We start from the raw sequence: 461,373 nt of genomic DNA, 5'->3' as shown, positions 1-461,373 counted from the left end.
CCAAAACGGCGTCAGCCAGATCCAGTCACTGATAGGCGCTTTGTGTGAGGTTTTCTCGCCGCACCTGATGACGCCTGAGATCCTGATGGCAGTCACCTTTACCGGCCGTACTTCTCGCGAAACCCGCGACATGATAGGACCACTGTATAAAGTCGCGCCGCTGCTGGTTAAGCCCGACGACGCCCTCGATTTCAGTGCCTCGGTCGCCTCAGGAGTGGCCAAAATCTACAATGAGTGCGTGCCCGAGTTCACCCAGGTTATTGCCGACCCCGCACTGAGTGAGTATCTGCCTTACTTCAAGCTCAATTACATCACCAACAGTAATCAGCTACTGGCGCTCGACTTTGATGGTTTTGAGTTGCAACCCGAAGACCACGGCGATCAGGAAGATGTGATAAAAAATATGGGGGTCTCACGCCGGGTGCCGCTAAATATTGTGGCGGTGCAATCCGGTGAGGACCTGGTGATGCACTGGCATTACGTGGCAGGCGCATTGTCTGATGCGATGATAACCAATATGTGCTCGGGATTTGTCAGACTACTGAGTGATGCCGAGGCGTCTGCCCCACTACAACGCTGCGCCAAGTAACGACTAGGCGCTTAGCACCACGAAAAAAGCGCGGCCTTATACAGCAGGCCGCGCTGCTCATTCACACCTCGACACTGCACGGGGCGCGCCTTTTAACTGTAGCTGGGCAATTTTATAAAACGCCAGGGCGACAAAAGAGGTGAGGGTTGTCAGTACAAACAAGATCACACCGGTTGATAAATCCAGCACCAGGCCGCCTAAAATGGGCGCAAACGCATAGCCCAGAGAACATAATCCCGCAGCGCCAAAATAGCTGGCCTTCAGGTTGTCGGGTGCCAGCCGGTCGATATACACATTGATATTGCTGAACATAATCGCTTCGCTCAGGCTCAGTACAATCATGGCTACTATCCAGCCCCAGGTATTGTGAACATCGTTCAGCGCCATCATCACTTGCGACACCGCCAGAATGGCGCCGCCCAGATACAGCCTGTGCTCAATAGACCAGTTGCGCATCAAATGCAGCAGCGGAAACTGGCAGACAATAATTACCGTGGAATTAGTAATGATCACCGCTGAAATCAACCACGCAAGCTCAGGGACGTCAGCGCGGGTAAGGTACTGCACCAGACTGGTGTCGCACTGGGCATAAACAAAGTACACCAGTGTCGTTGCCACCAGCACCACCAGAAAAGTCCGGTCTTTATTGAGGATCTTCAGCCACTGTGAAAATTTTGGCGCCGACTGTGTAGCAGGTGTTGCGCCGTCACGTCTGGGCCTGAAGTAGAGCAGGGCCACCAGCAAGCCAAGGTAAGACACCGCGGTGTAAATAAAGCTAAACTGCTCACCATTGAGCCCGGCCCATAAACCATAAAGTGGCCCCAGAGCCGCCCCCACATTGACCAGAAAGTACAACAGGTGCAGCGCCAGTTCGCGGTCTTTGGGGTTGGCCAGCTCTTCGGTGAGTAAAGCTTTGCTGGGCGCTTCCCACAGAGTACGTGGCATACAGGCCAAAAATACCGCAACCGCAAACAGCCATAACGCATTAGCCAGCGCCAGCATGGCAAAAGATATCACCCCCACCAGCACTGCGACATAGAGCATGCGGGTGCGACCAAACCTGTCTGCCAGATTGCCGGTATAAAACCCCAAAAACACCGCCAGCGTTGCCGAGCCGGTTAGCAACAGCCCGACCTCAGTGGCACTGAGCCCATAACTTTCGTACAACATCACCGCCAGAAAAGGCCAAACCATGTAGTAACTGGCGCGCACAAAAAAATTGCCGATCAACATCACCCAGACCAGCGGCGTAAAGCGCGAAAGCTGCACTGGTAAACTACTTATATCCATATTTATTCCTTTTATCATTGTTATTGTGGTGGCCAGACTAATTCCTCAAGTTAAGTTTAGGTCAAGCTTAACGCACGCTATTTGTTCATATTATTGCGCAAGATTGTGCAAATAATAAAAAAGGCTTGGCGCTTAAGGTGAAAAATGCGGCCATTGAAGCCGCACAGGTTGGGAGTCAATCGAGACAGGCTGTTACCTTCATAGGGATTAGCCTTAAAGAGCGTGTCCTTAAAGAACCGGCCCTTACAGAGAGTTGGTTACGCTCAGAGCTTTGGTCACAAATTCCGTATTGCTCAGGCCTTGTTGGCTGACAGCCAGGTCGGGCTGCACCGGGGTCATTTGCTGTTTGCCAGACGGGCGGTGCAGAATAAATCGCGGAGCAATGGTGCGTATGCCGGTATGCTTGAGGGTCAGAAACTGGATCCCACCGCTTTGCGAGCTGCGCCCGCCTGCTGGCGTGCCTACCAAAGTTGCAAAGCCATAGTCCTGAACGGTGTTGGCAAACAGCACCGAAGATGAATAAGTCAGCGGCCCTGTTAAACATGCCTGACTCCTTTGCTTTATGGTTATCGTTTTTGTACTTACTGACATTTGCACGTTACATGCCAGAAAATAAACCCATAAAAATCATAAGAATAATAGATTAAGTCTTACCTGACGGACGGACAGCGGACAGTCCGCGGACAGCCACAAGCCAGGACACTATTTGTCGGACAAATGTAACTGCCGCATCAGACTCTGATAGGGCGAATAGTCATGCAAAGGGGTAAAAACCGGGTCAACCGCGGCCCATAGCATAGCCTGCTGACGCGCCTCAAACGCCTGGTTCAGATAAGTGACAGCAAGCTCGCGCTCACCTGCCATCACGGCATAACGCGCCAGTGACATGGGCGGGGTGTAATGACCAATCTCTGCGCGCAATGGATCTTCGTGCAACAGCCAGCGGTAAACGCCGGGTAAGCCAGCGCGATTAAATGCCGACTCAGCCTGCGCGATTAATTGCGGGCTGTAACCGGCATCCCGCATCACCCATATCATCTCGGCAAAGGCCTTATCGTACTCACCCAGCTGCTCGTAGACCGTGCGCAAACAGGTATGATAAAAGCGGTTGCTGTCGCTGTAGGGCTGCAATTTAAGCAACGCATTCAACGCCGCTTCATGGCGCTGGCTCATGGTGTATACCCAGGCCACACTCTCGCTGGAATAGCCATTGGGCTCTAACAAACGGTACTGCTCAATGTGCTCAAGCGCCCCCTGAAAATCGCCCCGCGCCAGCAAATACTGACCATACCAGTGATGCCCTTGCGCGCTGGGCAACGCCGCTTTGAAATACTGCCCGGCAGAGTGAAGGTCGAAGTCGATGAGCATGATCAGCTGTGCCATCAGCAGATTTGCCTGTACATGCTCCGGGATTTTCGCCAAAACCGATGTCAGCAGCGCATGGGCACGGTTGCGATTACGTACGTTACGCTGTGGATCGGCGAGTAGCTGGCGCAAATAGGCATCCGCCAGCCATACTTGTGGTTCTGCCAAATCTGAGCGGGTTAACGTCAGCGGTTGTAACAGGGCAATACTTTGCGCAATGGCGGTGGGGTCGTTATTGAGCAGGTAGCGGGCTTTTTTGAAGTTTTCGGCCTGTTCGGGCGACAGTGGCTCGGGTGCTGAGGAGGCACTAAACTGGCTACCCAGTAACACCACGCCAAGTAAGCACAGCGCCGCCGAGAGTATCTGATAACGCGGCAGCAGTGGCTTATCCTCACCGATTTGCGGACCCACCCAGCGATAACCCACACCCGACACCGTTTTAATGTACCTGGGTTGCTTAACGCTGTCGCCCAACAACTTGCGCAAGCCATTCACCGTGACATAAATGGCGTCTTCACTGACCACGCGGCCCGGCCATAAAGCATTGAAGATCTGCTCTTTTGTCACATCCTGGCTGGCATGTGTCATGAGCAAAGTCAGCAGTGCATACTGCTTGTCATCCAGCGAGATCACCCGCTGACTGCTATGCAACTGCTGATGCTGATGATTAAGCACCCAATCTGGTTTGGGAATGATATTGACCGTGGCCATCCCGGCAGCCTCTGATAGAACCCTTTCTGACTACCGATGATAAGGTAAATTTTTTGTAAAGTCTCGTACCGATTTATCGTTCGACTAATCGCTGTTGCGCTCAGCGGGTATATCACTCAGATATTCAACGAATTCCACCTCAAATCCGGCCGGATCGATAAAGTAAACATTTTTACGATGCGGATGCTGTGCCCCGTCTTTATCCACCGGATACCCGGCCTGGTTGAGCCGCGCTATAACTGCATCCACCGAGTGCACCACATAAGCAAAGTGCGCCAGCCCCACCGAGTGACCCGTGAGCTCACGGTTGCTGCCCTCACCATGATCGCTAAAGGCAATATAGTGGTAGTCATCGCCAAAATGCAGCCAGTTTCTGGCTTTGCCGTGCCAGCTGCCGCTGCCCTCGCTGCGTACATGCCAGTGTGGAAAAGCTGCCCGGTAAAAATTGAGTGCCTGTTCGATGTCGTCAACGACTAAATTTACATGTTCCAGATACATAACACGGCTCCTTATTTATTCTGCATTGTGGTGTTGAAAGTACGCAGCAACTGCGCGGTAAAAGACGCTTTGGTGAGCATAAACGTTTGCATAATCTGACTCCTTTTTTAATGTGCAGCCAAGATAAAACCTTAAGTTAAGTTGAGGTAAAGCGTTTTTTTAAAGTTTTTTGCAGATCGGATTGCCATGATTTTCTGCCGGCACATATTACTCAAGGTGCAGCCTTGCTCAGCGCAAAGAAAACTGCGCTGCCAAACAGCGAAAATAAACAGGCCAAGTTGCAGAAAGTGATTTTGTGCGGGCTATTACTGAGTGCACACTATGACGGGGGCTTGCAGGCAGGCTAGCCAATATGGCCAGCTTTTTGGGGCTTGCTAAAACTCGTTAAAACAACAACCCCAGACCCTTACCAGCGGCTGTTGCTTCAGGTTGATGCTTTGAATGAATAGGCTACCAGATCTTTACGCGCTCGGCGGCCGGTAAAGCTTATCGCCCTCTTTCACAACAAACGCCTCGTAGAAAGGCGTAAAATTAGACAGCGGGCCATTGGCACGGAACGCCGCTTCGTGCTTTTTAGTCCGCCAGTTTTGCGCAAGGCCAATAAAAAAAGCGTTGCTCGGGCGCCCGTGAAGGGCGAAGCAAGACCGAAACACCGTCTCGCAGATTGCTGAGGTGAGGTCATGGGCCCACATGAATGTGGGGAAGTAGAACAGTGCAGGAGCAATTATCGAAATGACCGAAGGAGCGATGCTTCATGGATGAAATGCCCGGTATCATTTCAGCTGATGTATTTCAATCCACGCGCCCGCACAGTCCCTCCAAATAAGGAGCCAGCTTGCCTTTTTGGTTTCTTTTTGCAATTATGAGTACAAGGTTATCGACGCTTGTCGGTATCGCTTGACCTGTTAAGGAGGTAATTATGAGTACAGTGCAAATACTTGGTTTAATTGGTATTGTTATTGGAATGGTGATAGTGTCTAACGCCTTATACACACTCAAAAAAGACCTGTCTGAGTGATCCTTATATGAATACTAGGCTGTGCCGCGATGCACAGCCTGATGCTTTGTCTAATCTGAACACGGTTCTTCTTCCCTGCTTTTTAAGTGCCCTGGCCGTGACATCTTAATCTGTTACGACCCCTGCTTTGCACTATAAACCTACTCACCAAAGACGTCTCTGACTGCCTACGAATTTTGCTCGATGATACAGGTGTGACGTGTGCACAAAGTCTCTCCCTTTGTCAGATACCTAACCCGAACTCTCATGGTTTAACCCACAAACATCACTTGTTTATCCGTATCAAATGCGCGGTAACACAAAGCGACAATCATATTTCAATCCATGCGCCCGTGCAGGGCGAAGCAAGACCGAAGGAGCGATGCTTCATGGATGAGTTGCAGCTCTTTTTAACCTTTTCCAGCGGTTTAGCCCCGTACACATTGGCGCAATCAATGACGAAGTGGATTATCACGGTTTAGCCCCGCGCCTGCGGGGAACACTCCGATATCGTTAACGGCTTCTATAGCGGTCTCGGTTCAGCCCCGCGCCTGCGGGGAACACATTTGGTCGCATAGCGCGTCTAGTAACTCAACCGGTTCAGCCCCGCGCCTGCGGGGAACACCTGCTAGGCTCGCTCAAGTCTGGCCAGCAAACCGGTTCAGCCCCGCGCCTGCGGGGAACACCTTGACCCAACATCAGCAACTAGCACCACCTGCGGTTCAGCCCCGCGCCTGCGGGGAACACTTGCACTATAACGGACTCATTAGCTAAACATTCGGTTCAGCCCCGCGCCTGCGGGGAACACCATTTTTGCCCATGCATCAGGTGAGCAACTCTCGGTTCAGCCCCGCGCCTGCGGGGAACACTTCAAAACCCCAGGCTTTGACGAGCTCGATTGCGGTTCAGCCCCGCGCCTGCGGGGAACACGAGCGCCATTTCGTCTGGCGCAGATCTCACAGAGGTTCAGCCCCGCGCCTGCGGGGAACACTTCATTTCCGAACTTTTGAAGCTCGTTTTTGGCGGTTCAGCCCCGCGCCTGCGGGGAACACAAAATGACATTTACGTCATGGCTAAAGAGGTTCGGTTCAGCCCCGCGCCTGCGGGGAACACGATCAAGGTAAAATTGCAATAGGCAAAGATTACGGTTCAGCCCCGCGCCTGCGGGGAACACGTACAATTTGATGACCTGAGCGATTTAATGGGGCGGTTCAGCCCCGCGCCTGCGGGGAACACGTACAATTTGATGACCTGAGCGATTTAATGGGGCGGTTCAGCCCCGCGCCTGCGGGGAACACGCCGTCTTCAATTTCAAATGCAACATCACCACCGGTTCAGCCCCGCGCCTGCGGGGAACACATGACACCATCAAGGTAGGCTGCCCCGCCTGACGGTTCAGCCCCGCGCCTGCGGGGAACACCTACACCGTCCGAGAAGCGGTGAACGCGAATACGGTTCAGCCCCGCGCCTGCGGGGAACACTGAGCACAACCCGTACTTGCTACTGCACACATCGGTTCAGCCCCGCGCCTGCGGGGAACACAAGATATCGACAAAGCTAACTTTTACGGTGAGCGGTTCAGCCCCGCGCCTGCGGGGAACACGGAGGATAGCAATTGAATAAAATCATCGACTGGCGGTTCAGCCCCGCGCCTGCGGGGAACACGCCAACACGGTTTAACACTAAGCACTGGCCGACCGGTTCAGCCCCGCGCCTGCGGGGAACACAGGATGCATCGGATTTTCCCTCGCCCTCGTCACGGTTCAGCCCCGCGCCTGCGGGGAACACGACCGAAGTAAAAACATCCAGTTCCTCGAATACGGTTCAGCCCCGCGCCTGCGGGGAACACGGTGGTTTTCGCCTGCTCCTGCTGGACCGCCCCCGGTTCAGCCCCGCGCCTGCGGGGAACACTCAACTTGATTTGCAGTGTAGCAACGCGGGATCGGTTCAGCCCCGCGCCTGCGGGGAACACCGTCATGCCGGTGTGCAATTACAAACCGGCTACGGTTCAGCCCCGCGCCTGCGGGGAACACCCAGCAAGGCCAAATCGAGTGTGAATAATCTCCGGTTCAGCCCCGCGCCTGCGGGGAACACGGTTGCAGTCCATGGGTATTGTGGGCGTGTTGAGCGGTTCAGCCCCGCGCCTGCGGGGAACACCGGATGCGTCAAGTGATTTATTTAGTACCTCACGGTTCAGCCCCGCGCCTGCGGGGAACACTTTTCGCATTGCTTGCACTTCTTGCGTTTTGGCGGTTCAGCCCCGCGCCTGCGGGGAACACACTCATTGTGAAGCTAGAGCATCAAATCTAGGCGGTTCAGCCCCGCGCCTGCGGGGAACACCAGAGAGCAGCTTTCCAGAAGATACAGTCATTGCGGTTCAGCCCCGCGCCTGCGGGGAACACTATAAAATCAGCTCGTTGTGTTTAGAAGCTGGCGGTTCAGCCCCGCGCCTGCGGGGAACACGCGAGCCACGCGGGCCACATCTCCGATCGCCTCGGTTCAGCCCCGCGCCTGCGGGGAACACCGGCTTATTGCGTTGTGCGGTAAGTGCGCAGCACGGTTCAGCCCCGCGCCTGCGGGGAACACTTTGTAACTGAGTAACGTCAACACCAACTAACCGGTTCAGCCCCGCGCCTGCGGGGAACACGATTAACTCATACGTTGATATGTCTGTTAATTGCGGTTCAGCCCCGCGCCTGCGGGGAACACGTTATTGCTGATCTTGTTTGGAAATTCAGAGGCGGTTCAGCCCCGCGCCTGCGGGGAACACGCACGGAACGCCTGCTCGTTTTGTGTGGTCATCGGTTCAGCCCCGCGCCTGCGGGGAACACATAAAGTGGCGTTCTGGTGGCCGTTAAACGATCGGTTCAGCCCCGCGCCTGCGGGGAACACATACAGAATCTGTCCATTTTTCCCAGCTGCCACGGTTCAGCCCCGCGCCTGCGGGGAACACGCTGAGAAACGGCAACATAGGGTGTGCACTGCCGGTTCAGCCCCGCGCCTGCGGGGAACACAAATGGTTTTCACGGACTAGCTCAACATTAGACTGGTTCAGCCCCGCGCCTGCGGGGAACACTACTGACAATCAGGCTGCCCGTCAGCGGGGCACGGTTCAGCCCCGCGCCTGCGGGGAACACACCAAACCATGGTTCAGCTGGACGCCATCCGGCGGTTCAGCCCCGCGCCTGCGGGGAACACTCTCCCATACACACAAATTTGTCAATCAGGTACGGTTCAGCCCCGCGCCTGCGGGGAACACCAATGACGCAGAAGCAGTGGAAAGGCTTTTGCCGGTTCAGCCCCGCGCCTGCGGGGAACACGTCACCATTGATAATTGCATTTGGTGCGCGATACGGTTCAGCCCCGCGCCTGCGGGGAACACTTAAAACGCGTTACGTAGTGTCAGACCAGGAGTACGGTTCAGCCCCGCGCCTGCGGGGAACACTTTGCGCTCAGGACGTACTTTTGCATAGCATTCGGTTCAGCCCCGCGCCTGCGGGGAACACTTGTTGATGTCCTGCTTTTGCAACCTTCAAAACGGTTCAGCCCCGCGCCTGCGGGGAACACTATCTTACCGCCCTAGCATCGCAACCTATTAACGGTTCAGCCCCGCGCCTGCGGGGAACACACAGATCGGGCTGAAATAGTAATTGAGTCATCCGGTTCAGCCCCGCGCCTGCGGGGAACACTTATAACAAACACCCCACAGCCCCGTTAGGGGCGGTTCAGCCCCGCGCCTGCGGGGAACACGGTTTGCTCTTTCAAGGGCGGCCTGGCGAATTTCGGTTCAGCCCCGCGCCTGCGGGGAACACACCTGGCGAAGCATCGAAAGAGGTGTTTTTAGCGGTTCAGCCCCGCGCCTGCGGGGAACACGGCCACATAATTAAAATTTAGTTTGGCAACAACGGTTCAGCCCCGCGCCTGCGGGGAACACGCCACCGCCGCCAATCAGGCCGCTGCCGGACAGGCGGTTCAGCCCCGCGCCTGCGGGGAACACTCTAAAATTATATACTTGTTTTTTATAAAGAAAAAACACCTTTCAAAATCTACCGAAAATATTGGGTACAAACATATCTATTTTTTGAGCCTTTAAATCTCAATATCCGACTTGTTAAAGAGCAATAAATCACAGATAGAATGGCAGAAATAATTCGCTAATCTCCTCCCTGATTGTCATCGGGTCTTGGGGTGTACTTCACCAGTCTCAGTCCCTGAAAATCCACCGGCATTCGAGCATTTTCACCATAGGTAATAAAATCAAAACCCGACTCGGTGTTGGTTGCCCAGGCCATAACCGCATTGCCGTCTTCCGCCAGTTCACTGACCTGAAACCAGATCATTTCGCGAATGCGTTTACTTACGTCACCCACGTACACACCGGCGCGGATCTCCAACAGCCATACTGCCAGACGACCTCTCAACCTTGACGGTACAGCCTCAGTGACAACCATACACATACTCATAACGGACCTCCGCTGCGATGGCCCTCATCGCCAATGGATTCAGGTTCCGGGATGGCGGGCGGCTGTGCATCGGCATAAGGCTCGGGCGGTGCTACTTCACCCGCGGCCAAAACTTCTTCAATCAGCGGAATTAGACGTGGTAATACCTTGTCTTTGCGGAACGCTTCGCGACAGGCAATACGCACTTCACGATCGGGAGATTGAGGCCGCCGTTTGGCAATTTTAAACGCCACAGGCACCACGGTATCGAACTTTATAATGTCTGCAATATCATACACAAACGACAACGGCTTGCCTGTATGCAAAAAGCCAATGGCAGGCGCATAGCCAGCGGCCAAAACAGCGGCTTCGGTAACGCCATACAAACAAGACGTGGCGGCGCTGATACACTGATTGATCACATCGCCTTTCGCCCAGTCTTTAGGGTCGTAGCGTCGGCCCTGCCAGCTGACCTGATACTGCTTGGCAAGCAGTTCATAGGTTTTGCGTACACGCGTGCCTTCAATACCCCGCAACTGATCAACCGAACGCCGTTCCGGTGCTGGTTCGCCAAAGCGTAGCTCAAACATTTTGCGCACGACCTTGAGCCGCAGGTTCTCATCAAGTGCCAGCTTGGCCTGATACAGCAGCTTATCGGAGCGTGCACCACCGGGCTGCCCTGCCGAATAAAGCCTGACGCCCGCTTCGCCCACCCAGATAAGCAAAGTACCTGTGGTTGCAGCCAACTTGACCGCCGCATGGCTCACCCGCGTACCCGGCTCCAGCATAATACACACCACAGAGCCAACCGGAATAAGCATCCGCTCGCCGTTTACTTCATCAATCACAGCAAACGCGCCATCGCGTACATCAATACGCCCCATACCAATAAAAATCATGGAATTACGATCTTTGATTGGAATAGGTTTTAAAGGAAGAAATGCCATTCCCTGCACTCCTAAATTAAATAAAAATTAGCTAAGAAAAAAGGCGAGTCGCCCCGCCTTACAAATTTGGTTACAAAGGTTTAATCAACATCAGCCCGCAGCCAAAAGCTTTGGAACGACCGATGCCGTTGAATAATGCCTCAGTGAACTTTTCGGGATCTGTCACTTCAAGCTGACCGGCTATATCGACAGTAGAAAAGCGGATCTGGTTTTTCCCTTTTGCAACCTGGTGCTGCTGATAAGCATAGATATCGCAATCAGCTAACTCAGCTCTGGCACCCAGACTCAACAACCGCTCACTCCACCACTGGCGCAACACTAAATCAGTTTTAAACCTTAACCACATTTCCAGCAACTCGCTGCGCGCTATTTGCTCGGTAAGTTGCAATTCTGCTTTCCAATTAGCAACAACACCATCATCAGCAAAATCCAACAATTGGCTTTTAAGCCGAGATTTTTTGCTCTCTTGAGGAGCAACCCCTAACTTTGTAAGCTCGCTTAGCAATAAACTTTGCTGTGTGTTCATCACCACATCATGGCGACGGTTGTTTTTACACACCGTCGGATTAAGCGTAATTTGATAGCCGAGCTTTTGCCCTTGACGTAATACAGGGTTGAATCGCTTGGTTTGGATAGCAAATATATCATTATAGTTTTTCGGCTCCTGTGCCGAGAGCACCATGAACTGATCGAGCGCATCATTGACGGTACAATATAAAAAACCGCGTTTTTGCACACCGGCAAACAGCTTCCAGAGTAACTGGTGGCTGGCGTAGCAACCATTCACAGCGAGTTTTTGACGCTCCTCTCTGGCCATGGCACTGTCTAATAACTTTATCTGACTTAAAAACACTGGCTCCTCCTTACCTTTGATATTCAACCACCAGCTGATGCTCGGTGCGCAAGTCAAACAGCCATTCTTTTCTGTCTATCGGATTATCCCGTACAGTCTGAGTATGAACTCGCTCTGTCTGCTCGGCGATGAGATCTGCTCTGTCGCCCTGCCAGTAGTAACTCACAGTCTTATCCGGTTTTAGCCAAATTGAATCGGCCTGCTCAGTGCCTAATATTGGTGGGAACTCATGATCTAATGCCGCTTTTAACGATACATTCTCAACCAAGGTCGGGCACAACGGTGCTGACAATGGACAAGATTTACGTCCCAAGTACAACATATATTTAGGCCGTAACAATGCAGCGCGGATCGCCTCTAGCGAGTACGTTGAAGAACTCGATTCAAGTGCAACAACCCATAGTCCGCTTTCCCGGTAATCGCGGTTTGACAGTACGGTGTTTATCTTTTTCGACTTAACCAGTTCGTCACGACGAGTGTATAGACGTACTTTTTTATCTTCACTCGGTACTTGTGCTGTATGAAAGTCCCTGAGCAAGCTACCCGCATTGTACTGTTTAACATGGCAGCTAAGCGCTTCGTTTAACGCGTTTAAGTTGGCCTTATCTTCACGCTTGATCCCAAGCGCAGCAGCAACCAAACCAAGCAACGCACCTCGTGTTGGGCGAATATGGGTGGGTCGGTCGCCGCCCACTGCCGCGTCTCCCCAACTGGCTAAAGGCCCGTATAGTCTGATCACCAAATAATTACTGGTTTTCATAGAGACCCCGTTAATCAGCAGCAAAAGCCTGCAAAGACTTAAAATTGCCTTCACCGGTTAATACATTGATAGACTGACGACTATCTGCACAAGGCTCATAAACAGAGTCAAAGTTCTCGATTTGGCTTTCTAGACGCTGAACTGCGATTTGCGTCACGTTCTCACTCTCGTCAAGGGCCTTTACAGGGCTTACAAAAGCACTTGCCAGTGAGCGAGGCTGCTGCTCCCCTTTTTCTACCAGAATGTACGAGGCATAAGCATGAGAAGCAAAACTATTTTGTTTGCCTTTTGGCGAGATTTTCGCGATGCACTCTAGCAAAGAAGCGATGGTTTTGTTGGCAAGCACTAAATCACCAGAAAGGTTGTCTACCAGCTGCTCTTTATCAATGCAGATATAGTTGTACAACACCGCAGAAGCAAAACCGCTGTCACCAATATGCGCAGCACCTTGATCTCCTTTTCCTGCGTTGAGGTCGTCCACCGCAGTAAAGTAGTCACTTTCTACGGTGACATTTTCAACACTGATAGCATGCGCAACCTGACACGCCGCTTCAACGTTAAACTCTGGGCTCGATGCCAACATGCGGCCGAATAAGGCAATATCTGCGGCCTGATTTTCTGCTTTAAGTAGTTGCAACTCGTCTTTTTGCGGTCCGCGATTTTCTGCTGCTAGCTGGTCTGCCAATGCAAATACCGCTGCTTTTTCACTGGGGCTAATATGCGCTAACTGCTCAATCTCCAGCGCGTCTTTTTTGCCTTTGCCAAAAACTCCCGCTATCTCAATTGCCCAAGCTTTAGCATCTTTCTCTTTTACTTCTTTTTCGGTTAGGTAGTTAAAAACCTCTACGCCCAACTTTTTAGTTCGGGTACCAATGTGATCAGCTAAGCTCGTTTGAAATACGTCACTCACTCGCCAATTGCGCTTTGAACTTTGCGAACTGACTCTCAGGCGTTCGAAGCCACCAAACTTGGCCGTTTTCGGTCTGCCGGTTTCTTCCCTGTTCAGGTTTGCAGGGGCGTATGAAGTAAGAGTGTGGATCTGAATAAATTTGCTCATGGTATTTTCCTTATTTATGCCTTGTTCGCTACATCTTTGTAATAGTCCATCGCCCAGCGTACGGCGATCCTCTTGTCTGCCCGTCTGGGCGCCTGATAATTATGTTCTTCAAACCAGCAGGCGATGTCGTCTGCCAGACTTAGAATGTTTGTTTTATTGTTCAACTGAGCCAGCAGACGGCACAATTGCGTGACAAATTCCTGCTCATTTTTCGCAGCCTGAAGGTTCTGAAATCGCAATTCACTAACAACCTGCTTGTCTGCGCCCTCTTCTACATGCCCTAGATCTCTGGCAAAGGAGCCGTGCTCATGATGGCTCCGCACCATACTGAGACTTTTGGCTATCACAGCAAAGCAAGGCATCAACCAGTCCTTTTTATGATTGTGTATCTCGGCGGGTAGTGCCTGCCATAGTGCCGAAAAGCCCTGAGTGAGATAAACGTCGTCCAATCTGGAAGCACGCTTAAGCTGGGCACGAAATACTGTTGGCGCAGGCCTGATGCTTAACTCAGCCTGAGTTGCCTCGTCATCCGACATAGCAAGCCACCAGCGAAACACTGTTTGAAATGCATCCCAGCTAACTGTTTTGAATAGCTGACTTTTCGGTTTGTAATTAAGCGTCATTGGCTTGTGCCTCCTTGTTTTGTGTCTTTAGGTTGTAACGCCGTTTAAAGTCTTTACTTATTTTCTTTCCATGTAACCAGGCAGTCAGCTTCTGTCTTGCAGCCACTTTTCTGGCAATCGCTTTGTTATCCATGGAAGTACTTAAAACCACCTCGTCAAAGATATCTAACGCGGTATTGAGGGCCCGATAGAACCAGCGTTTTGCATCTTCACTTTGCAGCTCCCCTTCAGCGCAAATGGCCTGGGCTGCAATAAAAAAGTCGCGTTCGCTGCGCTGCCAGTAACTTAACGTATGCTGGGCCAGATCTGCCTTGACATCTTTGGGCCTGTCGAACAGCGCTTCTTTAATCAAGGTACGCATCATGCTGCTAAATTCCATGGCAATCTGAATGGCCTGATTAAGGTCATGGATCACGCCTGCGCGTTTAGTCTCATCCAGTAAAAACACCGGGAACTGACTGTCATACCAACCTCTGGCTTTCATATTGTCCATATCAAAGCCAAATGCCCAAAGCCTGGGTTGCTGGTCAACATAGTCCATTTTGATATCGTAAAACTCGTCTATCACTTTGGCTGGATGGTTGCCTTCGCTCTCATTGGCGAAACACAAGGCGTGCCATTGCTTATACTGGATGCCACCAGGCTGCCCTTTACTGGAGAGGTTATCCTCATGTGGTTTTTTAGGGTTACTACGATAATGCGTGAGTGGGTGCCACCAACTCCCTGCATAGTTGTTGCCATAGTTCGTAGTGGCAAAAGATTTAACCAACACCTCACATTGATGGCCAGTCAGTGAGCAACTGCCCGCCGACTCCTCTGGCTGTAACCGTATGCGCCTCGGCATTGCCCAAAAATGCGTGAGAAAGTGCGCGTCTTTAAAAAGCGCTTCTGTGCCTTTTCCTTCACTGTTTTTTGTATGTTCAAGCCAAGGAAATATCTGTCCACTGTGTAATTGACCATTACTCACTTGCGGCTCAATACAGACATTCAACCACAGTTTGTGCCACAGGCTGGCCGACTCTTCATTGGGTAATATCAAGGTTGTCAGTGGTCCACCTCCTCGAAGCCCTGTCCTATAACCCTTTCCACCAGAAGGTGCATTAATTTGTAAAGTAAATAATGCAAGCGCCGCCATTTCAGGGCTCATCGCTTCAACCTGACCACGTTTTATAAAATGATCTACATTATTTTTAAGCGTGTTGTCACCCGGCGTTTCAATCAACAAGGTGTTGACGTTCTGCGTGCCTGCGTTTTGAAGTGGATCTAAGTCCTGCATAAACAGCGGGCCATCTCCAAACAGATTAAATGCATGTGCCGCTTTACTAAACGACTCTGACAGCGCCAGCTCTGCAGGAGGTGATTCATACCAGTTATACCAATCTTCTCCCTCCTCGGGAGAGCAACAAGTTTGCAATAAGCCAATGGCAAACTGATACGCTGCTCCGTAAAAATCGGCGCGTGGCAAAGCAAAGTCAACCACATCGGGGTTTGCTATAGCCGACAAAGGCAATTGCCTGATAGAGTTATCCCTGAACCGATAATATAGCCAAGGGTCCTGTACTAAATTATTCATACCATTTTCCCTGATTGAAATGGGGGCAAGCCCCTAAAATAGGTTATTCACCAACCTCTGTTAGCCCTTTAAATGCATCATATAAAAACTGTTCATCACTTCCTTGCAACCAGCATTGCTTGTATTTGAGTGCAGGATGGCGCTCCTGCAGCCTCTCCAGTTGCTCACTGTATTCATTTGGAATTGGAGCCAGCTTTTCAGCTATACTTTTTTGATCTACACGTATTTCACTATGCTGTAGCAGGTGTTTTTCGGCGCGGCCTTCAGCATAAAAGGTCATACTCCCGGATTGTTCTAGTTTTAGCACCACCACCTGAATACTAACTCTGTCGCTGTACCGCGTGCTGATCTCAAGCTCTTCCCCCATCCACACATTACCCGCCTGCCGGCAATACCCTTTTTGCCAATCCAGCTTCTGAAGCGTTGCCTGATTTTCCATCGCTTGTGTTTGCGCCTGGTACTCACTGTGATAACAATCCAGATTGGCTGGCCGAGTGCCCAGCGCAGCCTGACTGTAAACGCTTTCGATCAAATGGCGTGCACAATCCGGTAAAAACAAACCACCTTTCTCTCTTAGCACTTTTTGCGTTAGCCAAATAATGGCTGGGCTACGATAGACAGCGGCCGTACCGGGGTGAGTTTTGTGTAGCCAGTCTTTTTCAGGCTCGCTCTGCCACTCAGGGCAAAACACTTTTAATACAGCAGGTGGACGCTTGTCTTCTGAGAGCTCGGAGTTGTGATTGCCGTGCTCATCACGAATATGGCGTTTTAGCCGACCTGCACGCTGAATTAAGTCATCAATAGGGCAAATATCACTGAGCATAAAATCGCAATCTGCATCGATTGATTCCTGAAACACCTGAGTTGAAATCAATATTTGCCCCTGCCTTTGCTGTGACGAGCTTTGCTTACCCAGTCTGCTAAGCACCTCTTTTTCCTTTTGTTTTCTATCGTATAAAGCAAAGCGACTATGGAACAAAGTGATATGTGTTTGCGGGTAGCGCTCGGAGAGTAAAGTATATGCTTGCTGCGCATCCGCCACCGTATTACGCACCCAAACAACAGCCTCTCCGCGTGATGCTCTCATCAGTACCTCTTCAATACAGGCCTGCTCACAATGTATAAATTCAACCCGCACAGATTTGTGATTTCTCGGTAAACTCTCCACTGGTTGCTCATTTAACTTGCCTTGCTCATTGACCCAGGTTGCGAGCGGAAAGCTTGTGTTTTGAGTGTACTCGGGAGATTCAAGGCCAAGCTCTTCTTGCCAGATCTGGCAAAGCCTGTTGCGCCTTTCCAGCGGCAAAGTCGCGGTAAGCAGGAGCACGCTGCCGCCAAACCGTAAATGAATACGTAAAAGATCTTCCAGCAAAGTGAACATATATTGATCTGCGGCATGTACCTCATCAAGAACCAGAATCTTACGAAACAAACCATGAAAACGTAGCGTGCTGTGTTTGGAGGCTAAAACCGACAGCAAAGGCTGATCAACTGTACCAACGCCAGCATGGGCAAGCAGCGCCTTCTTTTTGGAATCTGCGTACCAGATATGGCAAGCCTGACTTGCTGTTTCATCGGCTTTACCATATTCAAGATCGGGTAGTTGCTCTGTAATCAGTGATTCCTGATAAGCATCCTCCATCATACTCGCGCCGTGTGCTAATACCAGGCTGGCTTTTTTGCCATCAACGGACATCATTTGTCCGTAATGCTGTGCAATACGGTGGTACATGGCGCTGGAGGTCGCCATAGTCGGTAAACCAAAGTAGAAACCATCCGCAGCCTTCGCATGCATTAAACGATGTAACAAGATTAGCGCCGCCTCGGTTTTGCCCGCACCCGTTACATCTTCCAGAATAAACAATTGTGGTGCAGGTCCGACAGGTACTTGCTCAGCGAACGACTGCAATGGGGAAGGAGTACTGAAGCCAAAATGCTTAGCAGTTGACTCATAAGGGAAGACCTCTACCTGACTGGTCAACTGTCTGGTTGTAAGCGCTTTATGTGCCTGTTTTACAGCTTCTTGCCAATACCTTTGTATATCCATCGGTTCAGCATGATATGCGAAATACTGAGTATCCGAGCCTAACCAGTCAGCAAGAGTACACAAACCTGCGAGGTGCCAACTGGCATACCTTAGGTGATCGCGCCACACTCTATCTGAAAACTCTTCCGTTGGCAGATCATCAGCAAATAGCTTAAGGCAAAACGCTATGAACTCTCTACAAGCCTGGTAATTTTCATCGACACAATAGTCTTCGATTCTGCTACCAAATTTCTGGGCTCCAACCGGCTCACCGTGATGGCCAAAAACACAATTCAGCATGACTCGCACCGAATCTACCTTTTTAAAAGCCAGCGTTACTTCATCAGCTGCACCTTCAATTTGCTTGGCGCAGGTTTTCCAAAAATGGTGGCCTAACCCGTCATGTCGGGCGTCCTTTGCTGAGTAAGGTTCTCTTGATCTTTTTTGACTTAAATTACTATCACTAAATTCTGCTAAGTTTTGAAATGCTGAAGCAAATTTACCCAAGTCGTGAATCGCAACAAAGAATCCGACCAATGACCTGAGCTGTGGAATAGATAAACCCAGAAACTCGGCCAAATCTTGTGTAAATTGCTTATTCAATTCCAGATAAGTCAGTGCAACCGCAGCCACATCCAAACTATGAAATACAAGCAGGTGATAACGGTGAAAAGCTTCGCCCTGTCTGACAATTTGCCACCCTTTTTTGTTTGCAAGTACTTTTAGGTGATCGACAGATTTAACGCTAGGATAGCGTTCAACGATATCTTGTAATGACTCGCCATTCATCTCGCTCATGCAGTAATCAATTTCGAGTGGCTTTCTGGCTTTACCCCAGTATTTGAACATCAAACTGTTTAAGTCTGTCATATTGCTCTAGTCCTTGCTTTCAATGCACTCAGCTTACGACGCAAATAAAATACCGACAATCCTGCGATTGCAACCAGTAAAAAAATTACCCGGTCTGGTGCGTTTGCTCAGCTGTTCCATAACAAACCTCTGGCTCTCAGCTCCCGATAGCAAGCCGGTTCCATCACGATTTGTTGGGCTTCCGGGTGCGGGTGCTGAACATCTAGCCTCAAAATGCTGATCAGATAGTTGATCAGTGCAGCGTTGGTTTTGATTTGCTTTTGGTGGTTATGCATATCAAAGTCGTGGGCGATAACTTGCTGGGCGTACTCGCTGAGTCTTGGGTCGGGAATAATGGTTAGAGTGACTTCCTGCTGCCAGGCTTCGTCGTCTTTTTTGTACTTTTGTGCTTTGCTGATAAATTCTGGGGAGGCAGAGACGATACGCGATAATGAAAAGTCTCTGAACCCTTTGGCTTTTTCACAGTAGGCTCTCAGGTGATAGCGCAGCCCGGAGTTGATCAAGGTGTGAGGGCGGATCACGCGTTCGGTTTCGCCGCCTTCTTTTATAGACTGATAGCGAATATCCAGCACGCTCTGTCGCCGACAGGCATTCAGTATGGGCCGCAAAATGGTTGGGTTAAGTTTTCTGTGTGGTAATGCCAGCGCTGTGATGGTGGAGGTGCTCAGGTTATGGACATACTGATCGCCGGTCAGACTGGCGTATTCAGCAAAATCCTGAGAAATATAATTAGGTGTAAAGGGGCTTGTCAGTACATAGGCCTTCTCAGACTCATTGTAGCTTGCTGCAATCTGGTAACGCTCGATAAAGTCGGTGACATAACGCCGTGCACTGGGCCGTGAAAGCTTAAATTTATCCTGGAAAGTACCGGTTTGAATTTCTCCTTGCCAAAACAACACCGCTTCAATATACCGAAAATACTGCTCTTCCTTAGCCTGCATAAAACACTTTAGTAAACTTATCGTGAAATAAATGTATCAAAACCAACAGTACAAGTCATTGACCTGAGACAAACTGCCAGTCAATGCGCACTGGTATTTTTTTGATGGGAGATTAATAATCAGTTTTGGCGGCAGTGTACCCCGATAGGTAAGGGGCTGTGTTACAGTGATGTGAGTTCGATTCTCACCCTGCCGCCTATTTTCTGTCTTTTTTGAGTCAAAAAATAAAGTGCTGCTTTACATAGTCGTTCGTTTGGATAAAAATCGAACACGGCGGTAGTGTTTCCAATGGGTAACGGTTATATGTAGTTTGTATATGATGTGAGTTCGAGTCTCGCCCTGTCGCCACCTCTATACCCGCCTGCTGTATTTTTACTGAGCTGGCTCCGCTATTTTTCAGGTTGGCTACTCTGTTTTGGTTTTTGATAGTGCGCAGTGGTTATTGAACCATCGAGCCATTTAGAATGAAATGGGCTTGATGTGTCTTTTATTTTTCTCCGACAAGGTGTGTGGACACCCCCTCTTGCTTGGAGTTCTTGCTCCTGCTTTTTACGCTGTTGAGCGGGTAAAAATCGTGAGACTATTTTTTTAATCAAGTTCATACTGTTAGCTGCCTCTAATAATTTTCAGGTCAGATTTATTCTAATATATATGAGATAACATGGCCCCTGACTGCTCTGCTTAGCCTTTGTACAAAGCCAAAATATTGGCAGGCTCAACGTAACAATAAGAAAGTCATTTACTTAACAGCCGAACACCAAGCCAATAAGCAACTTTAAAATGCTGTTCAGACTTGGGCTAAATCAGACACTTTTTCTTGTAACTTTTCTGACTATAAAGTAATCATAGGCCGTGGCGGCAGTGTTTCCAACGGGTAACGGTTATATGCAACGCGTATATTATGTGAGTTCGAGTCTCGCCCTGCCGCCATTTTCAGTATGGCCCTCTGGCACCTTACACCTTAATAAATATCCCATTTACTTGTCCTGCGTGTGCAGGGGCGAAGGACGCTGCTTCATGGATGAATTGCGGCTCTTTTTTAACCTTTTCCATACGGTTCAGTCCCGCGCCTGCGGGGAACACTATGAATGCCGTGAGCTTAATGACCTGTAATAACGGTTCAGCCCCGCGCCTGCGGGGAACACGGTGATCCGTGGAATATACCTGTCAAAGAAGTGCGGTTCAGCCCCGCTCGTGCGGGGAACACAAGCGCCCACAACGCAGAACCCAGGGGTTCTCCGGTTCAGCCCCGCACCTGCGGGGAACGCGATTTCACCTGCCGCAATTGTTTCAGCTGTTTCGGTTCAGCCCCGCGCCTGCGGGGAACACAATGTGTCGATCACCTCTTTCGGACTTCCAAGCGGTTTAGCCCCGCGCCTGCGGGGAACACATGGCCGCTTTAAAAAACGCGTACTCAGTTTGCGGTTTAGCCCCGCGCCTGCGGGGAACACGTGACCTGTGCTGCAATTGGTTGTAAAACGACCGGTTTAGCCCCGCGCCTGCGGGGAACACCAAATCTCTCATGCGCACAAACATCTGTTTTACGGTTTAGCCCCGCGCCTGCGGGGAACACTGGGATCACGTGAGTATTAATCCCTGCGTTTTCGGTTTAGACCCGCGCCTGCGGGGAACACAATCGTAGAGGAAAACTGGATCAAGCATTCAGCGGTTTAGCCCCGCGCCTGCGGGGAACACTTTTCAGCTCATTGGTGTTTTATGAAAATATACGGTTTAGCCCCGCGCCTGCGGGGAACACTCGACTTTTCTCCATGTCGAGTCATCTATGTGCGGTTTAGCCCCGCGCCTGCGGGGAACACTTAGAAACTAAGCTCCGCTCAATAAATAAATTCGGTTTAGCCCTGCGCCTGCGGGGAACACTCTCCCGCCAACAGGGAATAGATGGAACGCAACGGTTTAGCCCCGCGCCTGCGGGGAACACCGGTGGTACTCGCGCGCAGAGATATCGCTTGTCCGGTTTAGCCCCGCGCCTGCGGGGAACACATAAACTGGCCCTACTGATAAAAAACATGTGTCGGTTTAGCCCCGCGCCTGCGGGGAACACAAAACCATTTGGAACAACTCGCCTCGCAAGGTCGGTTTAGCCCCGCGCCTGCGGGGAACACAGCCTGTTTGCCAGCTCGTCAGTATCGCAGGGCGGTTTAGCCCCGCGCCTGCGGGGAACACCGCCACTTGACCATCCAGGGTGGCATTCCACCCGGTTTAGCCCCGCGCCTGCGGGGAACACCTGAGCCTCCAAAGTCTCAATAACCTTTAGTGCGGTTTAGCCCCGCGCCTGCGGGGAACACTCACTATTTATTGGCAATGTGATCAGCTCAGCCGGTTTAGCCCCGCGCCTGCGGGGAACACGTCTACCCAAAATTATCATAACGCGAACACTAACGGTTTAGCCCCGCGCCTGCGGGGAACACAGCACATTTAAATAGCAGAAAGATAGTAATTACGGTTTAGCCCCGCGCCTGCGGGGAACACTTTCAAAAATTGGATGACGAGCGGCTCTACGTCGGTTTAGCCCCGCGCCTGCGGGGAACACGCCTCTTGACTCCTGCAGCGACGAGCGCGATCTGGTTTAGCCCCGCGCCTGCGGGGAACACTTGACAACCGATTAACGGAACCAACCAATCAGCGGTTTAGCCCCGCGCCTGCGGGGAACACGTGCACAAAAATGAGAGCATAGCTCGCCACAAGCGGTTTAGCCCCGCGCCTGCGGGGAACACGCTGGGTTTTGATTCGGCGGTAAACAACACACCGGTTTAGCCCCGCGCCTGCGGGGAACACCATTGTGGCACTATTCGCCTCAATGTGCTGTGCGGTTTAGCCCCGCGCCTGCGGGGAACACGAATACTCAGATTTTATCGTATCTACCCGTGACGGTTTAGCCCCGCGCCTGCGGGGAACACTTACTGATACGGGGGGTCCGTCAATGTAAATTCGGTTTAGCCCCGCGCCTGCGGGGAACACACCGACAACGGCTACGAGCTGGCACATATCGGCGGTTTAGCCCCGCGCCTGCGGGGAACACGAGAAGCATACCCGACATTGCCACTGTTCGTGACGGTTTAGCCCCGCGCCTGCGGGGAACACATTTTTTGCGATGTGAACACCGTCTTTGTGCACGGTTTAGCCCCGCGCCTGCGGGGAACACTTTAACGACGCAAAGGCGCAATATGAAAGTATCGGTTTAGCCCCGCGCCTGCGGGGAACACGCCCATAAGTACCTGATCAGCCTCGAAAACCCCGGTTTAGCCCCGCGCCTGCGGGGAACACAGTGGTGCGCTGCGGCACGTATTGTGGTGGGCGCGGTTTAGCCCCGCGCCTGCGGGGAACACCACTAAGATCGCGACTGCATTTTGGTGAAGGCCGGTTTAGCCCCGCGCCTGCGGGGAACACCTATGTCTCTTTTTAGATCGTTTTTTGTATATCGGTTTAGCCCCGCGCCTGCGGGGAACACATCAATTTGCGTTCGCAGCTCGTCAATATATGCGGTTTAGCCCCGCGCCTGCGGGGAACACAACACCTGGTGCTTTTTGTGGCGGTGTGTAATCGGTTTAGCCCCGCGCCTGCGGGGAACACCTAACGTTAACTTTGAAGGCAAAACCTACTCACGGTTTAGCCCCGCGCCTGCGGGGAACACCCCAGCCCCTCAATCTCATTCAACTAACGGAAGCGGTTTAGCCCCGCGCCTGCGGGGAACACGTAATGCCAGCTCGCCATGTAGGATTTGTCGAACGGTTTAGCCCCGCGCCTGCGGGGAACACAGCGCTTTCACAAATAGGTATAAAGCCGCAGACGGTTTAGCCCCGCGCCTGCGGGGAACACTTTCACCAACACGTGTGAATGTCAGCTCTATACGGTTTAGCCCCGCGCCTGCGGGGAACACTCTAAAATTATATACTTGTTTTAACTAAAGAAAAATCGCATGGAAAAAATTACCAAAAATATTGGGTACAAATTTCGCCCTGCGTTTTCCGATTTTTTGTTCGCTATCTAGTCAATTTGTTAAAGAGCATCTGTTTAATGTAGCAACACAACAGGCAGGAAAAAAGAGTTATAGCCAGGGTCATAAACAAACAGAACAAGATCATGCCTAGCAGTATCGCGGCTAAAAATGCCACCAGCGGCGAGGTGAGCAAGAGCACCCATTCGGCTTCTATAACGGCAAAGCACACCGTTGTAAAAAAGCCAAACAGATAGAGAAAGTGGCCATCAAGCCAGAATTCGCCCTTGTCGTACAAAGTTTGCAACCACATACAAACCCTGCATTCTTCCACCCTTTTTACGCCCCATTATTCCTGCTGGTGCCAAATACATACCCCAGCAATGCGGTCAGAGTTGGGAACAGCACGTTGAGTATGATCAGCTGGAGGGTGTCGAACCAGAAGGCGCGGAAGGTGGCGCGCTGGGTAGCGAGCAGTTCGAGTTTGGCCTGCATTTGTTCGGCGCTCAGTGTGTTGTTGGGGTTGGCGATGATGGCGTTAAAAAAGCGGATTTCGCCCCAGACAAAAATACTGAGAATGATCAGCAAAAAGCCGATTAGCACGGCAATGATCCCCCAGGTGAGGTTTACGCCGGCTTTTTCTTTACCTGTGAGTGGCTCCGGGTCGGAGACCGGGGCTTCCATGGGCGATGAGTCCTGGGCGGTGCTTAAGTCCAGGTTTTGCCATGTTGTTTGTGTGTGGTTTTGGTCGCTGTCCTGTGCGTTACCCGTCATCCTGTGTACCTAGTGTTGTGCGTTGGGTTTTGATTTGTTGATGTTGTTGAGTTCAGGCATAACCAGCCTATGTACGTCTTTACCTTGCTTATCTGCCGATAAAATGGCTCTGTCGTGCACCACTTCGTCTGAAGCCCAGTCTAGTAAGGTCAGTGCTACTTTGGTCAGATCACTGGATTTTTTTAACCCTAAGCGTTGCTGTAGCTGAGCCAGGTAGTCTGCGTCAACGGAAAAGCGTACTTCAGTTTTTTTGCTGTCTGCCATAATTACTCCAAAAAGTTTCCGGATTTTCTCCAATATTAGTGGAAGATGAGAGCGGGTGCAAATAAAACAACACCCTATACTGGGCGCGCAGTGCAACCAAAAAGGCCAGTCCGGAGACTGGCCTTTGGCGCTTAGAAGCTATATCTGAAATTCACATCCAGCGTTTTGTAATCATCAACATGCCGATACTCGGTATTGACAGAGAACATGGCGTTAAAGTGATAGCCTGCCCCTACAAAAAACAAAGGGTTGCTGTCGCTATCTTCACCACTGCTCTTTTCAAAGCCCAGTCCCGCTCTTAACTCAATGTCATTCATCACCCTGGTCTGGTATTGGCCGCGTAAACGATAGATATTTTCACCATCTGAGTCTGAACCTTGTTCACTGTGTAGTGTCTCGCCCAGTTGTGTGATCGCGTAATCTCCGCTGCCTTTCAACTCAACGCGACCAGCATGCAGGCTCACATCGAACAAAGCAGTGTCATCCAGCTCCCAAATATAACCCATCCCTACTGTAAACTGCACGATTTCAAGCCCCAGGTTTACACTGATATCTGCAACGTCAGATAAGCGGGTGGATGATGTTTGTTCATCATCAACATTGTAGTAGTTGCCTTCAACATAATAGTTGTCAAAGCGCTTGCTGAGCGACAAATTCACACCTGTCAACGTGTCCATATCAAATGGTTCAAGATCCATGTCTTCAGACACTTTAAAACGCTTATACCCAACTTCCACTTTATCAAAGTTGATACTGTGTGCCATAGCTGGTGCGCCAGCCAATACTGCGGCTAATCCAGCCACCCAAGATAACTGCTTCATATCTTTCCTTATTTACTCTTTATGATACGACTTAATTCAAAGCCCGCGCGAACGGGGAAAACTGCGCGCATTATAAATATCGAATTAAAAAAGTACAGGATACCTGCATTAAAATTTGTGGTAAGCAGTTGTTTGGGAAATAAAATACCCTATTTTGGGACTTAGATGGGCTTGCCATTACGCAAGCCCATATTCTGACATTACTCACACTGCGCCGCGGGGTAGGTGTCTACCTCATTGGTAATATGTGAATAGTAGCTATTGTTGGTGATGGCCGTGGTGCCGTAATGCCCGGCATCCGGGCCTATGGTAAAGCTGTTTTGTGCGCCCAGTCCGGCGCGAATAAAGGCTTCGGCGTCGGTTTTTGCATTACCATAGGCGCGCACAATATTCAGGCCCTGCGATTGCAGTTGCTGGATCTGTTCAATTTTGTATTCAGCGGTTCTGAACAGGCTAGTTTCATTGCTCAAAGAGGTACGCAGGAAGCCACGCGGCAGTCCCATCCAGTTTAACCAGTCGCGGGTGCCCTTGGCATACCAGTAAACACGCGCGGTCAGGTAAACGGGCTGATATCCCAGATCCAGGTATCGGCGTACCAGACTATATGCGCCCTCTTTTTCGTCGGCGCGATCAATCCCGGTGTAGTCGCCAATTTGCTCGGCGTCCGACTCAGTTAAAGTGCCATCAATATCAAACAGTACGGCTGGTGTATTTGGCTGTATGACAGTGACAAACCCTTCCGCCCCGGTGCCATCGGCTGGCACTGCGGCATAAATGCGGTACTGGCCCGCGTTCATAGCAGGTAGGGTGACACTGGCCTTGCCGTCGCTGTTGGTCACGGCATCGCCCAGGTAGCGCCAGTCGCTGTCTTGCTGTCCGCGCAGATAAAAACGGACCGTTTCAAATTCCAGGTCTTTGTGTGCAACCGCGCCGTAATCAAACTTTGCGGTTACTCTTACACTATTGCCCTCTGCTACTACTTCGTCATGTACCATATGAAAACTGGGCAACCAGGTAATCAAGCGATTAAGGCCATTGCGATACCCGGCACTGGGCACGTCAGGTTTGACATAGTTTTGCTCAATCCAGCTTGGATCTGGGCACTGTGGCAACGCATTCGCGCCAAAAGACCATGCAATGGCAGCAATTGCAACCGATTTAGCTGTGATATGAGCCAACCTTGATAACTTCATATATACTCCCGTCGTTGAATTCGAGGCAAGAATATATACTCTAGATTACATTCTTATTAACGCAAACTTTTCACATTAACATTTTAAATTAACAACAAGGTTACCCAAGCGCATTGCACCATCATAAACGGGTGTCAAAGGTGATGTTTGGTGATGATGCTCGCCCGCCGCTGGCCGGGGGAGATCCTGTGGGCTTATGGCTATACACAGGTGCATTTTTGAGCGGTGGTGTGTGGATATTTCGTTTTGCCGCGACCCAGGCATATTGTCCATATGATTCAAACACATAGTTACCACTTGGCAGCTGGATCTGGCCGTAAATTACGTCGTTAGTTAAAGTTAGGTGCACCTGATAGCGCTCGTCTGCATGCTTGCCCACTTGCCCGGTCAGCCGCTTTTCCTGCTCAGTCACCGTGATATCGACGATTTCAGAGCAAATTTTTTCCTGAGTCTGAGGAATTAAAAATTCAAAACTGTCGCCCAACGCCAAAGTACGAATGCTTTTTACATCCAGCTCCATATAGGCTTCGTTATACAACTCATAAGGCACAGTGGAACTCGATTTGAAAAATGCTCTGGCGTGCTGCGACTCTTTGTTGATGGTGTAGTAAGTACTTTGCAATTCATGCTGTGGCAGCCTGACGTCACTGTCTTTATAGCCAGATGCAGTAGGTTCCGGCTCATGTGTCATAGCCAGTTGCAGCTGTGCCACATTCAGTGGCGCACTATGCTGCCCGCCCGACGCGACCGGCGCTTCAGGATGGGCCTGCTCACTGTCATAAAACAGCAATGAAGCACACGACACCAACCCAATGGCGCCCATCAATATGTAAGTAGACACTTTCAACATATCAATAAATTAACAAATGAAGTACTAATGGGAACATTAATTGCTCCGCCGTTTTTTATCAAGTGAGATTAATGCGCTCATCGGCTATCAGCGCCACATGCATCTATAACCAATCTAATATCAATATGTTAAAAGAAAAACACTATTTACCTTTGTTTACATTAACAAAAGCGCCAAGCAGCTGAATTCTCTATGTACAGCGTGAATTTCACACAACCGCTGCGCATCTGGGTCTGTCAGTGCTATGATTGAAGATTAATAAAAGTCCAATAGAAGGCCTGTTTAAGGGCACCCAGGGACAGCAACTTGAATACACATAGGTCGATTTAATGCAGGTTCATGATCTTACACTGATGCTGTCGTTATGGATTGCGTCTCTTGCGGGTGCCACTGTACTGTTTGTGATCTCAAAAATGACACAAACGATTGAGGGCACACGCCTGTGGTCACTGGCCATGTTGCTGCTTTCCTTTGCCTACCTGGCGCAGCTAACCATGCAAAGCCTGGACGTTCAGTGGCGCGTTTTAACTTTTAATACTTTCCTGATACTGGGGCACTCAGCCTGGCTGATTGGCACCTGGCAGTTTGTTAAACGTACGCCCTCTAAACAAAAAATCGCCTGGTTAGTCTTACCCATTTTGCTTATCTCCTGGCTGACCGCCACCTTAGTCCCCGACAGGGAGCTGCGTATTACCCTGATTGGTGTGTGGCTTATTGCGGTGCGCTGTCATTACGCCTGGGTGCTGTACAGGCACGCACGGCAGGACAAAAATGAGTTTCTGGCTGCCAGGATCACCGTCGGCGTAGTGTTACTGGAAGTGTCTTTTTCCGTTCTCTATACCCTACAAGGTGCGCTGGGCAATTTACCGCAGATAGGCGAGGCCTTTAATTGGGTTGCAGGCTATACCTGGGTGGCAGCGTTATTGGGGATCCTGGCGGGTGCCCCCATTTTGTTGCTACTCAGTGCCGGACGCTTTGTTAAGGAGTTAGAGTTTGCCGCCAACCACGACCTGCTGACCGGGCTGCTTAATCGTCGCGGCCTGGCCCGACAACTAAACGAGCTGCTGCCCCTGAGCAAGCGCAAGTGCGATTCGCTCACCGTGATGATGATTGATCTCGACCACTTTAAACGCGTTAACGACTTGTACGGCCACCACAATGGCGACCGCGCGATTGTTTGCCTTGCCGAAGTGCTAAAAAACCACTTTCGCAGCGCCGATCTGCAGGCGCGCTGGGGTGGCGAAGAGTTTTGTCTGGTGCTGTTCGATATGCAGCCCGACATGGCGGTGGCAAGTGCAAACAAACTACAAGCCACCTTTGCAAAGCAAAGCCTGCAACTGGGGTTACAGGATACGCCGTTAACTATCAGTATTGGCATTGCCTGTACCCGGGAGATCAGCCAGCAGGGGTTCGAAAGCACCCAAAATCAGGCCGACAGCGCCTTGTACGATGCCAAACATGCCGGGCGCAACTGCGTTAAAATGGCCAGTATGGCACTCAGTCTGCTCGAAGAACGCCCCTAGCCTAATACAGTGTTAAACGCTTAGCTGATGCGCCAGACTCTGCAACATCGGCGTAGTTGGTCGGCCTATCAGGCGGCTCAGCGTGCCGCTGCTATCGTGCAGCCAGTTGGCATTGGCCTGTACTTCAGCATCGGCCAGCAACGCGGCAAATCCGGCCGGTAGGCCCAGTTGAGTCAGAAAATCCGCATACTGCTGTTCAGATACATACTGAGTAACGACGGTTTTGCCACTAAGCTCAGCGGCAAGCTCGGCCAGCCCCTGCAAAGTAAAGCCCTGATCGCCCGCCAGTTCATAAGTGTTACCCGCATGATCAGGCTCGGTAAGTACCACAGCTGCGGCCTCGGCATAATCTGCCCGCGCGGCACTGGCAATACGCCCTTCATGCATGGCTCCCACAATCGCTCCCGCTTCTATACTGCCGGCAATGCCTGCACTGTAATTTTCGTTATACCAGCCGTTGCGCAGCAACACATAAGGCAGGCCTGAGTCTTTGATCAACTGCTCGGTTACCCGGTGCTCTGCACTTAGTTGCATAGGCGATGTACCGGCATGCAAAATACTGGTGTAGGCCAGCAAGGTCACACCTGCCTGTTTCGCAGCCTGGATGACTGCGCTGTGCTGCCGTACCCGCTGGCCAATCATATTGCCCGATATAAGTAACAGCTTACTTACGCCTTCAAGTGCATGTGTTAGGGTTTGCGGCTGATCGTAATCTGCAGCTCTGAGCGTTACGCCAAGACGGCTTAAGGCTTCGGCCTGCTTAGGGTCACGTACCAGGGCTACTACCTGAGATGCCGGTACTCGCTTTAAAAGTGCCGCTGTAACCAAACGACCCAGCTGACCATTTGCGCCTGTTACTGCAATCATATTTTCTCTCCACTGTTTATGTTTTATGTTGACGGGCTTATTGTCTGGCAAAATGACTGTTATCATAAGATGGCCATTACAAAATGAAGTGTTCTGAAAATGATTACAATCAATCACAATTCGCTGAAGCTGCTGGCCATCTTTGCAACCGTGATCGACAGTGGCAGCTTTGCCGCCGCCGCACGGCGTTTACACTCCAGCCGATCACGAGTAAGTGAACAAGTGTCTCAGTTAGAATCGCAATTGAATGTACGCTTGTTGCAACGCAGTACACGTCAGTTAAAACTGACCCAGGAAGGAGAAAAAATTTTGCAACATGCCCGTCAGTTAGACGGCATATTACAAAATATAGAAGCGGAACTGACGGATACTGAGCCCAGTGGCCGAGTTACACTGACCATGAATCACGACATTGCGCATAAGTTTATTCTGCCCAAGCTCGACAAACTGGCACAGCGCTATCCGAAGATTAGCCTGGATTTGATTGTCGATGATAACCCGCTCGACCTGATTGAACAGCAAATTGACCTGGCTATTCGGATTGGCTTTATTCGTGATGAATCTTTGGTTGCACGCATTCTTCATCAGGAGCGCTTTGCCCTGTTTGCCAGCCCCACATTGCTTGCACAGTATGGCATGCCCAACACAGTGGCTGAGCTGGAGGCCATGCCCTGGCTGATGCTCAAACAAACCGCCGAGCAGGGCGCACAAATGCTGTTTGATAATGAGGAGCCGGTGGTGATCCAACCCCTCCAACATCAAAGTTGTAATTCACCTTACCTGTTGCAGCAAATGGTCGTGAGCGGGCTTGGCGTAGCAACCTTACTACCTTCTACCGTGCAACAGGAGATCAGCGATGGAAAGTTAGTCACACTCTGTGAATCGTTGCACAGCGAACCGCTGGTGTTTTCTCTGGTTTACCCGTCTCGTCGTCAGGTGCCACAACGGACCCGAGCCGTGATTGACTTTTTACTCTCGGAATCTTTGTTTGAAGTTTAAATTCTTTTTTATAGAACAAAAGACGCTATTTTTAGAAATTTTAAAATCTAAAAACGAATTTATACTGTTTCATATCGGCTGAGGGGAAAACAACGAAGTACGTTTCCCCGCAAGCCCTGGCTTAAATATTACGCACTTGAGGAAACGGTAATGACTAAATTAATTCAACTATTCGACCAAAACACAACGCTATCTCATATTGCTGCACTGCTTGCACGCATTGGCTTGTCGGCCATCTTTATTCTCGCAGCGATGAACAAGATCCAGTATTTTGAGGGCAACGCACAGTATATGGCATCAAGCGGCCTGCCTGGCGAGTTACTACCACTGGTCATTGCCTTTGAGTTAATCGGTGGTCTGATGATACTGGGCGGCCTGCTTACTCGCCTGACAGCCATTGCATTCGCTGGGTTTAGTCTGGTTAGTGCGCTGTTGTTCCACTTTGATCTGGCAGATCAAATGCAGTTTATTATGTTCTTTAAAAATGTTGCGATGGCGGGTGGTTTCCTGGCGCTGGCGGCCTATGGCGCGGGTAAATTCAGTATTGACGAAAAAATTCTGGCATCTCAGCCAATTGTAAAAGGCAAACTGGCTTAAAACATATAAAAGCGGCGGTATCAAGATGCGCGGTGGCTCAGCACACCGCGCGTTTTAGCATTTATTCTGCGGCCATCACGCGCTTACCATTGGCATCCACCACCAACAGATAAGACTGACCGACATCGCCGTTACACAAGTCAATGGCATTGCCAGCAACCTCAAGCCCGTCAGCACAGCTGCTCACTTCATAATAAGCCGTCACCTGGCCTTTTTCAGTGGTGGTGACTTTTTCACCCCCAACCATCACGTCATAGCTGCCATTGGCAAACAAACGCACGTTAAAAACATCCGCTTTATTTTCCTGTTTTTTGCCAACCACAGACAAACTGCGTTCACCGTCTGCTTCCCAGGCAATCACCCACAAACTGGCACCATCTTTCAGCGTGGTATTCATACGCTCTTGCTTTTCACCACTGTTGCTGTCTTTAACACCCAGGTTGATCATATTATTGATGGCTTTGTAGCTGTAGCTGTAGGTTTTGCCAACTTCCATTGCTGGCACATCTGCCGACACTACGCTGCCACTGTCGAACAAACCGCTGTAACCTGAACTGATAGACCTTTTTTTGGCGTGAAAATCGGCCATATAGTCCAGTGAGTTAACAAAAGACATTTTTGCATCATGGTTCAGCTGCTCTTTTAGCTCGTCGCTACCCTCACCACAACCAGTCAGGGCCGCTGATAAACCCAGCAAAACTACCAGCCCTAATCCTTTGTTGACGTTCTTCATAATCATCTCCGTAAATCCATACAATAAAAAGTCATTCTGTCAGGCACTGTGAGGCCTGAAGCAGGTCATTCGCATTGTCTGGCGCTAACCGAGGGCAGTACCAGACGGTGTTGTTAATTAGTGTCTACCCATATCTTTTACGTGCGCATGTTAACATGTTCATTACCTTCACCAAGGTTGGCAAGTGTGCACAATTGTTTAATTTTGTAAGCTAAATGACAGCACTGTCATATACTTCACACAACCTCTTTTAGAATCTAAAAAGAACTTTAAAATCATGGGTTAAAAAGCACCCGGAAGATAAAGCAACAATATGACAAAAAGGTGACAGTCGGCATTGGCTAAACACCCGAATCAGGATAGGGCTGGCAGGTTAATCGCAGCTTAAAACATAGAAAATTCACAATAATGTAAAAATTAAAAGCAACCCGGGGGAATTGGCAGTCGGGTTGCTTTTATGGGCTCAGATCTCTAGCACTTCTTCGTCTTCATCAATGTCACTGTCGTCAAAAGCAGACTGCAAAGCCATTTCGCTATGGATAAGCTCTGCCACCTGGCTCAGATACTGACATTCAAAGACCTCGGCCACACTCAGCTCAATCTGCCAGTGCGCCTTAATTTCGCTCATCAGTCGCATCATCAGCAACGAATGCCCGCCCAAATCGAAGAAGTTGGCCGACATACTGATGGTGTCGGGCTCAACCTCCAGCAGGCTTGCAACCACAGTAACCAGTTGCTGTTCAAGCGCTGTTTGCGGCGCGACATATTGCTCTGTCATGCCCGTAAGTTCCACTTCGGGCAAAGCTTTTCTGTCAATTTTGCCATTGGCAGTGAGCGGCCAGACGTCGATCAGCTGCCAGGCCGACGGCACCATATAAGGCGGCAAACTGGCAGCCAGGCTGGCCCTTAACTGCGTTGTTAACTCGCTTGCAGACAACCCTGATTGAGGCTCAACGTACGCCACAATCAGGCCGCGGGCTTTATCCACCGTAACCAGTGACTGTGCTACCCGCGCGTCCGCGTTGAGTGCGGTTTCAATCTCGCCCAGCTCGACCCGAAAACCCCGGATCTTAATTTGGTCGTCCATCCGCCCGATGTACTCCAACAAGCCATCCGGGCCAAAGCGCACCAGATCGCCGGTTCGATACAGCCGCGTTGCCTGCCCTGACTGAGTAATATACGGATTGGCAATAAAACGCTCGTTACTCAGCTGCGACTGGTTCAGGTACCCCAGCGCCAGGCCATCGCCGCCCACGCACAACTCCCCCGCCACACCACTTGGCAACAGTCGTCCCTGCGGACTAAGGATCAGGAGTTCATCGCCCTGAATACCCCGACCAATCGGCACACCGGCGCTAATGTCTTTGCCTGCCGGTACCGGATAGCAAGCAGTGAAGGTGGTATTTTCAGTCGGACCGTACCCGTTGACCACAGTCACCTCAGGCAGCGCTGCCTGCACCGCTGTAACAGCGTGCGGGTTAAGTACATCGCCCCCGGCCAGCACGGTTTGCAGTGCCAGTGCATCGCCGGTTAATGTGCCGCAGCGCTTGCTCCATTCGCTAAACAAGCCCGAGGTCAGCCACATTGCTGTTATCCCTTGCGTACGCAACACTTTGTTGATCCCGTCCAGAGACAGATAAGCCTCGGGGTACAACACACAGCGTCCGCCATTCAGCAGTGGGCCCCAAATTTCCAGGGTGGCTGCATCAAAGGCGATATTGGCGCTTTGCAGGAACACAGTCTGGTTGTTCAGAGTCATAAAGTTAGGGTCGTACACCAGACGATTGACTGCCCGATGCGGTGTCATCACCCCTTTGGGCGTGCCCGTAGAACCTGACGTGTAAATCACATAAGCAATCGACTGCGCCGTTAGCCCTTCAGCCCTTGGCAGATCTAAATCACTCAGTGAAGACCAAGGGGCATCAGGGATATCTACCGACACTTTCGCCACCGAGCTGAAGGCGAGCACTTCATGCTGCGCCTGCTCGGTCAGGATCACGGTTAGCTGGGTGTCTTCCAGCATATATGCCAGACGAGACTCAGGGTATGCCGGATCCAGTGGCACATATGCACCACCGGCTTTTAAAATGGCCAAAGTCGCAACCAGCAGCTCCAGCGAGCGGCCAATACACAAGCCCACTAAGGTGCCGGTGCCAACCTGATGCGTTTCTCGCAGATACTGCGCCAGTTGGTTTGCACGCGCATTCAGCTCACCATAACTGAGCGCCTGCGCATTAAGCTGCACCGCAATATTTTCAGGGGTTGCCGCTGCCTGCGACTCAAATAGTTCATGAATACAGGACATACGCGGGTAGCTGGCCTGCGCGCTTTGCCATGTATTTTGCAGCGCTACTTCAGCCGCTGGCAGCACCGCCAGAGTCGCCACTGGCTGGCTGCTGTTGGTGGTGAGTGCCGCGACCAGCGCATTGAGCGCTGTGTCCATCAAAGCGGCAATGCGGCTTGCCTCCACGCTTTGTTCAATCTGAAAATCCAGTGTAAAGGGGGCCTGCTCACCCAGGTCATTGACCGACAGGTCAAACGGATAATTAGTGCGTTCGCGGGTACTCAACAGCCTGGCAGTGCTTTCACCACCGGCCTCGGCGCTTGCATCGTGTGCGGTATGGCGATAGTTGAGAATGGCGCTGAACAAAGGCGTGTTGCCGCTCAGGCCGCTGTGGCTTTGCGCTTCGGCCAGCGACACCTGCTCGTAAGGCAGTAACGCTTGCAGTGCCTCGTTGACCTCGCCCAGCGCAGCCTCGGCACTTTGCTGACCCAGTGTCACGCGCAGTGGCAAGGTATTGATCAACATTCCCATCATGCGCTCTATGCCAGGCATTGCATTCATCCGCCCCGACATCACTGTACCAAAGACCACCTCATCGCGACCTGTGCAGGCGCTTAGCACCTGCGCCCAGGCCAGATGGAACAGCGCCGCCGGGCTGCATTGCAAACCTCTGGCCAGCGCGCGGATCTGCTGTGACAGCTCCATGCCCAGCTCGGTGCTGTATTCCGCTACCGCACTGCCATCTCCGGTCACCTGAGACAAACCAAATGGCAAGGTTGGGGTATCAATGTCGCCAAGCAGCTTGGTGAAAAACGCTGCTGTGTCCAGCTCAGCGCTTTGCGCCATTGAACGGGCGATAAAGTCACGATAAGGCAGCGGCGCAGGCAACTGGGCTTTATTCGGTGCACTCAGCTCAGAGAGCAAAATTTCCAGAGAAACATGATCGGTGATCAGATGATGGAATTTAAGTAACGCATAGACTTTGCCCTGTTCATCCTGCGGCGACACCATAAGCTGAATAAGCGGTGCCGACTCCAGCTCAAAGCCGTGGGCGGCGTTGGCCACATAGTCTTCAAACTGCGCTTTTATCTGTGCGTGTTTGAGTGGCAACTCAGACACCGGCAGCTGCGCGTCACGCAGCACCACCTGCACCGCCTGTGCACGGCCGCGCCAGAAAATCGCGGTGCGCAGCACATCATGGCGCTCAATCACAAAGTTCAGCTCATCGATGAGCTGTGCCAGCTGCGCGCTACCTGCCAGCTCAAACGCCATGGTGCTGACATAAGGGTCGTGCTGCTGATTCAGAGTATGAACAAACAACACCCCTTCCTGAAGCGGCGCCAGCGGATACATATCCTGCACGTTCGCAGCACCACCGGGCACCTTTGCAAGCATGGCATCGATCTCGTCCTGAGCCAGCTCAATCAGCGGCAACATTTCAGGGGTAATGGTGCTGGCCTTCTCTGGAATGCGGTTTGGCGGCACATTGAATGTAAACTCAACCTGAGGTTGTGCATCCAGATGCGCGGCCATCGCACTCAAACTGCCTGCCTTAAACAAGGCTTGCGCCTGGCACTGATAACCCAGCTGTTTAACCCGTGACAACAGCTGCATGACCAATAAAGAATGGCCGCCCAGCGCAAAAAAGTTAGCATCGCGGCTCACTTGCTCTACCGGCAGATTCAGGACATCAGCCCAGATTGCCGCAAGCGTGCGCTCGGTATCGCTCTGTGGTGGCACATAATCGTGGCTTAAATCGGCCTGATCGGGCGCGGGCAGCGCCTTGCGGTCAATTTTACCGTTGGGGGTTTGTGGCCATTCGTCAATCAGTACAAAGCTGGCCGGGATCATGTACTGCGCCAGTGACTGGCTCAGCTCAGTGACAATCGACTCAATCAATGTTTGATCCGACTGTTCAGTGAGCGGTTTAACATAGGCCACCAGACGCTGATTGCCCTGTGCATCACTCAGTGCCATAACCAGTGCCGAATCCACCTCATAATGCTCACCAATGTGGTATTCAATTTCGCCCAGCTCAATGCGCAGGCCGCGAATTTTTACCTGATGGTCCATCCGACCCATATATTCTATGCAGCCATCATCACGAAAACGCACCAGATCGCCGGTTTTATAGAGTCGTGAGCTTGGCAGTATCTCTTTAAACGGGTTGTCGATAAAGCGTTCGGCCGTCAGCTCAGGGCGGTTATGATAGCCGCGCGCCAGACCTTCACCGCCAATGTGCAGCTCACCACAGGCACCTTGTGGCAATAGATTCAGTGACTCGTCCAAAATCACCAGCTGAATATTCTGGATTGGTTTCCCGATCGGCACGCTGCTGCCGTGTGGCTGGCTGCAATCCCAGTAGCTGACATCTATGGCCGCTTCGGTCGGACCATATAAGTTGTGCAGTTGTGCCGAAGGTAAACTCGCTCTGAACTGTTCAACGTGGCTGATCTGTAGAGCTTCACCACTACAGAACACCTGATCAATGGACGTGCAACGAGCCAGGTCACCATGCTCCAGCATTACCCCCAGCATAGAGGGCACAAAGTGCAACTTGGTGATCCCCGCCGCCACGATCAACTCGCTGAGGTATTCCGGCTCTTTGTGGCCACCCGGTTTGGCAATCACCAGCTGCGCGCCTTTGAGCATAGGCCAGACGAATTCCCATACAGAGACATCGAAACTGTAAGGGGTCTTTTGCAAAATTATGTCGTCCGGGCCACAGCCGTATTCGTTATCCATCCAGTCGATGCGATTATGCAGCGCCTGATGCTCAACCAGCACGCCTTTAGGTAGCCCGGTGGAGCCAGACGTGTAAATGGTATAGGCAAGATTGCCAGCATTCAGACTAATGTCACTCACAGCAATATTGGTATCCGGATAAGCGCTAAAATCGAACTCATCCAGTCGTGTGACGCTTGCTTCGCCAAGACTCACTCGCTCAGCAACCACAGCTGTGCTCAATACCACAGCCGCACTGGCATCTTCAACCAGATAGCTAAGGCGTGCTGGAGGCAACTCGGGGTCCAGCGGCACATAGGCACCACCGGCTTTGAGGATACCCCAAATGCCAATTACCATTTCCAGCGAGCGCTCAACACATAAGCCCACTAACGAATCCGGTCCGATATTGTGCTCGGCGCGCAGATAATGGGCCAATTGGTTGGCTCTGCGATTGAGCTCACCATAGCTCAGCGTCTGCTCACCAAAGCACAGTGCAACCTGCTCCGGGGCCGCAGCGGCCTGCTGTTCAAATAGTTCGTGAATACACAGCTCACGCGGATAATCCAGCGCTGTGTCATTCCAGTTGTGCAGTTGTTGCGTACGCTCGACTTCATCCAGCACACACAGACTCTGCACCGCAGTGCTACTCTGGCTGTCCAATAAATCCAGCACCTGAGTCAGGGTGACTTGCAGATATTGGGCAATGCGCGCCGCCGGAGCACGTTTATCCACCTGCAACTCAAAGCCAAAACCATCGCCGAAGTCATCTACCGACAGATTAAACGGGTAGTTAGTGCGCTCTTCACTGGCAATCACTTTAAATCCGGCATCCTGCTCCAGCTGCGACTCCGCTACCGCCGAGTGACGGTAGTTCAGCATCGCGCTGAACAGGGGCAACTGACCACTTACGCCGCTGCAACGCTGCGCCTCGGCCAGTGACACCTGCTCGTACGGCATCAAGGCACGCAGGTCGTCATTGATTTGAGCCAGCAGGCGCATTGCATCCTGCTCACTCAACGACACCCGCAGCGGCAGGGTGTTGATCATCATCCCCATCAGCTGGCTGCTCAGGCCATCATCGCTCATGCGACCTGATAGGACAGTGCCGAACACCACCTCTGACTGACCGCTACACACGCCCAGCACTTTGGCCCAGACCAGATGAAACAGGGCCGCCGGACTGCTGTGATACTGGCGGGTCAGGCGGCGAATACGCTGCGCCTGCACATCATCCAGGGTGACATGCACCGTCTCAATGCCCGAACCGTCATTCAGTACATCTGTCAGGCCATAAGGCAGGGTGGGTTCGCTGATATCCCCCAGCATTTTTGTGAAAAAGGCCTCGGTATCCAGACCCGCTGTGCGTGCCAGTGTGCGGCCAACAAATTCCCGATAGGGCACCGGCTCGCCCAGGCTGGCTTCATTGCCCTGCAGCAGCACCGTCAGCTCGTGCACCAGAATTTCCAGTGACACGTGATCTGAGATCAGGTGGTGCTCACACAGCAGCGCATAATACTTGCCCTGTGCGGCGTCTTTGCACACGCTCAGTTGCAATAGCGGCGCGTTTTCCAGCTCAATCCACAGCGGCTGCTCAGCCACATGCGCACTGAACGCGGCCCAGACATCGGCTTCCTTGCTTAAGTCCAGCTCAGTCACGGGTAGCGCTACCTCACGCTGTACCACCTGAAGCGCGGTGGTGCGGTTGCGCCATAGGATGGCGGTGCGCAGCACATCGTGGCGGGCAATCAGGGTATTCAGTGCCCATTTAAAGCGCTCAAGAGACTCGCGGCTGTCGAACTCAAAGGTGGTGCTGGTGACGTAAGGGTCCTGCCCTTCGCTCATGGTGTGCACAAACAGCACGCCTTCTTGCAGCGGTGCCAGCGGGTAGATGTCCTGAATGTTGGCCATACCACCGGGGATAGCGGCTGCAATATCCGTGAGTTGTTGCTCATCCAGCTCAGTGAGCGTCACCATCTGTGGGGTGATTTTGCTGCAATCCGCCGGAATTAAATTGGCGGGCACACAACTTGATTCCTCACTCCCAAGTGCCCGAACCTGGCGTGCCATGTCCTGTAGCGTGTGTGCCCTGAACAAGGCCTGCACGTCCGCCTGATACTGACGTGCGCGTAGCTGGCTGACCAGCTGCATAATCAGTAACGAGTGGCCCCCCAGCGCAAAGAAATTAGCATAGACACCCACCTTATCGACGTCCAGCGACAACAGCGATGCGACGATGTCGACCACCATTTTCTCGGCGTCGGTTTGCGGTGCCTGATAAGGCTGCTCGAGCGTTTTCGCCGGCAAGGCCAGCAGTGCGCGCTTGTCCAGCTTGCCATTGGCCGTCAGCGGCCACTGATTAACAAAGCTGTAAGCCGACGGCACCATGTAATCCGGCAGGTTGCCGCTCAAATGCTGTTGCAGCGCATCAATCAGGCTGCTGTCTTGCTCACTTTGAATGAAAGCGCGCAGTACCTTGCCGCCTCTGTTCGTACCATCAAGAGTACCGGCCTCGGCCAATACCACCGCAGACTCCACCTCTGCATGACTCATCAGCTGGGTTTCTATCTCACCCAGTTCGACCCGGAAACCTCGGATCTTGACCTGATCATCGCTGCGTCCGACAAACTCAATTTCACCGTCAGCGCCGATACGCACTAAGTCACCGGTTTTGTATAACCGCGCGCTCAGCGCCGGGTTCGCCGGATCAAAATACGGGTTATCAATAAAACGCTCGGCGGTGAGTTCGCTTTGATGCAGGTAGCCACTGGCCAGACACTGACCACTGACATACAGCTCACCCAATACGCCCGGCGGGCATAAGGTCAGCTGCTCGCTGAGTACCAAGGTCGCAGTATTAACGTTGGCGCGGCCAATGGGCACCGCGCGTGGCGCATCGTAACCACCGCTGATGGCATAGCCGGATGCCGTGACTGTGGTCTCAGTCGGACCATAGGTATTGAGCAGCACAAAGCCAGGTTTAAGAGAAGCCACCGACTGTTTATCCAGCGCTTCACCACCGACAATTACCAGTCGCAGTGCCAGAGATTCAAGCTCCGCTTCGCTCAGCGCCAGCATATGCCAGAACGCCGTGGGTAAGCTGGCCACGCTGATGGCATGACTGTCGCAAAAAGCGATAAAGGCCTCGCGGCTCAGCGACACATCGTCGTCGCGCAGCACCAAAGTGGCGCCCTGAGTCAGCGTCGCCAGCCACTCTTCGACAAAAATATCGAAGTTCATGGTAGAGAATTGCAACACATTGTCCGCTTCGGTGATTTCGTAGCGCTGCTCACAGTTAGCGGCAAAGTTGATCAGGTTATGGTGACTTATCATCACGCCCTTGGGGTTACCGGTCGAGCCTGAGGTGTACATCACATAGGCCAGGTTATCCGGAGTCAGCGCCACATCCGGGTTGCTGATTGGATAGTGTGCAAACTGGCTGGCGTTATCCAGCAGCACAGCCGTGACGTTAAAGTCGCTCAGGATCCCAGCAACTTTTTGCTGAGTCAGCACCACAGACAGGCCGGTGTCTTCGACCATATAGGACAGACGCTCCTGTGGATAATCCGGGTCCAGCGGCACATAGGCCCCGCCTGCTTTTAAGATGGCCAGCACGGCCACCATCAACTCCAGCGAGCGGCCCACACACAAGCCCACCAGCGTATCCGGGCCCACCTGATGCTCGGCCCGTAAATAATGGGCCAGCTGGTTGGCACGCTCGTTCAACTGCTGATAACTCAGTGTGCCCTCATGACTCTTGACGGCAATGCGCGCGTCGCTTTGTGCGGCGCGTGTTTCAATCAGCTGGTGCACCGGGGTAGATGGCAAAGGCACGCTCGGACCACACAGCTCTGCAAGATGTGCCTGTTGCTCCTGCTTATCCATCAGTGTCAACTGAGCAAGTACTGTGCTGGCAGCACTGTCACTAAACAGTTGCAGTGCGCGGATAAGGTGACGATTCAGGGTTTCAATATAATGGTCTTCAAACAACGCCAGATCATACGTCCAGCGCAGTGTGTAGCCCTCATCCTGTGGGGTAATATCGATATCTATGTCGTACTTCAGCGACACTATCTCGCGCTCATATTGCGCAAAGCGCAGTCCGTCCAGTCCAGCATTGGCCTGATCGCTGACACCAAACTCGCTGTCCATCGACAACATGATCTGAAACAGCGGATCGTGCGACAGGCTGCGCTCGACATTCAGGCGCTCGACCAGTTGCTCAAACGGTACATCCTGATTGGCCTGCGCATTGTGATGCACGTCGCGTACATGAGCAAAATAGTCACCCAGCGTAGCGTGCCTGGTCTGAGTTCTGAGCACCAGGTTATTGACAAAAAAGCCGATCAGCGGCTCCAGCTCACTTTGCAATCGGTTGGCAACCGGTGTGCCAATCAGAATATCCTGCTGATTACTGTGTTGTGCCAGCACCCAGCTCAGCGCACTGTGTACCAACATAAAGGGTGACATCTCATTACGCTGTGCCGCCGCCGTGAGCTGTTGGCTCAGACTGCTGTTAAGGCTAAAACTCTGGCACCCGGCAGCACTTTGCTTTTCTTCCGGGCGCGGTTGTTTCAGCGGCAGGCTATGGACCGAGGGCGCATCGGCTAATGTTTCCTGCCAGTATGATAACTGTGATTCCAGTACATTTTCCTGTAACCAGGTTTGCTGCCACAGCGCATAATCGGCGTACTGAATGGCCAGCTCAGGCAAAGGATTCGGCTCGCCTTGGGCAAACGCGCGATATAAAGTCAAAAACTCCTGACTGAGTAACTCTATCGACCAACCATCAGAGGCAATATGATGCATATTGAACAGCAACACCCCTTGTTGCTGCGCAGTATCAGGGTTTGCCAGCAGAATATAGCGTGAGCGCATCATCACATCCTGAGTCAAATCGAATGGCATGTTCAGCTCTTCATCAATCAGGGCTTCAAGCTGCGCCGAACGAGCACTTGCTTCCCGTGCGCTCAAGTTGGTCTGTGCAATGACAAAGTGCACCTCGTCGCGAATGTGCTGCAATGCCCCCTTTTCGCCGTCAACAATCACAGTGCGCAGCACTTCGTGACGATGGATAATGGCCTGACAGGCACGCTCAGCCACCGCCAGATCCAGCTCTCCGGTAACCGTCATCAGGGCTGGCATATTATATTGTGCCGAACCCTGTTGCAGCTGGTCGATAAACCATAACCGGCGCTGTGAAAACGACAGCGGTGCTAAGGTCTGATATTGCTCAGCGCGCGGCGTAACGGCCTCGCGCTTAGGTTGTGCTTCGCTGTCACTCAAATAAGCCAGCAATTGTGTTTTGTTATCTCTGATCAGCTGCGCTATCTCTGCGGTGACTGCGCCCTTTTCAGCTTCGACTACGAGCGACCCGTCAGAGACACTCACCAAAATCAACTTGTCCTGAAGCAGACTTACTAACTGTTGCGGTTTCATTAAAACACAATCCTTTCTACATTATCTGATTGTTCTAACTTAGCTTTTAGTGCTTTAGCGGCCAGCAGTTCGTCAATCTGCCCGGCTTGCTCAGCCACCGAGGTGTACTTAAATAACTGTTTGATGGTCAGCGTGCAGTCAAAGTGGCTTTCAATGTCTTTCATTAACTTGATCACCAGCAGCGACTGGCCGCCCACGGAGAAGAAGCTTGCCTGCGTACTGACTTGCCCTTCATCCAGACCCAGCACCTGAGACCAGATGGCCACCAGCGCCCGCTCTGTCTCGGTTTGTGGCGCACTATACTCGCCGCCCAACCCGGCATGCTCCGGGGCTGGCAGCGCTTTGCGGTCAATTTTGCCGTTCGGGGTTTGCGGCCATTCATCCAGCAATACAAAACTGGCAGGGATCATATACTCGACCAGTGACTCACCCAGTTGCGACCTGATGGAGTCGATCAATACCTGTTGAGACGCTTCATCGCCCAATGTATGTGGCTTCACATAGGCCACCAGATGTTGATTACCTTGGGCGTCATCGAGCGCCATCACCAGTGCTGAGTCCACTTCATCATGCTCGCCGATGTGATACTCAATTTCGCCCAGTTCGATACGCAACCCGCGAATTTTCACCTGATGGTCAATACGACCCATGTATTCAATGACGCCATCGCTGCGATAGCGGACCAGATCACCCGTTTTGTAGAGGCGCTCGCTGCTGCCCGCTTCGCTGTCATCATAAAATGGGTTAGCAATAAAGCGCTCTTCGGTCAGCTCTGCGCGATTGTGATAGCCGCGCGCCAGACCCTCTCCGCCTATGTGTAACTCGCCGCAGGCCCCCTGAGGTAAGAGGTTAAGCGCGTCATCCAGCACATAGAGCTGGATATTCTGAATTGGCTTACCAATGGGCACACTGCTGCCATAAGGCTGTGAACAATCCCAGTAACTCACGTCGATGGCCGCTTCGGTTGGACCATAAAGATTGTGTAACTGCGCGCAAGGCAACACGGCCCGGAACTGCTCAACATGGCTGATCTGCAACGCTTCGCCACTGCAGAATACTTGTTTAATTGAAGTACAGCGGCTGAGGTCGCCATGTTCCAGCATCACACCCAGCATAGAGGGCACAAAATGCAGCTTAGTAATGCCTGCTTCGACTACCAGGTCGCTCAGATAATCCGGATCTTTGTGACCGCCAGGTCTGGCAATTACCAACTCAGCGCCTTTGAGCATAGGCCAGATAAACTCCCACACCGACACATCAAAGCTGTATGGCGTTTTTTGCAATATCTTGTCGTGGGCTCCACAGCCATACTCTTTGTCCATCCAGTCGATGCGGTTATGCAGCGCCTGGTGCTCAAGTAATACGCCCTTTGGCATCCCCGTTGAGCCCGAGGTGTAAATGGTATAAGCCAGATTGCGGGCGCTTAGGCCAATGTCGCCCGGTGCAATATTGGCCTCGCTATGAGCGCTATAGTTAAAGCTATCCAGTTCAATGACCCGCGCCTTACCCAGCGCAACGCGCCCGGCAACCTCTTGGGTGCTGAGCACCACGCCAGCATTGGCATCTTCAACAATGTATGCCAGTCTGGCACTGGGCAGCTCAGGGTCCAGCGGTACATAAGCCCCACCGGCTTTAAGAATGCCCCAGATCCCGATAACCATTTCAAATGAGCGCTCAACACACAAGCCAACCAGTGAATCCGCACCCACGCCATGTTCGCTGCGCAGATAATGGGCCAGCTGATTGGCTTTGTTATTGAGCGTTTCATAGCTCATTGTTTGCGCACCAAAGCGCAGCGCCGTCGCCTGAGGTGCGCTGGCAACTTGCTGCTCAAACAACTCATGAACACACCTCTGGCGGGCGTAATCTCGCGCGGTGTCATTCCATTTGTGCAGCTGCTCGTAACGCTCCTGCTCCGACAGCAGTGGCAACGTATCGAGCGGATTGGCCAGCTGCGCCTGGGTGAGGCGTGCCAGATATCTGAGCACCCCCTGCAAATGTTGGTCGAGCGCGGCAATGTGCTGCTCACCAAATAAACCCGCGTCGTACAGCCAGTTAACGGTCAGCCCGGCGTCGTCCAGATCAATGTTTATTTCGATATCAAACTTAGTGGTACAAGCCTCTGGCAGCCTCGGGGTGAACTCCAGCCCAGCCAGTCCCTGCTCAGGTCTATCTGCCAAGGCAAATTCCGAATTGGTGGTCAGCATAACCTGGAACACCGGGCTGTAGGCAGTAGAGCGCGGAATTTGCAAGGCATCGACCAGCTGCTCAAACGGTACATCCTGATGCGACTGGGCACCAATGTGCGCCTCTTTAACATGCTCAAGGTAATCGCCCAAACTATGATGGCGGGTGCTGACTCTCAGCACCAGGGTATTGGCAAAATAGCCGATGAGGTCGGCCACTTCCGGCTGGGCACGATTCGCCACCGGCGTACCAATCACAATGTCGTGCTGATTACTGTGGCGCGACAGCACATAAGCCAGTGCGCTGTGTACCAGCATAAATGGCGTCACTCGGGCCGCTTCGGCAAAGCCTTTTAGCCCCTGACTCAGCGTACCCGGTAACAAGCTGGTGAAGCCTTTGGCACTGAATGCTTTTTCTTCCGGGCGCGGTTTATCCAGTTGCAGGCCATGTACGGCCGGTGCATCGCTCAGGGTGTCGCGCCAGTAATTGAGTTGCGTTTCCAGTGCTTTGGCGCCACCTTGCTGATTGTTCAGCCACTCACGCTGCCAGCATGCATAATCGGCATACTGGATGGCCAAAGGTGGCAGCGCTGCATCGGAGCCTGAAACAGCCGCTTCATAGAGCGCCATAAACTCATTGGACATAAGCTCCACCGACCAGCCATCCGAGGCGATGTGGTGCATATTGAACGCCAGCACACCACGCTGGGCTTCGCCCTGATCGGCATAATTGAGCAGAATATACTGAGCACGCAACATCAGGTCGCAATCCAGCTTAAATGGCGTCAGCGTATCCTCGCTAAGCAGCTGGTTCAGCCGAACCGTTTTGCCATGCACGCTCAGCTCGCTTAAGTCGTGCAGCGTCAGCGTCAGCTGCGCCTCTTTGCGGATCAGTTGAACCGGCTCGGCATCCTGCTCCAGATAAACCGTGCGCAAAGCTTCATGGCGCGCCACCAGGCTATTCAACGCAGCCTGGGCGGCATCCAAGTCTAATACGCCATCCACATCAAAGGCCACCGGCATGTTGTACTCAGCACTGCTGCCATTGAGCTTGTCGATAAACCACAAACGTTGCTGAGCAAACGACAGTGGCAGGTGTGCATTGTCTTCACGCGGCTGCGCCACAATGGGTGGCTGCACCACAACATCAGTTTGCTGTGCAACACGCTCAGCCTGCTGTGCAATGGTCGTTGCAGCAAAGATATCCTTAACACTCAGCTCGCATTCCAGCTGAGTTCGGATCCCGGCCAGCAGTTTCATCAGCAACAGAGAATGTCCGCCCAGCTCGAAGAAGTTGGCCTCTACGCTGACCTGACCATGCTCCAGTTTAAGCAAATCAGCCCAGATCCCAACCAGGGTGTATTCAGTGTCCTTGCGCGGCGCAACGTACGTTTGCTCACCCAGTCCGGCGTCCGGTGCTGGCAGCGCACGTCTGTCGACTTTACCATTGGCTGTCAGTGGCCACTGAGTCACGGTAACAATGGCGCCCGGTAACATATAGGCAGGTAATTGCTCACCAAGCGCTGCTTTTAATTGGCTCAGCCAAGTCTCATCGGTATTGGCTTCTGCGCCTTTTACATAGGCGACCAGTTGCAACGTGTCATCCGCCAGTGGCATAGCCTGCACCAAAGCAGAGTCAACCATGGCCAGCTCAGCAATGCGATTTTCCACTTCACCCAGCTCAATACGGTGACCGCGAATTTTAACCTGATCGTCCTGACGACCCAGATAATGTAGCTCGCCGTTTTCGTCATAACGGGCCAAATCGCCCGCACGATACAAACGCTCCCCAAGCCAGGGGTAACGATGGGTGTCGAATGGATTGTCAATAAATCGCTCAGCACTGAGTGCTTCGCGGTTAAGATAGCCGAGGGCGAGACCTGCACCACCGACATAGATTTCGCCCGCGCACCCATCAGGTACCAGCTTCAGTGCATCATCGAGCAGTACGATGTGCTGGTCGCGCAGCGGTCTGCCAATATTGATCGGCGCATTGGCTTCTAACCGTTTATAGGTCACATGCACTGTGGTTTCTGTGATCCCATACATGTTAATGAGCTCAGTTGGCTGCTGTGCAAAGTGCGTCCACCACTGGCTAACATGACTTGGCGTCAACCCTTCACCACCAAATACGATGCTGCGTAGCGAGGGCAGCGCCTCCCCTGCCGTCACCAGATAGTCGGTAAGTTGTTTAAAGGCGCTTGGCGTCTGGTTGAGAATAGTCAGTTTATGGCGCTGACACAAAGCCACAAACAACTGGCTGTCTTTGACTTCATCCAGGCTTGGCATCAGCAGCTTGCCACCAAACAGCAGGGCACCCCAGATCTCCCAGACACTGAAGTCGAAGGCAAAGGAGTGGAACACACACCAGCAATCGTCTTCATTAAAATTAAAATCGCTCTGAGTCACATCAAACAGGCGACCCACATTGCGGTGCGTTTGCAACACCCCTTTTGGTTTACCCGTGGAGCCCGAGGTATAAATCACATAGGCCAGATTGTCTGATGTATGCGTCGTTAACTGCACGTTATCCGTGCTGTAACCCGCTAATACCAGCTTATTCAGGTCGATAACAGGCGTGTCCTGAAGTACCAGCGCATCGGCCACCTGATCTTCGCCCAGCACCAGCGCCACGCCCGCATCCTGACAGATAAAATCGAGACGCTCCTGCGGATAATTTGGATCAAGCGGCACATACGCACCACCGGCTTTAAGAATAGCCAGTATGCCCACAATCATGTTGACCCCGCGACCCACGCAAAGACCTACCAGCGTATCCGGGCGGATATCGTGTGCTTCAATAAGATAGTGTGCAAGGACATTGGCCCGTGCGTTCAATTCGTGATAGGTCAGCGACTCTTGCTGATATACCAGTGCGGTGCGCTCGCCAAATTTGGCTGCCTGACGTTCAAACCGAGCCTGAATGCAGCTTGTTGTGTCTGTGTCGACGGCGTGTGCTACATTCGCGCGCAGCAGCGCATCTTGTTGCGCCTCGCTCAGCACACTGAGTTTTGCCACAGGAGTGTCAGACTCGTCATGCAACGCACACAGCAACTGTTCAATGGCGCACGTTACATACTCGCCTATTGCGTTGATGTCGACCGAGCGGTCAACTTGCAGATTGAACGAGAAATCCCTTCCCCAGTCATCCACACATAAATTAAACGGATAGTTAGTGCGCTCTTTAGCAGCGATGGCCTGTGCGCCCCCCTGCGCTGGCGCTTCTGCCAGACGGGAGTGACGATAATTGAAAATGGCACTGAATAAAGGCGTTTGTGTACCAACACCACTGCATGCTTGCGCTTCGGTTAGCGACGCCTGTTCATACGGCATCAAACCGAGCAGGGCCTGGTCGACCTGCTGCAATAAAGTATCCGCCGCTTCATCGGCCAGGTTAACACGCAAAGGCAGGGTGTTGATCATCATGCCCATCATCTGCTCTATACCCTGCTGGCCACTCATGCGGCCCGACAACACAGTACCAAATACCACATCCCGGCTCTGACTACAGGCCGACACCACCATGGCCCAGGCCAGATGGAAAAATGCCGCCGGACTCATACCCCGCTGCTGCATCTGGGTGCGGATCTGCGAAGATTGTTGCTGACTCAGCTCAACATGCAATTCGTTGCAGTGCAGCTCGTCGGCCTGGGTGCTGTCCAGCCCAAACGGGTAACACGGCGTCTCAATATCGCCCAGCTGATCGGTAAAGTATTTGCGGCTATCCAGGTGCGCCACATTGTGCAGCGTCTGGGCAATAAACTGTCGGTAAGGTAAGGCAGCAGGCAGCTGAGCGAAAGTTTGCTCATCCATGGCCAGCTCAGCCATGATCATTTCAACAGAGATATGGTCGAGCAGGATATGATGCTCCTTGAGCACCCCGCAGTATTTATTCGTTTTTGGATCATGGGCCAGTTCCAGCTGAACCAGCGGCGCAAGCTCCAGATCCATACGATGTACGCCCTCGGCCACATAGGCGTCGAGTTTTTCTCGGGCATCCGTGTGACCAGAAAACGACAACCAGGTTGGTAACAGCTCACAATGACCCAGCACCACCTGTAAAGGGGCTTGACACTCGCGCCAGGCCACCATAGTGCGCAGCACGTCGTAGCGTGCAATGATCTGATTAAAGCGCGCAACAAAACGGTCGATCTGAGCTTCGCTGTCAAATTCCAGCGTGATGGTGGTGACGTAAGGGTCGGATTTTTCCGTCGCACTGTGAACCAGGAATATGCTTTCCTGCAAAGGAGCCAGCGGATAAATATCCGCAATATTAGCGGCCCCACCCGGAACACGCTCACTCAGCGAATCCAGCTCACTCTGAGTCATCGAGGCCAGCGTCACCATATCCGGCGTGATCCGCGTACAGTGTGCCGGGATGCCATTTTGCGGCAATTCAGGTTCGCTGTGATGGCTGGCGTCTGTGATGGTTTTGGCCATCTCGCCCAGCACCCGGGCATTAAACAACGCCTGTACCGAGGTGCGCCAGTCTTGCTTTTTCAATCGGCTGACCAGCTCCATCACCATCAGAGAGTGACCGCCTAATTCGAAGAAGTTAGCCGCCATGCTGACGTCGACAAGTTCAAGGTTTAACAGCTCGGCACATAGTGCTGCCAGCGCCTGCTCCTGCTCAGTAACCGGGGCGAGGTATTCAACTTCATAGCCCAAGCTTTGCGGTACCGGCAGTGCTTTACGGTCAATTTTACCATTTGGCGTTTGCGGCCATTCGTTAAGTAGCACAAAATTCGATGGCACCATATACTCGGCCAGCGACTCACTTAACATGCTTTGCACCGAGACAATTAGCGCCTGCTGCGTCTCATCCGTCAACTCGCTGCAGGGCTTAACATAGGCCACCAGTCGCTGATTGCCTTTGTCATCACTCAGTGCCATCACCAGTGCAGAATCAACCTGTTGATGCTCGCCAATGTGATATTCAATTTCGCCCAGCTCAATACGCTGACCCCGGATCTTAACCTGATGATCCAGACGACCCATGTATTCGATGTTGCCGTCTTCACGAAAACGTACCAGATCGCCGGTTTTATACAGGCGTTTGCTAGGGCTTTGCGGATAAAATGGGTTATCGATAAAGCGCTCGGCCGTCAACTCAGGGCGATTGTGATAACCACGCGCAAGACCTTCACCGCCAATGTGCAACTCACCGCACGCACCCTGTGGCAACAAGTTAAGCGCATCGTCCAGTATGTATAACTGAATATTCTGGATGGGTTTGCCAATGGGGATGCTGCTGCCGTGGGGCATCGCGCAATCCCAGTAACTAACGTCGATGGCCGCCTCTGTCGGGCCATAGAGATTATGCAGCTGCGCGGTGGGTAACAGTGCCTTAAACTGCTCAACATGACTGATTTGCAGGGCTTCACCACTACAGAATACCTGTTCAATTGAGCTACATGCGGCCAGGTCGCCATGTTCCAGCATCACGCCCAGCATGGAAGGCACAAAGTGCAGTTTGGTCACACCGGTTGCGACTATTAGCTCATTGAGGTAAGCCGGATCTTTGTGTCCACCCGGTTTGGCAATCACCAGCTCGGCCCCTTTAAGCATGGGCCAGACAAATTCCCATACCGAGACATCAAAGCTGTAGGGGGTTTTTTGTAAGATTTTATCCTGCGGCTGACATCCGTACTCCTTGTCCATCCAGTCGATGCGGTTATACAGTGCCTGATGTTCCAGCAACACGCCTTTGGGTTGACCCGTCGAGCCCGAGGTATAAATAGTGTACGCCAGGTTCTGTGCCGTCAGGCCAATGTCGCTAACCGCAATATTCGAGTCCGGATAGGCGTCGAAGTCGAAGTTGTCCAGCGCAATGACCGCCGCATCGCCCAGCGATACCCGATCAATTACCTCTTGTGTGCTCAACACCACCTGGGCGCTGGCGTCCTCAACCAAATAGTTCAGCCGACCTGATGGCAGTTCCGGGTCCAGTGGCACATACGCGCCGCCAGCCTTGAGAATACCCCAGATCCCAATCACCATTTCAAATGACCGCTCTGTGCATAAGCCAACCAGAGCGTCCGGGCCAATCGCATACTCAGTGCGTAGATAATGGGCCAGCTGATTTGCCTTTGTGTTGAGCGTGTCATAACTCATGGTGCGCCCGTCAAAGCGCAGTGCGATGGCATCTGGCGTGGCTTTGGCTTGCTGCTCAAACAGTTCGTGCACACAGCGCTCGCGCGGGTAATCCAGCGCCGTAGTGTTCCAGTCAACCAGTTGCTGTTGACGCTCAGTCTCAGACAGCAGTATTAAAGTATCGGGCTTGGCCGATAAATCAGCTGGCTGCAACGCAGCCAGTTGTGACAGTACGGTATTTAAGTGATCAGCAATCGCAGTGACATGTTGTGCACGATACAAAGCGGTGTCGTAAGTGATCTCTATCGCCACGCCCTGCTCATTCAGTGCCACTTCAATTTCCAAATCAAACTTAGTGGTCACACTGCTGGCCGGACGCTGCGCGATTTGCAGACCATCCAGCGCCAGTTGTTGCTCCCTGACACCATAATCTGTATTCGTGGTTAGCATGATCTGAAACAGCGGCGCATGTGCGCCGCTGCGGGGAACATTGAGTTTTTCGACCAGCTGCTCGAAGGGCACATCCTGATTGGCCTGAGCGCCAAGGTGTACGGATTTTACATGCGCAAAGTAGTCTGTCAGGCTGGGCTGGTCAGTATTCAGTCGCAGCACCAGCGTATTGGCGAAATAGCCTATTAAGCCTTCTAACTCTGCGTGACCGCGGTTAGCGATGGGCGTACCAATCACAATATCATGGCTGTTGCTATGACGTGACAGCACATAAGCCAGTGCGCTGTGGATCAGCATAAAGGGGGTCAATTGCTGCTGGCGGGCTAAGTTTTGTAAAGCCTGCGCCTGACTCGCTGATAACTCGCTGCGTACCAGTGCACCATGCAGCTGCTTAGTCGCTGGACGCTCAAAGTCCGGGGTAATACCATGAACAGCTGGCGCATCCGCCAACGCCTGTTGCCAGTAGGTGAGCTGCTCGGCAAGCGCTTCTTTGGTCAGGTGCTCGCGCTGCCAGTGCGCGTAATCCGCATATTGCAGTGGCAATGGTGCCCAGCTGACAACCTGCCCGGTGACTCTGGCCTGATAGGCTTGCACAAACTCGCGGGTCAAAATTTCCATCGACCAGCCATCGGACACTATATGGTGCATATTCAGTAGTAATACGCCCTGTTGTGTGCCATCACTGTGTTTGTGCGTGCACAGATAGGTCACTCTGAACAGCACATCTTTGCTCAGATCAAATGGTGTCAGAGTATCGCGCTCAATGTGTGCGGCCACGTCTACAGCCAGGTCGTCGCTATCACACAAATCAATTTGGTGGATATTGAGCGCCACATCATCACGTGTCGTCTGCCTGGGTCCATCCTCAGAATCATAGTAACCGGAGCGCAAAATCGTATGGCGCAGCAAAATATCGTTGAATGCATCTTCTACGGCCGTCAAATCCACACGACCCTGCACATCCAGTGCAAGGGGGATATTGTACTCGGCCGATGGCCCTCGTAGCTGCTCTAAAAACCATAAGCGCTGCTGTGAGAAAGACAACACGCTTTGCGTTAACCCCAGAGCGGGGATCGCGCCTTCGGACTGGGTTAACGCATTTGGTTTTACTGCTTGCTGGCTCAACAGCTCAATAAGCTGAGTTTTGTTTTCCTTGAGTGCGCTTCTCAGCTCATCAGTCATACTGCCTTTTGCTGCTTTAAACTTGAGTTTGCCCTGCTCGACATACAGATGAACGCCCTGTGATATCGCTAACTCGAAAGCCTGATGTACATTCATTAAATCTCACCATCCTCAACTAAATCCTGATCGCAGATACTGTCTGCCGCCTGTGCATTGAGCTGTTGCATTCGCAGCAGGTCGATGTGCTGGGCCAGCTGGGCCAGTGACTGCGCCGTAAAAATGTCCTGCATGTCTATCTGTTGTAGCTGTAATTCCGGGTCCGATGTAATCGCTCTGACCAGCTTACTGACCAGCAGGGAGTGGCCACCTAAAGCAAAGAAGTTGGCCGAGGTGCTTATCTCACTTTCCTGCAAGTGCAGTAGTTGCGCCCAGATGGCAACCAGACGTTGTTCGCTGGGTGTTTCAGGCGCGATGTATTCCCCTTCAACGGCGGCTAAATCCGGCTCTGGCAGCGCCCGTTTGTCTATCTTGCCGTTACTGGTCAGTGGCCATTGAGATACCGGCACAAACATCCCCGGCACCATGTAGTCCGGTAGTTTATCGGCCAGCTCCGTCTTGATCCGCTGAACAGCCGCCTTGCCATCATTAATATTTTCATGGCCAGAGGCACTATTTTTGGCTTGTTTATTGTTCAACTGCACATACGCCACTAAGTGTTTGGCACCCGTTGCACTGCTCGCAACAGTCACCACGGCCGCATCGACATCAGGACACTCGCTCAGCAAGCCTTCAATTTCACTGATCTCAATCCTGAAGCCGCGGATCTTCACCTGCTGGTCGATCCGACCCAGGTATTCCAGCTCGCCATCGGGTAAATAACGAACCAGGTCCCCCGTTTTATACAAGGTTTCGGTTACACATTTATTGTGGCCATCGAAATAAGGATTGGGGATAAATCGCTCTGCGGTTTGCTCAGGTAGCTGGTGATAGCCGCGCGCCAAACCAACGCCGCTGATGTACAGCTCCCCCACCACGCCCGGCGATAACAGGGCCTGGTTGCTGTCGAGCACAAAAGCACTGGTGTTTTTCAGCGGCTTACCTATGGTGACTTTCTGTCCGGGGCGTAACTCGGCCCAGGTAGCGCAGATAGAGATCTCGGTCGGGCCATAGGCATTGACCATGCGATACGCACCGCCCCACTGTTCAACCACTTCCTGATCGCAGGCCTCACCGCCTACGGCGAGGGCTTTTAGTGCTAAGTCATCACGAAACTCCATCATGGCCAGGAAAGCCGGTGGCAATAACACATGAGAAATAGCTTCGCTGTGTAACAGCTGACCTATGCTCTCAGGAGACAGTCGCTGAACGCTGTCGGCAATCACCAAAGTGGCGCCGCTCAGCAGTGCCATCACATATTCCCAGGTCCCTGCATCAAAGCTCATAGAGGCAAAATGTAAGACCTTGCTTTGCTCATCGACTTTCAAGTGATAGCGGTGGTTAAATGCAATATTCACAATCCCTTTGTGCTCAAGCAGCACGCCCTTAGGCTTGCCGGTTGAGCCCGAGGTGTAAATGGCATAGGCCAGGTTTGACGACGTCAGCCCCGTTACCAACTCACTTGGGTTGTGGGTCGGGTAATCGATAAAGGTCTGTACCACTTGCTCATTACCCAGACCATCAATGCAGACGCTGTGATAATCGGTTAAGTCCAGCTGCTCAATAATAAAGTGGGTTGAAAGGATGATTTTAACGCCGGAGTTTTCCATCATGTAGGTCACACGCTGGCGCGGATAAGCCGGGTCTAACGGCACATAGGCTGCACCGGCTTTGAGGATGGCCAGAGTACCTATGATCATTTCCAGCGAACGCTCAACACATAAGCCGATAAAGGTATCCGGCGTCACCTGATATTCACGAGTCAGGAAGTGCGCCAGCTGATTGGCACGCTCATTCAGTTCGCGATAAGTCAGCTGTTTGTTGCCGAACTTAACGGCAAGCTGATCCGGGGTTTGCAGCGCCTGCTCTTCGAACACTTCATGAATGCATTTATCGACTGGATAATCCGCCGCATTGTTATTCAGGCCATCGATCAGATAGGATTCGAGTTTGTCACCCAAAATAGACAGACGATTTAAAGGTAAGGTACGTCGGGTCTGAGCGCTCATATCCGCCAACGCTATCAGGGCATTGTTGAAGTGCTCACTCAGCTGCTCAACAAATTCAGCGTCGAACAAGGCCACATCATAGTTCCAGGTGGTCTCAATCTGGTTGTCGCTGATATTCAGCGCAATTTCCAGATCGAATTTAATCGCCGGATGACTGCCTTGCAGCGGTGACAGGCTCACGTCTGGCAGTGCCATCAGGGCCGACTCGTCGTTGCCGTCGGTAAACTTGTCATTGGTGGTCAGCATGACTTGCACCAGCGGCGTGTATGATGAGGTGCGTGGCAAGTTCAGCGCATCAATGAGCTGCTCGAACGGTACGTCCTGATTCACCTGGGCGTTCATATGCACCTGACGAACATGGTCAAGATAGCTCTCCAGTGTGTTATGACGAGTATTCAGGCGCAAAGCCAGGGTATTGACGAAACACCCAATGAGCGGACTGAGGGCCTCATCGGCACGGTTTGCCACTGGCGTGCCAATGACAATATCGGACTGGTTGCTATGACGGCTAAGTACCACACCCAGCACGGCATGCATGAGCATAAACGGGCTCAGCTGGGCCTGTCTGGCCACCGCGCCTAACTGCTGTGCCACGTATGCAGGCAAAGTGGCCGTAACATGTGCCCCCAGGGTTTGTTTGACTTCCGGGCGATGATGCTGGGTTGGCAGGCTGTGTGTCAGCGGCGCATCTTCCAGTGCCTGTTGCCAGAATGTCAGCTGTTTCTCAAACTCACCGCCCTGCATTTTGTCTCTTTGCCAGACGGCAAAGTCGGCATATTGCAGTGCCAATTCAGGTAACGGATTAACCTGCTCTGCTGAATAGGCCCGATATAAAGTCACAAACTCATTGATCAGTACATCCATCGACCAGCCATCAGAAGCAATGTGGTGCAGTGTCAGCAACAACACGCCTCGCTGATCATGACCCGTGCCCTCAAGCTTGAGGTACTGTCCGCGGATTGACAACTGCTGAGTCAGATCAAACGGGCGTTGTGCTTCTTCAAGCAGGCACTGAGACAACTGCGCCTGCCGCTGTTCACCCTGACTGTCACTGAGATCGACAAAGCCGAGCGAAAAATCGTGCTCAGGCAAAATGTGCTGGCGCACTTCATCGTCCTGTTCGCGATAGACAGTGCGCAAAATCTGATGGCGTGCCACGATAGTACTGAGTACCTTTTCAACCAAAGTCAGCTCCAGCGCACCTTCCACATTCAGCGCGACGGGCATATTGTACTGACTCTGACCGGATTGCATTTGCTCCAGCAGCCAGAAGCGCTGTTGAGTGTAAGAGAGCACGCAGCCATCCGGATAGTGTCCGGGTTGCGGCCCCTGCGCGTTGCCAGACGTGCCTTCGGCATGCGACAGAAACGCAATGATCTCTGCCTTGTTTGCGATGATGTCCTGCTTGAGTGCGGCCGGAAATTCGGCCACCGTCAGATCAAAATGTAACGCGCCCTCTTTGGCATACAGGTAAACGCCCTGATCTGCTGCCGACTTAACTAGTTGTGCAATCATTATAGTGTTCCACTCATCATTACCGATTCATTGGCTTTTTTGTCTTCGAGATATTTTTGTGCCAGCTTGCTCTCAATTACCTGCGAAAGGACCGCTAATTCTGCAGCGTCGAAAATTTCCCGTAATGTCAGCTCGATTTCGAACTGGGTTTTAATTGCCCCCGCCAGCTTGATCAGATACAGCGAATGGCCGCCCAGCTCGAAGAAGTTGGCGCTGGTACTGATCTGCTCGCTGTTGAGGTCGAGTAGTTCCGCCCAAATTGCCACCAGGGCATGCTCTGTCTCACTCTGCGGTGCAATGTATTCCTGACCTGCCAACATACCTTGTGGTGTTGGCAGGGCTTTTTTATCTATTTTTCCGTTTGGCGTCAGCGGCCATTCGTCTATCAGCACAAACTGGCCCGGGATCATATGCGCCGGTAAGTCACCTTCCAGTGCATTTTTCACATCAACCAACCAGGCTTGTTGGCGTGTCTCATCGTTTGTCTCACACGTGAGACAAGGTTGCAGATACGCCACCAGATAGTGACTTCCATCACTGTGGTCGCGCGCCATAACCAAAGATGTCACAACATCCGGATGCGCATTGAGGCGATGTTCAATTTCACCCAGTTCAATCCTGAAACCGCGGATCTTGACCTGATCGTCTATCCGGCCAATAAACTCAAGACGACCATCTTCGCGATAGCGCACCAAATCGCCGGTGCGATATAAGCGTTTGCTGTTATTGACCCCCGCCGCTTCATAGTAAGGGTTATCAATAAACCGCTCCGCCGTTAGTTCAGGGCGGTTCAGATACCCTCGCGCAACACCGGCACCACCCAGATAGAGCTCACCAACACTGCCAGTCGGTAACAGCTCTTGCGCGCTGCCAAGTACATACGCCTGACTATTCGCAATCACCCGGCCAATGTCCGGCACCTGACTCAAGGCAGACGTAAAGCGCGCCGCCGTCGAATAAGTGGTGTCTTCGGACGGACCATAGAGGTTGCACACGACAACCCCCGGGCACGACTCTAAAATCTGATTCACCTGTTGCGCGGTCAGTGGCTCACCCGCGAGGTTAATCACTTTAACCCCTGACGGCACCGCCCCGACTTCCAGCAAGGCTTTCATCGCCGATGGCACGGTGTTGATCATGCTGATATCCAGCTGCTGCTCGGCCAGTGCCATGGCATTTTGCACAATCACACTTTGATAGCCAAAGCACAGCGGTAAGAACAACTCATAAATCGACAAGTCAAAGTTCAGTGACGTCGAGGCCAGCACTTTATCCAGCTCGACATCGCTGTAGGCTTGTTTCGCCCACTGCAACATAGACACGGTATTGCCATGCTCGATCATCACGCCCTTCGGCTTGCCGGTCGACCCTGACGTGTAAATCAGATAAGCCAGGCTCTGGGCACACACGCCGGTTTCTGCTCGGGTTAAATCGTGTGCAGGATAAGCCGAAATTATGTCGTGATTATGAGACTCTGGTGCGTCCAGTAAAACGACGTTAGCATATCCCAGCGATACCTTTTGCGCAACATTCTGTTGACTTAATACAACATTTAGACTGGCGTCTTCAATCAGATAGGCCAGACGCGATTGCGGGTAGTTAGGGTCCAGCGGCACATAAGCGCCACCGGCTTTGAGAATACCCCAAATGCCTATCACCATTTCCAGTGAACGCTCTACACATAAACCCACTAACGAATCCGGTCCGATATTGTGCTCGGCGCGCAGATAATGGGCCAGCTGGTTGGCTCTGGCGTTCAGCTCGCCATAGCTCAGGGTCTGCTCACCAAAGTGCAGCGCAATCTGCTCCGGGGTGGCCGCTGCCTGCTGCTCAAACAGCTCGTGAATACACAGCTCACGCGGATATTCCAGCGCTGTGTCGTTCCAGCTGTGCAGCTGCTGCTGGCGCTCGGTCTCATCCAGTACACACAGGCTCTGCACCGCAGTGCAGCTCTGGCTATCCGCTAAATCCACGTCAAGTAAGTCCAGCACCTGAGTCAGGGTCACTTGCAGATACTGGGCTATGCGTGCCGCCGGGGCGCGTTTGTCTACCTGAAGCTCAAAGCCAAAGCCATCGCCGAAGTCATCTACTGACAGATTAAACGGATAGTTGGTGCGCTCTTCACTGGCAATCACCTTGAATCCGGCCTCCTGTTCCAGCTGCGATTCCTCTGTTGCCGAGTGACGGTAGTTCAGCATCGCGCTGAACAGGGGCAGCTGACCACTCACACCGCTACAACGCTGCGCCTCGGCCAGGGAGACCTGCTCGTACGGCATCAAGGCACGCAGGTCGTCATTAATTTGTGCCAGCAGGCGCATCGCATCCTGCTCACTCAGCGACACCCGCAGTGGCAGGGTGTTGATCATCATCCCCATCAGCTGGCTGCTCAGGCCATCATCGCTCATACGACCGGATAAGACAGTACCGAACACCACCTCCGACTGGCCGCTACACACGCCCAGCACTTTGGCCCACACCAGGTGGAACAGCGCTGCCGGGCTGCTGTGATACTGGCGGGTTAAACGACGAATGCGCTGCGCCTGCGCGTCATCCAGCGTGACATGCACGGTTTCAATGCCCGAGCCGTCATTCAGTACATCCGTCAGACCATAAGGCAAAGTGGGTTCACTGACATCCCCCAGCATCTGCGAGAAGAAGGCTTCGGTATCCAGACTCGCGGTGCGCGCCAGGGTGCGACCGACAAATTCCCGGTACGGCACGGGCTCGCCCAGACTGGCTTGATTGCCATTCAGCAGCGCCGTTAATTCATGCACCAGAATCTCCAGCGACACGTGATCTGAGATCAGATGGTGTTCACACAACAGCGCATAATGCTTGCCCTGCGCGGCGTCTTCGCACACGCTCAGTTGCAACAGCGGCGCGTTTTCCAGCTCAATCCACAGCGGCTGCTCGGCCACATGGGCACTGAACGCGGCCCAGACATCGTTTGCCTCGCTGAAGTCCAGCTCAGCCACGGGCAGCTCCACCTCACGCTGTACCACCTGAAGTGCAGTGGTGCGGTTGCGCCACAGGATGGCGGTGCGCAGCACATCGTGGCGGGCAATCAGGGTATTGAGCGCCCACTTAAAGCGCTCAAGGGACTCCGTGCTGTCGAATTCAAAGGTGGTGCTGGTGACATACGGGTCCTGCCCTTCGCTCATGGTGTGCACAAACAGCACACCCTCTTGCAGCGGCGCCAGCGGGTAGATGTCCTGAATATTGGCCATGCCCCCGGGGATAGTCTGAGCAATATCCTTAAGCTGTTGCTCATCCAGCTCAGTGAGCGTCACCATCTCCGGGGTGATTTTGCTGCAATCCGCCGGAATTAAATTGGCGGGCACACGACTTGATTCCTCACTCCCAAGTGCCCGAACCTGGCGCGCCATGTCCTGTAGCGTATGTGCCCTGAACAAGGCCTGCACATCAGCCTGATACTGGCGTGCGCGCAGCTGACTGACCAGCTGCATAATCAGTAATGAGTGGCCGCCCAGCGCGAAGAAATTAGCGTGGACACCCACCTTATCGGCGTCCAGCGACAACAGGGAGGCAACGATGTCGACCACCATTTTCTCGGCGTCGGTTTGCGGTGCCTGATAAGGCTGCTCGAGCGTTTTCGCCGGCAAGGCCAGCAGTGCGCGCTTGTCCAGCTTGCCATTGGCGGTCAGCGGCCATTGGTCCACAAAGCTGTAGGCCGAGGGCACCATGTACTCCGGCAGGTTGCCACTCAGATACTGTTGCAGTGCATCAATCAGGCTGCTGTCTTGCTCACTTTGAATGAAAGCACGCAGTACCTTACCGCCTTGCGTACCAACCTCGGCTAATACCACCGCCGACTCCACCCGTTCATGACTCATCAGCTGGGTTTCTATCTCGCCCAGCTCAACCCGGAAACCACGGATCTTGACCTGATCGTCACTGCGTCCGACAAACTCAATCTCACCATCTGTACCCATGCGCACCAGGTCGCCGGTTTTGTACAAACGGGCGCTCAGCGCCGGATTGGCCGGGTCAAAATACGGGTTATCAATGAATCGCTCGGCGGTGAGCTCCGGTTGATGCAGATACCCACTGGCCAGACACTGACCACTGACATACAGCTCACCGACCACGCCCGGCGGGCATAAGGTCAGTTGCTCGCTGAGTACCAAAGTCGCGGTGTTGACGTTGGCGCGGCCGATGGGCACCGCGCGTGGCGCATCGTAGCCGCCACTGATGGCATAGCCGGAAGCCGTGACTGTGGTCTCGGTCGGGCCATAGGTATTAAGCAGCACAAAGCCCGGTTTAAGCGACGCCACCGACTGTTTATCCAGCGCTTCACCGCCGACAATCACCAGTCGCAGCGCCAGGGCTTCAAGCTCGGCCTCACTTAGCGCCAGCATATGCCAGAACGCCGTGGGCAGACTGGCCACGCTGATGGCATGGCTGTCACAAAAAGCAATAAAGGCCTCGCGGCTCAACGACACGTCTTCATCGCGCAGCACCAAAGTAGCGCCCTGAGTCAGCGTTGCCAGCCATTCTTCGACGAAAATATCGAAGTTCATAGTTGAGAATTGCAACACATTGTCGGCTTCGGTGATTTCGTAGCGCTGCTCACAGTTCGCGGCAAAGTTGATAAGATTATGATGACTTATCATCACGCCTTTGGGGTTACCGGTTGAGCCCGAGGTGTACATCACATAGGCCAGATCCTCCGGGGTCAGCGCCACATCCGGGTTGCTGATTGGATAGTTTGCAAACTGGCTGGCGTTATCCAGCAGCACTGGCGTGACGTTAAAGTCGCTCAGGATCCCGGCCACTTTTTGCTGAGTCAGTACTACAGACAGGCCGGTGTCTTCGACCATATACGCCAGACGCTCCTGCGGGTAATCCGGGTCCAGCGGCACATAGGCCCCACCGGCTTTGAGGATAGCCAGTACCGCCACCATCATCTCCAGCGAGCGGCCAACACACAAACCCACCAGAGTATCCGGACCCACCTGATGCTCGGCCCGTAAATAGTGTGCCAACTGGTTGGCGCGCTCGTTGAGCAAGTGATAAGTCAGGAAGTCATCGTCATAGCTGACGGCAACGCGGCCCATGGTTTTCGCGGCCTGCTGCTCAAACAGCTGATGTACCGAAGCTTGTGGTAAAGTCACAACCGGCCCTTGCTGAGCGCTCAGTAATGTCTGGCGCTGCCCGGCAGAATAGGCTGTCCACTGAGCCGGTGATTCCTCGGAATCGCGCATGGCATGGTGCAATAAGTTGTCGATGGCAGTATTCATCAAGTCTGCCACCAGCGCCAGCGGCACACGCGCATCCGCCTGGAAGTCGAGGGTAAACTCGTCACCAAAGTCATTGACCGACAGGTCCAGCGGATAGTTACTGCGCTCACGTACTGCGGTTATGTCGTACAGGCTGCTTTGTTGCTCATCAAGGTTTTCGGAGTGGCGAAAATTCAGCGTGGTGCTGAACAAAGGCGAACTGGCGTCAACCTGCGAATGACGCTGCGCCTCGGCCAGTGCTACCTGCTCGTAGGGGATCAATCCCTGCAGCTGCTCGTGGACCTGAGTCAGCAAGGTTTTGGCATCCACATCCGCAAGCGTTACGCGCACCGGTAAGGTATTGATCAGCATACCCAGCATACGCTCCACGCCCGCTTCACCGCTCATACGCCCTGACAATACAGTACCAAACACCACATCCTGCATATTACAGCAGTGGCTTAGCACCTGTGCCCAGGCGGCATGGAACAGCACTGCCGGGCCCATTTGTAATTGCCGTGACAACTGACGAATGCACTCACCCTGCTCAGGTGCCAGCGCATAGCTAAGCTCCTGCGAATTCGACCCATCGCCGAGCGTATCGGCCAGACCAAAAGGCAAAGTTGGCGTATCAACCTCCCCCAAACGCGCCGAGAAAAAGGCCGCGCTGTCGAGGGTTTTAGCAATGTGTTGTGACTTGGCAACGAACTCGCGATACGGCACTTGTGGTGGCAAGCTGGCCTGCTCACCCGCTACACACATGGCCAACTCTTCAAGGATCAGTTCAACGGAGACATGGTCGGTGATCAGATGGTGATGCTTAAACAAAGCATGCACTTTGCCACTGGCTTCATCCCGAACAACCTGCATGCGTACCAGCGGAGCCTGCTCCACATCGATTTTATGATTGCCGTGTGCAACAAAGTCATTAAATTTGGCCAGTACATCTTGCTCAGCACCAAAGTCCAGCCACTCAACCAGGCTGCCTACTTCGCGCTGTACCACCTGCACCGCCCGTTCACGGCCGCGCCACAGGATCACGCTGCGCAAGATATCATGGCGGGCAACCACCTGCTCCAGCGCCGTAACGAAGCGCTCAAACTTGTCCTCATCCGCAAAGGTCAGTGCTGCAGAAATTACGTAGGGGTCAAACTCTTGCTGCAAAGAATGGGCAAACAAAATGCCTTCCTGCAGTGGTGCCAGCGGATAGATATCCTGAATGTTCTGCACACCGCCAGGAGTCTGGGCACAGACTGAGTCAATCTCGCTTTGGCTCAGAGAGATCAAGGGCAGCATCTGTGGCGTGATAACCGTGGTATCAGCCGTTATCCCATTTGCGGGCACCTGCCAGCTACTTTCTTCTTCCAGCTTAGTCACAGTGGAGGCCATCTCGGCCAGCGTCTGGGCCTTAAAAATAACCGCCGCCTCTGCCGTAAACCCGGCCTGTTTAAGCCGGGCATGGATCTTCATCACCAGCAAGGAATGACCACCTAATTCAAAGAAGTTTGCTGTGCGGCTGATATTGCTCGCTTCAATACCGAGCAGCTGCGACCAAATGTCGCTGAGCAGAATTTCCGTGTCCGTTTCAGGCGCTTCGTAGTGGCCCTGCCCTGCGGCCATATCGGGTTCTGGCAGCGCGCGTTTATCAATTTTGCCATTGGCATTGAGTGGCCATTGTGTCATTGCTACAAACGCACCGGGGACCATGTAAGCCGGTAAACTATCGCCCAGCGCCTCACTTAACCAGTGACCCAATGTCTGGCCCTCAGGCACCTCAGTTGCAGGCTCCACATAGGCCACTATCATGGCATTATTACTGAGGTCTTTGCGGGCAACGACCAGCGCCTGCTCAACTTGTTCCAGCGCATTCAGCGTGTGCTCGATTTCACCCAGCTCTACCCGGAAACCACGGATCTTTATCTGGTCATCCACCCGCCCGACGTACACAATCTGGCCCTGCTCGTCGTAGCGTACCAGGTCGCCGGAGCGATATAAGCGCAGAGGCTGTCCCTCACGCCCGGCAAAGGGGTTATCAATAAAACGCTCAGCACTGAGCTCAGCCAGATTGAGATATCCGAGCGCCAGTCCGTCACCACCAAGGTAAAGCTCGCCCACGGCGCCCACCGGCAGCAGTTGTTGCTGCGCAGACAAGAGATAACAGCGATCACCACAAATCCCGCGGCCTATCGGCAGCACGCCTTGGGCGATATCGTCGCTGTTCACCGCATACCAGGTTGAGAAAGTCGTATTTTCTGTCGGCCCATAAACATGAACAAAGCGGCAAGTCGGGTTATTGGCCAGGGCTTTTTCCCAGCTGTTAAGGCGAGCGGCTTCACCACCAGACAGCACGCAACGTAATGAGTCCTGCGTAACGCCGGTGCGGCTCCATTCATCAAACAGCCCGGTGGTCAGGAACATATCGGTGATCTGTTGCTCATCGATCACCTCGTCCAGACGAGCCACAGTTAAAAACTCATCCGGGAACAGCACACAACGACCGCCATTGAGCAGCGGCCCCCAGATCTCTATGGTTGCAGCATCAAAGGCGATGTTGGCACATTGCAAAAACGCCGTGTCGCTTCCCAATTCAATAAAGTCCGGGTTATCCACCAAACGCACCACCGCACGATGGGGTGTCATAACGCCCTTGGGGTTACCGGTTGAGCCAGAGGTATAAATCACATAGGCCAGAGACTCGGGCGATTGGGTATTGGCATACTGCGGATTGTCCGTTGCATACTGCGCAAAGCGTGCGCTATGGGTGTCCACGGCCACTAATTCGGCATCGCTAAATGCCAGTCGCTCGCTAAGCGCCTGCTCTGTCAATATCACATGAGCGCCGCTGTCTGCCAGCATATACTCAAGCCGGGACTGCGGATAATTGGGCTCTAATGGCAGATAAGCACCACCGGCTTTCAGAATGGCCAAAGTCGCCACCACCATCTGAATGGAGCGGCCAATGCACAAACCCACTAAAGTGCCATCAGTCACGCTATGTTGCTCACGTAAGTAATGGGCCAGCTGGTTAGCCTGCGTATTAAGCTCGCCGTAGCTGAGTGTTTGTTCATTGAGTTGCAGCGCAATGGCGTCCGGCGTGTTTGCGGCCTGTGCTTCAAACACCTGTTGGATCTGTATGTCGTTGCGATACCAGGGTGCATCCGCCTGCCACTGCACCAGCTGTTGCTGCTGCGCCTGCTCAGGCAGCACGCTGTAAGCAACGGGTTGCTCCGGTGCGTCTGCTAATGCTGTCACCAGCTGCGTCAGCGCATTAGTCAAATAAGCGGCAACCTGCTGTGCATCGACCTGCTGATCGATTTGATATTCAAGCGAGAAACCTTGCCCGAGGTCATTTACTGACAAGCCAAACGGATAGTTAGTACGCTCTTTGGCACTCAGCAAAGTCCAGGCCGCATTGTCCTGCTGCACTGCAGGCGTGTCATCCTTTGTCGCAGAATGACGATAGTTCAGCATGGCGCTGAACAGGGTAGCACCGCTGGCAAGGCCACTGTATTTTTGTGCTTCTGCCAGCGACACCTGCTCGTAAGGCAACAAGGCTTTGAGGCTCTGATCGACCCGCTTAAGCTGAGTCAGCAGCGGGGCATCATCCAGTGAAACACGCAGCGGCAGGGTATTGATCATCATCCCCATCATGGTCTCAATGCCCGCCATGCCATTCATCCTGCCCGACATCACACTGCCAAACACCACCTCCTGGGTGCCACAGCAGGCCGCAATCACCTGCGCCCAGGCCAGATGGAACAAGGCAGCCGGGCTCAGTCTTTCGCGCCGGGCCAGGGTGCGGATTGCGTCACTCAGCTCAGCCGGTAATGTGTCATGGTGATCAAGGATAGTCTCACCACTGCCTGTCACCTCACTCAGGCCAAAAGGCAGCGTGGGGGTTTCTATATCGCCCAGTTGCGCCGAGAAGAAACCCGCAACATCCAGATTGCGGTTATGCTCCAGGGTATGGGCAATAAAGGCACGGTAAGGTAAAGGCGTAGGCAACTCGCTGTCGGGGTCATCACATAACTGTTGTAACTGAGAGACTAAGATATCCAGCGACACATGGTCGGTAGTCAGGTGGTGGAAGGTTAGAAGCGCATAGTGCTTGCCCTGCGCATCGACCTCGGTGATCGCCAGCTTGATAAGTGGCGCTGCTTCCAGGTCTAAGGTGTGCGGATGCGCCGCTACGTAGGCTTCAAACGCCGCTTTGGTCGGCTCATCGGTATCAAACACCAGATGCGATACGCTCAATTGTGCCTCGCGCAGGACCACCTGTACGGGGGTTTCGCGTTCGCGCCACATAACGGCGGTGCGCAGCACATCGTGGGTTGCAACCATCTGTTGCAGTGCCTGCTGAAAATTCGTCAGCTGCGTTGTCCCATTAAACTCAAACGCCGCCGTGGTGACATACGGATCAGCCCGGGTATTGAGGGTATGCACGAATAGCACCCCTTCCTGAAGGGGTGCCAGCGGATAAATATCGGCAATATTGCCATGCTCGCCCGGAATTTTTGCCGCTATTTGGTCAATTTCCTGCTGACTCAGTTCGACCAGGTTGAGCATCTCTGGCGTCACGCGTGCACAGTCTGCCGGGATAGCGTTAACAGGCACGGTATAGATTTGTGCTTGTTTGCCCTGCTTATCGAGCAGCTCAGCCATCTCCCGCAAAGAGGCCGTTGCAAATAAATCGTGTACCCGAGCCTGCCAGCCCAATGCCTGAAGCTGACTGGCCAGCTGCATCAGCAACAGTGAATGACCCCCAAGCTGGAAGAAGTTGGCCGTTGCACTCACCTCTTCCACTTTCAGTAGCTCGGACCACAACGCAGCCAATGTGATTTCGGTCTCTGTTTGGGGTGCCAGATATTCGCCCTGCAACGCAATGGTTGTGCAAGCCAGCAAAGCTTTTTTATCAATTTTACCGTTCGGGGTCAGCGGCCACTGGGTCAGTAATGTGAAATGACCGGGCACCATGTGTGCGGGCAGTGCCTGCTCCAGTTCGCGCTGTAAAGCAAAGACAAACTCAGCTTGTTCCGACTCAGCCACCGGGTGCTGCGGGATCACACAAGCCAGCAGCTGATTAGTGCCACCCTGGCGTTTTGCCAGCACCACGCAAGAGTGCACCGCCGACAGTGTGTTCAGGCCATGCTCAATTTCCCCCAGCTCAACCCGAAAACCCCGTACCTTGACCTGATCGTCGGCACGGCCAACAAACTCCAGTTCGCCATTGGGCAGGTAACGAACCAAATCGCCACTGCGATACAGGCGTGCCCCGGTCTGCGGATTTTGCAAATAGAAAGGGTTGGGGACGAACTTCTCTTCGCTTAATTCAGAGCGATTCAGATAGCCCTGTGCCAGCCCGGCACCACCTATGTATAACTCACCAATCGAGCCAACCGGCAGCATTTTCTGGTATTCATCCAGAATAAACAAAGACACATTATCGAGCGCCTTGCCGATGCGGATGGCACTGCCGGGCGTCAACTGACACACAGTCGCACAGACCGACGCTTCTGACGGTCCATAGGCATTGTAAAAGCCATAGCGCGCCGACCATAAGTCGACCAGCTCCTGCTCACAGGCCTCACCGGCCACAATCAGGCATTGCAGCGCATAATCGTCCCGATATGCCATGGTGGCCAGAAACGCCGGTGGCAAGGTCACATGGGTGATCTGCTGCTGGACAAATAAATCGGCCACTTTGGCCGGTTCAAGACGCGCCTCATCACTGCTGATCACTAAGGTGGCGCCGTTGAGCAGTGCCATGACCCAGTCCCAGGTGCCCGCATCAAAACTGATTGAGGCATAATGTAACACCCGGCTTTGCGCTGTGATGGCGAATCGGTCTTGCTGATTCTGTGCCAGATTGACGATACCTCTGTGAGTACACATCACCCCCTTAGGTTTACCCGTCGAGCCCGAGGTGTAGATCAGATAAGCCAGTTCGTCGCTGTGCTGACGTATCTCTTTGCTGAGGTTGTGCGCTCTGCACTGGGACCACTCGCAAGCCTGAGTGTCCAGCGAAATCACTTTGTCCGCGGCAAATGCCAGCGACTCACGGCAGCGCTCATTGGTGAGGATCACGCTCACCGCTGAATCTGCCATCATATAAGCAAGACGCTCTGCCGGGTAGTTAGGGTCCAGTGGTACGTACACGCCGCCCGCTTTCAAAGTAGCGAGTATCGCTATCATCATTTCAGCACAGCGGTTGATACACACGCCCACATAGCTGCCCGGTGTCACCCCCTGGCTTACCAGATAGTGGGCCAGCTGATTGGCCCGCTCATTCAATGTCCGATAGCTCAGTGAGGTTTCTCCAAACACCAGGGCACAGTGCTCTGGGAGCGCAGTCACTTGCTGCTCAAACACTTGCTGTATCGTTAACTGCGACGCATAGTCAACCTGATTGCCATTCCAGTCGAACAGCTGCTGCTCGATTTCCTGCTCCGTTGCCAGTGTGTAATCACCAATCAGCATGGTGGGGTTGGCCACCACATCGGCAATCATGGTGGTCAGGCGACTAACATGGGCGTCAATTTCGTCTTCATTAAAGTAGTTGCGGTCAAAGTTAAACTCAACATGGACGTTATTAATATTATCATGGCTGCGCACATAAATAGACAAAGGGTAGGAGCCAAAGCCACTGTTCAGAACCGCCTTGTGGCTTTTCACTTCGCCAAACTGGGTATCCGAAGGATGATCTTCTACAGACAACTGAATGTCGAACAGCTGGCCTTCGCCCTCATTCATCGGCCTGAGGTCGCGGATCATTTCATGCAGTGGATATTTTTGATATTTGTAGCTGCGCTTAAGCTCAGCGGCCACCACTTTGAAGGTATCGGCGAAGCTGTCGCTGCGCGAAAAGGCCACCCCAACGGGGATCACTGAGGCCATCATGCCGATGGTCTGACGTAATTTGGCCGAGCTGCGGTTGTGCACCGGCATACCAATATGCACCAGCTCGCGCTTATCGTTCATCTGCGAAAAATACACCGCTATCAGGGTGGTAAAAAAGTGGGTGGCCGAGCAGCCATAGCGCGCAGCAACCGCGCCAATTTGATTATACTGCTGCTGAGTAAACTCATATTCGCGACGGGCAAATGGCTTATCATCAAACTGATTGGTTTTCTTTAGCAGGAGCGGATCCGGTAAGGTTTTAAACTTTTGCTGCCAAAAAGCCCGGTCTTTTTCGAACCGGCTACTTTGACGGTAGGCCAGGTCTTTTTCAATAAACTCGCTGTACGACGGGCGTTCAGGAACGTCTCTAACAAAGCGCCCCTGTGCATCCATTGCCAGATACGTTTCGCTGAGATATTCAATAAACAAACTGCCCGCAATGCCATCCACTATCAAATGATGGAACACCATACACATGGCACTTTCCTGCTCAGAGATTTTTAGCCAGTGAATGCGCCATAAACAGGGGCCATAAATATCAAAGGGCGTAGACATCTGCTCCTGACAGTAGTCTGCCGCACGCTGATGCGCATCCGGATAGCCACTTAAATCGATGCACTTCCAGTCCAGTTCTAACTCATCATTGATGATTTGCCATGGCTGAGTGCCTTCGAGTACCAGATTGATGCGATAGGCATCGGTGTTTGCCACAACATGGTCCAGTGCATGTTTAAAGCGTACTGGGTCCAGCGCCCCTGTTAATACAAACCGACCCCCAACGTTATACAGCGGGGACTCACTTTTGAATACTTGTTCCATCCAAACGGGTTGCTGGGATGATGTCAGGGGATAACGTCTATTATTCATTATTGGTCTATCCATACTCACTGGTCCCGGTTTGCGGGAACCTTAATAATACTCTGGCCAAAAAAGGCAACGAAACGTGGCGGACCTGCGCCCGCCAATCTGGCGGCTAAGCCAGGGCAACAGGCTGATGTTTATCAACGGGCTGTGTCGCCGGGAATGACGCGGTGACGTCTTCCATCTGACCGGCCTCAAACTTGAGGATGCGGTCAGACAGCGAGAAGTAATGCTCATCGTGGCTGATCACAAATACCGTCTTACCCAGCGACTTCAGCTCGGGTAACAGCTCGCGATAAAAGAAGTTTCTGAAATACGGGTCCTGATCGGCAGCCCATTCATCAAAGATGTACAGCGGCGTGTCTTCCATATAAGACAGCAGTAAACCCAGACGCTTTTTCTGACCCTGAGACAGCTCAGTGGTGGACAAAATGCCCTTGTCTACCGTCACCTTTTGGTCCAGTTTGAGTTTGCTCAGGTACTGGCGAATTTTGTTGTCGTCTGCCAGCATGCCGTTGGCGTCGATCACTTGCTCAAACAGGTAAAAGTCAGAAAAGATGGTGCTAAAGTGGCAACGATACCAGTCCATCGCCTGTGCCGCATCGCGACCGTCAAGACGAATACGGCCCTGAGTTGGGGTATACAAACCACACAGCACTTTGGCGAAAGTGGATTTACCGCAGCCATTACCGCCGATCAGGAAAACGATTTCGCCGCGCTGAATTTGCGTACTAACAGGCCCGATAGAAAAGTGATAGTCGTCGCTGTCATCGCGGCGATATTCATACTCAATAGCCTCAATGTCGAGAGTTTGCCAGTTGTGCTCCGGATTCAGCGTGTTATCCAGCTGGTCGGTCAGGATCTCCTCAGACAGTTGCAGCTTTTCAATTTTCTGGCTCGATACTATGCCCTCCGCCACCACAGAATAGGTGTTGATCAGCACCGTCAGCGGACCTATCACATACACCAGCGTCAGTACAAAGCTCACCACCACGGCCGTGGCAATACCGCTCAAAAACAGCTGTGACATAAACACCACAGAGCCCAGCGCCAGAAACAGGATTAAGTTGGTCCAGTTACTCAGAATAATGAAAACAATGTGCGCTGAAATCGTCGACTTTTTGATGTCCTGAATGTTCGGCGTCACCACCTCTTTGTAGAAAAAGCGCTTGCGGTTGAAGTTAATGTTGAGCTCTTTACCACCGTCGATCAGTGCTCGAAAGTTTTTAAATAAGCTGTCATCGAGCTCCCTGACCGCCTGAAAACGCTGTATGCCCAGCCCCATCAGCAGCTGAGCAACCACCATGGCCAGCAGTAAAACGCCGCCGACAAACAAAAATAATTGCCAGGACTGATAGGCCATGTAGGCAAAACACAAAAGCACGGTTGCCAGGTTATACGCAACATGGGGCACCGCACTGAGGGTTGCGGTGAGCGATTCTATGTCTTTGGTCAGAGTTGCGAATATGCGATGGCCGCCAACGCGCTCAATCTGCTCATAGCTGGTAGAAAGCACCCGCTGCACCAGGTTTTCGCGAATACTCACCATGATTTGAACCGACAACTTGGTCAGTATGTATTGAGAAATCACACTGAAGGTTAAAAACCCCGTCAGCGCGGCGAAAAAGATGGCCAAGCCCCGGAGCACATCCGAGTCGGGGTTAGACACATTTTCTATCTCCGCATTGACCAGTGAGATGATACCAATGCCGGATAAGGCACTGACCACACTCAACAAAGTGGCAAGAATGAGGAGTTTCTTATGAGATAAAACGAGCCGGTATAACATAAAACAGCCTTGTAATGGTTACTTAAAACTAAAATGGGTATTACTCAGGCTGAGACACGATTGCCTCAGCCTGCCTGTTTGGGTCAAAGAACCCGCTTTTTGTGCTGTTCACTCATGCCAGTAGCGTCATGAGCTTGTCTGCCAGACCACTGACATAAGGGCTTTTCACCATAGTGACGTGTTTGCCCTGAGTGTTAATGGTCGTAATTTGGTTGCTGACATGCGCCTGCAACTGCGTCTGTTTTTGTTGCCAGTAATCCTCTCCCAGCTCAGAGGTAGTGATCATGCAGACCGCGCCCTGAAGACTGGCCTCGGGCTGATAGCGCCGCGACCAGTCAACCTGCTGGAAATACACATTGAACAAGCGCTGGGTCATGGCCAGACTGAGCCAGGACAACAACTGCTCCTCGCTGTCTTCGGGTTTCAGTTCTCTGGCGTAAGACAGCATGAGTTCGTGCTTTTCGGCTTCGCTTACCTCGAACTCGGTCTCATCATCGGTTGCCACTAAACACTCACACAGTAGCAACTGTGTTTGACACCCTAATGACTCCAGCTTTAGTGCCGTTGCAAATGCCACCGCGCCGCCTGAGCTGTGGCCCATCAGCACCACAGGCTCATTCTGCGCGCCACGGGCTGTGCGCTCGGTGATAATGGCGTCGGCGTAACAGGCAATCAGCGCATCCCAACTGTCGATTTGCGGGTCCTGCTCGCTCATGCCCACAGGCTCCAGAGTCATCAGTTGTACCTGAGGTAACGCCCGCGCCAGGTCCATGTATCCGCCGCTGGTCATGCCAGCCCCCGGTGCCAGATAAATCGTTGCGGCCGGGTCAAAGTCCAGTGATAACACAGGGCGAATGGCCTGCCACTCATGGTCGTTGTGATCTGTGATCAGCTGCGCCATGGCGCTGAGAATAGGTCGCTCAACCACCTTGTTGATGGCAATGCCGTGGGTTTTAAAGATTTGGTCGATGTTCTGCACCAACTTCATCACCAATAATGAGTGGCCACCCAGTGCAAAGAAGTTGGCATCGCGGCTTACTTGCCCGGCCGGCAGCTTAAGTACATCGGCCCACACCTGCGCCAGCATCACTTCCGCGTCGCCCTGTGGTGCTTGGTATGCGCCAGCCAGCCCAGATAATTCGGGCGCAGGCAATGCCTTGCGGTCAATTTTACCGTTGGGGGTTTGTGGCCACTGACCGACAAACACAAAGCTGTCGGGCACCATGTAGTCAGCCAATGCCTCGCTAAGCTGCGCTTTGATGGCGGCGGTGAGTGTCTGCTCATCGCACTCGTGCAGTGGCTTCACATAGGCCACCAGGCGCTGATTGCCATGCTCATCCGTTAAAGCCATCACCAGCGCCGAGTCTACCTCGCTGTGTTCACCGATATAAAACTCAATTTCGCCCAGTTCAATACGCAAACCCCGGATCTTTACCTGATGGTCCATCCGGCCCATGTATTCAATGTTGCCATCCTCACGATAGCGCACTAAGTCACCGGTTTTATAAAGACGCGGGCTGCTGTTTGCCGCGCTGGCATCGAAAAAGGGATTGGCAATAAAACGCGCTTCGGTCAGCTCCGGGCGGTTGAGGTAACCACGGGCCAGGCCTTCGCCACCAATGTGCAACTCACCACACGCGCCCTGAGGCAACAAATTAAGTGCTTCATCGAGGATCAGCAGCTGAATATTCTGAATAGGTTTACCAATGGGCACGCTGCTGCCATGGGGCTGCGCACAGTCCCAGTAACTCACGTCAATGGCCGCTTCCGTCGGCCCGTACAGGTTGTGCAGCTGCGCCGTTGGCAGGCAGGTCTTAAATTGTTCAACATGGCTTATCTGCAATGCCTCGCCGCTACAGAACACCTGCTGTATCGAGATGCAGCGGCTCAAGTCGCCATGCTCCAGCATTACCCCTAACATCGAAGGCACAAAGTGCAGCTTGGTCACGCCTGTGGCTGTGATCAGCTCGCTCAGATAGCTGGGGTCTTTGTGTCCACCCGGTTTGGCAATCACCAGCTCGGCACCTTTGAGCATAGGCCAGACAAACTCCCACACCGAGACATCAAAGCTGTATGGCGTCTTTTGCAAAATTTTGTCTTTGCTATCGCAGCCATATTCCTTGTCCATCCAGTCGATGCGGTTGTGCAGCGCCTGATGCTCCAGCAGCACGCCTTTGGGTTTGCCCGTGGAGCCGGAGGTATAGATCATATAGGCCAGATGGCGCGAGGTAAGACCGATGTCGCTCACCGGGATATTGCGCTCGTCATGGGCGTCATAATCAAAGTCATCCAGCGCCACGACGGTGGCCTCGCCCAGTTCAACGCGACTGGCCACCGCGCGGGTGCTAAGTACCACATCGGCACTGGCATTCTCAACCAGATAATTAAGTCGTGCTGCGGGCAGCTCAGGGTCCAGCGGGACATAGGCCCCACCGGCCTTAAGAATACCCCAGATGCCAATGACCATTTCCAGGGAGCGCTCCACGCACAAGCCAACCAGCGAATCCGGCCCAATGTGATGGGTGTCTCGCAAATAATGCGCCAGCTGATTGGCCTTGCTGTTCAGCGCGGCATAAGAGAGGGTCTGCGCCTCGAAGCGCAGTGCGATATTCCCAGGCGTCGCCGCAACCTGCTGTTCAAACAGCTGATGTACACACGCCTCGCGCGCATAGCTTTGCGCGGTATCATTCCACTGGCTCAGATAACGATGCTGCTCATCATCTGGCAACACTGGCAAGGTGGCAACCGGCTGTGGTGAGTCGCTCTCAAGCGCGTCCAGCAGCTGAGTCAGCGCCGCTATCAAATAACCGTTTATTCGCAGGCCCCCAACGCTGCTGTCGACTTGCAGCGTCAGGGAAAAATCACCGCCAAGGTCATCGACTGACATCACACACGGGTAGTTAGTGCGCTCTTTCACCCCTAACAGTTTCAGCTCGGCCTGTTCATCGGGTGCGCTGACATCGTGCGAATGACGATAGTTGAGCACCGCGCTGAACAGCGGCATATTGCCCGCCACGCCCGAGGCCTGCATGGCCTCAGAGAGCGGTGCCTGCTCATAGGGCAGCAGCGACTGAAGGGCGGCATGGGTATCGTGCAGGGCCGTGCGCGCAGAACGCTTGTCCAAAGTCACACGAATGGGCAAAGTATTGATCATCATGCCCAGCATCTGTGCCAGCTCGGGGCCACCTTGCATCCGTCCCGACAACACAGTGCCAAACACCACATCCTGCTGACCCGCGCAGGCTGCGACAACCTGCCCCCAGGCCAGGTGGAATAGCGCCGCCGGGCTCATCGCCTGGCTTTTTGCATAGTCTCTTACCCGGCTTGCAAGTTCGCCCGTAATACGCTGTTTAAATTCATCAATGTGGCCACCATCGCCGTTTACCTCACTGAGCCCAAATGGATACGCCGGCTGATCAAACTCTCCCAGTTGTGCTTTAAAGTACTGCTGAGCGTCGTGATTTTGTTGGTCGTGCAGCACCCGGGCAATAAAGTGACGATACGGGGTAACGACAGGCAAACTCGCTGCTCCCTCGCTTTCTATCTGCGCCAGCTCGGCCATCAGAATATCCAGCGACACATGGTCAATCAGCAGGTGATGCACTTTAAGCACCGCATAAATTTGCTGCGTCTGCTTATCCTCCATGGCCTGCAACTGCATCATTGGGGCCGATTCCAGCTCAAGGCGGTGCGCGCCATGTGCAACGTAGTTTTCGAATACCGTTTGTACATCCTGCCCCGCCTTCACCGGCAGCCATTGCGCGGTAATGTGCGCTGCCCGCAGGACCACCTGAAGGGGCTCTGTGCGACCGCGCCATAAAATCGCGGTGCGCAATACATCATGACGGGCAATCAGTGTATTGAGCTGAGCTTCCAACAGCGTGAGCAACTCCGGCTGCGAGAAGGAAAATGCCATGGTCGTAACATAAGGGTCGCGGCCATCGCTCAGGGTGTGCATGGCCAGGATCCCCTGCTGCAGCGGTGCCAGCGGATACATATCCTGGATATTCGCCGCCCCGCCCGGCAGCTGTGCCGTGATCTCATCTATCTCATTTTGGGTTAGCGTGATCAGGTTCAGCAGCGCCGGCGTTAATTCAGTGCAGCCCGGTTTAATTGGATTCTCGGGCACCACAACCCCCTGCCCGCTGTCTTCTGTCAGTAAGCTGGCCATTCCGGCCAGGCTGCTGCTGGTAAATAGCGCCTGACTGTCTACCTGATAACCGCGCGCTTTGAGTTTGGCTATTAGCTGGATCACCAGCAGCGAGTGGCCGCCCAGCGCAAAGAAGTTGGCCGAGGTACTGAGCTGCGCCGGGTCGCGCTCAAGCAGCTCAGCGCAAACTTCGACCACAGCCCGCTCAGGCGCAGTCACAGGTGCAATATACGTTTCCTGCGCCTCAATAAAATCAGGCTCTGGCAGCGCCCGACGGTCGATTTTACCATTGCTGGTCAAAGGCCACTGCGCCACCAGTACCAGGGCGTCCGGCACCATGTAGGCTGGCAGAATACGTGCCAGCGTCTGACTTAGCTGGGCGCTGTCGGTGCTGCCATGCTCGCGCGCCGTGGCCGTCAGCTCAACATAGGCCACCAGACGCTTGTGGGTGTCGCCTTTCACAACCACCAGCGCACTGGCGATGGCATCAAGCTGTGTAATTTGTTGTTCGATTTCGCCCAGCTCGACCCGAAAGCCGCGGATCTTGATTTGATTGTCGCTCCGGCCAATGTATTCCACCACACCATCGTCACGCATACGCACCAAATCGCCGGTGCGATATAGACGCTGATAGACTGTCGGCTGGGTTTCGTCATAAAACGGATTGGCGGTGAACTTTTCTGCGCTCAGCGCCGCTAAATTCAAATAGCCCAGCGCCAGTCCGGGACCACTGACACACAGCTCACCCACACAGCCATGTGGCACTAATTCATTGCCATTGAGCACCATTACGCTATCGCCCTGCAGCGCCATGCCAATTGGCACGGCACTGGCCGGGTCAAAGTCGGCAGGAAGCCGATAACAACAGGTGAAGGTGGTGTTTTCCGTCGGCCCGTAGCCATTGACCAGCTGCACGTCCGCCAGTGCCTGCTGTACCCGCGCCACCGCCTGCGGCTCCAGCACATCCCCCCCCGCCAGCACAGTGCGTAAAGTGCGCAGCTGCTCAGGCGCATCTGCACAGCTTTTGCTCCATTCGCTGAACAGCCCGGCAGTCAGCCACATGGCATTGACCTGCTCAGTGGCAATAACCTGATTTAAGGTATCCGGCGTGATATGTGTTTCAGGGTAGATCACACAGCGCCCGCCATTGAGCAGCGGGCCCCAAATTTCTAAGGTGGCCGCATCGAAGGCCACGTTCGCAGCTTGCAGGAAAACCGTATCCTCATCCAGGGTCATAAAATTCGGCGACATCACCAGCCGGCTGATAGCCCGGTGTGGCACTGCCACGCCTTTGGGCACGCCGGTCGACCCTGAGGTATAAATTACATATGCGGCACTGTGTGGCTCGCTTTGGCACTCGGTTACGGGGGCTGAGCCAAATCGCGCAAACGTCTCACACCCGGCGATGTTCAGCTTGGGCGTTAATACCAGTGCCTGTGCCTGATTGCCTTGCAATAACGCTTTGTGGGCTGCACAAGTGATCACCTGTTGCAGGTTGGCATCAATAATGATGTGGTCAATACGGGACTGCGGATAATCCGGGTTCAGCGGCACATAGGTTGCGCCGCTTTTTAATACCGCCAGCATGGCCACGACCATTTCTATGCCCCGCGGCAATAATAAGCCGATATGAGCCTGGCGGCCTTGTGCCAGCAGATAGCGCGCCAGCCGGTTAGAGGCACTGTCCAGCTCGCCATAGCTCAGCTGCTGCTCACCACACACCAGCGCAATCTGCTGCGCGGCACGCGCTGCGCTGAGGCCAAACAGCTCGGTCACCGTTAACTGAGCACCGTCGCTCAGCGCCGTGGGTGTCATCAGGGCTTGTTGCTTGGCCAGCTCATCCGGATGCAGTGCGGTTATCTCACTCAGCGGCAGCGCACCGGTACGGCTCGCGGCATCGGCCAGACGCTCGATAATGACCATCAGCTGCGCATTAAAGCGAGCGATCAACGACGCATTGAACAGCGCCTTATCGTATAGCCAGTTGATCTGCACACCCGACTCATCCAGGCTCAGGTTAAGCTCAATATCAAACTTACAAATGGGCTCATCGCTCATCAGCGGTGTCATGCACAGCTCAGGCAGGGCCACACCGGCGGGCTGCTCAGCGGTCACGCCATAGTCTGAGTTGGTGGTCAGTACAATCTGGAACACCGGCGTGTGCGCATTGTTGCGCTCAAGGTTCAGCGCCTCCACCAGCTGATCAAAAGGCACATCCTGATGAGACTGCGCCTGTTGATTCACGCTGCGAATATGGGCTAAAAATTCTGCCAGCGTTTCATGCTCTGTGTTTGCTCTGAGCACCAGGGAATTGACAAAAAAGCCGATTAAGTCTCTGAGCTGAGCATCGTTGCGATTGGCAATTGGCGTACCAATGACGATATCCGAACTGTCACTGAAGCGCGCTAAGGTCAGCGCCAGCGCGCCATGCATTAGCATAAAGGGGCTGAGCTGATGTTGCTCGCAAAGATTGCCAAGTGCGCTTGCGAGAGTCGCATCCAGCGCAGCATCGAGTTTAGCGCCCAGATAGCCCTTTTGCGCCGGTCTTGGGTAGCTCAGCGGCAGGCTATGCAGCGCCGGGATATCGGCAAGCGTCGCGCGCCAAAAATCCAACCCGCAGGCGAGCACCTCATCGCTCAGCCAGTCGCGCTGCCACTGCGCATAGTCTTTGTATTGCAGTGTTAATGGCGGGAGCGGCGCGCTTTTGCCCTGTGCCAGGCAGGCGTACAGGGCAAAAAACTCCTGGCTCAACACCGCCATCGACCAGCCGTCTGAGGCAATATGATGCATATTCAGCAGTAAATAACCCTGCGCCTGAGTAAGGTCTGCGGATAAACCCAGATCTACCCAGGTTGCCCGGATCATCAGGTCCTGACTTAAATCAAAAGGCGTTCTGGCATCTGTCTCTATCAAACTATCTAGCGCCTGCTTCGCCGCCTGCTCGTTATGCGCACTTAAATCGACACAGGTTAAGGTAAAGGTCACCTCATCGCGTACCACCTGAGTGGCCAGGCCCTGATGCGACTGATACACCGTACGCAGCACCTCATGGCGCGCCACAATTTGCGCCAGTGCCTGCTCGACCAGCACGGGCTCCAGCTGGCCTGCTACCCGATAGATCTGCGGCATGTTGTAATGTGCACTGGAGCCGTGCAATTCGTTAAGCATCCACAAGCGCTGCTGGGCAAAAGACAAGGGTGCCCGGTTGCCGGTGGTTTTAACCAACACAGGACGCTTGTTACTGCGAGCATAGAGCTGGTGTAAAAACGCCTTGAGTGCGTCTTTGTTTTCTGCCAGCTGGCGCTTTAGCTGGCTGTCCATCTGTTTGGGCAGCTTGAGGGTGATTTTCTCGTCCTGCGACTGAAAAATAACGCCCGCCTGTTGCAGTTGTTGAAAGAGCGACTCCACACTCATAGCTCAAAATCCTCAAATTCATCGTTGTCTTGTTGCTGTGGCTGGGCCTGGTGATGAATGGCCTGCACCGACTCTATAAACCCGGCTATCTGCTGAATGTTCTCGCAGCGATATAGATCGGCAATTTGCAGCTCAATCTCCAGCCGCTGGTTGAGCAGCTGAAGCAGCTTCATCACCAGTAAAGAGTGGCCACCCAGCTCGAAAAAGTTCACGCCCGTGCTTATTTGCTCCGGTGGCAGGTCCAGTAGCTCAGACCAGATGGCCACCAGCATATCCTCCAGCTCGCTGGCCGGGGCCACATACTCGGCCTGCATCAGGCTGAAATCCGGCTCCGGCAGTGCCTGTCTGTCGATTTTGCCGTTGCGGGTTAACGGCCATGCCTCTACCGGCACAAATGCTGCCGGAACCATGTAAGCGGGTAGCTGTGCGGCCAAAGCCGCCGCCAATGCCTGCATCTGGGCAGCCGGGTCTGGCAGCTCGCAGCCGGAGTTTAATTCAACATACGCAACCAGCTGTTTGTCGCCTTCACTGCGCGCCCTGATGGTCACCAGGGCCAGCGTGACATCATCCAGCGCTTCGAGCTGGCGTTCAATTTCACCCAGCTCAACCCTGAAACCCCGGATCTTGATTTGGTCATCGAGGCGGCCAACATAGCTGATCAGCCCATCTATCGTGCAGCGCACCAAATCGCCGGTGCGATACAGCTGCTCAGGTTGTCCGGCTTCGCTGGCATAAGGGTTGTGAATAAAGCGCTCTTTGCTCAGCGCGGGCTGGTTCAGATAGCCCAGTGCCAGGCCATCACCGCCCACGCACAGCTCGCCGACTACGCCCTGCGCAGCCCGGCGCCCCTGCGGCGTTAAAATTAGTAATGTATCGCCCTGAACACCTCGGCCGATTGGCACCCCGGCGCTGATGTCACTGCCGCGTGGCACCGGGTAACAACAGGTAAAGGTGGTGTTTTCCGTCGGCCCATAGCCGTTGATCACCGTGACCTCAGGCAGTGCCTGCTGCACCGCGCTAACAGCGTGCGGGTTCAGCACATCGCCCCCGGCCAGTACATGTTGTAGCGCAATCGGGTCAGTACTGAGTTCACCGCAGACCTTACTCCACTCAGTAAACAAGCCAGAGGTCAGCCACAGTGCCGTGACTCCTTGCGTGCTCAATACGGTATTGAGCCCGTCCAGGGTGATCTGGCTGTCGGGATACAAGACACAGCGCCCGCCATTAAGCAGCGGTCCCCAGATCTCCAGTGTCGCGGCATCAAAGGCGATATTGGCACTTTGCAAAAACACAGTCTCTGCGTTCAGCGTCATAAAATTCGGCGCATGAACCAGACGGTTGACCGCACGATGGGGCGTCATCACGCCCTTTGGCATGCCTGTGGAGCCGGAGGTATAAATCACATAAGCCAGCGACTGAGGCGTCAGCCCCGCGGCCCGTGGCAGACTCTCACCACTGAATGATGACCAGGCGCTGTGTGGGTCATCCAGCACCACCTGGGTAACCGGACTAAAGGCCAGCGCTTGCTGTTGTGCCTGCTCGGTCAGAACCACGCTCAGCTGGGTGTCTTCCAGCATATAAGCCAGTCGCGATTGCGGATAGTTCGGATCCAGTGGCACATAAGCACCACCCGCCTTAAGTATCGCCAGGCAGGCCACCAGCATGTCGAGCGAGCGGCCAATACACAATCCGACCAGGGTGCCAGCAGTGACCTGATGCGTCTCGCGCAGGTAGCACGCCAGCTGGTTTGCCTTGGCGTTCAGTGCCGCATAGCTGAGCGTTTCACTGCCCAGTTGCACGGCGATGCTGTCGGGCGTGGCTTTAGCATGCAGCTCAAACACATCATGAATACAGGCACTACGCGGATAATCGGCATCCTGACTTTGCCCGCGCTTAAGCATGGCCAGCTCAGACTCGCTTAGCACCCCAAGCGTGGCAACAGGCTGCTCGGTATGCTCAGCCAGTGCCGCAAGCAGCGCCGTCAGCGCGGTGTCCATCATAGCCGCAATGCGCGCAGCCGGAACACTGTGCTCAATTTGATAATCGAGACTGAAGTTATCGTGCTCACCGAGGTCGTTCACCGACAGATCAAATGGGTAATTGGTGCGCTCACGGGTGCTGAGCAGGGCAATGCCAGGGTCGGCTTGCTGCTGTGCGTCCTCAGGCGCCGAATGCGTGGCTGAATGACGGTAATTTAAAATCGCACTAAACAGCGGCGTATTGCCATCAATTCCGCTGTAACTTTGCGCTTCGGCCAGCGACACCTGCTCATAGGGTAGCAGCGCTTGCAACGCCTCGTTGACTTGTTGCAGTGCCACATGAGCTGATTGATGGCCCAGATTCACGCGGATCGGCAAGGTGTTGATCAGCATGCCCATCATCCGCTCTATGCCTGGCATGCCATTCATGCGGCCCGACATCACAGTGCCAAACACCACCTCGTCGCGGCCACAACAGGCACTTAAAACCTGAGCCCAGGCAAGATGGAACAAGGCCGCGGGGCTGCACTGATAGCGCTTGCAAAGGGTGCGGATCTGTTCAGACTGTGCGGTACTTAACGCCTGGGTGTACTCCACCACGGCGTTGCCATCACCGGCGACCTGCGCCAGTTCAAACGGCAAAGTGGGGGTGTCTATATCTCCCAGCAGTGCGGTGAAAAACTCGGCCGTGTCGAGCTGCGCACTTTGCGCCATTGAGCGGGCAATAAACTCCCGATACGGCAAAGGCGCTGGCAATGCCTTTATGTCTTCGGCTTCCAACTCGCTCATCAGGATCTCTAAAGATACATGATCGGTTACCAAATGATGGAACTTGAGCATGGCAAAGAGACGGCCCTGTTCGTCCTGCGAGCTGATGACTAACTGGATCAACGGCGCAGACTGCAGATCAAAACCATGTGGACCACTTGCCACAAATTCGCCGAACAGTGCTTTGAGGTTGTCCCCGCTCAGTGCCAGCTCAGTCACAGGTAATGTCGCTTCGCGCAGTACCACCTGCATCGCCTGCTCCCGGCCGCGCCAGAATATGGCGGTGCGCAGCACATCATGGCGCTGCACTAAAGCGTTCAGCTGGGTCACAAACCCGGCCAGCTTGTCTGGTGAGGCAAACTCAAAACTGGCCGTGGTCACATAAGGGTCGTGCTCCGGATTGAGAGTATGGACAAACAACACCCCTTCCTGAAGCGGCGCTAACGGGTAGATATCCTGAATATTGCGCATTCCTCCCGGCACAGCCGCGGCAATGGCCTCTATCTCGTCTTGTTCAAGGCTTGCCAGCGTCAGCATCTCAGGGGTGATGGCCTCACAGTACGCCGGAATGTTATTTTCGGGGACTGTGAATGCCTCGTCGGCATTGTCAATCACGGCGGCCATCGCGGCCAGATCTTTGGCCTGGAACAGCTGTTGCGCGCTGCTGCTAAGCTGGTGCTGCTGGAGTTTGGCGAGCAGCTGCATGATCAACAAAGAATGGCCACCCAGCTCAAAGAAGTTGGCGGTGGCACTGATCTTGTCCTGCTCCAGCCCCAGTAACTCGGCCCATAAGCCTGCCAACAGGCGAGCCCGCTCAGTCTCTGGCGCAACATATTGGGCACTGCTTTGTTGCAGTGCGTCGGGCGCAGGCAGAGCCTTTTTATCAATCTTGCCATTCGGGGTCAGCGGCCACTGTGGCATGACGACAAACAGGCCGGGCACCATATGGGCAGGCAGTTGTTGCCCCAGGCGCGTCTTAATCTCGGCTATCCAGTCTGCCTGCTGCGTCTCATTCTGAGCTGTCTCACACGTGAGACAAGGCTGCACATAGGCCACCAGCTGCTGTTGGCCATCGTTCAGTGTGCGCGCCAACACCTGCGACAGTGCAATGTCGTCAAGCTGATTGAGGCGATGTTCAATTTCGCCCAGCTCGATACGGAACCCCCGGATCTTGACCTGATCGTCGCTGCGACCAATAAACTCCAGTCGTCCATCCGCACGATAACGCACTAAGTCACCGGTGCGATACAAGCGCGGGCTGTTATCGTGCGCACTCGCCTGATAATAAGGATTGGCAATAAAGCGCTCTTCGGTCAGGTCGGGGCGATTCAGATAGCCGCGCGCGATGCCTGCGCCACCCAGGTACAACTCACCGACACACCCCACAGGCAGTCGCTCAAGTGCGTTGCCCAGCACATAAGCCTGGCTGTTGGCTATCACCTGGCCGATATCCGGCACGGACGCCAATTCACCGCGAAAGCGTGCACAGGTTGAATACGTGGTGTCTTCCGAGGGACCATAGAGGTTGCACACTTCAACCTGTGGCAAGGCAGCAAAGATCTGATTGACCTGCTGCGCCGTGAGTGGCTCACCGGCCAGATTCACCGTTGTCAGGCTCTGTGGCAGCGCGCCGACATCCAGCAAGGCTTTCATTGCAGAGGGAACGGTATTGATCAGGCTGATATCCAGCGCCTCATCCGCCAGCGCCAGTGCGTTTTTGACCACCACCACTTCAAAGCCAAAGCTCAGCGGCAGGAAGATTTCAAACACCGAGAGGTCAAAGTTCAGCGAGGTCGAAGCCAGTACCCGGCGCAGCGCCTCATCGTTAAAAGCGGCTCGGGCCCAGTACAGCATGGCCACGGTATTGCGGTGCTCAATCATCACCCCTTTGGGTTGACCGGTAGAGCCTGAGGTGTAGATCAGATAGGCCAGGTGCTGCTCCGTCACGCCGCTTTCTTTACGGCTGATATTCGCGGTGGAATAACGCGAGAAAGCACAGCCCTCGGCAATCAACTCATCCAGCATCACCGCCTGAGTACCCGGCAGCGCCACTGTGCTGGTCACACTTTGCTGGGTCAGCACCACACTCAGGCTGGCGTCTTCAATCAGATAGGCCAGGCGCTCTGGTGGGTATGCCGGGTCGAGCGGCACATAGGCACCGCCGGCTTTAAGAATCGCCAGCATCGCAACTATCATGTCTGTACCACGCTCCAGGCAGACACCCACCGGACAATCCGGGCCGATATGGTGTTCAAACCGCAAATAATGCGCCAGCTGGTTTGCCCGGGCGTTGAGCTCACCGTAGCTCAGGCTAGTCGCGCCGTGATGCACGGCACTGCGCTCAGGATGTTGCGCGGCCCGCTCTTCAAACAATTCATGGATACAAAGCGCTTGCGGATAAGCCAGGGCGTTATTATTAAACTGACTTAGCTGCTCAATCTCCGACTCAGTCAACATAGTAACAGCTGAAATATTGGCCGCCCTGTCGCTATCCAGTTCCGCCAGGAACATCAGCGTGTTGTCCAGATGCTGCGCCAGCGTTTCAATACGTTCGTGCGTGAACAGCGTCACGTCATAGGTCCATTCAATCACGCCGCCTGCATCACTCAGCGAGGCATTGATGTCGAGATCAAACTTGGTCGTTGCGCCACTGCCGCTCATGGGCGTGATGGACAGGCCCGCCAGCTCTGTGGTGTCGCCGTGGGGCTCGCTCACGCCATAGTCTGAGTTGGTGGTGAGCATGATCTGAAACAGCGGACTGTGCGCGGTGCTGCGGGGCACTTTCAACACCTCGACCAGTTTTTCGAACGGCAGATCCTGATGGGACTGGGCATCTAAGTGTACTTGTCTCAGCTGTGCCAGATAGTCGTTAAGAGGTTGCTCCCGCGTGTCGACTCTCAGGATCAGGGTGTTAACGAAAAAGCCAATCAAAGCTTCCAGCTCAACCTGACGGCGGTTGGCCACCGGCGTGCCAATCACAATATCATGATGATTGCTGTTGCGGGACAACACCAGCGCCAGTGCGCCATGGATCAGCATAAACGGAGTCAGGGCATAACGCCTGGCCAGGGCCGACAGCTTTTGACACAGCTCGGCACTGAGCGGCTGTGAGACCACCTCTCCCTGATATGCCTTGACCTCAGGCCTTGGAAAATCCAGTGGCAGGGCATGCACCCGGGGTAATTCGGCCAGTTGTTGTTGCCAGTAATTGAGCTGGGTGTCCAGCACGTCCCCTTGTAACCAGTCGCGCTGCCACTGGGCATAATCGGCATACTGAATTGCCAGCTCTGGCAGCGGGTTGGGCTGACCATAGCCATAGGCGTGGTAGAGCGCAAAAAACTCCCGGAGCAAAATATCCATGGACCAGCCGTCGGTGGCGATATGGTGCATATTGATAAACAGCACCCCGGCGTCTTCTGTGCTCAGGGCCAAAAAGCGCACGCGCAGCATAAAATCCTCAGCCAGATTGAAGGGCTGTGCGGCTGCATCATCAATAAACTGCGCAATCCCGGCGGCTTCACCCTGCTCGGCCAGGGTTTCTTGTATCAGACAAAAATCTTGCGGGTCGAGCAGTGACTGCTGCACGCCCTGCTCAGTCTGAGTAAAGACCGCTCTGAGTACGTCATGGCGTGTCACTATCTCGCGGAATACGCGCTCAATCAGCGCCACATCAATTTGGCCACTGAGCCTGAACACCATCGGCATATGGTATTCGCTGGAGCCGCCCTGAATTTGGTCCAGCGTATACAAGCGCTGCTGAGCAAACGATAAGGGGTAACTGCTGAGGTCGTCCCGATGAGTCAGCGGACTCACCATAGTGGCTTGCTGGTGCTGGGCCAGGGTCTCAACAATGGCGCTTTTATGTTGTTTGATCTGCTTTGCGATATCGGCCGTGATGGCCCCTTTTTTGGCTTTCGACTTTAATGCCCCATCTTGCAGAAATAGCCGGATCCCCGCCTGCTCGAGCTCAACGAGTAGCTGTTTGATGTTTTCCATAATGACTGACTAACTCATATCTGTGTTTACTGCAAAAGCGCTGTGCCTGCGACTGGGTGTTATCCGGGCCCCGAATAACGCCCATGCCAGGCTTTGCCTCTACGACTTAACACCAGCCTGCGTTGCCAGGCTGGCAGCTTGTTTACTTGTTTGTCTGTATGTGTGTTTATCAGGCCTGTGGCCTGACTCTGCTACCAGTCCATTTCCTCCAGCTCGGCATCATCCTCTGCCTGCAGGTCGCTCTGGCGACTGAGCAAATAATCTATGTGCAGTGCCTGCTCCTTAAGCTGTGGCTGTGCAAACAACTCTTTGACAGCAAACTCGACCGCGAAGCGATGGCGGATCTGGGTTTCCAGTCGGGTCACCAAAATGGAGTTGCCACCTTGCTCAAAAAAGCGTGCATGACTGCTTATTTCACTGCGCTCTATTCCCAGCAAGGCTGACCAGATTTCTGCCAGTGCCTGCTCGGTAGCCGTCTCGGGTGCCACAAAAGGGTGCTCACTGTCTGAACCGGCCACTTCTGGCAGCGCTTTTTTGTCTATTTTGCCGTTGGGCGTAAGTGGCCACTGGGGCACCACCACAAAGCGGCTCGGCACCATATATTCCGGCAGCTGCGTATACAGATGCTGCTCAACTTGCTGGATAATCGAGGTGTCGTCGTGCTGTTCGCTGCGCGGCTGAATATAAGCGATCAGCATATCCGTACCATTACTGGCTTGTTTGACCAGTACCACGGCCGAGTCGAGCTGCTCACAGCGGTTTAGCTGGGCTTCCACTTCGCTCAGCTCAATACGAAAGCCGCGAATTTTCACCTGCGCATCGAGACGACCGACAAACTCTATGCTGCCATCGGACAGCACCCGGGCCAGGTCGCCGGTTTTATACAATCGCGTACTGTCGCGGTGGGCCGGATAATAATAAAAGGGATTCTCAACAAACTTTTCCGCGCTCAGTTCAGGGCGCTGATGATAGCCGCGCGCCAGCCCGTCACCACCAATGTGTAGCTCACCTATCACCCCCGGCGGCACCAGCGCCATCTGGCTATCCAGTACGTAAAGGCTGACATTGTTCAGTGGTTTACCTATGGTGATAGGAGTGCCCGGATACAGGCGCTGATATGAAGCACACACAGAGGCCTCGGTCGGACCATAGGCATTAAAGAAGGGATAATGTGCCGACCATTGATTGACCAGCTCCGGCTCACAGGCTTCCCCTGCAACAATTAAGGCCTGCAGTGCCAGCGAGGTGTCGAGCGGCATCATGGCCAAAAAGGCCGGGGGTAAAGTCACATGGCTTATTTGCTGCTGAGCCAGCAGTGCGATCATGGCCTCGGGCGAGCGTCTTTGCTCGCTGTCGGCGATCACCAGCGTGGCGCCATTGAGCAGTGCCATGGCATATTCCCAGGTGCCAGCATCAAAGCTCATTGAGGCAAAGTGCAACACTTTACTGCGCGGCGAAATGGCAAAGGCACGACGCTGATTGTCGGCCAGGTTCACTATACCCTGATGTTCCAGCAACACGCCTTTTGGCTGACCCGTCGAGCCAGAAGTATAGATTTCGTAAGCCAGACTGGTGGGCAGCAGCCCCAGTGCCTTGCTGTCTAAATTCTCTTCACTGCAATAACTGAACTTTCCTAACCCGGTTTCCTCAAGCAGGTCATCCAGGGTGATCACGGCAAACTCAGCGAGGTTCACCGCAGCCAAAATCACCTGGCTGCTGATAATGGTCTGTATGTTGGCATCTTCCAGCATATAGCTCAGTCGCGCAGGTGGATAAGCCGGGTCCAGCGGCACATAAGCGCCACCGGCTTTCAGTACTGCCAGCGTCGCAACGATCATCTCCAGCGAGCGGTCCAGCGCAATGCCGATCAAAGTATCTGACGACACACAGCCCTGCTCACGCAGGTAGTGGGCCAGCTGATTGGCCTTGCCATTAAGCTGCGCATAACTCATTTGCTGGTCAGCAAAGATAAGCGCGGTATGGTCCGGATTGCGCTCAACCTGCTGCTCAAAGGCCTGATGAATACACAGCGTGCGATCATATTCATGGTAATTATCATTGAGGGCATTGACCAGGTACTGACTTTGCTCGCTCGCCAGCACGCTCAGTTGTCCCGGCGGAGTGTTGAGGCTATGAGTCATCTCAGTTTGTACCAGGCGCTCCAGCAACAGCATCAGGTGCCCACTCAGGTCGCTGATATGTGCCTCTGAAAACAAGGAGGTGTCGTAGATCCAGTTGACCTGCAATGCCGTTTCGCTTAGTGAAAACTCCACTTCCAGGTCGAATTTTGCCACACACCCGGCCTGCATCAGCGGTGTAAAAGTCAGCCCCTCAAGCGCAGTATGATCAGCCGTGGGCTGAGCTTGCGTGCTGTTAAATGAGGTCATGATCTGGCACAGCGGCGCATGGGCGTCCCCTCGGGAGATCTGCAAGGCATCCACCAGTTGTTCAAACGGCAGGTCCTGATGGCTTTGCGCCTCCAGGTGCACATCTGTGACATGTTGCAGGTAACTGTCCAGCGAGGGCTGATCCGTGTTCACCCGCAGCGCCAGAATATTCACAAAAAAGCCAATTAGTGGCTCCACTTCGGCCTGCAGGCGGTTGGCCACCGGCGTGCCAATCACCACATCCATACTGTTGCTGTAACGGCTGATGGTCAGCGCCAGCACCGCGTGCAACAACATAAACGGTGTCATCTGATAATGCGCAGCCATATCACGTAATTGCGTTGCCAACTGCGCGGAGGCCTTGCCCGACACCATAGCCCCCTCGTAACACTTTTCAGCCGGTCTTGGGTGGTCCAATGGAATTGCGTGTACGCCGGGTGCGTCGCTCAGCTGGGTCCGCCAGTGATCCAGTTGCTGCTGTAGCACATCACCCTGTAACCAGTTGCGCTGCCACTGAGCAAAATCGGCATACTGAATATCGAGTGGGGTAAGCGGATTGTCCTGGCCATCCCGCAAGGCGGTATATAAACGGAAGAATTCATTGCTGAATACGTTCAGTGACCAACCGTCTGAGGCAATATGATGCATATTAAGCAGCAACACGCCCCGCGCCGGGCTCAGGCTGATAAAGCTGGCACGCAGCATCAGGTCGGTGGCCAAATCAAACGGCGCCTGAGCATCTTCCACCAGCAAGTGTTCGAGCTGTTGCTGTGCCTGTGCGCCAGTCAGATGATCCAACTCTAGATGGCGAATAGTTAAAGGTTGTGGCGCCAGGATCACCTGAATCGGTCCATTTGGCCCTTGCTGATAAACAGTGCGCAGCACTTCGTGACGTGCCACAATCGCGCTCAGTGCCTGTTGTGCCACGCTTAAGTCAAACGGACCGTCGACCTCAAAGGCCAGTGGCATATTGTACTGGGCCGAGCTGCCCTGAAACTGGTCAATAAACCACAGTCGCTGTTGGGCATAAGATAACTCAAAGCTGTCGGTATCGCGCGGTAATGCCTCTATCACAGGTCGTGATGCTTGAGCGCTTTGCTCAATCAGCGCAGCCAAAGCAGACAGCGTACTTGCAGAGAAAACCTGCTTAACGGCAATGTCGACCTCAAACTCACTGCGGATCAACGACACCAGCCGTACCGAAAGCAAAGAATGGCCGCCAAGCGCAAAAAAGTCCGCATCCCGGGTTAACTGCTCGACGTCACACGCCAGCAATCCCGCCCAAATCTCGGCCAGCGCTTGCTCCGTCCCGGTACTGGGCGCTTCTCCCTGTGCTTGCTGTATGTGCACCGCAGGCAAGGCGCGCCGGTCAATTTTACCATTTGCGGTGAGTGGCCATTGCTCAACCACCACAATGGCGGCTGGTATCATATAAGCAGGCAAGACGGACCTGAGTGCGCTCAACAGCTTGGCGGTCAATTGTTGCTCTGCGTCGCTTGTCTCACGCGTGATACAAGGCCGTACATAGGCAATCAGCAGCTTGTTGTCGGCCTCGCCAATTGCCAGTACTAGTGCCGACTCAAGCTCATCAAAAGACTCCAGTACGGCGCTTACCTCACCCGGTTCAATGCGGAATCCGCGAATTTTTATTTGTTCATCGCAGCGTCCGAGATACTGTAAATTGCCCGAATTGGTCATGCGAACCAGATCGCCGGTTCGGTATAGTCGCGACGAAGTTGCCGGTAACGCCTGGACATGTGCCGCATCAATAAAGCGCTCATCCGTCAGCGCCGGGCGATTGTAATAGCCCAGGGCAACACCCGGCCCGGCAACATACAACTCGCCGACGCAGCCGGTGGGCACAGGCGCCAAATCGGCATCCAGAATCAAACACTGGGTATTGGCAATCGCCTTCCCTATACTGGCTTCGTCCTGCTCAAGCTGAGTAACATGGCAGGTTGTGGCAACATGGGTTTCGGTGGGGCCATAATGATTGTACAAGTCACACTGAGGATGGCGCGCCATAAACTGGCGAATGCTGGGAGTCAGCTTCAGCACATCACCGGCAACACATACCTGCCTGAGCTCTGTCATGTCGATGGCAGGGTTGCTGTCCGCTTGTTCAGCCATTAAATCAAAAACCGCAGGTGGCACAAACAAACGCGCTATCTTCTGCGCGGCCACCAGGCAGGCCAGGTCCTGTAACTGATCTTTTTCTTGCTGCGACATCAGCACCAGACACGCGCCTGTGCGCCAGCTGGTCGCCAACTCCTGCGCCGACACATCAAAGGTCAGCGGGGTAAACTGCAAGGTCCGGTAGGGCTGAGTTATGCCATCCACCTGCGCCTGATGGGCAGTCAAATTCACTAAGGTGCTGTGACGCTGGTGGACGCCTTTTGGCCGACCTGTGGAACCAGAAGTATAAAGAATATAAGCACTGTGGCAGCCGCCTACTTCAGGCAGAGCAGTCGTGTGTGCAGGTAGCTGCCATAAGTCCGCCTGGTCCAGTCGCACACAAGGTAGTCCGGCAAAGCTGTCTTGTGTGTGTGCTAAAACTAATGAGGGTGACAACTCGTCGATAATGTAATTGAGTCGCTCTTGCGGGGCATCGGGGTCAAGTGGTACATAGATTGCGCCCGCTTTGAGCAGGGCCGCTACGGCACATAGTGTGTCGATACTGCGCTGCGCCACAATGGCCACAGGCTGTCCTACCGTGACGCCATATTCCGCCACCAGACGCATCGCCAGCGCATCGGCACGGGCATTAAATTCGCCATAAGTCAGCTGCCTCTCCTGCGCCTGCACCGCAACGACATCCGGATTATGCCGGGCCTGATATTCCAGCAGCTGATGTACGGCTTGCCACTGGCAAGTGATCGGTGCGCCACTTGCCAATGTCAGGGCTTGCTGCTGCTCTTGTTCACTGACCATAGCAATAGCAGCCAGCTTAGTCGGGCCGTTTTCTGTGTGGGCCAGCGCGGCCATTGCGCTTAGCACGTTGCACAAATGCTGATTGAGCTGGCGAATATGTGATTGTTCAAACAGGGCAACATCATAGGTCCAGCCAACGGATACGCCTGTCTCATTCAGTGACATATGAATGTCTAAATCAAACTTGGTGGTCAGGCTGACATCCGACATCGCCTGCAATGACGCGCCGCCCAGCTGGACCTGCTCAGCATGCTGCGCGCCTGCACTAAACTGGTTATCGGTGGTCAGCAAAATCTGAAACAGCGGGCTGTAGGCGTTATTGCGCGGCACGTTTAATACTTCAACCAGCTGCTCAAATGGCACATCCTGATTGCTTTGCGCCGCCAGGTGCACGGCTCTGACATGTGCCAGATAATCGTGCAAAGTGTCAAAGTCCGTATTCACCCGCAGCACTAAAGTGTTGACGAAAAACCCGATCAGCGGCGCCAGCGCCGGATCCTGGCGATTGGCAACCGGACTGCCGATAACAATGTCCTTGCTGTTGCTGTGACGACTAAGCACCAGCGCCAGCGCGCCATGCAGCAGCATAAAAGGGGTCAGCTGGCAGGCTCTGGCAAGCGCTAGCAACTCGCTGGCGACCTGGCTGCTCAGTTGCGATGTGACAAGCTCACCCCGGTACTGTTTTTCGGCCGGTCGGCTGGCGTCCAGCGGTAGCTGGTGCAGCGCTGGCACCCCTTGCAGATGCTGCTGCCAATACGCCAGCTGTTTTTCCAGCTCGCCTTGTGCAAAGTGCTTTTGCTGCCAGTGTGCAAAATCACGATACTGAATAGCCAACGGCGTCAGTGGACAGGGCACACCTTGTTCAAGCGATTGGTAAATGGCAAAAAACTCTTTGCTCAGGACATCCATCGACCAGCCATCGGAAGCGATATGATGCATATTAAAGCTTAAAATCGCCTGACAGTGAGCAGAATCATCGTGTGATAATTGCAAATAGCTGGCCCGCACCATCAGATCCCGGCTGAGATCAAACGCACGATTGGCTTCGCGAACCAGATAAGCGTTGGCGGCTTGCTGCGGCGCATCCTGTTCACTCAAGTCCAGCACTGTGATGCTCAAATGAGTGTCTTCCAGCACACGCGTGCAGGGGGTGCCCGCTTGCTCATCAAAAACCGTTCTTAGCACCTCATGGCGCAGTACTATGGTATTCAGGGCTTGCTCAACTTTAGCCACATCCAGCTGCCCATGCACTGCAAATGCCATCGGCATATTGTATTCGCTGGAGCCACCATTCAGTTTGTCAATAAACCATAAACGCCGCTGCGAAAAAGACAATACCGGCGGCTCGCCTGATGGCGCTTTGGCAATCCTAACTGGCGACTCAGCAGCACCACCTTGACGCTGCTCAATTGCATGTATGATCTCTTGCTTATTGTTCTTCAGAAAATCTTTTTCACTTGCAGTCAAAGCCTTAAGCTTGCCTCTGACCAAAAGTTTACCCTGATCATCAACACTGAGTTTGATCCCTTTCTCGCCGAGCTGTAAAAAGAACTGTTTCATATTTTCGCTTTTGCAATCAAATTGATGATAAAGAAAAATACCGGGATCCCCCCCAGATAACGGGCAGTGATGTCGCCAGTACACAAGTCCAATCAGTCTTAATCCTTTTGCCATCTTGCATGACACGCCCAGCACAAAGCTCAATGGCGGTTATCTCAGTAAGTGCTCGCAATTGAGTGGCTTTGCTGTCGCGCACCTTTTGTTACACGATAACGCACATAATTAAGTGAATTGGCATAACAAAGCCCTGCGTATCAGTGCAGCCGGCTCTGTCGTTTTTATTTTGCTATTATTGTCCGTTAGCGGCGCTAAGATATGTATAAATTCATAGCCCGACTTATGCGTCGAGCTCACTTCCACTTAATGAACGCAGTGACGAATCAGGGCAAACGTATACACCACTACAGCCGTCTTTGTAACCAAAGTCATAGGCTAATTTGAAGATGTGATGGAGCAGCTGTACATCTACCGCACCTGAATTGGTGTTGTGACTATTCAGATTGATACTCAACTCTGTCAACGCGTCATTTTTCATCTTATCAGTCCATGTTAAATAATATTGCAAAGTGTTAAATTTTTACGAGAACGCATTATTATGTGATCTGCACTTTTTTTCTACACTTTTATTTATGAAAATTATAAAATTCATAAACCAGATTATTAAGGCTTTTATTTTTATTGGCTTGAGTGAAACTCACTCGGCGTTCACCCTGCCATTAAAGCTGGCCTTAGTTCGGCTATGAATAACCAACCATAAATTTACAACAACTAACAACCACGCCTGGCAAAGGCGCCTTAGCATGCAGACTACTTACCACAACTGATACAACACACCCTCAAGTCAGGCCCGCAAACTTCATTGGGGAAGTTATACCCCATTCATCGGGACAATAACATGACGGTTTAAGGAATTATATGTTGCAAAATGATCCAAAAGAGACACAAGGGGCCTAAACTCGGCCTGTGATAAACCGTGTTTATACTGCTTACCAGGCTGATAATTTTGCAGATTATATTTATACGACAATTGACATAATAAAGTCACAATAAACAGACTTATTATTGTCATAGTCTTAAATAACACGTATTTATTGGCACAATTGCAAAACTGGTATCATTGTGCGGATTAACCGTCTGTCGACGGTAATGACCCGCACAGGTTATCGGCCCCAGGCGTGCATTGTATCTAAGCAGTTCAGGTGACTGGTTTGCACCAGTCGCAAATGACGAAGAATAAAACCAGAGCTGCGCGGATTACGCCGCGCTATTGCGTGGCTTGTTCGAGATGAGCAAGCACTTGCTCCAGCGCCGCTGAAACCGCTTTTTTATCCTGCCAGTCGAGTGTTGACCAGTCGACACCCGATGCCAGTTGGGTAACGTCCTGCGTCAGTAGCTTTTGCAGTGCTGTGGGCGAGCTGAATGACGTGGTGATAAACGGCGTGTTGCTTTTTGCGGGTTGCTTTTTAATCCCTTTGAGCTGCTGCTCGATGAGATCTGAAATGGCGCGCTTATCCAGTGCGTTTAAGGTCGACTTGTCGTGCTCAGCTTTATACTGCGATTCTACCGACAAGATCAGCCGCTTCATTTTAACAAAAGAGTAATTACACCCACACTCATAAGCCGACATAACAACAGGATAGCGTGACAACACATTGTAGTTATCATATGCGCCCATCGAAATACCAAGTTTAGGCACAATCGTCCTGACTGTAAGACGAGACAACCCGGCTTGCAGGCGTGCCTTGTTAAGTTGCTCAATTTCCATCATGGCCTGAGTGAAGGCCTGTAACTTTCCATACTGAGGCAGATCCTCTCGGCTGGCATTTTCCTGAAATTGCTTCACCTTGGTCAATAAGGGCTTACTGTCATAGACCTTAAACTGAGCGGCAGCCCCATATCCTTTGGCATACACCAGGGCAAAGAAGCGCCGGTGGCCGGTCAGAATTTGAAAACGCCCTTCCTCAAGAGGATATACAGTGGGCACCTGGATCATCTCAGAGACCGAAATGTTATTACCCAGTTCAATGATTGACTCTATGGTCTGAGACGCACGCTTCCAGTCTTCTGTGCCGTGCTTCAGACAATTAATGATAATCGATTTGCCGATCAGCACATGGTCTTCTCCCTGGTACAGCTTGGTCAGCTGTGCTTTGCTCAGCTTGCGCGCCACAAATAAACGGGCGTCTTCATCGCTGACAAAAATCGAGGGTAAAAACCGGCCATTGGTAGGGTCTGGTACAACGGAGCTTAGAAAAATGCTTTTGTATTCAAAAGACTCATCATTGAGTTCGGTTTTATTGTTCAGGTTGCTCAGCAGCATTTGCTCTAACATAATGATCACTCTGTTGACTACTGACTCAGGCCGTCAGTAAGGCGCTCGCCAGCAGCTAAAAACAGGAGATCCTCTTCTGTGTCACTGGCGCATTGACTCTCGGCTTTAGTGTAACTGAAACGACGCGTTGCAACAATCTGCGCAGCTCAGCCTGCCAAACCGACTAAAGTAAATGCCACATTTTAAGTTCGGTCAAGGCAGGAGATTATTATTTTGTTCGTTACAGAGCGTCTATCAGATTATTGATGGCCTGCTGCTGTGACACCTGACCGGCCATATAGGGCTGCCAATATTGGTTTAATTTAGCAAGCGGATCCTGGCGGTTTTTATATAGGCCCTTCCAGTGCGCATAGGGCACAAAGGTATGTCCCTGATCGTCGAGCGTCTTTCGGGTTACCTCACCAACAATGTAAAACAGCATGGGGTGCCACAATGACTTAAATTCAGCCTGCTTGCCTTGCGCTTTCGCCCGGCTCTGCAGCGCCTGATACAAAGGAGAATCCGGGAAGCTGGTGTGTGCTACCTCATGAAACAACATTTCGAGTGCAAACCAGTCTTTAAAACCCGCCTGATAGCTATTGATAAAGGTGATCAAGTTCCTGCCAGAGGTAAAAGCACCGCCGTGTGTAAACGGCCGGGCAACGGTTAAAACACGGTGCTGCTGCGCCACAATCACACTGGTCCCAAATATATCGCTCAGACGCGAACAAACCTGTTCGCCGTACTTATCAAGCAGCGCGATGCTTTGCTGCGTCCAGGCCTGATTCTGAGCCTGATGTTGCGGCCATATCTCGTCCCGATAGCTGCTCATCACCGCAAAATAGCCGCGTGTCAGGTCATTGACTGGCAAGTCGGTCACCGCACTGTTGGCATCAAACAGATGCTCCGTCAGCTCACTTAGTTCCGAGTCACTGAACAGAGGGTGGAATCTGGGCTGGCTTGTATGTAACTGATATTGCGCAATGGCGGCATGCCACTTTTGCCTGTCCTGTGCGTTCAATCCGTCCGGAAATGCGCTGGGGTTGCGCGCCAGAAAGCTCAGATAGGCATGTAAGTTATTTTCGGCTTTATTATTAAACACCAGCGCCTGCTCATTGCACTGCCAGTGTGGCTCAGATGCCTTTGCAGCAACGGGAGCCTGCAAAACAACACTCACTATAGCAGCAAGTAATCCGATTTTATTCATTGTGCTTTCCTTAAATTGGGTCTTTCACTGTTGGTCGCACTCAGGCGTACCTTATTATTATACGCCGCCAGTATCTAACCCGTAAACTGAGCGGCTCCTGAACAGTTTAAATTCTATTAAATCGAACAAAACCTTCAATATTTGCAAATTTCATTCTCGCATTGCCATTGCTAAAGTGAACGCATCAGGCAAACACAGCGCATTGGATTAACTTTAACTGATAGCGCAGGCAACGAGGTTTTTATGCAAATTATTCGTATCAATAAAGCGCAGGCTACGCAGGATGGCGCAGGCGTGAACATCAGCCGTATAGCAGGCTTCGATGGCAAAAGTTTAGATCCCTTTTTGATGATCGATGAACTGAAATCAGACAACAGCAGCGACTATATGGCGGGCTTTCCGCCCCACCCGCATCGCGGTATTGAAACTTTTACCTACATTCGTAAGGGCGGCTTTGAGCATCAGGATCAGATGGGCAATAAAAAGGCCATTCGCGGCGGTGATGTGCAATGGATGAGCACCGGACGCGGCGTGATCCATTCGGAAATGCCACTCAGTGACGCCGAACAGGGCATGCATGGTTTTCAGATCTGGCTCAATATGCCGGCCAAAGACAAAATGCGAGCGCCCCGCTATCAGGACACAACCGAGCACAAGGCCCCCGTGATCACCACCGACTCCGGCGCAGAGCTTAAAGCGCTGGCAGGTAGCTGGCAACTGGACGGGCAAACTATCCAATCGCCACTGAATGACTTAGCCGGTCATGGCGCCATTGCCGATGTTACTTTGCCAGCGGAGCAGCAGATCACGCTGGATATGTCGGGCTACGGCAAAGTACTTATTTACATTCACAGCGGCACATTGGCAGACACACGTCTGAGCGCCACTTATCAGCTGGAGCTGGACCCGGCTCATCCGGTCACACTGCAAAGTGGTGCGCAGGGCGCTGGCTTACTGGTACTGGCGGGTCAGCCAATCGGAGAAAAAATAGCCCATATGGGTCCGTTTGTGATGAACACCCAGGAAGAGCTGCAGCAGGCCGTGCGTGACTATCATGCCGGTAAATTCGGTAGCATTTAAAACACAGCGCAGTAAAGATTTAAACAAGTTAAGAGGACAAGACAATGGGACGATTAATTGAAGGTAAGTGGCATGACGTCTGGTACGACACCAAAAGTAACCAGGGTAAGTTTAAACGCGAAGACGCGCAACTGCGCAACTGGGTAACGGCCGATGGCAGCGCCGGGCCTACCGGCAACAGTGGCTTTAAAGCGGAATCTGGCCGCTACCATTTGTACGTATCGCTGGCTTGTCCCTGGGCGCACCGTACGCTGATCTTCAGAAAATTAAAGCAGCTTGAGGCACACATTGATGTATCCGTGGTCAGCCCGGATATGCTCGAACATGGCTGGACCTTTGATAAAGCAACCGGCAGCAGCGGCGATGCCCTGTTTGAGCAAAGCTATATGCACCAGTTGTATACGCGTAACAAAGCTGATTATTCGGGCCGTGTCACTGTGCCTGTCTTGTGGGATAAACACACACAGCGGATTGTCAGTAATGAGTCGAGCGAGATCATTCGCATGTTTAATTCGGCATTTAATGAGCTGACCGGCAACACCGATGATTACTACCCTGAGGCACTGCGCCAGGACATCGACGACATCAATGAATTTGTTTACCACAAAATCAATAACGGGGTATACAAAGCCGGGTTTGCCACCGAGCAGGCGGCCTATGAAGAGGCAGTACAGGCACTGTTTGACGCACTCGAACAGTTGGAGCAGCGATTGAGCACGCAACGCTATCTGGTCGGCGATAAACTCACGGAGGCCGACTGGCGTTTATTTACTACGCTGATCCGCTTCGACAGCGTCTATCACGGTCACTTTAAGTGTAACCTGAAACAGATTGAAGACTATCCCAACCTGGCCGGTTATATCCGTGAGCTTTATCAGTGGCCGAATGTCGCCGAGACGGTGGATTTTTACCATATCAAGCGTCATTACTACTTTAGCCACACCATGATCAATCCAACGCAGGTGGTGCCGGTCGGCCCGGATATCGACTACACCCAGCCGCATAATCGTGGATAAGCCCCGTAAACAGCCACTGTAAACCCCGTTTACAGTGGCTTTGTATTACTCTTCATTACCCAACTTGCTTTTGCAGCGATCCCTGCTGTCTTTGTCATAAAAGAGTGTTTAAATAAATGGCACATCGCATCATTTGGTGATAAATTAATCGCTCGTGACTTTAAGGAGTGAAATCATGAAAGCAGATAAAGAAACCCGTAAAAAAGCCGCCAGCAAAATTGGCGTCAGTATGGTCACCGGAGTGGCCGTTGGCACCGCCATTGGCGTTTCTTCCGGTGATATCGGCAACGGGGTTGCGCTGGGTATCGCAATCGGTGTCGCCGTGGGTATGCTGTTGGATATTAATGGTTAGGGTGTGATCTAACAGTTATTCTGTGAGGCAACCGCCCCACAGTTTCAATCATCACTAAGCACATCTGCGGCTATCGCAAACACTTTTTCTAGGTTACTGCGCCCGCCCGGTTGCGATAATTTATAGTGCCTAGGACTGTCAATATGAAAGACTTGATGCTCTTCAAGCATTTTGATCCGTAACATTTCACGTTCTTTGGCACTCAGGTGGTTTTCATGCAGCTTGTCCAGTTCGCCGGTATCAAGCCAGATCCCGCCACAACCCGGGCACTCGTCAATTTCAACGACCCGTAACGGGCTAAAATAACGCCGCATCATAACGATTTGTGGACATTTAGGGCAATTGACTCGCGCGCTTTCATCACCCAGTGGGGCAGAAAACTGACGCAGGTGTTTTGCCAGCACTTCTGCACGCAGATCAGCCGGGTTGGTAAAGTTGCTCAGCACTTGGTTGTCGAAAAAGACACCTCCACTGCGCTCGGATATATACACCACAATGCCACCCACTTTGGCTGGCTTCAGCGGGTGTGAGGTTCTGGGACACTGCATGTTAAGACTCCAATCAACTACGCCTGCTAAAATGAGCAGTATACTTTTTGTGCCCTGAATTGGAAAGTACCCGGCTGAGGCCCCTATTTATCTGATAGCAGTCCTGCCTCTTGGGGTTTATCAAACAAATACCCCTGTGCGTAGTCCACTCCCAGCTGTTTGGCAATATCCAGCTGCTGCGGCGTTTCTATGCCTTCTGCCAGCACCTTGCCACCATACAAATGTACCGTATCAACCACTTGTCTGATCTCGTCGATGATCTCAGCGCCATAGTCCAGGCGGCTGATAATGGTAATGCACAGCTTCACGACATCGGGCTTAACGGTATTGATCAAGGTCAGTTCAAAGAAACCACAGCCAACATCATCGAGCCAGAAGGTATAACCCAGCTGACGCAGCTCAGCCATTTTTGCTTTGACGGGTGCCCAGTCATCTACCGGCAGGTGCTCAGTCAGTTCGATACACAGCAGATGTGCATATGGGTAATTTAGTAGTGTGTCTGATACCTCATTATCAAACAGCAAACCCGGAGAGAGGTTGATGGTTAACCTCTGTGCGCCTTGTTGCTCACAATGACGCGCATGGGTGGCCAGATGGGTGCTCAGCGCCAGCTTTTCCATCTCAAACTGCTGCCCCTGCGCCATAGCAGCGCCAAAGAGTTTATCCGCACGGTGCAAAGGCGACGCTTTTGGGCCGCGGATCAAGGCTTCGTAACCAAATATGCCCTCACTTTGCACCCGCTGAATGGACTGCCAGTAAGGCAGCAGGTTTTTGTTGGCAAATACCCGCAGCAGATCCTCTTTACTATCCGGGTAAAGTGCGTTTAGTGCACAGGCCGCATCTGAGCGAATACTCTGCTCCTGCGCGACTTGCTCAGTCACGGCGGCTGAGCTTACCTGAATTTCCGCCTCATGCACCAGCTGGCAATCTAACTCGCTCAGCAGCTGCTGTGCAACAGCCTGGCTTAACGCCTGCTGTGCCTGCGCCGGGGAGGAAAATTGCTCGGTTTCGAACCACAGCTCGCCGAGCTCAAAAATATCCTGCTGCAAGCCAAATTGCGCATTTTGCGACAGTAAAGCCACTAACGCATGCCATACTTTTTGCGCAGTAGACTGACCAATGCGCTCAATGATGCCGGGCCATCCCGACAAAGACACTAAGGTTAACGTATGCAAGCGACCTCCAGGTATTTGATGCTGCTGTCCGGTTGCAGTATAGCAGGGCAAATGAAAAGCAGCCCAGGCGCTGAGTTTTGCACGCTTTGTACACGCTTCGTTAAAGCCCATAAAACTCAACGCATTAAAAGCAGTGTTCTCAAAAACAGAACGCTTTATCCGGATCTTTGATGCATTCATTCTCGCATCAAGCTGCTACCATCGCTGGCAATAACAAGTTTTTATCTGGAGCAAACCTGTGAGTATGAAAAACACGGCACGAGACTACGGCACCATTGCGAAATGGCTACACTGGGGCACCGCCCTGCTGTTTCTGGCCGCCTATGTCAGCGTCTATTACCGTCAGTGGTTTACTGAAGCTAAAACCCCACAAAACTGGACCGCGTTGCAGCTGCACTTGTCTTTTGGCGTGTCGATTGCCGTGATTGTTGCACTGCGGCTCATCTGGCGCTGGCTGAATACCCAACCCACAGCAGAACCCGGCACCCGCATCGAACATCTGGCTGCGCATCTTGGGCACTACGCCTTGTATGCAGTGATGATCATTGCCCCGCTAACGGGCTATATTGGTACGGGCGTAGATACCGAGTTCTTCTTTTTATTCGATATTCCTAAATTTGAAAGTACCGCACTATTCACAGCACTTGTCGAGCAAGGCATGGGCCTGTCATTTGCCGAATTTGAAAAGCCCATCGACTTTATTCATAAGGAGATTCTGGGCGCCTGGCTTGTCTGGATATTGATCCTCGGCCATATCGCAGCCGCGCTGTATCATCATTTGGTCAAACGCGATCGGACATTACTGAAAATGACCCACGGTGGTGAGCGTTAACCACCAATGATACCCGCCCGTTTTATGCCCTTTTCTTTGCATTAAAAAAGCAGCCGAGGCTGCTTTTTTTGTTGCTACCGTCTAGCGCGTGCAGCCGCTATCAACGCCAAGTAGCTTCCAGACCCCCCAGGAGCCCGACTCACTTGGCACATCGCCACGCGTCCACCAGCGCGCTTCATACTTAAAGCCCTGATAGGTCACTTGATCTGGTTTGTCATAAACCTTGCTCGCATCCCAGTTGCCTGGGCAGCCAGTATCGCCACCTGAGGTGACGGTTGCAGTGGCTTTAGCGCTGTAGTTCACCTGACTTTCTTCCAGGGTAAAGTTCACAGCAACACCGGCTGAGCCGCTGCGGCTGGCACCAAATTCTACGCCCACCTGACAGCTCTGATTTGCAGCCAGTGTGCTCGCGCTACACGTATCGACCGGTTTAACTAGGCCTGACGTAACGCCGCTGGAGGCCAAATTCAAGGTCTTAAAGCTAAATGACGTGTTACCTGAATTAGTGATAGTGAAAGTATGTGCTTTGGTTTCACCAACCTTGAAACCCGTCAGCGTATCGTTTTCTTTAAACGACACAGAAACCGGCTCAGCACCGCCTTTTACGCTGTCTATCCAGCTGCGCAGTGCTGCCACATCTGAGTAAACGCCATATTTTGCAGGGCGCGCACAGCCAACCCCCCAGCTAACGATCCCCAGCTGCACAACCTGGCCGCCAGAGTTTGCGACGATAGGGCCACCACTGTCGCCGCTGCAAGAGTCTTTCTGACCCTCCGGGTAGCCTGCGCAAAACGCCACGCTGCCCACATTCTGATACGAGCCGCCGGATTGACGACACACCTGATCAGAAACCAGCGGCACGTCGACCTCATACAGATTAGTCGGGCGGCTGCCGCCTTCGCTCAAGCGGCCAAGACCTGCAACAGAAATTAAATCGCCAACCCGCACATACTGCTCAACATTGCCCTGTGCCAGCGCAACGCTTGCACCCTGAGTTGGGGTACGAACCAGCTTAAGCAGGGCAATATCATGGTTTAGCGTGCTGCTGCTATATTGTGGGTGCACGTATTTCTCAGCCACCGCAATGCGGTCGCCATCATTACCACCAAGCACAAAGCCCGCCACCTTAACATTGAGGCCACTTGCCGATCTGCCACTCACACAGTGCGCCGCAGTCAGTACATAACCGTCACCCACGTAGCTGCCACCACAAAATGCCGTGGTGCCATTGGCACTTAAGATTTGCGTATAAAACGGCCAATCGGTCGTATTTGCCGGGTTACCACCGACAATTTCAGGCTCATAGTAATCGCTACCCGCATCGGCAGGCTGCGCCATCGCCGCACTACTCGCGCCCAGCGCAAGCAAAACAGACAACGCTGTCATAGAAAGTGTTTTTTTAACCTTTAACATGTGTATACCTTTATTTTTCCTTTATTGGGAACTTGAAAATATAAACACTTAATTTACATTTGTAAATATAAAACAATCAAAAAGTGCTCATTTTTTATCACTTCCCGATGCCTGAAGCGCAAATCGGCGGGTAGATTTAATATCAAACATACAATGACAAAAGGTGTTCAATTGAGCCTAATTACCCAACCAAAATCAATTCCCATGTGGCTTACAGATAGAATCAAAAAGCCTACACTGCCGTCATACCGGCCTTGAGCCGGTATCTTTCTTACAGGCCAGAAGGTGTTCAGTTGAGCCTGATTACCCAAGCAAACTCTACTTCCGTGAGGGTTTTTACTCGGATCCTTAAACCAAGATTGCTATTAACAGTGTGTAGGGCATTCGATAGAGGCAAAAGTGACTTGAAGCAGAAGTGGGCTTGTAATACATCAGGGGGGATCTTTGCTGCTCCCCCTGAAACAGCCTTGCACAGGCTACTGCTAAGCGACTTAGTATTTCTTGCTGATACCGATCAAAGCGTTGTTTGACTCACCATCGTGGCAGCGCGTATCGCGGCCATCACGATTCTCAATAACCAGATTATACACTGTGCCAGAGTTCTGGCCTGCTTCAATGGCTTTCAGAACCGGCCCCAAAAGATAAGTGTGTGTATCATAAATAATGACAGGTTCCATTTGAGCGCCGAAACGCTCACTGTTGTATCTGACTTCAAAATTACCGTAGTGAGACGCGACCTTAGTCACTACACCTGAACAGGTAAAAATAGTTGCCTGTGCCTCAAATGCGCTGCCCGCCATACATACGCCGATAGCGGCGCGTAACAATTGTGTTCTCATTATTCTTCCTTAAGTTGATTAGTGCCAAAACTGGCAACACACAAACTAACCGCAAACAGAGAATAAAAAGATATCAAAAGGTTAATTTTTTATTTCATTTAAAATAATAACTAAACACCGACAGATCAGTCCAATTCAGCCTCAATGTTCATAATACGGAAAAACAGTCGTACCCGCGCGCTCTGCCCACCTGGGGTGTTATGGCGTTTAATGCTGCCGCCGAGTCTGAACATGATCTGCCGACGCTGCGACCTTACGCTTTGCTGTCGATTAAATGGCTGTCAGTTGCTTTCAATACGTGTAGCGCCTGTTGCTGCAACACTTCCAGATTAGACTGAGTCATATAAGTTTCGATGGCCTGTTTGGACTGATTGGCATACATCGCGGAATAACCGTAGGTTTTACTATCTTGCCTGGACAAGTTTTCAGACTGTTCGACGTACTCATTAGTGTATTGCTGCATATCTATCTCAGCATTGGGGTCCAGTTGCCCCGCTTCCATGCGCACAGCCAGAGACACTCTGAAATGGCTTAACCCTGCCACGGCAGCCTCATCCATACCACCCGTTTCGCCCGACAGGCGAGTGATATCCGAGATTAAACTGCTAAAAGCCTGAGGCGACACGTCGCGGATATCAAACGTATCCACAGCTAGTAAGGCTTTGAAGTCGCCTTGCTCAGGCTGAGCGGTTAGGGTAGCTGCATCCGGCTCTTTTACCGTTAACGCTTGGTTGTTGATACGGTCGTCGGCACTGATCTGTCGACTATTGTGCGCTTTATTTTGTACCTTATTTTGTGAAAAAGCGGGAGGCTGTCCTGAGCCGTTTTCCAGTTTCATCTATATTCCTTATAAATCTGTTAAGACTCTTTACATGTAAGCGCCAAGCAGGAAAGCTTTAGAGCAGGCTAAAATTGGCGATAGAGGTATGCAGCCTGCTGTTTTATGTACTTTGTTTAACGGCTCTTCAATGGGTGCGCTATTTACCAGCTTTTCCAGCCTCCAAAATTGGGAGCCCAGCTTCTGTTGGTATATAGATACGTTCTCCATTACCATCTTGGAGCCCTTTTATCCAAACGTAACGCAGGTAAGCTTCATTACCTTTGAGCGATTCGCCAATAATTTTGTTCGCTTCAGCAGCTGCTTTTGCACGTTCAATATCAGCTTGTCCTTCAGCTTTGGCTTGGACGATTTTGGCCTCACCTTCCGCCTGAGCCAAAGTCACTCGCGCTTTAGCTTGCATTAAAGCCGCTTGCTCTCTCGCTTTTGCTTCTTCAATTAATATTTGTTTACTCCACTCAGCTTCTTTCAGAGCGGCAATACCATTCATTTCTAATTTATAAACTTTGTACTTTGGCCATGCCCAGAGCGCAAGAACAATTAGAATGACAAAAAATAATACAGTGGCAACAAGGCCACCAAGAGCAATTGAATTTCTATTTGGATGCACGATTTCTCCTAGTAATTATATCGCTTGAGTATTTATGCGAACTCAGTACGCATAATCACATATTGAATACGGCCGCAACATGCACGCCGTATTCGGCTGGTGTGGTTTATGCTGTGGGGGTTGCGTTTGATGAGTGACTTTTGCCTTGATACGTTTATGACTCATACCGCTGCAACGTGACTCATTTCTTGCATGAACAACGTTATTTGTGCCTATTATTAGACCGATTTTTTTCCTATTTGGCAAGGTACAGTGATTTCGGCACAACATCCGTTACTCTCTACTGACTGTGTCATTGGCAGAGCCGCCATCACTGTTATATTCACTTTTATGAGAGAGCACCGGATCGCATTCTTATATTCACTGCCCTACCGGTTTACTTCTGTGTGGTGTTTAGGCAGATCCCGGCTCGCAAGCGTCCGGGATGACGGTGTTGTTTGTCTGTTTTACTGCTAGTGAAAAGCTGAGGCGTGAATTTAAGCTGGCTTTGTACGTGCCCCACAGAATCAGCTACTCAGAAATTTGCGAGAACGTACTGTTTTAAACAACCCCCTCCGAACATCAGTTTCGTGAGGGTGTTTTTCAAAAATTCTTCTGTTGGGAAAATTCGAAATTCAGCGCTACATATAGAAGACCGCTCAAGAGGATTCGGTACTTGGAAAGATAAAAAGAAAGATAAGAAAATGGAAACCTCAGATTTCTTGGGGCTGATTAATCTAGAAGGTAGTTTTTTATGCTCTACAATTGATGATGGTATTTATAAAAAAGTCGAAATTAGTGTGGGTGTTTTTAATATTTTAGGCCAAATAATGAACCACTTGTTGGCAAGCTTTCAATGGGAGGTAATCCTCGAATTAAGCCTCACTATTAAGCATATACACGGACCGAGGAGGAATTATGAATCATTCTTTTTTACTATTTATTGCTTTGATATTATCCGCAAATATTTACGCTGCGGATCTATCCTCTATCAAGAAGGAACTAGAAACATTAAAGGAGCTCTGTGATGCAAGCTTACTAGATGCGGAAGAATGCAAAAAGCAGAGGGCTAAGATACTGCTGACTCTAGACAAAAAAGAGGAAGAAATATGGTTTTGTAACTACGGCGGGGAAAATAAATTAGGAGAACCTATTCTAGCCAAAGATGGGGTTAGTTTCTCTGAGTCTTCCTCTGTGAATACTATAGTAAGAGAAATACTCGATGAAGCAGGACTTGTTGGGAACTTTATTGTAAGGGCAGCAAGCGTGCCAAATGCAGCCGCAAGTGTACGAATGGGTGATCGTTATATTGAGTACAATCCTTCATTTGTACAGAATCTCAAGATAGGTACGAAAACCAATTGGTCTGTATATAGCGTACTTGCTCATGAAATAGGTCATCACCTACAGGGCCACACACTAAAACCTGGAGGTAGCCGACCAGATATTGAGCTTCAAGCTGATGAATACTCTGGGTTTATACTTGCCAAAATGGGGGCGTCGATAAAGGATGCCCAAAAAGCAATGAAAACGTTTGGGTCAGATTCTGCTTCCGGTACTCATCCTGCCACACAGCAGAGACTTGTAGCAATCAAGAAAGGCTGGGATAAAGGAAAAGAACCTGATGACTCCAAACCACAACCTATAGCCAAAGATCATGAAGCCGAGAATAAAAATGTACCACCTGTAACCGTACAAACGCCTATTCAGCAACCTCCAGCCATGCCAGTGTCTTCCTACCTGTATAAATGTGTTGTGAATGGTGAACAGGTACTTATAGATAACACCAATAGAGTCCTATCCGTTCCCAGAGGGGGAACACAGGTTGGGCAAAGAGTCCCTCCAAACCATCCAAATTGTGCATTCAATTTAGCAGCACCTCCTACCGGCGTATATTGTGTCGGGCATAATGGCATGGTCTATTTTGGTACACCTATGCCTGTTGGGCAATGTATACAGTGTGGGCCAGGGCAGTGCTAAAAGAGACTATAACTAAATTTGTGTAAGCTATGCTCTATAATGAAGTGCCCCACTACAGTTTAAGTTAGCTATTCTGGAGGTGAAAAAATGACGCACCCTTTCCCTTCAGCGGGTGAATACACCGAAATTCTGGTAGTCGTGGACAATGAATATCAATCGGGAGTGATTAGACAGACTATACAGGTAAGCGAAAGCGAGTAGCCACTCACAAACAGCATGAGGTTGGAGGATTAACTTCATGCTGTTCTAATACGGCTAAAATCAAGATTGAAAAAGCACATCGCCAAGCGCTAACGCACCTATTTTCGGTTAGTGTAAATGTTTGGCGTGATAGACGGGAAACCCTATGAATAAGGCAATTAAAGAGCAATTCGATGCATACCCTGAACATGTTAAGTCGCGCTTACTGGCGCTGAGGGAGCTGATCTTTACGGTTGCTGCTGAGCTGGCCCTGGGTGAAGTCGAAGAGTCTCTAAAGTGGGGAGAGCCTAGCTACAGCGTTAAAACAGGCACCCCACTGAGAATAGACTGGAAAACAAAATTTCCAGAGCGTTACTGCCTTTTCTTTCACTGCCAAACTAAGCTGGCCGATACATTCCGTGAGCTGTACGGTGACGCAATTGAACTACAAGGCAACCGGGCAATTATGTTGCCGTTGTCCAAGCCATTGCCAGACGCAATGATCAGGCACTGCATAACGCTGGCTTTAACTTATCAGCAGCGCAAACACCTGCCGCTTCTTGGCGCTTAAATAACCCGCTATAAGCTGATTGACTTTACCTGTGGACAGCCCTGATCATAATCAAAAGATATAAACAATTCACAATGACGGATTGAGAAACAAGCAAATGTAATGCTAAAGTAAAAAAATCGTTTTCAGGGAATGGATATGTGTCGTCCGCCATGAGGTTATCTAAATTACTACTCTCTTTTTCAGTGATGTTTTTATTAGGTTGTAATAGCAATCACAACAAAAACACAGCGGCCTCTTTTTCAGCACAACCCAAAATTTATGAGGGCGTTGATTTTATCGGCTCCGGCAAGCTCAAGAGTACCCGATGCGCAGGTTACACCATATACGACGGTCGTGATCAGGGAATTAAAAAAGCCACAGCTGACGCAATTGCAGCCGCCGTATCAGCGATTAAAGTGAAAGTACAAAGCAACTACAAGTCTGCTTCTGTGTGCACCAGCAATAAGCAAGACACCCTGTGTAATACTGAAACTCACATACTCGAGCAAATTGCTGCGAACAACTTTTTGCAAGAAATAGAACAGAAGATCTACGACCAACCAAACCATGTTGTCTGTGTATCAATGACTGCGACAGGGGGCGTTGTAGAGCAGACACTGGTCGAATTAAAACAAGAAGTCGCCAAGTCGAACAGTGCCAAGACCACGCAGCCCCTCTTGAAGCCTGCTAAAACCACTACCGCTTCTCACACCAAAGAGCCGGTAACAAAACCAGCTCCTGGTAAAAACCTGTTAGTTAACGGCGACTTTTCAACGCACTACAGCAATGGCTGGCAGCTGATAGAAGGACGAGCGAAAGGCATTAAGAAAATAAAAGCGAGCCCTGCTGGGCTTGTAATTAGCTATCGGGGAAAGCGCAAGCGTGATACTCAATGGGCAATCATGCAGACCATTGCGGTGTCACCGGCCAATCAATATACATTTAACAGCAAATTACAGCTAAACGATAAGTTATCCAGCCCATTTTCTTCTATCCACCTAAACATGCTGAGCCAGAATAATGAGCTTATTTTTAGCCAAATCTGGACATCAGATAAGTATTACCGGGTCAATCATCCGCATAATATCAAGCTGCTACAGCCCGCTCAGCCGGTCAACATATCTCAGGATCTCAAAGCGCTTTGGCAAACATACTTGCCTGCCAGTCAAATTCAAAAGATAACCCATATCCAGGTTATTTATGACGTCAGCCCGCCTGCTGAGGAAAGTTGCAACGGCTGCCAGATGACGATTCAACATTCAGAAATTCAAAGACTATAAAAAGGAAAGTCGCAATGCGAACACTCTTACCCCTGCTATTACTGGCATCCGGCGGATTAAGTGCCGCTGAGGTTAAATTAAACTGGGAACACAAACAAAACATTTATACCGGAGGGGCTTCATACGAACACCGTTGCCATAGTGAAGGAATTGAAAGTGGCAATTTTGCACGTAATGAATGCTCCTCAGGTACCGTGAAGTTCATAAAGTCCCGGGTCGTCAGAGACAGGTTAGAATTTGATATCGTTGCCCACAACAACAATAAAGATAAGTACTACCAGTGCCTTTACATTACATCGGACGACAGCTATGCCTATATGGATGACGACCTGGGTGACGAGTACAAAGGTGTCAGGGTCAAGTTCAAATCTGGCCAGGACAATAAGCTTGCCCCGAATCAAAGAAAAAAAGTCACACTCTCTATCCCCAAGCCAAGTGACGATGCAACCCTGGTTAACCTGCACTTTGGGTTCAAATTTCACTACACCAGATCAATTCACAAATGCAGTAAGCCCACTGGCAATTTTGGGATCAACTTTAACAAATTAAACTGGGACATAATTGAAGTCATGGGCACCTAGTGGTCATTGGATTTAGCTATCAAATACCTGCAGCTGCTCGAAACCTTGCATAACGCACAATTGCACTGCCAGCCCAAATAAAAGTGCATGCGTTTTCTTGTAGCTGCCTAAAGCCAAGTATTCAAGCCAGCTTCCGGATACCAAAGCGCCGATATCCTGATGAGAAGTGGCGAAAGTTTAGCACCCTAACAGTTGTAGGCTATGCTCAATAGTGTTTGATTCTTAAAAGGATAGATTATGAAACAAATGCTTAAGCTCTTGCTGTCCATTGTGATTGTGGTCATTACCTTTATCGCATCAGCAACGCTGGCTGGCATACTGGCCGAGTATGCAGGTTGGTGGAAAAAGCCGGTAATGGGCGGCGTAGCAGCCGCTTGTGTGGTGCTTTCAGGTTATTTGAGCGCCCCCAACTATAAATTGTATTGTGCAGCAGCCTGGTTGGTGATTGGGGCAGTCGTGGCCGGGGTGATGTCTGAGGTATTTATGTATGGAGAAGATGCAAATACGCAGGTGCCTTTGTATATCACCTACGCCAGCGGTTTCGCCACTTTGGCAATTTGCTGGGCCTGGGAGCGCAAACAATTTGCGCTAGGCCAATACCAATAACACGGATTGATAACCTAAGCCCTTGCGTTTACGGGCTTTAAATTTCAGGCAGTAACGCGGCGCGCCTGCTTTTGAAGTAACCATTCAGCGCTGATAAAAATGCACAAACTCAAAGGGCTGACCTTTCTTTAAACTCTGCCTGAGCGCCGCAAACCGTGTTCAAACTTTCATATTTAACATGGCTGTCCAAACAACTCTATACCCATGTAATGTGCCGTAATCCCTTGTAACTATGTGTAATAGATAAACCTCAGACCCTCAAATATGCTCTTAAAGCAAAGCTTAAAGGAGCATATAAAATGAACAGTGAGATAGATATTGCTATTGTAGGTGGTGGTGTATCGGGCGTTTATAGTGCCTGGCGTTTAAAAAAAACGCATGAAAACACAAAGAAAATAGAACTGTTTGAGTACAGCAACCGAATAGGTGGCCGACTATACAGTCGCACATTACCGGGTTTACCGAACGTTGTTGCAGAGCTTGGCGGGATGCGCTTTATCCCAGAGGATCACATTATGGTGAGCACTTTGGTAGATGAGCTGAAGCTAGAAACCAAAGATTTCCCAATGGGCTCTAAATTGCCGTTATACCCTTCTGACAAAACAAGCTCTGTTGAGGCTGGCAGCGAAAACAATTTATTTTACCTGCGCGGACAGTACTTCAGATACCGTGATTTTGCCGAATGTCCAGACAAAATTCCCTATAACTTAGAAGAAACAGAGCGTGGCTATGGCCCGGAAGACCTGCAAGTTAAAGTCATGAACTTAATTTGCCCGGGCTTTGCTGATATGTCTTTATCTGAGCAGATGAAAGTAAAAGTGTTTGGTAAAGAGATATGGAAATTCGGCTTTTGGAACCTGCTTGAGCACGTGCTGAGCAACGAAGCCTACCTGTTTATGAAAGAAGCGGGTGGGTACGATGCTAACGTGGCCAATGCAAGCGCGGTCACACAGCTGCCTGCAACAGAGTACAGCGATGATACGGTGTTTAAAACCCTGAAAGACGGCTTTCAGGCATTGCCACTTAAGTTATGCGAAGAGTTTGAAGCAGCCAACGGCTGCGTTCATATGCTTAAACGTTTGGTTAAGATAGAAATTCATAAAGGGTGTAAATATCGCTACGAGCTTATTTTTCAACCCATGATGGAAACTGACAGTGGTCAGGTGGTCGATTCAAGTGAGTCAACTCAACGTGTCAAAGCAAAACAGCTCATCCTTGCAATGCCAAGACGCTCCCTTGAACTGATCGAGTCAGAGTTTTTTGAAAACCCCTGGTTAAAAGAAAATATCCCGTCGGTCTTGATCCAAAAAGCGATCAAGATGTTTATGGCATACGAGCAACCCTGGTGGCGCAGCCTGGGATTGGTGGCAGGTCGCTCAGTAACCGATTTACCTATTCGCCAGACTTACTATATGGGCACCGAATGTAACCAACAAGAATGCGTTGAGTTTGAGGTGAATGAGCAAGGCCAACAGGTATGCAAAACACTTAAAACCTATGGCGAGCCAAACACCAATTCTTTGTTAATGGCGTCGTACAACGATATTGGCACTATCCCCTACTGGAAAGGGCTAGAGAAGGGCGAGCATTACCCGGGTTTTGTACCCGCTTACGGCTGTGAAGGTTTTGGCAGTAACGAAATTGTGCCTAAAAATCAGTATCAAATCACCACCAGTATGGTTGAGGCGGCGCATCGTCAAATTCAGGCTTTACATAATCAAAAAGCCTTGCCTATGCCTTACTCCGCGATTTACCAGGAATGGGGCGACGACCCTTATGGCGGTGGCTGGCACGAATGGAAAGCCAATTACCGGCTTGACGAGATCATGTGCAAAATGCGCCACCCTGTTGAAGAGGAAGATATTTATATTGTCGGTGAAGCTTACTCCTATGAGCAGGGTTGGGTTGAAGGTGCGCTTAATACAGCGGAATCGACCTTGGCGCAGTTTTTTGGTCTGCCTACACCGCATTGGTTAACCAAAGACAGGGCACAATATCTTGAGTGGTTAAAAACTCACCACAACTACCTCCCCGTGGATTGTACTAACGGATGTGGCCCAAGTTCCGTTCAAAATGAACAACCCAATGCTAACTCAAAAACGCTCGATGAGGTCACGGAATTTGCTTACAGGGGGATCAACCATGAGTACCAATAATTACACCGTTGCATACCACCTGCTTCGTCGCCTAAAACAGTTTGGGCTCGAAAAGGTATTTCAAGTGCCGGGAGACTATGTTCAAGAGTTCATGACCACGTTAGATAACTTTGATGGCATTGACGCAGTTGGGGACGTGACTGAGCTGGGAGCTGGGTATGCGGCGGAAGGATATGCCAGATACAAAGGCATTGGCGCGGTGTCTGTGCAATATGGTGTGGGCACATTTAGTGTGTTAAACGCCATTGCGGGTGCCTATGTAGAGCGCAATCCTGTTGTGGTCATCTCGGCGAGCCCTTCGGCCGATAACCGTGTGGACATTGAAGAAACCGGGGTACTGTTTCATCACGCAACCGGGGATTACAGCGCCGATAAAAAGGTCTTTGAAAACGTAACGGTTGCCAGCGAGATATTGGCTGACGCGCAATCAGCCCCCGCTATTATCGATAATGCCCTGCAATTGGCAATGAGTGAAAAAAGACCCATTTACTTAGAAGCGTGGCAAAACGTATGGGGAGCGGAATGCCCTAAGCCTGAAGGTGATTTAGTTATTCCACCTCTGGGTGCTAATCCAGCTATGATGACGTCACTGTTAGACAAAGTAATAAGCCGACTCAAAGCCGCAAATAGCCCAGTTGTGCTGCTGGGTATTGAGCTTGCGAGGCTCGGTTTGCAGGAGCAGGTCGTTACGCTTTTAAGCACACTCAACATCCCCTACACCACAACGACGCTGGCAAAATCGGTCATTAGTGAAACCCAAGGCGTTGGCCAAGAGCTCTTTGTGGGCACATACGCTGGCGAAGCGTCCTGGCAGGATACGTTTGATTTTGTGAGTGGTTGCGATTGTATTTTGGCACTGGGGGCGATTTTCACTGATGACTATCTCACCATGTTAAAAAAACAAGGCAATGACCTGGTCAGGGTCAATATGAATGTCGCTCGGGTGGGCAAAAGTGAGCAATTTAGCGGCATCAATCTGGCACAGTTTATTGATGAATTGACCCGTTATATAGGCTGTCACGAGCTGAAACTCAATAGCCAGATGCCAACCATTCGCAATCTTTACTTCACCGAGGATGTCGATAACAAGGATGCAAATAGCGAGGCAGAAATAACCTACGACAAATTTTTCCGCGCGTACCAAATGCAGTTACAAACCTGTGAAACGGTTCGCAATTATAACCTGGTATTAGGCGAAAGTTCGTCCTTGTATATGGCAGCCCGTTTAACGGGCTTAGAAAAAAATCGCTTTGTGAGTGATGCGGCCTGGGGCTCTTTGGGCCATGAAACAGGTTGCTCGTTGGGCACCGGCCTTGCCGATGATGCACGTAGTGTGGTGGTTGCCGGTGATGGGGGCTTTATGATGATGTGCCAATCCCTCTCTTCCATTAAACATTATAACCTCAATACCGTGGTGTTTGTGATGAACAATCAGGTATATGCCATAGAGCAATCGTTTGTCGATATCTGCGCCTTTACCTCTGCGGCAGATTTTGCGCCATTCGATAAACTTCATCATTGGAACTATGATTCATTGGCAAGCGCATATCGCGTTAATTACTTAAAGGTCGAAAAAGTCAGCGACCTGCACGAAGTTTTTTCAGCCATTAAGCAAAACCCAACATTACCTTATCTAGTTGAAGTAAAAATAGCTGAAAAAGATCTAGCCCCGGCAATAAAAGATTTAGCAGAAGCAATCACGGGTACTACGGTGAGCGGCTGTACATGCCAAAAGACTATGTAAACAAGGACATGATTATGACTGAACAATGTAATAAACCCATTCCAGAGTGCCAACTGGAAGAAGCGCAAAAACGCATCGCACATTACTGGCAAGCAACGCAAAACTACATCGATGCGCTTAACAAAAAGCACAAGTTTGAAGCCGACCAGCTGCTGACTTTGCTGCCTGGCGGCGATACAAGTATGGAGCGCTTTAACAACTATCAAATGAAAGCCTTGATCTTCAACACGCGCTTGCAGTTTTCTCCATCGGTCATTGTTATGTGTAAGAGCACCGATGATGTTATGCATGCCTACAAAGAAGCCATCGAGCATAACTTACCCATTCGCGTACGCTCGGGCGGTCACGATCACGAAGGTGAGTGTACGGGAACCGATGTGGTCTTGCTCGATTTAAGCGGGCTAAAAAACTTTTCGATTGAAGAAGACGAGGATGGTTATATCGCTCATATCGGTTCCGGTTATCGTTTTTACCAGCTTGTTCCTAAGCTTGCTAAACCAGATAAGGAAGATATTCCGCCTTTGACCATTCCCCATGGTACCTGCGCAACGGTTGGTTTAGCCGGTTACATTCAGGGCGGTGGCTGGGGACCGTGGACGAGAGCACATGGCATGTGTTGCGAATCGCTTGTGGGAGCCACGGTCATTTTGCAAGATGGCTCTATAGTGAATGTGTCGGAAACTAAGCACAGCGACATACTCTGGGCGCTGCGTGGTGGTGGTGCATTAAGCTATGGCATAGTCACTGAATTTCGGGTGAAAGCGTTTGAGCTACCCGAAGAGATCCATCGTTTTGAAATTCACTGGAACAACCCGACAGGTGACTCTACAGACCTTAAAACATGGGAGTTGTTGACGCAATGGGAAAATGCCATTAATGACCCAAGTACGGAACAATTGGTTGGCACTAATCTTAAAATTAACGCCATACCAGATAAATCAGTGGCCTGTGAAAAGGACTTAGAACACCCTAGCACCATGTATGGTTACTGGCAGGGCACTGAAAGTGAGTTGATTGCGTTTGGTAAAAAGTACTTTCCAACATCAAAAATAGTGGTAACAGGTAAAGATACCAAAGACAGCTACAGTGCGGCATTGATGTCTGACTGGTCACGAAATACGTTGGCCAACCTGGCGACGGCCGGGGTTAAACAAGGCTTAGTTGCCAATGCCAATGGCACGCCGTTTACCCCTGATTTTGATGCGCCAGCGCCGCATAAAATCACGTCAAAAGTGGTACGCGAAAGCGGCCTGACTGAGCAAGGAAAGAGGCAGCTATTGCGCTCGTTAACCTCGTCTTTGCTGTTTGATGAAAATGCGCCATTGGGTTTATTTAGTTATGTGACCTTAGGCGCAATTGCAGGCCAATTCTACGCCGATGAATCGAGTGTTGGTGCCTTACGTCGAGTTGCATTCCCGTATTCTAAAGCACAGTACACCATTCAATATCAAACTTGGTGGAATACCGAGCTGAAGTACGACGGGCAAGACGACAGCAAAATGCTGGGCCAGGAGAATCCGGTATATCGCTTTGTAAACAGAGCGCTTGACTGGATTGAAGTCAGCCGCGATACCTCTATTGAAGGTGCCTATGGCGCATTTATCAGCTTCAAAGATGCCTCCATTCCAACCAAAACTTACTTTCAGGAAAGTTATGAGGAATTGATCAGAATAAAAGAAAAGTACTCCGGCTTTGAAGTGCCGCTGCCTTGTAGCGGTGGCAAGGGGGTTTACATTAACTTCAATCGCTTGAGAACGCGCAAAACGATTATTTAAAAACCCTGTTAGTTGAACTGTCAGAGTAGCTGGCTAAATAGCCGCGAGCCTGACAGTTCTTTTGACTATCAACCCGCAAAACCATCACATGCACCAGTTAGTAGTCAAGGTGCTGCTCTGGCATAGAAGCGAACTTGACCGGATGTTCAGCCCTTAATGCATTGCGAGCATTGTTATACCAATAACGAAAATTACTTCTCTAAGTGCTTACATTTACTGGCTTTAATCGAATACAGCATAGGTACCTGCTGACCCTGGTACAACTTTTGATACCCCAGCTCAGGCACAAACTCCAGCCCATCAAAGCAATCGTATGGGCTATAAGGATGTTCAGCAAAGAGCTCAATGTTCAGGCCAGCCGTTATCAACGCACTGATCACATCACTGACCGAGTGAGTCCAGGTCATTGTGGTGTTTTTAGTGCCATCGCAGTTTTCTGTATAGGTGCCCTCTTCCTCAATATCTGGCGCACCATGAGGGAGGTAGGCATAACCTGCCAGCAAGTCGTTAACAGGGTGAAACTCAACCAGATGGAACACACCACCAGGCTTGAGCGCGCCCGCCACCGTGTTTGCCCACGCGGTTAAATCAGGCAGCCAACACAATACACCGTATGAGGAAAACACAATATCAAACTGGCGAGTATTAACTTGGCCAAACTGAAGCACATCGCTTTCGATAAACTCAGCTTTAAGACCCAGCGCGTCTTTAAGTATATTCGCCTGCGCAATCGCACTTGCGGATAGGTCCACCCCTGTCACATCTGCTCCCAGTCGGGCCCAGGACAAAGTATCCTGGCCAAAGTGACATTGCAGGTGCAGCAGAGACTTGCCCTCAACATCACCCACCTGTGCCAGCTCAACCGGGTTCAACGAACATTGCCCGGCTTTAAACCCGGCAACATCATAAAACTCAGACGTCACGTGTACCTGAGTTCTTTTATCCCAGGCTTGTTTATTGATGCTTAAATAGTCCATTGTTCCCCCAGTTTTAATCATTGATTGTTTATCGTAAAGGCAGCAGCGCAATGACAAAGCGTGGGAGCATAGCAGACTGACTTCCTTTAAAAATAGTGGCATATCATGCCCAGCCCGGACACAACAATACGCGCTGTATCCCGGCTGGTCGCTACAGCAAATTACACGGCAACCTGTGTAACAGGGTATCTGTTATTCTGCGTTTTCTCTGAGCGCTTCAGACGCGGTTTGTGTATCATCGCCGGCGCGTGGCCTTTTGTGATGCGTTCTGACAATGGCCATCTGCGTATCGTCCAAAATAAGCTCCGCAATCGCCATTGGTACGCCGCAATGAGCTAAGAGTTTGAAATTTGGATCTTGTAAAAGGGTCAGGTAATAGCGTGGGCTAAAGCTAATATTGCCACGCTTACCCCGGGCCGTTACTTTATTGATGCGATCAACCACACCACTGAGGATCACAGACGCTTGCTTGCAGGCATGGGTATATTCAATGTCGTCGATAGCCCCGCGCATATAGAGGCTCTCAATTTCATCAATTTCAGTATCCACCTCTTTAATCAGTTGAGTAATTGACAACCCCAGCGGATGGGAAACTTCATAGGTGATCTTGTAGCTCTCGGGGCGATTAAGCACCACACTGTTATCTAGCTTTACACCGGCTTGCTTTTCAACACGCAACTGCTGCAACAGGTCCAACTGGGTGCGGGCAATCAGCAAATTGACGTCGTAATGCCAGGAGCGGATCTTGTCATACGCCACCCTACATTCTTTGGCCTTTCGAAAAATGGCAGCCAATCGCTCAAATGCGTTAAGTATCCGCACCTTATTTTTAACCAGGTAACTGTGCAGTGAGTCACTCTTGTACTCCACCTCAGATATGAGGGTTTTCATTTTGTTAGCATGGCGAGTCGACACAATGTGTGTGTCGTTAATTTGAGTTCCTTGATTATCATCAGACATATTAATCTCCTTAGTGAACTGCCGGAATGTCCGCAGATCTTTATTTTACAGTCTAAGCAGTTTGCACAACAGCAAAATACAGCCTTTGGCACTGTGTATTTTTATTATAATTAGTCACTTGCACAATGAAACCCGACGGCATGCGACGGACTGTTCAAGTCCTCCCGCTGTCCTCGGGGAATACTGAACGCTTAACAATCGAGTGCTCGAATTTACTCCCTGTTGCGCTGCAAATTGCAGGCTTCTGTGCAGCGGAACGGGCCGGCAGGCTTATGCCGACAACAACAAGCAGAGTCACTTAAGTAGCGCAAAAAACAGAACATCGGATCTTATTCAGGGGTTTAGTGGTTAACTCACTCAGCGTAGCATCTCAGCCGTCCCTTTATAATCGCTATGTCAGCTTTTGGTTAGTCGACACCATGCCCGCTCATTTTAATCATCGTGGTGACTTTCTGTGTGCCTCGCCTACTATCGGCAAATTTGCTGTGACCCGATTTTGGTATGAAGATGGGTGCAACACCCAAACACCAGCATCAGATATTTTGCATATAGTAACTGCGCCTCCATAAAATTCAGACGCCACATGTACCTGTGTTCTTTATATCCCAGGCTGATTTATTTATGCTTAAATAACCCATGATATCAACTAATTGTAAGTTTCTTAATGACTGTTCAGTAACATAGCGCAGACGTATGAGCAGTGCAAATCTTTGTGAAAAGTCACGACCTGAGAAAAGGAACCAATTTAGTAGTTCAATAAACGCCGCACACAGTATCTGACTTATACATTTATTGCTCCTGACAGCTTTGGTAGCTGAATTGAGTCGGATAAGCTAATTCAGACGCTGTTCCATTTGAGGCGGCAGAGTTAGTCCGTCACAGGAACGAACGCAAAAAACGCATCATTGCTAGCATCGACTATTATGGTGTAAAACGAATTAACGATTTCACTTCGCTAATATCAGGGACAGTGAGTCCAGTCATACAGGAATAAGAGGCAAATATTGCTATGGTCACTTCAAACATTAAAACTCCTGGCGTTTATATTGATGACGTAAATGCTTTTCCTAACTCTGTTGTGCCGGTAGCAACCGCGGTGCCGGCATTTGTAGGGTACACACCAGCTGCCGAGTACCAAGGCAAATCGTATTTAAACAAGGCGCAAAAAATTACGTCTTTTGCTGAGTTTCAGGCCATCTATATGAAGGGGAACCCGCCACCACCTGCGGATCCAAGCGTACAATATCACCCTGAATACTATTTGATAGAGTCTGAGCAACAGCCCGATACCGGCGACTATCTGACCATTGCTGGGCGCTATTACTCTGTCGTGCCAGACCCAGGTAGCATTTACTATTTATACAATAGCGTACGCTGGTTCTATGAAAACGGCGGCGGGGATGCCTATATTGTGTCTGTCGGCACCCATGATAACAGCACAGGAAAACCGGGGGCTGTCGGGACACAGGGTGTTAACCCAAACGTAAAACTGGCTGAACTTCAGGCAGGTATATCATTACTTAAAAACGAACAAGCACCCACCATGTATATTTGCCCGGAGGCAACCTTGCTGTCTGTGGGCGACAATGGCACGCTGATGCAAAGTATGTTGCTGCAAGCGGAGGAAATGCAAACCGCCATCTGCCTGTTCGACATCATAGGCGGCAAAGCACCAGACCCCATCACTTACAAACAAGATATTGAAGTATTCAGAAACAATACGGGCGCAAACGGCCTTAAATTCGGTGCGGCATATTACCCTTTTGTTGGCACCGCCCTGATGCAAACTGATGAAATTAACTATACCAACCTGTGTGGTGGCGACCTTTTACAATTACAGGCATTACTCAGTCCGGCTTCGGCACCGAACGCTGCGGCAGAACAAATCATCGCCAAAATAATTCAAAATGATGGGTCTATGGCCACATCGCAGTACCATGCGGCGCTACTCAGTGCCTCTCAAACCTATTCGCAAATTATCTCGCATGCTCTGCAAGACGCCAATGTACTGCCACCCAGTGGCGGCATGGCCGGTGTTTATACGGTGAATGATAACCAAGTGGGTGTCTGGAATGCACCGGCGAATACAGGTATTGTGGGTGCAACGTCTTTGCCTATTCGACTGAGTGATACTCAGCAGGAGAATTTAAACGTTGACGCCATCACGGGAAAATCTGTCAATGCTATTCGCTTTTTCAACGGCCTGGGTATTCTTGTTTGGGGAGCGCGCACCCTGGATGGCAACTCACAGGACTGGCGCTACATTTCTGTGCGCCGCACTATGACCTTCCTTGAGCAGACCTGCAAACAAGCTATTCGTGCCTATGCACTTGAGCCAAACGATGCTAACACCTGGGGTGCAATAAAAAGCGAAATCAGCAGCTTTCTGACCAACGTCTGGAAAGAAGGAGGATTGCAAGGCTCAAAACCCGCAGACGCATTTCGGGTCGATTGCGGTTTGGGCACAACCATGACCAGCCACCATTTGCTCAATGACTTTCTTAAAGTAACGGTTAAAGTAGCCGTTGTTCGCCCGGCAGAGTTTATTGTGCTTGAATTTGAGCAGGAAATGGGTAAATCGGGTTAATGGCCGTTACTTTGGCTACTTCGCTAAGCACACAGGTTTGAAGGAAGTTAATCAAGCCAACCTAGGCTTGGCTTGCACTAGAATGATTGTGCAACTTTAGAGCGGGGCTGCCAACTGGCAACCCCCTTTACAAAGCCCATGCTCTAGGCTTTATTGTGATAGAAACGGCCCGTTTCATAGGGTGTTATCATAGACAAGCCGTTCAGCTGATCCTTTTTAACAGCCAGATGTGATAACGCGTCACCATCTAAGTCCACAGTTTTACCTATCTGGCCCCCCTTCAGTCCAAGCTGCTTGCCCAGCTGCTCCATTTCTTTTTGCATCTTTGGCAAAATCTCTGTTCTTAGCTGTTTTGCCGCCTGAGCATACCGCTCTCTTTCTTCATCGGACGTGGCGTTTTGAGCAATTTGCTCAAACTCAGCGATCCCCTCTTTGGCGCCTTTAACATCACCAACCCGGAAGTTGTAACCAAAATAAATATCCATCACATTACGTGGTAGTTGCATAGCGTCAGTTCCTTGCTATTAATAAACCCTATGAAAAACGTAGCAAATATCACACCAACTAATTAAAACGCTTAGGGTTTTTATGCGGTATCTGAACGATTAATTGCAAGGTGTGTTCAAATCGAGCTCACCTTACAACAACAGAGCTAGCTGTGTAATATTTAGGATAGGTACATATCGATCAAGTTTAGTAAATATCGCTGTAGAATCGAACTATTGCACTAGCAAAAGCGTCCACCGAGACGCGCTATAAAAACTTTCCCGTATCGACACTGACACACAATAAGCCGTTCGACTTTTTAAAGATTGTCCACCAATCACAAACAGAAAACATACCATAACCGGACTAAATTTAGGACACATTCCTCAGCCCCTGTGCACAATTGAGCCACATTGTGCACATTTCTAAAAATGAGCATAAATCATTAAATTTTAAGGACTTCATAATGGCCAAGGGCAAATTTTAAACAGCCTTTCTGCCTTATTTCAGGTGAAATGTGCAAATAATGTGAAAGTTGCGGTTTGGCCTTTGTGGTTATTGCAATTTTGGGCTACCTTCCTCAGACAGGCTTAAAATAGCAAACCTTTCGAAAGGGAGGGACGCAAAGCTTCCGGTCTAAGGTGCGTACTAAGATAGCGGGGTTGCTGAATGCCAATGAGTATAAATGAAGAGTAGTGTGCATACTGTTGTTTTGTATGCGCATTGCGAAGCATATTGGTATTCACGCCAATGGCATGAGCTGTCATACCTCCCTCTTTTGATCTCTCCTCATACCTGAACTTGCTCTTGCTATTGCAGCCTGTTAGCTCTGGTCAACGCCTAACCCGCGAAGAGCAGCAGGGAATTAACATGTCAAATGGCAATGTTTCGGGGAACTTTCATGAGACAACGTAAATACAACACCAGGCAGCACCGGTTTTTAAAAACCAGTCTCTGCTTACTGGCTTTGGGGCACTCCATACACGGCTTGGCTGCGCAATGCGAGTTCAAAGTGAAGAACGAATGGCAAAGCGGTTATACCGCAGAAGTCACCGTGCATAACAACACCGATGTCGCTATTGATGGCTGGTCAGTCGGATTAGAGTTTAATCAGGGTGAGTCCATCAATAACGCATGGCGCGCTCAACTGGGTGGTAGCAACCCCTATCAATTTGAGAACCTCAGCTGGAATCGCAAGATTAATCCAAATTCATCCAAGACTTTTGGCTTCAACGTGCAAAAAGCGGCCGGGCAAAGCGCAGTTACGCCGAGCTTATCCGGCATTTGTGAAAGCAGCGGGCAGGATGACAATAACGAAGTCAGTGTTGCCATTACCGCGTCTGACACTCAGGCCACGGCACCTGCCACCATCCAATTCAGTAGCGAGCTTGCCAATTCGGCCTCAGACACAGTGAGCTACCTGTGGGACTTTGGCAACGGCCACAACTCAGATGAAATGAACCCACAGCATACCTTTGAGCAGCCGGGTGATTACCAGGTGTCATTAACCGTCAACGACGGTACCAATGACTACCAGGCAGCACCAATCTCGCTCTCGATTGAACAAGCGCAGCCAGAGTCAGCACAATGTATCTTTGAAGTGGAACAGGAGTGGATCTCAGGCTTTCGCGGCAAGGTCACCATCACTAACACCGAAAGCGTGGCTATTTCAGGCTGGAAAGTCCTGATGGAATTTGCCGATAACACTAAACTGACCGGCGTTTGGCATGGCAATCACAGTGGCAATAACCCCTATGAGATTGTGAATGAGAACTACAACGGCACCATTAATCCGGGCCAGAGCTTAAACTTTGGCTTTAATGCCCAAAAGGCACAGGAAAATGACGCGCCTACTACGCCTTCGCTAGGCGGCTTATGCTCGACAGATGGCAATATTAACCATGCACCAACGGCCGTTGCGTCTGCCTCAGTGACCTCGGGCCAGCGCCCTTTAACAGTGAACTTTGATGGCAGTGGCTCCTCCGACCCTGATGGCGATACCCTGACCTACAGCTGGGATTTTGGTAACGGCAATACATCCAGCGAGCCAAACCCTGCTTATGTTTTCGATCAAACCGGTACATTTACGGTCAAATTAACGGTCAATGACGGGGTTAATACCACAGTCAGCCAGCCTATCAGCATTCAGGTCGCCGAGCCGGATGTAGCGCCAATTACCGGGCCGTTTGAGTTAAATCCGCAAAGCTCCAGAGTGTATTTTGTCTCAACCAAGAAACAGCACGTGGTTGAAGCACACACCTTCGAAAACCTCAGCGGCAGTATTGCTGAGCAAGGGGCAGCAAGGCTCACCCTGGATCTGGCCAGTGTTAATACGGGTAATGACACCCGGGATGGCAGAATGAAGGAGCACTTATTCGATACCAGCTTGTTCCCCCACGCCGAAGTACTGCTCGCCGTTGATTATGCAGCTCTGACAGCCTTACCCATTGGCAGTACTGAAAAGCAGACAGTGACCGCCACGCTCAACCTCAAAGGCGTGATAGCCGAAGTAACAACAGACGTAGCAGTTCGCCGCCTGACCCACACTAAGGTGATGGTGCAAAGCCTTGCCCCCGTAATGCTGGACTCGACAGATTTTGGTTTAGAGCCAGGTATAGAAACACTGAGAACATTGGCGAATTTATCTGTGATCAGTTACGCGGTTCCCGTGAGCTTTAACTTAGTTTTTGAAGCTCAACAATAGGAGGGAAAGAAAATGATATTCAATAATTTACCACGATTCTCTACCTTGACTCGTAGCAAATCTGCAGCACCTGCCATGGCAAAATTTGCCGCCTGCATCAGTTTAATCGCAAGCGCGCAATTTGCTCAGGCAGCGCAGTGTTCATTCAACATTCCGGATAACTGGAACAACGGCTTTAAAACCGAGATAGTCATTGAAAATGATTCAGATCAGAGCTTTAACACCTGGTCCCTCGAACTCACCTGGAACCCGGGCATCTCCCTGCAAAATGGCTGGAATGGCAATTTCGACTGTAACGACACGGGCTGTACCATCACCTCGCAGGGCCATACCGTTCACGCCAACCAATCTTACGGTCTCGGCTTTGTTGCCAATAAAAATGGCCTGAGTGAAGATGTTGCCATTACCCTCAATGGCGATGTGTGTAGCAACTCTGGCCCGACTACGCCCCCGGATGCGGTCACAGAAACGGGCTTGTGGGCACTGGATAGCGCAGAGTCTTCACTTAGTTACGTGTCGGTCAAAAAAGACCATGTGGCAGAGCTGAACCAGTTTGCGTCGCAGAATAACGCTGCTCCTGCGCTATCGGGCAGTATTGATGCCGACGGGCGCGTAATTCTGGCAGTTGATTTAAATAGTGTGTCTACCGGTGTGGAGATCAGAAACAGCCGGGTTATGGATTTGCTGTTTGAAACAGAATTACTGCCAACGGCGTACTTCAGCACTCAGATTGACCCCGCAGTTTTGAGCACGCTGGAAGTGGGCAACCCGACGGTTCAAACCGTTACCGGCGAGATGAGCCTGCATGGCGTTAACCATGAACTCAGCCTGGATGTCTTGGTCGTGAAGCTGGCGACGGGCCATGTTAATGTCAGTACACTTACGCCGATGATCATCGACAGTAAAACCTTCGATATGGACTATGGTATTGAGGCACTGCGAGTGGTCGCTAACCTGAGTGGCATTGGCGAGACCGTACCGGTTTACTTTAACCTGACCTTTTTATCAGCCGAGCAAGACGGTTTTGAGCCGGTTGATATGGCGGCCAAACCCGCTGCACCTTCAGAGCTCAGCGCCAGTGTGCTATCGGCCGAAGCGCAGGCGCAATTAAGCTGGTACGACAACAGCAATAACGAAACCAACTATCTGGTGCGTTTAAAATCGCTTGATGGCCGCTGGCACACCACCGCAACGCTTGCCTCTAACGCCAGTTATTACGAGTCGGGTTTACCGGAATCCGGCGAGTTTGATTACAAGGTAATTGCGCTGAACAACTCAGTGCCCTCCCAGCCGAGTAATATTGCGCGCGTCACAGTCACGCAAACCGACCCCATTGCCCGTGGCATGGAACTGTACAAAACCAACTGTGCAGGTTGTCATGGCTCTGAGGGTGGCGGTCTGGGTTCCTTCCCTGCGCTTAATACAGAACGCGATGTACAGGCCATGATTGATGTGATCACCGCGACTATGCCTTATGGCGCGCCGGGTGCTTGTGATGAGCAGTGTGCTACGGATATCGCGGATTACCTGCAAACCCTGTGGCCTGCGCCATTAACCTGTGATGTGGGTGTTGCGCCTGTGGCATACGGTGCAAGACAGTTAAAAATACTGACCCAAACCGAATATCAAAACACAGTAGAAGACTTACTGGGAGTTGATTTTGAAGTGTCAGACGGCCTGTCGCCGGATTCTCAGGTGGGCTTTTTCATCAATAATACCCATGCCGCGGTGCAGCCTTCTAACTACAGCAACTACCTGCTGGTTGCCGAAGAAATCGCACAATGGGTGGCTGATAATGGCTATTCGCCTGCTTTAAGTTGTGCAGCCATTAACGAAGACTGTGCCAACCGTTTGATTGATGAGTTAGCGCCGCAGATATTCCGCCGTCCGCTAACGCAGGATGAAGCGGACAGTTATCGACTGATCGCAACCGGATTTTTCAACAATAACGACTTTGCAGCGGGCATGCAGTTAGCGCTGGAAGGCTTGCTGTCTTCGCCGCAATTTATTTATCGTCATGAATTGGGCGAAGCGAACCCGGATAACTCAGAGCTGGATTACGACGCCTTTGAGCTAACCTCATGGGAAATGGCTACCTTCCTGTCTTATACCTTTACCGGTTCATCGCCAGATCAGCTTCTGTGGCAGGCCGCTGAGCGTGACGAGCTGCGCGATGAAGCCCATATCATTGCCCATGCGAACCGCCTGGCCGAGCAAGCCAAACCGGTGCTGGGTGACTTTGTAGGCAGCTGGCTGGGCACGGGCAGTTTAGAGGTCGCCAGTAAAGATCAGGACCACTATCCGGGCTTTGCCAATCTGGTACCCGCCATGAAAGCGGAGATCAACGAAACCTTCTCCTACATCATGACTCAGCCGGACGAAAAATTTGGCTCGCTGTATACCGCCAACTTCACGTTCGTCAACCAGTTACTGGCCAACCACTACAACATTCCTGGCGTATCGGGTGATGACATGCAAAAAGTTGAGACCACACAGCGCGGTGGCATCTTGGCCAATGGTGCGTTTATGTCGCGCTGGGCAGAAGTAGACGAGTCGCACCCTATCTTACGCTCGGTCAGAGTACGCCGCCGTATGCTGTGCCAGGAGCAGCCCGATCCGCCAGCCGGTACCTTTGAAGCCAGAGAGCAAAGGCTTGCCGAGCTGTCTGACTTGTTGCAAGACCCGACGACCACTAACCGACTTAAGTACCACAGCTTGACCGAAGGTCAGCCTTGTTCCAGCTGCCACGAAAAGTACATCAACCCGATGGGCTTTGGTATGGAAGACTTTGATGCGGTGGGCAACATCCGCAATCAAGACAACAACGGTAATGTGATCAATGCATCGGGCACCCTCTACGCCCCTGAGAAATACGCTCAGGTCAGTGACTTTGTGCCATTCAACGGCACTAAACAGTTAGGTGCTGTGATAGCCGACCTGTCTTCTGCTCAAAGCTGCTTACCACAGCAAATGTTCCGCTACGTAATGGGTGTGGGTCATGACTCAATCGACCCGACGAGTGAAGAAGACAAGCGTCTGTCTCAGACAGAGCAGGTCGGTTATATGTGTGAAATCGACACACTGACCAACACCATGATGCAGGAAAGCCCGAGAGCCATGCTGGAGAAATTTGGTTCACTCAAGTCGGTGCGTTATCGCAAAGCCTGGTCCAGAAGCGAGTAATGCGGGTCACAACATTAAGAGGTTAGTAACATGAAAAAAGAGCATTTAAATAACATGGCGATATCGCGCCGCAGCTTATTAAAAATGTTTATGGCGTCGGGTATTTCGACCGCCCTGATCCGCACATCGCCGCTGGTATCAGGATTGCTTTACGCACGACATGCCGATGCCATGGACGCCGGGCTGCCCAACAAAACCGTGTCTATTTATATTCCGGGCGGCTCTATTGCGTCGCTTTGGAACCCCACAGGCAGCGGTGAAACCATGCAACTGGGCGTGATGTCGGCAGGCTATGAGCCGGTTAAAACCGAGTGTAACTTTATGGTCAATATGGCCCATTCCAATGCGGGTCATGGCCGTATGCCGGTGCTGCTCGCCCAGAGCTGGGGCGGCGACAGCTACGACGTCACTATGGGTAACGCGTTAGGCCCGAACCTGCCATTTCGTTATCTGAACTTAGGCGTTCACAGTAATGGCCAGGGTCACTTAACCAAAGACAACCGTAACCGTTTGCCGTTCCAGGAAAACCCCTTCACCGTATATAAAATGGTGTTTGGCGGCGCCCAGGGCAGCAACAGCAAAACGCCTATCATGAATGCGCATATGTCGGCAGCCAACGCGATTAAAAACAGGCTCGCAGGCTACGAAATACAGCGCATGAATGACCATCTTGATGCCATTGCAGACACTCAGCGGCGTTTAGATGAGCTCTCTGGCGGCACCTCCTGTGGTATTGCCCCCGATGACACTGAGTTCCCATTAACCTTTGATACCTTCAGTCAGCAGGCAAGGCTGCAAGCAGACATAGCCGTGGCAGCTTTACAATGTAACCTGACCAGCTCGGTATCACTGGCCTTTGGTAACCACCAGTCAGAGTTCCGTATTCCTGAGCTGAACTTCCAGGGGCACTATCACAACGCCATTCACGGTGGCAGTAACGGCCAGCCAAACTACCCGTACTACACCGAAATGCGCAGCCACCTGGGCAGCCTGAGCGCCTATTTGATCCAAAAACTCAAAGCAGCCGGCATCTTAGACAGCACAGTGGTGTTAGAAACCACCGACATGGGCCACGCAGACAAACACTCTGCCAACCCCTGCGCCTATCTAATCGCCGGCGGCGGCGCCCGCATCAACCGAGGCGTAGTCAGCGATATCGGCTCTGGTTACAACCAGCACGATGTACTGCACACCGCAGCCAAAGCCTGTGGCGTAGACCTTGGGTTTGGTAAGGAAATTCCGGGGGTGATTGTTTAGGTGGTTGTTTTGGCTTTTTTTGATAACTGCTATTTAGTGAGTAGTTTTGGTTTATAGATAATCAGGACAGCAAAGCCCCTTTTTAGGGGCTTTTTTTGTGGCTTAGCACTTGGGTACGCGCATCCTCATTTGACACGCCAAGACCTGAAGCAAACTGAGCCTCAGCTGCACGCATTTCTTCCAGCAATTCAATTTTCTCTTGCATCGCCTCGTACTCAGCCACATCAAGTACAACGGCAACACCTTTACCGCGCTGGGTGATTACCAATGGACGACGCGTCTCATTGATTTGCTTGATATAGGATGCAACACCAGCACGAAACTCAGAAAGCGACTGAATATCTTTGTCCAGATGAATACGACTCATAACGAACCCTAAAAAGTACAAAATAACGTACAGATAATAGTTCAACTAATGATGAGGAGCAAGAAGTTGGGTGTGATGTGATAGTTGGTGCACTAGCGGAGCTGAGTACATGGCGGAAGCTATTACTCAATATAAGGCTACCTAGCTGCTCTTGTAGAGTTTATAAAGCAGTGCGACTGTATCTTCTCTAAGTGTTGCAGGCAGAAAAATGCAACGAGAGTGAAGATAGCCAGTGAAAAGATAAGACATAGCAAACTAGATCGCGACCTTTTTAGATTGCCAAGTATAGCGATGATGGATACTCTTCCAATACCATAGGCAAGGGAGTGTAAATCACGTTTGCCGAAATCACAGCACCTTGCCAAATAGGAAAAAGATGGGTCTAATAATACTCATCAGTAAAGTTGTTCTGGCAGGGTATGAGTCATGTTGAAGCGATTTATGTCACAATCGATTTAAAACATTAGTCACTCATCAAAATCAAATCCCGCAGCATAAACCACACCAGCCATATGGCGTACAGGTAGTGGTCCAGTTCAACCAGCAATTATGCGTACCGCGTATGCATGTATACAAATACGCTACATGAAAATGCAGTTTAGAGCCTTAAGTCAATAATAAGCAAGGAATTTGGATGGCAAATTTACTAGATTGGAATACGCTGGATCATAAAGTCAAGGCATATCTTGATCCAGAAAATGGAGTGGATATTGCGCAAAAAGCATTCCCAATTTTAATGGTTTCTTCATTGTTGGCGGTTTCTGATGAAGAGGCTGAAGATTCAATTACAGATGGCTCGAAGGATCGCGGAGTTGATGCTGTTTTTGTCGATGATAGAGATGGACGTAACTCAATACATGTATTTCAGTTTAAGTATGTCGACAGCTTTGAAAATACAAAGAAAAACTTCCCCAGTGGTGAAATTGATAAGTTAGTTTCGTTTTTTGATGATCTCTTAGATCTAAACAAGTCATTGGAAGATACTTGCAACCCTATTTTGTGGAATAAGGTTAAAGAAATGTGGGCGGCACTAGATAAGCCAAAACCCTCCATTGAAGTTCATTTTTGCGGAAATACACTGCCAATGCAAGATGCGGAAAAAGATAGAGCTAACGCATCTTTAGGTAAATTCAAGTACTTTAACGTTCACCATCATAGCTTAGACTCAATTGTAGAGATGTTTGTTGACAAAAAATCTGCAATTATTAACGACCAAATACAAGTTGTAGATAAGGACTATTTTGATAGAACTGATGGCAGTATTCGTGGGCTGATCTGCACGGTAGAAGCAGCTGAAGTTGTAAGAATTATAACTGACCCAGAAACCCCTACATCTGTTCAAAAAGAAATATTTAATGACAATGTTCGTGTTTACTTAAGTCGAACAAACAAGATTAACAGAAAGATAATAGAAACGGCTCTTTCTGAGGATAATCCGTTATTTTGGTATCTAAACAACGGAATCACTATTACATGTGACTCTTTCTCATATCCAAAAGGGAAACGGGCTCCAATAGTTGAACTAAAAAATATACAGATTGTAAATGGTGGACAGACATCAAATGCTCTATTTGAGGCGAGTCAAATGGCACCTGAAAAGCTAGATGATGTACTAATACTCGTTCGTATTATAGAAACAAAATCCCAACCCGTAAGCCTCGCAATCGCCGAATCGACAAATAGCCAGACTCCAATAAAAAGCAGTGATTTGCGCTCGAATGATGACATTCAGAAGAAGCTCGAAGAGGCTTTTGAAGGAATGGGTCTTTTCTACGAACGAAAATTAAGTCAGCACTCAGATAAGCCAAAGCCAAATAGAATAGACGCTTTAACAGCGGGGCAAGCCCACTTGGCCTATGGGCTAGAACTGCCAGAAGTAGCGAAGAAAGATCGAGGAAGGATATTCTCAGATTTATATGATCAAGTCTTCACAGATGAACTGTTAGCCGATGAATTGCTGTGTTCATTAAAAATATTAAATGTTATTGAGACTATCAAAAAGAATCTGCAATCTGCGATTCGAAAGCAAGAGGACTTCGATTCCAACCAGTTGTTTCTTATAGACGGAGCTTACCATGTCTTATTCGCAATTGGTCAGATCTGTGACGAAAGGGAAATTGAACGGTTGGATTTTGAAGAGGCTGTAAAGCTTGTACCCATTGCGATGACGTATATCGCCGAATTAGTTGAGGAAACCCAAGGCAAAGATGAATCCTTTTCCTTTAATAGATATTTTAAAGATGCTAAAACAAAAACAAAGGTCGCTTCATTTATTCAAAATAAAGAGCGGGAAAACGTTTAGCAAAGCTAAATGAACTTTGCATATCACCGTGATTTAAAAATATACATAGAGATTCCTCAGAAGGCGGCGTTAGGGCAATAATTCAATACAAGGGAGTGCTAGTGGAAGCATTTAAACATCAGGATGTGCAACTATGCGCATCTATTCTATCGGCGGCAAAAACTCCAGATGATGCATTAATTGCGTGGTCAAGTATGCGAGCGCAGCACCCAGATCTAGTGGGTATTGTTTGTTTGGATTCCTATAGACGCAGCACGCTCCCACAGTCAATCAAGAAGTATACCAAAACCCCTCTTGATTATCTTGTCCCTTATTTTGAATCTGAGCATATTTACTTCCTTGAAGATGACCTATTAAGAAATATGTTTAGTTCAAACGAAGTAAAGTTTGATATTGACTATACATTGATGCTGGATACCAATATTGCTTCCTATATAAATAAATTGGTTCGAGGCGAGCCACTTGGGGGAATGCAAAATAAAATCATACCTTTGATTGACGGGGTTTTGCATGATGATCTGAACTTCGACGCTTTGTTTTATATGCTTGAAAATACAAAGCGTGTAATCAATATTATTGGCAAAGAACACAGGTCAAAGCTTTCATTTTGGAAAGCTCTTGACAAGGATTTTCGTTCAAATTTAGTCAGCCTACAGATATTTAGAAGCATTGACTGTAAAGAGTATAAAAGAACGTCAAACCCTAAGCCAGTATTCACATATCGTAATGCGTCTCGTAGAGCAATAGATTTCGCTTATGATTTTTACGCATCTAAAATTGGCAAGGAGCATATTCTGGACTTCGTTCTAGTTCAAAAACTGATATTATTACAGTTAATTGGAATGGTAAAAATTCAGCTTTCATCAAATAGAAATGCAAAAAACAAAATGGCGGACTACTTCAATTATATTCATGAAGTAGTTGGAGCTTACTTTGATAGGGAGTCAATCACTGCACACAAGTACTTTTTGAATAGAAATAGCATTGGCATTCTAAATAAGATACAGAAGGGTATGCCAATGTCAGGCCTCCTCAAGAAGCTTGATAATATCGCCTGGGATATGGCTGCCCCTAGGTTTATGGAGAAATTAATTACTTCTATGACTAGAGCTAGCGATGGTAGATATTTTATACCAATGTTTGTATCCTTCGATAATAATCTGCGTGATCTTTTATCTTTGTTTCCGGTAAAAGGGGCTATTTACAGCAAGTCCGAAGGCGATCTTATCCCTCTGCCTAAAATAAATACAATGGATTATTTTCAATCCCACGGTTGTGGAGGTTACCTTGAGCACTTATACAGTGAGCCCGTGAGAACAGAAAGAATGTCCAGACCAAAACCTACAAGACTAAGCGTTCATAGGCTCATAAAACGGGAATACAGGGAGCTTAGAAAAATAATCAGCCATAACAAATAAACATGTGACATTCAACCAATTAAACGAGCTTCAAAATAATGCAGTACCGCACATTAGTAGATCCCGGCTCGCAAGCGTCCGGGATGACGGTGGTGGATGTCGGTTTTGAGAAAAAGTTCTAGTTTTGAAGATGTGGTTCGGCCGTGTCAGCTTTGACTGCCAGGCCGATGCTCATTCAAACACTGTCTCACTTTGATTTTGGTGCTATCTGATAAAGATGCGCTACACCTTTGATCCACCATTATGTCCCAAAACCTAATTGCTGTACTTTACTCAAAACCTGCTGATAGCGAATGTCTGCGCAGCTGCCAAACCCGGCACGTTGTCTGAATTTGGAAGACGTTGCCAGTGGCGAAGTCATGCCGGTTAGGAATCGGGTTAGTATTGCCAGGCTGGGTGTAACGCCAATTTGCATCAGATGCTGTTTTAGCGCATTTAAGTCGTTTCGTAACGTATCGTCCGGCGGAAATTCGGCCTGCTTAGACTGGGTTAATTGTGCAACTTGGCCTCGGCACGCCGAGCAGTGCCCGCATTGCTCTGGGGCATTTTCGTCGTCAAAATAGCGCGCTAAGTTGTAACTTAAACATGTGTTTAACTCAAAAAAGCGCAGCATGGCCCCAATACGTTTAACCTCGGCTTGCTCCTTCTCTAAAAAGTAATCCGCAAGTTCTTTGGCCAAATCTGGCTCTGCCAGCTTAGTATCAATAACCTGATACACCTGCATCATGCGTTTTGACTCAAGCTCGATATGCCCTTGCTCATGCAGGTAGTCCAGCGCCGCTACAATTCGATTTCTGTCATGTCCTTGTTGCACTAAGGCCTGAATATCAACGGTGCCCCACACTTTCTTAAAGTGCGTATTGGCAATTATCTGCTGGATAAACTGCTGACGGTTCGCATCGAACATGCTGATGACGTCCTGCTCTGTGCGTAACCACTTAAATCTAAAGTCGGCGTAAAAGGCGTATTTGGCCTCAATCACGCCTTTGAGTTCGAGCTGTACCAGCAAGGTTTTTAATGCCAGCAATCGGATATTGCTGACTTTGGAGGCGCTGAGCTCCTGCATTTCCCACAACCCCTGCTGTTGCGTTGATTGAATTTCGTCAATCAGTGCCTGAATGCTGGCTTGCTCCGGGGTGTCGGCGTAAACAAAGTTCTCAAGCGTCGCAACGCCATCTAAGTTAGCCAGGGTAATGCATTCAGAAAATTGCCCGTCGCGCCCTGCGCGGCCTATCTCCTGGCTGTAATTCTCTATTGATTTTGGCAGATCGTAGTGCACCACAAACCGAATATCGGATTTGTCTATGCCCATACCAAAGGCAATCGTGGCAACAATCACTTGCTTGTGATTGTTCATAAAGTCGTTTTGGATACTCTGACGAAGGCTGTCATCCAGCCCGGCATGATAGGCAGCGGCATTTACGCCGGCCGCCTGCAACTGCTTAGCCACCTGCTCTGCTTGTTGTTGCAGCGTGACATACACAATGCCTGCGCCAGCTTGCTGCTTTAAATAGCCAATCAGTGCCTGCACTTTTTGCGCTTCCGGGTAGGCATACACGCTTAGATCCAGATTGGCACGGTAAAAGCCCGTCTGGACAATGTGCTCGGGTTTTATATCAAACCGGTTGGCCATGTCGCGCTTTACTTTTTTGGTCGCCGTGGCGGTAAGCAGCAGCACTAGCGGGATGTTTAACTCATTACGATAGTCGGGTAACTTTAGATAATCGGGCCTGAAATTGTGGCCCCATTCAGAGATACAGTGCGCTTCATCAACCACCAGCATAGAAATAGGCACTTGCTTAATGAATTCTCTGAAGCGCTCGTTCTTAAAACGCTCAACCGAGATCATCAGCACTTTAATGCTGCCATTTCTGACATTTTGCATCACAGACTGGCTTTGCTCCCGGGTTAACGTTGAATCTAAACTGGCCGCATTGATGTTTTTGCTGTGTAAAAACTCAAGCTGATCTTTCATAAGCGCCAGCAGTGGCGAGATAACTAAGGTTAAATTGGGCAGCTGTAATGCCGTCAGTTGATAACACAAGGACTTACCAGAACCAGTTGGGAATATTGCGAGGCTAGAGTGGCCGTTGACCAGCTGGGTGACTGTTTGTTCCTGGCCAGGTCTGAATGCTGAAAAGCCAAAACGTTGCGATAAGGTTTGGTGGAGCGCCGATTCGTTCATGATGCAAAATTCCGTGTTAACAACTGCCGTGTAAGATAACACATTACCAATCTCCAACAATACTTAACCAGTTTGACGAGTGGCAGGCTTCCACGTGACGGCGAAGTTGGTCGGGTTCGTGACCAGAAGGAGCCACGGTATTGCCGGTTAATAGATCCCGGCTCGCACGCGTCCGGGATGACTGAGGGGTTGGTTGGGTATGCGATCTGAAGGAATCACCGTATTGCCGGTTAATAGATCCCGGCTCGCATGCGTTCGGGATGACCGAGGGGGTGGTCGGGTTCGTGACCAGAAGGAGCCACGGTATTGCCGGTTAATAGATCCCGGCTCGCACGCGTCCGGGATGACTGAGGGGTTGGTTGGGTACGCGATCAGAAGGAATCACCGTATTGCCGGTTAGTAGATCCCGGCTCGCATGCGTTCGGGATGACAGTGGGAGTGGTTGGGTTCGTGACCGGAAGGAGCCACAGTATTGCTGGTTAATAGACCCCGGCTCGCACGCGTCCGGGATGACAGTGGGAGTGGTTGGGTTCGTGACCGGAAGGAGCCAAAGTATTACCGGTTAATAGATCCCGGCTCGCACGCGTCCGGGACGACAGCAGGGTTGGTTAGGTCCGCGACCAGAAGAAGCCGCAGAATTGCTGGTTAATAGATCCCGGCCCGCACGCGTCCGGGATGACGGTTAAGTTCGACGTTAGCAGGACATAATAGTGCTGTAGGCTGGCAAGCTGCCGGATAATGAAGAGGTTTGTCGAGTTCGTAATAGCAGCAAAATACCGAGCTGCATATTAGTAATTTCCCCGTTCTCATGCCTTCATTTCTATTACAGTTTTTTAAGTACATTCCGTTTGCTTTTTTCATCAAACAGCCTGTGCGCAAAGATTCGGTCTTTTTCTAACCATTACAAGAAGCTATCTACACTCAAATCAAGCGAAATTAGAGCTAAAACTCACATCTTCACACTTCTTGCACTTTTCGCGCCTATATTTGCCGCGGTTGCTAGTACAGGGGCGAAAAAAGCACCCTGATTAAGGACCAGCTTCACACTAAAAGGAGAGGATTTTTACCATGAAATCAAACAACACACTGGCGTTGCTGCTGGCAGGTGCAGTCGCGGCATCGTTTGCGGTACATGCCGCAATAGATACCGATGATGAGAAAGTCACACGATTGGACTTGCAAGGGCAGATAGATAACTTTGCGCCCTTTTCTAAAACTCTGTGGGCCGGGGCGCACAATGCCTATGCCTCACATGCCTGGAGTAAAGGTACGTATACCGATGTAAATCAGTACTATTCTCCCAAGAGTCTGCTAAAACGCGGCATACGGGTGATGGAATTTGATATTTACCCGGAAGGCACCTTTGACTCTACCCCTATGCTGTGCCACAACTCGCTGGAAAATAAAGCCATTTGTTCAAGCTTTCATGCAAAGCTGTCGGAAGGGTTAGACGACATTAAAGACTTTCTGAAAGACAACCCGGACGAAGTGGTGTTACTGAAAATCGAATCGTACAAGCATAACGACCATAAAAACTGGCACAACAAAATTGGCGAGCGCCTGCAAAAAGACATAGGTGATTATTTGTTGATGCCCTCTGACTGGGGCTATGCCGATAAGAGCTGTGCCTCTTTGCCGGTGTCGCACCTCACCAAACGCGACATTCTGGCGGCGGGTAAGCAGCTGGTAGCGGTGGTGCAAACCCCCAGGGATCACAGCAACTTGTGTTCCTATCACAGCAGTGGCAGTTACTCTAAATTCTGGAATACCGTATTTATCGGCGTCGATGCCTTCGATGCCAGTGGCACTCTGCAAAGCAACCAACCGTTTTGCCAGAATGGCAGCAATGAGTGTGTGAACGGCGATCAGACCGCACACTATCTGGCCAACAATATGACGGTGATCATTGATGGCGCGACGCAGCTTAACCCGGATGGTCCCAGTTCAAGTAAAACTGGCAGCAATGTGATCAGCAAGTGGGCCAATAAAGGCGCGCAAATTCTTGAGCTTGCGTTGGTCGAAGCCAACAACACCAGCGCTGCCAGCGGCTATGGTGCCAATGAAGTCCAGATTGAAGACTTTATCTGGTCGTGGAAATCGAACCGACCCAATGGTTCGGGCGACTGTGCCAGTCTAGAAAGCGATGCCGCTATCGTCGACAAAGCCTGCTCTACCTATCAGTACCACGCTTGTGTAGATGATAACCGTAACTGGAAGCTGACCACCAGCAAGGGTAGCTGGGAGATGGGTTTTGCGAACTGTCTGAGCCTGGGCGGCAGCTATACCTTTGCGATGCCATTCAATGCCTATGAGCATGTGCAACTACAAAACACCATAGGTGCCAGCTCCGAGCACCACTGGGTGAACTATTACAAGGCGTTCGATGATTTCTGGTTGTCGAACTCCGCTGAGCATATCGACTGGCAGTATGTGAAAAACACTGCGGTGGGTTCGACTAATAAGGGCGATGGCTTTAACGATATTGCCTTGTTAAAGCGTAAAGCCCTGGTGGGCGGCACCTTCAACCTCAGCTCAGTACGGGTTCGCTCAAACAATCGGGTAGATGGCTTTCAGGCTTGTTACGAAACCAAACAGAGCCTGTCCCATACCAGTGTGGGCACGTCAGAAATGTGCGTTACCTATGGCGGCAGCGGCGGTAGCTGGGGTAATAAGCTCACCTTTGATGGCAGCAAGGGCGAGCACCTAAAAAGCCTGCAGATCTGTAAAGACGATGGCAAATATGGCTATGATACGGTGTATTATCTGAAGCTGACTTCCAGCAATGGCAGTTCAATCAAAGGCGGTACTTCGTCTGGCAGTTGTACAACCTACTCGGCCAGCGCCAGCCAGCAACTGTTTGCCTTTCATGGCACCGATAATAAAGAACTGAACTCACTGGGCGTTTATCGCATCGCCAGTTCACAGGTTAACGGCGGGCTCTATGCCACTGGCTGGCTTGACCGCGATGACCCGGCCAGCGGTGACAATGAGCTATTCAGTTCCCACCAGTCAGTGGGTAACATCGGCGCCAGTTGCAGCACCAGCGATGTTGCGGGGGTGATTGCACGAGTCAAAGGCAACAAGCTGGACTCAAGCCTGACCGGCCAAAACCTGGTCAATAACAGCTCAGGCTTTGCCTGCTGGAACTCCAGCAATGGCGGAAGCAGCAGTTACACCACCTGTGAAGACTACGAAGTGAGATACTTCTTCACCAAGGCCAGTTGCTTGCCTTAACGGGTTTACCTTTATTGGTTTATCATGCCAATTTAAAAAAGCGCCCTCGGGCGCTTTTTTGTTATTCACTTGCTTGTATCGACAACGTGATGGTCGACGACAAGGTTTCCTGAGGCCCTACTTTGGCAGCACCTCCGATAATATGCAGCTGCTCGTTAAACGAGACCGAACCATGACCATGGCGCGGTTGCGGCAAGCTGGGCAGTGCCTGCCACAGATCCGTTTGCGGATCGTATGCCCATACATCATCAAGGGCTTTGCCTGCCTGCCAGTCCCCATTGGGGCCGAATACCTCGCCACCCGACACGATAATTTTACCATCCAGCACACTGGCGGACAGCCCCGCCGATGCAACGGGTAAAGGTGCAATTGGTGACCAGCTATCCGTTTTGGTGTTATAAACTTCGCCGTGGCTGAGGTTAACGCCTTCTTTGCCGCTGGTACGTCCGCCAATCAAGTAAATTTTATGACCAATCACCGCGCTGGCGGCGGAATTGCGCGCCACACTTGCCGGCTTAACCTTACGCCAGTAGGCGTTGTTAACCAGCACATAGTGTGCGTCGGTATCTATGTTTTTACCGCTGTCCCGGCTGGGCGTTTTACCGCCAATCACATGAATGTTTTTGCCCACGCTGGCATACACAGATTCGGCAAGCGGTATGGGTAAAGACGGCGCGTTGCGCCAGGCCTGCATATTGCCGTCGAGCCTGAAGACCGAGCGCTGGATTTGCCAGGCATCATCCTTAGCCCCCGTAAAACCACCAATGGCATACAGAAAATGCTGATTAGCGACCATACCCAGGTGATGCCGGGCTGCGGGCAAAGCAGGCGCTTTGGTCCAGCGCGCGTGAGCCGGGTGAAGTAAAAATACGTCAGTGGTGGGGCCTAAATCAGAAAACGACGGGAGATCGGAAGGCGTAAAGCCGCCCCCCACAAAAATACGCTTGTTAAAAACCGCAGGGTACACTTCCTGCAGCGCAATGGGTAAGTCGGGCCCGGCCGACCAGCTAAATGGCGTCCGAGGCTCAACGTTTTGCTCTGCCCCAAGCGATCCCGATAGCAACACAGCTGTTATTACCATAAAGACCCGACTTGCAGAGAATAGGCGCATTCTGACTCCTTAAAATTTAATCAAATTATGATACGGTACTGCCAGGGCGCAAGATCAGTGTGCGCGTTATCCTATACAGTTACCGTAAAACATAATCGACATCAAATAAAAGAGCCAGCGTGCGAGCCTGACTAGGCGACTGGTCGCTGTGCGCTGAGAATTTCCTTACGTACTATCTCAGCACCGGCACTGAGGGCATTTAATTTGCCCCGGGCCACGTCCCGTGCAAGCGGTGCCATGCCACAGTTAGTGCAGGGGTAAAGCTTATCGGCATCCACATATCTGAGGGCTTCTCTGAGTGTTGCGGCGACTTCTTCTGGCGTTTCTATCGTATCCGTCGCCACATCAATAGCACCGACCATGACCTTTTTGCCGCGCACCAGAGATAATAGCTCTACCGGCACCCGCGAGTTATGGCACTCCAGCGAGATAATATCTATGTTCGACTTTTGCAGCTTAGGCAACACTTCCTCGTACTGACGCCACTGCGAACCCAAGGTTTTTTTCCAGTCGGTGTTGGCTTTAATGCCGTAGCCATAGCAAATGTGCACGGCCGTTTCGCACTTCAGCCCTTCAATGGCGCGCTCCAGGCAGGCTATGCCCCAGTCATTCACTTCATCAAAGAACACATTGAATGCCGGCTCATCAAATTGAATGATGTCGACGCCGGCCGTTTCCAGTTCTTTGGCTTCCTGATTTAATACCTTGGCGAATTCCCAGGCCAGCTTTTCGCGGCTTTTGTAATGGTCGTCGTACAAGGTGTCTACCATGGTCATCGGACCGGGCAAGGCCCACTTTATTGGTTGCTTGGTTTGCTGGCGCAAAAACTTTGCGTCTGCAACAAACACCGGCTTCTGGCGACTAATAGGGCCGACCACGGTTGGTACACTGGCATCGTACCGGTCACGAATTTTAACCGTTTTACGGTTTTCAAAATCCACACCGTCGAGGTGTTCAATAAAGGTGGTCACAAAATGCTGACGGGTTTGCTCGCCATCGCTAACAATATCAACCCCTGCCAGCTGCTGCTCGTGCAACGACACACTTAGTGCATCTTGTTTGCCGTCAACGAGCGCCTGTCCTTCGAGCTTCCAGGGTGACCAAAGCACCTCTGGCTGTGCCAGCCAGGCAGGTTTAGGCAAACTGCCCGCAGTGGAGGTAGGTAAAAGTGTTTTCATAATTTCTGCCGCTTCTTTGTCGTTAACTATCAGGCGTAATTCGCCGACCATTGCTCAAGCACAGTCTGATAAGGTTTAATAAAGTGCTCGTGGGCAAATTGTCCCTGCTCTACCGCCAGCCTGCTGCGCTCTTCACGGTCGTACACAATTTGCGTCAGTGAGTGATCCTGATTTTTGAGGTTTGGCTGGTAGCGTCTGCCGGCCACTGCATTGGCGTTATAAATCTCCGGGCGGTAGATTTTCTGGAACGTCTCCATCGTGCTGATGGTGCTGATCAACTCCAGGTTGGTGTAGTCATTCAGTAAGTCGCCAAAGAAGTAAAACGCCAGCGGGGCAACACTGTTTGGCGGCATAAAATAGCGCACCTGCAAACCCATTTTTTTAAAGTATTGCTCGGTCAGCGACGACTCGTTTGGCTCATATTCAAAGCCCAGTACCGGATGCTGGTTTTCGGTTCTGACATAGGTTTTGCTGTCCGACACGCTCAGGCAGATCACCGGACGCTTTTTAAAGTTTTGCTGATAGGCACTGGAGTTCACAAAGTGTTTAAACAGTTTGCCGTGCAATTCTCCAAATCCTTCGGGGATGCTGAACTGCGGTTTACCTTTGTTGTGATCGAGCAGTACCACACTGAAATCGTAGTCACGCACATAAGATGAAAAGTTGTTGCCGACGATGCCCTCGGTGCGCTCACCGGTTTTATGGTCGATAATGTTGGTTTTCAGTACCTCGATAGAAGGAAAAGCTTCGCCGCTGCCCGCAATGTCGATGTCTACCGAGATGATCTCCAGCTCAATGGCATAACGGTCACCGTTTGGGTTGTCCCAGTTCGCCAGTGCATTAAAACGGTTATCGATCATCTTTAATGCATTTCGCAGGTTCGCCTGACGACTTTCCCCTCTGGCCAGGTTAGCAAAGTTGGTTGTGATCCGTGTATTGTCTGACGGACGATAATGCTCATCAAAAATGAGGCTTTTGACTGTAAAAGTAAACTCGTTGTTCATGGCGTTCTGGTATCCAATTTTCTGTAATTAACCCAAATGTACAGTGCTCTTCTTAGTGCAGCGTTTGCACTTAGCCATAATCAAACAGGTCTGGCGCTGAGAGCACATACATTGTTACCCGGGCAAGCACTTGAAGAAAAACGGTTTAATTTCACCTAAAACTTGAGCTGTGCTCATGCTTGTTACTCAGCTGCGTTTTTTCGTCGGCCAACCACAAGAAAATGGGCATGAAAACACCTGGAAATTTAAACATCTAGACATCCAGATGTTTAAAGTGAATTTCCTTCAACTAAAACGTGAGGAATATTCAAAGCTTATCTGAAAAGCCTGCGCCCTTATCTTGATATACTCCTGTGGAACGTGGCGATCCGGTTACCTGCAAGGCAATCCCCTCGTCATCTGTCTAAATCCGAATAATAAAATGAGACAAACACAATGAGTGACTTGTTGTTATTGATAATATGCTGCGCCGTGCTGGGCAGCGGTGTGGGCTTTCTGGCCGGACTCCTGGGCATTGGCGGCGGGCTGGTGATTGTTCCGGTGCTAAGCAGTATCTTGTTATACTTTGCGGTGTTGCCTCCTGAGCAGGTGATTATCGCCGCCATTGCCACCTCTTTGGCCTCTATTTTGTTTACTTCGACCTCCTCTGCTATCGCCCACCACAAAAATGGCAATGTGCCCTGGGAGCTGGCTCCCTGGATCATGACGGGAGTTGCACTGGGCGCGCTGATCAGCGGCTTTTTAGCGGCCATGCTACCGGAGCAAATCGTACGCTGGGTGTTTGCCATCAGCGTGGTTCTGATTGCACTGAAGATGTTTTTTGGCAATAACAAGCCTGCTTCTGACGAGCGCACTATGCCCAATAAAGGGGTGTTAACGGGGTTTACAACCTTAACTGGCGGGCTCTCAGCCATGATTGGTATCGGTGGCGGCGCACTGCTGGTGCCCCTGCTGACGTTTTTCTCCATTGATATGAAAAAAGCCATTGGCTGCGCCTCAGCCTGTGGCATCGTGATTGCCTTGTTTGGCTCTGTTGGTTACGTCACGTCGGGCAGTGCACAGTTTGCGTTATCAGATGGGTTTGCCGGGTTTGTCTACCTGCCCGCACTGCTGGGCATTGTCTGTACGTCCTGGTTTACCGCCCCGCTGGGTGCAAAAGCAACGCATCATTTACCCGTACCAACCATCAAGAAAATTTTTGCGGGGTTGCTGGTGCTGGTTGCGGCGAATATGACACTCGCCTAGGCGCTATCATAAGGGCCGTATTGAGCGCCCCCGTTTTAACCACATTCGGTTCAGTACCAAAGAGTTGCGGCACTCAGCGCTGCAACTTAAACAGGTTTAACACATGATTGTGGAATGGCAATTAAACTCTCCGGGGCGAGTGGTACACATTTTAATAATAGACGGGCAAATGGTTGTGCACCCGGTGTTTGTATACTCACCGCCAGCAACATTGGGCGTTGCATCAGCAGCCAGCGTGGAGAGTTTACTTAAGTTTTTGATTTGCTTTTTCTTAAATGTCAGTTTCATAATCATTCCTTGTGTTGATAAATAAGTGTTGATAAATAAGTTTCAATAATGACCTTAACTTAATCCAGAATATTTGCAATAGAGGGACAAATTTGCCGCTTCGTCCCGTTTATAGCGGACCATTGAGTGGTATCCGTTGTGCCGCCTTCATATACCCCGCTTCACTCAGTTGCTGTCTGAATGCTAACAGGGCATTTTTACCGTCCGGATATTGCTGAACAAAGAAATCAACAAACTGTGCCAGTTCAGCTACGTTTGCTTCTATCGCAAAATACGCAATTAGGCGCAATACGTCATCCTTTGCTGGTTTAACATCAAATCCGTATTCTTCTTTTAGCTGCGCGTAATGCGCCTGATAAGGTTTAAACCCTGCCTTTTTTACCGTAGCTGATGGCACCCAATCTTGAAACCCGCTGTTTAGTGCATCAACCAGGCCGATGATTTTACTCGCCTGATGGTCATAGTCAGGATATTTCCTGTTAACAAGTGATAGTTGGTTTTGCGCAGTCAGCAAAGCAACCAGTTGATCAAATGGTTGCTCCATGTGTTCACCTTCATTGGCGACAGATATAAACAACTTTCCCTGATATACCTGTTCCGACTGTTTTTTTGCTAAGGCGAGTAGTTCACCGTCATCCAGCGACGGGCTTAACGCGATATAATGCTTAAAGTGTTTGTTATTAGTCAAAAACTGTCGTAACACAAAGCTACCGGCATTTGAATGACCTGCCAGCATGGCATAGGGAGCAACCCGGTATTGTCTGGTGATCTGAGCCATCAACTCCAGATAAAAATAGTCCCAAAACTGCGCAGCGATTGTGTTGCCTTTTGTCTGTTGTAGTTTTTTACCCCGAGCATGCACCGACACCACAATAAACTCGGGCAACTTATTTTGCAAAGTACTGAGCGTTGCATTGAGTAATGCACCATCCCATTGGCCGTGAAGCAGATAAATGACCGGATAACTAACCTGCTCGTGCTCGTAATTGTCCGGCAGAAACACCTCGTAGGTTTGAGGCGATTGCAAATATTTGGAGTTCAGTTGATAACTTTCGGCAGCCACCAAATGAGATACAAACAATAGTATACTCATCAGGTAATATGGTAGTTTCATGTTTAAATCCTTGTTGTTTTATTAATGGTATCTTTTTGCAAACACCCTGAAATGGATCAACCTGAAAAACAATGAAATTTGTCGTTAGATTTGTTTAATAAAAGCTTAACCTTTGAAAAATATAATAATAAAAACCCCAAAGCGGGAAGTGCACTATGCGCAATTTACCTTCGACTTTGCGAGAAATGAGGTCAGAAGCGTCCACGGCTGTGTGGAACTTGAACCAAAAGTCATGGCCGTCTTACTCTGTTTGTATCAGAATCAGGGAGTTGTGCTTTCGCAACAAGCAATATTTGACGCGGTCTGGCCGGATCAAATTTTTACCCAAAGTCTGGTGCAGCGGGCCATCGCGCTGATCCGCAAAGCGCTGGGCGAAAGTGCAAGTACAGCTCAGTTTGTACGTACCTATGCCAAACAAGGCTATTGTCTGATTGAATACCCCGCTACTCCCAATGGTGAAGCGAAAGCAGCGATAAGAAAAAACCCCATCTTGCTTGGCGCTGCGCTTATATTCATCGTGAGCGCACTACTGATTTGGTGGGCCTGGACACAGCGGTTGGCGCACAAGACAACCCCTGTAACTCATCATTACACTCAGTTGTCTGCGCTTTCCCGTATCAATCAAAGTGGATACGGGTTAAGCGCGTTTGCCAATCAGGCGCTATATGTTGTTAATGAAGAAGGAAAGTACGAGTTGTGGCTCAAGCATGAAGAGCTTGAAACACGTTTGCTGCAAACAACACGGTCTATCCGCACCAGCTTTTGGTATCAGGGACAACCCGCTTACGTTGTGAATGAAAGTGATGACCGTAGCGAATTTCTGACTTTAGGGCCTGATAATACTCCGCAGCGCATTGTTACGCTGCCTCATCGGGTTGAGAGCATGCCCGTCATGATCGGACCATCTTTGTATTACGCCTCAGGGAACAATATTTTTCGTTTTAATCCGCACACTCGGGCAACCAGTGCTGTTGCTGTATTTGAGCGCGGTGACAGTATTTTAGATCTCACCTACATCGAAAAACCCCAGCAATTAGCAATCCTGCTGGATCTGGGGCAATCACAGCGACAAGTAATAAGCCTAGATCTACAAACGGGCGCGACTGTTACCCTCTTTGAGGGAAGCGGGACATATCAGTCGCTTGCCTGGCAAAATCACACAGCACAGCTGTTAATGTCTAAAGGTGCCCAACTGCAGAGTCTGACTCTGAGTGGAGAGGTCACGTTATTGCCCTTCGCCAATAACCAGGTCATCACACGGCTTACGCCCATTGAGCACAACCTCCGAGCTGCTCTTAAGCACTCGTCAATTTACTCTGGCACTTCAGGAATACAGTGATTTCTCACTCAGCTCACCGCTGGCACGCCTGAGCTACCGTGGTGCTAATTTGTTCCCTTCCAGAAACCCGATAAATGATGAACTCCTTTACCTGTCGGACAAACAGGGCACCCAATCACTTTATATGCGCCAGGCAGCACGCGAGCAGGCTATTTATCATGCGAAGGCAGGTGAGCACCTTAACGGACTGGCCTGGTCACTCGACGGTCAACGCTTTGCCTATATCTCTAATGAAACGTTGACGATTGTCGATGGTCAGGGCATGTCACGCAGCATAACTTTGACGCACCCGGTGTATCTGAGAGGCTGGACACAAGACACGAATAAGTTGTTGGTTAATGAGCTTAGTAATGGCCACCCTATCCCTGCCATCCTGAATATCACAAGTGGTGCAGTCACGCGTTTAACCGATCAGCCTGCAAGCTGTGCAGTGCCGGATCAACACGGGAGAATCTATTATACCCGGGGCAAGCGTCTTTTCAGGTATATTGACGGCACAGAATTAGAGATCAAGACATTGCGAAAGGGAGAATATGACGATTTATTTGTCAGCCCGCACTACCTGTACGCCTCAGTGAGCACAGCGCAAGGTTACTGGCTTTACCGCTACTCGTTAAGCGACTTAACCATACAAACACAGTTTCTGGGAGAGCGAATGGCTGCAGGCGTCGACCATCAGGACAGAGTGTGGCTATATGAGCAACCTAGCATGCGCCAGCAGCTCATGACACTTAAATAATGAAGATGCATGAGTCGCCCCACCAAATTGGCCTCAGCTCATGCTCTTCAACCACCCCGCAGGCATTCAGAACACTTTTGCGGCCTGCTGCTTAGCGGTTAAGATAAAGCGCTGTGTTAAGCCAAGGCGCTTGTATTTGGCCCGCATAGCCAACTGCTTGTCGTTACCCTTGCCATAAAATCCATTGTGAAATCGCAGTCCTTGCTTGTGATCAACGCCGACAAACTTGCCCATGACCACAATCTGGTCAATCTCGCTTTGGTCGCCGTGATGGGCAGTTTGTGGTGACAGGAGCAAACCTTCAATCTGCTTTTTAGTTTTTCCCTGGGTCATATAAATCTGGGCCTGTACATGTTTAAACAGGTCACTTTGCGCCTGTTTAAACTCCTCTGCTGATAAATGGCCATTTTTATCGGCATCCGCATCTGGAAAACTCGACGGGTCGATGGCCACCACCAGGTAGGCGCCCGACTCGTCAAAATTCAGCGTACCCTGCTCGGCCACCATTAAGTGAGCGCTGGCTGCTGTCGACGTGACCAAACAGGCGATCATAGCGATACGTTTGATTAAATAAAACATGATTAGATCTCCTATGACTATAGTTGGCCCTTCACACAGCGCTGAAAATACGGGTAGGTGTCGGTGGCATAGTAATGGTAAATGCCTTGAGGGAACTCAGGGGTGACGCCATAGCGGCCATTACATTCGTCCAGGTCACCACTGCCCGCCACATACTCCCAATCCTGGGCAAAGGTCCCCAGTGCATACACAGACGTTGAGGGGCGGTTGCTGCTGACGTTCTCCACCAGCTGATAACTGCCCGTCATCGCCTTTAACGACGAGGTTGCGTCTTGCGCATCGCTGTAACCATATCGGGCGTATATTGGAAAACCGTCTGCGGCCCAGCCAATCAAGGTCATACTGGTACTGTCGCCACCACGCAGGGCAATAAAGCCTTCCGGCATGCCGTGGTAATGATAAGACCCATTGGGCTGCACATGGGCATTGTTGTCATCGGTGCCAAAGTCAAAGCTGGTCTGGCCAAGCGCTTCGATATGCCAGTTTCCGGTATTGCCCACCAAACTACAGCTGTTGCCGGAGTCATCGCACGAGCCTGCGGTATTGGCGTCTATTTTAACGCCATTCAGTACATAGCCCGTTGCGCCTCTTGGTCCGCCGAGCGTTGAAGCCGTATCCGTTTGTTCAGGCGTTAGGGTATAACTGACAGAAACCGCAGTTTCGCTGATGGTATTGGGGTTGCCCGGATTAGGGAAAGTGCCCGTCTCATGGTCTGGAATACCGTTGGCAGTAAGTTGCCGAGTACTGCCAGTACAGCTCCAGTCGGCATTGCTGGTCATTTGTACCGAGGCGGAATCATTGAACTCGTTGTAAAAGTAATCACACAGCACGCCGTCAGTCGAGCCAGATGTCAGCGCCGTGCCCGTGTCTGTATTGGCACCCGACTCTGTCTCTTCGGTGTTTGAATCATCCGATGAGGACCCGTTATCGGCATTATTATCAGTTGATGTATCCCCCGTGCTGTCGCTCTGCGTTGCTGATCCTGTGTTGGTGCTGTTGGTTTCAGCACTAAGCGAATTCGACTGAGCCTGAGTATCATCACCACCACCCGAGCCACATGCAGATAACAACAACACCGACACCCAGGTCGCCAACATTGTTCTTTTATGTACTGTATTCATACCAACCACTCCCACAAAACGGAACATCTGATAGCCAAAACGCTACCTTTGATTTCACTATATGAGTGGATTGTGCAAACACCGCGCAAAGAAAGTGCAAATACTGTGCAAGTGTACGGCGCGCTGGCCTTGGCCTGGTTGGGCCAGATGCCAGACTAACTTTAAAGTGTTTTTTCCATATAGAGCAAAGCACGCCCCTGATGCGCGCCCCGCTCAAAAAGGGTATAACCTAATTTTTGGTAGATATGGATCCCACGGGCGTTGTCGGTAAACACATCTAGCCAGATGCGTTTGCACTTAAGCACATCGACACTGTATTGCTCCATTTTGCTGAGGGCTTGCTGACCAATACCGCGACCTTTAACGCCGACCACAATTCTGCGAAACTCCACGCTGGTTTCGCCCTCGCGTGCCAGAATGATAAAACCGACTAGCGACTGACTGTCATAGATAGACAAATACACTATGTGTGGCTGTACCATCGCGGCGCGATGTTGCTCCGCACTGTATGGCAGAATAAAGCCGGACGTGTCTGTGGCCCTTTCCATTTCTACAAAGTGCGCTATATCTGATGGGTTTGATTCTTTTAGTTCTATCATTGCATTCCCCTATTTCTGAGCCCTGGCAAACCTGACGTAAATACCACCGGGCAAAAATTCTACCAAGTGCCCGATATTCATCAGTCATTAACTTTACAGGATCAACAGTAAGCTGGCGATGGGGTGATAAGCCCTAAACTTGCTACCTGCAATGGCAGATAGCTGAAAGTGAAAAAAACACACAACCACAAACTTGACAAAAAATACACATAAAATTACCTCTATCTCACTAATCAAAAGGAGAGGATCTGAAATGAAAAAGTTACCACTGAGCGCATGTACACTTGCTGCATTACTGAGCCATAGCACGCTCGCGCACGCCAACAGCCAGATTAGTGATAAGGCAATGGCTGAGTTCAAGGAAATGCAGGTAGCATTTAATGAAGGCGCCAATGCAATGGGAATGAGCGCTGAGCGCTATGCCGATGTCGCCCAGAAGTACGAGCGCTTTATGACCAAGCTGGCTGCACCAGCGGGTTATCACGACAGTGAAGTGCCTGATGACATCCTGCCTTTTAACCAGATCCCTGCGGTACAGGAAGCAAAGTACCATGCTGACGGCTATTCTCCAGAGTTTGAACAACGCCTGAGAGCCGAGATCAACCAAAATGATGCACGCCTGGCCACCTACCTGGGTCTGACAACCGAGCAGCTTCATCCATTTGTAAAACAGTACGCTCAGTTTGTGATGGATGGCAGAGTAATGAGCGACAACATGATGGGGAAAGGTAATTTCTCTATCAAAACCATGTAAAGGTTCGAGTATGTGTGTCGCTCAGAATGCGACAGCTTTGCTATGACTAGCCTGGATTATCTTCACTTACAAGAAGGACTGCGAGCGCTGCATTCAAGTGGCTATTATACCGACGTTAAAGTTGTTACTCGCAATCGTGATGGCTCTTACCATGACACTGCTATCTGGCGCGTGCGCATGGATGGGCGCATATGGCGAGAGCGCGCTGCAAATTGCGACAGCGAGATTGGTTGCCACCAGGAACCCTAGTCACTTCTGGCGTTTTTGTATTCAGCACTTTAAACACTTATTCAGGCTGGGTGGCGACCACGAAATACAAGGAACTTGCGGCACCCAGATATAGCCTTGCTGATCACACCCATAGGTCATGCCCGGTGTGTCATATTATTCTCCCTATTTCTTTACCTACCATTATGTTGTCGTTTGTTTCAACGTACCTCAGTGGCCAGTTTAAGTAAATGGGCGCTAAAGTTCAGGCCACGACGCTTTGCGTCTGTCAGATTAACGCGAAAGCTGAGGTTGTTGGCGTCGGCTATCAGGCCTATCATGGCACCCTGGCGAAACCCTTCACTGGTATCCGCAACCACCAGCACCGGGGACGGGGACTGTGCCAGGTCTTCAAGCCAATACTGGGTTTGCTGCCTGTTCTGCTGGCTTAAAAACAGGATATCGCATTGCGATACTTGCTCGTTGTCGGGCAGCTCTATGACTTCGGTATTATCATCCACCTGCTGTTCTTGCAGCAAAGCGTCGATGGCCTGATAGAGATCCGGGTTACCGACCACGCAAAAGCTCAGTTTATCTGGCGGTGGTGGCGGCCACTTGCTGAACTGACTAAAGCGGTACAAAAACGCCGCCTTCAGCTCGTTCTCACTGAGGTTTTGCGCCTTTCCCTCGGGCAGCAACACCAGACATAATAGAGCTATTAGCAACTTAATCATTGCCCCAGCTCCAGTTGAGCGACAAGTGTACCTGACGACGGCGTTGCAGATACGGCACAAAGCCGTCATCGGTAATATCGAGTATTTCTTTGTCGGTGATATTTCTGACGCCCAGCGCGATAAACAGGTTGTGCTCGTTTTGCCAGTTTACGTTGACATCATGACTGGCAAAGCCCGGCAGGTGACTGTCAAAGGTTCTTCTTTTGCTGACCGCATAAGAGCTCAGACTGAGCGTAAAGCCGGAACGACCAAGCGGTAAGCTAAAGCGCAGCTTGCCAATAAACTCCGGGGAGTTAGCAATACCAAACCCACCGCGCAGGCGTGAGCGCTGGATTGCGGTACTGGCTATCAAAGACATGCCGTTAGACCAGCGTTTGTCTGCCCCAATTTCAGCACCATGGCTGCGAATGGGCGGTGGATTAAAGTAAATGGGTCGGAAAAAGTCCTGATGGATCAGGTTATCTATATTGGCATAATAAAACGTGGCAAACGACGACAGTGAGTCGCTCCAGCGCTGCACCAGGCTTATCTCATTATAATCTATGGTCTCATTTTTGGGGTTTGGCTCGTCAAATACGCTGTTTGCATTGCGCTCAAGAAAGTTCGCGACCCTGAATGCCCGGCTGTGGCGCAGCAACAGGTGGTGATCCGGGGTAAAACTATATTTGGCGGTAAAGCTTGGAGACCAGCGCTCAGAGCTGAAATCCGAATTGTCATATCTCAGCGCCCACTGAAATTTAAACTCAGGTGTGATACGCCACAAATCCTGCACGTACAAGCCATAGCGATTTTCATTACTTTTTTGCTCAAAATTAAATTCCGAGGGTATGCTGGAGCGAGAGCTAAACTCCTGCCTGTGGTCCTTTTGAAAATCTATGCCCAACATCAGCTCGTGGTCTTCCACACCTAAAAAAACCAGCTGCCCATCCAGATTGCTCCAGCGGCCAGAGTTCATCGGACGCACAAATTCCAGCCCGCCATCAGGCAAGGCCAATGGCACATTGCGGATAAGATCGTTACCATGAGTAGAGATATGAAAATACGCTTCTATGTCCTGCGAAACAGTGTCATCAAATGTCAGCGCGACAAAAAAAGCTTCATTGTCGAGGGTTTCAAGCGCGGGCGTGCCCATTTCAGGCGCACTTGAGCGCAACACACTAAAGCCATCCGGGAAACTGCGTTGACGGCGTGAAGCCGCAGCCTGAAACTGAAAACTGCCACTTTGATGGCTGAACATGGCTCTGCTGCTGCTTTCTTTATTAAGCTGCTGCCACGCCAACAGCTCAGCAGGGGCACCTGGCACGGGAAAATCAATATCTCGTAATTTGGAGCCACTCAGAGAAAACCAGCTGTCGGCCCCACCTTGTGAGCGAAACCCCGCAGTTATTCGGCCATGGTGTGTTTCGTCGTTGGTCACCGACAAGGCTGTATTCAGGCCACGCAATTTGCTGCTGGTTTTCGTCACTATGTTGATCACCCCAAGGAGTGCATTGTTGCCGTACAAAGCGGCGGAGGCACCCGGACTGTATTCCACCCGCTCAATCAGCCCCACATCAACAAAATTTTCGTAGCCAAGCAACCCGGCATCCAGCAGGTTTTCGTTCATTCTGGTTCCGTCCAGTAAGAACAAAAAGCGCGAATTAAAGTCGCCGGGCCGGCCTATGCCTCTGGCTCCAAGGTAGATAAATGAGCTGTTATCACGGGTGGTGATCCCAACAAACATTGCCAGAATGTCTGCCAGTGATTGCAGATTAAACTGCCTGATATCTTTGTCGGTGATCACATGGGTGACTGCCATGCTGTCGCTACTCGAGCGCTCTATCCTGGAGCCCGCAGAGCTTTGTGTATTACTGGGTAACTGGTTAAGCTGCTGACTCAAAAGATCTTCCAGATCGGGCAAAGGGTCATTTTGTGCCAGCACGCAGCTCGACAACATCATCATGAGCCCAACAAAAAGGGAATGCTGTTTCATACCGGTGCCTGCTTACTGAAAACCTGAAAGTTGTTTTTTCCTGCACGTTTTGCCGCGTACATGGCATCATCGGCACAGTTGAGTAGCTCCATAGGCGCATCAGCATCAAGAGGCGTGTAGGCCAGACCAATACTGATCCCTATTGGCATCACCGTCTCTTTGACCACTATGGGCTGATTAATAATGGTGACTATCCTGGCGGCCAGCTTCTCGGCGTTTTCTGTCGACTCTATGCTTGGCAATAGCAGCGCAAACTCATCGCCGCCCAGGCGACACAGCAGATCATCGCTACGGATAATGGCACTGATCCGCTGGCCAACCTCGATCAGCGTTTCATCTCCGGCATCGTGACCATAGTTGTCGTTCACAAATTTAAAGTTATCAAGGTCAATAAACATCAAGCAACTTAAAGGCTTGGGGTTACACGCCTCGCAGGTTATCTCTTTGAGCAGTTGGTTCAATGCGACCCGGTTTGGCAGCTTAGTGAGCGGATCGGTGCGGACCATTTGCTTGAGCTGCTGTCCTTGTGCCTGCTCCTGTTCAAGCTGCTGTCGTAGTTCAGCCTGGGAAATATCAACACGCTTAAGCAGCTCATTGAAACTGCGGGTTAAAATGCCAATTTCGTCATCGCGGATCACATTGGCGCGCAGCTGAAAATTATGCTCATGAGAGACCCGCTGTGCCAGCTCCGACAGTGAGATAAGTGGCATCAGGGCCTGGCGCTGCACGCGTGAAAGCAAAAAAGCCGAGCCGGTAAACAAAGCTGCGATCAGTAATGCCAACATCAGGACCAACTGTAAATACCAGTACATCATGCCCGTTAAGTCGAGCACCATGATCAGGTCACCCTCAAACTTGCCTTTGATTGACACCGGGTAATATAAGCGCATTCTAACGCCTTCGTATTCCCGTACAGACTCAATGCCAACCTGCTGATATAAAGCCGAAGATTTAACAAAACTGGGCTTTGCATACTCACTGAAAACCTCACCTTTGGTATCTCGTAATGAGATAAACAGCACATCTTTGTTAACCCCGACAAGCTCAAGCTCTTTGCTTGCCGTTTCCACATCATTAAATACCAGCATAGGAACCACGTTATGTGCCAGTTGGGCAAGATTGGTCTCTGCGGTTTCGGCCTGCCGGTCGCGGACCACAAACCACAGCAATATGGACGTCAACGAAAACACCAGCAGCATGCTGCTTGCCATCACTGACAAGTTCAGCTGGGTTAATCTCTTAACAAGAGACATAGAAGGTAACGGCTCGCTCAAGTGTCCCCCATAAACCAGACGACTGTATTGTCTTAATAAATATAGAAGAGAGCTGTTCAAAAAACAGGGCGAGGCAGGTAATTAGAGAAAATTATTACGTTTATTGCAACATGATGTGCACCAGAAAGTAGCGCACAGCCATGCTACTGAACAATCAAAGTGCCCGCGAGACAATGTCAGAGGCACGGGCTCACTTGATGCTCCCTGAGCAAGCTGGACAAGGTTTGCTGCGAACGATAACCCTGGGTGTAAAACACAAGTTCACCTTGATGATTGAAAACCAAGGTCATAGGAACTGGCGGGTTTGCCCCTAACGCCTGAGTGAATGCATGACTGCTCAAAAAGGCTGGAAATTCATTATGTTTGCGTTTTAGAGCCCGACGCAAATCACGACGATTACCATTCACCCCCATCATCACAGGTTGAACCCCGGCACATGACTCAACCAGGTTGCTCAGTGCCACATGCTGCTTTTCACACCAGCGACAGTTGGGCATAAAGAAAGACATCAGTACCGGTGCACCGGAAAAAGGCGCCAGCGTTTGCCGCTCACCATATGCAGCGTCATCAAGACGCTGCATATGTTGTGTATAAAAGTCAACAGCATAGCTGTTATGCATCAGACAAGCAGCCAGTAGCACGGCCACCCATTTAAAATTCATAGGTAAGCCCAAGGTAAGCCTGTCTGCCTCTGAGTGGGCCATGGATATACACCACATCATAGCCACCCTCGACATCGTACATCAGCGGACTGCCCATATCTTCAGCCTGATTATAATCAAACAGGTTACTGGCACCGGCATACAGACTGAGTGCTTTAGAAAGCGGTTTAACGACTTTAACATCAACCGTGACATAACTCTCAGCCTGTGTGGCTTTCTTAAACTCTCCATTCGCGTCGTTAAAGCCCTCGTAACCGTACTCTGTCAGATCTCGACTCGCCACCCAGATTGCACTGGTGATAACTTCCCAGTCGTTGATGTGCAGATCGCTACTGAGCGTCATACGCTTTTCAATCGGTGCAATACCAAATGACGCCTTAAAGGTGTCATCATAATGATACTGCTCCGCAATGGCTGACAGTGTCAGCGTGTCAGAAACCTGCCAGTTTGCCGAAATATCCGTTGCCGTCACCGCAGCGGTCTCTGCCAGTTGAGTGAGTATCGGTGTGCCTGATGTGGTATGAGACAAGGTGGCCAGATGGTCTACTTTGGTATGTGCAGCAGAGGCTGTCACAGTCAGCATTTCCGATTCATAGCTAAGCGAGTAGGTGGCCGACTTTGAGCGCTCAGGTTCATTTACATCGACCTGAAAGCCCTTGCCTGAATCCAGTATGCCATGGTCGCTTTCGAAGAAGGATAAAGGCGCACGATAGCCCTGACCCAATGACAGGCGTGAGGTAAAGGTGTCATTGTGGAAATAACGCATATCCACTCTGGGCGACAGGATGGTTTTGTCAATTTCAATGCCCGGCTTTTGCGGGTCAACAAAGTCGGCCTGGATCTGATCCAGGCGCAAAGCAGCTGACACTTCAACTGACTCATTCGGCAGCCAGGTATCCTGAATATAAAGGCCGGTTGTATCGTAATCGAAGCTGTCGGACACATAATTTGCCGTGCTTTCTAATGCAGCAGAGGAGGAGCGCATCTTCTCATCTCGCTTGTCTACACCAAAAGTAAGCAGGTGCTCGGCATTCAAATCATAATTGAAACGTACCGAGTAATAATACATTGTGTCTTGTGCATAATAATCTGTGCTTTCGTAGAATGAGTCCTGAATATGATCCACATAAGCCAAGCTCGATGTGACGTTCAGTCGCGACGAAATCTCATGTAGCCAGCTCAGGCTGGCCTCTTCGCGCTCTGTTTTAACCCATTCTGCAGTTTCCCAGGCGTTGCCGATATAGCGATTTCGCACATCATCATTCACAAATAAAGAGTCTGCCTCTCCCAGGCTGACACTCGCCAACGTGGCAGAAATACTGGTTGCAGTATCGCCCAGAACCGGACCACCAAAGACCTCCGACTGGGTTTGATTCAGACGCACACGAATGTTATCTGAATAGCCAATATCATGAGAAACCATTAAGGTCAGTGACTGATTAGTCAGGGCCGGGTTTTCACTCACCCCATTGCCGTCACCATCGAACTGATCTTTGTTATCGTACTGACCCATCAGAGTTGCCCGAGTATTACCATCTGTACTAATACCGCTTGCCAGCGCAGAGATCAGCCTGTAGCCATCTGTACCCGTTGCCATATCCAGCTCGATTTTATCTTCGCTGGGCTCAGCCGTGATCAGGTTGACCGTACCGCCAATCGCTTCCGGGGCGGTCAGTGAGGCACCTGCACCACGGGCAATTTCAATACGGCCAATACCAGATGCGGCAACTGAATCCATACCATAAAACCCCGAAATCATGGTATGCATAGGGATCCCATCTACCAGCACGTTGGTGTGCTCCCCTTTTAACCCATTGATCATGATACGCTTTGCACCGCACATCGAGCACTCATTGGACACACGAATGCCAATGGCATTTTGAATTGCATCAGCCAAACTGGAGGACTGGGTATTTTTTATATACTCGTTCGAAAGCAGTTCTGTTTTGGCAATATCGTCTTTTAATGCACCCGATTTAATTAATCGTGAGCGCACGCCTTGTACCTCAATTTTTTCTACCGACTTTTCTGCCCCAGTTGCAGGCACAGATGTGGCTGACGCTACGACCGCCAGCGTTGACAAAAGCAATGACATGTTTGTGAGATCCTAGTTCTTATCTTAGTTACAACCCCATAAATGTTATAATATAACATTTCACTATTCACAAAATTGGGGTTAATTACTAAAAACGCAAGATGAAGTGAATAATTTAGTCAGGTAAGACAAAACCGGGCTATAACGCAAAGCGTGTATTCGCATTAAATTTGCCAAGTATCTGCTTGCCAAACAGCAGACTAGTCGATTTAATAGTCTGTACCCGCACAAACATGCAGGGAAACACATGTTTTAAATAAGGAGAATTAACATGTCAGAACCCGTTCATATCGACCTGGTTGAGGCCTATATTAGCGCCTACAACGACTTTGACATTGCCGCTATGCTGGCGCTGTTAGACCAGGATATTATTTTTGAGAATGAATCTAATGGTAAGATCACGGCAAGTGCACAAGGTAAAGCAGCCTTTGAGCAACTCGCCGTAAAAGCGGCCGCGATATTCGAGACCCGCCAGCAGACACTCACAGAGCTTGCACTGGAAGAAAATGCTGCCACCGCGCACATTCAGTACCAGGCTAGGCTGGCCGTCGACTTGCCAAACGGCTTGAAAGCGCAGGATACGCTGGAGCTTGAAGGAAAAACCCTGTTCCGGTTCGAAAACAACAAAATCACTTATATTAAAGACGTGAGCTGAGGGCGACTCAGCCTGCCCGTTTTACAAAGCCAAAAGGACTCGTCGTTTTATGACCTTTGAACATTATCTTGCCTTGTTTATTGCCATGTTTCTCGTTGCAGTGATACCCGGGCCCGGCGTATTTGCAATTACTTCGGCGTCTATCGCGCGTGGGCTGAAGCAAGGTGTGAATATGACGGTGGGCCTGCTGCTTGCCGATTACCTGTTCATTTTACTTGCAATTTCGGGCCTGGCAGTGGTCGCCGAAGTGCTGGGCAGCGCCTTTGTTATCATCAAGTATCTCTGCGCCGCTTATCTGATCTGGATGGGGATTTCCCTGCTACGTGCAAAACCGGGTACATCCATTGCTGAACCTAAGATGCAAAGCACGCAGTCGGCCGTATTGAGCGGCTTTTTGCTAACACTGAGTAACCCAAAAGCCATTGTTTTTTACGTGGCCTTATTTCCCACCTTTGTGGCCATAGAAAACATGACTTATCCGGATATTTTGGGGATCATGGCATGTGCGACCCTGGCGTTTGGCTCGGTCAATCTGGGTTATGTATATCTGGGTAGCCAGGCCAGAAAACTGCTGACAACGCCACGCCGGCTCACGCTGCTCAATCGCTGTGCCGGCTCGGTATTGGCCGCATCCGGCGTGACGGTAGCCGTGCGCTGACCTGGTTTGTGCTGAGCATTCGCCCTGCTCAGCACAAAGGATTTAACTGAGTGTCAGGATTTAGAGTTCAATGGCCAGGATGCAGCTATTCTGCGACCCTGCACTGCGTTTTTGCGGGTCGTGAAAAGTATCAATAATTTGAAATCCGGCTTTTCGCATCATGCCAGCAGATGCCAGGTTTTCTTCATGGCGCTCAATTAAAACCAGTTCGCCACCAGCGTGCTTTGCTTGTGCAATACAGGCCTGCAACAGGGCCGTCGCTATGCCTTTGCCGCTATGCTGACTGGCAACCACCACGTCACCGATAAAGTACATAACATTTAGGCCAGTGTATTTGTTGAGATAATCCGGGCTGTGCGCAGCGCCAATCAACACAGCAAAACCGGTAATTTCACCTTCCTGCACCGCCACCATGGCACTTGCGCTCCCCTGTTTAAGTAGCTCAAATTCACCATTAACGCCTTCTTCGGTTAAGTGGTTCCACTCATTCTGGCCATGTTGCCATAACAGTGCTTTTAGCGCTTCAGCCTCCGATGCCAAAGCAAGTCGATAAGTGATCATTTGGTTTTCCTTAGCTCTGTATTATGTTTTTCATTGATTTGAGTTATGCATAAGCACGTGTAGATGCCCTTTACAGTAGGCTTTCAGGATCCGATTGTTTGCACCGATAACTGTACTAAAATTTCCTGCAAAACAGGGAGTACAGAAATAACCAACAACAGCGCCATGGCCAGATTAAAACGCTGACGGCTGGCCGCGCTGCTCAGCCAGTTTTGTAACAAAGAACCAAACAACAGCCAGACGCCAACACAGGGAAATGACACCAGCAAAAAGATGGTGGCGATAAGCATAGTCTGACTATCGACTCCGCCCCCGACCGTGGTAAAGGCAGCGACCGCGCCGGTGGCAACTACCCAAGCTTTACCATTGATCCATTGAAATAAAGCACCTTTTAAAAACGACAACGGCTGGCCCTGATTGTCGGCATCCTGGGTGTCGGCGGAGCGTGCGATCAGTAAAGCCAGATACAGCAAATACAGTACACCCGCACATTTGATTAGCATATGAAGTCCGGGAAACCATTCAAACAATCTGGAAAAACCGATCCCGACGAGCAGCAGCATAAAGGCAAAGCCGATACAAATGCCGCTCAACAGAGGCAGACTCTTTTTTACGCCAAAGTTAACCCCTGACGTCATCACCATAATATTGTTCGGCCCAGGGGTCACTGAGGATGAAATGGCAAAGAGGATAATTGCGTATAAATAGTCCATATTTGAGTCCTTCCAGATGTTTCTATATTCCTTTTTACAGGTCAACTTATAAGTAGACAAGTGGCGATGTTCAAAAGTTCGCCACAGCGCGTTTTGAAACTCTCCGAATTTTCTTGGCACTGTGAGGCCACAGAGCGCCATAGCTGTATGTGAAAGATAAACAGCCAGACTGCTGGTAATTTCGCGCCAAAATACAGCTCGCTCAGATCACTGAGCGAGTAGCAAAGTTGCTTGTTTAAAGTGTTAGGTTTTAAAGCGGCTGACTAAGTCTCTGAGCTGCAATGACAGCTCTTTCATATCACCGGAGTAAACCTGCACCTGCTCGATTTTGCCCATACTGTTTTGCCCCGAAAAGACCACTTCATTGATGTTTTTACTGAGATCTTCTGCAACCGTGCTCTGCTCCGAGACTGCCGATGAGACATGGCTGGACATTTGTGTGATGTTTTCAACGGCTTTACTGATGTTTGCCAGCGAGGCACTGGCTGTTTGTGCCGCCTGCTTGCTTTCTTCACTTTTCAGTTTGCTTTTTTGCATCACGGTTACAGCTGAGTCTGAGCCTTTTTGTAGCAAGGTAATGGTTTCGTGTATTTCCGCAGTGGATGTTTGTGTTCGACTGGCCAGGGAACGTACCTCATCGGCCACCACGGCAAACCCCCGACCCTGCTCACCGGCTCTGGCAGCCTCTATGGCGGCATTGAGCGCCAGCAAATTGGTTTGTTCTGCGATCGACTGGATCACATCCAGTACCGACACTATGCCCTGAACACTGGCCTCCAGTGAACCGACCACTTGCGTGGCTTCGTCCATTTGTATCACCAACTCTTCTATTGCATGAATAGATTGCTCAAATGCCTGATTCACCTTATCTGCATCCGTGTAGGCATTTTCGGCCGACTCCAGCGTCAACTTAGTATTGCTTTCAATTTCCAAAGCCGACGACGCCATCTCAGTAATAGCCGTTGCAATCTGGTCCGTTTCCTGTTGTTGCTGCTGTAAAAAGTTAAAGCCTTCGGTACTCAGGCTGGAAATGTTTTCTGATAACGTCGATGAATCGTCAATCGATAACTTAATGGTTGTCACAAGTTCCGCTATTTTTTCTTCAAACAGGTTAAAAGAGGCGGCCAGACGACCTATTTCATCGTCCCGTCTGACCACTAATTGCTGGGTCAGGTCGCCTTCACCACTGGCAATATTAGCCAGTTTGTCGGCCACTTCCTCCAGCGGTATCGCCACCAGGCGGTTAAAAATAAATGCCAGCACACTGCCTAAAATGGCTGCAAGGAGCACCACTTTCACCACAGAATTAATAGCCAAAGACAGCAGTGCCTGGCGCATCGGCTCTGTGTTGATTAACAAGGTAACGCTGCCCACCGGGCTTTGCTCACCACCGTTGTCGAACAGCAATTCAAATTCAAAAGAGGTGGTAGAGAGCGGTTGTGCATCGCCCTCCTGCGTAGCTTTCACGATTAACTCGCCGCCCGTATCTCGCACTTCAATCAGGGCAAGGTCGTCGGATGCCGCCTCCGCATTGACCAGCTTCTGCGCCAGATCGGTCTGAAAGTTCCACAAAGCACTCGGCAGTGATAGCTCCATACGCTGCTTAGCCAAGGCTATTTGCGTATCCAACTTGCTTTTCAGCTGATTACTCTGAGTCACATAGTCATAAATACCAAACGCTAACAACACAAAACCCATTGCCAGCAAAGCGGTTAAAACAAGACGAAATTGAATCGAGCGAGTCAAGTGAACCTCCTGCGGCGTTAATTCAGGTGCTTAGCCATAATGGCGGGAATATCAATTTTTTTCAGCCCGGCATTATATATTTGCTGCCACTTTTGACCTTGCGCGTCATTACGAAATGCCACAAATAACTGCTTGTCTTGCAGTAAGGTCGGGTGCATTGCAACCTTAGACTGAACGCTACTTAACGACGCGTCGGATTTCAGCAAGTACTTCAACACATTACTATCTATTACGGCTGCATCAATGCGCTTTGCTGCGACTTTCTTAATGTTCAGCACATCAGACGGCACGGCCTCCCCTTTAATACTGCCGCTGGCTATCATCTCGTCCAGCTCTTTGGTGTTAACATAATCCTGCACCACACCAATGCGTTTACCAGACAGGTCGCCCACAGAGCTGTAGTTGATTGGCGCAGACACATTCTGGACCAGGCCAAGTGGCCCTGTGCCCATTGGATCGGAAAACACAAATTCACTGGTGTCGTAGTGATATTCAGGAAAGTACCCCACATACTTGGAGTCTTTGGTAGACGCCGACTTAACCGCCCGCGACCAGGGATAAAACTCCACCACCAAAGTGTGGCCTTCGGCGGCAAATGCGGCTTTTGCAACCGCCACCGACGCCCCCTGCTCACTGAGCGATTTACCTGAGTAAGGCGGCCAGTCCAGTGAAGTCAGATACACAGTTTCTGCATAGCTGTACCAGGATGCACATAGCACCATAAAGGCTGCAATCAGTGATTTCATTACATAACTCCTTTAGAAATTAAAGGTTCTGGCCAGTGTGACCAACACCGTAGAATCACCCATAGTGTCCAGGGTCGTATCTTCGTACCCTAAGCTCAGCGCCCAATCATTGATGCTATAATTCACCGTAGCGCGCCAGTGGGTGTAACTGTCATCATCTTCCCATTTCCATTTGTCTTTATCATGACTTATGGAATGGTCAATACCCACTTCGAACGACAGGTTGTCGTTGATGGGAATGGCGTGAGTCAGCATTACAATGCTGTGCCCGGCATCTGTCCCAAAGTAGTCCCAGGTATGCCAAAAATTCAGATTGGTGTTGCCAACGTTAAACTTAACGTAAGCTTCCGGGTAGTTATAATCCGAGCTGTTATCACCGCCATGGTAGGTATATTGTGCAATGCCAATATCCACATTAACCGTGTCGTCAATCGCGGTGTAATAGCCAATATAGCCATCCGCTTCAATGTCCGTCCCTTCGCCAAAATCGACCTGAGATCCCCAAAAACCGGCATACAGGCCAGAATCGCCGGCCCAGTCCAGACTGGCCTGAATGGCAGGATCTTCGTCGGTCTGACTGACCCCGTTAAACAGGTAATCGGACACTAAAGTGATTGTTGAAGAAGTCGCGGCGTATCCATTGGCGGATACCGCAAGAAAAGTGCACAGGAGTAGTTTTTTCATGGTAACCCTCTAAGAGCCAACAAATTAGTTGTCACTTCAAAGCGTAGCGCAAATTTTTACACTTTAAAGTTGGAGGGCACCTTTATTAGATTTATATCAAAAAACTCAATAGTTTCTGGTTTTGTGTGAATTCTTTTGACGCTGGCAGCTTCCCCTGCTTCGAAGAGCACACCAGAGACACGCGCTTAGAACAACCAAGTCGTTGTATATCCGCTAGGTTTAAATCTCACTAAAAACGCTCAAGATGATACGAGGCCTGACGATGACGGCCTCGTATCTGTGCCGTCAGTGTGCTTTTAGTGTTTCACCGACTTTTGGTAAGGCGCGTTTGTCCAGCACCGAAAATGTACTTAGCTTGATTAGCGCTGTAAACACCAGCTCTTCCTTGGCATAAACAATCAGCAAATTGCCATCCTTATTGACAGCTGTGGTGATCAATTCGCTGTATCCGACAATGATTTCTGTGTAGTTGGTACCGTCGAGACGGCTTAAAGCAAAGGTCATATCATCCTTATAATCAAGCTGTTGATCTTCATTAGTGTCTTTATTGATTAGCTCATAGAAAATAGCCTGATCCTGCTCATTGAGCCGAGCACCTTCTTGTACCAAGGTGCCAAATCGGTAGATAAGCTGATCTACTGAGTCAAACAACCAGTGAGATTCATTGGTGCTGGCATTGATCAGAATGGCATTTTTCATTCGAGATTTTCGATAACTGCTATACATTTGCTGCGAGCTGCCACTGCGCTTGAAGCCTTCTACTGTTGAGATGTCCGCTGCTGTCGCATCAACCGTCAGCTTTTCGGATTCCAGCGGGATCAGAAAGTAGTCATAGTCTCCAAGCTGTTCAGGATAACCCAGATCCCAATTTTCTTCCCGGTCCTTATCCTCAGCTAAGTTCAACGGCACATTTTGCTCGCCCTGTTCAGAAAACAGATCTCTGCCTATGTCATACACAAGCATTGCGCCCAGAAACAGTACTATGAGGAATAAGATCAAGCCGTTAATTCGCCAAATCCAGTTAAAAAAAGCATGTATTTTCATAATCATGTGAAGTGCTGTGTAATGTACCCGCTACTATGCCTTGATTTTGGGCACAAAAAAAGCGCTGTTTCCAGCGCTTTTTTGCTTGGTTACACCTCAGAGGCGAGTGGCTGCGAGCTAACCCGCTGTGCCTTCGATTCCTGCGCATAGACGCGTTTCGTTGCGGCAATACAAATGGCAGCCAACAGCAGCAACATAGTATCAACCAGCAAAACATCACGCAGTGCAGCGCCGCTGAGCAGGCTCGACGTGCTGTAAAACAAGGTCCAGTCGCTGATGGCGGTCAGGGCAAACAGTGCCGCACTGGCGCTCAGCAGCGCCTTGCAAAACAGCTTTTGATTGCGCATCAGCTGCGAGATCACAATACTCACAATCCAGATCAGGTAGAAGCTGCGCTCTATAAACTCAGCACGCCCCAGATGCTCAACCGGGAGCGCACGCGCCAGTGCAAACCCGGCCGCAGTAGCCGCCACTACGCCAATAAAGCTGCCTGAGGTCAGGCGCCTGACAAAGTTCAGACTGCGCTGGCTTTGGTTGCGTTGTTTAGCCCGTTTCGCTATCCACATCAGGTTACCTGTGATGATCACATAGGCAGTTGCCAGACCAAACAAGAAAAACGCTAAGCGCATCCCGTATCCTGCAAAGTCACCGAAATGCAGACTGGCAATGGTCGACAGACCACCTCGCACGGCGTTATCGTAATTGTCCATGGTCAGGTAGATTTGCTCCTGCGTACTCATCAGATAACGCACTTCACGCCACAATGAGAAGTTTTCGTTACTGGTCGTAGCGAACACCAAAATCGCGTTCTCGTCACCAAAATGTTCAATGCTGATACGCTCTATGGTGACATCGCCCAGAGTCGCCATAGCGCGGCGATACATATCATCCACACCCGTCATAGCCATTCTTTTATCGGCTTCTTCCAGATGCGGCTGGTCAAACCCGGCGGCATCGAGCAGCGCTTCCTGATTGCCCTGATACAAAATCACCGCATAGGAGATCTGGTAAATAATCACCATGTTGAAAACCAGACCGGTGAAGGCATACATCAGGTGCATAGGCAGTCCCATTGTGCCTATCAGATTATGCGCATCGAGCCACTTATCTTTATTGCCGTCTTTTCGATACTGAAAGAACTTGCTGAACAACTTACGCCAGTGGATCACTATGCCGCTCAGTATTGCCACGAAAAAGAACAAAGTAATGAGACCAACAAAATACAGGCCCGCACGCCCCAGCCCCAGGTCATAGTGCATCTTGTACAGGAAGTGCGCATAGTTATGCGTATCGCTGCTGGCAACGATTTCACCTGTAATGGCATCCAATAACAAGGCCTGATGAAGGTGATCTTCACCAGTGATCGGGTCGGGCTGTGCCAGTTCACTTTCAAAGCGGGCTTCAATAAACGGATTGTGTTGATCCGGGGCATACATAAACATGCCGCCATGCATGTCTACCTGATAATTTTTTTCAATGGTTGCCAGCGCTTTATCAAATGCGGGCTGTGCTGTGTTGTGCCCAGCGTCGACCAGTAAAGGCGTGCGCTCCCAGCTGGTGATATTGTCTTTAAACAAAGTGATGGCACCGGCGAAAAACACCACAAACAGAACAGTAGAAATGATCAGACCTATCCAGGCATGGGCATTGGTCAGTGATTTAAGTGTTTGATTGTTCATTGTCTGAATTACCTCAGCACCATCAGGGCAGTATTAAGCAAAACGGATGGCACCAGTGCCAGCATCAAAGCCCGAAAAGACTTCCAGGCAGAAGGAAAGGAGTAGGCCCATACTAAAGCCGCAGCCCAAATTGGGAATGCCAAAATAAGTCCAATTAACAGGCGCGTGCCCTCGGAAAAAGGCAATAGCAGATTGAGGTTAAGCACCACGGATACGGATAAAAACAGGCCGATGAATAAACCACTGAGTGTTTTAGGCCACATAGCTTGCCCCTCCAAAAATCAGGCTAACCAGGCACACGCCGCCCGTAATGGACAAAGTGCGTTCTTTGGAGTAGCCCGAGCTAATGGTCACTGTAAACAGGCTTAGCATAAACACCACCAGCGCCGCCAGCATCGACGACACCCAAGGGTAATTTAGACTGAAAGCGACAATGCCGAGTAAAAATAAAGATATAGCGCTAAACCCGGCCAAAGGCTTAGGTAATGCGCGAGTGATGATGACTTGTTGCTGACTGCCAAGATATAAACTCAGTGCCGCCAGCCAAAGCGGGATAATTGCAATAAAACTCATATTTATACTAATCGTTATCATTTGCAATTATGGTACGGTTTTAAACCCAGACATTCAACTATAAAGCACAAAATATGGTCGCTTTCGAGCAGAGCACTGCTACCATAGAGGTGTTTTTTGTGCGCCCCTACGGCCCCCAAAAAAGTTCATTAAAGTTTTGTTTCTCTGAATAATTTTCGCTTGCAACCGGGGCTACTATGAGCTTAGATAAAGCAATAGCCTGCACATAAAGTCGGGCTGCTTATCTGCGTTGGCGCAGTCACAATAGAACTAAGGAAAGGACAATGCACATTGAGCTAAAGCAAGCCTGTGATATCGACAAACCCTATTTGCTGAACCTGCGCCTGCAAACCATGGTGGAGCATCTCGAGCGCGAAGGGATTTTTCTCAGTGACGAGGCGCATCTATGCCGGCTTGAGGAAGACTATGCCTGCTCACATTTGCTGCTCATCGATAAAGTTACGGTTGGCACACTCAAGTTTCGGCTGTTAAACAAGGAGGTGGAGATTATGCAGTTACAAGTTGCGCCTCAATACCAAAAGCAAGGACTTGGCCGCTACACGCTCAGGCATATGTTTGAGCAGTATCCAGACTACCCGTTCTCCCTGACTGTACTTAAACACAACCCGGCTCGTCATTTGTATTTTGCGTTAGGTTTCACAACCTATGGTGAAGACGAGTTTGAATACTATATGCGCCGACCCGCACAGCACACGCTTATTGCTTAACTTGTTCAGCTCCGGATAGCAGGCGCTGAAAATGTTGATCGATCAGCGCATCAATAGCAGCCTGATTGCGTATGATGGCCAAATTGAACTGCTGCAAACGCTTTTCACTCAACAGACCGGGCCTGATCATGTAATGAACGGGGTTTTTGTGCACAGTTAAGCGGCTTGCCCTGATATGCGCCTTATAAGGGACGCGGTTAATCAAGTAAATGCCGGTGAACAAATCTTCTACCGCATAATCAACGCGTTTTTTAACCAGTAAATCAAAGCGCTCTGTGGCCAGGTTAATGTCAACCACACAGTCGGGGCACTGCTGCACAACGCGCGAAAACGCCTCGCCATACACACTGCCCCGATTCACAGCCACGATAGATTTACTCAGAAAACTCAGGGTAGGCGTTAAAGCGCGCTGAGGGCTCAACGGGTTGCTCTCGTGGCGAAACAACTGCATCACTTCATCGCGATAAGGCACACTAAACTCAGAAAATCGCCGCCGCTCCTGGGTAAAGCTGGCAGCAAAAATAATATCGACTTTGCCTTTTTTGAATTCTTCGAAGGCCCGGCTTGATGAAGGAAATGATACGTAACGCCAACATAAATCGGCACTTTTTAGCACCAATTCAAGGATCTCAATATCCAGCCCATGATATTGCTCACCTGAGCGGAACGAATAGGGTGGCCAGTTATCGCTGGCACTGACCGTGACAGTTTGTGTACAGGCCTGTGCCTGTGAAACAAATGGGGTAAAGCTCAGTAAACAGGTAAGCAAAAAGCGACTGCAATGACGAAAAAAATGCATTTTACTCACCTTATAAATGTTCACCTGTTTACACCTTAGCACGCGCTTTGAGCAACAAGGCTACATAATCACACTTTACCCTAAAAATAACAACAACCCAATGATTACTAAGACTTTTGAACAAAACCTTTTAAAGGTACAATGACAGCAAAGTAGCGTAGCCCAGTTACTTTTCGGAATCTCAATTGTAAAACAAAGGAAAAATAATGAAAAAGCTCATTGCCAGCGCAGTTGTGGCGATCACGCTCAGTGGATGTACATCCGTTAACATCACCAGTTATGTTGACCCAAAGTTTAGTTCTGTCAAATACGCCAGTGTTCTGGTAGATGCTAACCTGCAAGACTTCGCCATGAAATCAACCTTGGAGACAGCGGTATGTGACCAGTTTGCTAAAAAGTTCAATGAAGTCACTTGCCTGAAAGCTACAGACCACTTCCCGCCAACACGCCAATACACACAGCAAGAGTGGCGCATTCAATTTGAAGACTCAGGCGCACAAGCCAGATTACAGATAGAGCTACTATCCGAGGAAAAGACGGCCGTAACCAGCACCACAGTGAGTACCTCGCCGCTTGGTTATAATCGCTTCAACTCGAACACAACCACGAATATTGAAAACAAGTTTCAAATTACCATGATTGATAAGGGCGATCAGGCCGTTGCAATGACGGCAACTGGTGTACTTAAAGCGCAGGAAACAATTTTTGCCGGAAACGAAGCCTATATGCGCGCTCTGGCAAAGGAGCTCACTAAAGAGCTCGCTAAAAAGCAGTTGATTGAAACACGCCAGGCGAGTGCCGGCAAATCAGGGTTATAAACAACCAATCTGTTTAACAGCCCTGTTTATATGCGACCCGAGCGCATTGAGCCAGCATTGGTCCACAATGCTGGCATCACTGCAAAGCTCAACCATCAGGCCAGCTTCTTGAGAGCGAACAAAGCGGATCTGCAACCAGTGATAGCGCTGTTCAAAAGCAAATACCTGCTCGTCTGTCAGCCAGTTTTGCCCGCTCAAACCAAACCTTGGCTGAGTAAACACTTGCTGCTCGGGTACTTCGCTCAGATCCGCAAAAGCGACGGATATTCTGGGCGCCTGGGTTTGAGCAAGCGCTTTAAACGCCTGATCTTTACTGAACATACTAAGCCAGCCATAGCTATGCCCGCCCACAGGATAAACGGCTAAATCCGCTTGTGTTTGCGCAAGCTGTGCGCCGGACTGCGCACCACCGTGCAACAGCAACGGCGCACTGTGAGCAAACCAGCCTACCGCCTGACCCACTTCCACCGAGATCCCACACTCGCTGTTTGTAAAAGGCTGTCTGCCATTATTTTCCAGCGCAACCGTCACTGCGCTGTCACCGCTACACTGAGCGTAACTACTTGCCAGAGCAGCCAACACTAAAGCTTGCAGTGATGAGCCCAGGGACGCCAGGCGCGGTAATAACGTGGCCAGTTGCGCAGCGCTGGCTAACTGCATCTGACTATGGACCGGCTTTTTGCTGTTTAGCACCGCCAGTTTACGCTCCGCCTCCTGACAAAATGCCCCACGGGTGTTCAGCGCATCCCACCAGTAGTTCAGGTCGGCATCAAAGTGACCGGCCATGACCGCGTTATGACATTGTCGTTGCCAGTGCAGCAGGGCCCAGTCTCTTTGCCTGTCGAAATGCAGAGGAGCGCTGAGCAAGCTTTCCAGGTCACTACTGAGCACCTGCAAGCTGATATCATCAACTAGCAAGTGGCTTATCCCTATCGCGACTATATGACCGTAGCGGCTGCGATAACTGGCGATGGTTACTAATTGCTCTTGCAATGAAGACTCAGCCAGACAAGATTTAAATGCCTCCCGGGCTTGATGTTTAAAATCTGCAAAGCTGGCTACGCTCAGCTCAACACTCAGGTGTAAAGCCCCTTTACTGATCTGCTGCGTCATCTGCCTGGGGTTAAAACGCAGCCGCAAAGCGGGATATTTCAGCAGTAAAATACGCGCAGCCTGATGGACTTTCTCGCAATTTAGCTGCTGTTGGGTGAACAACATAGTGCACACTTGCCAGCGCGCTATCCCCTGGATATGGATCATCGCCAGCTTGTTTGGTAAAGCATAACTCAGCAATTCTTGCTCAAAGCCTAGCGTCGCATTAGCGCAAGACGACGGGGCTAACTGAGAAAGCGGCACATCACTGAGCAACTGACTTAACGACACCGCCCAGCCGTGTTGTCTGGCACGGGTTTGCAGCATCAATGCCTTTAAAGAATCCCCGCCTTGCGATTTATACCCTTTGTCACTGTCCAGCTCGGCTAGCGTCACATTCAGGCTCTGTGCAATTAGCTCAAGCAATGTCGCCACCTGCTGGCATTGCGCCAGCCTCAGCTCGGCAACGCGCTTTAAAGCTGGCTTATCAATTTTACCAATCGCAGTGGTTGGCAGCTGCGTGTAATAAAAAAACTGCGCTGGCAACATATAGGCCGGTAACGCCTCGCTTAGCATTTTGCGCAGCGCGGTCGTATCGGTATCATTGAGGTCGCCCGCTATAAAAGCAATCAGCTGAGTGCCAACACACAATACCGCCGAGCTGCGAATACCCGGGTACTGATCTAGCACGGCTTCAATGCCTTCTAACTCAATCCGGTGGCCAAGCAGGTTAACCTGATTGTCCAGTCGCCCAAGATAGGTGATCAGCCCCTGCTCATCCCGACATACCAGGTCGCCACTACGATAAAAGCGCTGAGTCCTGCCAAGGCGCGCCATAGAAATAAACTGCTGGGCTGTTTTTTGCGGCTCTGCCAGATATTCCAGCGCCACCCCTTCACCACCGATCAGTAACTCACCTTGTCTGGCCGGTCTGCCCTGCTCGTCCACAATCAGCAAGATACTGCCCGCCGAAGGCCTGCCAATAGGCACCCGACTGCGCTTTAAATCCGTCCGGGTTACCTGATGTAAGCAGGAGGTCACTGTGGCTTCAGATGGGCCATATTCGTTGTATAACGCAATGTGTTCAAACAAATTAAGTCTGTCCCATTGACGTACTATGTTGTGACTGAACTCTTCACCGCCAAGGATCACCGTACTCAGGTCCATGCTCGACAGCCAGTCACGGGCTTTGGGATCTGCCAAAAAGTTCGCCATCAAGCTGGGGGGCACATCAATATGGGTGATTGCCTGCGAGATGCAGACTTTTGCAAACTCGGCTGGATCAAGCACTGAACCTTGTGTGAAACACACACAAGCTCCGGCCGAGAGAAACATCAATAATTGCTGCAAAAAGGCGTCTGTTGAGCTGGATAAAATACATAAGGCACGATTGCCCGGTGTCAGCTGGTATTGTTGCTGAGCAGCCTGGATCTGCTGAGCCAGGCTGTGCCGTGAAATCGCGATGCCCTTTGGCTGGCCTGTGCTGCCGGAGGTATACACATGGTAGGCAACGCGCGTAGTCTCATCCTGATTGTCTGTCGATACGTCACAAGTCGCCGATGCATCATCAGCCAAAACGCAATCCAGCTCGACTCGACAACTGGGCCCACCCAAACCTGGGTCATCCTGGCTATAAAGTACAACGCGCGCCTGGCTGCGTGCCAACATATGCTGCTTGCGTGTAGCAGGAAAATGCACGTCCAGACAGACAAAAGTACCGCCAAGCAACAGTACGCTGATTATCCCCACGGCACTTAAGCGCGGATCATCGCCATACACAGCAACACAATCATTTGGCTGAATTCCCAGGTCGCGCAGCTGCTTAACACATCCCATCACTTGCCCGCGCAGTTCGCCATAGCTAAAGGTCCAGCTATCGCCCTGAAGTGCCACAGCCTGACTCGGCTGATTCAGGATACTGGCGACCATATCGGCCACGTTGACTGCACTCATGCCGACTCCTTGTGGGGTGCCAGCCCGGTAAAGCCATTGACACCGACCAGCATGTTACTCCAATGTGTCAGCTCCTGACCTTCCATCCAGGGCTCACCATTATCAAAAGTGTATTTGCGGGTAAACGCCAGCCCGGGCCTGCTGTGTTCAACCAGCTCGTCATGAAAGGTGGCCACCAGCAGAGCGACCTGAGCATTTGGGCACACTTGCTCAAGCGTCGCTTTTAATTGCAGCGTGTTAGCCAGGATCTCGTCCGGCGTTTCAAACTGCCAGTCGGCATTTTCTTCCAGTGCCACACTTAAAAAGAACAGCACACTGTCAAGCTCGGCCAGTTCAGAAAAGAAGCGATTGCAAATACCATCAAACTTCTCACGAAATGCGGGATACTCACGCACCAGATCATGATTTTCAACCGCAAAGTCATGGGCAGAAAGGTATCCCGCTGAGCGATCGGCGTACTTTCGGTACTCTTTGCAATCAGGTTCATAAGGCTCAAGGTTCTCCAGTAAGAGTACCTCTTTGCACCGCGTTTTCAGTGCCTTGTCGAGATCGGCCACAGAACGACCACCGATCCAGTCAAATGGTCCACGCCGACAGCCCAACTCCAGTTGACGAGTCAAATGACGGGGCCGGCAATCCATGCCCAGACTGTGTACTCGGCTATACTGACCCGCAATAAAAGGGTTGCCGGTTTGGGCTACAAAGTGACTACTCATGCGCACGCTCCTTTACCTTGTAGTTTGTTCAGACAAACTCGTCCTATCACCCGCCACCAGGTTGGCACTTCCAGCAGTACGCGTGCAAATGGGATAAGACACAACTTCAGCTTATGGTAGGGAATGGTGCGAAACTCGTCGCTGGCTTTGCTGTACAACCAAAAGGTTTCAACAAAGCCCAGTGCCGTCCACGCCAAAACCAGGGCCACGCCGACAGTACTACTGATGAGAAATGCCAGCAGTAAGATCAGCGGCATTAATAAAAAAATGCTCACTGAAATCATATCGATCCGATGGCGCAGTCCTAATACGGTTTTCTCTGCCATCTGGTTGCGATAAAACGCCGCTTTATGCAGCGCGACCTCCACAAACCCCTGCGACCAGCGCCGACGTTGATGCAGTAAAGCACTGAAGGTTTGGGGCGGCTGTGTCAGTGCCTCGATCTGAGGTGCATAAAATACCGTATAGCCCAGCTCCAGACCCAGCAAACACGTCTCCCTGTCTTCACCGCTGCGCAGCCCGCTGTGCCGGGACAACAGGTCCTCTATGATTGGCCGTTTATACAAGCAGCCCGCACCCGGCATAATAGGCACACTGCCCTCATTTTTACTGAACTGATAACTCGCTCGCTCCAGCGCATATTCCAGCATCTGAAACTGCACCGCGGGCGTGTTACCGGCTGTAGGGCGCATACTGAAATAGCAACCCATTGCAGTGGCGTCCGCCGCTAACTTGTTGTGTGTATCAGGCAGGTTATCCAGGCCCTGAAGCTCAGTGTCAAAGTCGGTAAAAATGATGTACTGATGAGACAAAGCTTGGATCACAGTGTAAAGCGCCCCAATCTTTTGGCCGTTTGGCGTCACCCGGCTGAGGCTGAGATGTGTTAGCTGCTCTGTATTCGCCGAGAAGGGTTGATCGGTAGAGCCATCATCAATCAGGATAATATCAAGTTCGGGATGACGAGCTGCCAACCCATCAAAATAAGCCAGTCGCTCGGCAAAGTGTAATTTATCACCCGCTTCATTGTAAAACGGCACCAATATTGCCGTCGTTTGCGTTGTCACCCTCGGTGCCAACCAGGTTAACTGATAATCTTTCATAGCAAGCTCCTTAGTGGGATTTAACCAGCGACAACGACTGTGCCGGATAGGGATGAAGCTGACCATCACGCATCAGGTAATGACAGTCACAACAATCAAAGTACGCCTCATCATGGGTGATCACGAACAAGGTTTTACCCATGGCCTTCAATGTCGGTAGCCACTGACGGTAAAACACCTGACGACTTTCGGGGTCGATGTTGGCAGCAAATTCATCCAACACCAGAATAGGACGCTCTTCCATCAAGGCCTGCACCAGGGCCAGGCGCTTCATCTGGCCTGTCGACAAGCGGGTATTGGTAAAGCGGCCGTCACGAAACTGCACTTTGTCGCTCAACGCCAGCTTGTCCAGCCATTGATTGATCAACGCCTCATGCATCGGCTGACCATAACGATTGGCAAAGACCACACTGTCCGCCGAGATGCCGGAAAACAATTGGCGATAAGCCAATAGCTGAGCATCATCCAGCAGGGTATTATCAAGCCAGACTTGGCCGCTTCGCGGCGCATACAAGCCACTGAGTAAGCGCATAAAGGTGGTTTTCCCGGAGCCATTACCGCCAGATATAAACACGATATCTCCCTGATTAACTTCCAGATTAATCGGCCCCACAGTGAACCCTTGCTGGTACTCAAACATTAACTTGTGGAGCGTCAGCCGATGCGAAAACGACACGTTAGATGGCGCAACACTCTGCTCCCCGGCTTCACTGGCCAGTTGCTTGATTTCAGACAGCTTTTGTTGCGAAACCTGGAGCTGACTAAGCACCCGGAACAACTCCATACTGCTGTGGAACGGGCTCACCATAAACAAAGTGATGATCACAAAACTGATACTCTGCTGGGGCGATAAGGCAAACCACAGCGGCGCAACAAATACTGCCACGGCAGCCAATAGATAAAGTGCGGCCATCAACATCAGCTGATTATGCGCAAAACGACATTCCGCCATGATTTTATTGTGCTGGACCGCAGTCGCATCCCGGGTCAGATGTTCCTGATACAGCGAGTCATTGCGCACAGCATTTTGCTTCACTTCCCTGATCCCCATCAGCAGATCGTGCAAGTGTGTAAAGAAGCTGTCCTCAGCCTCTCGCGCACGTTCATATCCCTGATGAATGCGGGCAAAGCGTAAGCAATAGACCGTCACTGCAAGCGCTATCAGACCCAGTGCAAGTAATGCCCCCATAGGGGCAATCACAAACATGTAAATCAGTGCCGCTATCACGGTAAATAGGTGTCCCACACTTAACGCGACGAACTGATTAAGCTGGCTAAGTGTGTTGGCATCATAAGCAATCGCAGAGAGGATCCGCTCCTGGCCAAATTGCTCAATCATCTGTAACCGGGCGTGACGCACCGCATCAAGAATATCCAACCGCACAGTCTTGATAGTGGTTTCGGTCAGTCGGATCACACTACGCTGAAAGGTCAGCTGCACCACCACAAAACCCATGAATGCCACTGAAAACCACACAGCGCCCTGAGCCAGGCTGGCCGAATTGCTGCTATCCAGTTGCAGTGCCATGGTGAAGGTATGTAGGATCAAAATGGTGGTGCAAGCGCTTAAGCTGCTCAATAAAACCAGTTTGAGTGACAGCACCTGCCACAAGGCTCTGCACTTTTCTATCATGCCTGTCCTCCCAGACTGCGGGCATACAAACGCGGTGAAAGCTGCCATAACACGCCACCGAGCAACAACGAGCCGTAATACCGCAGATAACCATGAGTGCGGAACTTACGCTCGTTGTGAACAAAGTGGCTTTGACTAAGCCACACATAATGTCCCCCCTCGCGCTGGCAACGCACACCCAGATCGGTGTCTTCGCCACGCAATAAACGTGTGTTGAAGCCACCAACGGTTTTAAACAAGTCAGCCGAAACAAAACAATTGCCGCCCATGCTCTGGTGACGCTGGTTAAAACGGTTGATATCCGTCGCGACAAAACGACCAAGCCAGTGACCACTGTCGCTCTTCAGTGGCGCCGTACCATACACAGCCCTGTGACTGTCTTTGGCAAGCTGAGCAATCTGCGCTGGTAGTTGTGCACTGCACACGGTATCAGCGTCGAGAAACAACAACATGCTGCCACTTGCCTGTGCAGCGCCATAATTACGCGCCGCTGCGGCACTGCCTGCCAAGATAGTAAATACCTGCTCAGTATAGGCCCGCGCCACCTGCACGGTTGCATCCGAGCAGGTATCACAGACCACGATCAGCTCGGCATCCAGAGGCAATTGCTCTACCAGTAACGGTAAAGTAACCGCTAACGTTTTTGCTTCATTATGAGCAGGCAAGATCACGGACAACATACGCACCTCTAGAGTAAAAAGTTATGCGCGTCGGGACACGCATTGAGCACCTTTAGGCTTTGCTCACGCATCGTCTTAGCAGCACGCTGGTATGGCTCAGAAGCAATGAGCTCCTCAATTGGGGTATCGAGCACATTACCAAATACCAGATCGGGGAACTGCTTGGTCATCACCAGCTTGCCACCAATATCAACATCCAGTTTCACACCCATTTTGAGATAATGTGCCCGTGCTGGCATTTTGCCGCGATAGTACTGTCGGATTTCATCCGCATCGTAATCCGGCCCGAACAACACCGGGATCTGTGCCGGATAGGCACGCAATGTGTCTATAGTGTCGATGACGTGTTCAATGTAATCCGGGCGAAAATCCCCCATATCAAACCCGGTATAGGAATTAGGCACAGTGTCGAAGTCTTCACAAAAGCGGTGGTATTCGCTGCGCGCCATCATGTCCACGACCCACAGATGGTTGTAGATCATCCAGTCAACACCGGCCTGTTCGCACTCATTAAGTAACTCAGTCGCCCGGTCCAGGTTTTTGGCCATCATGGTATTTTCTACCCCGATCAGCCACTGCTTGCCCTCTTTTTTACCGTCAGCCAGTAACTTAATACCGGCCATGGTTTTGTTATAGGTGCCTTTACCCCGGATCGAGTCATGGATGTCTTTCGGTCCGTCGATGGAAATCAAAAAGGCCAGCTGATCGTGATACTTACTCAATACCTCAAAGTGGCGCTTAATCATCAGGCCATTCGTACAGATATAAATAAAGCATCCGGCTTCAGCCAGGCGGCTGAGAAACTTAGGAAAGTCAGGATGTAAAGTGGGCTCTCCCCCGGTCAGTATGATGTCGCAGCGCTGACGCTCCACAAAATCAAACAAATGACCGCTCTGCTCATAAGGGATGGCCGTGGGATCCAGGCCATGGTGAAAGCCTGTTTCACGCCACTGAAAGCACTGTTCACAGCGCAAATTACAACTGCTGGTCATTTTAATGACCAGCTTACAGATGTTATCTGCTTCGATTTTTCCGCTCGCTGCATAGCGTCTGAGGGCGTTGGCCACTCGCTCGGTGCTGGCCTGATGGTGGGCGGTAAACCCTGGGTTTCTGGCCATGAAATTCTGATGTGCCTGCGGTAATTCGCTGACCGCCAGTTGCGTGGCTTTCTTAGTCCACATAATCGACTCCTACAATATTATTTGCTACTTGCGAGTAAATGATGACAAATCTGGTTTGATGCATTGGCGTTCACTAAAGTGGCAGCCTTCATAATGGTCTGGCTGCGCAGTGATGCCGATGTCTGTATCTGGCTGAGCAAGTCACTGAGCTGCTGATCATTGCACGCGTTTAGTGCCGCGCCCTGAGCGACAAACACCGCTCGATTGTGTTGCTCTTGCCCGGGTAAAGCGCCATGAATGATCAGGCAGGTATTGGCCAGGGCCGCTTCGGTCAGGGTCAGACCACCGGCTTTCGTAATTATGATGTCCGCCTGGGCGTAGTAAGGCTGCATATCCGATACAAACCCGGCCAGTTGCAACTGATGTTGGGCTGTTTCTTGTTCAAAACGAGCCCGTAGTTGCTGTTGTAAAGTCTCGTTCTGGCCGCAAATGACCGTTACCGTACCAGATGGATTCTGAGCCAATAACAACGCCACTGTTGAAGCCGAAATGCCCAACCCCCAGCCGCCGCCACAGAGTAAAATGTTCAGAGCAGCCTCGCTTTTCTTCGCGGTATCTTTGCCTGTCACCGTTAAGTCCTGAGCTACCTCTGTCGGGATCCCCAGCGGCAATATGTCGGTCCCTCTGGCGCGATGCCAGTCCAGCACAGGATGACTGTACTGATGAGAAACAAACAATTGAGTTAACGGCGTCCGCCAGCCATTAGAGATTTGATAATCACCCAGCACACCACTGACTTCGACCTTATGCCCAGCAAGTCTGGCAAAATAACGCGCGAAAAATGCACCGTAATAACTACAGGCGACCACTTGGTTATGGCGACGCAGCACCGCCTTCGCTTCTTGCAGCTTGTCATTGCCTTTAAGCGCCAGCCACAGCGGTAACAGTCGGTAAAGAAACGGGTAAAACCAGCGGCTTGCATATAACTTACTGTGATGTTGCTTGCCCGACATGCACCACTGGTAATACTGACCAAATAGCAAGTCGGACAGCCACTGCGGCAACAGATCGGACACTGACAACAGCTCAACGGCTTTGCCTTGTTTGCGAAAACCGCTCGCCAGAGCCTCTGCCAGTGCTCGTGAACCCGCGCCAGACTCCACATATAACAGGAGCATGCTACTGAACCCGCTCAAGAGGACGCGTGGTGTTGAGCCACAAAGCTCTTACTTCAGCCAACTCCAGTTTCATCACCACCATATCCTGTTGCGGACCATAGAAGCTTTCGAAACGACCCAAAGAGGTAAACTGTAAAGAATGATAGATATTGAGAATATTAGACTGCGTGGTGTCAGCAAACACCTCGATATACAGCTCTTCATAGCTGGTTTCTTCCAGCAAGACCTTGAGGGTATCCAACAACATTGCCATTTTAACCAAAGGCGAGACATCCTGATCGGCCACAAACCAGCCACCCCAGACAATGCTTTTTGGGTCCCATAAGCGATAATGATAACCGGACATGCCAACCAGCTGTTCGCCTTGTTTAAAGCACCAGTAGTGACGACCATTGTCTATCCCCGCCGCCAGACAACGACGATGAAATTCAATCGTGCGTATGGTGTCTTCGTTCAGTCCATCCACCATTGCATGCTCGATAAATTCGAGTTGCTCATCACCAAATGACACCGCTGTCTTTTCAAGGCGCTGATGATGCATAAAGCGCTCGGTACGGCGCATTTTTTGTACCAAAAGTTCTGCTCTGCGATCTTTAAATTGCTGTTCCATATCCGGCTACCCATTGTGTTGCTTTGCTTTGATGCCCTGCAAGTTATTATAAGTATTGGATAAAATCGCTTATGGAAAAGTGATGAATGGTTATGAGAGCACTATGAAGACTGAGCAATGGTTATTCTAGCTGATGATAAAACAGGCCGTTTTAAAGCCATTAACATGGTGCTTTTTGCTTAACATTGGGCTGTAAACCCCGCCTTATTTCTGAGCGGGAAAAGTACGATTTTTTGTGTTATTTTGAGCGGCAGTTATGCAAACAAAGAGGCCTATAGTGCCGATAAACAAACTGCTATATTCTCTGCTGATACCACTCATTTTGTCTTTAATAGCATGTACTTCACCCCCTTCAACGCTCGTTGAATGGCCAGATGGCAAATTGTTGTTATCAGAAGAGCCAGCTTCATTCAGCGGCGAAGTGGGACAACGAACATTCCAGGCGACTATCTCTGCACTGTGGCATGAAGGCGCACACTGGTATGTTATTTATGCCTGCAGCGCTTATGAGCAAAACACGGACACAGAGCGTTTTTCTGTCGGCGAAGTGACATCTGAGTCGGCACCCATCGGCACACCTATCACGCTTGATTGTGGCTTAGGGGTTACGTTGACTGTACGGCAGTGACTTTTTAGAGAAACTATCTTGCAATAGATGGAAAGAGGAAAGGCGATACCACGCAATACGTCATCAACCAAGTCGTCTGAAACAAGATCCCGTGTCGAGCACGGGATGACGGGTGAAAAGGGCCAGGTTTGTGGTGTGTTCTGAGAAATTAAAAGCGTCTGCGCTTTGTAATCATACACCTGCCAGGGCTGAGATCAGACACATTGCATTTATGCCATCTCACTTGCGTCATACCGGCCTTGTGCTGTCTGCTGTTATGCTTGGGTAAATACCTTATCAACCAAGCCATCTGAAGCAAGATCCCGTGTCGAGCACGGGATGACGGATGCAAAGGGAGTGGTTTGCGATTCGCTTTAAGAGATTCTAAGCGTCTGGGTTTCGTAGCCAAGCTCCAATCAGAACGGGCAACAGCCTATCGTGCAACATCTCGCCGCCATAACGGGAAAGAACCCGCGAGCAAAACAAATACAAAGCACCAAACAGGTCATATCACCGCTTTGGACACACCACTTTCTCTGCCTTCAGATGATACATTTCAATATCCGGATGACTGAAAAACCCAACTTCCCAGGGGTTTTTAGAGATAAATAACTCTCTCACTTCATTAAACAAAGCACTGTTGGTGGCTATTTGGTGCACCCGCCCGGTGATAATGGAGTAGTTCCATTCAACATAGTTTTCAAAGGTAAAACTGGCACGATTGTCGATGGCAAAATAGCACTGATTATCGCGTTTCATCAGGCTGGATTTAAAGGTCTGTGGCAGGGTGATAAAAAAGATATCGTCATCAGTACTGGATAAAAACGCCATCACAGTAGTGTGTGGTTGCGACTGTGCTTTGGTGATCAGCACGCCAACTTTGTTGTCGTGCTCTTCTTCGTCCATAGCAGGCGTTGCAGTTAAAGGTGTGCAGGGTAAGGGGTTTTGCACACGCGGATCTTCCGGGAATTCATACCCCGGCGCACGATATTCCTGCGCAACCGAAATCCCGTAATACACCTGATACTCCACAGCCGACAGGGTGACGTCGGTCTCGTTCAGGGCGGTTACCCGGCCTTTGTACGATAAACGATAAACACTCAACTCGGCGTCATATTCGCTGACCCCGGTGCGGTTATCCAGATGCACCGTGACCTGGTCGCCAACACGCAAGGCGTGACTTTCTCTGAGCTGGAGCAAAAGCTGGTTGTCATCATTTATTTGTGCAAAACAGATAAAGACATCAATGCCGCCCAGATGGGTCTGGTAAGCCGACGCAACGGCAATCACAGGTGATGGAATAAACTGATTTAAAGACGACATAACACTCCCTTGAAACTGGGTTAGCAAGCAAAATCGAACACTTTAACTCTAGCATATACACATCGCAGGGTACGCTATACATCGCGCACAACCATTCTTATTTACAGAACGATAGTGACGATATTCGCTCATTTTATTCTTTTTAGAGAAGCATTAGAGTAGCACTATCACAGTTTAGGAGCATCATCATTATGCCATCAATTCGTCGCGGCTCAGAGCGGGGCCAGGTTAATCTGGGCTGGTTACAAAGCCTGCATACTTTTTCATTTGGTCACTATTACGACCCAGAGCATATGGGATTTTCCGTATTACGCGTTATCAACGACGATACGGTGGCACCCGGTATGGGATTTGATACCCACGGGCATCGCGACATGGAGATTATTTCATATGTGCTGCAGGGTGCATTGGAGCACAAAGACAGTAAAGGCAATCATCACATTATTCCAGCCGGTGAGGTGCAACTGATGAGTGCAGGTACCGGGATCGCACATTCCGAGTACAATTATTTTGCCACAGAGCCAACCCGCTTTTTACAGATCTGGATCCGCCCAGGCTCAAAAGGGCTGAGCCCAGGTTACGCGCAAGCCAAAATCAAACAAGAGGGTCCACTTACCCCACTTGCAACCCCCGATGGCCAGTACGGCTCACTGGTCATTCATCAGGATGCCAGCCTGTATCGCCTTAAGCTCTCAGAAGGTGAAACTTACACACTGAACGCAGATAATCGCTGGGGCTATCTACACCTAGTTGAAGGTTCAGCCCAAACGGCTGAAATATGGCTAAAACCGGGCGATGCTATGGGCCTGACAGCACAAGAGTCCGCCACTGTGACGGCAACAGCGCCACTTGAGGCATTGTGGTTTGAGCTCCCACCGGGCTGAATTTCAATACAGTATAAGACGGGTCTGCGGCTCAACGGGCTCAGCGCTCAATACTGGTTTCCGAGTACAAAAAAGCCATGCACAGTCGAACAGGCATGGCTTTGCTATGGGCAGTAGTGTCACAGCTACGTCCCGCATTCAAACAGGGGGAATTAAGTCTTTTCCTCCAGAGGCGTTGCACCTTCCTGCAAGCGCAAAAAATCATCAATGTCTTTGATGGACGCAGAAGGCGAAAGCAGCCGCAAAGGCACCTCATACTCAGAGTGTAAGAAGAACTTAAACCCTTCATATTCGTACGTTTGGCTAAATAGCTCAGCCAAAGTGTCGGCCTTATTTAGCGCAAAGGCTTGCCCCGATGGCCATTGGTGCGCAAGGATATCAGCCACACTTTGATATTGTTTGTAGTCATTCCAGTTGTGGTCTTGCATTTTCAACATCTTTACAACCTTACGCACCACAGGCGCTATCAAGCTCAAAGCACTGGTAAGGCCAAAGAAAAAGAACTTATGCCAGGTGGGTACCTGCATCAGACCGACCCGGCGGATCATCGCCTTGGCCGCCTCAGGGTCTTTACCTGGCCCGCTCAACCTAAATTGCGCGGCGACTAAGCTGCCATGATAAAAGTTGAAGATCAGCCTGGGGTCTGGCAGCAAGTGATACCATTTGGGCTCTACGCCCAGCGTCCGCGCCAGCTCACCGGTAAATCGGTAATAACGCACATTTTCTGAACGGCCTGGTTCCAGACAAAACTGCTCCCGACATTCCTGCTGATACTCATCTATACGCCGTTGCAGAGTGTGTGAATCAGCCAGCTCAGTTTTACCCGCCAAAACCCGGGCATATAAGCGTGCCTGTAACTCGGCAATGGTCGGAACACCGCCAACATCCGGGCGGGTAAATCCAATCCAGACTAAGCTGTCTCGCAATGTCGGGTGGATCATGTGCAAAAAATTAGAGCGGATATTCTTCGCTGCATCTTGTGCTGCGCTGTGGTGGATCATGTCAAACTGCGTTTCATAGCCGGTTGACATCATCACATCGGTACATTCAATAAATTGCCCATCGTGCAGATAAACACCATTTTCGGCAAAACGCTTTACAGAGAACAAATGCAGCTGGGTTTGCCCGGTTTCCAGATCCTGCAACCAGATATCATTCTTGTTACTGAATTCGCCGTGCAGGCCGTATTTAACCAGAAACTTCCACATCCAGAATGCGCTTAAAGGTCGCTGACGTTTTTGCTCGTTGACCTTCAGCCCTTTATTCATAATGCGTTTTTTCAGCGTGGCCTCAAAAAGCGAATGGTTGACCAAAAAAGAGTAATGCGCAGCTCGTGTGGTTCTGGAGTCGCCGGTATCGCCCAGAATAACCCGGGCAATAATGCTCTTGGGGCGCTTAACCACCAGGTGAGTTTCTTGCGCAACTTGCGCAATTTGGTGCACTACATCAGAGCCAGACTCTCCCAGTCCCAGGCAGACCACCTTTTTGCCCTTAAATTTTGACGCTTCTTTGAAATCAAAACTATGGTGAATGGTCCCCTTAAACTGCTCCATGTTAGGAACAGAGGGCAATAATGGGTTACGAAACTTGCCACTACAAACCGCGACAGAATCAAATAACTCGTCTTTGCGTTCACCGTTTTTAAGATAAGTCACTCGCCATTTTTGTGTGCCAACTGGCTCAACAGACTCAATGACAGTGTTAAATCGGATGAACTTTCTCAGTCTGAAATGCTCAGTAAAATCTTGCAGATACTCGATATATTCACTGGCAGTCCAGTATTTGCGATTCTTCTCTCTTGGCGCAAATGAGGAAAACGCCATGAAAAAGTTAGACACCGTCAGGTGGATGTCGTTATAGATCCCGCCTTCGTTTTCTTTGTTATAAAAGGCGCCACCAATGTCGTCGCTGCGCTCAAAACACACCACAGTGTGACTTTGATCTATCAGCTCTTTGGTGGTTACCAGGCCAGATAAGCCCGCACCAATGACCGCAACGCGCTTCATCGGGTGGCTTGGTGCCTGCATAGCTTGTGAATTCATCACATCGTCTCCCACTCGGTTAGATTGGGTAAATTATCGAATCAGGTAATACTTCCGCGTCTATGATGCAAAGCCGCTTTGAAAATTGCAGCGTACCGTCTGGTGCGATACTCAGGCTGTCCTGACTTTCGCTGGTCAGCAACAAAGTGGAAGGCTCTCCCTGTCGGGATTCAGTGACCATAAAGCTGCTCACCACTTCCAGTGCATGTTCACTTTGGTGCGTGATCTCTATGCTGCCCGCAAACCGGCGTTGCAATCGATCACGGAACCAAACGGCTTTTTGCAGGCCCAGGGCTCTGTCTATCAACATTTTTTTGCCTTCACAAAACACGTTGTAAACCAGCATACCCTCCTCAAAGTTGGCTCGATTGGTCACTAAGTAACTGGCATCTTCAGTAAAGAAATCTGGCCACTGGGTCAACATTTGCTGGTCGAGTTGGGCGTGATAGCGCTGGTAAAATTCGCGAACAGAGCGCTCCAGCAACAGGGTTTTCAACATTTCTTCCATGCTCACAGCTCCATCACCTGACGATAGTAGTTATAGAACCCACGGATCGCTGATTCCGACACCATATGATCGCAATCTGACGTGCCTTCTCCGTATTCAATGGCGCATTCAAACTGAGATTGCTGCTGTAAACCCACTTGACAGGAAGCCAAAATTTCATTGTCATCTATGGTGACCAGGCCCGACGCTCCCAGTAAATTGGCCTGTTTAACACGTCGTGCAGTCAGTGCTGGGTCTTCGTCTTCATACGCAAAGAAAGTCCAGGTTTTTACACATTTATCCTGGCTAACCGGCTCCACATGACGCATAACCAAACAGTTCAACTGTTGCAGAAAAATCAGATTTGGCCAGATAGTCATGACTGCGCCAGTCGCATGAGAAAACTCGGCCTCATGGGCTATCAAACTCGGATCAAGTAATGAAAACTCCGAATCAACTTCTTCTGAGTGAGTCTGCTGCTTACTGAATGTGGCAGTAGAAGCCAGCACACTATGCATGCCCTTGTCCTCAACCACAATCTCGGTCTCCTGATCCGACCGCCAGATCCCAAACAGGGTGAAAAATGAGTGCAAAATAGCCGCATGCACGGTGTCTTTGACATTTTCAATCTGCAGCTTCCAGTTGCCGGCAACAACGTGCTTGTGCTTGCCAATCACCTTTAAGGGACGGCCATCACAGACTCGGTCAAAGTAACGCAAAACTTTGGGGCCCAGATAGGTCTCAAGCGGCACCATGTCGTTACTAAAGCTGGCAAACACCACACCGTGGCGCTCACATACATTTAGCTGTTTCAAACCATGATTTTGCGGATCAAACTGCGCCGACATTCCCCCTTTTCCTTTCACTCCCTGGCTCAAAGGTACGCCCACCAGGCGGCCTTCCAGGTTGAAACGCCATTCGTGATATGGGCAGGTAAACAGCTTGTTGTTACCTTTACGCTTCTCACATAACCGCGCGCCACGATGAGTACAGCGATTAACAAAAACGCGAATAGCCCCTTTTCGGTCTCTGGACACAATCACACCGACATTGCCTACCGAGCTCAGGATATAATCGCCCGGCTCGGGCACCTCACAGCTTAACGCCACATAGTTCCAGGAATTGGCGAAAAATATGTTATCCAGCTCACGCTGAAAGTTATCCTTGTCGGTATAAATGTGCTGGGGAAGCCTGCGCACACCCGCGTCAGGCCATCCGTGGAACTCACTCATGATTCAAGCTCAGCAGCCGGTTGCTTAGTTGCCTGCGCTGCGTTGCTGTTTGATTGCCGCTCTGAGCCATACACTACTAAATCGGCGATCCGGCTCATCACCGACATCAGCATGGACCAACCCTGCTCCTGAATTTCAAGCAAACCTTCTGCCTCATGCAGGCTGGGTGTCTGGCGGCGCACAAAATCATAGCCCATTTTGACGTGTTCATGGTCGCCGTCATCATGCTCATGGAAATGGCGAGCGTGCTGTGTTTGTGACATCACAGGCGCAACATGCTTGTAGAATACGGTGGCTGAGGCTTCAACCACCAGGTGGATCAATACCAACTTTTGCATATCAGACAAGCGGTTTAAAATACTGCAGAACCAGCTGCTGGTCGCTTCAAGAACCGGGTCAAAAATGCGCGCACTTGAATCCCGGCTGGCAGCCAAGTCCATATTGTGGCCAAACTCTTCGATCAGATGGTCCCAGGCCAGCTCCAGGTGTGCCCCATCAGCACTGGTCAGATAACGGTTGAACACCATTTTCTGGAAGTGATTTGACCACACCTGAAAACAATCCAGGAAACGATTTCTTGTCTCTGAGTCTGTTAGCAGCCCTTTATTTACCAGCGCAAACAAGCGATGTTTATCGAAACGATCTTTGAAAATTTCGTTCTTCTGGAACAGTTTATCGACTATGGTATCGGCGTGTTTTAACTCGTAGTTTTCGTCCTCGTGGAACGTCGCCCAGGGGTCGGCGATGTCTTCATATAATCCACGGGAATCGAATTGTAATGACAAGCCCCAAAAACCGGTGGGCTCTGCGCCGATGAACCCATGAGGGCGACCAGGTGGAACCAGCAGTGCATCCCCCGCGCCCATGTCTGTTTCTACATCACCAAGTGTAGACGCACCGCCTTCACAAATTAAGATCATCGATTCCACAGGGTGGATATGCTCATCCAACTGCTCACCAGCTTCCAGTCTGACCCAGGCCATCGAAATGCGGTTATCCTTTGGCAAAAACTCGGTCAGCCCTTCATGTTTGGTGAAGTCTTTAACGTGGCCTAACCAGTGCTCAACACCGTTAACCTCGATAGTGCGGATAGACGGAATATCATCGCGCTTTACCAGTGAAACTAATTTACTCTCAGACATGCTCATTCCTTAGGTATCTTATTTTTCTACAACTTGTAGTGATTTCAAAAATTTAATAACGCTCTTCTGCTCAGAAAGCGGTAACAGCGAAAAGTGGTCACGGCTTTGACGTGCTTCACCACCGTGGTACAAAATGGCCTCAGTAATGGTCGTAATATCACCCCGGTGACCATAAGGCGCTGAACTGCCCACATCCCATAGCTTTCTGGTAATAAAGAACTCGCTCCCCGGGCGGCCATCTTGTGACGGGCGAGCCTGATCGAGTGTCTCATTACAGAAAAAGCGAATGGCATCTTCACGCTCCACCGGATCACATAAGTTGTGGCGCTTCAGGTCGGTATAGGCCCATACAGTGGCACTGCCATCTGGGTTTTTCTTCAACCTAGGCTTAGGACCTTGCTTGGTCATATCCCAGCGCACTGAGCGACTGGTATCACGGAAAGTATGAGACGCATTGAGCGGGCTGGGTTCAGAGAACACGGGCGTATCCAGCTTAAGTGCCGGTACGTGGCAGCTGTTACAGCCAATCTCGTTAAACTTGCGCTTACCAAGGCGCACGGCTTTGCGCTCAGCACGGGCGCGCGGCATCACCTGAACCGGCACAGGTAAGCTGGCCTGATATACCGATAATGCCGTGATGTCACCGACCGATAGCTCTCTTTCCACACCATCTTCATCGTGATCTTTATCGAACCCTTTGCCCGGGTTTAAATCAAAGCGTTCTTCTGCCTGCATGCCGTGGTGATGGTTCATTGCATCGACGGTAAAGTGGCGCAAAGTGGCAATGTTGCCCGACTGGTTAAATGGGCGGACCATCAAATCCGTGTTAATGCCTTCACTTTCCACCACCAATCCGCCTTCCTTGCGGATATCGAAGGACACTCCTTTTGAAACTAATGTGTGTTCCCCGTCAGGCAGGGCTTCGGCTTGAGCGCGCAGATCATAGGTCATTTCACGGGCCACCATTTCAATGGCACCCGCACCATGCATGCCCGGTGTGTTCCTTTCGTTACTAAACTGATTAGACACGGACTCTGTCACCGGGTCTAAACGCTGTGCCAGAATGAAAGCGTTGACCACAAACTCGCCTGATCCACCTATGACCGGCTGAGAGTGACACCCGGCACAGGAATTCGTTTCAGGTGATGAGGTACGAATAAAAGCAGGCTGATCCGGCGCGCGTTTCACGCCACCCCCAGTCGTTGCCGGACGACCCTGACCATCACATTTATTAAACTTGGCAACGAAAAGATCGCGCCCCATTTTATGGATCTGCTTTAAAGTTGCCTTACCATTTGCAATATCATCATGTTCAATATGCTTTTTAATCGCCCCTTCTTCCGGATAATCCGCCGGACAAGCGGCCTCTACTGATGCACTTATCACACCAGACAAAACCAATGGCACGGCCATCAACAGGTGACGGTCAATTAGTGTATTTACTCTATTTTTTGTGCGTATGTAGCTGTTCATGGCCCCTCCAATTACATACAATGCGGGTTTATTTTTCTGGTAATGTGCGATAGCCGGGCAGCTGCTCGAAACGTGTAGCCCAGTCAAGTACGCGCGGAAAATCGCTCAGGCTTGGCTCGAGTTTGATAACCAAAGCGATGTAGCTGTATAGCGCAATATCCGCAAGGGTGGCGTGTGAGCCTGCCAGCCATGGCTGCTGCTCCAGCTGTTTGCTCATAAGAGAAAACAACTTAATAGTCAGCTGCATAGCTTGTTCTTCGTTGCCTGGTTTACCCAGTACCCGGATCCCTCTTAACGCGACGGGACCCGTACACAATTCGCCCGCAGAGAGCGCAAACCAGCGCTGGATTTCTACCTGGGTTGGCAGATCATCTGGGTACCAGATTCGCTGTTGGTCGTATTGTTGAGCAAGGTAAAACAAGATAGCGTGGGAGTCGGTGATCGTTTTGTCTGCATCGACCAGCACAGGTATCTTGCCGGCCGGGTTAAGACGCAAAAATGATTCAGACAAATGTGCTTTAGATTTTAAGTCGATAGTCAAAGTCTCTATGTCTAACCCTAACATTGATGCAAGAGTGAGGACCTTGTGACTGTGCCCTGACATCGGGTGATAGTACAGCTGAATATTACTCATGATAGCAACCTAGTGCTCCCTATATTGGTGACATGCGGAGCATTAGACATTAAAATTTTCATAGAATAAACATACAAAACGAGAACACTGATCACACAAAATGAAAACAAAAGGACCTAACTTGTGGACACTATAGAAGGCTTTAGAGCAGTTATCGCGGTGGCTGAAACCGGTTCATTTACGGCAGCAGCCCTGCGACTGGGTATTTCAAAGTCCGTTGTCAGTAAATACGTCAATGCAGTTGAAAATCAACATGCCACCAAGATATTTAACCGCTCAACCAGAAAGGTTTCTATGACCCGGGCAGGGCGACATTTTTATCATGGTATCGTCCACGTATTGAACGAATATACCTCACTGGTGGATCAGGTCAGTGAAGAAAGTACCAAATGTACAGGCCTGCTCAGGATCACCACCTCGGTGACTTTCGCAGAGCAAGTGCTGGCGCCTAAACTACCTAAGTTTATGTCTTTATATCCTGATATCCAGCTGGATTTAGAACTGAATAACCGTAAAGTCGATTTGGTCGAAGAGAGTTTCGATCTGGCAATCCGCGTAGGATCCACCGAAGTTCAGGACTTTGTGGCAACGCAAATATGCCAGTTTCCGATGGTGTTGTGCGCAACACCTGAGTACATACAACAACACGGTCAACCCGAGTGCGTCAGAGATCTCAAGACTCATGTCTGGCTCATCGACAAGAAAATGCCAATTAACGACTGGGTAGATGACAAAGATACCGAGCAGTGGGATGCCCTGTTTACATCCGCACCAATTTCAGTCAACAGCCCGAACATCTTAAAAACCCTGGTCAAGTCTGGCGCCGGGGTTGCATTGATCCCTAAATTTTTGGTCGAGCAGGAGCTGGCAGAAGGTACACTGATTCAGTTAATGAAAGGCGCAATTAAACAACCATTAAATGTGCATGTTATTTACCCAGAGAATAAGTATATTCCAGAAAAGTCGCGCGTTTTTATCAACTTTTTGAAACAACAATATGGCGAGAATCCCGTCGTTCCGCAGACACAAGGGAACAGCTTGCTCAACGCCTTAGTATAGTCACCCAAGATATAGCGGTCAGAACTCGTGAAGACTGAAAACAGCTCAGGTGAGCATATCATCGCGCACCTGCTCTGGAATCAAAGCTGTGCTTGCAATGCTGGCTTATCATCTCTATGAAACACCGGATCTTAGCAGGCACATACCCTCCGGGTCGGTACAAGGCGTGGATAGGAAATCCTTCCAGCTGATAGTCAGGTAGCAGAGCCACCAGCTCACCTGTATTCAGCGCTTCTTCAAAAGCCCAACGCGGGCCAAGGTGCACCCCTTTACCGGCCAAAACCAGCTGTCGAACTGCAGACACGCTGTTAACTGTAAAGCCCCCTGACACTTTGACTCGTGATGTTGTGTCACCTTTTTTTATACTTACCTGACTGTTTGCCTGAGCGCGTGAATAGAATACAAACTGGCACCGACTCAGCCCGGATGGGTCCGTTACCCCATCAATCTGCTCCAGATAATCGGGGCTGGCGACCAAGACCCGCTCAGCTACACCCAAGCCTTTGCAGATCAGTCCGGAATCAGGCAACACACCAACGCGCACCGCCACATCAATACCGCTTGCAGTCAAATCTTCAAAATGGCTGCCCAGTAACAACTCGACTTTAAGGTCAGCATAAGCGGCCCGCATCTTGTTCAGTACAGGTACAACAAACTGAGTACCAAAATCAACTGGCGCAGCTACCGTCAGGGTTCCGCTGGGCCTATCCTGCAATCCCCGCAGGCGATTTTCCAATTCAGCCTGCTGCTCAGCGATGTGCTTTAAGCCCTGAAAATAGACCAAACCAGCTTCAGTTGGCTGAGAGCGCACCGTCGAGCGATGGATCAGCTTAACACCCAGATGCTGCTCTAACGCAGCCACTTTACGACTCACCGATGAGGGATCGGTGTTAAGTTGTTCGGCAGCGCCTTTCAGGCTGCCCGCTTCAATCACCTTTAAAAAGGTCAGTTCATTTGCGTTCATTGCTTTTTGCATATTTTGCAATTAATGAATGAAAATTTATGGCATACCTGAATTAAACGCAAGCGACTAAGCTTACTCTCGTCAACTAATCCAACAGGAGTAAATATTATGCCCACCTCAAGCACGCAATTAGACTTAACAGACAAAGTGGCGATTGTGACTGGTTCTGCCCGTAATATGGGCCGTGCTTTTGCTATTTCGCTGGCCAAGCGCGGCGCAAATATTGTCGTACATTATCACAGTGATGCATCGCGCCAAGACGCTGAGCAGACCGCTGCCGAGATCACTCAAATCGGCGGAAAGTCACTGTTAGTTCAGGGCGATTTAACTCAGGAGAGTCAGGTTCAGTCGCTATATAGCCAAACTCTGGAAGCCTTTGGCCGGGTTGATATTGTGATTAACAACGCCGGAAAAGTGCTGAAAAAAGCCATCGCAGATATCTCGGAGCAAGAGTATGACCAGCTTTTTGCAACCAATACCAAAGCACCGTTTTTAATGATGAAACACGCAGCCCGGCATATTCAGGAGCAAGGTCGCATTATCAATATGGGCACCTCTTTGCTGGGGGCATTTACCGGTCTGTACGGTGCCTATGCCGGTGCCAAAGCCCCGCTGGAACACCTTACCCGCGCGCTGGCAAAAGAAATTGGCAGCCGTGGCGTCACGGTCAATGTCGTTGCACCAGGTCCAATAGATACGGCCTTTTTTCATGGCGAAGAAAATGCCCAGTCGGTGGCTTATCTGAGTTCAGCCAGTGTGCTGAATCGCCTGGGCCATATTGATGACGTGGTGCCTATGGTCGACTTTCTCGTCAGTGAAGAGGCACGCTGGATCACCGGTCAGACGTTATTCGTCAATGGTGGATTCGTTACCCGTTAAAATCGGTATGACCAGCTCAGGCGCAAGTTCCGCGGCGCCTGAATGTACTTAACGGGAGACACGCCCCGGGCGTTGCCATGGTAGTAAGTCTTATCGAAGAGGTTTTCGATATACACGCCCAGGGTGCTGTTACCTTGTGTGTAGGTCAGATTGGCATTGAACGTCGTCCAGGCGGGTATGGTGACGACCTCAGTGCCGCTTTGTTCAAACCGGTTTGCCTCAGTCAGGGACTCATCCCAATGATCTACAAAAGCAGCTATCTGCCAGTGCTGATCTAAGGTGTAACCCAGCCCCAGTTTGACCTTATATTTTGGTACATCGAGCACTACAGACTGACCGGCAGCCAGGGTTTTGTCCGGTGAGATATAACGCAGCGCCAGCTGCCCATGCCAGCGCTGAGCGTGCCAGCGTAACTGGTTTTCCCAGCCAGACACCCGGTGCTCGCCAGCCACCACAGTGCGCCAAATCTGAGTATTGGGGTCCTGCACTTTTTGATAGAAATTCTTCGCCTGCATGCTATACAAAGCTGAGATATTGGCAAATTCAACCCCGCGCCAGCGAAACTTACTGCTCCAGTTGAGCTCATACATCTGCATAGTTTGCGATTCAATTTCGTCGTCAACGACCAGGTCGAATTCAAAAATCGTGGGCGGACGAAACGCCTTGCCGTAGGTTAGTTTGAGTGCCTGATCTGGGTTTGGCTGATAAACCATGCTAATGCGGGGCAGCCAGCTGGCATTAGTATAATCCTGACGATTGTACCTGAGTCCGGCGTTAATCTTGAGGGTACGCGCTCCAAAGCGCCACAGCTTTGCATACTGGCCAAACACGGCGTGTTTGTCAGAGCGCTCTTTATCTGTCGGCCACGAGTCGGGGGTCACCAGCTTTACCCTCTCGGCGGTTTGCCGGTATTTGACCTTGCGGCCGATTTCGGTGCGCCAGCCATCGTAACCCAAGATCCAATCCTGATCAGAGCCCGCCTGATAGTGCCATTGGGTATTGAGCCGTATTCTGTCCGACGGCCCGATATCTTCCCGCTCGGTATATAAAGCCAGCTCTTCATAGCGGGTAGCCTGCTCAGGGTTATCCACGCTGAGACGGTATTTTTCTTTATACTCTCTGAAATAACTCAGCTCAATATTGCCCGACCAATTTGCTGAGGATTGCACATCTTTACCGAGATAATAGCTACTGTAGCCACGATAGGCGTCGTCCCCGGTCATGTAATCAAATGCCACGGCCTCGATGCCACTGACGTTTGTGGTGCGGGTAAGGTTATTACCAAAATAAAACCAGGGGGTGCTCAGGCGGCTGTCCAGGGTAATGTTTTTCTCGCGGTTGCGAAAATCATCGGGGTTGTGATTTCTTAGTGGATCTTTGCTGTTGCGACTGAATGCGTGATCATTAACCAGAAATTCACGTATTTCACGATAGTCCTGGTCGCTTGCAAAATAGCTGGCCGACACCGCCAGCTCTACTTCCCCCTGTTGATAATGAAACAGGCCATGGCCATGGCGCGTCCCCACCTCACCGGCCAATAGCGTCACTTCGTTCACTCCCGTATCCAGGCGGGTAATCACATTGATCACCCCTTGGGTTGCATTACCGCCATAAAGGGTAGAATTTGGCCCCTGTAATATCTCTACCCGTTCGATTCTGGCACTCGGAAAGTTATTCATAATAAAGGCTTCGTTGGCCAGCAAGTTTTGCACTTCACGGCCGTCTATCAGCATCAAAGTACCCGACATGTTCCCGGTAAAGCCTCTCTGACCGCCCGGCAGCCAGGCCCATTGATAGAAATAGTCCATGTTGGGAACAGAGGCGAGGATCTCTTTTAAGTCGCGCCAGCCGTAACGCTCAATATCCGAGCGACTGACCACATATACCGTGCCGGATGAGGCCAGCCAGCTTTCACTCTTACGCGCAGCCACGGTTACATCCTGAGCGAGTAACTCTTCAAATGACATCGCAAAAAGCGCGTCCCCCTCTTCTGCCTGTGCTAATGAAGTGTGCGATATCACGCAGATAAACAAAGAGGTAACTAATCGGGCCATATACTACTTACTTAACAAGAGATCTCTGGCAAGTATAGCTAAGCATTTTGACTTTTGAGTGAAACGGCCCCACATACATGCTGCCGTGGTGTGTTATTACAAGAAAGTTCGTTGCTAATCACTTACACAAGTGTCAGCACCTCGAAGTCGGGCGCCACTTGGAGCCGATAGCAGGAGCAAGGCAAGTGCCAGCCATTACTGGCACTTGCACGCAGTATCATTGCGCTTTCAAGTACTCGATGGCCGCGGCCAGCTGGTTATCAACATCCGCCCTAACCGACTCTATGGTACGGGGTACCAGTATGTCTGGCTGCACACCTCGACCTATCAGTTGCGTTCCGTCGGCATTGTCTGCACGCATTCCGGTGTAACCAAACACAACCCCTTCACCTGGCTTATCGGCAAAGTAGCGGCCCTCCATCAGCTCGCCATTGATACCAACTGTCGGGACACCAATAATGGGGATACCTGCGTCTTGTATATAATTCAACGCATGCTCATTTGCGCTTATACTGGTGCGTGACGATAAAACAACCACCGGAACATCCAGACGCTCAGGCGACACTTCTATCGTTCTCACTAGCTGTTCAATATAAACGTCTTGCTTTTTAGGACCCTTCCTAAAATACCGATACATATCGTCATTGGTTGCTGGTTGCTTTAAAAACCATGACACACCAACATGCCAGGCCGCAAAGTCTCTCGGGTAATGACGCAAATCAACCACGACCCCCTGAGCCTGCGCCAACTGTGCTCGCACAGCAGTCAGGCTATCCATGGTCAGGTTGTAGAGATTTAGCTTATACAACCCATCGTCTAGCTCGGTTACTATCTCTGTGGTTCTGGGCACCACCCGGTGATCTTTCGTCGCCACACGTGAAAAGCGCGGTACAGTCTCACCCTCAACCTCAACCAGGTTCCCATCTGCCTGTTTGAATACAGCCGTAAATGGCTGCTGCGAGTCACTGAAATTCAGCATAACAGTCGACTGAAAGGGGCTAAATTGCTCGCTGTCAAGGCTCCACTTCATGTGCGCTTCAAGCAGATCACTGAAAGGAACATCATTTAATGTTAGCAGTTCATCACCGATCGCCAACTGGTCTTCAACCTCTGCGGTCACGCTGGTTACTATCGGCTTACCTTCGACCTGTTTTATCAAAAAGGGGTATAAAAACGCATTCTGCGGCCCATACCCATCCGGATAGGTGATTTGCACGTGGTTATCCTGCAATTTGGTAAACTCAGTCTGGATTAGTTTGATCCGCGCCAGAGGCTGCGATTCTCGGCACGCTTTTAAGAGCTTTTTCAGACTGCGATTCCAGTTCACATCAACCTGGTCAAAATACGGCCAGAAGTATTTTATTTCCCCCCACATGCCTGACACCGTTGAGACGCATACTGGTACTGAAGCAAAATCACTGCCGACTTGCCAGTGACGATAATCATTATAGGGGGTTCCTTCCTGACTGGCCTGCGTTGACAAGAACAGCGGAATAAACAATGGTTGGCCAGCATAGTTCACTCTGGCAACGTTGCGATCAGGAAAGTAGGGACTGGGAACTATCTCGCCATAAGAGCCAAGCTGTAAAAATCTTAAAAACCTGGGTGCCAGACGCGCACCATTTTGTAACCAGAATGCTACTTCATCAGTCGAGGCAAATTGCTCAAGCGCGCTGCGACGATCGCTAATATGCGGCGCTATCTCACGCAGTCTGGTTAATCCCAGCTGCCGTCTTTGATGGGGCTTTACCTGACCCATAGCGACCACGGTTTCCGCAACAAATTTGTCCCAATCCGTGGCCGCAACGGCATCGCCGGGGTAAAAATATCGAACTTGTTGAACAAGCCGGGTGAATTGCTTGACGTCCCGGAGCATAGAGCGGTTTAAATCAACATCAGGTGCCGGTGGCAATACGGTAGCCTGTGTGGATGCCACGGCAGGTGCAGATACGCTCACCAAAGCGCCAAACGCGCTCGCCGCAATCAGCATAGGGATAACAAGGGTCCTTTTATTCATTTTTATTATGCCTGTTTCAGTTAAAGGAAACTTCAATCTAGCAACAAACCGCCCAGCAAACAACGGCATATAATTACCCAAATATCAACAATATAAAAACAAAATCAGTAGAAACGGGAGGTGTTGAATAGCCCTAAAGCCGCAGAGAAATCACGCATTTATTCACGTCTGCCACCAGACCTCAAAATTTTTCTCAATTTTAAATAGGCTCAACTTTGCAGGACATTTTATACGCGACTCAATGCTCTTTATTGCGTTTTTTAGATTTTTCCCAACCTCTAGATAGCCTTTATATATCAATAAGATAAAGAATAAATTAAGAACCACCATTGTCGGTTCACAAAATGTCAACCTTGAATTTCCCCTTCGTTCACCTTAAAATTTATTTTTATTGAACGGTCAATTAATAAAAATATGCCTAAAGTCGGAATGGAACCTGTGCGTCGCCAACAACTGATTGAGGCGACCTTACAGTCAGTGGCAGAGCTTGGATTACAAGCCACCACGATTAACAGCATCAGTAAAAAAGCCGGGATGTCGTCGGGGATCATCAGCCATTACTTTGGCGGTAAGCAGGGTCTCATCGAAGCCACGGTGCGCTACCTGTTGAGCAGCCTGCAACGCAGTTTGCTGCATAAAACAGCACAGGGTTGCTCCCATGAGCAGCGTCTGATGTTTATTGTCGAAGCCAACTTTGCTGTGGTGCAGCAACAGCGCGACACCACCCGCACATGGTTGAGTTTTTGGGCGCATTCCATGCACGATGCGCAGCTACATCGTTTACAGCGTGTCAATGCACGCCGACTTTACAGCAATTTATTGTATTCGTTTAAACAGTTAATGGCCCCAGGCGAAGCGCGTGAAGCTGCTGAGCTAAGCGCCGCAATGATCGACGGCCTGTGGCTCAGAGCCGTTCTCAGTAAAGCCAATGATGCGCAGTTTGACAGCGCGCAAATACTGGCCAAACGTTATATCCAGTCCCTCATCCAACAATTTGGAGTCTAATATGTCCACACCGCTCTACCAGAACTTTATTCACGGCCGCTACCTTGCCAATCAGACCGGCGAGCAGTTTGCGGTAAAAAACCCCGCGACCGACGAAGTCATTTATCACGTTGAAGTGGCCGATGCGCACATTCAAAAAGCGGCCATCGACAGTGCCAAAGCCGGGTTTGCGAAGTGGTCAGCCATGACCCCGATTGAGCGCAGCAGAATTCTGAATAAAGCGGTGGCGCTGTTGCGTGAACGTAATGATGAGCTGGCTAAAATTGAGGTACTGGACACAGGCAAACCCTGGCAAGAAGCCGAGTGCGTTGACATTCAAACCGGTGCCGACGTAATCGAATACTTTGCCGGACTGGCGCCTGCACAAGTTGGCCAGCAACAAATGGTCGGCGATGACTTTTACTACACCCGCAAAGAGCCACTGGGCATTTGCGCAGGTATTGGTGCCTGGAACTATCCACTGCAAATTGCCTGCTGGAAGTCTGGCCCGGCACTGGCTGCGGGCAATGCTTTGATCTTTAAGCCATCTGAAGAAACGCCGCTGGGCGCAATGAAACTGGCTGAGATCTTTATTGAAGCAGGTATGCCAGCAGGTGTCTTTAATGTAGTGCAAGGTGCCGCCGAAGTTGGACAATGGCTGACACTGCACCCGGAAATTGAAAAAGTTTCGTTCACGGGTGAAGTGGGCACAGGCAAAAAAGTCATGCAAAGTGCGGCGTCTAACCTCAAAGACGTGACTATGGAGCTGGGCGGTAAATCGCCGCTGCTGGTATTTGACGATGCCGATATCGAACAGGCGGTCAGTGCTGCCATGCTGGGTAACTTCTACACCCAGGGTGAGATCTGCACCAACTGTACACGCGTTTATGTGCAGCGCGGCGTGTATGAGCAGTTCCTTGAGCAGCTTAAAACCCGCACAGAACAAAATATTATCGCCGGCGATCCACTTAATCCCGAAGTAAACCTGGGTGCCTTAATCTCGAAAAAACATCAGCAGCTGGTGCTGGATTACATTGAGCAGGGCAAACAGGAAGGCGCAACAGTGCTGACCGGCGGCCATGCCCTGAGCCCGGCTTCAGCGCCTAACGGCTACTTTGTTGCTCCCACTATATTCACCGACTGTCACGAAGACATGACCATAGTCCGCGAAGAGATCTTTGGTCCGGTGATGTGCGTCATGGTGTTTGATGACGAACAAGAAGCGATTAACCGCGCCAATAATACACACCTTGGCCTGGCGGCCGGGGTATTCAGTCGCGATATTCAGCGTGCACACCGCGTGATCCACCAGCTACAGGCTGGCATTACCTGGATCAACGCCTATGGTAACTCACCCGCCGAAATGCCGGTTGGTGGCTACAAACAATCCGGTATTGGCCGTGAAAATGGCATTGAAACACTGGATCACTACACCCAGACCAAGTCTGTTTACGTAGGTATGAGCCAAATCGAAAGCCCATTTTAAGCAAAGGAGCCAGACTATGAAAAAAGTATTCGACTACATTATTGTCGGTGCTGGCTCAGCAGGCTGTGTACTGGCAAATCGACTGTCTGCCAATCCACAACACCGGGTGTTACTGTTAGAAACGGGTGGCAGTGATAAGAGCATCTTTATTCAGATGCCTACGGCGCTGTCTATTCCCATGAACACCGACAAATATGCCTGGCAATTTCATACCGAGCCAGAGCCTTACTTAGACAACCGGGTGATGCATTGCCCACGCGGCAAGGTGCTGGGCGGCTCGTCCTCTATCAATGGCATGGTGTATGTGCGTGGCCACGCCAAAGATTTTGATGAATGGCAGCAACACGGTGCGCAAGGGTGGGATTATCAGGCGTGTCTGCCTTACTTTAAGCGCGCCGAAAGCTGGTATCTGGGCGAAGACGCGTACCGGGGCAGTGAAGGTCCGCTTGGCACCAACAATGGTAACGAAATGGCCAATCCACTGTATCGCGCATTTATCGAAGCCGGTGCACAAGCAGGATATGCCAAGACTGACGATTACAATAGTGAGCAGCAAGAAGGCTTTGGCCCAATGCACATGACGGTAAAAGATGGCCGTCGCTGCTCCGCCAGCCGCGCCTATCTCGACCCTGTAAAGGGGCGTGACAATCTAACAATCGTAACTGGTGCGCTGGCGCACAAGGTGCTGCTCGATGGTAAACGCGCTGTGGGTGTGGAATATCAGTGTAAGGGCAAAACCCATCGCGCCACTGCCGAGCGCCGCGTAATCTTAAGCGCCGGACCAATCGGCTCGCCACATCTGTTGCAGCTGTCGGGGATTGGCGATCAGGACGCGCTCAAAGCTGCTGGCGTTGAGGTACAACACCATCTGCCCGGCGTCGGTAAAAACTTACAAGACCATCTGGAGTTTTATTTCCAGTACAGATGTAAGCAGCCCATTACCCTCAATGGCAAACTGGACTGGTTCTCTAAGGGGCTGATCGGTGCACGCTGGATCCTTAATAAATCCGGCCTGGGGGCAACCAACCATTTTGAGTCTTGCGCCTTTATTCGCTCTAAAGAAGGGATTGAGTGGCCAGATCTTCAGTATCACTTTTTACCCGCAGCCATTCGCTACGATGGTAAAAGTGCGTTTGACGGACACGGGTTCCAGGTCCATATTGGTCATAACAAACCGAAAAGTCGCGGTGAGGTCACCATCAAATCGGCCGACCCGACTCAGGCACCCAAGATCCAATTTAACTACCTGGCACATCAGGACGACATTGAAGGCTTCCGCGCCTGTGTTCGCCTGACCCGCGAGATCATCGAGCAACCGGCCTTTGATGCCTACCGCGATGGTGAAATCCAGCCAGGCAAAGACGTACAGAGCGACGAAGAAATTGACGCCTTTGTACGCCAGGCCGTCGAAAGCGCCTATCACCCGTCCTGCTCATGCAAAATGGGTGAAGACGACATGGCCGTGGTGGACTCAAACACCCAGGTGCATGGTATCGATGGCCTCAACGTAGTGGATTCGTCTATCTTCCCGACGATCCCGAACGGCAACCTCAACGCGCCAACCATTATGGTCGCGGAGAAAGCCGCAGACATTATTCTGGGCCAGCCGGCCCTTAAAGCAAACAATGCTCAGGTTGCCATTCACAGTCAGTGGCAAGCAGTACAACGTAGCACGGAGATTTAACAAAGCCACCTGCGGCCCAATCGGGCCGTGGGGTCTGCAGTGGTGCGCGATACAAATAGGTTGTATCGGGTTAATGCGGAAACAATAAAAAAACGGAGAGACAATGAGTTATTTCTACTTATTTTGGGAGGGTGACAATGACAGTATGGCTTAGTGCAGGCATTGTGTTTACCCTAGTTGCAATCGCTTTTATTTTATTAAAATGGGGAAATCTACGCTGTGTCGGTGTGACACCGGTTAAAACCTTTACCTTTATTGCTATTTTATTTACGTCCGGTCTGGATGTCGGACTTATCATGTTTCCGCTGACGGAGTTTGCGGGTTACGCAGACATAAAAGCAAGCCCAGAGTATGCGTTTGCCAATCCACTTGCCATCGAATTTGGCTTTTGGGGCTTCCTGATCTGGGGATTTTATTTTCTGACGTGTTTTTATTTCTGCGTAATAGAACCTAAGGTGAAATTTTTCGAGATCCCTTGGGTTAAATTTATCAATAATGTAGTCATTATTGGTACATGCGCCTTTACGGCCTATCTGCTGCTGTCCAACCTGCCCTGGTATATGCCAAACGTGGGCGATGGCGAGTCCATTATTCCGACCTTTTATCTCATTGTGTTCGCCGCCATTTGTTTTGCGGTCTACTCAAGCACCAGCCTGAAGTATGTGCGCATTCTGAGTATTTCTACGACCTGGATGTTCATTGCCCTGATCGCCTTTATGTGGGCCTCTGCGTTTGTCTTTGGCGACAGTGAAATGAGCGCCTTTACCAACAATGTTGCGCTACTGGGCGGCTACTTTAGCAATATCCATGAGTTTGTATTGCCACTTAATGATTACCACGAGTTTTACCTGTTCTGGTGGTTTGCGTGGAGCATCATGATAGGCCAGTTTACCTCACGCTTTGTCGGTGGCTTGAAAACCTATCAGGTACTGGCAGCTATGCTGGTGTTCCCGTCAATTCCTATCGCTGTGTGGTTTAGTGTGTTGTATCACTACCATGAGGCCGGGATCGACACCGCGGGTATCAAAAACCTGGCGATGGTAGTAGTGGGCGTGATCTTTGTGATCAACTCGCTGGACTCTTTAATTCGACTGTACACCGACAACCTTGGGTTAACGGTTCAGAAACTCGGAAAACGCAATTACATTTTGTTTAATATTGCCGCTCTGTCATTGCTGACGCTGCTATTTAAACTAAACTTTTTGCAGATCCAATGGGTGGGTGCGCTGGTCATTGCACTGTTCTTTGGTTGCTTTGGCTATATTTGCTACAGCAAGTTCAAAACAGTGGCCAATATTACCCGTTCACCGAAAGAGAACACCATCGACTTCAGCCGTATCGAGACCGTAAACTAAGGTTCAAAAGTAATGAAAATAAATTTAAAAACAACACTCTGCGCACTTCCTCTGGCCCTTTTATCGAACCTGGCTGTGGCTGGCTGGTCAACCACCATTACTGGCACCTCTGACTACACCTTTAACGGGGTGTCACAAACCCAGAGCGACCCAACCATTCAGGGCAGCCTGGACTACGCAGCCGATGCAGGCTGGTATGTGGGTACCTGGGCCTCAGGTGTAGACTTTGCCGATGACACAGGCCATGAGTGGGACTTTTACGTTGGCCGCTCATCGGAGCTTTCGAGCGCCTGGTCGGTAGACTATGGTATTGCCTACTACACCTATCACGGCGATGATGCGTCGAGCGACTATAACTATCCAGAGGTGTACTCTAAGTTTGCTTACGCAAGTAGCCTGGGTACCACCAATGTGAACTTCTGGTACAGCTGGGACTACTTTGGAGTCGATGTCGGTCATAGCATTGTGATGCTGTCGCATACCTTTGATATCGCGGATAATCACTCAATCACCCTCAGTGGTGATGTGTCGAACTCGTTCGATGCCGACAAGTATGCCTGGGACGGGCTGGACAGCTCTTACACCCACTATGCAGTGTCCTACACCACCACACAGTTCGATTTCGATCTGACCTTTACCGTGGAAGACACCACCATAGATGGCGAGCATACCGACGAGCGCTTTGTGTTCGCGATTGCACGCACATTTAACTTGTAATCCAAGTGACCACAGTGAGGGCACGGCGGTGCCCTCACTCTCTCATCTATCGGGCTCACAAAGCTATTTGTCTCACGAGAATATCGCTGATACAACACGCTCTTCACTCATATTCATCATGTTCTCAATGTCGTGCCAGATCTGGTTGTCTGCACTTTCATAAGCTTCGCTGTCATCGCCATAAGCAAGTCTTACCCAATGGGCTTTATTAGTGGGATTCCCCTATTAGTTTTAGCCCCACAAAAGCACACAAAAATTACATGGAAACAAAATATTGACATTCTGAGGGAAAAGAATAAACCTAGCACTTCCACAACAAAAAGGATGTTAATTATGAAAGTGACTTTGAATAAAAAATCTATTAAATCTCTATCTGCTAATCCAGCCACGGTTATTCGCGCGCAGGAGACACCTCAGATAGGCGGTGGCCGTGTTATCGATGAATCATTCTGGGTTTGTATTAACACGCGTTCGAATTGCGAAGGGACAAAACGCTGTCCATTTTGATTGATTAAGTTTAATAACAAGCGCACTATACGCTTGTTATTTCAGTGAGTCTGCGCTTTTATCCTCACAACACAGTCCGCCCAGAGCGGTTCATTCAAAAAACCTGCACTTTGCTATGCCGCAATTAAGATCCACAACGAAACGCACTGGGCACAGCCCCGGTCCAGCGCTTAAAAGCACGCCGAAAGCTGTGCACATCGGCAAACGCCATGGTGCTGGCCAGCTGGCTGTTATTCCATTGATTGAGATCCATCAGGTGCAGCGCTTCTTGCCCCCTGACCTCATCAACCAAGAGCTTGAAATGCGTGCCGTCTTGCTTGAGTCGGCGCTTGAGGGTTGCCGGGCTCATACCCAGGTAGCAGGCGGTGTCTTCCAGCGACCAGGTCTGACTTAGATTCTTACGAAACACACGGCGCAGGTGTGCCTGAAGTAACTGTGGCGAATGAAGCGCGTGGCGGGCACTGCGTTTTGCCTGAGCAAACCGCAATGCACTGGCCTCTTTAAAAGGCTGATAGAGTGCCTCTTCTTGCAAGATAATGGCGCAACGCGGCGCGTTAAAACGCACATGCTCACCCAGATAGACCGGATAGTGAAAGTCTTGTCCGGGTTGTGACCAGGGCAGCTCGACCTGTAACCAGGTCTGCGCGCCGAGTTGCTCCTTAAGCAGCAAACGGCAGGCCGACAGTACGATTTCAAACACGGTTCGCTGCTGGATGCTCAGTGATGCAGATTCAGTCAGCCTGATATACAACTTCCCCTGATGCCGCTGCACATTAAACTGAACCAGCGTCTCAATGCCTTTTTGCACGCGCGCCCAGGCTGTCAGTGCCCCGCGCAAGTCAGGCGCGTAGCGCCACAAGTCAAACAAAACATGACCGTGTCCGGTCGCAATTCTTTGCCCCAGCTCCATCGCCAAATGCGGATGCTCCGCCAGCTCTCGTTTAAGCTTTTTTAGTATTAACAGCACGTTGGCAGGCGCAACCTGAGCTCCCGGGTAGGTCAGATCCTCAACAAACAGCGACGACCCGCGGATCAGTTGATGTGGCTTTATCTGATAGTGCTCGGCCAGCTCCAGTATGGTAATGAGAAAATGCGCTGGCATACGCTTATCTTGCAGATAGCTAAAATTAGCGGGTGTCATAGTGCCACCTACGCCACAGCAGACGAAGTGCGTTTCGCACCCGCCAGCTGTTGATTGAGCCGCTCAAACAAGGCCTGCTCTGACTCCCCAGCCATTCTCGTTGCCTGAACAGTGGCCACGGTCAGCGCGCCCTTTAACGCGCTGTTACAGCAATCACGGATCAGCTCGCAAAACACACTGGCTTCATGGGGGGGCGTATCCGGTAGCAATATCGCAAATCGGTCACTGGTATAACGACAAGCCAGATCCGTTTCCCTGAGGGCAAGCTCCAGTGCTGAGGCCACCTCATTGAGTGCCTGATCACCTTGCTGTGGACCATGCGCCCGGTTGTATTGGGCAAACCCTTTTATATCGACCATGACCAACGAGAGTGGCTGCTCGCGCTTGTCATGCAGCACAGCCTCACGGTTTAGCTGGATCAACAAATAACGCAGGCTATAAAGCTGAGTAACGGGGTCAATCAGGCTATGTTCGCGGTGAAAATGCTCTCTTTGCTTGAGCTGGCGATTGACCGCCTGCTGCTCACGGTACCAGGTGATCAGCCCCCAGGTCAGCAAGGTCATACTGACAGGAGCAGGCAGTGATTCCAGCCAGGTAAATAAGTGACTGTGTGGCGGATAGGCAATGAACTCATCCAATACATCAAGCCAGGTCGTAAGCCAGTAAGTTGCCGAGCCGAATAGCAGTATTGTGGTGACCCGCCCTCGTGGTCGGCACAAGGCCAGCAGGATAAGCCAGATAGCGGCCATCATAGACGAGGTGGCTTCACCGGTTAAATCGACCCAGTCAACCTCATGCATAGATTTGGGCTCGCCGACAAATAACGCCAATATGGTCAATCCGATACTTGCGATCAGAGCAAGGCATAAACTGCTGACATTCTTCATCTTTTGAGCCAAATATTGAATCTTGCGGGTATCCTAGCGGCACGATATGACACTTTTAAGACGCCCCCGGCTTAAAGCCTGAGCTATTTGGACCCGGCCCGAACAGCTCATTCAACCTCGTATCAAACGTATCCCTATCACCAAATAACAACCTAACATCAAGATTCTGTTTGTCTTTTTTTACTGAGCAAGCAGTTCTGTTAAGACAAAGCAGCTCACATTCTGAATTACAAAGCGCATTATGAGCCATTCAGCGCGCACAGCTGTGCCAACGCTTGAAAGAGTGAAACAAAATTGTCATATCCACTTTTTAAGGTAGCCACTTCTTTATTTCCCATAGCGGTTTGCGAGTCGGCTTAGTGCACATTAGGTTGGCTCGCCTCCGCCAGTACTCTGTGACGTCGGAACTTAAAAATGAAAATACAGAAGTTATGCAAAACAACGCTTATCCTGGGGCTGCTGGGCGCGCTGAGCGCCTGTCAAAATCAGACACACCAGCAAACTGCGGCTCAGCAGTCACTCCAACTCCAGACACAAGGCTCAATCACAGGTACTGTGGATAGTGTTCAGGTGCCTGGTAACAATCAAATTCTGATCACTTCTGAGCACGAAGGATTGGCGCTGCGTCAGGGAAACACGCTCAAAGCGCACCTTCATGGCGCGTTTAAGCAAGTCCGCCTGAGCGCGCTGGAAGAGGGCCAGTGGCTGTATGCCGCACTTGAAGGCAGTAACGACAGAGTGTTCGTCGGCACGCTGGATCCCAGTGCAGCCCAACTACAGCCACGTTTTGAACTGTCTCAAACAGCCCTTTTGGTCGATAACCTGTGTTTGTTCGCCGATGAGACCAATCAGACCCTCTCCTTATTTGTCTCAGATGGCCGCGGCAAAGCAGAGCAATGGTTGCTGCGCCAACAGCACCAATGGCTCAGTACACCACAGCTGTTACGCTCACTGTCTTTGCCTTACGATGCCGATTCCTGTGCCGTCGACCCGGGCAATGGTTACCTCTATATCAGTGAACCGCTGGGGATCTGGCGCTATCCGGCACGCATTGAAGACAACCCGTCGTATTATCCGGTCTCCCTGGTTGCCCCCTATGGCAATCAGTCATCGCAGGCTGTTAGCCTGGCAACCAGCCCCTCAGGAGCGCTGTTTGCCTTGCTGGAAAACGGCCAGGAAGTGCTTTACTGGGATGCGCCAGACGCTGCGAATAGCTGGTTACCGGCCCAGACCTTAGCACTTGAAAACGGCAAAGCCACCATGATGAACCTGAGTCAGCCTTTGAGCACAGATAAGGCCACACTGAGCTTTACCGATGAACAGCAAGGCCAATACGCGACAGCTCACATTACCCTCAACTCAGAAGTCACAACAAAAAGCTTACCGGTCGTCAGGCCCAAAGCACAGAGCCAACCCGCGACGCAATTTGGTGATGCAATGGACGACCCGGCTATCTGGGTTCACCCTGAAAACCCCGAGACATCACGAGTACTGGGCACTCATAAAAAGCAAGGCCTGGAAGTCTACGATCTGCAGGGCAAGCTGTTACAAACCTTCGAAGATGGCCGACTGAATAACGTCGACCTGCGCGGTGGGTTTAGCTGGCAAGGTCGCACTATTAGCATCGCGGCTGCCAGTAAGCGCAACGATGACAGCCTGGCCTTTTACGGCATTGAAGCTGACGGTAACGTCTTTCGTCTCGGCAGCGCACCATCAGGTCTGGAAGAGATTTATGGACTGTGTATGGCCACTTTTGAGGGCAGCCACTACGTGTTTGCAAATAATAAATCCGGCCTCACCTATCAATACAGAGTGAAAGCCAGCCAGGATAAGCTGCATGCAGAAAAAGTACGAGCCATCCCACTAAACTCACAACCAGAGGGCTGTGTCGCAGATGATGCTCGCGGGCGATTATTTATTGGCGAAGAAGATGTGGGGATTTGGGCCACCAGCCTGAGCCCGACGGATAACAGCAAGCCGGTTGCAGTAGCAAAGGTAGGTGAACACCTGGTCGATGATGTCGAAGGTCTTGCTTTGTCATTTGGTGACTCGCCTGTTCTGGTGGTATCGAGCCAGGGTAACAACAGCTACCAGCTTTACGAAGCAACGCCGCCCTATCGCCACTTGGCAGGATTTCGCGTTGGTCTGGATGGCTTTAAAGGCCTTGATGGCGCATCAGAAACCGATGGTCTGGCCCTGTCGACCCGGCTACGAACCCAAGATTATCCTGAAGGATTGCTGGTACTCCAGGACGGTCGCAACCGCTTTCCCGATCAGCCACAAAACTTTAAGTTTGTTAGCTGGCGGGATGTGCTGGAGCGTACAGGGCTTGCTAAACCCCAGAAATAAAGCTTTGATGTCTAACGCGGAGGCATACAGGGCCTCCGCAACTCGCTTATCAATACATGCTTAGTTAAGCTTTATTAATTTTAATCAGTTAGTTACCCCTTACTAGCATTTTGTTGCATCACCTGAGTCAGTTACTGAGCGCTCATAGTGCTGATAGCTACATAAATGGTGCGAGCACAAGCAATTACATCAACAAAAAGCAGAGCAAGATATTGCCCGGCTTTTAATTTTAGTAGTGCAAGTGCAGCAGAAAGGCCTGAATTACTTGATGTGCCGTGAAGTGGATGCCACTTGCACTACATTATTTTTTGCTCAAAAAAAGACCACTTTTAATCGGTAAAAAACTTGGTTAAAGTGTATTTTGACTCTGTTATTCGTTTAGACTTTCCCATTAACAGTGTTCACCTGCACATTTCTCAAGAGCCGGGCTATGAGCTTAAAGGACTTATTTTTTCATTAGAAAAGTAAGTACTTAAACTGCATAAACCATTTCAATGTTAAATAAGGAAAATTAAATATGAACTTGAAAATCAATAAAAAAAGCGTAAAAAACCTCTCAAAAGATAAAACAGCTGTACCCGCTGAATTAACGCCTAATATTGCCGGCGGCCAAACTTACAGGGACACCACAGCATTGTGTCCTACTCATACGTCCCGCATATGCTAAGGCATCGAGCGGAATCCATAAAATCCTCTCTACAGCGCCTGTGCTAGTCAATAGGCGCTATGACACCTTTAACCCCCCGCAACCTCAGAGTGTGCTCGGTTTAGATTTAACGATGAATTCAGCGCTGAACTCATTTTTGATGTTAGTGAACGAGGTATGCTCTCCTGTTGGTTCTCACCTGATATTTTAATCGTCTGAAATTGATACTACAGTTCGCCGATAGGTTGGTAAGCTCTTCATATCCGGATATAAGAAATATTCAATGAAGATAGCCCATCAACACAATAATGTGCCGCAGGTAGCGGCTAACAATACGAGTGCTCAGCCAGAGAGGACATTGCTCAGCTTAAGAGTAATTTTAATGAAGTTTATCGAAAGTGTCGCAGGCCAGCTGCGCAGTAATGCAGAAGTGAAATTCAGTTTCTAATTATTAAGCACAAAGATAAGCACAAAAAAGCCGAGCGTAAACGCTCGGCTTTTTATACCAATTTGCTTAATTAAGTGTTCTATTTTGAGGCGAGAAAATATCGTCGATAACCAGGCAAAAATTTCGCTATTTAGTTGTTCTAAATGAGAAATTTTTAACACCGTTAGCGGCATATTTGCTCCTTCAAATTGAACAGGTATTAAGTGAAATTGGTATTATGTCTTGTGCTGACAAGACGCATTACTCACACCCGAAGGGTTAGTTTTTCACAATCGCGTTGTGATAAACGTTTTGTACGTCGTCGCAGTCTTCCAGCATGTTGATGAACTTCTCGAAATTCGCCAGGTCGTCTTCACCTGTGATCTCAACGTGCGTTTGCGGCACCCAAGTGATTTCGTCTACGTCGAAGTTGATACCTTCAAACGCTTCAATCAGCGCCGTTTTCGCTTTGAAGTACTCAGTGTGTGGTGCAAACACAGACACCTGACCGTCTTCTACTTCTACATCTGTTACGTCTACATCGGCCATCATCAGCGCTTCAAGGACCGCTTCATCGTCATCACCAGCGAAACCAAGGATAGCAAAGTGATCGAACATGTGTGCAACACAGCCCGGACTACCAATTTTTGAGTCTGTCTTTGTGAAAGGCAGGCGAACATCCTTGATAGTACGATTCGGGTTGTCAGTCAGACAGTCCACAATCACCATACAGTTACCAGGGCCATAGCCTTCGTAGCGTGCCGGAGAATAATCTTCGCCTGCGCCGCCTGCAGCTTTTTCAATTGCCTTTTCAATAACGTGTGCCGGAACCTGGTCTTTCTTAGCTTTGTCGATCAAACGGCGAAGGGATAGGTTAGTGTCGGGATCAGCGCCACCATTTTTAGCAACTACATAGATCTCTTTACCATATTTTGAGTTTACTTTGGTCTTTGCCGCTGCCGTTTTTGCCATGGCGTTTTTGCGGACTTCAAATGCTCTACCCATCTTAATTCTCGTTTGTGCAAATTAAATTGGACAAGATTCTAACAAGACATTGCATTTTGGGCTATACCCAGACGAGAATTGCGCGCCATTGCAGTGGCGCAGAGTGATATTATCCGACTAACTGGCCTGTTTGGACGCGTTGATGCAGGCCCAGTGCTGCAGGCAAGTCAGTAAAACGCTCAATAATGATATCGGCCTGCTCGGCATAATCTGGCAGCCCAACCGGGGCAAACAAACACGCGTGCATACTGGCACGGCGGGCCGCTTCAATGTCGTACTTGTAGTCACCCACATAAACGCACTGCTGATACGGTAAAGACCAGCTGTCGGCGACCATATGCAACGCCTGAGGATCCGGCTTTGGCAGAGCGTCTTCACGCGTTAGCATCAAATCCAGCTCAAGGCGACAGCGTTCTAGTTTTAGTCTGGCGGCTTTAGAGTAGTTACGTGTGACGATGGCCAGGGGCATACCTATGGATTTTAGAAAAGACAAGGTTTCGGTTACACCAGCAATGGGCTCAGCGTGCTGCGCATCCTGCATTTCATGTTGGTGAATAAGTGCCATCGCCTCTTCGCGCATATAAGGCGAAGGCAGCGACTCCACATACTCAAGTAAATCGGCATCACGGTCGCAGCCTACCTGCGCCTTGATTAAAGCGAAATCCAGCGAGGAGGTCACCAGCGTGCCGTCCAGATCAAAAATCACACCTTTTACCATTAAATCAGCCATTCATATTTCCTTATCACCAAGGCCTCACTTGCCCTAACCATAGGGTAAGCCGAGGAGCCTTGCAAAGATATTGAGATAAAATTTTTCAGGCCCTACCTGCTGGTCATATCTCAGCAAAGGGACGTCGATTTAATACGTATTGCCAGGCAGTGCGGATCAATTGCAACCCTGGCTGGAACATGTCATTTTGATACTGAACTGTATACAAGGAGACGTGATGAATCATCCTATCGAACAATTCCAACACTGGTGGCAACAGGCAAAAGCAGATCCAACCCTGAAGCAACGTAGCGCGGTATGTATTTCTACACTGGACGCTCAGGGGTTTCCTGTCGGGCGCTTCGTCGACCTCAAAGCCGCTGACCAAGACGGCTTTACCTTTTGCACACATTTAAACTCACAAAAAGGCGCAGACCTGCGGCGCAATCCAAAAGTGGCTATGACAGCATGGTGGGACTCTTTGGGTTATCAGGTTCGCGTAGCCGGATTGGCTGCTGAGATCAGCCGTGCTGATGCAAATCGCTATTGGCAAAGCCGCAACCGCGATGCTCAGCTCACTACCTTAGCCTGCCAGCAAAGTCAGCCGCTGGTATCAATGCAGTCCATCAAGGATGAGCTTACAACACTTGGCACACATTATCAGGAACAAGCGATCCCACTGCCCGACAACTGGGGCGGCTTTATTATCCGCCCACTCAGTATTGAGTTTCTGACCTTTGCGCAAAGCAGGCTTCACTTACGCGAGTTCTATCAATACGAACAAGGGGTTTGGCACAAAACTTTGTTGCAACCTTAGCAAGTGTAAAGCCCCTTGCCAGATTTGCGATTTTACCCGGCCAGGTTAACTGCTCCATTTGCACAGTAATGACATCTGTCATGCCATGGTCATGACAGATCACACACGCAATCACCCCACCCTTTTCGTAAAGTTATCCCATCAACACAATGACTCAGCAAAGGATAACTAACATGACTAAACACCTGACTCGCACCACCGCATTTGCCTGCATCCTCGCCGCACTGTCGACCAGCGCGATGGCCCAAGACCTGACCATCACGTTTACTGGCCTAGCACATCAGTCTGGCACCTTAAAGCTGGTTGCCTATGATTCTCCGGCAGGGTTTATTCAACAGCAAGCCTGGCGCGTCGCACAACAGCAAGTTTCGACCGCTAACCCAGAACTGACATTGCGCGACGTAGAGCCAGGCCAGTACAGCTTTATGGTCTATCAGGACCTGAACAATGATGGCAGGTTAAACCGCAACCGTTTTGGCATGCCCCTTGAGCCCTATGGCTTCAGTAACAATGCACGCCCAGCCGGTGCGCCACAGTTTGGACAACTGGCAGTACAGGTCGCACAGCCAAATCAACAGCTGACAATAACACTGCGCTGATGGTCACGTGTCGCAGTTCATCTTGTGCTGCGACACTCAATGTGTTCATGTCCTGGAATGGCATTGTTAGTATAAAAACTGGAAACACCGTAATTTTTTCTGATTAAATGTTATAAATTCACTAGTTTTTAATCAAAGGGTTATGTAATAGTGTGGTTTAAAAGTGATCTAAACCAGATGCATCGCACTATATTTAGAAAGCTACTTACGCTTTAACCCCAAAAAGTGAGTCGTGTATGCTGAGAACAATAGCTAAAACCATATCCAGCCATTTAACCCTTGTCGTATTACTTCCCTGTTTGTTGCTCGGTGGCGTCATTTTTTATGATGTATCGACTGCAGCCAAACGAATGAATGATGCCTATGACGCCGAATACAATGCCTTTTTGAGCCATGCTGTGCTCGCGCTGGTGCATGAAACGCAAAAAGAGCGTGGTGCCTCTGCCGGATTCATCGGTTCCGGTGGCAGTCAGTTTCAAAGCAATCTAACGCAACAACGGCGGTTGACCGACGACCAATTGTCTAATCTGAGAAAGAAGGCTAAAAGTTGGACGCTGTCACAACCCATGCAGCGGGAGCTCGAAGCATTTTTAAACAAATTTAACCAACTGGACAGTGTTCGCCAACGCGTAAGCTCGCTCTCCATGAGCCTCCCCGACGCACTGAAATATTACACCGACATCAATAATCAGGGCTTGCATATAGTCATTACCGCAGCAAGGCTGAGCAAAGATCATGTTATCTCGACCGAGTTGATGGCCATTTATAATTTTTCCAGCGCCAAAGAGTCTGCTGGTATTGAGCGGGCTGTCTTGTCGAACACCTTTGCAAAAGACCAGTTTACACCAGCACTGAGAACCAGGTACACCCAATTGCTGACCAAGCAAGAGGTCTATCTTGCGGAAGCTTTGGAAGCCTCGCCTCCCATAATGAGAACCATGTTTGAGCGTGCCCTGAACTCAAGTGCCATGCGCGACGTTGCGCGCTTTAGAGCCATTGTCGCTGACAGCGATTCGGGGTTTGGGCAAGATCCAGAAGCCTGGTTTGAAGCCGCTACGCGGCGTATTAATGCCCTGAAAGAAGCAGAAGAACAGGCATTGACGCTGGTTGATAAAACCGCCATCGATATTCAGGAAACCGCGGTAACCATCCTCTTGGTGGAGCTGATTATTCTGGTGATAGGTTTGCTGGTCACTGCCGCCCTGTTTATTTCTATTCGCATGCGCCGTCAGCAGTCAGAAAAAATTGCCGAGGGGATAGCCATTGCCATTAACAATCGCAATCTGGCCCATGAAATTTCGATCCTGAGTTCAGACGAACTGGGTAATTCAGCCAAAGACATTAACCGGTTAACCAAGCAATTTGAAGACGACCTGATTGAGTTTGGCCGTGCCTCACATAAAATTGCCACCTCGACCCACGAAACCGCCTGTGCCATCAGCCAGAGTCAAACTAACTTGGTTGAGCAGCAATCTGGTGTACAAACCATCGCCTCTGCCGCGGAACAAATGAGTGCCAATATTCAGGTGATCGCAAACTCGATGCTGGAAAATGCTGCGGTGGCAAAGTCCGTTTCTCAGGAGTCAGTCAACGGTCAAAAGGTGGTCACTGATGCGGTAAAAGTGATCCAGCAGGCCTCCTATGACATGGAAAAATCTGCCACCTCCGTAGATGCCCTGAACGAGCGCGTTGGCAGCATTTCCAGCATGGTTGATATGATCCAAAGCATCGCAGAGCAAACTAATTTGTTGGCGCTGAATGCCGCCATTGAAGCGGCCCGGGCCGGTGAACAGGGCCGGGGATTTGCCGTGGTGGCCGATGAAGTGCGCAGTCTTGCCAGTCGCACTCAACAATCAACCGAAGAAATCTCGGCTTTGGTCAGCGAGCTGCAAAGCAGTGCACAATCCGCGTCGGATGTGATCACGCAGGGTAAGGACAACGCCATGCAAGCTGCCCATCGTGCAGAGCAGATTAAAGACGCTCTGGGTAAAATTGTTGAACAAGCCAAGCAGGTGGAATCGGTTACTGACTCCGTATCGGTGAATACGCAGCAGCAGAGTAATGCCATAGACGAAGTAAGCAGGCATATTGTCGAAATATTTGCCAAGGCGACTGAAAATGTGACCGGCGCCGAACAAATTGCTGTGGCCGCCTCCAATATCGCAGAAGCCGCAATGGATATGGATGAACTGATCGACCGCTACAAAGTACAGGAGCAGACCAGGTAAATGACTTCACATCCTTTTGATACGCTGCAATTAGACACCGGTGCAGCCTTACTGTTTACACCTTGCCCGGGCACAAAGGGCACCTCGCTCACTGAGTCTGTACAGCAACTGCACGATGCCGGTACACAGGCCATTGTGACACTCATGTATCCTTCTGAATTAGAGAGTAACGAGGCAACAGCGTTACCTCAGGTATGTGACGCCCTTGGCATATCATGGTTTCAGCTGCCCATCGCTGACGATGCTCCACCTAATAAAGACTTTACACAGGCATTTGCACAGAGCTGGCCGAAGCTTAAAGCAATACTGTCTGAACAAGGCACTGTTGCAGTTCACTGTAAAGGTGGTTCAGGGCGCACAGGCATGGTCATTGGGTTGATCATGTATCAACTTGGGCTGGATAAAGCTGACATCATCCCTCAAATACAGGCGCTGCGGCCAAAAGCCTTAACCCACCCGGCTCAGCTCGATTTTTTCAATCAATTCTCTCGTTTCGAGTAACAATCAGTTGCCACTGTCTTTGCACAGTGGCAAATCCACTAAGCAAAGCCATGATGCTGGCGAAATGTCTCCAGGACTTGGATCAGTTCAGCCACTTTTTGCTCATCATATGCGTCATCATGAGCCCGGGCAAAGCGACCCAGGTCATTGTCAAAATATTGGCCAGACGCCTGGGTAAACTCCTCAGACAGTGCGGCTCGAACCAACACATCCGCGCCCTCCTGAACATTGCCCCCAGCCACACCATAGGCCTGCTCAACCATTTTTGAGCCCAGAAAAGACTTAGGATTCACCGCTATAATCGCAGCCAGAGCACGACCAGAGGCAGCGCCCAGTTGCATCGACCACATGGTCAGGGCCAGTTTACTTTTGGCGTAGGCCGCATTATCCGACAGACTGCTGGATGCTGTTATCTCCTGTGGCATCAGAGCTGATTGCGCAGCAGATGATAAGTTGATCACTCTGGCACCTGGCTTCATGTCAGGTAGCAATGCTTGGGTAAGTAGATATGGGGCAATGGTATTCACCATAAAGCGCACATCAATCCCCTCAGACGTGGTTTGCTCTGGCACCACAAAGACGCCCGCATTGTTGATCAGTACATCCAGCTCAGCGCCAGCCTGCTTAAGCTCGTTGATAAAGCCCTTAATATCATGAATAACACTCAAATCAGCTGTGTACGTCGTCAGCTGTTGTGGTGGTGACTGGGTTGCAAATTCCGCTTTCAACGCAGTGAGCTTATCAGCGTTTCTGCCATGCAAGATAACTCGGTGGCCAAGCTCCAGCAGGGTTCTTGCCGTCGCCAGTCCAATTCCATCCGTTGCGCCGGTAATTAAAATGGTTTTTGTCATCACTATATCGCTCGCTAAAGTTAACAATGGCTATTGAGGAGACCCGGAGCACGTAAACTCGCGGTACTGATATAGTTTAGATTATTTAATAAAGGTTTATTATTGACCTCATTAAACAATCAGTATTTGCTTTTTATTGATAATTAAAGGTAATACACATGATCGGCACTCAACAAGCGGCTGCTCCGCACACATAAAGCAAAGCAGACGCTAATCGGGTGAATTAGCCCAGCTTTCTGGCAGCCTGATAAGCCTCGCGGCTTTGTACTTTATTCAGATAGGCCTGGATATTTGGTTTATCATCCAACAGCTTCAGGTTCGCGGCAAATTCCAGCGTGATGGTCATCATGATGTCCGCAGCGCTAAACTGCTCGCCTGCGAAAAATGCCTGTTGTGCCAGCGTTGTTTCAATGTAATTGAGGTCCAGCGCCAGCTCTTTGGTAATATACCCGTCCATCGGGGCGCTGCCGTCACGCTGCTCCATCCCCATCAGCAAAGTTGCAATCACAGGCAAAGCCAGCGACCCTTCAGCAAAATGCAACCATTCGAGATACTGATAATAGCTCGCATCGCTCTTGTGCGGACGTAAATTGGTTGCACCGGCTTGATCCAGCAAATATTCCATAACCGCACCGGATTCACACAGTACCACGCCGTTGTGCTCAATGACCGGCGCTTTGTTCAGCGGGTGAACCTGGCCGAGGCTGGCAAGCGCCAATCTGGTCTGGGGATCACGTGCATGATGCACAACTTCATAGGGTAACTTAAGCTCTTCGAGCAGCCATAAAACGCGGGTCGAGCGCGACTGGTTGAGGTGATGTACCTTGATCATAACTTCCTGGGATCCTTATCTAAACAAGCCAGCCGCCTCCGTCAAAGAAACGACCAGCGTGTCATTTCAATTATTGTGTTTTAAGGTGCTGAGCGAGGGCTACGCCCACGGCATGTGCGCTGGCTGGGTTCTGCCCGGTGATCAGGCCCGCATCTTCAATCACGAATTCCTGCCACGGCTGAACCTTACGGTACTGCGCCGCTTTGCGGGCAATGGCTTCTTCCAGCAAAAACGGAATGCTGCTGATGGTACCAAAGTCAATTTCTTCTTCACGGGTAAAACAGGTCACCGATTTATCGCCAATGAGGGGCTCACCATTACTCAGCGTAATGGGTAACAAGGCAGCCGGGCCATGACACACTGCTGCAATCACCCCACCGGCTTCATAATGCGTTGCCGCCAGCGTGGCAAACTGTTCATCGGTGGCCAGGTCGCTGAGCAGTCCAAAACCACCGGGATAAAAGATGGCATCATAATCGCTGATATTCAGCTCAGACACACTCAAAGTATTGGCAATTTTTGCCTTTAACTCAGCGTCTTCGAGCATCTGACGGTTCACCTCGTCGCCTTCTGCGTCAGTACCATATAAAGGCACGTGACCACCCTGAATAGACGCCAGTTCATAGCCAATGCCCTGCGCTTTTAATACGTGCACAACATGGGTCAGCTCAGGGGCATAGGTACCATTTGCCTGACCTGTGTCACCTAAGGTGGCGTGGTTTGTGACCGGTATGAGTACTTTTTTCATGTTATCCTCCTGAATGATGTGATCGGATGCGCAATGCCGGTACGTTTTATCAGCAACGCGCTGTGAGTACTCACTGTAGATTATTTCTCAAAGAATGATAATAGATAAGACTGATAAACACTTTTGCTATACAGCAAAAGTGTAACATTCCAACGACAGACCACCCGCCTTTACCCCGGCTTAATTCTTACAGCTCATTACAACTTTCCACACGGCTTTACACCCATCTTGCGGGGCTTTCTATATGGTAGGAGTCTGTTGAGCGTTTCGCATTCTAATTAAAGGAGAGATCATTATGTCCAGATGGAGTACTGCTACATTGATTACCTGCGCCTGTATGGTGCTGGGGTTACTCAGTGGCTGCCATAACAGTAATCAGGAGCAAGTGGAGGACCGCGTTATTGCATTCAATGCCAACACCAACACGTTAGAGGCCCGGCTGGTCACTCCCAAAAAACACCAGAGCCAGGATGCCATTGTCCTGCTGGTACATGGTGATGGCGCGATGGATCACAGCGCCCAAGGCTACTTCGAGCCCATTGTCACAACACTCACCAACAAAGGATACGCCACTATGTCGTGGAGTAAACCCGGCATTGGTAATTCAAGCGGCGACTGGCTGGCGCAAACAATGCCACAGCGCGCAGAGGAAGTTCGCAGTGCAATTCGCTACCTCAGGCAAAATGGCTACCCGAATAACCCTATAGGCGTGCTTGGCTTTAGCCAGGCAAGCTGGGTGCTGGCCGAGCTGAGCAATGAGCCAGAGATTAAATTTGCCGCCCTGGTGGGAGGTGCTGCCAACTGGCGAGAGCAAAGCCAGTACACGATGTGGCTGCGCCTGATAGAAGAAGAAAAGATCCATGCCGACGACGACGGCATTTGGCAGGAAATTGCCCAGTTGAATGAGCTGGAATACCAGTTGATCAAGGCCGGATTTGACGACTACCGGGGCAGTGACTTACACCAGCATCCGTTTATGGCAAAGCCAATACAGGATGAAGCCAGGTTCAATTTTGTGCGTGCCAATATCGACTCGGACGTCAGCCTCGGGTTTGCGCATATTCAATTTCCTATGCTGGCGCTGTTTGGCGATTCAGATATCCGGGTAGATGTGGAGCACAGCCAACAGGTGTTTGCCAGCACAGTGGGCGCAGCAGATACGCTGGAGCAAAAGGTGATCAGTAACGCATCCCACAGCCTGCTCAAAACCGACCTGCCAATGCGGGCAGCACTGTATTTAACTGCTGATGATTTCGCGCCCGGCGCGCTGGACACGCTGGTTCAGTGGCTGGATACACACGCAAATGGCAAGACGGCACAACGGCTTTAGATTTGCGAGCAGGGTGAAGTGATTACCAATCGCCATCCAGGCAAACTTCACCCTCTTTTTGTCATTTGGTTGCACTTCATACACAAAGTCAATATCTTACGCATATAACAACTAAAAATATCCCATTATGCTGTACATCATTCTAACACTCGTATTGCTGGCTCTCAGCGCCCTATTGTTCACTTCCAGGTTTAAAGCCTTTACCCACCGTTATGAGGTCGCCTGTAATTTTATCCTGACTTTAATTGCAACCTTAGTGGGTGTATTACTGGCAATTGCGATCAGTAACTACGACGCAGATCGAAAAGAAATCAAAGACCTGATTAAGGTGCTCCACGCTGCAGAAGCCGTTGTAGTGGAAAGCCTGGATTATAGTATCCTCCTTCATGAGGCCTACCAGCAAAACATCGAAGAATATGGCGACAAGCAAGCATTTTTTGCCCGCAATCCACTCGTTTACCCCCAGTACCTGGACAATATGCTCACCCAGAATCTGGTCAGCAAAAACCTTTCCGTGGACGGGTTAAGCGAACTCAATGAGCATCTGATCATCTTGCAGCGCTCTAAAAAGGTTGAACCTGAAACTTTTATTGCCAGTATGCGCTATATCAAGCAATTACTGATCCTGGAGCGTCGATATCAAAGCGCTGAGCTGTCGGTACATGATTACCTGCAATTGCAGGACGAATATGAACAGCGACTGACAGGCAAATAACAAAACCAATAACAAAACCAATAACAAAACCAACAACATTAAGGATAGTCATGCGTTCACTACTCGTCGCAACACTTCTGGCAGCCTGTGGCATGAGCAATGCTTCAGCCTCCACTAAAACAGATGATAAGCAAAATCTTCTTACACCCACACAAATACAACAGGATCTTCAGAGCTTTATTGATTATGTCCGGCTCGGTTACGCTTACAGCGATGAAAAACCGACTGACTTTGCCACCTTTGAGCAGTGTGTTCGTCATCAAAGTACTGAGCTTAAAGACAAGATGCAGCTATCTGCGCGGCTTAACCACTGCCTGGAGCACTGGTATGATCATCATGCTGATGTAACGCCCCGACCGTCAGACTATTATCTGCCAATGCCCACCGCCAGTGGTTTATGGGGGGTGTGGCAAAACGAACAAGCCATCATCACCGCAGTGCCATTTATGGGACCCGCCTATAAACAGGGCTTCCGCGCGGGAATGCAGATCTTACGCCTCAATGGCGTGCCCATTGCTAAAGCCATTACCAGGGCCAACGTCTCTGGCTTGGATGCTGCAAGCAGCTGGACACTCAACCGGCTATTGACGGGGAAGCGTAATCAAACTCTCTCGCTGGAAGTTCGCTGGCAGGGTAAGACCGAAATAAAGCTGCTGGATATTGAAGCCATTGTAAAAGATGTGATTGCAGAAAAACCCCTGCTGACGCAAAAGCGCATTGGCACAGTGGGCTATATTCGCCCGGAAAACAGCCTGGGTAATAATGCGCTAATCGGCGCTTTTGACGAGGCAATGGAGCAGTTGAAAGATACCCGGGCCATGATCCTCGATTTACGCCACACGCCCAGTGGCGGCAATACCGAAGTGGCCAGAGGTATTATGAGTCGCTTCATTAAAACCCGTCAGGCATATCAAACACATGAGCTAGTCTCTATCGAACGAGAGTTTGGGGTGAAGCGTGCCTGGCAGGAATTTGTCTTTCCCCGTGGCGACTTTCAGTACGACAAGCCATTAATTGTACTGTGCGACAAGTGGACAGGCAGCATGGGAGAGGGCCTGACCATAGGGTTGCATGGGATGAAACGGGCAACGGTAATCGGCACACAAATGTCACAACTACTCGGTGCCATCTATAGTGAAACCCTGTCACACAGCCAGCTCAGTTATATGTTACCCAGAGAAAAGCTCTATCATATCAATGGCACGCCGAGAGAGGCCTTTATGCCGGATATCATCATCGAACAACAAGATCATGATCAAAGTAAAGACGTGATCCTGGACATGGCATTGCAGCAACTACACAGTCTGTGATCCCTTTTACATTGGGCCTTGTTATACAAGGCCTTTTAAATCAAAGCCGCGACTATTGGCAAACTTCGGGAGCCTGATAGTCCAGCTCTAACAAATCAAAGTAGTTTTGTCCGAGGACAATATGCCGAAAGGCCTCATCACTGAGATATTGGTTAATACGACTGTTGATCTCCACTTCACGCCGATAGTCCCGCAGCTTATAGCCTTTTGCCGCGACAAAATCACTGCCGGTCAGAATACGCGTTGGATAACGATTAAAAAATGCCACATAGTGTGCACGGATCGCCGCGTGGCGAAAATAGGCCTCGTATAACACCCGCCACGATATATCGAGCATCAGGTTAGGGTAAGCATCCAGCAACCGCGACAGGATAGCGATATGCTGCTGCGGATCCATCTTAGTTTGTTCCCGCGACAACCCCATATGCACCCAGACAATCGGATTATCCGGATAACGGGCCAGTACATTTTCCATCAGGTGTAAATACTGGGTGGGTGCCTGATCTGAGCCAATATCCGCATGGATAGACAAAGGCATGGGCGCCCTGCCATCTTCAGGCGCTCTGAGTCTGGCCATAAACGGGGCCCAGTCGGCAATGTGTGCAGGCTCCGTTGCCCGATGAGCGTGCTTGAAGAGAGCTTGCTTCACCAGGTTCACCTCTCCCATCCAGGTAAATGCCTGGCCAAATTCATCGTCCAGTAAATCCATCTTTTGCACCACATCCTGTGGCTCACTGAGATCGGCAAAACTCATTGATAATGTCAGATGCAGATCGCTATTTGGGTGCAATAACGCGTTAGACCCATTGATAACATCATTTCTGATGGTCGGTTTGATTTCACCCGTCGGACACAATGAAAAGCGCTGACAGCCACTTTGTGCACTGAACATTTGTCCAATACCAAACACATTAACAAACAACACACCGGCGGGCTGAAAATAACGGATCAATTCGGCGTAAGGCACGGCCTCGCCACCAAAAGGACGAAAGTGCGCATGCGCGTCGACCACAAATGTATAGGGCTGCGTGGCTCTGTCATAACAGGCTTGTTCAGGACCGGCTTTAAACTGGGCCAATTGGCGCTCACTGCCCGTGCTCTGGCAGCCCGACACCAAAGACATCAGGGCTGACGCCAGAAAAACAGCACGCAACGTCTTTGTGCTCATGGTTATTTCCCTCTTTGCAAGTTTACGGCCTGCCAGCAACACCACCCTAACCCACTGCAAAGGTGGAGTTTGCCGCTTGGTATAATTCCGGACTGGCGGTCCGTTTTTGTGTTCAGTGGCAGCATGAAATATATAACCATTTGTTATTATTATACAATTTTTTTGGAGCATTCTTTGCTGTAGACTTGGCTCTGATCACCGACCGTTTAATGGATATCCATTATGTTACAGCGCTATCGCGACTTTATCTGGTTTACCTGTTTACAGCCAGCGCTTATGCAACTAGGCCAGCAACCACGCTGGGCACTCAGTATGTTGAGCTTACTGACACTGACACTCAGTGCCGTGCTCTGTGTTGCCGCCCTGCTCTATCATATCTGGTTTAAACCACTGCCTTACCCAGTGCCACAGCATACTCTGGTACTTGACCATCATCGCCAGGCCACGAGCGCCGGACTGACCGATCATGGCTGGCCTTATCCGGCTGTCACACAGCTGCTGCGCATGGCAGGCAGTACCGCTCCTGCGTCAGATGGCGAAACACAGCCAAATCCGCTGCTGAGTTTTTACTACGCAGAAGAAGTGCCACTGGAGACAACCTACCAGGAAAAAATTAAAACCGCTTATGTCAGCGGCGACTGGCAAACTATGCTGGGTGGGAAGTTAATTTATGGTCATAGCAACCCATTTTTAGACACACCCGATACCCAGCCCCGCGGTGCGGTGATCAGCTTTGCGCTATGGCACAGCGCCTTTGGCGGCACACCAGACATATTAAGTTACCACCTCAATATCAATGGGGTGAAGCATCCAATTCGTGGCGTGGTCAGTCAAGATTATCAGCCGCCTGAGCTGTTTAAAGCCGGCTGGCAGCCCGATCTCTGGCTACCCTGGCGCTACAATAATTCAGAGTACAAAGGCTACTGGCAAAGCCCCGATCCCAACATTCGTGTGCTGCTGCGCTCGCAAACAGCACCAACCCAGCTGGCCCAGCTGCAAAGCCAGGTAAACAGTGCTGCCGCCTCACATGCCCCCAAACAGCTGCAAGACTGGCAAACCCGTCTGACCGCGCAACCCCTGACCACCGCACTACGTGGCGACCACCCGATTATCTTTATCGTGTTTGCCTGTACGCTCGCACTGTTGCTGCTGGCAAGCCTCAACCTGGCACAGTTGTTTTTACTCCAGTTGCTACAGAGCAGACATCAGCTGGCTGTGCGTTCTGTGGTTGGCGCAAACTATACAACGCTGCGTAATACCTTATTGTGCCAGCTGCTGTTGCTCATTGCACCGGCAATTATGCTCGCGCTAGGCGTAGCGCATTTTGCCTTGCAGTACAGCAAGGCATGGTTATCTCAGTTTATCTATCAGAGCGAACAACTGGCGCTCAACTGGTCGATGGTTTTGCTGGCAAGCCTGCTGGGGACCGCTATCCTGGCTTTATTTATGGCCTTGAGCCACAGACATTGTCAGTCAGACACCCTGATGCGCAGCCTCAGACGCAGCGGCAAAGGCCTGGCTGCACAATTGTCCCAGACCACCATCCGGCGCTTTGTCGCCTCACAGGTGTTGCTGGTCTCTCTGGCTATTTTGACCTGTGCGCAGCTGGTCTGGGATAACCTCAAACAACTGAGTCATCCTTTGGGGTTCGAGGCACAGCAAGTTTACGAACTGGAATTCAACGTTGCTACGCTGGACTGGCAAGGATGGTCTGCGTATGCCCCGATGGCCAAGGCCTTTAAACAGGCTTTGCTGCAGGAGCCCGGTGTGCTGGCCGCCAGTTTCGCCCGCACTCCACTCAAAGACGACTTTCAGTTTAATGTCACCGCTGCGTGGCGTGATACCCGCTATCTGCCCTTTCATCGCAATGTGGATCAAGACTACTTTGAGGTGCTGGCACAACGCCTCATTACCGGGCGCACATTCACCAAACAAGACATTGACGAGCAACACCCTGTGGTCATAGTCAACCGTACGTTTGCCCAAAAGCTTGGTGGCGAGGTGCTGGGTAAAACCCTGGAAGTTGATGGCTCAAAACCCCAGCGCATCATTGCTGTTATTGACGATTTACAACTGCCGGGTAAACCTGTGCCACCCGCACGCTTTTATTTACCTAATTTTGGCTCTGCCACCTACCTGCTGGTGAAACTGGCGCCCGGGCTGACGCTGAGCAAAACACAGCTCAGCACACTGCTGCAACAGCAGCACCCACAATTTGTGCTCACTCAGTGGCGGGCGCTGGACGATGAAGTGGCCCGCGCGCATCAATACCGACGGATCACCACCTGGCTGCTGGTCTTCGTCAATCTGCTGATCCTGATCATTACCGCGTATGGCATTTATAGTCTGCAAAGTTATGCAGCCTATCTGCAACAGAGCGTGGTTAAAGTACACCTGATGCTGGGTGCTAAGCGCCGCCAGGTTTTGCAGGCAAGGATCCGTGCGTTTTTACAACCCGCACTGATGAGTATTGCATTTGCGGTTATCGCAGTTGGCCTGAGCTGGCCCTGGCTTAAAACGTTAATGGTGTTTTCGCCCAGTCCAGCACTCATTGCGCTAAGCCTGGGCGGTGTGATTGTGACTCTGGTGGCTATCAGCCTGGTGACGGCCCGCCAATATGTGCCCACCAGACGATTACTGTAATATGTAAAGGGGGTTGCCACCCCCTTTTTAGCTGCTAACTACTGAGCTGTGCTTTAACCGCGACAAATCCCGCCACAGCATAGGTGCGACAATCAAAGTCAGTACCAGGTTAGACACGGGCACCGACAGCCAGACCCCGTCTATGCCAAACTGCTGCGGCAACAGGAATAAAAACGGCACCTGAATGGCCATATTGCCCAGTGAGATCAATAAAGATTTTGCCCCCTGATCGAGCGCCACATAGTACATGGCGGCAAGAAAAATAAAGCCATCCAGAAACACCATGGACAAGTGCAGGCGCGCACCACGTTGCGCCTCATCGAGCAGTACCAACTCCTGAGTAAACAAGGCAACCACAGCCTCAGGAAAGACATTCAGAAAAAGCACTATTGCCAGCCCAACCGACAGGCTCACCTGACAGGCCAGTTTCAACGTCGCAGCAATTTTCTCTATTTGCCCTGCCCCATAGTAATAGCTTACCGGCGGCTGCATCCCACTGGCCACCCCTTCGGCAAAGAAGTAATAAATCACGCCGATGTAGCCAATCAGTGCAAACGCTGCAACATGTAAGGGCTCACCGTAAGTCAGCAACTGCTTGTTGTGAAGCGCCGTAATAAAGGCAAAATACAGGAACATCACAAGCCCTGATGCCCCCTGAATTAAGGTTCGACCGGCAAGCTGTACAGAGAAGGTTAACCCGCTTAATGAGAGCCTGACACGCGCTTTGTCCGAACAAAAGTAGCTGAGGGCGAGTATACCCACCAGAGATTGTGATACCACACTGGCCCAGGCAGCTCCTGCAAGCTGCCACTGCAACAGCACAATAAAAACATAGTCGAGGACAATATTGGTCAATGCCCCCAAAATCAGCAGCCGCGTTGCCACACCCGGACTGCCGTCGTTGCGGATCAGCATGGGCAGCGCCCCCGCCGCCATAGTGGCCAAAGCCCCCCAGCCAAATACCGACAGGTAGCTGTGACCAAACCTCAGTACCTCGCCACTGGCCCCTTGCAGATCAAGCAACAGGCTGCCACTGGCATAAAGCGCCAGACTGGTTGTGAATGACAGTATCAGTAGCAACCAGATACTGGTTGCCAGCACCGCCTTGGCCTGCGCAGGGTCTTTCGCTCCGCGAAACAACGACAACAGACTGCCGGCTCCAATCCCCACCAGCGTACCCAGGCCAGCTATCAGGCCCACCACAGGCCAAGCGATATTCACAGCAGCCAGGCCATCGGCGCCGATAAAATGACCAACAAATACCCCATCTACAACCTGATATAAGCCATTCACCATCATGGCTGCGATAGCTGGTATGGTATAGCGCCAGAACGTTCGGGCTACCGACTCGCTGCGCTGCTCCGTCGGACCTTTTTGATCCTGGCCGAGCTGTGTTAGCTCCACATTGTGCGTTTGCATAAAATTCCCCGCTCACTGCTAATACCCGCTATTATGCTTAACTACCGGATGAATAAAAGTTAGTTACTATCCGCTTTTCGGATACTTTGGAGACCTTCATGCACTGGACACTCGATCAACTGGAAGCCTTTGTATGTGCTGCCAGAACCGGTTCTTTTTCTGCTGCCGCCCGCAAACTGGGTAAAGCACAGTCCCGGATAAGCACGGCCATTGCCAACCTGGAAACCGACCTGGGGTTTGAGCTGTTTGATCGCTCAGCCCGCTTACCCGTGTTAAATGCGGCAGGACATGACCTGTTCGCAGAAGCCGAAGCCGTGCTGATGCAGTGCCAGAGATTACAGTCCAGAGCGCTGTCAATGAGCTGCGGCGAGGAGGTATCGCTAACCGTGGCCATGGATGAGGCCGTGCCAATCAATGCATTTGAGACCCTGTTCAAACAACTGTCGCAGCAGTTTCCGTTATTAAAGCTGTCTATATTAAACGGCTCACAGGACGACATTGCCGGTTGGGTTGATGAACAAAAAGCCGATCTCGGGATCTTGTTTCATCAAAAACCACTCTCTCAGAGCCTGGATTTTACCCCTCTGGGCAGCTTTGAGCAGCGCCTGATAGTGGCCCCCGAGCATCCGCTGGCATCCTGCCCACACCCAACGGTTGAGCAGCTCAATCAGCATCGCCAGTTGGTGATCCGAGACCGCATTGGCAACAACCAGTCTCAGGCCATTTCCTCATTTCACTGGCACATCGACAGTTATTACTATATCGCCGGACTGGTTTTACGAGGTGTTGGCTGGGCGCTGGTGCCAGAGCATGTGGTTAAGTCTCACTGGTTTAACGAGGCCGTTATCACCCTTTCTACTCAGCACATTCCCGGCTCACTGACCGTTGATATGGGCCTGGTCAGGCGCAGGGATAAGGCAAAGGGCCCCGTCATTAACTGGCTTTATGACACCGCGTTATCTATGCCACTTTAGAGCCAGTTATAATCCATTTGCCGCGCGGTTTTAACAGCCAGCGTTTTGCCAAAGTGTACTTTGACCAGTTCAAGGCTCATATCTATGCCTGCGGAGATCCCCGCCGAGCTGGTAAAATTCTGATCCATCACAAACCGTTTATCCTGACACACCTTCAGATGAGGGTAACTGGTTTGCAGCTGCGCCAGGTCGTCCCAGTGCGTGGTCACCGATTTACCGTCAATCAGCCCCGCCTCGGCAAATAAAAACACCCCAGTGCAAATAGAAGCGCAGCGGCGAGTATGCGTGGCCGTTTCAGCCAACCAGGCCAGCACAGAGGTATTATTAAGCACATGCTGATGCTGACCGCCTGCGACTATCAGTAAGTCAAATCGGGGATGACCATGGATACTGTAATGCGGGTTAACAGACAAGCCACCGCGACAACTCACGGGCGCATGGCTCGGTGCAATCAGACTGATATTTACGGGCTCATCCACAAAACGAGCTGCCGTGCTGAACACTTCAAATGGGCCGCTAAAGTCTAACACTTCAACGCCATCGTAAATAAAAATACCGATTTCCATTGAATGATCCAGAATTAGAAAGTTGTTGAGCCCCCATAGTGTAGCGCAGATCTTAACCATTCATATCTATTTACACTTTGATTTTGGCGATTAATCGAGATCTGATTGCACTTTTATAAAGTTGTCTTTTAGTATGCTGTAATCAAAATGACAACAAGCGAAAACCAACTATGTTGAAAATTAAACTAACACTACTGAGCGCTGCCGTGATGATCGGTCTGGCGGGATGCAGCAGCACACAGCAAAGCAACGAAAGTACAGTAACAGTTGCCGAAAAACAGTATCAAAACCCCATTTTACAGCCATTTTCCGGACCATATCAGGGCGTACCTCAATTTGATAAGGTCCAGCTTAAAGATCTTGAACCGGCACTGGACATTGCACTAGCAGAGCACCTAAGCGAAATTGACCAGATCGCAAATAACACCGCGCCTGCAAGCTTTGACAACACCGTAGTTGCCATGGAGCGTTCAGGTCAGGCACTGGATCGCGTTTTTACCTACTACGGAATCTGGAGCGCCAACAACTCTTCACCTGAGTTTCGTAAAATGCAGGGCGGCCTGATGGCAAAATATGCCAAGTATCGCTCTCAGATCACCCAAAACAAGGCGCTGTTTGAACGTATTAAAACCGTGTATGAAAGCCCTGAATTCAAACAACTGAGCGCAGAAGAGCAACGTATCACCTGGTTACAGTACAACAGCTTTGCCCGTAACGGTGCCACGCTGGAAGGGGACGCGGCAAAACGCTACGCCGAAATTAACCTGGCTTTATCAAAGCTGCACGCAGACTTTGCCAACAATGTCCTGGCCGATGAAGAGGGCTACGTCGTTTATCTGAGCAAAGACCAGCTTTCTGGTTTACCAGCGTCTTATATCACGTCTGCTGCCGCAGCAGCCGAAGAGCGCGGCAAGCCAGGTATGTATGCGGTCACCAACACTCGCTCTTCTATGGATCCGTTTTTGATGTACTCCACAGAGCGTGAATTACGCAAGCAGGTATGGCAAAACTACTACAGCCGTGGTAACAATGCCGGTGAGCACAATAACAAGGCCATCATTAATGAGATCCTGACCTTACGTCACGAACGTGTGCAACTGCTGGGTTACGAGAACTATGCACAATGGCGTCTTGAAGACCGCATGGCAAAAGATCCGAAAAACGCCATGGAGCTGATGGATAAGGTATGGCCAGCAGCCATTGCCCGTGTCAAAGAAGAAGTTGCCGATATGCAGGCGCTGGCAGACAAAGAAGGCGCAAACATCAAGATTGAGCCATGGGACTACCGTTTCTACTCTGAGAAAGTGCGCAAAGCCAAGTACGACCTTGACTCCAATGAAGTCAAACAATACCTGCAACTGGACAAGCTACGTGAAGCCATGTTCTACGTCGCAGGTCGCCTGTTTAACTTTGAGTTCACTGAGGTACCAGAAGGTTCAGTACCGGTCTTCCATGAAGACGTACGCGTCTGGGAAGTAACCGATAAAACCAGCGGCGAACACATTGGCCTTTGGTACTTAGACCCGTTTGCACGTCAGGGTAAACGCTCCGGCGCCTGGGCTACTTCATACCGTCGCCACACCACGTTTGATGGTAAAACCAACGTGCTGAGCTCGAACAACTCTAACTTCGTTAAAGCTCCGGCGGGTCAGGCGAGCCTGATCTCCTGGAATGACGCGGAAACTTACTTCCACGAGTTTGGTCACGCACTGCACTCTTTGTCTTCTAAAGTAAAATACCCAGGCTCAAACTCAGGTGTACGCGACTACACTGAGTTCCAGTCACAGCTGCTAGAGCGCTGGCTGGTCACAGATGAAGTGATCGAACGCTTCCTGGTACACCATGAAACCGGCAAACCTATGCCAAAATCACTGGTCAACAAAATCAAGCAAGCGGCTAACTTCAACCAGGGTTTTGCCACCACAGAGTACCTGGCGTCGGCCATTATGGATATGAAGTTCCACACCACAGATCCTGCTAAGATTGGCGATCCGGTTGAATTCGAAAGATCTCAGCTGGCGGCTATCGGCATGCCATCTGAAATTGTGATGCGTCACCGCACCACACACTTTGGCCATGTTTTCTCGGGTGAAGGCTACTCGGCAGGCTATTACGGTTACCTGTGGGCAGAAGTACTTACATCTGATGCGGCCCAGGCCTTTGCCAGTGCACCGGGCGGTTTCTATGATGAAGAAGTGGCGGATCGCCTGGTGAACTATCTGTTCTCAGTGCGCAACGCAATGGATCCGGCTGAGGCGTATCGTAAGTTCCGTGGTCGCGACGCAGCGGTCGAAGCCCTGATGTTAGATCGCGGCTTCCCGGTCAACTCTGAGAAATAATTCGTAGAAGTAATTCGTAGAAGTAATTTATCAAGTCTTAAAAGCCCCATGATTATGGGGCTTTTTCCTGCCATATATTCAATTATTCAATGACGTCTAACAGCTTCATTTTTCTTAGTTGCTTTTCCAGCGTCGCCAGGCTAAATGGCTTGATAACAAAGCCGTCGACTTTTTGTAGCAACACCTGTTGTACCCGGTCCCGACCATTTTCACAGGTGACCATCAGAATTTTGATATCTTTCAGGGAAGGTTTGGCGCGGATTTCATGTAACAGAGCAAGCCCGTCTACGTGCGGCATGTTGAGATCGGAAACAACCAGTTCATAGGTTTTTTTGTCGAGTAATTCCAGTGCCCGCTTTCCATCAGTGGCTTCGTCTATGTCTTTAAAGCCCAACCTGCGCAACATGCTTATCATCACATGACGCATGGAGGTCATATCGTCGACAACCAAAATTTTCACCCGTTACTCCCTAACTGACCCACTGATTAGCTAAAAATTAGTCTAAAACCGCGAAAAAGTCGATTGTAAGGAGTACGAGTGTGATTACTCTTTGTTTAATGACAAAGACATAAAGACACTGAGCGGGTTATCACGGTACAGACCAAAGCGCTCACAGCGTTCAAAGCCCAGGCTTTCGTAGAGGTTGATGGCTTTTTCCTGCTTTACGCCGGTTTCCAGGCGGATCAGAGGAATTTGTGCATCGCCCGCGTAATGCAGCAAAATTTGCATTATGCGTTTGGATAAGCCCTTACCACGGTACTGAGGTTTGACATACAAACGCTTTAATTCACCGTACAAGGTTTTATCGAATTGTTTAACGATAGCGCCACACGCCACTATGCCCTCTTCGTTACGCAGCCCCACGGCCCGTACATTGGGTTGATTGAGCTCTTCAAGTGCCAAAGACTGATCACTGGCAATGGGATAGAGGGTATTCATCAGCCGGTCAATTTCTGCAAATAGTTCTCTAACACTTGGATCATCGGGTTTTAAATCAACTAGTTGCATAATTTTCCTTTGAACAGAGCAGTTACTTTTTTAAACGGCTATTGAGCCCTTTTTACACGACATGTGATAAGGCTCAGCATATTGGCTGGCGCAACCACACAAAAGGGTATTTTAACGTACTTTACAGGAAATATAACTAAATATATTCAGGTAACAGAGAAAGGAAACATGTTGCAGCATGTAATTAACGTAACGGGTCAGGCTCGTGCAGCGGCTCAAACTTAGGCCAAATAGGCCGTCCATGGGGTTTGACCTTTCAGGCCAGCCAAAGTGTGATAGCAAATAACAGGATAGTGGCAATCGTGATGAAAAACAGTGAACACTGATTATGACCGGTACGGCCTGACTGTGAAAACAACATGATTAACTCCTCCCGAACTCCCCTGACGACTAAAACCACAAAAGTATTAATTACAGAGAAAGCGCTACAACCAAAAGTAGTAATATTGATAGCAAAAAATTACCCAAAACACCAGTGGATCGTGCAAATATTATCCTAAAAATCAGGTTAATCTCAGCGTTTAACTAGTGCAATCATATAATACAAACACTTACGTTTAATCTTTAGACAGTGCAAAAAAGTCAAAATACGCTTGGTTTAAGCGACTGAGGACCCATATAAGGAAAAAAGGAGTAGCCATGATCACATTAAAAGCAGCGAATAAAGACAATTACAGTGACCTATTTGCACTGCAACTACTGCCAGACGACCTAAATTTTATCGCATCACCGGCCGAAGCCCTGGCCGAATCGGCATTTTTTCCATACTACCGAAATCTGCTGATCTACCGCGCGCAAACCCTGATCGGCTTTATTCAATATCATCCCATGGAGCCGGAAGGCACCCAACATGAATACACCATCACTCAGCTGGTAATAGACCAACGCTTTCGGCGCCAGGGCTTTGCCACTCAGGCATTGCAACAATTGCTATTACAGCTCAGGGCCAAGTCGGATTGTCAGGTTATTTCAGCCGTGTATGTCGAGGGCAACGAGCGAATGCGCAACCTGCTCAGCCAGCTGTCATTTGAATATAAGGGGCGCTGGAATGACACCGCCTATCTGATGGAGTGGCACAGTGATAAGCCCTTGCCTGAAGTGTATCTCAGCACTGTGTGGCAGAAGAATTTCGAACGACTGGGCGACCTTGAACTGCACGAGCAACAAAAGCCCCTGGTCGCGCCTAATGACTGGACCTTACTGGAGGCCGCCTATAACCCGGACTATGAAGTACGTGCTATCAGCCACCAAGGCAAACAAGTCGGATTGCTAATGTGGGTGACGGAGCAACCACATCGGGTTTCAATTTGGCGATTAATGGTGGATAAAGCCCATCAGCAGCAAGGAATAGGCAGACAAGCCCTTCAGGCTGCCCTGGACGAGATCCGTAGTCACCGAGAGATCACAGAAATTGCTATCTGCTACGTACCCGATAACCCGGTTGCAAAAGACTTTTATGCCAGCTTTGGCTTTGTCGAAACCGGCTTTGATGAGGAGGAGCAAGAAATGCTGGCCGAGATCAAATTAAGCTCGCCTTGCCAGCCTGCATCTGAGTGTAAAGGGGCTTAACACAGAGAGATTAGCTGCTGGGGTTCGGCATAACGAATACCCGCCTGCTCAAACGCGTGGATATCGTCAGCGCCGTGATAATGATATACACAGAGCCTGGCTAAGACTGCTGGCGGGTACTCCTTTAAAAGCTCATCCAGTCCGGCGTGGCTGGGGTTTGCAGATGCCACGCAGTCATGAAAAATAATCTCTCCCTGAGTCACCTGATGGATCAACAACTCAGGAATGGGCCGGGTATCGCCGCTATAGAAAAATCGTCCAGGAAGATGCAAAGAGAAGGCACTGCCGGGGGCCTGATGACGAACAGGATAGCAGCTTAGTCTGAGCTGCTGATGGAAAAACTGCTCCCCCACGGGATGCAATTCAAAGGTATGCCAGATATCTTCACGACACTCGGCCAGGCCAGTATACGCCAGCATGGCAAACAGTGACTGGATCAATTGTACGGGCACATATAACCGCACTGTCTGACCACTTAAGGCGGCCTTAAAATACAACTGCTCCAGCCCGCCAATATGATCGTAGTGCAGGTGAGTGATAAATACCGCCCGGGGCAGCGACTGGCTGCCAAAGGTCTGCTTATAACGCACCAGCGTATCATGACCACAGTCGATCAGCAGCCAGGGGCGGGCATCGCAGCAAATGACACAGGCGGAATTTCCTAGCTCGGTTGCACTGGCTGCACCTACGCCCAAAAATAACGCACTGTCTGGCACGCCTGCCTGAGGCTGTGTGCGCTTTGATTGCGTCTGTGCTGGCCGGGTTACTATCGAATCTAACATCAGTCTGCTCGTCAATACTCACCACTCGGTACAAAGACAATGCTAGATGCAATAATTGACATTCCCATGACATACTCGCCCTGGTCCTGTAAATAGTTACACCACTATTTGGTTAATTTCACCACATTCAGTCACTATATGTTCAGCGCTTAATTCATGAAAGAGGTAAGCAACTGATATTTTTAAACTAATTTGTTGGCACCCGTTTTGCTTGTTCCCTGTACATAACCTGTATATAAAAAAGAACAAATTGGAATTGCATCATGATCAAAAAACTCTCTCCTTTATTCGCAGCATTGGCACTCAGTGGCTGTGTGATCCACATTGATGGCCACAGCAAAACAGTTGCAGATGTGGAACTTCAAAAAACCCTGACCCTCAACGCCACCGAACTGCGCAGCCTGGTTGCAGACACCAGCGCCGGTTCGCTGGATATTGTGGGCGTCGACAACCTTACCCAGATTGAAGTCGATGCCAGGATACGGACTGACAAAGAGCACAGTTATCAGCTTAGCCTTGAACAGGACGGTAACAATGCAAAGCTGATTGCAAAACATAACGCCCGCGTTGGTATTGTCTGGTACAGCGGTAACAGCCCCAAAATTGACCTGTCCCTGCGTGTGCCCAGCCACCTGATGCTGGATATTGATGATGGTTCGGGTGACATTGCCATCACCAGCATGACCGGAGATATCGAGCTGGAGGATGGCTCAGGTGATATCAGCATTAACGGGGCAGCCAACGTTAAAATTGACGATGGCTCAGGACAGATGCTGATCCGTGGTGTCAGCGGCATGCTGGATATCGAAGACGGCTCGGGCGACATTACCATTGAAGGTGGCAGTCAGCTTAAACTCGATGATGACTCGGGACAGATCTATATCTCTGACATCAGCGGCGATATGGACATTGAAGACGGCTCAGGCGACCTGCAAATCATTGGCGGACGCTCGCTCACCCTGGACGATGAATCGGGCAACATTAGCCTGATGGACCTCAGTGGCGACCTGCGCATTGTGGATGGCTCGGGTAATGTCGAGATCCGTGGCGGTAACACCCTGGATTTACGCGATGACTCCGGCTTTGTGCGCGTTCAGAACTTACAGGGCAACGCCAAAGTAGACGACGGCAGTGGCAACTTGGTACTGCAAAATATTAAAGGCCATGTCACCATTGATGATGACTCTGGCGACATCGAGGTGATAGAAGCGGGCGGTCTGACCATCACAGGCGACACCTCAGGCGGACAACGCATCGAAAAGGTCCGCGGCGAAGTGAATATCCGGGATTGATAGTCACTTTTTGCAAGTAAAGTGTCACCTTCTGCCAGTGAAAAACCAGACGTCACCTTCTACAATGACGTCATAACTTCTGGTAACAAGGTGACAGCGGTGCTAGGCGGGATTATTCAATTTAATAGAAAAGTTGGATAGGCGTTTACACCCGCAGCACATAAAATTCAGTGTCATATTTTCGGACGCTGATTTTGAAAAATTTACTCGCCTTAACCTTTGCCGTTCATCTTGGTGCGCTGTGGCCCATAGCCTCATACAGCGCAGACTTTGCCGCGTATAAGCAGCAATTTCCACTCAAGGACAAGAAGAGCTTTACAGAGGCGCTCGAAGAAGGCGAGGCATTACTTGCAGAGCCATCGCTTACCCCACAACAGCGGACCTTTGTGCTGCATCGCATGGCATTACACCTGGTGCGGCTGGACGACTACGAGCGCGCAAAGCTCAGGCTTGATGCACTGGCTAGTCATCTGAGCGCACACCCCGATGACTCTATGCAGGGAAAATACCACTGGGTAAGCGGCGACCTGGCACTGCGTTTAGGGGATGGTCAGGGCGCTCAGGCGCATTTTCTCAGCGCCAGCGAATTTTTTTCTCGTACGCAAGACTGGCGCATGCTTAGCCATGCTCATCGCATGGTTGCCAATGCCCTTGCCAAGGACAGCCCGAACCTCAAAGCACTTGAGCATGTTGCCCTGGCAAAACATTATGCTGAACAGGACAATAATATTCCGTTGCACAACGCCGCATTTGATACGCAAGCCCGAATCTATAAGCTCTTTGGCCAGTTAGACAGAGCACTGGAAAGCCGCCAGGCTCAGCTGACCTGGCTTGGGCAACAAAGTCAGCCAGATCAGGCCATGATGTCGGCAACTTACTATGGTCTGGCCGATATTTTTGTGGATTTCGGCGACCATCAGGCCGCACTCGAAGCTTTCACCCAATCGTACCGCTACGACGAGCAGGCAAATGACCGTCTTTACATGGGACAAAATCAGATCCGAATTGCAGAACAACATCTGCAACTGGCCGATTTAGACGCTGCAGCCCAGGCTTATGAACAGGCAAAAGCCATCAGTGAGTCCATAGACCACAAGCGTAATCTGGGCTGGGCCATAGCCGGGCTGGGGCGTGTTCAGCTGGCCAAAGCCAACTACCCGCAAGCAGCTAATTTAATTGGCCAGGGTCTGACGTTGATCAATCCGCAGCATAATCAGGCACTGCATCGCCAACACCTGGTCTGGTATGCCAGTGCCTTAAGCCATCAGGATCCGGGCCAGGCGATAGCACAACTGGCGCCTTATTTCGACCCTAAACCAAATGACACTATGGTGGAGGCCGCAAAAGTGCTGGCCTTTGCCTATCAGCAGCAACAAGACTTTACATCGGCACTGCGCTTTCAGACGCACGCAACTGAGCTGCTCCAGCAGCAAACTGAGCAATCGCGACTGACCCGGCTGGAAGCCAAAAAGCGCGACGCTGAATTGCACTTAGAAACGCTCAAAGTGAATCAGCTACAAAGCGGGCTGGATGAACAAAAGCGCCAGAACAGGCTACAAAGCGTGATCCTGGCGGCGGCCATCATAGTGCTGCTGAACTTTTTCCTGATGTTTTATCTGTATCATCTGAAAAAGCGTAAAGTGATGGAAAAAGAGGCCGCCGTACTCAACCAGGCACTGACCCTCAAACAACAGCTGCTGGCGGATGTCTCACATGAGCTGCGAACGCCACTGACGGTGCTCAAACTGAATATTGAGGCACTGCAACACAACCTGATCACAGACCCCGATGCCACCTACACGCTGATGCAAAGTCGTTTGTCTATGTTAAACACTTTGATAGCCGATATTTATGAGCTGGCACAGGCAGACACACACAGCCTGCAACTGGACCTGCAAGTACGACCCGCCAAAGCCCTGTTTGATGAGTTGATCAGTGCCATTAAACCTTTAATCGCACAACACGAGCTGACGCTGAGCACACACAATACTCTGTCCGACACACCGGAAGTTGCCTGTGATATAGACCGGATGCACCAGATCTTCAACAATCTGGCACGCAACAGCTGCCACTACACCAATAAGCCAGGACAAGTCAGTGTGACTATCGCTCAACAAGCTGAGCACCTGATCTGTCACTTTGAAGATTCCAGCCCGGGTGTCGGTGATGACGATTTACCGCGCCTCACCGAGCGCCTTTATCGCTGCGATAAATCACGCAGCCGCGATCTGGGCGGTTCAGGCCTGGGGTTGTCGATTTGTCAGAAGATCACTGAGTTGCATCAGGGGCAGTTATCTTTGTCGCACAGCAAACTGGGTGGTCTGTGCGTGACCCTTACGCTACCACTTGTACAACCCGCACAATCCGATAGCTAAGCTCAGTTACCTTTCCCTTGCTTTCACTTAGTGCCGTTTTACTTTCATGTAATTACAGCTAATCTAAAAGCATCATCATCTGAACGCTGGATGGTTCATTCTATTTTTCCAATCGAACCAATTAATTTAACCCATTATACAAATGAATCGATTCGCCTGATAATGGCTTCATCGAAATCAAAGGAGACAAACATTATGCTAAACAATATCGAAGGTCAGACAATTCCTCAGGTCACTTTCCCGGTACGTGAAAACGACGAATGGAAAAATATCAGCACAGATGATCTGTTCAAAGGCAAAACCGTTGTGGTGTTCTCACTGCCTGGCGCCTTTACACCAACCTGTTCATCAACGCACCTGCCACGTTACAACGAACTGGCTGGCGTATTTAAACAAAATGGGGTTGATGACATCATCTGTATCTCTGTCAACGATACCTTTGTGATGAATGCCTGGGCCAAAGATCAGGAAGCAGAAAACGTGACGCTTATCCCGGACGGAAACGGTGAGTTTTCTGAAGGCATGGGCATGTTAGTAGACAAAAAAGAGTTGGGCTTTGGCAAACGCAGCTGGCGTTACTCTATGCTTGTTAAAGACGGCGTGATTGAAAAAATGTTCATTGAGCCGGACGTACCGGGCGACCCGTTTGAAGTATCTGATGCCGATACCATGCTTGAATACATCAACCCAGAGCAGGTAAAACCGCAGCCAGTTTCAATCATCACCAAACCAGGCTGTCCTTTCTGCGCCAAAGCAAAAGCCCTACTGGACGAACAGGGTCTGGTCTATGAAGAACTGGTGTTAGGTCAACAAGCCACCCTGACCAGCCTGAAAGCGCTGTCTGGTCGTGAAACTGTGCCGCAGGTGTTCATTGGCGGTAAACACATTGGTGGTTCAGACGACCTGGCGACCTACTTCGCGCAGTAACCACACAAACTCAAAAAGTCATCTGTGAAGGGGCTTAACAGCCCCTCAACTCCCTTTGCTCAGAGGTAAAACATGAAACAACTTGAAACTGACGTAGTCGTGATTGGTGCGGGCACAGCCGGGCTCAGCGCCTATCGAAATGCCAAACAATCCACGGATAATGTGTTAATGATCGAAGCCGGTCAGTATGGCACCACTTGCGCACGTGTCGGCTGCATGCCCAGCAAGTTGTTGATTGCCGCAGCGGAAGCCGCACACAGCGTGACCGAAGCGCCAAAATTTGGGGTTAATACCACAGCGCCAGAAATCGATGGCAAAGCCGTAATGGCACGAGTGCGCAGCGAGCGAGATCGATTTGTTGGTTTTGTACTGGAAGCCGTAGATGAGTTGCCAGAGCAAGACAGGATCAAGGGCTATGCACGCTTTTTGGATGCCAACCGGGTTCAGATTGACGACCATACTGTGATCACCGCCAAACGCTTTGTTATCGCGACCGGCTCAAGACCGAATATTCCGGGCTTCTTTCAGGCTTTTGGCGAGCGCTTAATCATTAATGATGATGTGTTTGACTGGCAGGACTTACCCGAGTCTGTGGCCGTGTTTGGCCCGGGCGTAATTGGCCTGGAACTGGGACAAGCTCTGCATCGCCTGGGTGTGAAGGTAAAGTTGTTCGGCGTAGGGGGTAACATTGGGCCGCTGACGGATCCGCAAATTCAGGATTATGCCAATACCGTGTTTGGCGAAGAATTTTATGTCGACAGCGATGCCAAAGTCTCTGATATGAAGCAGGTTGGCGACAAAGCACAACTGACCTACATTGATCACGATGGCAAGCCACAGACCGAACAATTTGACTATGTGCTGGCAGCAACGGGCAGAGTGCCGAATGTCGATAAGCTGGGCCTGAAAAACACCGGCATTGAACTCGATGATCGCGGTGTGCCGCTGGCCGACCCTCATACCATGCAGTGTGGCGACAGCCATATCTTTATTGCCGGGGATGCCAGCAACCAGATCCCTCTGCTGCACGAAGCGGCCGACCAGGGCACCATTGCCGGTCAAAATGCCGGACGTTTCCCGGATGTACGCAATGGCCTGCGCCGCGCGCCAATTGCTGCGGTATTCAGCGATCCGCAAATTGCGATGGTGGGGGAGAGCTTTAAACAATTGAATGAGCGCTATGGCAAATGTGGCTGCTTTGCCATTGGTGAAGTAAGCTTTGAAAATCAGGGCCGCAGCCGCGTGATGCTAAAAAATAAGGGTTATATGCACCTGTATGCAGAGCAGGGCAGTGGTTTGTTCCTGGGCGCTGAGTTTATCGGGCCTGCCGCTGAGCATATCGCGCACCTGCTGGCCTGGGCCGTGCAAAATAAGATGACGGTGCCCCAGATGCTGGATATGCCTTTCTATCACCCGGTCATTGAAGAGGGGCTGCGTACTGCGCTGAGAAACCTCAATGCCAGGCTCAAATTTGGTCCGGATATTGTCCAGCATTGTATGGAATGCGGTCCGGGCGCTTAATTAAACGCCGTCTGCCCGGTAGCCTGAGCTTGCTACCGGGCTTCGACGTTGAGCACGCTCAGGCATCGTAGCGACCCGCTTGTTGAGTTGCGTCATTGCGCATTTTTTCAAACTTATCAAAAGCATCAGATACCACTTCCTTGTCTGTCGCCGTCAGTGAGATGGTCACGCCACAGCTGGGATTAGCGCAGCAAAACGCCTGCCCCGCCAGCAGTAAGCTGGATTCAAAGTGAATAGGCATGCCACATTCCGGACAGTCAATTTTTGATTTTATACTCATGGGTTAATCCTCGTTTTTACTGGGTAAAGGGGTCAGGTTTTTTGCAAAAATATCGAGTATCGTAGTGATCCCGCGCGGTAAGGGTAACTGGCCTGCTTCGAGCATCACTTCGTAGTTGGCGTGCGCCGAGCCCGACTGCTGCTGACTCTGACTGCCTGATTTCGCCAAAGATCCATGCAGCTCAGTTTCAAATTCATGGGCTTGCTCAGGCTGGCGAGATTGCGAGCGATTGTGTTTTTGCTCCTGTGAAGTCTGCTTTTTGATTTCTCTGGAGCTTTTCACCTCCATGCTGAAAGAGACGGTTAATTTTTCAATGGCCAGTGAGTTTATGGGGATCAACGTCATCAGCGGGATGGCAATTTCCATTTCATAGGGGACTTTGCTCACGCTGCCGTCTTTTTCCAACACCGAGCGGGTCAGGGTAAATGTCACCATCACCGGGGTAAGACGCCCTTCATTGTGACGGTCTTTTTCAAAGCAGGTTGATAAAATAAATTGAGTTTGTGCATTGGCTATCATTGCATTGGCATCGGTGGCCGCTTTAAGTGGCGCACCAATCAATGCTTTCATAGGTAAACCGGCAAATTGCGACGCAATATTACTGTTCATACTTTTATCCTTACACTGAGCGGGTTAGCCCGGAATTTGCGCTCTGAGCGCGCGCTCATAGCCTTCAACGAGCTTTTTCAGCCCTTCGGGGGGTTCGTTGCCAGTAAGCGTGATTTCCAACGTGGCATTGGCGGTGTTTTCACTTGTTTCTTGCTGGCCCATCAGCTTATTGCGCAGCCCGGCAGGCTTGGCCGTGCTGCGGGCAAAGGCCACCATCAGCTGATCTTGCTCATTGTTGCTGATCTCCAGTTCAGCGATAAACTTCACCTCTGAGATCCGCGGAGAAGAAATGGGCACCAGCGCCAGTAATGGCACTTCTGCGCTCACTGTGTCTATGCCGTGTTCAGTGCGGCTGGGAAACTCCATCGCACAGGTTTTTGGCGAGTAACTGGGTGCCTTGCCTTTGCCATTGTCTTGCTCATCGAAAAAGCGTTTTACAAAGTCCAGCGTTTCGCCTTCGACCGATTTAGCGGCGTCTTTGACTCCTTTGTGAATGGCCTTCATAAGTGATTGAAATTCGATCATGATGCTCTCTTTTTGTTGATCCGGTTAATAAAGGGAAGCGCAATGCTTCCCCGGTTGGGTGCTATTACAGGCGATTACGGTTTTTCGATGATCGGGTCAATGTTCTTCGTAAAGGCATTGATGATCGTCGTTACACCGGTTGGCAGCGGTAGCTGACCTGCGTGGACATCCACCTCATACTTGGCTTTGTTCGATGCTTCATAGTGTTCGCGTTGCTTGGAACTGGTTTTGCTGCTGTGCGACACAGAGCCATGTACTTCGACCGAGAACAACCCCGCATTGTATTTTGCGGTGATGTCGGCTTTTGCTGCGGTTTCCTGCTCAGACTGCTTTTCATTGTCCTTTGACATTGAGCTCGAAACTTCCATTTCAAAGTGCACTTTCACGTCATCAACTGCCAGAGAGTTCAGCGGGATCAGGGTCAGCAGAGGTAACTTCAGCGTGATATTTGCTTCAGACGTCGTGGTGCCTTTGATCACCGGACGGCTCAGCGTGAACTCAACCATGATTGGCTTGAGCTGGCTTGAAGTGCCCTGAGCACCGGCGGTTTTATCAAAGCAGGTACTGAGCATAAACTGTGTTTGCGTACGTGCCATCATGCCATTTGCATCTGTTGCAGCTTTCAGTGGAGCACCGATAAGCGACTTCATAGGTAAGCCACTGAATTGCTGCGCCATAGATACGAGTCCAGACATAAAATTCTCCTCAAAAATTACTCTTAAATTCGCGACATCATGTCGCATGAGATAACGTTTACCCGGTGGTGAACGTCGGAGGTCATAATAGGCGTCGGGCAGCTATAACAATCGGCGCTTTAGGGCAATAATTCGGGGACATCTGGTAAGTGTGCAAAGCAGGCTGGCTGACAGGAAAAAGTGGTTACGCACCAGAGAAGGCAGTGATACCATGATCGCCAGTGAGTTTTGTTCCACTATTCATTCCATAAAGGATCACCCGTGATACAAAGAATTGACACCAAACAACGCATGAGCCGTATCGTTAAACACAACGGCACCATCTATTTATGTGGCCAGGTTTGTAAAGACTCAGAGCAGGGCATTAAAGAGCAAACCGCCACTATGCTTGAGAAAGTGGATGAGCTGTTGCTGCAAGCAGGCAGTGATCGTGAGCATATTTTGTCTGCCACGATTTATATTAAAGATATGAAATACTTTAGTGAGATGAACGAAGTATGGGATGCCTGGGTGCCTGAAGGCCACGCGCCTGCGCGCGCCTGTGTTGAAGCGGCAATGGCAAGAGACGCGTTACTAGTAGAAATTTCAGTGATTGCAGCTGAAATTAACCCCGCTTAACATGTTACGCCCGGTTCAATACCGGGCGATTTTTATGATGTGCGAGGCTAGTTGCGCGCTATCTGGAATGGCTCGTTTGTTCTGACGTAAAGCAGGGCAGACTCATCAGCACTAAGCGCCATCTGCACCGGCTCCCCGGCAGCCAGATAACTACCCGGCCGCAATACCTGATTTTGCTGTGTTTTTGTTTGCAAAAAGTTCAGCGCACCGCGGATCACCACAGCTTTAAACTCGCTGCCGGTGCTGGACAATTGTACTTTGGCATTGGCGGGCAGCTTGACTAATACACCAGTCAGCGGGCCTTGTTGCCATAAATTTGCCAGTTGAATGCCTGCGCCCTTGAGCTGCGTTGACGTATGCTGATCCAGCCAGGTCAAGTTCGCATAGTGAAGGTTGACGGGCCGCTCACCATTATCAAATTGCTGTGCAGAGGGCTTAACCAGATAAGGGCCTTGGTCAATTTCAAGGTAAATCATATTGCCCGGTGCATTGGCGGACGTAATGTGATCTTCCCCTGCAGGTTGAGTCCAGTAAGAGCCCGGCGGCATCCACATCGCTTTGGCCTGAGGGTCGTCGTTATGCAGCAGGCCTTCTATCACAATACCGCGATAAGACACGTTATGAATATGCGGTGGTGACGAAAACCCGGGTTCAAACCTCACCAGCATGCCAGTCGCACCGGCTTGAGTTCTGTCTCCCCACAAGTTTGCAGCCTTTGGGCTCTTATCACCCCGAGCCGGATTCAGATGCCCCCATTCAATTTGCTCGGTGCTGATAATCGTTACCTCATTACTACCCAGGCTCGTATCCTGAGCCTTTAGAGCGTGAGAGAAAAAGCACGCCGAAATAATAAAAGCACTGAGTAAACTGGATTTTGCCACGAAGATAAGCCCCTTGTGAAAACAACAAAACGAATGTACACAAGTTTAAGCCCATAGACACAAACGATAAATTGGCTACGGGTTGAAAGATTATCAAGGTTTGATTGATAATCATCCTAAAAGCGCACTTTTTCACCCCAATTCCTGCTGGCAGGCGTTATTGGTTTGATCAAGTTGCCAGCTACTCAGAATAAGGAATACACATGTTGCAAAAAAGCACGCTGCTGTTGTCCACCCAGATCTTCGCCTTCTTAACGGACTAAACGCTGGCTTTATATATTCCCTCACGAGGGCTCAACTGTGATTGGCGGTACGGCTGTAAAGGGGGCTTACAGTACAATATCGAATACCCAACATACACAAGACATGCTCGCAGGTCATACAAGACTGACTGTCAAATTGGTGCTCGGGTAACGTCTTACAGACCTGTGCTGCTGAGTGACAAGGCAAAGAGCATGCTCTCACAAAGCCGTTTTGCCTCATTCATATATTTCCAGTATTATGGAATTATATGAATGAGGAGCAAGATATGGAACTGGCATCTGCGGCAGATAAACTCGCCGAACTGGGACACACTACCCGCTTAAGTATTTTCCGATATTTAGTGAAAGGGGGCACGCATGGCGTACCCGTTGGCGAAATACAGGCTGCGCTAGATGTGCCGGGTTCGACTTTGTCTCATCATATTAATCGGCTGGTAAAAGTGGGGCTGGTCAAGCAAAGGCGAGAAAGCCGCACACTTTACTGCGTGCCTCAATACGATGCACTAATAGGGCTGATCGGATTCTTGCAAGAAGAGTGTTGTGTCAACCAGTCAGACGACCCCAGCTGCGATAGCACATGTAATACTGCTCAGGGCGAGCCAAGCTAGCCACAACATGCGCCCTGTTGCGCCTTTGGTGCACCAGGAAATCTCAACTGAGACGCGCGAGCGGCTTCTGTATTACCCGCCAGAGATTCGACAATCGAGCGCACCTGCTCATAGCCGGTGAGCATTAAGAAAGTCGGGGCACGTCCATAGGATTTCATACCCGCAATGTAAAAGTGCGCATCATCATGAGACAACTCATCGACTCCGTGTGCACGCACTGAACCACAACTATGCAAATTTGGGTCAATCAATGGTGCAAGCCGCGTTGGTGCTTCAACAACATGGTCCAAATCCAGCCTTAATTCTCGCAACATCTCCAGGTCAGGCCTGAAGCCGGTCGCAACAATGATGTTGTCGACCTGCATCCCGATAGGTGCCCCACCCGCCAAAGCGCGGATATCCAGCCCATGCCCGGCCCGGATAATCTCTTTGATCTCTAATTGAGAAACCAGCTTTAGCGCCCCACGCTCAATGGCCTCTTTGGCCGCCAGCCCGAGCTGCCGGCGCGCAGGCACTTTGTCGTTGATGCCTTTGCCCAGCAGCTTATCGATGTTGTTTTTACGCATACCCCAAATCACTTCGGTACCGGGCTCTGCCGCTTGCAGTTTCAGCAAATCCAGTGCGATATTCATTGCCGAGTGGCCGGCACCCACCACCAGATTGCGTTTTCTTGCAAAATCGCTTCGCTGAGTACCCAGAATGTCCGGAATACCATAATAAACACTCTGCTGATTGGCCAACTCACCAGGCACAGGCAAACCATCAAGCCCCAGCGGATTTGGACTCGACCAGGTACCGGACGCATCAATCACAGCATCAGTATGCAGCAGCTGGATCCCTAACTCATTTCGACAATGCACAACAAAACGTGCACTGTCACGACCTTGCGTTGTATGCTTACTGACCCCCGCTTTAGACACACCAAAGACCTCTGTGCCATAGCGAATATGCTCCGCCAATTCGGGTAATTTGGCTGCAGGTTGCAAGTAGTGCTCAACGACTTCCCGACCAGTAGGAGTTACATTGGCGTCTACGCCAGGCCAGCCATGCGCAATCAGCAGGTTTACCACGGCCTCATCCAGCATATAGGACCAGGGCGTAAACAGGCTAACATGTCCCCATTGCAACATTGCAGCCCCTGCGGTGTCACCTTTTTCAATAATGGTGGGGCGGATCCCTTTTTCCAGCAGTCTTGCAGCCGCAGCCAGGCCGATGGGTCCGGCACCAATAATAATGACTTCTTTGATTGGTTTCATTTCAGGTTACCTCTTGATTAATCGTATCTAACTCAGGCGGCCGGCTTAGCCTGCCAACCTCTAAAAAAACAAATAAACGGCTAAAAAATAACGGTATATAAGTACCCGGCAGTCATCGCCATCCCGAGTACCACACCCAGAAATGCCAGGATCATCTGCGTTTTGAAAATGGATTTAAGCAGGATAACTTCGGTCAGGCTGGCACCAGCACTGCCAATGATCAGCGCCATAACGGACCCCAGTGCCATACCTTTTTGCACTAAACCTGCACTCAGCGGGATCACCGCAGAAGCACGGATATACAAAGGAATACCAATGACGGCGGCAAGTGGAATGGCATACCATTTGTTTTCACCGGCATAGTCAACAATCAGCTCTGTGGGCACAAAGCCATATATGAAGGACCCTATGGTGATACCAAGCAGCAAATAGGGCAGGGTAGTGAGAAAGTCTTTCCAGGTTGTTCGCCAAATTCGCAACCAGCGATTTTCTGCCTGCTTTGTGCCTGTAGCGGGATTTTTTCTATCTCCACATTGGCTACTTTCCGGGTTAAGCGGCGTCTCTTTGCTCGTCTGGCCAGCCTTACAAGCAGACTGACTGACCGCAGCCTGATAGGCTTCATCCCGAACATAACGCTCAAACCCTAGTCGCTCCAGCAAGTAGCCCGACACGACCGACGTGATAAGAGCAACCGAAAAATAGAACGCCGCCACATCCAGGCCGAATGTCACAATCAATAACCCAATAACAATGGGGTTCAACAGTGGACTGGAAAATAAGAAAACGGTAACGGGCCCAAACCCGGCCCGTGCCTGCAATAGCCCTTTTAAAAACGGGATCGTTGAGCAGGAACAAAACGGTGTGATTGCTCCCAGCAACGCCGCAATCATGTAGCCCTTACCTTTGCGGGCACTCAGATTTTCCCTCACCTTTTCAGGCGTAATGTATTCCTGCAGCACACCCACCAAATAGCTTACGACTAGAAATAACACAGTTAACTCCAGCGCAAGGAACACAAACATATCGGCCGCCTCTTTAAGCATGACCTGTATTTCTGGTGACATAGATCTCTCCTAATGTGATTTTATATTTCTAGTATTATGAAAATATAAAATTAGGTCAATCTATATTTCTATAAATATGGAAATATACATTAGGAAAGCAGCTCACACATCATCCAAAAAATGCGTGAGAGTCTAACTAATTCATTGAATTAAATTATAAATTTTAAAAAAGTAAGATCATTAAACATCTACATAAAGTCGGGCGCGTCCACCTTACTTGTAAGGGTGCTTACAGCGATAAAGGTACAGGCATAAAAAACCAAGCCTTTGTATCAACATGCGTCAGAACCTATTGCTTTAAAAACACGATGCACAGCTTCTTCGCCAGCAGTGGCAAGTAACGGCGGCACATCAGGAAATGATGACACGAATGCCGCTCTGAATAATTCAACAATGAGTCTTTCTAAACCCGCCTCATTACAGTTTTCGGTGGCGATCGTTTCGATGAACTCTACCTGCAACACTTCTTTCACGAGTATGAGCCACAGCAAAGCCAATATAGTCAGTACACCGCGTTTTGCCATATTCATGCTGTCAAAGCCGTTCACGAGATTAGCAATCCGAAAAAATACAACAGTAAGCTTAGGACAAACACACTGAGTAAGTGTTACCGCCCAGTATTCCCACCCTTCGCAGCGACAGAGCCAGCGGCCTTTCGTAAATACTTTATCAAGCAACAAGACAACCCTGACCGACAATACAAAGGCGAACTGTATCAGGGTAATAAACATATCCAATGCCTGAATCACATTCCTTTTTCGACAAATAGCACTAAGCCCAGCACCTCGCAACCCAGATAAAAATGACTTAGCTATGCAAAGATCTTATAAACCAGCCTGTTATCTGACAGAGTGATAAAACGCCTCTACTTCGCTGTTACGGTAAATATATCAGGCCGGGAGCGGGCATAGATAACACATAACGGCGTATCGCAAATCTCTGGCTTAAAGTAGTTTTTCGCTATTTGGCCCTCTGCTTCAAACGAAATCAGGCACCTTGGTTTACAAAATCCACGATCATTACAGGTCTTTGCAGGTACAGCAGTATAAGTGTCTGCCTCCTGAGCTTGATGTTCCAATAAATAGTTATTTCTCAATGTACTTAGCTCAAAAGGCATCAATAAAGAAACCAAAAAGCTCAAAACCGAAAACAGATTCAGTCTGAGTGAGCGATAGGATAAATGCCTTAAACCCAGCCCGATATAAAGCACAATGGCCGCCAGCATCAACAAAAAGCCACTTAACCAGTGGTTGTCTTGTTTGATATGAAGCGTATCAAACGACAGATAAAACCCTACCAGCCAGATGGTGGCACAAGTGAACTTTAAACTATTTATACGCATCCATACCTCACTTGTGAACTGCTAGCCGGTATCAGAGCTGACAGTCAAAAAGATTCCCATACATAGCATGCATTTCTAGATTCAAAAGAGGCTCCAGAAGCAATTGTTTTTCTCCTGGGGATCTCCATGAACTTTCTCCCTCTGTATATCAGCGATATATTCGCCAGGTTTAACAAGGTAATAACATGATCCCCCAACCCCCCGCGCCGCTTGCCAGTACAGCACAACACAGGGTTATGACGAGGGCCACAGATACACACCTGGCTTTGGTATACTTAAAATAAACGATACCCAGGCAACCCGATACGCACAGCGCAGCAAAAACAAATGCAGTGCTAAGCAACACTGCGACCCGCCAGCCTCTGTCCGCCTCTTTACATTGCAAGGCCGTGATATAAGCGCTGAATTCATCCAGCAACACTTCCTTCAGGAGCAGCAACCAAAGTACAGCCAGTACTGCCAGTAACAGGCGCTGTGTGATACTCATACTGCCAGACAGCTCCCTCATGGTATCAGTAAGCCAAAGAAATACAGCAGCAGGCCTAGAGCAAACAACTGGGTGAGTGTCGCCGCCCAGTATTCCCAGCCCTCGCTGCGATAGATCCAGCGGCCTTTCATAAATACTTTACCAAGCAACAAGGCAACGCCCACCAATATTAAAAAGACGGCCTGGATCAGGGTAATGAATATATCCAGTGCAGCCATAACCTTCCCTTATCGGCAGCGAACGATAAACGCTACCTCTCTACAAGCTTAAATATATCCGGTCTGGATTGTGCGTAAATGACGATATATTGCTCATCACAAACCTCTGGCTTGAAGTAGTTTTTTGCTATTTGGCCCCCGGCTTCAAACGAAATCAGGCACCTTGGTTTACAAAATCCACGATCATTACAGGTCTTTGCAGGTACAGCAGTATAAGTGTCTGCCTCCTGAGCTTGATGTTCCAATAAATAGTTATTTCTCAATGTATTTAGCTCAAAAGGCATCAATAAAGAAACCAAAAAGCTCAAAACCGAAAACAGATTCAGTCTGAGTGAGCGATAGGATAAATGCCTTAAACCCAGCCCGATATAAAGCACAATGGCCGCCAGCATCAACAAAAAGCCACTTAACCAGTGGTTGTCTTGTTTGATATGGAGCGTATCAAATGACAGATAAAACCCTGTAAGCCAGATCAGACAGCATACAACACCCAAATTATTTGTACGCATATTTTCCCCGATACAAGTGCAAAACAAAAAACAGTGCCAAACATATCAGTACGACCCAGTTAATCTCCTGAGAGAGTATATAAAGATAACTTGTTGTCATAAAATGTAAGAATGCTTTGTAGCACCTTGCGGCTACACTGTTTGCAGTGAATACATAGTGTACGGCCTCCGCACCAGTAAAAGCCAGTAAAACGGCTGGAAAAGGGGGCGGAGTGCGACTTGCTGTTGTAAAGACAACCAACAAGCAAATCGCAACTAGTGCAAGGTGAGCGCCTCTAAACATAGTTTAAGCAGACAAATAGGTTGTACAGTATTTAGACTTCAGTGTGCCTTGAATTGCTCCACCACCAACAAAAGTACCGAACCAAAATCCAAGGATACCTCCAAGCCCCTTCCCCCAAATAGCGCCTATAATTGTTAGTACTCCTATAAGAACAATATACATATCAACAAGTGCAGCTGGACACTTCTCAGACGTCATTACAGATATTGCGACAAACGTTGCAACTGCTGTCAAAACTGAAATCAGCAAAGCCAGCATTGCAAATTTAGCGCCCAAAAATGTAAGACCCAGCCCGACTAAACCCAACACAGCAGAGAGCTCATCGACTAGCTCGAGAAAACCTCCGTTTTCACCCCCACTTATCTTATACGCAGCAGAGCCGCTCGTCGGCTCCATAATAATATAGCCAGTTCCCTGCCAACTATTTAAATTTATTGGCTTTTCATGAACAGTAACTACCTTACCATTCGTAATCGCAGTTGCAATTTCAATACGAGCCTGTTCGTCGATCTGAATATTATCCAACAAAGCACGATTAGAGCCGTTCAAAGTATAGATAATTTGGCCAGTCTCATTCGCGAACCCCAATGCTTCAACTGCACTAACCCCTCTTAAAGACGTTCCCGACGCAGAAAATAGCTGTTGTGGTACTATATTCTCCATCAAAGAACTGGAGTTACCTGATAGCCGGTTAAATTCACTCCAATCATTCCAGCAGTTTGTTTTGGATTCATAAGCCCCCTTTTTCTGGTCAATATCCATTGTGACACCACCAAAGCTTACATTGCGGGGAACACCAAACCAGTAACTAACGTTGAGTGTCGTTGAAAAAGAGCCATAACTAGGCTGCTCATAACTGATAATGTTTTGCAACTTAGCGTTTAGTCGATCTTGAGTTTGTACTGAGGTCCAATAAGAAAGAATGCCAGCTTGAACAATCAATCCTGTAAAGTCATGACTCGTTATAGCTGACAAATTATCAGCCTGTATTTTTTGCTCACTCTGAGCCAACCGCAACTGCAAATCTTCAAGCGTTTGCTCGCTGATACCATGTGCATTAATGCTAAGTGCGTGATACTCGCCCGCAACTAAGGGACTATTGGTCCTCTCCCAACTAAACCTCGGAGTCCAGAAGCCTTTGTCTGACTGAAGTTCCTGCCCTATCGGAAATACGCCCCCTTCTCCTATCACAAATTCATTTATTGTAAATTGCGCCTTCACGTTAATGAACCCATAAGGGAGACTGGTGGGGATCTCGCTTGATGAATGCTGTTCATTGGGAACTAGTTCACTTAGCTTGTCCCAATCAGCCTCTGAAGCTGGTTTAAAGGATAAAGCGATTCTCTTTCCCAACAATTCCGGTAAACTTTTCTCAATTTGTAAGTGGGCACTGCCGCCACTTTGGAGCGTAAATCTATATTTATGGCGCAAGTTATCAGGAATATTTGAAAGTGACTGTGAAGCAATTACTCTATTATATGGTAAGTTAGGTATATCAATATTCTGGTGAGCGACGATCACTTTACTACCAAAAATATCCTCAAAAGATGCATCAGGAAGATGAAGTGCTAAATAGTCCTCTAGTTGATTTTGAATCGACTCTATCTTGGTGTAGGCTGCGCTTTCATTCAAACCCTTTACCCACTTCTCAGTTGGCTCTATTGTAGCTCCATCAGTAAGCTCTGATACAAATGCATCTTGATCTAATGACGCTACCTGGGTTAGGTCTATTCCCTCACTATATTCATACTGCTTAAAACTCGGATCCGCCGCATGCCACTGACCATCTTGGTAAAACTCCACCCAAACATGCTCCAGACCATAAGATACGACTTGATTCTCAGCTCCTTTGATAATCACATTGGGAACTCCACCTTGACCAAGCAAATTTTGCGCAGCTTCAATTACCTCAACGCCGCCTACCCAGTTTTTCACCTGTTCCGGATCTACCTCGACAGAGCCATATACATAACGGGCAGGCACACCCGACAGGCGCAGCAGCGATATCATCAGGCTGGCCTGATCAAACGCATTGCCTCGCTGGGTCTGACGTGTATAGTCCGCCCCCTGAATTGAACCAAAAGCGGGCACATACTCGATGTTATTGTATACATACTGGAAAATTTGTACGGGGTCTGAGCTCAAACTTGCAGCCAATTGCGCCAGTTCAGCAGTATGTGCGGTATCAACATTCAGCGCCAGATAAGCACTTAAGTCTTGCGTTTCAGTGCGTTGTGACGATTGCAGTTGCTCCAACGGAGATCTCTCACCTTGCGATGGGATACCCAATCTTGCTTGCAATGCCTGAATACTGTCTGCCGGACGATGCACAACGTTTGGCAACGGACCAAAAGGCAGCTGGTCGTTGTCGTATTGATGATGCGTGCGACCAAATTGGATCTTGTTAAGATGGCGATGTAACGCCTGAGCGTCATTCAAACTGGCACGCTCAGATCGTGTCTGACGCATCAGATTGTCGGCTATCACAGGCCAATGTACATCATAAGCCCCCAACAAGCGCTTGGTCAGCGTCATGTTGTGGCGATCTTGCAAAGCAACGGCATCCGCCAGCTCGTTGTTGATTTCAGTACGGCTATGTTCAGCTAGCGCAACCAATTGGGGTTGTATCTCTAACAACGTTTGCCGATAGATGGCCAATGCTTGTTCACGTTGCGCAGGCTTACGCGCATAGTAAATAGCCTTTTCCGTGTTGTCCTGCAGTATCTGAAGCTGCGTCATCAACTCATCGGTATAACTGGTTTGCTCACTTTGCAGCCCCATGGCATAGCGCATCGCCAATGCCGAAGGTGAATAAAACACAAATAGCATGCACAGCACCAGGCCATAGGTGATCAGCGCCAGAATACGCCTCTGTGCTCGTATATTGTCTAGCTGTATTGTATGGTTTGTCATAATCTTTTCCCTGTTAACGACACTTGCGGCGATTGAACGGTCCTGGTGCCGTCACCGCGATATTAAACTGCTGTGAAACAGACTGGCCGGTAATATCACGCACACTTACCGTCACGCTGTGGATCCCGACCTGTGTGGTCTGCGGCTGCCAGGTAATAACCCCCAACGCATCAACAGCCATACCTTGCGGTGCGCTTTGCAATTGATAAATCAGGCTATCGCCATCTGGGTCTTGCGCCGTCAAAGTGTATCGGTACACTTCATCCGTTTTTGCCCTTCCCGGTGGCTCACTGGTGATCACCGGCGGTTGACTGTCCCCCTGATACCGGATGGTCAGGTTAAATTGCTGCTCGGAATGGTTACCCACAGGATCTGATACCCGGACTTGCACTGTATGAACACCTAAATCCGCAACATCAGGTTGCCAGGTGAGCTGGTTTTGTGTATCCAGCTGCATACCGGCCGGTCCATCAAGTAACTCAAAAGTTAAGGAGTCACCATCCAAATCCTGTGCACTAAGAGGATAAAGGTAATCCAAACCGGAATAGCCGCTCAACACTGGCTGGCTGGTAAATGCCGGTTTATCGCCGGCATTGACGGACACATTGAACTGCTGCTGTACATAGGCCCCATACTCATCAATCACTCTGACGGTAATGCTTTGTGCGCCAGCCTGAGCCAAAGTCGGCGTCCAGCTGAGCAAGCCCTGAGCACTCAGAGTAACGCCCTGAGGCACGTCTCCTAAGCGATACAGAAGCTGGTGACCGTCTTCATCGGTGGCGCCGATCTGATACAGATAAGTTTGCCCGACAAAGGCACTAAAATCTGGCGATGTATGGATCACTGGCGGGTGGTTATTGGCCAGCGCTCTGACTAACACAGAAAATCGCTGTGTAACGCCTGCACCAAGTGCATCCTCTGCAAGTATCTCAAATTGCTGGCTGCCCAGTGATGCGGCATCCGGTGTCCAGAGCAGCTCATTGTTTGCATCTAATACAGCCCCTTCGGGCGCACTTAGCAACGAAAAGTAAATGGGGTCACCGTCTGGGTCTGTAGCGCTGAGTTTATATCTGTACAAAACATCCACAGCCGCAATACCAACTGGCGTACTGGTAAACCCTGGCGCCTGATTAGACGGATAGTAACTAAAGGTAAAATGTTGTTCAGCAAAGATCCCCTGCTCATCAATTGCCCGCACGCGCACGGTATGCAACCCATCGATTTGCGCACTTTGTGGCCAAACCAACAATCCCTGAGGTCCTACTGTCATACCTTCAGGTGCCTCTGTCAGTTGGTAGGTGAGGGCACTCCCTTCCGGATCTGAAGCCTCTACCTGATACTGTAAGCTTCCATCATCGGCACCCACAAACTGAGCTGAGCTAGTAATCACCGGAGGTTGGTTGATGCTTTCAGAGACCTGAAGTTCAAATGCTTGTACAGTGGTCACGCCACCTTCACTGGTTGCAGCTATCGCAACGGCGTAAACGCCAGGCTGTATCGGTGTCCAGCTCACTGTACTGGTTTGAACATTCAGAACCATTTCCTGTGGCGCGCTTATCAGCGCCAATGTAGCTGGCATCCCATCTGATGTACTCACTTGTATCTGATAGCTAAAGGTATCGCCAAGTGCCATAAAGGTAGACGGAACAGACGTGAACTCTGGCGCCACACCGGTGCTTCTGACTACCAGATTGAATGACTGAATGGCAGCCAGATTCTTATCGTCAATCACTTCGATGATCACTTCATGCCCGGCCTCAGTACTGGCCATATCCGGACGCCAGACCACCTCTCCCGTTTGCGCATCAATCGTCATTCCTTCGGGTGCAAGTGCCAGCTTGTACGTCAGCGCTGCGCCACGATCACTGCCAGCGACAACCTGATAGTAGTAACTGGCACCTACTTGTGCATCCCTGACAGGTGTACTGCTGATAATTGGCGCGCGCAAGAAATCAAGTACGGTTACTTCAAATTGAGTGGTCACTACCTCCCCCGCGAGATCCTCTATCGCCGCCTCAATAAGGTGCGGGCCTACATCAGCCTGACCAGGTCGCCAGGTGATCACCCCACTGGAAGGGTTGATTTCCATCGCCTGTGGCTTATTCACTAAGCTAAACAGCAAACCTTCACCTAAATCTGGATCACTTACTGCTAATGTTTGGCTATAGCGCTCACCTACTTCCAGCGTGACCGGTGCGACTTGTGCGATTTCTGGTGCAGCATTAATGTCCTGAACATTTACAGCAAACCACTGACTATCGGTCAGGCCTTCACTGTCGGCAACCGTAACCTGCGCCACATACGCCTCCAGCAGGTTATTATTGCTGACACATTCATCACTGGCCGTTGCCACCACCACACGCACTTTGCCATAAATGGCTTGTGGTGCCAGGTAGCTTAACTGCACCGAAGTCATTGCTCCGACTTCGACTACCCCGGGAGACACCTGACCGAGTAACTGATCATTGCTGTAAAAAGCAACCACAGCATCATCTAAACTGGCTATTAACCCCCGGTTTCTAAGCGTTACGCTTAGCGTTAAAGCGCCTGATGGGTTTTGCTTCACCGATAGTAAGTTAGGCTGCAAATCAGACTGTAGGATCGGTGGTAGCTGATCAACGATTTCTTTGACTTTGATATCCACCAATGCCTTCGAGAATGACGAGGCCCTCAGGCCACCAGCGCGCAAAAAATTGAGATCCCAGGCTGCACCGCCTGTTAGAATAGCCAGATCAACATAGTCACTTACCGTTGTGCCATAACCGGAGATTGCGGTGGCATTTTCACAGGTGTAGTAATCTCCCTGCCCATCGGCAACATATCCCACACCATTGGCGGCAATACCAATTGCAGACGTGCCGTCACCGCATTGAAACGTCGCGTTGACCACTGCATTTAAAATCACGTTTGACTCTCGAAGACGGGTCAACATACCATTTATGTCCAGCGCAAGCGTATTATCCCGATCTTCATCAGTAACCAAAATCAAGTTATGTGCGGTTTCAGCACGTAAAGGATACGTATCGAGGGTCTCGGACATAGCCCGATATCCATCTTCCGTACCACCATATAAACGCAATTGACGCGACAACTCGGTAAAACTATCCGCCTCAACCACATACTGCTCCAGATAGGTTTTGTACGAAGGACGAGCTTCATAGCCGACCAAACCATACAAATTACTATACGCATTGCCAACGCCCACATTGCGTAAACCAGTTTCTAGTGCGGGCACAAGATCATCCATCCAACGATGCTCACCACTCATAGACCCTGACTCATCAACAACCAAGAAAATGTCGGCGGCTCCACTGACACGCGTTGTTTTATCCTGAACTATGCGGCAATAGGGATTGTCAGCTAAACGCCCTTGTGGCAATAACTCAGGCGCTGGCCAGGCTACCAGTCCGTTGTTTGGGTCGATACTCATCCCCGTTGGCGATTGAGTTAAAACATAGCTCAGCTGCTGGTCCCGGTCGTCCGTAGCACTGACCGGATAGCGGTAATCTTGAAACTCATCAACCAGTTCAACGGCTTGTGATGTAATCTCAGGTGCTCGATTGCCCTGAGTAGTAAGTCGGACAATGAATTGCTGAATGCCACTAAGCCCTGGTAAGTCCGTTACCTGGACAGTAACAGAGTGTTCTCCAAGTTGAGACTGCTCGCCTACCCAGTCCAGCAGCCCGGTCTGAGGATGGATCTGCATTCCTTCAGGGCCGTCAATCAGTTCAAACCTGATAGGATCCTGATCAGGGTCCTGAGCTATCACGGCATATTGATAGTGGACACCTAATATCGCCTCGGCTATGGGTACTGAAGTGATCATCGGTGCCTGGTTGCCTGGTGCGCTCACTTGAATATTAAAGCTTTGAGTATCACTGGCCTGTCCGTCAGTCACCCGCACTACTATCAGATGAGTCCCAGTTTGCGCAGCCCCGACCGGCCAAGTTATTTCACCACTTTGTGCATTAATTTGCATACCCACAGGAGCCTGTATGAGTCGATAGCTCAACGTGTCTCCGTCGGCATCGGTCGCCATTACCGGATATTCATAACGTGTATTAATATCAGCCAGTGTCGGTGGCACCGAAGTGATCACGGGAGCATAGTTGTCCGGAGCGTTAACCGTAACAACGAACGACTGAACATCGAAAGCCGCTTTGTCATCTGCGGCTCGCACAGTAAATGAATAATGCCCAGGTGTGACCTGCTCAGTCTCCCAGCGGATCAAGCCTGTCCATTCATTGATTTGCGCCCCCTGTGGTACTGATTCCAATTGATAAGAAATAGGATCCTGATCAGCATCTTGCGCGACGACCGCATAGTTATAAGTGTCCGGCCATTGTACTGAGATACTCGGGTCTGAGACGATAACAGGAGCTTTGTTAAAGCTGACCAGGTCTGATAAATCCCCCTGAAAACGCACACTACCCAAGTGCATAGACCCGTGCCAGCTGTTGGCGATGACGGTTGCCTGCGCATCGCCATGTGGCGCTTCTATGTCGGCATTTGGTGCCAGCACAATACCTTCAATACTAATCCCGGCGATACTCAGCGCTGTAGCCTGATAAAAATTAAAAATCGTTCTCGACCTGTGCGGCAACAAAGTCGCCAGACTTTTATTTTTAAAGACAACGTTGTCACCAGAAATGTTAAAAACAACCGTCGCGTTATCTGGAATACACTGGACATCAAAGGTGTGAGCTACATTGGTTTGACTGCCATCCAAAGTAAACACCTGGGTGTCACTGTGACAATCTCCTTTTAGGTACAAGCCACCCCACTTAAACTCCACTGTTCCATTCGCTGTGGCCTCACTAAGTTGCGTAGAGACAGCCTGAAAATAAGGCTTACTATCAATAATTGATGTATCCAGAGGCTGATTTTCAATCTCTGTTCCGGCTGGTAATCCAGACAACACGGGATAGGCAAAGTTGACTTCACCAGCCACTCTCACCCGGCCGTGGTAAAGGCGGCCATTATCAAAAGTGGCATTGCCTTCAACCAATAGCCCATAACCCGCTGTCAGCGTGGCTGCATGTGTCGCCAGACCATAACCATTCAGTGATAGATCTCCCCCCACGGCCAGGCCACCTTCGGCATGTCCGCTCCCCGCAGTAAAATCGCTAAAAATATAAGCACTATAATGACTGGCAGCGGTGAGAGCGCTATCCTCCTTCGCCTGAAGTGGCGTGAGTATAGTCACCGACAACAACATAGTGAGCGACGAAATAAGCTTCCTTTTCATCCTTTTCCTCTGTTCAAATGTTTTTGAAAGGTCAAATACAACCGTGTCTAAAAACTGTACAGGCGGTACTGTAACAACAAAAAGCACAATTTATAAACAAAAGGGTGAGGAATTAAATCAACTTTGTTTTACATCAAGCCTGAGCATGATTTCATGCCCAGAACATATAAGGTTATATATCCTGCGCTTTTAACCAGGTCATAAATGCCTGCAAGCGGGCCAGGCGAGCCGAATTAGGGTCGTACACCAGATAGCGCTTCACCGGGTTTGGGTGGGGCAGTTTGAATGGAATAACCAGTTCGCCACTGTCGAGCTGACGACGGCATAAGTAGGGCACCGCCAGAGTCACGCCATGACCACTGGCCACTGCGCTGAGTGCCATATCCGTGCTGTCTACATAAGTCCAGTGAGGGTGGTCGACATATCCCGTTACCTGTTGCGCCTCAAACCAACTTGGCCAATCGTATGCGCCGGGCTGCGCCAAAGATACCAGCCAGGTCGCCAACAGCTCGGCCGGCGTCTTAAGTGGTAATGACTGTGTCAGCTTTGCCGAGCATATCGGCAATACCGGTGAAGCACCAAAATACTCACAGGCCAGCGCGCTCGGGGTGTGCTGTTCGACCTGTGTGCCGAAGCGGATCGCCAGGTCAATGCGGGCGTGTTGTAAATCTTCAAAGCTGGCGGATGAGTGCAGGCGAATGCGGATCTGCGGATACAAACTCGCGAATTCCTGCAACCTGGGCATCAGCCATAGGGTATTAAATGCCTGGGTAGAGCTGATGCTGAGCTCTCCCGCCAGCTCCTCCTGACGCAGGCAGTTTATGCCCTGATCTATCCTAGTTAAGGCAGGCCCGGTGTGCTCCAGCAAAGTTTCACCCGCACGGGTTAGCTGCATATTACGCCCGGCTCTGACAAACAGTCGCTGCCCCAGCTGTTGCTCCAGCAAGCGCATTTGCTGGCTGACCGCAGCCTGTGAAATACACAGTTCAGCCGCAGCCAGGCTATAACTCTGGTGTCTTGCCGCGCACTCAAAGGTGACCAGCAAATTGATATTTTTAAACACGACTGAGGTAGTTCCGGCTTCATGAAAAGCCGTATTATAAGCAGAGCTTATAATACAAGTCGATTTTTATCGTTGGTCTTTAGGCGCCTATATCCGCACTATGAGGTCCGTAAAACAACAACCTAATTAGCGAGATAAGATGCAAGCATTCAAACAACTCCATCAACAAACAACCCCGTTTTTACTGGCTAATGTGTGGGACGCGGCCAGCGCCAAAGCAGCGCAGCAAGCAGGGTATCAGGCACTGGGTACTTCCAGCGCGGCAGTGGCCAGCGTACTGGGATACGAGGACGGTGAACAAATGGCTTTTGAGGAGCTACTGTTTATGGTGACTCGGATCAGCAAAGCGACCGACTTGCCCCTGAGTGTCGATATCGAGGCCGGTTACAGTCGTGACCCACAACAAATTGCACAATTTATTGAAAAACTGGCAGAGCTGGGCGTGGTGGGCATTAATTTCGAAGACAGTGTGGTCTCCAATGCAACACGCACCCTGACAGATAGCGATGAATTTGCAGCACATTTAAAAGCCGTTCTCCATCACTTAGCAACACAACAGACCAATATGTTTATCAATGTGCGCTGCGATGCTTTCTTATTGGGCCTCGACAACGCCCGCGAGGAAGCACTGCGCCGGGCTCAACAATATCAGCAAGCGGGCGCCGATGGCTTGTTTCTGCCCTGTATTACCGAACACGCAGACATTCTGGCCATAACAAGCGCATGCCCATTACCCTTGAATGTGATGGCAATGCCCGGATTATCAGACGTTAACACGCTTGCCGGCCTTGGAGTTAAACGGATCAGCATGGGCAACTTTGCGTTTGAAAACGCGCATACTCACTTGACTGACATGCTCACGCAGATCCGCTCGCAGGGGAGTTTTACCACCTTATTTGGCTAAGCAGCTAAACTGAACTTGCGAAGGCCAGTGCTGCGCCCAGGTGTGGGTCGGGGTTTCTTGTTGTGCTTCCAAAGCCGCAATCAAAAAATCTAAAAATACCCGTACTCTGGCAGGCAGATACTCGCGCTTAGGGTAAATGGCGAACACGCCGCCCTCTGGCATGGGTGCCCTGAAAGCGGGATAGAGGGATACCAGCGCGCCGCTTTCCAGCCCCGCTTTGGCCAAAAAGTGTGGTAACTGCGCAAACCCCAGGCCATCGGCGCACAATTGCGCCATGGCCTCACCATCATCGGTAATATGGGTACGGTTTAGCTCACAGAGCTGATATTCACCCTGCTCATCTGGCAAAAAAATGGGTTGCAGCTGCTGTGTTTCTTTGATTTTAAAGCCAATCCAGGCATGCTCAGTAAACTCGGCACAATTGGCTGGTGTGCCATATTGCTCAAGATATGCAGGTGAGGCGCAGACCACAAAGTCCATCGGGCTCAGACAGCGGGCAACCAGTCGGCTGTCTTTGACGTAACCGGTACGTAATGCCACATCAATATCCTGCTCAATGATATCCACATGCATATCGTCAAGAGACAACTCCAGTGTGATCTGGGGGTAACGCTGGCAAAATGCTTTGAGTAATGGACGCAAATATAAATGGCCATAGCAAACAGCACTGTTGACCCGCAGCCGTCCTTTTGGCGCATCATTGTGCTGCCTGAGCTCTTCTTCACAGCTGTTCAATGCCTGGATACTTGAGCGTACCGTTTGCGCGTAGTGCCGTCCGGCTGAGGTGATCTTCAGTTGCCGGGTAGAGCGCTGAAACAAGGTCACACCCAGCTCAGCTTCGAGCCGACTCACGGCTTTGCTGATAGTTGATGGATCGGTGTTGCAAACCCGTGCTGCTGCCGCAAAGCTCTGCTCGTCACAGGTGGCCAGAAACAAGGTCAGTGATCTCAGTTTATCCATATAATCAGTCCTGTGCGTTGGGTAAACACCACACTATACCTCACTATATCAGCAATGATTCATGAATAGTATTCACGACTAAATGGCCAAATCGCTGGTTTTTCCGTCTCACTGAACCGCCTAGAGTAATCACAAAGTGACTCAGGAGGCCACAGACTATGTTACAGCACACTGCGAACCATGCAGAAAACTCAGGATTTAGTTATTTTTGCCTGGCATTCGTTGCCATGGCCGGACTGGCCTATCTCAACTTTTTACCTGCCGTTGTGGATGCGCTGGCAGGCGGGATTGGTTTTTCCGCACAGCAGGCCGGTACTCTGGTGGCCAGCAATGGTTATGGCGCATTAGTGGGCAGTATCTGCGCCATCTTTGTGGTTCGCCATGTTGGCTGGAAACCGGCTTTACTGTTCACCTTTATCGCATTAGGCGTTATGGAGCTCAGTACATCAGCATGGAGCACTTACACAGGTTTGCTGGTCTGGCGATTTATCGCCGGGGTACTGGGTGGCTTTAGTGTCGGCATCTCATTTGCCATCCTGGCGCGTTTAACCAATCCGGACAGAGCCTTCGGCACCTTGCTGTTTATTCAGTTCAGTATCGGCTCTGTGGTGATCTATGCCGTGCCTGCACTTGAGCGCCAGCTCGGTGGCTACGCCGTGTTTTATATCATGGCCGCAGTGGTTTTTATCGCTTTGCTCTTTTTGCCTTTGCTGCCGGCCTTAACGGCGGGACATAAACCCAAACAGCATTCAAAACGTCTGCGTTTAACAGCCAAAAGCGCCCGGTTGCTGCTGGCGATGCTGCTCTATCTGGTTGCAGCCAGCGGGATTTGGGCGTTTGCGGGCCAGATGGGCCTAAGTGCAGGCCAGTCTCAAGCCCAAGTCAGCCAGATCATTGCACTGACCGGTTTACTGGGACTGGCAGGCGCGTTACTCCCCATTCTGAAACCAGGTCAGACACACCGCACACTGTATTTATGTGGCAGCATATTGCTCTCTTTTATGGCTGCCTTACTGCTCATTTATGCGCATTTTGACCTCGTCTACATGCTGGCGTTAGCGCTGTTATTTTTTTCCTGGCCCGCGGTGCATGCCTACCTGCTCGCCCTCATCGCTGAGCAGGATAGCTCAGGACAGCTTTCATCCGTCGCAGCCGTGATATCCAGCATTGGGGTGGCATCTGGCCCACTCCTTGGTGCGGCGCTATTAAGAAACGATATCTATACCATGATGCTGTGTGCCTTTGCAGCCCTGTTTACCCTTTGTCTGCTCTTGCTGCAACGCCCATTAAAAAGCCCCGCGCAGCGTCAATCACAGCTAAGTACAACCGCCAACCATAAATACCAAACTACCAGGAGTACCCGATGATCAAATACCTACTGAACAAAATGCTCATATCGATGCAAAAAAAATATGACTACGACGTCACGTATATGCAGGACATTCTGTCCGCGGACCTGAGCGCATTTTTTAAATACCTGAAATTTCAGTCCATGGCAGGCTATCGTGGAGGTCTGCCTGCGGCACCTTTATATGCCGCCAGGTTACGCGCCATCTTATGGGACGACTGCGGCCCTTGTACTCAGCTGCTGGTCAATATGGCACTGGAAGCGGGCGTGCCTGCAAACCAGGTCAGCGCAATCGTCAACAAAGACCTGGCTGCATTGCCTGATGAACTCGCTCAGATAGTGGAGTTTACCGATCTGGTGTTAGACCATAATCCCGGTGCTGATGACATTCGCCCGCATATCCGTGCCATGTGGGGAGAGCAGGGGCTGATTGCCATCGCGTTTAGTATCAGCTCCTGTCGAGTCTATCCGGCCCTTAAATATACCTTAGGATATGGTAAAGCGTGCAGCCGTGTGGTCGTGAATGAGCAAACGCTGACGCCGTCAGACAAAAACCGTTCAGTAACAGGATAATGCTATGCGAAGTCAAACCACCACAGTCGTCGCCGTTTTGCTTGGACTGGCGGCGCTGGCCAACGGCGTGTTTATGCTGCTTTACCCGCAACAGTGGTATTGGAGTGTGCCCGGAGTGCCTGACCGGGGGTTCTACAATCAGCACTTTATACGTGATATCGGTATGTTGTATATGCTGATTGGCGGCGCGTTTAGCTTTGGTGCTTTTTATGCCCGCTACCGTTTTCAGCTGTGGCTGTTTCCTGCTTTATGGTTGAGCAGCCACGCGCTATTTCATTTTTGGGAGGTGCTGGTCGGGATCTGCGGGCCGATTTTTCTGCTGATTGATTTTGCTGGCGTCACCTTACCTGCATTATTGGCGCTGGGGTTGTGCTGGCAAGCAAAGAGGGCAGATGAAGATGCATAACAAGTACGCGCTATTGCTCACCCTGCTTATCGGCTGCGGGCTCGGCGTGCTGATCCCCATTACGCAACCCGTGCAACCCGGCACTGCACAGGCCATGATACAAAAAGCCGAACGTCCCCTGGCACCATTTGAGCTGCAAAGTGCATACGGCCAGTTTGATCAGCATGTGCTGCAAGGGCAGTGGACAATCATGATGTTTGGGTTCACACATTGTCCGGATATTTGCCCAACCGCACTGTCCCGCTTAGCCGCACTGGAAACACAATTAGCAGCACTTTCCATCCCCCGGCAGCCCAGGTATGTGTTTGTATCCGTCGATCCACAAAGAGACTCAGTCACAGAGCTCGACATCTATGTACGTCATTTCAGCCCTTCATTTATTGGTGTTACCGGTCACCCCGATCAACTCAAGTTACTCGCTCGAAGCACAGGAGCACAATTTCAGGTAAATAGTGCCCCCGACAACTATCAGGTTGCGCATTCCACCGCGCTCCTTTTGCTTGATCCGAGCGCGACACTACGGGGCCGATTTGATATTAACCAAGACCTGAGCGAACTGGCAGCTCAGTTGAAGCGCTTCATTCATAGATCTCATTGACTGGTTGTTCGAACACTTCGCCTAGGCAAAAACAAAGCAACTTTACTCAAAATACTTAAGATATTGACTAGAAATAAAAAAGGCTGACATGTAGGTACCCCTTCACTTTCTGCACTTGTGAAGTAACGCTAAATAAGTAAAATTGGCCTCTTTTAATTGATTAACCCAATAGGTACTGTATACTTAAACAGTGCTTTATTTCAGGGCTGGATTATATGAACAACTCCTACACGTCAATAGAGATCTGTGCTGGTGCCGGTGGACAGGCTTTGGGACTACACCAAGCAGGCTTCAAACATAAGCTATTGATTGAAATAGATAAGCCAGCTTGTAAAACCTTAGAACTTAATAATGATAAGTTAAAATTGGGATGGGAAAAAATTCAAGAAGGATGCGTAGAAGAATTCGCTCGTAATGAATCCCATAACTACAAAGGAACGGACTTAGTCGCTGGAGGTGTGCCTTGCCCGCCTTTTTCGAAAGCAGGAAAACAACTAGGAAAAGACGATGAACGAGATCTATTTCCAGCAGCATTAGAAATAGTTGAAAAAGTGAACCCCAAAGCAGTATTGATTGAGAATGTAGCAGGCTTACTGGAACCCAAGTTTGAAGCTTACAGAGCAGAAATCAATTTCAATTTAAATCAACTTGGCTACTCCACTTTTTGGAAGTTACATAATGCATGCGACTTTGGGGTTCCTCAGCTTAGGCCTAGAGTCACGTTAGTAGCTCTAAAGCCTGAGTTTGCAAAGTTTTTTTCTTGGCCAACCGAAATTATCAAGCCACCAACTGTGGGCGAGGCTCTTTATGATTTAATGGCTTCAAACGGCTGGGAAGGTGCAGATGAGTGGAAACTAAAAGCAAATAAAATAGCCCCCACATTAGTAGGAGGATCAAAAAAGCATGGAGGTCCAGACTTGGGTCCATCTCGGGCAAGAAAAGCATGGAAAGAGCTTCATGTAAATGGTTGCCTTATTGGGAATGAACCACCTGAAAAGGGGTTCACTGGTTACAAAGACAAAGTAGAATACCAAGGTATGCCATTAATTACGGTTAGAATGGCAGCGAGAATACAAGGTTTTCCAGACTGGTGGGAGTTTTATGGAAAAAAAACCCCCGCTTATCGGCAGGTTGGGAATGCGTTTCCTCCTCCTGTAGCTAAATCTATTGGTTCAGCTATTTTTGAAGCGTTAAATAAGGCATCTTGCCAAAAAGTGGCATAACTAGCTCTCAGGTACGCAAACAAAATGCTCTGTCGTTACACCTGTAAAGCCCAACTTTTCAAGCTTCGCTTTATCTTCTCGATTACCTCCCCATAATACTGTTAGCCCTTCAAGGGCTAATATATCCCTGGCTCCACCATTTCCTCGAATTCTTTTCATATAGTCTTTTTGTTGTGCAACACACTCAACTAACCTACGCCCAATCAGTTCGTTCTGAAAACGCCTGAACAAGTTTGCTAACCGAGTACTTCCGCCCTTTGGTTCTAAAATTTCTCGTCGATCATCGTCACCCAAGTGTAAAAAGAAGTTTCTAGGCAGCTGTCCATCTTTTACGAGCCACAAAATCTCATTCTTGCCTTCTTTTGAAATAGTGCGTTTCCCATCTCTGTTTTTCCCTTTATTCAAAACTCTATCTCTGCATATTAACAAGCCAAACTGAAAAGACGATTTCCTATCATTTGACAATAACAAAATACAGATTTCATCTACGGCCTCGCTTGGAATTGTCCAGTTAGAGCCAATCGTATTCTTCACATCAACATCTTTCTCACCAATTAACAAATCTAGCTTTCTACCTTTTTCTAACCCAAAGGTGTCGCGAAACACTATCTCTACCTTAGTTCCAATATAAGTTTTCTCTGTTTTTTCTAGCTCTTCAATGCTGTATCGATTTGTTCTTGGCATATCAATTACTTCGTCAAGCGAATTCCTTAATATCCCGCCAACAATTGCTTCTAAATCTGAATCACTATCCGCGTATTCAGAAAAAAACTTGAAAACACTTATCAGTTGCTCGTTCTCAGGGTAGGCATTTAAATAAGCCTCTAAATAAGAATTCCTTTTTAAATTCAATTACTATACCTCCGTTAAATAATTTAGAATTTATGCATGGACGTTCAATAGATTGCTTAATTTGGTCAAGCATGTAAAGGGGCTTTACACTCTGTGAATGGGAAGACTAACAGATAAAGAAAAAGGCAGCCGCTGGCTGCCTTTTTTCGCGATTAATTCGCTTTTTTGATCGCTTTTTTCAGCTTTTTGATTTTCGCTTCATGTTTTGCGATCTTACCAGTACGTTTTTGTACTTCTTTCTTCAGCTTTTTAACATCAACTTTCTTAGCCATCTTGATCTCCTTTGACCGGTTTCTCTTGTTCTGGCTTGTGTTTTTTCACAAACCGCTTAATAAACTTTCTGATCTCGCGGGAAGAAGATGAATCCAGCTCATTGCACAAGGCAACAAACTCATCTCTTTGCGCTTTATTAATACGCACAATCAACTGTGCATCTTTATTATTTGCCATGCTCTGCTTCCTGCTAAGAAGACAACCTGTGTGGTCACCCTCTGTGTATATACAACGTATATACATAATCGAGCACTGTCAACCCACAAAACATTAAAGTGTCATATTGGTTTGATTTCGGCGTGCATATTTTATGGCCAGATATGTCTTATTTACGACTCTGTTTAGGCTCTTCCGGCGGTGAAAAACCCATTAAACTGAATCTCTAAAACATGACGACATGAACAGGAAAATACATTATGAATAAAGCACTCCTTGTTATAGACACTCAGGACTCTTTCTATCATACGCCTTACTGGTCGGAACGCGACCTTGCAGACTTTCAACACAATCTGACTCAGCTGATAGCGGCATTTCAGTGCAATCAGCACAAAGTGGTAAAAGTCCTTCATAGCCGTGACGATATGCCGGATAGCCCTTTCAATTCGGCATCCGGGTTGGTTAAACCCATGGCCTTTTTGGATACGTAGTTTGATAAAACCTTTTATAAGTCTGTACACAATGCCTTTACCGATACAGGGTTGGCTATGTGGTTGAAAAGAAATAACATAGACTGTGTGGCCATCGCGGGGATCCGCACTGAGCAGTGTTGCGAGACCACCGCCCGTGTCGCAAGCGACTTGGGTTTTCTGGTCGAGTTTGTCACCGACGCGACCCTAACGTTTGATATGCAACATCAGCCAAGCGGTCAGCGCTTTAGCGCCGACGAAATCAAGGTCCGTACCGAACTGGTATTGGCTGAGCGTTTTGCCACAATCTGCAAACCACAGGACTATGTGGCCTAAGGAGGAGAAAAATGCCAGCACCGCAACAGTTTTACTTTGTCCTGCTACAAAATACCTTACCGCTTGACCTGGCTGGGCCATTGCAGGTGTTGCTCGAGGCCCGCCGTGCCGGGCTGTCACTTGATCTTCACTATGTCAGTGCCGAGGATGAGCAGGTAATGGATGGTGGCCTGGCATTGCATCAGCTCAAGCCGCTCCCCGAGCGGCTAAATGCTTCGGATGTGATCATATTACCTGGCTGCAACCATTCGTTTTCCAGTTATGACAGCGCAGCGGGAATACGTACCCAACAATGGCTAAAAGCACAGGCCAGATATGACCCTTATATACTTACTATTTGCTCGGGTGCCGTTTTGGCGGCCAAAGCCGGCTTGATGGATCATAAAGCCTGTACAACACATTTTGCGCTGATTGAGCGCTTTCGCCAGGCCTTTGTGACGGCCAAAGTGAGCGATAACCGCATCTTTGTACAGGATAACAAGCTATTTAGCAGTGCAGGCATTAGCTCGGGTATAGACATGACGCTGCACTTTGTCTCATTGCAGTTTGGCGAACAGATTGCCGCTGGGGTCGCCCGGGAGATGCTGGTTTATTTTCGTCGCAACGGACAGGACCCACAGCTCAGCCCCTGGCTGCGTTATCGAAATCATATGCACCGTGCCTTACATCAGGTGCAGGATCAGGTTTGTCGCCAACTCAGTCATCCGCATAGCCTGCAATCACTAGCAAACCAGGCCAACCTCTCGGTTCGTCAACTCACCCGTGTGTTCAAACAAAATCTGGGGATCACACCAGGTGAATATGTCAGTGGCATTAAAGTGGCACATGCCAAAGCCCTGCTATCTCACAGCAATCTGCAAATTGAAGCCATTGCCGATGCCTGTGGTTATAACAGCGCACGCCACTTTCGTCGCGTCTGGAATCAGTTTGAGTCGCTTTCTCCCTCGCAATACCGACAGGCTTACCAGTAGCGCGTGGGTTTGACTGGATTTACCTTTAATTAAGCATTAAGCTGTGGTTTTTCATGGAGATAACAACAATACGATGGCAATATTAGAGATTCTAACCGCCCCCGATCCAAGGTTGCGCGTAGCAGCCAAGCCTGTCACCAATGTGGCATCAGTACAAACACTGATAGACGACATGCTGGAGACTTTGTATGCCACCAGCAACGGCATTGGGCTGGCAGCAACTCAGGTGGGTCGAGAAGAAGCCGTTGTGATCATTGATCTTTCGGACGAGCGTAACGATCCCCTGATCCTCATTAACCCAGAGGTTGTGAGTGGCAGTAACAAAGCAATGGGTCAGGAGGGCTGCTTGTCTGTGCCAGATTACTTTGCCGATGTTGAACGCTTTACCGAGGTCACAGTGTCTGCACTGGACCGCAATGGCAAACCCATTACAGTACAAAGCGATGAGTTTCTGGCCATCGTGATGCAACATGAAATCGACCATTTGTCGGGCAACCTGTTTATTGACTACCTGTCGCCACTCAAGCGTCAAATGGCGATGAAAAAAGTTAAAAAATACGTCAAGGCACACAGTAAACAAAGCGCCTGAATCAATAGCACAAGCTCAAATATCAGCCAACCAGGGTCAATTTAACATAAAGCCTAGCTGGCTATTGAGGCTCAGGCAATTGCACCTATCCACTGATCCACCTGAGCTTTCGCCTGTTCGGTCGCCACTTCACTGCCAATATCCGGCATACTGATCCCATATGCGGTGATCACATCAATGTTCGTAATGCCAATAAAGCCAAGCACCTGCTTCAGGTAGGGCACCTGAAAGTCGACTGAGTGCATTTCAGGCTGAGACATATCGGCACCGGCACTGGCGATGATCACCGCCTGTTTGCCTTCCAATAATCCTTTCGGTCCTAGCTCTGAGTATGAGAAGGTCAGCCCGAACCGACAGATCTGATCTATGTAGTTTTTCATCAAGCTCGTGACACTGAAATTGTGCATCGGAGATGCAAAAACAATAATGTCGGCCAGTTTCAGCTCATCAATATAAAGCAATGATGGCTGTGCTATTTCAGTTTGCTCAGCAGTGAGCGCATTCTGATCGCCATAGAAACTATTGAGAATTTGATTATCATAAACCGGCGCCGGGGTTTTGCTCAGGTCTCGTATTGTAAAAGCCAGGGTTTCGTTTGAATTTTGCAATTGTGCTTGCAAATAGTCCGCTATCTCACTGGATACGGAAAACTCATTTGCAGGACTGGACTTTATAATAAGCACTTGTTTTTTCATAAATATAGCCAAACTAACTCGATATTTTCGGCTATTATTACTATTTATCTGATGACCAGAAAGCGCCTAAATCACAAATCAGTTTTGTCTTTATGACAAAAATAAACTAGATTACCTGAGATGAATGGCATCTTGGATCACGATGGATAAACTCAGAGCGCTACGCTATTTTAAACGTGTTGTTGAATTAAACAGTTTCAGTGCGGTTGCCGAGGAATGCTCGGTACCGGCTTCCTCGATATCAAGACGCATCCGGGATCTGGAAGCATCGCTCGGGATCGAACTGGTCAAACGAACGACTCGCCATGTCAGCATTACCGATCTGGGCCAGCTCTATTACCAGCATATCGACGAAATCCTCAGCAGGCTAAACTACGCCGATGAACTGCTCTCGCAAAGCATGGATAACCCAAGTGGCACACTCAAGATAAGCGCGCCGCCCGGCCTGGCTCAGGCACTGCTTGTTCCTTTGTTTCGACACTTTCGGAAACAATTTCCGAACATTCTGCTCGACCTGGATTATACCAATGAATATGCATTGTTCGGCCAGGACTCCGTAGACCTGGCTATCAGGGGCGGGCCCATCGACGACGCCCGTCTGATAGCCAGGCCGCTTATTCGCAGTGGCTTTACACTGTGGGCCCATACTCAACTGGCCAATGAGCTTAACACTCAGTTTGGCTCTGCCAATTGGTCGCTTGACCAGCTATCACAGTGTCCGGCCATCATGTTTCGCAATAAAGCGGCCATTGTGCCTTGGTGGGTACAAACAGGGGACGACTGGCTGCCGGTATCGACACAACCCGTTCTGATCTGTAATGACAGCGCGACCTTACTGGATGCGCTCGCTCACGGCGAAGGTTTGTTGCTGGCACCCGACTGGCTACTCACGGCGCACCTGAAAGAGCAGGTTACGCCGGTTGCCAGACACCTTAGCTTGTCGCCAGCCAAGACACCACAGGTAGAGATCAACCTGGTATATCAGCATGCCAAATATCAGCTCCCGAACATAAAACTCAGCGTTGACTTTATCTGTGACTATATGCGTACTCATATGGCCGATCTGGTAAAATCCTGATCCAATCTAAGTTACTGAATTTTTGCGTTTAAATTCTCCTTTTTAATTACTACTTCCTTGTTTTCCGCAGCGCTCGCCAGATCACATTTTTACTAACTGAGCTGCTTTATAGCCAAATCGGTGGAATCCTCTGACCTGGCAGCTTACTCCTTCATTATATGCATCAGTCAGACGCACTCTGTGCGCTTTATTCATTAACAAAATGCGCTTACACTGGACAACAGTCATGTCCACTATAGGAATTAAATTGTCAATGAGTATTACCATCCGCCACGCTCAGAAGAGCGATGCAGCCACTATATTGCATTTTATCAATGAGCTAGCAGTCTATGAGAAAGAACCAGATGCTGTGCTTAATACTGTTTCTGACATCGAACAAAAACTGTTTGGCGATGATGTACGCGCTCACGCCCTGATCTGCGAGCAAGATGGCGAGGCCATTGGTTTTGCCGTGTATTTCTTTAATTATTCTACCTGGCTTGGCAAATATGGCCTGTATCTGGAAGATCTGTATGTTGCCCAGGATCAGCGCGGGCAGGGTGCAGGAAAAGCGCTAATGAAGTTTCTTGCTCAGCTGGCCATTGAAAAAGACTGTGGCCGCTTTGAATGGGTGGTGCTCGACTGGAACAAACCCGCAATCGATTTTTACAACAGCATAGGTGCAAAACCACAGGACGAGTGGATCATCTATCGCCTGACCGGTGATGAACTCAGGGCGTTCGCGGAGCAGTCTTAGTCAATGCAAAGTGAGCCATTACCCTCTATCAACCCTGAGGACTTTGGCTTACTAAACAAATATCAAAGATTAAAGCTACTTTTTACCAGTAAGTGCGCTTTACCTAATTACACCTATCTAGTTTTGACTAGGAGTTTCGTTGTGAATTATTTTGATATCAAATATCTGCTCGATAACCATTTCAGGAGAGGTGGACAGCGACCAAACAGCAAAATATAAGATTCCCGTGATTAGAACGAATAAAAGAGAACCCAAAGCACCTTTAAATATATCGAGCAGATGATTTGGTTTTATATTACTCAACTCTGAGTGGACTCTTGCAGAAAAATATTCCTCACGTTCCTTGAGATCTTCTTTAAGGACGTCAGATAAAAACTTTTGGGTAAGAACTGTCGCTTCGCTCCGGTAAAACTCAAGCTGTGCATCTGACATCGACAGCTCATTAAAGGGTTGAAGATCGATTTCCTCAGGATCATTTCCATTATTCTTGACCTTATAATCCTTTATAAATTGTATTTTTTGCCGCTTATACACAGAATATGAAATAATTCCATGTATATCATCATCTGTATCAACTAGCTGATCGTAAATGTAATTGTATTCCTTTGACAATTTAGCCCCTTGATTTCCTTATTGATGATGATGCGTTTTTCCAAGCATCTCGAAGCTCTTCGCCTGACAGATGCAAAGCATGATTTCTAAAACCATACATAGTTGTAGCTCTAGATGTAGCCTCTTGCTGACTCAACTCCCCACGAGCAGCTCGACTTACCGCCGTTGATTGAAAGATATTATTTAATTTCATAGTTTACTCCGACTTCGAGTTACAACTAGATTGTAGCATATAAAAAGACCAGCGCTGAACCAAAGCAAACTAGTACCTTTAATCAATTAAACATACTTGCCCTGCATTTCTTGTAATTCGCGGGGCAGTTCTACGCCCTCACGTTCAGCAATGGCAAACATGGCACGCTGGGTGAAGCCGCCATAGATATTGCCGTCCTTATCCGTGATCTGCCAGTCCTCAATGTCATCGAATTGGCAGGTGTAGTTGTGCGCCAGCTTGCCCTGATGTGTCACAGGCGGGGTCACCAAAAAGACGCTGAGTTCATCCCCTTTGATCCCCTCAACGTGCGCGCCAAGGTGCTCTGACACGCCACAATCGCTTTCAAAGTAAAGTTTAACGAAGGCATCTTTGGGAAACTGACGATACAGGGATTTGAATTCATCTAATGATGCCTTGGCATCCATCACAGCCTGGAGCAGCAAGGGATCATTTGGATCGGTTTCCAGCGCGGGATAATCCTCAGAACTCGAGCTATAGCGATTATGTAACCAAAAGGCCAGCACAATAAAAACGACAATTAAACCCCAATACATAGGCGCAAACTCCTTGTGATTGCAACATCTGCTGATTTGAGCTTAGCAAACTAATTCGCCAGACAAAAGCCGGTATCCTGAATATACCGGCCCACTTTGACTTAGCTTAATTTGATTTAGGCGCTGCGCTACTGCCCGCGAGGATCCCACCATCCACATTCAGTTCAATACCCGTTACATAGGCGGACTCATCAGAAGCCAGATACAACACAGCATAAGCGACATCACTGGCATTACCCATATGACCAAGCGGGATATCGGCCGCTATACCGGCAATGGCCGCTTCACGGGCTGCGCCTTCACCTAACATGGCATCCCACATGGGCGTGAGAATGGCCCCGGGGTGCACTGAATTACACCGGATCGGGTAGTTTTGCTGCGCACAATACAGAGCAACTGATTTACTGTGATTGCGCACGGCCGCTTTGCTGGCTGCGTATGCGGCGGCTGCCGGGATCCCCACCAGCCCTGAACGAGAAGAGATATTAACAATACTGGCCGCTGCCGATGCTTTCATTAGCCGTATCCCATATTTGCAGCCTAATGCAACGCCGTCACTATTGGTGCGTTGCACTGTGTGCCAGCTCTCTAAATCCAGATGCTCAGGATCATGCGGACCTGCCGCTTCCAAAAACCCCGTTATCCCGGCGTTGTTAACCAAAATATCAAGCCGACCAAATTGTGCTTTGACGAAGGCTTCCGCCTGCTGCCAATGCGACTCTTGCGACACATCCAACAGATGAAAATGGGCATTTTCTCCAAGCTTTTCGCACAGCTGTGTTGCAGCTTCCGTGTTTTTGTCGGTGATAATGACGGTTGCGCCTTGCTCAACAAAGCATGTTGCCACTGCGGCACCAATGCCACGAGCTGCGCCTGTGATCAGGGCTATTTTGTTATTTAGTCTGGCCATAATGTTCTCCGTTTATAGCAATCCGTTGGATTGCTGCAAAGTGGTGTTACAGACAAAGTAACCAAAGCGCAGTCAAAATAAGAGTGGCAGAACAAGCCATAGCGATATCATGCAAAGCAATAAAAGGAATGTAAGCTGAATTGATATCAAAGCATCAAAACTGGCGCGTGGCCACTTTGCTATACCACTATCAATGCGCGCTCTAATGAACGCCCAATTATAGGTTTTGTTCAGCAATGCATTATTGCTGATTCAAAGGGTTAGCAGTTGTGATAAACCACTGGCAGTCTTGCTTACTTCAATTTCTGTGATCTCGTAATTCGCCAGTCCGGCGAGGTAAAAAGGGTCGTTGTGTAGAATGGCTTCTAATTCAGTTTGATTTTTTGCGGTGGCGAATATCATTCCTCCGGTTCTGGGAACCTTTCTGCCGGATGCTAAAAACACACCTTGCTGATAATACTGCTGCAAAAACTGACTGTGCGCAGGCAAATGTGCGTCAATTTCTTCCAGCGTAACGGTGTACGTGATATTCACTACGAACACGACTTATCGCTCCTGCGAATTTGTATTATCAGCTAAAACTGTTTTAAAAACCGCCACAAGTGTATAAGCCCACGTTCACTTTGTAAACTAGCATACGGCATTTAACCATCGCCGCACTCTGATATTGCATGCGCTATCGTATAGGTTACCGTATGCGTTACCGCGCGCGTTTAGCCTTGGGCGCCATATTCATTAAAAAGCTGTCTTTGTTGACCAAAAAGCCGCAAATACTACTGATAACAATAAAGATACCGTACATAGATCCGATATATACCCAGTCATTATTCTCGGCCAGTAACATCACGCACGTACCGTCATTGACAAAAAACACGTTTAACACAGAAAAAACGAACACGCTGCGATAGTAAATTAAATTGCCGGTATGACTGGCGAAAGAGGAGAGAAGCAGTGCGAATAAACCAAGGTAGAAACCGATAACGGACAGTGCGCCCGTTTGATAGCTTGGGTAGAGTGCCAGCAGGGACACCACAATAGCTGACCAACCCGAAATTCGATAGAACATGTTCAAATCCTTTGAATGTAATTGTTAAAATTTGTAATTCTAACTCACCCCAAATTATGAGCCATACAGTACCAAATAGCAACCCATATGAGTTAATTCATTTTCCAAAAGTTTACATTTGCGGACCAAAAAGCCTGTAAACACAGGGTTTAACCTATTCAAGATTTCCTAAAACATCCCGAACTCTGGCCCTTAACGCGGGTAATACTTCGGCCTCAAACCAGGGCCGTTTCCGTACCCATAATTGATTACGCGGACTGGGGTGGGGCAATGCGATTTGCCCGGGTAAACCCGCTTGCCAGTCGGTCACCGCCTGCGACACACTCACGAAATCGGCTAAGTGATAGCTTTGCGCATATTGGCCAATCAAAATGGTCAATTCAATTTGATTAAATGCCGCCAGCAGCGGTGCACGCCATGTCTGAGCACAGATTTTAGGAGGCGGTAAATCACCAGATTTTCCCTTACCCGGATAGCAAAAAGCCATAGGAACAATGGCAAACAAGGCCGGATCGTAAAACTGGGCCTCTGTCACGCCTAACCACTCTCTGAGTCGTCTGCCGCTGGCATCATTAAATGGTATTCCGGTTTTTTGTACGCTCAGGCTGGGTGCCTGTCCGGCGATCAGAATTTTTGCTGTGGGTAGCCCCTGGATCACGGGCCTGGGCTCAAAAGGCAGGTTTCCCCGGCACACAGTACATTGCCTCACACGCTCAATAATATCCAAGACTATTTCCTCGCAACCTCACAGGACCTTGCCAGTATATCAGGCTGCACTCGAATTAAAGAGGGCCAAAGTAAGCTCATAAAATATTCAGGGCTCAAGTCGAGTGGAATTTGATATTCCTTTTGACATTATTATTTGTACATTTAACGCATTTGCTAATGATAATTACTGTTATTTATAGCGCGATTCAGTGATAATTCGCCTCCCTATTTTTGATCAAAGAACAAGTATGCCGCTATCGTCTTACTTTGCTTACTTTACAGCTTACCGACTGAATGTCGTTGCCCGGTTTGCAATGGCTATTTTCGGAGGGTATGCACTCACTGCGCTATCTATCAGCCTGATGAGCTTGCTGCTTCCTGTTTCCAAAGTTGATGCTGTGTTATTCAGTGTGTGCCTGAGTGTGCTCATTCACTGCCTTATATTTATCGCCGTATTTGCAATAAAGTCACTTCGCTTCCTCTGTGGCGGATTCCTGCTGCTTGCTACTTTGCAATTTATGCTGCTCCTGATACTAAGAGGATAATAATGAAAGACAGTTTTTTCCGTTCCATGACCTGGCTACACACTTGGGTTGGACTGTTGTTTTGCTGGTTGTTATGGCTGGTCTTCTTTGCCGGCACACTGAGTTTTTTCCGCCAGGAAATTACCTTATGGAGCAAACCTGAGTTGCATCAACACAGCATGGCAGTGCAAAGCTCACAACAAGACTTGCTGGATTATGGCTTTAACCGCTTAAACAGTGAGGCGCCAGATGCTGCACGGTGGTGGATCAGTTTGCCGTCCGAGCGCAATCCTCTGCTGCGTGTTTCGCATCTGCCCTATGCCCAGCCAGGAGAAAAAGCCAGCTGGGTGAATCATAATCTGGCCGCCGACAGCAAAGCTCCCATAACAACGAGGGAAACCAAAGGAGGCAGTTTCTTTTACCGACTGCACTTTGACCTGCACTATATGGACCGCACAACCGCACGCTGGATAGTCTGTCTGGCGAGTCTGTTTATGCTGGTTGCACTGATCTCCGGCATCGTGATCCACAAGCGTATTTTTAAGGATATGTTCCAGTTCAGAACCGGCAAAGGCAGCCGCAGCTGGCTGGATGGCCATAACCTGAGCTCAGTACTGGCCTTACCGTTTCACCTGATGATCACCTATACCGGTTTGATCACACTCATATTCACGCTTTTTCCCTATCCGGCACAAACCGTCTATGAAGATGGAGTAAAGGAATTCAGAAAAGACTTCTACCCGGAGCGGCAGCGCCCCCAGCAGAGTCATGAAGCGTTGAGCACACCAGCATTCGCTCAATCTCTGGATCACTTTTTTACTAACTGGCCAGAGCAACCTATTTCGCGCATCATCATAGATCATCCCCAGGATGCAGCGGCGGTAATGAAAATCTACGGTGCTAACCGCAGCGAAATTAAAGACGAGCAGGCCGTGTGGCTCTACTCTGGTAAAACGGGCGAGTTGCTGGACACTGTGCATCTGGAAGACAGCGCTGCGGCGCAATTGTATGGCGGCATGATTGCCATGCATACCGGCCGCCTGGCCTCTGCGGGCTTACGCTGGCTATACTTCCTCTGCGGTCTGGCAGGTTGCGCCATGATAGCCACAGGGTGCGTAATGTGGGCCAAACGGATCCGCGAGCGTCAAAAGCCCACTCAGTCAGCCAGTTTTGGCCTTAAGCTGGTCGAGTCTCTCAATCTGGCTGCCATCATGGGACTGCCGCTGGCTACCGCGGCTTTCTTTTATGCCAATCGATTACTGCCCGTCGATCTCAACGGCCGTGCCGATCAGGAAGTACTGGCGTTTTTCCTAACCTGGGCCGCTACCGCCCTGTTCGCCGCCAAATGGCGCAGCCAACAAGGCTGGCGCACCCTGGCACTGGTCAATGCACTGGCCTGGCTGCTGTTGCCGCTGTGTAATGCGCTGACCACACAAGGCAACTTACTCAGTTACGCAAGCAATGGTCAGTGGGCCTTGTTCATGTTCGACATACTCGCTTTGTTGGCCGCAGCCGTGTTCTTCTGGCAAAGCAACAAGCTTCAGTCTGCACAGCAAACCCGACCACAACGCGCACGCACGGAGCGTGCAGCATGATGTATCTGATTGCGACCTTGCTGTGCCTGGGCAGCTTTACGGCGTTCGCGCTGGCTAAAACGCCACACTACAAGGCGGTGTTTGGTACCCGGCCTGATCAGACACTTAGTCAGCGTTATCTGATCACAGCCTGGATCATGCTTTTACTAACACTTGGACTGAATATCAGCCAGGCTGTTGGCTATGGCAGTCTGATGTTCTGCGGCCAGATGGCACTTGCAGTATTGCTACTGGGAGTGATGCTCGCTTTCCGGCCACGCTGGGTAAGATCATTATTTTACCTACTCCCTGCAACAACGCTGCTAGCAACAGTGTTATCCATCCTGTAAACGCACTTACTATAAAATGAGGCTGATTTAATTCCAGCCTCATTTTTACATTTAATATCATAAACTTACCATCATTCATCTACTATTCCCGGTGCTCCGACAGAGCAAAAAATTACCAAGTTGCTTAAAATCCCCCCGTGTTTTCGGCCTATTTTGCACTTAGATAAACCCGTCCCTTAGTAAAAACCTCGATCTGAGCTGCCCTGTGTGCCGCTGAAGTTAGTAAAATGATGATCTCATAGGGGTGAACAGCCATATCAGTTGGTAAAAATACGATCTGAGTATAGGTAGAGTTAGTAAATTGCTGATCTCTGTTTCGATCATTCTGACAAATAGGTTAGTAAAAATATGATCCAGCCTTTCCTGTGACGCTATCAGCTCGTTATTTTTGCGCACAAAACCGAGTCACAACCGTCAAAAATGGCGGCCTTTTCATCAGAACTTGCTGTCACGCGCTTATAGTTAGTAAAAATATGATCTGAACAGGGCTCAGTTAGTAATACCTTGATCTGGATGATGATACAGTTAGTTAATCCACGATCCGAAATCTCATTTAAGTTAGTAAAATAGCGATCTGTTACGTTTGGGAGGCGATTCGATGGTGTCGCAGCGCCAAGTTAGTAAAAATCCGATCTCATCCGGCAGATCCAATTGCCTGGATGACCCGTTTAATAGAAGAATAAAAGCACAACCTAAGCAGAGGAAAGCAGGTGATCATTTTAATTGTAGGCGGCTCAGGCGGTATCGGACAGGCACTTGTAAAACGTTTTGCCAGTGAACAACCCAAGGCCCAAATTTATGCAACATACCGCACCACAAAACCCAACATTGAGTCCAGCCATATTCACTGGGTTGAACTTGATGCAAGCCGGGAAGAAGACGTTCGCGCTTTAGCTAAACAACTGCCAAATGTCGATATGCTGATCAATGCAACAGGGCTGCTACATACCCCAGACAAACTGCCGGAAAAATCCATTCAGGAATTTGATCCCGACTTTTTTAACGAAAACCTCAAAGCCAACACCCTGCCAACACTGTTGCTGGCCAAACATTTTGCCAAGGCACTAAAAGCCAAACAGACGACTTATTTTGTTGCCCTGTCTGCACGCATTGGCAGTATTTCTGATAACCAACTGGGTGGGTGGATAAGTTATCGCAGTGCAAAAGCCGCACTCAATATGGCGCTCAAAACCATCAGTATTGAATGGCGCTACAAACTGCCAAACTGCTGCGTACTGGCGTTTCATCCGGGCACCACCGACACAGCCTTGTCTGTGCCGTTTCAAAAAAACGTGCCGCCCGGCAAACTATTTACTGCCGATTTTGTGGCACAGAGCCTGATTGACCTGATCCAGAGTAAACAGGCATCAGATAGCGGCGGGTTCTATAGTTATGATGGTTCAGCGATCACCTGGTAAACCATAAATAGCAAAAAACGCATGTTTAATCGCAAATCGCATGCTTGATGGTCAAAAGATCCATAGAATTAAATGAAAACTATTATCATTAGAGGCTTATATGCAGATTACCGCACGCGTTATCGCAAGCGTTATGCTGATCGCCACTGTGTTGTTTTACAGCAACACGGGCACAGCGCAAACCACGCAAGTTGAGGTTTACACCCCAAGTGCGACAAAGCAACCCAGGGTGATGACTCTCAGCGGCTCAGTCGAGGCCAGGCACCATGCACAGCTGGCCAGCCAGGAGTCGGGACTAGTGCAAACTCTACTTGTTGATGCCGGTGATACCGTCAACAAAGGAGTGCCTTTACTCAAACTCGACGCCACACTGGCCGAGCTAAACCTGGCCCAGGCCAAAGCCGGTGCTCAGGCAGCAAAAATCTCGGTTGATGAAGCGCAGCGACTGTTAGATGAGGTGGAAGCCCTGTCTAAAAAGCAGAGCGTGGCGCAAACGCTGATTGGCGAGCGCACCGCAGCGCTGGCCAACGCCAAAGCAGAACTGATAAAACAACGCGCTTTGGTCGCTCTAGCCCAGGAAAAACTCAATCGTCACACACTGTATGCCCCCTTTACAGGCGTCATCGGGCAACGCACCGTGGACATGGGCGAGTGGGTCACGCCGGGCAATTCGCTCTTTACCCTGGTTGCTGAGTCGGACTTGCGGATTGTGGTCAATGTGCCGCAGGAATACTTCCCTCTGTTACGCTCAACACCCAACCTTCCTGTTATGGTCACGCCTGATATCAACGCAGCTAAGCCCATCAAAGCACAGATCAGCCGCATCGTCGCTGTAACCGATCCATCCAGCCGCACCTTCACCGCCCACATTGATTTAACCGACTCCATGGCGGTACATGCGCAATTTACCCCGGGTATGTCGGCCCAGGCCGATCTGCTGTTGAGCGCACAAGATGGGGCTGTCTGGATCCCTAAAAAGGCGGTTAAACAACACCCAGATGGCGGCAGCAGCGTGTTTATTGCCGATAACAACACAGCCAAACGTAAGATGGTAACCATCACCGCTACACGACCAGACTATGTTGCCGTGACTGGTCTGACAGGAAACGAGCCGGTGATCACCACAGGCATTGAGCTGTTAAAGGAAGGTACACAACTTCAGATAAGCGCCAGGGCAGGTAACTTACAATGATAGAATCAGCGGTAAAACGCGGCACCTTGGTGGCCGTGATGGTATTGATCACCACCATTTTAGGGCTGGTATCAGCACTGAACATTCCCGTACAGATGATCCCGGACCTGGAGGTCAGAACCATTACGGTGCAAACGGGCTGGCCAGGCGCCACGCCACAGGATGTAGAAAAAGAAATCCTGATAGAGCAGGAGCGCTACCTGCGCAGCTTGCCAAACCTGCAACGTATGATCTCATTTGCCGAAATGGGCGAGGCCACCATAGAGCTGGAGTTCCCCTTCGGCGTTGAGGTCAACGACGCCCTGATCCGGGTCAATAATGCGCTCAGTCAGGTGCCTGCTTATCCGGAAAATGTCGACCAGCCGCGGCTGTTTTCCAGTTCCTTCTCCAGCAACGCTTTTATGTTTTTCCTGCTAAAACCCCAGCCGGGTAACCCATTACAGCTGGACATGGACTTGCTGCGAGATTATGCCGAAGATTATATTCGCCCCCGTATGGAGAGCGTCTCCGGAGTCTCTGAGGTAGGCATTGGCGGTGGTGCACAACGGCAGATCCAAATCAAGGTCGATGCCGCACGCCTCGCCCAGCGCGGCATCAGCCTGAGCGATGTCAGAACCGTGATCCGCGACCGTAACCGTGATACCTCAGGGGGTGATATCGAAAGTGGTGAAAGCCGCTACCTGTTACGTGTGATTGGCCGTTTTGAGCAACTCAACGAACTGGAAAACCTCATCATCAAGCGTGATGGCAACGCCAATGTTCTGCTCAAAGATGTGGCCAGCGTCACTCTGGATCACTTCGAAACACGCGGCGTGTCTTATTCAAACGGGGAGCGCACTTTACGCCTGTCGGTACGTCGCGAAAGCGGCTCAAATGTACTCGATATCAAAGAGCAAATGTTGCCTGTGGTTGAGGAAATTAATCAGCAATTACTGGCACAAAACGGCCTGGAACTGACCCTGCTCAGCGACGATGTGCGCTATGTAAAAAGCTCACTAGAGAACGTCTGGACCAACCTGGCGCTGGGTGCACTGCTGGCTACTTTAGTTATGTATTTCTTCCTGCGCTCAGGCCGTGCGACTCTGGTTGGTGTGATGGGGATCCCGTTATGTACCATCGCCGCATTCTTTGCGCTGATGAGCTTTGGCCGCACCATCAATGTGATCTCGCTGGCCGGGGTTGCCTTTGCCATCGGCATGACAGTGGATAACACCATAGTGGTGCTGGAGTCTATTGTGCAGGCCAAACGTGAAGGAGTCAGCCGGCGCTTAGCCGCCATCAATGGCGTGAAGGAAGTCTGGCCTGCGGTACTGGCATCCACTGCTACCACAGTCCTGGTGTTCGCCCCGATTTTATTTGTGCAGCAGGAAGCCGGACAGCTCTACTCAGATATTGCCATTGCCATTTCTGGTGCCATTATCGCCTCTATGCTTGTCGCCATTTTTGTGGTGCCCGTAGCGCTGGCAAATTTTGGTAAAAAACAGGATCTGGAAGAAAAACGTCAGGTTGAACTGGGCACTTACTGGCTGAAGTTGTCTCAGCTGTTTACCCGCACCACCACTGAGGCACGCATTGCCAGTGCCGCGTTTATTGTGGTTATTATGGGTCTGGCCGCGACGTTAATGCCTGCCGCCGAATACCTGCCGGAAGGGGAGGAGCCCAAAGCCTTTTCTATGATGATAGCGCCACCCAACTATAACCTGACCGAAATGGAAAAAATTGGCACCGAGTTGCGCGCCTATTTTGATGGTTATGTACAGGCCGACAACAGCGACTTTTTAGCTGGTAAAACGGATATGCCACCACTGGAATACTACGCCATGTCGGTGTCGGTAGGGCGGATCTGGTTCTTAAGTGCCCCGGTCGAGCCGGAGCATATTAATCAGATGATGAATGCCATCACAGACAAGTTCAGAAGCTATGAAGGTATGCGTGCATTCTCTGCGCGTGGTTCAATTATTTCCAGCAACGATGGCGGAACACGTGCCGTGGCCGTCGATATTGCCGGTGCGAATATCACCGATCTGTACAGCGCGGCGGAAGCTGTGTATGCAGAGGCAGATAAACTTTTTGACAAGCCCCAGATCAACTCAGACCCCAGATCGCTGACGCTCGACCAGCCACTGATTGAGATCCAGCCTCGCTGGGCACGACTGGCAGAGCTTAATCTCGACAACCGGGATTTCGGTTACGCGGTGGCTGCTATGAGTGATGGCGCGTACGTAGACGAGTTTATCCTGAACGATGACAAAATCGACATGTTCCTGTTCAGTGGCGCAGGCAATCGCCAGACCATAGAGCAGCTGTCTACCACACCTATCATCGCGCCCAACGGGCAAATTCTGCCACTTAATGCGCTGGCCGATCTGGTTGAAAGTAAAAACAGTAATTCAGTGCGCCGCGTTGATGGCAACCGAACGGTTACTGTCTATATCATTCCACCCAGAGACGTAGCACTGGAAACCGCCGAGCAGATAGTCCGTCAGCAGCTGTTACCTAACCTCTGGCAGCAAGGCAAAATTGCCCAGGGCATTAAGGTCAACATCAGTGGCGCGGCAGATCAGCTGGAGGCCACTAAGTCGTCGCTGTCTGGCAACTTTGTGATAGCACTGGTGCTGAGCTACCTGCTGTTGGTGGCGATTTTTACCCACTGGCGTTACCCGTTGTTTATTCTGGCAACCGTGCCGCTGGGCATGGCCGGTGGCTTGCTAGGACTGGTGACCGTGAATGGCATCAACAGTGCCTTATCGGCAATGGGGCTCAGTGCTTTCCATCAGCCGTTTGACATGATCACTATGCTGGGCTTTTTGATCCTGCTGGGTACTGTGGTCAATAACCCAATCCTGATTGTGGATCAGACTCGCCGTTACGTGATGGAGCAGGGGCTAAAGGTCAAAGAAGCAGTTCAGCAGGCTGTGGCAAAACGCCTGCGACCAATACTGATGTCAACCACCACCACCATTTTTGGTCTGGCGCCCCTGGTGCTTATCCCCGGAGAGGGCACAGAATTGTACCGTGGCGTAGGTATTATCGTACTCAGCGGTATTCTGGTTTCAACGCTGCTCAGTCTGACCTTTTTACCGGCATTGCTGGTTGCCGTTATTAAGGACGAAAAGCTTAAGGATGAAAAACCGGCCTAAAACAGCAAAGCCCGAAGCGCGACGCTTCGGGCTTTGCTTAATCCGCGATAAAAATCGTGCCCTGCAAATACAACACCGCAAACCCGGAAATCAGTACTCGCTCTTCCCCCACCTGACAGTGCAACACCCCACCGCGCTGCGACGCCTGATAGGCCACCAGCCCACTGCGACCCAGGCGCTCAGCCCAATAAGGGGCCAGTCCGGCGTGAATGGAACCGGTTACCGGATCTTCGTCACCACCGTTGGCAGGCCAGAAATAGCGGGAAATAAAATCGTATTGCTCTGAAGGCGCAGTTGCCACCACGTCAAACGGGGCGAGTTGTTTAAGTGCATCGCTGTGGTAAGTTAACTGCTCGACCACAGCCGCGTTATCAAACACCGCAAAGTAAGCTTGTCGATTCCTGAGTACCTGTACAGGCTGTTCAGACAACCCCTCCAGCAATGCGCCGGGGACTTCGGCTATGGGCTCAGGTTTTTGCTTGGGAAAACTCATCTCAATCCGCTGATCGGTCAGCTGATTAACCGTTAAACGGCCCACCTCACGGGTGATAAAGGTAATTTCTCCCTGCACGCCTAAGTGATTAAAAATCACAAACGACGCCGCAAGTGTCGCATGACCACAAAAATCAATTTCTGTCAGCACAGAGAACCAGCGGATCTCAAAGTGCTCACCCTGAGCGGTCTCTACCGAGCGGATAAACGCAGTTTCGGAGAGGTTGTTTTCAGCCGCAATGTGCTGCATTGTTGCGTCTTTTGGCCATTGCGTAACCGGGACCACCGCAGCTGAATTGCCTTTAAATTGTGCCTGGGTAAAGGCATCTACAATGTACATGTCATACTGCATCGTATCTCCTTAAAGCAAATATGCTGACACCTCAACAGCTGTGCCAGCACATTCGATCAAATCACTTTAATAGTAAACACAATGATGCCAGACACAATCACTTTTCTTGCCGGGTGACTAACCAGACTAAGCCTATAATTGCCGTCATTGCCAGGCCCGACAGCAGGAAAGGGTCAATGATCAGGATGTCATGAAACTCAAATTTACCAGCCGAAATCGATTTCCAGCCCATAAAGTGCTGATTAGCAGCCACAACTGCGCCAAAGAATCCCATAACCAGCGCCGCATACTTACCCAGCCAGTGACGCGCAGCACCCGAGAATAAAATCAGGCCAAGCAGGCCAATCACAGTGCGCTGTACACGGCAGTATGGACAAACATAAACGGCACCCATTAACTCCACCGTCCAGGCAAGCACAGAGACACCAATGGCGGCCAGGCCCAGCCACTTAGCGTGGCGGGTATAGGTTTCTAACTCAAATAACATCTATTTACCTTTCTTAATCAACAAGCTGAGTACACCACAATGTTTACAGGTAACAGCTCACACAACACAATTAAGATATAATATCACATATTCATAATAAGAATAAGAAAGACTATTAAGATATAAGTGGAGCGGTTAGATAGGCGGGGTATGTGGCCGAGCGGCCACATTAAAAATCAAAACAGGGCTATTGCTGACGCTCTCGCAGGGTGAGCAGGGCAAGGATAAACACCAAAGCAAGCACATCGATGTGAACAGCATTCTCCGCAAGCGCCTCTGTATGCCCCGTAACACGCACAGTCGAAGAGAGCAAAATGCCAAAAGACAATTTGAACTCTGTTAGCCAGGTAAAACCAATTTGGATACCTCCCAGCCCGGTATATTTATAATTAAGTACCCCAAAAGAGAAGCTAACAAGCTGTAAACCCTGATTCAATATGGAAAGCCAGTACCACCTTACCTGCTCACTGATGACGGTGTAGCCAGCCGCCGCACTAAGCACGATAAAAGGCAGGCTAATGAGTGACCACCCCGACTCAAAGGGACCAATAATCAGGCCAACCGTCATCACCAGCGCAGCCAGTAACTGTACATACCCTATTACCTTCACCCGCATTTCTGCACTGTGAAATGACGCTTTCACCTGCTGTTGTTCGTAAATATCCACCTCTTCCTGCCGGGCGCGTATTTCTGCCATCAGGGCTGGGTAATTTTCCGAATCAGTGCTTATATGCTGCTGAGCTTCCATAAGCTCTTCCAGAGTATATTGAGCGTAATCCACTTTTATCATTGTTATATGACCCTAAAAGACATGACACTGGATGAGCGCATGAGTGTACTCTATTTAGGAAAACTCATCAGTAAGTATCTTTTGCTCACCCCGACCTTGCCATGTTACTTTGGATGCTAGCAGCCCCTGCGAGACATCGGGTGGTCATCGCAGTACTGGATCAGATCCCACAAATTCCCATACAAGTCCTCAAATACAGCCACCGTGCCATAGTCCTGTGTTGCGGGTTCACGTACAAACTGAACCCCCTCGGCCTTCATCGCTTCATAGTCACGCCAAAAATCATCGGTGCTTAAAAACAAAAACACACGACCGCCCGCCTGGTTGCCCACAAAGCGTTTTTGTTCGGGTTTAGAGGCCTTTGCCAGCAATAGAGCAATCCCACGAGAATTAGGCGGTGCCACGACTACCCAGCGTTTATCTTGCTCCGCCTGATAGGTATCCTCAATTAACTCAAACTTGAGTTTACCAACATAAAAGTCGAGCGCTTCGTCGTAGTCATTAACCACCAGTGCTACGTGCGCAATATTCTGTTTCATAGTCGTCCTTAACTTATTTGAGAGGTTGGAACTTCTTGGTCATACCCTGGCTTTTTGGGGCAACCAGTCGATATCCCAGTTTTTCGTAAAATACCGGCTCATCGGCAATCATAGACACACAGTAAATCACAAAATACTGTATATAAAACAGTTAAATATTCATGTTTGTCATCCACCACAAGAAAACGTGAGATAAGCGCGTTATGCCTGGCCTGGGAACGCGCTGACTTTGGCGTAAACCCCCTTTACAATCTGCAGCACAGAACACTTTGCATTGCACTAATGTATTTATATAGGCAAACTAAGGGCTTGAAAATAAGCCAATTTCAAAACACGCCCAGCTCAAGGAACCAGCTAATGAAAACAATAATAACAAAGCTCTCAGCCGCACTCGCCATGCTTTCGGTGGCACAGTTCAGCCATGCGAGTGAAACGCCAGCCGCTTCACCAGACGCACTGCTGCTCACTCAGGTGCAGATTGTCGATGTCGACCAGCAAACGATCCGCCGCGGTGCGGTGCTGGTAAAAGAAGGCAAGATAGCCGCTGAATACTCTGCGCCGCCAGCCAACTTTAAAGGTCAGACTCTGGATCTCAATAATCGCTGGCTGATTCCGGGGCTGATCGACATGCATGTTCATGCGTTTGGCAATCGGGCACCTCATGCCAAATCAGACTTTGCCGGTACTGAAAAAATCGCTCAACGCGTGCTGTATGCAGGTGTGACCGGTTTTGTAGACTTATTTGGCCACGAGCAAGGCCTTATAAACGCGCGGCAACAACAAAGAGCAGGCACCTTTTTTGGTGCCGATATCTACAGCAGCTTATCTTGTCTGACCGCACCAAAAGGCCACTGCACAGAATACGGCCTGAAAACACGCACTATGTCGACCCCTGAAGAGGCTATCGCTCAGGTGCAAAGCCTGGCTAAAGCCAAACCGGATGTGATTAAAGTGGTATATCAGCCCAGTGACGATCAACCCTCCATTGATAAGGCCACCTTTGCAGCCATCGTCCAGCAAAGTAACCAGTTGGGGATCAAGACCATTGTTCACCTTAAAACCTGGCAGGAGGTCAGTGATGCCCTCGAAGTGGGCGCCACAGCCTTTACACACATTCCCGGTACCCCCATCCCAACAGGGCTGGCTGATAAAATAGCCAAGGCAAAGATGGTGGTGATCCCCACCATGACAGTTCACACCGATTTGACGGATTTTTTGTTCGATAAAACAGTGATCGCCTCAGAGCTGCTGCAAGCCATGACCACCCCAGCCATCATTGCAGGTTACCAGAGCGAAGAAACCATGAAGAAGTGGGGCGACCGGGAGGCCAAATGGCGTAAACAGGATGCACAAAGAACCGCTAACCTGGCCGCACTGGTAACAGCCGGTGTAACCGTTTTAGCAGGCACAGACGCCGGTAACTACGGCACTATTCAGGGTTACTCTGTGCACAGAGAAATACTAAAGTTCACCCAGGCTGGCATGACAAACTGGCAAGCACTGGCCGCAGCCACCACACGCTCAGGTTCCTTTTTGGGCATTGATAACACACTGCAAACCGGTGCTCAGGCAAGCTTTGTGATCCTCGATGCCTCACCGATAAAAGATATTCAGAACACCCAAAAAATTCACGCCGTGATCCATCAGGGCAAAGTGGTGGACCGGGACCAGACTCTTAAAAACGGATTTTAATCTCGGGCGCCGCTTCAATGATGCGGCGCCTTTCATCAACAGGTAAGTTTTTAATGCGTAGTACACCTATTGGCCTGCTGACAGGCCTATGTCTTTCTATTTGTGTGTTAGTGTTTTACCCACAAGATCAGCATAAATCCGAGCATATCAAAGTTGCTAACCCCGTTGTCGAACAGGTTCAGCACCCGGACCTGACGAATACAATTATCAACACGACACACCAGCAACCCGAGCAGGAACAAGTGCAGGCCGAGCCGGCTGAAGCACTGTTTAAACAAGCCATGCAAATACGCCAGTGTCGCAACGTTCCGCGTAACGACGAAGCATTCAATCAATGGCTTGAAGAGGCATTATCTCGCGATGAAGTGCACGAGATAATCGAAACCATGAAAACCAGATATCAACGCTGTCTGAACAACACCAGCCGTGATGAAAACTATGTACAGAAGCTAATAAATGCAGCCAAAATGGGCTCTGATAAAGCAGCCGATACACTGTGGCGACTTGCCCCGGCAGAAGTGCATCAGGCACTGAATTTCAGCAAACTCACCAGAGATGAGCAGGTTGCTCGCATGAAAGCATTCACGGCACAAAAATATCAGGTGACTGAACAAGCCGCATTGCTGGGTGGGGAGAAAGCGACCTTGCAGTTGATCCGTGGCTATCAGTACCTGGACCCTGACACAGGCGGACAAAACTATATTCAGGCGCTGGCATACAGTCATTACTTTTTGCAAACCCGCCAGGACAGTGAGGTATATAGTCGCGTTGAGTGGACCAGAAATTACCTGGAACAACGCATGACGCTGGATGAAATCACGCAGGCACAGCAACTGGCCGGTGAGTTACACAATCACTAGTCACGCATGGATGCTATTGGATTTGCCTATCACATAGATTGATAACTTCTATTTTATTAATTTGCCTCGCTTTTTTACAGTTGGAGAACTAATAAAACAGGAGTTTATACAATGAATGGTACCATCCAACACACCCTGCGCGCTTTGTCTTTAACTACGTTGGTCGCCACGTCCTCAGCACTCGCAGATGCAGGCGACTGGATAAAACGAAGCGGCAACTTTACAACCTTGCAAAACAACGCCAACACAGCCGAGCTTTTTGTCGTGTACCCGCAAATGCATGGTGGCAACTGTGGTATAGGCATTGCCCTCAACAGACGCAACAGTTACACCGATAATTATCAAATCCTGGCCGATAGCCTGGTCGTCGATAACTACTACCCCAACACCGAAGGGTCTACGGAGCTGAGCCCGGGCACACAAACACGCGCCGGGATGACTTATACATTCGACCTGACAACTCAATACTATGGCACGGTTGTTACCATACGCACCAAAGGTGGCGAAACCTTTGGCGAACTGTTTGAAAAACTCTCCAATAACCCGGATGTACATGCCGTTGTCAGTGCCATTGACTGTGACCAAATATAACGCCACAGACAAGATAAGCGCTAATCAGATAGCAGCTGTTTAATCTCGCGATGTAACTGTGAACTGACCGCATGATTTTGCTTATCAGCCCGATAAATAAAGCACAGCTCATCCGGAACTGGCTTTATTTTTGCGCTATACGTTGTCAGGGGTGCCGGTGCGCGCCTGGCAACGCGCTCAGGTAAAATCCCCAAACCCAGCCCACTGGCAACCAGGGCAGAGATCACTTCAAGGTTATTAGACGCAATCTGATGATGGGAAAAGTCGGGCAGGGACTTAAGCAATTGCTGTGTTTGTTTGAGATTCGGGTCACAATACAAAGGCAGGGCTTCGCGCTCTGTGACATCCGTGGATTGCGCACACCAGAGTGTCACATTATCAAATAACAAACTGTGGATCACCAGCTCAGGGTGTCTGACGGGATTGATGACCAATGCAAAGTCGATTTCATTACTGATCACTTGCTCTGTCACTTTCCTTGACAAGTCATGGACCAGATTGAATATCAAACCAGGGTACTTAGTATTTAAGGGCCCAAGTATGTGAGGCAATGTATAGAGTGCCACGGAAGGGTGGCAACCCAGAGTGAAGGTTCCGGCCATTTCACCGTTTGCCTGGTAGACGTTCGACTTCAGCCGGCTCCAGTCAGTCATAAAACGCTGTCCCTGTTCTTGCAATACTTCACCCGCTTTGGTCAATGCCACACCATTTTTGTGCCGTACCAGCAAGTCGGTACCAAAACTCTGTTCCAGTCGTTTCATCGCGGCACTGACACTGGGCTGAGTGATCCCCAGGCGTTCAGAAGCGCGAGATAAATTTCTCGTACCGGCCACTTCGATAAAGTAGCGTATATCTTCAAAATTGGGCGTATGGGGCATAGCTCATAGTCACAAGTCATCATTTACAGACAAAAGTTAACACATATTTTACCAATGTACCCAACTTGGTTTGCTCCGTCAGACAAAGATCGGCAATAAAGACACCACCGTATACTGACCGCATAATTTGTACATTTTTGCGTGGCAGGATTATCATCCAGCTTCCTGAACGAAAAAAGAGGTCTTCATGAAACCCGGTTTGACTGTTTCTGCGTTAACGTTTGCCTTGCTACAGGCATATTCAGCACAGGCTGCTGCTGACACAGCAGGTATTGACCAGATAGAAAAAATCACGGTTACATCAACCCGTACAGCCAAAGCCAATACCGACCTGGCACTGAGTGTGGGTCAGGTATCCGAACAGACCATTGCTGACGACAATGCGCAGCATATCTCAGAGTCATTGCAAACCATACCGGGCGTTTTGATCAATCAGCTATCAGGTGGACAAGGGCACAATGCGGCCGTGCGTATGCCGATAAACTTTGACGGCTACACCTTATATTTGCAGGACAATATCCCACTGCAATCGGCGGCCTTTTATACCCATAACGCACTGTGGTGGACCACCAGTAATATTGGTTTGTCGCGCCTTGAAGTGCTCCGTGGTGCAGGGACCAGCCTGCATGGCGCAGGCGCTGTTGCAGCCACAGTCAACGTACTGTCAAAACCCGTCACAGCAGATAAGAATACGCTGGGCCTGACGCTGGGTGAGCATGGCTATTCAAGGATAAATGGCAGCACCACCTGGCTGGATAACAACCAGGGTGGATTGCGCGTATCGGCGGCCTACCTGGATAACGACGGCTGGCGAGATCACAATGCCGTTGAGAAAGCCGAGCTGGACGTACGCCACGAATATCAGTTGGACGACAAACAAAGCCTGACCACCTCACTGATCGCTTCATCCCTTGATCAGCAGATCCTGACCACACTCAGCATAGACCAATTTGAACAAGATCCCTCTCAGTCAGGCCTGCCTGACGAGGTGGTAGCTCTGGATCCGCGCAGAACCACGGATTATATGCGCCTCAGCACTGAATATCTGTATGAGGACAAAAACCTGAGCGTGTCCCTTATCCCTTACGCGCGTCACCGCACATTAGAGCACCTCGCTACCTGGCAGCCCAATTTCCCGGTAGAAGAAACACAAGTCACCACATTCGGCCTGCTGGCACTGGCCAGCTGGTCTCACCAAAGCAGTGCTCAAACGACACTAGGCGTTGATCTGGAGCATACGTCCGGAGACACCTATTCGTTTCAGCCCACTACCCGGATTACCACGGGGCGCGGGGCGGCGACATATCCACAGGGGCATGTATTCTACGATGACACCACTACCTTCAAGAGCGTGTCACCTTACATTCAGCATATCGGCTATTTTAGCGATGCACTCAGCTACACGCTGGGGGCACGGTTTGACCACAGTGAATACGAGTTCGACAATGCCTTGCCAAAATACAAAGACGACGGCTTTGGTTATCGCTCCATCGCCTCGCGTAAAGACACCTTTAGCCATCTCAGTCCTAAGCTGAGCCTGAACTATCTGCTGAATGCACACTCCAGTGTTTACGCACGCTTTGCCAATGCAATGCGATTACCCACGGCACCTGAAATGTATCACCTGAAAAGTCGCCAGAGTAGCGCACAGCTTGGCAGCCTGAAAGAAGAAACGTCCGATACTTATGAGCTGGGCTACAAAGCCAACCTGGATGCGTTGTCAATTGAACTGGCTTACTATCTGATGGATGTGGACGACGCCATTGTTACGGCATTCAGTGATCTGGGCGCCTCTTACCGGGTTAATGCTTCCAGTGTCAGACATAAAGGTTTTGAGCTTGGCCTGAACTACCAGTTTAACCGCGCATTTTCTGCCGCGCTGGCATACAGCCAGTCTGACCATGAATTCCGTCATTACATTCGCGATGAGGGGCGGATTCACCGCGAGACGGGCGAGTCGATGGAACAAGATTTGTCGGGTAACAGCCTGCACATGGCACCGGAATATGTTGCCAATTTCCGGCTCAACTACCGCAGCCAGGCCATTAAAGGGCTCAGGCTAACTGCGGAAGCCAAAAGCATCGGCGACTATTACCTGAGCGTTGAAAATACCGATAGTTACTCGGGTTATACCGTGTTTAACCTCAAGGCCAACTACCGGCTCACTAAGCGCGTAAAGCTTCACGCCCGGATAGCCAACCTCACCGACAAAACCTATGCACTACAAAACGAAGAGCGCTTTGGCCGAACCCGTATCCAACCTGGCATGCCGCGTACGGCGTATGTCGGGATCAGCTATGATTTTTAACCAACGACACGCAGCATCCGCCTGCGCCCTGATATTAATCATATCAGGGCCGCTCGCGGCCGAGCACGTCAAATTTGAAACAGGTTCATATAGAAATAAGTCATTATTGTATTACGATCACCAAAACTTGAGCCTGAGTAAAACCGACTCAGGCCAAACCTTCTCTGTGTGTGACAAACGCATTTCTGATAAAACACTCAACCACACATTGGCCTTTCTCACAGCGCTGGATGTTCAGAGCTGGCGGCCCCATTACTTTCGCGAAGGACTCAAAGGTAGCAGCACATTCACCCTTGATATTCAGATGGCCAATATCAGTAAAAAAAGTACGGGTCATATTGACCTTGCACCAACCGGGTATGACAAAATCATCCGATATTTTAATCAGGTGCTCATCGTCAATAGTTGCCCGGCTCTCTAGCCAGCCCGAAGCCAAACTACCACAGTTCTCTGATCAGGCTAATTTTGCCATCTTTAAAACCAAATACAGCCAGCATCGGCTCTTGCTGTTGCCAGCTGCCATCAGCCTGGTTAACGCCATAGGCGTACTCCACCGCAATGTGGCTTTTACCCGGGATCGTACGTAATACCCGGATCTCACGGCTGGTTGCACTATCGTAGCGACCGCTTTCAAGGTTACGTAAAAAAGCACGTCGCCAGGCGGGCTTATCAAAATTAGCCTGATACTCAATATGCTCGTACTTAACCTCATCGTGCATAAGGTTAATCAGGGCATCAATATCCGCAACCGTAGAGCCTTTATACGAGACCGTATCCAGCGCATCAAAATACTGGTTTACTTTGCTCAGCTGACAATCGGTTGTGCAGTCAGCTTTCGCCTGTGCTCCCAGAGAAAGCAAACCTAAAAAGGCGCTGGCCATTGTTTTTCTTGTTGTTTTCATTCCATTTCCTTCATTTACCGAGGAAATCATTCGTGTCTGGTTTACTTATTCAATCCAGAGCTAATCACCATTGTTCGATTGTTCATAGCCGTCAGTTATCGATGGCTCAGTGCCCTGCTGTTCACGGTATACTTGCTTTCCGACACTCAATCCCGCCAGATATCCGATACTGGCACCACCAAGCCCAACTCCAAGCAACCAGACCAGAGCACTTTCGGTATCAGCCATGCTGGCAAACAGGACCAAGTAATACACCGCTGCAGACAATAGCCCGATAACCAACGAAAAGATAAGCGGAAGCCGTTCAGCCCAAATAAACATCATAATTTTTATGTTTGTCTTTTTTTGCATATGACTTTCCTCTGGCGGCTTACCATATCCAATACCGCAAATACCTTAGCATGCGAATACCTTAGCATGCGAATACCTTACTTATCACCGAACCGACTGTTTCGGTTGTATTGAATTGTGACAGATTGGCAATCCTAATTGGATAGTTATTCGTTCTAACTATCTAAAAAATATGTAGTTGTAAGTTAACCAGTGAAATTTCTACTACATAAGCTATTCATCATTGCTTACATTTTTACTGGAGTTCGGTGAGGTTACATAAACCTCTTTTGGGCTCGTATGGGTGTATTATTTTTCCTTCTATGAACAAGATATATAAGCGCTCATTAAAGGGCGACTCAAGTGATTCACTGCTCACTCAAAGACAAACACATAAAACCTGTTTTGATGGTAATATAGAAGCCCTGCTTTAAAAGGGTTTCAATATGTTGAAGTGGATTCAAAAAAAGTTTGCGCCTGTTTTATATGTGCAAATTTGGGAAGACCAGTTAAAAGTCACAGATATAAAAACGAAGCAAACTTACGAGGATGTCCCCTTACTGGCATTACAATCAACAAAATCAGGCAAAAAAGTGATTGCAGCCATTGGTAAAGAGGCAAATGAGCTCACGTCACCTGACATTCAGGTCATTAACCCATTTTCTCATCCCAGGCTGTTATTTTCCGACTTCCATGTTGGAGAAAAAATATTACAACATGCGTTTTCCACATTCTACAAAGGTAAATTTCTGAAACTGACTCCGAAAACAGTTATACACCCAATGGAAAAAACAGAAGGGGGGCTTACTATGATTGAAGTCAGGGCATTCAGAGAAGTAGCACTTGGAGCTGGCTCTGCCGATAGCAAAATTCATGTCGGATGCCCTTTATCAATTGCCCAGTTTGACTTTGACCAGGTTGAAGACATTGGTGGCATTAACCCCTCTCAAGCGAGGCTTAAAAGCAGCGATGATATCGGGTTATGGCCATTACTGTGGGTTGCTCTATTTATCCTGGCCGCAGTGTATTTGGGGACACGCTGAGCAGGATAAATAAAAAAATCCAGTCATCCAACTTTCAATTACACAGAACTGTTGCTCAGGCGTATTCAACTTTTTGGCAATATATCAATTCGTAACGTGTGCCAATAGATCCCGTGTCGAGCACGGGATGATGATATTCAGACAGGTGAATCAAAGCAAGTTCAGAGCCCAGCTAGACAGTAATTTTTCAATGTATATCAAAGATATTGATAACTTATACGAGTGGAAATACTGATTGCTGCACAATTTAAATCCAGCTAAAACAGCTCATTTCACCTTGCGCAAAGGCCGCGCTAAAGCCTTGCTGTGCGCCCTCGCAAGTCTCGAGACGTTTTTCACCCATGAAAAGCGCTAAGTGAGCGGGGACGCCGAGTCTGCGACGATTATCAATCGTCGTTCTCATGTGGTACGAGTGGGCACACGTCCAAGTGGAGGGCTCCCGGCGCGTAACGCGTGTTATCGGCGTCCATGCCTCGCGTTCGCAGTGCGGGGACGCCGAGTCTGCGATGATAATTAATCATCGGTCGCATAAAGTACGAGTGGGGACACGTCCATGTGGAGGGCTTCCGGCTTTTCATCCATGAAAAGCGCTAAGTGAGCTGCGACGATTATCAATCGTCGTTCTCATGCGGTACGAGTGGGCACACGTCCATGTGGAGGGCTCCCGGCTTTTCATCCATGAAAAGCGTTCACAATATTCGATGATAATTAATCATCGAATATTGTTCACCCAATCAAGTTGCATGTCCCATTGGTGTTGGTTTTCCTTTTTTAACGGGGCCTGGGAGTCGTCTACTTGTTGCAGTACGTTGCTTGCCTCTACCAGCGTTGCGTCGCGGCCAAACAGGTAGCTTTGCTCTTCCACTATGGTTTTGTAGGCTTTGTTGAGTGCCAGTGCGCGCTCCTTTGATGGGGTGATAAGCTCGTACAGGCTATCTGCCGACTCCACTTTTTCTTTGTCTACCGTGCCGTCTGCTTTAAACCACTTTTGCAGCATTTCGCGGTTCTGGCGGAATTCGTCGCCACCGCCAACGCGATTCATATAGGTCAGGAACTCCCCAAGTGTCTCGCCTTTGTTGGGCACATCTTTCATTGCTTTGAGGTTGATATAGCCCCAGCCGCGTGCGCCTTCTACTTTGCGGGCGAACGAGAAAGTCTGGTCGTAAGTTGAGCCTATGGTTTTGTGGCAGCCATTACAAAATGCCAGCTCCTGCTTATGCTGTGGCCTCAGGTTGCCTTGTTTGTCTTCAATGTAACCATTAATGGTCCAGCCAAAGGTGTTGTTGATACCCTGATCGCCCAGATACAGGGTTTGCGGCAGGTTTCCGAATTCTTTTTCTTTTTCTTCACGGTGATATGAAGAGTTCAGTGACTGGCGGGTTTTAAATCTGTGCTTTTTCATGTAGCGCACTTCTTTCATACGCGGTGCGTTATAAATGCCCCCATGTTCGTCCACACCAATGTAACGTACGGTATGCAGGAACTCGGTTTCCTGAGGGTAGAGCATATGCGCCAGCGCATCGGTGGCATCCCCCACATAATGTGATTGCCTGCTTATCTCGCTGATTTCACTAAGCTTATTGTCGCCATTTAAATCCTGGCCAATGCGCTGCTCAGAGATTGTAGGAGTAGAGATCTTATCCAGCCCTTTTAACGTCAGCTCAACCAGGCTCAGGTTTGCCAGATACACGTCCTGATTGTACACACCCCCTTTTGAGCGAAACGCTTCGGGCAAACGGATCATCACATCACCCGTGGAGCCGTTGGTAGGCCAAAACGTCGATGGGAAGGGTTTGTAGTTAAACGCCACCCAGCCGCTGCCATCTCTGGCAAAGCCCATTTCATCAAAGGCTTTTTCCGGGTAGGCCAGATTTTCCAGCGGCGTTATTTCACCGCGCCATTGCTTGTCTTGTTTCAGCTTTTCGATAAACGGAGTGTAATTATCCTGATTGATCCACGCCATGATCTCTTTATCTGGCACACCTGCAATCAAATCTGTCCTGTCAACAAAGAGGTTTTTCCAGTGGTTTTTCAGGCCCAAGTCAGAGAATTCATACACGCCCTGCAAGTTGCCATCGCGCATCGCGTTGGGTCTTTCTGGCTCTTGCTGATAAGACTGATGACAGGCATAACAGGGGTTATTTACACCATCGGTTTTGGTGTAACACTGAGGTGGGATCACGGACTCTGGGTTATAGACCTCATCGTGCTCCAGGTAAGCGGTTGCCGGAATGTCATCACCGGGTTTGTAAGGTGCAGCTTTATGCGCTGACTGCGAGGCGATTAGTTCGGCAGCTTGATTATGATGTTGTGATTCTTCGCAGCCGGTCAGTGCCAGGCCAGTAACTACCGCCAGGCCGATTACGTGGTATTTCATTTTTATGACGCCCATTTTTGGATAAAAAAATGCGGTGCCACGAACGGGCACCGCGAGTCTTACAGTTACTTAGCGTTAGGATCGTACAACCACAGGGTGTTGTTTTCCTGAGAGCCGTCTTCACCAATGATGATGCGGCCGTCCTGCATAACAATCACGTTATCAGGCTGAGATAACTGATTGACATCACACTCTTGCGCACCAGTCATGCTGGAGCGGTGCGTACCACCCATCACCACCGGCTCAATACGTGTCAGATTATAGTTGTTGTCAATGTGCGCGCGGTACACACCACCACAATCTTTAACACGCTCAGACAGACGAATATCGCCCTTTCCATTAGTCATCGTATCGTCGATATCAGCAATACCGATATACATATAAGCCTGCTCAACCACTTCGCCAGGTACTCTGTCCTGACCGGTGACGGCTTCGACTACGCGGTCGTAGTTGATGCTGATCCCTTCCAGCTTACGCCATTCAGCCGTTGCACCTAATTGCTTGGCCGCCTGACGAGACTCCAGGAACGCAGCACGGTTATCCATTGGCTTACCCGCTGTAACCAGACCACCACCCTCAGCAAGTGTAGGGTAGGTTGCTTTACCTGTTGCCCAGGCTTTTACGTCAGCCACAGACAGGTAACTTGTCTGACCTTGAACAAAGTCTGCGGTGCTGATTTCATCGTACTCGGCAATCCAGGCTTCAATTTCGGCATTGGTGCCCGATGCAATTTCAACCCAGGTCACATCAAAGCCTGTTACCGCCGGATCGTTCAGGCCCTTGTCCTGAGTCAGCTTCGCACCATAAAGCGTACCTGAGCTCAGGTCTTTAGGTTGATCCGCAATAAACTTAAACAGTACGCCACCGGTATCATCCTGAGAGGAATACACAGTGCGCTCATCCGGCATAACGACGGAGTTTTCGTGCTCGTAACGACCAATAGTGAAGTGCTTCACAATATCTGGCGTATCAGAAAGCGGATTTTGCACTTCAGCAATATAACCGTAGCGGTAAGGGTTAGGGAACTCAGGTGCAACCAGCTCTTTCATTCTGTCTATACGAGTGAAGGCCGGGTCATTCCACTCAGCATGTTGAGTAGTGTCAACGTCAGACCTTACAATCCACTCTTCAGACGTTAGCGGTGTGCCCCATGGAGATACTGAGCCAAAACAGTTTGCCGCGGTGCCTTTGACTCCATCAAAGTCGAGCATCATGGCTTCTTCAATGTTCCATGTACCTGCGTCGCTCTTGCTCATTTTAAGGCGGCTCATGCCACCCGGGTAAGCTTCCCAGTTAGTAAATAAATAACCTGTATTTTCATCGTCAGCACTTGGAATAAAGCCATTGAAGTCCGGGCTGTCGTTTTCAAGGATTTTGTCACCTGAAGTGATGCCGTAGTGCACACCTAAGCCACCGGCCAGGCCTTTTTCACCCAAATCCGCATACACATCACCGGTCTGACCCAGGATCTGATATTGACCAATCGCAGTCACAACTGTTTGTCTCTCAAGCTCTGTCACTGGAACCGGTGAGCTCACAATATTGCGTGGCAACTCGTTGAAATTAACGCCGGTTAATACACCCACAGTACCGCCGTCATAAGGGCGCTGATTACCATCTACCAATTTATTCGCATCGCTTGGGTGCTGCACATTGAAGAACAGATCACCTTGCTCGCTCAGGAACAAACCTGTGACCTCAGCACCTGCTGGCACAGTGGCGATACGGATCAGGCCTGAACCACCGTTTTGACCATCTTTACCGGCAACACCGTCAACACCATTGGTACCGTTCGTGCCATTTGTGCCACTATTGCCTTGTTCTCCCTGAACACCTTGCTCACCCTGAACACCCTGAGGGCCTTGTTTACCATCATCACCATCACAGGCGGTTAATGCCACTGTGACGGCAGCGGCGATCAACGAATATGCTATGCGCTTCATTAGTTACTCCGAGTTAGTTGCTACAGTTATTGTTATCAAGCGCACAACAGGTTGGGGTGAACCGGTTACAGATACATTGCTTAAACATTAAAGTTTTCAGTCAGTTATAAGTCAGATAAAAGACACCCCAGATAAATCGGTAGCTGCATTCTGTGTAAAGGGGGTTTACAGAACACGCAGTGGTAAAAACAGATATAATGCTCAACGAATTAGTACACACCATTTACAGAGATCATGAATTTACCAACTTACGGATTTGGCGCAGAGCAGGGGTTACTGGCTATTTATGTTGAGCACCCGCCAAAACTCGCAGAATTTCAAAAATTAAATAAAGTCATAGCTTTACAGGCAGGAGAGATAGACTACATTAACCAGCAATGTGGCAACGGCTGGCGCAAAGTGTTTAATGTGTATGCTAAATTTGTGGCTGAGCTTAGCCATCCAGATCATGATTTTACTAACCATCCGGAGCAGTATCCAAGCTGGCAGCAGTATCGGGATAAACGACTGTTTCAGCAGGGCTGCCAGGAGGCTTTGCTGTTTTCTGTGCCAGATCTGGCTGCAAATCGCTATGACTGGCACATCATAGCGGGCCGCACCTATGGCAAAACGCTACTCAGAGATCATCTTTTTACTAACTCTTTGCGCTGGATAGATGAAGAGTTTGCCATCGACCCCGTCAATAAGTTATTGATTTGTCCGTATTTGGATTACCGCCAGCTTAGTAATATCAAGATCTCAAAGTTGGTGGCGCTAGTTCGTACAGGCGCCGCCTGATTTATTGTCTGATACAAGCTAAACCACTGAACCCTAAGGCTTTAAAAAACATCTGCGCGGTCGAAAAGCCACTTTCATCCAGCAATTCGGCCAGCCGCATCCGATCGAGTGGGTAAAATTCATGCTCCAGATTATGGCGCATCCGTTCTTCACCTATGTGAGTTAACCCCATCGCACGGCAGTGCTTAAGCTGAGACTCGCGCTCGAACTGGGTTTCGGGCTTCATCAGATCAGCCAGTAGCAGCTGCTTACCTGGCTTGAGGTTACTATGAATTGACTCCAGTAGTGCCAACTTGTCGCCATCGTCTGCCACAAAATGCATCACCAGCAGGCACAGCGCTATATCAGCCTGATACTGGCCCGGACTCAGCGGCCCTGAATGTATGGTCACCCGTGACGACAACCCCAGGTTAGTAAAATTTTGATCTGCGATGGCCAGCATGTCGTCCGATACGTCCTGCACAATGAATGTCCAGTTCGGATTACAATCGGCCAGCTGCAATACTTCTTTGCCCGTACCGGCTCCCACAATCAAGATTTGCGCCTGCTCGGGGAGCAAGGTTTGCAACTGTGCCTGCACCAGTTCATGGAGCAGCTGATAGCCAGGCACCAGGCGTTCAATGCGGCTGTCGTAGTGGGTTGCTTCGTCCTGTGTAAAACTGGGCATGATATGTCCTTATCGTTCGCTGATGGTGACCGACGAATAACCGCCAGCCTGTTTTTGTACTTTTATCTGGGTGGCAACCCGCTCGGTCATTTCCGCCACATGAGAGATCACGCCCACTTTACGCCCCTGAGATTGCAAGGCATCGAGTGCATCAAGCGCCACACTGAGGGTTTGTGGGTCTAAGGTGCCGAACCCTTCGTCGATAAATAACGAGTTGATCTGCACCTGATTAGAAGACAATGAAGCCAAGCCCAGCGCCAGCGCTAAAGAAACCAGGAACGACTCGCCCCCCGACAAAGTATTCACACTGCGCTGCTCATCGGCCATATCACGGTCAATAATGGCGATTTCCAGCGACTGACCAATCACGGTCAGGCGGTAACGCTTGCTCAGGCTGCAAAGATGATGGTTGGCGTATTGCAATAAGATCCTGAGCGTCTGGGTCTGCGCCAGGTTGCGCATGGTTTTGCCCGTCGCATCGCCCAGCAGGCGGTTTAATAAATGCCAGTGCTCATAGTCGGCTTGTTGCGCCTCAAGTGCCTCATACTGCTCTGCCAGATAGGCTTTGTTGTCATCGTGCTGTTTCAGTACAGCATTGACGCTGATTAGCTTTGCCTGGCTACCATCACGTTCCTGCTGCAGCTGTGCCAGTCGCTCTGTAAGTTGCGCCTGGTTTTGTTCTGTGACAGGTTCAGCACGCAATATCTGCAGTTCCTGTTGCAAATGCGTGTGTTTGTTCTGTGCACCGTGCAGCGCTTTACTCAGTGCATCATGCTCGTCCAGCAGTGTCTGCCACTGGCTTTTATCCCATTGCAGCAGTGCCTCAACCTCGTCTTCTGTCATGCTGTCAAACTGAGTTTGCAGCTCCGTCAGCCAGCTCTGATAGCGCGCCTGAACCTTATCAAGCGCTTCTTGTAACTGCTGCTGTGATTGCTGCTTATGTGCCAGCGTGAGAGCCTGAGATTCCTGTGCCTGACGCAGCTGGGCCAGGCCCTGAGTCGCCTGAGTTTGCAGGGCGTCAGCCTGATGTTGTTCATCCAGCAAAGACTGATGCCAGTTGTCTGCGCTGATCTCAAGTGGTTGAATGGCTACCCGCTCACGTGTCAGCGCATCGCCTTTTTCGCTCAACGCGTGTCGGGACTGAGCCGCTTTGTCGAGCTGTGCCTGCTTATCCTGACATTGCTGGCGCAGCAGCTGAGCAGTGTGTGCGTCTTCACTGATCTTGTGTTGTAACTGGCTGAGCTGCTGCTGTTGCAGCTGTCTGATCTGCACCTGCTCGCCAAGTGTAGTAATGGCCTGCTCAGGCGCCTGCTCAAAGGCCTGCCACCATTGCGGCGCACTGTAGAGCTGCCGCACCTGAGCCAGTGCCTCTTGTTGCTCCGCCTCTAGCTCCGTTTGTCTGGTTTGCCCATAGGCGCTGGCCTGCTCAGCGCGTTCAAGCTGGCTTTGTAGCTGCTGGTTTTGCTGCTCCAGCTGCTGTATTTCATGCTGGCAAGCTTGCTGTTGCTGCCAAAGCTGTTGCTGTGTTTTACTCAGCTGGCTGTAGGTTTGCAGCTTTTTATCCAGCTGCTCAAGATGTGCCTGAGGATCGTCGGTTTCACGCAACTGAGCGGGCAGCTGCGCCAGCGCCTCGGCAATTTGCGTCAGCTTGCGATTAAGCTGCGCTTCGTGTTGCAGTGCCGCCTGTAACTGACCGTTGCATTGCTCAGCCTGGCCAACCAACGCATGATACCGTTGTTGTGTCTGCTCGCGGGCTTGCTCGGCAGCCTGATATTGCGATTCAAAGTCTGCAATCAGCGTTTGCCAGTGGCTGTCGATATGCTCCACACCATAAGGGTGCTCCGTCGAGCCACACACCATACATTCCTGTCCGGCAACCAGTTGCGCCCTCAGTGTGCTGATATTGTCACTGGCACGAAATCGCACTTGCTGCAGATTTTCCTGGGTCAGCAATACTCGTTGTCTGGTCAGCTCATCCTGCTGCTCGGTGTCTTTGAGTTGCTGTTGCAGGCTGTGATGTTGATGCCGCAAGCGGTCAATATGCAGCCGATGCTCGCCCTGCTCCTGTTGTAACTGGGCACGCTGTGTCTGGCTTTGTTGCGCCTGAGCCAACTGAGTACGCTGAAACTGCAATGTTTCATAATCAAGCTCATTAAGCTCAGACTGAGTGGCACTCAGCCTGGCCTGAATATCTGCCAGCTGCCGGTTCTGCTCGGTTAATCTGGGTTGCAGCGCCTGCTGTGCTTGTTTGTCTTTATCGGCATTAAGCTGTACTTGTTGTTGCTCATCCGCCAGCTTATTGAGCTGACCCTGACACGCCTGCCACTGCTTTAATGAACCGCTTATCTGCCCCCATTGCTCGCTCGCTTGCGTCAACGCAGGGTCGGCCTCACAGGCTTGTTGTAACTGGGTAAGCTGTTGACGATCGGTGTTCAGCTGAGTCTCAAGCGCCTCACTTCGCTGTCGCAAGACCTCATGTTGCTCACGCAAGGCGTTATACTCCGCGCTACTTTGTGCCAGCAGTTGTTTATTGGCTTCACGTTGCTGATCCAGTTCACGCAATGATTGCAGGGCAGGGGTGCACACCTGCAACTGGTTTTTCGCCTCGCTGAGTCGCCCCTGAGCCCCTTGCAGTTCTTCCTCCGCTGCGCGGATCTGCGGTGCATAATCTTGCTGCTGCAATTGGCCGATATCCAGATCTAATTGCTTGAGCCGGGCAGTGGTATCGCGAGCCTGAGCGCGGTTGTCAGCAATCACCTCAACGGCTTTTGCACGCCGGGCGCGGTCGAAATCCTGGGCCTGTGCACTCAGGCGCTGCTGACACTGTGCTTGCTCCTGCTCCGCCTGAGCACATTGCTGAGCCAGCTTGTCACAGGCCTGATACCAGTTAATGCCTTGCTCCAGCTGTTTTTCTTCCTCACGGGCCTGTGCGATAGCCGCCGTCAGCTGAGCGGCGGTGTGCTGGTTTTCAGCCAGCGCCTCATCGCTGAGTAAGGTGACATGATCCAGCGACTGTTTGCGCTGCGCCAGTGCGTCTTGCTTGGCTTTGTGATGCTCAAAAATCGCTTTGCCTATGACACTGAATTTGGCCGTGCCGGTTAGAGTTTCGAGCAGTTGCGCCCGCTCATCACTGTTGGCTTTCAAAAACGCTGCAAATTCATGCTGTGCAAGCAGAACTGCACGAGAAAACTGCTCAAAGTTCAGGCCCAGCAACTGTTCCAGCAGCTGTTTAGCTTCGGTGGTTTTGCTGGCCAGCACCGTGTCATCGGCAAGGCGCACCACCTGATGCTCCGCTTCTTTGATACGACCGTCGAGTTTGTTATGGGCGCGTCCTACTCGCCAGCTGGCGCGGTATTGGTTGCCATCCTGACCACAAAAAGTGACTTCGGCACGACCACTAACACAGCCCCGGCGCAGTAAGTTACGGGGGTCGTTGAGCTTGAGCTCATCGCCATTGAGCATCACTTTGTTTTTTGCATCGGCCTTCAGTCGGGCCGTTTTGCCGTACAGCGCCAGACATATCGCATCCAGCAAGGTACTTTTACCTGCCCCGGTGTCGCCAGTGATGGCAAACAAGCCGGTGTCTTTTAACGGTGGCTGGGTAAAGTCAATGTCGGCATCCGCCAGTGACGCCAGGTTTTGCACCTGCACTCCAAGTAATTTCATGCTTCGCGCTCCTGTACACTCGCCAGCACCTGCATCAGGCAATCTTGTAAGGCTTGTGGCACAGCTTGTTCACTGTCTATTTGTGCCCGGTATGCCAGCTCCAGTAAACTCACCGGCTCTAGCTTCTCGACCTGGCCCAGGTCTTCAAAATGCGGCTCGTCTGCAGCTTGTTGTGTATTGCTGACACGCTCGATGCCACAAAAATGCACCGGCTTGTCTGTCAGCGCCTGCTCAATCTTGTGACGAAACTGACTATCCGTTTCACTGGCATTGAGCCGCAGCCTCAGATAGGGCGTTGCAGTGTCCTGGTATTGCGACAAATCGAGTTCACTGAGTAAAGTCATTAACTCATCCAGAGTCGCGCCACCGCGCTCGGGAAGCAAAATAACTTGTTTGAGGCGGGGAACGTCAAGGGGCTTTACACTACTCAGCGCGTTGTTGGTAAATTCCACCAGCAATACTTGATGGCGATAGTTACGCTCTGAAAACGACATGGGCAGAGGTGTGCCGCAATAGCGAATGGCCTCGCTGCCAGCGACTTTTTGCGCCTTGTGTAAATGCCCAAGCGCAACATAGTCGGGCCGTTCACCAAACACATCCGCCGTAATGGCATCAAACCCGCCAATGGTGATATTGCGCTCTGAATCGCCGGAAATACTACCGCCTTTCGCATGTAAGTGGCCCATAGCCAGAACCGGAAGTTGCGCGTCTAACGTTTGGTAAGCAGCCTGATAAGCGCGTGCAACACCGCGCTGATAGGCCTGCGGGTCGTCAGCCTGAGCTTCCAAGTCGGCGCTACGTAAAAACGGCATAGCGACAACCTGCAAAGTGCCATTGGCAGTGCTCAGGGTTTTCACCACATCCTGAGGAGTGTGCTTATCAAAGCGACCCACAACATGGGTATCAAACTGGCTGAGCAAAGGTTTAGCCGTTTCTATTCGGTTTGCTGAGTCGTGATTACCAGCCGTGATCACAATATGCAGATTGGGGTTGTCGGTTTTCGCGCGCCTGATGAAGGCATAGAGCTGCTGCTCCGCCATGGCTGAGGGCGTGGCACTGTGATAAATGTCGCCACTGACAATCAGTACATCGATTTGATGAGAAGTGAGTGTGTTGCACAGCCAGTCGAGAAAAAACTGATGCTCAGCATGACGGCTGTGCTCGTAAAACTGTTGACCCAGATGCCAGTCGGATGTGTGTAAAACCTTCATGCAGCGTTCCTTAACCTTAATGTCGGTTAATATACACTGCTTAGGCGAATAGGTTAATGGCTGAGTTGACGCCAGGCGTAAATCACCACCGGGATCACCAGCAACCACAATGCTCTGAGATAACGGTTATGCCTGCCATGCAAACGCTTCAAGGCCGACTTCTCGTTACACGCGGCCACTTTATCAACATAAAAATAGCCATCATCTAGATACTCTTTACAGTTCTGTTCGTCCGCCGGAATGGCAACGAGTTTCTCATGTTTTTTTAGTATGTAGAAATCCATACTGCTCACCACATTTTAAGCTAAACGGGTACTTAGTACAGAGCAAAACCAACGCCAGTTTTACTCGCCGATTGAAAAGTCCGCGATTTTACTGGGAATTTAGTTTCGATTTCAACCATTGAATTTGGCTTTTTTAATTTATTTGTAAAATAGAGACAATAAATTTGCAAAATGGGAACTTGGCACGAAAATTATTGTTATTTTGACACACAGACTCTGTCATTTTTACACACTCAAGATCTTAGCGCCTTGCGCGCTGGCAGTGGCGATGGATCCATTTCATCACATTCATAACCGGTGCACACAATGCAAAAACCTATTGTACTCACTGCATACCGATTATTTTAATCTGGATAACAAGCTCAGCAGTAAAATAACAATATTCCAGGGCGATACGCGCTATGATAGAAGCCGTAAGCAACCAAGAGGTACCCCATGAAGGATCGGCTGATTGCCGCACTGGCATTGTTCTGGTTAAACACAGCCACAGCGCACCAGATCAAGGCAGCAATGACAACCGTGCTGATAGACCCGGGCAGTGCGCAGCTCGAAGTGATGCACCGGTTTCATTTGCACGACACGGAGCATGCTGCTGAAGAATTGTTTGGTGAAGACACCGACTTGTTTAACAATGAGTCTGACAGAGCGCGCTTTGCGCAGTATGTCGATAACACGGTGGCGTTTAAAGATGAGAGCGGCAAAACCATCCCGCTGACTTTAATCAGCGGCAGCATCGACGGGCAATTTTTCTGGGTTATTCAGCGTGCGCCTGTGCCCGCAACACTAAACCGACTGCAAATGCGTCACGATGCACTCAGAGACATTTGGCCTGCTCAGGTCAATATGGTCAATTTCAAAACCCATAACACGGTTCATACCCTGCACTTTAACGCAGACGATGGCTGGCTTTGGGTCAACTTCAAAAAATAAATCCCTCTTTTATTAATAAAAACCACTCTCAGAGTATCGCATTTACGTAAGTTAACAAATTCAATCTTAAATAAAACAAAAAGTTGCATTCGATTCGGTTCGTTAAACTTGCCAAATAAAATCTCCCGATTAGAATGACATCCGCAATAATGACAACAATTAAGTAGAGACTGCATCAGGACGAAGCTGGTTCATAACAGGCATATGGCGCTCAAGGCTAAGCCAAGACATTTTACCCCTTCACCAAAAACACACTCAGATTTTACCCCTGTGCAGTAGCAACTACCTCGAAGTAATGGAGACTCAATATGGAATTCAAAAAAACCTTGCTCGCTCTGGGCGTTTTGTCTGTGCTCAGTGGCTGTGGCTCTGACAACGATGATACGCAAACCAACAAAGACCAAGACCTTACGCCAGATACAAAAGTAACATCCAGTGAAATCAAGGGTGTGGCAGCGAAGGGTACGCTCATCAATGCGCCGGTTACTTTCTTTAGATATGAAAACGGTAAGCCTGTTCAACTTGAGAGCAAAACAGCCGTTGTAACCGATGAAAAAGGCCTGTTTAGTGCCACAGTGAACAATGCACAAGGCATAGTTAAAGCACAGATCAGTGTTAGTCAGGATCCGCAAAGTCCAACCTATATGATCTGTGATGCACCAGTTGGGTGTGGTCAAAACGACGCGGGTAGTCAGATAGCCTTTGGCGAGCGCATTAACCTGACCAAAGCCGATCCTGATCTGGTACTTAGCACATTCGTTAACGTAAACGAGTCATCCAACACAGCAAACATTACACCCTTGACGCACTTTGCCGCCGCAATTGCCCAGCAACGCGGCGATATGACTGCTGAGTCAATTGCCACAGCCTACTCTGAAATCGCCGATCTGTTTGGCCTGGTAGGGGCTTTGCATCAGATGGCACCGGCGCAGATAGAAGACCGTGCTTCGCTAGTCGATGATAACGACAGTGATGATCTGCGTTATGCCCTGATCAACGCAGGTATTGCTCATGCCTTATTTGCCGACCTGGGTGAACAAAACAACGCGCTCAGCACACGCCTGGCCGAAGCCATTACCGATATTCAGGCCACAGACGGGGCATTTTTATCCAATGCTGACCACGATGATGATGCCAGTTTTGAATTCAATTTAAGTGATATCCTTGTAGGTGCTGAGCTTGCAAGCCAACAGTTGATCTCACTGATTAAAGCTGATCCGGCACTGGCAAACCAGCTGGGCAAACTCAGTGAATTAGAAAAGCTATCAACTCGCCTGCACAATGAAATGCTCAGTGCAGATACTCAGAGCACAGATCGCATCAAAGGCCAGGCACAACAGCAAAGTGGTGACGATGCCGTCGCGAAGGCTGCTGCAATGGTGCAGGATATTCGCGTATTTGCGAACCTGTTTGATGTTGCAGACACACACGGTAAAGAAGTCCGTACACAAGGGGATGAGTTTGTTGCACTGATAGACGATGCCACAGAGATGGTGCGCAGCCAGGCTAATTCTTATAAGTTGCTCGCGGACGTCTCTGAAGCACTGGCTTTAATCGACAGTGCGCGTCGTGCCGGTCAGCTGCCTAACAATAATCAGCCGATTAAACTTGATGACTATCTGGAACTGGCTGGCGCAACCGGCGTAGCCGTGATTGACGAAACGGGTTTAGTGTTCTCAGTTACCGCGTCTGCGGGTGAAGAGCAACTGGAAGCCACCGCTAAGCTGACCGTTGCTGAAGACAATCAAACCTATACGCTGAGTGTGTCAGGTAAAGTAGAGAATACTGCGGCTGCATTAACGCTTCACCCGAATAGCCAGGTTCAGGTAGTGCTGAATCAGCCTGTCACCACAGAGCAGCTTAAAGAAGGGACAGCCCCCGCATTTGATGGCCGCCAAGGTAGCCTGACACTGGACGTGACCATAGCACAGAAAGCAACAGATACGGTCAAAAACCCAGTCAGCTTTAAGGGCATGCTCAGTGCTGAACTAACTGCAAAACATATTGAAAAATTAGAACATGTATCAAGGTTTGAGGGCTCTGCAAGTTGGCACGAGTACTCAATACGCCCCGATACGATATTTGTACCGGGTATGCTATCGCTTAGCGGCGCGTTTAGTGCAGCACAGGGTAGTCAGTTCGGTGCAAGTTTGACGGTTAAACTGGATAACCTCAGTGAGTTTAACCCTGCCGGATTTGAACATTTTGGCCGTCTTATTCCTGATGCAGGCACACTGACCATTGAGTCTGACTCAAAGGCCAAAATCACCAGCAAAAACGGCGAGTCATTGCTGATTGAATTCCAACCGATTAATCAGCAGGGCATTGCTACTGTTATCACTCAATACATAGACGATGAAAACACAACTCCTATTCATACAAGAAAGATCAGCACCTATCAGGGCGTAGACTATGTTGAAGTGACCAGTGACTATGGAGACAACTTTGTCACTAAACGACTCGAGCGGATCGTGCCAGAAGGTACTGATGAATTTAAATTACAGTATTTTCGTTATCCGCAAGACAGCAACACTCATTATGCTAATGGACTGGTGACATTTGAGTCTGGTGAACAGGTACCTGTTGAACAACTGGATTGGAAGGCATGGCTTTATGCAGAGGACAAAGTAGATTTGCAAAAATTGCGTCGCTTCCCGGTTGACTATGCCAGCATCAAAGATGTCCAAACCTTATTGACTCCAGCTCATTCGGGCACCTTTTACGTTGCGGCTGTAGATGGTATTTACGTCAACTTTCAGTTTTTAGAACAGGACTATCAGGTCGGTCAAAGCTACGCTCTACCTGCACGATACATACGCCCATACGTTGACCATACCCCCGAAATCAAGGTATCTGCAGACGGTAATACCATAGTTTCAACTATCGGAGAACTTCAACAATCCTGGAGTTCGGCTGGTGACGATAGCACCACGGCCAGCTATCAATATGTCGCGTCAAATAACGACGGGGTGGCCCTAGAATACAGTTCAGTATTCATCAATGCGATGACGCAACAAGACAGTCAGAATGCGCTGATGATCAGTACGCGCTCTTTTGATCAGTTCCATAAACTTGACAACAGCCTTGCTGCGTACCTTCAGCCTGACACCTCAAAAGAGGGGTATACGGCCTACTTTATTCAGCCACATAGTCTGGATGAAAAAGGTATGCCAATGGACGAAAGCGGGAATTACCTCGACCCAGTCAAGCATGCAGAAAGGACGATGGACTATGACAGCTATCTGTCGGCGGTACGGGATATTAGCGGTACCGAGCTGATGATAGGCAGCCAGGGCTACGCACAACAGGCATTTGAAGAAAAGCTATACCAGGGATACACACTCAATTATCCGGGCTATGGTCAGGTCGAAGTTGTCTATTACGAGCTCTACAACGAGCGAGGTTATCGAGGCACTATCCATTTTGGTAAGCCCAATGATACCTACCAAATCGAGACCGAAACTAACTACCTGGACATCAGTGCAGCCATGAATGTCAATGTTAAGCTGGGTGAGTACCATGTTGACCTGTCTCTGGTAGGCCAACGCACCGACTTTAAAGCGGGCGAACTGGAACTGGATGTTAACTACCAGGTACCAGGCTCTGAGCTCAAGCGCAGCTTTACGGTGTTCTACAACACACAAACAGAGCAGCTTTCTGCCAACAATGCCGAAGGGGTTACTTTGGTGATGGCCGAGACAAACTCCGATGATGACAGTGAAGGGGAGCAAACGCTGGGCACCATTATGGTGGGTGACGAGCAAGCAGCCAGAATCGTCAAGCGAGATGCGGGTGTATTCATCATTTACGCCAACGAGCAAATCGAAACGCTCTAAAACTCGTGTCGCTTTGGCCAGGTTTTTCTGGCCAAATGAGTAACACCTCACTTAGGGTCAGCGGATGCTGGCCCTTTTTATGGAACACTATGAACAAACAATGGTTTTTGGGCTTGTCTGCCAGCCTGTTGGTGTCTACAGGCACAATGGCAAACACCCATGAAGTAACACTCTATCTCGACAGCAATAGCCAGACGAACATTGCGCCGGTATTAGAAATTGCCCGTGACGAATGGGACCAGCACCCTGAGTCGGATGCCTCATTTGGTTTTTCTCAGTCACGCTTTGGCGTGGCTTACCGCCATGCGGCCCTTACAAACTGGCAACTCCATACCATGCAGCGTATTGACTACCTGATTGATACCAATGCGCAAACAGCGCTGGGTTATTATCAGGAGCAAAATGATCAGCCACTAACCAGCTATGACAGCTACGACACCAGGCTGGCGCTGACTGGCGCTCGCAGTAAAGGTCTGGGGCTCGCTTATCAGCACCATTTTGATGCTTTAACAGTCACCGTGCAGGCAAACTACTGGCAACTCAACTACCTCAGAGATTCGCAGCTGAGCGGCGCACTCTCGGGCAGCGACAATGCCCAATTACGTGGCGCGCTGCAATTTAGCGAGTTTTACAGCGATAACAACTTTCTAAAGCGCCCTAACACAGACAATGCCTGGCAAACGCGCGGAGATGGCTTATCCCTAGACGTGCACTTTGACTGGCAGGTGACCGAGCAATTTGCGTTTTCAGGCCAGGTTATAGACCTGTACAACCAGTTTGAACTTGCTAAGGCTGGCTTTACCGAGGCCGACATAAACACCAAAGGCAGCTTTGTCGACAATGCCGGATTCAGCAGCTTCCGGCCCCTGTTAAAAGGGCGAGAAACCGCGCAAAATCATGACTTTGATTTACCCACTCAGGTTTACCTGCAAGGCCAGTATCAATACCAGGGTTACCACTATCTGGCCAGTGTTCGTCGCCAGGGCGACCAGCACTTTGCACAGCTGGGCATGCAGCTAGGAGACTGGCGTATGATGCTGGACCCGATAAACCTGGCACCCGAGCTGGCTTATCAGGGTAAAACCTGGTCAGTCACCACCGCCCTGGATCACATCAATCCAAACAAGGCGCTGACACTCAGACTAAGCCTGAGCTGGCAGCTGGCCTGGTAACCAAAATGCCGGTCGCCACCTTTGCTCAGGTGGCGGCTTAGCGCGCTATCTGGCACAGGGCTTTACCTTGTTCAGCCTGCTTGCTGCCACACTCAAGAAACACCTTGCCCTGAGTGTTGTAAAACTGCCCCTGCCATTGCTGGTCTTTTTCCAGCTTAATGGAAATATAACCAAACTCACCTTGCGTATTGCCCTGTGCACGCTTGCCATCAATCTGGGCACTGAATCCGCTGTTTGCGCCGGTTGATCTCAGGCTGACACCACTGTTGCCCACCACCAGTTGAGGGGGACGACCACTGTCTTTACCAAAGGCCAGAGATTGGTAAATATGCATATGCCCGGACAAAGACAAGCTGACCTCAGGCGGTAATTGCTGCGACTGGGTGGTTTTCAGTGCGGTTTGCAGCATATCTGTGATTGAGGGTGTGCCAACCGGTCCGCTTTGCCCCCACAGCGGCCTGTGCGTCATCATCCATAACGGGGTTTTGACCTGGGATGCAACTTGCTGCAAGCGGGAATACTGGTCGCGATAATGGCGCGTCAGGGTTTGTGGCGCGCGCGAATCGCAGGCGTTGGCCGAATCCATCACCCACAATGCCAGCGAGTCCAGCTCAAGCAAGTAAGGGTCTATCATGACAATATGACCGCTGGCCTCGCTGGGCGGCTGACTGAACTCGCCCTGATAGGGGCAAGACTGCTGCGCGATACCGCCGGGTAGGTCTGAGCCTGGCCCCAGGAAATAAAACCAGCCTGGGCCTGCGCGACTGCACAGTTCATGATTGCCTCTGGCAAATACCCAGGGGGCGCTTGCCAGCAAAGACTTAGCGGGGGCGAATAAATCGGCCTGCCAGCTCTGCCAGGTGTCGGGCTTAGGACTGCCGCTGGCATTTTGTGAGTAATAGGTTTCAGTTAATCCGCACGAGGGGCCACCATAGCCGCCATCTCCCGCATCATAAGCGTAAATGTCTTTGCTGATACTGCCCGACGTGCCGCGATAGTTAAAGTCACCCATATGCAGGATCAGCTGCTTGGTTTGCTTTGCCCCCAGGTCTGCCAGCTGAGCAAAGGGCTGCGCAGCACTTGCGCCTTCGCACACCGAACTCTTACAGCCCGAATCACCAAAGACCTGAATATGCTCAGGAGCCAGCGTGACCGGAGCCAGCTCTATGCCACCGTAAGAGAGCCGATAACGGGTATCCGGGTTTATCACGGCTTCACAGACCGTCACCGGAAAGTTATCCGGATCCGGATTTAATCGTCTGGCCTGCGTTTTTATCACCTCACCACTTGAGGGCAGCAATTGCGGGCATTGCTGATCGCTGATATGCGCACCATCAACAATCGCTCTGGCGTAGACTTGCACGCCACCTTTTTGAGTGGGTGCCAGCATAGTATAAGCGGCATAAACTTGTGGATCGTTGGCAGCACTGTCTGCGGTGCCCATGCACCCGGAGAGTAGAACAAACAGAGGGAGAATATGTTTGCGCATTGTTTTTCCTTTATTGCGGCTCCATTAGCTTCCTCAGTGTAGACCACAATAAAGCGATATCTATATTACCGCTTATTTCAATGCGCTCAGCGCGGCACGGTGTGGTGGGTATAATGCTCAACCAGCTTGTCTATGTCCGGACGCAGGCGCTTTATCACACCATTAAAACGCGCCAGCTGCGCTGCGTCGAACAACTCTTTGCGCAGTAAAAAGTGCACCTGATTGTTATGGACCGGATAGTCCCAGATATAAAAGTTTTTGATCCCCAGTTTGCGACCCATAAAGCGGCCAAGAATTTCGTCTTCAATAATAAAGTCGACACGCTTTTTGGCCAGCATTTCGACGCGCTGTGTACTGCCCGAGATCCCCACCAGCAAATGTCCAAAATCGGGGTTATCGGCAAGGTTTTTAAGCTCCTCACCATAGTATGAGCCAATGCTCAGCCCAATACGATAACCCAGCCGCAGCAATGCTTTTAAGTCCATTGCCATACGCGGCTGGCGCAGGGAAAACAGGCGCATTTTTTCCCACCGGTAAGGGTCAGAAAACACCCCCAGCTCGGCCCGCTCCTGCACATAGCTGACCATCAGCAACACATCAACAGCCCCTTTACCCAGCTGATCTAAACTGCGGGCAGACGTAGGCAGGCGTAAAAAGCGTGGGCAAATATTCAGCTCACTAAACACCTTGCGGGCAATCTCTACATCCAGCCCGTACGCACCGCGCTCATCTACCGCTGTCAGCGGCGGCCAGTCGGCGACAACACCAATTTTAACTTCGCTGGCACACGACTGCTGCGCCAGAGCCTTTGGCCCGTAAAACAAAAGCCCCGCAATAAAAAAGCACCACACTCTGAGATACCACCTGACACCAACCACTCTCACCTGCTTATTATCTGACCTTATTCCTTTAGTTATAGCCATTATCGCGTCAGTTTTAAATCAAAGCAGCCAGTTTGGCAGCAAAGTATGTTCAATGTAATATTTTTGTTATATAAAATTAACACAAACGCGTTTAAATACCGCCCAAAAATGATAATTAGAGTATTTACTTATGAGCCTATCCCGTCGCGAATTCTTTAAAACCAGCCTGATGCTGTCCACCGTCCCCCTCACTCTGGGGCTGAGCGGCTGTACTTTTTCACAAAACCCGTTCAGCCATGGCGTTGCCAGCGGCGACCCATTGGATGACCGGGTGATCTTATGGACCCGTATTACCATTCCGCCGGAGGTGCAGGAGCGGGTAGATATGACCACGCTCAGCGTCAAAGTGCTCTGGCAGGTCTCGGAGGATCCGCAGTTTTCTGTGCTTGTTGCAGAGGGCTTTGAGATCACCGACGGACAACGCGATTTCACCGTTAAGGTTGATGCCAGCGGACTTGCACCCGATACCCGCTATTATTATCGCTTTATCATTGATGAGCTGGATAAGCCCATCACCTCGCCGACAGGGCGCACCAAAACGCTGCCAGCCTATGATGTTAGCCAGGTTAAACTGGCCATGACGTCGTGCTCGCACTTTAGCTATGGCTACTTTAATGTGTATGCCCGTATCGCGGAAATTGACGACCTGGATGCCGTACTACACCTGGGTGACTACCTGTACGAATACGGTAATAAAGATGTCTACCGCAATCCGTTCCTTTGGAACCGTAAAGTTCAGCCAGCTCATGAAATGGTGACGCTGGACGACTACCGGGTGCGCCATGCCTGTTATAAAACCGACGAAGACTTGCAAACCCTGCATCAGACCCACCCGATGATCTGTATCTGGGATGATCATGAATTTACCAACGACACCTGGTCGGGCGGGGCAGAAAACCACAATGACGGCGAAGGCGACTGGCAATCCCGTAAAGCCGCTGCCATTAAAGCCTATTATGAGTGGATGCCGATCCGTGAACCAAGCGACAACAACCGGGAGCGATCTTATCGCCGCTTCCAGTTTGGATCTTTGCTGGATCTGAATATGCTCGACACCCGTTTGATCGGTCGCGATCAGCAAGTTGAGATCAAAGATCCGGCGCGCCTGGATGAATCACGCACTTTACTGGGCTATACGCAGGAACAATGGCTGTACGACAACCTGTTTGAGGCCAAGCAAAACGGCGTGCAATGGAAGCTACTGGGCCAGCAGGTACAGATGATGCAAATTCAGATGCTGGGCAAGCCCATTAATGGCGATGCCTGGGATGGTTACCCGGCAGCACGCCATCGTCTGCTTGATTTTATTGACCAAAACCAGATAGATAACGTGGTGTTCTTAACCGGTGATGTGCACTCTTCGTGGGCCGCGAACATCTGTAAAAACCCCTATGACTGGCACGAATACAACCGCTTTACTCACGAAGGAGCCATTGCAGTAGAGATCGTCACCTCGTCGGTCACGTCACCGTCAATTCCGGTGCCGGGCCTGCAACAGTTGGTAGGCGATATTGGTAAAATTCTGATCCCGGAGAATCCCCACATCCGCTATATCGACCTGGCCAATCGCGGTTTTGTAACCCTAGACATCACTCAGGATGAACTAAACGCCAGCTGGCACCATGTGCCGTTCGTCGGCTTCAAGAATGATCAGTCGCACATTGGCAAGCGCTTTACCGTGAAGGCAGGCAAAGCCAAACTGGTTTAATCTCAGCACAAGTGGCACTTTTGCGTTATCAGGTCGCATCAGTGCCACTTTGTGGTCTTATCCGACTCTGCGCCTGAGTCATATACTACCAAGCGACGCATGCTTTATGGTCCATCTGCTGGTATGGCAGTGCATTCAAGTAGATCCCGCATCAAGTGCGGGATGACTGGTTGTGTTTGCTAATTTGTGCGTTACTCGCTTAATTCCCATGCGCGATAAATGGCGGTTGTAGCTTAAGTAAGGCTTTATTAACCCTTTGGCATATTCATATTTTCACTCAACTTTACTCACATATCCATCATCCCAGCTTCGCCTTCGTCATCCCGGCCTTGAGCCGGGAACCACCGACAGCAAAACGGTGGCTAACCTGAGCAAAGCTCCAAAGCAAATAACCAAAAAATAAAACCAATTAAAATCAAGCACATAAAAACAACCTCAAACTTTTTTCAAAAAACTTCCTTGAAAAGCATTGGCCCCGGCCATAGATAGATTTGTGAGGACGCCGGAAGGGTCCTAAACCAAACTAAGACTTTGTTTTAAAAGTCTTTATTTAAGTAATGTTAGAATTAAAAACCCGCTATTTACTGGTTTATTGCAAAGAGTAAATGGCTTAATTATCGCTTTATGAGGATATGATTATGCGTACAGTAGATTTATCACCCCTTTACCGTTCATTCATTGGCTTTGACCACCTTGCATCTATGATGGATGCGGCGCAGCGTAGTAGCGAAAAACAGCCCAGCTACCCGCCTTACAACATCGAAGCCTTAGCCGAAGACAAATACCAAATTACCATGGCGGTGGCCGGCTTTACAGAGCAGGAGTTGTCGCTTGAGTCGGAAAACAACACGCTGACCGTTAAAGGCGAGAAGCAAAACAAAGCAGACAAAACCGACCGTAAATTTATTCACCAGGGCATTGCCGAGCGCAACTTTGAGCGTAAATTCCAGCTGGGCGACCACGTCAAAGTGATTGGCGCAGAGCTTGAGAATGGCTTGTTATTGATTGACCTGGAACGCGAAGTACCGGAAGCGTTAAAGCCAAGAAAAATTGAAATTGGCACTGGTAAGTTGCTAGAGAGCAAATAACACACACTCCCTTTTCCTTGTATTACATTGTTGATTTCCCACCCGCCGCCCGAAAGGGCGGCTTTTTTGTGTATAAAGCACCGCATAACGACAAACCAAATCAGTCAAGACCAGCCCGACAGGCGACTTTTTCAATCCTAAATATTGAGTCAGCCATAGGTGCTCGACTAAAGTTAGATTAAGATAAGTATAAACTTTTGTTAAATCTATTCTCTCTGCAACCGATACAGTAAAGAGTGGAGCATGTAATTTAAGGAAAATGACATGAAGATTAACCCAAGTGTGGGCCAACACCTGCAAGCAAGAAACAACCAAGTTAGCGATGAAGTGAAAACTGTCGCCTCAAACGGCAAAGAGGCGTTCAAGATCGACCCAACCAAGCAATTTATCAATTCAGAGCCGACACATCCAGCTGAACAAACGCAAGCAAAGTCTGATCATGGAAAGCTGACAGAGATCACCTATAAGGCTAACGGCAAACTCGACCTCCCCCCCAGATACGAAAAACACAGGGACTTACTTGAAAGTGCCATCATCTCCACCAGCAAGCTGTATTTGCACGAAACTCCGGCCGCAGCAAATAGAATCGCAGAAGAATATGAGAAAGTATCTGCAGATCTATATGCCCAAAATCCGCGACTACGCCATAAAAGCTGGGGCTTTTCAGTTGATGACACGGGCAAACTGGTTGCAACAGGCCATTTGAGTCAGGCAGATAAGCAACTTGTTGAAGAGGCTTTGAATAGCAATGACGAACTAGTCAGTGCCGCCAAAGACTTTAAAGCCAACTTTTTAGAAGGGCTGGAGATTGAGCGGGGTAGCTCCGGCACGAGCCAGTACTGGGGAAAATATGATGTCAATGAAGGCAACTTTGCGGAGATCATCGATTTTAAAGAGATGATCGAACAAGGCAGCAATAACGAGATAGAAAGAGAGAAAAGAGGCTATTTGCTCAATAAGTGGGAATGGACAATTAATATAGCCGACCAGTTACAGGCAAGAGCAGAGCCTGCCTTTGCAAAATAGGCATGGCTAAATGCACACAACACTTCGAGTATAACTGCTTATAAATACGGTAAATTCATACTATAAAACGCATGCCACGGCGCCTTTTCGCTGCTATTTTGATGTAGAACATGGTCGGCGAAGATCCACAGAACTTAGATTGATTTTTGCGCAGAAACTGTGCCACTAAGCTGGCCCGGCTGGTGACAAAAATGGACGCACTATTCGACAAGTCAGCCGTGCAGTACCTGCAACCCAAGCTGCATCAGGTCAAAGGCAAAGCCAGCAAAGAGATCCCTCTGCTGGCACAAAAACACCAGATTGACTTAATCGTGATGGGCACAGTCGGCCGTGTCGGCATTCCGGGTTTGATAATCGGCAACACCGCCGAGTCCATTCTGGAACAAACCCAGTGCTCGGTACTGGCCATTAAGCCCAAAGGCTTCCAGACGCCAATTAAATAGCCCGCCAGGGTAACCCACAGGTCCACCGGCTGACGAGTCGGTGGACCGTTTTTCTGGCTTTTCTCACTTCGCCAGCGCCAATACAGCTTTAATGCTCTCATCCTCGTACAGGCAAACTGTACCCAATGAGTAAAATCTATCCCATTGTCAGCCATCATAAAATACCGTTTAATAAGGATATTCAACCCCACACCAGACTTTTACGGGGTTAAGCAGTTTAAAAGGAATATTGATGTCAGAACATAACCCCGAACTAACCCCAGAGATTGAAGCACTTACTAAAGAAGCCCAGAGTGGAGATTCCGAAGCGCAAGGTGAGTTAGGCGATGCCTATTACTTTGGTGAAGAAGTCGAACAAAATTATGAGAGAGCCGCTTATTGGTTTGGAAAAGCTGCAGAACAGGGGGAAGCCCATGCACTTTATAGCCTCGGCTATATGTACAGAATGGGACAATACTTCGAGCAAAGCGATATAAAAGCCGTAAAATTATACCGACAAGCAGCAGAACAAGGAAATGCTGTCGCTCAATGTGGGCTAGGCCTCATGTACGCACGAGGTAGAGGCATCAGGAAAAACGATACAGAAGCGGTAAAGTGGTATCGTCTGGCAGCAAATCAGGGCAACACTCAAGCTCTGTGTAACTTAGGTTACATGTACGATTTTGGCAGAGGAGTGAAACAAAGCGACAAAGAGGCCATTAGATATTATCGCCTCGCCGCAAAGAAAGGAAATAACCAGGCCCGACTCAATTTGGCCTACAGTTATTTTGACGGTGACGGCTTAAAACAAAGCTACGTTCGGACCAAAACACTTTGTGATCGGATTCTCAAAGATCCGAAACTAAGCTTTGAAGCTTATGAGCTGAAGGATAGAGCTGAGCGTTTTAAACAATCAAAATCAATTAGCGCTTTGAGAGAGGAGATACTCTCCCATCTTCAAGTCAAAAAACATCGTACTATGACTCATTACACCTCCTTCGATGTGGGCCAGGCCATTTTACTGGAAAAAAGTCCCTTCAGACTGGGACATATCAATGCAGTCAATGACCCCAATGAGGGAAAGTTACTCTGGCAGGAGTTAGGCTATGAGCCGGAAGAGGGCAATCCGGTATTTATCGGCTGCTTTTTACCGGACAGCGACAGCCTGAATATGTGGCGTTTTTACAGTAAAAACCATTTAAATGACGATGCCTGTGGCTGCGCCATTACTTTTAATACAGAGCACTTTTTTGACTATCGATTACTGGAAGAGCAGGGCAACCACACAGAGCAAGAGGAAAGGATGCTGTCATTTACCAATACCGGCCAGTCTCCTCGGGAAAGCGCTGCGTTTTACCGGGTTGTGTATCTCAAAGATAATTTTAAAATACTGGGCGAGGGTGCCACCAAACTACAAGCTTACTTCAAAGATCTCAAAAAAGAAGTCGATAAATTTGTTGGCAAGAAACCTACACCTGAAAAATTACAAACGCTTGCCTGGCTACTCGGCCCATTACCCTACCTGCTAAAAGACGCCCATTATAAAGATGAGCAGGAACACAGAGTAATCGTCACGCATCTGGACTATGGCGCAAAAGAGATCCAAAGCTCTGCTCCTGATTTTGCCACAGGCACTGCGCCACGCTTATATCTGGAACTGCATAGAGACGATCATCTGGCGCCGATAGAGTACGTGACGCTCGGGCCTAAAGCGCCGAACAAAGAGATGATGGCACCGTACTGGCGCCATCAACTAGCCAGTAAGTTTGAGTCTCAGCTTGCAAGACGCAAAGATAAACAGCTGGATATTCGCCCCTCGCGCTGCGCTTACAAATAGTGCGAGGCACCTTCGGAGGTTGCGGCCGGGCGCTTAGCGCGCTCGACCACCAGCAGGCCGCAGGCGACGGCGGCGGGTAGCCACATGGCCAGCCGGGCTCTGAGCAGAGCAGGTTCCATGCCCTGACGGCGGGCGCTGTGTATTAGTGCCTGTTCAAACGACATAGCCTGACCACAGTGACTGAGCAAATCCGCCTGCCAGTGGGTGAGCGGCTGGGTGATCAGCCGATAGTTTTGCCGGGTCAGGGCGATATAACGGGTTTCTCTGGCCGGCAGGGCGTAGGGCTGATTATTTTCCTGCTGAGGGCTTTCTAACTGCTCAACCATGGGCAGCAGATCATAATCACTGACCAGCAAACGCAGGCACGGTGGCACCACCAGATTAAGCGATGCACCGCCGCCCAGCAGTTCAAATTCGTTCAATACCAGCTCGGCTGGGGGCGTGTTTTCCAACCCTTCGGCCAGCAGCACCTCAGCCTTGGCACGCTCGAACCGGGCCAGCTCCACGGGCACATCGAACATAGCACGCTGCTTGTCGCCGAACTCCCCCTGTGGCCGGGTATTAGCCAGAAAACTGACAAACGACTTACCCAGCGTATGCAAAGTGAATGACCGCGACGGTAAGGTCACGATATACGCCTTGGCAAACACCTCAAAAACGTCATCGCCCATAAAGGCGCAGAGCAGGGCAAATTCTCCTTTCAGGCACTCTACCAGTCGCATAACGTAGCCAGCGGCATAAATATCCACCCGACGCTCGGCTGGCAACTGTGGGGTCGATTTAACGCACTGTTCTAGTGTCAGGCCGTCACGCTGACCTGCTGTAAGCAACTTTTCTGGCAAGTCGCCACGAGAAATTAAAACGTGAGACAACCAGTGCTGCAATTGGCTGAGTTGTGGGGTTGAGTACGTCATTTTGCTACCGGTTTTAAGCTGTGTGCCAGGTCTGTTTTTTGATGCATTTCCCGTACCATGGGCGTTGAAAATTTCGCCATATCGCTCTGGTGCACGGCCTGTGCGGGCATCTCGCCATTAAGTACCTGCTTTGCCTTATTCAGCTCTGCCACCAGAGTGTCAAATGGCGGAATATTGGCGTCCCATTCCAGTAGTGTCGACACGCCGCCAGTCAGCTGTTGTGCCAATGCATAAAGCGCCCAAACTTGCTGCGGTACAGGCTGGTCGTGGGTGTCAATCAGACAGTCGCCGCAATCGCTTGGGCCCGCCAGATGGATCTGCACGATCTGCTGGTGGGGCAGGGCACGAATATACGCCTGTGGGTCAAACCCATGATTAAAGGCACTGACAAACACATTATTGACGTCGAGCAAAATACCACAGCCGGTGGCATTCACCAGCTCGGTAAAGAAAGCCGGTTCGCTCAGACTGGAATGACAATACTCCAGATAGGTAGACGGGTTTTCCAGCACAATCGGACGCTCCAGCACTTCCTGCACTTGCTTAACCCGGCGGATAACATGGTCAAGACTTTCATCCGTCAGCGGCATGGGCAAAAGGTCGTGGCTGTTTACCCCGGTCACCCCTGTCCAGCACAGATGATCCGACACCCACGCAGGCTGCACACAATCGCTCAGTGCTTTGAGCTTGTTCAGATAGGTAAAATCAAGCGGATCGATACTGCCAATGTTCATCGACACGCCATGCATCACCATAGGGTAGTGTGCTCTGAGTGTTTCCAGCACGTGACGGCCATAGCCAAAATTGTCTATGTAGTTTTCGCTGATGATCTCAAACCAGTCCACCGGCTTTTTTACCGTGTCGTGGTCAATACTCATCAGCTCAGGATAATGCTGGCTGCGCAAGCCAACCCCAAATCCCAGGTTCCCAGTATGAGACAAAGAGGCCGCGGCATTACGCCGCGCCTCCGCTTTATAATTATCTGACATAGCGCTTCCTTATGTTGAAGGCGGCAGTGCCAGACGAATGTCATCCACTTCAGGTGGTTCTGGGATTGTACCTGTCTGCTTATCTACCAGGCCATTGGCGTTACAATATGCCTGCCAGGCAATCTTGTACACCGCGTCACCCTCTTTATAGGGCATCGGCGTCGTCTCGTCCGATGATGCGCAACCCTGTTGCGAGTCGCGCTTATCAGGTGTGGCATAGCTGATAGGTTTAAAGTGGTTCTCTTTGCCATAAAAACTAAACAGCTGCATTTTAGGATGTTCTTCAGGCTGTGACGGAAACAACTGAGAGGCCGAGATAGGCACAGCACACCCACCCAGGTTATTACACTTGTTGTCGGCCGGCGCACTCTTAATGCCTGTAGCACTACTTGATCCGCAGCTGCCACCCGGTGTGGTGCTGTGAACAAAACCACAGCCGCCCTGGGCTTTACAATCATTTGAACCTTTGCAGCTATGGAAGACCTGAGCCGGCGGCAAGCCAACATTATCTTCGGTATAACTCATACCCTGACAGGCATGATACAAAACGCCGTCTTCCTGTGGCGCAATGCCAGTCACCAGGTCCGGTGCTCTCCCGGTCGTGGCCCAGCAAATAGAGACTCGGTCGCCAGAACCACCCATTGCAGGTCCGGGGAACTCATTGGTTTGCCCCGACCAGTAGCGATCCAGCGCCGTTGTCAGGCCCTTGATAGTGCCAACCGCAGACTGACTGAACAGCTGGTGGGTTTCCTTCAAGCTTTTCTCTGTGCGACTTAGGTTGTTCAGTGCCGCGGTTATTTCATCAACCCCCGGTAAATCTGGGTGCGCATTTTTAGCTTCATCACTGTCTCCTGGATTTAGCATGTCCTTGTTCCAGCGATTGCCCTCACAATGCCAGTCTTTCCAGGTGGAATACCTGTCTTTGCCCTCGTAGCAAGGTTCGCTGAATTGCACAATCAATTCCAGTGTTTGCTTAAAGATCTTAAAGTGATCATTTTCCTTATTCATGATCCTTGCACAAGCAGAGCCAGAGATAGGGTCGCCCGGATAGTCATGCTCTAACGCGCTCTCTTTTGGCTGAAACTTTGGCTTTACGGTATGTGGTTCTTGTTTCTTTTCTTTAAACAATTCCCTCAGCATTTCTTGCGCCCAAGACTCATGGCTCCATTGTTGGCAAATAAGCTCTACGACCCCCTGACCTTCACCCTGATCGGTGATGGCATTGATGTTATTAATGAGCTTAAGCTTGAGTTCGAAGTGATGGGTACCTTCAGCCAAAGCAGAGTTTAAAGATCCCTTTATGCCAGGATACTGCTTCTGGTAGCCACTATCGCCCGGACGTTTATTAAAGTAATCTCTTTGAACGGGCTCTGCCAGTTCATCGAGCAAGTACGTACCATCGTTATACTTAATTTGCAGATAATTCCAGTAGCACAAGTACATGTGGCCGATTGAGCCAAACAGAGGCAAGTCTGTTTCTGTGTTATCCGGCGTCCACCAATCAAATGGGGCGCTTTCAAAGTATTTAGGCCGACCATCTTTACCAGGTTTAAGATACTCAGGTGCAATGATCTTTTGCGCGTCTTCTTCGGTTTCTTCAATCAATAAAAACAACAGCGCCTGCTCTTTACTCAGCTCAGTGGCGTTCACCCTAAGGTCTTGCAAACTCTTACCCTTAAAGTGGGCTTTAAAGTAGTCTCTAACCTGCGGGCTTAGTTTATTCAAGTCGCTGTCGCAGTCTCTGAAATCCAGAATGTGTGGGATCATGGGCTGATTGTCATAACAATGCCAGCCGTACTGCTCATTGATCAAAGCCGGACTGGTGAACCTCGGTGTAAAGCCAAGCTTACTGGCCATATTAGAAGCCAGTTGCAGGTGCAGCATTTCCTCAACAAACACGCTGTATACCCCATTGAACACTTGCTCGTTGACCGATAATTCATGTTCCAGCGGTGGTAAATTTTTACTATAATACTCTTCGTCCTTTCTGTCAGAGTTGTCAGGAATAAAACCCGCAGTGGCAGCCAAGCCCGGCCACCAACGCCCCGGATACAATCCAGAGTCGTCGCCTATCTGGTGCATTCCATAAATGGAATAAAGGCCTGTCATATAAAGCGGAATAGTAAATAATTCTACATTGATTGCGGCCTGTGCAATGGCCTTAACACAAGAGACATCGGCCGCTTTATACTTGCTGTCGCGATCCTTAATCTTGCGCTCTTTTTCCTGGGAGATCCTGAGTTCCGGCTTAATGATTTCTTTCAGCCCGGTCAATACGTCTTTGTTAATTGGTTCGTTCATGAACTTGCTCCTTCGTGACGGTAACCTGCTGCCTGTGGTTTGCTTCACAGCAGCAGCGCCTATAAAAGGTAGTTCACAACAAAAGAAATTCCTATTACACCCTATTACTCTCAAACAGGTGTGCAAAAGAACAAGGATAATCAACGGCGCCGTTCAATCTCGCAGAGATCATAGGCCTGGTTGTCGCAGTATTGTGACTGTTTGACTTGAGATTTAGCGCTACCGGCACTCAGCTTTGCTTCGGCATCAATATCAATACCGTTCGCCAGACAGGCTTCTTTGTAGGCTTGATGTTGTTGGGCTTTTACAACCCCATTGGACAAGGCCAGTGCCAGGCCACCAACCAGTTCGAGTTCATGAAACACCAAGTTGCTGGCAGCGCGGGGAGCCATGTCGATACTGGTCGATTCTTTGTAAACGCCGCAGTATTCATCAAAACTGACTTCGGTGTGCGGCACAAAAACACACCCCGTCAACAGCAAGGTGCTACTCCCAAGTAATGTATATTTCCCTGACAACATAGTCATTATTATCCGTATTTATTACTTTAGATAAGGGTATGCTGGGCGCTTAAAGAATACAACGGGATACTACATAAATCTGACGTAAACTTACATCCGCTGACATTTAGCAGGGCAACAGAGCGTAAAGCCCCTTTACACTCTGTTGCCCAGACTAATCAGAGAAACTACTGAACAAGGTCCTTGTATTTACGTCGATACGCATGCAGCAGCGGTTCAGTGTAGCCATTTGGCTGTGCCTTGCCTTGCAGCACCAACGCCAGAGCCGCCGCAAAGGCCAGATTGTCTTCGATATTTTCGCCGCTCATTGGCTGGTATTGCGCGTCATGGCAATTTTGCTCATCGACGATTTTTGCCATACGAACAAAAGTACGTTTAACCTGAGCTTCAGTGCAAATACCATGATGCAACCAGTTAGCAATGTGCTGGCTGGAGATACGCAACGTTGCTCTGTCTTCCATCAGACCAACATGGTTGATGTCGGGTACTTTTGAGCAACCAATCCCTTGATCTATCCAGCGCACCACATAGCCCAAAATCCCCTGGGCATTATTGTCCAGCTCAGTTTGAATTTCATCATCGCTTAACTGACGCGCGCCCAGTAACGGCGGTGTCAGCAGGTCGTCCAGGCTTGCCATCTGCCGCTGGGCAATTTGCTGCTGCAATGTCGCCACTTCAACTTCGTGATAATGCATAGCATGCAAAGTGGCCGCAGTGGGAGAGGGTACCCAGGCGGTATTGGCACCCGACTTAGGATGTGTCAGCTTTTGTTCCATCATTAGCGCCATTTTGTCTGGCATCGGCCACATGCCTTTGCCTATCTGCGCCTTACCCGCAAAGCCTGAAGCCAGGCCAGTGTCTACGTTACGATCTTCATACGCTGCTATCCAGGGCTGCGCTTTTATCTCGCCTTTGGGTAACACCGGGCCGGCCAGCATGGATGTGTGGATCTCATCACCGGTTCTGTCCAGGAACCCGGTATTGATGAATACGACGCGGGCGTGAGCCGCATTAATACAGGCCTGTAAGTTTACAGATGTACGGCGCTCTTCATCCATAATGCCCATTTTTAGCGTGTTTTCAGGTAATTTCAGCAGCTGCTCTACCGCACTAAACAACTCGCCGGTAAAGGCTACTTCCTCCGGTCCGTGCATTTTGGGTTTAACGATATTCACACTCTGCGCCGTGGAGTTTTTAAGCGCTCCATCACCATGCAGATCGTGTAGCGCGGCAGTTGCGGTGATCACCGCATCGACTATCCCTTCGAACACCTCCTCGCCATGTTCATCCAAAATGGCGGGCGTGGTCATCAGGTGACCAACATTGCGCACAAACATCATAGCTCGGCCTTTAAGGCTAAGCGTCTGGCCATCAGGTGTCAGGTAAGTTTTGTCGGCATTCAGTGAACGGGTTACTGTTTTACCCGCTTTTTCAAACTGCTCTTTGAGTGTGCCCTGCATCAGGCCCAGCCAGTTGCGGTAAACCTGTACTTTATCTTCGGCATCCACAGCTGCAACCGAGTCTTCACAATCCATGATGGTGGTCAGCGCGGATTCCAGGATCACGTCTTTGATCCCTGCCTTGTCTGCCTGGCCGATCGGATCCTGAAAGTCGATCAGGATCTCAAAATGCAGATCATGGTGCTTAAACAGTAACGCCGACGGGCTCTGTGGCTGTCCGTTATATCCGGCAAACTGCACAGGATCCGCCAGTTTAACCTGACTTGAGTCGTTGAGTGTGATGATCAGTTCACCCTGAACCACCGCATAGTTGGTGCTTTCGATATGAGAGCCGTGTGCCAGCGGCAAAATACGGTCCAGTAGCTGGCGCGCATAGGCCATTACTTTAAAGCCCCGCACCGGGTTATAACCACTTGCGCGCTCGGCACCGTCTTCCTCTGGTAACACATCGGTGCCATAAAGTGCATCATAGAGCGAGCCCCAGCGCGCATTGGCTGCGTTTAGCGCGAATCGCGCATTACTAACCGGCACCACAAGCTGAGGACCCGCAATACGGGCTATTTCAGGCTCAACCTGCTCGGTGGTGATAGGCTGCGCAGCAACATCAGGCACCAGATAACCAATTTCGGTTAAAAATGTCCGATACTTTTCAGCATCCCAGTCCGGATTCGCTAAGTGGTAATCATCAATTTGTTTTTGTAATAGGGAGCGCTTGGCAAGCAGCGCCCGGTTTTTAGGTGTGAGAGTGTGGATAATATTAGAAAAACCAGACCAGAAGTCGTCTGCGTTAATTTGGGTGCCAGGCAGCAGCTCCTGGCTGACAAAGTCAAACAGGCGGGTATAGATACGCAATCCGGCCTGTAAAATGTGAGAACTCATGTGAGTGATCCTTGATCGGGTTTGAACGGGTCACTTTAAAATAAGCCAATTTCACTAAAAACAAACCCCTTTACCCATTCACAATAAATATACTGGCAATAACAACTATAAATTTAAAAAATTCCACTGGTCGGTCTAGTGTTTATTTAAGCGCCAGGCAGCACTCTCACACTCGCTCTCTGGCAGACAAACATAAACCAGTTAGCTTAAACCCGTTCGAAGGAATTTTGTTATGAGCAGTTACACCTCTCAAATTGATCGTTTTACTACATTGTGCCAGTCTCAGGGCAATACCTGGCAGGGGATCAACCCTGAATTTGCAACCAGAATGCATTTACAAAACCGCTTTAAAACGGGTCTGGATATTGCCAAATACACCGCGAAGGTAATGCGTGAAGATATGGCTGCGTACGATGCCGACAGCAGCCAGTATACACAGTCGCTGGGTTGCTGGCATGGTTTCACTGCTCAGCAAATGATGATGGCCATTAAGCGCCACAATAAGACCACCAAACGCTCTTACGTATACCTGAGTGGCTGGATGGTTGCCGCGCTTCGCTCTGAATTTGGGCCACTGCCAGATCAAAGCATGCACGAGAAAACCGCCGTGCCTAAGCTGATAGAAGAGATCTATACCTTCTTAAAACAAGCAGATGCACGAGAGCTTGATCACCTCTACAAGGCACTGGATGAGGCCAAAGCACAGGGTGGTGACGTACAGGCAATCACAGCACAAATAGATAACTTCGAAACTCACGTGGTACCCATCATTGCCGACATTGATGCCGGTTTTGGTAACGAAGAAGCCACCTACCTGCTGGCAAAACAAATGATTGAAGCGGGTGCCTGTGCCATTCAGATTGAAAACCAGGTATCGGACGCCAAGCAGTGTGGTCACCAGGCCGGTAAAGTGACCGTGCCTCATGAAGACTTTCTAGCCAAGATCAATGCGGTGCGTTATGCATTCCTGGAGCTGGGCGTAGAAGATGGCATTATTGTCGCCCGTACCGACTCTCTTGGTGCCAGCCTGACGCAGAAAATCCCGGTCTCTAAAACGCCTGGCGATTTGGCCAGCCAATACAATGCATTCCTAGACACCACCGTTATCTCAGGCGCTGCTGATCTGAGCGAAGGTGACATGGTCATTAAACAAAATGGTGAGCTGTGCAAGCCGGTGCGCCTCGACAATGGCTTGTATCAATTCAGAGAAGGCACAGAAAAAGACCGCGTTGTACTTGATTGTGTCACCAGCTTGCAATCAGGCGCCGATCTGTTGTGGATTGAAACTGAAAAGCCCAATGTAGAGCAAATAGCAGAACTGGTAAACCGAGTCCGTGAGCAGGTGCCCAACGCCAAACTGGTATATAACAACTCACCGTCATTTAACTGGACCCTGAAGTTCCGTGAGCAGGTTTATGCAGAGTGGCAGGCACAGGGTAAAGATCTGTCGACCTACCCGGATCCAACTCAAGATCCTAAAGCGCTGATGTCTCCTGAGCTGGATCAATCAGAGCTGGCAGCAGAAGCCGATGCTAAAGTACGTACCTTCCAGCGTGATGGCGCTGCTCAGGCTGGTATTTTCCACCACCTGATCACCTTGCCGACTTATCACACGGCTGCGCTGAGCACAGACATTCTGGCGGAAGGTTACTTTGGCGACCTGGGTATGCTTGCCTACGTACGTGATGTTCAGAGACAAGAAATTCGCCGCGAGCAGGCTTCCGTTAAGCACCAGGACCTGGCCGGCTCAAACATTGGTGATACACATAAAGAGTATTTCAGTGGTGAAAACGCGCTGAAAGCAGGCGGTGAAGCCAACACCATGAATCAATTTTAATTGTCATAAAGTTCCTACATCTACAAGGGCCTGCGGGCCCTTTTTAGATCAGTTTTTTACCAGCACATTACCGACAACACATATTCCAATCTATCAAGTCGATGGCCTGTTGCCAGACCTAACAGACTCGGCCTCTTTAATCTCGGCCAGATTAGTGCCGGATCACGATTTTACCCGCCTGCGAATGTCAGATCAGGATTTTATCAGCTGAGGCACTTTTGATCACAGAAAAGGGCGTGAGCGGCAAAAAAAGAGGACGACCACAAGATTTTGGCTTAAAATTCGAAAAAATCCGCCTGCTATTGGCTTAAAAATTCGACTAGTTGCAATAATAAACACGGCTCAGGCCACATTTTTACTAACTCCGAAGTCAATAAACCAAAATTTTACTAAGTCAGCAGCGGATAAAACAGAATTTTACTAACTAGGTAGCCTTACAAACCATCATTTTACCAACTCAGCAAGCTGTAAACCCCCTTTACAGCTCCATAATTGCACCACAATTATTGCATACTCTGAAAAAAGTCTGATGTGCCAAGAAAAAATTATGAAAAAAATACTGCTTCCACCAGCTTTTGCGTTACTCAGTATAGTCACTGTTAATGCGCAGGCAACCAACTCGACGATAACAATACAGGAAATAAAAAAGCTTGAGTTGTCGGGCAATTACGAGCAGGCACTCAGTAGTCTCACCCCATTTTATAGCCATAGCGACCTGAAAAAGCAGCTAGACGCACGCTTTGTTGAAGCACTAATCTATCGCAAGCAGGGCAATCATCAGCAAGCTATTGATGCGTTAGACAGATTAGCCAAGCAATTTCAGCTGGATACCAACAACCAGTACCGCCTTTATAAGGAATTGGGGATAAATTACCGCCGCATGGGCAAACTGGATGACGCTGAAGACAACTACAGGCAAGCATTAAAAACAGCTAAAGAGCTGAATAATAATGACTTTATAGGGCAGAGCTATTCTAACTTGGGTACTTTATACGATTTCAAAAATGAACTCGCTATCGGCATGCAGTTTCAGCTAAAAGCCAGAGATGCACTGAAAGGTAGCCAAAATCATGGCATAGTTGCAAACAACTACTACAACCTGGGTGACATGGCTGTACGCTTCAATGACCTTGAACAGGCCGAGTTTTTCTTTACTAAAGCTTTGATTGCCGATAAAAAAGCGGGGGAGCTCAGTCATATTGCAGGCACAGCACTTAGATTAGCTCAGGTGACCTTTAAACGTAAAAATTACTTGCAGGCAATTGAAAAAGCAACGGAAGCGATAGAGCTGTTGGAGCAAATCCCGGCCAATGTGAGCCTGGCGCGCGCCCATCAATTAATCAGTAAAGCCTATATAAAACTAGAGAAAGGCACACAAGCGCTGGAGTATGCTAAACTTTCGATGCATTATGCCTCTCAAAGTGACAATCTAGTTCAACTCTTTCATGCACATAACAGTATGGCGAGCACTTACCTCTATCAAAACCAGCCCGAACAGGCACAGCCCCACTATGAATGGCTGACACGCTTCATAACAGAAGAAGAAATAAACACCTATTTTTCTCAGCTATATTACAGCCTGAAGGCCAAATATGACTTTCAGCAAGGCAACCATCAGGAAGCATACGAAGCACTAAGCCAGGCAAATACCTTCTTTGCTCAGAATATTGAAAAAACCAATTCCGAACAGGCACTCACCCATAAGCGCACTATAGACACGGTGATGCAACAGCAACGCATTGATGATTCAGAGCATCACCGTAAGCTAACAGAAAGCCAACTGCACAATGCACAACTGATGCAGCGCATGTGGCTGTTTGTAGCCCTGACCTGCCTGCTGCTGGGAATTCTGATCACCTATATCTTGTTCAGTAAAAACAGAACGGCACGCCTGAAAGCCAACCTTTATCAGCAAAACCTCAAACAAAAAGATCAGATGCTGGCCGATATTTCTCATGAACTGAGAACGCCACTGAGTGTGTTAAAGCTTCACATTGAAGCATTAGAATATAACCTGCTGGACGACGACACACTGGCATACAGCAAGATCAATGAAAAAATATCCCAGCTTAATCACCTGATCTCAGACGTTTATCAACTCTCCCAGGCCGATAACCAAGCAATGGTGGTCAATAACCAGCCTTACTGTACCCGTACACTGGCTGACAGTTATTGCTACGACATCAAACGTATGGTGCAAAGCAATGAACTGCACTTCAGTGCTGACATTTCGGTCCCCACCCATGCCAGTGTGTTAATTGACAAGCCCAAACTGGACAGGGTGATAGACAACCTGGCAAAAAATGCCTGCCTGTATACCGATAAACCAGGGCAGGTAAAACTCAAGATCCGGCAAAACAGTGAGGGGTTGATCATTCAGCTGGAAGACTCATCACCGGGCGTGTCGGACAACGAAAAACCACGTTTATTTGAACGTTTATACCGGGTAGAAAGCTCACGAAGCCGGGCAACCGGTGGCTCAGGTCTGGGGTTATCACTGTGTAAAAGCCTGGTCGAATCCATGTCTGGTGACATTGAGCTCAGAGATAGCAGGTTAGGCGGGCTGTCGGTTAGGGTGACACTATTTGCCGCTTCAACAACACCCACGGCCAAAATACCACAAACGGTATCACACAGTTAGTACAGCAAGTGCCTGGCATATTGTCGGGCACTTTAACCACCTTTTATTCGGTCAAACGAATCGCACCTTTTTAAACACAACATATTCAAATCAACCTGGGTGATTAACAGCCAGAACACGCGATTAAATTATTCTAACTTTCACAGATCCGACCTCAATAAAAATCGACCAATAACTGATCCGATCAGGCACGATACACAATCGCCTCCATTTTCTTTCCACAATGATTGGTTTTAATAAGCCATATACACGGGAGGAATGGTCTATGACACAGCGAACTATGAAACACAATGAATGGGTAAAAATTGTTGAATCCAGACATCGTCAGAAAAAGCAAAATACGACAGTAAAAACCACATTACCAATCTGGTCTATGTTGTTAGGCGGCTTTATCATACTTTCAGCTGCATGGACCTACTTTGTTGATAGCTCATCTGAACAGGTGCAAGTTGCAGCAATTGATTCGAGCGCCCAAAAACGCATTACGCGCTATTTTTCTAAGCAGTTCATGATGGGCAGCTGGAAATTCAACAACATTGATTTTAAAAATGGTGAACTGAATGTATTTATCCAGATCCCGACCAAACTGGCAATGTCTGAACATGAAGTGAAAGAATATATTCGTAACTCATTATGCCCGGCTGCTAGCAATCGTGTCTGGCAGGATGTGCAAAATAACGATATGTATATTTACTTGTATACAGACATGCCACGCAGAGGCAAGTACGCCCTGTGTAACAGCTGATCATACGACAATAAAAAAGGGGCCTGATGGCCCCTTTTTTATTGTCAGCCATTCGTTTACAACGCCTCATCTAAATAATCATCAAGTTAGCTGCGCTTTATTAAAAATGATAATCGCTGCTTAGTCGTGTATTATCAATCTGCTTATCAGCTTCCTGCCTGTTTACCAACTAAGGAAAATCAGTAAAATTAATGAGTGACCAACAATGAAAATAATAAAAATACTCCTGTCCATCACGTTTGCCGCTACCCTGGGTATCGTTTTCTTTCATCAGACACTGATATCTTCTGTACTTTTGCCCCAATATATTAGCTGGGCTGAAGAAACTGATATGCAAGGTCGTCAGATTGGCAAGCCCCTGGATGCAAAACACTTAGCGATTGCAAAAGAGATAGGTATACAATTACCGGAAAAAGTGAGAATAGTCTATGTCGATGAAGTCCCTTTTCCTCATGACAATTTTGCCTTGAAAACACTGGGCGAGGCACTTGGTTTTGTGGGAGAAGGCATTATCAATAACGCCCAGGTATTTGGCTATTCCATCTATGTTCGCCACGGGTTTGAACTCACTACGCCTAAGCTGGCACATGAACTTGTTCACGTCCTGCAGATTGAGCGTTCCAGTCTACAGGCCATGGTGACGCAGCACTTTTCTGATCTGGCCGAGTATGGCTATAACAACTCCCCACTGGAAGTTGAAGCCTTTAAAGCCAATGAAATGTACAAAGATCGTTAGGTTGCAAAGTAAAGAGTCGCAAACTCAACAATGAGTATTGCGACTCCAAAAGGTATTATCTACTGCACGAAACAACCACGAATACTCGTCCTGCAGAAATATTCGCGTTAGAGGTTGCCCCTTACTCTAATTCAAGTTTTGCCTTTTCAATTAACTCACTCGGTAACTCGCGAGACACAGAAACACCCAACTCTTTAAACTCAGAGGCTTGTTTAATTAAATTGCCTTTGCCACTGTAGAGCTGAGCCATCGCTTTATCGTACCCTTCCCGAGCCTTATCCAGTTGTTTACCCACGCCTTCCAAACTATGTAAGAAGGCATTCAGCTTGCTGTAAAACTTCTCCGCTCGCAGCGCCAGCTCTTTACTGTGTTTGCTTTGCTCTTCAAATCGCCACAACTGTTTCACGATATTCAGGCTGGTCAGCAGGGTAGTGGGCGTTGCAATTAAGACTTTGTTCTCGAGGGCATACTGATATAAATCCGGTGCATACTTAATGGCCTCGACAAATGCAGATTCGACCGGAATAAACATGATCACCACTTCGGGAGAGTTTAAACCAGGCAAACGTTCATAAGATTTGTCGCCCAGCTCTTTCACCCGGGCTTTAACGGCCTCAACATGCGCGACAATGGCTTGATTGGCCTCGCTATCCTGCTCGGCGTTTACATATCGGGTATAGGCGTTTAGTGAAGTTTTTGCGTCTACCACCAAATGGCGCTCCTGAGGCAGGTAAACAATAACATCGGGGCGATATTTACCTTCGTCGGTCGAAAAACTCACCTCTCGCTGATAGTCATTACCGGGACGTAAACCCGCGCTATCGAGCACATTTTCCAGCATCAGTTCACCCCAGTTGCCCTGGGTTTTCTTCTGGCCCTGCAACGCGTTTGTCAGCTTATGCGCCTGCTCGGTGATGGCCTGGTTATTGGCCTGCAAATGCAATAACTCGGTGCGCAGCGCTGCTCGTTGCTTTAGCTCTTCACTGTGAATGGCTTCCATTTTATCCCGAAAACCCTTGAGCTCGCCCTGCACCGGTTGTAGCAGCTGAGAAATTTTATCCTGACTGTGACGGGCAAACTTTTCACTTTTATCCTCAAAGATTTGTGTCGCGAGGTTTTCAAACTCCTGCTTCAAAATAGATTTTGATTGCTCCAGCTGTGCCAGTTGCGCATCAAAAGATTGCTGCTTCTGGGTCAGCGTGGTTTTCACATCGGTCAATTCCAGCTCCAGGCGATGCGCATACGCCTGTGTGTCCTGAGCCATGTCTTCCGCTTTTTGCCAGCGAACCTGTAACTCACTGGTTTGGCGTTGCTTTTCGGCAAGTCTGGCCTGCAGCTGTTGGCAATCACCATGTAGCTGCCAGTGTTGGGCCTGTGCCTGTTTAAGCTCATCATCTCGCTGCGCCAGCTGGTTTTGCAGTTGCTCGTTTTGCATCGTCAGTTGTGCCTGGGCAGTGTGGTTTTTTTGCCGAAACAGTAAATACAGCGGAGCAAAGATGCAGGAAGATAACACAGCGCCGGCACTGAGCAGGGTCAAAATTTGTGTGGGATAAAGGGAGGCTAAACTAGACCAAAACATAGGCATTCTCTTGCTGTTGCTATGTTTAGATAATATCAATTACATAGCCTAAATGCCTATTATATTGTGCTTTTCTTCGGGTTTATTGCGGTGATGTCGCGGTGCTAATGCGCCGTCTATTATACGTCGAGCTGTTGCTCGTTAAAACGATAGCCCGCACCGTAAACCGATTCTACAATTTTGGGCGAGCAATCGATTTGTTTAATTTTTTTACGGATGTTCTTAATGTGGCTGTCGATAACGCGGTCGGAAATATCAAAGTTATCTGGCTGAATATGATCAAGGATCTGCTGGCGTGAAAAAACCCGGTTTGGCGCCTGGTACAACATGGCAAACACATCGAACTCAACTTTGGTCAGAGACAGGGTCTGCCCCTTGATAGCCACAATCAGTTGCTCAACATCAACGACTATTGGAGCCTCCTGAGACGCGCTGGGCGCCGCCTGACAGCGACGTAAGATGGCTTTGATACGCATCACCAGCTCAGCAGCACTGAATGGCTTACAGACGTAATCATCGGCACCAAACTCTAAGCCTTTTAAGCGGTCGGCCTCTGAGACCTTTGCCGTCAGCATCACAATTGGCACCATGGAGAACTCGCGGATCTGGCGCATACACTCCACACCGTCCTGATTTGGCAGCATGATATCCATCAAAATGGCCTCGGGTTTGTTTTCTCTGACCCAGTCGACCACCAAAGCACCATCCGCAATATGAGAAATGTCGAATCCAGAAGCCTTGAAAAACAGCATTACCTGCTCTGCAATATCGTAATCATCCTCAACGATAAGAATATGGTGCTTAGATGTCATTTAGCCTCTCGATTTAGCCTTAAGTTGTGAAAGCTGCTTTTTAACCTGACCTTTTAGTTTATCCGATAATGTTTCATCGAACAGCAGCATGGTCAGAATGCTTGCCAGATCCTCTGAACTGGCGACCTCGTTCAGTAGATCATAATCACACTGTGACTGAGGTTCAATAAAGTTTAACTGTGAAATTGCATTTTCGTAGCACAACATAGCTCGCCCCTTGAGTCCATTGCTTCCTAATTCGCCAATATAGCTATTAAAGTCGAACATTGTGGATCAAATATGGAACAGCTTAAAAACGCACAAAAAAAAGCCGGTTCACTGGGAACCGGCTCGATACAATACTTGTATTTAATAGGGGGAAATCAACAATATGCTTACTACAAACTGGGCGTTAACAACAAGCATAATGATAGACCCCCGGGTGCTGTGAAAAGTTCAGAAAAAAATTAGTTTTTTATCATTTCGAGCATTTGTGCTTCATTGAACTGGGTTAAATTCACGCCCGCATCAGCGAACAGGGCGTCAACCAGCGCCTGTTTGTCTTTTTGCATCTGAAAGACTTTTTGCTCTATGGAGTTGGCAATGATCAGCTTATAGACAAATACAGGCTTGTCCTGGCCTATTCGATAAGCTCTGTCGGTTGCCTGATTCTCAACCGCCGGATTCCACCAGGGATCAAAGTGGATCACGGTATCTGCCTGAGTCAGGTTTAGGCCGGTTCCACCCGCTTTTAGGCTGATCAGAAAAACATCCACTTCGCCTTCAGTAAACAGCGAAATCACTTTATCTCGCTGCCTGGTTTGCCCGGTCAGCATAGTGAATGGAATGTCTAAGCCATCACAGTGACTGGCTATCATATCCAGCACACTGGTGAACTGACTGAAAATAATCACCTTACGACCTTCTTTGAGGAAGTTAGGCAGGTGGCTTGAAAGCCAGTCAAATTTGGCGCTGTTAAATGCCTGTGTTTTGTCGACCAGGCTTGGGTGGCAGCAGATCTGGCGCAGCTTTAACAGTGCATCAAGAAATGCCAGCTTGCTTCGCTCCACGCCTTGCTCTTTGAACAAATCAACCAGGTTAGATTCAATCTTGGCCTTCACCTGATGATACATATCTGCCTGAGCCCCACTGAATTCAAGCTTTTTCACCAACTCGGTTTTCGCCGGCAGTTCCCGAACTACTTCGGACTTAGTACGACGCAGAATAAAAGGCGCAATCAAAGACTGGAGCTCTTTGGCGCGACGAGTATCGTTTTCTTTTTCAATGGGCTGCTGAAAGTAGTGTTTAAACTGCTGCTTGGTGCCAAGAACATCTGGCATCACAAAATCGAGCAGAGATTTAAGCTCTAAGAGGTTATTCTCAACAGGCGTGCCGCTGAGACACAGCTTAAACTCGGCGGATAGTTGTTTTACGCACTTGGAAATTTGCGCGGTTTCATTTTTGATGTACTGCGCTTCATCGAGCACGATAGAATCAAACTCAAGTTCTGAATAGTGCGCCAAATCGCGTTTCAGCAACGGATAGGTGGTAATAATAAAACGCGCATTGGCTACCTGATTGAGCTGTTTATCACGCTGCGCACCATGCACAGTTAATAAAGGCAAATGCGGTGCAAAACGACGGAATTCGTTTTGCCAGTTACCAACCAAACTGGTCGGGCACACAATCAAAGAAGGTTTTGTCACCAGGGTGTTATGCTGAGAGATAAAGTAAGCAATCACCTGCAGGGTTTTTCCCAGGCCCATGTCGTCGGCGAGGATCCCACCCAGCTGATGACGATTCAAAAACCGTAGCCAGTCAACGCCATGCACCTGATAATCACGCAGGGTAAAATGTTCACTCTCTCCCGATGTGACCGCAGTGCCAGTCGGCTCTGGTCTGCTCAGCTCATCCAGATAGTCAAGCAGGCGAGCGTCATCAGAGACGCTCTCAATAGCTGACAGTTCAAACAACTTGCTGGCATAAGAAAGCGGAAACTTAAATTGCGAGCTGGAAAGGTAATAGCTAAACCTGGCTTTCAGCTGTAATAGTTCATCATAAACGGCCTTGGGGATCGCATAAAACTGCTCTGCAATGTTGATGTACTGATAGACATTGGCCAGTGAGTTAACCTCATGAGAAGGCACTTTATCCCAGTCAAGTGTGACCAGCTTGTCATCAAACATGACCCGGCCAATCACATGGTGTTTTTTATCTCGTTTCAGTACCAGCGTTACCTTAGGTGTTAACACCGGACGACCGCCTTGCAGCTCGTCGACTTGCCAGAGCTTGCTCTGTAAGTAAGGGCGGACTTCGCTGTTAAACCAGTGATAGGTAACATCATCGTCATGGGGGAGTACAAAGTGATTTTGCTGCGCGGAGAATCCAAGTCCGTTAAGCATTTTTTCACAGCGGTTTAGTTGCTTCGCTTTTGAATATCGGCCTTCCTTATCGAGTAAGGACAATGCCAGCTTCAGCGGCGAGCCGGGCTCAATACTCAGTTTCGCGACCAGCTTGTCCTTGTTAACCAGATGCTCATGCCCCTGGGGTGGCGGCACGATATTGTCGGCAAATACATCCTGAAAACGTTTAATCACAGCTTCGATCTTTGAGGCGTTGATCAAAGGCATGGTGTGTAAATGGGCAATTTCCTGCGCACTTAACTCAGATTCAATGCGACCCAGGATCATGTTCTCAGTATCAAGATACACCGGCGGATCTGTTTTGATCAGTTGCCATTGCTCTACGCCCGTTAAATGGCTGGTTAAGCGGTATTCGTCACGCTCTTTTTGCCAATTGAACTCAAGGTGTTGCTTGTGCCCAAAAGTAAGCGGCTTGCGACTGCTTTGGTAGAAGCAGCGTTTACTCTGAACCAGTTGCTGCAATGCCGAAAATCCCCAGCTTCCGGAAAGCTCAAAGTGACCAGGCGTATTTTGCGAGCGGATCCAGGAGAACAGCCTGAAATCGCTTTCCAGTATGTCCTTGGGCGGCACCTGACTATTTAGTTGATGCTCGGTCAGAGCGCGTCCAAGCGGATAGATACCATCGGGCTTTTGTGGGGTGGTTTTTGGGTTAACCAATAACTCGTTGCCGCGTAATTCAAGCACGAACAGCAGTACGTTAGTCACATCCAGGTCATTGGCTTGCTGTAACTGAGCCAGCTCATTAAACCAATCGTTGACCAGATAAGACTCGCCAAACCCACCCGAGTGGTCAATTTTGAGTTTAAGCAGTACCGCAGCAATATGGCGACACTTAGGGTTGTTTGAGCAGGTACACTGCGCCTCAACGGAAGGCGTGCCTTTGACTTGCTCAATTTTGATATGCTGAGTAAAGGTATTACCAAAATTGCCCATTACCTGGGCGTCAATTTTTGTAAAATCGTCGGAATGATCCAAAAAGCTTATCTGCTCGTCATGCAAATACTGTTTGGCCTTGCTTAACAAGGCAGCATTGAAATACTGTTTGAGGAACCGCTCTGACAATGGGAACTGAGTCGACTGTTCCTGCTTAATTTCCTCAAATAGTGCTAGAAGTTGCTCTTTAGATAACTGCGAAGACATTCGTTTACAATAAAAAAGACGTAAAAGAGCAGTATATGAAATTACGTATTTGAGCTAAAGGGGCAAATGGCGATAAATCGGGAAAAAGTGACTGGTTGGATGACAAGTGAGTCGATAAAGTACGAAAAACGGCCGGGAAATCCGGCCGTTATGCTTAATTGAAACTTGCGAGCAATTTCTCTAATTGCTCAAGGCGTTTCTCAGTGATCACGCGATCATCAATTTTTACTGTGATGGCACCGCTTTTTATGTTTTTTTGTACCTTCACATAGTCGTTTTCGAGTAATGCAACGTTTCTGGACTCAGCCTTTGCGAATGTAGTCAGATAATTGGTCAACAAAACGGCTCGCTTTTCATCGCTGACTGGCTCTGATGTTAGTTTATCAGCATTGTATTGTGCGACTTTTTGTTTAAATGCTTCACTGTGTTCCTGAATGGCTGTGATGAGCTTTTTAGCCGCTTCCCGGCCCAGATGATTTGCGGTTGGATACAGACTCACCACTTCAAGTGGAATGTGCTCATATGCTTTTAAAGAGTCTGCGATAGCGGTGTGTGATAAGCCTTCAATGGCTGCAATTTCACGATAAGAGCCTTTCTTACCTTGACTGATAAGTGCTTGCTTAGTTTGTGAAAACGCTTTGCCTTGCTCCCACAAGCTCGGTGCAATGTACTGATCTGACGATACAGAGAGTACTTTTGCATCTTCGTCCGTAAAATCTGCAGAGGTTAAAATCACATAATCTGCGTTTGCGAGCAAACAGGCTTTTCTGCGTCTGGAGCCTGACAGCACCTCGTGTACCGCGCCTTTATCCCAACACAGCGCTGGGTGAAGGTTGCGTTTGTCCGCTTCAATAGCTGGAAGAATATCGGCAACTGAGCGCTCATTGAGTAATGTTTGATCGCGTCTGTTGTCACCATAGACCTTTGTGACTTGCGAAATTTCATTATGCTTGATCACCTTACAGATCAACGTGATCATTCTGTTTGGATCGCTTGGTGCAGGCATGGTCACCACATCACCAACTTTAGCCTGATCTAAAAGATCATCCAGACTGCTTCCTTCAACGGGAGTTGCAAATGGATCTATGCGAGTGTCGTTTTTACGTTTTCTAGCCATGAAATTCTTTACCTGCTTACTGATCGAGTGATGACTGAGTTGAAGGCCAATTTGAACGGATCAACATTTCGAGCTCATCGACAACATCTTTAATGTTTTCCTGCGACTTAATGAGAGACTCTCGACTTGCGAGTGAATCTGATGTCTTCTGATCGAAAATCGTATTGAATGATGATGAACTTGCCGTAATTGCGGAGCTATGGTTAATCGGGTAACTCATAACCTGACGGCCAAAAGCACTTCGAACATCTTTAACTATGTCGCGTTGTGAATGGTTGCCTTTAACGTAATTGGTCACCAGGAACTGCATAAAATCCCAGCCTTCATGGCCAAGCGCAGCGACTGTATGATAGATCTCACCCAAGCGTTTGAGATACTTGTTATTCGCGTCAAAGTCTACCGCTTCCGGATGGACTGGTATCAACATCGCCGTAGACGCCATCAGCGCGTTGTAGAACATAAAATTAAGCGAAGGTGCGGTATCTATCAGGATAATGTCGAACTGCTCTGAAACTGGGTCTATGACCTTCTCTTTCAACTTATGATAGTGCCGTGTTTGCGCATAGCTTGATGACTCTTTTAATTCAGTTGCTGTTTCGTGCTCAAAATAGAAATCATCCATGCCCGAGGGCAATACCCGAATATTAGGTATATGTGTTTCTCTGAAGGCATCTGATACGAGTTGCTCCCATGTTTCACCTTCATCAAGTTCAATACAATCGCGCATTAGATCGCCAACCGTGATCGGTTCGGGATCTTGTGAAGGAAAGAAGCTTGACGATGATCCTTGTGGATCCAGATCAATGATCCCAATTCGATATCTTTTAATATTTGTTGTAGCCAGCGCTGCAGCAATGTTTACCAGACTGGTAGTTTTACCACATCCACCTTTGAGGCTGTTGATCACGATAACCTGAAGTTTATCAGATGACTTTCTGTGATCTGCGTTGATCCCTAAAATTTCAGCCATAGAGAAGATATTGGCCAAAGTATAGGCATAATGACCGTTGGCACCTTTTTGGATAGCTAAATGATCAAAGTCACCTTGATCATGTCGTCGTTTAAGGGTTCTATTATTTACGCCCAATAAGTCTGCTGCTGCTTTTTGCGTATAAGTGCGAAGTTCTTTATCCTCACTTTTCAGGTGTGCGCGATAATGCTGAATTCGGCCTTCAAGTGATTTTTCTGCTACTTCAGCTGTTGCTTTAAGCAGCCGGTAGGTTGAGAGCGCATTGCTATTGATAGACATACGTTATTTCCTTCAAATGATGCCTATTATTATAATGTCCATTACTTTGGCAGTAAACATAAAAAAACAAAGACATCCTACATTGCACTTTGCCTAAGGTATAAATAAATAAGTTTAGAAATGGTTAGATCTATAGGTATTAAAGGCTAAGGGTAAACTTATTATGCCTAAGCTGATGTTTTAATTGAATATTGCTAATTATTTCGGATCAATCAAATACTTGGTTTAGATCAGATCCTTCTGTACTCGCGGATCGGGTTTTTACCTACGCCATCTTCAGAACTTTCATTAGTCACAGTTTATACACAGCCTTATCCACTTTTGCATGCCTGTGGATCCATATTTTACTAAGTAATTTCATGTAGTTATACACTTTTTTAAATTTTAAGAGGTGATCTAATAGGTATAGATCTGATCTCTACTTGGAATGGATCGGATCCTTACTAGCAAGATCTCTGTTTATCCACAATAACTAGTGCCACGAGTGATAACTGCCGGAAATCCGCGCTCCTATTTGCTATTGTACAGCGATTTTCTTAGTCAGTTGGTATAATATTGATCTAGAAAAGTGCACTTGTTAGTAAAAATGTGATCTCTCCGTGTTTTTTAGTCCAGATCAGTTTTTTACTAACTTAAACAATTAACTTTTGATCGTGAATGTGTTGTCATTAACCGTCACAAAATTCTGGAAGTAATAAAATGAGCCGCAAGGTAAACATCTCCGTTGATAATTTACCTGATTCCCTTAGAGGTCAGATCCATGGTGTCGAAAGTGCAACCGACAATGAAAGTTTAGCATTGTTTACAGACAACAAAGATGTGCGTGTTTCACTCGAAAGTGCGACTCATGGTTTAAGAGCCTACTCTAATACCTTTAATCATTATGACCTTTGGGGACGGTTTGTTCGTTCTGGCTATAAAAAGTTACCGCTAGAAGAAGCGCCAAAGAAAACCATCATTTCGAGAAGAATTTCTGAAAAAGTTGATGGAATTGTATACGATGGCGAACTAAAAATTACGCCAGCAGTTGTGAGCAGCAAAAAGGATGGTGAAGAGGCTGAGTTTTTGGTCTGGCCATCAGACAGAGAAGAAAAAGTAGAGCGGGCACTTATTCGGTTAGCCTCAAAGGGTAAGATAGTAAAAATTAATTTTAAGTCCGGTATTCAATATGCGGTAATTTTTTCTATGAATGAGTTGGCTCAGGAGCTAAAAGCTGTTGGCCAATCAATGCCTTACCCACAAATTAAAGAATCTTTAGAGGCGCTTCAAGGCTCAAAGTTATCATTTAAATATCGCGCTACAGATACGAAAAGCACGGATATAGACGACTCTTTTTATGAGTCTAATATGAACTTCTTATCTTCATTACACTTTAGCGGGAAAAAAGGCCAGGGTGGTAATGTTAAATGTGTTGCTTGCCTTAATGCTTTTGTTCATAACATGATCGATAACTTGGAGTACAAAGGCTACTACTTCAACAGTGCACAAGAATTGAAACGTGGTTTATCCCGTTGGATGATGCTTCGCTTGTACCACTTGTGGAGATATGCTGCGCCAGGTAAAACTTATCATTTTCGCTTACTATCTATCATGGAAAAATATGGTTCTATTTATCCTGATGATGAAATAACCGACAATAAGTTGAAAGCATTAAGAAGAGATATGACGACAACGATGAAAGACCTGATCGAAAAAGGGGCTATCTCTGAGTATCATATTTCCAATGTGAAAGATGATAAGAGCGGTAAAATCATCGATTATGTGTATGAAATGCACCCTTCTGCACAGTTCTGTGATGAAATATTAGCATTAAATAAACATAATAAGCGCATTGAAATACAGGGTGGTAAGCGTATTGTGGAAAATGCTGAAATAATTGATGAAGATACGCTTGAAGAAATCGTAAAGAAATAACACATCGACTTAAACCTGCCTAACGAGAGCGTGTATAAACGCTCTTTGGAAACGAATTACTTCAACTGCTAGTTTTCAATAAGTCATCACCGATTATGTTAAATCGGTGATGATATTTATACGTCTATTGCTGCACTATTGTTTTATTAGATTATTCTATGATGTGTTCTTTACTGGGTGGTGGTCATATAGAATTGAGTGGTGACGTGTGCCAGGGTCATCGAGCAGCTCAATCAAAACGACGGGTACCTCCTTGAGTGCAAGAATGGGGATAACAATATCTTTGTATAAATCTGGACTATTTAGGTTTCTCAATCTAATGATGTGTTCCAAATGAGTTGTGTACTGACTTGCTTGCAGAATTGCTGAGCAAGCGGGTAGCAGGAAGGAGTTTCTATAGATGATGACTGGAATAAGTACATTTTTATGGACTGAGGTATATGCGGTTTTACCATTTAAATGGTGTGTTCTCGAACTGGGGATGGTTAGTATAAAACTGAGTGGCAGGGTTATCGATCAGCCCAATCCACAAAAGGGTATCTCTTTGTAAGGCAACAAAGTGGATAACGATATTTTTGTATGGACCTGGGATGTTTAGGTTTATCATTTTAAATGATGTGTTCTAAATGAGCTGTGCACTGACTTGCTTGCAGAATTGCTGAGCAAGCGGGTGCCAGGAAGGAGCTTCTATAGATGATGACTGGAATAAGTACATTTTTCATAGATTTGGGTAATTGCGGTTTTATCATTTAAATGATGTGTTCTTTACAGGTTGGTGGTCATATAGAATTGAGTGGTGACGTGTGCCAGGGTCATCGAGCAGCTCAATCAAAACGACGGGTACCTCCTTGAGTGCAAGAATGGGGATAACAATATCTTTGTATAAATCTGGAATATTTAGGTTTCTCAATCTAATGATGTGTTCTAAATGAGCTGTGCACTGACTTGCTTGCAGAATTGCTGAGCAAGCGGGTGCCAGGAAGGAGTTTCTATAGATGATGACTGGAATAAGTACATTTTTATGGACTGAGGTATATGCGGTTTTACCATTTAAATGGTGTGTTCTCGAACTGGGGATGGTTAGTATAAAACTGAGTGGCAGGGTTATCGATCAGCCCAATCCACAAAAGGGTATCTCTTTGTAAGGCAACAAAGTGGATAACGATATTTTTGTATGGATCTGGGATGTTTAGGTTTATCATTTTAAATGATGTGTTCTTTACTGGGGGGTGGTCATATAGAATTGGGTGGTGACGTGTGCCTGGGTTATCGCACAGCTCAATCAAAACGAGGGGACCTCCTTGAGTGCTAGAGTCGGGACAACAATATTTTTGTATAAATTTGAATTATCTAGGTTGCTCAATTTAATGATGTGTTCCCTATGAGCTGTGTACTGACTTACTTGCAGAATTGCTGATCTGATCAAGTGGGTGCCAGGAAGGAGTTTTTATAGGTGATGACTGGAACAAGTACATTTTTCATAGGTTTGGGTAATTGCGGTTTTATCATTTAAATGATGTGTTCTTTACAGGTTGGTGGTCATATAGAATTGAGTGGTGACGTGTGTCAGGGTTATCGAGCAGCTGAATCCAACTACGGGGATAACAATATCTTTGTATAAATCTGGATGATCTACCTTTGTCTAATTAATGATGTGTTCTTTATTTGGGTGGTGGTCGTATTAAACTTGGTGGTGACGTGCAGATTAGATGAAGTTGAAGGCAAGAAGGAACTTTGAAAGGCCATGATTTAGAGAAGTGCGTTTTGCACGAAAGAGATTATTTTAATATTGCGGATTCTAATGATGTGTTTTTGATTTGGGTGGCGGTCGTAAAAAACATGGTGATTATGTGCAGATCAGCTGAAGACAGGAAGGAACCTTGAAAGGACTTGATTCGGATGAATCCATTTTCACTAATTGAGTTCACTTCGATGTGACTAAACTAATGATGTGTTCTTTAGGTGGTGATGGTCGTATAAACTCTTTGGTGACTTGTTGATCTGCTTAAGCAAAGACTGGGAATAGTTTCGAAAGGCTATGACTTGGATGAGTACAGCTTGCTCGGATTGAGATTATTTTATTCTACTATTCTAATGATGAGTTCTTAATTTGGATAGTGGTCATTCAGAAGTTGGTGGTAACTTGTAGATTAGCTTAAGCGGAAGACAGAAAGGGATTTTGAAAGGCCATGAGTAGGATGAGTGCATGTTAGACAAACTGACATTAGTTTGATTTCACTATTTAATGATGTGTTTATGCGATGGATGATGATCTTACGGAACTTACGGATCTGCGAAAGTAGAAGACAGGGAGGAGTTTTGAAAGGTCATGATTCGGATGAGTGCATTTTGCACGGACTGAGATTAGTTCGATTTCACTAGTTAATGATGAGTTCTTTAATGGTGTGATGGCCGCAAAGAATTCAGTAGTGACTTGCTGCCAGTGTTACTGATCAAATTGATTAAAAGGAATGTAAAAACTTGGAAGAGAAGTTGTTGAGTGAATTTGGGTTATACAGGAAGGATATTTCGAAGAATTTAATAAATGAGAACACATCGTACAGCAAGTCAATTTAATGCTTCCCTCGGCAAACACTTTGTATTTCAAAAACAAGCTGCCAAACAACCAAGTTTTTGAGTACATCTAATCTTAAGGAGATACATCTTTATCTAATTTAATGATGTGTTTTTGATTTGGCTATTTATCTGATAAATCGTTCTAAAGAGAAAATGGTGGTTAATTTTATATTGCTTGAATTCATATTTTGTGTAATTACCTTTTAAATGATGTGTTCTTAGTTTGGATGATTGTCGTACAGAATTCAGTCGTGACTCGTTGCTATGGTTGCTGATCAGCTGATTCAAAAGAAAGGGAGGGGGTTCATAATTCTGTGTGGATATGTTCTTGAAAAACATCGACGTGGGAGAGTTATTTTTATGTTGACTTGGAAGCAATTGATTAACTTATATTTATGATGTGTTCCTAAGTTGGCCTTTTTTGGGTATAAATCAAATGACAGTGTCTTATCGTAAGAGCATCCCGGCTATCTGAATCTACATTATTTAATTGGTGTAGATTCAGGCGCGGTATTCATATGGGCAAAAACTTAGAATCATGGTTGAATTAGAACTATATGATTCGAGTCGGTTGTTGGGTTCGTTTTTAAACTAACAAGAGATAGAATAATATGTAAATGGGGCTTAGTAAAAGAAAGCACTTTTTTATACATAAATATCATGTCCGTCGACAGAAAGAAAATCACAGAGTAAAGTAATGGTTTTTAATCCGTGAATCCTAACTCAACTGTCATTAGGCCTATATCTATTTTAGTCAGTTTTCAGCTTCTTCGAGATAGATTCTTTCAATTAGATAGTTGTACTCTTTTTTCCTTGGGTCACTATCGTCTCGCATATAATTCTTAAGCTCACCTATTTTAGTCTCCTCCTGTGGATTTAATAACACAAAAGGAAGTGCGCCACTCACATGATATCTATTTTTAGCACTAAAACGGACATTCACTTCTGGACTTACCCTAGTTGGCCTTCTTATTCTTAGCTTCGAAGTTGATGGTAAACTTGAAACTCGGATTTTCTCTTGCTCTAGTAGTGTTTGCCAACTTTGCTGGTCAATTGCTCTTGGGTTTGTGTACTGAGAAGACCTTTGGAGTATTTCTAAGGCCGCTTTCTTTGAAAGTGATTTAGTGGAGTGTTTAGTCATCCATGTAAAACGAACAGAGTATGGAATAGAGTGTTCAAAATGGATCTTTCTATATGCGGCGAGAGTAACCAGACCAGGTACTGCGCTATGAACGGCTTCAAATCGAGCGTCATTATTTGCAATTTCGAGAACAAGTTCTTTAAATGCTTCTTTCGCGAGATTTACTTCGACAAGCCTGTTTTTCAACTCATCATTGGGGTCATTAACGAGAATGATACCGGGGTGTCTGGTTAATACTTTTCCGCTTTCTTTTTTTTCAATGAAAAGGTCTTTGTATGAAGCAATACAGTTAGCCAAAGCCAAATCACCGGTAATTTTTTCTACATGGATATTTTCTGGCGCTGAAAGCTCATCTTTTTTCTGGACTGGAGGAAGTTTATAGTAGTACGCCTTTGTTATGTCAGCGTGCTCGATTTCTTCACATAACAGAGATACCTGTTCAAATAGATAATCAAAATGAGAACGTATTGAAAGTTTGTTTTTCATAGCGCAAAATCAGTGTTACATAAGTTGTCATTATACATGTTATTAGTTTAAAAATTAATAAATGATCGACTGTTAGCTTTCTGATATAGAAAACTTGTAGCCTAAGATTTAATGATATTCATTTAAAGGTATGATGTGTTCCTTTCATTTTAATTAAGTTTCCGCTTTAATGCAAGTTAATGAGCTTTCACTTTTATACAGTTAGGATGAAGAGTACTCTGTAACGGGTAGGATTAGTAATGGCTGTTAAGGTGAAATTGTTATAAGTATTCTCTCAGAAAGTGACTTTCAAAAATTTCCGCATTACTTCCTAAGTGCTTAAGCCTTATAAAAGTATCATGTAATTAATTAAGAGAGAAGTGTTTCAATGGTGCTCACTCATCAGAATTTGAAAGACAACTATTGTCCTGTGACATTTTTATGAGCCAGTGGACTAAAAATAAGCATTTGTTTCTCATATTTTCGCTCTGACTCATAGATGGAACAAAAGAAGGTTTTAAAATTTCTACTCTGCAAAAAACCACAAACAATGTTGTGACTAAGCTAAGTTTTAGTCTCATGCACAATTGTAACTATGGAGAGCAGGTTGCCCAACCACTAAAAAACGATAAAGCCCATTCGTATATTGGTGAGTTAAGGTCACCAAAGCAAGAGCTGTGAGTCTGAAAATTGTATCAACCTTTCCGACCAGGTGTTGTTTATTTAAATAATAGAGCGAACTTGGCCTTGTATTATCAGATCTCAAAAGTAGACATAGAGACGTAATCTTGAAAAATACTAACTCTAACCGACGCGATTATCACAAAGTTATATCCGTTAGATACGAACCCCAACTTTTGTTTCTAAAGGGCGATTGAAGCCTGACTGACTTTACGAGTTGTATTTCTCTTGTCTCTTCAAGCTGAAAATGCGTTTATTAGTGATCAATGAAAACATTCGGTTTAGAGCAAAAAGCTTGTAACTGCTTAGGCAAGCATAATACCAAACCGGCATTTATCTTAGTCCGCTCTCTTGATTGACAATTGTTTTGACTGCATACGTAATTGCATATGTTTGGCCAGAAAACAGGGTGCGATTAAGCGCTAGGCCTAGCTAAAGCTAAATATAATCTTTGATGTAATTACGCAACAAATCTTGAGTTGCCCAAAACCCTAATAAACTGCTCCAAAAGTTCAGGGCTACTTACTCAGGCTAGTCCATTGCGTAGGAAGAACAGCTCATAAAGCAGTTGGCACGAAAGATACCAGGGCAATTAAGCAAGAGCCTAAGAAAAAATGCATTTAGTAGTGGCCTCAAGCAATATGCACTTATTGCCAGGTGAGAACGGAGCAGAAAGTGTATGAGCTAGCGCCAATTTTCATTGGCGTAAAAAATAATGTATCGGATACGCCGCTAAAGGGTATTAACCAGCAGCATTCCGAAGAGATGATGAAAGTGCTACGTAAAATTGTGCAGCTTTGCTTTCCAAAGTATCAGGGTAAAAACCGAAAGCACGATGTTACGAAAGTAATCTTAGGAGTAAGTTATAGGAGAGGTATGGTAATAATCAAAACTGTTTGTAAGCTCTTCAATGTGTAGAATAGCAGACCTAAATAAAGGAATTAAGCACAGTGCTAATCGTTAACCACAAGACAATTGAAGTAGAGAATCACTGTTCTATATGTTTACCGCACATTTAACATAATGCAATTTCTGAGTAAGTTACCTTATCTCCCGCTACAGCAGGATGTGTCTCCTTGAGATTACCCGCACTCAAAAATCTAGTTGTTTGCGGGCAATTCTTATAAACAAAAACTGATGCTGAGTTAAATAAAAAAATAACATAAAGTATGATGTGTTCTTTCTCGTTAAATTATCCTTTAAATTCTTCGAAATATCCTTGAAGCTAGTGCGTCTATAAGGTACCTTGCCTTTGAGGTAACTAATGAGGAATGAGGAAAAAACATGAAACCTTGGAGTCCAGATAGCTGGAGAGATCACCCGATAGTTCAGCAACCTGAATACCCGGATAAACTAGAACTGGAAACAGTCGAAAAACAAATTAATGCAGCACCGCCTTTAGTTTTTGCAGAAGAGACCAGAAGTCTTTACAAAAGCCTTGCTGATGTATGTGAAGGTAAAGCCTTCTTACTTCAGGGTGGCGATTGCGCAGAATCTTTTGCCGACTTTAGTGCAACCAGTATCAGAGATACATTTAAAACCTTACTGCAAATGGCCGTTGTACTTACTTATGGCGGCAAATGCCCGGTAGTCAAAATCGCGAGAATGGCTGGACAGTATGCCAAACCTCGTTCATCAGACTTCGAAACCATTAACGGTGTCGCCTTGCCTTCGTACCGAGGGGATATTGTAAACAGTTTTGAGTTTACGGAAGAGGCACGTATACCAGATCCTAAGCGATTGCTGACTGCATATCACCACAGTGCTTCAACACTTAATTTACTGCGCGCATTTGCTCAAGGTGGCTTAGCTGATTTGCATCAGGTGAGTCGCTGGAATATGAGCTTTGTTGCAGCGAACCCAATGAAAGAAAAATTCCAGCAACTGGCTAACCGTATCCAGGAAGCACTAGAGTTTATGGAAGTATGTGGTATTGATTCTACAGTGGCACCAAGCCTTAAAGAAACACACCTTTATACATCCCATGAAGCTCTGTTATTAGGCTATGAGCAAGCGCTCACTCGACGTGACCACCTTAGTGGAGACTGGTACGATTGTTCAGCCCACTTTGTTTGGATTGGTGAGCGTACAAGACAGTTGGATCATGCTCACATTGAGTTTTTCAGAGGGATTAAAAACCCAATTGGCGTAAAGGTTGGTCCAGGCATGAAGCCTGACGAACTGATCCAGCTAATTGACGCATTAAACCCAGACAATATCCCGGGTCGACTTACTTTGATCACGCGAATGGGTGCCGATGTTCTACCTGAAAAGCTACCTGCGCTTGTCAGAAAAGTGCAAGAAGAAGGCCGCAAAGTAGTGTGGAGCTCTGACCCGATGCACGGTAATACTGAAAAAGCCAGCACGGGATATAAAACTCGTAGTTTCAATAACATTTTGCGCGAAATTAGCCAGTTTTTTGCCGTTCACAAAGCCGAAGGTTCTTACCCAGGTGGCGTTCATCTTGAAATGACGGGTCAGCACGTCACCGAATGTATTGGTGGTGCCTATGGCTTGTCAGATGAGGACTTAGCACAACGCTATCGCACGCAATGCGACCCACGCTTAAACGCTGATCAGGTACTAGAGCTGGGCTTCCTGGTTGCCGATCTGCTAAAAGACGCGAGAAATCGGGTCTAGAATAAAAAGTAAGAGGCCCTGACAGGGCCTTTTTTAGTATTTACGCCTTTCCAGATCCGTTTCTGAAATTATTTTTGCCGATATTTCTTCGACTGAAAACTTAGTAGAATTTAAATACGCAATCTTATTTTTCTTAAACAACATTTCGACTTCACGTACTTCAATTCTACACTGACGTATAGATGCGTACCGCGAATTTGCCATACGCTCTTGCCTGATAGCTGACAAGCGTTCTGGATCTATCGTTAAACCAAAAATTTTATGCTTAAAGGGCAATAGACATTTAGGTAACACACCTTTTTCAAGGTCATCTTCTGTCATTGGGTAATTTGCCGCTTTAATGCCATATTGTAGCGCCAGGTATAAACTGGTTGGAGTTTTGCCGCTACGACTCACGCCAACCAAAATGATATCGGCTTTTTCATAGTCCTTTACATTCGCGCCATCGTCATTGGCCAGCGCATAGTTAACTGCATCAATCCTGAAATCATATGTTGCCTCATGAATGCTGTGCGTTCTGTGTACTTTTGGCACAGGTGCTACTTTTAACTCCCTTTTTACGATTTCGCTCGAATAGGATAAAAAGTCGTAGCAAATACCATCAGAGGCCAAGATAATATCTGACAAAACAGGATTCACAAAAGTGAAAAAAACCAGCGGTTTTTCGCCGCTAGACTTTGCTGTTGAGTTGATTAACTCTTTGATTTTTTGTGCCTTATCAACTGTTTCAACAAATGGTATTGTTTTATGATTAAAATCCACAGGAAACATAGATAAAGTCGCGTGGCCGAATACTTCTGATGTAATCGCTGTCCCGTCTGATATATAAAATGCAGTTCTCATTTTAACCTTTAAATTACTTTTTTAGTATTTTTTCGCGTCGCGGTTTACGTCGCTATGCTTTAAGTTGTAGAATGCCTTCGACCTATAGGAAGGTCAATTTTTCTCTCACATTAAATACAATTTGTTTTTGGAGACAGTTCCGTGCAAGACTACGTTCTCTGGTATCAAGAATTAGGTATGCAAGACGTACCTAGAGTTGGTGGTAAAAATGCTTCTCTGGGTGAAATGATATCTAACCTTGCCAATGCAGGTGTACAAGTACCCGGTGGATTCGCAACAACGGCAGACGCCTTTAATGAATTCCTCGAGCAATCAGGCCTAAATGAGAAAATTCACACTATTCTCGATTCCCTCGATGTTGACGACGTCAACGAACTAGCCAAAGTCGGCGCCCAAATCCGCCAGTGGGTTATTGACACACCTTTCCAGCCAGAATTAGACCAAGCAATTCGCGACGCCTATGCATCACTTCATGGTGATGACAACAACGATGTCTCCTTCGCAGTGCGTTCATCCGCCACAGCAGAAGATATGCCAGATGCCTCATTTGCAGGGCAACAAGAAACGTTCCTGAACGTAAAAGGGATAGATGCTGTGATGGTTGCCATCAAGCATGTATTTGCGTCTTTGTTCAACGACCGCGCGATTTCATATCGAGTTCACCAGGGCTATGACCATCGTGGTGTTGCACTGTCAGCCGGTATTCAGCGTATGGTTCGCTCTGATAAGGCGTCTTCAGGCGTTATGTTTACTATCGATACCGAATCAGGTTTCGAAGACGTAGTATTTGTTACCTCAAGCTATGGCCTTGGAGAAATGGTCGTTCAGGGTGCTGTTAACCCAGACGAATTCTACGTTCACAAGCCAACACTGGCCAAAGGCTTACCAGCAGTTGTAAGACGTAACATCGGCTCCAAAGCCATTCAAATGGTTTATTCAAGCGATGAATCTCACGGCAAGCAAGTTGAGATCGTTGATATGGAACCTGAGCTGTCTAACAAATTCTCTATCACAGACAGCGAAGTACAGGAACTAGCCAAACAAGCTGTTATCATCGAGAAACACTATGGCCGTCCAATGGACATCGAATGGGCCAAAGATGGTAACGATGGCAAGCTCTACATTGTACAAGCGCGTCCAGAAACCGTTCGCTCAAACGAAGATGCTAACGTTATGGAGCGTTACCAGCTTAAAGAAAAGTCAGACATCGTATGCGAAGGCCGTGCAATTGGCCACAAAATTGGCAGCGGTGTAGTACGCGTACTTAACTCCATCGACGAAATGGATAAAGTAGAGCAGGGCGACATTCTGGTTACCGACATGACAGACCCAGACTGGGAGCCTATCATGAAACGTGCTGCTGCTATCGTTACTAACCGTGGTGGTCGTACTTGTCACGCTGCAATCATCGCACGCGAACTGGGTATTCCAGCGGTAGTTGGGTGTGGTAATGCAACAGATACCATCAAACATGGTGATGAAGTCACTGTTTCTTGCGCAGAGGGTGACACAGGTTATATCTACCAGGGTAAACTTGATTTTGAAGTAATTTCATCGCGCATTGATTCAATGCCTGAAATCCCAATGAAAATCATGATGAACGTCGGTAACCCGGATCGCGCATTTGATTTTGCAAAGCTGCCTCATGCCGGCATCGGACTTGCGCGCCTTGAATTCATTATCAACCGCATGATTGGTGTGCATCCAAAAGCACTGATTAACTTCGACACGCAATCTGCTGAGCTGCAAGCTGAAATAAAAGAAATCATCGCCGGTTATGAATCTCCAGTAGAATTCTATATTGCAAAGCTGGTTGAAGGTATTTCAACTCTGGGTGCAGCATTTGCACCAGAGCGCGTTATCGTTCGTATGTCTGACTTCAAGTCAAACGAATATGCCAACCTAGTGGGCGGCCAGCAGTACGAGCCGGAAGAAGAGAACCCAATGATTGGTTTCCGCGGCGCTTCTCGTTACATTTCAGAAGATTTCCGCGAGTGCTTTGCGCTTGAGTGTGAAGCAATCAAACGCGTACGTAACCAAATGGGTCTGGAAAACGTTGAGATTATGATCCCATTTGTGCGCACTCTTGAAGAAGCCGCGCAAGTAATCCAATTGCTTGAAGAACACGGTCTTAAGCGTGGTGAGAATGGACTGAAAGTCATCATGATGTGTGAGCTTCCTTCAAACGCACTGTTGGCAGATGAATTCCTTGAGTATTTTGATGGATTCTCAATCGGCTCAAACGATCTCACTCAGCTTACACTAGGTCTTGACCGTGACTCAGGTCTGATCGCGCACCTGTTTGATGAACGTAACCCGGCTATTAAAAAGCTACTATCAATGGCAATTCAAACCGCTAAAGCAAAAGGCAAATATGTTGGTATTTGTGGTCAGGGTCCTTCGGACCATGAAGATTTTGCAGCTTGGCTAGTAGAGCAAGGCATTGATTCAGTATCGCTAAACCCAGATACAGTTCTGGAAACATGGTTATACCTTGCTGAGCAAAACAAAGCATAAGGCAACCTAAGATATATAAAAGGCCTGTTTTAACAGGCCTTTTATAATGCTCCACTAACGAAGGCGATGATCGAGTTTAACGCACATATTTTTGAATGCAGTCTGCGTTTTCCTTAACCAATTTCTTGCCCAGGAATAATTAATAGATAAGCAAAGTAATCCGCCAAGCAAGAAAATAACGGATGGACCAGGCACAACGATAAACACCAGAGCCAGTAGGGCACACATCACAGCGGCCAGGTTTAATAAAGTCTTCTTCATACGTATCTCACTTTTATCGTTTCATATCAAGCCTACTCTAAATTCGGTTCCTAAGCTTTTTCAAAATGTAACAAAACGAAAAATTCCGGATTTGTAATGCCACTCAACATGGTACAATAACCACAAAGCAATAATTTATTACCGTCATGATTGCCGAAATTACCCAGCAGGATTCTGCCAACACGTTACTAAACGACTATATAAAAAAGATTACCGGTCAGGGGTTTTGTGGAGATACCGACACAAGCTATGCTACCCGAATAGTTACGGCTACCGATAACAGTATCTACCAAGAGATCCCTCAGGCTGTTATTTATCCAAAATGCTCCAAAGATGTTCAGGTAGCAATGCAGGTTGCATCTCTGGATCCATTTCTGTCTTTAAGTTTTGGCCCACGAGGTGGCGGAACTGGTACAAATGGTCAGTCACTGACTCCCGGTATTGTTGTGGATTTATCACGCTACATGCGTGAAATCATCGAGATCAATGAAGAAGAAGGCTGGGTCAGAGTACAAGCCGGCGTGATAAAAGATCAGCTTAATGATTTTTTAAGACCCTATGGTTACTTTTTTGCCCCCGATCTGTCTACCAGTAACCGTGCAACGATAGGCGGAATGATCAATACGGATGCCTCTGGCCAAGGGTCACTTGTCTATGGAAAAACCAGCGATCATGTTCTTGAATTGAAAACCATTCTTGTGGATGGCACGGAACTAAACACCTGCAAACTTGAGTTAGAAAAAGCACAAGTCCTTGCCGAACAAACCAATCGAGTTGGCGAAATTTATAATGTGGTATTAAACAGTTGCAGAGACAATCGTGCGCAGGTACTTGAAAAATTCCCAAGACTGAATCGATTCCTGACGGGCTACGATCTGGAGAATGTCTTCGACAACGATATGACAACCTTTGATCTGAGCAGAGTGATCACAGGTTCGGAAGGTTCTTTAGGCATAGTGACAGAAGCGAAGTTAAACGTTACTCGTATCCAACCATTTAAAACCCTCATAAATATAAAATACGACTCGTTTGAATCGGCACTCAGAAATTCTCCATTTTTGGTCGCGGCCAATGCGACATCAGTAGAAACGGTAGACAGCAAAGTCCTTAACTTGGCAAAACAAGATGTTATCTGGCATTCAGTATCGGACTTAATCTCAGATGTTCCGGGTGTTGATGTTCAGGGACTCAACATGGTTGAGTTCAACGGTGAAACCCCGGAAGAAATTGAAGGCAAAGTCACGTCGCTGTGTGATCAGCTTGACCAGCTGATAGCAAACAAAGAAGCCGGCGTCGTAGGATACCAGCTCACCAATGACAAGTCAGATATTCTGAAAATATACGCGATGCGGAAAAAGGCCGTCGGTCTGCTGGGCAATACAAAAGGCAAGCAAAAGCCGCTGGCGTTTGCCGAAGATACCGCAGTACCGCCAGAAAATTTAGCAGACTTTATATTAGAGTTCCGTGAGTTGTTAGACAGTAAAGGATTGCACTACGGTATGTTCGGTCACGTTGATGCAGGCGTACTACATGTTCGTCCGGCCTTGGATATGTGTGACCCAGAACAGGAAAAGTTACTGAGAGAAATTTCAGATCAGGTGGTTGCGCTTACGGCTAAGTATCGCGGCTTAATGTGGGGCGAACATGGTAAAGGCTATCGTAGTGAATACGGCCCTGCATTTTTTGGTGATGCACTTTTTACTGAACTCAGAAAAATAAAAACCATATTCGACAAAAGCAACCGCCTTAATCCTGGAAAAATTTGTACGCCGCTAGACAGTGCAGATAGCCTTGTCAGTGTGGATGACCAAAAACGCGCTTGGTTTGATAAGTCGATCAATATTCAAGTACGCGAGAGTTTTGAAAACGCGATGAATTGTAATGGCAATGGATTGTGCTTTAACTACGACCAAGACTCACCAATGTGTCCATCATACAAAGTGACAAAAGATCGCCGTCACTCACCGAAAGGACGCGCTTCTTTAATACGCGAATGGTTCCGTTTGCAAGAAGAGCAGGGCGTTGATCTATTGGCAGCGGAAAAAACACTCATAGAAAAACAAAATGATACCACCTGGTGGGAACGTTTTAGAAATACTCAGAAAAAGCAAAAAGGCTTTTATGATTTCTCGAACGAAGTGAAAGAGTCGATGGACGAGTGTCTGGCTTGTAAAGCATGTACCACGGCTTGTCCAATCAAGGTTGACGTACCGAGTTTCCGGGCAAGATTTTTGAATCTTTACTATAGCAAATACAACCGGCCGCTAAAGGATCACCTGGTAGCCGGCGTAGAGAAAACAACTCCACTGATGGCCAAGGTGCCAAGGTTAACCAACTTTTTCGTTAATCTGCCACCGGTCAAATCAGCTTTAAAAAATATTGTTGGCTACGTTGATACACCAAAGCTCAGTGTGCCAACGTTATCTTCACGTGTTAACAGTGCACAGATGTATGACGAAGCTCAATTTGCAAAGCTATCTAAAGAAGAAATGTCCGATATTGTTTTTATCGTGCAGGATCCCTTTACCAGTTACTATGAAGCAGAGTTGGTTGAATCGTTTATCACTTTGATCAGCAAACTAGGTAACAAGCCGGTATTATTGCCATTTGTACCTAATGGTAAAGCACAGCATGTGAAAGGCTTTCTGAAGGAATTTAAATCTACAGCGTCTTCGGCCAATGAATTTCTTTCTCGCATCGCGAGTTATGAGAGACCTATGGTTGGTTTAGATGCCTCGTTAGTACTTTGCTACAGAGACGAATACCTCAAAATACTTAATAAAGATGAACTAGATTTTCAGGTTCAGCTTGCGCATGAATGGCTCGCAACACAAGACTGGAACTCAATAGGGCGGATAGAAAGCCACGAGTCGGTTAAGTTACTGAGTCACTGCACTGAAACCAGCGCGATGCCGCAAAGCAAAAATGTCTGGAGCGAGATATTCAGTAACCTAGGAATAGAATTGAATACGCCAGCGACAGGGTGTTGCGGCATGGCCGGAACGTACGGCCACGAAACAGATCATCAGGAGAATTCAAGAAACCTGTATGAAATGTCTTGGCAGCATCACACTAAAAATATGGCCAGTGAAACAATTTTGGCGACCGGCTTTTCATGCCGCTGCCAGGTGAAGCGTTACGAAAATCAAAAACCCATGCACCCGATTGAGTTCATTGCTAAAAATATTTAGATAAGTCAGCAGCGACGTATTTTCACGTCGCTGCTTTACAATTCCCTACAACTCATCTAACCATCCCTAAAAACACTCAATTTAACATAACTACTTATTCGCCAAATTCCAGGATTCTTTTGGTAATATTTTGTTCAGTGCTGCCACAGATGCTAAGCTGGCCTTTGTTTTTTAGATTGTAAGATGTGTTCGTATCTAGTTTTCTTATAGAGTTCCCATATAAACTCAGTAAGGAGCATTTTCCAGGATCTCTCGTAATGTACTGACTGTATTTGGCGGTAACTATACGAGTATTTCAGGGGCAGGCAGATAGCTAAATGTGGGTAGCGATACTGTTTTCAGAAATGCGACTTTTGAAAATACAACAATTCAAGGTATGGCTGCTTGTTACAATGTACATTCAGAATGGGTGGTCAAATTTGGCCATAAGACCAAAAAATATAATAGCGAATTTGACAATGTATCGATTAATACGAGCCTGAATAATCGATTACAGATACATCATTCTTATATTAATAATGTCTTCGAAAGTTAATGACGGACACATATATAAAATTACAGAAAGTAGAATTAAAGATAGTATACTAAGAATAAGTCAGCCGCTGCTCAGCAATGAGTTATATAAGACAGATATTTATATTAAGCCAACAACAGAGTTTAGAGTTATAGACAACTCTCTCGACCGTGAAGGAAACTCTATCTCGATGCTTCTAAAAAATAAAAGTAGAAGTTATATCCATGGCCAAATTAAAAAACCTGTTCTTTGATATGAGAAACGAAAGCATAACATTGATAAATAAAGCAGAAGGCACCAGTATAATCTTTACAGGCAATGATGCTTTAGGTTGATAAACTAACTCAATTAGAATAATGGTAGATATGGCGCTATACTTTTTAAACGAAAATCACGATCCTAAACGATATGCTTAGAAAAAGCTGCCACTCAAATTCATGCGCGTCGCCTTGATTCATTAAACTGGCAACAGAGACTTTGCTCGATAGCAATCAACTTTTTCTTACTGAGCTGGATCGAAATATGATGGGCCTGTTGCAGCTCAGCACTCAAATTTACAACGAAAGTTTCAGGGAAATACAATCAAATAGCGTGTTGTTCTGTCGACTGCAGCCCATGGCAAAGAAGTTAGGCGACGAAGCGATTAAGTTATGACAGAAAAGCAACTGCGCTGGGCTATACGTGAATACGTGCGCTTGATACATCAACTAGCGAGGCGCAGATTATGGGGGATCATCCGGCGCTCAAATAAGGGGGAGTTTGTAATGGACTAAAATTATTGAGCGCAGTGAAAACAGCCAACTGTTAATTTTCCCGCTTTATTGCCTAGTTAGGCATACTAGTCCTCAAACTGTTCAAAGCAATGAGGTAAATACCCCCAAACCCTAATAAAATCATCTGATATTGCAAATGAAAAGCCTATATTATCTAGGAGGTTAATGTGTACTAGCTCAGACTTGACCTGACAGTTACCCGTTTTTCAATCGGTGACTGTCAGCCTAGATTTGGGCTAAATTCTTTTCAACCCAGATCGATTTCCCATCTAATAATGTTTCAAGCGGCGTTCTTCCGCAGCATTTTTTACCTTGATGAGTTCGGTCATTATTGTAGTAATTCATCCACTCGTCCAGGTCCTTTTGGAGCTCTTCCAGAGAACTGTATAATTTTTTGCGAAATGTCACTTGGTAAAACTCTTGAAGTATCGTTTTGTGGAAGCGTTCGCAGATACCGTTTGTCTGCGGCGACATCGCTTTGGTTTTGGTATGGTCTATGTCGTTGATCGCTAGGTAAAGCTGATAGTCATGGTGCTCAACCTTACCGCAGTACTCAGTTCCCCGGTCTGTGAGGATCCGTAGCATAGGTAGCTCGTGCTGCTCGAAGTAGGGTAAAACTCTATCATTTAGTAGATCTGCTGCGGTGATCGGTGTTTTAGTGGTGTAGAGCTTTGCAAAAGCGACTTTGCAATATGTATCAACAAAAGTTTGCTGATATATACGGCCAACTCCCTTTAGATTTCCGACATAGAAAGTGTCCTGTGAACCAAGGTATCCGGGGGGCTCAGTTTCAATTTCGCCGTAGGCTTCATCATCCTGCTTTTTCTTCTCAAGGGCTGTTACCTGGGACTCTGTGAGAATGATACCTTCTTGTGCGACTTTAGCCTCTAGCGCTTTCAGACGCTTTTTAAAGTTTTCCAAGTCATGGCGCAACCAAACTGACCGCACGCCACTGGCAGAAACAAAAACGCCTTGTTTTCTTAACTCATTGCTGGCTCTGACTTGCCCGTGAGCCGGAAATTCAAGCGCATAGGTGCAAACTGCTTTTTCAGTCTCTTCATCTACACGGTTCTTCAGGTTTGGTGTTCTGCGCGATTTATTGATGAGTGCATCAATACCACCTTCATCAACGAGCTCTTGATAACGATAAAACGTATCTCGCGAAACCCCCATCATTTTGCAGGCTTTAGATACGTTTCCAAGCTCTTCAGCCAGATTGAGCAAGCCTGCTTTGTGTTTAATGATTGGATTGTTAGTATGTAACATGAGAGTTACTCCTTAGTTGTTTTGAACAAAGATTCGACACCTTTATCAAAACGGGTAACTCTCAATTTTTCAAATCGAAATGTCAGGTCTGGTCGGAACTAATTCAGTTAATGATTTTTTCTGAATAGTCGATAATTTCATGTTCAATTAATTTACCAGTCATAACTTCTTGATGTGTTCCAATATCAAGCCACTGGACCCCAACAAAGGGAAATGGTAAATGATAATACCATTCAGTATCCCAATAAGAGATGTATCCATTTACCCATTTAGAGCGATAAGATGGTTGCCATGGCTTCCATTCTCGAATTTCCGAAATGAGCTCTTTCCATTTAGTATTGTTCGCAGCACCAACAAGATTACGTTCATAAATGAACCTTCTGGCTTCTTCTTTAATTTTCTCATTACTGCTGGCATCTGCCATTGGTAGAAGACTCATCTTGTATGCCTAACGCCTTGGTCTGAGAAATCCCCAGATACTCATAATTCAAATCAATATGTTGGACACTCACAGCATTGTTAAATCAAATTTATTTCGCCAAAAAAATAAATAACAACACTATACGTGATATCACGATCCTACACGATATGCTCAGAAAAAGCTGCCACTCAAATTCATGCGCGTCGCCTTGATTCATTAATGCTGGCAACAGAGACTTTGCTCGTGAGCTGGATCGAACTATGATGGGTCTGCTGCAGCTCAGCACTCAAATCGACAACGAAAGTTTCAGTGAAATACAATCAGAGAGCGTGCTGTTCTGTCGACTGTCAGACTTGGCAAAGAAGTTAGGCGACGAAGCGATTATGTTATGACCAAGAAGTATTTACACTGAGCTATACGCCAATACGTGCGCTTGATACATTTTTCCGAATTATGAAGGGATCCCCCAGAGCCAACATAAGTAGCAATTAAGCCAGCTATTAAGGTGGCTCATCCAGTGATGTGCCACTTAAATATCAATCAAGTATAAGTCGGTTTATTACGAAATCTCATTTTAATCTGCAAGGCATATCTGCCTGGTGACTAACTTAGCTACTAAAAAACTCCATCGTCGACCTAACTATTCACGCCAATTTGGTATGATGTGTTCTTTGAACTTAACAACTTCAAGTGACTCCTTAAAGTTTTCTCTTTACCCCTGATTTGGCTCTTTCTTTGATGTTTGTTTGAATATATATCTGATCGGTCGTCGCGATTTTTGAGTGACCCAGATCTTCAGATAAATGTTTTAACGGTCTATGCTGTGCATCGTGTGTTGCGCCAGTGTGCCTTAACCAGTGTGATGTCGCAGCCTGCAAGTTTTCGGATTCTTCCACAAAGCCATCTTCATTGAGTTTTTTAATGGCCAGATCGAAACTTTCCTGAACAATACGGCGTATCTGCCTGACATTCATTCCGCCGCTGCCTCGTAATTTGTGAATGATGGGGTGTGGTTCATCAACTCGGGGCAGGGACGTCAGTCCGCGACTGAGGCGATAACGCTTCAGATAGTCAATAAAGTCCTCGCTTAATGTCACATCGCGCAGTTTATTGCCCTTTCCCATAATGCGCAAAAACCAAAACCCATCCTGATCTTGCCAGAAATGGCTCATAACAGGTGCCCACTGTGGTCTGTCGGAAAGCTCCGAAATCCGTAAGTAAAGACCTTTTAAACAGGCGAGGGTAAACAAGTTTCGCTCAAGTTTGGGGTCCTTCTCACAACCGTCTTTAGTTACGCCAAAAACGTATTCCCACTGCAAGTCACTTAACGTATCTGGCAGTTTAATTTGGGATTGAACAACCAGGTAGGGGCAATTCTTTTTCACCACAGGCACAAAATTGGCGAAGGTTTTTTCCTCTAAAATTGCGAATTTATAAAACACATTTAAGGCTGTGAACATGGATGCAAGTGTTTGCTGACTAACCCCATTAGCCTTATGAACAAAGGGGCGCCAGTTAGGGTTCACGCGTCTGAAGCCATTACTGTCTTTAAATCGCCATTGTACAGAGGCGGCCACCCAGTCGTCGCTTGTTTCTACAACAAACTCAACATACGCCTCTATGTCTTCACGTTTTAACTCGAACACAGATGTTTTTTGGACACACCAGGACCAAAGATAAAAGCGCTCTATTTCATTGCGAAACCGGTTAAACGTGGCCTCCGACTTACGTCCATACACATACAAAAACTGATAAAGGAACGCCAATTCATCTTTGCACTTTTGCGGATCGAAGACTTCATCCTGCATAAAACGTGCGATATCAGGGTATTCAGTCGCAAGCGTGTTGTCTTCAAGGTGCGCAACTAAGTACCTGAGTTGCTTTAGTGTATCAACGAGTGGCGTCATAAGGTGTATAACACTGATTATTTAAACAGTGGTTTATTCTGACCTATGCACCCTTAGAATGCAACGGCCAGACTTCAGTAAAGCGAGAAAACACGTCAATATCAGCCGTTATCTCTCTGCAGCGGTATCCTCGCATCCTCTGGCGTACTCAAAAATGATGTACAAGTTACAGATAAACCATAAGTCCTTGATGATAAATAGGCCCAGGCCATCTATTAAGGTTGTATCGGCGAAACCACCCTGAGCCGTAAACAAAAATGTTTGGGTCATAAAAAACACGGCACCGGTAGCTGCTATTCCCAAAAGTACTATATAGCGCTTTCTAAACCAGATCCCGACACCGAGTAGAATCGCAAAAACAAGGTCGTATATACCAATCAAGTCAGACGCCGTTTGTACGCTAAACAAAGTATATAGCCAGGACATAAACGGCGAAGTCTCAACCAAAGGGACTATTGCTTTGGCTTCTAGCTCGAGAAATTTCATACCGCCTATCCAGAACAACACAATAGCGACTGGAATATAATTCATCAATGCATGTGTACGCTCAGTGAAGCGAGTTCCAAAACACAGATAAAATGCCAGTGGCAAAAGTGCAAAATACTTGATAATACCCTGACCAGAACCAATAACGGGAAATCCGCCATGCTCAGCTATCCAACGGCCAGAATCAAATAAGGTTAAAAGCATAATGACACTCAGCAGCATGAGCAGGCCAAACTGAGGTCTGCGAAGCGCTGAGAGATAGGGCGCGGCTGCCAGCGTTATTCCGGTCAGCAAACAGAACCCTCCCCAAAATAACCCCAGGCTTTGCGACGAATAAATACCTGTCATTGAGTAAAAGCCAAATGCATTTTCAATATAACGGGTGTGTCCGCCAAGGATAAAAGAGCTGCCGATAACAATCAGGGTTACAGCCAGGATATAGGTAATTATTTTATGGTTAGTTGAGTGAGACATCGTTTTATCAAAATAGTCAGTGTCCCTAGAAGACCGGTAAAACTAAACTTTATTTCACAGTAATCTTTAGTTTTCTGACACAAGGGTGATGCAAAATCAGTTTGTAGCGTTAGTCTGCACTTTTTGTGAAAAACGAAGTTGGTACATTGCGTTGGTCAAAAGCATAACTTTAGAATTTTAGATACAGGGCAACACCTTTTGAATCAAAATCGTGTTGCCCCGCGTCGGTTGATTGTCACTTTAAGTTGCTTGTGAACAATACAGCGTAAAATTATACCTTAGTTAGTTTGCGCTTTAAGGCTTACACCGCTATATGAACTGTAACCTTGCAACATGATGTGGTAAGTGCCTGCCGAAGGACTGTTGAATGTACATTCTTCGTTATTGCCATTTTTATAAGGACGGCAATTGAATACTGTACTGGTAGGTTTGGCGCCTATACGTACATATAAGTCAGCGTCGCCTGAGCCACCACTCATTGTAAAAGTTACTTTGCTCACGCCACTGGCAACGTTAAATGTATAAAATGTTTCGCTACCTGTACCACCACTCAAGCTTGTCTTTGCGACGCCATTTTGTAGTTCGTTGCTACCTGTACCATTCAATGCAGCATCAACCGCAGCGTAAGCATCGACGATACCAGTACCACAGCTTGAGCAAGTAGCAGGGAAGCTACGAGTGGTATTCTTCAGAATACTTTCAACTTCATCGGGTGATGCTGAAGGTTTAGCTTGTTTGATAAGTGCCGCTACACCTGCAACATGAGGTGCCGCCATTGACGTACCTTGTGAATAGGCATAGCTGTCACTTGAAGGTCCGTTGCTGCCAGAGTTGTAAGTTGACAAAATACCTTCCGGATCATTTGCAAAACTTTGTGCGCCACCTGGTGCTGCTACGTCGATGTTTGAACCGTAGTTTGAGTAGTAAGCACGGCCGCCGTTACGACCTACAGAAGCAACATTGATGATACCGGAGCAGTTACCCGGATTGTAGTTTGCAGAGTTATCGTTGTCGTTACCTGCTGCAATTACAATGGTTGTACCGTTAGCACGCGCCGTGTTAATCGCGCTCTGAGTAGTTGAGCTACATGCGCCGCTGCCACCTAAGCTCATGTTAATGACGTCAGCCGGGTTTGCGTTTGACGGCACGCCTGATACTGGACCACCTGATGCCCAGATGATACCGTCTGCGATATCCGAAGTCAGACCACCACATTTACCAAGTACACGCACAGGGACCACTTTCGCATCGTATGCAACACCGGCAACACCTTCGCCATTGTTAGAAACGGCCGCAACCGTGCCCGCTACGTGTGTACCATGCCAGCTAGAGTTTTGCGCACTATGCGTGTAACCACACTCATTTCTAGAAACAGCATCACCCGGGTCACGTGCATCGCTGTCGCGACCATTGCCATCGTTTGCAACAGACAGATTAGAGATCATGTCGTAGCCTGGCAGAATGTTAGAATTCAAATCCGCATGAGGGCGATAACCGGTATCAAGTACTGCGACGACTACGCCGCTACCTGTTGCTTTGTCCCAGGCTGCTGGTGCGTTGATACCGCCCGCGCTCTCAAAGTAATGCCACTGATCTGAATAGCGAGGGTCGTTTGGCGTTGCGAATGGCTGTAGCATTTGGTCAATTTCGATGTACTCGATATTGCCGGTTGCCGCCATTTCCTGCATCAGAGTTTGCGCTTCTGCCGCAGTCAGCTTTCTATCGACGCGCATAACGTGATGGTTGCTTAGCGCCATTTGACGTACATAGCTTGTTTTAAGTGAAGATTTTTTCTTACTTTTGAAGTTTTTAACAAAGCTCTGAGCGCGTGAGTTCATCATAGCAGGGGACATGTCAGCCTCTGAAACAGACATAAGCTGATTACTGTTGTCCTTGTATTTAATGATAAACTGAGTACCTGCAGTGTTTTGACCTTGGATCTTTTGGCTAAGTTGCGCCACGTTTAATCCGTTATTGATGGCTTCAACGCTGTTTGCCATTGCATTATATGCGCCAAACATGCCTGAAATAGCCAGTGCGATAGCGCCGATTTTTAGATTATTAGTTGTCATAATAGTTTTTCCCTAGATTAGTTGTTGTTCCTTCCGTCCATGATTCCGTACAGAAGGTACTTGAAATGTAAACACTGAGTTACCCATTATTTAAATTACTTTTACTTATATAACATATTGATTTGAGCATAAGACTTGAACAAAATTCACACAAAATATTGATTTATAATAATTAATTCATATTTTGGAAGGTTGTTATGATATACCCTTCATGTAAATGAATGTAAACAATTAGTGATAAAATATTAGACTAAATAGGCTGTCTGAGCCTGTAATCTGTACAGGATGAGCATCAATGAAAACAAGGTTTGCGCTGTTATGCGCCAGGTAAGCTTAGTTATGTGGTTTATTTTCCAGTCTTTTTTACTATCTTGCTAAAAACTCTGAATGAAGTTTGCTTATACCAAAAACAAACCTGAACAGACTTAAAGCGCGTAATGAGCAAAAAAGCAGCATCTATTTCAGATGCTGCTTTGTGCTTTCACGTAACTTATTCATGTTCACGACATTGCTGTACATCAAAATCTACAACAATACTGGTGTTTTCTGCATTACCTGAGATCTTCAAATAAGACCAATAATCAGCTCCGGCCGCGATTTGAATGCATTCAGTAGTAGAGCCTGAGTTTGACTCGGCATCCTTGTCATTATCGCTTGGCCAGCCACCGTTTTTGTACAGTATGTGCAAATTGCTACTGCCGTGTGCCGTTGTTATCGCCACATTTTGAGTAGAGGTGATATCACCAATCGACAGCCATAAGGTACCATCTCCACCCAGGCATTGTGCCTTGCCAGGCTCCAGCCGGCCGCCGCTGATAGGCTGCTGCGTAGCACACGTATTGGGAACTGTGCCGACATTATCTTGCTTGACGATTTCTACGGTATAATCTTCAACTTCGCCATCGCCAATCGAGCCACAGGCACTTGATGGCGCGCCGTTATACTTCATCGCAATACGCAGTCTCGCTTGGGTGCCAGCCATATTTTCGGGCACATTGATTGTCCCCGTCACAGGACCTTTACCAGAAACATCAGACATAACCTGTTCAGACTCTTCAAACTGACCGTTGTTATTAAAGTCAATCCAGGCCACCCAATGTTCGGTGTAGTTTCCGCCCGGCGTAAATGTAAACTGATTTTCTCCTTCATTCAGTTTAATAGTCTGAGCCGAGAAATCGCTATAGCCGTTCGCCTGAGAAGGGTTGCTGAATGCGCCACTTTGTACGTTGGCTATCCATTCATACTTAGTATTACCGCTGGTGGTGCAATATTCGAGTGCGTTAATCGTGACTGTAGCTTGTGCACTATGACGCAGCCCGTCGTTATCAGTAACCTCAAGCGACGCGATATAGTCTCCCGCTTCTGAATAACTATGAACCGGGTTAGCTTCGGTACTCGTGTTGCCATCGCCAAACTGCCATAAATAGCTGACAATATTGCCATCCGTATCCTCAGAGCCTGCGCTACTGAAGCTAACAACATTACCAAGCATTGCAGAGTAGGGGCCATTGGCTTGTGCTATGGGTGCAATACGCTCTGCTTTTATTTCAGCAATCGCCGTGTCACTGGCAATATTACCGTCATTGTCTGTTACGCTGAGTTTTACAGTGTAAACGCCGGCATTTTGATAGGTATGGACCGGGTTTTCAGCCGTCGAGGTATTACCATCGCCAAACTCCCAGAAGTAACTCACTATGCTGCCATTGGAATCGTTTGAGCCGCTGCTGCTAAACTGAATTGAGTCTGCCAGCACAGCGCTGTAAGGGCCATTCGCTTGGGCAACGGGCAGCTGTGAGTCTGCGGCTCGTTCGTAATAAACAACCAACGACGCCCCGCTGTATTCAAGGAAAGGATCAATCATAACGTTCAGTTCACCGCCGCCTGCATTGAATTCGCAGTACTCACTGTGTCTTGGCGCACTGAACGGACCACAGTCGTGGTTGTCCGATGTAGGCACCGAGTTCATGCTCACGTAAGCATCCGGATCGCCCTGATATCCGCCCGGTATAACGGCAACCGTGCGTAACGCATCAGAAGGTACGCTAAACTGATAGGTCTTAGGTTCAGCGCCTTTAGCTGACTCAAGGTCAGTGATCTCAGCTAAAAATACCCGCTCACAACCCGCACACAGCGTATCATCTGTGCCAGAGATCACACTCAAAGTCGCATTAGAATAGGCACTAAAGGCATCGATGGCCGTATGATAAGACTCAGTGTTTGACGGCGCAGAAATCGTGACCAGCTCTGGCGAACCTGCGCTTCTAAACGAAATAAAGTCGGCCTCCCAGTTATCGCCATTTTTAACCGGGGCTTTGCCTTTGGATACATACATGTCCGGGTCTTCATCGTAACCGTCCAGATAAAAGGCAACGGCCTGAGTACCTTCAGGCACCGAGATCTCATAGTTATCTACTTCACCTTTTTGACCCGACAGATTTGTAAACGACTGAATAACATCGCCCTTTGGTGGCAATACCGCGCCTGATGTGCCATCCCAGGGGTGATCGGCATTGCTGGTATATTCTTCAAGGCCAACAGCGATAAGGTTGGCGTTTGACCAAAGCGTGGCACGTGCCGGACCATGCAGGGCAGCGGTCATTCTGTCTACCTGATCACTGGTGAACATGGCATAGTTATCAGAGTAGTGCATAAAGTTTTCTGTGTTTGTTGGCTGGCCCAGGCAGTTTTTGGCATTGTTTTGTAAAATGCTGCTACTCATTTGAGGCGTATCACACGAGCCATCACCGGTGGCGTTACAAAACGCTTCTGAATGAATAGTACAGACATCGCCGTCGAAGGTGTGAGGCAGGTTAAGCCAGTGGCCGAACTCATGGGTTAACACAGAGCGGAAATTTTCACTGGTGTTGGCACCCACATAGTCGCCATTATAAACAACGCGCGATAGTCCATTTTGCGACATGCTTAGCTGAGGATACCAGGCAACACCTGAGTTGTTAGTTGAACCATCATCATATAAGTCTTGCTGAATATAAATATTCATGTACTTAAAGTTATCCCAGGCATCGGCGGCAATCTGGTCATCAACACCACTGCCTTTACCGTAGCCTGCTTTTTGCGGATGGCGCACAATACCATTGGTAGGCTGACCATTTGGATCTTTTTTGGCAAGCACAAATTCAATATTCAGATTTTCGCGTATCGCCTGAAATTCCGGTGCAATAGGGCCGTCATCAGTGATCAACCCCAGAAAATCCTGATTTGATTTGTTCAAACCATCAATCACTTTTTGCTCGGTTAAGCAATAGGTACCTGACTCACAGTTGTACCTGTCACCATATATATGCACCACGACCGGAATATAGTAACGTCCCGGAACACCATTGCCATTCTCTGCCGCCAGGTCATCCTGACTCGCAAGCTCAGACATAATGTGCGTTGCAAAACTGGAACTCAAAGACCGTTGTCTGGCATTCTCTTTTTGGATAGCCGACCAGTCCTGTGAATTGTGATCAGTACCACAGATCTGCTCAGCATGTTTGTGACTCGCAGATGCTGTACTTAACAGCGATGAGCCGCTCGACATAAGCTGGTTTGACTCCAGGGATTGTCCGGCTAAAACCGCGCCAGATGACAACGAAGTCAATACAATCGCGCTCGCCCGACACAGTGTTTTTCTGGCAAATAGTTTTGCCAACGCACGTTTAGCAAAAGGCATAGATGTTCTCCTGTTGTTTATTTATTTGTTAACAAGCTTTATTGATAAGCGCGTTCTGCTCACCGCCAAGTTAACTTGTAGTGTTATTGTTATTGGTACACTCAGTACATTTAAGCTTTGCCCAGGCCACACCAAAATCCATTACTATCAGTCTCCTAGCATGGAATAACTTATCGCTGGTGGATTTTCATCCGATACAAAAGCTAGATGTAACTTACATTAATTGAATTATATTGTATACAGTATAATTTAACATTTTGCATAATTGTTATTTTGGAGAAAAAGGGCAGGCGTGCCCAAAGGGGTTAATGGATTGTTTTTGGTGGTAATGTTGGCGTTTTAGAAAAGGGATATAAACGGTAAAGCATTACCCTAAAGTCTTGATTACTTCGATTCCAGCTCTATAGTGTTTTACGTGGCAAAGCTACTGCGCTTACCTGGTTGCATATACTACATACCACAATAGAAAAAATGACTAAATGATTGCAAGGACACTACATGACAACAGACACAAGTGACTTTAAAAGATGGGAAAAACAATACAGCTGGGAAAACTGTAAACTTGGAAATGAACAGTACGGTAAATTTATAAGTTCATACATAAAATCCCAAAACAAGCCTGTTACTCTGAACATTAACGGCTCGTGGGGTATAGGTAAAACGCATTTTCCTCGACAGCTTCATTCCAACTGAGGTATACAGATGAAGTACCTGTTGTATACATCAATGCTGGGAGTCTGATTTTTCCAAAGATCCATTGCTTGTAATAGTGAGTGAAATTACTTCTCAACTAAAAAGTCAACATGATGGTTACGTAGCAGCTGAATGGGAGGCAAAACTAATAAAACTAATAGAGCAGGGGAAAAAAGTTTGGAATTCCTTGGTGAAAATCGGTGGATGTGTTGCAGCCGTTAAAGGGTATGGCCCCATATACTCACCGCTTAAGGACCTGACGACATTCGAAATTACAGACAAACAGGGTCAAAGCCTAGAATCCCTTTACATGAAGCAGCGTGAAGCTGTTAAAGAGCTCAAGCAGTTCCTGAGAGAATACTATGATGTCATAAACACTTTTAAGGGAGACAGAACGCAAATAGCGATCTTTGTTGATGAACTCGATCGATGTAGACCTAATTACGCAATGGAGTTGCTTGAAACAATAAAACACTTCTTTGAACTCGAAGGCTACTTGTTTGTCATAGCAACAGATACAGAACAGCTTAGCCACTCGATAAAAGCGGTTTATGGTTCGGAGTTTGATGGTAGAGAATATTTATCTAGGTTCTTTAACCCTAGTGCCAAGCTGCCTGAGCCTGACAAGTTTACTATTTGATTGTTCAACTTCTGTGCGAGTATGACCATCCTGATTATAGCTACTCATACGAAGAGAAAAAGAAAGGACGCGATATAGTAAGTAAGGAAGTGAAATAAAAACTCAATAGGACAATTTCTAGTGATTCTAATGGTTCTGCACGCTTTGCTTTGTCTGTCTCCACTCATCGTGATGAGCCTAGATTGCAATGGACCAGTTGCTTTAGTCACATATATGAACTTCTAGAAACGACAAATGGGAGGATTTACCCAAGCCTTGAAGGGAGAGACAGATACATGCTGGGTCATTTTAGTATGACAGCAGATACCGGGAACTTTGTACTTAACGCTTACACATTGGCTCATCGAGATAAACTAATTGGCTCCAAAACACTTTCCTTCGAGGATTACTTCAGATATGTAGAGCTAGCAGCGAACTTCGAATAGGAAGTTTGACCTTAGTAAAATAACCACTGCGAAGCACAAAACTCCTGAGAAATTTACGCTGAATATAAAATCCAAGGCAATTCAAGGTAAAGACCGATACTGTTTAGTATCGGTCTTTAAAGTGCGCCAGATATCCTTTATTTTCACATCTGACGAAAGTGCTTATCATCTCAGAACGTCGAGTGAAAGTCTTACTCAAGATTTTCGAAAAAGAGATGTAGAATTAGCTGAGCCAAAATGCCACATTCACTCATGACAAATAACATCAAGATACGGTCATCAATTTTTAGCGTTTGCTCAATAGAAAACGGCTCAACCAATAATTCAGGCGTTGCCAGCTATCCTCAACTAAGCATGTCTCAAGCTAGTAATACAAGATACATAGGGCTCATGGAGAAGCTAATTTAGAAAACAGCATATTTAACATAATATATATTATAGGACATTAATTGTAGGGCTATTATGTGGCTGGTCGTATGACTATTATCAGTGTTATCGTTCGCTGTTCAAGCTTTAACTTGGCTTGTAGATAAACAAAGCACGCTGTTAAAGTGCGTGCTTTGTTTATTCTGAGATGTGTTGTTTAAGCAAAGCTTATTGCTCAACAATGATCCTGAGCATACGACGCAGTGGCTCGGCCGCGCCCCAAAGCAGTTGATCTCCTACGGTGAATGCACTGATATATTCCGGGCCCATGGTGAGTTTACGTATTCTGCCAATTGGAATGTTCAAAGTGCCAGTAACCTTGACTGGTGTAAGCTCTTGCTCAGTGGTTTTACGGTCGTTTGGAATAACCGTAACCCATTCGTTGTGTGCTTCTAATATTTCCTCAATCTTCTCAACGGAAACATCTTCTCTTAACTTAATCGTTAAGGCCTGCGCATGACAACGCATTGCGCCGATCCTTACACAGATCCCGTCGACCGGAATGGGCTGTTTACTTGAACCAAGGATTTTGTTCGCTTCAACCTGGGCTTTCCATTCTTCTTTACTCTGGCCACTTTCCATAGGCACGTCTATCCAGGGGATCAGACTGCCAGCCAGCGGCACGCCGAACTGATCGGTTGGTAAGCTGTCTGATTGCAGCTTTTGTGCAACCAGCTTATCGATTTCTAAAATTGCAGCTCCCGGGTCATCGAGCTGGGTTTTTACACAATCATGGATATCGCCCATCTGAGCAATGAGTTCTTTCATATTTCGCGCACCGGCGCCCGATGCAGCCTGGTAAGTCATGGGGCTGACCCATTCAATCAGGTCTTGCTCAAACAAACCGCCCAATGCGAGCAGCATTAATGATACTGTACAGTTACCGCCCACGAAGGTCTTAACCCCCTGCTCTAACCCCTGCTCAATGACATCTTTATTTACCGGATCCAGAACAATGATGCTGTCTGATGACATTCTCAGTGCAGACGCCGCATCAATCCAATAGCCATTCCATCCAGTTTCTCTTAGCCCGTTATAAACTGACTTAGTGTAGTCTCCGCCCTGACAGGACAGAATAATGTCCATTTGCGAGAGGCTATCGAGATCATAGGCATCGAGTAACGCTTTGGTCTGCGACTTAACTTCTGGCCCCGGCTGGCCAGCTTGAGAGGTAGTGAAGAAATAAGGTTCAATGTCAGAAAAGTCATTTTCTTCATGCATGCGTTGCATCAATACAGAGCCGACCATTCCACGCCAACCAATTAGTCCTACTTTTTTCATGGTATTACCTTTTTTGTGATTCATTGAGTATTTTGCGTGAGAGGTATGTCTAGACGTCTAAAAATAGCAAACATTATCTGAAGAAACTATACTTTTAGCGTCAAAATTGAACATTTATGATAAAAAACCCCGCGAAAGCGGGGTTTGGATACAACATGTAAAGGTTGTGTCCCATACTGCCGCGTAAAGCCGCAGTTTAGAACTAGGTTGTTGGCGACCAGAAACTCATTCTAATGGCCAAAATTCTGAATTAGTATGTGAGAACAAAGTATGGCTTAATTTTAACGAGTGTTCAAGAAGTTTTGATTACAACAATCTGAAAAGTAAGAAAATATTTTCCCAGTTTTGCTACTTACTCACTGTCACATAAGTTTAACGTTTTACCATCAAGTTTAGGCTGAGATTTTGACCCATAACAATAAAACCAGCCATTAAGTCACATTAAGCAAGATTTTTGGCTTTTACTACTCACTATAGTAGTTCAAGAAATGAGTAAATTGAATTTTATACAAGAATGTCCTTGCATCTGCGGCTATTCAAAGGGATAAAAAACAAAAAAGCCGCCCAAGCTTACCAGGCGGCTTTGAACTGGGTTAGATTACTTAGAACTCGTATTTGTAGCTCAGGCTCACACTAGTGCCGACTTCTTTTTGACGAACGATATAGTCAGACTGAGTGACTTCTTGTTCTTCATCCAGTAAGTTCTGTACCTTGAACTTAACTTGCGAGTTAAAGTCAGGATACCAAGTGTAAACCAGGTCCAAAGAGTGGAACGGCTGCTCAAACGCATCCTCGCGGCCACCAATCCCTGAAGCCAGGATCCGTTCGCCGAACACATTGTAAACAAGCGAGCTACTGTGCTGACCATCAGCCGAGTCATAGTTCAACTGCAAGTTCACAACATACTTAGAATGGCCCGTCATACGCTTGGTTGGGTTTGTTAAGTTACCAGACTTAGCAGGGTCAATTTCCACTTCTGAATCACTGAAGGTAACATTACCAGAAGTAAAGAAACCACTCACTACACCAGACAGGTCATATAGCCATTCGGCTTCGACACCATATACCTCACCGGTTTCACCGTTAACGAAGGTAGCAGTGTAGTCCTCATCACCTACTTGCAACACAGTTTCTATCGGTGCCGTAATATCTTTAAAGAATGCACCTACCGAGAAGTTATCACCGTTATCCATGTAGTATTCGAAACGCGCATCATAGTTTTGCAGCTCGCTGCTCTTAAGGCCTGCAACACCGAATGTGCGAATGTCTGTCAATGGATCAAAGTACGAAACAGGTACCAACTCACGTAAGTCAGGGCGAACGACTGTTTCACCGTAACCAAATCTGATTTGGTACTTTTCACCGCCCAGATAAGTCATGGAAAGCGCGTTATAGAAGTCATCTTCATTAACTGTTCCCGCCAGGATCCGTTCTTCTGAGTAGATTGTACTATGGGTAATGCGATCAAAAATAAGGCTCGATGTACCTATAGAAACCTGCTTAAAATCTTCGTATCGGATACCACCGCTTAGACGCCATGTGTTATCAAAAATCGCATCGAATTCAAAGTAGCCTGAATCAATTTTCTGAGCCGCAATATAATCGTCTGCACTGGGCGCGGTTGGTTCATTGAAGGCCAACAAGAAATCATTACTAGAGACAAAGTCGTCGTTCAAATAGGCTGTAATGTCATTGATGCCCTCTGAACCCGTGTTAACCGGGATTGAGATATTTGTCTCGTTGTGAATCGCAAAACTCGATGTTGAATAAACACGCGCCCTGTCAACGAAGTCATAACCAGCTTTAAAGGTCAGCTCAAAGTTTTCCAGATATAGTGGCAATGTAAGGTTACCGCTGTACGACTTTACATTGTCTTCCATTTCTGTGTACGAGTAGAGGATACGGTTATCATCACCCGTTACGATAGAATCTACATAAGCGCCATCATCACCATAATTATCGATGAAATCATAATCGATATTGGTTGGGATTTTAGTTTCCGCTTTTGACTCTGTGTACTGCCAGTCAACACCGATCCCCATGTAATCCATAAATGTATGTTGACCAACAGCCTGGTCGATGTCCAGAACGCGCTCTTCGTAGTTGAAGTCGTAATTACGATATGCCTGCCCTGTTGCTGCTATCGTTCTAACAGTACTACCATTGGGGCTTTGAGAGATAGACAGCTCCGACTCGTCTTCGGTGTCTTCAAGATATATCTTAGAATAGGATACGTTGTGTTGCTCGTACTTATATCCAAGGTTAAACACGCCACTCATTTTCTCAGTCTGGGTTGTTACTTTAGAGTCTTTCACCGTAACGTAACAAGAGTTAACCGCGTCTTCTTCTGTCTCTAATTTCGTCGTACAGCTTTCATCAAATGACTGATCCAATACCGCGCTCATGCGCTCTGAATATTTCCAGTCATTGTCATAAGACACAGCCGCAAGCACACCGATAGTACCGCCCAGCCAGTCTTCGTCAAAGCTGTCGCCAATGCTGGCCTTTATGTCGTAGTTCGGATCCAAAGACTCTTCTTGTACCCGAATATCCCGGGGCAGCTCACGCACCAGAGACTTGTTGATGACCAAAGCTTGATCAGCAGCACTTTGAGTCTCAGTGTTTTCAAACCCTTCTCTTTCTACTATACCGCGCAAAGACAGATCACCACGATAACGTACTACGGCAGTTTGAACTGCAACAGGGATCCCTTTTTCGTTACGGTTATAGGTATAACCATCTTGCGAATTGAGGTTCTGGCCAACACCGACTTCAATATTTGCTACAAATTCACTCGGTACCGACTTAGTCCGAATGTCGATGTTACCACCACCAAAAGCAGCAGGCATAGAAGGAGAATATGCTTTTTGAACAGCCAGGCTCTCTATGATGCTAGACGGGAAGATGTCCAGGGGAATTACGTTGCGGGTCAGATCCGGGCTAGGTACCGCTGCACCGTTTAATCGAGCACTTGAGTAACGCTCACCGAGACCACGTACATAAATGAACTTACCATCGACAAGTGTTAGGCCAGTTACACGGCGTAGAGCAGATGCTACATCGCTATCACCAGTGCGTGACAATTGCTCGGCGCCCAGTATGTCTGCAACAAATGCCTGATTTTTACGCTCTTCAATAACAGCCGCAGCACTACCTTGTAGACGTGAGCCGACTGCAACAACTTCTTCAATTTCCTGCGCTTCTTCAGCAAATACAGGCGCAGTCATACCGACGGACAAAGAAGCACCTACTGCCAAAGCTACTTTTCTTAATTTTATCTGCGTATTCATTTGCAATCCTGATAAAACTCGTAAAAAAGGCGCAATCAATGCGCCTAGTTCGAAATACTTATTGAGTTAAAAACAAAGTAATCTCAGAGATTAATCTTTGTCAGCTAGCTCAAGAGCTTCTTTAACCCACTTGTACCAAGCGCTTGACGTATCTGCGCTTGAAACTGCGCCTACATAGTCAACTTCTTCAAAGAAATCGTCATTTAGAGATTTCAGGTCATTTGCTTCAAGAGTGATATCCGTAGAGTCTTTGTTTGTAGAGAAGCCATCAGCTGCTAGTACATCACCTTTTTTGTCAAGAATGATGCTGGCAGCGTCGTTATCCCACCAAGCGGTGTGCGTTTCACCAGGAAGGTCTTTACTTCCTTCAGTGAAGTTAGTCACACAAGCCAAAACTGAATTGTGGAAGTTTAGTACGTTATCAACAGCGTTTTGCGCTGCATCGCTGTCTTTAAAGTGAAGACAAGCTGTTGCATTTGTTGCATTTTCTTCTTTTACAAACAAAGTGTTGTAGTACTGACCACGAATTGCATCGTCAAATGTTGCAGCTTGTGAAGGGTCGTTATCACGGATTGATTTACCATCAGTAGTTACAACAGTAACGTTTGCGATAGTTGGGTTAGAAGGTGTTACGTCGTTGTACTCTTCTCCCTGGTTCTTCTCGCCGTCAGTTTCAAAACCGTTGTTACCCATGAAGCCTTCGGTACCAGCTTCGATAGTTTTAACAACCTTATTCTTATTCTCGTCTTCGCCGGTGTAGTTAACGTCTTTCTTCGTTTTAATAGTACCGTGCTTGATGTAAATGAACTGAGCTTTACCCTGCCAGCCTGCATCGATATCGATAGAGTCATCCTGGGTATCTGTAACAACAATGTTCTTCAAGTTCGCTGCACCACCAAAGAACTCAATACCATCGTCAAAGCCTTGGTGAATATGAAGGAATTCGAAGCTAGAACCTGAACCAACACCGTTCAATGTCAGAGAGTTAAGGTCATCACCTACACCGCCTTCACGAGGACCCGATCCTGCGTAGAAAATTTTAGCGTACTTAATGTTACCGCTGCTGTCTGCGTTATCGTTACCACCGAAGTGACTAGTGATACCTTCAGTTTTAGCGTTACACAGATCTTCTGCGCGTTCTTCGTTCTTACACTGGTTAGTCAGACCTTTACCGTTGATCATGATACCGCCCCAGTCCGCAAACTGCGGGCCGAAACCAGTGATATCAAATTCTTCAATGTCGTTTGCTGATGTAAACGTAATTGGTGCCTCAGCAGTACCCTCGGCCATGATTTTAGCGCTACGAGCGATGCGAATAATCGCTTCACCTGAAGCAAACGCCATGGTTGTACCAGGTTTTACCGTTAGAGTAGGACCAGTCTCTGGCACTGTACAACCTGTAGTGGTATCACAGTTTTCACCAATCAATAGAGCGCCAGCGAATACATGTGCGCCGCCATTTGGCAAAGCATCGAAAGTAATGTTTTCTTTGATTTCTAGTGCTTTACTTGCGAATGAAGAATCGTAGTAACAGTGTTTAGAGTTACGGTAGTCACCCTGAACTTCTTGACCTGCAACAGTACGGCTTACACACGGGTTAGTAGTACCAGAATCTTTGTCACCACCATCTGTGCCACCGTCATTGTCGTCGCCACCGGAATTATCGTTGCCTGTGTTTGTATTATTATGAGTTGTTGTATTATTTGAATCAGTAACGCTTGTATCATTAACTGTAGGTGTTACTTCGATGTCACCACCACAACCAGCTAGTACAAGTGCAGATGTAACAAGGCTTACTCTGAATAACCCAGTAAGTTTCATTTTATTCTCCGTTGTGTATTTAAATGAGCTGGCGTTATCATATAAAGCCTATATTTCATTTGTGTGTCTAATTATTTTCAGAAAAATGAAAGTATCAAATTCAGGGGATTTTTTATTTTAAGGCAGGCATAAAAAAACCGCCCGAAGGCGGCTTTGGTGTTGCGATTATAAAATCATAACAAAGCTTGCTTTAACGTTTCGGCGTGAATTTTTTCGCGTTTAACGTACTTAATCCATTGCTTGGCGAGATTAGCTGATTTTTTGTGCTTTTCCGCCTGTTCAAACGCAAGTATTGACGCGTCGAAGTTTTGCAGATTGTATTGTGCCATACCTAATGCCACATAGGCGTTGGACTCGAAAGTCAGCTCCCCTTTATCCAGGGCCGCGCGCGCAGCGTCGGCAGCTTCATCAAACTTTTCCAGATTAATGTAGACCTCAGCAATACGTTGCAGATAGTTGCCATGCGCTACTTCTTTGTCTGCTTTTACAAAGTAGGATATGGACTTATCTTCATCCTTAGACTGAACATAGGCCTCGGCGATAAAAGCGTAATTTTTAGCATTGCCTTCGACAACCCCACTTTTGATGCCTTCATCCAGAGCCACAGCCGCCTTATACGGTAAACCATTAAACAGATAGACCTGAGCCAGCTGGATAACGTCACTGCGCTTTTTAATAAAGCCGCGTTGTTTGGCTGTTTCGAGCAAGGCTAATTGTTTTTTCTCTTCGCCCAGCTCACCAAACATACCCGCTAACTGAACCCAGTATTCTGGCTTATCAAACAGCTTAACCATTTTTTCCAGTACATCAGCAACCTTTTTAGGTTGATTCATTGAGTAGTATAATGCCCTTTGCAGAACCAACCAGCTCTCCTTTGGAACATTACCTTCACTTTCTGTTAATGATATCGCTATATTGATATTCTCTACAGCCGATTGATAGTTTTTATCCTGATATAAAGCCTGCGCTTTTAATACATAATAATTACTTTTAATTGGCTGAGTATTTATCTTTTTCCATCTGTCGAGATAATCAACCGTGGCCTTATAATCTCCATTGGCCATAGCCAATTGCGCCAGACTAAAGGTCGTGGATAGTCTCAGTGACTCAGGGATCGCTTCTTCAGCAACCACTTGTTCAAATGAAGCAATGGCTTTATCAAGCTGATTTTCGTTGTAATAGATAAACCCATAGAAATTATGCATCATGGCAATTTCGTAAGAGTTCATACTACCGGAACGTTCTTTAATGGAGTCCAGAACTTCCAGACCACCTTTGACGTCGCCATCATCGGCCAGCTTTTGTGCACGTGCCAGCTGGCTGTATACTTTTTCGCGCAGTGCCGGTACGCGCTTAGTTTTGGTTTCTGCATGTGCAACCGCAAGGTCAACACCCGGTAACACCGAGACCATACTTGGCGCCGCCAGGCCGGCACAACTAAGTGCACTTGCCAACAAGACTTTTTTAAATACTTTCATAATCGCACCTTTGTCTGTTAGCCATTGATCTGGAATGAGATCTTGTTCTGAACACCGGCTACTTCTACCGCTTCACCGTTCACAACACGAGGCTTGTACTTAAATTTCAAAGCCGCATCCATTGCCGCACGCTCAAAAATATTCTCCGGTTCAGCTTTCACGACAACCGGATCTCTTACCGTGCCTTGCTTAGTCACGATAAACTCAACGATCACGTATCCTTCGATACCGCGTGACAGCGCACGTCTGGGATAGACTGGCGCAACCTTAACGATTGGTAGATATTCACCATCACTGGATTCGAGTGCCAGTCCACCGGCAAGGTCTACATCGGCTGCAACGTCTGCGCTAAAATTAAAATCAGCGCCTGCGGCATCAAGGTTATTACTTTGCATCTGAGGCGCATCCATAGGTGGAGGCGGCTCTTTTGGCGTTGGTGGTTTTTGTGGCTTGCGTTCTTTTTTCTGAACTGTTTCTTCTTTTTTCAGGCGAACAAAGTCAAGGACATTGCCTTTAACGGGCTCTTCCATTTTGCCTTCGCCGCCTGTGATCAGTGCTTGCATACCGAGAAACAAGAAAAAAGTCACAATACCTGCAATAACGAGTGCTAGTAAGTAACGCATTTTCTAATCCTATGATTCCTGTGCTGCAATCGAGACATCAAACGCGCCTGCTGCACGAGATGCATCCATTACCTTGATTAGGGTATCTGTGGTTGCTTTTTTATCTGCCTGAATAACCACGCTGCCCTGCGGATTTTCCGCTTTCAGGCGCTCGATGTTGGCCTGTACGGCGCGAATATCAACCTGGCGTTTGTTGATCCAGATTTCGCCTTTGTCTGAAATGGCAACCAGGATATTGGCACGCTGCTTTTTCACGGCTGTCGCCGCTTCCGGGCGGTTGACATCAATGCCAGCTTCTTTGACAAACGACGCAGTAACGATAAAGAAGATAAGCATGATAAATACAACGTCCAGCATGGGCGTCATGTTAATTTCTTCGGCTTCTTCTTCCTGAAAAACCTTTGCTAGTGGAGCTCTCATTTTGTTTCCTCAAATTCTTTTCTAGTGGTCAAGCAACAGCTTGTCTTCCAGCAGTTCTACTTCGCGCTTTGCTTTGCGTTGCAAAAAGGTCGAGGCAAACACCCCGGACAGCGCGCCAACCATCCCAGCCATAGTAGGAATGGTTGCCTTGGATACACCGGCTGCCATTGAACGGGCACTACCGGAACCTGTGATTGCCATAACATTAAATACTTCAATCATGCCGGTCACTGTACCGAGCAGACCCAGTAGAGGACACAGGGCAACCATGACATTGATATAAGGTAAGTTACTGTTAAGCTGAATACCGGCTCGTGAGATCATGGCCTGGCGGATCTGCTCTGCATTCCAGCTGTTTCTTTCCTCTCGGCTGCTCCAGCTGTTCAGCAGATCTTTGCGATACGTTCTGAACTTGCCGAACACAAACATAAAGCGCTCGAGGATCAACAGCCACATCAGAAATGTGACCAGTCCGATGACCAGGAGAACCTGGCCACCTGTATCTAGGAACTCACGTAGCGCATTAATTGCATCTACTAAAAGAACCACAATTACGCTCCTTTCTCGCTGCGCTCAGCGATGATGCCGGCACTTTGCTCTTGCAGGATAAGCAGCAAATTACGAGAGCGAGTGTTAAGAATGGTGTATAGGAACACGGTTGGGATAGCAACCACCAGACCCAGTACAGTTGTAACGAGTGCGGTAGAGATACCACCTGCCATGAGTTTCGGGTCACCTGTACCAAACAGTGTAATTGCCTGGAATGTATTTATCATACCGGTTACCGTACCCAGTAGACCAAGCAGCGGGGCAACTACTGAAATAATCTTAATCAGAGTCAGGTTACGGGTAATTTTCGGCATCTCACGCAGGATTGCTTCACTTAACTTAAGCTCAAGTGTGTCATACGCCACATCCGGGTATTGCTCTTTAACTTTCATCACACGACCCAGCGGGTTGTCTTCACGTGCAACAGAGTCTTTTAGCTGACGGTTGATTTTAGCACCCATAATCATCAGAGAGATAAAGCGCTCGATGGCAATTAGCAGTGCAAGCAAACCCACGCCCAGGATGACATAACCTACCGCACCACCTTGCTCAACCTGCTCTTTGGTGTTTGGCGCCTGAACCAGCAGACCCAGAATTGAGCCGCCTGTTGGGTCAAGTGCAAAGTCGACAATACCTGATTGCGCAGACTGAAGGTCAGCTGCACTTTGTGTGAAGCGTGCAGTAGGCTGACGCGTCAACTCAGACAATGTGTTAGTTTCTGGGTTGTAAGACAGGTATTTACCATCAGCAATCAGGTTAAACGCACCAACACGCAAAACTTCTTTTTGCTCTTTCGCACCACCGGCGACAATCACATCTGAAGTATAGCGAGAGACTTTACCTTGCTCGGTCATTTCACGTTGTAACTCAACCCAGACTTTTTCAATGTCTTCGATTGACGCAAGCTTAGTGCTCGAGCCCATACGCTGTGCCATATCATCCATAAACGCGCTGCGGTTTGGAATTTCGGCAGAGACCACAGACGTGCGGAATTTGTTACTTGAGTCTCCGGCAACCTGTTGCAGCACACCGAATAGCTCTTTCAATGAACCCATGCGTTTAGACAGCGTATCACTCAAGTTGCCAAGTTTAATTTCATTTTCTTCAAACTGTGTTTCAAGGCGCTCTGAGCGGTTTAGCTCTCCGTCACGGTTTGCAGTCAGTTCGCGAAGCATGCGAACCTGTTCGCTCTGTTGTGCCTTAAACTGCGCTTCGCGTTGTGCGTTTTGCGCGTTCTGGGCTGTTTGACCTTGCTCAAGTTGCTTTAACAGGGTATCCAGGTCCATCGCTTGCTCGGCTGCAAACGCTGAGCTCGACAACGCCAGTGTCGCTGCCATAACTGTTTTTAGGCTGAAAGATTTAAAAAAGTTCATTGTATACCTCTTATTCTGCAGCCTGAATTGGCAGAGTTAACATATCCGGGGCAAGTTGCTTACGGGCAATACGGATACCCTTGTTGATTTGACTGATGTTGGTGTCTGGCAATGCAGTGAAAGACTTGCTCTCTTTGTTCCAGCTACCCGCTTTACTGCCATCTTTGGTTACGTAAAGTAGTTCAAGACGTCCGATACGTAGCATATCGACTTCGCGCTCCTGACCATCAACACTAAGCAGTGTTGAGTAAGCTTCGATAGTGCGACCGTATTCAACCTCTACCTGATATGCTTCTAAAACGCGGCGGAATTTTTCACTGGAAGATACATCAGCGCGGTCCATCATGGCCTGTAGCTTTGCGATACGCTCGGCACGTTCCTTTTTAAGAAATGGCACATCTAGGGCAACGAATTGCTCAAGACCAGTGATCATGCGCATCATCAGCGGCGTAATTTGACGCTCGATAACCGATACCTGATCCATCGATGCATTGATAGCAGCCATTTCTTCTAATTGATTTTTGATCTGCTTATCAAGCTGGCTGTTGTAAACAACCAGGCCATCGATTTCTTTATTCAGGGTTCTGAACTTTTGCAGACGTGACTGCATATCGTCTGCAATTGAGTTGATTTTGTTTTGAGATTGCAAAGCGGACTGGTTAATCGCCGAACTTGAATTAATGACCTTATCCAGATCGTTTGCCTGAGCATTAGCCGCTACTGCGACCATACCTGCTAATAGCAAGTGGTTAACGCACTTCATCGCATACACCTTTTAATATTTGCTTGTTGCTATATTGGAATTGCGTGCAGTCTAATGTGCCTAAATGACATCCATGTTGCGCTAAAAATACATTTAGGTTACAGCTGTCATATATGATTCATGAAGGGGGTTTATTTAATCTTGCGCAATAAAGAAAAAAGGCTGCATGATCGCAGCCTTAGAAAGGGTTAAACCTTGAACTTGGCGAGCATATGTTCAAGCTCATCAAATTGCAATTTTAGTGTCCGGCATTCTTCCAGAGTTTTGGTCAGGCTGTCACTGCCCTCGACACACAAATCACTGATCCCATGAATGTCGCTGTCGAGCGACTGGATCACCGCATTTTGTTCCTGCGTTGCACTGGCCACGGCATGGTTTACACCGTCGATAGAATCGATTGCATGCGTCACTTCCTGCATTTTAGTACCGGCGGACTGAGCCTGCTGCGCGCTGTTACTTGAATCGTCGATGCTCGACTTCATCACCGCAACGGCCGATGCCGATCCCTGTTGCAATTCGCCAATGGTGTTTTCAATTTCCTGGGTCGATTCCTGTGTGCGCTGGGCAAGCTGTCTGACCTCGTCTGCCACCACAGCGAACCCACGTCCGGCCTCACCGGCGCGCGCCGCTTCTATTGCCGCGTTGAGCGCCAGCAGATTAGTCTGCTCACTGACCCCTTTTATCACTTCAAGCACCTGGCCGATACTTGAGGTCAGTTTATCCAGACCATCGATTGTCGACTGGGCCTTCTGCATCTTAGCACTCAAAGAACCTATCTCTTCGATATTGGCATTCAGTGCAACCTGGCCCTGGCTGGACAAGCTATTTGCCTCCGTCGCCAATTCCGAGGCGTGCTTGGCATTATTTGAAATCTCAACTGCGCTGGAAGAGAGTTCGTTAATGGCGGTTGCGACACTGTCGGTACGTTTGGTTTGTTCGGTATAAATGTCCAGGGCACCCTGGGTTTGCGATTGAAGCCCGGCCATGACCTGCTCCAGCGCCAGCGTGGTTTCCTTGACCTTAGAAATACTCTCGTGAATTTTGTCTACAAACAGGTTGAAGTAATTAGACAGCTCACCAAACTCGTCGTTGTTTTCAACCTCCAGTCTGCGGGTTAAATCGCCTTCACCCTGGGCTATGTCTTTAATTGCCTCGTTCAAATGAACCATTGGCCGCATCAGGTATTTCAATAGCAGCTGTAACATCACTACAATTACCACAACACCCACCAGCATATAGATTAGGGCCATATTGCGAAAAGAAGCCACTGAGCTGTAGGCAATCTCTTTGTCGATCACTACCCCGAGATACCAGTCGACATTTTTTATACCGCGCATTTTGACGAAAGACACCAGTTTTTCTTTGCCGTCTATAGTCAAGTTTGCGAATGATTCGGACAGCGGCAGTTTAGTACCAAACAAGTCTGACATAGGTTTATCGTTGAGCGCGGTATTTGGGTGGCTCAGGATGCGACCTTCTGCATCCAGTAAAAAGCCATAACCGTAACCCAGAAAATCGATTTCGTTGACTATGTCTGTAATGGTCGCCATGTCAATGTCACCTCCGGCAACGCCAGAGAAACGACCGTTCATCATGATAGGGACTACGGCGGTGATGGTCAGCTCGTTACTGGTGACATCAATATAGGGGGTGGTAAACGCAGTATCGCGTTTTCGCTCAGCAAGTTTATACCAGGGTCTCTGGGTGGCATCAAAATCGCTGGGCAAGACCACGCTGGTATCGTTAAGAACAAACTGGCCGTCAGGCGTGCCAATAAAGGTATTCTTAAAATGCCCGGCCTCATGAGCCGTTTGTACTCGACGTAAAATATCCGCTGAGGCATCGCTCGTACGATGGCCGCTGGCAACAGAGCTGACAATATCCAGCCTGTCGTTTAGCCAGTTGGCTATATTCTGCGATACTGACTCAGAGATTTCCTGCAATACCAGGGTCAGCTGAGCCTGAGTTTGCGAGCGCATCAGAATAAAGTTATTCACGGTAAAAAGGGAAAGCACGATCACCAGCACCAATGAAGCGGCCAGTGTTATTTTAGTTGTAAATTTGAGCGCACTAATCATGGGGATCCTGTCTTAATTCTGCTAATACAAATTTGTTTTACCAAATCTTAACGAGTTTGTCTTACCTTATCGGCGAAACTTTTGCGGTCTTAAGCCAATTATACACTTGTTTTCACAATTTATTTTTTAACTGAATAGTTATTGGACAAGTGTTAACGCTAAAAATGAAAAAAGGCGGGATTGTTCCCACCTTTGACTAACACACAATGATCACCACAAGCTGTATCGACCCCAATCTAACAACATTGACCGATACTGAAGGACAATACAGCCTGGCTGTTCGTTAGATGAAAGTGTAATCGGGTCTTGCTACTGATACTTTGATAACGCCGGGGGCCTTGCTTTAAAGCCTTTACCCCAATTTTTATTGGGTTTATCGCCCATCACATATCGTAGCTCCCCGCCCGACATAATGTCGTCATGAGTCAGATAACTACGCTCAAGGACCTTGCCATTCAAAGTAACCGACTGGATATATTTGTTTGCATCGCTCAAACCAACCGCAGTGGTTGTAAACTGCTTACCATTAGCCAATTTCAACGTAACCTTGGGCGTTTGTGGCGCACCAATCGCATATGCCAGATCTCCAGGGGCTACCGGATAAAAGCCCATCGCAGAGAAGATATACCAGGCAGACATTTGCCCTACGTCATCGTTACCTGCCAGGCCGTCGGGTTTATCCGAGCTCAAGGTATCCATAATCTGGCGAATACGTTGCTGGGTTTTCCACGGTTTACCGGCGTAGTTATACAAATACGCAATATGGTGACTGGGTTCATTACCATGGGCATAGTTACCTATCAAACCGGCGATGTCTTCATGCTCTTTGATCATGTCATGGGACAAAGGCGTATCAAACAAGTCATCTAGGCGCTGAGTGAATGCCTCGTCTCCGCCCATTAAGGTAATGAGGCCGGCAACATCTTGCGGGACATAAAAGCTGTATTGCATGGCATTGCCTTCGGTGAAAGGCCCCATGTATTTGGCCTTAAACGGATTAAAATCAGGATCCCAGCGTCCCTGACTGTCACGACCGCGCATAAAGCCACTTTGTGGGTCAAACACATTCTTATAGCTCATTGCCCTGGCATAGTAATGCTTAGCCTGCTCGCTTTTACCCATTGCCTCGAACATTCTGGCAATAGCAAAGTCGTCATAGGCGTATTCCAGCGTAATGGAAACGGATTCAGGCAACACATCCATAGGCACATAGCCGTACTTTTTATATTCCGGGATCGCATCGTAAACCGGGTTGTTTGCCGTGTTAATGATGGCCTCTACAGCCAAATCAACATCGTAATCGCGGATCCCCTTAAGATAAGCATCAGCAATAACAGAGACTGCGTGATAACCAATCATGGTCCAGGTTTCGTGCGCATGGAAAGACCAGATAGGTAACATTTTTTCGTAGCTTTGCTGATAATGCACCAGCATTGACTGGATCATACCCGAGACCCTGTCTGGATCTATGTAGGTCAGCAGCGGATGTAACGCGCGATAGGTATCCCACAACGAGTAAAGCGTGTAATGTTCGAAATCCTTACCATCATGTATTTCACCATCAACACCGCGATATTGCCCGTTCACGTCCTGATAGAGACTGGGTGCCTGTAGTGCATGGTAAAGTGCAGTGTAAAACTGACGCTTTTCGGAGCGAGTCCCTTCAACATCTACTTTGTCCAAGTAGGATGCCCACTGGGAGTTTGCCGCTTTGCGTACCTTATTAAAGTCCCAGTGCGGTATTTCCGCTTGCAGGTTTTCCAGTGCGTTACTGCGGCTAACGGCGGACAAGGCTACCTTAACTTGGAGAGGCTTGTTTTCAACATTGTCAAAACTGGCAACAAACTTAATCGCCTTACCTGCACTCATTTTTACGGCTTTGTTTTCTATAGTTGAGTGTTTTTCTTTACCCAGACAGCCCATGCAGCGATAACGCATATTATCTTCGTTGATAAAACGGTAACTGTCGATTGGCTGGGAAAATTCAATGGCAAAGTACATTTGACGATTACGCGCCCAACCATTAGTTGCCCGGTATGCAAGCAGCGTAGTGTCGTTTATCTTGCGGATATCACTCCAGATGACTTTGCTTTCAAAGTTGTAAATCGCGCTGGTCAGGTCAAACAAAACATGACCTTCGCCACCATTTTTAAATGTATACTGATGCATGCCTACACGCGGACTGGCTGTGAGCTCGGCCTTAATGTTGTAGTCTTGTAGCTCTACCCCGTAGTAGCCAGCTTCGGCCCATTCCTGGTCGTGCGAGAATCGCGAACGATAGCCAGAGTCGGGATCTTTTGCCGTGCCCGGATTGGTTTTAACTTCCCCGCTGATAGGCATGATCAGTAGATCGCCAAGATCAGAGTGTCCTGTGCCGGAAAAGTGTGTATGAGAAAAACCGACTATGGTGGTATCGTCATAATGATAGCCTGCACAGCGCTTATAGATCTCTGGTTGTGGTGATACACCGCGCATGGGGTTATCGGTATCCGGGCTCAACTGAACCATACCAAAGGGTACCACAGCCCCCGGGAAGGTGTGGCCATCACCGCCAGTGCCTATAAATGGGTCTACCCACTGAGTGTTTGACGCGTTAGCCTCCCCCAGCGACGAGACTGATATCATAGTAGCCAGGGTTGCTACCGATACGATGCGATACATGCACCTCTCCTCTATACCTATTGTTATAATTTGGACCGTTCCAATCAATTCTATAGTACACCGCAAATGAATACGTATTCAATAGCAACAGAATAAGAAATAGTTAGCGAGATACAAAGGAGCAAGGTTAATGGGGTTAACCGGACATAAAAAAGCCGGCGCTGAGGCCGGCTTAATAAAAGCGCTTTTAGCTATCGACTTTTTGCTGCCACTGTTTGTACAGAGACACCACATTCAGTCCATACCAGGCGATAAAGACATAACAGACCATAGGGACAATAAAGCTAATCTGGATCCCCGCACTGTCTGCAACCAGACCCTGTGCCAGCGGTACCAGTGCACCACCGACAATTGCCAGACATAACCAGCCAGACCCTTTACTGGTTAAGGAGCCCAGTCCTTCAATGGCGATTGAGAAAATGGTCGGGAACATGATTGAATTAAACAGGCCCACAGCGAGTACAGCAAACATGGCCAGCTTGCCATCTGTCGACATCGTCAGAAGCAACAGTGCAATAATGGCAATGGCATTGAACATCAGTGCCTTTGACGGGGCAATCTTTTGTAGTGCCGCAGAGCCAATAAACCGACCTACCATAGCACCACCCCAGTAGTATGAAATGTATTTGGCTGCGGTATGCTCTTCCATTCCGGCAATTGACGGCTCGGCGAAATAGTTAACCAGGAAGCTGCCAATCGCAACTTCTGCGCCTACATAACAAAAGATAGCTGCAACACCCATCACCAGATGCGGAGCTTCGGTCAGCTTGTGACCACGGGCTTTACAATCCCCTTCTTCTGTATGCGCTTCGATGGTAGGCAGCTTTAAAAATGCAAATACCGCTGCAATCAGCAGCAAGGCACCGGCAAGTATCAGGTAAGGGACTTTAACGGAGTCTGCTGTTGCGTCAGTTGCCATACTGGCACCGGCACCAAACAGCAACATACCACCCACCGCAGGACCAACGGTTGTTCCCAATGAGTTAAGCGCCTGCGCCAGATTCAGTCGACTTGAGGCGGTTTTCTCTGGACCCAGTGCAGCAACATAGGGGTTTGCAGATACTTGTAGGACCGTAATACCTGAAGCCAGTACAAACAGCGCGCTCAGGAATATCCAGTACTCATGGACAACCACCGCCGGATAAAACAGCATACATCCGCCAGCTGCCACAACCAGGCCGGTCAGAACACCGTTTTTGTAACCAAAGCGTTTGAGGAACGCGCCGGCAGGTAAAGAAACGATAAAATAGGCGCTGAAAAAACAAAACTGGATCAGCATAGCTTCGGTATAACTGAGGTCAAACACCGCTTTCAGGCGCGGGATCAGCACATCGTTCAGTACAGTAATAAAGCCCCATAAAAAAAACAGGGTGGTCATGGCGGTCAGTGGCAACAAATAGTTGTTGTTTTTTGCATCTCCACTGGCTACATAACTTTGGTTAGTGTTAATTTCGCTCACTTGGATTACTCCGTGTTAAAGGATTCAGTGATTCTACACACTGTTACAGAAAAATCACAAATGTTTTATTGGACCGTTCCAATTTATTTTTGATGATGCTAGAGTAAGATTAAATGCAGGTATTGCCGGGTAAATATGCTCAGGCTAAATGACGACACACTGGATAGGTTATGTCTATAAACTTCAGAAACGACGACTTCTTACTTAAACATATCAACCACACCATGGGCTTTTACCATCCCCGATGTGTAGACCCTGACGGCGGGTTTTTCCACTATTTTTTGGATGACGGCACGGTTTACAATCAAGATGATCGTCATCTGGTATCAAGTACCCGGTTTGTGTTCAATTATGCGATGGCTTATTTGCAAACCCGTGAGCCTGAATACCTCGAACTGGTTCACCATGGTCTGGACTTTCTTGAGCAAACACACAAACAACCCAATGGTGGCTACGCGTGGGTTATCAGTAAAAACCAGGTTGAAGACAATACCAACCACTGTTACGGCCTTGCGTTCGTCTTACTGGCTAACGCGGTTGCGCTTAAGGCCGGTGTTGATTCAGCGGCTGAGACCATAGAGTCGGTATGGCGCTTACTGGAAGACAAATACTACCAAAGTGACTATCAGCTATACCTGGACGAGTACAATGGTGATTTTAGTGTCGCTGATCCTTACCGGGGGCAAAACGCCAATATGCATATGTGCGAAGCATTACTCATGTGTTTTGAAGCCACGCAGGATAATAAATTCTTTGAACGCGCACATGCGCTTGCCTTTACCATGACGGTACAACAGGCTGAATTAGCCAACGGCCTTGTCTGGGAGCACTACAGCGATAACTGGCAGATTGACTGGCACTATAACCTGGATAACCCCAAACACCTGTTTCGCCCGTGGGGCTTTCAACCAGGCCATCAAACTGAGTGGAGTAAGCTATTGCTGATCCTGTATCGGCACAAACCACAAAACTGGATGATCGAACGCGCCCGTTACCTGTTTGATACGGCGCTTGAAACTGCCTGGGATGAGGAACATGGCGGAATATGCTATGGCTTTGCGCCGGATAACAGCATTTGCGACTCAGACAAATACTTCTGGGTTCAGGCAGAGAGTTTTGCCGCTGCGGCGCTGCTGGCACTCACAACGGGTGAAAACCGCTACTGGCAGTGGTATGACAAAATATGGCAGTATTGCTGGGATCATATGATAGATCATGAACATGGTGCCTGGTACCGCATTTTAGATAAACAAAACCAGGCATACAGCAACGAAAAAAGCCCTGCCGGGAAAACCGATTATCATACAATGGGCGCCTGCTACGAAGTACTCAGAGCCCAGCAACTAGCACAGGAGGCATTATGAGCCTGGTTTGTTTTGGTGAAGCCCTGATAGATTTCCTGTCAGACGGAAAAACGCCTGAATCTTTTACTAAATACGCAGGTGGCGCACCGGCGAATGTTGCCGTTGCCGCCGCCCGTCAGGGTATTGCAGCGAGTTTTTGCGGCATGGTCGGCGATGACATGTTCGGCCACTTTATAAAACAAGAATTGCAATCACATGGGGTTAATTGTGATTTCGTAAGCTCGACAGACAAAGCCAAAACGGCGCTGGCGTTCGTTTCGTTGGATTCAAACGGCGAACGAAGTTTCAGTTTTTATCGTCCCCCCGCGGCTGATCTGCTATTTCGCTCTGACGACTTTGATCCCAGCATGTTCGATACGCATTCATTGATACATGTATGCAGCAATAGCCTCACCGAAACCAACATCTATAAAACAACCGTCCATGCTTTAACGCAGGCACGGGCTCAGGGCATGAATACCAGCTTTGATATGAACTTGAGAGAGAACCTCTGGACATCCATGACACACTGCTCAAAGCGCATTTGGCATGTCATTTCTCTCTCAGACATTGTTAAGCTGTCGCACGAGGAGCTGGTATTTTTGAATGAACAAAGTCATCCAGGTCAGCCTCAGTCGCATACCCTCGACGCCATCATGGCAGCAAATGTAAAGCTGCTGATCATCACCGATGGTAAGCAAGCTGTTCGCTTTTATGGACAGGCTTATCAGGGCGAGGTGCAAGTACCCGATGTCACCGCGGTAGATACAACCGCTGCGGGAGATGCGTTTGTTGGCGGATTACTGGCAACCTTTATCCGTTCAGACTTGCCCGTCAACACCATATTGGCCGATCGGGATAGCGCATATAGTGCCATAGAATACGCTAGTCGCTGCGGCGCTTTTGCCGTAACACGCTATGGCGCATTTGATTCCTTGCCAAGTTACAAGGACATTGCTTAACAGGCTGTGAGAGCGGGTGCATGGATGCGCCTTTTCAGCAAGCCCACTTGTAAGGAGAATTTAAATATGCGCCAAATATTCAGTGTAAATGTAATAAAATCCGGGCGAACAAATCACCAGGCCGAGCAGATAGAGTTTAAAAAAACCATCTCGCTGAGCACTGAGCTGCGACACCACAGACACTGAGCTTTCATCCTCCGTCGGTGGCGTTTTAGGAAAATAACAGCGGTAAGCCTTCATTATACCCCAGCCTATTGTAAAGGGGCCCAGGATCAGCCAAAAGAAAAACCCTAAGGCATACCAGGTTTCTGGAGAAACTCTGCTCATCTTGTACTCTCATCAACTAAACAACCAAATTAGTATTGTAGTAACACCTGCTTACATCTAACTATTTGATTTTGTGCTAATCACTTATGCTAAGCTAAGCCTAACACAGTAAAAGAATAAAAAAAGACGCGTTTATGCACAAACCTTATCTCGCCCTGCCCTTCATCACTTGCCTGAGTGCCTGTACCGCCAACCAGGTTGAAGTGACTCAGTCGGACCAGACGGTGGTAAAATACAAAACATCTCAGGGCTACACAGACCGTTTTGCCAATCTCTATAGACAGCCAGAGCGCTACCCTTACACTTGTGAGCAGGACTGCTATCCGCCTACCCCGCTCATTGAATGCCGCGAAAACATGGAGCAATGTCGTTACATAGGCGAGCGCCCCGACATCAACAGCCCACTGGGTTTTAACGTAAAATGGCTTGGCCACGCTAGCTTTTTGCTCACCATGCCTGACGGACAGCAAGTGCTGGTTGACCCCGTGAGTCAGCAGTTTGACTGGCCGGTTGACCTGGGTTTTAAATGGACCGGTGGCTTTTATCGGACTGAGCCTCTGTGGCCCGAAGATCAGGAGCTCAACAAGCTAACCTCGGTCGTGTATTCGCATATACATTACGACCATTTCAACAAAGCAGATATCGACACCTTAGGCACCGGGCCAACTTATTATACGCCACTGGGGTTTGCCGACTACTTTGCCAGCGGCGGCTATAAAATCAATGAAATGGCATGGTATGCCAGCGCACAGCAAGATCAGCTTAACATTCATTTTGTACCGGCTCATCATTTCAGCAGCCGGGTTGTTGTGCCCTACCTAACAGAAGACAATGACGCGACCCTTTGGGGTGGCTGGATATTTGAGTACCAGGGCAAGACCTTATTTTATGCGGGCGATACAGGTTATTCTCCCCACTTCAAAGACATACAACAGAAGTACGGTGATATTGACGTTTGCCTGCTGCCCATAGCCTCTTATCACCACGAGGAGTATGGCAACTGGTATCGCAATGTTCACCTCACACCTGAAGACATGCTGGTGGCGGCCGATGATCTTAACTGTCAGCAAGTAGTGCCGTGGGGATATGGCAATATGAGCTGGAAAATGGGCGATTTAACGTCGCATTCCGCGCTGTTTAGGCTGCTTCATGTCAAACAAACACTGGCACCCCAGCGGCCCATTTACGTACTTAACGAAGGAGAGAGTGTCACCTTCTGAGTTTAACCAGCCTGGTATCAATCAACATCATGTTCAGGCCAGGTGACAATGTGATCTTCAAAGTCGTTCCCCAGATCGACATCCTGTTCGCTGATGGCCTTACCCAGAATACTGATCCCGGCGTCATGCATAGGCTGCTTAGAGCCTTCATGACGTAACGGGTGCCAGCTGGCCAGTCCACGACCTTCATGTAAGCGGCGATAACTGCAAGATTGCGGCATAAAAAAGATGTCTTTGAGGTTTTCCTTAGTAAGCTGCACGCACGATGGCACCAGTGTTTGTCGCTCCGAATATCGGGTGCAGGCACAGGTGTTTGTGTCGCTGTATTGGCACACCACGTCGGTATACAACAATTCTTCGCCCTCACGCAGTACGTCGGTACTACTAAATTGTTCTTCCTCATCTTCGTCTGAATCTATAAAGGAGTGCAGACAACATTTGCCACAGCCGTCACAGATGGCTTCCCACTCCTGTTGGTTCATTTCTTCAAGTGATTTTTCAATCCAAAAAGGAGTTGTGCTCATAACGCCAGTCTGCCACATAGATAAGGGGGCGCAGATTGTACTAAAAGAAACAGACCAGCGCAAAGCTGGTCTGTTATCTGTGGGGGGTTACATTTGAGATTCGACCCAGCGCTCTATCTTGTCCTGCAACACAGGCATTGGCAAAGCACCGTCAATCAATACCTGATTGTGGAATGCGCGAATATCAAACTTTGCGCCAAGTTTTTGTTCGGCGTATTCTCGCAGTTGACGGATCTTAAACTGACCTACTTTATAAGACACCGCCTGGCCTGGCCATGCGATATAGCGCTCAACTTCGGCTTCCACATCGCTCTTGGCCATCGACGAGTTATCAAGCATAAAGGCAATTGCCTCGTCACGCGTCCAGCCTTTGGCATGCAAACCGGTATCCACAACCAGTCTCATTGCTCTGAGCTGCTCATCAGCCAAACGGCCGTACCATTGATACGGATCGGTGAACAGACCCAGCTCTTTACCCAAACTTTCTGCATACAACGCCCAGCCCTCAACAAACACGGTCGAGCCGCCAAACTTGCGGAAATCAGGCAGGTCGTCAATTTCCTGCTGCAACGCGAGCTGGAAATGGTGCCCGGGCGCAGCCTCGTGGATTGATAGTGTCTCTACGATAAACTTTGGCTGAGCCTTCAGGTTATGACTATTAATATAGAAAACACCGGGGCGAGAACCATCCGGTGCCGGGCTTTCATAGGATGCCCCGGCCGCCGATGCCGCACGAAACGCTTCCACAGGTTTTACGATATAATCCGCCTTGGGTTTTATATCAAACAACAAAGGCACTCGCGCATCAATTTTCTTTTTCACCTCTTCATAGGCCTGGATCAGTTCGGCCTCTGAAGCGAAGTAAAACTCTTCGCTGTCACGTAAGTGATCAAAAAATGCCTGCAGGTCACCTTCAAAGCCGACTTGCTCCTTAACATTGCTCATTTCATTGCGAATACGCTGTACTTCACTCAGACCCAGCTGGTGAATTTCTGTTGCGCTCATGTCCAGCGTAGTGTTTTCTTTAATGTAATGCTGATACCAGGCCTCACCGTTAGGCAATGCACCGTAGCCAACCGATGCTCTGGACGCAGGCAGATAGGTTGTTTCCAAAAAGCCTACCATGTCGCGGTATGCCGGAACCAAAGTGCGCTCAATGTAATGCTTGTAAGACTGGGTAATTTGACGTTTTTCTTCGCGTGAGAAAGTCTCGGGTAAATTATTAATCGGCCCCCAGAATATGGAGTCTTCTGCTTTTTCAACGACGTGTGTTTTAAACTGAGGAATGACCTTAACGGTAAGCGCACGTGGTAACACCACCCCACGCTCTATGCCCTGAGTCATCATAGTTTGCGCCGATTTCAGCCAGACCACAAAGCCGTCGGCCCGTTTCAGAAAGTTGCTGTAATCCTCGACTGTTTTAAACGGCTGTGCACCTTCCCCGGAACCGAGTGACGCAAAAATATGATGTGAGCCGTACATCTGATCAATCGGCAAAAACTGATCATCAAACTGCTCTGCCGCTTTGCTTTGCTGCAGTTCATAGTGGAGAATGTCGTAAGACAGTTTAGCCTGGCCTGATAGCTTACTGCTATCGAGCGCTTCGAGGCGCGCCAGATAGCGGTCGGTAAAGGCGCGAGACTGCGCAAGACTGGCTTCCCCAAGCGGTGGTTCAAACTTGTCATTGTACTCAGACATACCGAAAAAGGTTGCAGATAGCGGGCTTAGCGTAATGCCCTCATCGAAGTAGGACTGCGCAAGTGCCATCATCTGAGCATTGGCATCTTTGCGTTCAACACTCTGCTGCTGGGGCTGCGTATTGACAGAAGTCACTTCACATCCTGTCAGTGTCAAACCAACGACAAGCGCTACCAGGGTTTTTCTTATCATGTCTGTAACCTTATTCTTTATCTAAATCGCAGCGCAGTCTGCCAGACATCATACAGATTACAACTCTTTTCTACGCCAGGGCGACATCGACCTCGGACGTTGGCAGAATAATTTCAATGCATAGCCCACCCAGCAGACTATTATGTGACTCTATTTTACCACCATGACATTCGACTATCTTTTTGCATACGGCCAGGCCCATGCCTTTACCGCCACTTAAGGAACTGCGTGACGCTTCTTCGCGAAACAATGGCTGAAATAGCTGCCTGTGGGCATCGTATGACAGCGGCATGCCTGAATCTTCGATACGCAGTACCAGATGTTGCTCGGTGACTTGCGCACTCAATTTAATATCAACCCCGTCGCCGCCATATTTTAGGGCATTTTTAACCACCTCTAAAATTGCGTTACCAATAGAGCGCCTATCAAACTGCATAGTAAAATGGGGATCGAGCCGGTTAATGATTTCAAGTCGGGCTTTTTTAGGGTCCACATAGGTCATACAGGTCTGAAACGTTTCGTTGATAAAGTGTGCAACTTTTATATCTTCTTTATTCAGAATGTTTGCCACATCTTTGTCTGTGGTAACCAGCATTAGCTGATCGATAAACTTATGCAGCTCGTCAATTTTCGCCATTAACTTGGCATAGGAATCTTCTACGTTTTCAACAATATTATATTGCAACGACTCGACCTGGATCCTCATCACGGTCAGTGGTGTACGTAACTCATGAGACAAGTCGGTGAACAGCTGCTCTTCTTTTGCCTTAAGCTGGTTTACCTGCTCGTTCACAACCTCTCTTTCATTGACTACGGTGCGATTGAGCGCGTTAACCTGCTGCTCCAAATGTCGCACTAACTGTCCCTGCAAGGATTTGTGTTGCAGCGCCAGTGCCACAGTAAACAGCAGCACTTCGATTAGGTAGCCAATCTTGATGAACGAGGTGATCTGAAATAAATCGATTAGGTTACCGTAACTGGCCCCGACTATGGTCAACAGATTCAAAAACACCAGGTGATTGATCAGGCTGTAGGTAAAGGTACGCATCCCCGGCCCTTTTTGTCTGAAACTCCATACACAGGTGTAGACAAACAAGGGGATAACAAAGGTACTGGCCAACAAGTTATAATAAACGCTTTGCAGATACAGGGCGGTAGGCACGAGCAAAATGTACAACCAGGTTGCTGCTACATAAATAGTGTTTAGCGTAGGGTGATAATGTTTTAACTGCAAAAAACCACGTACAAACAACAGGTGGAATATCGGCACAATGGCCATCAGCGCAATTGAAAACTGACCACTAAAGAAGCCGTGGTTTGGCCAAAAATACTGAAAAGTAAACCCTGCCATATCAATTACGATGAGTAAAAACAGGAAGGTCCACAAAGCATAGAATACATTTGTGGTGTTGCGGTTAAAGGCCAAGTTTACTATGACAATCAGCAAAATGGCGGCAACAACCCCGGCAAGGCTGGCATTAGTCAGTATGCTTGATTGCGACGTCGACAGGTAATGGGCATGAGAATGTAAGCGCAGATTGGCGGGTGCATTGGCAAAGGTCTGGAATTCAATCAAGTACTCGCTGTGGCCCGGCTTAATAGCGAGGGGCAGATACATTTGCGGGTCCTGGATCGGCCGCTGCTCAAAGCGCGCGTGTGCATCTTGGGTGTGTATTTGCTTGAACCTGCCGTCCTCAAGTACATAAACGGCAAGCTTCGGCAATCTGGCAAAACCGAACGACATCACCCAGTCGGTAATCTTGCTTCGGTTGTCCAGCTTCAGCCAGGCCCATTTCGAATACAGTTCATGCTGTGGCCTTTTTTCTACCTCACTCAACGCTCGGAACTGCTGGGCATACCTGAGCACATCGTCAGCCTCTTTTATTTGTTTATCGTAATCATAGAAGAAGCTGGCATCACGCAACGTGAGCTCAGTAGTATTGTCACCTAAAAGGATCCTTTGCTGCTGGCCTGCCAAAGCGGTATGACCCGTGAGCAAAAAACACCCCATTAAAAGCAATAAGATAAAGCGCATGAACAAGACTCGGTAACCATTTGTAACTATCATAGGTCTTAATCGTGTATGAAATGTGGAGTCCGGACGAAATTACACTTCGCCTTCTGAGTAATGTAAATCAATGTAACACTGTTGCGAAATTCAAAATAGCACTATTTATTAGAAACTTAAAAAAACTTCTATAAATTCTTCATGGTCGAAATGCCACACTGCCCCCGTTAATTTCGAGTACCCGGTTAAATGACAATCGCATTGAAATATTTCTGTCATATAACTTTGTTTTAATCCGCCCTGAAATAAAAACGTCATCAAAGTGCCACATAAGTTGGCCAGACATAACTGAGTAAAATCATGAGTGAACAAAATCAAACCTCTCTTTTTGCAAAGATCTTAAATTGGACCGCGATTGCATTACTGGTCTACCTCGTATTAGTCGCTGTAGGTACCGTCAGTGGTGGTTTCAAACTGGCTTCCGGTGGCACCGAAGGCGCTAAAGAAATTTTTGCATTCGCAACAAACCCATTCGTCGCATTAATGCTGGGTGCATTTGCCACCGCTCTGGTTCAATCTTCTTCTACTGTTACATCAGTTATTGTAGGTCTGGTCGCAGGTGGTCTGCCGTTAGGCATCGCTATTCCTATGATCATGGGTGCAAACATTGGTACTACTATCACCAATACACTGGTATCGATTGGTCATATTCGCGACAAAGAAGAGTTCCAGCGTGCTTTTGCTGCCTCTACAGTGCACGATTTCTTTAATCTGTTCGCTGTTGCTATCTTCCTGCCGCTGGAAATCATGTTTGGTCTGTTGGAAAAGTTCTCCGCCGCCCTTTCACACCTGTTTGTCGGTGATGCAGATCTGTCTCTTAAGAGCTACAACTTCATTAAACCTCTGGTAAAACCGGCTGTTGGCGTGGTTAAAGACGCAGTGAGCTTCCTTGATGGTAAAGCGGTTGGCGTTGCAATGGTTGTTATCGGTATCGCAATGATCCTGTTCGCTGTAACTACGCTTGGTAAACTCCTTAAGAAAGCTTTGGTTGGCCGTGCAAAAGAATTACTACACAGCGCAATCGGTCGTGGCCCGGTTGCTGGTATCAGCTCAGGTGCGGTAGTAACTGTTATGGTTCAGTCATCGTCTACAACCACCAGCCTGATGATCCCACTGGCAGGTAGCGGCGTATTCAACACCCGTCAAATCTACCCATTCACTCTGGGTGCGAACATTGGTACAACTATCACAGCACTGCTGGCAGCGACCTCTATCACCGGTCCTAATGCCGAAGTTGCCCTGACGATTGCACTGGTACACGTTATGTTTAACGTCTTCGCAGTAGCGCTGATTTACGGCTTACCACTACTACGTGAAATTCCGCTACAACTTGCTGAGAAACTGGCACGAATTGGTACACGTAATAAATCTGCGGCATTTGGTTATGTACTGGGTTCGTTCTTTGTACTGCCTGGCTTGCTGATGCTCGCTATCAAATAAACAGTTCGACCTGAAAACATTTTCAGGTACTCGGAAAAAGGGCTCATTTGGGAGCCCTTTTTTAATAATTTTGACATATTGCCCCGGCATAATTATCCCAGTTTAATTTCTCGGCAAAATCATGAATACACGTAAACGGTCTTTAACTTTTGATATCAAGGACCAGGCACAACAGCTGTTTTCTCTGGAGCAAGGCTCACCGTTTGATCAGCTGGAGTTTTATACAGAACAAGATCAATTAATTGTCTCTTGTCAGCTGCCGCAAGACGCGGTGTCAGGAAACCAGATCCGTATTACAGCTAATCACCAGGATAATCGCGACGTCGACTTTGTAGGCATACTTAAGCTCAAAGAAAAAGACATCATGACTGGTAAGGTAGAGGTAGCCCTGAAGGGCTCGGGCAAAAGTGGGTCATACAACCTGCAGTTGAGTTTACTGGGTTATAAGCAGCGCGTTAAAAACAGTATGGATTACATGGCCAGCCTGCCCTATGACATACATCCGCGCAAAGATGATGAGTGGACTGTGGCAGAAAATACAAAGACGGCAAGCGGGATGTTGCAGGCAGTGGCCAGATACCTGCGTAATGAATTTAGCGCCCTGCTAGGTTCAACCCGGCAGGCTTATCTTACCGAACGAAAATAACCCGCTTCCAGCTACGCATTCATTTGCCAGGACCGCAAATAATGCCGCTTCTTTTGAGTCAACACACACCCCATCCTGCGACAGCTCAGTCACCTCGTAACAAGCAGGCAAACGCGATTTAAACTTCTCGACCAGCAATGCATTATGGGCGCCACCGCCGCTGAGTAGGAGTTGTGTAGACCCATCGAGCTGTAATGCGTTCAGGTGCTCCAACACACACCAGGCGGTTAGTTCATTCAGGGTCGCCAGCACATCCTGGTGAGACAATGGCTCAGAGCAAAGTGCTTGTTTTTGCTCAAGCATAGTCAAACTGAACACTTCAGGACCTGTGGTTTTGGGTGTATCGAAATGGAAAAAGGGGATGCCTTTTAACGATTCAAGCAGGCTAGTACAGACTCGCCCTTGCTTTGCCAGCTTGCCGTCTTCATCATAAGCTTGGCCCAAATAACGCTGACAGTAAGCATCCATAAGCGTATTTCCCGGCCCAATGTCTGAACATTGAACGTCTTCCACTGTGGCGTTTCGCGGCAGCACGGTAAAATTCGCAATCCCTCCCAGATTCAGCAACACACGGTTTACCCGCTCGTTTTGATAGAGCAGGTAGTCTCCGTACTGAGCAAGCGGCGCACCCTCGCCCCCTTTTGCAATATGCTTTTGACGAAAGTCAGAAACGGTAATGATTTGTGTTTGTGTGGCAACCTGATCGCCGTCTCCCAGCTGTAAGGTACCATTGCCAAAATCTTCATGAGCATGCTGATGATGGGGACAATGAAATACAGTCTGTCCATGACTGGCTATCAGGTCGATGTCTTCATGTCTGACTTGCCACTGCGACAGGGTTTGATTGATTAATTGGCCGTGATAGTGGCCTATCCAGGGATTTAGTAAGGTCAAATATTCAAAGTTCACCGTGTCTTTTGCAAACACCTCACGGACTTTATCTTTAAAATCGTTGTCGTACGCAATGGTGGTAAACTTGAGCAGTTTGCATTGTGTATCAGCGCCTGACCCACTTACTTCGCACAAGGCCATATCTAAGCCATCTAAAGAAGTACCACTCATCAGCCCCAAAATTATTCTTGCAGGCTTGCGCGAAATCGCATGAAGCCGATTGATTTGTTTTAACCCCATCCCTAATATCCTGTACTATTGGCCGAGACAACCGCAATCACCGGGTAATCATTGGCACCCAGCTCCAGCGTAAAGTTACGCTGCTCATAGCCTTCCAGAACTACTTTGTGTGGCAACGCACTAACCTGCTGCGCAGCGCCATCGGCATAAATCACCATCAACTGCTCCGGCTCCAGAATACGTCGGCCAGAAGAGAGATTCTCAATGCTGAGCAACACGGCCCGGTATCCGTCGTCATTGGACATGGCGATACTGCGCGTTACCTTGAAGTCACTTTTAGCGGGTTTGATTCGCTCTGGACGGTCAAACAGCAAAGAATCCAGGTTCATTTGCATGGTGTCAAAACGGTATGGCTTTAGTTCTTTCGCCGCTGTAGTTGCAGAAACCATCATTAGCATACACATTAACAAGCCTGCTTTGCGCATATCTCACACTCCGTAAAACGCTTCCAGGTTCGCGCTTCGCCCGCGCGTCCCCGCATCTATCCCATACTGATCGATCAAGTCCGCTATTTCACTTTGCAGCGCTTCAATCGCGGCATTGATCTTATTGATTTGCTGTTTATTAAATGTTTTGCGGCTTAACATAAAATGAATGGCGTTATCATTGACGACATAGGGGTGGATCCGCATTTGCTCAAACCCCAGCTCTTCAATGTAATAGTAACCGGAGAACTCATCTTCTATTAAGAAGTCGACACGCTTTTTGTTCACCAGTTGCATGCGCTGGCTAATGCTGGGCACCTCCAGCAAGCGTTCTTTGTACCAGGCTATCTTCAAGATCTGTTCAAGCTCTTTTCCATAGTAAGCACCAGGATTGGCAACAAAGGTGTGCTCAGCGGCGAACAGCTCTGTCAGGCTTCTAACTTCTTTTAGCGTTTTTTGACGGGTAAACAAGCGCATTTTTTCACGACGATACGCCTGACTAAAAAACGCGACTTCGGCTCTTTGCGTATTAAAACTGGCAGACGGCAAGATATCTATAAAGCCTTTGGAAAGCTCAGTGATCCCGCGTGCGGATGACGGCAGCTGCACAAAGTCGATGCAAAGCTGAGCTTTTTCGAATACTCTGCGGGTAATGTCGACATCCAGACCATAAGGGACTGTATCACGATACATCACATACGGTGGCCAGCTGGTACCAACACCAACCTTGTAGCGCGTTTCGCACTGTAAATTGGCAAAAGCAGCGACGGGTAGGAAAAACAACAGAAAAATTAAATGCACGGCGTCTAGCAATCATTGATATTAGCTAGATTATGAAGGATATCTGACAGAAAACAAAGGCGCCTGAGCGCCTTTATTGGTTATTGTTGGCCAATCCCTTGGTCAATCAGAGGCGCACACTCCAGCCTCTGATATCAACTTTACTTAAAGTGCTTTCCAGACCATAGCTTTGCCAGGTTCTTCACCGCGAGTCCACCACTTTGCTTCATACAACTTGCCCTGATGACTAACGCGGTCGCCGCCTACATAGACTTTGTTGCTTACCCAAGGATCGGCACCTACCGCCGCGTCTGTGACCGTCACATCAAATGATGTTGTAGTCGTAGCAACACCATCCGACACAGCAACAGTAACCTGATAGGTCGTATCCTGAGTGACTTCTGGAGACGTAATTGTTGCGCTTGCGCCCTGGCCATTGACGGTCAAACCGTTGCTTGCAGACCAAGTGTAAGTCAAGGCATCACCATTGGGGTCGGTTGCGCTGACTTGTACCGACGCACTGGTGTTTTCAGCCAGAGACAGTGCTGCAATGGGTGTTACGACTGGCGCGTCATTGCCTGTAGAAGGCGCTTTTACCAGTACAGTAACATTGCGTGTTGTGGTCGCTTCACCATCAGAAACGGCGATAGTTAGTGTATACTCGGTATCCTGAGTCACAACCGGTGCAGCCACACCAACAGCGGCAGTAGTCGCATTTGTGAGCGTCAAGGCAGCTGGCGCACTCCATGCAAAGGTCAGCGGCTGGTTATCCGGGTCTGAAGCCGTTGCAGTGACTGTGATTGAACCTCCCGATTGCACTGTGACATTGCTGTCAACAGAAACGACCGGCGGCTTATTCACAGGTACGCCTCCTGTCAGGCCATCATACATAGCATTGAGAATATCGCCGTTATCCGCATCGATTTCCCAGGCAAACAAGCCGCCCAGGTCATACAAGTTGACGTAACGACCTTTGGCCTCAACAGAGCGAGCGCTGTCAAACGTTAGTAATTTACCATTGCTGCGGTTCCACACATACGCTGCTTCGGCCTGTTCGTCATAACCTACTTCAAAACCGTTGAGACCTGTCCCATTTGGACCGACCAGGTTGGCAGCGATTGCCTTATAGTCCATGATCCCAGGCTCCCAGACGCCTTCTGACGTTGAGCCTGTGTACTTACCATTGCCAGGTGCAGTCATCGGGTTGCCTGGGATGGTAGTGTTTTGATCCATCACGCCTTCCCAGCCACGACCATACATAGCGGCACCCATGACGATTTTCTTCGAGTTAACGCCTTGCTGTAATAATAGTTGAACCGCGTTGTGTGCTGTATAAGCAGGCCCTTTACGTGGCTCGCCGTTATCATCAACACCTGTGCCGTTACATTCATCCTGACTCAGGTGTGAGCCACAATACAAACCAGTTTGATGACCTGTTACATTGTTCCAGCCGCCGTAGAAGTCGTAGGTCATTGCGAAGATATAATCCATGTACTGCTGTGCTGCCTGGTAATCAACATCTTCAATCTTATCGTAACCTGACCCTATTGCAGACGTCAGCTCGTAAGTGCGGCCGGTTTCCGCTTCAAGCTCGTCTAACATGGCACGTAATTCGGCCATTAGTGCAATATAAGCCGGACCATCATTTACAGGGTCGCCCAGATCCGGGTTGGGACCATCACCGCCCGGGAATTCCCAGTCAATGTCGACACCATCGTAGAATTTCCAGGTTTTCAGGAATTTCTTCATTGAAGCGACGAAAACATCACGGTTTGCTTTGGTCGTGAAGCCGTGGAACGGATCTGACAGCGTCCATCCACCGACAGAAGGCAAGATCTTAAGGTCCGGATAACGCTGTTTGAGTGCCATCAGCTGCGCGTAAGTACCACGAATTGGATCATTCTGGTTAACGCCCGGCAGTGTCTTTTGAACAGCTGCCCAGGGGTCGTGGATCACCACTTCATAATCCGCAGTACCGGCACACGCTTTTTGCAATGCACGCCAGCTGTTACCATTCTCAATTTCTTTAAGTGACTCGTTAGCGCCACAGATTGGAATAAAGCCATATAACAAGTGGCTCAGGTTTTGCGCCGGAATGTTGGTGACGTCGAAGTCACGGCCATAAATCCCCCATTCGACAAAGTAAGCACCCGTTACTTTGCCTGGTATTGTGCCGTTGTTACGGTTATTCGGATTTACATCCATAGGCAGCGGCTCAAGGTGGCCACCGTCTGTGTCAGCAATCACTATCTCCTTACCGGCACTTCTTGCACAACCTGTGCTGTCGCACAGCTCAACATACAAAGTATGGCGACCAGACTGAGTATATGGAAAAGTGATAGTGCCACTTTTGGTGCCTGCATCTAGTACACCTTCATTAACCAGCTGGTTATCGAAATATACTTTGTAGCTGTCGCCGCCAGTACCACTCCAGGCATTCCATTTGATCTGAATGTCGACTTGCTCTTTGGCTGTGACCAGATCTTTGTATGAGCCATTGCCATCAAGTACAACATCAACAAATGAATACACTTGTGGTTCCCAGCTCAGGCTAGGGGTAGATGGAGCCGCTAATACTGAACCGCTCATCAGAGCTAAGCCAATCGCCGTGCTAATCTGTTTAATCTTCATTACTTTCTCAACCTTATTTACATGTTATATCCAAACCCCGGGGGGATGATTTATTGGTACTGCTTAAAACGCTTTATCAGCTTTAGTCTGGTTACAGCGCTTTCCAGACCTGGGCTTTACCGGGCTCTTCACCTCGGGTCCACCACTTAGCTTCATAATTTTTGCCGCCATGAGACACTTTGTCGCCGCCAACATACGTATTTGAGACCTGCCACTGTGGGTAGGTCGACACAGGCACGTCTTTGACCGTTACACTAAAGTCTCTTGATGTTTCTAGCTCGCCATCAGATACCGTCACAGACACGGTATACTGAGTATCCGCAGCGACTTCGCCGCTTTGTAAACTAATGGTGGCGCCACTGCCTGTCATTGAGAGCCCGGCAGGAACAACCCAACTATAAGTGAGCTCTGTTTGCTCATCATCAAATGCATGCACATGTACCTGAGCTTGCGTGTTTTCGTCCATCAACACAGGTTCTGGCTGGTGTACCGTAGGTGGTGTGTTGGGCGCTTTGGGCACAATTGTGAGGTTATAGGTGTACGCAGCATCCGTCACAAACACCTGATTACTCAACAAATTTGCGTCGTCAAAAAGCACATCGCCATTGGCTTGTTTGACACCCACCCGGACATCGTTGGCATAGCTTGTGTTTAGCTGACCTGCCAGTGTACTCGCCCAGTTAGCCTGGTTTTGTGCCGTTACAGCGAGCGAATGCTTAACGATTTCCTGACCGTTTTGGTCAAATACCCTTGCCCAGATCAAATCGCCTACATTGGCATTCTGGCCACGACTTACAAAGTAACCCGCGCCGTACCAGTCGTTTGGCTGGCTGTCGCCCACAATGGTGATATCGCTACAATTGTAAAAGCCTTCCCCAACCACGTCGTTACGCTGCCAGCGAGTATACAAAATGGCGTCGCCACTGCGTCCCTGAGGAATTTGAATGGTCATTTCGTAAATCCGTTTGCCATCCGGGTCTTTAACGAAATCCACGTTACCCACTTCGGTGATCAAGTCTATGTTGCCCCAGGTCATGACATCGCTAGCCGGGTTAAAGCCGGGCTTGGTCAAATAGAACTTCCAGAAGCTCGGGTTATGTGGCGTTGTGGCGTGAAAGCGAATTGCCAGCTCACCGTTTGCATTGGGACGAACCTCTGTCTTTTGCCAGTCTGCGGATGGTAAGTTCATGCCACGCTTTTCAGAAGAACCCGCCGCACATAAGGTGCCATCGGGAATATTCTTTTCTACTGCCTGTTGGTTATTGTAATCGGGCGTATTGACAGCAAATTCATGCTCCTGAATAAACTGCACGTACCCGGACTCAAGATAAGCGGCCCGACATGCGGCATTAGGAATATTCGAGCCGTCTTCTGGCCACCAGTAGCCACCCTGATCTTCACAAATTGCCTGTCTGGCCATTGGAAAGTCCATATAGCCATGACTGGCAGCCAGCTCGCTGTAACCCAGTGCCGATACCACCAAAACACCGATTGCAGTTTGCTGTGACAATGATTTAAACGTTTTCATAGTTTGCCTCTAGCATAGGGGCCGAAGCCCCCTTGGATTAAATGGGTCGGTTACAAACTACAAACCTTGGTATAATCTGAGCTGGTCGATGGTTGCTTGTTGCTCCACCACTTCGCTTTGTACACCCCATTGCCGTCGATGATTAAATCGCCCTGAGCTGCATGACTGCCCTTTGGAAACTCCGGATAAACCGTGATTTGTGAGATAGGCACCCCTTCACAGCTTGTGATAGGTCCGCCGTTACCGTCACCAGGTTTTGCATCAGGTAGTTGCGGGTACTCAAACTTAAAGGCGTAACGCTTTCCATCTTTCTCAGCCACGAAGTTAACCGGACCTGTGATAGGCATGTAATACATCACCTGCGCATTGACCGTTTCACCCGGCGCGAACGATTTTGGAATGTTGCCCCACTCGTCAACCAGCGTGATAGAGAAGCGGTGGAATTCATTTTCGAATCCGCCAATGTTGTTTCCGGCTGCGTTTGAGGCATTCACTTCAACCGCCATGCCCAGTTTTTCCTGCGCATTCCAGTTAGACTTGAAGATTGCAGAAGTAGCAACTGGCACATCAAAGGTGATCTTCGCACCTGACAAATCGATTGCAGAGTTATTGGTAAAGGCAAATGTCGGTGCAATCGGATAGTTATCATCGCCAAGAGGGAAGTCCTTAGCCGTAAAGCTGACATCGACCGCTTCTGCCGGTACCTGGAAGTTCACGTTGCCCGGGTGAATATCATAAGGCGCGCCGGACTGGTTGAACTTGTTATAGGCCAGCGTAGTCAGGCTTGAACCCATAAAGTACTCGCCCTTCGCTGCATCATAATCAAAGTCACCAGCCAGCTCCCAGAACATGATACCGCCCAGTCCATTGTTTATTACGTAGTCAACCTTAGTGCCCATTGACTCTTCATCTTCAATCGACAGGAACACTTTTTTCTCGGCATTCCATAACCACGGGGCAACTGCGACAGAGTCATAATGACGTGTGTATGTGCCAGTGAGTGCATCAGCGGGGTCTGTAACCGGGTTTAGACCATAGTCAGCAAGGTAACTTCCTAATACACCTGATTGCAGGTTCTTAACATGCCATAGCGGGTTAGAGCCGGCAGGTACTTCCAGCCCAACGTCATTCTTGTCATGCCAGAGGTTATCGATACCTACTGCACCGTTGCCGCACTTGTTCTTTTCACCTTTACCTGTGCCCGGCGGACAGTTTGCCTGATCTGGGAAGGCTGCCTGACCCCACAAGCCGTTAGTGCCACCCTGCACATCTTTAAAGCCGCGCGTATAGTAAGGGATACCTATGTTAATACGGCCCGCAGACAGCGCACCACGGAAGTACTTCACGGCCCAGTCGGTATTCAGGTAGCCGATACCTTCAAATTCAGCGGTGCCGTAAACATTCCATGCTTTTAGCTCTGAATCTTCACCGGTATCAAACAAAGATGCATTGTGACCAGCATGCTGGTTCCATGCACCGTGCAAGTCGTAAGACATGATGTTCACATAGTCCAGATATTTAGTAACCTGGAAGGTCTCCATACCACGCAGCAGATAACCTGAAGACGGCGAAGCAATGGTCAACATGTAGTGCTTGCCATCCTGCTGACCGGCTTTATCCAGCTCTTCACGTAGGCGCTTCATTAGCACCTGATAAGAGGCATTCAATCCCGCGCGTAATGCGTTAGAAATGGGGAAATCATCCGGGTGACCAGCGTCGTTCATTGACGTTGGGTATTCATAGTCGATATCAACACCATCAAAGCCATAGGTACGAATGAATTCCACGGCACTTGCTGCAAACGCGTCAATACCAGCCTGGTTGACACTACCGTCGGCGTTGGTTGTCATCGTATAGAAACCACCGCTGTTAACGCGTTTGCCATCGCTGCCAAAGTAGCCGCCGGTTTCTGCCCAGCCGCCCACTGAAATTAAGGTTTTAACATCCGGGTATAGCTTTTTATATTTGTTCAGCAGGTTGAAATGACCTTTATAAGGCAATGCTGGGTCCATCTCTGCACCAGCCTCACCAGGCCACTCCATGTTTGTTGCCGGGTTACCGGGAGCAGCCGGATCGCCAATCGACACTTTGTTGTTAGCATCGACATGGGCAAATGCGTAGTTGATATGCGTGATCTTGTCCCATGGAATATCATTCACAAGGTAAGATGGTTGGCCATTTGCGCCGTTACGCCAGCTAGTGAAGTAACCGATAACACGACGAGGGTGATCGTTACCCATTTTCTCACGACCGTTTACATCGTAAATCGTACAATAAGGCGTATTGACACCCGGAGTCTGGAATAACCCTTCCGGTTTACAATCATCACGACCTCCCTGGCCTTGCTCTACAACCGTCAGCGTTTGAGAAACACTTGCCGTAGCGCCTTTATCGTCGGTTACCGTTAAAGTAAATGTCACCGGTCCGAGCTGCTGCGCCGTCCAGGTGTGGTCCGTTGCACTGCCATTGGTTGTAACCACCTCAACGCCATCTACCGTAAACGTTAACTTAGTGACCTGGCCATCCATATCGCTACCCGACAGGCCGAAAACCACTTGCGAACCAACCACCAACTCTGCAGGCTGGCTCTTAACCGTAAGCTGCGCTTCAGGCGCTTTATTGCCGGTATCTGCTGGTTTTACAACGATCTGGCTAGTCAACACGTTTGATGCGGCGCCTTTGTCATCGTATGCCGTGGCACTGATGTCATGAGTACCCACACTGGCGCTCCATTGGGCGTCAAACATATCCGCGGTGCCGCTTACGTCAGTGGCAATCAAAGCGCCATCTACAAAGAACTCAACCTTGCTCACTGAACCATCGGCATCAACTGCTTTCACACTGATGGCAACGCTGTCATTAGCGACAAATTCAGTGCCCGCGATAGGTTGTAAGTTACTGGCGACAGGCGGATTATTTTCGACAACGCTGTCACATTGCCCCAACCAAGTCCACTCCTGCCAGTCACCCGAATTTGTCGCAGGCTCAGAGCGAGTCCACCAGTTGGCTTCATAAGCATTATTATCCTGCTCTACCTGTTGACCCGCTGTGTACGCGGTGCCCGACTGCCAGGGGTTAAGTCCGGTACAATCATATGCCTGGGCCTGTGTTGCTCCTATAGCAATAGCGATTGCACTGAGCTGCATTGCCACCTTGAATTTGTTTCTCGTTTTCATATTTTCTTCAACCTTTACCGTTTTAGTGATTAACATTTTTAAAGTAAAGCTAACATAGAATTGAAGTACGTCAACGTAAGCGCGACTACTTTTTAACCAGAACAAATCTAAAACCCATCCTTTTTAACTACCAATTATTCAAATGAATGGACTTTTTCGCAATGCCTTCTTGGAAGCATTGAATGAGTTAAATTCATATATTACAATTTGGATTCCCTGGCCTATTGCATTAATTACAACCAGTTAAGTGCATATCAGAAACAAACAAAAGAAAAACTTATCTATTCGGATAAGTTTTATTTATCCATGAGACTCCAAATCCACCGTTAATTTTGGGAATACTATATAACCAACGGTTATATACAAAACTACCCAGGTCAGACCAGAAACATCACGTTAACGTCAACGTTAACAGTAAGGTGTGGAGCACATTTGGACCTTTAAGTGTTACAAACAACAGCAAAGTAAAGGGATCTGTGGAGCGAAATAGATAGATAAGTGTCGGGGGGGTATTTAATCAGGCGTGCAGACAGGCAGAGTAACGGTCACTTTAGTGCCTTGGTTAGGCTTGCTTTCGATGTTAATCGTGCCTTTGTGCTCAGAAACAATCCCATAGGCAACAGCCAAGCCCATGCCAGTGCCCTGACCGACAGGCTTAGTGGTGAAAAAAGGCTCGAAAACATGCTCTATCTGACTTTCTTCTATGCCTGTGCCATTGTCTATCACCTCGATCAGCAGCTGCCTATTGGCGTGTCGCAGCAAGAGCTTGATCAGTGGCGTTTGACAGATACCCTTTGTCTTTGCCTGCTCACAAGCATATTTGGCATTGATCAGAAGGTTAATAATCACCTGATTTAGCGCTGCCAAATTGCAAAAACTCAACGGAATTTCGGCTTTTTCAACAACCAGTTCAATGTGTTTAAGTTGATTAGCAAGCAGACCCAGCGCACTGTCAATCGCTTCTGTCATATCCGCCATCACAAATTCATTGTTTTTAGGCCGGGCAAAATCGAGCAGGCTTGCCACAATGACGGCAATACGCTGACAGCCGTCATGACAATCCTCAATCAGCTCTTGTGCATCTTCGGCAAAAAAGCCCAACTGGTATTGTGCCTCAAGTGCCTTTACTGTTTCTTTGAATGCTTGCTGGTCCAGTCCATTATCAGCAAACCGCTGACTGGCTTTGATTAAATCTGACACGCCCTCAGCCACCTGACCAAGGGCACTGATATTACTGTTAACGTAGGCCAGTGGATTATTGATTTCGTGTGCCACACCGGCAGACATGACACCCAAAGTTGCCATCTTCTCGCTTTGCAAAATCGCTGCGTGCTGACGCTTGAGTTGCGCCAGATTGGCCTCTAGTTCTTGATTAGCAAGGTATAAAGAGCGAGTTTTATCCTCGAGCAAGGTTTCAAGCTCATCCCTGGCTTGTTTTTCTCGCTGATACGCTTTGTAATACTCGTTGTCGTTTTGAGCCATAAAAAACCTCTATACGATTACGCGGCTAATTGAGCGTGCCAAGCCGACCCTTTGAACCTCTTATCAAACCACCCGCAAAGATTAGCACTGGTTCAGGAGAGCATGGTCACGACAAAATGGCAGTGGTCATCCTCATTATGCATACAACTGGTGTGTGAAATCTCTATTTGCTTGTTATAGTGATCCGCAGCACCATAAATCAGTCCTTCCGCGCAGAAGCAGAGCTTGCGGGGGGAGCGATATTCAACAACTATCTCGCTGTCATTGACGATTTTGGCATCTATCTGCGGCAGGTTCGGTTCATCATATAATTTTGCGACCTCCACATGGATCACACTGTCTATCGCCAGAATCAACTTTTCAAATGTATCCAGCTCAGCCAACACAGTAGGATGTTTTGCTGCCAAAGACCCGAACAAAAAGCGCCCGAACACGCCAAGTACTTCGGGCAGCGGCAAAGCCATTTTAGTTGCAACGCCATTTGCCAGTGCAAATAGCTCCTCGTCCGGGTAAGAAACGGCCGAAACATAACTGCGGTGATCGGGGCTATGTTCATCCAATAAGGCATTCCAGGCGCCCATTCCCAAATTTTCTACAACCAGCTCTTCTAAACTACGAAATATTATGCCTTTCATGAGTCGCTCCTTACATTGTGTAATTTAGCGCTAAACGCACTGCAGCAATTGTGATACAACCAAGTTTAGACTAATTTTTATATTATCTATTACTTTACGTCATTGAATTTTGATGGAACAGACTCAAACATCGATTAACATACAGCCACCAAACGGCCCTATTCGGGTATTGTGCCTGGACGATGAGCCTGGCGTTTTGAAAGTGCTCAAAAGAACATTGCGCATGTCTGGCATGCAGGTTGCGGTATTTGAATGCGGCGAGCTTGCCTTAAAAGCGCTGGGTGATGATGAATTTGAAGTGATCATTTCGGATATGAGAATGCCTGAAATGGATGGCGTTGAATTCCTGACCAAAGCGAGACAAGTATCACCGCAGTCGCAACGTGTTTTGTTATCGGGCTATGCCGACATGGACTCTACAATTGCAGCCATTAATGAAGGCGGGATCCACAACTTTTTGCAAAAGCCCTGGCAAAATGAAACCCTGGTCCACATCATCAAAGATGCAGCAGAAAAATATCGTCTCAAGCAATACACCCAGGCACTTCAGGCAGAGATCAGTAAACAAAATGAACAACTGAAAATACTTAACGGCAACCTTGAAGAATTGGTAGAAAAGCGCACGACCCAGATCCGCACGGTACTGCGTCAGCTTGAAACCGCAAACAAGCGAGAGCAAGATGAACACAGAGCGACCGTTGAGCTACTATATAACTTCATTAACGCAAATCCGTATATAGATGCTGGTATGGCCAAACAAATAGCACAGTTATGTGGCTCTGTTGCCCATGAGCTTGGCTTGAGTGAAAAGGTCGTACAGCTTACCCGAATGGCCGGTTATCTGTCACAGGTTGGCCTGCTTGCCATGGACCCGGCTTTGTACAATCAACCTATTGAGAATCTCAGCCCGCAACAACGTAAGTTGTTTTTTACCCATCCTGCCACTGCGCAACTCATGCTGATGCCGGCACAGCACCTCAGTGACGTTGGAGAAGCCATTTACCACCAGTTTGAGAAATACAACGGTCAAGGCATACCCAAAGGCCTGAAAGGTAAAGAAATTCCAATCGGAGCACACATTCTTGCCGCAGTCAGGGATTATGTAGAGCACCAGTTAAAGAACAAAGACGCCAAAAGTGAGCTGCGAGCGCACGCGCTTGAAATGATAAAGATGTACAGCGGCTCCTTTTACCACCCAAAGGTGGTCTCTGCTTTGGAGGTAGCCGTTCAATCCGACGCGCAGGGGGCGCTACAGGTGGGGTCAATGAACATCATTGATGCGCAAGCGCTGGAGCCTGGTATGGAATTGGGCCTGGCCATACACAGCCATAAAGGGATCATGTTGTTACCTAAGGGGCATATCTTCACTCCTGCAACCGTTGCAAAGCTACAACAGCTGGAATCGCAAAAACCTACCCCGTTTCGGATCCTGATTAAGACCTAGCGCTTAAACCTCACCACCAGCTCATACATGTCATTGGCAACCGTTGTCAGCTCTTCACTGATAACATGCATTTCATTAGAGCTGCTGACGCTAGTATTGGCAAGCGTTGCAATACTTACCACCTGCTGATTAATATCTTCGGATACTGCTGCCTGCTCTTCCACAGCAGTGGCAATTTGCATGCTACTTGCGCTTATTTTTTCAATCAGCTGATAGATGCCCTCTAATTTGGTAGAAGATTGTGAGAGCTGCTCAATGCCCTGCCTTGATTCATCTTCACCACGTTGGGCGATGAATTCGGCATTCTGTGAGCTTTGCGTTAGCTGATCAATAATCGCATGGATCTCTTTGGTTGACTCCTGCGTACGTTGAGCCAGATGGCGCACCTCGTCGGCAACCACAGCAAAGCCGCGCCCTTGCTCTCCGGCTCTGGCCGCCTCTATCGCGGCGTTGAGCGCCAGCAAGTTAGTTTGCTCTGCTATCTGCTCAATGATCTGCGCGGCTTCCGCAATTTTTGACGTTTGTTTTGCAACGCCCAGCACAGAATCCTTAATATCAACCACGGTTGCCCCTAAGCTTTCAATGGAAGCCCGGGTTTCTTCTGAGCTACGTGCACTTTCCTGAGCCAGTACCAACACCCCTTTGGCATCTTCTGAACTGGCCTGCACACTTTGTGATACCTCGTTGATTGTCGTTGCCATTTCATTCATCGCTGTCGCAACCAGCTCAGTTTCAAGTTGCTGTTTGGTCAGGCATTGTGTGGTTTCAATACTCTTAACATTACTCTCTTGCGCACCGCTCGCCACTCCTTTAGCTGCAAATTCAATACGCGTGATAATGGTATCCAGATGAGAGCGCTCACTGAGCAGTTTGACATGCAGCTGTGCCATCTTGCCACTCCAGGGGGAGTATACCTGCGTGGCGATGTCATCACAGAAACTATGAGACATCTCTTTATCTAGTCGTCCCAGCTGCTCATTATCCCGATAGGTGTTGTAGGCAAATAGTGCCAGCGTGTTGGCAATCAACCAGCCAAAGCCAAGTGTTTCACTTACAGACACATAAAGTAAAATTGCACTCAGCACAGCGACTGAAGGCCAGATTGAGCGTAACTTAGGTAACTTGATTGAGTCTCGCTGACCTGACTTAACGCGTTTATACAGTGCTTCTGCACGTTCAACACTTGCTCTGTCAGGACAGCTGCGTACTGACTCATAGCCCACGATTTTGCCGCCTTCTGTCATCGGTGTGACATAAGCATTTACCCAATAGTGGTCGCCATTTTTACAACGGTTTTTCACCAACCCCATCCAGGGCTTACCTGCTTTTAACTGATCCCACATGGTCTTAAACGCCACCTCAGGCATATCCGGGTGGCGCACCAGATTGTGCGGTTGGCCAATCAGTTCATCTTTGGCATATCCACTGACTTCAACAAAGTGTTCATTGCAGTCCAGGATGGTCCCTTTCAGATCGGTCACTGAAATAAGTCGGGTGTCTGCGGAAAAGCGCTTTTCCTGATTAGTGACGGGGTGATTTAAACGCATCTTAAAACTCGAATTCTGTGCTGTAAATTGCTTCGGCGGAGCGAGAAAATACGACTAATGCGCTGTTTTTGCAACAACAAATCTATATTTTGCCAATTTTTTAAGACAAAATAACGAGATCCTATCCTACATCAAGCTCGTACAACCAAAAATCGTTTTTTCACTCTGGCCTTTTATGTAAAATAGCGAGGCTAAGAGAACACACCAAAGGAGCCGTGAGTGCCAAAGCTTTCTGCCATTACTGATAATCCGCACGAGAACAGATTTAATGAAAAAATCGGTGTTCTGGTTACTAACCTGGGCAGCCCTGACGCCCCAAATGCACCTGCACTAAGAAACTATTTGCGAGAGTTTTTATCTGATCCTCGCATAGTGGAGCTGCCAAGAGCACTTTGGTGGTTAATACTGCACGGCGTCATCCTCAGAGTAAGACCCAGTCGCTCTGCAAAGGCCTACGCCAGTATCTGGACCGAGCAAGGCTCACCACTGGTGCAAATTACACAAGATCAGTGTAGTAAGCTCAGCGCATTACTGAAAGAACAAAACTACGATAATGTCGAAGTCGTTATGGCAATGCGTTATGGTAATCCTTCAATCAAAAGTGGCCTTGAAGCGCTTCGCGCAAAAGGGATCACTAACATCGTTGTGTTCCCGCTTTATCCACAATATTCCAGCGCAACCACAGGCTCAACATTTGACGCCATCGCAAATGTATTAAAAACATGGCGCTGGGTTCCCAGCCTGAGCTTCATCAATGGCTATCATAAACAGCCAAGCTATGTCACAGCACTGGCTAATTCAGTACAGGAACACATCGACAAGCACGGCCTGCCAGAAAAACTGTTATTTTCTTACCACGGCACACCTAAACGATTCCTGGACAATGGCGATCCGTATCATTGTTTTTGCCATCAAACAACCCGACTGGTCTGCGAGCAGCTCGAGCTAGATAAAGACAAAGTGATGACGACTTTCCAAAGTCGCTTTGGCCGTGAAGAATGGCTTCAACCCTACACAGACGTCACTCTGAAAGAGTTGGCATCGAAGGGCGTTAAGGAAGTGGCTATCCTCAGCCCGGCATTTAGCGCCGACTGCCTGGAAACGCTTGAAGAGTTAGAAGAAGAAAATCGTGGCTACTTTATGGAAGCTGGCGGTGAAACTTACCATTATATCCCGGCTCTGAATGACAGAGACGATCACCTCCAAGCCCTATTTGACGTACTCAAACCATATCTGAGATAAGGACAATAAAAAGGGGCCGACTTCTGTGGCCCTTTTTTATTTAGTGTTGTTGAGAAGATTTACTTATGTATATCAGCTCATCGTTAAATACCTGACCAGAATTAAACTCCTGCAATAGTCTCAAGCTGGCTGAAAGCGGTTGGGCCGGGCTGTAGTAGAAGCCCTGTATATAATTACACCCAAGCTGTTCAAGCATGGCAAGCTGACTCTGAGACTCCACCCCTTCGGCAATCACTTTAATGCCCAGCTCATCGGCTAAATTAAGCAGACAGTTGATCATCACTTTTTTATTTTTGTCTGCCATCAGGCTGTCTACAAAAGACTTATCGATTTTCAGATAATCTACCTGATTTTCAATTAAGTGGCTAAGTGACGAGTATCCGGTACAGAAATCATCCAGTGCTATCTTCACCCCTTGCTCTCTGAGCTTAGACAGTAACTCCCAGGTATAACGGTTCGTTGCCATAGACTCAGTTACTTCAAGCGTCACCTTGTCAAAGGGAACCTCAGCGTTGCTGATGGCTTGCGTTACCAGCTTAAACTGGTCGTTACTGGTTTTAAATTCATTGACCGAGCGATTGATTGAAATACTGACATCTTCATACCCGTGCAAGTGCATCTCTTTAAGATCCTGGCACGCTTTTTCCAGTACAAATTGGCCTATCAGATGGATCAATCCAAACTCCTCTGCAATGGGAATAAAGGTGCCTGGTGATATCATCCCCTGCTCATCGTCAAACCACCTGACAAGCGCCTCAAATTTCACGATTTTTCTGCGCTGTACGTCGACGATGGGCTGGTAGTACACGGTTAACAGGTTAGATTTAAGCGCCGCTTTGAGTTTGTCCTTGAGCTTAATTTTGTTCAGGTAAGCATTTTGGATAGCCGCATTGTGCAGAGCAACATGGCCCCGATGGGTTTTCTTAGCACTCTCCAGTGCATGTGCCGCATTACGAATAAACTTAGCCGCCGTGATCCGCCCCCTATTCTCAAGCTGCGCGATACCTGTGCTTGCGCTGAGTTCGACGGTTAAGTCGTTAAAAACATAGGGCTGTTTAATTTTGTCACTGAGTTTTTTTGCTACCTGCAAAGCACTTTTAACATCTGTGTTATCCAGCAGGATGGTAAATTCGTCGCCGCCATAACGGGAGATGGTGTCTTTTTCTCTGATCCCATTTCGCAGCCTCTTTGCAACAGAAACCAGTACTTTGTCGCCGATTTCCGGCCCGTAAATATCGTTCACCTCTTTAAAGTGGTCAAGACCGATAAACAACAAAGAACACGGAGTATGCATACTGCGGCTGGCGGATATTTTTTCTTCTACAATGTCGATAAAGCAACGACGATTTAATAACGCGGTCAGAGGCTCATGATTGGCGTAAAACATGAGCTGCGCTTCATTGCGTTTCCAATCAGTAATGTCACGGAATATAGCAACGTAGTTAACGATTTCACCTTGCTCGTCTTTTACCAGGCTGAGTGTTAACTCCTCGGGGAAAATTTGCCCGTTCTTGCGACGGTTGAATATCTCACCTTTCCAGCAACCGGAATTCATCAGGCTGTTCCACATTTGGTGATAAAAGTCTCCACAGTGTTGCCCTGATGACAGTACTGACGGATCGCGCCCCATCAGCTCATGGCCGGTATAACCGGTTAAACGCTCGAACGCCCTGTTGACCATAATGATTTTATTGTCACCATCGGTGATCATAATGGCTTCAGTGGCATGTTCGAACACCACATTGGTTAGTTCGAGCTGTTTATTCAGTGAATAAATATAAGAGACGTCCTGAACAGTGGCACTAAAAACGCGCTCATCACGTTGCTCCTCGCACTGTTCAACCCGGCCGATAATACGATAGAGCCCACGCAGATTGGTACGTTTTTTATGGGCAACATTGACATCGATATAATCGAGGTGACCGGTGCGAAGCTTCTGGATAATAACCCTGAGCCGCTTTTGATCTGCTTCCGTTAAACAATCTGTGAAATCATCCAGAGTGAGTGTTTCTTCGCGGTGCTGCAACAGGCGGCGCATTTCGTGACTGAACACATGTTTGTCCCGGCTGATATTCCAAGTCCAGGAGCTTAATTTCGCGATCCGCTCACCTTTTGCAAGCTGCTTGACCAATATTTGCTGTGCCGCCATTTCGAGGTTGTGGTTCAGTTCAGCGCCGACCAGCAAGCTAAGTTCGCGGAACCAGTGGCGGTCCTCTTCACTCACGACAACTTTTTCATCAAACAAGCAGACCATAATACCAATTGGTTTATGATCCAATGCACGCAGGGTTACGCCAAGATACCCGTCGATATCGAATATCTTGAGGATCTCATCTTCTGCATACATCTGCTGCAAGTTACAACTAATGGAACATACACCCTGGCTGGTTTTGGCATCGTTACAAGGGGTGCCTTCAAGATCATAGATAATGTCATTTGACCTTTTGCCATCTACTGAGTAGGCGACCGTTTTAACCCGGGTATCCGCATCGATAAATTTACCAATCAAACAATGAGCCGGTTTGAATTTCTCATAGATCAAATCGAGCGCCAATTCATAGCGCGCCTCACTACTACATAGATTGTAAAATGTACTGAATGAAAAAGTCATTATTCGGCTAAGTTCTTATATTTTATTGTTTTCAATATCAACAGGTATTTTAACAAATTGCAATGATAGAATTAAAAGCAGTCTTATTCTCGATACAGATCAATAAACCGAACTTTATTCTGAGCACCGTCAATCCCTGCGCTACTTTCAGTAAGATGAGATGATGAAACCTCACCGTACTGAACCACCATATGATAATATTCATATCACAACACAGTATCAGGTTCAAACACTCCTTAACAAAACAAAATAATGGTTACTCAGATTTTTCACTAAACGGCATGCTGAGCAACATCATTGTTAGCGGCATGTACACTGTGCTTAGCCTGGCAAGTTTGATTGCGACCTTTGTTTTTTGCCTGATAGAGCGCTTGATCTGCCATCTTCAACGTCTCCGCTATGCTCTTGCTGTGTACTGGCCAACAGGCGATGCCAATTGATACTGTTACGGGCCTGGGTATGGGCATAGGGTATTCAGAGATAGCAATACGCAAGCGCTCTGCGATGCTCAATGCCCGGTTCGCATCAACAAAGGGCATAAAAATTAGAAATTCTTCACCACCGCTGCGACATACAAAATCATGACTTCGCGCATTTTTTTTCATTACACCTGCCAAAGCACATAGCACCTCATCGCCCACCCCATGACCAAACTCATCGTTGATTGACTTAAAATGGTCAACATCCAATGCCAAAACGGAAAACTGGTAGTGCATATTTTTGACATTGTCCAGCCACAGCTGCATTGCCAGGCGGTTGTTAAGCTTGGTAAGGGGATCCATTTTTCTGTCCTGCTCCAGCTCTTTGATTTCCTGTCCCAACAACTCCGAGCTATTCAGGATGGCAGACTTCAGATTTTCTGCCTCAAAGTACCAGGCAGGGGTTTGATCGATACAGCGCAAATTACCCGGGCTCAATGAGCTGACACTCTGTGCCAGTTGAGCAAGTGGCCTGGCAATAACAAAACCGGCAATCAGCGTCGCGGCTAAAATGGCCAGCGCAAACGGCAAGGTAGAGTACAGCACATTGGTATGCGTCTGATTGAGCTCAGCAACGATACTGGTCAAAGCGCGTTGGCTGACAATCCCCCAACCGGTATTGCTTACCGGGGCATATCCCGCCAACATGTTTTCACCCTGACTGTTTAGCGTTTCTGTCGCACCAGATTGCCCGTTTAACACCGCGTTAATCGCCACATTATCCCCGATATATTCTCCAACACGGGCGTTATCTTTGTGGTATATCAGCCGTTTACTTTTATCTACCACATAGACATACGAATGATCCGATGCATGATGAGTGCCCAGTAGCTGATTTAAAATGGTATTACCCTGCAAGTAAATGCCACCAGCAATAAAGCCGAGATAAGTGCCATCAGCGGCAAACACCGGGAAAGTCGGGCTGACCAATAGATTGCCCGCGGGCGAGACAAAGGGGTCAAGAATATGGGGCTGCTGTAGTTCTATCGGCAAAGATAAAGCAGGATCGAGCGTCAAGCCTTTCAGCGCAAGATTAGAAGGCTGAGCTGAAATGATCTTACGCTGCGCATCAATCACCACCAGCGAATCAAAGCTATTGGTTTGTGTCAGTAAGCGTCCCAGTTCAGCATCAATGGCCTGGCTGTCATCAAAGTGATTTGCAATATGACCGGCGCTCACCTGTAACTGGCTGTTCAACGATTGCAAAAACAGTTCAGTGACCTCAGCGAGCTTCTGCGCATATGCCTGATTGGACGCGAGTGTATCTTTAATAAATGCGCGTTCATGTACGCGATAACTCGCCATCAATGCGCTGTACACGGACAACACTATCCCGGCACTTACCAGTAATAATATCAGCTGTTTTAGATCCAATTTCCAGCGATGGGTGATTTTCACACTTCCCTCCCAATACAAGCACCAACATGGCCACTTGCTTTATTGTAAATTATTGCAAGATAGAATACTTATTCTGGGTCAAATTCTCTGTGCCTAAAGTACTTACACTGCACATTCGCTGTAATATGATTGACTTGGGACCACTGAGGATGAGTAAAAGGATGAGAAGTAGCGCCAGAAACCATCCTTTTTAACCAGCTAAAAAAATAAAAAACAGAAATTACTATCAAGTTTATGCGCTCTACTTTATAATGTGGTTGATATTTAACCAAGCCAGTTTTACCGAAATGAAAAAGAAAGCCCGAATGAACCCACTCGTCACCCACTTTACGTTCGCCAGTATTATTTTGGCCATGTTGTGGATGTTTGTTCAGGATAAAGACACCCTGTTGACGGGCAGCGCCCTGGTGCTGGCTTATATTGTGTGTGCACTAGCCTATCGAATGATTGCAGCGCGAGAAGCATTCAAAAACGCCAGCAAACAGTCCCACAAAAAACATTAACGCCTGACGCAATACAGGTGCCAGGATAACACTTGGCCTCTGTATTGGAGTGTGCAATCATCCGAATACACCATTACAACAGGAACTTATAAATGTATCGTCGAATGCTGCCACTCCTTCTGCTACTAGGCGGCTGCGCCTCGCACCCGCCCTCAGACTCAGTACAACTTTGCCAGACTCTCGTTTACGCCTATCCGGAAATACGCGACAACGGAAGCGCTGAGCAATACGCAGATTTATTCACGGATAACGCCCGCTTTAGCGTTGATAAACTGAACATCGAGCTCGATGGTAAGGCGCAGATAGTGGCGCGCTTTAACAAAGCACGCAAGAATACCACAACGGTTCATATGATGACCTCCACGCGTCAATACCGCCAAAACACAACTCTTGCAGCAGAATCTCATTTTATTCTGCTACTTAAGAGCAAGGCGCAGCCTGATACGACAAAAATTATCAACGGCCGTTATCTCGATACCTTTGATTACGACGAGACGCAATGTCGCTTCAGTAACAGGACTGTGCTGATTGACCGCATGGATGTCTTATAGTTAGAACCGCTAGTTTTGATTGCTGCGTTTATGCCAGCGCAGCATTTCTTTATGGTCTCGTGTTACAACCTGTCCTTTAGCCTCCATTTCAGTTACTTCGTTAGCCAGTATTTCTTCTGCAGTTAATTCCAGTTTCATCAGCAAGCCGCTTAATAACGTCTTTTCGTCATCGGACATGTGGGCAGTCAACTTTTCTTCTCGTTTGCGTATATGCGCCGTGACTTCCCTATACACCTTTTCCCCTGCTTGCGTTAAAGCCACAGGCTTACTTTTGCCAGACAGTTCGGTTGCACGCACCAGATCCAGCTTTAACAGCGCATTCACCGCACGAGTCACCGAATAGGGGTCTAGTCGAGACTGGTAACTCACTTCGGCAGCCGTGACGGGCCCATACGACCCGACGTTAAGTAACACGCGTAATTCCCGGGTGTTTAGCTCTGTCAGCGAGCGGATCACCGGATCCCGGTCCAGTGATAACAGGTTACTGACCACAGCAACCTGAAATGGTACGTGCTCTATCAGGTCGAGCGCGTCTTTGCCTTCATTTGTTACTGCCAGTGCCCGCTTTCTGTTGGCAATGGCTTTTTTCATATCATTGTCACTGGACAATTTGTACCTCTACACATATAGTTGTTGCATATGCAACATATAAAACATCAACAGGAACCAGTATGCCTTTAGTTAAGCCTTTGTCACAAGAACATGATCAGGAAGTCGCAGAACTTGCGAAGTTTTTTAATGAAACCCTGGGCTTTTGTCCAAATAGTGTACTCACCATGCAAATTCGCCCGGCAATTGCCCGCGCCTTTATCAACTTAAACAAAGCCGTGATGGAAAATCATGGTCGGGTCACATCAGAACTAAAGCGACTGATTGGCTACATTACCAGTGCAAACACAGGGTGCCGCTACTGTGAAGCACATACCATATTAGCAGCACAGCGCTACGGCGGCAGTGATGAGAGACTCGCTACTATCTGGCAGTTCAGAGAAAGTGACGTATTTACAGCCGCTGAAAAAGCCGCATTTGAATTTGCGCTGGCCGCCTCCAGCGTGCCAAATGCCGTGGACGCCTCGATTGAAAGCGCCATGCAGGCGCACTGGGATGACGGGGAAATCGTTGAAATTCTTGGTGTGATCGCTCTGTTTGGCTATCTCAATCGCTGGAACGACTCTATGGCGACAACATTAGAGCCAGGCGCCATCGACGCCGGTGAAACATTGCTTAATGAGCGCTGGGAAACCGGTAAACATAGTAGCCAGCCTGCCAAATAAACCGAACATCCTTCAACCGATGGGCAAGCACCTACCTATGCTGCCCATTTTTGACCTCTTATACCTGAAAATTAGTTGAACAATTGGCTTGATCCAAATCAATCAGCACTATATATTAAAGTTTCAATAATTACTGAAACTTTAAAAATGCAGCTATCACCTAAAATCGAAAACTTCGTTCTCCATTGTGGAGAAATGGGAAGCCGCTGGGGCTTCAATCGCACCATTGGCCAAATGGTTGGCTTGCTGGTTATCAATGAGAAGCCGTTAACGGCCAATGAGATTGCCGAAGCACTCAAGATCTCGCGAGGTAATGTCAGCATGGGGATCAAAGAGCTGCAATCATGGCAACTGGTTAAAGTTCATCATATTCCCGGTGACAGAAAAGAGTACTATTCACCAAATGGCAGTATCTGGGACCTGGCAAACCGCGTTTTTGAAGAACGCCGTAAACGTGAAATTGACCCCACCCTAACCTTGTTGCGTGACCAGATTCTCGACAGCGCGAATTCACCAGAAGAAAAATACGCGCAAGAACAAATGCAATCTATTCACGACTTGCTGGAAACAGTGACCAAGTGGTCTGCCGAACTGCAACGCCTGACACCTGAGCAGTTGCAATCTTTGATGAAGCTCGGCTCGTCGGTCAGCAAGGTGATTGATTTGAAGGACAAGCTACTCAGAAAATCTTAAAAGAGTGGCTTTTGAAAAGGATTTTTTCATTGTGCGCGGTTCGTGCCCGCGCACTGAGTCGTATCAGTCACCGTTTGCCTGACTCAGGCTCAACCAGGCTGATATAATATGCGAGGTGCGTCATGCTTGATACCCTACTGTTGTCGCGTATTCAATTTGCGGCAAATATAAGCTTTCATATTCTTTTTCCTACCATCACCATCGCTTTGGCCTGGTTTCTGGTGTTCTTCAAGTTCCGTTACGACCGAACCGGCGAAGCGGTTTGGCTGCGGGCCTACCGGTTTTGGGTGAAAATATTTGCCCTCACTTTTGCGCTCGGCGTGGTCAGCGGTATCACCATGTCTTTTCAGTTTGGTACCAACTGGCCCGGATTTATGGAGCGCGTCGGCAATATAGCAGGACCCTTACTTGGCTATGAAGTGCTAACCGCCTTTTTTATGGAAGCGACCTTTTTAGGCATTATGCTGTTTGGCATGAAACGTGTCAGTCCGCGCCTGCATACCTTTGCGACATTCATAGTTGCTATAGGCACCACCCTGTCGGCTTTTTGGATCTTGTCTTTGAACAGCTGGCTGCAAACCCCGACTGGCTACACCCTGGTAGATGGCGTGTTCTATCCCAAAGACTGGTTTGAGATCATCTTTAATCCATCATTTGGTTATCGCTTTTTTCATATGTTGCTGGCAAGCGGGCTCACCGCGTCTTTTCTGGTCGCCGGGATTAGCGCGTATCGCCTGCTCAAAGAGGATCATAAGCACGCTCCCAAGTTGACTTTAAAAGTATCGCTCACGGTCGCAGCCCTGCTCGCCCCGATGCAGATGTTTGTCGGCGACCTGCATGGCCTGAACACCTTCGAGCACCAACCACAAAAAGTAGCCGCGATGGAAGGGGTATGGGAAACCGAACAAGGGGCGCCTTTGCTACTCTTTGCTATGCCGGATGAGCAACAAAGAACCAATCACTTTGAAATCGCCATTCCCAAGCTGGCGAGTCTGATCCTGACACACGAGGCTGAAGGCGAAATTAAAGGACTTAATGAATTTAAAGGGGAACACCCGCCGGTTAAACCTGTATTTTTTGGTTTTCGGATCATGGTAGGGATAGGCGTTTTAATGATACTCGTCGCCTTAGTGACCCGTTATACCTTATGGAAGCACTCGACCCTCCCGACCTGGCAGCTTAAAGCCTTAGTAGTCATGACATTTTCAGGGTGGATTGCCACGCTAGCAGGCTGGTACGTCACTGAAATTGGTCGCCAGCCGTTTATGGTCAGTGGTCTGGTTAAAATTGAGGAGCTGGTTACAAACGTCCCCAGTGAACACGTCTTGCTGACCTTGATTGGTTACCTGACTTTATATGCAGTTTTGCTGGCAGCTTACATCAAAACGCTGTTCTACACCGCGCGCAATGCCGTTCAAGTTGAAGAGTACCAGACAACACCAGTTCAGGGAGGCCAATATGTTTAGCGCTGAATATCTTGCATTACTTTATAGTGCGCTGATGGCACTGGCGATTATCGTTTACGCTGTACTGGACGGCTATGACCTGGGGGTCGGTATTTTGTTACCGGGTAACAATAAACCCGCAGCGGATACCATGATAGCGTCAATTGGTCCTTTCTGGGATGCCAATGAAACCTGGCTGGTGCTGGCTGTAGGCCTTGCATTAATCGCGTTTCCTTCCGCCCACTCGATTATCTTGCAAGCGCTCTATTTACCCATCGCGTTTATGCTGCTGGGATTAATTTTAAGAGGGGTCGCTTTTGATTTTCGCGCCAAAGCGAAAACTCATTACCGGCAAACCTGGGATCGTTGTTTCAAGCTGGGCAGTCTGATCACCGCATTTACGCAGGGGTATATGCTGGGCCTGTATGTGATGTCTTTTGAACACAGCCTGGCGAGTCACCTGTTTGCTACGCTCAGTGGTGTTGGCGTGATTGCGGCTTACACCTTAATTGGAGCAGGCTGGTTAATCATGAAATGCGAAGGCGAGATACAAAGCGCTGCTATCCGCTGGTGTCGACTGAGTAACCTGATTGCTTTGCTGGGCGTACTGGCAGTTTCTGTGGTTAATCCGCTGATTAATGCTTACGTTCAGACACGCTGGTTTGGTACCGAGATAAGCCTGTTACTGCTGCCACTGCCATTAATCTGTATGGTGCTCTTTGTCATACAAGACAGAGTGTTGGTAAAACTCAATCGCAACCCTAGCCATGGTTGCTGGTTACCTTTTGCCATCACAGTGATGATATTTTTACTGTGCTTCTTTGGCCTGGTATACAGCTTCTTCCCATATGTTGTACCAGGTACACTCACCATATTCGAAGCTCTTGCCGATCCGTCTGCCCTCACCTTTATGCTCTACGGCGTAGTGCTGGTGGTGCCGGCTATCATTGGCTACACGTTGTTTTCTTATCGGGTTTTCTGGGGAAAAACTCAGGACCTGAGCTACTACTGATTTTCACTTGCATTAGCCCAACCAAAAAGGCAGCCCGCACGCTGCCTTTTTTATTGTTGCTTTCTATCTGAATGACTAGATTTTCGGATAGCCAATACGATCAGATAAATAACCTACACTGGTTGCGAAATAGTAGCTACGGTTCCAGTTCATCAGCGCTTTGTAGTTGTTGTAAGCCAGATACATACGACCGTTCATATCATCGGGCATGACTAACGCGGCGCTAATATTTACCTTAGGTAAATCAGTGCCATCAGCACGTCTTACACCCAGGCTCTGCCACTCTTCTAGAGAGCGCTCAGAATCACGCCAGAACTCCAGCCATTGCTTGTGGTTTTTCGAACCGCGTTTGAGCACATACTGGCTCGGGAAGTCCTCTGGTAATTTAACCTGGCGACCCCAGGTCAGGTTATCGTTCCAGCCCACGCTTTTAAGGTAGTTTGCTATCGAGGCAAGAGCATCTTCTTTACTGGTCCAGATGTCTTTTTTGCCATCATTGTTGTAATCAACGGCATAAGAGTTGAATGACGTTGGCATAAACTGGGACTGGCCCATGGCGCCGGCCCAGGAGCCCTTGAAATTGTCGATGTTAACGTGGCCATCTTTGAGAATATCCAACGCAGCCCATAACTGACGCTTGTACAAGGCTTCGCGGCGACCATCAAACGCCAAAGTGACGAGTGAACTGATCACAGGGTAGCCGCCCTGGACGCGGCCAAAACTACTTTCAAGTCCCCATAGGGCAACAATAAAGCGCCCCTGCACGCCAAAATCTTGGCTGATCTTATCCAGCAGCACTTTATTTTCTTTGTAGAGCTTTCTTGCTCGCTGAACTTTCCAGTCTGGTACGCGTTTAGGTAAATAAGTTTCCAGCGTCTCGACTATTTCTGGCTGGTTCTTATCCTGTTTAATCACTTTCTTTTTAAATTTAACCGTGCTGAACGCCTGGTCAATCAAAGCCTGTTCATAGCCTCTTTCGCGGGCTTCAGCTTTTAGCACTTCAACGTAGCTATCGAAGCGCGCCTGGTCATCCGCTTTTACGCTTTGCGATGCCAGACATAAAGATACGAATAATGCGGATAGTGTTTTAGTCACTTTTTACTCCGTTTTGTCTTTTTAATTCGTCCAGAAGATTTTCTTGTGGAGGCGGCAGCTGCAAATAAAACCCATCGTCGATTAATTTTTGCTTAACGTTACTTAAATCCGCAACCCCAAGTTTGGTGCGTTTTGCTAAATCCACAATGATTACAAATATTGGCGTACCAAAAGTAGCCATTAAAGGGTCAGGGACTTTGCTAAAATCGTCTCGTTTTTCAATAAAAAGATAGGTATCGGCTTTTTTACTACTTTTATATACTGCGGCTAGCATTATAACCCTATAAAATCTTGCTAATCTGAGAGCAGCACTATACCATGACCTATATACTATTTGGAAAGTTTTGCGACTCTCAAACGTACAGAGTACGGGGTCAGAACAATATTAATCAGAGTTCGCACTGGTATTGAGCGCTTATGTCTACACAGTCTTTTGAATTGAAGGGAAACCTGTTTACACTCTCAGTTTTACACCTCTTCGATGCCGACCTTGGCAATGTAAAACAACAACTGAGTGATAAAATTTCCCAGGCTCCAAAATTTTTTAAAGGGGCACCTATCGTCATCAATCTTGCCGACGTCCAGGAACAGAGTATTGTCCTTAGCGATTTAAAACGCATTCTTACAGAGCTGGCTTTAAACCCGGTTGGTATATGTAATGGTACAGAACAGCACAATGCTGAGGCAAAAGAAATAGGCCTCTCCGTACTTAACTATACTAAAGACGTTAAGCCTGTGACTCAGGAGAGTGCTGACACGCAAGTGGTGGAAAAAGAAGTCTATCTCGGCGCCCAGGTTATCAACAGCACAGTACGCTCTGGGCAACAAATTTACGCGAAGGACCGGGACCTCATTGTACTGGGCGCGGTCAGCCATGGTGCAGAGGTCATTGCCGATGGCAATATTCACATCTATGGCACGCTCAGAGGACGTGCTATCGCTGGTGCGCAAGGAAATCACGAGGCAAGTATTTACTGCCAAAAGCTGGAAGCAGAACTGGTTTCAGTCGGTGGCAGTTATTGGATCAGTGACTCTTTACAGGGAGAACACTGGGGCAAAGCCTGCCAGATTTCACAAAATAACGAATCATTAGAATTAACAGCATTGGTCAAAGGATAATTCAGATGGCAAAGATTATTGTCGTAACTTCAGGTAAAGGTGGTGTAGGTAAAACCACATCAAGTGCAGCGATCGGCACAGGTCTGGCACTTAAAGGATACAAAACAGCCATTATCGACTTTGATATTGGCCTGCGTAACCTAGATCTCATCATGGGCTGCGAACGTCGTGTTGTCTATGATTTTGTCAACGTCATCAATGGCGAAGCCAATCTGAATCAGGCATTGATAAAAGATAAGCGTGTTGAAAAGCTTTATATTTTACCGGCTTCACAAACTCGCGACAAAGATGCCCTGACTAAAGAAGGCGTTGAACGCGTACTGAAAGACATGTCGGAAGACTTTGATTTCATCATCTGCGATTCACCTGCGGGGATCGAGGCCGGTGCAATGATGGCCCTATATTTCGCTGACGAAGCGATTGTCACCACTAACCCGGAAGTGTCTTCTGTCCGCGACTCAGATCGCATTTTGGGCATTTTACAAAGTAAGTCAAAACGTGCGGAAGATGGCCTGGAGCCAGTCAAAGAGCACCTTTTGCTTACCCGTTATAACCCAGAGCGTGTTGAAAGCGGCGACATGCTATCGGTTGAAGATGTCCAGGAAATCTTGGCCATCGATTTACTCGGCGTGATCCCTGAGTCTAAAGCGGTACTGAATGCATCTAACTCAGGACAACCCGTTATCCTGGATACAGAGTCGGACGCAGGCCAGGCATACAGCGATGCCATCAATCGTTTGTTGGGCGAAATCGTCGACTTCAGGTTTTTGAATGTTGAAAAGAAAGGACTGCTAAAGCGGATTTTTGGAGGTTAATGTGTCTTTACTTGATTATTTTCGATCCGAGAAAAAGTCCAGCGCATCGCTGGCTAAAGAGCGGCTACAAATAATCGTTGCCCATGAACGCTCCAAGCGTGGCACCCCCGATTATCTGCCTCAGTTAAAGCAGGATATACTGGAAGTGATCCGTAAGTATGTCAAAGTAGACTCTGACGCAGTGAATGTGCAGTTTGAGCAAAATGAAGATGATTTGGCGGTACTGGAGCTCAATGTGACGCTCCCGGATGACGAGCAAAAATAAAGTCTCTATAAAAAAGCCGCACACTGTGCGGCTTTTTCATCTTCGCGTTAAGCAATATGCCACTTCGACAGCGCGTCTTTAAGTATCTCGTGACGCCAACCCTGAAATAGATCAGGTTTCAGGAAAGTCTTTCTCTGTTGTTCATCCAGCTTCCAGTTCCAGCCAATCACCTGATTGATCTGCTTTTTCGAAGCAAATACATCCACCGGAATATCGTGTTCCCTGGCCACTTCTGCGATTGCTTGCTTTATTTCTTTCGCGGCCCCTTTGTATCCGGGATAATCAATCAGCCGTTGCACGCGCGCAGGTAGCTCTGACTCCGGTACCGCTTTACCCGCTTCAATACAGGCGAGAATTTCTTTTCCTGAGCGATTCACTTCCATTGGCTCAACACCCGGTACATTTCGCAAGCTGTTTAGAGAGCCCGGTCTGCGCTTAGCTATTTCGACCATATTATGTTCTTTTAGCACAAAATTGAGGGCCAAATTCTTTTTCTCGGCCTTGTTCTGTCGCCAACTGGCCAGTGTTCTTAAAACGGCAAGATCACGCGGCTTTAGCTGCCAGACATTTTTGATACCGAGGTAGAGGTAGTGATCCGGCGTTCTGAATGCGCGCTTTTGGGCGATCAACTGCGATTCACATGTCACTATGTGCGATAACCCTTTTTCGGCAATCTTTTTGCTGATGGTCTGATAACATGGCAGAAGGTAAAATACGTCTGCTGCGGCATATTCCAGCTGACTTGCCTGCAATGGGCGCTTTAGCCAATCCGTTCTGGACATACTTTTATCGAGCTCAATATCGAGCATCGACTTAACCATGTTGGCAAAACCCACACAATTACCCTCTCCGAGCAACTGCAGTGCAAATTGAGTGTCAAACAAAGGTGTCGGCACAAAACCCGCAAACTTTTGAAATACTTCAATATCTTCAGAGGGCGAATGCAATACTTTGACAATCTGTTCATCGCGAAGTAAATGCCATAACCCTGAAAAATCTAGCTCACTTAACGGGTCTATCAACGCCAGATGCTCGCCATCGTATACCTGAATTAAGGCAATCTCAGGATACAAAGTTCTGCGGCGCATAAATTCAGTGTCTATAGCCAACACCTGACTATCTGACAGGTTGGCTATAAAGGCATCGAGCTCTGCTTGTTGCTGGATAAATTGATACTGCACATTTACTCCCTATAAAAAACCGGCTTTCGCCGGTTTCTTTTTACTTTAATGCCCTACGCAATATTTTGCCAACATTGGTCTTTGGTAATTCATCTCTGAATTCGACCAATTTAGGGACTTTATAATTGGTTAGCTTGTCGCGACAGTGTTTTATTATATCTTTTTCTGTCAAAGATGGATCCTTTCTTACAACAAAAACTTTAACCTGTTCACCACTTACATCGTGCGGCACACCAATGGCAGCAACTTCTAGTACACCATCGTGCATCGCAACCACTTCTTCAATTTCGTTAGGGAAGACGTTAAAACCAGATACCAGGATCATGTCTTTCTTACGGTCTACGATATAGAAGAAGCCTTCGTCATCGTAAATGGCAATATCGCCGGTGGCAAACCAGCCATCTTGCAAACACTCTGCCGTTGCGTCAGGGCGGTTATAATAGCCAGCCATGACTTGCGGTCCTTTAACACACAGCTCACCGGGCTCGCCTTTTGGTACTTCTTCGCCCTGATCATTAATGATTTTCAAGTCTGTGCTTGGTGCCGGTAAGCCGATAGAACCGTTATAGCCATTCAAGTCCCAAGGGCATATTGTAACCAGAGGCGCACACTCAGTCAGGCCATAGCCTTCCATCAGTTTACTTTGTGTCACTTTCTGCCAGCGCTCAGCAACCGGGCGCTGCACCGCCATACCACCGCCTAATGACATCTTCAAAGTGGAAAAGTCCAGCTCTGAGAATCCTGGTGTGTTTAACAGCCCATTGAATAAGGTGTTCACGCCTGTGATGGCCGTAAACGGGTATTTTGCCAGTTCTTTAACGAAACCAGGCATGTCCCGCGGGTTCGTGATCAAAATATTGTGACCGCCATACTTCATAAAAGTCAGGCAGTTCGCTGTCAGTGCGAAAATATGATACAGCGGCAGCGCCGTAATAACGACTTCTTTGCCTTTGTCGAGCACCTTATCCAGGCAGCCAGACACCTGTTCCAGGTTGGCAACCATATTACCATGGGTCAGCATGGCACCTTTAGATACGCCCGTGGTACCGCCTGTATACTGTAAAAATGCCAGATCATTGAGGTCAATCTCAGGTACCTTATACTGACCCGGATCAGCCTTGATAGCATCAGCAAATGGAATTGCATTAGGCAAACTATAGTCGGGCACCATTTTCTTCAGCTTTTTAACAACGAAGTTGACCAAATGCTTTTTGACGCCACCTAGCATGTCACCAATTTGTGTTACAACGATATGTTTAACACCCGTCGTAGGCAATGCCTTCTCGAGTGTATGTGCAAAATTGGCCAATATGAAGATTGCTTTCGCTTCTGAATCATTGAGCTGATGTTCAAGCTCTCGTACCGTGTACAAAGGATTGACATTGACTACCGTACAACCGGCTCGCAGCACACCTAAGATGGTTACGGGGGTTTGTAGCAAGTTTGGCATCATCACCGCTACTTTGTCCCCTTTGCCTAACTTGAGGGTGTTTTGGATATACCCGGCAACTGCCTTGGTTGCTTCATCAACTTGTTGGTAAGTCATTGTTTTACCCATGTTACTGTATGCAGGTAACTGGGCAAACTCTTTAAAACTGTTGTCGAATAATTCAAGCAGCGAGTTGTAGTGTTCTGGGTCGATTGTTTCAGGCATCCCCTCGGGGTAGCGCTTTAACCAGATTTTTTCCACTCTTAGCTCCTGTGTTCTCGTTATTTTTTATATTGGTCTTACCTTAATATGCTTAAGGCACACAAACAATTGAGTAAATACTCTAAAGCTGGGATAGTCCCACATTTAACACAAATATACAATCAGGAAACGTCCGGATGCGATATATGCGTCAAGATCTTTGTCAAAACTTGCTCTGGCTCTTCCATATGACAATGGTGCCCGCCAGCCACTTCAACGCTTGTAAACTGTTTAAAACATTGAGAAAACTGCCCCAAACTGTGCTTCATTTGCGCGTAGCCTGAGGAGCCCATGATTGCCAACGTGGGTGTCGCCACGTCTTGCAACAAAGACAGTGCCTGAGCACGTGAAAAGCGCATTGTGGACGGCAGTTTCAATTTAGGATCTGTCGTCAAACGCGCGCCCTCTTCAAGTTCTTCAATATTTCGCTCCATTAATATAGCAGCAATTTCTTCGCTGAAGTCACTCACTTTAACTCGTGCTTTGATGATAGCTTGTTTATCGGCAAACAGCCGCACACTGGAGCTGTTTGTTTGTTCAGTCACTTCTCGCGCAATAAACGCCTTGAGCAGTTGCTCCTTAGCATGCTTATCACTTTGATAAAGCAAACCTATACCATCTATTAATGTCAGAGTATTTACTTTTTCTGCATACAAGCTGGCGAATAAACCGCCCACCAGCGCCCCCATAGAATGGCCGACAATGTCGCATCGCGCAATCTCCATGGTACGAAGAAAGTTTAAAATATCATAAACATATTCGACGAAGTAATAATGTGCATCTGCACTTCGCCAGGCTGACTTACCATGGCCAACAAAGTCTAACGCAATAAATCTGTGCGTTTGCAGCACTTTATCGCTCAGACTATCCAAAATCGGCATAAAGCTATTGCTGTTATCCTGCCAGCCGTGCAACATCAATACCGTTTGTGGGCCATGGCCTAGTTCCTGATAAGCAAAACCACTTACTTCCCCTTGTTTTATCTTATTTTTATTAGCAGTCAACATAAATTCATATTCTTATTGTACGTATTGCTTTAATATTCTACCCATTCTGGCTCGGGTGCAAAGCATAAATCACACAGCTTACAATGATTTACCATGCACAAAGACGAGCACACATACGGGAACATTAAGGATCAACTATGACACGAAAACTAAGTGCCCTCGCATTTGCCCTGGGCTGTACCTTGTCAAACTCTGCACTCGCGGCGCCGAAAAATATCATCTATATGATTGGAGATGGCATGGGGCCGGCATTCACCACGGCTTATCGCTATATGCAAGATGATAAGACAACCAAAATGGTTGAGCCAACAGTATTTGATTCAATCCTGGTTGGGATGGCACACACTTATCCGGACGATGATACAGTAGTCACAGACAGCGCAGCAGGTGCCACGGCACTCAGCACTGCCTCGAAAAGCTATAACGGGGCAATTGCGGTAGATACACACAAACAATCGCTTAAAACCATGCTAGAGATTGCCAAAGAACGAGGCATGACCACAGCTTTGGTCGCCACATCACAGATCAACCACGCTACACCGGCCAGCTTTGCCGCACATAATGAGTCGCGTCGCAACTATGATGAAATCGCCGACGATTATATTGATAACAAAATTGCCGGTAAGTTACCTGTTGATTTAATGCTCGGCGGTGGTACTAAGTACTTTATTCGTGATGACCGCAACCTGGTTAGCGAATTTAAAGAAGCCGGTTATCAGTATACAGATCAGTTCGACAACCTGGATTCAATAAACCGCCTGCCCGCACTAGGCCTATTCGCTGATGTCGCTTTTGCGCATGCAATCGACAGTGATGAGCCAAAACGGTTGACAAAGATGACCAATAAAACACTGGAGCTATTAGACAAGCAAAATGAGAAAGGCTTCTTTGTTATGATCGAAGGCAGCCAGATTGACTGGTGTGGTCATGCCAATGATATCGCGTGCGCAATGAAAGAAATGGACGATTTTGCGGGGGCGATTAAAGTCGCCAAAGCGTATATTGATGCAAATCCAGACACATTATTGGTTGTTACCGCCGACCACTCTACGGGTGGCCTGACTTTAGGTAGTAATGGCGTGTATCAGTGGAAAACAGAGGTTGTTGCAAAAGCCAAATCCTCAGTCAAAGAGCTGACTAATACCCTGTTTGACATGAAAGCGGACCAAATGGGCAAAACCTGGACGCAACTAACGGGTTTACCTTTTGATAAAGAGACTAAAAAAGCGCTTGCAGGAGCACAGAAGGATTCCAAAGAGGCGTTTTATAAAACGGCCAATAAGCTTATCAATGATGCCAGCTACACGGGTTGGACAACTAAAGGACACACAGCGATTGACGTACCAATTTTTGCCTACGGGAAAGGACGCGATTCGTTCATTGGCTCTTTAAACAATACCCAGATTGCAGATAAACTGATTTCCTACATCGAGAAGTAATCAACTACACGGCGGATCAAACATGGGGTCCGCCTTTTTATACCGATGAGTCGGCGGCTTTATGCTGCTGACTCGATTCTGTCTGGCTCTGTAATAATGTCATTGCCTCTTCTATAGGCATGGCTTTGTAGTATAAAAACCCTTGCACACAATCAACCTGCGACTGCTTTACCAGATTCTCCTCTTCTTTTGTTTCAACTCCTTCTGCCACCAGCCTGAAGCCGAGCTTAGCTATCATCTCTGACAGATTGGTATATAAAGACACAGATTTGCAGTTGTAGTTGTCGGGCAAAAGGCTTCTGTCCAGTTTAATAGTGTCGATATTCAACTTGGATAATACAGACAGGCAGGAATATCCGGTACCGAAATCATCCATTGCACAGGCAATATGATGTGCGCGTAATAGATTAACCACATCGACCGTGCGATTAAAATCCTCAATATAACTGGATTCAAGCAACTCAACCTCAACCTGGCCGGGATAATCCGAAAAAGCTTTCACAATGCGTTTATATCCGCCGGTCAGCAAATTTTGTGGCGAGATATTAAAGCTCACTTTGGGCCTGAACCCTTCCCGTGCAAAGTGCTCGAGGTCCACTTCTAATTGGTCAATCACAAAATTATCTATGATGTGGAGTAGCCCGTGTTGCTCAAGCGTGGCCAGAAACCAGGGGCCCTGAATCCGGCCATCAGTGTTTTTTAACCTTAATAAGGCCTCAAAACCAACCACTTCTTTAGTGTATGGGTTTATCTTTGGCTGATAAAAAAGCATCAGTTCACCACTGTTCAGCGCATCAGTAACCTCCTTTAGACTGTGCACATTGATCTGTTCCTCGCGCTGCGTGCGGGTATATGAGCTTTCAGCTCCCGCTTCTATCAACCTGCCTGTGGTAAATCGCTTAAGTAACACGTCCAGCGCCTTTCCGGATAAGTTATGATCTCGGTTAAATTTTAAAAACGGATAATAAAGTGCCGCATTAAGCGCGATTAATATAACCTGCAGTAAAATACCACTAAAGCTCTGCGTCAGTAACCAGCCGCTGACAAACACAGGTGTGAACCAGGGAATATCCATCGCGGGATCCAAAGTAATCATCCCTGCAGAAATACATCCGTACGCAATCAATGCATTTAACAACGGGCTAAGCAAAAATGGGATAAGCAGATAAGGATTAAACACAATGGGCAAAGCATAGAGCATGACCTCACTGATGTTAAACAGCGCAAGCGGCGACGCTATCATGGCGATGCTGCGCTCGTGGCGTGCATTTTTAAGCAGCATTGAGGCGATGATCAGTCCCCAAATACAGCCCGTACCACCAATTATTACAAAGCAAGTGTAAAAGGCATAACTCGATAACTGAGGTAACACCTGATAATCGGTTAGCTCCCCAGATACTAACAGGTGATAGGTGTTATCCCCATGGACACCAATAAACCAGAGTAAATGTGAGAAAATCAGTTGTGCCGACACTTTCTCGAACACATTCCAGGTCGGATTAAGTAGCTTTAGAGTACTGTGCAGCTGACCTGCGAAATGATCTAAAATCGGGATCACTAACAAAATTATCGCAGTAACCAGAATATAAGGAATGATCAGGTTAAGGTGCTTACGCAAAAACAGGCTGATTGAGCTTATCCCAACCAGTCTTAGCCAGCGTATTCGCTCTATATAAGCGAGTAGATAGCAACACAGGACTGGCATAAGCAATGAATACAACATGCCATTGCGGTGCACTATGCTCAGTGTTCCCTGATTAATTTCGATGTAACCTGTGGTTGCTGTGAAGCAGGCAAGCACCAGAACTGGACCTGCTATGGTGTGGATCTTAAGGTTTTTCGACAGATAGTAGCTAAAAGATATCAGGGTTAATAGCGGAAAGATCCCCCATACCAGAGTGTTAAAGTCCCCCAGTGCCTGATACTTTAATTTATGTAAGTCATCTCCAAGCCACTGATTGAGCAAAGTGATCACAGACGCAACGATAAAAAACGGGATCAAGGCGATATAGCCTTCGCGTAGTGACAAAACAACCGTATTTGAAGAAAGTTTGAGTGCAAACTGGTTGAATCTGTTCAGCAAACTCGTAACCATAATTTGTTATTTTCTTTTAACATTACTCCAAAAGCAGATTAAAACAAATCAATTGACTAAATTTTTGCTGAAAAAAATTCAAGCGAGCGTGTGCTCTGATGCAACATGAAAAAATAGCATTGAGAGGAGAGATATCAGGCGTAAATGCTCACACCAAGTAAAGACTGTACTTCGCTGCGCCGTTCTTGATTTTGGATGGCGCTGTAGGCTTGCATAGCCACACTGCTCTTGTAACTGGGTTGGTCGTAGATAACGTCGCGCTTGTCTGCAGTATACTGCTGTGCAAGTGCAACGCCGGCATCCGAAAAATTTAGCTTAGCGCTCGGTTTGGGAGGCGTAACGGGTTCACTGGCAGCAGGTTTAGCAACCGACTGCCTGAGCTGATAAGTATCCTGATTCTGAACAAGCTGGTTGATTTTCATCAGTCAATATCACTAAAAACCCAACACATCAGTATAAGATTAGCCTGTTATTCGCGCCCGGGCAACTTCTTCCAGGTGACCGTATCTCTGACATACTGCGGCTGAGCGTCAGCGGCATTAACAACCTGCCCGGATTCAAACTGCACAGCGCCAATTTCAAGCATATACTCGGCATGCGGCAAGGTGATAGCGTCGTGTACTTCGAGTGCTAATTTCTCAGCAACCTCTGAATAAGTCTGCCAGCCTGTGCCCACGGCCAGCACGCCTGCAAAATCCCCTTCAATGAGTTCAGGCTTGATCACGCTTTCATCACCCAAAGCAACCGCCTGGTTGCTTTCTGAGCGGGTATAATGACAAAGATACACTTCGCCCATGCGTGCATCGATGGCAACCAGAACCTGCTTGGCATCCGTCTGTGCAAAAGCCTGCTGCGCCATGGCCTGCAAGGTAGAAACCCCCGCCAGCTGCAAATTTCCCGAATACGCCAGCCCCTGTGCAACAGACACACCGATCCGCACCCCGGTAAAACTACCCGGTCCACGACCGAATACTAGACCATCCAGGTCTTTGAGCTGACAACCTGCCTCAGAAAACAGCTGCTCAACTAAAGGGAGTATTTTCTGACTGTGTTGCTGAGGGCACTCTTCAAAGTGACGATAAAGGTTGCCGTTAAACGACAACGCCAGGCTCAGAGCTTCTGTTGAAGCATCCAGGGCAAGCAAATTAGTTTTCATGCTGGTCAATATTCTCTAAAAATGACAAGGCCTTATCCAAATCACGGGTCCGTGACATGGGAGGCAAACTTTTAATAAAGGTTTCACCGTATTTTCGCGTAACCAGACGATTATCGCAAATAATTAGCACACCTTTGTCTTTCTTATCCCGAATGAGGCGCCCTACGCCCTGCTTTAGCGCAATGACGGCAAGGGGGAGCTGAATTTCATCAAACGGCTCTTTGTCCTGCAATTGGGCATCTTTCATTCGAGCCTGTAATAAAGGATCATCCGGTGAGGTAAACGGCAATTTGTCTATGAGTACGCAACTGAGTGTATCGCCGCGCACATCAACGCCTTCCCAGAACGATGCGGTGCCCATAAGTACCGCATTACCATGGCGAACAAACTGCTCCAGAATGATGCGCTTTGACGCCTGCCCCTGCATGAATACCGGATATTCAGTCGCGGTGCTCAAACCTTCATACACCAGATGCATAACGCGGTAACTGGTAAAGAGTAAAAACGTACGCCCCTTTGCGGCATTGATCACTTGCTTCGCAATTTTTACCAACGCATGTGGCATCATTTCATCTTTGGTTTCTGGCAAATAACGAGGCAGACAAAGCACCGCCTGTGATTCGTAGTCAAACGGGCTATCGACAATTGCCTGATGGTCAGGCTCAAGGCCCAGGCTGGCATTAAAATGCGCCAGGCTGTTATCTACCGACAAGGTAGCCGAGGTAAACACAAAGCTAGCCTCACTTTTGGCCATCATATCTTTAAAGCGGTTCGATACATCCAGGGGCGTAATGTGTATGGTCAAAAAGCGCCGGGTGGTTTCAAACCAATAGCTAAAGCCCGGCAGACTCACGTCAAAGGCTCTGTCGAGCTGCCCTTTAAAGGACAAAACCCGCTCAAGCGGATGCTCGATTTTATCAGAGCGGTCGAGGCACAACTTAAGCACCTGATATAAAAAATCCAGATTGCTGATCACTCTGTGCAGTGCATCGCAGATCACTTTGTCCTGAAGCTTTTCCCGCCAATCTCCCCGGGCACCATCGCTGCCAAACACCAGTCGCAGATCGGCAACACTGGTCTCCAGCTTATTTAGTGTTTTTCCCAGCTGCAGCATATCCGGTATATCGCTGCGATAAATCAGCCTTAAATCATTGATCAGGGCCTGTAGCTGCTTGGTACTGATGGACTCCCCAAAGTAATCGGATGCAATTTCGCCCAGCTGATGCGCCTCGTCAAAAATATAGCTATCTGCGGTTGGCATCAACTCAGCAAAGCCCGATTCCTTGACCGACATATCGGCAAAAAACAAGTGGTGGTTGATCACTACCAGATCTGCTTCAGCTGCCTTGATCCTCGCCTTGCGTATATAACACTCAGAGAAGTCAGGACAGTCCTTCCCTAAACAGTTATCTGCTGTGGAATTAACATAAGGCAGCACTTTGGCATCTTCTTCAATGCCCACACAATCAGCCAGGTCGCCACTTTGCGTTTCTGTAGCAAACTTAGCCACCATCGCCAGCTGGTGCATAACGTCAGGATCGTCACTGGGTACATGCGCCACATGCTCATTCAAACGATAAGTGCACAGATAATTCGCCCGCCCCTTAAGCAAGGCAACTTTGCGACCTTTGCCAAGCGCTTTAAGTAGCTCAGGCAAATCTCTGTGGTAGAGCTGTTCCTGCAATGCTTTGGAGCCGGTCGAAATGATGACCTTTTTGTCGTTCAAAAGCGCCGGAACCAGATAAGCAAATGTCTTACCCGTACCTGTACCTGCTTCAACCACACACTGACCGCCCTCTTTGACCACCTGATCTATGGCTTCAGCCATATCGATTTGAGGCTGTCTTGGCTGATAACCGCTAAAATGGTGAGCCAGGGGGCCGTTTTCTGAAAAATACTGTGTGATAGACAAAATTAAAGCACTGCATAATGACTGGGCGACGCAATTCTATGGTGGATAGAGAGTAAGCGCAAGTCAGCACGCTTTTATTGCTTACTTCATAAAAGCAGGACACAAACCTTAATTTTTGATTTGTATTACCCGCCTTTCGACTAGATGCCCATTTTTGCTCAAAGTGGCCTCTGAGCATCAAGAAAAAATTCATTCAACTCTTTGAAGAAATAGAATAAATTCCCTCCTTTATCGAGAAAAAGATACCACAGCGACACTAAAATAGAAAAGACTCCCAAAAGAAAGATCCCCAAAGCACTACCCGCTATATCTGCAGCAGGTGACCCCTTTGGAAGCTTCCCAAATCCATAGAGCCGATAAGCAAGATATGAAACCCGGATATAATAAATGCCACCTGGTAGAGCAAAAAATATAATCCCTAACGTAAAAAGAGCGTAGATAACTAAGTCGAACCAGTTGTTAATTTCCAATTTAATTTCCCACAAACGTAATTAGGCAGCCCAATTATCAGTGCTTATTTGTCCGCTGTGTACACTCCAAGCACTTTAATACACAGGTTGAAACTACTCCCTGACTCTCATCGATTTCCAAATACCTTTTTATACCAGTATGACTGTTGATTGTGCTTAAACCATATTCTGTTGCCTTCACTCAGAAATGTCTTTAGTTGCTTCATATTAACGCCGTAGCGATAAAACAGGGCGATGATCTCTCTTAGTTCTTCATCGCCCAGGGACTGGTTTGTATCAATGATTATCGAAAACCCTTGTCCATAGACATCATTAACGCCTGACAACGCATTTAATCGGTCAAAAAAGCTCTGCTCATCCGCCGGTGACAAAAACTTAATATTCTTAGCTTCTAACTTCATGTATTTCATATTTTTTGTGCCATATCAATATCAAAGACCGTTTACAGTCAGCAGATAGATTAATGCACACATCAGCGCGCTTTTCTCTTCTCACAGGCCTGTAAAACAATTCTTTTTTGCTCATTGCTGGATGACTGCCAGTTCATGATTTCGTTTAGCGTCCTATAACACCCAACACAGATATCGTTATCGTCTAGACAACAATGGCGGATACAAGGCGATGGCACCTGCACCGCTTGTTCAGGCGTCGAATTGGGTTCTTTGTTTACGCTCATCAATCTACTCCGTAACACTGAACCAAGTATTATACCCCATTAGACACAAGCTGAGATATTTTGCTTGCCAGCGGATAAAAAATGACTATGATGCGCGCAGCAAAGCAGGCAGCAAGCCATAAAGCCCAGAGCCATGAGGTTTAGATTACTTCTTCTCTTTTGCTTTAATGACACATTTTTTGATTTTGATACGACTTACTATAGCAAATCAGGTTGGCCGCTTTAGTTCATTTTCGTGCAGCGCACGGCGACTCCCCCACAGACGAGACACTGTTTTCACTTATTGCTGATGATTTACTGAGCCAGGGCTATAGCATTCGCCCTGGTGCGCTGCCTCTTGATTTGGCAGACGATTTACTGGCCTATCAGCACAGTTTAAATACGCAAAAGTATGAACATGCCGGCATTGGCCGGGGCGGTGATTTCTTACATAACGACTTTGTGCGTACAGACGAAATTTGCTGGATAAACGGCGAGTCAGAGCCCGGACAACGCTGGCTTGACTGGACCTGCCGGTTGCAACAGTTTTTAAACCGTCGCTTGTTTATGGGCCTGTTTTCTTTTGAAAGTCATTTTGCTCATTACGCCAGCGGCAGTTATTACAAGCGTCATTACGATGCGTTTAGAGGTGAAACCAACCGCATCCTGTCACTGGTTACCTATCTGAACCCTGGGTGGGGACATGATGATGGGGGGGAAATGGTACTCTATCGGGATGATACTGACCTTGAAGGCATAAAAGTGGTCCCTTTGCACGGCACACTTGCCTTGTTTTTGAGTGAAGAGTTTCCCCATGAAGTACTTCCCGCTAAGCGGGACAGATACTCTGTTGCAGGCTGGTTCAGGGTAAATACCTCGATTGCGGGTAAGATAGATCCCCCAAGATAAAAGCGCGGCAAGCGCAAATAAGTCGCCATACCCGGGCCTGAGAGAATTTTAGGCCCAAGTATCTAAGTGTTGCTCTTCGTCGTCGATTTCACTGTCATCTTCGTCTTTTTTGCGCGCATCTTCCTCTTTATGCTTTTGCTGCGCCATCTCCAGTAGGTGCTTTTTACGCTTAACCCTTTCTGTTCGATTGCCGAGCACTCCTGCAACTTTAAACGGGCCATCATGACTCACCTGCAACCGAACTATCGGCGCCAGGAACGGCTTAAATGCATCCATAATCCACCTCATTTCGTGGTATTTCATGCCTTTATTATCGACAGTTATAATTTATTCTTTAATTTATGCAAAAAAGTACTTGCGCGCAATTCCTCTCCTGTGTTTATCTATAAATACATTTTGAGCGCCTGATGCGCGTCACGTTTTAGATAAACAACGAGAGAATCTGACATGCTTATTACACTGACTGCTATCCATCATCACCATCATACACCGGGATAACCTATCAGGTATTTCGCTGGTGGGTTATTCCTTCAAGGAACCTCCGGCGAACTAGCACTCAACATAATTTATTTTCGCCCTGAGGTTCCCTCGGGGCTTTTAGTTTTTAAACTTAGGAAATAAATTATGAACACCAACAACCGTTTACGAATTGCAATTCAAAAATCTGGCCGTCTTTCTAAGGATTGTCAGTCACTGCTCAAACAACTTGGAATTAAATTAAATCTGCGCGAACAGCGCCTGATCGCCCACTCTACCAATATGCCAATCGATGTCCTGAGAGTCCGTGATGACGATATCCCGGGTTTGGTCATGGATGGTGTATGCGATCTGGGCATTGTCGGTGAAAACGTGCTGGTTGAAACGCAGGCTGAACGTCAACGCAACGGGCAGCCCAGCGAAGTCAGCAAGCTCGCAAAACTCGACTTTGGTTATTGTCGTCTGGCACTAGCCTGGCCTCAGGAACTGGGTATGCAGGATAAAAGCTGGTTCAACGGCAAACGCATCGCAACCACATACCCTGAGATTTTGAAGCAGTACCTCGAACAAGAGCAGATTGATGCCAGTGTCGTTATGCTAACGGGCTCGGTAGAAGTTGCCCCTCGTGCTGGTCTTGCCGATGCAATCTGCGATTTGGTATCAACCGGCGCAACGCTCGAAGCAAACGGCCTGATGCAGGGCGACACTATTTTAGAATCGAACGCCTGCCTTATCCAAAACGCCAACCTCAGTGACGACAATAAGCTCTCACTTATCAACAAACTGATGCCTCGTTTGCGCGGTGTTAAACAGGCAAAAGAAAGCAAATACATTATGTTGCACGCGCCAAAAGCGAAACTTGATGAGATCTGCGCGTTGTTGCCCGGAACAGGTCAACCAACCCTGCTTGCTCTGGCCGGAAGCGAAGAATATGTTGCTCTGCACATGGTCAGCAGTGAAACCCTGTTCTGGGAAACCATGGAAGAGCTTAAAGCACTCGGCGCAAACTCTATTCTAGTTATGCCAATCGAAAAAATGATGGAGTAACCACGCATGTTTATCTGGAATGAGGCGAACCGGGCTCAACAAAAGGCAGCACTTGAACGCCCTGCCGTAACTATCAGTGATGAGCTGGAAAAAGTGGTTGCAAAAATCATTGCAGAAGTCGAGCTTAACGGTGATGAAGCACTGCTGGAATATGCCCGCAAGTTCGATAAACGTGCTCAGCCTCGGTTACTGGTATCCGCAGAAGAAATACAGGCCAGTGAAGGCGTTATTTCAGCGCAACTAAAACAGGCAATCGATCAGGCTTATAGTAATATTCGCGCATTTCACGCACTACAAGTGCCTGTAGAAAAACGCCTCGAAACACAACCAGGTGTTATATGCGAGCTTAAGTATCAAGCCATTGAAGCGGTTGGTCTGTACGTTCCGGGCGGCAGTGCGCCACTGCCCTCCTCTGTATTGATGCAAGGGGTCTGTGCGCAACTGGCAGGGGCACAAACAATTGTATTGTGTACCCCGGTAAACGGCGAACAAGGTATCGATCCCGCCATCTTATATGCAGCGAAAAAGTGCGGCATTACCACAATCGTTGAAAGCGGTGGCGCCGGTGCAATTGCTGCGATGGCACTGGGTACCCAAAGCGTGCCTAAAGTAGACAAAGTGTTTGGACCGGGAAATGCCTTTGTGACTATGGCCAAACAACTATTGTCGCAATCGCTGCCAGGATTTGCCATTGATATGCCCGCAGGACCTTCAGAAGTATTGGTCATTGCCGATGAGCGCGCTAATCCGGCTTACGTTGCAGCTGATCTGCTATCGCAAGCCGAACATGGCCCCGACTCTCAGGTACTGCTGCTCAGTAACAGCAAACAGCTTATTAAAGAGGTCCAGGGCGAGCTGGACCGTCAGTTGTTGCAACTAAGCCGCGCAGATATCGCCAAACAGGCACTTGAAAATAGCACGCTTATTCTGGTCGAAGATATTGAACAAGCATTTGCGGTTAGCGCCGAGTATGGACCTGAGCACCTGATATTACAGCTCGGTGAACCAGAGCCCTATCTACCTTTAGTTAAAAATGCCGGCTCTGTGTTTGTTGGTGACTACACGCCAGAGTCAGCGGGTGATTACGCGTCGGGTACTAACCATGTATTGCCAACTTATGGTTACAGCCGCTGCTATTCGAGCCTTAACCTGCTCGACTTTTATCGCACTTACACGCAACAGACAATCAGTAAAGGGGGTTTACAGTTACTAAGCAAGGCCATTTTACCCCTGGCTGAGGCGGAAGGCCTGGATGCCCACGCCAATGCTGTCAAAATAAGGCTGGAGAACAACGCATGAGTCAAATTCAATTACCTGAAAATATCGCCTCACTGAGCGCTTATAGTTCAGCAAAGAGCGAAAAGCTCACCGGCACAACCTGGCTTAATGCCAACGAAAGCCCTTATTCACGGCGTGTGAGCCTCAACTTTGAAGCACTCAACCGCTATCCGGACCCACAACCCGAAGCGGTGATCAACGCTTACGCCAGTTATGCGGGCCTTAACCCAGAGCAGGTGTTGATGACACGTGGCGCTGATGAAGGCATCGAGCTGTTAGTACGTACTTATTGTACACCCGGCCAAGACAAGATTGCTTTGTTCCTGCCCACGTACGGTATGTATAAAGTAACGGCAGATACCCACAATGTCGGGATCACAGCACTTGAGCAGAGTCTGTTGCAACAAGGCAGCGCCGCAGAAATTGCAGACGCTGCTGGCAACGCCAAGCTGGTATTTATCTGTAACCCCAATAACCCGACCGGCGCAGCGGTAAGTACAGACAAAATTGCTGCAATTGCAGCGGCCCTCAAAGGCAAGGCACTGGTCGTTGTCGATGAAGCTTATATTGAGTTTTGTGAACAACTCACCGCAGCGAGCCTGTTATCGGATTTCGATAACCTGGTAGTACTGCGAACCTTGTCAAAAGCTTTTGCCCTGGCCGGGCTCAGAACCGGGTTTACCCTGGCTTCGCCCGACGTGCTTGCACCAATCCGCAAGGTTATCGCTCCTTATCCGGTGTCTGCTGTAGTGGCGCAAATCGCACAAGAAACACTGACTCCGGATGCCATTACCCAGATGCGCCGTCAGGTCAGTATTCTCAATAAAGCAAAAGAAAAGCTTACTGAGGTGCTTGGAGGATCCGAAAAAATTGCCAAAGTCATGATTGGCGAAGGCAACTTTATTACAGTCCAGGTACGACAGGTAAACGACATTAAACAGGCGATGCAATCAGGTCTTATCATGCGTCCCTTTACCCTCTTCGGTGAGGATAATTGGTTACGCATTTCAATTGGTAGCGAGCAGGAATTAGAACAAGTCAGACACTGGCTGACACAACCACAGGCAGAACAATAACAATGAGCACACCTTATTTATTCATCGACCGGGATGGCACATTAATTGAAGAACCCATTTCGGACAAACAGGTAGACAGTCTGGAAAAACTGGCCTTGCTGCCCAACGTGATCCCGGCTTTACTGTCGTTGCAGGCCGCCGGCTACAAGCTGGTCATGGTTTCAAATCAGGACGGACTGGGCACCGACAGCTTTCCCGAGGAAGACTTCGCCCTGCCCCACAATCAAATGATGGCGATTTTTACCAGTCAGGGGATCCGTTTTGAAGACGTGTTGATTTGTCCGCACTTTGACGAAGACAACTGTCAGTGCCGAAAGCCTAAAACGGGTTTGCTGACCAACCTGATGCGCTCGGGTAAAGTCGATCTGGCGAACTCCTATGTGATTGGTGACAGGCAAACCGATGTCGAACTGGCTAACAATCTGTGTATTGAAGGAATTCTTTATGACGATAACTGGCCTGAAATTGTCACCCGCTTGACGACGCAAAACCGTCAGGCGTCTGTTCAGCGTAATACCAAAGAAACGCAGATCAGTCTGGCACTTAATCTGGACCAAAATAGTGTGGGGTCTATCAGCACTGGCCTTGGCTTTTTTGACCACATGCTGGATCAAATTCGCACACACGCAAACATCGGCCTGACGATAGAAGCCAGTGGCGACCTGCATATTGATGAGCACCACCTGGTAGAGGACATTGGCATTGCCCTTGGCCAGGCACTGAAACAGGCGCTCGGTACTAAATCTCAGATCGCCCGTTATGGCTTCGCGCTGCCAATGGATGAATGCAAAGCTGAATGTCAGCTGGACTTATCTGGCCGGGCATCATTTGTGCTGAACGCCGACTTTAGTCGTGAAAAAGTGGGCGATCTGGATGTACAAATGGTTGAGCACTTCTTTAAGTCGCTGGCAGATAACGCCAACATCAGTCTGATCCTGTCGGTCAGCGAAGGTAACTGCCACCACCAGGTAGAAGGCTTGTTTAAAGTCTTTGCACGAGCGCTGCGTATGGCCATCGCCAAAGATACCAGCCAGCAAACTGCAAGCTCTAAGGGGTGCTTATGATTGCCATTATTAACACGGGCTGTGCCAATATCAACTCGGTACGCTTTGCCTTTGAACGTCTGGGTGTCAACCCGGAAGTGATCCGCGACCCGGCAAAGCTAAAGCAATTTGACAGGGCGGTGCTACCCGGCGTCGGACACGCCTCTGTGGCAATGAAACGCCTGCGCGACCAGGGTTGGGACACCGCCATCGCTGAGTATCAGAATCCGCTCATGGGCATTTGTCTTGGCATGCAGCTGCTGTGCGACGAAACCGAAGAAGGGAACGTTCAGTGTCTGGGCCAAATGCCCGGCAAAGTCCGCTATCTTGAAACCGGTCAGTTAAACAGTCCGCACATGGGCTGGAATACCTTGTCTGTGTGCAAGGCACACCCGCTGACACAAGGGCTTAACCCAGACGATCAGGTGTATTTTGTCCATAGTTTTGCCCACGCCAGCAATGCCAACACACTGGTCGAAAGCGAATATGGCACACGTTTCTCTGCCGTGGTTGCCAAAGACAATTATGCCGGTATGCAGTTTCACCCGGAGAAAAGCGCCAAAGTCGGTGCAACATTACTGAATAACTTCCTGAACTGGCAATTATAAGGACAAGATAATGATCATTCCTGCATTAGATGTATTACAAAACCAGATTGTACGCCTGTATCAGGGCAAGTATGACACCGCACAGTTCTACCCCTTCGAACTGGCAAGTCGCTTAAAAGCCTATCAGGATGCGGGCGCCGCTAAATTACACCTGGTTGATCTGGAAGGCGCGCGCGACCCAAAAAAGAAGCAATGGCAACAGATCCAGCAAGCCACTGCCGAATTGACGGCCCCTTATCAGGTCGGCGGCGGGATCCGTCGTTATGAAGACGTGAAGCAATGGCTTAAAGCAGGTGCACAACAAGTGGTGATTGGCTCCATGGCCGTAGACAGTAAAGAAGAAGTTGCCGCATGTATTAAAGAGTTTGGTGCCGAGCGCTTTGTCATCGCACTGGATGTAAAACGCAGCGCATCGGGCTGGGCAGTTGCCACCCATGGCTGGCTCGAGGAGTCTCAGTTAAGCCTGTTTGAACTCATTGATTTTTACCTGGCGCTGGGCGTGTATGATTTCTTATGCACGGACATCAGTAAAGATGGCACCATGACAGGCCCCTCTTTTGCACTCTACCAGGAAATCGTCACGCACAGTCCAGGCGTCAGGGTTCAGGCTTCGGGTGGGGTCAGCAGTTTAGATGATATTCGTCAGTTGATTGAACTGGGCGTCAGTGGAATTATTCTGGGTAAGTCATTACTGGATGGCGCATTTACTGTTGAGGAGGCAATCGCATGTTATCAAAGCGCATAATCCCCTGCCTCGATGTCAAAAATGGTCAGGTTGTTAAAGGCATTAAGTTTAAACAACACGAAATCGTTGGCGAGATCCTTGAGCTTGCCGCGCTTTACAGTCAGGCCGGAGCCGACGAGCTGGTGTTCTATGAGATCAGTGCCAGCGTTGAGAAACGCTTGCTGGATGTTAACTGGGTCAGGGACATAGCCCGCCATATTGATATTCCTTTTTGCGTCGCTGGTGGCATTAAGTCGGTGGCAGATGCCGCGAAAGTTTTGGAACAAGGCGCGGATAAAATTTCCATTAACAGCCCGGCAATCGCGCGGCCCGAACTCATTAAAGAGCTGCACGATGAATTTGGCAAACAATGTGTGGTCGTTGGTATAGACAGCTTTTTTGATGCCAACACCGGCGAATATCTGGTGTACCAGCTAACCGGCGACCCTAACAGCGCGAGCCAGACACGCTATAAAACCAGTGAATGGGTACAGCGTGTTCAGGAACTTGGAGCCGGGGAAATTGTCCTCAACTGCATGAACCAGGATGGCGTACGAAAAGGCTATGACATTGAACAGCTGAGCAACATTCGCAAACAATGTGACGTACCACTGATTGCCTCTGGCGGCGCGGGCGTTATGCAGGACTTTGTTGATGTTTTTCAGCAAGCCGATGTCGACGGCGCGCTGGCAGCCAGCGTTTTTCACAAACAACTCATTGAAATTGATGCGCTTAAGCAATATTTAGCGGCTAACAAGGTGCCTTGCAGATTATGAAACTCACTCCGGACAACCTCACAACTCTAGATTTTGATAAAATGGCGCTGATCCCTGCCATCGTTCAGGACGCACAAAGCGGTGTTATCCTGATGCAGGGCTTTATGGATCAGGCTGCACTCAACGCTACCTTTGAAAAAGGCCTGGTCACCTTCTACTCTCGCTCAAAACAGCGGCTGTGGACCAAAGGTGAAGAGTCAGGCAATGTGTTAAAGCTGGTTTCAGCTTACACAGATTGCGATCGCGACAGCCTGCTACTGCTTGCAAACCCTGCCGGACCAACCTGTCACCTTGGCACACAAAGTTGTTTTGCCGACGCGCGTCCGGCAATTAGCTTCTTGTCTGAGTTGGAGCGCGTCATTTGCGAGCGTAAAGACGCCGATCCAGAACAGAGTTACACGGCCTCTTTGTTTGCCAAAGATCTCAGCCGCAGCTGCCAAAAAGTCGGCGAAGAAGGGGTTGAAGTGGCGCTGGCCGCCATGAAGCAAGACCAACTGGAATTGCGCAACGAATCTGCGGATCTGCTCTACCACCTGATTGTATTGCTGCAACGCAGTGGTTTATCCCTTGAGCAAGTTGTAGAAACACTGAGCGAGCGTCATAAATAACGCTGAGTTTTCTGCGAACTCAGCCTGCTTCATGCTATGCTCAGGCCAGTTGAGTCATTTCAGGCTCAACTGGCTCCACAATTCAGATGAAGGATATAGCCATGAATCATCGCCAGTTTATTCTCCCTATTGCGCTGCTATCACTCACCGCATGTCAACAGCTACCAGCTGACGTACAACAACGTGTAGACACAATGAGTGACTGTGAAAAAGTACTTGCCCTGACAAGCGGCGCCCAGGACGACTTTGCCCAGCTTAAAGGCAGTGAGGTCAGCTCACCATTGATGAGCGCCTGGCAACCAAAAGCCCACTTGATAGCCAATAGTTGCCAGATCAACCAGTACAACAGCGGGCGTGTCGCCTACGAATGTACAAAATCGCTCAATAGCGAGGCCGACGCGACGGCGCTTTTTAACAACGTCGAACAGCAATTAAATGCCTGCCTGGGATCTTCATGGCAACATAGCCAAATAAAAACCGATTCCCTGCTTTATACCAGTAGCGCTTCAGATGCAAAAATTACCCTTAGTCAGGGGACGGGTCTGGATCGAAAAACGCCGTGGGTTATCTCATTAGAAATTTCCCAATAGCAGCATCACAGGCAGGTGTTTACCATCTGCCCAACTTTTGTCTAATTTGACAACAAACACGCCGCATTCTTTAATAAATCTTTGATCCGCTCTTAATTATTAGTACCTAAAGTGGCATAGTGTTGTTAGCAGTTAAGGTGGGTTTGACAACTTATCAATAACCACCTAACTTCAGACATCAAAATAAAAATCAAAATCCTCAGGGAGAACCCAGTGTCAATTGAAATCAACTTTGAATTATCCGATGCCGATCTGGCGCACTTTCGTAGCATGATGAATGCAACCATCGAAAAAAGCCAGGGCTTGAGCGACGACGAAATCATCAGCAAGGCCAAAGAGCTGGTCAACAACATGGAAAAGTCTAACTTACCTGAGTTTGTGCGCACGCGCATGATGTCACTTGCTGCACTGATTGATGCAGTACAGGACGAAGAATGGCAAATGCCTGAAGATGAAAAGCGCGAAATCATGCTATCTTTGGCCTATTTCAGTGAGCCTGAAGACATAGTGCCAGACAACGTCCCTGTGCTGGGTTACATTGATGATGCCATCATGATTGAGTTGGTGCTGCAGGAATTATCTCTGGATTTAAGTGCTTATCGTCAATTCTGCGGCTTCCGCGCAACGGAGGAAGCCCGCCGTGGTGATGCTGCAAAAGTAGACCGCGAAAGTTGGCTGGCTGGTACGCGCTCTCAGATCCGCTCTTCTATGCGCCGCAATCGCTCGACCACGAAGAAGTCACGATTCTTTTCTCGCATTATGTAATGTAATCGTATTCAAAAAAGGGAGCCTCGGCTCCCTTTTTTGTGTCGTGTTTATTGGCTTGTTTGCCCGGCATTAGGATGCGCTACACCCATCCAGGCGCGATACAACATCTGTTGACGCTGCGTAGGCTGCAACAGTGCTGTGACCTGCTTTGGTTTTGATTGTACTTCGCTCAATGTCAATTCTGTAGACATCAGTTTGTCGCGACGAATAAAGTCAACAACCACCTTTTGCCCAGGCTCAAACAGTGCCAACGTTTTGTCCAGTGTATTTCTCACCTGATGCTTGTTTAGCGCCACCAGTTTATCACCACTTGTTAATCCCGCCTGCCAAGCGTTGCCGTTGCGTGCCACATGACTTAACTCAAGTAACTCGCCGTTGGATTTTGCCTGACCGTCAAAACCGGCAATAACCTCGCTGCCTGCAGGGTATTGATAAGTCAGTCCCACCTTTTCGAACAACGCATCCACATCCAGAATAAACGGCGTATCAATGTTCTTTGCCCACCACTGGGTGTGATCCTGACCACTGATCTCGGTTAGGATATCTAACACATCCTGGCTATTAAACGAGTTTGGCAACGCATGGCGCTTTGCCAATAGAGCGTGTACATCACGGTAACTCACCTTTCCATCACTGTCGTCTAACAGCTTAATGTCCAGCATCATCGACACCAAAGCGCCTTCTGAATAAATATTAGTACTGAAGTTTTTGCCGTGGTCGCCGCCCTGATTAATCCATTTATCAAAGCTGGTTTGCGCCACGCTCTGTATTTCTCTGCCCGGCGTCTTTAGGTGGCGATTAATGCGTTTACTCAGGCCTTGATAATATTCCTCATGGGTAATAATACCGGCACTTAACAACAGGAAATCCTCAAGGTAGCTGGTCGAGCCTTCCGCCAGCCAAAGTAAATCGCTGTAGTTTGGATTGACATAATCGTACGGGACTAACCCGGCAGGCCGGTAATTTTTTACATTCCAGGTATGGATAAATTCATGTGCCGCGGTAGCAATAAACCCGATGTAATCATCACGTTTGGCGAAAGCATCTCTGTGACGCTGAATAATCGTCGAATTAAGATGCTCGGTTGCGCCTCTGGCACCACTGGTCGCATGCACCATAAACACATACCGCTCATAAGGGTAATTCTGCCAGATAAGACTGCCAGTCTTGACCAGTTTTTTCAGGTCGCTCAGCATCAAATCAACGTCGTAATTGCCCTCTCCCCAGATAACCAGTTCATAATCCCGTCCGTCTACACGAAATTTATGAAGCTGGTTTATGCCAGATTCGATGGGGGAATCGACTAACACGTCAAAATTTGCAGCACTGAAGCGGTGCTCGCTGCCAGCAAAGTCCATTCCCGATACAGAGCGCCACTGACCAGGTACTTGCATCTCAACAGTTAGCGGTTCATTGCGAAACGACTCGCTGAACATGAAAAAGCCAGAAGCATCAACAAAAGCATGACTATCATCAATATGCCTCGCCCTGAGGCCAAGCTCATTGGCGTAAACCTGGTAATTAACGGTCACCTCAGTCGGGCTATCCAGATGAACACGCCAGGTGCTTTTGTCTATTTTGTGCCAGGTCAGCTCGCGGCCCTCTGCGTCGTTTGCATCAAAGGCGCGGATCCCGTTCGCCAGATTAAGGATTTCATAGCGCCCTGTTCGCCAGTCGGCCAGTTTAATGTCCAGGTGCGCCTGAGCACTTTTAGGAAAGGTAATTTCAACCTCACCCAGATGGTGCTCTGGCTGGGTTATTTTCAGGGTATACTCGACGTCCGACAATGCCGGGAAAGCACTCAATGCAAAGAGCAGAGAACAGATTTTTTTCATAATGGTTCGATAAAAATGTAAATATGGGATTAAACTAACAAAAAAGTCTGATCCCTGCGCTTTAAACACGACGAGTCAACGGTCAAAATAGGTGGATCCACGGCCTAAAATCTTCCACATTTATCAGTAATTTGATGTAAACTTGCTAATGAGTAGGTTAAAACAATAGATGTTAGGTTTCTGTGACTGATAAAACTGCGCGATTAGAGAAAAAACTATCACAAGCGATTGAAGCTAGAAAGGCGCTGGAAGAAGCGAGAAAGCAGCAGGTCGATACCCTGTCGGAGTTTGCCGCTAAACTTACGCTTGGCTGTAAAGGGCAGGATGTGTCTTTGGATAACCTGCTGGCAAAGTATCGCAGTGCACTGGCAAAGGGCATGGACTTTGAACATCTTGCTCCTTTAATAGAAAATACCAGTGCTCAGTTAAAGCAGCTTGATAGCACCAATTCTGCAAATCAACGCGACCTGGTAACCCACATCCAAAGCGCCGGGAAACAACTCCAAAAGCTGCGCGGTGTGCCTGAAAGTACACGTCGTAAATTACGTCATCTACTGGATCATGAACTGGGTGATATTGATGCTATCCCAGAGTTCGTGCCTTTATTGGATAAGTTATTGCAGTTCTATCTGCAAGTGTTTGATGCCAAGTACGAGATTGATAGCGAGGCGCAACAAAACGATCCGGAGCTGGCAACTGAGTTACTGGGCCTGACCAACGAGTTAGTATTTGAGGACGACGTGGCCGATGAGGTCACGGCCATCAAGCACAGCATTTCTACCGACTCGAGTATCGATTCGTTATTGGGCAATGCCATCGCCGTTATTCGTATTTTTGCAAAATCCATTGCGCGGGAAAGACAATCCGCACAGGGCTTTTTGGTATCGCTAAATCAGACTCTTGAAGAACTCCACAAATCCATCGTTGATACCACCAGTCACTCTAAGTCTATCAATAAAGAGCTCAATGCGTTGAATGAGCGCATTGAGGCCAAAATTAAACGACTGACAGAAAACACCCAAAAGGCATCGTCTATCTCTGAACTTAAAGGGTTGGTCGATGACGAGCTGGCGCAGATTAGTAAAGATCTGGTGGAGCGAGAACACATTGAGCGACGTGATAAAGAAGCCCTGCTTGAGAGCTTTGATACCATCAACAGCCGCATTAATGTGCTCGAAAACAAAGTGAACACCTATAAAAAGCGGCTCAATGAACAAAGATTCAAAAGCCTGCTTGACGGCCTGACGAAACTGCCTAACCGCTCTGCCTTTGACGATCGCTACAGCCAGGAGTTTCATTTGTTTGAAATCCAGGGCAACGATGTCACTTTGGTGGTGGTGGATGTCGACCACTTTAAATCAATTAATGACAAATATGGCCACAGTGCCGGAGATAAAACACTGCAGGTGATTGCCCGGGCGCTGAAAAAGTCTATTCGTAAATCCGATTTTATAGCGCGTTATGGCGGCGAGGAATTCGTGATCCTGATGCCGGGCATGCCTATTGAAGCAGCCTATGCACCGCTTGAAAAAATACGTGCAACCGTTAAATCGATCCCATTTCGCTTTAAAGACAAAGAGGTGCGGATCACTATCTCGTTAGGCGCAACGCAACTCAAAGAAGGCGACTCTAAGCTCACCGCCTTTGATCGTGCAGATGAAGCGCTATACGAGGCTAAAAACAGCGGCAGAGACAAACTTTGCTTGCGTGAATAACAAGGAGATTGCCTATGCATGTCCAGTTAAACCCAACAGGCGTACTTAATTTACTTTCTAAACTGGAAGTTGATCTGCTGCAACAGACATCGACCATTGAAAAATACAGGCTGTTCAGAAATTGTGTTTTAGCGGTACTTAATGTAGGCAGTCATACCGACTCAAGCTACGAAATCTATAACAAATATCGGGACTTTGATATTAAACTGCTGTCCCGTGAGCGCGGCATAAAAATAGAACTGACCAACCCGCCAGAATCTGCGTTTGTAGACGGTAAAATTATCGCGGGGATACACGAACATATCTTCTCTGTGATCCGCGACATCTTGTTTATTTGCCAGCGTTACGAAGAACAGCTCACCGACCCCAAACAAATTACCCACATGGTCTTCGATATGCTGCGCAATGCCGGCGCACTCGAAGTCAATACAGACCCAAATATGGTGGTCTGCTGGGGCGGTCATTCCATTAATGAAGAAGAATACAAGTATACCAAGGAAGTTGGCTACCAGCTTGGACTGCGTGGTCTGAATATCTGCACAGGTTGTGGACCAGGCGCCATGAAGGGCCCGATGAAAGGCGCCACCATAGGACATGCCAAACAAAGGATCACCAGCAATCGTTATCTTGGCCTGACTGAGCCGAGTATCATTGCGGCCGAGCCGCCAAACCCAATTGTCAATGAACTGGTGATCCTGCCTGATATTGAAAAACGCCTTGAAGCCTTTGTCAGAACCGCACATGCCATTATTATCTTCCCTGGCGGTGCCGGCACGGCCGAAGAGCTACTTTATTTACTCGGGATCCTGCTGCATCCCGACAACGCCAAGCAACAGTTGCCGGTTATTCTGACTGGCCCAGGCTCATCTAAGGCTTACTTTGATGAGCTTTGTGACTTTGTCGAAAAAACCTTAGGCAAAGAAGCGTTGAGTAAATTTGAAGTGCTGGTTGATCAACCGGAGTTGGTTGCACAAAAGCTAAGCCACGGCATGGAGCAGGTACGTGAATATCGTAAAACGCAGGGCGATGCCTATTACTTTAACTGGACGCTGAAAATTGAAGAGCAATTCCAGCACCCATTTGAACCCACACACGACAATATGGCAGAACTAGATTTGCATCTGGCGCAACCTACACAAAATCTGGCAGCCAATCTGCGCCGGGCATTTTCCGGTATTGTGGCCGGTAATGTAAAAGAGCAAGGTATCGCAGCCATAAAACAACAAGGTCCGTACATACTGAGCGGTGACACGTCGCTAATGACTGATATGGACAAACTGCTACGCGCTTTTGTCGCACAAGGCAGAATGAAATTACCGGGCAGCGCTTACGTTCCCTGCTATCAAATCAAATCTTAACCTGTGCTGGGTAAGGGTTAACCTTACCCCGACACACTAAACTTCTATGACATACCGCTAAAGAGTTACATGGCAAAATTACTTCTTATTGATGCACTGAACCTGATCCGTCGGATCTATGCAATTGACGTCGATCAGGGTGCGAGTGAACAGCAGATCATGCAATCGTGCAAAGCCCGCGTCCACAATGCCTGCAGTAAGCTGCTCAGGCGCATCGAGCCCAGTCATGCGATTGCCGTTTTTGATGGTGAACGCAGCTGGCGCTATCATTACTATGCTGATTACAAACACAGCCGAAAACCCATGCCTGAACAGCTAAAACAAAATCTGCCGTTTATTGCGCAAGGATTTAAAGAATGCGGTATCACTGCGTTTTTCCCGGAGCAGGATGAAGCAGATGACGTCATTGCGACTTTGGCGAGCAAAGCCAGTAATAATCAGGTTCAATCGGTTATTGTGTCGACCGATAAAGGGTTTTTACCCCTGTGCTGTGAAAACATCGACATTTATAATTACTTTTCGAAGTCTTTCACCGGTCACAAAGAGATTGAAGAGAAATTCTCAGTTCCCTACCACGCTTTGACTGAGCTGTGGGCACTGATGGGGGATAAGACCAATGATATTCCTGGCGTAAAAGGCATCGGAAAGAAAACCGCTATTGAGTTAATCTCAGAATTTGGTCAGGTTGAGCATGCACTCAATGCAACAACACTTGCGAACGCAACGCGGCGTAAACTGGAACAGGACCTGGATAACTTTATTTTAAGTAAAACACTCGTTTCGCTACAAACTGACATCAATCTTGGCTTTAATTTAAGTCAACTCAGGGTTATTGAGCGCAAATAGCTTGTTGTGTTGCAGCGCTTCCGTTACGCTAGCTTCGGGAGTATTTGGTGTATTTCAATGATTAAAAAGGTTTTACAATACGTTTTTCTCGGCCTAGCCGTGTATGGGGTCATAGTCTATCTGGTCATTAATTTTTATAAAGATGACCCGCAAGCGATGATCTGGCAAGACAGAGAAGCCTTTAACAAGCGTTATATCAGTAAACTTAAACCCGATATGCTAATCGAACTGGACGAAGTGCTGGAAACGCTTGGCAGTCCGGACCTGACCTATGTGAAATCAGAGGGCGATCGTGTCGTACAAATCGTGTTTTACAGAACACAGCTAGTTAAACCGGATGGGATCACCACGCAAGATGAGTGCACAGGTCTGCTGTTTGAAAATGGTAAGCTGACGCTTTGGGGCGCAGGCGCAATTGTGGCGTATGACAAGGCTTTTGAATGACGGTCAATGAGGATATAGCAAGACAACTACACAAACTCCTGACTCAGTCTGAGTCAGTATTGTCGCTATACTATGACAAAAGCAGCTGGCCTAAAATTGACGTAACACTGTCTCAGCTGGCCGAGCAATTTACCCGCCTTTACCGACTGGCTCCCAATGCCCTCCATGCACATTTGCATTTTATCTCTGTTCCCTTCCGTCACTCAACCAATGTGCTCGTAAAGCAGTCTGTTGTGCTAGGTATGCTTGGGTATGCCCATGGTTATACTGAGCAGATGATCCATGAGCTGTTAGTCGCGGGCTTTGCAAGCGTGCTGTGCGCCAATCGCGAATATGACAAGCAGGCAACCGATAAGCCATTGTCTAAGGTAGAATCGCAAAAGCTCAAGCTGCGCCATCAGCTCGCAGTTAAGGTACTTGATGCAGGTCAGCTAAAGTCGCCCCAGATAACGCGGATCCTGGCCCGGCTCAGTGGCTATGAATTGTCCATCAGCCGCAGGAGCAACACCCCATTGTACGACAATGTTACATTGTTGGTTGCCATCGCGACCCAAATTGCCAATGCTTTGATGAAAAAGCATCAGCGCGCTTCCCTGCCCGCTGTCATCAAACAATTATATTTGAACAATACCCATACTTTTGTGCAGGCCAGCTTGCAACTAATCGCTCGTCAGCTAGCTGCCTACCCGGCCGGTGCCGTACAACAGCATCAAGGTCACCAGGCGCTGCTACTTTGCGAAGAGGATAAGCATGCCATTCTGGCCATTATTGAGTCAGGTAAGATCACCCGTTTAATTAAAACACAAAGGCGTCACCCGCAACGCTACCAGGCAGTCCGGGTTTCAGATCCACAACTACTGTATCGGGTTTGGTCGCGTATCCCGCCCCAACCCCTTGCAACAACTTCAGATCAAATGACAGAAGCGCTTCATGTAGTCGAACAACTGGGCGGGGAAAATTTTAGTAGCTTCAGAGCAATAGAAAAAACCATCGCGCCATTTAGAGAAATCGAAACGGCTTTATCGCAAGCAGCAAGACTCTACAACCGGGAAGCGCAAAAAGGCGCCAACTTACGCCACTGCCTGACAATGGTTGGTCTGGACGCTGCGGCGCTGCTTTGTCAGCGCGTGTTGGTTGAGCAGCTCATTGTGCAACTAAAGCACCCTTTCGCCAAAGATATCTGGCACAAATACCAGTTATTTGCCCAGGTCCTGGCTGCGCTCGTACAGCAAAATTATGGCCATCACTATGAGCATATTCTTTCACCGGTCAGTGCAGCCATCGCTTTTATGCTCAAACATCACAGCGTAGACATAAAGCGCTTTGTGCACACAAGCGAGTGTGCAGATAACCCTCACCCTGTTTCTCTGGCAAACTTGTATGGTTTTGTGGCATTTGATGAAGAGGCGTTTAAGCACTATTTCCATAGTCACTTTGCCAATAGCGATGCACACCGCGCTTTTGAACAGTCTGAGTTGTACAGAAAATCAAAGCTCAAAGGCTTGTCTCTGACCTTTACCGCAGTAAAGATCCTGACATTACAAATCAGTGACGCCAACTTCCAAACCTCCGCCTGGCAACGACAGGTACTGGATGATCAGGCTAAGCTCCATGACTGGCCAAGTCTTAACGCGCTGCTGGCACATCTGCAATCTCTTGGTTTGTATAATTTGATTGAGTGATATTTACGCGATAAATATAATGCATACCGAGCATTCACTATATTTATGGTATTTATCCATTCCTGACTGGAATATAAAGGAATAAATTGCTATAAAACGCGCTTAAATTTTCAAGCGATCCAACATCACCCGAACAGCTCTACTACACTTGGTTAGAATTGTTCTCAGATGTGAATTTACTTTTGATAAAGGAAACATAAATGGCTAAGCAAACTATCACGGTGATCCGTGGCGACGGCATCGGTCCAAGCATCATCGACTCGGCAATTGAAATTTTAAATGCAGCAGGCTGCGAATTCGACTACGAGTACGTTGACGCAGGACTGGCAGCACTGGAAAAAACCGGTGAGCTACTGCCTCCTGAGACGTTGGAAGCCATTGAACGCAACAAAATCACGCTGAAAGGCCCGCTTACAACTCCAGTTGGCGAAGGCTTTACGTCTATCAACGTAACACTGCGTAAGCACTTCGGCCTGTACGCTAACGTGCGTCCGGTTAAATCTTTCGAAGGCACTAAAGCGCGTTACGACGATATCGATATCATCACTGTACGTGAAAACACTCAGGGCATGTACTCTGGTCTGGGCCAGGTTGTCTCTGAAGATGGCAGCGAAGCAGAAGCTATGTCTAAAATCACGCGTGAAGGTGCAGAGAAGATCGTAACATTTGCATACGAGCTGGCACAGCGTGAAGGCCGTAAGAAAGTAACTGCGGTACACAAAGCGAACATCCTGAAGTCAACTTCTGGCCTGTTCCTTAAAGTAGCACGTGAAGTTGGCGAGCGTTACCCTGACATCGAGTCTGCGGAAATGATCGTGGATGCAACGTGCATGAAGCTGGTTATGACACCAGAAGAGTTTGACGTTGTTGTAACAACTAACCTGTTTGGTGACATCATTTCTGATCTGTGTGCGGGTCTGGTAGGTGGTCTGGGTATGGCGCCTGGTGCGAACATCGGCGAAAACGCGGCAATTTTCGAAGCAGTACACGGCAGTGCGCCAGATATCGCTGGTAAAAACCTGGCAAACCCAACGTCTGTGATCCTGGCGTCTATTCAAATGCTTGAATACCTTGACATGGGTGAGACAGCAGACAAAATCCGCAACGCCGTTGCTGATGTGATCAAATCAGGTGACCGTACTACTCGCGACTTAGGCGGTAACCACGGCACGACTGACTTTACACAAGCGGTTATCGAGCGCCTGTAATATCAATCGGTCTGATTGAATACCAACGCCCTGCTTATGCAGGGCGTTTTCTTATCCTGATTAACATCATTAGCAACATACTTAATCCAAACAAACTACCTGCTGATCCCTCCTGCCCTGAGCTGGCTGTCTCAGACACTGAAATATCCTTGGTCACCGTCACCTGCTGATTGTCATTCAAGTCAGTCATTGTCGCCGTCACCTGATAGCGCCCAGCGCCCTGATAGGTATGACTGACGGCTTCACCAGTTGCACTCAGGCCATCCCCAAACGCCCAGCTAACCGCGTAATTACCCGAGCCACCGCGCATCGACAGGGTTAGGTTGGCAGTTAAACCACTTTGTGCAGCGGTGATCTCGCCGCTCAAAGGAACAGTGACATTTTTCTCAATCGTGTTACTTACCTTGCTGCCATTGGCATCCTCCAGCAACACGACTATGCGGTAGAGCCCGGATAACTTGTATTGATGCTGAACTTGTGCCCCTTCTAGTTGAGTCCCGTCTCCCATCTCCCAGCGCACGTTTACAGGCGCAGCTCCACCCTGATACTGTGCACTGGCAATAATATTACCGTCTTCACCCTTGATGCTGGCTTCTAGCAACTCTAATGGCGCGGCCAGTGTGAACTGCTGTTCAACCGATTGCGTTTCTCCGGCGGCGTTTTTGCGGGTAAATGTCACGGTGTAAGTGCCCCGACTATTGTATTGATGAGAAGGCGCAAGTAACTCACTGCGATTGCCGTCACCAAAGTGCCATTCAAAGGTATCTGACGTATTTAAGGCTAGTCCTGAAACAGAGAAGCTCACGGTAAGCCCATCTACAGCGGCACGAATTTTTGCTTTGGGTGAAGCCGTCAATTGTAATTGCGCTTGCCTGTACTGATCGGTGACCTCAAGTAACTCAATGGTTACGCCATGCTCGGGCAAGGTCACACCAGAAACAGGCTGCTGAGGGTGACTATAGTCCTGCGCATCACTGAACGTATAAATGGCTTGTAGCTGATTATCACCAAGCCCGGGGTTTTGATCCTCCAACCTCAGTGCGGCGTCTCTGAGTTGGATCCGGGTAGCAGCAGGAGTCTCGCTGGTGGTCCTGGGTATAATGCCCTGATCAGTATCTACCACCAATATTTTACCTTCGCCCGGATGTAATGATGTTGAATTATTGTCGAAATTCTCGTTGGCATACCAAACTAGTACGCCTGGCATATAGCTGGCGCCTTGCAGTCCTGCGTCTATGCCATGGTGCGACCTGAGTTGCAGATAGTAGGCCTGCTCGAGTCCTTCTCGATACCGGCTTATTCTGCTAAAGCCATGCAAAGACAGTTGCTCAGCAGACTCCCCATCAGCCATTACGATGATATTTTCTTCGTCCGAGATGGTGATATCATCCAGTAAAATCCCAAGTCCGTATTCCACACTGTCGGTTTGATAAAGGAATTCCAGGGTAATAGTTTCTCCGGCAAACGCCGCAAGCGAATAGCTGAGCTCAGTAACCTGACTCCCGTTCGCGCCACCTGCAGTTTGTCCACTGTGGCCATCGATATAGTGCATCACCGTGGGATACAGCGGATGCTGTGTCTGAGTGAGGTTACCAACAAGTGGCTGCTCATTGGCTCTAACCTGGAAATAGTCGTAGCCACGTTCAATGTCAAATCGGGCCCGCATGTTCAGGGTCAACGTTTCTGAGTCCGGCAACGCCAGTGTCATGCTCGCCAGGTTCAATGTGTTGTTTCCCTGGCCAGAATAGTATTGATATTGCCCGGATATTGGCTCTCCCACGTACTCAAGGCTGGCAGGCAGTGTCACTTTAAGCTGATCGGTTTGCCCTGAGAATTCACCCACATGACTGAGGCTGGCCTGATAACCATCACGCAACTGCGCGACGTCGACTTCAACCTGGTTAACCCAGTTGCCACCAAACTTGTTTTGTAGCCTTGTCAGGTTGCGGGGCGAGAAAGAGACAGGCTGAGCGCCGCGCAGCGGACCTAACCAATTACCGCTGGACATCACAGACCAGTTTGCGACAGGCTCTCCAATCGTGCCATTGTTGAGATCATACTCATCTATCAAGCCTAGCTCATGACCGAACTCGTGAACCACCACCCCTACACTCGCATCGATTGGATTAATGGTGTAGTTGTGGATCCGTGTGTCGCTATTTGCAATACTAACAGGCGTATAACCGTCGTCGGCCACCAAGAACCGGTGTGACCAGATAGCATCTGTGCCCAGAACACCTCCTCCGGCTTCTTCACCAATGCTTGAATGAAACAGCATAATGTGGTCAACAACGCCATCAGGCTCATTCAAAATGCCATCGCCATCGCGGTCGTTTAAGTCGGTGAGATCGTAGTCACTCAGGTTAATAGCATAACGCTCTACCGCCACCTCGACAGCTTCTTTGACCAGCTCTGCAACCTTATTATCGCGCCGGTTGCCGACTCTCTGTCCATAATAGCTTGCGTTCTGTGCCGCGGTTAACCAACCAAATACCTCTCCCGACAAAGCAAAGCTGCCACCAGACGCCTGCTGGTAGTACTGATTTGCACTGTTCAGGAGTTCGCCGTCAGGGGCTGCAAAACCCTGCTGTGAAAAAATGAGCTGCTGATAATGGTTAGCTGGATATGCGGGGTAAAACATATCCGAATCGCCCTGCGCGAGGCGGTTATCGTCATGAGGGAGATCAGGGAAATCGATAAGAATCGCCAGTATTTTAGCCCCTTGCATTGGCAGTGCTGACGCGCCCTGATAGCCTCTGAGCGACATAAGCTTCTTCGGCGGTTTGCCTGTGTACGGGGATCTGATTGCAGGTCCGTAGGACCCGGATAAATATGCCGAGATCCGCTGTCTGGCCTCATAGTCAGAAAAGCTCCGCCCGGCTTGCTTTTCAAGCCAGAAACGCAGTTGCTGTTGATCCAGTTGCAAAGCCACCACCGGATTTGCAATAACGGCAAAAAGAAGAACTAAAAGGCTGAATTTCATGCTGATTTACCCGATTTGTTGATAGCGACGATAGTAGCAGGTTGATGAGTATATTTCTAAACTCGCTCAACCCGCTCAAAAATGCATTAATTATTCACCTAAACTCAAAATAGGCGTCATGAAACACTATGTTTCAATATTTAAAATACCAAACAGGCATAATAATGCACTTTGAACATTTTTGAGCCTTGACACATTCACGGATTCACCTTTAAATAAGAGCATCAGATTAAACTTTTACGCAGATATTAAACATGCAAACATTATTCTTCACAGTTGTGGTACTCGTACTGGTCTTAGTGCTAAGTCCGGCGGGGCCGTTGTGAGCGAATGTTTGCACAGACCCCGCACCAGCGGGGTTTTTTTTTGCCTTTAATTTAAATTTTGCTGAGGAATGAGGTAATGAGTGAGCAATTTAATGGCTCGGAGCTGGTAGTAAAGGCGCTGACCGAGCTGGACGTTGAGTATATTTTTGGCTATCCGGGCGGCTCTGTTCTGGATCTGTATGATGCGTTGTTTGCGCAAAATGACATTGAACATATTCTGGTCCGCCATGAACAAGCTGCCACCCATATGGCCGATGGCTATGCCAGAAGCACCGGCAAAACGGGGGTTGTACTGGCAACCTCGGGCCCTGGTGCAACCAACTGTGTAACAGGGATTGCGACCGCCTACATGGACAGTATCCCCATGGTCGTCCTGTCAGGTCAGGTGCCATCCAATTTGATTGGTGATGATGCCTTCCAGGAAACAGACATAGTCGGTTGCTCGCGGCCGATTGTTAAACACAGCTTTAACTGTCGTGATGCAAGACAGATCCCAACCGTGCTGGCAAAGGCATTCTACCTGGCCAACTCGGGCAGACCAGGTCCTGTAGTGGTTGAGTTGCCAAAAGATATACTTAATCCGCAGCTCAAGTTTGATTATGACATGCCCACACGTATCGAGATGCGCACCTACAACCCAAGCTCCAAGGGTCACTCGCGACAAATTAAAAAAGCGGTAGATGCTATTTTGGGCGCTAAAAGGCTGGTCGTCTACTCTGGCGGCGGTATCATATTGTCAAACACCTCTGAGCAACTGACGGAGCTGGTTGAAACACTCAACGCGCCTATCACCAACACTTTGATGGGACTTGGCGGGATCAGTGGCACACACCCCAATTTTGTTGGCATGCTGGGTATGCATGGCTCTCTCGAAGCCAATAAGGCCATGGCCAATGCCGATGTAATCCTGGCATTGGGCGCGCGATTTGATGATCGGGTCACCAATAACGTGAAGAAGTTTTGCCCAGACGCCACCATAGTTCATGTGGATGTTGACCCAACTTCTATCTCCAAGACAATCCAGGCTCATATTCCGGTTGTTGGCAGCCTGGACACAGTCCTTGCACAGCTGCAACATGCGATAGAAAAAAGCGCACTGCGTATTGACCGCGCTGCACAAGAATCTTGGTGGCAACAAATTACAGCGTGGCGCGAACAACGCTGCCTAGCTTATGACACACAAGACGACAAAATAAAGCCGCAAACGGTCATTGAGAAGCTTTATCAGGTTACCCAGGGAGAGGCTTACATCTGCTCTGATGTTGGTCAGCATCAGATGTTTGCGGCGCAGTACTACCCTTTCAAACACCCAAGACAATGGATCAACTCAGGTGGCCTGGGTACTATGGGCTTTGGTCTGCCTGCGGCGATGGGCGTTAAAGTGGCGTACCCTGGCTCCGACGTCGTATGCGTTACCGGAGACGGCTCGATACAGATGAACATTCAGGAACTGTCTACCTGCTTACAGTACGGTTTAAATGTCAAAATTGTCTCTCTGAATAACCGCTCTTTGGGCATGGTACGTCAGTGGCAGGATATGATGTATGGCGGCCGTCACTCTAGTTCTTATATGGAATCCCTACCCGATTTCGTGGCATTGGCGGAAAGTTATGGTCATGTCGGGATCCGTGTTGATCACCCCGATGAACTGGACGATGCACTGGCGCGCGCATTTGCTATCAATGACCGACTGGTGTTTCTGGATATCCGCGTTGACGAAAACGAACACGTTTATCCAATGCAAATTAAATTAGGGGCCATTGATGAGATGTGGCTGAAAAAGGGAGTAAAAGCATAATGCGCAGAATACTGGCCATCTTACTGGAAAACGAACCGGGCGCATTGTCGCGCATTGTGGGCTTATTTTCTCAGCGTGCCTATAACATTGATAGTCTGACAGTAGGCACCACAGACGACACAACCCTGTCTCGTATCACCATTACCACCCAGGGTGACGACCGAGTGGTGGAACAAATAACGAAACAAGTTAACAAGCTGGTTGATGTCCTCAAGATCATTGACCTGACCGAAACCAGTCATATTGAACGGGAGTTGTTACTGGTCAAAGTATTTGCCGGCAATGAACAAACCAGAGCCTCTGTAACGCGTGTCACCGACGTATTCGGCGGCATGATACTCGATATGGGCAAGCGTAGCTACACGGTGCAGCTTGCCAGCAGCAGCGATAAAATTGCGTCTTTCCTGGATATGCTCAGACACGAAAGCGATATTATTGAGATGGTACGTTCTGGTACTGTGGGTATTGGGCGAGGCGATAAAGCGCTCAGGGGATGATAAAACAATTGGTTAAAAAAAGGGGCTAAAGCCCCTTTTTTTTTTATTAAGGATTAACCTGATCTTTAAGGCCTTTACCCGCTTTAAATGAAGGGATATTTGCCGCTGGAATTTGGATTTCAGCGCCAGTTTGCGGGTTACGACCCGTACGTGCTGAACGCTCTTTTACAGAGAAAGTGCCAAAACCAACCAGTGCCACTGAGTTACCATCTTTAAGAGACTGAGTTACAGCACCAGTGAATGCTTCAAGCGCGCGAGTCGCTGCAGCTTTTGAGATCTCAGCGTCAGCCGCCATCTTTTCAACTAGTTGAGCTTTATTCATTGTATAATTCCTATGTTTTTATAATTTGCCGAAGCGGATTCTATGGTTATCCATTTTTTTTCTTTGTGCAAGCCTAAAATCCCGTTTTAACTAAAATATTTGCGCTATTTCGCCTTATCTGACGCGGGTGTAAACATAACAGGCACAAAAATACGCACTTTTTGTTTACTTTTTAGCCCCCGCTTCTTAGCCCGCACCAGACCTGAGCCTGAGAGGCAAACGCCCTATCGATTAAACCTTGAACGCCGTCAGGGCTCTTTCACGCGCCGCCTTATGCTCTACTATCGGCTCAACATAGCCCTCGATAGCAAATGCCTGCAAATAATCATGGGGAAAGTGAATCGATTTCGCCGGTACATCCCTAAGCTCTGGGACATATTTGCGAATGAAGTCCCCTTGCGGATCGAATTTTTCACTTTGGCTAATTGGATTAAAAATCCGGAAATATGGTTGTGCATCACACCCGGTGCTGGCCGCCCATTGCCAACCACCATTATTGCTCGCCAGGTCGCCATCTATCAGCTTACTCATAAAGTAATGCTCACCCTTGCGCCAGTCAATTAACAGGTGCTTGGTCAAAAAGCTTGCCACTATCATCCGCAAGCGATTGTGCATCCAGCCT

The 461,373-nt window shown here is 48.9% G+C and carries 342 protein-coding genes, 1 tRNA gene, 2 pseudogenes, 2 CRISPR repeat arrays and 1 riboswitch (2 of these 348 only partly in view); of the genes and pseudogenes, 140 read left to right on the top strand and 205 right to left on the bottom strand.

Going from position 1 to position 461,373, the window contains the following annotated elements:
- A protein-coding gene (locus L1285_RS02360) for an AMP-binding protein (RefSeq protein ID WP_235410839.1) crosses the window boundary here: on the top strand, positions 1 to 589 show its 3' end. The gene continues 3,860 nt to the left of window position 1, outside the view; the window shows 589 of its 4,449 coding nt (coding positions 3,861–4,449); the start codon falls outside the window, past its left edge; the stop codon is at positions 587 to 589.
- A 57-nt stretch (positions 590 to 646) separates the two neighbouring features.
- Here L1285_RS02360 and L1285_RS02355 read toward each other — a convergent pair whose 3' ends face one another.
- The 14 genes from L1285_RS02355 to L1285_RS02295 all read right to left on the bottom strand — a co-directional run bounded on the left by L1285_RS02355 (position 647) and on the right by L1285_RS02295 (position 19,542).
- Positions 647 to 1,879 carry an MDR family MFS transporter gene (locus L1285_RS02355; protein WP_235410838.1) on the bottom strand — a complete coding sequence of 411 codons (1,233 nt, stop codon included), beginning with the start codon at positions 1,877 to 1,879 and terminating at the stop codon, positions 647 to 649.
- Positions 1,880 to 2,122: 243 nt separating this feature from the next.
- Entirely contained in the window at positions 2,123 to 2,470 is a 348-nt protein-coding gene (locus L1285_RS02350; RefSeq protein ID WP_235410837.1) for a S41 family peptidase, read from the bottom strand.
- A gap of 111 nt (positions 2,471 to 2,581) precedes the next feature.
- Positions 2,582 to 3,955, bottom strand: a complete 1,374-nt coding sequence (locus tag L1285_RS02345) for a winged helix-turn-helix domain-containing protein (protein ID WP_235410836.1) — start codon at positions 3,953 to 3,955, stop codon at positions 2,582 to 2,584.
- A gap of 84 nt (positions 3,956 to 4,039) precedes the next feature.
- Positions 4,040 to 4,453 carry a VOC family protein gene (locus tag L1285_RS02340; RefSeq protein WP_235410835.1) on the bottom strand — a complete coding sequence of 138 codons (414 nt, stop codon included), beginning with the start codon at positions 4,451 to 4,453 and terminating at the stop codon, positions 4,040 to 4,042.
- Between the two features lie 461 nt (positions 4,454 to 4,914).
- Complete coding sequence (locus L1285_RS23815) at positions 4,915 to 5,145, bottom strand: M13-type metalloendopeptidase (RefSeq protein WP_328284993.1); 231 nt, start codon at positions 5,143 to 5,145, stop codon at positions 4,915 to 4,917.
- Positions 5,146 to 5,924: 779 nt separating this feature from the next.
- A CRISPR array of direct repeats spans positions 5,925 to 9,447; the repeat unit is 29 nt; unit sequence CGGTTCAGCCCCGCGCCTGCGGGGAACAC.
- A gap of 157 nt (positions 9,448 to 9,604) precedes the next feature.
- Positions 9,605 to 9,913, bottom strand: a complete 309-nt coding sequence (gene cas2e / locus L1285_RS02335) for a type I-E CRISPR-associated endoribonuclease Cas2e (RefSeq protein ID WP_235410834.1) — start codon at positions 9,911 to 9,913, stop codon at positions 9,605 to 9,607.
- Positions 9,910 to 10,839 (bottom strand): type I-E CRISPR-associated endonuclease Cas1e, encoded by a 930-nt coding sequence (gene cas1e / locus L1285_RS02330; protein ID WP_235410833.1) that lies wholly within the window; start codon positions 10,837 to 10,839, stop codon positions 9,910 to 9,912. Before cas1e ends, cas2e begins: the two co-directional genes overlap by 4 nt.
- 70 nt (positions 10,840 to 10,909) lie before the next feature.
- Complete coding sequence (gene cas6e / locus L1285_RS02325) at positions 10,910 to 11,692, bottom strand: type I-E CRISPR-associated protein Cas6/Cse3/CasE (RefSeq protein WP_328284992.1); 783 nt, start codon at positions 11,690 to 11,692, stop codon at positions 10,910 to 10,912.
- Between the two features lie 10 nt (positions 11,693 to 11,702).
- Positions 11,703 to 12,452 (bottom strand): type I-E CRISPR-associated protein Cas5/CasD, encoded by a 750-nt coding sequence (gene cas5e, locus L1285_RS02320; protein WP_235410832.1) that lies wholly within the window; start codon positions 12,450 to 12,452, stop codon positions 11,703 to 11,705.
- Positions 12,453 to 12,462: 10 nt separating this feature from the next.
- A complete protein-coding gene (gene cas7e, locus L1285_RS02315; protein WP_235410831.1) occupies positions 12,463 to 13,509 on the bottom strand; it encodes a type I-E CRISPR-associated protein Cas7/Cse4/CasC in 1,047 nt (348 codons plus the stop codon).
- Positions 13,510 to 13,523: 14 nt separating this feature from the next.
- Positions 13,524 to 14,132, bottom strand: coding sequence for a type I-E CRISPR-associated protein Cse2/CasB (gene casB, locus L1285_RS02310; protein ID WP_235410830.1), 609 nt, complete (start codon positions 14,130 to 14,132; stop codon positions 13,524 to 13,526).
- Positions 14,122 to 15,705, bottom strand: a complete 1,584-nt coding sequence (casA, locus tag L1285_RS02305) for a type I-E CRISPR-associated protein Cse1/CasA (RefSeq protein WP_235410829.1) — start codon at positions 15,703 to 15,705, stop codon at positions 14,122 to 14,124. Before casA ends, casB begins: the two co-directional genes overlap by 11 nt.
- 43 nt (positions 15,706 to 15,748) lie before the next feature.
- A complete protein-coding gene (cas3, locus tag L1285_RS02300; protein WP_235410828.1) occupies positions 15,749 to 18,601 on the bottom strand; it encodes a CRISPR-associated helicase Cas3' in 2,853 nt (950 codons plus the stop codon).
- Positions 18,602 to 18,708: 107 nt separating this feature from the next.
- Positions 18,709 to 19,542 carry a transcriptional regulator gene (locus L1285_RS02295; RefSeq protein WP_138550955.1) on the bottom strand — a complete coding sequence of 278 codons (834 nt, stop codon included), beginning with the start codon at positions 19,540 to 19,542 and terminating at the stop codon, positions 18,709 to 18,711.
- Between the two features lie 128 nt (positions 19,543 to 19,670).
- Here L1285_RS02295 and L1285_RS02290 point away from each other — a divergent pair.
- Positions 19,671 to 19,739, top strand: a tRNA-OTHER gene (locus L1285_RS02290).
- Between the two features lie 857 nt (positions 19,740 to 20,596).
- A CRISPR array of direct repeats spans positions 20,597 to 23,440; the repeat unit is 29 nt; unit sequence CGGTTTAGCCCCGCGCCTGCGGGGAACAC.
- A gap of 103 nt (positions 23,441 to 23,543) precedes the next feature.
- Here L1285_RS02290 and L1285_RS02285 read toward each other — a convergent pair.
- The 6 genes from L1285_RS02285 to L1285_RS02260 form a co-directional block, all read right to left on the bottom strand.
- Positions 23,544 to 23,810 (bottom strand): hypothetical protein, encoded by a 267-nt coding sequence (locus L1285_RS02285; RefSeq protein ID WP_235410827.1) that lies wholly within the window; start codon positions 23,808 to 23,810, stop codon positions 23,544 to 23,546.
- Between the two features lie 26 nt (positions 23,811 to 23,836).
- Entirely contained in the window at positions 23,837 to 24,271 is a 435-nt protein-coding gene (locus L1285_RS02280) for a hypothetical protein (protein WP_235410826.1), read from the bottom strand.
- Between the two features lie 9 nt (positions 24,272 to 24,280).
- Positions 24,281 to 24,535 carry a hypothetical protein gene (locus tag L1285_RS02275; RefSeq protein WP_046005142.1) on the bottom strand — a complete coding sequence of 85 codons (255 nt, stop codon included), beginning with the start codon at positions 24,533 to 24,535 and terminating at the stop codon, positions 24,281 to 24,283.
- A 131-nt stretch (positions 24,536 to 24,666) separates the two neighbouring features.
- The gene (locus L1285_RS02270) at positions 24,667 to 25,356 is read right to left on the bottom strand and encodes a hypothetical protein (protein WP_235410825.1); all 690 of its coding nucleotides are present in this window, start codon (positions 25,354 to 25,356) and stop codon (positions 24,667 to 24,669) included.
- A gap of 200 nt (positions 25,357 to 25,556) precedes the next feature.
- Complete coding sequence (locus L1285_RS02265) at positions 25,557 to 26,549, bottom strand: LNS2 domain-containing protein (protein WP_235410824.1); 993 nt, start codon at positions 26,547 to 26,549, stop codon at positions 25,557 to 25,559.
- Between the two features lie 121 nt (positions 26,550 to 26,670).
- Entirely contained in the window at positions 26,671 to 27,390 is a 720-nt protein-coding gene (locus L1285_RS02260) for a hypothetical protein (protein ID WP_235410823.1), read from the bottom strand.
- Positions 27,391 to 27,728: 338 nt separating this feature from the next.
- On the opposite strand from L1285_RS02260, the gene L1285_RS02255 reads away from it, so the two are divergent.
- Positions 27,729 to 28,922, top strand: coding sequence for a GGDEF domain-containing protein (locus tag L1285_RS02255; RefSeq protein WP_235410822.1), 1,194 nt, complete (start codon positions 27,729 to 27,731; stop codon positions 28,920 to 28,922).
- Positions 28,923 to 28,934: 12 nt separating this feature from the next.
- Here L1285_RS02255 and L1285_RS02250 read toward each other — a convergent pair whose 3' ends face one another.
- On the bottom strand, positions 28,935 to 29,789 hold the full coding sequence (locus L1285_RS02250) for an SDR family oxidoreductase (RefSeq protein ID WP_235410821.1): 855 nt from the start codon (positions 29,787 to 29,789) through the stop codon (positions 28,935 to 28,937).
- A gap of 99 nt (positions 29,790 to 29,888) precedes the next feature.
- Here L1285_RS02250 and L1285_RS02245 point away from each other — a divergent pair, with 99 nt between their 5' ends.
- Both L1285_RS02245 and L1285_RS02240 read left to right on the top strand, forming a co-directional pair.
- On the top strand, positions 29,889 to 30,788 hold the full coding sequence (locus L1285_RS02245; protein WP_235410820.1) for a LysR family transcriptional regulator: 900 nt from the start codon (positions 29,889 to 29,891) through the stop codon (positions 30,786 to 30,788).
- 150 nt (positions 30,789 to 30,938) lie between these two features.
- The gene (locus L1285_RS02240) at positions 30,939 to 31,385 is read left to right on the top strand and encodes a DoxX family protein (protein ID WP_235410819.1); all 447 of its coding nucleotides are present in this window, start codon (positions 30,939 to 30,941) and stop codon (positions 31,383 to 31,385) included.
- Positions 31,386 to 31,446: 61 nt separating this feature from the next.
- On the opposite strand, the gene L1285_RS02235 is transcribed toward L1285_RS02240, so the two are convergent.
- The 12 genes from L1285_RS02235 to L1285_RS02180 all read right to left on the bottom strand — a co-directional run bounded on the left by L1285_RS02235 (position 31,447) and on the right by L1285_RS02180 (position 95,586).
- Positions 31,447 to 32,118, bottom strand: a complete 672-nt coding sequence (locus tag L1285_RS02235) for a hypothetical protein (protein ID WP_235410818.1) — start codon at positions 32,116 to 32,118, stop codon at positions 31,447 to 31,449.
- A 463-nt stretch (positions 32,119 to 32,581) separates the two neighbouring features.
- On the bottom strand, positions 32,582 to 42,565 hold the full coding sequence (locus L1285_RS02230; protein WP_235410817.1) for a non-ribosomal peptide synthetase: 9,984 nt from the start codon (positions 42,563 to 42,565) through the stop codon (positions 32,582 to 32,584).
- Positions 42,565 to 52,572 (bottom strand): non-ribosomal peptide synthetase, encoded by a 10,008-nt coding sequence (locus L1285_RS02225; protein WP_235410816.1) that lies wholly within the window; start codon positions 52,570 to 52,572, stop codon positions 42,565 to 42,567. The genes L1285_RS02230 and L1285_RS02225 overlap by 1 nt, the downstream gene beginning before the upstream one ends.
- Positions 52,572 to 56,096 (bottom strand): non-ribosomal peptide synthetase, encoded by a 3,525-nt coding sequence (locus L1285_RS02220; protein WP_235410815.1) that lies wholly within the window; start codon positions 56,094 to 56,096, stop codon positions 52,572 to 52,574. The genes L1285_RS02225 and L1285_RS02220 overlap by 1 nt, the downstream gene beginning before the upstream one ends.
- A complete protein-coding gene (locus L1285_RS02215; RefSeq protein WP_235410814.1) occupies positions 56,096 to 69,100 on the bottom strand; it encodes a non-ribosomal peptide synthetase in 13,005 nt (4,334 codons plus the stop codon). Before L1285_RS02215 ends, L1285_RS02220 begins: the two co-directional genes overlap by 1 nt.
- A 106-nt stretch (positions 69,101 to 69,206) precedes the next feature.
- Positions 69,207 to 70,883 (bottom strand): cyclic peptide export ABC transporter, encoded by a 1,677-nt coding sequence (locus L1285_RS02210; RefSeq protein ID WP_235410813.1) that lies wholly within the window; start codon positions 70,881 to 70,883, stop codon positions 69,207 to 69,209.
- 112 nt (positions 70,884 to 70,995) lie between these two features.
- Positions 70,996 to 78,447, bottom strand: coding sequence for a non-ribosomal peptide synthetase (locus L1285_RS02205; protein WP_235410812.1), 7,452 nt, complete (start codon positions 78,445 to 78,447; stop codon positions 70,996 to 70,998).
- Positions 78,444 to 85,190, bottom strand: a complete 6,747-nt coding sequence (locus L1285_RS02200; protein WP_235410811.1) for a non-ribosomal peptide synthetase — start codon at positions 85,188 to 85,190, stop codon at positions 78,444 to 78,446. The genes L1285_RS02205 and L1285_RS02200 overlap by 4 nt, the downstream gene beginning before the upstream one ends.
- Before the next feature lie 191 nt (positions 85,191 to 85,381).
- Positions 85,382 to 92,068, bottom strand: coding sequence for a non-ribosomal peptide synthetase (locus tag L1285_RS02195; protein WP_235410810.1), 6,687 nt, complete (start codon positions 92,066 to 92,068; stop codon positions 85,382 to 85,384).
- A 337-nt stretch (positions 92,069 to 92,405) separates the two neighbouring features.
- Entirely contained in the window at positions 92,406 to 92,603 is a 198-nt protein-coding gene (locus L1285_RS02190; RefSeq protein ID WP_046005128.1) for a hypothetical protein, read from the bottom strand.
- A gap of 729 nt (positions 92,604 to 93,332) precedes the next feature.
- Positions 93,333 to 94,400 carry a hypothetical protein gene (locus L1285_RS02185; protein WP_235410809.1) on the bottom strand — a complete coding sequence of 356 codons (1,068 nt, stop codon included), beginning with the start codon at positions 94,398 to 94,400 and terminating at the stop codon, positions 93,333 to 93,335.
- A 220-nt stretch (positions 94,401 to 94,620) separates the two neighbouring features.
- Positions 94,621 to 95,586 carry a hypothetical protein gene (locus tag L1285_RS02180; protein WP_235410808.1) on the bottom strand — a complete coding sequence of 322 codons (966 nt, stop codon included), beginning with the start codon at positions 95,584 to 95,586 and terminating at the stop codon, positions 94,621 to 94,623.
- A 243-nt stretch (positions 95,587 to 95,829) separates the two neighbouring features.
- On the opposite strand from L1285_RS02180, the gene L1285_RS02175 reads away from it, so the two are divergent.
- From L1285_RS02175 to L1285_RS02165, 3 genes are all read left to right on the top strand, one after another.
- Positions 95,830 to 96,666, top strand: coding sequence for a pirin family protein (locus L1285_RS02175; protein WP_235410807.1), 837 nt, complete (start codon positions 95,830 to 95,832; stop codon positions 96,664 to 96,666).
- Positions 96,667 to 96,710: 44 nt separating this feature from the next.
- A complete protein-coding gene (locus L1285_RS02170) occupies positions 96,711 to 97,682 on the top strand; it encodes a glutathione S-transferase family protein (RefSeq protein WP_235410806.1) in 972 nt (323 codons plus the stop codon).
- 175 nt (positions 97,683 to 97,857) lie between these two features.
- The gene (locus L1285_RS02165; protein WP_235410805.1) at positions 97,858 to 98,034 is read left to right on the top strand and encodes a hypothetical protein; all 177 of its coding nucleotides are present in this window, start codon (positions 97,858 to 97,860) and stop codon (positions 98,032 to 98,034) included.
- Positions 98,035 to 98,078: 44 nt separating this feature from the next.
- Here the strand turns inward: L1285_RS02165 and L1285_RS02160 are convergent, their stop codons facing one another.
- The gene (locus tag L1285_RS02160) at positions 98,079 to 98,582 is read right to left on the bottom strand and encodes a zf-TFIIB domain-containing protein (RefSeq protein ID WP_235410804.1); all 504 of its coding nucleotides are present in this window, start codon (positions 98,580 to 98,582) and stop codon (positions 98,079 to 98,081) included.
- A gap of 83 nt (positions 98,583 to 98,665) precedes the next feature.
- Positions 98,666 to 99,937, bottom strand: coding sequence for an EAL domain-containing protein (locus L1285_RS02155; protein WP_235410803.1), 1,272 nt, complete (start codon positions 99,935 to 99,937; stop codon positions 98,666 to 98,668).
- 64 nt (positions 99,938 to 100,001) lie between these two features.
- Between L1285_RS02155 and L1285_RS02150 the strand changes: the two genes are divergently transcribed.
- Positions 100,002 to 100,589 (top strand): cytochrome b, encoded by a 588-nt coding sequence (locus L1285_RS02150; RefSeq protein ID WP_235410887.1) that lies wholly within the window; start codon positions 100,002 to 100,004, stop codon positions 100,587 to 100,589.
- Between the two features lie 81 nt (positions 100,590 to 100,670).
- On the opposite strand, the gene L1285_RS02145 is transcribed toward L1285_RS02150, so the two are convergent.
- The 4 genes from L1285_RS02145 to L1285_RS02130 form a co-directional block, all read right to left on the bottom strand.
- The gene (locus L1285_RS02145; RefSeq protein ID WP_235410802.1) at positions 100,671 to 102,002 is read right to left on the bottom strand and encodes a trypsin-like serine protease; all 1,332 of its coding nucleotides are present in this window, start codon (positions 102,000 to 102,002) and stop codon (positions 100,671 to 100,673) included.
- A gap of 491 nt (positions 102,003 to 102,493) precedes the next feature.
- On the bottom strand, positions 102,494 to 102,841 hold the full coding sequence (locus L1285_RS02140) for a hypothetical protein (RefSeq protein ID WP_235410801.1): 348 nt from the start codon (positions 102,839 to 102,841) through the stop codon (positions 102,494 to 102,496).
- Between the two features lie 253 nt (positions 102,842 to 103,094).
- Complete coding sequence (locus tag L1285_RS02135; protein WP_235410800.1) at positions 103,095 to 103,679, bottom strand: hypothetical protein; 585 nt, start codon at positions 103,677 to 103,679, stop codon at positions 103,095 to 103,097.
- A 139-nt stretch (positions 103,680 to 103,818) separates the two neighbouring features.
- On the bottom strand, positions 103,819 to 104,289 hold the full coding sequence (locus tag L1285_RS02130) for a hypothetical protein (protein WP_125780767.1): 471 nt from the start codon (positions 104,287 to 104,289) through the stop codon (positions 103,819 to 103,821).
- A gap of 897 nt (positions 104,290 to 105,186) precedes the next feature.
- Here L1285_RS02130 and L1285_RS02125 point away from each other — a divergent pair.
- From L1285_RS02125 to L1285_RS02090, 8 genes are all read left to right on the top strand, one after another.
- Positions 105,187 to 106,248, top strand: coding sequence for a hypothetical protein (locus L1285_RS02125; protein ID WP_235410799.1), 1,062 nt, complete (start codon positions 105,187 to 105,189; stop codon positions 106,246 to 106,248).
- Positions 106,249 to 106,594: 346 nt separating this feature from the next.
- Positions 106,595 to 106,999: a DUF1801 domain-containing protein gene (locus tag L1285_RS02120; RefSeq protein WP_235410798.1), complete on the top strand. Its 405-nt coding sequence runs from the start codon at positions 106,595 to 106,597 to the stop codon at positions 106,997 to 106,999.
- A gap of 152 nt (positions 107,000 to 107,151) precedes the next feature.
- On the top strand, positions 107,152 to 108,261 hold the full coding sequence (locus L1285_RS02115) for a hypothetical protein (protein ID WP_235410797.1): 1,110 nt from the start codon (positions 107,152 to 107,154) through the stop codon (positions 108,259 to 108,261).
- A 14-nt stretch (positions 108,262 to 108,275) separates the two neighbouring features.
- Positions 108,276 to 108,842: a hypothetical protein gene (locus L1285_RS02110; protein WP_235410796.1), complete on the top strand. Its 567-nt coding sequence runs from the start codon at positions 108,276 to 108,278 to the stop codon at positions 108,840 to 108,842.
- 237 nt (positions 108,843 to 109,079) lie between these two features.
- On the top strand, positions 109,080 to 109,448 hold the full coding sequence (locus L1285_RS02105) for a hypothetical protein (RefSeq protein ID WP_235410795.1): 369 nt from the start codon (positions 109,080 to 109,082) through the stop codon (positions 109,446 to 109,448).
- 299 nt (positions 109,449 to 109,747) lie between these two features.
- Entirely contained in the window at positions 109,748 to 111,604 is a 1,857-nt protein-coding gene (locus L1285_RS02100) for a flavin monoamine oxidase family protein (protein ID WP_235410794.1), read from the top strand.
- On the top strand, positions 111,591 to 113,348 hold the full coding sequence (locus L1285_RS02095) for an alpha-keto acid decarboxylase family protein (protein ID WP_235410793.1): 1,758 nt from the start codon (positions 111,591 to 111,593) through the stop codon (positions 113,346 to 113,348). Before L1285_RS02100 ends, L1285_RS02095 begins: the two co-directional genes overlap by 14 nt.
- Positions 113,349 to 113,362: 14 nt before the next feature.
- A complete protein-coding gene (locus L1285_RS02090) occupies positions 113,363 to 115,123 on the top strand; it encodes an FAD-binding oxidoreductase (RefSeq protein ID WP_235410792.1) in 1,761 nt (586 codons plus the stop codon).
- A gap of 191 nt (positions 115,124 to 115,314) precedes the next feature.
- Here L1285_RS02090 and L1285_RS02085 read toward each other — a convergent pair whose 3' ends face one another.
- Both L1285_RS02085 and L1285_RS02080 read right to left on the bottom strand, forming a co-directional pair.
- A complete protein-coding gene (locus tag L1285_RS02085; RefSeq protein WP_235410791.1) occupies positions 115,315 to 116,100 on the bottom strand; it encodes a class I SAM-dependent methyltransferase in 786 nt (261 codons plus the stop codon).
- A gap of 192 nt (positions 116,101 to 116,292) precedes the next feature.
- Positions 116,293 to 117,060, bottom strand: coding sequence for a hypothetical protein (locus tag L1285_RS02080; protein WP_235410790.1), 768 nt, complete (start codon positions 117,058 to 117,060; stop codon positions 116,293 to 116,295).
- A 1,009-nt stretch (positions 117,061 to 118,069) separates the two neighbouring features.
- Between L1285_RS02080 and L1285_RS02075 the strand changes: the two genes are divergently transcribed.
- On the top strand, positions 118,070 to 119,647 hold the full coding sequence (locus L1285_RS02075; RefSeq protein WP_235410789.1) for a phage tail sheath family protein: 1,578 nt from the start codon (positions 118,070 to 118,072) through the stop codon (positions 119,645 to 119,647).
- A 143-nt stretch (positions 119,648 to 119,790) separates the two neighbouring features.
- On the opposite strand, the gene L1285_RS02070 is transcribed toward L1285_RS02075, so the two are convergent.
- Positions 119,791 to 120,153 carry a hypothetical protein gene (locus tag L1285_RS02070; protein ID WP_235410788.1) on the bottom strand — a complete coding sequence of 121 codons (363 nt, stop codon included), beginning with the start codon at positions 120,151 to 120,153 and terminating at the stop codon, positions 119,791 to 119,793.
- Positions 120,154 to 120,720: 567 nt separating this feature from the next.
- Positions 120,721 to 120,803, top strand: a riboswitch (cyclic di-GMP riboswitch).
- Positions 120,804 to 121,034: 231 nt separating this feature from the next.
- On the opposite strand from L1285_RS02070, the gene L1285_RS02065 reads away from it, so the two are divergent.
- The 3 genes from L1285_RS02065 to L1285_RS02055 are packed head-to-tail and all read left to right on the top strand — an operon-like array spanning position 121,035 to position 127,277.
- Positions 121,035 to 122,837, top strand: a complete 1,803-nt coding sequence (locus L1285_RS02065; RefSeq protein ID WP_235410787.1) for a cellulose binding domain-containing protein — start codon at positions 121,035 to 121,037, stop codon at positions 122,835 to 122,837.
- A 12-nt stretch (positions 122,838 to 122,849) separates the two neighbouring features.
- On the top strand, positions 122,850 to 126,020 hold the full coding sequence (locus L1285_RS02060; protein ID WP_235410786.1) for a DUF1592 domain-containing protein: 3,171 nt from the start codon (positions 122,850 to 122,852) through the stop codon (positions 126,018 to 126,020).
- A gap of 30 nt (positions 126,021 to 126,050) precedes the next feature.
- Entirely contained in the window at positions 126,051 to 127,277 is a 1,227-nt protein-coding gene (locus tag L1285_RS02055; RefSeq protein WP_052713331.1) for a DUF1552 domain-containing protein, read from the top strand.
- Between the two features lie 82 nt (positions 127,278 to 127,359).
- Here L1285_RS02055 and L1285_RS02050 read toward each other — a convergent pair whose 3' ends face one another.
- Positions 127,360 to 127,644 carry a type II toxin-antitoxin system Phd/YefM family antitoxin gene (locus L1285_RS02050; protein WP_235410785.1) on the bottom strand — a complete coding sequence of 95 codons (285 nt, stop codon included), beginning with the start codon at positions 127,642 to 127,644 and terminating at the stop codon, positions 127,360 to 127,362.
- Between the two features lie 634 nt (positions 127,645 to 128,278).
- On the opposite strand from L1285_RS02050, the gene L1285_RS02045 reads away from it, so the two are divergent.
- Together L1285_RS02045 and L1285_RS02040 are read left to right on the top strand one after the other, a co-directional pair.
- The gene (locus L1285_RS02045) at positions 128,279 to 129,946 is read left to right on the top strand and encodes an AIPR family protein (RefSeq protein ID WP_235410784.1); all 1,668 of its coding nucleotides are present in this window, start codon (positions 128,279 to 128,281) and stop codon (positions 129,944 to 129,946) included.
- Between the two features lie 101 nt (positions 129,947 to 130,047).
- Positions 130,048 to 131,364: a hypothetical protein gene (locus tag L1285_RS02040; protein WP_235410783.1), complete on the top strand. Its 1,317-nt coding sequence runs from the start codon at positions 130,048 to 130,050 to the stop codon at positions 131,362 to 131,364.
- A gap of 241 nt (positions 131,365 to 131,605) precedes the next feature.
- Here L1285_RS02040 and L1285_RS02035 read toward each other — a convergent pair whose 3' ends face one another.
- Positions 131,606 to 133,549, bottom strand: coding sequence for a RecQ family ATP-dependent DNA helicase (locus L1285_RS02035; RefSeq protein ID WP_235410782.1), 1,944 nt, complete (start codon positions 133,547 to 133,549; stop codon positions 131,606 to 131,608).
- Between the two features lie 1,068 nt (positions 133,550 to 134,617).
- Between L1285_RS02035 and L1285_RS02030 the strand changes: the two genes are divergently transcribed.
- Positions 134,618 to 136,783 (top strand): phosphatidylinositol-specific phospholipase C domain-containing protein, encoded by a 2,166-nt coding sequence (locus L1285_RS02030; RefSeq protein ID WP_235410781.1) that lies wholly within the window; start codon positions 134,618 to 134,620, stop codon positions 136,781 to 136,783.
- Positions 136,784 to 136,844: 61 nt separating this feature from the next.
- Here L1285_RS02030 and L1285_RS02025 read toward each other — a convergent pair whose 3' ends face one another.
- From L1285_RS02025 to L1285_RS02015, 3 genes are all read right to left on the bottom strand, one after another.
- Positions 136,845 to 137,894 carry a Kelch repeat-containing protein gene (locus L1285_RS02025; protein WP_235410780.1) on the bottom strand — a complete coding sequence of 350 codons (1,050 nt, stop codon included), beginning with the start codon at positions 137,892 to 137,894 and terminating at the stop codon, positions 136,845 to 136,847.
- 131 nt (positions 137,895 to 138,025) lie between these two features.
- Complete coding sequence (locus L1285_RS02020; protein ID WP_235410779.1) at positions 138,026 to 139,072, bottom strand: methionine synthase; 1,047 nt, start codon at positions 139,070 to 139,072, stop codon at positions 138,026 to 138,028.
- A gap of 29 nt (positions 139,073 to 139,101) precedes the next feature.
- Positions 139,102 to 140,076 carry a DUF1852 domain-containing protein gene (locus L1285_RS02015; RefSeq protein WP_235410778.1) on the bottom strand — a complete coding sequence of 325 codons (975 nt, stop codon included), beginning with the start codon at positions 140,074 to 140,076 and terminating at the stop codon, positions 139,102 to 139,104.
- 435 nt (positions 140,077 to 140,511) lie between these two features.
- Between L1285_RS02015 and L1285_RS02010 the strand changes: the two genes are divergently transcribed.
- Entirely contained in the window at positions 140,512 to 141,321 is an 810-nt protein-coding gene (locus tag L1285_RS02010; RefSeq protein WP_046007175.1) for a sulfite exporter TauE/SafE family protein, read from the top strand.
- 96 nt (positions 141,322 to 141,417) lie between these two features.
- On the opposite strand, the gene L1285_RS02005 is transcribed toward L1285_RS02010, so the two are convergent.
- Positions 141,418 to 141,609, bottom strand: coding sequence for a hypothetical protein (locus L1285_RS02005; RefSeq protein WP_235410777.1), 192 nt, complete (start codon positions 141,607 to 141,609; stop codon positions 141,418 to 141,420).
- Positions 141,610 to 141,718: 109 nt separating this feature from the next.
- The gene (locus tag L1285_RS02000; protein ID WP_235410776.1) at positions 141,719 to 142,723 is read right to left on the bottom strand and encodes an alpha/beta hydrolase; all 1,005 of its coding nucleotides are present in this window, start codon (positions 142,721 to 142,723) and stop codon (positions 141,719 to 141,721) included.
- 112 nt (positions 142,724 to 142,835) lie between these two features.
- On the opposite strand from L1285_RS02000, the gene L1285_RS01995 reads away from it, so the two are divergent.
- Together L1285_RS01995 and L1285_RS01990 are read left to right on the top strand one after the other, a co-directional pair.
- The gene (locus L1285_RS01995; RefSeq protein ID WP_235410775.1) at positions 142,836 to 144,062 is read left to right on the top strand and encodes a winged helix-turn-helix domain-containing protein; all 1,227 of its coding nucleotides are present in this window, start codon (positions 142,836 to 142,838) and stop codon (positions 144,060 to 144,062) included.
- Positions 143,995 to 144,801 carry a hypothetical protein gene (locus L1285_RS01990; RefSeq protein ID WP_235410774.1) on the top strand — a complete coding sequence of 269 codons (807 nt, stop codon included), beginning with the start codon at positions 143,995 to 143,997 and terminating at the stop codon, positions 144,799 to 144,801. Before L1285_RS01995 ends, L1285_RS01990 begins: the two co-directional genes overlap by 68 nt.
- A gap of 66 nt (positions 144,802 to 144,867) precedes the next feature.
- Here the strand turns inward: L1285_RS01990 and L1285_RS01985 are convergent, their stop codons facing one another.
- The 3 genes from L1285_RS01985 to L1285_RS01975 form a co-directional block, all read right to left on the bottom strand.
- Positions 144,868 to 145,380, bottom strand: coding sequence for a hypothetical protein (locus L1285_RS01985; protein WP_235410773.1), 513 nt, complete (start codon positions 145,378 to 145,380; stop codon positions 144,868 to 144,870).
- 17 nt (positions 145,381 to 145,397) lie between these two features.
- The gene (locus tag L1285_RS01980; protein ID WP_235410772.1) at positions 145,398 to 146,501 is read right to left on the bottom strand and encodes a YHYH protein; all 1,104 of its coding nucleotides are present in this window, start codon (positions 146,499 to 146,501) and stop codon (positions 145,398 to 145,400) included.
- Between the two features lie 161 nt (positions 146,502 to 146,662).
- Positions 146,663 to 147,100 (bottom strand): GNAT family N-acetyltransferase, encoded by a 438-nt coding sequence (locus tag L1285_RS01975; RefSeq protein WP_235410771.1) that lies wholly within the window; start codon positions 147,098 to 147,100, stop codon positions 146,663 to 146,665.
- A 253-nt stretch (positions 147,101 to 147,353) separates the two neighbouring features.
- Between L1285_RS01975 and L1285_RS01970 the strand changes: the two genes are divergently transcribed.
- Entirely contained in the window at positions 147,354 to 147,854 is a 501-nt protein-coding gene (locus tag L1285_RS01970; RefSeq protein WP_235410770.1) for a hypothetical protein, read from the top strand.
- A 12-nt stretch (positions 147,855 to 147,866) separates the two neighbouring features.
- Complete coding sequence (locus L1285_RS01965) at positions 147,867 to 148,103, top strand: hypothetical protein (RefSeq protein ID WP_235410769.1); 237 nt, start codon at positions 147,867 to 147,869, stop codon at positions 148,101 to 148,103.
- A gap of 179 nt (positions 148,104 to 148,282) precedes the next feature.
- Here the strand turns inward: L1285_RS01965 and L1285_RS01960 are convergent, their stop codons facing one another.
- From L1285_RS01960 to L1285_RS01940, 5 genes are all read right to left on the bottom strand, one after another.
- Positions 148,283 to 148,795 (bottom strand): YfiR family protein, encoded by a 513-nt coding sequence (locus L1285_RS01960; protein ID WP_235410768.1) that lies wholly within the window; start codon positions 148,793 to 148,795, stop codon positions 148,283 to 148,285.
- The gene (locus L1285_RS01955) at positions 148,788 to 150,767 is read right to left on the bottom strand and encodes a TonB-dependent receptor plug domain-containing protein (RefSeq protein ID WP_235410767.1); all 1,980 of its coding nucleotides are present in this window, start codon (positions 150,765 to 150,767) and stop codon (positions 148,788 to 148,790) included. The genes L1285_RS01960 and L1285_RS01955 overlap by 8 nt, the downstream gene beginning before the upstream one ends.
- The gene (locus tag L1285_RS01950; protein WP_235410766.1) at positions 150,764 to 152,041 is read right to left on the bottom strand and encodes a sensor domain-containing diguanylate cyclase; all 1,278 of its coding nucleotides are present in this window, start codon (positions 152,039 to 152,041) and stop codon (positions 150,764 to 150,766) included. Before L1285_RS01950 ends, L1285_RS01955 begins: the two co-directional genes overlap by 4 nt.
- A gap of 176 nt (positions 152,042 to 152,217) precedes the next feature.
- Positions 152,218 to 152,703: a TlpA family protein disulfide reductase gene (locus L1285_RS01945; protein WP_235410765.1), complete on the bottom strand. Its 486-nt coding sequence runs from the start codon at positions 152,701 to 152,703 to the stop codon at positions 152,218 to 152,220.
- The gene (locus tag L1285_RS01940) at positions 152,693 to 154,798 is read right to left on the bottom strand and encodes a TonB-dependent receptor plug domain-containing protein (protein ID WP_235410764.1); all 2,106 of its coding nucleotides are present in this window, start codon (positions 154,796 to 154,798) and stop codon (positions 152,693 to 152,695) included. The genes L1285_RS01945 and L1285_RS01940 overlap by 11 nt, the downstream gene beginning before the upstream one ends.
- 271 nt (positions 154,799 to 155,069) lie before the next feature.
- Here L1285_RS01940 and L1285_RS01935 point away from each other — a divergent pair, with 271 nt between their 5' ends.
- Both L1285_RS01935 and L1285_RS01930 read left to right on the top strand, forming a co-directional pair.
- A complete protein-coding gene (locus L1285_RS01935; RefSeq protein ID WP_235410763.1) occupies positions 155,070 to 155,453 on the top strand; it encodes a nuclear transport factor 2 family protein in 384 nt (127 codons plus the stop codon).
- Between the two features lie 49 nt (positions 155,454 to 155,502).
- Positions 155,503 to 156,111: a LysE family translocator gene (locus L1285_RS01930; protein WP_235410762.1), complete on the top strand. Its 609-nt coding sequence runs from the start codon at positions 155,503 to 155,505 to the stop codon at positions 156,109 to 156,111.
- A gap of 60 nt (positions 156,112 to 156,171) precedes the next feature.
- Here L1285_RS01930 and L1285_RS01925 read toward each other — a convergent pair whose 3' ends face one another.
- From L1285_RS01925 to L1285_RS01885, 9 genes are all read right to left on the bottom strand, one after another.
- The gene (locus L1285_RS01925) at positions 156,172 to 156,672 is read right to left on the bottom strand and encodes a GNAT family N-acetyltransferase (protein WP_235410761.1); all 501 of its coding nucleotides are present in this window, start codon (positions 156,670 to 156,672) and stop codon (positions 156,172 to 156,174) included.
- Positions 156,673 to 156,755: 83 nt separating this feature from the next.
- Positions 156,756 to 157,385: a LysE family translocator gene (locus L1285_RS01920; RefSeq protein WP_046007164.1), complete on the bottom strand. Its 630-nt coding sequence runs from the start codon at positions 157,383 to 157,385 to the stop codon at positions 156,756 to 156,758.
- Positions 157,386 to 157,628: 243 nt separating this feature from the next.
- Entirely contained in the window at positions 157,629 to 159,131 is a 1,503-nt protein-coding gene (locus L1285_RS01915) for a methyl-accepting chemotaxis protein (RefSeq protein ID WP_235410760.1), read from the bottom strand.
- Positions 159,132 to 159,148: 17 nt separating this feature from the next.
- A complete protein-coding gene (locus L1285_RS01910; RefSeq protein WP_235410759.1) occupies positions 159,149 to 159,877 on the bottom strand; it encodes a substrate-binding periplasmic protein in 729 nt (242 codons plus the stop codon).
- A gap of 12 nt (positions 159,878 to 159,889) precedes the next feature.
- Positions 159,890 to 160,561, bottom strand: a complete 672-nt coding sequence (locus tag L1285_RS01905) for a TorF family putative porin (RefSeq protein ID WP_125781376.1) — start codon at positions 160,559 to 160,561, stop codon at positions 159,890 to 159,892.
- Positions 160,562 to 160,846: 285 nt separating this feature from the next.
- On the bottom strand, positions 160,847 to 161,611 hold the full coding sequence (locus tag L1285_RS01900) for a hypothetical protein (RefSeq protein ID WP_235410758.1): 765 nt from the start codon (positions 161,609 to 161,611) through the stop codon (positions 160,847 to 160,849).
- 83 nt (positions 161,612 to 161,694) lie between these two features.
- Positions 161,695 to 163,284, bottom strand: a complete 1,590-nt coding sequence (locus L1285_RS01895) for a PepSY-associated TM helix domain-containing protein (protein ID WP_235410757.1) — start codon at positions 163,282 to 163,284, stop codon at positions 161,695 to 161,697.
- A gap of 8 nt (positions 163,285 to 163,292) precedes the next feature.
- Positions 163,293 to 163,547 (bottom strand): hypothetical protein, encoded by a 255-nt coding sequence (locus L1285_RS01890; protein WP_046007158.1) that lies wholly within the window; start codon positions 163,545 to 163,547, stop codon positions 163,293 to 163,295.
- Positions 163,537 to 163,857, bottom strand: coding sequence for a hypothetical protein (locus L1285_RS01885; RefSeq protein ID WP_235410756.1), 321 nt, complete (start codon positions 163,855 to 163,857; stop codon positions 163,537 to 163,539). Before L1285_RS01885 ends, L1285_RS01890 begins: the two co-directional genes overlap by 11 nt.
- Positions 163,858 to 164,141: 284 nt before the next feature.
- Between L1285_RS01885 and L1285_RS01880 the strand changes: the two genes are divergently transcribed.
- On the top strand, positions 164,142 to 164,585 hold the full coding sequence (locus L1285_RS01880; protein ID WP_235410755.1) for a GNAT family N-acetyltransferase: 444 nt from the start codon (positions 164,142 to 164,144) through the stop codon (positions 164,583 to 164,585).
- On the opposite strand, the gene L1285_RS01875 is transcribed toward L1285_RS01880, so the two are convergent.
- On the bottom strand, positions 164,575 to 165,384 hold the full coding sequence (locus L1285_RS01875; protein WP_235410754.1) for a substrate-binding periplasmic protein: 810 nt from the start codon (positions 165,382 to 165,384) through the stop codon (positions 164,575 to 164,577). The two genes, L1285_RS01880 and L1285_RS01875, sit on opposite strands and share 11 nt — an antisense overlap.
- A 206-nt stretch (positions 165,385 to 165,590) precedes the next feature.
- Here L1285_RS01875 and L1285_RS01870 point away from each other — a divergent pair, with 206 nt between their 5' ends.
- Positions 165,591 to 166,202 (top strand): hypothetical protein, encoded by a 612-nt coding sequence (locus tag L1285_RS01870; protein WP_235410753.1) that lies wholly within the window; start codon positions 165,591 to 165,593, stop codon positions 166,200 to 166,202.
- On the opposite strand, the gene L1285_RS01865 is transcribed toward L1285_RS01870, so the two are convergent.
- From L1285_RS01865 to L1285_RS01830, 8 genes are read right to left on the bottom strand one after another with little or no spacing between them, the layout of a single operon-like run.
- On the bottom strand, positions 166,197 to 169,247 hold the full coding sequence (locus L1285_RS01865; RefSeq protein ID WP_235410752.1) for an amino acid adenylation domain-containing protein: 3,051 nt from the start codon (positions 169,245 to 169,247) through the stop codon (positions 166,197 to 166,199). The genes L1285_RS01870 and L1285_RS01865 overlap by 6 nt on opposite strands.
- Complete coding sequence (locus L1285_RS01860) at positions 169,244 to 169,963, bottom strand: DUF1796 family putative cysteine peptidase (RefSeq protein WP_235410751.1); 720 nt, start codon at positions 169,961 to 169,963, stop codon at positions 169,244 to 169,246. The genes L1285_RS01865 and L1285_RS01860 overlap by 4 nt, the downstream gene beginning before the upstream one ends.
- The gene (locus L1285_RS01855; protein ID WP_235410750.1) at positions 169,960 to 171,063 is read right to left on the bottom strand and encodes a glycosyltransferase; all 1,104 of its coding nucleotides are present in this window, start codon (positions 171,061 to 171,063) and stop codon (positions 169,960 to 169,962) included. Before L1285_RS01855 ends, L1285_RS01860 begins: the two co-directional genes overlap by 4 nt.
- A 10-nt stretch (positions 171,064 to 171,073) precedes the next feature.
- The gene (locus L1285_RS01850) at positions 171,074 to 172,696 is read right to left on the bottom strand and encodes an ATP-binding cassette domain-containing protein (protein WP_235410749.1); all 1,623 of its coding nucleotides are present in this window, start codon (positions 172,694 to 172,696) and stop codon (positions 171,074 to 171,076) included.
- Complete coding sequence (locus L1285_RS01845; protein WP_235410748.1) at positions 172,693 to 173,376, bottom strand: glycosyltransferase; 684 nt, start codon at positions 173,374 to 173,376, stop codon at positions 172,693 to 172,695. The genes L1285_RS01850 and L1285_RS01845 overlap by 4 nt, the downstream gene beginning before the upstream one ends.
- Before the next feature lie 8 nt (positions 173,377 to 173,384).
- Entirely contained in the window at positions 173,385 to 174,557 is a 1,173-nt protein-coding gene (locus tag L1285_RS01840) for a radical SAM protein (protein WP_235410747.1), read from the bottom strand.
- Between the two features lie 17 nt (positions 174,558 to 174,574).
- Positions 174,575 to 175,675: a glycosyltransferase gene (locus tag L1285_RS01835; RefSeq protein ID WP_235410746.1), complete on the bottom strand. Its 1,101-nt coding sequence runs from the start codon at positions 175,673 to 175,675 to the stop codon at positions 174,575 to 174,577.
- Between the two features lies 1 nt (position 175,676).
- Complete coding sequence (locus L1285_RS01830; RefSeq protein ID WP_235410745.1) at positions 175,677 to 176,285, bottom strand: hypothetical protein; 609 nt, start codon at positions 176,283 to 176,285, stop codon at positions 175,677 to 175,679.
- Between the two features lie 382 nt (positions 176,286 to 176,667).
- Here L1285_RS01830 and L1285_RS01825 point away from each other — a divergent pair, with 382 nt between their 5' ends.
- Positions 176,668 to 176,913 (top strand): hypothetical protein, encoded by a 246-nt coding sequence (locus tag L1285_RS01825; protein ID WP_235410744.1) that lies wholly within the window; start codon positions 176,668 to 176,670, stop codon positions 176,911 to 176,913.
- A 489-nt stretch (positions 176,914 to 177,402) separates the two neighbouring features.
- On the opposite strand, the gene L1285_RS01820 is transcribed toward L1285_RS01825, so the two are convergent.
- Positions 177,403 to 178,215, bottom strand: a complete 813-nt coding sequence (locus tag L1285_RS01820) for a hypothetical protein (RefSeq protein ID WP_235410743.1) — start codon at positions 178,213 to 178,215, stop codon at positions 177,403 to 177,405.
- Between the two features lie 191 nt (positions 178,216 to 178,406).
- Here L1285_RS01820 and L1285_RS01815 point away from each other — a divergent pair, with 191 nt between their 5' ends.
- Positions 178,407 to 179,099 carry a pirin family protein gene (locus tag L1285_RS01815; RefSeq protein WP_235410742.1) on the top strand — a complete coding sequence of 231 codons (693 nt, stop codon included), beginning with the start codon at positions 178,407 to 178,409 and terminating at the stop codon, positions 179,097 to 179,099.
- A gap of 152 nt (positions 179,100 to 179,251) precedes the next feature.
- Here the strand turns inward: L1285_RS01815 and L1285_RS01810 are convergent, their stop codons facing one another.
- The 6 genes from L1285_RS01810 to L1285_RS01785 are packed head-to-tail and all read right to left on the bottom strand — an operon-like array spanning position 179,252 to position 186,109.
- A complete protein-coding gene (locus tag L1285_RS01810; protein ID WP_235410886.1) occupies positions 179,252 to 181,141 on the bottom strand; it encodes an NAD(P)-binding domain-containing protein in 1,890 nt (629 codons plus the stop codon).
- 19 nt (positions 181,142 to 181,160) lie between these two features.
- Positions 181,161 to 181,649, bottom strand: a complete 489-nt coding sequence (locus tag L1285_RS01805) for an aromatic-ring-hydroxylating dioxygenase subunit beta (RefSeq protein WP_046007143.1) — start codon at positions 181,647 to 181,649, stop codon at positions 181,161 to 181,163.
- A gap of 2 nt (positions 181,650 to 181,651) precedes the next feature.
- Positions 181,652 to 182,860: an aromatic ring-hydroxylating oxygenase subunit alpha gene (locus L1285_RS01800; RefSeq protein ID WP_235410741.1), complete on the bottom strand. Its 1,209-nt coding sequence runs from the start codon at positions 182,858 to 182,860 to the stop codon at positions 181,652 to 181,654.
- A complete protein-coding gene (locus L1285_RS01795; RefSeq protein ID WP_046007141.1) occupies positions 182,857 to 184,002 on the bottom strand; it encodes a cupin domain-containing protein in 1,146 nt (381 codons plus the stop codon). The genes L1285_RS01800 and L1285_RS01795 overlap by 4 nt, the downstream gene beginning before the upstream one ends.
- A gap of 18 nt (positions 184,003 to 184,020) precedes the next feature.
- Positions 184,021 to 185,475: a di-heme oxidoredictase family protein gene (locus L1285_RS01790; protein ID WP_235410740.1), complete on the bottom strand. Its 1,455-nt coding sequence runs from the start codon at positions 185,473 to 185,475 to the stop codon at positions 184,021 to 184,023.
- Positions 185,476 to 185,503: 28 nt separating this feature from the next.
- Complete coding sequence (locus L1285_RS01785; protein ID WP_235410739.1) at positions 185,504 to 186,109, bottom strand: glutathione S-transferase family protein; 606 nt, start codon at positions 186,107 to 186,109, stop codon at positions 185,504 to 185,506.
- 123 nt (positions 186,110 to 186,232) lie between these two features.
- Here L1285_RS01785 and L1285_RS01780 point away from each other — a divergent pair, with 123 nt between their 5' ends.
- Complete coding sequence (locus L1285_RS01780; protein ID WP_235410738.1) at positions 186,233 to 187,168, top strand: LysR family transcriptional regulator; 936 nt, start codon at positions 186,233 to 186,235, stop codon at positions 187,166 to 187,168.
- A gap of 58 nt (positions 187,169 to 187,226) precedes the next feature.
- Here L1285_RS01780 and L1285_RS01775 read toward each other — a convergent pair whose 3' ends face one another.
- Positions 187,227 to 188,132: a LysR family transcriptional regulator gene (locus tag L1285_RS01775; protein ID WP_235410737.1), complete on the bottom strand. Its 906-nt coding sequence runs from the start codon at positions 188,130 to 188,132 to the stop codon at positions 187,227 to 187,229.
- Between the two features lie 108 nt (positions 188,133 to 188,240).
- Here L1285_RS01775 and L1285_RS01770 point away from each other — a divergent pair, with 108 nt between their 5' ends.
- Entirely contained in the window at positions 188,241 to 189,011 is a 771-nt protein-coding gene (locus L1285_RS01770; RefSeq protein WP_235410736.1) for an SDR family oxidoreductase, read from the top strand.
- On the opposite strand, the gene L1285_RS01765 is transcribed toward L1285_RS01770, so the two are convergent.
- The gene (locus L1285_RS01765; RefSeq protein WP_235410735.1) at positions 189,008 to 191,065 is read right to left on the bottom strand and encodes a TonB-dependent receptor; all 2,058 of its coding nucleotides are present in this window, start codon (positions 191,063 to 191,065) and stop codon (positions 189,008 to 189,010) included. The genes L1285_RS01770 and L1285_RS01765 overlap by 4 nt on opposite strands.
- A 217-nt stretch (positions 191,066 to 191,282) precedes the next feature.
- Positions 191,283 to 193,082, bottom strand: coding sequence for a S41 family peptidase (locus tag L1285_RS01760; RefSeq protein ID WP_235410734.1), 1,800 nt, complete (start codon positions 193,080 to 193,082; stop codon positions 191,283 to 191,285).
- A 414-nt stretch (positions 193,083 to 193,496) separates the two neighbouring features.
- Here L1285_RS01760 and betI point away from each other — a divergent pair, with 414 nt between their 5' ends.
- The 5 genes from betI (at position 193,497) to L1285_RS01735 (ending at position 199,308) form a co-directional block, all read left to right on the top strand.
- Positions 193,497 to 194,087 (top strand): transcriptional regulator BetI, encoded by a 591-nt coding sequence (gene betI / locus L1285_RS01755; protein ID WP_235410733.1) that lies wholly within the window; start codon positions 193,497 to 193,499, stop codon positions 194,085 to 194,087.
- Between the two features lies 1 nt (position 194,088).
- A complete protein-coding gene (gene betB / locus L1285_RS01750) occupies positions 194,089 to 195,552 on the top strand; it encodes a betaine-aldehyde dehydrogenase (RefSeq protein ID WP_235410732.1) in 1,464 nt (487 codons plus the stop codon).
- 16 nt (positions 195,553 to 195,568) lie between these two features.
- Positions 195,569 to 197,236, top strand: coding sequence for a choline dehydrogenase (betA, locus tag L1285_RS01745; RefSeq protein ID WP_235410731.1), 1,668 nt, complete (start codon positions 195,569 to 195,571; stop codon positions 197,234 to 197,236).
- A gap of 137 nt (positions 197,237 to 197,373) precedes the next feature.
- On the top strand, positions 197,374 to 198,591 hold the full coding sequence (locus tag L1285_RS01740; RefSeq protein ID WP_235410730.1) for a BCCT family transporter: 1,218 nt from the start codon (positions 197,374 to 197,376) through the stop codon (positions 198,589 to 198,591).
- A 12-nt stretch (positions 198,592 to 198,603) separates the two neighbouring features.
- Positions 198,604 to 199,308 (top strand): TorF family putative porin, encoded by a 705-nt coding sequence (locus L1285_RS01735; RefSeq protein ID WP_235410729.1) that lies wholly within the window; start codon positions 198,604 to 198,606, stop codon positions 199,306 to 199,308.
- A gap of 631 nt (positions 199,309 to 199,939) precedes the next feature.
- Here L1285_RS01735 and L1285_RS01730 read toward each other — a convergent pair.
- Both L1285_RS01730 and L1285_RS01725 read right to left on the bottom strand, forming a co-directional pair.
- Positions 199,940 to 200,956, bottom strand: coding sequence for an AraC family transcriptional regulator (locus tag L1285_RS01730; protein ID WP_235410728.1), 1,017 nt, complete (start codon positions 200,954 to 200,956; stop codon positions 199,940 to 199,942).
- An 8-nt stretch (positions 200,957 to 200,964) separates the two neighbouring features.
- A complete protein-coding gene (locus L1285_RS01725) occupies positions 200,965 to 201,843 on the bottom strand; it encodes a GGDEF domain-containing protein (RefSeq protein WP_235410727.1) in 879 nt (292 codons plus the stop codon).
- A gap of 414 nt (positions 201,844 to 202,257) precedes the next feature.
- Between L1285_RS01725 and L1285_RS01720 the strand changes: the two genes are divergently transcribed.
- Complete coding sequence (locus L1285_RS01720; RefSeq protein ID WP_235410726.1) at positions 202,258 to 204,192, top strand: phytase; 1,935 nt, start codon at positions 202,258 to 202,260, stop codon at positions 204,190 to 204,192.
- Positions 204,193 to 205,544: 1,352 nt separating this feature from the next.
- Here the strand turns inward: L1285_RS01720 and L1285_RS01715 are convergent.
- Entirely contained in the window at positions 205,545 to 206,270 is a 726-nt protein-coding gene (locus L1285_RS01715) for a YebC/PmpR family DNA-binding transcriptional regulator (RefSeq protein WP_046007129.1), read from the bottom strand.
- 109 nt (positions 206,271 to 206,379) lie between these two features.
- Entirely contained in the window at positions 206,380 to 207,000 is a 621-nt protein-coding gene (locus L1285_RS01710) for an HAD family hydrolase (RefSeq protein ID WP_235410725.1), read from the bottom strand.
- A 217-nt stretch (positions 207,001 to 207,217) separates the two neighbouring features.
- On the opposite strand from L1285_RS01710, the gene L1285_RS01705 reads away from it, so the two are divergent.
- From L1285_RS01705 to L1285_RS01690, 4 genes are all read left to right on the top strand, one after another.
- Entirely contained in the window at positions 207,218 to 207,796 is a 579-nt protein-coding gene (locus L1285_RS01705; protein ID WP_235410724.1) for a pyridoxine/pyridoxamine 5'-phosphate oxidase, read from the top strand.
- A 173-nt stretch (positions 207,797 to 207,969) separates the two neighbouring features.
- The gene (locus L1285_RS01700) at positions 207,970 to 208,395 is read left to right on the top strand and encodes a DUF2141 domain-containing protein (RefSeq protein ID WP_235410723.1); all 426 of its coding nucleotides are present in this window, start codon (positions 207,970 to 207,972) and stop codon (positions 208,393 to 208,395) included.
- Between the two features lie 236 nt (positions 208,396 to 208,631).
- The gene (locus L1285_RS01695; protein WP_235410722.1) at positions 208,632 to 210,623 is read left to right on the top strand and encodes a methyl-accepting chemotaxis protein; all 1,992 of its coding nucleotides are present in this window, start codon (positions 208,632 to 208,634) and stop codon (positions 210,621 to 210,623) included.
- Positions 210,624 to 211,124, top strand: coding sequence for a phosphatase domain-containing putative toxin (locus L1285_RS01690; protein ID WP_235410721.1), 501 nt, complete (start codon positions 210,624 to 210,626; stop codon positions 211,122 to 211,124). It abuts the gene before it with no gap.
- 38 nt (positions 211,125 to 211,162) lie between these two features.
- Here L1285_RS01690 and L1285_RS01685 read toward each other — a convergent pair whose 3' ends face one another.
- The 3 genes from L1285_RS01685 to L1285_RS01675 all read right to left on the bottom strand — a co-directional run bounded on the left by L1285_RS01685 (position 211,163) and on the right by L1285_RS01675 (position 213,555).
- The gene (locus tag L1285_RS01685) at positions 211,163 to 211,975 is read right to left on the bottom strand and encodes an SDR family NAD(P)-dependent oxidoreductase (protein ID WP_235410720.1); all 813 of its coding nucleotides are present in this window, start codon (positions 211,973 to 211,975) and stop codon (positions 211,163 to 211,165) included.
- Positions 211,976 to 212,198: 223 nt separating this feature from the next.
- Complete coding sequence (locus L1285_RS01680; protein ID WP_235410719.1) at positions 212,199 to 212,807, bottom strand: glutathione S-transferase family protein; 609 nt, start codon at positions 212,805 to 212,807, stop codon at positions 212,199 to 212,201.
- Between the two features lie 70 nt (positions 212,808 to 212,877).
- Positions 212,878 to 213,555: a type 1 glutamine amidotransferase domain-containing protein gene (locus L1285_RS01675; RefSeq protein ID WP_235410718.1), complete on the bottom strand. Its 678-nt coding sequence runs from the start codon at positions 213,553 to 213,555 to the stop codon at positions 212,878 to 212,880.
- Between the two features lie 295 nt (positions 213,556 to 213,850).
- Here L1285_RS01675 and L1285_RS01670 point away from each other — a divergent pair, with 295 nt between their 5' ends.
- The 3 genes from L1285_RS01670 (at position 213,851) to L1285_RS01660 (ending at position 216,910) form a co-directional block, all read left to right on the top strand.
- Positions 213,851 to 214,885: an alpha/beta hydrolase family protein gene (locus L1285_RS01670; RefSeq protein ID WP_235410717.1), complete on the top strand. Its 1,035-nt coding sequence runs from the start codon at positions 213,851 to 213,853 to the stop codon at positions 214,883 to 214,885.
- A gap of 127 nt (positions 214,886 to 215,012) precedes the next feature.
- A complete protein-coding gene (locus L1285_RS01665) occupies positions 215,013 to 215,600 on the top strand; it encodes a hypothetical protein (RefSeq protein ID WP_235410716.1) in 588 nt (195 codons plus the stop codon).
- Positions 215,601 to 215,650: 50 nt separating this feature from the next.
- Complete coding sequence (locus L1285_RS01660; protein ID WP_235410715.1) at positions 215,651 to 216,910, top strand: S41 family peptidase; 1,260 nt, start codon at positions 215,651 to 215,653, stop codon at positions 216,908 to 216,910.
- 52 nt (positions 216,911 to 216,962) lie between these two features.
- On the opposite strand, the gene L1285_RS01655 is transcribed toward L1285_RS01660, so the two are convergent.
- Positions 216,963 to 218,078 carry an amidohydrolase family protein gene (locus L1285_RS01655; protein WP_235410714.1) on the bottom strand — a complete coding sequence of 372 codons (1,116 nt, stop codon included), beginning with the start codon at positions 218,076 to 218,078 and terminating at the stop codon, positions 216,963 to 216,965.
- Between the two features lie 222 nt (positions 218,079 to 218,300).
- Between L1285_RS01655 and L1285_RS01650 the strand changes: the two genes are divergently transcribed.
- Complete coding sequence (locus L1285_RS01650) at positions 218,301 to 220,721, top strand: ABC transporter permease (RefSeq protein ID WP_235410713.1); 2,421 nt, start codon at positions 218,301 to 218,303, stop codon at positions 220,719 to 220,721.
- A gap of 27 nt (positions 220,722 to 220,748) precedes the next feature.
- On the opposite strand, the gene L1285_RS01645 is transcribed toward L1285_RS01650, so the two are convergent.
- The gene (locus L1285_RS01645) at positions 220,749 to 222,140 is read right to left on the bottom strand and encodes an MATE family efflux transporter (RefSeq protein WP_235410712.1); all 1,392 of its coding nucleotides are present in this window, start codon (positions 222,138 to 222,140) and stop codon (positions 220,749 to 220,751) included.
- 98 nt (positions 222,141 to 222,238) lie between these two features.
- Here L1285_RS01645 and L1285_RS01640 point away from each other — a divergent pair, with 98 nt between their 5' ends.
- The gene (locus L1285_RS01640) at positions 222,239 to 223,114 is read left to right on the top strand and encodes a LysR family transcriptional regulator (RefSeq protein ID WP_235410711.1); all 876 of its coding nucleotides are present in this window, start codon (positions 222,239 to 222,241) and stop codon (positions 223,112 to 223,114) included.
- Here L1285_RS01640 and L1285_RS01635 read toward each other — a convergent pair.
- Entirely contained in the window at positions 223,111 to 223,680 is a 570-nt protein-coding gene (locus L1285_RS01635; RefSeq protein WP_046007117.1) for a DJ-1/PfpI family protein, read from the bottom strand. The genes L1285_RS01640 and L1285_RS01635 overlap by 4 nt on opposite strands.
- A 170-nt stretch (positions 223,681 to 223,850) precedes the next feature.
- On the opposite strand from L1285_RS01635, the gene L1285_RS01630 reads away from it, so the two are divergent.
- Entirely contained in the window at positions 223,851 to 226,019 is a 2,169-nt protein-coding gene (locus L1285_RS01630) for a M3 family metallopeptidase (RefSeq protein ID WP_235410710.1), read from the top strand.
- Between the two features lie 82 nt (positions 226,020 to 226,101).
- On the opposite strand, the gene L1285_RS01625 is transcribed toward L1285_RS01630, so the two are convergent.
- Positions 226,102 to 226,479, bottom strand: a complete 378-nt coding sequence (locus tag L1285_RS01625; protein WP_235410709.1) for a response regulator — start codon at positions 226,477 to 226,479, stop codon at positions 226,102 to 226,104.
- Positions 226,480 to 226,563: 84 nt separating this feature from the next.
- On the bottom strand, positions 226,564 to 227,028 hold the full coding sequence (locus L1285_RS01620; protein ID WP_046007114.1) for a GNAT family N-acetyltransferase: 465 nt from the start codon (positions 227,026 to 227,028) through the stop codon (positions 226,564 to 226,566).
- Between the two features lie 639 nt (positions 227,029 to 227,667).
- Between L1285_RS01620 and L1285_RS23810 the strand changes: the two genes are divergently transcribed.
- Positions 227,668 to 228,597, top strand: coding sequence for a GNAT family N-acetyltransferase (locus L1285_RS23810; RefSeq protein WP_328284989.1), 930 nt, complete (start codon positions 227,668 to 227,670; stop codon positions 228,595 to 228,597).
- On the opposite strand, the gene L1285_RS01605 is transcribed toward L1285_RS23810, so the two are convergent.
- Positions 228,594 to 229,379: an MBL fold metallo-hydrolase gene (locus L1285_RS01605; RefSeq protein WP_235410708.1), complete on the bottom strand. Its 786-nt coding sequence runs from the start codon at positions 229,377 to 229,379 to the stop codon at positions 228,594 to 228,596. The two genes, L1285_RS23810 and L1285_RS01605, sit on opposite strands and share 4 nt — an antisense overlap.
- 263 nt (positions 229,380 to 229,642) lie before the next feature.
- Here L1285_RS01605 and L1285_RS01600 point away from each other — a divergent pair, with 263 nt between their 5' ends.
- From L1285_RS01600 to L1285_RS01585, 4 genes are all read left to right on the top strand, one after another.
- On the top strand, positions 229,643 to 230,671 hold the full coding sequence (locus L1285_RS01600; RefSeq protein WP_235410707.1) for a DUF4097 domain-containing protein: 1,029 nt from the start codon (positions 229,643 to 229,645) through the stop codon (positions 230,669 to 230,671).
- Positions 230,672 to 230,865: 194 nt separating this feature from the next.
- Positions 230,866 to 233,046: an ATP-binding protein gene (locus L1285_RS01595; RefSeq protein ID WP_235410706.1), complete on the top strand. Its 2,181-nt coding sequence runs from the start codon at positions 230,866 to 230,868 to the stop codon at positions 233,044 to 233,046.
- A 195-nt stretch (positions 233,047 to 233,241) separates the two neighbouring features.
- Positions 233,242 to 233,973, top strand: coding sequence for a glutathione peroxidase (locus L1285_RS01590; RefSeq protein ID WP_235410705.1), 732 nt, complete (start codon positions 233,242 to 233,244; stop codon positions 233,971 to 233,973).
- Between the two features lie 72 nt (positions 233,974 to 234,045).
- Positions 234,046 to 235,494: a dihydrolipoyl dehydrogenase gene (locus L1285_RS01585; RefSeq protein WP_235410704.1), complete on the top strand. Its 1,449-nt coding sequence runs from the start codon at positions 234,046 to 234,048 to the stop codon at positions 235,492 to 235,494.
- Between the two features lie 58 nt (positions 235,495 to 235,552).
- On the opposite strand, the gene L1285_RS01580 is transcribed toward L1285_RS01585, so the two are convergent.
- The 4 genes from L1285_RS01580 to L1285_RS01565 form a co-directional block, all read right to left on the bottom strand.
- Positions 235,553 to 235,774 (bottom strand): hypothetical protein, encoded by a 222-nt coding sequence (locus L1285_RS01580; RefSeq protein ID WP_046007111.1) that lies wholly within the window; start codon positions 235,772 to 235,774, stop codon positions 235,553 to 235,555.
- Positions 235,775 to 235,777: 3 nt separating this feature from the next.
- The gene (locus tag L1285_RS01575) at positions 235,778 to 236,383 is read right to left on the bottom strand and encodes a DUF2589 domain-containing protein (protein WP_130244990.1); all 606 of its coding nucleotides are present in this window, start codon (positions 236,381 to 236,383) and stop codon (positions 235,778 to 235,780) included.
- A gap of 24 nt (positions 236,384 to 236,407) precedes the next feature.
- Positions 236,408 to 236,908 (bottom strand): DUF2589 domain-containing protein, encoded by a 501-nt coding sequence (locus L1285_RS01570; RefSeq protein ID WP_046007109.1) that lies wholly within the window; start codon positions 236,906 to 236,908, stop codon positions 236,408 to 236,410.
- 74 nt (positions 236,909 to 236,982) lie between these two features.
- Entirely contained in the window at positions 236,983 to 237,603 is a 621-nt protein-coding gene (locus tag L1285_RS01565; protein ID WP_235410703.1) for a DUF2589 domain-containing protein, read from the bottom strand.
- Between the two features lie 261 nt (positions 237,604 to 237,864).
- On the opposite strand from L1285_RS01565, the gene L1285_RS01560 reads away from it, so the two are divergent.
- Entirely contained in the window at positions 237,865 to 238,221 is a 357-nt protein-coding gene (locus L1285_RS01560; protein ID WP_235410702.1) for a RidA family protein, read from the top strand.
- Between the two features lie 47 nt (positions 238,222 to 238,268).
- Here L1285_RS01560 and L1285_RS01555 read toward each other — a convergent pair whose 3' ends face one another.
- On the bottom strand, positions 238,269 to 239,102 hold the full coding sequence (locus L1285_RS01555) for a DUF4437 domain-containing protein (protein WP_235410701.1): 834 nt from the start codon (positions 239,100 to 239,102) through the stop codon (positions 238,269 to 238,271).
- A 529-nt stretch (positions 239,103 to 239,631) separates the two neighbouring features.
- Between L1285_RS01555 and L1285_RS01550 the strand changes: the two genes are divergently transcribed.
- Positions 239,632 to 239,973: an ArsR/SmtB family transcription factor gene (locus tag L1285_RS01550; RefSeq protein WP_058798929.1), complete on the top strand. Its 342-nt coding sequence runs from the start codon at positions 239,632 to 239,634 to the stop codon at positions 239,971 to 239,973.
- Here the strand turns inward: L1285_RS01550 and L1285_RS01545 are convergent.
- The 10 genes from L1285_RS01545 to L1285_RS01500 all read right to left on the bottom strand — a co-directional run bounded on the left by L1285_RS01545 (position 239,970) and on the right by L1285_RS01500 (position 254,356).
- The gene (locus L1285_RS01545; protein WP_235410700.1) at positions 239,970 to 241,229 is read right to left on the bottom strand and encodes an NAD(P)-binding domain-containing protein; all 1,260 of its coding nucleotides are present in this window, start codon (positions 241,227 to 241,229) and stop codon (positions 239,970 to 239,972) included. The genes L1285_RS01550 and L1285_RS01545 overlap by 4 nt on opposite strands.
- Before the next feature lie 80 nt (positions 241,230 to 241,309).
- Positions 241,310 to 242,293 carry a permease gene (locus L1285_RS01540; protein ID WP_235410699.1) on the bottom strand — a complete coding sequence of 328 codons (984 nt, stop codon included), beginning with the start codon at positions 242,291 to 242,293 and terminating at the stop codon, positions 241,310 to 241,312.
- 272 nt (positions 242,294 to 242,565) lie between these two features.
- On the bottom strand, positions 242,566 to 243,024 hold the full coding sequence (locus tag L1285_RS01535) for a hypothetical protein (RefSeq protein ID WP_235410698.1): 459 nt from the start codon (positions 243,022 to 243,024) through the stop codon (positions 242,566 to 242,568).
- A 134-nt stretch (positions 243,025 to 243,158) separates the two neighbouring features.
- The gene (locus L1285_RS01530; protein WP_235410697.1) at positions 243,159 to 243,635 is read right to left on the bottom strand and encodes a hypothetical protein; all 477 of its coding nucleotides are present in this window, start codon (positions 243,633 to 243,635) and stop codon (positions 243,159 to 243,161) included.
- Positions 243,636 to 243,804: 169 nt separating this feature from the next.
- The gene (locus L1285_RS01525) at positions 243,805 to 244,122 is read right to left on the bottom strand and encodes a hypothetical protein (protein ID WP_235410696.1); all 318 of its coding nucleotides are present in this window, start codon (positions 244,120 to 244,122) and stop codon (positions 243,805 to 243,807) included.
- Positions 244,123 to 244,139: 17 nt separating this feature from the next.
- Positions 244,140 to 244,340 carry a hypothetical protein gene (locus L1285_RS01520; RefSeq protein WP_235410695.1) on the bottom strand — a complete coding sequence of 67 codons (201 nt, stop codon included), beginning with the start codon at positions 244,338 to 244,340 and terminating at the stop codon, positions 244,140 to 244,142.
- Between the two features lie 32 nt (positions 244,341 to 244,372).
- Positions 244,373 to 244,849 carry a hypothetical protein gene (locus tag L1285_RS01515; RefSeq protein ID WP_235410694.1) on the bottom strand — a complete coding sequence of 159 codons (477 nt, stop codon included), beginning with the start codon at positions 244,847 to 244,849 and terminating at the stop codon, positions 244,373 to 244,375.
- 286 nt (positions 244,850 to 245,135) lie between these two features.
- Positions 245,136 to 248,045, bottom strand: coding sequence for a transglutaminase domain-containing protein (locus tag L1285_RS01510; RefSeq protein ID WP_235410693.1), 2,910 nt, complete (start codon positions 248,043 to 248,045; stop codon positions 245,136 to 245,138).
- A 13-nt stretch (positions 248,046 to 248,058) separates the two neighbouring features.
- Complete coding sequence (locus L1285_RS01505) at positions 248,059 to 253,293, bottom strand: putative Ig domain-containing protein (protein WP_235410692.1); 5,235 nt, start codon at positions 253,291 to 253,293, stop codon at positions 248,059 to 248,061.
- A 172-nt stretch (positions 253,294 to 253,465) separates the two neighbouring features.
- A complete protein-coding gene (locus L1285_RS01500) occupies positions 253,466 to 254,356 on the bottom strand; it encodes a LysR substrate-binding domain-containing protein (RefSeq protein ID WP_235410691.1) in 891 nt (296 codons plus the stop codon).
- 139 nt (positions 254,357 to 254,495) lie between these two features.
- Between L1285_RS01500 and L1285_RS01495 the strand changes: the two genes are divergently transcribed.
- Complete coding sequence (locus tag L1285_RS01495; RefSeq protein ID WP_235410690.1) at positions 254,496 to 255,260, top strand: isocitrate lyase/PEP mutase family protein; 765 nt, start codon at positions 254,496 to 254,498, stop codon at positions 255,258 to 255,260.
- Here the strand turns inward: L1285_RS01495 and L1285_RS01490 are convergent.
- Positions 255,249 to 256,220 (bottom strand): LysR family transcriptional regulator, encoded by a 972-nt coding sequence (locus L1285_RS01490; protein WP_235410689.1) that lies wholly within the window; start codon positions 256,218 to 256,220, stop codon positions 255,249 to 255,251. The genes L1285_RS01495 and L1285_RS01490 overlap by 12 nt on opposite strands.
- Positions 256,221 to 256,378: 158 nt before the next feature.
- Between L1285_RS01490 and L1285_RS01485 the strand changes: the two genes are divergently transcribed.
- From L1285_RS01485 to L1285_RS01465, 5 genes are all read left to right on the top strand, one after another.
- On the top strand, positions 256,379 to 257,587 hold the full coding sequence (locus L1285_RS01485; protein ID WP_235410688.1) for an MFS transporter: 1,209 nt from the start codon (positions 256,379 to 256,381) through the stop codon (positions 257,585 to 257,587).
- Positions 257,584 to 258,141, top strand: coding sequence for a hypothetical protein (locus L1285_RS01480; RefSeq protein WP_046006288.1), 558 nt, complete (start codon positions 257,584 to 257,586; stop codon positions 258,139 to 258,141). The genes L1285_RS01485 and L1285_RS01480 overlap by 4 nt, the downstream gene beginning before the upstream one ends.
- 4 nt (positions 258,142 to 258,145) lie before the next feature.
- Positions 258,146 to 258,547 (top strand): hypothetical protein, encoded by a 402-nt coding sequence (locus tag L1285_RS01475; protein ID WP_235410687.1) that lies wholly within the window; start codon positions 258,146 to 258,148, stop codon positions 258,545 to 258,547.
- The gene (locus tag L1285_RS01470; protein WP_235410686.1) at positions 258,534 to 259,145 is read left to right on the top strand and encodes an SCO family protein; all 612 of its coding nucleotides are present in this window, start codon (positions 258,534 to 258,536) and stop codon (positions 259,143 to 259,145) included. The genes L1285_RS01475 and L1285_RS01470 overlap by 14 nt, the downstream gene beginning before the upstream one ends.
- 215 nt (positions 259,146 to 259,360) lie before the next feature.
- Positions 259,361 to 260,368 (top strand): DNA cytosine methyltransferase, encoded by a 1,008-nt coding sequence (locus L1285_RS01465; RefSeq protein ID WP_235410685.1) that lies wholly within the window; start codon positions 259,361 to 259,363, stop codon positions 260,366 to 260,368.
- Here L1285_RS01465 and L1285_RS01460 read toward each other — a convergent pair whose 3' ends face one another.
- Positions 260,369 to 261,220 carry a NaeI family type II restriction endonuclease gene (locus L1285_RS01460; protein WP_235410684.1) on the bottom strand — a complete coding sequence of 284 codons (852 nt, stop codon included), beginning with the start codon at positions 261,218 to 261,220 and terminating at the stop codon, positions 260,369 to 260,371.
- A gap of 264 nt (positions 261,221 to 261,484) precedes the next feature.
- Positions 261,485 to 261,670: a hypothetical protein gene (locus tag L1285_RS01455; protein ID WP_046006291.1), complete on the bottom strand. Its 186-nt coding sequence runs from the start codon at positions 261,668 to 261,670 to the stop codon at positions 261,485 to 261,487.
- Between the two features lie 239 nt (positions 261,671 to 261,909).
- On the opposite strand from L1285_RS01455, the gene L1285_RS23805 reads away from it, so the two are divergent.
- The 4 genes and pseudogenes from L1285_RS23805 to def all read left to right on the top strand — a co-directional run bounded on the left by L1285_RS23805 (position 261,910) and on the right by def (position 264,015).
- Complete coding sequence (locus tag L1285_RS23805) at positions 261,910 to 262,140, top strand: hypothetical protein (RefSeq protein ID WP_328284986.1); 231 nt, start codon at positions 261,910 to 261,912, stop codon at positions 262,138 to 262,140.
- 15 nt (positions 262,141 to 262,155) lie between these two features.
- Positions 262,156 to 262,455 (top strand): annotated as a pseudogene (locus L1285_RS23800) (isochorismatase family protein); the annotation flags it as partial.
- A gap of 11 nt (positions 262,456 to 262,466) precedes the next feature.
- Positions 262,467 to 263,426 carry a GlxA family transcriptional regulator gene (locus L1285_RS01445; RefSeq protein ID WP_235410683.1) on the top strand — a complete coding sequence of 320 codons (960 nt, stop codon included), beginning with the start codon at positions 262,467 to 262,469 and terminating at the stop codon, positions 263,424 to 263,426.
- Positions 263,427 to 263,499: 73 nt separating this feature from the next.
- The gene (gene def / locus L1285_RS01440; protein WP_235410682.1) at positions 263,500 to 264,015 is read left to right on the top strand and encodes a peptide deformylase; all 516 of its coding nucleotides are present in this window, start codon (positions 263,500 to 263,502) and stop codon (positions 264,013 to 264,015) included.
- A 71-nt stretch (positions 264,016 to 264,086) separates the two neighbouring features.
- Here the strand turns inward: def and L1285_RS01435 are convergent, their stop codons facing one another.
- Positions 264,087 to 264,710 (bottom strand): FMN-dependent NADH-azoreductase, encoded by a 624-nt coding sequence (locus L1285_RS01435; protein ID WP_235410681.1) that lies wholly within the window; start codon positions 264,708 to 264,710, stop codon positions 264,087 to 264,089.
- A 124-nt stretch (positions 264,711 to 264,834) separates the two neighbouring features.
- Between L1285_RS01435 and L1285_RS01430 the strand changes: the two genes are divergently transcribed.
- Complete coding sequence (locus tag L1285_RS01430; protein ID WP_235410680.1) at positions 264,835 to 265,788, top strand: LysR family transcriptional regulator; 954 nt, start codon at positions 264,835 to 264,837, stop codon at positions 265,786 to 265,788.
- A gap of 253 nt (positions 265,789 to 266,041) precedes the next feature.
- Positions 266,042 to 266,524 carry a GNAT family N-acetyltransferase gene (locus tag L1285_RS01425; protein WP_235410679.1) on the top strand — a complete coding sequence of 161 codons (483 nt, stop codon included), beginning with the start codon at positions 266,042 to 266,044 and terminating at the stop codon, positions 266,522 to 266,524.
- A gap of 117 nt (positions 266,525 to 266,641) precedes the next feature.
- Here the strand turns inward: L1285_RS01425 and L1285_RS01420 are convergent, their stop codons facing one another.
- From L1285_RS01420 to L1285_RS01390, 7 genes are all read right to left on the bottom strand, one after another.
- A complete protein-coding gene (locus L1285_RS01420) occupies positions 266,642 to 267,136 on the bottom strand; it encodes a hypothetical protein (protein ID WP_125781219.1) in 495 nt (164 codons plus the stop codon).
- Between the two features lies 1 nt (position 267,137).
- Positions 267,138 to 267,329 (bottom strand): hypothetical protein, encoded by a 192-nt coding sequence (locus L1285_RS01415; protein WP_125781217.1) that lies wholly within the window; start codon positions 267,327 to 267,329, stop codon positions 267,138 to 267,140.
- 86 nt (positions 267,330 to 267,415) lie between these two features.
- Positions 267,416 to 267,904, bottom strand: a complete 489-nt coding sequence (locus L1285_RS01410) for a DUF2314 domain-containing protein (protein WP_125781216.1) — start codon at positions 267,902 to 267,904, stop codon at positions 267,416 to 267,418.
- Positions 267,905 to 268,010: 106 nt separating this feature from the next.
- Positions 268,011 to 268,814: an SDR family oxidoreductase gene (locus tag L1285_RS01405; protein ID WP_235410678.1), complete on the bottom strand. Its 804-nt coding sequence runs from the start codon at positions 268,812 to 268,814 to the stop codon at positions 268,011 to 268,013.
- Positions 268,815 to 269,066: 252 nt separating this feature from the next.
- Positions 269,067 to 269,348: a YciI family protein gene (locus L1285_RS01400; RefSeq protein ID WP_235410677.1), complete on the bottom strand. Its 282-nt coding sequence runs from the start codon at positions 269,346 to 269,348 to the stop codon at positions 269,067 to 269,069.
- A 166-nt stretch (positions 269,349 to 269,514) separates the two neighbouring features.
- Positions 269,515 to 269,880 (bottom strand): hypothetical protein, encoded by a 366-nt coding sequence (locus tag L1285_RS01395; protein ID WP_235410676.1) that lies wholly within the window; start codon positions 269,878 to 269,880, stop codon positions 269,515 to 269,517.
- A 154-nt stretch (positions 269,881 to 270,034) separates the two neighbouring features.
- Positions 270,035 to 270,607, bottom strand: a complete 573-nt coding sequence (locus L1285_RS01390) for a uracil-DNA glycosylase family protein (protein WP_235410675.1) — start codon at positions 270,605 to 270,607, stop codon at positions 270,035 to 270,037.
- 229 nt (positions 270,608 to 270,836) lie between these two features.
- Here L1285_RS01390 and L1285_RS01385 point away from each other — a divergent pair, with 229 nt between their 5' ends.
- From L1285_RS01385 to L1285_RS01360, 6 genes are all read left to right on the top strand, one after another.
- Complete coding sequence (locus tag L1285_RS01385; RefSeq protein ID WP_235410674.1) at positions 270,837 to 271,133, top strand: hypothetical protein; 297 nt, start codon at positions 270,837 to 270,839, stop codon at positions 271,131 to 271,133.
- 2 nt (positions 271,134 to 271,135) lie between these two features.
- The gene (locus L1285_RS01380) at positions 271,136 to 272,707 is read left to right on the top strand and encodes a PepSY-associated TM helix domain-containing protein (RefSeq protein ID WP_235410673.1); all 1,572 of its coding nucleotides are present in this window, start codon (positions 271,136 to 271,138) and stop codon (positions 272,705 to 272,707) included.
- Positions 272,704 to 273,036 (top strand): DUF3325 domain-containing protein, encoded by a 333-nt coding sequence (locus tag L1285_RS01375; RefSeq protein WP_235410672.1) that lies wholly within the window; start codon positions 272,704 to 272,706, stop codon positions 273,034 to 273,036. Before L1285_RS01380 ends, L1285_RS01375 begins: the two co-directional genes overlap by 4 nt.
- A gap of 710 nt (positions 273,037 to 273,746) precedes the next feature.
- A complete protein-coding gene (locus L1285_RS01370; RefSeq protein WP_046006304.1) occupies positions 273,747 to 274,454 on the top strand; it encodes an SDR family NAD(P)-dependent oxidoreductase in 708 nt (235 codons plus the stop codon).
- Between the two features lie 100 nt (positions 274,455 to 274,554).
- The gene (locus L1285_RS01365; RefSeq protein WP_235410671.1) at positions 274,555 to 275,646 is read left to right on the top strand and encodes an efflux RND transporter periplasmic adaptor subunit; all 1,092 of its coding nucleotides are present in this window, start codon (positions 274,555 to 274,557) and stop codon (positions 275,644 to 275,646) included.
- Positions 275,643 to 278,786 carry an efflux RND transporter permease subunit gene (locus L1285_RS01360; RefSeq protein ID WP_235410670.1) on the top strand — a complete coding sequence of 1,048 codons (3,144 nt, stop codon included), beginning with the start codon at positions 275,643 to 275,645 and terminating at the stop codon, positions 278,784 to 278,786. Before L1285_RS01365 ends, L1285_RS01360 begins: the two co-directional genes overlap by 4 nt.
- Before the next feature lie 37 nt (positions 278,787 to 278,823).
- Here L1285_RS01360 and L1285_RS01355 read toward each other — a convergent pair whose 3' ends face one another.
- The 5 genes and pseudogenes from L1285_RS01355 to L1285_RS23795 form a co-directional block, all read right to left on the bottom strand.
- Positions 278,824 to 279,630: a PhzF family phenazine biosynthesis protein gene (locus L1285_RS01355; protein ID WP_235410669.1), complete on the bottom strand. Its 807-nt coding sequence runs from the start codon at positions 279,628 to 279,630 to the stop codon at positions 278,824 to 278,826.
- 97 nt (positions 279,631 to 279,727) lie between these two features.
- On the bottom strand, positions 279,728 to 280,117 hold the full coding sequence (locus tag L1285_RS01350) for a disulfide bond formation protein B (RefSeq protein ID WP_235410668.1): 390 nt from the start codon (positions 280,115 to 280,117) through the stop codon (positions 279,728 to 279,730).
- A 187-nt stretch (positions 280,118 to 280,304) separates the two neighbouring features.
- Positions 280,305 to 280,907, bottom strand: a complete 603-nt coding sequence (locus L1285_RS01345) for a hypothetical protein (protein ID WP_235410667.1) — start codon at positions 280,905 to 280,907, stop codon at positions 280,305 to 280,307.
- Positions 280,908 to 281,023: 116 nt separating this feature from the next.
- Complete coding sequence (locus L1285_RS01340) at positions 281,024 to 281,446, bottom strand: VOC family protein (protein WP_235410666.1); 423 nt, start codon at positions 281,444 to 281,446, stop codon at positions 281,024 to 281,026.
- 13 nt (positions 281,447 to 281,459) lie between these two features.
- Positions 281,460 to 281,564: pseudogene (locus L1285_RS23795) on the bottom strand (GNAT family N-acetyltransferase); the annotation flags it as partial.
- 239 nt (positions 281,565 to 281,803) lie between these two features.
- Between L1285_RS23795 and L1285_RS01335 the strand changes: the two are divergent.
- From L1285_RS01335 to L1285_RS01325, 3 genes are all read left to right on the top strand, one after another.
- Positions 281,804 to 283,138: an amidohydrolase family protein gene (locus L1285_RS01335; RefSeq protein ID WP_235410665.1), complete on the top strand. Its 1,335-nt coding sequence runs from the start codon at positions 281,804 to 281,806 to the stop codon at positions 283,136 to 283,138.
- A 53-nt stretch (positions 283,139 to 283,191) separates the two neighbouring features.
- On the top strand, positions 283,192 to 283,998 hold the full coding sequence (locus tag L1285_RS01330) for a hypothetical protein (protein WP_235410664.1): 807 nt from the start codon (positions 283,192 to 283,194) through the stop codon (positions 283,996 to 283,998).
- 111 nt (positions 283,999 to 284,109) lie between these two features.
- Positions 284,110 to 284,589 carry a hypothetical protein gene (locus L1285_RS01325; RefSeq protein WP_235410663.1) on the top strand — a complete coding sequence of 160 codons (480 nt, stop codon included), beginning with the start codon at positions 284,110 to 284,112 and terminating at the stop codon, positions 284,587 to 284,589.
- Positions 284,590 to 284,609: 20 nt separating this feature from the next.
- On the opposite strand, the gene L1285_RS01320 is transcribed toward L1285_RS01325, so the two are convergent.
- Positions 284,610 to 285,467 (bottom strand): LysR family transcriptional regulator, encoded by an 858-nt coding sequence (locus L1285_RS01320; protein WP_235410662.1) that lies wholly within the window; start codon positions 285,465 to 285,467, stop codon positions 284,610 to 284,612.
- A gap of 187 nt (positions 285,468 to 285,654) precedes the next feature.
- Between L1285_RS01320 and L1285_RS01315 the strand changes: the two genes are divergently transcribed.
- Positions 285,655 to 287,775 (top strand): TonB-dependent receptor, encoded by a 2,121-nt coding sequence (locus L1285_RS01315; protein WP_235410661.1) that lies wholly within the window; start codon positions 285,655 to 285,657, stop codon positions 287,773 to 287,775.
- Positions 287,765 to 288,196: a hypothetical protein gene (locus tag L1285_RS01310; protein ID WP_235410660.1), complete on the top strand. Its 432-nt coding sequence runs from the start codon at positions 287,765 to 287,767 to the stop codon at positions 288,194 to 288,196. Before L1285_RS01315 ends, L1285_RS01310 begins: the two co-directional genes overlap by 11 nt.
- A 16-nt stretch (positions 288,197 to 288,212) precedes the next feature.
- On the opposite strand, the gene L1285_RS01305 is transcribed toward L1285_RS01310, so the two are convergent.
- On the bottom strand, positions 288,213 to 288,677 hold the full coding sequence (locus L1285_RS01305; protein ID WP_235410659.1) for a nuclear transport factor 2 family protein: 465 nt from the start codon (positions 288,675 to 288,677) through the stop codon (positions 288,213 to 288,215).
- A 60-nt stretch (positions 288,678 to 288,737) separates the two neighbouring features.
- Positions 288,738 to 289,028 carry a hypothetical protein gene (locus tag L1285_RS01300; RefSeq protein WP_235410658.1) on the bottom strand — a complete coding sequence of 97 codons (291 nt, stop codon included), beginning with the start codon at positions 289,026 to 289,028 and terminating at the stop codon, positions 288,738 to 288,740.
- 425 nt (positions 289,029 to 289,453) lie between these two features.
- Here L1285_RS01300 and L1285_RS01295 point away from each other — a divergent pair, with 425 nt between their 5' ends.
- On the top strand, positions 289,454 to 290,050 hold the full coding sequence (locus L1285_RS01295; protein WP_235410657.1) for a rod shape-determining protein: 597 nt from the start codon (positions 289,454 to 289,456) through the stop codon (positions 290,048 to 290,050).
- A gap of 712 nt (positions 290,051 to 290,762) precedes the next feature.
- Here the strand turns inward: L1285_RS01295 and L1285_RS01290 are convergent.
- Positions 290,763 to 292,427 (bottom strand): hypothetical protein, encoded by a 1,665-nt coding sequence (locus tag L1285_RS01290; protein ID WP_235410656.1) that lies wholly within the window; start codon positions 292,425 to 292,427, stop codon positions 290,763 to 290,765.
- Positions 292,428 to 292,492: 65 nt separating this feature from the next.
- Positions 292,493 to 294,370, bottom strand: coding sequence for an alkaline phosphatase PhoX (locus L1285_RS01285; RefSeq protein WP_235410655.1), 1,878 nt, complete (start codon positions 294,368 to 294,370; stop codon positions 292,493 to 292,495).
- 234 nt (positions 294,371 to 294,604) lie between these two features.
- Between L1285_RS01285 and L1285_RS01280 the strand changes: the two genes are divergently transcribed.
- Positions 294,605 to 295,147 (top strand): DUF6942 family protein, encoded by a 543-nt coding sequence (locus tag L1285_RS01280; RefSeq protein WP_235410654.1) that lies wholly within the window; start codon positions 294,605 to 294,607, stop codon positions 295,145 to 295,147.
- Between the two features lies 1 nt (position 295,148).
- Here the strand turns inward: L1285_RS01280 and L1285_RS01275 are convergent, their stop codons facing one another.
- From L1285_RS01275 to L1285_RS01260, 4 genes are read right to left on the bottom strand one after another with little or no spacing between them, the layout of a single operon-like run.
- Positions 295,149 to 295,814, bottom strand: coding sequence for a class I SAM-dependent methyltransferase (locus L1285_RS01275; RefSeq protein WP_235410653.1), 666 nt, complete (start codon positions 295,812 to 295,814; stop codon positions 295,149 to 295,151).
- A 9-nt stretch (positions 295,815 to 295,823) separates the two neighbouring features.
- A complete protein-coding gene (locus L1285_RS01270; RefSeq protein WP_235410652.1) occupies positions 295,824 to 299,480 on the bottom strand; it encodes an AAA family ATPase in 3,657 nt (1,218 codons plus the stop codon).
- Entirely contained in the window at positions 299,477 to 300,691 is a 1,215-nt protein-coding gene (locus L1285_RS01265; protein ID WP_235410651.1) for an exonuclease SbcCD subunit D C-terminal domain-containing protein, read from the bottom strand. The genes L1285_RS01270 and L1285_RS01265 overlap by 4 nt, the downstream gene beginning before the upstream one ends.
- Positions 300,692 to 300,744: 53 nt before the next feature.
- On the bottom strand, positions 300,745 to 300,975 hold the full coding sequence (locus L1285_RS01260; protein WP_046006323.1) for a hypothetical protein: 231 nt from the start codon (positions 300,973 to 300,975) through the stop codon (positions 300,745 to 300,747).
- Positions 300,976 to 301,410: 435 nt separating this feature from the next.
- Here L1285_RS01260 and L1285_RS01255 point away from each other — a divergent pair, with 435 nt between their 5' ends.
- The 3 genes from L1285_RS01255 (at position 301,411) to L1285_RS01245 (ending at position 306,913) form a co-directional block, all read left to right on the top strand.
- Positions 301,411 to 301,905, top strand: coding sequence for a DUF6702 family protein (locus L1285_RS01255; RefSeq protein WP_235410650.1), 495 nt, complete (start codon positions 301,411 to 301,413; stop codon positions 301,903 to 301,905).
- A gap of 308 nt (positions 301,906 to 302,213) precedes the next feature.
- Positions 302,214 to 305,741 (top strand): hypothetical protein, encoded by a 3,528-nt coding sequence (locus tag L1285_RS01250; RefSeq protein ID WP_235410649.1) that lies wholly within the window; start codon positions 302,214 to 302,216, stop codon positions 305,739 to 305,741.
- A gap of 89 nt (positions 305,742 to 305,830) precedes the next feature.
- Complete coding sequence (locus tag L1285_RS01245; RefSeq protein ID WP_235410648.1) at positions 305,831 to 306,913, top strand: hypothetical protein; 1,083 nt, start codon at positions 305,831 to 305,833, stop codon at positions 306,911 to 306,913.
- Between the two features lie 37 nt (positions 306,914 to 306,950).
- Here the strand turns inward: L1285_RS01245 and L1285_RS01240 are convergent, their stop codons facing one another.
- Positions 306,951 to 308,402 carry a metallophosphoesterase gene (locus L1285_RS01240; RefSeq protein WP_235410647.1) on the bottom strand — a complete coding sequence of 484 codons (1,452 nt, stop codon included), beginning with the start codon at positions 308,400 to 308,402 and terminating at the stop codon, positions 306,951 to 306,953.
- A gap of 86 nt (positions 308,403 to 308,488) precedes the next feature.
- Positions 308,489 to 309,280 (bottom strand): substrate-binding periplasmic protein, encoded by a 792-nt coding sequence (locus tag L1285_RS01235; RefSeq protein WP_235410646.1) that lies wholly within the window; start codon positions 309,278 to 309,280, stop codon positions 308,489 to 308,491.
- Between the two features lie 175 nt (positions 309,281 to 309,455).
- Between L1285_RS01235 and L1285_RS01230 the strand changes: the two genes are divergently transcribed.
- The 5 genes from L1285_RS01230 (at position 309,456) to L1285_RS01210 (ending at position 315,406) form a co-directional block, all read left to right on the top strand.
- Positions 309,456 to 311,033 carry an alkaline phosphatase D family protein gene (locus L1285_RS01230; protein WP_235410645.1) on the top strand — a complete coding sequence of 526 codons (1,578 nt, stop codon included), beginning with the start codon at positions 309,456 to 309,458 and terminating at the stop codon, positions 311,031 to 311,033.
- A gap of 638 nt (positions 311,034 to 311,671) precedes the next feature.
- Positions 311,672 to 312,121: an Hsp20 family protein gene (locus L1285_RS01225; RefSeq protein ID WP_235410644.1), complete on the top strand. Its 450-nt coding sequence runs from the start codon at positions 311,672 to 311,674 to the stop codon at positions 312,119 to 312,121.
- A 264-nt stretch (positions 312,122 to 312,385) separates the two neighbouring features.
- The gene (locus L1285_RS01220) at positions 312,386 to 313,147 is read left to right on the top strand and encodes a hypothetical protein (protein WP_235410643.1); all 762 of its coding nucleotides are present in this window, start codon (positions 312,386 to 312,388) and stop codon (positions 313,145 to 313,147) included.
- A gap of 191 nt (positions 313,148 to 313,338) precedes the next feature.
- On the top strand, positions 313,339 to 313,590 hold the full coding sequence (locus L1285_RS01215) for a universal stress protein (protein ID WP_235410642.1): 252 nt from the start codon (positions 313,339 to 313,341) through the stop codon (positions 313,588 to 313,590).
- Positions 313,591 to 313,822: 232 nt separating this feature from the next.
- Complete coding sequence (locus L1285_RS01210) at positions 313,823 to 315,406, top strand: tetratricopeptide repeat protein (RefSeq protein ID WP_235410641.1); 1,584 nt, start codon at positions 313,823 to 313,825, stop codon at positions 315,404 to 315,406.
- Here the strand turns inward: L1285_RS01210 and L1285_RS01205 are convergent.
- From L1285_RS01205 to L1285_RS01185, 5 genes are all read right to left on the bottom strand, one after another.
- Complete coding sequence (locus L1285_RS01205; RefSeq protein ID WP_235410640.1) at positions 315,397 to 316,320, bottom strand: HvfC/BufC N-terminal domain-containing protein; 924 nt, start codon at positions 316,318 to 316,320, stop codon at positions 315,397 to 315,399. The two genes, L1285_RS01210 and L1285_RS01205, sit on opposite strands and share 10 nt — an antisense overlap.
- Positions 316,317 to 317,309 carry an MNIO family bufferin maturase gene (bufB, locus tag L1285_RS01200; protein WP_235410639.1) on the bottom strand — a complete coding sequence of 331 codons (993 nt, stop codon included), beginning with the start codon at positions 317,307 to 317,309 and terminating at the stop codon, positions 316,317 to 316,319. Before bufB ends, L1285_RS01205 begins: the two co-directional genes overlap by 4 nt.
- 9 nt (positions 317,310 to 317,318) lie before the next feature.
- Positions 317,319 to 319,610, bottom strand: coding sequence for a ferritin-like protein (locus L1285_RS01195; RefSeq protein ID WP_235410638.1), 2,292 nt, complete (start codon positions 319,608 to 319,610; stop codon positions 317,319 to 317,321).
- Between the two features lie 140 nt (positions 319,611 to 319,750).
- Positions 319,751 to 320,137, bottom strand: coding sequence for a hypothetical protein (locus tag L1285_RS01190; RefSeq protein ID WP_235410637.1), 387 nt, complete (start codon positions 320,135 to 320,137; stop codon positions 319,751 to 319,753).
- 161 nt (positions 320,138 to 320,298) lie between these two features.
- A complete protein-coding gene (locus L1285_RS01185; RefSeq protein WP_235410636.1) occupies positions 320,299 to 322,470 on the bottom strand; it encodes a malate synthase G in 2,172 nt (723 codons plus the stop codon).
- A gap of 232 nt (positions 322,471 to 322,702) precedes the next feature.
- On the opposite strand from L1285_RS01185, the gene L1285_RS01180 reads away from it, so the two are divergent.
- The 4 genes from L1285_RS01180 to L1285_RS01165 all read left to right on the top strand — a co-directional run bounded on the left by L1285_RS01180 (position 322,703) and on the right by L1285_RS01165 (position 328,429).
- Positions 322,703 to 324,307 carry an isocitrate lyase gene (locus L1285_RS01180; protein WP_235410635.1) on the top strand — a complete coding sequence of 535 codons (1,605 nt, stop codon included), beginning with the start codon at positions 322,703 to 322,705 and terminating at the stop codon, positions 324,305 to 324,307.
- Between the two features lie 547 nt (positions 324,308 to 324,854).
- Positions 324,855 to 326,948 (top strand): tetratricopeptide repeat protein, encoded by a 2,094-nt coding sequence (locus L1285_RS01175; RefSeq protein WP_235410634.1) that lies wholly within the window; start codon positions 324,855 to 324,857, stop codon positions 326,946 to 326,948.
- A gap of 265 nt (positions 326,949 to 327,213) precedes the next feature.
- A complete protein-coding gene (locus L1285_RS01170; protein WP_235410633.1) occupies positions 327,214 to 327,693 on the top strand; it encodes a hypothetical protein in 480 nt (159 codons plus the stop codon).
- A gap of 205 nt (positions 327,694 to 327,898) precedes the next feature.
- Positions 327,899 to 328,429, top strand: a complete 531-nt coding sequence (locus L1285_RS01165; protein ID WP_235410632.1) for a hypothetical protein — start codon at positions 327,899 to 327,901, stop codon at positions 328,427 to 328,429.
- A gap of 121 nt (positions 328,430 to 328,550) precedes the next feature.
- Here L1285_RS01165 and rmuC read toward each other — a convergent pair whose 3' ends face one another.
- The 6 genes from rmuC to L1285_RS01135 form a co-directional block, all read right to left on the bottom strand.
- Positions 328,551 to 330,008, bottom strand: a complete 1,458-nt coding sequence (rmuC, locus tag L1285_RS01160) for a DNA recombination protein RmuC (protein ID WP_442960464.1) — start codon at positions 330,006 to 330,008, stop codon at positions 328,551 to 328,553.
- Between the two features lie 119 nt (positions 330,009 to 330,127).
- Positions 330,128 to 330,820 (bottom strand): response regulator, encoded by a 693-nt coding sequence (locus L1285_RS01155; protein ID WP_235410631.1) that lies wholly within the window; start codon positions 330,818 to 330,820, stop codon positions 330,128 to 330,130.
- Positions 330,821 to 331,027 carry a hypothetical protein gene (locus L1285_RS01150; protein WP_046005164.1) on the bottom strand — a complete coding sequence of 69 codons (207 nt, stop codon included), beginning with the start codon at positions 331,025 to 331,027 and terminating at the stop codon, positions 330,821 to 330,823. It abuts the gene before it with no gap.
- 239 nt (positions 331,028 to 331,266) lie between these two features.
- Positions 331,267 to 334,362, bottom strand: a complete 3,096-nt coding sequence (locus L1285_RS01145; RefSeq protein ID WP_235410630.1) for a DEAD/DEAH box helicase — start codon at positions 334,360 to 334,362, stop codon at positions 331,267 to 331,269.
- 154 nt (positions 334,363 to 334,516) lie between these two features.
- Complete coding sequence (locus L1285_RS01140) at positions 334,517 to 335,479, bottom strand: transcriptional regulator (RefSeq protein ID WP_235410629.1); 963 nt, start codon at positions 335,477 to 335,479, stop codon at positions 334,517 to 334,519.
- Positions 335,480 to 335,495: 16 nt separating this feature from the next.
- Positions 335,496 to 336,728 (bottom strand): AAA family ATPase, encoded by a 1,233-nt coding sequence (locus tag L1285_RS01135; protein ID WP_235410628.1) that lies wholly within the window; start codon positions 336,726 to 336,728, stop codon positions 335,496 to 335,498.
- A 699-nt stretch (positions 336,729 to 337,427) separates the two neighbouring features.
- Between L1285_RS01135 and L1285_RS01130 the strand changes: the two genes are divergently transcribed.
- Positions 337,428 to 338,642 (top strand): hypothetical protein, encoded by a 1,215-nt coding sequence (locus L1285_RS01130; RefSeq protein WP_046005168.1) that lies wholly within the window; start codon positions 337,428 to 337,430, stop codon positions 338,640 to 338,642.
- 3,331 nt (positions 338,643 to 341,973) lie between these two features.
- Here the strand turns inward: L1285_RS01130 and L1285_RS01125 are convergent.
- Positions 341,974 to 342,846: a DNA replication terminus site-binding protein gene (locus tag L1285_RS01125; RefSeq protein ID WP_235410627.1), complete on the bottom strand. Its 873-nt coding sequence runs from the start codon at positions 342,844 to 342,846 to the stop codon at positions 341,974 to 341,976.
- A 1,944-nt stretch (positions 342,847 to 344,790) separates the two neighbouring features.
- Between L1285_RS01125 and L1285_RS01120 the strand changes: the two genes are divergently transcribed.
- Positions 344,791 to 346,146: a class II 3-deoxy-7-phosphoheptulonate synthase gene (locus L1285_RS01120; protein WP_235410626.1), complete on the top strand. Its 1,356-nt coding sequence runs from the start codon at positions 344,791 to 344,793 to the stop codon at positions 346,144 to 346,146.
- A 33-nt stretch (positions 346,147 to 346,179) separates the two neighbouring features.
- Here L1285_RS01120 and ppsR read toward each other — a convergent pair whose 3' ends face one another.
- A complete protein-coding gene (gene ppsR, locus L1285_RS01115; RefSeq protein WP_235410625.1) occupies positions 346,180 to 346,989 on the bottom strand; it encodes a posphoenolpyruvate synthetase regulatory kinase/phosphorylase PpsR in 810 nt (269 codons plus the stop codon).
- A gap of 141 nt (positions 346,990 to 347,130) precedes the next feature.
- Between ppsR and ppsA the strand changes: the two genes are divergently transcribed.
- A complete protein-coding gene (ppsA, locus tag L1285_RS01110) occupies positions 347,131 to 349,506 on the top strand; it encodes a phosphoenolpyruvate synthase (RefSeq protein ID WP_209054113.1) in 2,376 nt (791 codons plus the stop codon).
- A 54-nt stretch (positions 349,507 to 349,560) separates the two neighbouring features.
- Here ppsA and L1285_RS01105 read toward each other — a convergent pair whose 3' ends face one another.
- A complete protein-coding gene (locus tag L1285_RS01105; protein WP_235410883.1) occupies positions 349,561 to 349,734 on the bottom strand; it encodes a PGPGW domain-containing protein in 174 nt (57 codons plus the stop codon).
- A gap of 179 nt (positions 349,735 to 349,913) precedes the next feature.
- On the opposite strand from L1285_RS01105, the gene ydiJ reads away from it, so the two are divergent.
- Positions 349,914 to 352,958 carry a D-2-hydroxyglutarate dehydrogenase YdiJ gene (ydiJ, locus tag L1285_RS01100; protein WP_235410624.1) on the top strand — a complete coding sequence of 1,015 codons (3,045 nt, stop codon included), beginning with the start codon at positions 349,914 to 349,916 and terminating at the stop codon, positions 352,956 to 352,958.
- Positions 352,959 to 354,470: 1,512 nt separating this feature from the next.
- On the opposite strand, the gene L1285_RS01095 is transcribed toward ydiJ, so the two are convergent.
- Together L1285_RS01095 and L1285_RS01090 are read right to left on the bottom strand one after the other, a co-directional pair.
- Positions 354,471 to 355,511 (bottom strand): IS481 family transposase, encoded by a 1,041-nt coding sequence (locus L1285_RS01095; protein WP_235410623.1) that lies wholly within the window; start codon positions 355,509 to 355,511, stop codon positions 354,471 to 354,473.
- Positions 355,512 to 355,614: 103 nt separating this feature from the next.
- A complete protein-coding gene (locus L1285_RS01090; protein WP_235410622.1) occupies positions 355,615 to 355,950 on the bottom strand; it encodes a DUF6678 family protein in 336 nt (111 codons plus the stop codon).
- Positions 355,951 to 356,192: 242 nt separating this feature from the next.
- Between L1285_RS01090 and L1285_RS23515 the strand changes: the two genes are divergently transcribed.
- Positions 356,193 to 356,324 carry a hypothetical protein gene (locus L1285_RS23515; protein ID WP_268835928.1) on the top strand — a complete coding sequence of 44 codons (132 nt, stop codon included), beginning with the start codon at positions 356,193 to 356,195 and terminating at the stop codon, positions 356,322 to 356,324.
- Positions 356,325 to 356,630: 306 nt separating this feature from the next.
- On the opposite strand, the gene L1285_RS01085 is transcribed toward L1285_RS23515, so the two are convergent.
- The 4 genes from L1285_RS01085 to L1285_RS01070 all read right to left on the bottom strand — a co-directional run bounded on the left by L1285_RS01085 (position 356,631) and on the right by L1285_RS01070 (position 364,547).
- A complete protein-coding gene (locus L1285_RS01085) occupies positions 356,631 to 357,839 on the bottom strand; it encodes a tyrosine-type recombinase/integrase (RefSeq protein ID WP_235410621.1) in 1,209 nt (402 codons plus the stop codon).
- 108 nt (positions 357,840 to 357,947) lie between these two features.
- Positions 357,948 to 358,799, bottom strand: a complete 852-nt coding sequence (locus tag L1285_RS01080) for a DUF417 family protein (RefSeq protein ID WP_235410620.1) — start codon at positions 358,797 to 358,799, stop codon at positions 357,948 to 357,950.
- Between the two features lie 278 nt (positions 358,800 to 359,077).
- Complete coding sequence (locus L1285_RS01075; protein WP_235410619.1) at positions 359,078 to 360,871, bottom strand: S8 family peptidase; 1,794 nt, start codon at positions 360,869 to 360,871, stop codon at positions 359,078 to 359,080.
- 490 nt (positions 360,872 to 361,361) lie between these two features.
- Positions 361,362 to 364,547, bottom strand: a complete 3,186-nt coding sequence (locus tag L1285_RS01070; RefSeq protein ID WP_235410618.1) for a M43 family zinc metalloprotease — start codon at positions 364,545 to 364,547, stop codon at positions 361,362 to 361,364.
- 498 nt (positions 364,548 to 365,045) lie between these two features.
- Here L1285_RS01070 and L1285_RS23945 point away from each other — a divergent pair, with 498 nt between their 5' ends.
- Together L1285_RS23945 and L1285_RS23790 are read left to right on the top strand one after the other, a co-directional pair.
- On the top strand, positions 365,046 to 365,240 hold the full coding sequence (locus L1285_RS23945; protein WP_442960463.1) for a P-loop NTPase fold protein: 195 nt from the start codon (positions 365,046 to 365,048) through the stop codon (positions 365,238 to 365,240).
- Positions 365,241 to 365,316: 76 nt separating this feature from the next.
- A complete protein-coding gene (locus tag L1285_RS23790) occupies positions 365,317 to 365,880 on the top strand; it encodes a KAP family P-loop NTPase fold protein (RefSeq protein WP_235410617.1) in 564 nt (187 codons plus the stop codon).
- 1,019 nt (positions 365,881 to 366,899) lie between these two features.
- On the opposite strand, the gene asd is transcribed toward L1285_RS23790, so the two are convergent.
- From asd to L1285_RS01005, 12 genes are all read right to left on the bottom strand, one after another.
- Positions 366,900 to 368,012, bottom strand: a complete 1,113-nt coding sequence (gene asd / locus L1285_RS01060; RefSeq protein WP_235410616.1) for an aspartate-semialdehyde dehydrogenase — start codon at positions 368,010 to 368,012, stop codon at positions 366,900 to 366,902.
- 602 nt (positions 368,013 to 368,614) lie between these two features.
- The gene (locus L1285_RS01055; protein ID WP_235410615.1) at positions 368,615 to 371,302 is read right to left on the bottom strand and encodes a TonB-dependent receptor plug domain-containing protein; all 2,688 of its coding nucleotides are present in this window, start codon (positions 371,300 to 371,302) and stop codon (positions 368,615 to 368,617) included.
- Positions 371,303 to 371,392: 90 nt separating this feature from the next.
- Entirely contained in the window at positions 371,393 to 373,123 is a 1,731-nt protein-coding gene (locus tag L1285_RS01050) for a hypothetical protein (protein ID WP_235410614.1), read from the bottom strand.
- 173 nt (positions 373,124 to 373,296) lie between these two features.
- Positions 373,297 to 374,601: a tetratricopeptide repeat protein gene (locus tag L1285_RS01045; RefSeq protein ID WP_235410613.1), complete on the bottom strand. Its 1,305-nt coding sequence runs from the start codon at positions 374,599 to 374,601 to the stop codon at positions 373,297 to 373,299.
- Positions 374,602 to 374,618: 17 nt separating this feature from the next.
- Entirely contained in the window at positions 374,619 to 375,224 is a 606-nt protein-coding gene (locus tag L1285_RS01040) for an energy transducer TonB (protein ID WP_046005184.1), read from the bottom strand.
- Positions 375,225 to 375,233: 9 nt separating this feature from the next.
- Complete coding sequence (locus L1285_RS01035) at positions 375,234 to 375,644, bottom strand: ExbD/TolR family protein (RefSeq protein WP_010381303.1); 411 nt, start codon at positions 375,642 to 375,644, stop codon at positions 375,234 to 375,236.
- A 21-nt stretch (positions 375,645 to 375,665) separates the two neighbouring features.
- Positions 375,666 to 376,193: a MotA/TolQ/ExbB proton channel family protein gene (locus L1285_RS01030; RefSeq protein WP_010381299.1), complete on the bottom strand. Its 528-nt coding sequence runs from the start codon at positions 376,191 to 376,193 to the stop codon at positions 375,666 to 375,668.
- Positions 376,194 to 376,195: 2 nt separating this feature from the next.
- On the bottom strand, positions 376,196 to 377,530 hold the full coding sequence (locus L1285_RS01025) for a MotA/TolQ/ExbB proton channel family protein (protein WP_442960467.1): 1,335 nt from the start codon (positions 377,528 to 377,530) through the stop codon (positions 376,196 to 376,198).
- 46 nt (positions 377,531 to 377,576) lie between these two features.
- Complete coding sequence (locus tag L1285_RS01020) at positions 377,577 to 378,329, bottom strand: DUF3450 domain-containing protein (protein WP_235410611.1); 753 nt, start codon at positions 378,327 to 378,329, stop codon at positions 377,577 to 377,579.
- Between the two features lie 188 nt (positions 378,330 to 378,517).
- Complete coding sequence (locus L1285_RS01015) at positions 378,518 to 380,407, bottom strand: methyl-accepting chemotaxis protein (protein ID WP_235410610.1); 1,890 nt, start codon at positions 380,405 to 380,407, stop codon at positions 378,518 to 378,520.
- Between the two features lie 309 nt (positions 380,408 to 380,716).
- A complete protein-coding gene (locus L1285_RS01010; protein ID WP_268835927.1) occupies positions 380,717 to 383,068 on the bottom strand; it encodes a GH92 family glycosyl hydrolase in 2,352 nt (783 codons plus the stop codon).
- A gap of 187 nt (positions 383,069 to 383,255) precedes the next feature.
- Complete coding sequence (locus tag L1285_RS01005; RefSeq protein WP_235410609.1) at positions 383,256 to 384,527, bottom strand: sugar MFS transporter; 1,272 nt, start codon at positions 384,525 to 384,527, stop codon at positions 383,256 to 383,258.
- A 170-nt stretch (positions 384,528 to 384,697) separates the two neighbouring features.
- On the opposite strand from L1285_RS01005, the gene L1285_RS01000 reads away from it, so the two are divergent.
- Together L1285_RS01000 and L1285_RS00995 are read left to right on the top strand one after the other, a co-directional pair.
- Positions 384,698 to 385,891 carry an AGE family epimerase/isomerase gene (locus L1285_RS01000; protein ID WP_235410608.1) on the top strand — a complete coding sequence of 398 codons (1,194 nt, stop codon included), beginning with the start codon at positions 384,698 to 384,700 and terminating at the stop codon, positions 385,889 to 385,891.
- On the top strand, positions 385,888 to 386,832 hold the full coding sequence (locus tag L1285_RS00995) for a carbohydrate kinase family protein (RefSeq protein WP_235410607.1): 945 nt from the start codon (positions 385,888 to 385,890) through the stop codon (positions 386,830 to 386,832). The genes L1285_RS01000 and L1285_RS00995 overlap by 4 nt, the downstream gene beginning before the upstream one ends.
- 60 nt (positions 386,833 to 386,892) lie before the next feature.
- On the opposite strand, the gene L1285_RS00990 is transcribed toward L1285_RS00995, so the two are convergent.
- Positions 386,893 to 387,159: a hypothetical protein gene (locus L1285_RS00990; protein ID WP_235410606.1), complete on the bottom strand. Its 267-nt coding sequence runs from the start codon at positions 387,157 to 387,159 to the stop codon at positions 386,893 to 386,895.
- 134 nt (positions 387,160 to 387,293) lie between these two features.
- Here L1285_RS00990 and L1285_RS00985 point away from each other — a divergent pair, with 134 nt between their 5' ends.
- Positions 387,294 to 388,379, top strand: a complete 1,086-nt coding sequence (locus L1285_RS00985) for an MBL fold metallo-hydrolase (protein ID WP_235410605.1) — start codon at positions 387,294 to 387,296, stop codon at positions 388,377 to 388,379.
- A 17-nt stretch (positions 388,380 to 388,396) separates the two neighbouring features.
- On the opposite strand, the gene L1285_RS00980 is transcribed toward L1285_RS00985, so the two are convergent.
- The 3 genes from L1285_RS00980 to L1285_RS00970 all read right to left on the bottom strand — a co-directional run bounded on the left by L1285_RS00980 (position 388,397) and on the right by L1285_RS00970 (position 392,861).
- Positions 388,397 to 388,903 (bottom strand): YcgN family cysteine cluster protein, encoded by a 507-nt coding sequence (locus L1285_RS00980; protein WP_235410604.1) that lies wholly within the window; start codon positions 388,901 to 388,903, stop codon positions 388,397 to 388,399.
- Positions 388,904 to 388,990: 87 nt separating this feature from the next.
- Positions 388,991 to 390,793: a DUF885 domain-containing protein gene (locus L1285_RS00975; protein ID WP_235410603.1), complete on the bottom strand. Its 1,803-nt coding sequence runs from the start codon at positions 390,791 to 390,793 to the stop codon at positions 388,991 to 388,993.
- A gap of 70 nt (positions 390,794 to 390,863) precedes the next feature.
- Positions 390,864 to 392,861 carry a sensor histidine kinase gene (locus L1285_RS00970; RefSeq protein WP_235410602.1) on the bottom strand — a complete coding sequence of 666 codons (1,998 nt, stop codon included), beginning with the start codon at positions 392,859 to 392,861 and terminating at the stop codon, positions 390,864 to 390,866.
- Positions 392,862 to 393,161: 300 nt separating this feature from the next.
- Here L1285_RS00970 and L1285_RS00965 point away from each other — a divergent pair, with 300 nt between their 5' ends.
- Positions 393,162 to 394,301 carry a Na/Pi symporter gene (locus tag L1285_RS00965; RefSeq protein WP_125783875.1) on the top strand — a complete coding sequence of 380 codons (1,140 nt, stop codon included), beginning with the start codon at positions 393,162 to 393,164 and terminating at the stop codon, positions 394,299 to 394,301.
- Between the two features lie 121 nt (positions 394,302 to 394,422).
- On the top strand, positions 394,423 to 394,947 hold the full coding sequence (locus L1285_RS00960) for a hypothetical protein (protein ID WP_235410601.1): 525 nt from the start codon (positions 394,423 to 394,425) through the stop codon (positions 394,945 to 394,947).
- Here the strand turns inward: L1285_RS00960 and L1285_RS00955 are convergent.
- The 8 genes from L1285_RS00955 to L1285_RS00920 all read right to left on the bottom strand — a co-directional run bounded on the left by L1285_RS00955 (position 394,912) and on the right by L1285_RS00920 (position 406,735).
- Positions 394,912 to 396,078 carry an anhydro-N-acetylmuramic acid kinase gene (locus L1285_RS00955; protein WP_235410600.1) on the bottom strand — a complete coding sequence of 389 codons (1,167 nt, stop codon included), beginning with the start codon at positions 396,076 to 396,078 and terminating at the stop codon, positions 394,912 to 394,914. The two genes, L1285_RS00960 and L1285_RS00955, sit on opposite strands and share 36 nt — an antisense overlap.
- A gap of 2 nt (positions 396,079 to 396,080) precedes the next feature.
- A complete protein-coding gene (locus L1285_RS00950; RefSeq protein WP_235410599.1) occupies positions 396,081 to 396,503 on the bottom strand; it encodes a hypothetical protein in 423 nt (140 codons plus the stop codon).
- A 3-nt stretch (positions 396,504 to 396,506) separates the two neighbouring features.
- On the bottom strand, positions 396,507 to 397,304 hold the full coding sequence (locus tag L1285_RS00945) for a substrate-binding periplasmic protein (RefSeq protein WP_046005201.1): 798 nt from the start codon (positions 397,302 to 397,304) through the stop codon (positions 396,507 to 396,509).
- A gap of 144 nt (positions 397,305 to 397,448) precedes the next feature.
- Complete coding sequence (locus L1285_RS00940; protein ID WP_235410598.1) at positions 397,449 to 399,914, bottom strand: glycosyl hydrolase family 18 protein; 2,466 nt, start codon at positions 399,912 to 399,914, stop codon at positions 397,449 to 397,451.
- 91 nt (positions 399,915 to 400,005) lie between these two features.
- Entirely contained in the window at positions 400,006 to 401,442 is a 1,437-nt protein-coding gene (locus L1285_RS00935; RefSeq protein ID WP_235410597.1) for a lytic polysaccharide monooxygenase, read from the bottom strand.
- Between the two features lie 50 nt (positions 401,443 to 401,492).
- The gene (locus L1285_RS00930; RefSeq protein WP_235410596.1) at positions 401,493 to 404,618 is read right to left on the bottom strand and encodes a glycosyl hydrolase family 18 protein; all 3,126 of its coding nucleotides are present in this window, start codon (positions 404,616 to 404,618) and stop codon (positions 401,493 to 401,495) included.
- A 513-nt stretch (positions 404,619 to 405,131) separates the two neighbouring features.
- Entirely contained in the window at positions 405,132 to 406,100 is a 969-nt protein-coding gene (locus L1285_RS00925; protein ID WP_235410595.1) for a sensor histidine kinase, read from the bottom strand.
- Between the two features lie 92 nt (positions 406,101 to 406,192).
- Complete coding sequence (locus L1285_RS00920) at positions 406,193 to 406,735, bottom strand: heme NO-binding domain-containing protein (RefSeq protein ID WP_235410594.1); 543 nt, start codon at positions 406,733 to 406,735, stop codon at positions 406,193 to 406,195.
- A gap of 112 nt (positions 406,736 to 406,847) precedes the next feature.
- On the opposite strand from L1285_RS00920, the gene L1285_RS00915 reads away from it, so the two are divergent.
- Positions 406,848 to 408,179, top strand: a complete 1,332-nt coding sequence (locus L1285_RS00915; RefSeq protein ID WP_235410593.1) for an HD domain-containing phosphohydrolase — start codon at positions 406,848 to 406,850, stop codon at positions 408,177 to 408,179.
- Here L1285_RS00915 and L1285_RS00910 read toward each other — a convergent pair.
- Positions 408,176 to 409,726, bottom strand: a complete 1,551-nt coding sequence (locus L1285_RS00910) for a methyl-accepting chemotaxis protein (RefSeq protein WP_235410592.1) — start codon at positions 409,724 to 409,726, stop codon at positions 408,176 to 408,178. The genes L1285_RS00915 and L1285_RS00910 overlap by 4 nt on opposite strands.
- A 219-nt stretch (positions 409,727 to 409,945) precedes the next feature.
- On the opposite strand from L1285_RS00910, the gene hemH reads away from it, so the two are divergent.
- Entirely contained in the window at positions 409,946 to 410,968 is a 1,023-nt protein-coding gene (gene hemH / locus L1285_RS00905; RefSeq protein ID WP_235410591.1) for a ferrochelatase, read from the top strand.
- A 40-nt stretch (positions 410,969 to 411,008) separates the two neighbouring features.
- Here hemH and L1285_RS00900 read toward each other — a convergent pair whose 3' ends face one another.
- Together L1285_RS00900 and L1285_RS00895 are read right to left on the bottom strand one after the other, a co-directional pair.
- Positions 411,009 to 413,579, bottom strand: coding sequence for a bifunctional diguanylate cyclase/phosphodiesterase (locus L1285_RS00900; protein WP_235410590.1), 2,571 nt, complete (start codon positions 413,577 to 413,579; stop codon positions 411,009 to 411,011).
- A 272-nt stretch (positions 413,580 to 413,851) separates the two neighbouring features.
- The gene (locus L1285_RS00895) at positions 413,852 to 415,456 is read right to left on the bottom strand and encodes a sensor domain-containing diguanylate cyclase (RefSeq protein ID WP_235410589.1); all 1,605 of its coding nucleotides are present in this window, start codon (positions 415,454 to 415,456) and stop codon (positions 413,852 to 413,854) included.
- A 305-nt stretch (positions 415,457 to 415,761) separates the two neighbouring features.
- Here L1285_RS00895 and L1285_RS00890 point away from each other — a divergent pair, with 305 nt between their 5' ends.
- Positions 415,762 to 415,959, top strand: a complete 198-nt coding sequence (locus L1285_RS00890; protein WP_235410588.1) for a hypothetical protein — start codon at positions 415,762 to 415,764, stop codon at positions 415,957 to 415,959.
- A gap of 92 nt (positions 415,960 to 416,051) precedes the next feature.
- On the top strand, positions 416,052 to 416,510 hold the full coding sequence (locus tag L1285_RS00885; protein WP_235410587.1) for a nuclear transport factor 2 family protein: 459 nt from the start codon (positions 416,052 to 416,054) through the stop codon (positions 416,508 to 416,510).
- 9 nt (positions 416,511 to 416,519) lie between these two features.
- Here the strand turns inward: L1285_RS00885 and L1285_RS00880 are convergent, their stop codons facing one another.
- Positions 416,520 to 417,101, bottom strand: coding sequence for a MarR family winged helix-turn-helix transcriptional regulator (locus L1285_RS00880; RefSeq protein WP_235410586.1), 582 nt, complete (start codon positions 417,099 to 417,101; stop codon positions 416,520 to 416,522).
- Positions 417,102 to 417,181: 80 nt separating this feature from the next.
- Here L1285_RS00880 and L1285_RS00875 point away from each other — a divergent pair, with 80 nt between their 5' ends.
- From L1285_RS00875 to L1285_RS00860, 4 genes are all read left to right on the top strand, one after another.
- Positions 417,182 to 417,784, top strand: coding sequence for a carboxymuconolactone decarboxylase family protein (locus L1285_RS00875; protein ID WP_235410585.1), 603 nt, complete (start codon positions 417,182 to 417,184; stop codon positions 417,782 to 417,784).
- Between the two features lie 147 nt (positions 417,785 to 417,931).
- Entirely contained in the window at positions 417,932 to 418,477 is a 546-nt protein-coding gene (locus L1285_RS00870) for a GbsR/MarR family transcriptional regulator (RefSeq protein ID WP_046005214.1), read from the top strand.
- A gap of 122 nt (positions 418,478 to 418,599) precedes the next feature.
- Positions 418,600 to 419,943 carry a cytochrome ubiquinol oxidase subunit I gene (locus L1285_RS00865; protein WP_235410584.1) on the top strand — a complete coding sequence of 448 codons (1,344 nt, stop codon included), beginning with the start codon at positions 418,600 to 418,602 and terminating at the stop codon, positions 419,941 to 419,943.
- On the top strand, positions 419,936 to 420,934 hold the full coding sequence (locus tag L1285_RS00860) for a cytochrome d ubiquinol oxidase subunit II (protein WP_235410583.1): 999 nt from the start codon (positions 419,936 to 419,938) through the stop codon (positions 420,932 to 420,934). Before L1285_RS00865 ends, L1285_RS00860 begins: the two co-directional genes overlap by 8 nt.
- 75 nt (positions 420,935 to 421,009) lie before the next feature.
- On the opposite strand, the gene L1285_RS00855 is transcribed toward L1285_RS00860, so the two are convergent.
- Positions 421,010 to 422,029, bottom strand: coding sequence for a lytic murein transglycosylase (locus tag L1285_RS00855; protein WP_235410582.1), 1,020 nt, complete (start codon positions 422,027 to 422,029; stop codon positions 421,010 to 421,012).
- Positions 422,022 to 422,303 (bottom strand): YcgL domain-containing protein, encoded by a 282-nt coding sequence (locus tag L1285_RS00850; RefSeq protein WP_054016620.1) that lies wholly within the window; start codon positions 422,301 to 422,303, stop codon positions 422,022 to 422,024. Before L1285_RS00850 ends, L1285_RS00855 begins: the two co-directional genes overlap by 8 nt.
- Positions 422,304 to 422,446: 143 nt before the next feature.
- Between L1285_RS00850 and minC the strand changes: the two genes are divergently transcribed.
- From minC to minE, 3 genes are read left to right on the top strand one after another with little or no spacing between them, the layout of a single operon-like run.
- Positions 422,447 to 423,148, top strand: a complete 702-nt coding sequence (minC, locus tag L1285_RS00845; RefSeq protein WP_046005219.1) for a septum site-determining protein MinC — start codon at positions 422,447 to 422,449, stop codon at positions 423,146 to 423,148.
- A gap of 5 nt (positions 423,149 to 423,153) precedes the next feature.
- On the top strand, positions 423,154 to 423,963 hold the full coding sequence (gene minD / locus L1285_RS00840) for a septum site-determining protein MinD (RefSeq protein ID WP_046005220.1): 810 nt from the start codon (positions 423,154 to 423,156) through the stop codon (positions 423,961 to 423,963).
- Position 423,964: 1 nt separating this feature from the next.
- Positions 423,965 to 424,228 carry a cell division topological specificity factor MinE gene (gene minE / locus L1285_RS00835; RefSeq protein WP_010381216.1) on the top strand — a complete coding sequence of 88 codons (264 nt, stop codon included), beginning with the start codon at positions 423,965 to 423,967 and terminating at the stop codon, positions 424,226 to 424,228.
- Between the two features lie 47 nt (positions 424,229 to 424,275).
- Here the strand turns inward: minE and rnd are convergent, their stop codons facing one another.
- The 3 genes from rnd to L1285_RS00820 form a co-directional block, all read right to left on the bottom strand.
- On the bottom strand, positions 424,276 to 425,409 hold the full coding sequence (gene rnd, locus L1285_RS00830; RefSeq protein ID WP_235410581.1) for a ribonuclease D: 1,134 nt from the start codon (positions 425,407 to 425,409) through the stop codon (positions 424,276 to 424,278).
- A gap of 40 nt (positions 425,410 to 425,449) precedes the next feature.
- The gene (gene fadD, locus L1285_RS00825; RefSeq protein ID WP_235410580.1) at positions 425,450 to 427,099 is read right to left on the bottom strand and encodes a long-chain-fatty-acid--CoA ligase FadD; all 1,650 of its coding nucleotides are present in this window, start codon (positions 427,097 to 427,099) and stop codon (positions 425,450 to 425,452) included.
- A 122-nt stretch (positions 427,100 to 427,221) separates the two neighbouring features.
- Complete coding sequence (locus tag L1285_RS00820) at positions 427,222 to 428,106, bottom strand: alpha/beta fold hydrolase (RefSeq protein ID WP_235410579.1); 885 nt, start codon at positions 428,104 to 428,106, stop codon at positions 427,222 to 427,224.
- Between the two features lie 137 nt (positions 428,107 to 428,243).
- Here L1285_RS00820 and L1285_RS00815 point away from each other — a divergent pair, with 137 nt between their 5' ends.
- Positions 428,244 to 429,545 carry an alkaline phosphatase gene (locus L1285_RS00815; protein WP_235410578.1) on the top strand — a complete coding sequence of 434 codons (1,302 nt, stop codon included), beginning with the start codon at positions 428,244 to 428,246 and terminating at the stop codon, positions 429,543 to 429,545.
- Between the two features lie 37 nt (positions 429,546 to 429,582).
- On the opposite strand, the gene L1285_RS00810 is transcribed toward L1285_RS00815, so the two are convergent.
- The 7 genes from L1285_RS00810 to L1285_RS00780 form a co-directional block, all read right to left on the bottom strand.
- Positions 429,583 to 431,628, bottom strand: a complete 2,046-nt coding sequence (locus L1285_RS00810) for an EAL domain-containing protein (RefSeq protein ID WP_235410577.1) — start codon at positions 431,626 to 431,628, stop codon at positions 429,583 to 429,585.
- 146 nt (positions 431,629 to 431,774) lie between these two features.
- Entirely contained in the window at positions 431,775 to 432,062 is a 288-nt protein-coding gene (locus tag L1285_RS00805; protein ID WP_235410576.1) for a hypothetical protein, read from the bottom strand.
- 47 nt (positions 432,063 to 432,109) lie between these two features.
- Positions 432,110 to 432,796: a tRNA (adenosine(37)-N6)-threonylcarbamoyltransferase complex dimerization subunit type 1 TsaB gene (gene tsaB, locus L1285_RS00800; RefSeq protein WP_235410575.1), complete on the bottom strand. Its 687-nt coding sequence runs from the start codon at positions 432,794 to 432,796 to the stop codon at positions 432,110 to 432,112.
- On the bottom strand, positions 432,786 to 434,708 hold the full coding sequence (locus L1285_RS00795) for an ATP-dependent DNA helicase (RefSeq protein WP_046005227.1): 1,923 nt from the start codon (positions 434,706 to 434,708) through the stop codon (positions 432,786 to 432,788). Before L1285_RS00795 ends, tsaB begins: the two co-directional genes overlap by 11 nt.
- Positions 434,709 to 434,866: 158 nt before the next feature.
- A complete protein-coding gene (locus tag L1285_RS00790; protein WP_235410574.1) occupies positions 434,867 to 435,178 on the bottom strand; it encodes a hypothetical protein in 312 nt (103 codons plus the stop codon).
- A gap of 107 nt (positions 435,179 to 435,285) precedes the next feature.
- Positions 435,286 to 435,579, bottom strand: a complete 294-nt coding sequence (locus L1285_RS00785) for a hypothetical protein (protein ID WP_235410573.1) — start codon at positions 435,577 to 435,579, stop codon at positions 435,286 to 435,288.
- Positions 435,580 to 435,650: 71 nt separating this feature from the next.
- Positions 435,651 to 435,854, bottom strand: coding sequence for a DUF1289 domain-containing protein (locus tag L1285_RS00780; RefSeq protein WP_235410572.1), 204 nt, complete (start codon positions 435,852 to 435,854; stop codon positions 435,651 to 435,653).
- 213 nt (positions 435,855 to 436,067) lie between these two features.
- On the opposite strand from L1285_RS00780, the gene L1285_RS00775 reads away from it, so the two are divergent.
- Positions 436,068 to 436,742 carry a 2OG-Fe(II) oxygenase gene (locus L1285_RS00775; RefSeq protein ID WP_235410571.1) on the top strand — a complete coding sequence of 225 codons (675 nt, stop codon included), beginning with the start codon at positions 436,068 to 436,070 and terminating at the stop codon, positions 436,740 to 436,742.
- A gap of 48 nt (positions 436,743 to 436,790) precedes the next feature.
- Here L1285_RS00775 and L1285_RS00770 read toward each other — a convergent pair whose 3' ends face one another.
- A complete protein-coding gene (locus L1285_RS00770) occupies positions 436,791 to 437,018 on the bottom strand; it encodes a hypothetical protein (protein ID WP_235410570.1) in 228 nt (75 codons plus the stop codon).
- A gap of 348 nt (positions 437,019 to 437,366) precedes the next feature.
- Between L1285_RS00770 and hisG the strand changes: the two genes are divergently transcribed.
- The 10 genes from hisG to L1285_RS00720 all read left to right on the top strand — a co-directional run bounded on the left by hisG (position 437,367) and on the right by L1285_RS00720 (position 445,734).
- On the top strand, positions 437,367 to 438,266 hold the full coding sequence (hisG, locus tag L1285_RS00765; protein ID WP_046005230.1) for an ATP phosphoribosyltransferase: 900 nt from the start codon (positions 437,367 to 437,369) through the stop codon (positions 438,264 to 438,266).
- A gap of 6 nt (positions 438,267 to 438,272) precedes the next feature.
- Positions 438,273 to 439,565, top strand: a complete 1,293-nt coding sequence (hisD, locus tag L1285_RS00760) for a histidinol dehydrogenase (RefSeq protein ID WP_235410569.1) — start codon at positions 438,273 to 438,275, stop codon at positions 439,563 to 439,565.
- Complete coding sequence (hisC, locus tag L1285_RS00755) at positions 439,562 to 440,620, top strand: histidinol-phosphate transaminase (RefSeq protein ID WP_235410568.1); 1,059 nt, start codon at positions 439,562 to 439,564, stop codon at positions 440,618 to 440,620. Before hisD ends, hisC begins: the two co-directional genes overlap by 4 nt.
- Positions 440,621 to 440,622: 2 nt before the next feature.
- Positions 440,623 to 441,684 carry a bifunctional histidinol-phosphatase/imidazoleglycerol-phosphate dehydratase HisB gene (hisB, locus tag L1285_RS00750; protein ID WP_235410567.1) on the top strand — a complete coding sequence of 354 codons (1,062 nt, stop codon included), beginning with the start codon at positions 440,623 to 440,625 and terminating at the stop codon, positions 441,682 to 441,684.
- Positions 441,681 to 442,271 (top strand): imidazole glycerol phosphate synthase subunit HisH, encoded by a 591-nt coding sequence (hisH, locus tag L1285_RS00745; RefSeq protein WP_235410566.1) that lies wholly within the window; start codon positions 441,681 to 441,683, stop codon positions 442,269 to 442,271. The genes hisB and hisH overlap by 4 nt, the downstream gene beginning before the upstream one ends.
- 10 nt (positions 442,272 to 442,281) lie before the next feature.
- Entirely contained in the window at positions 442,282 to 443,016 is a 735-nt protein-coding gene (gene hisA / locus L1285_RS00740) for a 1-(5-phosphoribosyl)-5-[(5-phosphoribosylamino)methylideneamino]imidazole-4-carboxamide isomerase (protein WP_235410565.1), read from the top strand.
- Positions 442,998 to 443,771: an imidazole glycerol phosphate synthase subunit HisF gene (gene hisF / locus L1285_RS00735; protein WP_235410564.1), complete on the top strand. Its 774-nt coding sequence runs from the start codon at positions 442,998 to 443,000 to the stop codon at positions 443,769 to 443,771. Before hisA ends, hisF begins: the two co-directional genes overlap by 19 nt.
- Positions 443,768 to 444,379, top strand: a complete 612-nt coding sequence (hisIE, locus tag L1285_RS00730; protein WP_235410563.1) for a bifunctional phosphoribosyl-AMP cyclohydrolase/phosphoribosyl-ATP diphosphatase HisIE — start codon at positions 443,768 to 443,770, stop codon at positions 444,377 to 444,379. Before hisF ends, hisIE begins: the two co-directional genes overlap by 4 nt.
- 101 nt (positions 444,380 to 444,480) lie before the next feature.
- Entirely contained in the window at positions 444,481 to 444,969 is a 489-nt protein-coding gene (locus L1285_RS00725) for a hypothetical protein (protein ID WP_235410562.1), read from the top strand.
- A 213-nt stretch (positions 444,970 to 445,182) separates the two neighbouring features.
- The gene (locus L1285_RS00720; RefSeq protein WP_125718160.1) at positions 445,183 to 445,734 is read left to right on the top strand and encodes a YkvA family protein; all 552 of its coding nucleotides are present in this window, start codon (positions 445,183 to 445,185) and stop codon (positions 445,732 to 445,734) included.
- 50 nt (positions 445,735 to 445,784) lie between these two features.
- Here the strand turns inward: L1285_RS00720 and L1285_RS00715 are convergent, their stop codons facing one another.
- On the bottom strand, positions 445,785 to 447,572 hold the full coding sequence (locus L1285_RS00715) for a M61 family metallopeptidase (protein WP_235410561.1): 1,788 nt from the start codon (positions 447,570 to 447,572) through the stop codon (positions 445,785 to 445,787).
- Between the two features lie 182 nt (positions 447,573 to 447,754).
- Between L1285_RS00715 and L1285_RS00710 the strand changes: the two genes are divergently transcribed.
- The 6 genes from L1285_RS00710 to L1285_RS00685 all read left to right on the top strand — a co-directional run bounded on the left by L1285_RS00710 (position 447,755) and on the right by L1285_RS00685 (position 454,825).
- On the top strand, positions 447,755 to 449,287 hold the full coding sequence (locus L1285_RS00710; protein ID WP_235410560.1) for a GGDEF domain-containing protein: 1,533 nt from the start codon (positions 447,755 to 447,757) through the stop codon (positions 449,285 to 449,287).
- A 14-nt stretch (positions 449,288 to 449,301) separates the two neighbouring features.
- The gene (ppnN, locus tag L1285_RS00705) at positions 449,302 to 450,645 is read left to right on the top strand and encodes a nucleotide 5'-monophosphate nucleosidase PpnN (protein WP_235410559.1); all 1,344 of its coding nucleotides are present in this window, start codon (positions 449,302 to 449,304) and stop codon (positions 450,643 to 450,645) included.
- A gap of 69 nt (positions 450,646 to 450,714) precedes the next feature.
- On the top strand, positions 450,715 to 451,491 hold the full coding sequence (xni, locus tag L1285_RS00700; RefSeq protein ID WP_235410558.1) for a flap endonuclease Xni: 777 nt from the start codon (positions 450,715 to 450,717) through the stop codon (positions 451,489 to 451,491).
- A 57-nt stretch (positions 451,492 to 451,548) separates the two neighbouring features.
- Positions 451,549 to 451,935 carry a DUF3192 domain-containing protein gene (locus tag L1285_RS00695; RefSeq protein WP_046005244.1) on the top strand — a complete coding sequence of 129 codons (387 nt, stop codon included), beginning with the start codon at positions 451,549 to 451,551 and terminating at the stop codon, positions 451,933 to 451,935.
- Positions 451,932 to 453,617: a hypothetical protein gene (locus L1285_RS00690; RefSeq protein ID WP_235410557.1), complete on the top strand. Its 1,686-nt coding sequence runs from the start codon at positions 451,932 to 451,934 to the stop codon at positions 453,615 to 453,617. The genes L1285_RS00695 and L1285_RS00690 overlap by 4 nt, the downstream gene beginning before the upstream one ends.
- 200 nt (positions 453,618 to 453,817) lie before the next feature.
- Positions 453,818 to 454,825 carry an isocitrate dehydrogenase gene (locus L1285_RS00685; RefSeq protein WP_125718173.1) on the top strand — a complete coding sequence of 336 codons (1,008 nt, stop codon included), beginning with the start codon at positions 453,818 to 453,820 and terminating at the stop codon, positions 454,823 to 454,825.
- Positions 454,826 to 454,859: 34 nt separating this feature from the next.
- Here L1285_RS00685 and L1285_RS00680 read toward each other — a convergent pair whose 3' ends face one another.
- Positions 454,860 to 457,808, bottom strand: coding sequence for an immune inhibitor A domain-containing protein (locus L1285_RS00680; protein ID WP_235410556.1), 2,949 nt, complete (start codon positions 457,806 to 457,808; stop codon positions 454,860 to 454,862).
- Between the two features lie 402 nt (positions 457,809 to 458,210).
- Here L1285_RS00680 and L1285_RS00675 point away from each other — a divergent pair, with 402 nt between their 5' ends.
- Both L1285_RS00675 and ilvN read left to right on the top strand, forming a co-directional pair.
- Positions 458,211 to 459,932 carry an acetolactate synthase 3 large subunit gene (locus L1285_RS00675; RefSeq protein WP_235410555.1) on the top strand — a complete coding sequence of 574 codons (1,722 nt, stop codon included), beginning with the start codon at positions 458,211 to 458,213 and terminating at the stop codon, positions 459,930 to 459,932.
- A complete protein-coding gene (ilvN, locus tag L1285_RS00670) occupies positions 459,932 to 460,429 on the top strand; it encodes an acetolactate synthase small subunit (RefSeq protein ID WP_046005249.1) in 498 nt (165 codons plus the stop codon). The genes L1285_RS00675 and ilvN overlap by 1 nt, the downstream gene beginning before the upstream one ends.
- Before the next feature lie 46 nt (positions 460,430 to 460,475).
- On the opposite strand, the gene L1285_RS00665 is transcribed toward ilvN, so the two are convergent.
- Positions 460,476 to 460,751, bottom strand: coding sequence for an HU family DNA-binding protein (locus L1285_RS00665; protein WP_046005250.1), 276 nt, complete (start codon positions 460,749 to 460,751; stop codon positions 460,476 to 460,478).
- A gap of 231 nt (positions 460,752 to 460,982) precedes the next feature.
- Positions 460,983 to 461,373 carry the 3' end of a deoxyribodipyrimidine photo-lyase gene (gene phrB, locus L1285_RS00660; protein ID WP_235410554.1) on the bottom strand. The gene runs 989 nt beyond the window's last position, so 391 of the gene's 1,380 nt are visible here — the last part of the coding sequence; the start codon falls outside the window, past its right edge — the gene reads right to left on this strand; the stop codon is at positions 460,983 to 460,985.

This window comes from Pseudoalteromonas sp. DL2-H2.2 (genome assembly GCF_021532535.1).
GTDB lineage: Bacteria > Pseudomonadota > Gammaproteobacteria > Enterobacterales > Alteromonadaceae > Pseudoalteromonas > Pseudoalteromonas rubra_A.
Note: the sequence above shows the minus strand (reverse complement) of the source record. Positions and strands in the feature narration are given on the sequence as shown.

Coding starts and splice junctions, on each gene's coding strand:
- L1285_RS01230 (WP_235410645.1), top strand. CDS start 309,456: ATGAGCCTATCCCGTCGCGAATTCTTTAAAACCAGCCTGATGCTGTCC.
- L1285_RS02285 (WP_235410827.1), bottom strand. CDS start 23,810: ATGTGGTTGCAAACTTTGTACGACAAGGGCGAATTCTGGCTTGATGGC.
- L1285_RS02090 (WP_235410792.1), top strand. CDS start 113,363: ATGACTGAACAATGTAATAAACCCATTCCAGAGTGCCAACTGGAAGAA.
- L1285_RS01265 (WP_235410651.1), bottom strand. CDS start 300,691: ATGAAGGTTTTACACACATCCGACTGGCATCTGGGTCAACAGTTTTAC.
- L1285_RS00935 (WP_235410597.1), bottom strand. CDS start 401,442: ATGAAAACGTTTAAATCATTGTCACAGCAAACTGCAATCGGTGTTTTG.
- L1285_RS01305 (WP_235410659.1), bottom strand. CDS start 288,677: ATGAAAACAACAAGAAAAACAATGGCCAGCGCCTTTTTAGGTTTGCTT.
- L1285_RS00950 (WP_235410599.1), bottom strand. CDS start 396,503: ATGCGCAAAGCAGGCTTGTTAATGTGTATGCTAATGATGGTTTCTGCA.
- L1285_RS02075 (WP_235410789.1), top strand. CDS start 118,070: ATGGTCACTTCAAACATTAAAACTCCTGGCGTTTATATTGATGACGTA.
- L1285_RS01805 (WP_046007143.1), bottom strand. CDS start 181,649: ATGGAAGAAATGTTGAAAACCCTGTTGCTGGAGCGCTCTGTTCGCGAA.
- L1285_RS02085 (WP_235410791.1), bottom strand. CDS start 116,100: ATGGACTATTTAAGCATCAATAAACAAGCCTGGGATAAAAGAACTCAG.
- L1285_RS01125 (WP_235410627.1), bottom strand. CDS start 342,846: ATGAAAAACAAACTTTCAATACGTTCTCATTTTGATTATCTATTTGAA.
- L1285_RS01000 (WP_235410608.1), top strand. CDS start 384,698: ATGTCTATAAACTTCAGAAACGACGACTTCTTACTTAAACATATCAAC.
- L1285_RS02135 (WP_235410800.1), bottom strand. CDS start 103,679: ATGAAACTGGAAAACGGCTCAGGACAGCCTCCCGCTTTTTCACAAAAT.
- L1285_RS23945 (WP_442960463.1), top strand. CDS start 365,046: ATGACAACAGACACAAGTGACTTTAAAAGATGGGAAAAACAATACAGC.
- L1285_RS01410 (WP_125781216.1), bottom strand. CDS start 267,904: ATGTATTGGGGTTTAATTGTCGTTTTTATTGTGCTGGCCTTTTGGTTA.
- L1285_RS00665 (WP_046005250.1), bottom strand. CDS start 460,751: ATGAATAAAGCTCAACTAGTTGAAAAGATGGCGGCTGACGCTGAGATC.
- L1285_RS01790 (WP_235410740.1), bottom strand. CDS start 185,475: ATGAACAGCTACATACGCACAAAAAATAGAGTAAATACACTAATTGAC.
- L1285_RS01295 (WP_235410657.1), top strand. CDS start 289,454: ATGTTGAAGTGGATTCAAAAAAAGTTTGCGCCTGTTTTATATGTGCAA.
- L1285_RS01660 (WP_235410715.1), top strand. CDS start 215,651: ATGCGTTCACTACTCGTCGCAACACTTCTGGCAGCCTGTGGCATGAGC.
- L1285_RS01760 (WP_235410734.1), bottom strand. CDS start 193,082: ATGAATAAAAGGACCCTTGTTATCCCTATGCTGATTGCGGCGAGCGCG.
- L1285_RS02005 (WP_235410777.1), bottom strand. CDS start 141,609: ATGAAACTGACATTTAAGAAAAAGCAAATCAAAAACTTAAGTAAACTC.
- L1285_RS00940 (WP_235410598.1), bottom strand. CDS start 399,914: ATGAAGATTAAACAGATTAGCACGGCGATTGGCTTAGCTCTGATGAGC.
- L1285_RS02170 (WP_235410806.1), top strand. CDS start 96,711: ATGGGACGATTAATTGAAGGTAAGTGGCATGACGTCTGGTACGACACC.
- L1285_RS01645 (WP_235410712.1), bottom strand. CDS start 222,140: ATGCAAACGCACAATGTGGAGCTAACACAGCTCGGCCAGGATCAAAAA.
- L1285_RS01655 (WP_235410714.1), bottom strand. CDS start 218,078: ATGAGCACAAAGACGTTGCGTGCTGTTTTTCTGGCGTCAGCCCTGATG.
- L1285_RS01585 (WP_235410704.1), top strand. CDS start 234,046: ATGAAACAACTTGAAACTGACGTAGTCGTGATTGGTGCGGGCACAGCC.
- L1285_RS01770 (WP_235410736.1), top strand. CDS start 188,241: ATGCCCACCTCAAGCACGCAATTAGACTTAACAGACAAAGTGGCGATT.
- L1285_RS01705 (WP_235410724.1), top strand. CDS start 207,218: ATGAATCATCCTATCGAACAATTCCAACACTGGTGGCAACAGGCAAAA.
- L1285_RS00900 (WP_235410590.1), bottom strand. CDS start 413,579: ATGACTTTTTCATTCAGTACATTTTACAATCTATGTAGTAGTGAGGCG.
- L1285_RS02215 (WP_235410814.1), bottom strand. CDS start 69,100: ATGAATAATAGACGTTATCCCCTGACATCATCCCAGCAACCCGTTTGG.
- asd (WP_235410616.1), bottom strand. CDS start 368,012: ATGAAAAAAGTAGGACTAATTGGTTGGCGTGGAATGGTCGGCTCTGTA.
- L1285_RS01985 (WP_235410773.1), bottom strand. CDS start 145,380: ATGTTTTATTTAATCAAACGTATCGCTATGATCGCCTGTTTGGTCACG.
- L1285_RS02100 (WP_235410794.1), top strand. CDS start 109,748: ATGAACAGTGAGATAGATATTGCTATTGTAGGTGGTGGTGTATCGGGC.
- L1285_RS02105 (WP_235410795.1), top strand. CDS start 109,080: ATGAAACAAATGCTTAAGCTCTTGCTGTCCATTGTGATTGTGGTCATT.
- L1285_RS01880 (WP_235410755.1), top strand. CDS start 164,142: ATGCACATTGAGCTAAAGCAAGCCTGTGATATCGACAAACCCTATTTG.
- L1285_RS01055 (WP_235410615.1), bottom strand. CDS start 371,302: ATGAATACGCAGATAAAATTAAGAAAAGTAGCTTTGGCAGTAGGTGCT.
- L1285_RS01855 (WP_235410750.1), bottom strand. CDS start 171,063: ATGAAAGATTATCAGTTAACCTGGTTGGCACCGAGGGTGACAACGCAA.
- L1285_RS02270 (WP_235410825.1), bottom strand. CDS start 25,356: ATGAAGCAGTTATCTTGGGTGGCTGGATTAGCCGCAGTATTGGCTGGC.
- L1285_RS00850 (WP_054016620.1), bottom strand. CDS start 422,303: ATGCTAGCCGCAGTATATAAAAGTAGTAAAAAAGCCGATACCTATCTT.
- L1285_RS02235 (WP_235410818.1), bottom strand. CDS start 32,118: ATGAAGAACGTCAACAAAGGATTAGGGCTGGTAGTTTTGCTGGGTTTA.
- L1285_RS02345 (WP_235410836.1), bottom strand. CDS start 3,955: ATGGCCACGGTCAATATCATTCCCAAACCAGATTGGGTGCTTAATCAT.
- L1285_RS01335 (WP_235410665.1), top strand. CDS start 281,804: ATGAAAACAATAATAACAAAGCTCTCAGCCGCACTCGCCATGCTTTCG.
- L1285_RS02355 (WP_235410838.1), bottom strand. CDS start 1,879: ATGGATATAAGTAGTTTACCAGTGCAGCTTTCGCGCTTTACGCCGCTG.
- L1285_RS02060 (WP_235410786.1), top strand. CDS start 122,850: ATGATATTCAATAATTTACCACGATTCTCTACCTTGACTCGTAGCAAA.
- L1285_RS01735 (WP_235410729.1), top strand. CDS start 198,604: ATGAAAATAAATTTAAAAACAACACTCTGCGCACTTCCTCTGGCCCTT.
- L1285_RS00865 (WP_235410584.1), top strand. CDS start 418,600: ATGCTTGATACCCTACTGTTGTCGCGTATTCAATTTGCGGCAAATATA.
- L1285_RS02225 (WP_235410816.1), bottom strand. CDS start 52,572: ATGAATGTACATCAGGCTTTCGAGTTAGCGATATCACAGGGCGTTCAT.
- L1285_RS01940 (WP_235410764.1), bottom strand. CDS start 154,798: ATGTCATTGCTTTTGTCAACGCTGGCGGTCGTAGCGTCAGCCACATCT.
- hisA (WP_235410565.1), top strand. CDS start 442,282: ATGATCATTCCTGCATTAGATGTATTACAAAACCAGATTGTACGCCTG.
- casA (WP_235410829.1), bottom strand. CDS start 15,705: ATGAATAATTTAGTACAGGACCCTTGGCTATATTATCGGTTCAGGGAT.
- xni (WP_235410558.1), top strand. CDS start 450,715: ATGGCAAAATTACTTCTTATTGATGCACTGAACCTGATCCGTCGGATC.
- L1285_RS02110 (WP_235410796.1), top strand. CDS start 108,276: ATGCGAACACTCTTACCCCTGCTATTACTGGCATCCGGCGGATTAAGT.
- L1285_RS01925 (WP_235410761.1), bottom strand. CDS start 156,672: ATGATCACTTATCGACTTGCTTTGGCATCGGAGGCTGAAGCGCTAAAA.
- L1285_RS01435 (WP_235410681.1), bottom strand. CDS start 264,710: ATGAAAAAACAAGTGCTTATTATAAAGTCCAGTCCTGCAAATGAGTTT.
- L1285_RS01280 (WP_235410654.1), top strand. CDS start 294,605: ATGAATTTACCAACTTACGGATTTGGCGCAGAGCAGGGGTTACTGGCT.
- L1285_RS00715 (WP_235410561.1), bottom strand. CDS start 447,572: ATGAAAAAAATCTGTTCTCTGCTCTTTGCATTGAGTGCTTTCCCGGCA.
- L1285_RS01180 (WP_235410635.1), top strand. CDS start 322,703: ATGAGCAGTTACACCTCTCAAATTGATCGTTTTACTACATTGTGCCAG.
- L1285_RS01620 (WP_046007114.1), bottom strand. CDS start 227,028: ATGCAACTAGTTGATTTAAAACCCGATGATCCAAGTGTTAGAGAACTA.
- L1285_RS01195 (WP_235410638.1), bottom strand. CDS start 319,610: ATGAACGAACCAATTAACAAAGACGTATTGACCGGGCTGAAAGAAATC.
- L1285_RS00990 (WP_235410606.1), bottom strand. CDS start 387,159: ATGAGCAGAGTTTCTCCAGAAACCTGGTATGCCTTAGGGTTTTTCTTT.
- L1285_RS00875 (WP_235410585.1), top strand. CDS start 417,182: ATGCCTTTAGTTAAGCCTTTGTCACAAGAACATGATCAGGAAGTCGCA.
- L1285_RS01640 (WP_235410711.1), top strand. CDS start 222,239: ATGCACTGGACACTCGATCAACTGGAAGCCTTTGTATGTGCTGCCAGA.
- L1285_RS01515 (WP_235410694.1), bottom strand. CDS start 244,849: ATGCGTACAAATAATTTGGGTGTTGTATGCTGTCTGATCTGGCTTACA.
- L1285_RS01520 (WP_235410695.1), bottom strand. CDS start 244,340: ATGGCTGCACTGGATATATTCATTACCCTGATCCAGGCCGTCTTTTTA.
- L1285_RS01710 (WP_235410725.1), bottom strand. CDS start 207,000: ATGGCTGATTTAATGGTAAAAGGTGTGATTTTTGATCTGGACGGCACG.
- L1285_RS01695 (WP_235410722.1), top strand. CDS start 208,632: ATGCTGAGAACAATAGCTAAAACCATATCCAGCCATTTAACCCTTGTC.
- L1285_RS01675 (WP_235410718.1), bottom strand. CDS start 213,555: ATGAAAAAAGTACTCATACCGGTCACAAACCACGCCACCTTAGGTGAC.
- L1285_RS01890 (WP_046007158.1), bottom strand. CDS start 163,547: ATGTGGCCTAAAACACTCAGTGGTTTATTCATCGGCCTGTTTTTATCC.
- L1285_RS01975 (WP_235410771.1), bottom strand. CDS start 147,100: ATGATAGAACTAAAAGAATCAAACCCATCAGATATAGCGCACTTTGTA.
- L1285_RS01540 (WP_235410699.1), bottom strand. CDS start 242,293: ATGTCACCAGAAATACAGGTCATGCTTAAAGAGGCGGCCGATATGTTT.
- cas3 (WP_235410828.1), bottom strand. CDS start 18,601: ATGACAGACTTAAACAGTTTGATGTTCAAATACTGGGGTAAAGCCAGA.
- cas1e (WP_235410833.1), bottom strand. CDS start 10,839: ATGGCATTTCTTCCTTTAAAACCTATTCCAATCAAAGATCGTAATTCC.
- L1285_RS01415 (WP_125781217.1), bottom strand. CDS start 267,329: ATGAAATTAAATAATATCTTTCAATCAACGGCGGTAAGTCGAGCTGCT.
- L1285_RS01070 (WP_235410618.1), bottom strand. CDS start 364,547: ATGCCTTTTGCTAAACGTGCGTTGGCAAAACTATTTGCCAGAAAAACA.
- L1285_RS02160 (WP_235410804.1), bottom strand. CDS start 98,582: ATGCAGTGTCCCAGAACCTCACACCCGCTGAAGCCAGCCAAAGTGGGT.
- L1285_RS01085 (WP_235410621.1), bottom strand. CDS start 357,839: ATGACGCCACTCGTTGATACACTAAAGCAACTCAGGTACTTAGTTGCG.
- ydiJ (WP_235410624.1), top strand. CDS start 349,914: ATGATTGCCGAAATTACCCAGCAGGATTCTGCCAACACGTTACTAAAC.
- L1285_RS00780 (WP_235410572.1), bottom strand. CDS start 435,854: ATGAGCGTAAACAAAGAACCCAATTCGACGCCTGAACAAGCGGTGCAG.
- L1285_RS01670 (WP_235410717.1), top strand. CDS start 213,851: ATGTCCAGATGGAGTACTGCTACATTGATTACCTGCGCCTGTATGGTG.
- L1285_RS02015 (WP_235410778.1), bottom strand. CDS start 140,076: ATGAACAACGAGTTTACTTTTACAGTCAAAAGCCTCATTTTTGATGAG.
- L1285_RS01580 (WP_046007111.1), bottom strand. CDS start 235,774: ATGAGTATAAAATCAAAAATTGACTGTCCGGAATGTGGCATGCCTATT.
- L1285_RS01870 (WP_235410753.1), top strand. CDS start 165,591: ATGAAAAAGCTCATTGCCAGCGCAGTTGTGGCGATCACGCTCAGTGGA.
- hisD (WP_235410569.1), top strand. CDS start 438,273: ATGTTTATCTGGAATGAGGCGAACCGGGCTCAACAAAAGGCAGCACTT.
- L1285_RS01025 (WP_442960467.1), bottom strand. CDS start 377,530: ATGGCAGCGACACTGGCGTTGTCGAGCTCAGCGTTTGCAGCCGAGCAA.
- L1285_RS01220 (WP_235410643.1), top strand. CDS start 312,386: ATGAAGATTAACCCAAGTGTGGGCCAACACCTGCAAGCAAGAAACAAC.
- L1285_RS01365 (WP_235410671.1), top strand. CDS start 274,555: ATGCAGATTACCGCACGCGTTATCGCAAGCGTTATGCTGATCGCCACT.
- L1285_RS02195 (WP_235410810.1), bottom strand. CDS start 92,068: ATGAAACAGTTCTTTTTACAGCTCGGCGAGAAAGGGATCAAACTCAGT.
- L1285_RS01380 (WP_235410673.1), top strand. CDS start 271,136: ATGAAAGACAGTTTTTTCCGTTCCATGACCTGGCTACACACTTGGGTT.
- L1285_RS01920 (WP_046007164.1), bottom strand. CDS start 157,385: ATGGACTATTTATACGCAATTATCCTCTTTGCCATTTCATCCTCAGTG.
- L1285_RS00675 (WP_235410555.1), top strand. CDS start 458,211: ATGAGTGAGCAATTTAATGGCTCGGAGCTGGTAGTAAAGGCGCTGACC.
- L1285_RS01550 (WP_058798929.1), top strand. CDS start 239,632: ATGGAACTGGCATCTGCGGCAGATAAACTCGCCGAACTGGGACACACT.
- L1285_RS01385 (WP_235410674.1), top strand. CDS start 270,837: ATGCCGCTATCGTCTTACTTTGCTTACTTTACAGCTTACCGACTGAAT.
- L1285_RS02125 (WP_235410799.1), top strand. CDS start 105,187: ATGAATCATTCTTTTTTACTATTTATTGCTTTGATATTATCCGCAAAT.
- cas7e (WP_235410831.1), bottom strand. CDS start 13,509: ATGAGCAAATTTATTCAGATCCACACTCTTACTTCATACGCCCCTGCA.
- L1285_RS01590 (WP_235410705.1), top strand. CDS start 233,242: ATGCTAAACAATATCGAAGGTCAGACAATTCCTCAGGTCACTTTCCCG.
- L1285_RS01475 (WP_235410687.1), top strand. CDS start 258,146: ATGCGAAGTCAAACCACCACAGTCGTCGCCGTTTTGCTTGGACTGGCG.
- betA (WP_235410731.1), top strand. CDS start 195,569: ATGAAAAAAGTATTCGACTACATTATTGTCGGTGCTGGCTCAGCAGGC.
- L1285_RS02175 (WP_235410807.1), top strand. CDS start 95,830: ATGCAAATTATTCGTATCAATAAAGCGCAGGCTACGCAGGATGGCGCA.
- L1285_RS00815 (WP_235410578.1), top strand. CDS start 428,244: ATGACACGAAAACTAAGTGCCCTCGCATTTGCCCTGGGCTGTACCTTG.
- L1285_RS02095 (WP_235410793.1), top strand. CDS start 111,591: ATGAGTACCAATAATTACACCGTTGCATACCACCTGCTTCGTCGCCTA.
- L1285_RS01775 (WP_235410737.1), bottom strand. CDS start 188,132: ATGAACGCAAATGAACTGACCTTTTTAAAGGTGATTGAAGCGGGCAGC.
- L1285_RS01970 (WP_235410770.1), top strand. CDS start 147,354: ATGAAAAAGTTACCACTGAGCGCATGTACACTTGCTGCATTACTGAGC.
- L1285_RS01765 (WP_235410735.1), bottom strand. CDS start 191,065: ATGGCCCGATTAGTTACCTCTTTGTTTATCTGCGTGATATCGCACACT.
- L1285_RS01630 (WP_235410710.1), top strand. CDS start 223,851: ATGTTGAAAATTAAACTAACACTACTGAGCGCTGCCGTGATGATCGGT.
- L1285_RS00915 (WP_235410593.1), top strand. CDS start 406,848: ATGGAACAGACTCAAACATCGATTAACATACAGCCACCAAACGGCCCT.
- L1285_RS00770 (WP_235410570.1), bottom strand. CDS start 437,018: ATGGATGCATTTAAGCCGTTCCTGGCGCCGATAGTTCGGTTGCAGGTG.
- L1285_RS01850 (WP_235410749.1), bottom strand. CDS start 172,696: ATGATAGAAAAGTGCAGAGCCTTGTGGCAGGTGCTGTCACTCAAACTG.
- L1285_RS01480 (WP_046006288.1), top strand. CDS start 257,584: ATGATCAAATACCTACTGAACAAAATGCTCATATCGATGCAAAAAAAA.
- L1285_RS00975 (WP_235410603.1), bottom strand. CDS start 390,793: ATGATAAGAAAAACCCTGGTAGCGCTTGTCGTTGGTTTGACACTGACA.
- L1285_RS01360 (WP_235410670.1), top strand. CDS start 275,643: ATGATAGAATCAGCGGTAAAACGCGGCACCTTGGTGGCCGTGATGGTA.
- L1285_RS01020 (WP_235410611.1), bottom strand. CDS start 378,329: ATGAAGTGCGTTAACCACTTGCTATTAGCAGGTATGGTCGCAGTAGCG.
- L1285_RS01145 (WP_235410630.1), bottom strand. CDS start 334,362: ATGTCTTCGCAGTTATCTAAAGAGCAACTTCTAGCACTATTTGAGGAA.
- L1285_RS02065 (WP_235410787.1), top strand. CDS start 121,035: ATGAGACAACGTAAATACAACACCAGGCAGCACCGGTTTTTAAAAACC.
- betB (WP_235410732.1), top strand. CDS start 194,089: ATGTCCACACCGCTCTACCAGAACTTTATTCACGGCCGCTACCTTGCC.
- L1285_RS01980 (WP_235410772.1), bottom strand. CDS start 146,501: ATGAATACAGTACATAAAAGAACAATGTTGGCGACCTGGGTGTCGGTG.
- L1285_RS00980 (WP_235410604.1), bottom strand. CDS start 388,903: ATGAGCACAACTCCTTTTTGGATTGAAAAATCACTTGAAGAAATGAAC.
- L1285_RS02185 (WP_235410809.1), bottom strand. CDS start 94,400: ATGTTAGAGCAAATGCTGCTGAGCAACCTGAACAATAAAACCGAACTC.
- L1285_RS00925 (WP_235410595.1), bottom strand. CDS start 406,100: ATGGCTCAAAACGACAACGAGTATTACAAAGCGTATCAGCGAGAAAAA.
- L1285_RS01205 (WP_235410640.1), bottom strand. CDS start 316,320: ATGACGTACTCAACCCCACAACTCAGCCAATTGCAGCACTGGTTGTCT.
- L1285_RS00960 (WP_235410601.1), top strand. CDS start 394,423: ATGAATACACGTAAACGGTCTTTAACTTTTGATATCAAGGACCAGGCA.
- L1285_RS00805 (WP_235410576.1), bottom strand. CDS start 432,062: ATGAAAATCAACCAGCTTGTTCAGAATCAGGATACTTATCAGCTCAGG.
- minD (WP_046005220.1), top strand. CDS start 423,154: ATGGCAAAGATTATTGTCGTAACTTCAGGTAAAGGTGGTGTAGGTAAA.
- L1285_RS01685 (WP_235410720.1), bottom strand. CDS start 211,975: ATGACAAAAACCATTTTAATTACCGGCGCAACGGATGGAATTGGACTG.
- L1285_RS02210 (WP_235410813.1), bottom strand. CDS start 70,883: ATGTTATACCGGCTCGTTTTATCTCATAAGAAACTCCTCATTCTTGCC.
- L1285_RS02145 (WP_235410802.1), bottom strand. CDS start 102,002: ATGTTAAAGGTTAAAAAAACACTTTCTATGACAGCGTTGTCTGTTTTG.
- L1285_RS01035 (WP_010381303.1), bottom strand. CDS start 375,644: ATGAGAGCTCCACTAGCAAAGGTTTTTCAGGAAGAAGAAGCCGAAGAA.
- L1285_RS02070 (WP_235410788.1), bottom strand. CDS start 120,153: ATGCAACTACCACGTAATGTGATGGATATTTATTTTGGTTACAACTTC.
- L1285_RS23805 (WP_328284986.1), top strand. CDS start 261,910: ATGAATAAAGCACTCCTTGTTATAGACACTCAGGACTCTTTCTATCAT.
- L1285_RS02240 (WP_235410819.1), top strand. CDS start 30,939: ATGACTAAATTAATTCAACTATTCGACCAAAACACAACGCTATCTCAT.
- L1285_RS01430 (WP_235410680.1), top strand. CDS start 264,835: ATGGCATCTTGGATCACGATGGATAAACTCAGAGCGCTACGCTATTTT.
- L1285_RS01315 (WP_235410661.1), top strand. CDS start 285,655: ATGAAACCCGGTTTGACTGTTTCTGCGTTAACGTTTGCCTTGCTACAG.
- L1285_RS01715 (WP_046007129.1), bottom strand. CDS start 206,270: ATGGGTAGAGCATTTGAAGTCCGCAAAAACGCCATGGCAAAAACGGCA.
- L1285_RS01225 (WP_235410644.1), top strand. CDS start 311,672: ATGCGTACAGTAGATTTATCACCCCTTTACCGTTCATTCATTGGCTTT.
- casB (WP_235410830.1), bottom strand. CDS start 14,132: ATGACGCTTAATTACAAACCGAAAAGTCAGCTATTCAAAACAGTTAGC.
- L1285_RS01105 (WP_235410883.1), bottom strand. CDS start 349,734: ATGTGTGCCCTACTGGCTCTGGTGTTTATCGTTGTGCCTGGTCCATCC.
- L1285_RS00685 (WP_125718173.1), top strand. CDS start 453,818: ATGGCTAAGCAAACTATCACGGTGATCCGTGGCGACGGCATCGGTCCA.
- L1285_RS01255 (WP_235410650.1), top strand. CDS start 301,411: ATGAAGGATCGGCTGATTGCCGCACTGGCATTGTTCTGGTTAAACACA.
- L1285_RS02275 (WP_046005142.1), bottom strand. CDS start 24,535: ATGGCAGACAGCAAAAAAACTGAAGTACGCTTTTCCGTTGACGCAGAC.
- L1285_RS00955 (WP_235410600.1), bottom strand. CDS start 396,078: ATGGGGTTAAAACAAATCAATCGGCTTCATGCGATTTCGCGCAAGCCT.
- L1285_RS01730 (WP_235410728.1), bottom strand. CDS start 200,956: ATGACACCCGCTAATTTTAGCTATCTGCAAGATAAGCGTATGCCAGCG.
- L1285_RS01090 (WP_235410622.1), bottom strand. CDS start 355,950: ATGAGTCTTCTACCAATGGCAGATGCCAGCAGTAATGAGAAAATTAAA.
- L1285_RS01665 (WP_235410716.1), top strand. CDS start 215,013: ATGCTGTACATCATTCTAACACTCGTATTGCTGGCTCTCAGCGCCCTA.
- L1285_RS01175 (WP_235410634.1), top strand. CDS start 324,855: ATGAAAAAAATACTGCTTCCACCAGCTTTTGCGTTACTCAGTATAGTC.
- L1285_RS02120 (WP_235410798.1), top strand. CDS start 106,595: ATGAATAAGGCAATTAAAGAGCAATTCGATGCATACCCTGAACATGTT.
- L1285_RS01165 (WP_235410632.1), top strand. CDS start 327,899: ATGAAAATAATAAAAATACTCCTGTCCATCACGTTTGCCGCTACCCTG.
- L1285_RS02245 (WP_235410820.1), top strand. CDS start 29,889: ATGATTACAATCAATCACAATTCGCTGAAGCTGCTGGCCATCTTTGCA.
- L1285_RS23815 (WP_328284993.1), bottom strand. CDS start 5,145: ATGTGGGCCCATGACCTCACCTCAGCAATCTGCGAGACGGTGTTTCGG.
- L1285_RS01270 (WP_235410652.1), bottom strand. CDS start 299,480: ATGAAATTACTTGGAGTGCAGGTGCAAAACCTGGCGTCACTGGCGGAT.
- L1285_RS01340 (WP_235410666.1), bottom strand. CDS start 281,446: ATGAAACAGAATATTGCGCACGTAGCACTGGTGGTTAATGACTACGAC.
- L1285_RS01575 (WP_130244990.1), bottom strand. CDS start 236,383: ATGAACAGTAATATTGCGTCGCAATTTGCCGGTTTACCTATGAAAGCA.
- L1285_RS02055 (WP_052713331.1), top strand. CDS start 126,051: ATGAAAAAAGAGCATTTAAATAACATGGCGATATCGCGCCGCAGCTTA.
- L1285_RS01330 (WP_235410664.1), top strand. CDS start 283,192: ATGCGTAGTACACCTATTGGCCTGCTGACAGGCCTATGTCTTTCTATT.
- L1285_RS01285 (WP_235410655.1), bottom strand. CDS start 294,370: ATGAAGCGCATAGCATATTCGTTGATCGCCGCTGCCGTCACAGTGGCA.
- L1285_RS00725 (WP_235410562.1), top strand. CDS start 444,481: ATGAATCATCGCCAGTTTATTCTCCCTATTGCGCTGCTATCACTCACC.
- L1285_RS01600 (WP_235410707.1), top strand. CDS start 229,643: ATGATCAAAAAACTCTCTCCTTTATTCGCAGCATTGGCACTCAGTGGC.
- L1285_RS01010 (WP_268835927.1), bottom strand. CDS start 383,068: ATGTATCGCATCGTATCGGTAGCAACCCTGGCTACTATGATATCAGTC.
- L1285_RS01275 (WP_235410653.1), bottom strand. CDS start 295,814: ATGCCCAGTTTTACACAGGACGAAGCAACCCACTACGACAGCCGCATT.
- L1285_RS01900 (WP_235410758.1), bottom strand. CDS start 161,611: ATGATTATGAAAATACATGCTTTTTTTAACTGGATTTGGCGAATTAAC.
- L1285_RS01525 (WP_235410696.1), bottom strand. CDS start 244,122: ATGAGTATCACACAGCGCCTGTTACTGGCAGTACTGGCTGTACTTTGG.
- L1285_RS01320 (WP_235410662.1), bottom strand. CDS start 285,467: ATGCCCCATACGCCCAATTTTGAAGATATACGCTACTTTATCGAAGTG.
- L1285_RS01210 (WP_235410641.1), top strand. CDS start 313,823: ATGTCAGAACATAACCCCGAACTAACCCCAGAGATTGAAGCACTTACT.
- L1285_RS01895 (WP_235410757.1), bottom strand. CDS start 163,284: ATGAACAATCAAACACTTAAATCACTGACCAATGCCCATGCCTGGATA.
- L1285_RS02150 (WP_235410887.1), top strand. CDS start 100,002: ATGAAAAACACGGCACGAGACTACGGCACCATTGCGAAATGGCTACAC.
- L1285_RS01930 (WP_235410762.1), top strand. CDS start 155,503: ATGACCTTTGAACATTATCTTGCCTTGTTTATTGCCATGTTTCTCGTT.
- betI (WP_235410733.1), top strand. CDS start 193,497: ATGCCTAAAGTCGGAATGGAACCTGTGCGTCGCCAACAACTGATTGAG.
- L1285_RS01185 (WP_235410636.1), bottom strand. CDS start 322,470: ATGAGTTCTCACATTTTACAGGCCGGATTGCGTATCTATACCCGCCTG.
- L1285_RS01865 (WP_235410752.1), bottom strand. CDS start 169,247: ATGAGTGCAGTCAACGTGGCCGATATGGTCGCCAGTATCCTGAATCAG.
- L1285_RS01885 (WP_235410756.1), bottom strand. CDS start 163,857: ATGAGTTTTATTGCAATTATCCCGCTTTGGCTGGCGGCACTGAGTTTA.
- L1285_RS02180 (WP_235410808.1), bottom strand. CDS start 95,586: ATGAATAAAATCGGATTACTTGCTGCTATAGTGAGTGTTGTTTTGCAG.
- L1285_RS01690 (WP_235410721.1), top strand. CDS start 210,624: ATGACTTCACATCCTTTTGATACGCTGCAATTAGACACCGGTGCAGCC.
- L1285_RS01495 (WP_235410690.1), top strand. CDS start 254,496: ATGCAAGCATTCAAACAACTCCATCAACAAACAACCCCGTTTTTACTG.
- hisF (WP_235410564.1), top strand. CDS start 442,998: ATGTTATCAAAGCGCATAATCCCCTGCCTCGATGTCAAAAATGGTCAG.
- rmuC (WP_442960464.1), bottom strand. CDS start 330,008: ATGTTTTGGTCTAGTTTAGCCTCCCTTTATCCCACACAAATTTTGACC.
- L1285_RS02255 (WP_235410822.1), top strand. CDS start 27,729: ATGCAGGTTCATGATCTTACACTGATGCTGTCGTTATGGATTGCGTCT.
- L1285_RS01700 (WP_235410723.1), top strand. CDS start 207,970: ATGACTAAACACCTGACTCGCACCACCGCATTTGCCTGCATCCTCGCC.
- L1285_RS01785 (WP_235410739.1), bottom strand. CDS start 186,109: ATGAGTAATATTCAGCTGTACTATCACCCGATGTCAGGGCACAGTCAC.
- L1285_RS01240 (WP_235410647.1), bottom strand. CDS start 308,402: ATGCGCAAACATATTCTCCCTCTGTTTGTTCTACTCTCCGGGTGCATG.
- L1285_RS01565 (WP_235410703.1), bottom strand. CDS start 237,603: ATGTCTGGACTCGTATCTATGGCGCAGCAATTCAGTGGCTTACCTATG.
- L1285_RS01650 (WP_235410713.1), top strand. CDS start 218,301: ATGTTACAGCGCTATCGCGACTTTATCTGGTTTACCTGTTTACAGCCA.
- L1285_RS01050 (WP_235410614.1), bottom strand. CDS start 373,123: ATGAAACTTACTGGGTTATTCAGAGTAAGCCTTGTTACATCTGCACTT.
- L1285_RS01955 (WP_235410767.1), bottom strand. CDS start 150,767: ATGAAACAGCATTCCCTTTTTGTTGGGCTCATGATGATGTTGTCGAGC.
- L1285_RS00860 (WP_235410583.1), top strand. CDS start 419,936: ATGTTTAGCGCTGAATATCTTGCATTACTTTATAGTGCGCTGATGGCA.
- L1285_RS01130 (WP_046005168.1), top strand. CDS start 337,428: ATGAGCCGCAAGGTAAACATCTCCGTTGATAATTTACCTGATTCCCTT.
- L1285_RS01545 (WP_235410700.1), bottom strand. CDS start 241,229: ATGAAACCAATCAAAGAAGTCATTATTATTGGTGCCGGACCCATCGGC.
- L1285_RS02045 (WP_235410784.1), top strand. CDS start 128,279: ATGGCAAATTTACTAGATTGGAATACGCTGGATCATAAAGTCAAGGCA.
- L1285_RS01190 (WP_235410637.1), bottom strand. CDS start 320,137: ATGACTATGTTGTCAGGGAAATATACATTACTTGGGAGTAGCACCTTG.
- L1285_RS02165 (WP_235410805.1), top strand. CDS start 97,858: ATGAAAGCAGATAAAGAAACCCGTAAAAAAGCCGCCAGCAAAATTGGC.
- L1285_RS01485 (WP_235410688.1), top strand. CDS start 256,379: ATGTTACAGCACACTGCGAACCATGCAGAAAACTCAGGATTTAGTTAT.
- cas5e (WP_235410832.1), bottom strand. CDS start 12,452: ATGAAAACCAGTAATTATTTGGTGATCAGACTATACGGGCCTTTAGCC.
- L1285_RS01840 (WP_235410747.1), bottom strand. CDS start 174,557: ATGTGGACTAAGAAAGCCACGCAACTGGCGGTCAGCGAATTACCGCAG.
- L1285_RS02010 (WP_046007175.1), top strand. CDS start 140,512: ATGAGTGACTTGTTGTTATTGATAATATGCTGCGCCGTGCTGGGCAGC.
- L1285_RS00880 (WP_235410586.1), bottom strand. CDS start 417,101: ATGAAAAAAGCCATTGCCAACAGAAAGCGGGCACTGGCAGTAACAAAT.
- L1285_RS00885 (WP_235410587.1), top strand. CDS start 416,052: ATGTATCGTCGAATGCTGCCACTCCTTCTGCTACTAGGCGGCTGCGCC.
- L1285_RS01075 (WP_235410619.1), bottom strand. CDS start 360,871: ATGACAACTAATAATCTAAAAATCGGCGCTATCGCACTGGCTATTTCA.
- L1285_RS02200 (WP_235410811.1), bottom strand. CDS start 85,190: ATGGAAAACATCAAACAGCTACTCGTTGAGCTCGAGCAGGCGGGGATC.
- L1285_RS01215 (WP_235410642.1), top strand. CDS start 313,339: ATGGACGCACTATTCGACAAGTCAGCCGTGCAGTACCTGCAACCCAAG.
- L1285_RS01845 (WP_235410748.1), bottom strand. CDS start 173,376: ATGTTGTCCGTGATCTTGCCTGCTCATAATGAAGCAAAAACGTTAGCG.
- ppsR (WP_235410625.1), bottom strand. CDS start 346,989: ATGAGAACTGCATTTTATATATCAGACGGGACAGCGATTACATCAGAA.
- L1285_RS01490 (WP_235410689.1), bottom strand. CDS start 256,220: ATGGATAAACTGAGATCACTGACCTTGTTTCTGGCCACCTGTGACGAG.
- hisB (WP_235410567.1), top strand. CDS start 440,623: ATGAGCACACCTTATTTATTCATCGACCGGGATGGCACATTAATTGAA.
- L1285_RS01960 (WP_235410768.1), bottom strand. CDS start 148,795: ATGATTAAGTTGCTAATAGCTCTATTATGTCTGGTGTTGCTGCCCGAG.
- L1285_RS00910 (WP_235410592.1), bottom strand. CDS start 409,726: ATGCGTTTAAATCACCCCGTCACTAATCAGGAAAAGCGCTTTTCCGCA.
- tsaB (WP_235410575.1), bottom strand. CDS start 432,796: ATGAAAACTAATTTGCTTGCCCTGGATGCTTCAACAGAAGCTCTGAGC.
- L1285_RS01455 (WP_046006291.1), bottom strand. CDS start 261,670: ATGGCAAATAATAAAGATGCACAGTTGATTGTGCGTATTAATAAAGCG.
- L1285_RS01355 (WP_235410669.1), bottom strand. CDS start 279,630: ATGCAGTATGACATGTACATTGTAGATGCCTTTACCCAGGCACAATTT.
- L1285_RS02340 (WP_235410835.1), bottom strand. CDS start 4,453: ATGTATCTGGAACATGTAAATTTAGTCGTTGACGACATCGAACAGGCA.
- L1285_RS02115 (WP_235410797.1), top strand. CDS start 107,152: ATGAGGTTATCTAAATTACTACTCTCTTTTTCAGTGATGTTTTTATTA.
- L1285_RS01260 (WP_046006323.1), bottom strand. CDS start 300,975: ATGGATTTCTACATACTAAAAAAACATGAGAAACTCGTTGCCATTCCG.
- def (WP_235410682.1), top strand. CDS start 263,500: ATGGCAATATTAGAGATTCTAACCGCCCCCGATCCAAGGTTGCGCGTA.
- L1285_RS01015 (WP_235410610.1), bottom strand. CDS start 380,407: ATGATTAGTGCGCTCAAATTTACAACTAAAATAACACTGGCCGCTTCA.
- L1285_RS01250 (WP_235410649.1), top strand. CDS start 302,214: ATGGAATTCAAAAAAACCTTGCTCGCTCTGGGCGTTTTGTCTGTGCTC.
- bufB (WP_235410639.1), bottom strand. CDS start 317,309: ATGTCAGATAATTATAAAGCGGAGGCGCGGCGTAATGCCGCGGCCTCT.
- L1285_RS01810 (WP_235410886.1), bottom strand. CDS start 181,141: ATGAATTCACAAGCTATGCAGGCACCAAGCCACCCGATGAAGCGCGTT.
- L1285_RS02035 (WP_235410782.1), bottom strand. CDS start 133,549: ATGAACGAATCGGCGCTCCACCAAACCTTATCGCAACGTTTTGGCTTT.
- L1285_RS01800 (WP_235410741.1), bottom strand. CDS start 182,860: ATGAGTGAGTTCCACGGATGGCCTGACGCGGGTGTGCGCAGGCTTCCC.
- L1285_RS02155 (WP_235410803.1), bottom strand. CDS start 99,937: ATGAATGCATCAAAGATCCGGATAAAGCGTTCTGTTTTTGAGAACACT.
- ppnN (WP_235410559.1), top strand. CDS start 449,302: ATGCATGTCCAGTTAAACCCAACAGGCGTACTTAATTTACTTTCTAAA.
- L1285_RS02080 (WP_235410790.1), bottom strand. CDS start 117,060: ATGTCTGATGATAATCAAGGAACTCAAATTAACGACACACACATTGTG.
- L1285_RS02190 (WP_046005128.1), bottom strand. CDS start 92,603: ATGAAAAATGACGCGTTGACAGAGTTGAGTATCAATCTGAATAGTCAC.
- L1285_RS02350 (WP_235410837.1), bottom strand. CDS start 2,470: ATGTCAGTAAGTACAAAAACGATAACCATAAAGCAAAGGAGTCAGGCA.
- ilvN (WP_046005249.1), top strand. CDS start 459,932: ATGCGCAGAATACTGGCCATCTTACTGGAAAACGAACCGGGCGCATTG.
- L1285_RS01150 (WP_046005164.1), bottom strand. CDS start 331,027: ATGTTGTGCTACGAAAATGCAATTTCACAGTTAAACTTTATTGAACCT.
- L1285_RS01860 (WP_235410751.1), bottom strand. CDS start 169,963: ATGAGTAGTCACTTTGTAGCCCAAACCGGCAACCCTTTTATTGCGGGT.
- L1285_RS02030 (WP_235410781.1), top strand. CDS start 134,618: ATGAAATCAAACAACACACTGGCGTTGCTGCTGGCAGGTGCAGTCGCG.
- hisIE (WP_235410563.1), top strand. CDS start 443,768: ATGAAACTCACTCCGGACAACCTCACAACTCTAGATTTTGATAAAATG.
- L1285_RS01815 (WP_235410742.1), top strand. CDS start 178,407: ATGCCATCAATTCGTCGCGGCTCAGAGCGGGGCCAGGTTAATCTGGGC.
- L1285_RS02230 (WP_235410817.1), bottom strand. CDS start 42,565: ATGAAACCGCAACAGTTAGTAAGTCTGCTTCAGGACAAGTTGATTTTG.
- L1285_RS01535 (WP_235410698.1), bottom strand. CDS start 243,024: ATGTTTATTACCCTGATACAGTTCGCCTTTGTATTGTCGGTCAGGGTT.
- L1285_RS00870 (WP_046005214.1), top strand. CDS start 417,932: ATGCAGCTATCACCTAAAATCGAAAACTTCGTTCTCCATTGTGGAGAA.
- L1285_RS02020 (WP_235410779.1), bottom strand. CDS start 139,072: ATGAAAACACTTTTACCTACCTCCACTGCGGGCAGTTTGCCTAAACCT.
- L1285_RS01830 (WP_235410745.1), bottom strand. CDS start 176,285: ATGGAACAGCAATTTAAAGATCGCAGAGCAGAACTTTTGGTACAAAAA.
- L1285_RS01635 (WP_046007117.1), bottom strand. CDS start 223,680: ATGGAAATCGGTATTTTTATTTACGATGGCGTTGAAGTGTTAGACTTT.
- L1285_RS01835 (WP_235410746.1), bottom strand. CDS start 175,675: ATGCTCCTGTTATATGTGGAGTCTGGCGCGGGTTCACGAGCACTGGCA.
- L1285_RS01140 (WP_235410629.1), bottom strand. CDS start 335,479: ATGGCTAGAAAACGTAAAAACGACACTCGCATAGATCCATTTGCAACT.
- L1285_RS01095 (WP_235410623.1), bottom strand. CDS start 355,511: ATGTTACATACTAACAATCCAATCATTAAACACAAAGCAGGCTTGCTC.
- L1285_RS23515 (WP_268835928.1), top strand. CDS start 356,193: ATGATGGGTCTGCTGCAGCTCAGCACTCAAATCGACAACGAAAGTTTC.
- L1285_RS01605 (WP_235410708.1), bottom strand. CDS start 229,379: ATGTTAGATTCGATAGTAACCCGGCCAGCACAGACGCAATCAAAGCGC.
- L1285_RS01350 (WP_235410668.1), bottom strand. CDS start 280,117: ATGTTATTTGAGTTAGAAACCTATACCCGCCACGCTAAGTGGCTGGGC.
- L1285_RS01135 (WP_235410628.1), bottom strand. CDS start 336,728: ATGTCTATCAATAGCAATGCGCTCTCAACCTACCGGCTGCTTAAAGCA.
- L1285_RS01465 (WP_235410685.1), top strand. CDS start 259,361: ATGAACAACTCCTACACGTCAATAGAGATCTGTGCTGGTGCCGGTGGA.
- L1285_RS01045 (WP_235410613.1), bottom strand. CDS start 374,601: ATGAAAGTATTTAAAAAAGTCTTGTTGGCAAGTGCACTTAGTTGTGCC.
- L1285_RS01040 (WP_046005184.1), bottom strand. CDS start 375,224: ATGCGTTACTTACTAGCACTCGTTATTGCAGGTATTGTGACTTTTTTC.
- L1285_RS01470 (WP_235410686.1), top strand. CDS start 258,534: ATGAAGATGCATAACAAGTACGCGCTATTGCTCACCCTGCTTATCGGC.
- L1285_RS02265 (WP_235410824.1), bottom strand. CDS start 26,549: ATGAAGTTATCAAGGTTGGCTCATATCACAGCTAAATCGGTTGCAATT.
- hisC (WP_235410568.1), top strand. CDS start 439,562: ATGAGTCAAATTCAATTACCTGAAAATATCGCCTCACTGAGCGCTTAT.
- L1285_RS01245 (WP_235410648.1), top strand. CDS start 305,831: ATGAACAAACAATGGTTTTTGGGCTTGTCTGCCAGCCTGTTGGTGTCT.
- L1285_RS01935 (WP_235410763.1), top strand. CDS start 155,070: ATGTCAGAACCCGTTCATATCGACCTGGTTGAGGCCTATATTAGCGCC.
- L1285_RS00785 (WP_235410573.1), bottom strand. CDS start 435,579: ATGAAGTTAGAAGCTAAGAATATTAAGTTTTTGTCACCGGCGGATGAG.
- L1285_RS00985 (WP_235410605.1), top strand. CDS start 387,294: ATGCACAAACCTTATCTCGCCCTGCCCTTCATCACTTGCCTGAGTGCC.
- L1285_RS01910 (WP_235410759.1), bottom strand. CDS start 159,877: ATGAAATCACTGATTGCAGCCTTTATGGTGCTATGTGCATCCTGGTAC.
- L1285_RS02000 (WP_235410776.1), bottom strand. CDS start 142,723: ATGAAACTACCATATTACCTGATGAGTATACTATTGTTTGTATCTCAT.
- L1285_RS01310 (WP_235410660.1), top strand. CDS start 287,765: ATGATTTTTAACCAACGACACGCAGCATCCGCCTGCGCCCTGATATTA.
- L1285_RS00890 (WP_235410588.1), top strand. CDS start 415,762: ATGAACCCACTCGTCACCCACTTTACGTTCGCCAGTATTATTTTGGCC.
- L1285_RS01395 (WP_235410676.1), bottom strand. CDS start 269,880: ATGTTCTATCGAATTTCGGGTTGGTCAGCTATTGTGGTGTCCCTGCTG.
- L1285_RS01325 (WP_235410663.1), top strand. CDS start 284,110: ATGAATGGTACCATCCAACACACCCTGCGCGCTTTGTCTTTAACTACG.
- L1285_RS01740 (WP_235410730.1), top strand. CDS start 197,374: ATGACAGTATGGCTTAGTGCAGGCATTGTGTTTACCCTAGTTGCAATC.
- L1285_RS01875 (WP_235410754.1), bottom strand. CDS start 165,384: ATGCATTTTTTTCGTCATTGCAGTCGCTTTTTGCTTACCTGTTTACTG.
- L1285_RS02250 (WP_235410821.1), bottom strand. CDS start 29,789: ATGATTGCAGTAACAGGCGCAAATGGTCAGCTGGGTCGTTTGGTTACA.
- L1285_RS00920 (WP_235410594.1), bottom strand. CDS start 406,735: ATGAAAGGCATAATATTTCGTAGTTTAGAAGAGCTGGTTGTAGAAAAT.
- L1285_RS23810 (WP_328284989.1), top strand. CDS start 227,668: ATGATCACATTAAAAGCAGCGAATAAAGACAATTACAGTGACCTATTT.
- L1285_RS00695 (WP_046005244.1), top strand. CDS start 451,549: ATGATTAAAAAGGTTTTACAATACGTTTTTCTCGGCCTAGCCGTGTAT.
- L1285_RS00680 (WP_235410556.1), bottom strand. CDS start 457,808: ATGAAATTCAGCCTTTTAGTTCTTCTTTTTGCCGTTATTGCAAATCCG.
- L1285_RS02025 (WP_235410780.1), bottom strand. CDS start 137,894: ATGCGCCTATTCTCTGCAAGTCGGGTCTTTATGGTAATAACAGCTGTG.
- L1285_RS02280 (WP_235410826.1), bottom strand. CDS start 24,271: ATGACGGGTAACGCACAGGACAGCGACCAAAACCACACACAAACAACA.
- L1285_RS02050 (WP_235410785.1), bottom strand. CDS start 127,644: ATGAGTCGTATTCATCTGGACAAAGATATTCAGTCGCTTTCTGAGTTT.
- L1285_RS02295 (WP_138550955.1), bottom strand. CDS start 19,542: ATGCAGGCTAAGGAAGAGCAGTATTTTCGGTATATTGAAGCGGTGTTG.
- L1285_RS01155 (WP_235410631.1), bottom strand. CDS start 330,820: ATGACATCTAAGCACCATATTCTTATCGTTGAGGATGATTACGATATT.
- L1285_RS01530 (WP_235410697.1), bottom strand. CDS start 243,635: ATGCGTATAAATAGTTTAAAGTTCACTTGTGCCACCATCTGGCTGGTA.
- L1285_RS02220 (WP_235410815.1), bottom strand. CDS start 56,096: ATGATTGCACAACTAGTTAAGTCGGCAGCAGATCAGGGCGTTTACCTG.
- hisH (WP_235410566.1), top strand. CDS start 441,681: ATGATTGCCATTATTAACACGGGCTGTGCCAATATCAACTCGGTACGC.
- L1285_RS01510 (WP_235410693.1), bottom strand. CDS start 248,045: ATGACAAACCATACAATACAGCTAGACAATATACGAGCACAGAGGCGT.
- L1285_RS01570 (WP_046007109.1), bottom strand. CDS start 236,908: ATGATCGAATTTCAATCACTTATGAAGGCCATTCACAAAGGAGTCAAA.
- L1285_RS00995 (WP_235410607.1), top strand. CDS start 385,888: ATGAGCCTGGTTTGTTTTGGTGAAGCCCTGATAGATTTCCTGTCAGAC.
- L1285_RS01300 (WP_235410658.1), bottom strand. CDS start 289,028: ATGCAAAAAAAGACAAACATAAAAATTATGATGTTTATTTGGGCTGAA.
- L1285_RS01425 (WP_235410679.1), top strand. CDS start 266,042: ATGAGTATTACCATCCGCCACGCTCAGAAGAGCGATGCAGCCACTATA.
- L1285_RS01120 (WP_235410626.1), top strand. CDS start 344,791: ATGAAACCTTGGAGTCCAGATAGCTGGAGAGATCACCCGATAGTTCAG.
- L1285_RS01170 (WP_235410633.1), top strand. CDS start 327,214: ATGACACAGCGAACTATGAAACACAATGAATGGGTAAAAATTGTTGAA.
- L1285_RS02205 (WP_235410812.1), bottom strand. CDS start 78,447: ATGAGTGTGGAGTCGCTCTTTCAACAACTGCAACAGGCGGGCGTTATT.
- L1285_RS01905 (WP_125781376.1), bottom strand. CDS start 160,561: ATGAAAAAACTACTCCTGTGCACTTTTCTTGCGGTATCCGCCAATGGA.
- L1285_RS00690 (WP_235410557.1), top strand. CDS start 451,932: ATGACGGTCAATGAGGATATAGCAAGACAACTACACAAACTCCTGACT.
- cas2e (WP_235410834.1), bottom strand. CDS start 9,913: ATGAGTATGTGTATGGTTGTCACTGAGGCTGTACCGTCAAGGTTGAGA.
- L1285_RS01290 (WP_235410656.1), bottom strand. CDS start 292,427: ATGAAATACCACGTAATCGGCCTGGCGGTAGTTACTGGCCTGGCACTG.
- minC (WP_046005219.1), top strand. CDS start 422,447: ATGTCTACACAGTCTTTTGAATTGAAGGGAAACCTGTTTACACTCTCA.
- hisG (WP_046005230.1), top strand. CDS start 437,367: ATGAACACCAACAACCGTTTACGAATTGCAATTCAAAAATCTGGCCGT.
- L1285_RS01720 (WP_235410726.1), top strand. CDS start 202,258: ATGAAAATACAGAAGTTATGCAAAACAACGCTTATCCTGGGGCTGCTG.
- L1285_RS01445 (WP_235410683.1), top strand. CDS start 262,467: ATGCCAGCACCGCAACAGTTTTACTTTGTCCTGCTACAAAATACCTTA.
- L1285_RS00970 (WP_235410602.1), bottom strand. CDS start 392,861: ATGATAGTTACAAATGGTTACCGAGTCTTGTTCATGCGCTTTATCTTA.
- L1285_RS00965 (WP_125783875.1), top strand. CDS start 393,162: ATGAGTGAACAAAATCAAACCTCTCTTTTTGCAAAGATCTTAAATTGG.
- L1285_RS01375 (WP_235410672.1), top strand. CDS start 272,704: ATGATGTATCTGATTGCGACCTTGCTGTGCCTGGGCAGCTTTACGGCG.
- L1285_RS01405 (WP_235410678.1), bottom strand. CDS start 268,814: ATGGCCAGACTAAATAACAAAATAGCCCTGATCACAGGCGCAGCTCGT.
- L1285_RS01345 (WP_235410667.1), bottom strand. CDS start 280,907: ATGATAAAAGTGGATTACGCTCAATATACTCTGGAAGAGCTTATGGAA.
- L1285_RS01795 (WP_046007141.1), bottom strand. CDS start 184,002: ATGTCTGAGAGTAAATTAGTTTCACTGGTAAAGCGCGATGATATTCCG.
- L1285_RS01680 (WP_235410719.1), bottom strand. CDS start 212,807: ATGATCAAGGTACATCACCTCAACCAGTCGCGCTCGACCCGCGTTTTA.
- L1285_RS01945 (WP_235410765.1), bottom strand. CDS start 152,703: ATGAATTTTAAATGGGTGGCCGTGCTACTGGCTGCTTGTCTGATGCAT.
- L1285_RS01080 (WP_235410620.1), bottom strand. CDS start 358,799: ATGTCTCACTCAACTAACCATAAAATAATTACCTATATCCTGGCTGTA.
- L1285_RS01725 (WP_235410727.1), bottom strand. CDS start 201,843: ATGAAGAATGTCAGCAGTTTATGCCTTGCTCTGATCGCAAGTATCGGA.
- L1285_RS02140 (WP_235410801.1), bottom strand. CDS start 102,841: ATGAGAACACAATTGTTACGCGCCGCTATCGGCGTATGTATGGCGGGC.
- L1285_RS01505 (WP_235410692.1), bottom strand. CDS start 253,293: ATGAAAAGGAAGCTTATTTCGTCGCTCACTATGTTGTTGTCGGTGACT.
- L1285_RS00820 (WP_235410579.1), bottom strand. CDS start 428,106: ATGTTGACTGCTAATAAAAATAAGATAAAACAAGGGGAAGTAAGTGGT.
- L1285_RS01820 (WP_235410743.1), bottom strand. CDS start 178,215: ATGTCGTCTTTAAATCAGTTTATTCCATCACCTGTGATTGCCGTTGCG.
- L1285_RS00930 (WP_235410596.1), bottom strand. CDS start 404,618: ATGAAAACGAGAAACAAATTCAAGGTGGCAATGCAGCTCAGTGCAATC.